406 protein-coding genes, 5 tRNA genes, 1 other RNA gene, 4 pseudogenes and 1 riboswitch (1 of these 417 only partly in view) are annotated in these 461,373 nt (G+C 60.8%); of the genes and pseudogenes, 192 read left to right on the top strand and 224 right to left on the bottom strand.

What is annotated here, in order from left to right; all coding sequences use genetic code 11:
* Nucleotides 1-737: the 3' portion of an L-idonate 5-dehydrogenase gene (locus tag GMO_RS02050; RefSeq protein WP_008850589.1), read on the top strand. It extends 310 nt beyond the left edge of the window; the window shows 737 of its 1,047 coding nt (coding positions 311-1,047); the start codon falls outside the window, past its left edge; its stop codon occupies nucleotides 735-737.
* A gap of 4 nt (nucleotides 738-741) precedes the next feature.
* On the opposite strand, the gene rodA is transcribed toward GMO_RS02050, so the two are convergent.
* The 5 genes from rodA to GMO_RS02025 form a co-directional block, all read right to left on the bottom strand.
* Nucleotides 742-1,917, bottom strand: coding sequence for a rod shape-determining protein RodA (rodA, locus tag GMO_RS02045; protein WP_008850588.1), 1,176 nt, complete (start codon nucleotides 1,915-1,917; stop codon nucleotides 742-744).
* Nucleotides 1,914-3,854 (bottom strand): penicillin-binding protein 2, encoded by a 1,941-nt coding sequence (gene mrdA, locus GMO_RS02040; RefSeq protein WP_040507356.1) that lies wholly within the window; start codon nucleotides 3,852-3,854, stop codon nucleotides 1,914-1,916. The genes rodA and mrdA overlap by 4 nt, the downstream gene beginning before the upstream one ends.
* Before the next feature lie 63 nt (nucleotides 3,855-3,917).
* Nucleotides 3,918-4,484: a hypothetical protein gene (locus tag GMO_RS02035; protein WP_008850585.1), complete on the bottom strand. Its 567-nt coding sequence runs from the start codon at nucleotides 4,482-4,484 to the stop codon at nucleotides 3,918-3,920.
* Nucleotides 4,485-4,489: 5 nt separating this feature from the next.
* Nucleotides 4,490-5,422 carry a rod shape-determining protein MreC gene (gene mreC, locus GMO_RS02030; RefSeq protein ID WP_008850584.1) on the bottom strand — a complete coding sequence of 311 codons (933 nt, stop codon included), beginning with the start codon at nucleotides 5,420-5,422 and terminating at the stop codon, nucleotides 4,490-4,492.
* 18 nt (nucleotides 5,423-5,440) lie between these two features.
* A complete protein-coding gene (locus GMO_RS02025; protein WP_008850583.1) occupies nucleotides 5,441-6,490 on the bottom strand; it encodes a rod shape-determining protein in 1,050 nt (349 codons plus the stop codon).
* A gap of 306 nt (nucleotides 6,491-6,796) precedes the next feature.
* Between GMO_RS02025 and GMO_RS02020 the strand changes: the two genes are divergently transcribed.
* Nucleotides 6,797-7,054 (top strand): hypothetical protein, encoded by a 258-nt coding sequence (locus GMO_RS02020; RefSeq protein WP_008850582.1) that lies wholly within the window; start codon nucleotides 6,797-6,799, stop codon nucleotides 7,052-7,054.
* A gap of 44 nt (nucleotides 7,055-7,098) precedes the next feature.
* Nucleotides 7,099-7,557, top strand: a complete 459-nt coding sequence (locus GMO_RS02015) for a hypothetical protein (RefSeq protein ID WP_008850581.1) — start codon at nucleotides 7,099-7,101, stop codon at nucleotides 7,555-7,557.
* A gap of 3 nt (nucleotides 7,558-7,560) precedes the next feature.
* Here GMO_RS02015 and GMO_RS02010 read toward each other — a convergent pair whose 3' ends face one another.
* The 4 genes from GMO_RS02010 to GMO_RS02000 form a co-directional block, all read right to left on the bottom strand.
* The gene (locus GMO_RS02010) at nucleotides 7,561-8,328 is read right to left on the bottom strand and encodes a sulfite exporter TauE/SafE family protein (RefSeq protein WP_008850580.1); all 768 of its coding nucleotides are present in this window, start codon (nucleotides 8,326-8,328) and stop codon (nucleotides 7,561-7,563) included.
* A 160-nt stretch (nucleotides 8,329-8,488) separates the two neighbouring features.
* A complete protein-coding gene (locus GMO_RS02005) occupies nucleotides 8,489-10,060 on the bottom strand; it encodes a 2-isopropylmalate synthase (RefSeq protein ID WP_008850579.1) in 1,572 nt (523 codons plus the stop codon).
* Complete coding sequence (locus GMO_RS14335; RefSeq protein WP_008850578.1) at nucleotides 10,057-10,221, bottom strand: hypothetical protein; 165 nt, start codon at nucleotides 10,219-10,221, stop codon at nucleotides 10,057-10,059. The genes GMO_RS02005 and GMO_RS14335 overlap by 4 nt, the downstream gene beginning before the upstream one ends.
* Nucleotides 10,222-10,266: 45 nt before the next feature.
* Nucleotides 10,267-11,106: an N-acetylmuramoyl-L-alanine amidase family protein gene (locus GMO_RS02000; RefSeq protein WP_008850577.1), complete on the bottom strand. Its 840-nt coding sequence runs from the start codon at nucleotides 11,104-11,106 to the stop codon at nucleotides 10,267-10,269.
* Between the two features lie 560 nt (nucleotides 11,107-11,666).
* Between GMO_RS02000 and GMO_RS01995 the strand changes: the two genes are divergently transcribed.
* Nucleotides 11,667-14,474 carry an Rne/Rng family ribonuclease gene (locus GMO_RS01995; protein ID WP_175282562.1) on the top strand — a complete coding sequence of 936 codons (2,808 nt, stop codon included), beginning with the start codon at nucleotides 11,667-11,669 and terminating at the stop codon, nucleotides 14,472-14,474.
* A 97-nt stretch (nucleotides 14,475-14,571) separates the two neighbouring features.
* Here the strand turns inward: GMO_RS01995 and GMO_RS01990 are convergent, their stop codons facing one another.
* Nucleotides 14,572-14,943: a hypothetical protein gene (locus GMO_RS01990; protein ID WP_040507355.1), complete on the bottom strand. Its 372-nt coding sequence runs from the start codon at nucleotides 14,941-14,943 to the stop codon at nucleotides 14,572-14,574.
* Between the two features lie 38 nt (nucleotides 14,944-14,981).
* Nucleotides 14,982-16,535 carry an exodeoxyribonuclease VII large subunit gene (gene xseA / locus GMO_RS01985; RefSeq protein WP_008850574.1) on the bottom strand — a complete coding sequence of 518 codons (1,554 nt, stop codon included), beginning with the start codon at nucleotides 16,533-16,535 and terminating at the stop codon, nucleotides 14,982-14,984.
* Between the two features lie 64 nt (nucleotides 16,536-16,599).
* On the opposite strand from xseA, the gene purD reads away from it, so the two are divergent.
* Nucleotides 16,600-17,829 (top strand): phosphoribosylamine--glycine ligase, encoded by a 1,230-nt coding sequence (gene purD / locus GMO_RS01980; protein WP_008850573.1) that lies wholly within the window; start codon nucleotides 16,600-16,602, stop codon nucleotides 17,827-17,829.
* 127 nt (nucleotides 17,830-17,956) lie between these two features.
* Here the strand turns inward: purD and GMO_RS01975 are convergent, their stop codons facing one another.
* The 5 genes from GMO_RS01975 to polA form a co-directional block, all read right to left on the bottom strand.
* Nucleotides 17,957-18,187 carry a hypothetical protein gene (locus GMO_RS01975; RefSeq protein ID WP_008850572.1) on the bottom strand — a complete coding sequence of 77 codons (231 nt, stop codon included), beginning with the start codon at nucleotides 18,185-18,187 and terminating at the stop codon, nucleotides 17,957-17,959.
* A gap of 43 nt (nucleotides 18,188-18,230) precedes the next feature.
* On the bottom strand, nucleotides 18,231-18,491 hold the full coding sequence (locus GMO_RS01970) for a hypothetical protein (RefSeq protein WP_008850571.1): 261 nt from the start codon (nucleotides 18,489-18,491) through the stop codon (nucleotides 18,231-18,233).
* 294 nt (nucleotides 18,492-18,785) lie between these two features.
* Complete coding sequence (locus GMO_RS01965) at nucleotides 18,786-20,450, bottom strand: ABC transporter substrate-binding protein (RefSeq protein ID WP_008850570.1); 1,665 nt, start codon at nucleotides 20,448-20,450, stop codon at nucleotides 18,786-18,788.
* The gene (locus tag GMO_RS01960; RefSeq protein WP_008850569.1) at nucleotides 20,451-21,059 is read right to left on the bottom strand and encodes an SCO family protein; all 609 of its coding nucleotides are present in this window, start codon (nucleotides 21,057-21,059) and stop codon (nucleotides 20,451-20,453) included.
* Nucleotides 21,060-21,076: 17 nt separating this feature from the next.
* The gene (gene polA / locus GMO_RS01955) at nucleotides 21,077-23,851 is read right to left on the bottom strand and encodes a DNA polymerase I (protein WP_008850568.1); all 2,775 of its coding nucleotides are present in this window, start codon (nucleotides 23,849-23,851) and stop codon (nucleotides 21,077-21,079) included.
* A 50-nt stretch (nucleotides 23,852-23,901) separates the two neighbouring features.
* Here polA and GMO_RS01950 point away from each other — a divergent pair, with 50 nt between their 5' ends.
* Together GMO_RS01950 and GMO_RS01945 are read left to right on the top strand one after the other, a co-directional pair.
* Nucleotides 23,902-24,915: an alpha/beta fold hydrolase gene (locus tag GMO_RS01950; RefSeq protein WP_139064340.1), complete on the top strand. Its 1,014-nt coding sequence runs from the start codon at nucleotides 23,902-23,904 to the stop codon at nucleotides 24,913-24,915.
* Between the two features lie 73 nt (nucleotides 24,916-24,988).
* Nucleotides 24,989-25,065: transfer RNA gene (locus GMO_RS01945), tRNA-Arg, on the top strand.
* A gap of 474 nt (nucleotides 25,066-25,539) precedes the next feature.
* On the opposite strand, the gene GMO_RS14095 is transcribed toward GMO_RS01945, so the two are convergent.
* Together GMO_RS14095 and GMO_RS01940 are read right to left on the bottom strand one after the other, a co-directional pair.
* A complete protein-coding gene (locus GMO_RS14095; RefSeq protein ID WP_139064339.1) occupies nucleotides 25,540-26,073 on the bottom strand; it encodes a hypothetical protein in 534 nt (177 codons plus the stop codon).
* Nucleotides 26,074-26,156: 83 nt separating this feature from the next.
* Complete coding sequence (locus GMO_RS01940; protein ID WP_245528408.1) at nucleotides 26,157-26,573, bottom strand: recombinase family protein; 417 nt, start codon at nucleotides 26,571-26,573, stop codon at nucleotides 26,157-26,159.
* 60 nt (nucleotides 26,574-26,633) lie between these two features.
* On the opposite strand from GMO_RS01940, the gene GMO_RS01935 reads away from it, so the two are divergent.
* Complete coding sequence (locus tag GMO_RS01935; RefSeq protein WP_008850566.1) at nucleotides 26,634-26,834, top strand: hypothetical protein; 201 nt, start codon at nucleotides 26,634-26,636, stop codon at nucleotides 26,832-26,834.
* 66 nt (nucleotides 26,835-26,900) lie between these two features.
* Here GMO_RS01935 and ade read toward each other — a convergent pair whose 3' ends face one another.
* Entirely contained in the window at nucleotides 26,901-28,598 is a 1,698-nt protein-coding gene (ade, locus tag GMO_RS01930; protein WP_008850565.1) for an adenine deaminase, read from the bottom strand.
* Between the two features lie 302 nt (nucleotides 28,599-28,900).
* Nucleotides 28,901-29,752: a pantoate--beta-alanine ligase gene (panC, locus tag GMO_RS01925; protein WP_008850563.1), complete on the bottom strand. Its 852-nt coding sequence runs from the start codon at nucleotides 29,750-29,752 to the stop codon at nucleotides 28,901-28,903.
* Nucleotides 29,753-29,827: 75 nt separating this feature from the next.
* On the opposite strand from panC, the gene GMO_RS01920 reads away from it, so the two are divergent.
* The 5 genes from GMO_RS01920 to GMO_RS01900 all read left to right on the top strand — a co-directional run bounded on the left by GMO_RS01920 (nucleotide 29,828) and on the right by GMO_RS01900 (nucleotide 37,258).
* Nucleotides 29,828-31,042 (top strand): TIGR03862 family flavoprotein, encoded by a 1,215-nt coding sequence (locus GMO_RS01920; protein ID WP_040507652.1) that lies wholly within the window; start codon nucleotides 29,828-29,830, stop codon nucleotides 31,040-31,042.
* A gap of 4 nt (nucleotides 31,043-31,046) precedes the next feature.
* Complete coding sequence (locus GMO_RS01915) at nucleotides 31,047-32,486, top strand: ATP-binding protein (protein WP_008850561.1); 1,440 nt, start codon at nucleotides 31,047-31,049, stop codon at nucleotides 32,484-32,486.
* Nucleotides 32,487-32,605: 119 nt separating this feature from the next.
* A complete protein-coding gene (locus tag GMO_RS01910) occupies nucleotides 32,606-34,999 on the top strand; it encodes a TonB-dependent receptor (RefSeq protein WP_008850560.1) in 2,394 nt (797 codons plus the stop codon).
* 28 nt (nucleotides 35,000-35,027) lie between these two features.
* The gene (locus GMO_RS01905; RefSeq protein ID WP_008850559.1) at nucleotides 35,028-36,137 is read left to right on the top strand and encodes a glycerophosphodiester phosphodiesterase family protein; all 1,110 of its coding nucleotides are present in this window, start codon (nucleotides 35,028-35,030) and stop codon (nucleotides 36,135-36,137) included.
* A gap of 761 nt (nucleotides 36,138-36,898) precedes the next feature.
* Nucleotides 36,899-37,258 (top strand): hypothetical protein, encoded by a 360-nt coding sequence (locus tag GMO_RS01900; protein WP_245528407.1) that lies wholly within the window; start codon nucleotides 36,899-36,901, stop codon nucleotides 37,256-37,258.
* 40 nt (nucleotides 37,259-37,298) lie between these two features.
* Here GMO_RS01900 and GMO_RS01895 read toward each other — a convergent pair whose 3' ends face one another.
* From GMO_RS01895 to tkt, 11 genes are all read right to left on the bottom strand, one after another.
* Nucleotides 37,299-37,826, bottom strand: a complete 528-nt coding sequence (locus GMO_RS01895; RefSeq protein WP_008850556.1) for a type 1 glutamine amidotransferase domain-containing protein — start codon at nucleotides 37,824-37,826, stop codon at nucleotides 37,299-37,301.
* A gap of 75 nt (nucleotides 37,827-37,901) precedes the next feature.
* A complete protein-coding gene (gene aldA / locus GMO_RS01890; protein ID WP_040507649.1) occupies nucleotides 37,902-39,344 on the bottom strand; it encodes an aldehyde dehydrogenase in 1,443 nt (480 codons plus the stop codon).
* Nucleotides 39,345-39,483: 139 nt separating this feature from the next.
* On the bottom strand, nucleotides 39,484-40,359 hold the full coding sequence (locus GMO_RS01885; RefSeq protein WP_008850554.1) for a LysR family transcriptional regulator: 876 nt from the start codon (nucleotides 40,357-40,359) through the stop codon (nucleotides 39,484-39,486).
* 91 nt (nucleotides 40,360-40,450) lie between these two features.
* A complete protein-coding gene (locus tag GMO_RS01880; protein WP_008850553.1) occupies nucleotides 40,451-40,936 on the bottom strand; it encodes a YaiI/YqxD family protein in 486 nt (161 codons plus the stop codon).
* Nucleotides 40,933-41,478, bottom strand: coding sequence for a gluconokinase (locus GMO_RS01875; protein WP_040507354.1), 546 nt, complete (start codon nucleotides 41,476-41,478; stop codon nucleotides 40,933-40,935). The genes GMO_RS01880 and GMO_RS01875 overlap by 4 nt, the downstream gene beginning before the upstream one ends.
* Entirely contained in the window at nucleotides 41,466-42,161 is a 696-nt protein-coding gene (rpiA, locus tag GMO_RS01870; RefSeq protein WP_008850551.1) for a ribose 5-phosphate isomerase A, read from the bottom strand. Before rpiA ends, GMO_RS01875 begins: the two co-directional genes overlap by 13 nt.
* Entirely contained in the window at nucleotides 42,158-42,898 is a 741-nt protein-coding gene (gene pgl, locus GMO_RS01865) for a 6-phosphogluconolactonase (protein WP_008850550.1), read from the bottom strand. The genes rpiA and pgl overlap by 4 nt, the downstream gene beginning before the upstream one ends.
* Nucleotides 42,895-43,755: a Cof-type HAD-IIB family hydrolase gene (locus GMO_RS01860; RefSeq protein WP_040507353.1), complete on the bottom strand. Its 861-nt coding sequence runs from the start codon at nucleotides 43,753-43,755 to the stop codon at nucleotides 42,895-42,897. The genes pgl and GMO_RS01860 overlap by 4 nt, the downstream gene beginning before the upstream one ends.
* A gap of 84 nt (nucleotides 43,756-43,839) precedes the next feature.
* Entirely contained in the window at nucleotides 43,840-44,838 is a 999-nt protein-coding gene (gnd, locus tag GMO_RS01855; protein WP_008850548.1) for a phosphogluconate dehydrogenase (NAD(+)-dependent, decarboxylating), read from the bottom strand.
* Nucleotides 44,839-44,841: 3 nt separating this feature from the next.
* A complete protein-coding gene (locus tag GMO_RS01850; protein WP_008850547.1) occupies nucleotides 44,842-47,712 on the bottom strand; it encodes a bifunctional transaldolase/phosoglucose isomerase in 2,871 nt (956 codons plus the stop codon).
* Nucleotides 47,713-47,725: 13 nt separating this feature from the next.
* Nucleotides 47,726-49,783 (bottom strand): transketolase, encoded by a 2,058-nt coding sequence (gene tkt, locus GMO_RS01845; protein WP_040507352.1) that lies wholly within the window; start codon nucleotides 49,781-49,783, stop codon nucleotides 47,726-47,728.
* A 138-nt stretch (nucleotides 49,784-49,921) separates the two neighbouring features.
* Here tkt and GMO_RS01840 point away from each other — a divergent pair, with 138 nt between their 5' ends.
* The 4 genes from GMO_RS01840 (at nucleotide 49,922) to GMO_RS01825 (ending at nucleotide 52,950) form a co-directional block, all read left to right on the top strand.
* On the top strand, nucleotides 49,922-50,920 hold the full coding sequence (locus GMO_RS01840) for an MBL fold metallo-hydrolase (RefSeq protein WP_008850545.1): 999 nt from the start codon (nucleotides 49,922-49,924) through the stop codon (nucleotides 50,918-50,920).
* A 45-nt stretch (nucleotides 50,921-50,965) separates the two neighbouring features.
* A complete protein-coding gene (locus GMO_RS01835; RefSeq protein WP_008850544.1) occupies nucleotides 50,966-51,457 on the top strand; it encodes an ankyrin repeat domain-containing protein in 492 nt (163 codons plus the stop codon).
* On the top strand, nucleotides 51,454-52,521 hold the full coding sequence (locus GMO_RS01830) for a pyridoxal phosphate-dependent aminotransferase (RefSeq protein WP_008850543.1): 1,068 nt from the start codon (nucleotides 51,454-51,456) through the stop codon (nucleotides 52,519-52,521). Before GMO_RS01835 ends, GMO_RS01830 begins: the two co-directional genes overlap by 4 nt.
* Nucleotides 52,522-52,671: 150 nt before the next feature.
* Nucleotides 52,672-52,950: a hypothetical protein gene (locus GMO_RS01825; RefSeq protein WP_008850542.1), complete on the top strand. Its 279-nt coding sequence runs from the start codon at nucleotides 52,672-52,674 to the stop codon at nucleotides 52,948-52,950.
* A 60-nt stretch (nucleotides 52,951-53,010) separates the two neighbouring features.
* On the opposite strand, the gene GMO_RS01820 is transcribed toward GMO_RS01825, so the two are convergent.
* Both GMO_RS01820 and GMO_RS14600 read right to left on the bottom strand, forming a co-directional pair.
* The gene (locus GMO_RS01820; RefSeq protein ID WP_008850541.1) at nucleotides 53,011-53,823 is read right to left on the bottom strand and encodes a glycosyltransferase family protein; all 813 of its coding nucleotides are present in this window, start codon (nucleotides 53,821-53,823) and stop codon (nucleotides 53,011-53,013) included.
* A gap of 27 nt (nucleotides 53,824-53,850) precedes the next feature.
* Nucleotides 53,851-54,309, bottom strand: coding sequence for a hypothetical protein (locus tag GMO_RS14600; RefSeq protein ID WP_008850539.1), 459 nt, complete (start codon nucleotides 54,307-54,309; stop codon nucleotides 53,851-53,853).
* Here GMO_RS14600 and GMO_RS01810 point away from each other — a divergent pair.
* The 3 genes from GMO_RS01810 to GMO_RS01800 all read left to right on the top strand — a co-directional run bounded on the left by GMO_RS01810 (nucleotide 54,297) and on the right by GMO_RS01800 (nucleotide 56,599).
* The gene (locus GMO_RS01810; RefSeq protein ID WP_008850540.1) at nucleotides 54,297-55,544 is read left to right on the top strand and encodes an aminopeptidase; all 1,248 of its coding nucleotides are present in this window, start codon (nucleotides 54,297-54,299) and stop codon (nucleotides 55,542-55,544) included. The two genes, GMO_RS14600 and GMO_RS01810, sit on opposite strands and share 13 nt — an antisense overlap.
* Nucleotides 55,529-56,095 carry a hypothetical protein gene (locus GMO_RS01805; RefSeq protein WP_008850538.1) on the top strand — a complete coding sequence of 189 codons (567 nt, stop codon included), beginning with the start codon at nucleotides 55,529-55,531 and terminating at the stop codon, nucleotides 56,093-56,095. Before GMO_RS01810 ends, GMO_RS01805 begins: the two co-directional genes overlap by 16 nt.
* Before the next feature lie 72 nt (nucleotides 56,096-56,167).
* A complete protein-coding gene (locus GMO_RS01800) occupies nucleotides 56,168-56,599 on the top strand; it encodes a hypothetical protein (protein WP_008850537.1) in 432 nt (143 codons plus the stop codon).
* Here GMO_RS01800 and GMO_RS01795 read toward each other — a convergent pair.
* Nucleotides 56,576-57,004, bottom strand: a complete 429-nt coding sequence (locus GMO_RS01795; RefSeq protein WP_008850536.1) for a flagellar export protein FliJ — start codon at nucleotides 57,002-57,004, stop codon at nucleotides 56,576-56,578. The two genes, GMO_RS01800 and GMO_RS01795, sit on opposite strands and share 24 nt — an antisense overlap.
* Before the next feature lie 19 nt (nucleotides 57,005-57,023).
* Complete coding sequence (gene fliI / locus GMO_RS01790; protein ID WP_008850535.1) at nucleotides 57,024-58,397, bottom strand: flagellar protein export ATPase FliI; 1,374 nt, start codon at nucleotides 58,395-58,397, stop codon at nucleotides 57,024-57,026.
* 151 nt (nucleotides 58,398-58,548) lie between these two features.
* Between fliI and GMO_RS01785 the strand changes: the two genes are divergently transcribed.
* On the top strand, nucleotides 58,549-59,292 hold the full coding sequence (locus GMO_RS01785; RefSeq protein WP_008850534.1) for a response regulator transcription factor: 744 nt from the start codon (nucleotides 58,549-58,551) through the stop codon (nucleotides 59,290-59,292).
* Nucleotides 59,293-59,313: 21 nt separating this feature from the next.
* On the opposite strand, the gene glmM is transcribed toward GMO_RS01785, so the two are convergent.
* The 15 genes from glmM to secA form a co-directional block, all read right to left on the bottom strand.
* Nucleotides 59,314-60,672 (bottom strand): phosphoglucosamine mutase, encoded by a 1,359-nt coding sequence (glmM, locus tag GMO_RS01780; RefSeq protein ID WP_008850533.1) that lies wholly within the window; start codon nucleotides 60,670-60,672, stop codon nucleotides 59,314-59,316.
* Nucleotides 60,673-60,774: 102 nt separating this feature from the next.
* Nucleotides 60,775-62,679, bottom strand: coding sequence for an ATP-dependent zinc metalloprotease FtsH (gene ftsH, locus GMO_RS01775; protein WP_040507350.1), 1,905 nt, complete (start codon nucleotides 62,677-62,679; stop codon nucleotides 60,775-60,777).
* Between the two features lie 159 nt (nucleotides 62,680-62,838).
* Nucleotides 62,839-64,059 carry a tRNA lysidine(34) synthetase TilS gene (gene tilS / locus GMO_RS01770; protein ID WP_040507349.1) on the bottom strand — a complete coding sequence of 407 codons (1,221 nt, stop codon included), beginning with the start codon at nucleotides 64,057-64,059 and terminating at the stop codon, nucleotides 62,839-62,841.
* A 14-nt stretch (nucleotides 64,060-64,073) separates the two neighbouring features.
* Nucleotides 64,074-64,952, bottom strand: a complete 879-nt coding sequence (locus GMO_RS01765) for a tetratricopeptide repeat protein (RefSeq protein WP_008850530.1) — start codon at nucleotides 64,950-64,952, stop codon at nucleotides 64,074-64,076.
* A gap of 136 nt (nucleotides 64,953-65,088) precedes the next feature.
* Nucleotides 65,089-65,568, bottom strand: coding sequence for a peptidoglycan-associated lipoprotein Pal (gene pal, locus GMO_RS01760; protein WP_040507348.1), 480 nt, complete (start codon nucleotides 65,566-65,568; stop codon nucleotides 65,089-65,091).
* A 454-nt stretch (nucleotides 65,569-66,022) separates the two neighbouring features.
* Entirely contained in the window at nucleotides 66,023-67,384 is a 1,362-nt protein-coding gene (gene tolB / locus GMO_RS01755) for a Tol-Pal system beta propeller repeat protein TolB (RefSeq protein WP_008850528.1), read from the bottom strand.
* 16 nt (nucleotides 67,385-67,400) lie between these two features.
* On the bottom strand, nucleotides 67,401-68,396 hold the full coding sequence (locus GMO_RS01750; RefSeq protein ID WP_008850527.1) for a hypothetical protein: 996 nt from the start codon (nucleotides 68,394-68,396) through the stop codon (nucleotides 67,401-67,403).
* A gap of 15 nt (nucleotides 68,397-68,411) precedes the next feature.
* Nucleotides 68,412-68,843 (bottom strand): protein TolR, encoded by a 432-nt coding sequence (gene tolR, locus GMO_RS01745; protein ID WP_008850526.1) that lies wholly within the window; start codon nucleotides 68,841-68,843, stop codon nucleotides 68,412-68,414.
* A gap of 3 nt (nucleotides 68,844-68,846) precedes the next feature.
* Nucleotides 68,847-69,638, bottom strand: coding sequence for a protein TolQ (tolQ, locus tag GMO_RS01740; protein WP_008850525.1), 792 nt, complete (start codon nucleotides 69,636-69,638; stop codon nucleotides 68,847-68,849).
* 29 nt (nucleotides 69,639-69,667) lie between these two features.
* Nucleotides 69,668-70,093 (bottom strand): tol-pal system-associated acyl-CoA thioesterase, encoded by a 426-nt coding sequence (gene ybgC / locus GMO_RS01735; RefSeq protein WP_008850524.1) that lies wholly within the window; start codon nucleotides 70,091-70,093, stop codon nucleotides 69,668-69,670.
* Between the two features lie 31 nt (nucleotides 70,094-70,124).
* Complete coding sequence (gene ruvB / locus GMO_RS01730) at nucleotides 70,125-71,171, bottom strand: Holliday junction branch migration DNA helicase RuvB (RefSeq protein WP_008850523.1); 1,047 nt, start codon at nucleotides 71,169-71,171, stop codon at nucleotides 70,125-70,127.
* Entirely contained in the window at nucleotides 71,168-71,767 is a 600-nt protein-coding gene (ruvA, locus tag GMO_RS01725; RefSeq protein ID WP_008850522.1) for a Holliday junction branch migration protein RuvA, read from the bottom strand. The genes ruvB and ruvA overlap by 4 nt, the downstream gene beginning before the upstream one ends.
* Nucleotides 71,764-72,270, bottom strand: coding sequence for a crossover junction endodeoxyribonuclease RuvC (gene ruvC / locus GMO_RS01720; RefSeq protein ID WP_008850521.1), 507 nt, complete (start codon nucleotides 72,268-72,270; stop codon nucleotides 71,764-71,766). Before ruvC ends, ruvA begins: the two co-directional genes overlap by 4 nt.
* Nucleotides 72,267-73,016 carry a YebC/PmpR family DNA-binding transcriptional regulator gene (locus GMO_RS01715; RefSeq protein ID WP_008850520.1) on the bottom strand — a complete coding sequence of 250 codons (750 nt, stop codon included), beginning with the start codon at nucleotides 73,014-73,016 and terminating at the stop codon, nucleotides 72,267-72,269. Before GMO_RS01715 ends, ruvC begins: the two co-directional genes overlap by 4 nt.
* 32 nt (nucleotides 73,017-73,048) lie before the next feature.
* Entirely contained in the window at nucleotides 73,049-75,799 is a 2,751-nt protein-coding gene (gene secA, locus GMO_RS01710) for a preprotein translocase subunit SecA (RefSeq protein WP_040507638.1), read from the bottom strand.
* A gap of 273 nt (nucleotides 75,800-76,072) precedes the next feature.
* Here secA and GMO_RS01705 point away from each other — a divergent pair, with 273 nt between their 5' ends.
* From GMO_RS01705 to GMO_RS01685, 5 genes are all read left to right on the top strand, one after another.
* Nucleotides 76,073-76,996, top strand: a complete 924-nt coding sequence (locus GMO_RS01705) for a peptidylprolyl isomerase (RefSeq protein WP_008850518.1) — start codon at nucleotides 76,073-76,075, stop codon at nucleotides 76,994-76,996.
* A gap of 4 nt (nucleotides 76,997-77,000) precedes the next feature.
* Nucleotides 77,001-78,236 (top strand): bifunctional glutamate N-acetyltransferase/amino-acid acetyltransferase ArgJ, encoded by a 1,236-nt coding sequence (gene argJ / locus GMO_RS01700; protein ID WP_008850517.1) that lies wholly within the window; start codon nucleotides 77,001-77,003, stop codon nucleotides 78,234-78,236.
* A 107-nt stretch (nucleotides 78,237-78,343) separates the two neighbouring features.
* Nucleotides 78,344-79,573, top strand: a complete 1,230-nt coding sequence (locus GMO_RS01695) for an NAD(P)/FAD-dependent oxidoreductase (protein ID WP_040507347.1) — start codon at nucleotides 78,344-78,346, stop codon at nucleotides 79,571-79,573.
* Nucleotides 79,574-79,626: 53 nt separating this feature from the next.
* A complete protein-coding gene (locus GMO_RS01690; RefSeq protein ID WP_008850515.1) occupies nucleotides 79,627-80,379 on the top strand; it encodes a 2OG-Fe dioxygenase family protein in 753 nt (250 codons plus the stop codon).
* A 53-nt stretch (nucleotides 80,380-80,432) separates the two neighbouring features.
* Complete coding sequence (locus GMO_RS01685) at nucleotides 80,433-80,993, top strand: hypothetical protein (RefSeq protein WP_008850514.1); 561 nt, start codon at nucleotides 80,433-80,435, stop codon at nucleotides 80,991-80,993.
* Between the two features lie 25 nt (nucleotides 80,994-81,018).
* On the opposite strand, the gene GMO_RS01680 is transcribed toward GMO_RS01685, so the two are convergent.
* Nucleotides 81,019-81,092: transfer RNA gene (locus GMO_RS01680), tRNA-Gly, on the bottom strand.
* Between the two features lie 110 nt (nucleotides 81,093-81,202).
* A riboswitch (SAM riboswitch) is annotated at nucleotides 81,203-81,282 on the top strand.
* A 79-nt stretch (nucleotides 81,283-81,361) separates the two neighbouring features.
* Here GMO_RS01680 and metZ point away from each other — a divergent pair.
* From metZ to GMO_RS01665, 3 genes are all read left to right on the top strand, one after another.
* A complete protein-coding gene (gene metZ / locus GMO_RS01675) occupies nucleotides 81,362-82,558 on the top strand; it encodes an O-succinylhomoserine sulfhydrylase (RefSeq protein WP_175282561.1) in 1,197 nt (398 codons plus the stop codon).
* Between the two features lie 41 nt (nucleotides 82,559-82,599).
* Entirely contained in the window at nucleotides 82,600-83,073 is a 474-nt protein-coding gene (gene apaG, locus GMO_RS01670; protein WP_008850512.1) for a Co2+/Mg2+ efflux protein ApaG, read from the top strand.
* Between the two features lie 75 nt (nucleotides 83,074-83,148).
* A complete protein-coding gene (locus GMO_RS01665) occupies nucleotides 83,149-84,312 on the top strand; it encodes a bifunctional 2-C-methyl-D-erythritol 4-phosphate cytidylyltransferase/2-C-methyl-D-erythritol 2,4-cyclodiphosphate synthase (protein WP_040507345.1) in 1,164 nt (387 codons plus the stop codon).
* Nucleotides 84,313-84,394: 82 nt separating this feature from the next.
* On the opposite strand, the gene GMO_RS14820 is transcribed toward GMO_RS01665, so the two are convergent.
* From GMO_RS14820 to GMO_RS01610, 12 genes are all read right to left on the bottom strand, one after another.
* Nucleotides 84,395-84,523, bottom strand: coding sequence for a hypothetical protein (locus GMO_RS14820; RefSeq protein WP_008850510.1), 129 nt, complete (start codon nucleotides 84,521-84,523; stop codon nucleotides 84,395-84,397).
* A 146-nt stretch (nucleotides 84,524-84,669) separates the two neighbouring features.
* Nucleotides 84,670-85,350, bottom strand: coding sequence for an ATP12 family protein (locus GMO_RS01660; protein ID WP_008850509.1), 681 nt, complete (start codon nucleotides 85,348-85,350; stop codon nucleotides 84,670-84,672).
* A 2-nt stretch (nucleotides 85,351-85,352) separates the two neighbouring features.
* Entirely contained in the window at nucleotides 85,353-87,908 is a 2,556-nt protein-coding gene (locus GMO_RS01655) for an AsmA family protein (RefSeq protein WP_008850508.1), read from the bottom strand.
* The gene (locus GMO_RS01650; protein ID WP_008850507.1) at nucleotides 87,905-88,894 is read right to left on the bottom strand and encodes an RluA family pseudouridine synthase; all 990 of its coding nucleotides are present in this window, start codon (nucleotides 88,892-88,894) and stop codon (nucleotides 87,905-87,907) included. Before GMO_RS01650 ends, GMO_RS01655 begins: the two co-directional genes overlap by 4 nt.
* Nucleotides 88,891-90,315 (bottom strand): replication-associated recombination protein A, encoded by a 1,425-nt coding sequence (locus tag GMO_RS01645; protein WP_040507343.1) that lies wholly within the window; start codon nucleotides 90,313-90,315, stop codon nucleotides 88,891-88,893. The genes GMO_RS01650 and GMO_RS01645 overlap by 4 nt, the downstream gene beginning before the upstream one ends.
* A 77-nt stretch (nucleotides 90,316-90,392) precedes the next feature.
* Nucleotides 90,393-93,629 (bottom strand): YhdP family protein, encoded by a 3,237-nt coding sequence (locus GMO_RS01640; RefSeq protein ID WP_008850505.1) that lies wholly within the window; start codon nucleotides 93,627-93,629, stop codon nucleotides 90,393-90,395.
* Nucleotides 93,630-93,689: 60 nt separating this feature from the next.
* A complete protein-coding gene (gene bcp, locus GMO_RS01635) occupies nucleotides 93,690-94,175 on the bottom strand; it encodes a thioredoxin-dependent thiol peroxidase (protein ID WP_040507342.1) in 486 nt (161 codons plus the stop codon).
* A 57-nt stretch (nucleotides 94,176-94,232) separates the two neighbouring features.
* A complete protein-coding gene (locus GMO_RS01630) occupies nucleotides 94,233-94,676 on the bottom strand; it encodes a hypothetical protein (RefSeq protein ID WP_008850503.1) in 444 nt (147 codons plus the stop codon).
* A gap of 57 nt (nucleotides 94,677-94,733) precedes the next feature.
* The gene (locus GMO_RS01625; protein ID WP_008850502.1) at nucleotides 94,734-95,321 is read right to left on the bottom strand and encodes a hypothetical protein; all 588 of its coding nucleotides are present in this window, start codon (nucleotides 95,319-95,321) and stop codon (nucleotides 94,734-94,736) included.
* Nucleotides 95,318-96,154, bottom strand: coding sequence for a hypothetical protein (locus tag GMO_RS01620; protein WP_008850501.1), 837 nt, complete (start codon nucleotides 96,152-96,154; stop codon nucleotides 95,318-95,320). The genes GMO_RS01625 and GMO_RS01620 overlap by 4 nt, the downstream gene beginning before the upstream one ends.
* Nucleotides 96,151-96,813 carry a leucyl/phenylalanyl-tRNA--protein transferase gene (gene aat, locus GMO_RS01615; protein WP_008850500.1) on the bottom strand — a complete coding sequence of 221 codons (663 nt, stop codon included), beginning with the start codon at nucleotides 96,811-96,813 and terminating at the stop codon, nucleotides 96,151-96,153. The genes GMO_RS01620 and aat overlap by 4 nt, the downstream gene beginning before the upstream one ends.
* Before the next feature lie 179 nt (nucleotides 96,814-96,992).
* A complete protein-coding gene (locus tag GMO_RS01610) occupies nucleotides 96,993-97,832 on the bottom strand; it encodes an EcsC family protein (protein WP_040507341.1) in 840 nt (279 codons plus the stop codon).
* A 117-nt stretch (nucleotides 97,833-97,949) separates the two neighbouring features.
* Here GMO_RS01610 and GMO_RS01605 point away from each other — a divergent pair, with 117 nt between their 5' ends.
* Complete coding sequence (locus tag GMO_RS01605; RefSeq protein WP_040507340.1) at nucleotides 97,950-98,465, top strand: hypothetical protein; 516 nt, start codon at nucleotides 97,950-97,952, stop codon at nucleotides 98,463-98,465.
* A gap of 23 nt (nucleotides 98,466-98,488) precedes the next feature.
* On the opposite strand, the gene GMO_RS01600 is transcribed toward GMO_RS01605, so the two are convergent.
* Complete coding sequence (locus GMO_RS01600) at nucleotides 98,489-98,905, bottom strand: EVE domain-containing protein (protein ID WP_008850497.1); 417 nt, start codon at nucleotides 98,903-98,905, stop codon at nucleotides 98,489-98,491.
* 147 nt (nucleotides 98,906-99,052) lie between these two features.
* On the opposite strand from GMO_RS01600, the gene GMO_RS01595 reads away from it, so the two are divergent.
* From GMO_RS01595 to GMO_RS01550, 11 genes are all read left to right on the top strand, one after another.
* The gene (locus tag GMO_RS01595) at nucleotides 99,053-99,817 is read left to right on the top strand and encodes a heme ABC transporter permease (RefSeq protein WP_008850496.1); all 765 of its coding nucleotides are present in this window, start codon (nucleotides 99,053-99,055) and stop codon (nucleotides 99,815-99,817) included.
* Nucleotides 99,814-99,981: a hypothetical protein gene (locus GMO_RS14330; RefSeq protein ID WP_008850495.1), complete on the top strand. Its 168-nt coding sequence runs from the start codon at nucleotides 99,814-99,816 to the stop codon at nucleotides 99,979-99,981. The genes GMO_RS01595 and GMO_RS14330 overlap by 4 nt, the downstream gene beginning before the upstream one ends.
* Nucleotides 99,978-100,481: a cytochrome c maturation protein CcmE gene (gene ccmE, locus GMO_RS01590; RefSeq protein WP_008850494.1), complete on the top strand. Its 504-nt coding sequence runs from the start codon at nucleotides 99,978-99,980 to the stop codon at nucleotides 100,479-100,481. Before GMO_RS14330 ends, ccmE begins: the two co-directional genes overlap by 4 nt.
* Before the next feature lie 7 nt (nucleotides 100,482-100,488).
* The gene (locus GMO_RS01585; RefSeq protein ID WP_008850493.1) at nucleotides 100,489-102,468 is read left to right on the top strand and encodes a heme lyase CcmF/NrfE family subunit; all 1,980 of its coding nucleotides are present in this window, start codon (nucleotides 100,489-100,491) and stop codon (nucleotides 102,466-102,468) included.
* Between the two features lie 12 nt (nucleotides 102,469-102,480).
* Nucleotides 102,481-103,038, top strand: coding sequence for a DsbE family thiol:disulfide interchange protein (locus tag GMO_RS01580; protein WP_008850492.1), 558 nt, complete (start codon nucleotides 102,481-102,483; stop codon nucleotides 103,036-103,038).
* Nucleotides 103,035-103,496, top strand: a complete 462-nt coding sequence (locus GMO_RS01575) for a cytochrome c-type biogenesis protein (RefSeq protein WP_008850491.1) — start codon at nucleotides 103,035-103,037, stop codon at nucleotides 103,494-103,496. The genes GMO_RS01580 and GMO_RS01575 overlap by 4 nt, the downstream gene beginning before the upstream one ends.
* Nucleotides 103,497-103,499: 3 nt before the next feature.
* The gene (gene ccmI / locus GMO_RS01570) at nucleotides 103,500-104,240 is read left to right on the top strand and encodes a c-type cytochrome biogenesis protein CcmI (RefSeq protein ID WP_008850490.1); all 741 of its coding nucleotides are present in this window, start codon (nucleotides 103,500-103,502) and stop codon (nucleotides 104,238-104,240) included.
* Complete coding sequence (locus GMO_RS01565) at nucleotides 104,237-104,518, top strand: zinc ribbon domain-containing protein (protein WP_008850489.1); 282 nt, start codon at nucleotides 104,237-104,239, stop codon at nucleotides 104,516-104,518. The genes ccmI and GMO_RS01565 overlap by 4 nt, the downstream gene beginning before the upstream one ends.
* A 172-nt stretch (nucleotides 104,519-104,690) precedes the next feature.
* Nucleotides 104,691-106,094: a class II fumarate hydratase gene (locus GMO_RS01560; RefSeq protein ID WP_040507634.1), complete on the top strand. Its 1,404-nt coding sequence runs from the start codon at nucleotides 104,691-104,693 to the stop codon at nucleotides 106,092-106,094.
* A 112-nt stretch (nucleotides 106,095-106,206) separates the two neighbouring features.
* Entirely contained in the window at nucleotides 106,207-107,697 is a 1,491-nt protein-coding gene (locus tag GMO_RS01555; protein WP_008850487.1) for a S10 family peptidase, read from the top strand.
* Nucleotides 107,698-107,895: 198 nt separating this feature from the next.
* Nucleotides 107,896-110,076, top strand: coding sequence for a histidine kinase dimerization/phosphoacceptor domain -containing protein (locus tag GMO_RS01550; RefSeq protein WP_050801371.1), 2,181 nt, complete (start codon nucleotides 107,896-107,898; stop codon nucleotides 110,074-110,076).
* An 80-nt stretch (nucleotides 110,077-110,156) separates the two neighbouring features.
* Here GMO_RS01550 and purF read toward each other — a convergent pair whose 3' ends face one another.
* From purF to GMO_RS01535, 3 genes are read right to left on the bottom strand one after another with little or no spacing between them, the layout of a single operon-like run.
* Nucleotides 110,157-111,596 (bottom strand): amidophosphoribosyltransferase, encoded by a 1,440-nt coding sequence (gene purF, locus GMO_RS01545; protein WP_040507339.1) that lies wholly within the window; start codon nucleotides 111,594-111,596, stop codon nucleotides 110,157-110,159.
* A gap of 25 nt (nucleotides 111,597-111,621) precedes the next feature.
* Complete coding sequence (locus GMO_RS01540; RefSeq protein WP_008850484.1) at nucleotides 111,622-112,185, bottom strand: CvpA family protein; 564 nt, start codon at nucleotides 112,183-112,185, stop codon at nucleotides 111,622-111,624.
* Nucleotides 112,186-112,187: 2 nt separating this feature from the next.
* On the bottom strand, nucleotides 112,188-112,490 hold the full coding sequence (locus GMO_RS01535; RefSeq protein WP_008850483.1) for a hypothetical protein: 303 nt from the start codon (nucleotides 112,488-112,490) through the stop codon (nucleotides 112,188-112,190).
* 341 nt (nucleotides 112,491-112,831) lie between these two features.
* Here GMO_RS01535 and GMO_RS01525 point away from each other — a divergent pair, with 341 nt between their 5' ends.
* Complete coding sequence (locus GMO_RS01525; RefSeq protein ID WP_008850482.1) at nucleotides 112,832-114,733, top strand: Hint domain-containing protein; 1,902 nt, start codon at nucleotides 112,832-112,834, stop codon at nucleotides 114,731-114,733.
* A gap of 119 nt (nucleotides 114,734-114,852) precedes the next feature.
* Here the strand turns inward: GMO_RS01525 and hemA are convergent, their stop codons facing one another.
* Nucleotides 114,853-116,064 (bottom strand): 5-aminolevulinate synthase, encoded by a 1,212-nt coding sequence (gene hemA / locus GMO_RS01520; protein WP_008850481.1) that lies wholly within the window; start codon nucleotides 116,062-116,064, stop codon nucleotides 114,853-114,855.
* Between the two features lie 249 nt (nucleotides 116,065-116,313).
* On the opposite strand from hemA, the gene GMO_RS01515 reads away from it, so the two are divergent.
* The gene (locus GMO_RS01515; RefSeq protein ID WP_040507628.1) at nucleotides 116,314-116,703 is read left to right on the top strand and encodes a YidB family protein; all 390 of its coding nucleotides are present in this window, start codon (nucleotides 116,314-116,316) and stop codon (nucleotides 116,701-116,703) included.
* A gap of 56 nt (nucleotides 116,704-116,759) precedes the next feature.
* Here the strand turns inward: GMO_RS01515 and GMO_RS01510 are convergent, their stop codons facing one another.
* A complete protein-coding gene (locus GMO_RS01510; protein ID WP_139064338.1) occupies nucleotides 116,760-117,830 on the bottom strand; it encodes an EAL domain-containing protein in 1,071 nt (356 codons plus the stop codon).
* A gap of 166 nt (nucleotides 117,831-117,996) precedes the next feature.
* On the opposite strand from GMO_RS01510, the gene GMO_RS01505 reads away from it, so the two are divergent.
* Nucleotides 117,997-119,274 (top strand): MFS transporter, encoded by a 1,278-nt coding sequence (locus GMO_RS01505; RefSeq protein ID WP_040507337.1) that lies wholly within the window; start codon nucleotides 117,997-117,999, stop codon nucleotides 119,272-119,274.
* On the opposite strand, the gene GMO_RS01500 is transcribed toward GMO_RS01505, so the two are convergent.
* The 3 genes from GMO_RS01500 to GMO_RS01490 all read right to left on the bottom strand — a co-directional run bounded on the left by GMO_RS01500 (nucleotide 119,271) and on the right by GMO_RS01490 (nucleotide 122,301).
* Nucleotides 119,271-120,878 carry an NAD(P)/FAD-dependent oxidoreductase gene (locus GMO_RS01500; RefSeq protein ID WP_008850477.1) on the bottom strand — a complete coding sequence of 536 codons (1,608 nt, stop codon included), beginning with the start codon at nucleotides 120,876-120,878 and terminating at the stop codon, nucleotides 119,271-119,273. The two genes, GMO_RS01505 and GMO_RS01500, sit on opposite strands and share 4 nt — an antisense overlap.
* On the bottom strand, nucleotides 120,875-121,477 hold the full coding sequence (locus GMO_RS01495) for a TIGR00645 family protein (protein WP_008850476.1): 603 nt from the start codon (nucleotides 121,475-121,477) through the stop codon (nucleotides 120,875-120,877). The genes GMO_RS01500 and GMO_RS01495 overlap by 4 nt, the downstream gene beginning before the upstream one ends.
* A gap of 242 nt (nucleotides 121,478-121,719) precedes the next feature.
* Nucleotides 121,720-122,301, bottom strand: coding sequence for a DJ-1/PfpI family protein (locus tag GMO_RS01490; RefSeq protein ID WP_008850475.1), 582 nt, complete (start codon nucleotides 122,299-122,301; stop codon nucleotides 121,720-121,722).
* A 183-nt stretch (nucleotides 122,302-122,484) separates the two neighbouring features.
* Between GMO_RS01490 and GMO_RS01485 the strand changes: the two genes are divergently transcribed.
* The 3 genes from GMO_RS01485 to GMO_RS01475 all read left to right on the top strand — a co-directional run bounded on the left by GMO_RS01485 (nucleotide 122,485) and on the right by GMO_RS01475 (nucleotide 126,117).
* Entirely contained in the window at nucleotides 122,485-123,564 is a 1,080-nt protein-coding gene (locus GMO_RS01485; protein WP_040507626.1) for a cation diffusion facilitator family transporter, read from the top strand.
* Nucleotides 123,565-123,573: 9 nt separating this feature from the next.
* Nucleotides 123,574-124,467 (top strand): cation diffusion facilitator family transporter, encoded by an 894-nt coding sequence (locus tag GMO_RS01480; RefSeq protein ID WP_040507336.1) that lies wholly within the window; start codon nucleotides 123,574-123,576, stop codon nucleotides 124,465-124,467.
* 285 nt (nucleotides 124,468-124,752) lie between these two features.
* Complete coding sequence (locus GMO_RS01475) at nucleotides 124,753-126,117, top strand: chloride channel protein (protein ID WP_408734790.1); 1,365 nt, start codon at nucleotides 124,753-124,755, stop codon at nucleotides 126,115-126,117.
* Nucleotides 126,118-126,158: 41 nt separating this feature from the next.
* On the opposite strand, the gene GMO_RS01470 is transcribed toward GMO_RS01475, so the two are convergent.
* Nucleotides 126,159-126,968, bottom strand: coding sequence for an acid phosphatase (locus tag GMO_RS01470; RefSeq protein WP_008850469.1), 810 nt, complete (start codon nucleotides 126,966-126,968; stop codon nucleotides 126,159-126,161).
* Between the two features lie 193 nt (nucleotides 126,969-127,161).
* Between GMO_RS01470 and GMO_RS01465 the strand changes: the two genes are divergently transcribed.
* Nucleotides 127,162-127,443, top strand: coding sequence for a SelT/SelW/SelH family protein (locus tag GMO_RS01465; protein WP_040507624.1), 282 nt, complete (start codon nucleotides 127,162-127,164; stop codon nucleotides 127,441-127,443).
* 9 nt (nucleotides 127,444-127,452) lie between these two features.
* A pseudogene (locus GMO_RS14930) lies at nucleotides 127,453-127,828 on the top strand (DUF488 domain-containing protein).
* Nucleotides 127,829-128,371: 543 nt separating this feature from the next.
* On the opposite strand, the gene GMO_RS01450 reads toward GMO_RS14930, so the two are convergent.
* From GMO_RS01450 to GMO_RS01440, 3 genes are read right to left on the bottom strand one after another with little or no spacing between them, the layout of a single operon-like run.
* Complete coding sequence (locus GMO_RS01450) at nucleotides 128,372-129,412, bottom strand: WD40 repeat domain-containing protein (RefSeq protein WP_008850464.1); 1,041 nt, start codon at nucleotides 129,410-129,412, stop codon at nucleotides 128,372-128,374.
* Entirely contained in the window at nucleotides 129,409-130,395 is a 987-nt protein-coding gene (locus GMO_RS01445; RefSeq protein ID WP_008850463.1) for a CobW family GTP-binding protein, read from the bottom strand. Before GMO_RS01445 ends, GMO_RS01450 begins: the two co-directional genes overlap by 4 nt.
* A gap of 21 nt (nucleotides 130,396-130,416) precedes the next feature.
* Nucleotides 130,417-131,706 carry an O-antigen ligase family protein gene (locus GMO_RS01440; RefSeq protein WP_008850462.1) on the bottom strand — a complete coding sequence of 430 codons (1,290 nt, stop codon included), beginning with the start codon at nucleotides 131,704-131,706 and terminating at the stop codon, nucleotides 130,417-130,419.
* 92 nt (nucleotides 131,707-131,798) lie between these two features.
* Here GMO_RS01440 and GMO_RS01435 point away from each other — a divergent pair, with 92 nt between their 5' ends.
* Entirely contained in the window at nucleotides 131,799-132,803 is a 1,005-nt protein-coding gene (locus GMO_RS01435; RefSeq protein WP_008850461.1) for an aldo/keto reductase, read from the top strand.
* Between the two features lie 2 nt (nucleotides 132,804-132,805).
* On the opposite strand, the gene GMO_RS01430 is transcribed toward GMO_RS01435, so the two are convergent.
* Nucleotides 132,806-133,888, bottom strand: coding sequence for a glycosyltransferase family 4 protein (locus GMO_RS01430; protein ID WP_008850460.1), 1,083 nt, complete (start codon nucleotides 133,886-133,888; stop codon nucleotides 132,806-132,808).
* Between the two features lie 216 nt (nucleotides 133,889-134,104).
* Between GMO_RS01430 and GMO_RS01425 the strand changes: the two genes are divergently transcribed.
* Nucleotides 134,105-135,730, top strand: a complete 1,626-nt coding sequence (locus GMO_RS01425; protein ID WP_008850458.1) for a putative bifunctional diguanylate cyclase/phosphodiesterase — start codon at nucleotides 134,105-134,107, stop codon at nucleotides 135,728-135,730.
* Here GMO_RS01425 and GMO_RS01420 read toward each other — a convergent pair.
* Complete coding sequence (locus GMO_RS01420; RefSeq protein WP_008850457.1) at nucleotides 135,727-135,921, bottom strand: hypothetical protein; 195 nt, start codon at nucleotides 135,919-135,921, stop codon at nucleotides 135,727-135,729. The two genes, GMO_RS01425 and GMO_RS01420, sit on opposite strands and share 4 nt — an antisense overlap.
* Nucleotides 135,922-136,107: 186 nt before the next feature.
* On the opposite strand from GMO_RS01420, the gene mtnA reads away from it, so the two are divergent.
* From mtnA to GMO_RS01405, 3 genes are all read left to right on the top strand, one after another.
* Nucleotides 136,108-137,205 carry an S-methyl-5-thioribose-1-phosphate isomerase gene (gene mtnA, locus GMO_RS01415; RefSeq protein WP_008850456.1) on the top strand — a complete coding sequence of 366 codons (1,098 nt, stop codon included), beginning with the start codon at nucleotides 136,108-136,110 and terminating at the stop codon, nucleotides 137,203-137,205.
* Between the two features lie 63 nt (nucleotides 137,206-137,268).
* Nucleotides 137,269-137,682, top strand: a complete 414-nt coding sequence (locus GMO_RS01410) for a hypothetical protein (RefSeq protein ID WP_008850455.1) — start codon at nucleotides 137,269-137,271, stop codon at nucleotides 137,680-137,682.
* A 54-nt stretch (nucleotides 137,683-137,736) separates the two neighbouring features.
* On the top strand, nucleotides 137,737-138,657 hold the full coding sequence (locus GMO_RS01405; protein ID WP_008850454.1) for a DUF2272 domain-containing protein: 921 nt from the start codon (nucleotides 137,737-137,739) through the stop codon (nucleotides 138,655-138,657).
* Here GMO_RS01405 and GMO_RS01400 read toward each other — a convergent pair.
* Entirely contained in the window at nucleotides 138,633-139,025 is a 393-nt protein-coding gene (locus GMO_RS01400; protein WP_139064337.1) for a rhodanese-like domain-containing protein, read from the bottom strand. The genes GMO_RS01405 and GMO_RS01400 overlap by 25 nt on opposite strands.
* 61 nt (nucleotides 139,026-139,086) lie before the next feature.
* Here GMO_RS01400 and GMO_RS01395 point away from each other — a divergent pair, with 61 nt between their 5' ends.
* Genes GMO_RS01395 through GMO_RS01385 form a run of 3 tightly spaced genes read left to right on the top strand, consistent with a single transcriptional unit; the run spans nucleotide 139,087 to nucleotide 142,493 of the window.
* Complete coding sequence (locus GMO_RS01395) at nucleotides 139,087-140,157, top strand: cysteine synthase A (RefSeq protein WP_008850452.1); 1,071 nt, start codon at nucleotides 139,087-139,089, stop codon at nucleotides 140,155-140,157.
* Between the two features lie 48 nt (nucleotides 140,158-140,205).
* Nucleotides 140,206-140,931, top strand: a complete 726-nt coding sequence (locus GMO_RS01390; RefSeq protein WP_008850451.1) for a response regulator — start codon at nucleotides 140,206-140,208, stop codon at nucleotides 140,929-140,931.
* Between the two features lie 56 nt (nucleotides 140,932-140,987).
* Nucleotides 140,988-142,493, top strand: coding sequence for an ATP-binding protein (locus tag GMO_RS01385; protein WP_008850450.1), 1,506 nt, complete (start codon nucleotides 140,988-140,990; stop codon nucleotides 142,491-142,493).
* Between the two features lie 49 nt (nucleotides 142,494-142,542).
* On the opposite strand, the gene GMO_RS01380 is transcribed toward GMO_RS01385, so the two are convergent.
* Nucleotides 142,543-143,895, bottom strand: coding sequence for an RsmB/NOP family class I SAM-dependent RNA methyltransferase (locus tag GMO_RS01380; RefSeq protein WP_008850449.1), 1,353 nt, complete (start codon nucleotides 143,893-143,895; stop codon nucleotides 142,543-142,545).
* Nucleotides 143,896-143,950: 55 nt separating this feature from the next.
* On the opposite strand from GMO_RS01380, the gene GMO_RS01375 reads away from it, so the two are divergent.
* The 7 genes from GMO_RS01375 to GMO_RS14325 all read left to right on the top strand — a co-directional run bounded on the left by GMO_RS01375 (nucleotide 143,951) and on the right by GMO_RS14325 (nucleotide 151,013).
* Nucleotides 143,951-144,649, top strand: coding sequence for a YggS family pyridoxal phosphate-dependent enzyme (locus GMO_RS01375; RefSeq protein WP_008850448.1), 699 nt, complete (start codon nucleotides 143,951-143,953; stop codon nucleotides 144,647-144,649).
* A 117-nt stretch (nucleotides 144,650-144,766) separates the two neighbouring features.
* Nucleotides 144,767-146,791: a potassium transporter Kup gene (locus GMO_RS01370; RefSeq protein WP_008850447.1), complete on the top strand. Its 2,025-nt coding sequence runs from the start codon at nucleotides 144,767-144,769 to the stop codon at nucleotides 146,789-146,791.
* The gene (gene hemW / locus GMO_RS01365; protein WP_008850446.1) at nucleotides 146,788-147,951 is read left to right on the top strand and encodes a radical SAM family heme chaperone HemW; all 1,164 of its coding nucleotides are present in this window, start codon (nucleotides 146,788-146,790) and stop codon (nucleotides 147,949-147,951) included. Before GMO_RS01370 ends, hemW begins: the two co-directional genes overlap by 4 nt.
* Nucleotides 147,952-147,989: 38 nt before the next feature.
* Entirely contained in the window at nucleotides 147,990-149,072 is a 1,083-nt protein-coding gene (locus GMO_RS01360) for a nucleoside hydrolase (RefSeq protein ID WP_008850445.1), read from the top strand.
* A gap of 24 nt (nucleotides 149,073-149,096) precedes the next feature.
* Nucleotides 149,097-149,516, top strand: coding sequence for a DUF1489 family protein (locus GMO_RS01355; RefSeq protein ID WP_008850444.1), 420 nt, complete (start codon nucleotides 149,097-149,099; stop codon nucleotides 149,514-149,516).
* A gap of 139 nt (nucleotides 149,517-149,655) precedes the next feature.
* Nucleotides 149,656-150,609, top strand: a complete 954-nt coding sequence (locus GMO_RS01350; RefSeq protein ID WP_245528405.1) for a VOC family protein — start codon at nucleotides 149,656-149,658, stop codon at nucleotides 150,607-150,609.
* Entirely contained in the window at nucleotides 150,606-151,013 is a 408-nt protein-coding gene (locus tag GMO_RS14325; RefSeq protein ID WP_008850442.1) for a hypothetical protein, read from the top strand. Before GMO_RS01350 ends, GMO_RS14325 begins: the two co-directional genes overlap by 4 nt.
* Before the next feature lie 46 nt (nucleotides 151,014-151,059).
* On the opposite strand, the gene GMO_RS01340 is transcribed toward GMO_RS14325, so the two are convergent.
* From GMO_RS01340 to rimP, 10 genes are all read right to left on the bottom strand, one after another.
* The gene (locus tag GMO_RS01340; RefSeq protein ID WP_008850441.1) at nucleotides 151,060-153,033 is read right to left on the bottom strand and encodes an FUSC family protein; all 1,974 of its coding nucleotides are present in this window, start codon (nucleotides 153,031-153,033) and stop codon (nucleotides 151,060-151,062) included.
* 4 nt (nucleotides 153,034-153,037) lie between these two features.
* Nucleotides 153,038-154,456 carry an NAD(P)H-dependent flavin oxidoreductase gene (locus tag GMO_RS01335; protein ID WP_008850440.1) on the bottom strand — a complete coding sequence of 473 codons (1,419 nt, stop codon included), beginning with the start codon at nucleotides 154,454-154,456 and terminating at the stop codon, nucleotides 153,038-153,040.
* 65 nt (nucleotides 154,457-154,521) lie between these two features.
* Nucleotides 154,522-156,672 carry a polyribonucleotide nucleotidyltransferase gene (gene pnp / locus GMO_RS01330; RefSeq protein WP_008850439.1) on the bottom strand — a complete coding sequence of 717 codons (2,151 nt, stop codon included), beginning with the start codon at nucleotides 156,670-156,672 and terminating at the stop codon, nucleotides 154,522-154,524.
* A gap of 201 nt (nucleotides 156,673-156,873) precedes the next feature.
* Nucleotides 156,874-157,143, bottom strand: a complete 270-nt coding sequence (gene rpsO, locus GMO_RS01325; RefSeq protein ID WP_008850438.1) for a 30S ribosomal protein S15 — start codon at nucleotides 157,141-157,143, stop codon at nucleotides 156,874-156,876.
* Nucleotides 157,103-158,104, bottom strand: a complete 1,002-nt coding sequence (gene truB, locus GMO_RS01320; RefSeq protein ID WP_040507333.1) for a tRNA pseudouridine(55) synthase TruB — start codon at nucleotides 158,102-158,104, stop codon at nucleotides 157,103-157,105. Before truB ends, rpsO begins: the two co-directional genes overlap by 41 nt.
* A 97-nt stretch (nucleotides 158,105-158,201) precedes the next feature.
* Nucleotides 158,202-158,621 (bottom strand): 30S ribosome-binding factor RbfA, encoded by a 420-nt coding sequence (gene rbfA / locus GMO_RS01315; protein WP_175282560.1) that lies wholly within the window; start codon nucleotides 158,619-158,621, stop codon nucleotides 158,202-158,204.
* Nucleotides 158,618-161,377 (bottom strand): translation initiation factor IF-2, encoded by a 2,760-nt coding sequence (gene infB / locus GMO_RS01310; protein WP_008850435.1) that lies wholly within the window; start codon nucleotides 161,375-161,377, stop codon nucleotides 158,618-158,620. Before infB ends, rbfA begins: the two co-directional genes overlap by 4 nt.
* Nucleotides 161,374-162,078 (bottom strand): RNA-binding protein, encoded by a 705-nt coding sequence (locus GMO_RS01305; RefSeq protein ID WP_280985114.1) that lies wholly within the window; start codon nucleotides 162,076-162,078, stop codon nucleotides 161,374-161,376. Before GMO_RS01305 ends, infB begins: the two co-directional genes overlap by 4 nt.
* Nucleotides 162,026-163,573 carry a transcription termination factor NusA gene (nusA, locus tag GMO_RS01300; RefSeq protein WP_008850433.1) on the bottom strand — a complete coding sequence of 516 codons (1,548 nt, stop codon included), beginning with the start codon at nucleotides 163,571-163,573 and terminating at the stop codon, nucleotides 162,026-162,028. Before nusA ends, GMO_RS01305 begins: the two co-directional genes overlap by 53 nt.
* Nucleotides 163,574-163,607: 34 nt before the next feature.
* Nucleotides 163,608-164,219 carry a ribosome maturation factor RimP gene (gene rimP, locus GMO_RS01295; RefSeq protein ID WP_008850432.1) on the bottom strand — a complete coding sequence of 204 codons (612 nt, stop codon included), beginning with the start codon at nucleotides 164,217-164,219 and terminating at the stop codon, nucleotides 163,608-163,610.
* 245 nt (nucleotides 164,220-164,464) lie between these two features.
* Between rimP and GMO_RS01290 the strand changes: the two genes are divergently transcribed.
* The 3 genes from GMO_RS01290 to GMO_RS01280 are packed head-to-tail and all read left to right on the top strand — an operon-like array spanning nucleotide 164,465 to nucleotide 167,296.
* Entirely contained in the window at nucleotides 164,465-165,064 is a 600-nt protein-coding gene (locus GMO_RS01290) for a hypothetical protein (protein WP_008850431.1), read from the top strand.
* 33 nt (nucleotides 165,065-165,097) lie between these two features.
* A complete protein-coding gene (locus tag GMO_RS01285) occupies nucleotides 165,098-166,348 on the top strand; it encodes an AAA family ATPase (protein ID WP_040507614.1) in 1,251 nt (416 codons plus the stop codon).
* Between the two features lie 3 nt (nucleotides 166,349-166,351).
* Nucleotides 166,352-167,296 carry a hypothetical protein gene (locus GMO_RS01280; RefSeq protein WP_008850429.1) on the top strand — a complete coding sequence of 315 codons (945 nt, stop codon included), beginning with the start codon at nucleotides 166,352-166,354 and terminating at the stop codon, nucleotides 167,294-167,296.
* Nucleotides 167,297-167,375: 79 nt separating this feature from the next.
* Here the strand turns inward: GMO_RS01280 and GMO_RS01275 are convergent, their stop codons facing one another.
* Both GMO_RS01275 and GMO_RS01270 read right to left on the bottom strand, forming a co-directional pair.
* Entirely contained in the window at nucleotides 167,376-168,941 is a 1,566-nt protein-coding gene (locus GMO_RS01275; RefSeq protein WP_040507332.1) for an ABC transporter substrate-binding protein/permease, read from the bottom strand.
* Nucleotides 168,941-169,732, bottom strand: coding sequence for an amino acid ABC transporter ATP-binding protein (locus GMO_RS01270; protein ID WP_280985113.1), 792 nt, complete (start codon nucleotides 169,730-169,732; stop codon nucleotides 168,941-168,943). Before GMO_RS01270 ends, GMO_RS01275 begins: the two co-directional genes overlap by 1 nt.
* 293 nt (nucleotides 169,733-170,025) lie before the next feature.
* Here GMO_RS01270 and ccmA point away from each other — a divergent pair, with 293 nt between their 5' ends.
* From ccmA to GMO_RS01245, 5 genes are all read left to right on the top strand, one after another.
* Nucleotides 170,026-170,655: a heme ABC exporter ATP-binding protein CcmA gene (ccmA, locus tag GMO_RS01265; protein WP_008850426.1), complete on the top strand. Its 630-nt coding sequence runs from the start codon at nucleotides 170,026-170,028 to the stop codon at nucleotides 170,653-170,655.
* On the top strand, nucleotides 170,652-171,317 hold the full coding sequence (gene ccmB / locus GMO_RS01260; protein ID WP_008850425.1) for a heme exporter protein CcmB: 666 nt from the start codon (nucleotides 170,652-170,654) through the stop codon (nucleotides 171,315-171,317). The genes ccmA and ccmB overlap by 4 nt, the downstream gene beginning before the upstream one ends.
* A 295-nt stretch (nucleotides 171,318-171,612) precedes the next feature.
* The gene (locus tag GMO_RS01255) at nucleotides 171,613-171,810 is read left to right on the top strand and encodes a hypothetical protein (RefSeq protein ID WP_139064336.1); all 198 of its coding nucleotides are present in this window, start codon (nucleotides 171,613-171,615) and stop codon (nucleotides 171,808-171,810) included.
* 102 nt (nucleotides 171,811-171,912) lie between these two features.
* Nucleotides 171,913-173,067 carry a CrcB family protein gene (locus tag GMO_RS13685; protein ID WP_008850423.1) on the top strand — a complete coding sequence of 385 codons (1,155 nt, stop codon included), beginning with the start codon at nucleotides 171,913-171,915 and terminating at the stop codon, nucleotides 173,065-173,067.
* A gap of 173 nt (nucleotides 173,068-173,240) precedes the next feature.
* The gene (locus GMO_RS01245; protein ID WP_008850422.1) at nucleotides 173,241-173,819 is read left to right on the top strand and encodes a YqaA family protein; all 579 of its coding nucleotides are present in this window, start codon (nucleotides 173,241-173,243) and stop codon (nucleotides 173,817-173,819) included.
* A 63-nt stretch (nucleotides 173,820-173,882) separates the two neighbouring features.
* On the opposite strand, the gene GMO_RS01240 is transcribed toward GMO_RS01245, so the two are convergent.
* Nucleotides 173,883-175,808 carry a transglycosylase SLT domain-containing protein gene (locus GMO_RS01240; protein ID WP_040507331.1) on the bottom strand — a complete coding sequence of 642 codons (1,926 nt, stop codon included), beginning with the start codon at nucleotides 175,806-175,808 and terminating at the stop codon, nucleotides 173,883-173,885.
* A gap of 207 nt (nucleotides 175,809-176,015) precedes the next feature.
* A complete protein-coding gene (locus GMO_RS01235) occupies nucleotides 176,016-176,831 on the bottom strand; it encodes a uracil-DNA glycosylase (protein ID WP_008850420.1) in 816 nt (271 codons plus the stop codon).
* Nucleotides 176,832-176,884: 53 nt separating this feature from the next.
* On the opposite strand from GMO_RS01235, the gene GMO_RS01230 reads away from it, so the two are divergent.
* Nucleotides 176,885-178,660, top strand: coding sequence for a tetratricopeptide repeat protein (locus GMO_RS01230; RefSeq protein WP_008850419.1), 1,776 nt, complete (start codon nucleotides 176,885-176,887; stop codon nucleotides 178,658-178,660).
* Nucleotides 178,657-179,556, top strand: coding sequence for a 4-(cytidine 5'-diphospho)-2-C-methyl-D-erythritol kinase (locus GMO_RS01225; protein WP_008850418.1), 900 nt, complete (start codon nucleotides 178,657-178,659; stop codon nucleotides 179,554-179,556). The genes GMO_RS01230 and GMO_RS01225 overlap by 4 nt, the downstream gene beginning before the upstream one ends.
* A 290-nt stretch (nucleotides 179,557-179,846) precedes the next feature.
* Here the strand turns inward: GMO_RS01225 and GMO_RS14925 are convergent, their stop codons facing one another.
* Nucleotides 179,847-179,945 (bottom strand): hypothetical protein, encoded by a 99-nt coding sequence (locus GMO_RS14925; RefSeq protein WP_175282559.1) that lies wholly within the window; start codon nucleotides 179,943-179,945, stop codon nucleotides 179,847-179,849.
* Nucleotides 179,924-180,940, bottom strand: coding sequence for a retroviral-like aspartic protease family protein (locus GMO_RS01215; protein WP_008850416.1), 1,017 nt, complete (start codon nucleotides 180,938-180,940; stop codon nucleotides 179,924-179,926). The genes GMO_RS14925 and GMO_RS01215 overlap by 22 nt, the downstream gene beginning before the upstream one ends.
* Before the next feature lie 219 nt (nucleotides 180,941-181,159).
* Here GMO_RS01215 and GMO_RS01210 point away from each other — a divergent pair.
* Nucleotides 181,160-181,236 (top strand) — tRNA-Asp (locus GMO_RS01210).
* Nucleotides 181,237-181,329: 93 nt separating this feature from the next.
* Nucleotides 181,330-181,677, top strand: coding sequence for a DUF3147 family protein (locus tag GMO_RS01205; protein ID WP_008850415.1), 348 nt, complete (start codon nucleotides 181,330-181,332; stop codon nucleotides 181,675-181,677).
* A gap of 4 nt (nucleotides 181,678-181,681) precedes the next feature.
* Here the strand turns inward: GMO_RS01205 and GMO_RS01200 are convergent, their stop codons facing one another.
* Both GMO_RS01200 and GMO_RS01195 read right to left on the bottom strand, forming a co-directional pair.
* Entirely contained in the window at nucleotides 181,682-182,449 is a 768-nt protein-coding gene (locus tag GMO_RS01200) for an ABC transporter ATP-binding protein (protein ID WP_008850414.1), read from the bottom strand.
* Between the two features lie 3 nt (nucleotides 182,450-182,452).
* A complete protein-coding gene (locus tag GMO_RS01195) occupies nucleotides 182,453-183,292 on the bottom strand; it encodes an ABC transporter permease (RefSeq protein WP_008850413.1) in 840 nt (279 codons plus the stop codon).
* A 122-nt stretch (nucleotides 183,293-183,414) separates the two neighbouring features.
* Between GMO_RS01195 and queE the strand changes: the two genes are divergently transcribed.
* Genes queE through GMO_RS01180 form a run of 3 tightly spaced genes read left to right on the top strand, consistent with a single transcriptional unit; the run spans nucleotide 183,415 to nucleotide 185,302 of the window.
* Complete coding sequence (gene queE, locus GMO_RS01190; RefSeq protein ID WP_040507607.1) at nucleotides 183,415-184,056, top strand: 7-carboxy-7-deazaguanine synthase; 642 nt, start codon at nucleotides 183,415-183,417, stop codon at nucleotides 184,054-184,056.
* On the top strand, nucleotides 184,053-184,769 hold the full coding sequence (gene queC, locus GMO_RS01185; protein WP_008850411.1) for a 7-cyano-7-deazaguanine synthase QueC: 717 nt from the start codon (nucleotides 184,053-184,055) through the stop codon (nucleotides 184,767-184,769). Before queE ends, queC begins: the two co-directional genes overlap by 4 nt.
* Nucleotides 184,766-185,302: a 6-pyruvoyl trahydropterin synthase family protein gene (locus tag GMO_RS01180; RefSeq protein WP_008850410.1), complete on the top strand. Its 537-nt coding sequence runs from the start codon at nucleotides 184,766-184,768 to the stop codon at nucleotides 185,300-185,302. Before queC ends, GMO_RS01180 begins: the two co-directional genes overlap by 4 nt.
* Nucleotides 185,303-185,345: 43 nt before the next feature.
* Here the strand turns inward: GMO_RS01180 and folE are convergent, their stop codons facing one another.
* The 4 genes from folE to GMO_RS01160 form a co-directional block, all read right to left on the bottom strand.
* On the bottom strand, nucleotides 185,346-185,993 hold the full coding sequence (gene folE / locus GMO_RS01175; protein WP_008850409.1) for a GTP cyclohydrolase I FolE: 648 nt from the start codon (nucleotides 185,991-185,993) through the stop codon (nucleotides 185,346-185,348).
* Nucleotides 185,990-186,886, bottom strand: coding sequence for a 2-amino-4-hydroxy-6-hydroxymethyldihydropteridine diphosphokinase (gene folK / locus GMO_RS01170; protein ID WP_008850408.1), 897 nt, complete (start codon nucleotides 186,884-186,886; stop codon nucleotides 185,990-185,992). The genes folE and folK overlap by 4 nt, the downstream gene beginning before the upstream one ends.
* Complete coding sequence (gene folP, locus GMO_RS01165) at nucleotides 186,883-187,722, bottom strand: dihydropteroate synthase (RefSeq protein WP_008850406.1); 840 nt, start codon at nucleotides 187,720-187,722, stop codon at nucleotides 186,883-186,885. The genes folK and folP overlap by 4 nt, the downstream gene beginning before the upstream one ends.
* Nucleotides 187,723-187,804: 82 nt before the next feature.
* Complete coding sequence (locus GMO_RS01160) at nucleotides 187,805-190,423, bottom strand: putative bifunctional diguanylate cyclase/phosphodiesterase (protein WP_008850405.1); 2,619 nt, start codon at nucleotides 190,421-190,423, stop codon at nucleotides 187,805-187,807.
* Nucleotides 190,424-190,637: 214 nt separating this feature from the next.
* Here GMO_RS01160 and GMO_RS01155 point away from each other — a divergent pair, with 214 nt between their 5' ends.
* A complete protein-coding gene (locus GMO_RS01155; protein ID WP_008850404.1) occupies nucleotides 190,638-190,964 on the top strand; it encodes a hypothetical protein in 327 nt (108 codons plus the stop codon).
* Nucleotides 190,965-190,977: 13 nt separating this feature from the next.
* On the opposite strand, the gene GMO_RS01150 is transcribed toward GMO_RS01155, so the two are convergent.
* Nucleotides 190,978-191,736 (bottom strand): DsbA family protein, encoded by a 759-nt coding sequence (locus GMO_RS01150; protein ID WP_008850402.1) that lies wholly within the window; start codon nucleotides 191,734-191,736, stop codon nucleotides 190,978-190,980.
* Between the two features lie 220 nt (nucleotides 191,737-191,956).
* On the opposite strand from GMO_RS01150, the gene GMO_RS01145 reads away from it, so the two are divergent.
* A complete protein-coding gene (locus GMO_RS01145) occupies nucleotides 191,957-193,375 on the top strand; it encodes a gamma-glutamyltransferase (protein ID WP_050801392.1) in 1,419 nt (472 codons plus the stop codon).
* On the opposite strand, the gene fliP is transcribed toward GMO_RS01145, so the two are convergent.
* Together fliP and GMO_RS01135 are read right to left on the bottom strand one after the other, a co-directional pair.
* Nucleotides 193,365-194,102 (bottom strand): flagellar type III secretion system pore protein FliP, encoded by a 738-nt coding sequence (gene fliP / locus GMO_RS01140; protein ID WP_008850400.1) that lies wholly within the window; start codon nucleotides 194,100-194,102, stop codon nucleotides 193,365-193,367. The two genes, GMO_RS01145 and fliP, sit on opposite strands and share 11 nt — an antisense overlap.
* The gene (locus tag GMO_RS01135) at nucleotides 194,099-194,389 is read right to left on the bottom strand and encodes a flagellar biosynthetic protein FliO (protein WP_008850399.1); all 291 of its coding nucleotides are present in this window, start codon (nucleotides 194,387-194,389) and stop codon (nucleotides 194,099-194,101) included. Before GMO_RS01135 ends, fliP begins: the two co-directional genes overlap by 4 nt.
* 209 nt (nucleotides 194,390-194,598) lie before the next feature.
* Here GMO_RS01135 and GMO_RS01130 point away from each other — a divergent pair, with 209 nt between their 5' ends.
* The 8 genes from GMO_RS01130 (at nucleotide 194,599) to GMO_RS01095 (ending at nucleotide 199,849) form a co-directional block, all read left to right on the top strand.
* Nucleotides 194,599-194,991, top strand: a complete 393-nt coding sequence (locus GMO_RS01130; RefSeq protein WP_008850398.1) for a flagellar basal body rod protein FlgB — start codon at nucleotides 194,599-194,601, stop codon at nucleotides 194,989-194,991.
* A gap of 12 nt (nucleotides 194,992-195,003) precedes the next feature.
* The gene (gene flgC / locus GMO_RS01125) at nucleotides 195,004-195,411 is read left to right on the top strand and encodes a flagellar basal body rod protein FlgC (RefSeq protein ID WP_008850397.1); all 408 of its coding nucleotides are present in this window, start codon (nucleotides 195,004-195,006) and stop codon (nucleotides 195,409-195,411) included.
* A 6-nt stretch (nucleotides 195,412-195,417) separates the two neighbouring features.
* The gene (locus tag GMO_RS01120) at nucleotides 195,418-195,750 is read left to right on the top strand and encodes a flagellar hook-basal body complex protein FliE (RefSeq protein WP_008850396.1); all 333 of its coding nucleotides are present in this window, start codon (nucleotides 195,418-195,420) and stop codon (nucleotides 195,748-195,750) included.
* Nucleotides 195,751-195,752: 2 nt separating this feature from the next.
* Complete coding sequence (locus GMO_RS01115) at nucleotides 195,753-196,025, top strand: flagellar biosynthetic protein FliQ (protein WP_008850395.1); 273 nt, start codon at nucleotides 195,753-195,755, stop codon at nucleotides 196,023-196,025.
* Nucleotides 196,022-196,837, top strand: coding sequence for a flagellar biosynthetic protein FliR (locus tag GMO_RS01110; RefSeq protein WP_008850394.1), 816 nt, complete (start codon nucleotides 196,022-196,024; stop codon nucleotides 196,835-196,837). Before GMO_RS01115 ends, GMO_RS01110 begins: the two co-directional genes overlap by 4 nt.
* Before the next feature lie 2 nt (nucleotides 196,838-196,839).
* Complete coding sequence (locus tag GMO_RS01105) at nucleotides 196,840-197,925, top strand: EscU/YscU/HrcU family type III secretion system export apparatus switch protein (RefSeq protein ID WP_008850393.1); 1,086 nt, start codon at nucleotides 196,840-196,842, stop codon at nucleotides 197,923-197,925.
* Between the two features lie 200 nt (nucleotides 197,926-198,125).
* The gene (gene recA, locus GMO_RS01100; RefSeq protein WP_008850392.1) at nucleotides 198,126-199,163 is read left to right on the top strand and encodes a recombinase RecA; all 1,038 of its coding nucleotides are present in this window, start codon (nucleotides 198,126-198,128) and stop codon (nucleotides 199,161-199,163) included.
* A gap of 209 nt (nucleotides 199,164-199,372) precedes the next feature.
* Nucleotides 199,373-199,849, top strand: coding sequence for a GlcG/HbpS family heme-binding protein (locus GMO_RS01095; RefSeq protein WP_245528432.1), 477 nt, complete (start codon nucleotides 199,373-199,375; stop codon nucleotides 199,847-199,849).
* Between the two features lie 84 nt (nucleotides 199,850-199,933).
* On the opposite strand, the gene GMO_RS01090 is transcribed toward GMO_RS01095, so the two are convergent.
* A complete protein-coding gene (locus tag GMO_RS01090) occupies nucleotides 199,934-200,917 on the bottom strand; it encodes a ferritin family protein (RefSeq protein WP_040507597.1) in 984 nt (327 codons plus the stop codon).
* A 60-nt stretch (nucleotides 200,918-200,977) separates the two neighbouring features.
* Nucleotides 200,978-201,619 (bottom strand): ATP-dependent Clp protease proteolytic subunit, encoded by a 642-nt coding sequence (locus GMO_RS01085; RefSeq protein ID WP_008850389.1) that lies wholly within the window; start codon nucleotides 201,617-201,619, stop codon nucleotides 200,978-200,980.
* Nucleotides 201,620-201,773: 154 nt separating this feature from the next.
* On the opposite strand from GMO_RS01085, the gene GMO_RS01080 reads away from it, so the two are divergent.
* The 6 genes from GMO_RS01080 (at nucleotide 201,774) to GMO_RS01055 (ending at nucleotide 208,470) form a co-directional block, all read left to right on the top strand.
* Nucleotides 201,774-202,898, top strand: coding sequence for a hypothetical protein (locus GMO_RS01080; RefSeq protein WP_245528403.1), 1,125 nt, complete (start codon nucleotides 201,774-201,776; stop codon nucleotides 202,896-202,898).
* A 104-nt stretch (nucleotides 202,899-203,002) separates the two neighbouring features.
* Nucleotides 203,003-204,229: an LL-diaminopimelate aminotransferase gene (locus GMO_RS01075; RefSeq protein ID WP_008850386.1), complete on the top strand. Its 1,227-nt coding sequence runs from the start codon at nucleotides 203,003-203,005 to the stop codon at nucleotides 204,227-204,229.
* Complete coding sequence (locus GMO_RS01070; protein WP_008850385.1) at nucleotides 204,226-205,527, top strand: homoserine dehydrogenase; 1,302 nt, start codon at nucleotides 204,226-204,228, stop codon at nucleotides 205,525-205,527. The genes GMO_RS01075 and GMO_RS01070 overlap by 4 nt, the downstream gene beginning before the upstream one ends.
* The gene (gene glpX / locus GMO_RS01065) at nucleotides 205,524-206,525 is read left to right on the top strand and encodes a class II fructose-bisphosphatase (RefSeq protein WP_008850384.1); all 1,002 of its coding nucleotides are present in this window, start codon (nucleotides 205,524-205,526) and stop codon (nucleotides 206,523-206,525) included. The genes GMO_RS01070 and glpX overlap by 4 nt, the downstream gene beginning before the upstream one ends.
* A gap of 25 nt (nucleotides 206,526-206,550) precedes the next feature.
* The gene (recJ, locus tag GMO_RS01060; RefSeq protein WP_008850383.1) at nucleotides 206,551-208,353 is read left to right on the top strand and encodes a single-stranded-DNA-specific exonuclease RecJ; all 1,803 of its coding nucleotides are present in this window, start codon (nucleotides 206,551-206,553) and stop codon (nucleotides 208,351-208,353) included.
* A 41-nt stretch (nucleotides 208,354-208,394) separates the two neighbouring features.
* Nucleotides 208,395-208,470, top strand: a tRNA-Glu gene (locus tag GMO_RS01055).
* 437 nt (nucleotides 208,471-208,907) lie between these two features.
* Here the strand turns inward: GMO_RS01055 and GMO_RS01050 are convergent.
* A complete protein-coding gene (locus GMO_RS01050) occupies nucleotides 208,908-209,384 on the bottom strand; it encodes a hypothetical protein (RefSeq protein ID WP_040507328.1) in 477 nt (158 codons plus the stop codon).
* A 366-nt stretch (nucleotides 209,385-209,750) separates the two neighbouring features.
* Between GMO_RS01050 and GMO_RS01045 the strand changes: the two genes are divergently transcribed.
* The 3 genes from GMO_RS01045 to GMO_RS01035 are packed head-to-tail and all read left to right on the top strand — an operon-like array spanning nucleotide 209,751 to nucleotide 210,933.
* A complete protein-coding gene (locus GMO_RS01045) occupies nucleotides 209,751-210,203 on the top strand; it encodes a hypothetical protein (protein WP_008850382.1) in 453 nt (150 codons plus the stop codon).
* Nucleotides 210,200-210,685: a hypothetical protein gene (locus GMO_RS01040; protein WP_040507327.1), complete on the top strand. Its 486-nt coding sequence runs from the start codon at nucleotides 210,200-210,202 to the stop codon at nucleotides 210,683-210,685. Before GMO_RS01045 ends, GMO_RS01040 begins: the two co-directional genes overlap by 4 nt.
* 44 nt (nucleotides 210,686-210,729) lie before the next feature.
* Nucleotides 210,730-210,933, top strand: a complete 204-nt coding sequence (locus tag GMO_RS01035) for a hypervirulence associated TUDOR domain-containing protein (RefSeq protein WP_008850380.1) — start codon at nucleotides 210,730-210,732, stop codon at nucleotides 210,931-210,933.
* 521 nt (nucleotides 210,934-211,454) lie between these two features.
* Here the strand turns inward: GMO_RS01035 and GMO_RS01030 are convergent.
* Nucleotides 211,455-212,861, bottom strand: coding sequence for a coniferyl aldehyde dehydrogenase (locus GMO_RS01030; RefSeq protein ID WP_040507594.1), 1,407 nt, complete (start codon nucleotides 212,859-212,861; stop codon nucleotides 211,455-211,457).
* Between the two features lie 100 nt (nucleotides 212,862-212,961).
* Here GMO_RS01030 and GMO_RS01025 point away from each other — a divergent pair, with 100 nt between their 5' ends.
* Nucleotides 212,962-213,570, top strand: coding sequence for a TetR/AcrR family transcriptional regulator (locus GMO_RS01025; protein ID WP_008850378.1), 609 nt, complete (start codon nucleotides 212,962-212,964; stop codon nucleotides 213,568-213,570).
* Nucleotides 213,571-213,796: 226 nt separating this feature from the next.
* Here GMO_RS01025 and GMO_RS01020 read toward each other — a convergent pair whose 3' ends face one another.
* The gene (locus tag GMO_RS01020; protein WP_040507326.1) at nucleotides 213,797-216,274 is read right to left on the bottom strand and encodes a TonB-dependent receptor plug domain-containing protein; all 2,478 of its coding nucleotides are present in this window, start codon (nucleotides 216,272-216,274) and stop codon (nucleotides 213,797-213,799) included.
* A gap of 287 nt (nucleotides 216,275-216,561) precedes the next feature.
* Here GMO_RS01020 and GMO_RS01015 point away from each other — a divergent pair, with 287 nt between their 5' ends.
* Nucleotides 216,562-217,503 (top strand): LysR substrate-binding domain-containing protein, encoded by a 942-nt coding sequence (locus GMO_RS01015; RefSeq protein WP_040507325.1) that lies wholly within the window; start codon nucleotides 216,562-216,564, stop codon nucleotides 217,501-217,503.
* On the opposite strand, the gene GMO_RS01010 is transcribed toward GMO_RS01015, so the two are convergent.
* Nucleotides 217,493-218,935 carry an aspartate ammonia-lyase gene (locus tag GMO_RS01010; RefSeq protein WP_245528402.1) on the bottom strand — a complete coding sequence of 481 codons (1,443 nt, stop codon included), beginning with the start codon at nucleotides 218,933-218,935 and terminating at the stop codon, nucleotides 217,493-217,495. The genes GMO_RS01015 and GMO_RS01010 overlap by 11 nt on opposite strands.
* A 234-nt stretch (nucleotides 218,936-219,169) precedes the next feature.
* Here GMO_RS01010 and GMO_RS01005 point away from each other — a divergent pair, with 234 nt between their 5' ends.
* Nucleotides 219,170-220,372, top strand: a complete 1,203-nt coding sequence (locus GMO_RS01005) for a pyridoxal phosphate-dependent aminotransferase (RefSeq protein WP_040507590.1) — start codon at nucleotides 219,170-219,172, stop codon at nucleotides 220,370-220,372.
* Between the two features lie 98 nt (nucleotides 220,373-220,470).
* Here GMO_RS01005 and GMO_RS01000 read toward each other — a convergent pair whose 3' ends face one another.
* Genes GMO_RS01000 through GMO_RS00985 form a run of 4 tightly spaced genes read right to left on the bottom strand, consistent with a single transcriptional unit; the run spans nucleotide 220,471 to nucleotide 223,470 of the window.
* Nucleotides 220,471-220,905: a biotin/lipoyl-containing protein gene (locus tag GMO_RS01000; RefSeq protein ID WP_008850372.1), complete on the bottom strand. Its 435-nt coding sequence runs from the start codon at nucleotides 220,903-220,905 to the stop codon at nucleotides 220,471-220,473.
* Nucleotides 220,902-222,269 carry an acetyl-CoA carboxylase biotin carboxylase subunit gene (gene accC, locus GMO_RS00995; protein WP_040507324.1) on the bottom strand — a complete coding sequence of 456 codons (1,368 nt, stop codon included), beginning with the start codon at nucleotides 222,267-222,269 and terminating at the stop codon, nucleotides 220,902-220,904. The genes GMO_RS01000 and accC overlap by 4 nt, the downstream gene beginning before the upstream one ends.
* On the bottom strand, nucleotides 222,266-222,718 hold the full coding sequence (locus GMO_RS00990) for an acetyl-CoA carboxylase biotin carboxyl carrier protein (protein WP_008850370.1): 453 nt from the start codon (nucleotides 222,716-222,718) through the stop codon (nucleotides 222,266-222,268). The genes accC and GMO_RS00990 overlap by 4 nt, the downstream gene beginning before the upstream one ends.
* Nucleotides 222,715-223,470, bottom strand: a complete 756-nt coding sequence (locus GMO_RS00985; protein WP_040507587.1) for an SDR family oxidoreductase — start codon at nucleotides 223,468-223,470, stop codon at nucleotides 222,715-222,717. Before GMO_RS00985 ends, GMO_RS00990 begins: the two co-directional genes overlap by 4 nt.
* A gap of 377 nt (nucleotides 223,471-223,847) precedes the next feature.
* Between GMO_RS00985 and pxpB the strand changes: the two genes are divergently transcribed.
* From pxpB to GMO_RS00960, 5 genes are all read left to right on the top strand, one after another.
* Nucleotides 223,848-224,480 (top strand): 5-oxoprolinase subunit PxpB, encoded by a 633-nt coding sequence (pxpB, locus tag GMO_RS00980; RefSeq protein ID WP_083813602.1) that lies wholly within the window; start codon nucleotides 223,848-223,850, stop codon nucleotides 224,478-224,480.
* Nucleotides 224,477-225,481 (top strand): 5-oxoprolinase subunit C family protein, encoded by a 1,005-nt coding sequence (locus GMO_RS00975; RefSeq protein WP_008850367.1) that lies wholly within the window; start codon nucleotides 224,477-224,479, stop codon nucleotides 225,479-225,481. Before pxpB ends, GMO_RS00975 begins: the two co-directional genes overlap by 4 nt.
* Nucleotides 225,478-226,245, top strand: a complete 768-nt coding sequence (locus GMO_RS00970) for a LamB/YcsF family protein (protein WP_008850366.1) — start codon at nucleotides 225,478-225,480, stop codon at nucleotides 226,243-226,245. Before GMO_RS00975 ends, GMO_RS00970 begins: the two co-directional genes overlap by 4 nt.
* Before the next feature lie 164 nt (nucleotides 226,246-226,409).
* Nucleotides 226,410-227,330, top strand: coding sequence for a DMT family transporter (locus GMO_RS00965; protein ID WP_040507582.1), 921 nt, complete (start codon nucleotides 226,410-226,412; stop codon nucleotides 227,328-227,330).
* A 98-nt stretch (nucleotides 227,331-227,428) separates the two neighbouring features.
* Nucleotides 227,429-228,682 carry an MFS transporter gene (locus tag GMO_RS00960; protein ID WP_008850364.1) on the top strand — a complete coding sequence of 418 codons (1,254 nt, stop codon included), beginning with the start codon at nucleotides 227,429-227,431 and terminating at the stop codon, nucleotides 228,680-228,682.
* A 168-nt stretch (nucleotides 228,683-228,850) separates the two neighbouring features.
* On the opposite strand, the gene GMO_RS14320 is transcribed toward GMO_RS00960, so the two are convergent.
* Complete coding sequence (locus tag GMO_RS14320; protein WP_175282557.1) at nucleotides 228,851-229,027, bottom strand: hypothetical protein; 177 nt, start codon at nucleotides 229,025-229,027, stop codon at nucleotides 228,851-228,853.
* A gap of 472 nt (nucleotides 229,028-229,499) precedes the next feature.
* Between GMO_RS14320 and GMO_RS00950 the strand changes: the two genes are divergently transcribed.
* Together GMO_RS00950 and GMO_RS00945 are read left to right on the top strand one after the other, a co-directional pair.
* On the top strand, nucleotides 229,500-230,543 hold the full coding sequence (locus GMO_RS00950) for an NAD(P)-dependent alcohol dehydrogenase (protein WP_040507323.1): 1,044 nt from the start codon (nucleotides 229,500-229,502) through the stop codon (nucleotides 230,541-230,543).
* A 45-nt stretch (nucleotides 230,544-230,588) separates the two neighbouring features.
* Nucleotides 230,589-231,947, top strand: coding sequence for an MFS transporter (locus tag GMO_RS00945; RefSeq protein ID WP_245528401.1), 1,359 nt, complete (start codon nucleotides 230,589-230,591; stop codon nucleotides 231,945-231,947).
* Between the two features lie 61 nt (nucleotides 231,948-232,008).
* Here the strand turns inward: GMO_RS00945 and GMO_RS00940 are convergent, their stop codons facing one another.
* Nucleotides 232,009-232,800, bottom strand: coding sequence for an SDR family NAD(P)-dependent oxidoreductase (locus GMO_RS00940; protein ID WP_008850357.1), 792 nt, complete (start codon nucleotides 232,798-232,800; stop codon nucleotides 232,009-232,011).
* Between the two features lie 124 nt (nucleotides 232,801-232,924).
* Entirely contained in the window at nucleotides 232,925-233,941 is a 1,017-nt protein-coding gene (locus tag GMO_RS00935; protein ID WP_008850355.1) for an AraC family transcriptional regulator, read from the bottom strand.
* Between the two features lie 818 nt (nucleotides 233,942-234,759).
* Here GMO_RS00935 and gmd point away from each other — a divergent pair.
* Both gmd and GMO_RS00925 read left to right on the top strand, forming a co-directional pair.
* Complete coding sequence (gene gmd, locus GMO_RS00930; RefSeq protein ID WP_008850354.1) at nucleotides 234,760-235,743, top strand: GDP-mannose 4,6-dehydratase; 984 nt, start codon at nucleotides 234,760-234,762, stop codon at nucleotides 235,741-235,743.
* Between the two features lie 13 nt (nucleotides 235,744-235,756).
* Nucleotides 235,757-236,674, top strand: a complete 918-nt coding sequence (locus GMO_RS00925; protein WP_008850353.1) for a GDP-mannose 4,6-dehydratase — start codon at nucleotides 235,757-235,759, stop codon at nucleotides 236,672-236,674.
* Between the two features lie 98 nt (nucleotides 236,675-236,772).
* Here the strand turns inward: GMO_RS00925 and GMO_RS13490 are convergent, their stop codons facing one another.
* From GMO_RS13490 to GMO_RS00905, 4 genes are all read right to left on the bottom strand, one after another.
* The gene (locus GMO_RS13490) at nucleotides 236,773-240,294 is read right to left on the bottom strand and encodes a glycosyltransferase (RefSeq protein ID WP_008850352.1); all 3,522 of its coding nucleotides are present in this window, start codon (nucleotides 240,292-240,294) and stop codon (nucleotides 236,773-236,775) included.
* A complete protein-coding gene (locus GMO_RS00915) occupies nucleotides 240,282-241,370 on the bottom strand; it encodes a GHMP family kinase ATP-binding protein (RefSeq protein ID WP_008850351.1) in 1,089 nt (362 codons plus the stop codon). The genes GMO_RS13490 and GMO_RS00915 overlap by 13 nt, the downstream gene beginning before the upstream one ends.
* Nucleotides 241,367-242,584 (bottom strand): HAD-IIIA family hydrolase, encoded by a 1,218-nt coding sequence (locus GMO_RS14580; RefSeq protein WP_008850350.1) that lies wholly within the window; start codon nucleotides 242,582-242,584, stop codon nucleotides 241,367-241,369. The genes GMO_RS00915 and GMO_RS14580 overlap by 4 nt, the downstream gene beginning before the upstream one ends.
* A gap of 116 nt (nucleotides 242,585-242,700) precedes the next feature.
* On the bottom strand, nucleotides 242,701-244,857 hold the full coding sequence (locus tag GMO_RS00905) for a glycosyltransferase (RefSeq protein WP_008850349.1): 2,157 nt from the start codon (nucleotides 244,855-244,857) through the stop codon (nucleotides 242,701-242,703).
* 350 nt (nucleotides 244,858-245,207) lie between these two features.
* Between GMO_RS00905 and GMO_RS00900 the strand changes: the two genes are divergently transcribed.
* Nucleotides 245,208-246,668, top strand: a complete 1,461-nt coding sequence (locus tag GMO_RS00900; protein ID WP_008850348.1) for a glycosyltransferase family 4 protein — start codon at nucleotides 245,208-245,210, stop codon at nucleotides 246,666-246,668.
* On the opposite strand, the gene GMO_RS13480 is transcribed toward GMO_RS00900, so the two are convergent.
* Together GMO_RS13480 and GMO_RS13475 are read right to left on the bottom strand one after the other, a co-directional pair.
* The gene (locus tag GMO_RS13480; RefSeq protein ID WP_139064334.1) at nucleotides 246,644-246,829 is read right to left on the bottom strand and encodes a hypothetical protein; all 186 of its coding nucleotides are present in this window, start codon (nucleotides 246,827-246,829) and stop codon (nucleotides 246,644-246,646) included. The genes GMO_RS00900 and GMO_RS13480 overlap by 25 nt on opposite strands.
* Before the next feature lie 81 nt (nucleotides 246,830-246,910).
* Nucleotides 246,911-247,252, bottom strand: coding sequence for a hypothetical protein (locus GMO_RS13475; protein ID WP_050801369.1), 342 nt, complete (start codon nucleotides 247,250-247,252; stop codon nucleotides 246,911-246,913).
* Here GMO_RS13475 and GMO_RS13470 point away from each other — a divergent pair.
* The 3 genes and pseudogenes from GMO_RS13470 to GMO_RS00885 all read left to right on the top strand — a co-directional run bounded on the left by GMO_RS13470 (nucleotide 247,251) and on the right by GMO_RS00885 (nucleotide 252,224).
* Complete coding sequence (locus GMO_RS13470) at nucleotides 247,251-248,036, top strand: glycosyltransferase family 4 protein (RefSeq protein ID WP_008850346.1); 786 nt, start codon at nucleotides 247,251-247,253, stop codon at nucleotides 248,034-248,036. The two genes, GMO_RS13475 and GMO_RS13470, sit on opposite strands and share 2 nt — an antisense overlap.
* 329 nt (nucleotides 248,037-248,365) lie before the next feature.
* Nucleotides 248,366-250,000 (top strand): annotated as a pseudogene (locus tag GMO_RS00890) (lactate permease LctP family transporter).
* Nucleotides 250,001-250,205: 205 nt separating this feature from the next.
* Nucleotides 250,206-252,224 (top strand): hypothetical protein, encoded by a 2,019-nt coding sequence (locus GMO_RS00885; protein ID WP_008850342.1) that lies wholly within the window; start codon nucleotides 250,206-250,208, stop codon nucleotides 252,222-252,224.
* Nucleotides 252,225-252,237: 13 nt separating this feature from the next.
* Here GMO_RS00885 and GMO_RS00880 read toward each other — a convergent pair whose 3' ends face one another.
* From GMO_RS00880 to GMO_RS00865, 4 genes are read right to left on the bottom strand one after another with little or no spacing between them, the layout of a single operon-like run.
* Nucleotides 252,238-255,291 carry an efflux RND transporter permease subunit gene (locus GMO_RS00880; RefSeq protein ID WP_008850341.1) on the bottom strand — a complete coding sequence of 1,018 codons (3,054 nt, stop codon included), beginning with the start codon at nucleotides 255,289-255,291 and terminating at the stop codon, nucleotides 252,238-252,240.
* A gap of 9 nt (nucleotides 255,292-255,300) precedes the next feature.
* A complete protein-coding gene (locus tag GMO_RS00875) occupies nucleotides 255,301-256,458 on the bottom strand; it encodes an efflux RND transporter periplasmic adaptor subunit (RefSeq protein ID WP_008850340.1) in 1,158 nt (385 codons plus the stop codon).
* Nucleotides 256,455-257,744, bottom strand: coding sequence for a TolC family protein (locus tag GMO_RS00870; RefSeq protein WP_008850339.1), 1,290 nt, complete (start codon nucleotides 257,742-257,744; stop codon nucleotides 256,455-256,457). The genes GMO_RS00875 and GMO_RS00870 overlap by 4 nt, the downstream gene beginning before the upstream one ends.
* A gap of 10 nt (nucleotides 257,745-257,754) precedes the next feature.
* A complete protein-coding gene (locus GMO_RS00865) occupies nucleotides 257,755-258,018 on the bottom strand; it encodes a metal-sensing transcriptional repressor (RefSeq protein WP_008850338.1) in 264 nt (87 codons plus the stop codon).
* A 220-nt stretch (nucleotides 258,019-258,238) separates the two neighbouring features.
* On the opposite strand from GMO_RS00865, the gene GMO_RS00860 reads away from it, so the two are divergent.
* Entirely contained in the window at nucleotides 258,239-258,922 is a 684-nt protein-coding gene (locus GMO_RS00860) for a Fe2+-dependent dioxygenase (protein WP_040507322.1), read from the top strand.
* A 29-nt stretch (nucleotides 258,923-258,951) separates the two neighbouring features.
* On the opposite strand, the gene GMO_RS00855 is transcribed toward GMO_RS00860, so the two are convergent.
* The 3 genes from GMO_RS00855 to GMO_RS00845 are packed head-to-tail and all read right to left on the bottom strand — an operon-like array spanning nucleotide 258,952 to nucleotide 263,248.
* Entirely contained in the window at nucleotides 258,952-260,154 is a 1,203-nt protein-coding gene (locus GMO_RS00855) for a glycosyltransferase family 4 protein (RefSeq protein ID WP_008850336.1), read from the bottom strand.
* Entirely contained in the window at nucleotides 260,151-261,530 is a 1,380-nt protein-coding gene (locus tag GMO_RS00850) for a capsule biosynthesis protein (protein WP_008850335.1), read from the bottom strand. Before GMO_RS00850 ends, GMO_RS00855 begins: the two co-directional genes overlap by 4 nt.
* On the bottom strand, nucleotides 261,527-263,248 hold the full coding sequence (locus tag GMO_RS00845; protein ID WP_008850334.1) for a capsular polysaccharide export protein, LipB/KpsS family: 1,722 nt from the start codon (nucleotides 263,246-263,248) through the stop codon (nucleotides 261,527-261,529). Before GMO_RS00845 ends, GMO_RS00850 begins: the two co-directional genes overlap by 4 nt.
* A gap of 134 nt (nucleotides 263,249-263,382) precedes the next feature.
* Here GMO_RS00845 and GMO_RS00840 point away from each other — a divergent pair, with 134 nt between their 5' ends.
* The 6 genes from GMO_RS00840 (at nucleotide 263,383) to GMO_RS00815 (ending at nucleotide 272,607) form a co-directional block, all read left to right on the top strand.
* Nucleotides 263,383-264,843 (top strand): LTA synthase family protein, encoded by a 1,461-nt coding sequence (locus GMO_RS00840; RefSeq protein ID WP_050801368.1) that lies wholly within the window; start codon nucleotides 263,383-263,385, stop codon nucleotides 264,841-264,843.
* Between the two features lie 261 nt (nucleotides 264,844-265,104).
* Nucleotides 265,105-265,632 (top strand): sterol desaturase family protein, encoded by a 528-nt coding sequence (locus tag GMO_RS00835; RefSeq protein WP_175282556.1) that lies wholly within the window; start codon nucleotides 265,105-265,107, stop codon nucleotides 265,630-265,632.
* A gap of 6 nt (nucleotides 265,633-265,638) precedes the next feature.
* Nucleotides 265,639-266,790: a glycosyltransferase family 4 protein gene (locus GMO_RS00830; protein ID WP_008850331.1), complete on the top strand. Its 1,152-nt coding sequence runs from the start codon at nucleotides 265,639-265,641 to the stop codon at nucleotides 266,788-266,790.
* A 167-nt stretch (nucleotides 266,791-266,957) separates the two neighbouring features.
* Nucleotides 266,958-268,163, top strand: a complete 1,206-nt coding sequence (locus GMO_RS00825) for a polysaccharide biosynthesis/export family protein (protein ID WP_139064333.1) — start codon at nucleotides 266,958-266,960, stop codon at nucleotides 268,161-268,163.
* Nucleotides 268,164-268,393: 230 nt separating this feature from the next.
* Entirely contained in the window at nucleotides 268,394-270,163 is a 1,770-nt protein-coding gene (locus GMO_RS00820; RefSeq protein WP_008850329.1) for a sensor domain-containing protein, read from the top strand.
* 176 nt (nucleotides 270,164-270,339) lie between these two features.
* On the top strand, nucleotides 270,340-272,607 hold the full coding sequence (locus GMO_RS00815; RefSeq protein WP_008850328.1) for a TonB-dependent receptor: 2,268 nt from the start codon (nucleotides 270,340-270,342) through the stop codon (nucleotides 272,605-272,607).
* Between the two features lie 33 nt (nucleotides 272,608-272,640).
* On the opposite strand, the gene GMO_RS00810 is transcribed toward GMO_RS00815, so the two are convergent.
* From GMO_RS00810 to GMO_RS00790, 4 genes are all read right to left on the bottom strand, one after another.
* Nucleotides 272,641-272,895, bottom strand: a complete 255-nt coding sequence (locus GMO_RS00810; protein ID WP_008850327.1) for a hypothetical protein — start codon at nucleotides 272,893-272,895, stop codon at nucleotides 272,641-272,643.
* An 88-nt stretch (nucleotides 272,896-272,983) separates the two neighbouring features.
* Nucleotides 272,984-274,170 (bottom strand): IS3 family transposase gene (locus tag GMO_RS00805; RefSeq protein WP_139064332.1). Its coding sequence is split into 2 segments (ribosomal slippage): nucleotides 272,984-273,900 and nucleotides 273,900-274,170, totalling 1,188 coding nucleotides; the frame shifts between segments, so codons are not numbered across the junction.
* 32 nt (nucleotides 274,171-274,202) lie between these two features.
* On the bottom strand, nucleotides 274,203-274,508 hold the full coding sequence (locus GMO_RS00795; protein WP_008850325.1) for a TetR/AcrR family transcriptional regulator: 306 nt from the start codon (nucleotides 274,506-274,508) through the stop codon (nucleotides 274,203-274,205).
* Nucleotides 274,509-274,725: 217 nt separating this feature from the next.
* Nucleotides 274,726-275,184 carry a c-type cytochrome gene (locus GMO_RS00790; protein ID WP_008850324.1) on the bottom strand — a complete coding sequence of 153 codons (459 nt, stop codon included), beginning with the start codon at nucleotides 275,182-275,184 and terminating at the stop codon, nucleotides 274,726-274,728.
* Nucleotides 275,185-275,434: 250 nt separating this feature from the next.
* On the opposite strand from GMO_RS00790, the gene petA reads away from it, so the two are divergent.
* From petA to GMO_RS00760, 6 genes are all read left to right on the top strand, one after another.
* Nucleotides 275,435-276,085, top strand: a complete 651-nt coding sequence (petA, locus tag GMO_RS00785; protein WP_040507320.1) for a ubiquinol-cytochrome c reductase iron-sulfur subunit — start codon at nucleotides 275,435-275,437, stop codon at nucleotides 276,083-276,085.
* A 9-nt stretch (nucleotides 276,086-276,094) separates the two neighbouring features.
* Entirely contained in the window at nucleotides 276,095-277,321 is a 1,227-nt protein-coding gene (locus GMO_RS00780) for a cytochrome b (RefSeq protein ID WP_008850321.1), read from the top strand.
* Nucleotides 277,318-278,022 (top strand): cytochrome c1, encoded by a 705-nt coding sequence (locus GMO_RS00775; protein ID WP_008850320.1) that lies wholly within the window; start codon nucleotides 277,318-277,320, stop codon nucleotides 278,020-278,022. Before GMO_RS00780 ends, GMO_RS00775 begins: the two co-directional genes overlap by 4 nt.
* A 423-nt stretch (nucleotides 278,023-278,445) precedes the next feature.
* Nucleotides 278,446-278,856, top strand: coding sequence for a hypothetical protein (locus GMO_RS00770; protein WP_040507319.1), 411 nt, complete (start codon nucleotides 278,446-278,448; stop codon nucleotides 278,854-278,856).
* Nucleotides 278,856-280,307, top strand: coding sequence for a PepSY-associated TM helix domain-containing protein (locus GMO_RS00765; protein WP_008850317.1), 1,452 nt, complete (start codon nucleotides 278,856-278,858; stop codon nucleotides 280,305-280,307). The genes GMO_RS00770 and GMO_RS00765 overlap by 1 nt, the downstream gene beginning before the upstream one ends.
* Nucleotides 280,304-280,585, top strand: a complete 282-nt coding sequence (locus GMO_RS00760; RefSeq protein ID WP_008850316.1) for a hypothetical protein — start codon at nucleotides 280,304-280,306, stop codon at nucleotides 280,583-280,585. The genes GMO_RS00765 and GMO_RS00760 overlap by 4 nt, the downstream gene beginning before the upstream one ends.
* Nucleotides 280,586-280,593: 8 nt before the next feature.
* Here GMO_RS00760 and GMO_RS13465 read toward each other — a convergent pair whose 3' ends face one another.
* The 5 genes from GMO_RS13465 to GMO_RS00730 form a co-directional block, all read right to left on the bottom strand.
* Nucleotides 280,594-280,989, bottom strand: coding sequence for a hypothetical protein (locus GMO_RS13465; protein ID WP_008850315.1), 396 nt, complete (start codon nucleotides 280,987-280,989; stop codon nucleotides 280,594-280,596).
* 302 nt (nucleotides 280,990-281,291) lie between these two features.
* On the bottom strand, nucleotides 281,292-281,840 hold the full coding sequence (locus GMO_RS00745) for a cupin domain-containing protein (RefSeq protein ID WP_008850313.1): 549 nt from the start codon (nucleotides 281,838-281,840) through the stop codon (nucleotides 281,292-281,294).
* Between the two features lie 142 nt (nucleotides 281,841-281,982).
* Nucleotides 281,983-282,753: a sulfite exporter TauE/SafE family protein gene (locus GMO_RS00740; protein WP_008850312.1), complete on the bottom strand. Its 771-nt coding sequence runs from the start codon at nucleotides 282,751-282,753 to the stop codon at nucleotides 281,983-281,985.
* A 7-nt stretch (nucleotides 282,754-282,760) separates the two neighbouring features.
* Nucleotides 282,761-284,449, bottom strand: coding sequence for a bifunctional protein tyrosine phosphatase family protein/NAD(P)/FAD-dependent oxidoreductase (locus GMO_RS00735; RefSeq protein WP_008850311.1), 1,689 nt, complete (start codon nucleotides 284,447-284,449; stop codon nucleotides 282,761-282,763).
* 51 nt (nucleotides 284,450-284,500) lie between these two features.
* Nucleotides 284,501-285,427 carry an MBL fold metallo-hydrolase gene (locus GMO_RS00730; RefSeq protein ID WP_008850310.1) on the bottom strand — a complete coding sequence of 309 codons (927 nt, stop codon included), beginning with the start codon at nucleotides 285,425-285,427 and terminating at the stop codon, nucleotides 284,501-284,503.
* Between the two features lie 107 nt (nucleotides 285,428-285,534).
* Between GMO_RS00730 and GMO_RS00725 the strand changes: the two genes are divergently transcribed.
* The 4 genes from GMO_RS00725 to GMO_RS00710 all read left to right on the top strand — a co-directional run bounded on the left by GMO_RS00725 (nucleotide 285,535) and on the right by GMO_RS00710 (nucleotide 288,291).
* Entirely contained in the window at nucleotides 285,535-286,182 is a 648-nt protein-coding gene (locus tag GMO_RS00725) for a peroxiredoxin (RefSeq protein WP_040507318.1), read from the top strand.
* Nucleotides 286,179-286,577, top strand: coding sequence for an ArsR/SmtB family transcription factor (locus GMO_RS00720; protein WP_040507317.1), 399 nt, complete (start codon nucleotides 286,179-286,181; stop codon nucleotides 286,575-286,577). Before GMO_RS00725 ends, GMO_RS00720 begins: the two co-directional genes overlap by 4 nt.
* Nucleotides 286,578-286,697: 120 nt before the next feature.
* Nucleotides 286,698-286,946, top strand: coding sequence for a hypothetical protein (locus GMO_RS00715; RefSeq protein WP_008850307.1), 249 nt, complete (start codon nucleotides 286,698-286,700; stop codon nucleotides 286,944-286,946).
* A 226-nt stretch (nucleotides 286,947-287,172) separates the two neighbouring features.
* The gene (locus GMO_RS00710; protein WP_008850306.1) at nucleotides 287,173-288,291 is read left to right on the top strand and encodes a LacI family DNA-binding transcriptional regulator; all 1,119 of its coding nucleotides are present in this window, start codon (nucleotides 287,173-287,175) and stop codon (nucleotides 288,289-288,291) included.
* Here GMO_RS00710 and GMO_RS00705 read toward each other — a convergent pair.
* The 5 genes from GMO_RS00705 to GMO_RS00685 form a co-directional block, all read right to left on the bottom strand.
* On the bottom strand, nucleotides 288,288-288,953 hold the full coding sequence (locus GMO_RS00705) for an HAD family hydrolase (protein WP_008850305.1): 666 nt from the start codon (nucleotides 288,951-288,953) through the stop codon (nucleotides 288,288-288,290). The genes GMO_RS00710 and GMO_RS00705 overlap by 4 nt on opposite strands.
* Nucleotides 288,954-288,999: 46 nt before the next feature.
* Nucleotides 289,000-291,147, bottom strand: a complete 2,148-nt coding sequence (locus GMO_RS00700; RefSeq protein WP_139064331.1) for a beta-N-acetylhexosaminidase — start codon at nucleotides 291,145-291,147, stop codon at nucleotides 289,000-289,002.
* Between the two features lie 95 nt (nucleotides 291,148-291,242).
* Entirely contained in the window at nucleotides 291,243-292,211 is a 969-nt protein-coding gene (locus tag GMO_RS00695; RefSeq protein WP_040507316.1) for an ABC transporter substrate-binding protein, read from the bottom strand.
* Nucleotides 292,208-292,993: an ABC transporter ATP-binding protein gene (locus tag GMO_RS00690; protein WP_008850302.1), complete on the bottom strand. Its 786-nt coding sequence runs from the start codon at nucleotides 292,991-292,993 to the stop codon at nucleotides 292,208-292,210. Before GMO_RS00690 ends, GMO_RS00695 begins: the two co-directional genes overlap by 4 nt.
* Nucleotides 292,990-293,979: a FecCD family ABC transporter permease gene (locus tag GMO_RS00685; RefSeq protein WP_008850301.1), complete on the bottom strand. Its 990-nt coding sequence runs from the start codon at nucleotides 293,977-293,979 to the stop codon at nucleotides 292,990-292,992. The genes GMO_RS00690 and GMO_RS00685 overlap by 4 nt, the downstream gene beginning before the upstream one ends.
* A 466-nt stretch (nucleotides 293,980-294,445) precedes the next feature.
* Between GMO_RS00685 and GMO_RS00680 the strand changes: the two genes are divergently transcribed.
* Genes GMO_RS00680 through GMO_RS00670 form a run of 3 tightly spaced genes read left to right on the top strand, consistent with a single transcriptional unit; the run spans nucleotide 294,446 to nucleotide 298,593 of the window.
* The gene (locus GMO_RS00680; RefSeq protein WP_008850300.1) at nucleotides 294,446-295,780 is read left to right on the top strand and encodes a c-type cytochrome; all 1,335 of its coding nucleotides are present in this window, start codon (nucleotides 294,446-294,448) and stop codon (nucleotides 295,778-295,780) included.
* 25 nt (nucleotides 295,781-295,805) lie between these two features.
* On the top strand, nucleotides 295,806-296,285 hold the full coding sequence (locus GMO_RS00675) for a (2Fe-2S)-binding protein (RefSeq protein WP_008850299.1): 480 nt from the start codon (nucleotides 295,806-295,808) through the stop codon (nucleotides 296,283-296,285).
* Complete coding sequence (locus GMO_RS00670) at nucleotides 296,278-298,593, top strand: xanthine dehydrogenase family protein molybdopterin-binding subunit (protein WP_008850298.1); 2,316 nt, start codon at nucleotides 296,278-296,280, stop codon at nucleotides 298,591-298,593. The genes GMO_RS00675 and GMO_RS00670 overlap by 8 nt, the downstream gene beginning before the upstream one ends.
* 208 nt (nucleotides 298,594-298,801) lie before the next feature.
* On the opposite strand, the gene add is transcribed toward GMO_RS00670, so the two are convergent.
* Together add and GMO_RS00655 are read right to left on the bottom strand one after the other, a co-directional pair.
* Nucleotides 298,802-299,839 (bottom strand): adenosine deaminase, encoded by a 1,038-nt coding sequence (add, locus tag GMO_RS00660; protein ID WP_008850296.1) that lies wholly within the window; start codon nucleotides 299,837-299,839, stop codon nucleotides 298,802-298,804.
* A gap of 74 nt (nucleotides 299,840-299,913) precedes the next feature.
* Complete coding sequence (locus GMO_RS00655; protein ID WP_050801362.1) at nucleotides 299,914-300,333, bottom strand: MliC family protein; 420 nt, start codon at nucleotides 300,331-300,333, stop codon at nucleotides 299,914-299,916.
* A 129-nt stretch (nucleotides 300,334-300,462) separates the two neighbouring features.
* On the opposite strand from GMO_RS00655, the gene GMO_RS00650 reads away from it, so the two are divergent.
* Nucleotides 300,463-301,059: a DUF4339 domain-containing protein gene (locus GMO_RS00650; protein ID WP_008850294.1), complete on the top strand. Its 597-nt coding sequence runs from the start codon at nucleotides 300,463-300,465 to the stop codon at nucleotides 301,057-301,059.
* Between the two features lie 702 nt (nucleotides 301,060-301,761).
* Here the strand turns inward: GMO_RS00650 and GMO_RS13675 are convergent.
* The 3 genes from GMO_RS13675 to GMO_RS00640 all read right to left on the bottom strand — a co-directional run bounded on the left by GMO_RS13675 (nucleotide 301,762) and on the right by GMO_RS00640 (nucleotide 305,426).
* On the bottom strand, nucleotides 301,762-303,387 hold the full coding sequence (locus GMO_RS13675; RefSeq protein ID WP_008850293.1) for a glycosyltransferase 61 family protein: 1,626 nt from the start codon (nucleotides 303,385-303,387) through the stop codon (nucleotides 301,762-301,764).
* Between the two features lie 465 nt (nucleotides 303,388-303,852).
* The gene (locus GMO_RS00645) at nucleotides 303,853-304,905 is read right to left on the bottom strand and encodes a glycosyltransferase (protein ID WP_008850291.1); all 1,053 of its coding nucleotides are present in this window, start codon (nucleotides 304,903-304,905) and stop codon (nucleotides 303,853-303,855) included.
* Complete coding sequence (locus GMO_RS00640) at nucleotides 304,905-305,426, bottom strand: hypothetical protein (protein ID WP_008850290.1); 522 nt, start codon at nucleotides 305,424-305,426, stop codon at nucleotides 304,905-304,907. The genes GMO_RS00645 and GMO_RS00640 overlap by 1 nt, the downstream gene beginning before the upstream one ends.
* Nucleotides 305,427-305,569: 143 nt before the next feature.
* On the opposite strand from GMO_RS00640, the gene GMO_RS00635 reads away from it, so the two are divergent.
* Nucleotides 305,570-308,269, top strand: a complete 2,700-nt coding sequence (locus GMO_RS00635) for a M16 family metallopeptidase (protein WP_040507545.1) — start codon at nucleotides 305,570-305,572, stop codon at nucleotides 308,267-308,269.
* A gap of 118 nt (nucleotides 308,270-308,387) precedes the next feature.
* Nucleotides 308,388-309,548 (top strand): acyltransferase family protein, encoded by a 1,161-nt coding sequence (locus tag GMO_RS00630; RefSeq protein WP_040507315.1) that lies wholly within the window; start codon nucleotides 308,388-308,390, stop codon nucleotides 309,546-309,548.
* On the opposite strand, the gene GMO_RS00625 is transcribed toward GMO_RS00630, so the two are convergent.
* The 7 genes from GMO_RS00625 to aroA all read right to left on the bottom strand — a co-directional run bounded on the left by GMO_RS00625 (nucleotide 309,514) and on the right by aroA (nucleotide 321,554).
* Nucleotides 309,514-309,843 carry a hypothetical protein gene (locus GMO_RS00625; RefSeq protein ID WP_040507314.1) on the bottom strand — a complete coding sequence of 110 codons (330 nt, stop codon included), beginning with the start codon at nucleotides 309,841-309,843 and terminating at the stop codon, nucleotides 309,514-309,516. The genes GMO_RS00630 and GMO_RS00625 overlap by 35 nt on opposite strands.
* Before the next feature lie 82 nt (nucleotides 309,844-309,925).
* Nucleotides 309,926-310,948: a CgeB family protein gene (locus GMO_RS00620; RefSeq protein WP_040507543.1), complete on the bottom strand. Its 1,023-nt coding sequence runs from the start codon at nucleotides 310,946-310,948 to the stop codon at nucleotides 309,926-309,928.
* Between the two features lie 44 nt (nucleotides 310,949-310,992).
* On the bottom strand, nucleotides 310,993-313,974 hold the full coding sequence (locus GMO_RS00615; protein ID WP_008850284.1) for a glycosyltransferase: 2,982 nt from the start codon (nucleotides 313,972-313,974) through the stop codon (nucleotides 310,993-310,995).
* A gap of 18 nt (nucleotides 313,975-313,992) precedes the next feature.
* On the bottom strand, nucleotides 313,993-317,340 hold the full coding sequence (locus tag GMO_RS00610; protein WP_008850283.1) for a glycosyltransferase family protein: 3,348 nt from the start codon (nucleotides 317,338-317,340) through the stop codon (nucleotides 313,993-313,995).
* A 257-nt stretch (nucleotides 317,341-317,597) separates the two neighbouring features.
* Nucleotides 317,598-319,310 carry a 30S ribosomal protein S1 gene (gene rpsA / locus GMO_RS00605; RefSeq protein ID WP_008850282.1) on the bottom strand — a complete coding sequence of 571 codons (1,713 nt, stop codon included), beginning with the start codon at nucleotides 319,308-319,310 and terminating at the stop codon, nucleotides 317,598-317,600.
* A gap of 253 nt (nucleotides 319,311-319,563) precedes the next feature.
* Nucleotides 319,564-320,205: a (d)CMP kinase gene (gene cmk / locus GMO_RS00600; protein ID WP_008850280.1), complete on the bottom strand. Its 642-nt coding sequence runs from the start codon at nucleotides 320,203-320,205 to the stop codon at nucleotides 319,564-319,566.
* Entirely contained in the window at nucleotides 320,202-321,554 is a 1,353-nt protein-coding gene (aroA, locus tag GMO_RS00595) for a 3-phosphoshikimate 1-carboxyvinyltransferase (RefSeq protein WP_008850279.1), read from the bottom strand. Before aroA ends, cmk begins: the two co-directional genes overlap by 4 nt.
* A 138-nt stretch (nucleotides 321,555-321,692) precedes the next feature.
* Between aroA and GMO_RS00590 the strand changes: the two genes are divergently transcribed.
* Together GMO_RS00590 and GMO_RS00585 are read left to right on the top strand one after the other, a co-directional pair.
* Nucleotides 321,693-322,025, top strand: a complete 333-nt coding sequence (locus tag GMO_RS00590; RefSeq protein WP_040507541.1) for a TIGR02300 family protein — start codon at nucleotides 321,693-321,695, stop codon at nucleotides 322,023-322,025.
* A gap of 22 nt (nucleotides 322,026-322,047) precedes the next feature.
* Complete coding sequence (locus GMO_RS00585) at nucleotides 322,048-322,590, top strand: chorismate--pyruvate lyase family protein (protein ID WP_008850277.1); 543 nt, start codon at nucleotides 322,048-322,050, stop codon at nucleotides 322,588-322,590.
* Here the strand turns inward: GMO_RS00585 and GMO_RS00580 are convergent.
* From GMO_RS00580 to GMO_RS00550, 8 genes are all read right to left on the bottom strand, one after another.
* Entirely contained in the window at nucleotides 322,560-323,327 is a 768-nt protein-coding gene (locus GMO_RS00580; protein ID WP_008850276.1) for an SDR family oxidoreductase, read from the bottom strand. The genes GMO_RS00585 and GMO_RS00580 overlap by 31 nt on opposite strands.
* Entirely contained in the window at nucleotides 323,327-323,923 is a 597-nt protein-coding gene (gene recR, locus GMO_RS00575; protein ID WP_008850275.1) for a recombination mediator RecR, read from the bottom strand. Before recR ends, GMO_RS00580 begins: the two co-directional genes overlap by 1 nt.
* Nucleotides 323,924-323,948: 25 nt before the next feature.
* Entirely contained in the window at nucleotides 323,949-324,272 is a 324-nt protein-coding gene (locus tag GMO_RS00570) for a YbaB/EbfC family nucleoid-associated protein (RefSeq protein ID WP_008850274.1), read from the bottom strand.
* Nucleotides 324,273-324,280: 8 nt separating this feature from the next.
* Nucleotides 324,281-326,224 (bottom strand): DNA polymerase III subunit gamma/tau, encoded by a 1,944-nt coding sequence (locus GMO_RS00565; protein WP_008850273.1) that lies wholly within the window; start codon nucleotides 326,222-326,224, stop codon nucleotides 324,281-324,283.
* A gap of 102 nt (nucleotides 326,225-326,326) precedes the next feature.
* An RNA gene (gene ffs, locus GMO_RS13670) (signal recognition particle sRNA small type) lies at nucleotides 326,327-326,423 on the bottom strand.
* 45 nt (nucleotides 326,424-326,468) lie between these two features.
* Complete coding sequence (ggt, locus tag GMO_RS00560; RefSeq protein ID WP_008850272.1) at nucleotides 326,469-328,259, bottom strand: gamma-glutamyltransferase; 1,791 nt, start codon at nucleotides 328,257-328,259, stop codon at nucleotides 326,469-326,471.
* A complete protein-coding gene (gene map / locus GMO_RS00555; protein ID WP_008850271.1) occupies nucleotides 328,256-329,059 on the bottom strand; it encodes a type I methionyl aminopeptidase in 804 nt (267 codons plus the stop codon). Before map ends, ggt begins: the two co-directional genes overlap by 4 nt.
* 82 nt (nucleotides 329,060-329,141) lie before the next feature.
* The gene (locus GMO_RS00550; protein ID WP_008850270.1) at nucleotides 329,142-330,194 is read right to left on the bottom strand and encodes a D-alanyl-D-alanine carboxypeptidase family protein; all 1,053 of its coding nucleotides are present in this window, start codon (nucleotides 330,192-330,194) and stop codon (nucleotides 329,142-329,144) included.
* 245 nt (nucleotides 330,195-330,439) lie between these two features.
* Between GMO_RS00550 and clpS the strand changes: the two genes are divergently transcribed.
* Together clpS and clpA are read left to right on the top strand one after the other, a co-directional pair.
* Nucleotides 330,440-330,862 (top strand): ATP-dependent Clp protease adapter ClpS, encoded by a 423-nt coding sequence (gene clpS / locus GMO_RS00545; protein ID WP_008850269.1) that lies wholly within the window; start codon nucleotides 330,440-330,442, stop codon nucleotides 330,860-330,862.
* A gap of 128 nt (nucleotides 330,863-330,990) precedes the next feature.
* Nucleotides 330,991-333,306: an ATP-dependent Clp protease ATP-binding subunit ClpA gene (clpA, locus tag GMO_RS00540; protein WP_008850268.1), complete on the top strand. Its 2,316-nt coding sequence runs from the start codon at nucleotides 330,991-330,993 to the stop codon at nucleotides 333,304-333,306.
* A 67-nt stretch (nucleotides 333,307-333,373) separates the two neighbouring features.
* Here clpA and GMO_RS00535 read toward each other — a convergent pair whose 3' ends face one another.
* Both GMO_RS00535 and GMO_RS00530 read right to left on the bottom strand, forming a co-directional pair.
* Nucleotides 333,374-333,835, bottom strand: coding sequence for a DUF3465 domain-containing protein (locus tag GMO_RS00535; protein WP_008850267.1), 462 nt, complete (start codon nucleotides 333,833-333,835; stop codon nucleotides 333,374-333,376).
* A gap of 107 nt (nucleotides 333,836-333,942) precedes the next feature.
* On the bottom strand, nucleotides 333,943-334,596 hold the full coding sequence (locus GMO_RS00530) for an XRE family transcriptional regulator (RefSeq protein WP_008850266.1): 654 nt from the start codon (nucleotides 334,594-334,596) through the stop codon (nucleotides 333,943-333,945).
* Between the two features lie 420 nt (nucleotides 334,597-335,016).
* On the opposite strand from GMO_RS00530, the gene GMO_RS00525 reads away from it, so the two are divergent.
* Complete coding sequence (locus GMO_RS00525) at nucleotides 335,017-335,643, top strand: hypothetical protein (RefSeq protein ID WP_008850264.1); 627 nt, start codon at nucleotides 335,017-335,019, stop codon at nucleotides 335,641-335,643.
* 140 nt (nucleotides 335,644-335,783) lie between these two features.
* On the opposite strand, the gene GMO_RS00520 is transcribed toward GMO_RS00525, so the two are convergent.
* Nucleotides 335,784-335,858, bottom strand: a tRNA-Thr gene (locus GMO_RS00520).
* A gap of 52 nt (nucleotides 335,859-335,910) precedes the next feature.
* Entirely contained in the window at nucleotides 335,911-336,324 is a 414-nt protein-coding gene (dksA, locus tag GMO_RS00515; protein ID WP_040507535.1) for an RNA polymerase-binding protein DksA, read from the bottom strand.
* Between the two features lie 236 nt (nucleotides 336,325-336,560).
* Here dksA and GMO_RS00510 point away from each other — a divergent pair, with 236 nt between their 5' ends.
* The 3 genes from GMO_RS00510 to GMO_RS00500 are packed head-to-tail and all read left to right on the top strand — an operon-like array spanning nucleotide 336,561 to nucleotide 338,436.
* Nucleotides 336,561-337,691, top strand: coding sequence for a flagellar basal body P-ring protein FlgI (locus tag GMO_RS00510; protein WP_040507312.1), 1,131 nt, complete (start codon nucleotides 336,561-336,563; stop codon nucleotides 337,689-337,691).
* Nucleotides 337,691-338,008, top strand: a complete 318-nt coding sequence (locus GMO_RS00505) for a rod-binding protein (protein ID WP_008850261.1) — start codon at nucleotides 337,691-337,693, stop codon at nucleotides 338,006-338,008. Before GMO_RS00510 ends, GMO_RS00505 begins: the two co-directional genes overlap by 1 nt.
* The gene (locus GMO_RS00500; RefSeq protein ID WP_008850260.1) at nucleotides 338,005-338,436 is read left to right on the top strand and encodes a flagellar protein FlgN; all 432 of its coding nucleotides are present in this window, start codon (nucleotides 338,005-338,007) and stop codon (nucleotides 338,434-338,436) included. Before GMO_RS00505 ends, GMO_RS00500 begins: the two co-directional genes overlap by 4 nt.
* Nucleotides 338,437-338,448: 12 nt before the next feature.
* Here the strand turns inward: GMO_RS00500 and GMO_RS00495 are convergent, their stop codons facing one another.
* Complete coding sequence (locus GMO_RS00495; RefSeq protein ID WP_040507534.1) at nucleotides 338,449-339,741, bottom strand: hemolysin family protein; 1,293 nt, start codon at nucleotides 339,739-339,741, stop codon at nucleotides 338,449-338,451.
* 160 nt (nucleotides 339,742-339,901) lie between these two features.
* Nucleotides 339,902-341,095 carry an adenosyl-hopene transferase HpnH gene (gene hpnH, locus GMO_RS00490; RefSeq protein WP_040507311.1) on the bottom strand — a complete coding sequence of 398 codons (1,194 nt, stop codon included), beginning with the start codon at nucleotides 341,093-341,095 and terminating at the stop codon, nucleotides 339,902-339,904.
* Between the two features lie 304 nt (nucleotides 341,096-341,399).
* Between hpnH and GMO_RS00485 the strand changes: the two genes are divergently transcribed.
* From GMO_RS00485 to hpnK, 4 genes are all read left to right on the top strand, one after another.
* Nucleotides 341,400-342,053, top strand: coding sequence for an ABC transporter substrate-binding protein (locus tag GMO_RS00485; protein ID WP_040507310.1), 654 nt, complete (start codon nucleotides 341,400-341,402; stop codon nucleotides 342,051-342,053).
* 59 nt (nucleotides 342,054-342,112) lie between these two features.
* Nucleotides 342,113-343,309, top strand: a complete 1,197-nt coding sequence (gene hpnI / locus GMO_RS00480; RefSeq protein WP_008850255.1) for a bacteriohopanetetrol glucosamine biosynthesis glycosyltransferase HpnI — start codon at nucleotides 342,113-342,115, stop codon at nucleotides 343,307-343,309.
* Between the two features lie 11 nt (nucleotides 343,310-343,320).
* Nucleotides 343,321-344,745, top strand: a complete 1,425-nt coding sequence (hpnJ, locus tag GMO_RS00475; RefSeq protein ID WP_040507309.1) for a hopanoid biosynthesis associated radical SAM protein HpnJ — start codon at nucleotides 343,321-343,323, stop codon at nucleotides 344,743-344,745.
* Nucleotides 344,746-344,840: 95 nt separating this feature from the next.
* A complete protein-coding gene (hpnK, locus tag GMO_RS00470) occupies nucleotides 344,841-345,665 on the top strand; it encodes a hopanoid biosynthesis-associated protein HpnK (RefSeq protein WP_008850253.1) in 825 nt (274 codons plus the stop codon).
* Nucleotides 345,666-345,728: 63 nt separating this feature from the next.
* Here the strand turns inward: hpnK and GMO_RS00465 are convergent, their stop codons facing one another.
* Nucleotides 345,729-346,709, bottom strand: a complete 981-nt coding sequence (locus tag GMO_RS00465; protein WP_008850252.1) for an adenosine kinase — start codon at nucleotides 346,707-346,709, stop codon at nucleotides 345,729-345,731.
* Between the two features lie 300 nt (nucleotides 346,710-347,009).
* On the opposite strand from GMO_RS00465, the gene GMO_RS00455 reads away from it, so the two are divergent.
* A complete protein-coding gene (locus GMO_RS00455; protein WP_245528397.1) occupies nucleotides 347,010-347,672 on the top strand; it encodes a bactofilin family protein in 663 nt (220 codons plus the stop codon).
* Nucleotides 347,673-347,844: 172 nt separating this feature from the next.
* On the opposite strand, the gene GMO_RS00450 is transcribed toward GMO_RS00455, so the two are convergent.
* From GMO_RS00450 to GMO_RS00420, 7 genes are all read right to left on the bottom strand, one after another.
* Nucleotides 347,845-348,561, bottom strand: coding sequence for a GcrA family cell cycle regulator (locus tag GMO_RS00450; RefSeq protein WP_040507307.1), 717 nt, complete (start codon nucleotides 348,559-348,561; stop codon nucleotides 347,845-347,847).
* Nucleotides 348,562-348,696: 135 nt separating this feature from the next.
* Nucleotides 348,697-349,887 carry a ribonuclease D gene (rnd, locus tag GMO_RS00445; protein WP_040507306.1) on the bottom strand — a complete coding sequence of 397 codons (1,191 nt, stop codon included), beginning with the start codon at nucleotides 349,885-349,887 and terminating at the stop codon, nucleotides 348,697-348,699.
* Between the two features lie 87 nt (nucleotides 349,888-349,974).
* Entirely contained in the window at nucleotides 349,975-350,301 is a 327-nt protein-coding gene (gene trxA, locus GMO_RS00440) for a thioredoxin TrxA (protein WP_008850247.1), read from the bottom strand.
* Between the two features lie 81 nt (nucleotides 350,302-350,382).
* Nucleotides 350,383-353,958 (bottom strand): double-strand break repair helicase AddA, encoded by a 3,576-nt coding sequence (gene addA / locus GMO_RS00435; protein ID WP_008850246.1) that lies wholly within the window; start codon nucleotides 353,956-353,958, stop codon nucleotides 350,383-350,385.
* Nucleotides 353,955-356,993 carry a double-strand break repair protein AddB gene (gene addB, locus GMO_RS00430; RefSeq protein ID WP_008850245.1) on the bottom strand — a complete coding sequence of 1,013 codons (3,039 nt, stop codon included), beginning with the start codon at nucleotides 356,991-356,993 and terminating at the stop codon, nucleotides 353,955-353,957. The genes addA and addB overlap by 4 nt, the downstream gene beginning before the upstream one ends.
* On the bottom strand, nucleotides 356,990-357,439 hold the full coding sequence (gene tsaE, locus GMO_RS00425; RefSeq protein WP_008850244.1) for a tRNA (adenosine(37)-N6)-threonylcarbamoyltransferase complex ATPase subunit type 1 TsaE: 450 nt from the start codon (nucleotides 357,437-357,439) through the stop codon (nucleotides 356,990-356,992). The genes addB and tsaE overlap by 4 nt, the downstream gene beginning before the upstream one ends.
* A gap of 51 nt (nucleotides 357,440-357,490) precedes the next feature.
* The gene (locus tag GMO_RS00420) at nucleotides 357,491-358,555 is read right to left on the bottom strand and encodes a glycosyltransferase family 4 protein (RefSeq protein WP_008850243.1); all 1,065 of its coding nucleotides are present in this window, start codon (nucleotides 358,553-358,555) and stop codon (nucleotides 357,491-357,493) included.
* Nucleotides 358,556-358,601: 46 nt separating this feature from the next.
* Here GMO_RS00420 and GMO_RS00415 point away from each other — a divergent pair, with 46 nt between their 5' ends.
* On the top strand, nucleotides 358,602-359,624 hold the full coding sequence (locus tag GMO_RS00415) for an NAD(P)/FAD-dependent oxidoreductase (RefSeq protein WP_008850242.1): 1,023 nt from the start codon (nucleotides 358,602-358,604) through the stop codon (nucleotides 359,622-359,624).
* Nucleotides 359,625-359,714: 90 nt separating this feature from the next.
* Nucleotides 359,715-360,986 (top strand): D-amino acid dehydrogenase, encoded by a 1,272-nt coding sequence (locus GMO_RS00410; protein ID WP_008850241.1) that lies wholly within the window; start codon nucleotides 359,715-359,717, stop codon nucleotides 360,984-360,986.
* Nucleotides 360,987-361,073: 87 nt separating this feature from the next.
* Here the strand turns inward: GMO_RS00410 and GMO_RS00405 are convergent, their stop codons facing one another.
* The 3 genes from GMO_RS00405 to typA form a co-directional block, all read right to left on the bottom strand.
* A complete protein-coding gene (locus tag GMO_RS00405) occupies nucleotides 361,074-361,973 on the bottom strand; it encodes a DMT family transporter (protein ID WP_040507532.1) in 900 nt (299 codons plus the stop codon).
* Nucleotides 361,974-362,109: 136 nt separating this feature from the next.
* Complete coding sequence (locus tag GMO_RS00400; RefSeq protein WP_008850239.1) at nucleotides 362,110-362,415, bottom strand: hypothetical protein; 306 nt, start codon at nucleotides 362,413-362,415, stop codon at nucleotides 362,110-362,112.
* A 273-nt stretch (nucleotides 362,416-362,688) separates the two neighbouring features.
* Nucleotides 362,689-364,509, bottom strand: a complete 1,821-nt coding sequence (typA, locus tag GMO_RS00395) for a translational GTPase TypA (RefSeq protein WP_040507530.1) — start codon at nucleotides 364,507-364,509, stop codon at nucleotides 362,689-362,691.
* A 170-nt stretch (nucleotides 364,510-364,679) separates the two neighbouring features.
* Between typA and queF the strand changes: the two genes are divergently transcribed.
* Both queF and GMO_RS00385 read left to right on the top strand, forming a co-directional pair.
* Nucleotides 364,680-365,168: a preQ(1) synthase gene (gene queF, locus GMO_RS00390; protein ID WP_040507529.1), complete on the top strand. Its 489-nt coding sequence runs from the start codon at nucleotides 364,680-364,682 to the stop codon at nucleotides 365,166-365,168.
* Between the two features lie 3 nt (nucleotides 365,169-365,171).
* A complete protein-coding gene (locus tag GMO_RS00385) occupies nucleotides 365,172-365,999 on the top strand; it encodes an aminoglycoside N(3)-acetyltransferase (protein WP_008850236.1) in 828 nt (275 codons plus the stop codon).
* On the opposite strand, the gene GMO_RS00380 is transcribed toward GMO_RS00385, so the two are convergent.
* From GMO_RS00380 to GMO_RS00365, 4 genes are all read right to left on the bottom strand, one after another.
* Nucleotides 365,978-366,454 carry a flavin reductase family protein gene (locus GMO_RS00380; protein ID WP_040507304.1) on the bottom strand — a complete coding sequence of 159 codons (477 nt, stop codon included), beginning with the start codon at nucleotides 366,452-366,454 and terminating at the stop codon, nucleotides 365,978-365,980. The two genes, GMO_RS00385 and GMO_RS00380, sit on opposite strands and share 22 nt — an antisense overlap.
* A gap of 58 nt (nucleotides 366,455-366,512) precedes the next feature.
* Entirely contained in the window at nucleotides 366,513-367,730 is a 1,218-nt protein-coding gene (locus tag GMO_RS00375) for an outer membrane beta-barrel protein (protein ID WP_008850234.1), read from the bottom strand.
* A 54-nt stretch (nucleotides 367,731-367,784) separates the two neighbouring features.
* Nucleotides 367,785-368,624, bottom strand: a complete 840-nt coding sequence (locus GMO_RS00370) for an aldo/keto reductase (protein ID WP_040507526.1) — start codon at nucleotides 368,622-368,624, stop codon at nucleotides 367,785-367,787.
* 80 nt (nucleotides 368,625-368,704) lie between these two features.
* Nucleotides 368,705-372,343: a PAS domain-containing protein gene (locus GMO_RS00365; protein WP_008850232.1), complete on the bottom strand. Its 3,639-nt coding sequence runs from the start codon at nucleotides 372,341-372,343 to the stop codon at nucleotides 368,705-368,707.
* A gap of 161 nt (nucleotides 372,344-372,504) precedes the next feature.
* On the opposite strand from GMO_RS00365, the gene GMO_RS00360 reads away from it, so the two are divergent.
* The 3 genes from GMO_RS00360 to GMO_RS00350 all read left to right on the top strand — a co-directional run bounded on the left by GMO_RS00360 (nucleotide 372,505) and on the right by GMO_RS00350 (nucleotide 376,255).
* Nucleotides 372,505-373,302, top strand: a complete 798-nt coding sequence (locus GMO_RS00360) for an SDR family NAD(P)-dependent oxidoreductase (RefSeq protein WP_008850231.1) — start codon at nucleotides 372,505-372,507, stop codon at nucleotides 373,300-373,302.
* Between the two features lie 340 nt (nucleotides 373,303-373,642).
* Entirely contained in the window at nucleotides 373,643-374,539 is an 897-nt protein-coding gene (locus GMO_RS00355; protein ID WP_008850230.1) for a glycosyltransferase family 32 protein, read from the top strand.
* 300 nt (nucleotides 374,540-374,839) lie between these two features.
* Nucleotides 374,840-376,255: a sugar porter family MFS transporter gene (locus GMO_RS00350; RefSeq protein ID WP_008850229.1), complete on the top strand. Its 1,416-nt coding sequence runs from the start codon at nucleotides 374,840-374,842 to the stop codon at nucleotides 376,253-376,255.
* Between the two features lie 84 nt (nucleotides 376,256-376,339).
* Here the strand turns inward: GMO_RS00350 and GMO_RS00345 are convergent, their stop codons facing one another.
* Together GMO_RS00345 and glgX are read right to left on the bottom strand one after the other, a co-directional pair.
* Nucleotides 376,340-376,525 carry a YqaE/Pmp3 family membrane protein gene (locus GMO_RS00345; protein WP_008850228.1) on the bottom strand — a complete coding sequence of 62 codons (186 nt, stop codon included), beginning with the start codon at nucleotides 376,523-376,525 and terminating at the stop codon, nucleotides 376,340-376,342.
* 68 nt (nucleotides 376,526-376,593) lie between these two features.
* Nucleotides 376,594-378,735: a glycogen debranching protein GlgX gene (gene glgX / locus GMO_RS00340; RefSeq protein WP_040507303.1), complete on the bottom strand. Its 2,142-nt coding sequence runs from the start codon at nucleotides 378,733-378,735 to the stop codon at nucleotides 376,594-376,596.
* A gap of 199 nt (nucleotides 378,736-378,934) precedes the next feature.
* Here glgX and glgA point away from each other — a divergent pair, with 199 nt between their 5' ends.
* From glgA to treZ, 3 genes are read left to right on the top strand one after another with little or no spacing between them, the layout of a single operon-like run.
* Nucleotides 378,935-380,581: a glycogen synthase GlgA gene (gene glgA, locus GMO_RS00335; protein ID WP_008850226.1), complete on the top strand. Its 1,647-nt coding sequence runs from the start codon at nucleotides 378,935-378,937 to the stop codon at nucleotides 380,579-380,581.
* A gap of 12 nt (nucleotides 380,582-380,593) precedes the next feature.
* A complete protein-coding gene (gene glgB, locus GMO_RS00330) occupies nucleotides 380,594-382,798 on the top strand; it encodes a 1,4-alpha-glucan branching protein GlgB (protein ID WP_008850225.1) in 2,205 nt (734 codons plus the stop codon).
* 12 nt (nucleotides 382,799-382,810) lie between these two features.
* Entirely contained in the window at nucleotides 382,811-384,568 is a 1,758-nt protein-coding gene (gene treZ, locus GMO_RS00325) for a malto-oligosyltrehalose trehalohydrolase (protein WP_008850224.1), read from the top strand.
* Between the two features lie 4 nt (nucleotides 384,569-384,572).
* Here the strand turns inward: treZ and GMO_RS00320 are convergent, their stop codons facing one another.
* The 11 genes from GMO_RS00320 to GMO_RS00270 form a co-directional block, all read right to left on the bottom strand.
* Nucleotides 384,573-386,099 carry a glucoamylase family protein gene (locus tag GMO_RS00320; RefSeq protein WP_245528395.1) on the bottom strand — a complete coding sequence of 509 codons (1,527 nt, stop codon included), beginning with the start codon at nucleotides 386,097-386,099 and terminating at the stop codon, nucleotides 384,573-384,575.
* Between the two features lie 174 nt (nucleotides 386,100-386,273).
* Nucleotides 386,274-387,071: a xanthine dehydrogenase accessory protein XdhC gene (gene xdhC, locus GMO_RS00315; protein WP_008850222.1), complete on the bottom strand. Its 798-nt coding sequence runs from the start codon at nucleotides 387,069-387,071 to the stop codon at nucleotides 386,274-386,276.
* Between the two features lies 1 nt (nucleotide 387,072).
* On the bottom strand, nucleotides 387,073-389,451 hold the full coding sequence (xdhB, locus tag GMO_RS00310) for a xanthine dehydrogenase molybdopterin binding subunit (protein ID WP_008850221.1): 2,379 nt from the start codon (nucleotides 389,449-389,451) through the stop codon (nucleotides 387,073-387,075).
* A complete protein-coding gene (xdhA, locus tag GMO_RS00305) occupies nucleotides 389,444-390,904 on the bottom strand; it encodes a xanthine dehydrogenase small subunit (RefSeq protein WP_008850220.1) in 1,461 nt (486 codons plus the stop codon). Before xdhA ends, xdhB begins: the two co-directional genes overlap by 8 nt.
* 280 nt (nucleotides 390,905-391,184) lie before the next feature.
* Nucleotides 391,185-391,514, bottom strand: a complete 330-nt coding sequence (locus GMO_RS00300; RefSeq protein ID WP_040507302.1) for a hypothetical protein — start codon at nucleotides 391,512-391,514, stop codon at nucleotides 391,185-391,187.
* A gap of 255 nt (nucleotides 391,515-391,769) precedes the next feature.
* A complete protein-coding gene (locus tag GMO_RS00295; RefSeq protein WP_008850218.1) occupies nucleotides 391,770-392,726 on the bottom strand; it encodes an ABC transporter ATP-binding protein in 957 nt (318 codons plus the stop codon).
* The gene (locus tag GMO_RS00290) at nucleotides 392,723-392,944 is read right to left on the bottom strand and encodes a hypothetical protein (protein ID WP_040507301.1); all 222 of its coding nucleotides are present in this window, start codon (nucleotides 392,942-392,944) and stop codon (nucleotides 392,723-392,725) included. Before GMO_RS00290 ends, GMO_RS00295 begins: the two co-directional genes overlap by 4 nt.
* Complete coding sequence (locus tag GMO_RS00285) at nucleotides 392,926-393,876, bottom strand: ABC transporter ATP-binding protein (protein WP_008850217.1); 951 nt, start codon at nucleotides 393,874-393,876, stop codon at nucleotides 392,926-392,928. Before GMO_RS00285 ends, GMO_RS00290 begins: the two co-directional genes overlap by 19 nt.
* The gene (locus GMO_RS00280; RefSeq protein WP_008850216.1) at nucleotides 393,866-394,849 is read right to left on the bottom strand and encodes an ABC transporter permease; all 984 of its coding nucleotides are present in this window, start codon (nucleotides 394,847-394,849) and stop codon (nucleotides 393,866-393,868) included. Before GMO_RS00280 ends, GMO_RS00285 begins: the two co-directional genes overlap by 11 nt.
* Nucleotides 394,846-395,784 carry an ABC transporter permease gene (locus GMO_RS00275; RefSeq protein WP_139064330.1) on the bottom strand — a complete coding sequence of 313 codons (939 nt, stop codon included), beginning with the start codon at nucleotides 395,782-395,784 and terminating at the stop codon, nucleotides 394,846-394,848. Before GMO_RS00275 ends, GMO_RS00280 begins: the two co-directional genes overlap by 4 nt.
* A 135-nt stretch (nucleotides 395,785-395,919) precedes the next feature.
* The gene (locus tag GMO_RS00270; protein WP_008850213.1) at nucleotides 395,920-396,105 is read right to left on the bottom strand and encodes a hypothetical protein; all 186 of its coding nucleotides are present in this window, start codon (nucleotides 396,103-396,105) and stop codon (nucleotides 395,920-395,922) included.
* Nucleotides 396,106-396,412: 307 nt separating this feature from the next.
* On the opposite strand from GMO_RS00270, the gene cysK reads away from it, so the two are divergent.
* Nucleotides 396,413-397,408, top strand: coding sequence for a cysteine synthase A (gene cysK / locus GMO_RS00265; RefSeq protein ID WP_008850212.1), 996 nt, complete (start codon nucleotides 396,413-396,415; stop codon nucleotides 397,406-397,408).
* A gap of 128 nt (nucleotides 397,409-397,536) precedes the next feature.
* Complete coding sequence (locus GMO_RS00260; protein WP_008850211.1) at nucleotides 397,537-398,241, top strand: RBBP9/YdeN family alpha/beta hydrolase; 705 nt, start codon at nucleotides 397,537-397,539, stop codon at nucleotides 398,239-398,241.
* Here the strand turns inward: GMO_RS00260 and GMO_RS00255 are convergent.
* Nucleotides 398,220-400,607 carry a heavy metal translocating P-type ATPase gene (locus GMO_RS00255; RefSeq protein ID WP_008850210.1) on the bottom strand — a complete coding sequence of 796 codons (2,388 nt, stop codon included), beginning with the start codon at nucleotides 400,605-400,607 and terminating at the stop codon, nucleotides 398,220-398,222. The genes GMO_RS00260 and GMO_RS00255 overlap by 22 nt on opposite strands.
* A 703-nt stretch (nucleotides 400,608-401,310) precedes the next feature.
* Here GMO_RS00255 and GMO_RS00250 point away from each other — a divergent pair.
* From GMO_RS00250 to GMO_RS00235, 4 genes are all read left to right on the top strand, one after another.
* A complete protein-coding gene (locus tag GMO_RS00250; protein WP_008850207.1) occupies nucleotides 401,311-401,739 on the top strand; it encodes a hypothetical protein in 429 nt (142 codons plus the stop codon).
* Between the two features lie 88 nt (nucleotides 401,740-401,827).
* On the top strand, nucleotides 401,828-403,645 hold the full coding sequence (locus tag GMO_RS00245; RefSeq protein ID WP_008850206.1) for a copper resistance system multicopper oxidase: 1,818 nt from the start codon (nucleotides 401,828-401,830) through the stop codon (nucleotides 403,643-403,645).
* Complete coding sequence (locus tag GMO_RS00240) at nucleotides 403,642-404,433, top strand: copper resistance protein B (protein ID WP_008850205.1); 792 nt, start codon at nucleotides 403,642-403,644, stop codon at nucleotides 404,431-404,433. The genes GMO_RS00245 and GMO_RS00240 overlap by 4 nt, the downstream gene beginning before the upstream one ends.
* Before the next feature lie 62 nt (nucleotides 404,434-404,495).
* Nucleotides 404,496-404,771 (top strand): hypothetical protein, encoded by a 276-nt coding sequence (locus tag GMO_RS00235; protein WP_040507512.1) that lies wholly within the window; start codon nucleotides 404,496-404,498, stop codon nucleotides 404,769-404,771.
* A 16-nt stretch (nucleotides 404,772-404,787) separates the two neighbouring features.
* On the opposite strand, the gene GMO_RS00230 is transcribed toward GMO_RS00235, so the two are convergent.
* Nucleotides 404,788-405,150 (bottom strand): metal-sensitive transcriptional regulator, encoded by a 363-nt coding sequence (locus tag GMO_RS00230; RefSeq protein WP_083813572.1) that lies wholly within the window; start codon nucleotides 405,148-405,150, stop codon nucleotides 404,788-404,790.
* A 270-nt stretch (nucleotides 405,151-405,420) separates the two neighbouring features.
* Between GMO_RS00230 and GMO_RS00225 the strand changes: the two genes are divergently transcribed.
* Genes GMO_RS00225 through GMO_RS00215 form a run of 3 tightly spaced genes read left to right on the top strand, consistent with a single transcriptional unit; the run spans nucleotide 405,421 to nucleotide 407,729 of the window.
* Nucleotides 405,421-405,663 carry a FeoA family protein gene (locus tag GMO_RS00225; RefSeq protein ID WP_008850202.1) on the top strand — a complete coding sequence of 81 codons (243 nt, stop codon included), beginning with the start codon at nucleotides 405,421-405,423 and terminating at the stop codon, nucleotides 405,661-405,663.
* Between the two features lie 3 nt (nucleotides 405,664-405,666).
* The gene (gene feoB / locus GMO_RS00220) at nucleotides 405,667-407,538 is read left to right on the top strand and encodes a ferrous iron transporter B (RefSeq protein ID WP_008850201.1); all 1,872 of its coding nucleotides are present in this window, start codon (nucleotides 405,667-405,669) and stop codon (nucleotides 407,536-407,538) included.
* The gene (locus tag GMO_RS00215) at nucleotides 407,535-407,729 is read left to right on the top strand and encodes a hypothetical protein (protein ID WP_008850200.1); all 195 of its coding nucleotides are present in this window, start codon (nucleotides 407,535-407,537) and stop codon (nucleotides 407,727-407,729) included. Before feoB ends, GMO_RS00215 begins: the two co-directional genes overlap by 4 nt.
* A gap of 18 nt (nucleotides 407,730-407,747) precedes the next feature.
* Here the strand turns inward: GMO_RS00215 and GMO_RS00210 are convergent, their stop codons facing one another.
* The gene (locus GMO_RS00210) at nucleotides 407,748-408,002 is read right to left on the bottom strand and encodes a hypothetical protein (protein WP_008850199.1); all 255 of its coding nucleotides are present in this window, start codon (nucleotides 408,000-408,002) and stop codon (nucleotides 407,748-407,750) included.
* Nucleotides 408,003-408,213: 211 nt separating this feature from the next.
* Here GMO_RS00210 and hpnR point away from each other — a divergent pair, with 211 nt between their 5' ends.
* Both hpnR and GMO_RS00200 read left to right on the top strand, forming a co-directional pair.
* Nucleotides 408,214-409,761, top strand: a complete 1,548-nt coding sequence (hpnR, locus tag GMO_RS00205; protein WP_008850198.1) for a hopanoid C-3 methylase HpnR — start codon at nucleotides 408,214-408,216, stop codon at nucleotides 409,759-409,761.
* 172 nt (nucleotides 409,762-409,933) lie between these two features.
* Nucleotides 409,934-411,130 (top strand): MFS transporter, encoded by a 1,197-nt coding sequence (locus tag GMO_RS00200; protein WP_008850197.1) that lies wholly within the window; start codon nucleotides 409,934-409,936, stop codon nucleotides 411,128-411,130.
* 63 nt (nucleotides 411,131-411,193) lie between these two features.
* Here the strand turns inward: GMO_RS00200 and GMO_RS00195 are convergent, their stop codons facing one another.
* Nucleotides 411,194-411,964 (bottom strand): DeoR/GlpR family DNA-binding transcription regulator, encoded by a 771-nt coding sequence (locus tag GMO_RS00195; protein ID WP_008850196.1) that lies wholly within the window; start codon nucleotides 411,962-411,964, stop codon nucleotides 411,194-411,196.
* Nucleotides 411,965-412,145: 181 nt separating this feature from the next.
* On the opposite strand from GMO_RS00195, the gene GMO_RS00190 reads away from it, so the two are divergent.
* From GMO_RS00190 to nagB, 5 genes are read left to right on the top strand one after another with little or no spacing between them, the layout of a single operon-like run.
* Complete coding sequence (locus tag GMO_RS00190) at nucleotides 412,146-413,123, top strand: N-acetylglucosamine kinase (RefSeq protein ID WP_040507298.1); 978 nt, start codon at nucleotides 412,146-412,148, stop codon at nucleotides 413,121-413,123.
* Nucleotides 413,120-414,073 (top strand): SIS domain-containing protein, encoded by a 954-nt coding sequence (locus tag GMO_RS00185; protein ID WP_008850194.1) that lies wholly within the window; start codon nucleotides 413,120-413,122, stop codon nucleotides 414,071-414,073. The genes GMO_RS00190 and GMO_RS00185 overlap by 4 nt, the downstream gene beginning before the upstream one ends.
* A 29-nt stretch (nucleotides 414,074-414,102) precedes the next feature.
* Nucleotides 414,103-415,386 (top strand): glucose/galactose MFS transporter, encoded by a 1,284-nt coding sequence (gene gluP / locus GMO_RS00180; RefSeq protein ID WP_008850193.1) that lies wholly within the window; start codon nucleotides 414,103-414,105, stop codon nucleotides 415,384-415,386.
* Nucleotides 415,386-416,492, top strand: a complete 1,107-nt coding sequence (nagA, locus tag GMO_RS00175) for an N-acetylglucosamine-6-phosphate deacetylase (RefSeq protein WP_175282573.1) — start codon at nucleotides 415,386-415,388, stop codon at nucleotides 416,490-416,492. Before gluP ends, nagA begins: the two co-directional genes overlap by 1 nt.
* Nucleotides 416,493-416,537: 45 nt before the next feature.
* Nucleotides 416,538-417,281 carry a glucosamine-6-phosphate deaminase gene (gene nagB / locus GMO_RS00170; RefSeq protein WP_040507297.1) on the top strand — a complete coding sequence of 248 codons (744 nt, stop codon included), beginning with the start codon at nucleotides 416,538-416,540 and terminating at the stop codon, nucleotides 417,279-417,281.
* A 54-nt stretch (nucleotides 417,282-417,335) separates the two neighbouring features.
* On the opposite strand, the gene GMO_RS00165 is transcribed toward nagB, so the two are convergent.
* The 6 genes from GMO_RS00165 to GMO_RS00140 all read right to left on the bottom strand — a co-directional run bounded on the left by GMO_RS00165 (nucleotide 417,336) and on the right by GMO_RS00140 (nucleotide 426,596).
* A complete protein-coding gene (locus tag GMO_RS00165) occupies nucleotides 417,336-419,516 on the bottom strand; it encodes a beta-N-acetylhexosaminidase (protein WP_008850190.1) in 2,181 nt (726 codons plus the stop codon).
* A 103-nt stretch (nucleotides 419,517-419,619) separates the two neighbouring features.
* Nucleotides 419,620-422,049, bottom strand: coding sequence for a TonB-dependent receptor (locus tag GMO_RS00160; RefSeq protein WP_008850189.1), 2,430 nt, complete (start codon nucleotides 422,047-422,049; stop codon nucleotides 419,620-419,622).
* Nucleotides 422,050-422,382: 333 nt separating this feature from the next.
* Nucleotides 422,383-423,285: an ROK family protein gene (locus GMO_RS00155; RefSeq protein ID WP_008850188.1), complete on the bottom strand. Its 903-nt coding sequence runs from the start codon at nucleotides 423,283-423,285 to the stop codon at nucleotides 422,383-422,385.
* Between the two features lie 13 nt (nucleotides 423,286-423,298).
* Nucleotides 423,299-424,138: an ABC transporter permease gene (locus tag GMO_RS00150; RefSeq protein WP_008850187.1), complete on the bottom strand. Its 840-nt coding sequence runs from the start codon at nucleotides 424,136-424,138 to the stop codon at nucleotides 423,299-423,301.
* Nucleotides 424,135-425,052 (bottom strand): ABC transporter permease, encoded by a 918-nt coding sequence (locus GMO_RS00145; RefSeq protein ID WP_008850186.1) that lies wholly within the window; start codon nucleotides 425,050-425,052, stop codon nucleotides 424,135-424,137. Before GMO_RS00145 ends, GMO_RS00150 begins: the two co-directional genes overlap by 4 nt.
* Entirely contained in the window at nucleotides 425,049-426,596 is a 1,548-nt protein-coding gene (locus GMO_RS00140) for an ABC transporter substrate-binding protein (RefSeq protein ID WP_008850185.1), read from the bottom strand. The genes GMO_RS00145 and GMO_RS00140 overlap by 4 nt, the downstream gene beginning before the upstream one ends.
* Before the next feature lie 145 nt (nucleotides 426,597-426,741).
* On the opposite strand from GMO_RS00140, the gene GMO_RS00135 reads away from it, so the two are divergent.
* From GMO_RS00135 to GMO_RS14575, 6 genes and pseudogenes are all read left to right on the top strand, one after another.
* A complete protein-coding gene (locus tag GMO_RS00135) occupies nucleotides 426,742-427,881 on the top strand; it encodes an ROK family transcriptional regulator (protein ID WP_008850184.1) in 1,140 nt (379 codons plus the stop codon).
* Entirely contained in the window at nucleotides 427,878-429,368 is a 1,491-nt protein-coding gene (locus tag GMO_RS00130; protein WP_008850183.1) for a M81 family metallopeptidase, read from the top strand. The genes GMO_RS00135 and GMO_RS00130 overlap by 4 nt, the downstream gene beginning before the upstream one ends.
* The gene (locus GMO_RS00125) at nucleotides 429,365-430,369 is read left to right on the top strand and encodes an ABC transporter ATP-binding protein (protein WP_008850182.1); all 1,005 of its coding nucleotides are present in this window, start codon (nucleotides 429,365-429,367) and stop codon (nucleotides 430,367-430,369) included. Before GMO_RS00130 ends, GMO_RS00125 begins: the two co-directional genes overlap by 4 nt.
* A complete protein-coding gene (locus GMO_RS00120) occupies nucleotides 430,339-431,157 on the top strand; it encodes an ABC transporter ATP-binding protein (RefSeq protein ID WP_008850181.1) in 819 nt (272 codons plus the stop codon). Before GMO_RS00125 ends, GMO_RS00120 begins: the two co-directional genes overlap by 31 nt.
* Complete coding sequence (locus tag GMO_RS00115) at nucleotides 431,144-431,887, top strand: copper homeostasis protein CutC (protein WP_008850180.1); 744 nt, start codon at nucleotides 431,144-431,146, stop codon at nucleotides 431,885-431,887. The genes GMO_RS00120 and GMO_RS00115 overlap by 14 nt, the downstream gene beginning before the upstream one ends.
* Before the next feature lie 63 nt (nucleotides 431,888-431,950).
* A pseudogene (locus tag GMO_RS14575) lies at nucleotides 431,951-432,147 on the top strand (IS5/IS1182 family transposase); the annotation flags it as partial.
* Nucleotides 432,148-432,217: 70 nt separating this feature from the next.
* On the opposite strand, the gene GMO_RS00110 reads toward GMO_RS14575, so the two are convergent.
* Nucleotides 432,218-433,234: an alpha-E domain-containing protein gene (locus tag GMO_RS00110; protein WP_040507505.1), complete on the bottom strand. Its 1,017-nt coding sequence runs from the start codon at nucleotides 433,232-433,234 to the stop codon at nucleotides 432,218-432,220.
* Between the two features lie 26 nt (nucleotides 433,235-433,260).
* The gene (locus GMO_RS00105; RefSeq protein ID WP_008850177.1) at nucleotides 433,261-434,733 is read right to left on the bottom strand and encodes a circularly permuted type 2 ATP-grasp protein; all 1,473 of its coding nucleotides are present in this window, start codon (nucleotides 434,731-434,733) and stop codon (nucleotides 433,261-433,263) included.
* A gap of 307 nt (nucleotides 434,734-435,040) precedes the next feature.
* On the opposite strand from GMO_RS00105, the gene GMO_RS14310 reads away from it, so the two are divergent.
* Both GMO_RS14310 and GMO_RS00100 read left to right on the top strand, forming a co-directional pair.
* Nucleotides 435,041-435,184 (top strand): hypothetical protein, encoded by a 144-nt coding sequence (locus tag GMO_RS14310; protein ID WP_008850175.1) that lies wholly within the window; start codon nucleotides 435,041-435,043, stop codon nucleotides 435,182-435,184.
* 67 nt (nucleotides 435,185-435,251) lie between these two features.
* Nucleotides 435,252-436,334, top strand: a complete 1,083-nt coding sequence (locus GMO_RS00100; protein WP_008850174.1) for a zinc-binding metallopeptidase family protein — start codon at nucleotides 435,252-435,254, stop codon at nucleotides 436,332-436,334.
* A gap of 262 nt (nucleotides 436,335-436,596) precedes the next feature.
* Here the strand turns inward: GMO_RS00100 and GMO_RS00095 are convergent, their stop codons facing one another.
* From GMO_RS00095 to GMO_RS00065, 7 genes are read right to left on the bottom strand one after another with little or no spacing between them, the layout of a single operon-like run.
* Nucleotides 436,597-437,532, bottom strand: coding sequence for an ABC transporter permease (locus GMO_RS00095; protein ID WP_008850173.1), 936 nt, complete (start codon nucleotides 437,530-437,532; stop codon nucleotides 436,597-436,599).
* Nucleotides 437,533-437,534: 2 nt separating this feature from the next.
* Entirely contained in the window at nucleotides 437,535-438,581 is a 1,047-nt protein-coding gene (locus GMO_RS00090; RefSeq protein WP_008850172.1) for an ABC transporter permease, read from the bottom strand.
* A complete protein-coding gene (locus tag GMO_RS00085; protein WP_008850171.1) occupies nucleotides 438,578-440,161 on the bottom strand; it encodes an ABC transporter ATP-binding protein in 1,584 nt (527 codons plus the stop codon). The genes GMO_RS00090 and GMO_RS00085 overlap by 4 nt, the downstream gene beginning before the upstream one ends.
* Nucleotides 440,154-441,257 carry a BMP family ABC transporter substrate-binding protein gene (locus GMO_RS00080; protein WP_008850170.1) on the bottom strand — a complete coding sequence of 368 codons (1,104 nt, stop codon included), beginning with the start codon at nucleotides 441,255-441,257 and terminating at the stop codon, nucleotides 440,154-440,156. The genes GMO_RS00085 and GMO_RS00080 overlap by 8 nt, the downstream gene beginning before the upstream one ends.
* Nucleotides 441,248-441,808 (bottom strand): glutathione binding-like protein, encoded by a 561-nt coding sequence (locus GMO_RS00075; protein WP_040507295.1) that lies wholly within the window; start codon nucleotides 441,806-441,808, stop codon nucleotides 441,248-441,250. Before GMO_RS00075 ends, GMO_RS00080 begins: the two co-directional genes overlap by 10 nt.
* Nucleotides 441,805-442,416 carry a Rieske 2Fe-2S domain-containing protein gene (locus GMO_RS00070; protein ID WP_008850168.1) on the bottom strand — a complete coding sequence of 204 codons (612 nt, stop codon included), beginning with the start codon at nucleotides 442,414-442,416 and terminating at the stop codon, nucleotides 441,805-441,807. Before GMO_RS00070 ends, GMO_RS00075 begins: the two co-directional genes overlap by 4 nt.
* Complete coding sequence (locus GMO_RS00065) at nucleotides 442,413-442,640, bottom strand: hypothetical protein (protein WP_008850167.1); 228 nt, start codon at nucleotides 442,638-442,640, stop codon at nucleotides 442,413-442,415. Before GMO_RS00065 ends, GMO_RS00070 begins: the two co-directional genes overlap by 4 nt.
* A gap of 118 nt (nucleotides 442,641-442,758) precedes the next feature.
* Here GMO_RS00065 and GMO_RS00060 point away from each other — a divergent pair, with 118 nt between their 5' ends.
* The 4 genes from GMO_RS00060 to GMO_RS00045 all read left to right on the top strand — a co-directional run bounded on the left by GMO_RS00060 (nucleotide 442,759) and on the right by GMO_RS00045 (nucleotide 446,945).
* Nucleotides 442,759-443,598 carry an aromatic ring-hydroxylating oxygenase subunit alpha gene (locus tag GMO_RS00060; protein ID WP_008850166.1) on the top strand — a complete coding sequence of 280 codons (840 nt, stop codon included), beginning with the start codon at nucleotides 442,759-442,761 and terminating at the stop codon, nucleotides 443,596-443,598.
* Nucleotides 443,595-444,941: an amidohydrolase family protein gene (locus GMO_RS00055; RefSeq protein WP_008850165.1), complete on the top strand. Its 1,347-nt coding sequence runs from the start codon at nucleotides 443,595-443,597 to the stop codon at nucleotides 444,939-444,941. Before GMO_RS00060 ends, GMO_RS00055 begins: the two co-directional genes overlap by 4 nt.
* On the top strand, nucleotides 444,938-445,432 hold the full coding sequence (locus GMO_RS00050) for a nucleoside deaminase (RefSeq protein WP_008850164.1): 495 nt from the start codon (nucleotides 444,938-444,940) through the stop codon (nucleotides 445,430-445,432). The genes GMO_RS00055 and GMO_RS00050 overlap by 4 nt, the downstream gene beginning before the upstream one ends.
* Nucleotides 445,433-445,583: 151 nt before the next feature.
* Nucleotides 445,584-446,945, top strand: coding sequence for an 8-oxoguanine deaminase (locus tag GMO_RS00045; protein WP_040507501.1), 1,362 nt, complete (start codon nucleotides 445,584-445,586; stop codon nucleotides 446,943-446,945).
* Nucleotides 446,946-447,345: 400 nt separating this feature from the next.
* On the opposite strand, the gene GMO_RS00040 is transcribed toward GMO_RS00045, so the two are convergent.
* A complete protein-coding gene (locus tag GMO_RS00040) occupies nucleotides 447,346-449,088 on the bottom strand; it encodes a tannase/feruloyl esterase family alpha/beta hydrolase (RefSeq protein ID WP_008850162.1) in 1,743 nt (580 codons plus the stop codon).
* Nucleotides 449,089-449,157: 69 nt separating this feature from the next.
* Here GMO_RS00040 and GMO_RS00035 point away from each other — a divergent pair, with 69 nt between their 5' ends.
* From GMO_RS00035 to GMO_RS00025, 3 genes are read left to right on the top strand one after another with little or no spacing between them, the layout of a single operon-like run.
* Entirely contained in the window at nucleotides 449,158-450,351 is a 1,194-nt protein-coding gene (locus GMO_RS00035; protein ID WP_040507294.1) for a DUF3500 domain-containing protein, read from the top strand.
* A 2-nt stretch (nucleotides 450,352-450,353) separates the two neighbouring features.
* Entirely contained in the window at nucleotides 450,354-450,908 is a 555-nt protein-coding gene (locus GMO_RS00030; protein WP_008850159.1) for a hypothetical protein, read from the top strand.
* A 46-nt stretch (nucleotides 450,909-450,954) separates the two neighbouring features.
* Nucleotides 450,955-452,379 (top strand): MFS transporter, encoded by a 1,425-nt coding sequence (locus GMO_RS00025; RefSeq protein WP_040507292.1) that lies wholly within the window; start codon nucleotides 450,955-450,957, stop codon nucleotides 452,377-452,379.
* Between the two features lie 338 nt (nucleotides 452,380-452,717).
* On the opposite strand, the gene GMO_RS00020 is transcribed toward GMO_RS00025, so the two are convergent.
* Nucleotides 452,718-453,746, bottom strand: coding sequence for a YeiH family protein (locus tag GMO_RS00020; protein ID WP_040507496.1), 1,029 nt, complete (start codon nucleotides 453,744-453,746; stop codon nucleotides 452,718-452,720).
* Between the two features lie 75 nt (nucleotides 453,747-453,821).
* Here GMO_RS00020 and GMO_RS00015 point away from each other — a divergent pair, with 75 nt between their 5' ends.
* Nucleotides 453,822-454,694, top strand: coding sequence for a LysR family transcriptional regulator (locus tag GMO_RS00015; RefSeq protein WP_008850156.1), 873 nt, complete (start codon nucleotides 453,822-453,824; stop codon nucleotides 454,692-454,694).
* 451 nt (nucleotides 454,695-455,145) lie between these two features.
* Here GMO_RS00015 and GMO_RS14920 read toward each other — a convergent pair whose 3' ends face one another.
* The 4 genes and pseudogenes from GMO_RS14920 to GMO_RS14570 all read right to left on the bottom strand — a co-directional run.
* Nucleotides 455,146-455,340, bottom strand: coding sequence for a cupin domain-containing protein (locus GMO_RS14920; protein ID WP_408734789.1), 195 nt, complete (start codon nucleotides 455,338-455,340; stop codon nucleotides 455,146-455,148).
* Between the two features lie 223 nt (nucleotides 455,341-455,563).
* The gene (locus tag GMO_RS00010; protein ID WP_217491380.1) at nucleotides 455,564-459,172 is read right to left on the bottom strand and encodes a DEAD/DEAH box helicase; all 3,609 of its coding nucleotides are present in this window, start codon (nucleotides 459,170-459,172) and stop codon (nucleotides 455,564-455,566) included.
* Nucleotides 459,173-459,201: 29 nt separating this feature from the next.
* Nucleotides 459,202-460,164, bottom strand: coding sequence for a hypothetical protein (locus tag GMO_RS00005; RefSeq protein ID WP_040507290.1), 963 nt, complete (start codon nucleotides 460,162-460,164; stop codon nucleotides 459,202-459,204).
* 649 nt (nucleotides 460,165-460,813) lie between these two features.
* A pseudogene (locus GMO_RS14570) lies at nucleotides 460,814-461,019 on the bottom strand (transposase); the annotation flags it as partial.
* Nucleotides 461,020-461,373: the final 354 nt, after the last annotated feature.

Below are 461,373 nucleotides of genomic sequence, written 5' to 3'. Positions count from 1 at the left end.
GCCAGTGTCCGGAATGTCAGCGCGGTGTCCGGCATCTGTGCCGGAACATGCGCTTCTTTGGAAGCGCAGCCTTCCTGCCGCACACACAGGGCGGCTTCCGGCGGCAGATGGTCGTCGGGGAAGACCAGCTTTACCCCCTGCCCCCCGGTCTCGATGTCCGGCGCGCCAGTCTTGCGGAACCGTTTTCCGTGGCCCTTCATGCCATTGCGCGTGCGGGTGACGTCAGTGGACGCAGGGTCATGGTGCAGGGTGCGGGGCCAATCGGCTCCCTGATCGTGGCCGGGCTGAAAATCGCCGGAGCGCGCGAAATCATAGCGACGGATCTACACGATTTCCCGCTGGAAATTGCAACACGGCTTGGCGCCACCGGCGCGCGTAACACCAGCCGGGAGACAAACGAGGAGGAATATCCGATCGTCTTTGAAGCGACCGGCGTTTCCGCGGCTCTTCCGACTGCCATCCGCCGTACGGAAAAAGGTGGCATTCTGGTGCAGGTCGGAATTTTCCCACCCGGCGATATTCCTGCGCCCCTAGGCCAGATCATCGCCCGTGAACTGGACTATCGCGGCACGTTCCGGTTCGATACGGAGTTCGGAGACGCCCTGAAAATGCTGGCGGACAATCCTTGGATCGCCGATGGACTCATCACGCACAGCTTCCAGCTTGAAGACTATGCGGATGCCTTCGCCGCCTCGCTGGACCGGAAGACCTCTTCCAAGGTTCTGCTGGCCCTGTGAAAGCTCAGGCTTCGGCGTCTTCTTCCATACCCGGATCGCGCTCGTTCCGATGAACCCATGCTGACATGAGCAGGCCAAAACCGAACATCATCGTCAGCATGGCTGATCCACCATAGGAAATCAGGGGAAGCGGCACACCACCGACAGGAATTGCGCCCATGACCATGGACAGGTTCACCGCGCAGTAAAGAAAGAAATCCATGGCGATCCCCAGACCGAGCAGGCGCCCGAACTGGTTGCGACTGCGCATGGCGATCAGCATCCCTCCCAGCGTCAGGGTCGCCAGCAGGCCGATGACGGCAATCCCGCCAACAAATCCCCATTCCTCCCCGATCATGGTAAAAATGAAATCCGTCTGTTTTTCAGGCAGGAAGTTGAGCTGTCCCTGACTGCCGCGCAGGTATCCTTCACCCCACATACCGCCTGAACCAAGCGCGATCTTGGACTGGATGATGTTGTATCCGGCTCCGAGCGGATCATGCTCCGGATGCAGGAACGTATCGATCCGGGCTTTCTGGTAATCGTGCAGGTGACTGTACGCAAATTTCCCGAGAAACGGGATGGGGGCCACAAGGATGATGATCTGCCATAACCGCATCCCGGCGGCGAAGAACATGGTCGCGCCGATCACACCGATGATCGTCGCCGTCCCAAGGTTCGGCTCCTTGAGCACCAGCAGAACAGGCAGAAGCGTCAACAGGGCGGGTGGCACCAGACGCAACGGATTGCCCATCCGGTCCGGACCGATACGATAGAACCATGTCGCGAGCATCAGAACGAGCGCGATCTTTGCAAATTCGGAAGGCTGGAACTGCATCCCCGCGAGGTTGATCCAGCGCTCCGCTCCCTTGCCCACATGCCCCATGCGCAGCACGAGCGTTAGCAGGGCAATGGAAAAAAGGTAGAGCGGCACGGACAGCAACCGCAGGATGCGCGGGCTGACCAGCGAGACAGCAACCATCATGACAAGCCCGAAACCGAACCGCATCATCTGCGGCCCCGCGAACGGTCTGGCCGATCCTCCGCCTGCGGAGTAAAGCGCGACGTAACCCACACCAGCCAGCAGACAGACCAGCAGGACATAAAGCCAGTTGACCTGCAGCAGCTGGGCCAGCGGCCGGAAATCCGGCTCCGCCCGCAGGAGACGCTTTTCCGGCTTCAGGAAACCAAAGGCGTTCATTCCGTACTGCCTCTCAATGGCGGAGCGCTGGCTTGGGCGACGTTCTGTCCCGGAGGACGGGACTGGTTCGCCGGATCACGAAGCAGCGTATCGGTCATGATAAGCTTAGCCAACGGTGCGGCCTCGTCAGCTCCTGCATTTCCGTGCTCCACGACAACCGAGACGGCATAGCGCGGCTCGTCATAAGGCGCGAAGCAGATGAACAGGGCATGCGGCCGGTACTCCCACGGCAGGTTCATGGAATTGAAGTGCCCGGATTCACGCAGGGCCCGCGAGACACGACGCACCTGTGCGGAGCCGGTCTTCCCCGCCATCTGGATGCCTGGAAGATCAAGCCGCGCCTTTGGCGCCGTACCATGCGCCTCGTTCACGACGGCGAACATGCCACCACGCACGACGTCAAGATACGCAGGTGGAAGGTCAAGCGGCGCAGCAGTATCCAGCGCGGCAAGCGGTGAGAGCGTATCATCAGTGGCACGCAGGAGATGCGGCTGCACGTTTCGCCCAGACGCCAGCCGGGACACATAGGTGGCCAGCGCCAGTGGTGTCACCTGAACGAAACCTTGTCCGATCCCGGCATTGATGGTGTCACCGCCATTCCAGTGGAAACCGTGCTGCTGCCTCCATTCCGGTGTCGGTATGACACCGGGGTGTGAATGAGGCAGTTCGATCCCGAGCTTCACGCCCAGTCCCATGTCATTCCCCACCAGCTTGATGGGGTCCATGCCACAGCGCCGGGCAACCTCATAGAAATAGACGTCGCAGGAATATTTGAGGCCTTCGCGCATGTTGATCATGCCATGACCCCAGCGGTTCCAGCAATGGAAGCGCACCCCACCCACGTCCAGATAGCCCGGGCAGTTGAAACGATCTGTCGCCGAGACGGCACCACATTTCAGGGCGGCAAGTGCCACAGCTGGCTTGAAGGTGGAACCCGGCGGGTAGAGGCCAGAAACCGCCTTGTCCACCAGCGGGGTCCGGGGGTCGCTGTTCCAGGCGTTCCACTGCGCATGACTGACACCGGAATCGAACAGGGAAGGATCGAAAGATGGTGTGCTGACCATCGCCATGACTTCACCGTTGCGACAGTCCATGATGACAGAACTGGACACCCGATCCCCAAGCCGGTCGCGCAGTTGCTGCTGCAGCACCGTATCAATCGTCAGGTGGATATCCTGCCCCTGCTGGCCCTCCACACGGTCGATCTCCCCAATCACGCGGCCAACAGCATTGACTTCCATCTCCACGGAACCTGGATCGCCACGCAGGAGCTGTTCCTGCGTCTGTTCGATCCCAGCCCTGCCAACTCTCATACCCGGCAGGGACAGGGTCGTATCCTTCGAAACATCCTCTTCATTGGGTGGCGCGACATAACCGACGATATGAGCTGTCAGGTCATGGAACGGGTAGAGCCGTGTCGATCCCACATCCACCAGCACGCCGGGCAGCGATGGCGCATTCAGTTCGATCCGCGCCATGTCATCCCAAGACAGGAACTCATGCAGCGTGACCGGAACATATTTGCGGACATGACGGAGATCACGCTCGATCCGGGCCCGGTCATGCTCATCGAGCGGGACGATCTGGGAGAAACGCTCGATAACGGCCGGGATGTCGGTCGTTTCCTCTGGCATGAGCAAGGCGCGCCAGCTCACCTTGTTATCTGCCAGCGCCACACCGAAACGGTCATGGATCGGGCCACGCGCCGGGGCGAGCAGCCGCTTGCTTGTGCGGTTGCGCTCGGCAAGCTGGCGCAGATGATCACCGTCCACCGTCTGGATGTTGTAAAGCCGCCGTCCCAGTGTTCCCAGAACGCCAGCCTGCACGGCCATGACCAGAAGCGCGCGCCGCGTGAAGATCCCACGCCCGGAGCGCACAGGTTCACCCTGCCGTCTGTCGCGCATCATGAACCGGAAAGAGCGTTTTCTGAAAACCATCAACGGGAAGCGTTCAACATCCGAAAAAGGAAACCACGGCGCTACGGAACGCCGGGAGCACTGTCAGGCCTGATCGGGATTTGCGAACGTGCGACGTCCCCAGACGAACAATGCGGTCAGGGTGGGATAGATACCGATTGTCAGCGCAGCCTGAAAGAGGCCTGGCGCAGGAGAGAGTAGCGCAAAGGCATGGATACAAACGAGTGCCCACTGGAAAAACGAGGCCAGCGCCGCAAAAAGACTGAAAATCAGCCATCCCACTACGAAATTCAGACGGGAGAGACCGTAACGCCAGTGATGGGCCACACCATAAATCACAAGAAGCGACAGCAGAACGGTTCCCGGCGGCCCGAAGCTGAAGACCTCGATGACGAGTCCGCACAGGAAGACGGCAATGGCCGGCATGGATTTCGGACGGCTGTAGGCCCAGAACCAGACCGTACACATCGCAATCCCGAACTGGAGTTCGGCCTGTCCAGGAACGCCAAACGGTGCGGACAGGAGGATGGCGGACAGCACGATGAAAACGGACGGCATGGCCGCACGGGCCAGGGCGTCCAGTGTCCGCCCAACTGAGGGTTTCGGCTCGACGGCGGAATGCAGATGGGGGGTCGAGTTCTCGGCAACCATATCCGTCAGCCTTTCTGACGGCCCGGACCGTCCGGCAGGGTGGGGAACCACGAAAACGGCAGGGCATCCTGAAGCGGTGATGCTCCGGATGGCTTCTGGACTTTCACGCGCCCCGGGGCCTGTGGCGCATCCACACCATGTTCCCCGTAATCGAACACCCGGACAATATCGAGCCGATCCAGATCCGCATCCGGCACCACAACGGGACGGTTCGGCGCGGTGTAATGTACGGACCCAATAGGCAGACCCGGCGGCATGGCGCTCTGACCGCGCGTCTCGACACGCTCGCCCTCGATCGGATGGCGGTCTTGGGGATAATAGATCAATCTTGGAAATCCCGTGTCGTCCCCGGCCATGATGGCGTCGGCATGGGACGCCGCCAGCGTGACGGGGATCCGGCTGGCGTCATCATTGATCAGCAGGACACGTACCGTATGCGATCCCACCTCCGTCACCCGCCCAAGAAGGCCGGAAGCATCCAGCGCCACATCCCCCACCTCGACCTGATGGCCCGCGCCCACGTTCAGCAGAACGGCGCGTGAATAGGGCCCACCGTCATCGCGGGTGACGCGCCCCGTGACGAACTGGGGCACGGCTTCGGGAATCCAGTGCAGGCTGGCCTTGAGGCGTGCATTTTCCGAAGCGAGCGCCACAGCCACGTCATACCAGTGCCGCAGGCCACGGTTCTCATCCCGCAGACGGGCATTTTCCCGGGCGAGATCAGTGGCGCCCCGCAGATCCACCAGCCACGCCGAAACCCGTTCCTGCGGCCAGACCAGCGCATGATAAGCCGGAGCCAGCAGATCCGCCGCCACAAGACGCACCCCGTCCACAACGGGCCGCCGGACCAGCCCCAGCAGGACAAGCCCGACCGCCAGCAAAATCAGGACAGGCAGAATGGTCTTTGCAAGAACCTGCCGTGCGTGGATGGAGAGCATCCCGGCTCCACCCCGCCGTCAGTACATGCTGCTGAGGACGCTGCGCAGCCGGCGTGTTTCCTCAAGCGCGCGCCCGGTCCCCAGCGCAACACAGGACAGGGCGTTCTCCGCCACCGTCACGGGCAGTCCGGTATAAAGACGCAGGACTTCATCGAGACGGTACAGCAGCGCTCCGCCCCCGGAGAGCACGATCCCCTTGTCCACGATGTCAGCGGCCAGTTCCGGCGGCGTGTTTTCCAGCGCGGTCGTCACGGCGTCAACGATCTGCATGACCGGCTCGGCCAGACTTTCGGCGATCTGCGCCTGACTGACCATCACTTCGCGCGGGACGCCGTTGATGAGGTCACGGCCCTTGATTTCCGTCACCGGCCCGTCGGGATTGTCCGGATCGTCTGGCAGCATGGCTGAACCGAGTTCGATCTTGATCCGCTCGGCGGAGCTCTCCCCCACCAGAAGATTATAGGTCTTGCGGATATAGGAAATGATGGCTTCGTCCATCTTGTCCCCACCCACCCGGGCGGAGCGGGCATAGACGATACCCCCGAGCGAAATGACGGCCACTTCCGTCGTACCGCCGCCGATATCGACGATCATGCTGCCTGAAGGCTCCGTCACCGGAAGACCGGCTCCGATCGCAGCAGCCATCGGCTCCTCGATCAGCAGAACCTTGCGCGCGCCTGCACTTTCAGCGCTCTCCTGGATGGCACGGCGCTCGACGGCTGTTGCTCCGGAAGGGACGCAGATGATGATCTGCGGGCTCGCAAAAGCCCGGCGATTATGCACCTTGCGGATGAAATGCTTGATCATTTCCTCCGCAACTTCGAAATCCGCGATCACGCCGTCCCGCAGGGGGCGGATGGCTGTGATGTTGCCGGGTGTCCGGCCGACCATCTGTTTGGCCTCGTTCCCGACTGCCAGAACCTGTTTCTTGCCCCGCACCTCTGCAATGGCCACAACAGATGGCTCATCAAGCACGACGCCCCGACCCTTGACATAAACAAGCGTGTTGGCAGTGCCGAGGTCGATCGCCATGTCAGCCGACATGAGACCCAGCAGACGAGAAAACATCCAAAACTCCCGGAGTGTCGCCCTGCGGCAGACAGTTGGCGAAAGTGCGTGCTGAAAATGGCACGTTCCTGAGCGTGGACTTAAAGGGGCGGAACGGGTTCAGCAAGGGTTCCCGCTGCAAATCACGACGTTGGGACGTGATCGTCTCCTGCAACGTGCTGACGGGCCGATACAAAAAATATTTCCGGAGCCGCAATCCCGCCACCCTTCAGTCACGTTCTTCCTGTTCAAGGCATCTTTCTTTCCCGGCTGCGCCGTGGAAGGAAGCACAGGAACACGAAACGGTTTCAGACAGGACCAAAGATCATGATTCGCATCGCTTCTCCTCGCATTTTCGCGGCTCTGACCCTTTGTGGTGTTGCGCTGGCCGGTTGTGGCAGCCCTTATGACAGTGGTGCGCGGGCTGGATCAGGTGCCCTGATTGGCGCCGGTGGCGGAGCGGCCATTGGCGCGCTGGCTGGCGGTGGCCGGGGCGCGGCCATTGGTGCCCTGGCCGGTGGTGGCACCGGCGCAGCAGTTGGCGCGGCTACGACACCCAACAGACCAACCCGTAACGGATATTGAGGTATAAGGGCCCGGACTTTTTCAGAACTTCAAGGATTCGGCTCATGAACGCCTCTCTTTCCAACCGTTTCAGACGGACTTTTGCGTTGTCCGGTGCTTTTGCCATCGCCCTGACACTCTGTGCATGTGAAGGCAATTACGATCCCGGTTCACGCGCCCTGGGCGGCGGCCTGCTGGGAGGAGGAACCGGCGCAGCCATTGGTGCGCTGGCTGGCGGCGGTCGAGGCGCAGCTATCGGGGCCCTCGCAGGCGGAGCGCTCGGAGCGGCGACAGGTGCCGCGACCACGCCCAACCGTCCTTCCGGATACCAGAATGGCGGATACCCGCAGGGTTATTACAATCAGGGTTCCTATAACAACGGCGGCTACGCCCAGCAGGGCGGCCAGTACCAGTATCCCCAGTATCCGCAGCAGTCCAACCCGTATCCCACCACCGCCTATCCAACGTCCCAGGGAGGCTATCAGGGCGGTTATTATCCCCCGCAGGGCGGGTACGGGTACTGATCGTCAGATCATCCGCAATCCGATGATGGCCAGAAGAATGCTCAGAAACCATCTCTGGACATCGTCGGGCAGCTTCCCGGCATAGAATATCCCCAGAAGAATGCCGGGGATGGAACCTGCCAGCAGTTCCATCAGCATGACAGGGTCTACCGCCCCCTCCAGCCAGTGCCCCGTTCCGGCCAACAGCGCCAAGGGTACAGCATGGGCAATATCCGTTGCCACCAGTGTTCTGGTATTAAGGCGGGGATAAAGAATAGTCAGTGCGGCCATACCAACAGCTCCCGCGCCAACGGAAGACAGGGTTACCAGCGCTCCGAGCAGCACACCCAGCCCGACCGTCAGGAACCTGACTGTATCAGGCGTCAGGAACGCAGCATTCTCCGACCATGTCCTGAGTTTCGGCTTGAACAGGATGGCGGGTACCGTCAGCAGAAGCGCCACACCCAGCACTTCGCGAATCAGGGTAGAAACAGCGGGAGAAGCTCCTGCCTGATGCAGAAAGATCAGGCAGAGCAGCCCTGCAGGCAGACTTCCCGCAACCTGCCAAAGCACGATATTCCACTGTACAACACCGTGATGGCGGTTCAGGGCAGTACCCACGATCTTGGTGATGGCGGCGTAAAGCAGGTCAGTGCCTACGGCAGACTGCGGTTTGACGCCAAAAAGCAGGATCAGGAGCGGCGTCATCAGAGACCCGCCTCCAACACCCGTCATGCCGACGAGAAAGCCGACAACCAGCCCTGACACCGTATAAAGCCAAGAATGTGGCATACCCGTTCCCTAACCGTCTCCGGAACCACACCATAACGGTCGTTATATATTTGTCTATAGCATATTTAACTATTATAATTGGTTGTTTATGCTTATAATCCTATGAAAAAAGCGGCGCTCCAAGGCACCGCTTTCCATCTTTATCCTGAAACCGGGAAGATCAGACCAGTTCTTCCGGCTCTGTCCGTTCACGCTTGGTCAGCAGCTTGTTGAGGGCATGCAGATAGGCGCGGACAGCCGAAACGACCGTATCGGCATCCGCCCCCTGCCCGTCCACGAGCTTTCCATTTTCCTGAAGACGCACCGTGGTGCGCGCCTGTGCGTCCGTGCCTTCCGTCACATTGGCAACAGAGAACAGCGCCAGTTCCGCGGTATGAGGAAAAGCTTCCCCAATGGCCCGGAATGCCGCATCTACGGGGCCATTCCCGCTGATGGCTGCATACTGGGTTGCACCATCCACACTGATTTCCAGCTTGGCGTGCGCTTTCTGCTTCGTGCCGGACGCCAGTTCCAGCGAGACCAGCTGAATCCGCTCGTGATCCCGGCTCTCGTCATCGACCAGCGCACGGATGTCGTCGTCGAACACAACCTTCTTGCTATCCGCCAGATCCTTGAAACGGGCGAAAGCCGCATTGAGGGCTTCGTCCGGCAGGGCCGCATAACCAAGCTGCGCCAGCTTGTCGCGGAAAGCCGCCCGCCCGGAATGCTTGCCCATGACGAGCGAGCTTTTGTTCCAGCCCACGCTTTCGGGCGTCATGATCTCATAGGTTGCCGCGTTCTTCAGGACACCATCCTGATGAATACCGCTTTCATGGGCAAACGCATTGCGCCCCACGATGGCCTTGTTCGGCTGGACGTCGAAACCTGTAATGGTGGCCAGCATCCGTGACACACCCAGCAGCCTGGGGGTATCGATACCTGTTACCTTGCCATACTGGTCATGACGCGTCCGCAGCGCCATCACGATTTCCTCAAGCGCGGCATTACCGGCACGCTCGCCGATACCGTTGATCGTGCATTCGATCTGGCGCGCACCACCCTCGACGGCCGCCAGCGTGTTCGCCACGCCCAGACCCAGATCATTGTGGTTGTGCGTCGAGAAGATCACCTGATCCGCACCCGGCACACGCTCGCGCAGCATGGCGAAGATCCGGCGCATTTCCTCCGGCGTGGCAAAACCGACCGTATCGGGAATATTGATGGTGGTCGCACCGTTCCTGATGGCGACCTCGACACAGCGGCACAGGAAATCCGGCTCGGTGCGGGAGCCGTCCTCGGCGGACCATTCCACGTCATCCGTGAACTGCCGGGCTTTCTGGTTCCCCGATGCAATGATGTCCAGAACGGTTTCCGGCTCCATCCGCAGCTTGTATTTCATGTGCAGCGGAGACGTGGAAATGAAGTTGTGAATACGCGGACGCTCTGCCCCTTTCAGGGCATCTCCGCAAGCCTCGATGTCACGCTTGCCACCGCTGCGGGCCAGCCCGCAGACGACTGAACCCCGGACCTCGTCAGCAATGCGGCGCACACTTTCAAAGTCATCCTTCGACGCCACGGGAAAACCCGCCTCCATGACATCCACCCCCAAAGCGCTGAGGGCATGGGCCATACGCACCTTTTCCTCGAGGTTCATGGAGAACCCGGGGGACTGTTCACCATCACGCAGTGTGGTGTCGAAAATGATGATGCGGTCATCGGCGATCTGGCCGAAGGACGGATGCTGGAATGTCATGAAAGGATCGTCTCGCTGTTCAGGGTGGTCGGTCTGTCTGTCATCCCCTGAACGCAACGGAAGCGCTGCCCGCCTGGAAGGGCGTTCAGGGGCCGGTAAGTCGAAGCGAGAGGATCGAAAGAAACGTCATGGGGCGGGAAAATGACCGATTCTTTCGTCATGCGCAACCCGCATGCAGCGATTGATATGATTGCACACGACGCAGATCAGCCCGTCATGAGCATAGGACGGGACGCGAAATAACGGTCCACGGCGGTTTTCATGGCACTGGCAATCTGCGTCCGGTGCACGGCCTGCCGCAGCGCGGCCTCATCCAGATGATTCGACATGAACCCCATTTCCACCAGAACAGAAGGAATCTCTGCCGATTTCAGCACCACGAAAGCAGCATGACGGGAGGGATGACCCAGCAGTCCGATCCTGTTTCGGAACGAACTGACCACGCTTGCCGCCATATGGGCGGAACCGCGCCGCGTCTCTTCCGAGACCAGACTGGCCAGGATCTGCTGAACCTCGGGGGACATGCCGTGAAATGCCGGCCCTGCAAAGCGGTCCGCACTGTTTTCCGTCCGCGCCAGGGCCGCCGTCTGTGCATCCGAGGCACCATTGGACATCGTATAGACGCTCGCTCCGCGCACGCTTCGGTCATGCAGGGCGTCGGCATGCATGGAAATGAAGAGATGGGCAGCGTGTTTCCGGGCCAGATCCACCCGCCCTTCCAGCGGGATGAAGCGGTCCTCTGACCGGGTCAAAGCCACGCGATACTGTCCGGATGCCAGAAGCTGCCGGTGCAGTTCGGACGCGGCGGCCTCTGCAATATGCTTTTCGTATGTCCCTGAAATACCGATGGCTCCGGGATCCTTGCCACCATGTCCCGGGTCGAGCATGACCAGCGGCTTCGGTGGCGGGACATTGCGATGCACGGCCGGAGCGTGGAGGGTGTGGCTGCTCTGGTGACGGGCCACGAGGTGACGGGCCAGCCCTTCAGCAGGCGCAAGCAGGGAAAGACTGCCCAGACTCCCGACCAGCGTGCGTCGCGTCACCATGTTCCGAACCCTTCTGCCGCCATCCTGCCACTGAGGTCGATATTACAGCGAAAACTGCGGCTGGAACATGGCTTTCCCGTCATGCGAGTCAGAGAAAACGCATGGTGAATACCAGTGCTTGCCAGAGTGGCGCGTTTACGCCATCCTGTGCAGAGGACCTGAAGAGTGCGGTCCGATCGTCTGCGGGCTTCTCTGTTTTCCCCGTACCGCTCCCGCCTCCATTGTCCGAGCCGTGACGCCCCGTCGTTCGACATGAGCCTGATTTGCCATCTGTGCCATGTCCTGACCGGGCTGCTCCGGCGGGATAGTTCACATCCGGTACGGTTTTCCAAAATCCGCCCGGAATACGTCTTCATCCTGTTTCCCACGAAAGAGACAGGACGTCTGATCAGGGACCGAATGACACGTTACGTGCGCGCAGTCTGGAACATTGTCTTACCGGGACCTACAGTGTCCCGCGGTAAGACAATCCTGATGCGCTGGTCCCTCCACCCCGTAAAATTCTGGTGTTCCGTCCGGCCAAGGCTGCCCCGCGCGAACACCGTGGAGTTCAGTTTTTCATGACCAAGCGTATGCTCATCGACACCACGCACGCAGAAGAAACGCGTGTCGTGGTCATGGATGGTGACCGCGTCGAAGATTATGACGTTGAGACATCGACCAAGAAGCAGCTCAAGGGCAATATCTATCTTGCCAAGGTCGTCCGCGTGGAGCCGAGCCTACAGGCCGCTTTCGTGGAATATGGCGGCAACCGTCATGGTTTCCTTGCCTTCAGCGAAATTCATCCGGATTATTTCCAGATCCCTGTCGCAGACCGCGAAAAACTGATCGCGCTCCAGGAAGAGGAAATGGCCGCCGAACAGCAGGCCGACGCCTCCGAAAACGAGGATGTGGACGCCGAACCCGTTTCCGAAGACCCGGATAATGGTGACGTGCAGGACCGCAGCACGCCGGAGACAGTCGGTGGCGAGCATGATACGGGCGAAGAGACTGCATCTTCACGTCGCACGGCCCGCTTCCTGCGCAGCTACAAGATCCAGGAAGTCATCCGCCGCCGTCAGGTTCTGCTGGTGCAGGTTGTCAAGGAAGAGCGTGGCAACAAGGGCGCGGCCCTGACCACCTATATCTCGCTGGCCGGCCGCTACTGCGTGCTGATGCCCAACGCCCTGAGGGGCGGCGGTGTCTCGCGCAAGATCACGTCTGAAACCGACCGCCGCCGCCTGCGGGACATCATCGCGGAACTCAACCTGCCGAAATCCATGGCCATGATCGTCCGCACCGCAGGTGCCGGCCGGCCGGGCCCGGAAATCGTCCGAGACTGCGAATACCTGCTCCAGCTGTGGGACGATATCCGCTCCCACGCGCTCTCCTCCGTCGCGCCCACGCTGGTGTACGAGGAAGCAAGCCTCATCAAGCGTGCCATCCGGGATCTTTATTCCAAGGACATCGACGATATCATCGTGGATGGCGAAACCGCCTGGAAGAGTGCGCGCGAATTCATGCGCCTGCTGATGCCGCACAACGCTAACAAGGTGAAGCTGTGGCAGAATCACGGTCAGAGCCTCTTCGCGCATTACAATGTCGAAGGCCATCTGGATGCGATGTTTTCCCCGACGGCACGTCTGCGCTCCGGTGGCTATCTGGTCATCAACCAGACGGAAGCCCTCGTCGCCATCGACGTGAACTCCGGCAAGTCCACCTCCCAGCGCAACATCGAGGAAACGGCTGTCCGCACCAACCTCGAAGCCGCCGAGGAAGTCGCCCGGCAGCTGCGTCTGCGTGACCTTGCCGGTCTTGTCGTGATCGACTTCATCGACATGGAAAGTCGCCGTCACAACGCACAGGTGGAAAAGCGCCTCAAGGAAGCTCTCCGCTCCGACCGTGCGCGCATCCAGGTAGGCCATATCTCGCATTTCGGCCTTCTGGAAATGTCCCGCCAGCGCCTCCGCCCGTCCATTGCGGAATCGCTCCTGTCACCCTGCCCGCACTGTCAGGGCACGGGCTTCATCCGCGGCACCGAAAGTTCGGCCCTGCATGTCATGCGCGCCATTGACGAGGAAGGCGCCAGGCAGCGCGCCGCCGAGGTGGAAGTGCACGTCGGCTCCGAGATCGCGCTCTACATCCTCAACAACAAGCGTTCCTGGCTGAGCGAAATCGAACAGCGTCACCGCATGCGGGTCATCTTCCGCACGGAAGAGAACCTCCCGGCCGCCGACATGCATATCGAGCGGCTGCGTCCGCAGACATCTGCCCCGGCAATGGTGCGGGCTCCTGAAAAGGTCCGGACCATCGAGATCGTCGAAGAAGCGGCACCGGCAGCACCGCAGCGTGCGGTTGCCGTGGCGTCGCCCGTCACGGCGGAAGTCATCAGCGATGTCCAGTCTGGCGATAATGGTGAAGAAAACGGCAACGGCCGCCGCCGCCGCCGCCGCCGCCGCGGCAATCGCCGCGACCAGACGGCCGAGCAGACTTCGCAGGACGCACGGACGGAGGTGATCGAGGAAGCTGTTATCGTGGACGGAGAGCCGGATCCTGTGGAAGCGCAGGAACACGCCTCCCCCCCCGTAACGGAGGAAGGGCTGATCCCGGGACGCCGCAGGACACGGTTCAAGCGGGTTCAGAAGGACGAGGAAGAGCAGCCTTCCGTCAATACGTCCAGCGCACTTGCCGAACCGGAACAGCCGCGTTCGCAGCCCCGTCAGAACCGGTATGAGCGCACCCCGCGCAACAACAGCAACCGCGGCAACGGGACCGAGAACCGTCAGCGTGAGGAACGGCCGGTCCAGGCCCCTTATGCCGGCCCCACACCTGCCGATCCGTTTGGTGGCAGCTTCGACATCTTCGATGTGATCGAACAGGCCGAACTGGAACAGAGCAGCCAGACGCATCGCTCTGTGGCGCCGGAGCCGGAAACGACCGTGATCGAGATCGGAACCACGCCGATTGAAAGCCCGACACCTGTCGAGGAACCAGCCATTTCCGAACCGGAAGCCGCGCCAAAGCCGAAACGGACGCGCGCGCGTCGCACCTCCAGAAAGGAAACTCCGGCCGAGCCAGCGGCAAACACGTCCGAGGCCTCGGTCCCCGTAACGGAGGAACCGTCTCCGACGGCTGCGGAAGACGCGCCGAAGCCCAAGCGCGGACGCCGGTCCACGAAGGCCAAGGCTGCTGAACCTGTCATAACCGAGGAAAGCACCACACCGGTCGAGGAAGCTCCGGCCAAGCCGAAGCGGACCCGCACACGCCGCACTACCAAAAAGGCTGAAGCTTCAGCTTCAGAAACGTCAGAAGACGGGAACGTCCTCCAGCCTGTCAACGTGGATGACATTGCGCCGTCAAAGCGTCGCGTGGGCTGGTGGAAACGCTGATCCGTCAGCGTTTCCCTTCCCGGGTCTGACAGTAAAAAAGGCCGACCGGAATGTTCCGGTCGGCCTTTTTTCGTACCATCTGCTTTCAGAGCAGTTTTTAGCGACAGACGCTCCGGTTGCCAGTCGCCGCAATATAGGTACCCGTCAGTGGTTCAAAACAGGCATTGCGCGGACAGTTGCTCGGCGTAGCAAGCCCCTGAGGATAGATTGCCGCTCCGGCCTGGGCTGCCTCCTGAAGAGCCGAACCACAAAGCGGCGTGTTCAACGGCGCGGAAGGATCGTTGAAAAGCTGTTTTTTGCCATTGCCTTCCACGGGCGTCTCATCCGCAAGGCCGGGGGCAAAGTCCTGCGGTGGAATTTTGGGGCGTGCCTGCTGCTGGACAGCAGCAGGCCGCACAGACGCGGCAGGTTGCTGCGCACAGGCGGCAAGAAGTGGCACGATGACAAGACTTGGCCAATACGAACGCATGCAGACTCCGAAAAAAACAGCACGGGCACCCGGGAATTTCAGAGTCCGAGATCGCCCTGTGACGAAAGGGTATCCAGTTTTGCCCCACGTTCGCCATCTGCGAAAGACAGAACGACACGACCGTTTGCCGGTTGGGCCTGCGCGCTGGTTACGGGACGACCTCTGCTGTCCTGAACCAGGGCATATCCCCGGCTGAGAATGGCCAGTGGAGAAACGGCTTCAAGATGGCTGCCCAGACCATCAAGCCGCGCTCTCTGAAGGCGGATGGTGCTTTTCAGGACCTCCGGAGACAGCCGCTGGCGTTCGATGCGGAGCTGAAAGTTCTGGATTCCCCGCTGCCACGCCATATCCAGTGCGGCCGATGCCGCGTTCATGTCCCGCCGTGCCCGCTCCAGCATCAGGTCCGGAGGCGGAAGATGGGCAGCAGGAGAGGTCAGCCGCGCCCTGGCGCGCGCCATGAGCACATCTGGAGCCGGAAGCGGCAGCGCTTGCAGACGTGCACGGCTCCGGCCGATCAGCAGCTCCGGTGAGGGCAGCTGCCGCCCCGGCGCATCCAGACGGCTCCGCGCACGCATGACAAAAGACGGCAGGGCCAGATCGAGCCTCTGGCTACGGTCTTCCAGCCGCATCCGCGCAGAATCCAGCAGGGCGGGCAGATCCGGCAGACGCGCCGCTGCCTGCTCCAGGCGGGCACGGTCTGTCTGCATGATGCGTATCAGCGCTCCGGTCAGACGCGCATTGCGATGCGCCAGATCCGCTACGAGTTCGGAACGCAGCGGCACGGCCATTTCCGCGGCGGCCGTTGGCGTCGGAGCGCGACGGTCAGATACCAGATCGATCAGGGTCGTGTCCGTTTCGTGCCCGACAGCGGAAATGACGGGAATCGGACAGGTCGCCACCGCATGCAGGACCCGTTCGTCATTGAAGGCCATCAGGTCTTCGAGCGAACCGCCTCCCCGCGCCACGATCAGGACATCCGGTCTGCGCGGCTGCCGGACGGACATCCCTTCAATTGCGGCGGCAATCCGAGCGGCAGCGCCTTCGCCCTGCACCGGGACTGGCCAAAGCAGCACATCGCGTGGAAAACGTCGGGCAATAGTGGTCCGGATATCGTGCAGAACCGCGCCGGACCGCGACGTGATGACGCCAACAAGCATGGGCAGAAACGGGATAGGCTTCTTGCGCTCCGGCGCGAATAATCCTTCGTCCAGCAACCTGCGGCGCAGACGCTCGATATTCGCCAGCAAGGCCCCCTCGCCCGCGAACTCCATGCGATCAATGATGAGCTGATAGCTGGAGCGCTCACCATAGGCCGAGACGCGGCCGGTCGCGATGACTTCGTTGCCATTCTCCGGCGCCATGCCAAGGCGCGAGACACTGCCGCGCCAGATGACCCCGGCGATCTTGCCTCCTTCATCCTTCAGCGACAGATAGACATGCCCCGAGGCATAGCGCTTGAGTTCCGTCACCTCCCCGCGCACGCGCACGCGGCCAAACCCGCTTTCGAGCGTGCGTTTGATCGCCCCCGAAATCTCGGAAACGGAATATTGCGGTACATTCCCGTGCGCGGACGGTTCATCGCTCTCCATCATATGGGCAGTCTATGCTACGCACGGCGACAAACGAAGCCCACAGATGAACAAAGGATAAAGCGGAATGCGCGTTTTGCTGGTCGGTTCCGGAGGGCGGGAACATGCGCTCGCCACATGCCTGGCGCGTTCGCCCGGCCTTTCCGCGCTTTTCGCCGCGCCGGGCAATCCGGGCATGGCGGAAATCGCCACGCTCGTCCCCCTGAAGGCGAATGATGTTCCCGGTCTGATCCGCTTCGCACAGGAACAGTCCATCGATCTTTTGGTCCCCGGCCCCGAGGCCCCGCTGGTTGCGGGACTGGCCGATGCCTGCGCCGAGGCCGGTATTCGCTGCGCCGGCCCGACCCGGGCCGCTGCCCTGCTGGAAGGCAGCAAGGCTTTCACCAAGGAGGTAGCTGACGCTGCCGGTATTCCCACCGCGAAATGGGAGCGCTTCGATAACGAAGCAGACGCGCTGGACTTCGTGCGGCGTCGTGGCGCGCCAATCGTTGTGAAGGCGGACGGACTGGCGGCAGGCAAAGGCGTCGTGGTCGCACAGAGTGTGGCGGAGGCGGAGGACGCTGTTCGCAGGCTTGGCATGCCGCTGGTCATCGAGGAATGTCTGGTCGGGCGCGAAGTCTCCCTCTTTGCATTCTGCGCGGACGACAAAGCCGTGCTGATCGGTGCGGCGCGGGATCACAAACGCCTTGGCGAAGGCGATACCGGACCGAACACCGGTGGCATGGGGGCCATCTCTCCCCCTCCCGGCTTTGACCGTGCTGCACAGGAACAGGCGCTCGACCTGACAGTCCGCCCCATGCTGGCGGAGATGGTCCGCAGGGGAACACCGTTCCGGGGCGTGATCTTCGCAGGACTGATGCTGACGGAAGACGGTCCCAGACTGATCGAATACAACGTCCGCTTCGGAGACCCGGAAGCGCAGGCGCTGCTCATCCGTCTGGAATCCGACCTCCTGCCGGTTCTCGCGGCTCTCGCGGACGGGAACCTCGACAATGCCGCCGTCACTTTTTCCGACAAAGCCTCCATTTCCGTTGTCTTGGCGGCAAAAGGCTATCCGGACGCTCCGAAAAAAGGCGGACGCATCACGGGCATTGAACGGGCGGAAGCCGTGCCGGGTGTCTCCGTGTTCCATGCGGGCACAAAACTGGCTGATGGCGTTCTGGTCGCAGATGGTGGTCGCGTCCTGACCGTCTGCGCCACGGCACCGACCATGGAGGACGCACGGCACCGCGCCTATGAAGGCGTGCAGGCCATTCAGTGGGATAACGGTATTTTCCGCCGGGACATCGGGGTCTGAAGCCGGACGTTACGGTTTCTCCGGCCCCAAGGCTGGCCTGGGGTCAGGACGACAAAACCCTGTCGGCCTGACCTTCCCCGGAACAGACGATCACCCCTCGCCCCGGACAGGGGTGATGCAGCGTCTGTCAGGACCTGCCGCGATGCAGCAGCTTTCCGAACGCAGTATCCATCGCCGGCCCGATGAAATATCCGATCGCGATGACGATCGGAATGGAGGGCCATGCCATGAAGGCATAGGGCTGGAAGAAGTCCTGATGCTGCAGGATGGTCATGGCCGCAATGTCGATCAGGACAAGCGCCCACAGGGAGCTGGAAATAAGGGGCGAAAGCCACTTTTCCGATTTCAGATCTACCATGCCACGGCTCCTTGGTGATCAGGCCACGCGATATCGATACTCATCAGGATATTCCAATATGGAACAGGAATATCATGGACGACACGAAAGCACCGAACAGAGCCAGCCAGCTCGTATGGAAGTGGTTGGCGGAGTCGATATAGGTATAATAAAGCGCCAGAGCGACATAGACATGGGCCAGAAACAGTCCCAGCACCATGCCGATAAAGCGCTTCTTCAGAACCCGCTCGGACTGGACCCGTTCCTGCTCCTTCGCAATCTTTGCCTGGTCTGGCGCTCCCGGGCCCGATACGACAACCGACATTTCATACTCCCTACAGGATGCCTCACCTCTTCCCACGGACCGCCACCCGAGACGGAATATTGCAGGAATGATCAGGACTTTTCATTCGTCCCTCTCTTCCTGTGCCATATCTGGAACAAGGTCCAGTGTGCGACACAACGTCCCGCCAGCCCCACGGATACGAATGACGGCGCGAAATCCACCCTCAGCCGTCTCAAGTCACTGTTTTCCGTAAGAAATATCCTCTCTTTTCATGCGCGGAACGTCGCTCTTCCCAACACATCATTCTGGCCGGGGTTTTTTCCGGGGGGCCCTTTATTGCACCCAGACATGGGAAAACAGCATATGGCTCAGCATGGTCGAGAAGTAATTGCCGAGCCGCCCGGACACGAAATCGATCGTCCGCATCTGGATCATCGGCGCGCCCGGCATCTGCCGCATTACCTGACGTCCGGCTTCCTGCCAGAGGGGGGCAGCCTTGGCCGGATCGGTCTGCGCCTTGGCCTGTTCGAAGAGCGACTGGACATGCGCATCGCAGAATCCCGTGAAATTGGGAGAGACCGCCGCATCGGGATGGTAATTGTCACAACCGAACAGGTCATCAAGGAAGGTCGAGGCTGACGGATAATCCGCAAACCAGTAGGAAAGCGCAATCTGGACGTGGTTGGCAGTATTCTGTTCGTAGGAATCCGCCAGCCCCGCCGTGATAGGTCGAAGCTGCGCGTTCAGGCCGATCGTCTGCAACGCATTGCGCAGATAGGTGCCCATCCCCAGTTCCACGGCCCGGTTGGGCACCACCAGCGTCACGGAGGTACCCTCCGCACCGGCCTCGTGGATCAGCCTGCGCGCCGCCGCCACATCCTGCGGACAGGACAGCCCCAGATCCGCCCCCGGAATGCCATGAGGTACCATCTGGCAGAGCGGTTCGGAAATCGCGCTGCCGCCGAAAAGGATCGTCATGGCATGACGGTTCACCGCGAGACTGACAGCCTGACGCACGCGCTGGTCCGTAAACGGCTTCTCGTGCGTGTTCATCCCCAGATAATAGAGGCCGAGCAGCGGTTCGATATGCACCTGGGCTGTGTACTTCCCGCCGATTTCCCCGAGACGGTCTGCCGGTTTGGCATCCAGCATCCAGTCGTACTGTCCCTGCTCGACCGCCGTGACCTGCGCTTCATCGGAAAGACCGAAACTGTATTCGATACGGTCCACGAAGCCATCGGTCTGGGCCTGCGGATTCCAGACATGGAAATGGGGATTGCGCTCCAGCACCATGTCCTGTCCCGGATCATAATGCGTGATCCGGTAAGGGCCGGTTCCAGGGACCGTACGGTTGCCAGTATCGTGCGGCGATGTCTCCGCGGGCAGGATGACAGCATGGGGAAAGGCCAGCTTGTAAAGAAACTCCCCATCCGGGTGGGTCAGACGAAAGGTGATCTCACCCGTCTCCGGGTCTCCTGTGACACCCGGCAGCGTGCAGCGTGCCGGATGATCGAGGCAGTCTTTCGCACCCACGATGCCGCCATAGAACGACCCCGCCGTCGGGCTGCCTGCCTCATAGATACGCCGGAAAGACGCGACCACATCCTGCACACGCACAGGCGCGCCGCTGGAAAACCGGAGTCCCGTTCTCAGATGCAGGCGCCATGTCAGCCCGTCCGGGCTAACCTGCGGCAGGGCGTCGGCCAGATCGGGGACAACCTCAAGCCCGGCCGTACCCCGTGCCAGGCGGAAAGTCAGCAGGGGATCGTACATATTGACGAACACCTGCATGTACTGCGTGCCGTAATTGATCTGCGGATCGAGAGTGCCCCCCGGGCCATCCGCCGTCAGGTGCAGCGTTCCTCCCCGGTGCGGACTGCCAAGGGTCTCCCCGTTCCAGTCCGGCGGCGTAGTCTCCGCGCATCGGGCTGAACCGGCCAGAGCCAGCGCCACCGCCAGAACAGACCATCCTCTCCCCGGCGCGAAACGCGTCTGCACTCAGTGCTTCGAAAGCTGACGCAGACGCGCGATCAGGGCTTCCGAATCGCCATTCGCCGGCACGGTCCCGGCATACCGGGCATTCGGGTCCATGATGACGATCTGCGGAGCGGGAACATACGCGTCGCCATCCTTGCGGTAAGGCGCATGGTATTCAGCCGTCATAGCTTTGAGCATGTTCGGTGTTGCCGTAAACGGCATGACATGGGGTGCGACGGGAATGACGTAGTTCTTGATCGCGTCGTTATCCTCGAAAGGATTGAGCGTCACGGCCAGCGGCGCCACTGTGACACCTTGGGCATGAAGCGCCTGATAGGCCGCTTCCATGCTTTTCAGAACAGGCTGGCAGCGGTCCTCGGGGCACTGGATGTCGAAAAACCAGACCAGCATCCAGTCACCGTGGAAATCACCTTCCGTAACGGTGCTTTCCCCCAGCGAGTCCAGACGGAAACTGCCTCCGACTTCGTTGCCGTTGGACTGAACCAGCAGCCCCGGGCCGCCATGGGAGGCAAGCTGGAAGCCAACCCCCGCCAGCACGACCGCCACGGCGAGTACGGCCCAGATGATACGGTTGCCGACCCGTTTGCGGCGCTCGTGATGGGTCTCCATGATGTTCCTGTCTCTGTTCAGTGGGCGTCGGCCCAGTTGGACCCGACCCCGGTTTCGACCTCAAGAGCCACATCCAGCGTCGCGGCTCCTTCCATTTCCCTGCGGACAAACGCCGCCAGCCCTGCCGCATCCTGCTCCGTGACTTCAAAAAGTAGTTCGTCATGTACCTGAAGCAGCATCCGCGCATTGAGCCCCGTCTCCGGCAGGCGACGCGCCAGATGCACCATGGCCCGCTTGATGATGTCCGCAGCCCCACCCTGTAGCGGGGCGTTGATCGCCTGCCGCTCGGCATAGGCCCGGCGCACACCGCTTTTCTCACGGATGCCCGGCACATAGCAGCGCCGTCCGAACGGCGTCATGACGTAGCCATGCTTCTTCGCCTCTTCCTTCGTCCGCTCCATGTAATCGCGGATACCGGGATAGCGGGCGAAATAGGCGTCGATGTAAGACCGTGCCTCTCCGGCCGAAATCTGCAGCTGCCGCGCCAGACCGAAAGCCGAAATACCGTAGATGATACCGAAATTGATGGCCTTGGCGCGCCGCCGTGTCAGCGGATCCATGCCTTCCAGCGGGATACCGAACACTTCGGACGCCGTGCGGGCATGAATGTCCTGCCCCAGCCGGAACGCTTCCAGCAACGGCTCGATCTTCGCCACATGGGCCAGAAGCCGCAGTTCGATCTGGCTGTAATCGGCGGAGAGCAGAACGTAACCCGGTGCAGCCACGAAAGCCTTGCGGATGCGGCCGCCCTCTTCCGTGCGGATGGGAATGTTCTGAAGGTTCGGTTCGTTGGAAGACAGACGTCCCGTCGTCGTGACGGCCATCTGATAGGAGGTATGCACGCGCTGCGTCCCGGCATCCATCTGCTGGACCAGCGCATCAGCATAGGTGGATTTAAGCTTTGCAAGCTGCCGCCAGGACAGGATTTTCTGTGGCAGTTCATGCCCCTGCTCGGCCAGGGATTCCAGAACGGAGGAATCCGTCCCCCATGTACCGCTCTTTGTCCGCTTGCCGCCCGGAAGCCCCATTTCATCGAACAGGATTTCTCCAAGCTGCTTCGGCGAACCTACATTGAAACTGCGCCCGATCTGCTGGTGAATGTCCTGTTCGATAGCGGCCATGCGCTCGGCAAAATCGGCGGACATGCGGCGCAGTTCATCCGCATCGACCTTGATGCCAAGCTCTTCCATGTCCGTCAGAACCTGAATGAGCGGTCGCTCCAGTTCTTCATAGACCGTCGTGGATTCCCTCACCCGGAGCTGCGGCCGGAGCACCTGCCACAGACGCAGCGTCACATCCGCATCCTCAGCGGCGTAGGCGGTGGCGCTGTCCAGCGCCACCTGCGCGAAAGGAATGCGCTTGCGCCCGGTTCCGGTCACGGAATCATAGGTGATAGGCGTATGGCCCAGATGAAGCTGCGCCAGTTCATCCATGCCCTGACCATGCTCACCTGCGGACTGGGCGTAGGAGATCAGCATCGTATCGTCGATGGGCGTGATCTCCCGCAGGCCCGCTCCCCGGAAAACCGTCAGATCATATTTCGCGTTCTGGAAAACCTTCAGAACACTCTGGTCACGCATCAGGGGCGCAAGACGCTCTAGCACCGTCGTCCGGTCAAGCTGATGTCCTGTCGGCTGGTCCAGCGTGCCCTGATGCAGGAACGGCACATAACAGGCTTTCCCAGACGTTGCAGACAGGGACAGCCCCACCATGTTCGCCTGACGCGCGTTCAGGCTGTCCGTCTCGGTATCCACCGCCACGACGCCGGCTGCCTTCGCCTCTGCAATCCAGCGGTCCAGTGCCTCCATATCCGTAACGGTCTCGTACGGCCCATAAGGCGCATCGGGGATCGTAACGGTTTTTTCTTCCGCCGAGGCGGTGGAGGCGGCGCCCGTCACCGGCGCATGGATCGGACGCGGTTTCGCAGCAAGGCCAAGCCCCATGCGCTGGATGATGGAATGGAACCCCATCTCTTCCAGCCAGTCCCGCAGCGTTTCCGTAACCGGCTCGCGGCATCCCAGTTCCGCGATCGGCTGAGGCAGCGGCACGTCATCAGCCAGCAGAACCAGACGGCGGGACATCCGTGCGGCATAAGCATGTTCGATCAGGTTCTGCCGTCGTTTGGAGGGCTTCATACCCTCCGCCGCATCGAGAACCCTGTCGAGCGTGCCATATTCGTTGATGAGCTGGCTGGCCCCTTTCGGCCCAATCCCGGGCACGCCCGGCACGTTGTCAGTGGAGTCACCCATCAGGGCCTGCACATCCACGACCTGCTCGGGCTTCACACCGAACTTGGCCTCGACCTCAGCCTCCCGAATCGGCTTCTGCTTCATCGGGTCCATCAGTTCCACGCCGGGACGGACAAGCTGCATCAGATCCTTGTCCGAGGAAATGACGGTACAGCATCCCCCCTCTTCCACGACCGCTCTGGCGTAAGAGGCGATCAGGTCATCCGCTTCCCATCCCGCCAGTTCGATGGCCGGAACATTGAACGCCGCCGTCGCATCGCGGATCAGCCCGAACTGCGGGCGCAGATCTTCCGGCGGTTCGGGACGATGGGCCTTGTACTGGGGATAGATCTCATTACGGAATGTCTGCCGCCCGGCATCGAAAATAACAGCCAGATGCGTGCCCACATGGTCGCGAAGGAGGCGCGTGAGCATGTTGGTGAAACCGTAAACGGCATTGACCGGTACGCCTTCCGGACTGGTCATCGGGGGCAGTGCGTGGAACGCACGGAAAATGAAGCCGGACCCGTCGATCAGTACCAGATGAGGCGTTTCAGACGGCACGTATGTCTCCCTTCTCGCCCGGAAGGGGCGGACGTTCTAAAATCATGGTGATGATAGGCCCATTCCTCTGCATTTCAAACCGCCTTGGTCGTCTTCGCGGCGTTCTTTTGTGCCTGCTGGCGCTTTCAGCCTGCACCGCACGCCACCCGCCTGATTTGCATCCGACAGCGCAGGAAACGGCCCTGATCCCTCCTGACACTATCCTGACCCTGTCGGATGGCTTTCGCATTCCCGTCCGCCTGTATCGCAGCAGCGATACACCTCTGAAAGCCGTCATTCTCGCCCTGCACGGTTATGGGGACAGCCGGGACGCATGGGAATTCGACGCCCAACGGTTCACTGTGAAGAGGCTGGAACTCGTTGCCCCGGATCTGCGCGGCTTCGGTCAGACCGCCGACCGGGGCGGATGGAGCAGCACAGCGCGCATGGTGCAGGACGCCCGGGAAGAGGTCGCCTGGATTCACCGGCATTATCCGGGTGTTCCGGTCTATGTCATGGGCGAAAGCATGGGCGGAGCGGTCGCTCTGCTGCTAGATGCCTCCCCTGCACCGGACATCGCCGGGACGATCCTGTTGGCCCCCGCGGCCCTGAAAATCGGCGAACCCTGGGAAACCCTGATGGGTGGAATCGATCTGGTCGCCCCTGACTGGCGACTGGACGGGTCTGCCGTGCCGGGCCATCGCGTCGCCAGTGACAATATCCGCGCCCTGCGCCGGATGTATTTCGACCCCCTCACCCAGCACAGCTCGACCATCCATCCGCTCTACGGCCTGACCCGGCTGATGCATGCCGCCTATGACGCCGCTCCGAAAGCCCGGCTTCCCCTTCTCATCGTCTTCGGTAGCCGTGATCAGTTCGTCCTGCCGCCTTTCACGGCCCGGCTTCTGAAGCGCCTTCCACCGGGCACGCGGGAGGACGATCTCCCCGCCGCACACCATCTCCTCAGCCGCGACAGACGCGGCGCAGCCGAAGACGCCGTGTCATGGATTCTGGCCCCCGGCAGCTTCCTGCCGTCCGGCGGAGACATCGCCGCAGCCGCATGGAAAGCCACGGCGCAGCCCTGATTGACGGGCCTTGCGGAAAAAGCGGAGAAAGGGGCTGGCAATCCATCCGTGAAGCGGTTATTGGGAAGCCCATGGACCTGTAGCTCAGCTGGATAGAGCGTTGCCCTCCGAAGGCAAAGGTCACGCGTTCGAATCGCGTCAGGTCCACCAAATCTCCCTGTATAATATGTTCAAATAGACTGGCTCTTCTCGCTGGTCAGTTCGGTTTTTTATTTCCGGACAGGGATAAATCCGAAAATCACCAGGAATGAGAGATCGCTACGAAGCTGAAAAGCTTGCACAGCGATTCTATTATAAAGCTTTCCTGAAGGCTGAAAGCGGATTGAACATCCGTACAAAGCCTACCTCAAAAATCATTTTGGAATCGAGTTATTTTACGCGCGCTTAACAGACTTAGACTCTTCTATATAAATAGATTAAGAATATTGTTGATATGTATACCTTAACGAGGAAAACATAAACGAGTATGAAAATACTATAAGCGCACTACGTTCACAATAAAAATTAGAAATACAAGAATTAATATGACCAGAACTAAAGTGAAAGAATATAATCTATCACGCCAATGTCTCTAGCACCCTTCTCAAAAGAAGTGTATAAACCAAGATATATAATTTCAGATAATTATTCTTTATATAGTTTATAATAAATATTTTTTGCTTTAAAATTTATAGGGCTTTGAGCCATAAAATTTTGTGTAAAAGACATAAACATGATTTCTGTTATTATTTTTCCATCCAATAATTCAAAAAATCTTTTCCGCAGTCTCAATTTTGATGATTCCGATAATTTAGAATGATTTATTGTATTTCTTGTTTCAGTAAATATAGAACGCATTTTTGCGGATTTTTCTAAAATAGAACTCCATGTAGTCAGAAAAAACCCATCTTTCTCTCTAGGATCTATAGCCCCTGCTGTAATTGCTGATAATTTACCTTGAAAACTAATAATATCTTGCTCAATTCCCTCATAGTATGAAACAAATTCTTTTGAACGACCTTCGACTAAGACAGTTAAAGAAATAAATGTATTATTTTCATTTGCTTCTTGAGAAGTTCTTTTACTTATATAAGCAGCATAAATCGCTATGATTAAAGCCAATAGCGCATCACAGGAACCTACCCAAGTAGCCTTATCCCAGAAGGAAGAGACGACCATCCCAAATCTTTTAACAAGTAAATAATAAATAATAATAAAAATATAAATGCTGCGAGACATATAGTATAAACTGCTCTCGATTCTTAATCATCTAAGTCTCTATAAAATAAAATGCGGGGAATATTCCGATTCTTAGCTACATTAGCAACAGAAACACCATCAGATTTCATCTTTTGAATGTCCTGTGCTTGAGGCATATCTATTAGCTTTCTTCCACGATATTCCCCTTCTTCCTTTGCTTTTGCAATTCCTTCTCGCTGTCTTTCTTTAATTAATCCCCGTTCAAACTCACCTATTGCGCCAAGCATGGTCAGCATGAGTTTTGCTGTTACGTTGCGCGTGTCCGAATGGATGCCTCCCATTGAGAGAATCACCAGCGCACATTTCTTCTGTTCAAGCTGTTCTATCAGTTCGAGTAGGTACTCTGCATCCCGGGATGCCCTGTGGTTCCGAGGCAATCCGGAAACCGGATCGGCATGTCCTGTCAGAAAAAAACGCAACCAATCTGTTTTCCAGACAGTTAGGAGCGCACACAATCGACAGCGAAAACAGGATTTTCCATGACAAAGACATCCGCTTCCACCATACGCCGCCTGTTACTGGTTACAGGCCTCCTGACGGCCGCGGCCACCTCCCTGTCCGCCTGCAACGCAACGCGCGGCGCCGGCGAGGACGTCAGCGCCATCGGCCACACAACCTCAGACGCTGCCTCAGCGACCCAGCAGGGCGTTGCCAACGCAACAGGCGCCCCGACCCGCTAAGAGCAGGCCGACAACAAGCACGTTTCGGAAGGCGGCCAGTGAATTCACCGGCCGCCTTTTTCATGATCAGACGAATTCCATCGTCCGGACATCAATCATCCCCAGATCCGTGATTTTGAGATGAGGGATTACGGGCAGCGGCAAAAATGCCAGTTGCAGGAACGGCTCCTCTAGGCTGACCCCCATGTCCTTCGCGGCCCTGCGCAGAACGATCAGATCATCCCTTACCTTCTCGTAAGGTGCGTCGCTCATCAGCCCCGCAACCGGCAGACGCAGTTCCGCAAGAACCGTTCCGTCCCGCACCACCACAAACCCGCCACCAATCTCTTCAAGATGGTTCACGGCCAGCGCCATGTCGGCGTCACTGGTACCGACGACGCAGATATTATGGCTGTCATGCCCGACGGAAGACGCCAGCGCTGCGTTCCTCAGACCAAAACCCTTCACGAAGCCACGTCCGATATTGTCGTTATGGCCATGCCGCGCCACGACGCAGACCTTCGCCACGTCCTGCGCTTCATCCGGCAGCACCAGACCATCCTTCTCCGGCAGGTCCAGTTGCAGGTACTCCGTGATGATCTGGCCGGGAATGAGCCCCATGACCGGGCGCCCGATCCCGCTTCCGGCAATCCGCAGGTCATCCGCCGTCACCGGACGCGGGAGCTTCACACTCTCCAGCCCGACGGGCGCGATGATCTCCCGTCCGGCGAACAAAGCGTCATCCACCAGACGCCCGGCGGAAATCACGTCCGAGACCTGGCATTTTTCCAGATCATCCAGCAGGACGATATCCGCCCGCTTTCCCGGAACGATCTGCCCGCGATCCCGTAATCCGAATGCATTCGCCGCGGTAAGGGACGCGGCCCGATAGGCAGCAAGAGGTTCCACGCCCAGTTCGATGGCCCTGCGGATCAGGAAGTCCAGATGCCCCTCATGCGCGATTTCCAGCGGATTACGGTCATCCGTGCAAAACGCGAAGAACGGAGACGTCGCAACCGTCAGCAATGGCACCAGTGCGGCAAGATCCTTGCAGACCGATCCTTCACGGATCAGCACCGTCATGCCCTTGCGGATTTTTTCCAGCGCCTCTTCCGCGGTCGTGGCCTCGTGATCCGTGGAAATGCCAGCCGCCAGATAGCCATTCAGCTTCCGCCCCCGCATCAGCGGTGCATGACCATCGATATGACCGTCCGCAAAAGCTGCCAGCTTGTCCAGACAGCCGTCATTCCCGTTCAGCACACCTGGAATGTTCATGAATTCCGCCAGCCCGATTACCTTGGGATGATCCCGATAGGCCACCAGATCCGCCGCATCGAGCGTGGCGCCGGACGTCTCCATCGGCGTTGCGGGAACACAGCTCGACAGGTTCACACGCAGGTCCATGACCGTACGCTCCGCCGCCGCGAGAAAATAATCGAAGGCCGGACGACCAAGGACATTGGCCATTTCGTGCGGATCACAGATCGCTGTGGTCACACCATGCGGCAGCACGCAGCGGTCAAATTCGAACGGCGTGACAAGCGAGGATTCCACATGCAGATGCGTGTCGATAAAACCGGGAACGGCGATACGCCCGCGCCCGTCAATGACCGTTTTTCCCTCATAACTGTCATAGGTGCCAACAATCCGGTCCCCGCAGATGGCGATATCCGTCGGGACAAGTTCTCCCGTCACCAGATCGAACAGGCGGACATTCCGGATCACCAGATCCGCCGGATCATCTCCCTGCCCCTGAGCGACACGTCGCCGGATCGTGTTCTGCATTTTTATATCTCCGAACGTCAGCAGTTCGCATTTATAGCGCAGCTCCGCTCCGCGACCCAGAATTTGATACCCAATTCCGGCCGGACGGAAACCATTCCCTTGCCATCTGTTTCAGGAGACGGGGGCAATTGCGGCCGCCCGACAAGGGCTGTTCTTCCCCCGCTGAGAGGCACCGGAGAAGTTCCCACGACCGAGACATATTCTCCGCAGCGGCCCGACAACGCCTGACTGGAGAAAAAAGTCTCGGCCTTAACGACCACTGCCCGGCAGCAGCCCCCGCGTTCAATGCAGATTACGCCACGTCAGGCAACAGGAGCCACCCGACCGTCCAGAGGCTGGTTGTCGATCAGCCTGACCGCTCCGACCTGTACGGCCAGAAGCGCCAGCGCTTCTTCCCCCAGTCTTTCCGGGCGCCGGAATGTCGCCGGATCGACAACGGTCGCGTAATCGATTTCCGTCAATCCAGCGTCTGTCAGTACGGCCTGCATCGCCTCTTCCAGACGGTCGGCCCGACGTTCGCCCGTAGCGAACAGACGCTCCGCCGCCTGCAACGCACGGAACAGACCGGGCGCGCGCTGACGGCCTTCCGGCGTCAGACGGACATTCCGGCTCGACCGCGCCAGCCCGTCATCCTCCCGTGCGATTTCACAGACGACAATGTCCACCGGAATGTTCAGATCCGCCACGAAACGCTTCACGACAGCGCATTGCTGGGCGTCCTTCTGGCCGAAATAGGCCCGCTGCGGCTGGACGATATTGAACAGCTTCGTCACCACTGTCGCCACGCCGGAAAAGTGGCCCGGACGGGAACGGCCCTCCATCTCGTCCGCCACGCCTCCGACCTCGATCCGCGTCACGAAGCCGGGGGGATAAAGAACGTCCGGCGTAGGCAGAAAGACCAGATCGGCACCCGCTTCCTTCAGTAGTGCAAGATCATGCTCCGGGTTACGGGGATAGGACGCATAATCCTCATTCGGGCCAAACTGCGTCGGATTGACAAAAATACTGACGGCGACGGCCCCGTTTTCCGCCTTTGCCCGCCGCACGAGACCCAGATGCCCTTCATGCAGAAACCCCATGGTCGGCACAAAGCCCAGTGCACCTAGACCGGCCCGCGCCGCCCGGAAATCCCCGACTGTTGAAAAAACCTGCATGTCCTGCCTCTATCCCGCTCTCAGATGGTGTTCCGGAACCTGACAAAAGCCGCGCCTCATGGCAATCAGGGCCGCATGAACACTTCTCGCTCCATCGCCATCATCGGCGCCGGCCCGGCAGGCCTTTTTGCGGCTGACATCCTGTCCCGGCACGGCTGCGCTGTGCAGGTCTTCGACCGGATGCCCAGCGTTAGCCGCAAGCTGCTGATGGCAGGACGGAGCGGCCTGAACCTCACCCATGCCGAACCTCTTGACCGCTTCCTCTCCAGATATGGAACGGCGCAGGACTGGCTCGAACCCGCCATCCGCGCGTTCCCGCCCGAAGCCCTACGCCACTGGGCCGAAGAGCTTGGCCAGCCGTGCTTTACGGGCAGTTCCGGGCGCATCTTTCCGAAAAGCATGAAAGCATCTCCCCTTCTCCGTGCCTGGCTCGCCCGGCTGACGGCACGTGGCGTCCAGTTCCACACCCGTCATAACTTCGCAGGATGGGAAGGAAACACCCTGCGCTTCGAAACACCGGATGGACCACGATCCGTTCAGGCCGATGCCACGCTTCTGGCCATGGGCGGGGCAAGCTGGTCCCGCCTGGGCTCCAATGGTGCATGGGCCACGCTGTTCCCGGACGAAACCGCATCCTTCGCTCCCGCCAACTGCGGTTTCCGACCGGACTGGACACCCGACTTCCTCGATCAGCATGACGGCAGCGTCCTGCACTCCGTCATGCTCTCTTTCGAAGGCCGGAAAACGCGGGGCGATCTAACCGTCACCACGCGCGGTCTTGAAGGCTCGGCACTCTATGCCCTGTCCGCTCCGCTCCGGGAGGCCATCGCGCGGACGGGACAGGCCACCCTTACCCTCGACCTGCGCCCTGCGCTGGATCAGAACGCGATCCTGCAACGTCTTCTGGCCCAGCGCCCGCGGGAGAGCCAGTCCAACCGCCTGCGCAAGGCGCTGGCGCTGGACGGTCTGTCCCGCGCCCTCCTGCGCAACGGCACACCCAAACATGCCACACCACAGCAGCTTGCCGCCGCGCTCAAGGCCCTGCCCCTCACCCTGACCGGCACGGACACGCTCGACCGCGCGATTTCCACTTCCGGCGGTCTGCGACAAGACGCACTGGACGCGCGATTCATGCTCCGCAATTACCCCGGTGTCTTTGCGGCAGGAGAGATTCTGGACTGGGAGGCACCGACAGGAGGCTATCTGCTTCAGGGATGTTTTTCCACCGCTCATGCTGCTGCAAACGGGATCCTTGGGTGGCTAGAATCGTCATATTCCGCTATCCGCTGACGCCATGACATCCATCGTTCTCGGAAAGGGCCGCAACGGCTCGGACACCTGCATCGACCTGCCGGAACTGCTGGCCACGCGCCTGCTCGTCCAGGGGAATTCCGGCTCCGGAAAATCGCATCTCCTGCGTCGCCTGCTAGAACAGACGGCAACCCTCGTCCAGCAGGTGATGATCGACCCCGAAGGCGATTTTGTCACCCTGGCGGAAAAATACGGCCATCTGGTCATCAATGTGGAAGACCAGTCCGAAGCCAGCCTCCGCGCCGCTGGAGAACGTGTCCGCGCCCACCGCGCCTCCGTGGTGCTGAACCTCGAGCAGGTCGAAGCAGAGATGCAGCTCCGCGCCGCCGGAGCGTTCCTCAACGGTCTGTTCGAAGCGCCCCGCGCGCATTGGTATCCGGTCCTTGTCGTGGTGGATGAAGCCCAGCTTTTCGCGCCGGTCGCAGGCGGCGACACATCCGACGAGGCACGCCGCCTCTCGCTGGGGGCCATGACGAACCTCATGTGCCGCGGGCGCAAACGTGGTCTGGCTGGGGTCATCGCCACCCAGCGCCTGGCCAAGCTGGCCAAGAACGTCGCCGCCGAGGCATCCAACTTCCTCATGGGTCGCACCTTCCTCGATATCGACATGGCCCGCGCCGCCGATCTTCTGGGCATGGAACGCAGGGCCGCGGAATCCTTCCGCGATCTTGCACGCGGACAGTTCATGGCGCTCGGACCGGCCCTGTCCCGCCGTCCGAAACTCGTCTCCATCGGCCCGGTCGAAACGGCCAGCCACAATACCGGTCCGGTTCTCGTGCCACTGGAGCCTGTCGCGGCCGAAGACCTGCGGGACATCATCCTTGAACCCGTCACGGAATTCACTCCCCGCCCCCGCCGTGAACCACGCCCGCCACCGCCAGACCTTCTGGCGCAACTTGACGCCTACGGCGCAGAACGTGCGACGGAAGAACCGGCGGCTGCCACCGCTTCCACCGAACTGGACCCCGAACAGGTCTGGAGCATGATCGCCGAAGTCGCGGAAGGGGACGGCGCGGACTACAAACCACTGGCCACGCTGTATCAGGACTTCCAGCTCCGGGCGCGTATCCAGGGTCTGTCCCGCAATGCGCTCGATCTGGGCCGCTTCCAGCGTATTCTTGCCACCATTCGCGCTGGTCTGGACCGGATGCGGGCGGAAAGCGAGGACTGGAAGAAGGCCGAGGCGATTGCCATCACTCTCCCCGAAGACGTGCAGGGCGTGTTTCTCCTGCTGGCCCGCACGGCACTGGACAGTGAAACATGTCCAGGTGACGAAGCGCTCGCCCGCGCCTACGGAACGCATTCCCTCGGACGGGCGCGACGGCAGCTCGCCTATCTGGAAGAACGGGAGGTGATTGTCCTTCAGGAAACAACGGCCGGCCGCCGCGTGGCCATTGTCGGGCTGGGCTGGCAGACAGCCTGACCCGGGGCGACGCTGTCATCATTCTGTCACCCCAGCTTCACAGGACCTTCACACTCATTCTCCAGCCTTAAGGTTAGGTTCCGCCCGTTTCGACAGCGCCTCGTTTCGGGAAAACCTTCATGCCACATCTTTCGCAGCGTTCTCGTCTGCTGCTAACCGCTTTCTGTTCCCCTCTTGCAGTTGCGACCCTGCTTCAGTCCGCATCCGCGGCCTCCACACCCGCCCCGAAAAAGCATGGTACCCACCAGCACCAGCATGACCCCCGCAAGGCCGCAGCCATTCAGGGCGGCAGCGAACAGCTTGTCATCACGGCAAAACGGACCCGCTCCGAACAGGCCCTGAGCCACGTCCAGATCCAGCGCATCCTGCCTGGTGTGAACCCCATCAAGGCGCTGGAGATCCTGCCGGGCGTCGTGTTCAATAACGCCGATCCATGGGGCAACAACGAACAGAATTCCTCCCTGTACGTTCACGGCTTCAGCAAGAACCAGCTCGGTTACACACTGGACGGCATTCCGCTGGGCGATCAGGACTACGGCAATTACAACGGCCTTTCGCCCCAGCGTGCTGCCATCAGCGAAAACATCGGTATGGCCTCCATCTCGACGGGCGCCGGTGGTCTCGGTACGGCCTCGACATCCAATCTGGGTGGCACGCTCCAGTTCACAACACAGGATCCGCTGCACAAGCGGGGCGCACAGATCGAACAGGTTTTCGGGAGCTGGTCCACATTCCGGACCTTCGCCCGTGTCGATACGGGTGATTTCGGAAACGGCAACTCGGCCTATGCATCCTTTTCCCGGCAGGACGCCCGCGCCTGGGACTTCGCAGGCCATCAGGGCGGCTATCAGGTCAATGCCAAGTTCGTCCATAATGACGAGCATGACCATTTCTCCGCCTTCTTCGACTGGAGTCAGAAGGCCGAACCCAATGAAGACAGCATCACCCTGCCGCAGGGCTATGGTCTTTATGTCCGCCCGTTCACCTATCCGAATTTCAATTACGCAAAATCATACATCAATTCTGCAGCCTACACGAACGCAGGCCTCAACTATCGTAACTATTACTCCGCAGCCCAACGCGAGGACTTTCTCGCCTATGCAAAGTGGACGCATGACTTCAACAGCAACCTCCACTGGGACAATTCGATCTATTATCACCATGACCTCGGCGAAGGTGTGGTGGCCGGACCCATCACTGCCGCTGGTCTGCCGACCCTGTTTGCCGCGTATTATCCGGGTCAGGATCTGAACAGCGTCTTCGGCGGTTCGGGCTATGCCACCCGCACGACGGAATACTGGGACAACCGCGGCGGCATCATGTCCACGCTGCGCTACCATCTCGGCAATCATCATATCGAGGTTGGTGGCTGGTATGAGCGCAACAACAATACGCAGGCCCGCCGCTGGTACCCGCTGGACGCCAGCAACCCCACCACACCCTATGATCGGCAGCAGAACGCGCTGATCGATCAGTACACCAACAATTTCTATACCAACACCTTCGTGACCCATCTTCAGGACACGTGGCAGGTCTCCAAACACTTCTCCCTGATGGGCGGCTTCAAATCCGAACTGGTCTATACAAACGGCACCCTGCCTGTGGCTGCGAAAGCCGGTTCCCTCTCCCCGTCCTATGCCGTAACGGCCCCGGGTGGCGAAATCGACGCAACCAACCCGTTCCTACCGGCTTTCGGCGCGGTCTGGGACATCTCGAAACACGAGCAGTGGTTCGCCAACATCCAAGAAAACATGCGGTCCTATGAAGACGCTGGCTACGGCAATGCCACCCCCTGGGGCGCCACCAGCCAGCAGGCTTTCGAGGACTTCAAGAAGAACGGCCGCCCCGAAACATCATGGACCTACGAGACGGGTCTGCGCGAACACCGGCAGGTCAATCTCGGCCCGCTGACCGCCATCGAGGGACAGGTAGAGTACTACCACGTCCACTTCTCCAACCGCCTGCTGGCTGTCGCCACGACGCAGACACTGTCTTCCATCATCGGGTCCGCCACGACACTGGCCAATGTGGGATCGGTCACGACGGATGGCATGGACTTTTCCTTCACCACCCATTTCGGCCCGCATTTTTCGCTCTACAACGCCCTGTCCTATAACAAGTCCGTCTATAACGATAATTACAGCACCGGATCATCCGTCATCCATACGGCTGGAAAAGACGTCGTGGGCATGCCGGACTGGTCGGAGAAATTCGTCTTCACCACCAACTGGGGCCATGCCTACGGGCAGTTCACCGGCGACGTGATCGGCAAGCGTTACGCCACCTATACCAACGACATGTGGGCTGCTCCTTACGCACAGTTCAACCTAAATGCGGGTTATACGTTTCACGAAATTCCCCACCTGGCCTCCCTCAAGGTTCAGGGCAACATCACCAACCTCACCAACACCAAAGGCTGGTCCACCATCAACGCCACGCAGACCTCGGGGCAGTTCTCGGCTTATCCCATCGCCCCGCGCATGTTCTTCCTGAGCATCAGCGCTGCCCTGTAAGCAAAATCCGGCAACCGAAAGGAGAACCATGCTGTCCCGTCGCCATCTTCTGGGCCTTTTTCCGCTCGCCCTGCCTGCACTGCGCCTTTCGGCAGTGCAGGCAGCCCCGTCCCTCGCCCCGAAGCCAATGGTCTTCGCCCATCGCGGGGCTTCGGCCCTGCGCCCGGAGCACACGCTGGCGTCCTATGCGAAAGCCATGCAGGATGGCGCGGACTTCATCGAACCCGACTTGTGCATGACAAAGGACGGTCATCTGATCGTCCGTCATGAAAGCAACATCGTGGAAACAACGGATGTGGCGGACCATCCGGAATTCGCGTCCCGCCGCCGCACCATCACCATCGACGGCAGGCAGCAGACCGGCTGGTTCACTACCGACTTCACGCTGGACGAAATCAAAACTCTCCGCGCCCGTGAACGCCTGTCGCAGATCCGTGCTCACAACACCCGCTACAACGATCATTTCACGATTCCGACCTTTGAAGAGGTCATCGAACAGGTCGCCGCCCAGTCCGCCGCGACGGGAAAAGTCTTTGGTCTCGTCCCCGAGATCAAGCATTCCACCCATTTCCACAGTCTCGGCCTAGATCCGGAAGCGGCGTTCCTCCGGACCATCGCCGCTCATGACTACACCTGTCAGGCCCCGCTGGAAGTCCAGTCTTTCGAAACGAACAATCTCGGACGCATCCGTCAGCAGATCCTGTCCATCAATCCGCAGACCCGCCTGATGCTGCTCATGGGCGAACGGACAGACATCCCGGCCGATATTCTGGCGGCCGGAAAGAAAACCACGTTCGGCGACCTGATGACGCCTGACGGGCTGCGGGATATCCGGCGCTATGCGGATGTGATCGGCCCATCCAACACTGACCTGATCCCCCGGGACAGCAGGGGCGCCTGGCTGAAGCCGACCACCCTGATTGAAGACGCACATCGCGCCGGCCTTCTGGTCCACTCCTATACCGCCCGTCCGGAAAACCATTTCCTTCCCGCCCAGCTCCGGAATACGGCGGGAGATGACGCCCGCAACCCGGATGGCATGATCGCGGAAATCCGCCGCTATCTGGATATGGGACTGGATGGCTTCTTCACCGATGATCCGGCCCTCGGCCGCATCGCAGTGGACGGCATCAACTAAAACAGGCCGGCTACGGTTCTCTCTTTCCAGGCGATTAAAGAGAGAACCACCCAGCTCAGGACAATGCTCCATACCGGGGATGACATCATGTCGTCCTACGTGAAAATGCCGCTCTGTGTTTCAGCCCCCGTTCCGGCGGCTTCTGGTCTCACCCAGCTAAAAGCACATCAAACCATGAGAGTGATCTGACACCGGCATGATCCATGATCGCTGACAATTGGGCGTACATTCTCACGATCCAGCCCGAGCTGAAATCGACACTCAGCCCGAACCTACTATCCTAGGTTCATGCCAGGCCCTCGCGCCCCGTTCATCGCCCCAATGCGCAAAAACCATAATAGCCGCTGGGAACATTCGGAGCGCCATTTCTTTTCGTTGATCCCATCATAAAGCCGGTCCAATGCCCCGAAGAGCACGACATCCGATCTCCGTGCTCGGCTCAACGGGACATGTTCCCCATCCTCAAGACAGGTGGACCAAAACAGACCGTGACGTTTGACAGCAGCGTTTCATCTTCAATACCGGCGGCGGCCAGGATTCATGATTATCTGCATAATGTGCAAAACCACCCCATCCGGAATATCGTGGCAATGACCACTACAAGTGACGGGCCGCATAGCCCGTCCGGAACGGCCACGACAGACGCTTTCCGTTATGGCAGGCTGAACTTCGATCTACCGGAGTACAATCCGGGCAGATCATCTGAAACCGGACACGCATCACCAGCAGTTCCGGCGATACAGAAGACAGAAAGGAAGCCCATGTCCGTCCGCTATGCTTTTCTTGCCGGGTTTGCCCTGCTGGCCTGTGGGCAGGCCTCCGCCGCCTGCATGCCAGGTCCTTTCCCCATGACCATTCCACCGCAGCGGCTGGATGAACGCCTTCAGGACCTGTCACATAAAACAGGCTGCTTCATGGAAATGAGCCCTGAGGCGGCACAGCTCCAGAATCGCCAGACTCCCGGCATTTCCGGCTCGTTCACCACAGAACAGGCCCTCCGCTGGTCCCTGTCGGGCAGCAGACTGCACGCAGTCCACATGACGTCCCCGGAAGATCACTGGAAAATCCAGCCTCTCGCCCCGTCAGACACACCGCAGGCAAAAGAAAAGGCCGGGAAGTAACTCCCGGCCTTTTTGCTCCATCGGCCCTGACAGATGGCGTTCAGCCAATCTTGAAGTGCTTGATGATCGCCTTGTTGAAGGCCGGGAGATCATCCGGGCAGCGGGAGAACACATACGGCCCATCCGTGACCACGGTCTGATCAACCCAGGATGCCCCGGCGTTTTCCAGATCGGTCCGGATCGCCGGCCAGGACGTCACGGTCCGGCCCTTCAGCTCATTTACCTCAATCAGGGTCTGCGCGCCGTGACAGATTGCAGCGATCGGCTTGTTGGCCTTCACGAATGCCTTGGCGAACGCCACGACATCCTTGTTGGAACGCAGCGCATCCGGAGAAGCCAGTCCGCCCGGCAGCAGCAGCGCATCATAATCTTCAGCGTTCGCATCCGCGATAGCCAGATCGGCTCTGATCTTGCTGGACGGGTAAATGTCCTTGTTCACGGCCTGAAATTCACCGGCTTTCAGGGAGATGACCGTCACGGTCGCCCCCGCTTTTTCCAGCGCTTCCTTGGGTGAGGTCAGTTCGATTTCTTCAAGGCCATCGGTGGCCAGTGCAGCGACTTTTACCATGATGCTTGTCCTTTTGTGAAAACGGTAGGAACAGCAGACCCGGCTACTGCCCCCGACGAATAACTGTTCAGAAAATCAGGCGTTGAGATAGACCGTCTTGGTTTCGACGTAGGCTTCCAGACCGTGCTGTCCGTCCTCGCCGCCAAGGCCACTTTCCTTGTAGCCATGATGGAAGCCCTGCGGCGCTTCACCACCCGGACGGTTCACGTAGACCTCGCCGAATTCCAGCTCACGGGTCATCCGCAGGATACGACCCAGTTCCTTCGTGAAGAGATAGGCGGACAGACCGTACCGGCAGTCATTGGCCCAAGAGAGCGCCTGATCGAAGTCCTTGACCTTGATCAGCGACATGACGGGACCGAACACCTCATTATGAACGATGTCCATGTCCTGTGTGACACCCGTCAGCAGGGTCGGGGCATAGAAATAGCCCTTGTCATAGACACCGCCCGTCAGGCGCTTGCCACCCAGTTCCACCTTCGCACCCTGTTTGACAGCGCGCTCGACCATCTCATGAACCTTCTCAAGCTCGGCTTCGCTGACCTTCGGCCCCATGTCGGTCTGCGGGTCTGTTGGCAGGCCGACCTTCAGGGCCTCGATCTTCTGGCGAACCTTCTGCACGAACTGGTCATAAACCGCTTCGTGGATATAGGTGCGCTCGTTACAGGTGCAGACCTGGCCGGCATTGTTGAACCGGGCCATCACGGCAGCGTCCGCCGCCTTTTCCAGATCGGCATCTTCCATCACGAGGAACGGTGCCTTTCCGCCCAGCTCCAGCCGGACTTCCTTCAGCGTTTCCGCCGCAGCCGCCATGATCTTTTTGCCGGCCGGTGTGGAACCCGTCATGGTAATCAGCCGGATGTCCGGGTCCGCCACGAGCGGTACGCCTACTTCCTTGCCATCACCGGTGACGATGTTGATGACCCCATTGGGGAATTTCGCTTCCTCGACCAGCTTTGCAAGCTGAAGCGCCACAAGCGGCGTCATTTCATGGGGCTTCACGACGATGGTATTCCCCGCCGCCACTGCCGGCCCAATTTTGCGGGTACAGAGCGCGAGCGGGAAATTCCAGGCCGTGATCGCACCAATCACACCCATCGGCACGCGATCGATCAGGATCTTCTCATCCGGCGTACTCCCCGGGATGATTTCGCCCTGGATACGCAGAGTATTTTCTGCAGCGAACCGCAGAAGCCCGATTGCGAAATCGACTTCGATTGCTGCTTCCTTCAACGGCTTGCCCATTTCAGCCGTGATCGTCGCAGCCAGCTTGTCCTTGTCCCGCTGGAGGAGGTCCCGCAGCGCATACAGGTAATCTGAACGCTCTGTCGCCGTCTTGCGGCTCCAGGACTGGAAAGCAGCCTTCGCGGCGCTTACGGCATTATCGACATCAGCCTTCGTTCCACGAGCCACCTGACCGATGACCTGTTTCGTAGCCGGGTTTTCAACATCAATCCATTCCCCGCTCTTTGGGGCGACCCAGCGTCCATTGATGAAGAGATCATGTTTTGCAGTCATGCTGCCTCCGTTCGTCTTCAAAGCCCGGCGCTCGTCCCTTCTCCTGCATCCAAGAGCGTGGGGTCGCCGGCGGTTCATTCAACGAACGCAGTCTCACTCCATTTGGTTCACTTTGGAAAAGTGATGATAAATCATCATATCATTCATTTTTTGTGAATGAATGCAGCTTTTCGGCAAAATCGACGAATTGCCGCGCCAGATCTGTCACTCCCGGCTCGCGCCATACGAAATAGACTTCACTACCCTGAAGGTCGGCCGGATAAAGAATCTCCATCCCCTGACGCCGTTCTCCGGCCACTCCGGCAAGAATGCTTTGCGGAAAACACGATATTCCCAGCCCCGCCCGTACACAGGCCAGAATGACATCATAGGACTCGACGGTGTGAATAATGCTGGACGTCACACCCTGCTTCCGCAGCCAGATCTCGAAATAACGCCGGTAGAAACAGTCCGTATTGAACAGGAAGACATGCTGGCCTTCCTGTGGCACCTCCTGCCCCTGCGGCAGAACAAGTGCCAGATCCTCCCGGAAGGCAAACCGGCTGTCCATCATCGGATGAACGATCGGACCGTCCGTCAGAGCGAGGTCAATTTCCCCGTCCATCAGCATCCGCTCGATCGTATAGGTAGGACGCATAAGCATCCGCAGTTCCACGCCCGGGCAGTTCTCCAGAAACTGCGGCACGACAGAGGGCAGATAACCCTGCAAGGCCACATCCAGTGCTCCAACCGTCAGAATGCCACGCGGCGTTTTATCCGCGAAGAGACCGGCCAGATCCTGCGCGCCCCGGATAAGAGGAACAGCCTGCCGGTAGAACAGCCGCCCTTCCGGCGTAAGGTTCAGACGCCCCTTCGTCCGAACGAACAGATCCCGTTCCAGCAGCAGCTCCAGTTCCCGCAGTCGGGCGGTGACGTTGGACGCCACGCAGTTGAGCCGGCGTGACGCCCCGACAACCGTTCCCTCCTCCACCACCGCACAGAACATTTCGAGCTGGGCAAGACGGAGCGGGTTCATGACGTGGCCCTCAGGCGGAAGAGGTTATCCCCAGATCCATGGAACATCTTCGGGGAAGGCCCTGTGGATGATTTCTGAAGAACGGGGGAGGTTATCGCTCTGACATGGCAGATAACGCAGCTTTCCTGCGGATTCGCACGATAAGCGTATCCAGCGTGGACAGAAAGCGGCTGCGGTCGGCTTTTCCGAAAGACGGATTATGGGTCGTGATGCCGCCCGTTTCGCGCAGGTCATGCATCAGATCCCGCATGGCCGAGACCATTCCCACGGACCGCTCGTCGATTTCCTCCCCGTTCGGGCGCAGGACCGATGTCCCATGCTCCAGACAGCGGACAGCCAGCGGCACATCATTCGTGACAACGATGTCAGACGCCGTACTGTTATCGGCGATCCAGTGATCCGCCTCGTCCATGCCATCCGGCACGACAACCCGATCGATCAGCGGGGACTGAGGCACATTCAGCCAGCGGTTCGCCACCACCAGGGTGCGCAGGCCATACCGGCCTGCGACACGATAGACTTCATCCTTGACCGGACAGGCATCCGCATCGACCAGAACCCGGACCTCAGCGGTCACGCCTTGCCCCGGAAGCACTTCACCAGTTCGTCCAGCACGATATCCGGGTGTTTTTCTCCACTGACACGGATCACCGGCTCATCGTCTGTCGGCTCCTCCAGCGTCGCAAGCTGGCTGGGCAGCAGGCTGGCCGGCATGAAATGCCCCGCCCGGTGTTCCAGCCGCTCGGTCAGCGCCGTGGGAGACGTCCGGATATGAACGAATTCGACCGGCAGGTTGTCCGACAGGAGCTGACGGTAGGACTTCTTGAGTGCCGAACAGGTTAGAATGGCGCCCTGTCCGGCTTTCACCTGTGCCTCAAGCCAGTCATGACACAGCTTGAGCCATGGCGCGCGATCCTCATCGGTCAGAGGATGACCTGCGCTCATCTTGGCGACATTGGCTGGCGGATGCAGCGCGTCCCCTTCCTGAAAATGCCATCCCAGACGCGTTGCCAGACCGGTTGCGATCGTGGTCTTTCCAGTGCCCGAAACACCCATGACCACCAGATAACGCGGCTGAAGGCCAATCTGACCCTCGGGTACGCAGCTTACGGTTCCCATCGCTCAATTCCCTGTTCCGTCGCCACAAGCACTTCGGAGGCCATGTTCAGGAACATGCCGTGCTCGACCACTCCGACGATCGCATCGATTTTCCGGGCCAGTGCTTCCGGGTCCTCGATGGGACCAAAATGACAGTCCAGAACCATATTCCCGTTGTCACTGACAAACAGGCCTCCATTCCGGTCCTGACGGGGCTTCACGCCGCGTGCCCCGCAGGATGCGAGATACTCTGCCGTGCATTCCCAACCGAACGGAATCACTTCCACGGGAACTGGTGCCCGCTCACCGAGCAGGTCAACCGGCTTGCGTCCGTCCACAATCACCACGAATTTCCGCGCTGCCGTCGCCACGATCTTCTCGCGCAGCAGGGCACCGCCCAGCCCCTTCACAAGATGAAGTGAACCACGCTGCACTTCATCCGCACCATCAATCGCCAGATCGATCCGGCGATGCGCCGCGAAATCCGTCAGCGGAATCCCGGCATGAACGGCCTTGTCCTCACTGTCATCGGAAGTCGGAATTCCGACGATCTCCAGCCCTTCTTCACGGATACGCTCCCCGAGACGTTCGATCATGAAGGCGGCAGTGCTGCCCGTACCAATTCCCACGACCATCCCGCTCTTCACCATATCCGCCGCGCGGCGGGCAGCGGTCTTCTTGTGAACGTCCATCGGGTCGGTCATGCGTTTTCTCCCATAGCGGCACGATCCGCGAGAATGATGATCCGGCCGTCACTTTCCACATGCGCTGACGGCAGGGCCGGATCACCCTTCCGCAGTCGGTGCAGCATTTCCACCTTGGACGCCCCGGTCACGAGAAACACCACCAGCGCGCTTGACCGGATGGCCGGATAGGTCAGGGTGACGCGCTCATGCGGCGCGGTCTGCGGCGCGGCCGTCCCCACCCAGGCTTTCGTTTCCTTCAGGACTGGCTGGCCAGGAAACAGGGAGGCCGTATGGCCATCCGTGCCGAGGCCTAGCATGACCAGATCGAACAGAGGACGCTTCGGGTCCAGTGTCGTGGCGCCATACGCCACCTGAAGTATCTTTTCGTAGGCCTGCGCGTCTTCGGCGACTGTTCCCCCAGTCGGAATGGGATGCACATTGGCCGCCGGAACCGGCACACGGGAGATCAGCGTGGCGTGACCGACCGTATGGTTGCTGTCTGCATGGCCTTCCGGCACATGGCGTTCATCACCATAAAAGATCTCGATCCGGTCCCAGGGCAGCTTCGCGGCCAGTGCCGGCGCAGCCAGCAGCTCGAACAGGCGTTTGGGCGTCGATCCACCCGACAGCGCCACACGGAATTTTCCTTCCGTCTTGGCCAGAACCCCGTCAACCAGAAGATCGGCCATCCGCAGGGCGACGGCTTCAGAATCAGGAAGCGTTTCCAGCGTGGCGTGTCGGATATCTGTGGTCATGGCTTTTCAACCCTCGGAAGAATGTAACGTTCGACAGCTCTGGCCCAGCCATCGCGCTCATTGGTGTCAGTGGTCACCTGTGCGGCGGCCTTCACATCGTCCTCGGCCTGCCCCATGGCGATGGTTAACCCTGCCACGCGGAACATTGGCAGATCGTTATGGGCATCGCCAAGACAAGCAACCTCATGCGGCTGGACGCCATGCGCTGCCGCCAGTTCACGCACGGCCTCGCCCTTGTTGGCCAGCGCCGGCGTGATGTCGAGCAGCATTTCCGAAGACCGGCGCACGCTGGCTTCTCCGCCGAGCATAGAGGACAGTTCGGTCTCGACATCCTGTAGCAGGTCATAGTTGTTGCTCACGCCCATGACCTTGCCAATGCCATCGAAATGCTGCCTGAGATCCGCGACCTGATGGGGTTGCAGCCCCGTGATGCGGCGCTCGTTTTCGACGAAGGGTGACGCGGCATCCAGCACCAGCCACTCGGACTGCCGCAGGAACCAGGTCTCGATCCCATGAACATGCAGCATGTCGCACACGACCGAAAGCACGTCGGGAGAAAGGATGCGACTGACGGTCGCAGTGCCGTCTGGCGAGAAAATGATGCCTCCGTTGAATCCGGCATTCTGTCCGGTCAGACCAAGCTGGTCGATATAGCGGATCATGGCGGCGGGAGGACGGGCGCTGGCGAGGCAGAGCGGAATTCCCCGCTCCTGCAAGGCTTTCGCCATGGCCAGCGTGGCGGGCGTCATTGTCTTGTCAGGCGTCAGGAGAGTGCCGTCCATATCGGACACAACCATCCGGATCTGATCCGGTAAAGATGGAAGAGCCGCGTGGATTGTATCGAGATCAACGGACATGAAAGCCCCTGTCATTCGGCTGCGGGTGAGAAGGGGAGCGGAGCATAACGCGTCCCTCTCCCCTTGCCCATTGGCAGCCGCGGCTTATTTCTTCTCGACGTGTCCGCCGAAACCGAAACGCTGGGCCGAAAGGACTTTCTCGGCAAAATTGTTACCCGAACGGGAACGGAAGCGCGTGAACAGGGCAGCCGTCATGACAGGCGCCGGCACGTCTTCCTCGATGGCGGCTTCAATGGTCCAGCGTCCTTCGCCGGAATCCGCCACTTCACCCGAAAACTCGTTCAGTTCGCCAGACCGGGCCAGAGCTTCCGCCGTCAGGTCAAGCAGCCAGGATGACACCACGCTGCCACGACGCCAGACTTCGGCGATGTCGGCCATGTTCAGGTTGAAACGGTCTCCCTCGGCCAGAACCGGGGAGTTCTTGCTTTTCATGATGTCGAAGCCTTCCGCGAAGGCCTGCATCATGCCGTATTCGATACCGTTATGGATCATCTTTACGAAATGGCCTGATCCCGCCGGCCCACAATGCAGATAGCCCTGCTCGGCGCGCAGATCGAGGCCCGGCTTGTCACGGTTCGGCGTGACCGGCACATCTCCCTTGCCCGGCGCCAGCGCCCCAAGGATCGGATCAATGTAATCCGCGGCGGCCTTCGTGCCGCCATACATCATGCAATAGCCGCGATCGAGGCCCCACACGCCACCGGAGGTTCCGACATCCACATAGTCGATGCCCTTCTCCGCCAGTGTCTTGGCGCGACGCATATCGTCCTTGTAATAGCTGTTGCCACCATCGATGATGATGTCACCCTTGCCCAGAAGGCCGCCCAGTTCCTTGACGCAGGCTTCGGTAATGGCGCCCGCCGGAAGCATGACCCACACCACGCGGTGCTCGTCCCCTTCAAGCTTCTGCACCAGTTCGCTCACGCTGGCAGCGCCGGTGGCACGTCCACCTTCCGCGCGTTTTACGATGGAAGCCGTCACTTCCGCCGTGCGGTCGTGTACGACGACATCATGGCCGTGGCGTGTCAGACGGACGGCAATATTGCCGCCCATCCGTCCCAGTCCGATAATACCGATGCGCATGGATTATTCTCCTGCAACCGCTTTATGGATTGCCGTTGCGAGAGATTTCAGCCCCTCGGCCAGCGGCCCATCAATATGAACCCGCAGCGCACGACGCCCGCGGGCAGCCAGAACCTCGAAATCGCCCCGTGCCTGTGCCGCTTTCACGACACTGAAGCTGTAGCCATGCCCCGGAACCGGAACATCAGCCGCATCCGTCGCGGTGACCTGGAGGAAAACACCGCTGTCAGGTCCACCCTTGTAAGCCTGCCCAGTGGAGTGCAGGAACCGCGGGCCGAATTCTGCCGCCGTGGCGACCTTCAGCGCATCCCGAAGTTCCATGCGAACGGCCTGCGCCCAGTCGCGGGTCTTGCTGTCACGCTCGATATACGCCAGCAGACCGACATAATCGCCCGGCTTCACCTGACCGAACAGCTTCTTCAGGATGGCAACAGCATCACCACCTTCCAGAGCCTTCGCGTTCTTCTCATCCGCGTAGAACGACAGGCTGCCATCCTTCGCGAAAGGCGTTTCCGCCGGCAGTGATCCCTTCTCCGCGTAAGCCGAGGTCAGCTTGCGGGTCTCGACCTTGCTGAACTCCACATCCGGCTGGTCGAACGGATCGATCCCCAGAACCGCTCCGGCAACCGCCGTGGCGAATTCGAAGAGGAAGAACGCCTGTCCAAGCTGTGCCGGCTCCGCAAGACGCACGGTGATGACAGGTGCTCCGGCTTCACGCAGCGCACCCAACCGGCTGTCCGGCATGTCGTCACCCAGCAGAAGATCCACGAAGACGCGGTCCTTGCCGTAAACGGAGGGAGCGCCCAGTTCCTCTTCATCGATCGGCACAAGGCCGATGCCCTTCTTGCCGGTACTTTCGGCAATGAGCTGCTCAAGCCAGGCTCCGAAAGAGGCGATCCCCTCGGATGCCACGATCGTCACCTTGTCACGCCCGAAGCACTTCGCCGCATGTCCCAAGATCAGCCCGATCGTCGCACCCGGATTGGCGGCTGGCGGTACGCTGCCGTCACAGGATTCCACAAGCAGCTGCGTTACTTTCAGGAACTTGCGGACATCCAGTCCAGCCGCAGCTGCCGGAACAAGCCCGAAATTGGACAGGACCGAGAAACGGCCACCAATCTTCGGATCACCGAAGAATGTCCGCCAGAACTTGTTCTCCTCGGCAACCTTCTGCATGTGCGAGCCGGGATCAGTAATGGCGATGAAGTTTTCGCCCGGATGCTTGCCAAGAGCCTGGCCTGCCACGTCCCAGAAATGGGCGAAGAGGATGTTCGGCTCCAGCGTCCCGCCGGATTTGCTGGCGACAATGAACAGCGTTTTCTTGAGGTCAACGGCATTCTTGAACGTCGTCACCTGCTGCGGATCGGTGCTGTCCAGCACATGCAGCTTCGGCCAGCCCTTCTGCTGCCCGAACGTCTCGGCCAGAACCTCCGGACCAAGGCTCGATCCACCCATACCGAGCAGCAGGATGTCCGTGAAACCGCGGGTACGGACATCACGGGCCAGAACCTCCAGCTCGTCGATATGCCACAGGCGGTCCTGAACAATGTTCAGCCAGTTCAGCCATCCGGCTTCCGGGCCATTTGTCCAGACGGACGGATCTTTCTTCCAGATCCGGCGCAGAATACCACTGACACTCCATTCCTTCTCGGCCGCCGCCACGTCATCGCGGATTTCAGCGGGAAGATCTGCACTGAAACGCAGCAGACGGTCTCCAAGAACGGCTTCACGCTTCGTGGCAACAGCTGTCAGCAGTTCATCGAAGGCCACGCAGAACGACGCGCAGCCCTCCTTGACCAGCTTCGCCGTCACGCCATCCAGATCCAGCGAAAGACGCTCGACCTCAGCCATGACATGCCGGGCTTCGTCCACGTTCTCCGTCAGACTCTCGCGGAGCTTGCCGTGATCGCGGAAGGCATCAAACGTTGCCGGCGGGATTGTGTTGACCGTTTCAGGGCCAATCAGTTCCTCGACATACAGGACGTCGGAATAGGCCTTGTCCTTCGTTCCCGTACTGGCCCACAGCAGACGCTGCGGGTTGGCGCCCTTGGCGGCCAGCGCTTTCCAGCGCGGCGTGTTTTTAACTTCCAGATAGTACTGGTAGGCCATCTTGGCGTTGGCGATGGCCACCTTGCCGCGCAGTGCCTTCAGCGCCGCGGATTCCGGGTCTCCCGCCTTCACGCGGCGGTCGATCTCGGCATCGACCTTGCCGTCGATCCGGCTGACGAAGAAGGATGCAACACTGGCCAGGCGGGAAATGTCCTCACCACGGCCCACGCGGGCTTCCAGACCGGAAATATAGGCTTCCAGAACCGCCTTGTACGCATCCAGCGAGAACAGGAGCGTGACGTTGATGTTGATTCCATCCGCAATGGCTTCACGGATGGCGCTGCATCCTTCCGTCGTCCCCGGGATCTTCACCATCAGGTTCTCGCGGCTGACCGTCTTCCACAGACGGCGCGCCTCGGTGATGGTGCCATGCGGGTCGAACGCCAGGTAAGGCGAGACCTCAAGGCTCACATATCCGTCCAGACCTTTCGTCTTCTGAAAGACCGGATGCAGGACGCCGCAGGCAGCGCGGATGTCATCAACTGCGAGATGTTCGTACAGATCTCCGGGGGAAAGTCCTTCCCCCTCTAGGAGCTTGCGGATCTGCGGATCGTATTCCGTTCCGTGACCGATGGCCTTCTCGAAGATGGCCGGGTTGGAGGTGACGCCCCGCAGGCCATCCTCCTCCACCAGCTTCTTCAGACTGCCATCTTCCGTGAAGCTGCGCTGGATAAAATCCAGCCAGGGAGACTGGCCGAATTTCTCAAGATCCCTGAGAACGCTGCCAACCTCATCAAGGCTGGTGTTGGAAATGGTATCCGCCATTATCGTTCTCCCATTATTTTCCGCGGGCGGACTGGCGCTTGGCCGCGTCGTAAACCGCCTCAGGTGTGAAGCCGAATTTCGTCAGCAGGGCAGAAGCCGGAGCCGACGCACCGAAAGAGTTCATGGCGATGATCGAGCCGCCAAGGCCGACATACCGGTCCCAGCCAAAGGCCGCGGCCTGCTCAACCGCTACACGGCCGATCACATCCGGCGGCAGAACGGAATCCCGGTATTCCTGGCTCTGCTCTTCAAAGAGGTCGAAGCTCGGCATTGAGACCACGCGGGCCTTGATGCCTTCCTCCGTCAGCTTCTCGTATGCCGCCACGATGAGAGACACTTCCGAACCCGTCGCCATCAGGATCACGTCCGGCTTGCCCTCACAGCTCGCCAGCACGTAGGCACCCTTTGCCAGACCGGAGGCCGCCGCATATTTCGTACGGTCGATCGTCGGGAGATTCTGGCGGCTGAGCACGAGCACGGCCGGCTTGTGCGTCATGGGAATGAGCGTACGCCACGCCTCGGCCACCTCATTGGCGTCGGACGGGCGGATCGTCATGAGGCCTGGGGTCGCGCGGAGCTGTGCCAGCTGCTCGATCGGCTGATGTGTCGGTCCGTCTTCGCCCACGCCGATGGAATCATGCGTGAAGATATACAGGACAGGCAGTTCCATGATGGCCGACAGACGGATCGGCGCCTTCATGTAATCCGAGAAGATCAGGAAGCCCGAACCGTAGGCCCGGATACCGGACAGCGCGATACCGTTGCAGATCGAACCCATGGCATGTTCACGAACGCCGAAATGCAGGTTGCGACCACCATAGGTGCCGCTCCATTTCTCGGGCTGGAACGAACCGCCACCCTTGATATCCGTCTTCGTGGACGGCGTCAGGTCAGCGGAGCCACCGATCATCCACGGCAGGTTCTTGGCAACGGCATTCAGCACCTGACCCGAACTGGCGCGGGACGCGATGCCCTTGGCATCAGCTTCGAAGATCGGAATGTCCTTGTCCCAGCCCTCCGGCAGACGGTGCTCCAGAATGGCGTCGATTTCGGCTGCAAGATCAGGATGCGCCGCCCGATAGGCAGAGAACAGCTCACGCCATTCCGCATGCGCTTCCGCGCCGCGCTTGCCCAGACCTTCGGCAAAGTGCTCTTTCACGCCATCCGGAACGTAGAAATCCGGTGCGTCTTCAGGCCAGCCATAAGCCTTCTTCGCACCCTTGATCTCCTCAGCACCCAAAGGCTCACCATGAGCGGAAGCCGTTCCGGCCTTCTTGGGCGCGCCATAACCGATGACCGTTTTGAGGACGATCATGCTCGGACGGTCCGTAACGGAATGGGCGACTTCCAGTGCCTTTATGATGGCCTGGACGTCATTGGCATCATCCAGAACCTGGACATGCCAGTTATAGGCCTCGAAGCGCCCGGCCACGTTCTCGGTGAAGGCGAGGTCGGTGGAGCCTTCGATCGAAATCTGGTTGGAATCATAGATCCAGGTCAGGTTCCCCAGCCCCAGATGGCCAGCCGTGGACGCCGCTTCGGACGACACGCCTTCCATCATGTCGCCATCCCCACAGAACACCGTCACATGGTAATCAAACAGCTTGAAGCCCGGGCGGTCGTAATGTGTGGACAGCCATTTCTGTGCGATGGCCATACCCACGGAGTTGCCGCAACCCTGCCCCAGCGGCCCCGTCGTCGTTTCGATACCCGAGGTAAAACGGTATTCCGGATGACCCGGCGTGCGGGAGTCCAGCTGACGGAATTTCTGAAGATCCTCGACCGTCAGGGCGGGCCGGTCCACGGCGCTGCCGTTTTCCACATCCTTCACACCCGTTAGGAACAGGGTGGAATAGAGCAGCATGGACGCATGACCGACGGAGAGGACGAAACGGTCCCGGGCTGGCCAGAGAGGATCGGCCGGATCATACTTCAGATCATGCTGCCAGACGGCATACATTGCGGGCGCAAGGGCCATGGCCGTTCCCGGATGACCGGAATTGGCACGTTCAACGCCTTCCATCGAAAGGGTACGGATCGTATTGATGGCAAGTTCGGGAAGCGTACTCATCGGAATGGGGTCTCCGGCTTGTGACGAACGGGGGAGCAGACTTGTGATTTCCCCCGTACCTTCTGCAGCCCCGGCATGACGCGAAGTCACGCCGGAAGCAATGGCTTATCGGTAAACCATATTGTGAAACACGCGCTTGTGCTTGATGACAACCCGCCGCACCACGACGGCCGTCGCTACTTCAACCCGCCCGCCTGGCGACCGGATGCCAGTCTTCCCGGCCGCACACCGGCCCAGCGCCGCGCGAACCTCCTGCGCTGGATGCTCGGCCTGCGCTGGCCGGACGCGCTGCCGCCCCAGCCGGTCTTCAGCCTCCCGGAACCGAAGCCGGAAGAATGCATTGCAACGTTCATCGGTCATGCGACCGTCCTGCTCCAGTTTGGTCGTGCGGGGCGTGCACCGCTCCGTATCATAACGGACCCGGTGTTTTCGGAACGCTGCTCCCCCTTCCGCAGTTTCGGCCCCCGTCGTGTGCGGCCGCCTGGCATCCTGCTCCAGACCCTCCCCCGCATCGACATCGTACTCGTCTCGCACTGCCATTACGGCCACATGGATTTCCCGTCCCTGCGCGCCCTCGCCAGACGGGACGATCCCCTTTGCATCACCCTCTCCGGCAACCGGCGCCATCTTGAAAAAACCAGCCTGGCCCGCATCATTGAACTGGACTGGTGGGACAGAACGGAAACGGACAGTGCCCGCATCACGGCGACACCCGCCCTGCACGGAAGCGCACGCACCCCCTTCGACACCAACCGCGCCCTGTGGGGTGGCTTCGTAGTCGAGACAGAAGGCCAGACAGTCTTCTTCGCGGGCGACACCGCCTGGGGCAGACATTTTGATGCCATTCACCGCCGCTGGCCCGTCATGGACCTCGCCATTCTCCCGATCGGCGCCTATGCCCCCCGCGAGATCATGCGCCGCGTTCACATGTGCCCTGAAGAAGCCCTGATGGCATTCGACACCCTTCAGGCATCCACGGGCCTGCCCATCCATTTCGGGACGTTCCAGCTAACCGACGAAGCCATCCTCGAGCCTCCGTCCCGGCTGAAGATCGCCATGCACGGCCATGCCCGGACTTTCGCTCCCCTGCGGAACGGCGAAAGCATCACCCTTCCGCCCGCACCAGCAAGAAGCTAGTCTTCCGTCATTGCTATTTTTCTCTCCCCTTTCGCGGAAAGCATCATGAGCGCCCAAACCGTCAATTTTACATCCGATCAGATTACTGCCCTTTTCATCGATGCCGCCCGCGAAGGTGACACGGACCTCCTGACCCAGTTCCTCGACGCCGGCATGGCGATCGACACCCCAGACAGCCGGGGCTACACCGCTCTGATCGTCGCGACCTATAACGGACACATCGAGGCCACGCGTCTTCTCCTCGAACGGGGCGCGAATACGGAAGCCACGGATCTCAAGGGCGCGACCGCCCTCTCCGGCGTGGCGTTCAAGGGCCTGACTGACATCGCGACCCTCCTGATCGCCCATGGCGCACAGGTCGATCATGCCAACCATGCCGGGCGCACACCGCTGATGTTTGCCATCATGTTCAACCGCGAAGATATGGCGAAGCAGCTTCTCGCCGCCGGTGCCAATCCTGACATGAAGGACGCGGACAGCGTCTCGGCGCGCGATCTCGCCACCCGTCAGCACATGCCAGGGCTCTTTTCTGCATGAGCCGCTTCTGGAACCGTCGTGTTCAGGATCTTCACCCCTACATCCCGGGCGAACAGCCTCGGATTGCGAATCTCCTGAAGCTCAATACGAACGAATCTCCCTACGCTCCCAGCCCTAACGTTCTTCAGGCCATCCGCGACAGCGCGAATGATGATCTGCGGCTCTATCCGGACCCGACAGCCATGGACCTGCGCACCGCCATCGCGGAGCGCTTCGGGACGTCTGCTGCGCATGTTTTCGTCGGAAACGGCTCGGATGAAGTGCTGGCCCATGCTTTCCGTGCCCTGTTCCATGATGACGAACCGGTCCTGTATTCAGACGTCACTTATGGGTTCTATCCCGTTTACTGTAGCCTCTTCGATCAGCCTTTCCGCTTCATTCCGCTGAATGACCGCTTTGAGATCGAAATCGACGATTATGACGGTCCCTGCGGCGGCATTGTCATCGCCAATCCGAACGCCAATACCGGCATCGCTCTTCCTCTCGCGAAGATCGAAACGCTGCTTAAGCGTCACCCGGACCGCACTGTCATCATCGACGAGGCCTATGTGGATTTTGGTGCCGAGTCGGCCATCGCTCTCACACACCGTCATGACAATCTCCTGGTCGTCCAGACGCTCTCGAAATCCTATGCGCTGGCAGGGCTGCGCGTGGGTTTCGCCATCGGTTCTCTGGAACTGATAGAAGGGCTTGTCCGGGTGAAGGACAGTTTCAATTCTTATCCCCTGTCCCGCCCCGCACAGGCTGGCGCCATCGCCGCCATTCAGGATACGGGCTGGCTGTCAGAAATAACGTCCCGCGTGATCACCAGTCGCGAACGGCTTGTACCTGCTCTGGAAAATCTCGGCTTCCAAGTCCTGCCATCCTGTGCCAATTTCATTCTCATGCGTCATTCGACGCAACCGGCCGGACCTCTTGCCGCCGCCCTGCGCGACCGCTCGATCCTGGTCCGGCATCTTTCCACCCCGCGCATCCAGAACTGGCTGCGCGTGACGATCGGAACCGACGAGGCCTGCACACGCCTGACAGACGCCCTGCAAGATATCCTCGTACCCCGATCCTGAAATCAACCGGGCGGCCCTGAGACCGCCCCATAGTCATGAACCCTTCGGAGGCCAGACGGGTGCAGTCATGCGCCCCATCCCCCCATGCCCGGACCGCCGGTCAGCCTGTGCGGGAGGTTTCCGAAGTGCCATGAAGGATAACCGTAGACCATGCGCGCATTCCACGGACAGATGTCCGACAATCAGCCTATCCGCCGCAACCATTCGGAAAAGGAGAAGCAGCTCCGTGATCTGAAGGAAACCATCGCGACGATGAAGGCACACACCTCTCCGGCCCTGAAGGAGAGCATCCAGAAGCGTATCCGCGAGCTTGAGACCGAACTGCGGGAAGCCGCGCGAGAGAAGGCTGCACGCGCCACCAGCCGCACACCTCGGCAGGAAACCGAGCGTCAGCGGCGCCCGCGCCGCAACACCATCCGGTCCATGTAACCGGAGAACGGGAACCAACGGACGTGACAGGGCACCCGGGAAAATGGTCCGTCAGTAACGTCAGTCGCCCTGACCGGCCTTTTCCCATGCCTCCCCCATGGCGCGCAGGCGGAACGGATGCATTCCATCCGTCTCGCGCACCACATACCAGGCTGAATACTGACCGGTCGGACGCCCTGGTCGTCCCTTCAGCAGATTGAAGACGGACCGGTCAGCGCTCATCTGGCTTTCATCCCCCGGCAGGGGACGGTTCCACAGATCCAGCACCTCCGGAATACGCACGCGGTCGATCATAAGGCAGTTCGGGTCCACGAAACCTCCGAACCGCTCCCGGAAGACACCGCCTCCGATCCCGACGGACTCCCACAGATCCTCACAGATCGGCTTCATCGTCTGCGGATGTATGAACCATCGCCCCGACCAAGCCCAGTCCTCCCCGTCGATGGCCTGCAACAGCGATGAAAGGTGATCGGAAGACCACCAGTTGTCATCATCCAGATAGGCCACGCGCGGCGCATTCGAAAGCTGGCTCAGCACACTGCGCAGTACTCCGCCATCCATGGCACGGCCAAAGCCGCCATGCCGCTGGGAGGTCGAGTATCCCGGCCAGAGAACCTCTACCACCCATCCCGGCGGCCGACTGGCACAGGCCTCCACGATCAGCGCATCCACATCCTCTGGCGCCCCATCTCCGGATGGCAGGCAGTCCACACCGATCATGACCTGCACTCGCAGGTCACCCGTCTGGGCAAAAACGGATCGCAGAGCCCGAACAAGAGTGGGACGGAGAAGGCTGGGCATGACCACGGCGACATCGAACGGGCGCTGGTCAGGCTGCCCTTCATCGGCGAAAACATGAAGTCCGGGTTGCATGGGGCGCAGCGTACCCCCCCTGAACGTTCAAGTCACGCCATGCGTCCGGACATGGAAATCATCCGGCTTGTCGCGAACCCATTCAATGAATGCCGCCAGAACCGGCTCGCGCCGCAATGCTTCGGGTTCGGTCAGCCTGCGTGCCAGCTCAGTCTCGCTGAAATGGGCGTGAATGGTGGCATGGCAGACCTGGTGCAACAGCACCGTCTCACCCTGGCCGCCGCCTTTCAGCTTCGGCTTCAGATGGTGACGGGAAGAACGCGCATGAGACGGGATCGACCGACCGCACAGAACACAGCGCGGCGCCGCTTCCGGCTGCGTTTCTGTCTCCTGCCATTTCCCGGAAGCCCGTCCTCGTCCCATCCCACAGACATGAGAACCGGCGTGCAGCTGCACAAAAGCGGGCTGTACTTGCACTTCCGGACGGCAGCGACCACCATATCCCTCATATTTCCACTGCGAGAGAGACAGACGTGTCCGCTTCATCCTCTTTTACGCATGAACAGCTTCTGGACCGACTGGGTGAAGTCGCCGTCCGCACCGGCCTGAACCTGGCTCACGGGCAGCAGCTCCTAATTACCGCTCCGCTCGAAGCCGCTCCGCTCGTCCGGCGCGTGACCGAACATGCCTACCGCGCCGGCGCCTCCCTCGTGACAACTCTGTACGCCGACGGGGAGGCAACCCTCGCCCGCTATATCCATGCTCCGGATGACGCCTTCGATACGGCGCCCACCTGGCTTGCCGACGGCATGGCCCGGGCCTTCCGCGAAGGCGCGGCCCGCATGGCCATTACGGGCTCCGACCCGACTCTTCTCAAGGGACAGGACCCCGCCCGTATCGCCCGCGCCAACCGCGCCAGCTCGGCGGCAAACCGCCCGGCCATGGAACTCATCACGCAGTTTGCCGTGAACTGGAACATCATCGCCTGCGCCACACCGGCCTGGGCCAGACAGGTCTTTCCAGACCTGTCCGAAGCAGAGGCCCTCGAAGCCCTGTGGAACGGCATTTTCAAATCCTCACGCGTTGATGTGGCTGATCCCGTTGGCGAGTGGAAAGCGCATAACGCACGCCTGCATGCCCGTGCGAAATACATGAATGAAAGCCGCTTTGACGCCCTGCATTTCACTGGCCCCGGCACGGATCTGACGGTCGGGCTCGCGGATGGCCATGCCTGGGCGGGCGGTTCGGAAGAGGCCGGCAACGGAATCGTCTGCAATCCAAACATTCCGACGGAAGAGATCTTCACCACCCCGCATCGCGCCCGCGTTGATGGCCATGTATGCAGCACCAAGCCACTGTTCCATCAGGGCACCCTGATCGACGAGATTTCCGTCCGTTTTGAAGCCGGTCGCATCGTGGAAGCCCATGCCTCGCAAGGCGAGGACGTCCTCAATCGCATCCTCGATACTGACGAAGGTGCGCGCCGCATCGGCGAGGTTGCTCTTGTACCGCACTCTTCTCCGATCTCAGCCAGCGGCATCCTTTATCGCAACACCCTCTTCGATGAGAACGCGTCCAGCCACATCGCCCTCGGACAGGCCTATACGAAATGCCTGTTTGACATCGAGGGCCTGACGCCGGAGCAGCTTCTGGAGCGTGGCGCCAATACATCGCTTATCCACATCGACTGGATGATCGGTTCAGACAGGATCGACCTTGATGGCATCAAGGATGGTCAGAAAACACCGCTGATGCGGGCTGGTGAATGGGTGAAAGCATGATGCAACGTTATGGAAAATCCGGGCTGTACGCCCTCCTGCTCGCCGCAGCTCTCGCGCCGCTCGCAGCGCAGGCCCAAGGATATCAGGGCTATCCCAGCCAGACGCAGGTTGACGGTCAGCCCGGCACGCAGTCATACCCGGCACAGCAGCCCCAGCAACAGCAGCAGCTTTCGCCGCAGGCCCGCGCAGATATCGAACGGGCCATGCATTACACGCTGCCACCGGATTTCATGCCCCGCGCCGCTGCCACGCTGTCCGCGCTTCAGGCCAGCAATATCCAGCCCCCCAATTCGCAGGGCGCAACACTGGAACAGACGATCGCCCGCGTCGGGCAGGTTCCAGGCCTCACCCCGATCCTTCAGCAGCATGGCTTCACACCTGCGACTTTCGTCATGGGTGTGACGGCCTTCGGCATGACACTGGCCGCCAGCAATGGCCAGCAGCTCCCGCAGGGCATGCCCAGCCCCAATCCTGCCAATGTGGCGCTTTTCAAAGCCCATCCCGATCAGGTCAGCGCCCTGATGCAGGCCATGGGCAGCCCGCCACACTGATTCTTTCCCTTTCTGGCACACACGTGCCGGAAAGGGTTTTCCTCCCATCCGTCCCAATCCGCGAAAGCCCGAATGTCAGTCACACTCGAACCGGCCTCCCTTCCTTCCGTCGATATCGTTGGTCTCGCCCAGTCCGGACAGATCCTCCGCGCCGAACGTGACACGCCGCCTGACGGCGTCCCGGTTTTCATCACGCGCGAAGGCTGGAATGACCTCCTCGCCACCCATGCGACTGACAGCGCATCTTCACCTGCGGCGGTTCTGCCCGCCCTTGAGAAAGCCGTGACCCGCATCATGGCTCATGCAGCCGAAGCTGCGGGAAAAGAGGGCATGACCACGCCGGTCATCAGCATGAAAAGCGACCTGTTCTCCAGCGATGGGACCCTGATCCTCGCTTTCGTGCGGGACAGCACCCACCCCGTGGCCTGCGCTCTCATCGGAACTGCCACGCAGATTGCCGACACCCTGCGGGCAGGCCCTTCAGGGCAGGTCCGCCCGACGTAACGCCAGATCGTCCAGAGCCGCCTGTTCTTTCCGGAGACCGGACTGGCGGGCTTCCTCCCTGCGCTCATCCCGAAGGGTCTGAACCGTCTCAAGCGCCGCCCGCGCCTCCAGAAGCGCACCACGAACCGTTTCCCGGTCCAGCGCCGCCTGATGGCATCGTTCCTGCGCCTCGGCAACAGCCTTCCGACCCAGCGGCAGCCAGCGGCTGAAAGCTTCCACAGCCTCATCATCTGCCTGGGCATCCGACGCACAGGCCTGCTCCGAGAGAATCTTCCACTGCGCCTGCGCCAGTGCTTTTTCAGCCTCGGCCTCACGCGCCACCGCTTTTCCGAAGGTTGCCTCCACAGAGTCCAGTTCATGCTGGCGCAGGGTCATCAACGTCTCCAGTGGGGACTGTTCCATCATTTGGTCTCTCCCTGAGGGTTCACTGCGCCGTCTTCATGATATCGGTCAGGCGGGCGAAGGCTTCCGCACAGGTTGTGCGCTCGTTTCGGCCCTGGGTCAGAAAGGCATCCAGCAACGGCATGAGACGAATCGCCTCATCCACCTCATGATCTGTCCCCGCCTTGTATGCCCCGAGCCGGATCATGTCCGCCATACGCTGATAGATGGCCATCACGGCGCGGGCCCGGCGCGTAACGTCATTTTCCTCGGGTGAATTGCATCCCGGCACCGCCCGCGAGAGGGAGCGCAACACATCAATCGCCGGATAACGTCCCTGCTCGCCGATCCTGCGGTCCAGAACGACATGACCGTCCAGAATCCCACGGACCGCATCCGCAACCGGTTCGTTCTGATCATCACCTTCCACCAGCACCGTGAACAGGGCGGTGATCATGCCCTGCCCGACCTCGCCTGGGCCTGCCCGTTCCAGAAGTCTGGGCAGTTCGGCAAAAACGGACGGCGGATATCCGCGCGTTGCCGGCGGCTCGCCGGCTGACAGTCCGATCTCGCGCTGCGCCATGCAGAAACGGGTCACGCTATCCATCAGCAGAAGAACGGACTTTCCCTGATCCCGAAAATATTCGGCAATCGTCATGGCCGCCAATGCCGCTTCCCGCCGCATCAGCGGTGGCGAATCGGATGTCGCGATGACCAGGACACTCCGGGCCAGACCATCAGCGCCTAGATCATCCTCGATAAACTCCCGGACTTCGCGCCCACGTTCACCTACCAGCCCGATCACGGCAACATCGCATCCCGCTCCCCGGGCGAGCATGGACAGGAGCGTTGACTTGCCCACACCTGACCCAGCGAACAGGCCAAGCCGCTGTCCCCGGCGGCAGGTCGTGAACGCATCCAGCGCCCTGACGCCAAGATCAATCCGTTCGCCCAGACGGGCACGCTCCCCAGCATTGGGAGGGGCGTTGCGTACCGATTGCCTGCGATATCCGGGCACCAAATGCCCTTTTCCATCAATCGGCTTGCCCAAAGGGTCCACCACACGTCCCAGCCAGTTGTCGGTTACGCTCAGCCCCCCTCCCGGATCACGCAGGGAAATCCGTCCCCTGCACCCCGGGCCAATGCCTTCCAGCGAACCGAATGCCATGACACGCGCCTGGGACTGATAAAATCCCACAACCTCGGATTGTATGGAACGGCCGTCCCGCGCTTCAAGTCTGATTCGATCTCCCATAGAAACAAGCCCGTTCAGCCCCGCCACAGTCACACACAGACCGGTCACATCCTTGACCGTGCCGCAGGCACCAATGAGCTCTACCGTCTCAAGCCATTCATAAATAGCCGAAAACTCGGGAAAAATAGGCTTTCCAGAAGGAATTTCCGCAGAATCGTTCATACCTCCAAGGCTATCCCCAAAGGAATAAGGAATCCTTAAGATGCTACTCAAGGTAGAAAAATAATGAGAAATTTACGTTTTTTGATTTACATCCGTCGACAATAACAACCTTGGGTAGTAACCATCTCTTCACCAATCCGGGAGTTGAAGAATGCGTATCCTTCTTGTCGACAGTGATCTGAATGCCTCTGCCGCCCTCGCCCAGACGCTGCGCAATGTGGCATTCACGGTGGATCACACACCTTCCGGTGAGGAAGCCATCGAAATGCTCCGTCATTACGACTACGACGTCGTGGTTCTGGAACTGATGCTGAACGATGTTGAAGGGTATGACGTCATCCGCCGCATTCGGGGCGCCCGGATCATGACACCGGTTCTGGTGCTCTCGGCCCTGCTGCGCCCGCAGGCCAAGATTCGCGCTTTTGCAACCGGCGCCGATGACTATCTGACCAAACCCTATGACACAGGGGAGCTGATCGCACGGCTTCAGGCCGTCATGCGCCGCTCCCGCGGCTTCGCTGAACCGCGCCTGCGCGTCGGCGGTCTGGAACTGGACCTGAATGGAAAGAACGTCACCGTCGATGGCAAACCCCTGCATCTGACAGGGAAGGAATATGCCATTCTTGAACTGCTGGTGATCCGGAAAGGCTCTGTCCTGACAAAGGACGCTTTCCTCAACCACCTTTACGGCGGCATCGATGAGCCGGAAATGAAGATCATCGATGTTTTCATCTGCAAACTGCGCCGCAAACTTCAGCAGGTCGGTGCAGGTAATCTGATCGCAACCGTCTGGGGCCGTGGTTATATCCTGCGCGACGAGACCCTTCCGGATCTGGCCGCCATCGTTGCCACGAAACAGGACCACACAGCCCAACAGGTCGTGAGCGCCATGTAAAAGGCAGAAGCTCTTCTGCCCTTACTGCGCCGCGATCTTGCGGATCTCTTCACAGACATGGTCCACGATTTCATGGACCACTGCTTCATCCTCTGCCTCAACCATGACGCGAATCAGGGGTTCGGTGCCGCTGGCCCGGAGCAGCAGACGACCACGTCCGGCCAGACGTTCCTCGGCCCAGGAGCGCACAGCAGGAAGCGCGGGGCTGTTCATCGGGTTGATCCCGGAATACCGGACATTCTTGAGGAGTTGCGGATAGGATTTGAAAACCTTGCAGATCTCGCTGGCCGGCCTCTTTGTTTCCACTGAAACAGCCAGTACCTGCAACGCAGCCAGAAGCCCATCCCCAGTCGTGGCATAGTCGGAAAGCACCATGTGCCCCGACTGTTCACCCCCAAGGTTGGCACCAATCTCGCGCATACGTTCCACTACGTAGCGATCCCCGACCCCTGTCCGCTGGAGCTCAAGCCCCTCTTCCGCCAGAGCCTTTTCCAGCCCCATGTTGGACATGACCGTCGCTACGACAGTCTTTCCGCGCAGACGGCCATGCTGTTTCCAGAATTTGGCGATCAGTCCAATCAGCTGATCTCCATCGACCAGTTCACCGTTCTCATCCGAAATCAGAACGCGATCCGCATCCCCGTCCAGTGCAATCCCGAAATCGGCTCCATGTTCCCGTACTGCCGCGCATAGCGTTTCAGGATGCATCGATCCGACACCGTCGTTGATGTTCAATCCATCTGGCGAACAGCCAATTTTGATGACTTCGGCACCCAGTTCCCACAAGGCGGTCGGCGCAACGCGATAGGCTGAACCATTCGCGCAGTCGATCACGATCTTCAGTCCGTCCAGACGCAGTCCGCGCGGAAAGGACGCCTTGGCATTTTCAATATACCGCCCTGCGGCATCCGTCAGACGTGAGGCACGGCCAATTTCGGCAGGTGAGGCCAGACGGGCTGACAGATCCTGTCCCATCAGCGCCTCGATTTCCCCTTCCACACTATCAGAAAGCTTGAACCCATCAGGCCCGAACAGTTTGATCCCGTTATCGGTAAAAGGATTATGCGACGCAGACACCATAACGCCCAGATCGGCCCGCAGGGAATGGGTCAGCATGGCAATAGCCGGTGTCGGTAGTGGTCCGACAAGAATGACATCCATCCCGGCCGACAGGAACCCAGCCACCAGCGCACATTCGATCATGTAACCGGACAGACGGGTGTCCTTGCCCAGCACAACACTGTGCCGCCGGTTCGGGCTCCGCATGAAATACAGTCCGGCAGCCTGTCCCAGCCGCTGGGCAACCTCCACTGTCATGGGGGCGGTATTGGCCTGGCCCCTGATCCCATCGGTTCCGAACAGAGCCCTTTTGCTGGCCATCGTCGTGAAATCCTGCCTGTCTCAATAGCGAATAAAAAAGGCGCGGCACAGAGGAGAAAATACCCCTCAATGACGCGCCCCACGGTGCGATTGGATGCCTGATTAACCCGCCTGCGGAGCCGGATCAAATGCTCCGGGACGCGTGGTAGGAACGGAAGCCCGACGGTTGTCTGGCATCTGTTCATCATCCGAAGCGCGCTCGATGGCCTCGCCCCGAATGACCTTGCCGACTTCTTCACCCGTCAGAGTCTCATATTCGAGCATGGCGGCGGTCAGACGGTGCAGATCGTCAAGATGCTCGGTCAGGAGATCATGAGCCTGCTTGTAGGCCGTATCGATCAGTTCCTTCACTTCCTTGTCGATCTCGCGGGCCGTATCTTCGGAAATGTTCTTGTTCTGGGTCACGGAATGACCAAGGAACACTTCCTGACCGTTATCCCCGTAAGCAATCATGCCAAGCTTGTTGCTCATGCCCCATTCGGTAATCATCCGGCGCGCCAGATCGGTCGCGCTCTTGATGTCACCGGAAGCACCGGCGCTGACTTCATCCGGCCCGAAAACGATTTCTTCCGCCACACGGCCACCCATAGCGATGACCAGACGGGCCAGACACCATTTCCGGCTGTAGGAGATATTATCCTTCTCCGGCAGCGTCATCACTAGACCCAGTGCCCGGCCACGCGGCACGATCGTTGCCTTGTGGATCGGATCACTGCCCGGCGTGAACAGGGCGCAGATGGCATGACCGGATTCATGATAAGCGGTCGAGCGCTTTTCGTCTTCGGTCATGACCATGGAGCGACGCTCCGCCCCCATCATGACCTTGTCCTTTGCCTCCTCGAACTGTGCCATGCCCACTGTCCGCCGCCCCTGACGCGCGGCCATCAGAGCGGCCTCGTTCACGAGGTTGGAAAGATCGGCACCCGAGAACCCGGGCGTACCACGGGCAATTACCTTCGGATCCACGTCGGAAGACAACGGAACCTTGCGCATATGCACACGCAGGATCTTTTCACGACCGGACACATCCGGATTCGGCACCACGACCTGACGATCGAAACGACCGGGACGCAAAAGGGCCGGATCCAGAACATCGGGACGGTTGGTCGCCGCAATCAGGATCACGCCCTCATTGCTTTCAAAGCCATCCATCTCGACCAGCATCTGGTTCAGGGTCTGCTCGCGCTCATCGTTTCCGCCTCCCAGACCGGCACCACGATGGCGGCCCACGGCGTCGATTTCGTCGATGAAAATGATGCAGGGCGCGGATTTCTTGCCCTGCTCAAACATGTCACGCACGCGGGACGCGCCGACACCGACGAACATTTCCACAAAGTCCGAACCGGAGATCGTGAAGAACGGAACATTGGCCTCACCCGCAATGGCGCGGGCCAGCAGCGTCTTACCCGTACCCGGAGGACCAACCAGAAGCGCACCCTTGGGAATCTTTCCGCCGAGACGGGTGAATTTCTGCGGATCACGCAGGAACTCCACAATCTCCTGAAGTTCGGATTTCGCCTCATCGATACCCGCCACATCTTCGAACGTGACGCGCCCGGTCTTTTCCGTCAGCAGACGCGCGCGCGACTTGCCGAAGCCCATGGCCCGGCCACCACCTGCCTGCATCTGGCGGAAGACCATGAAGCACAGTCCGACCAGCAACAGAACCGGAAGATAGGCACCCACATACCGCAGGATCGGGCTTTCACCACTGTCCTGCGGCTTGGCCGTCACTTCCACTCCAGCCGAAGTCAGGCGCGACGGCAGCGTCGGATCGAGCGGAGAATAGGTCTCGAAGGACGTGCCATTGGTCAGTGTCCCGGAAACGTTCTGCTCCTGAATCGTCACAGAGCGGACCTGATGCTGATCCACATCATGGATGAAATCGGAGTAGGCGATCTGCTGGGCTGCATGTTGACCGCCACCGGGCTGGAAGGCGGTCAACACTGCCATTCCGACCATGATGATGACCACCCAGATCGCAACATTACGGCCTAAATTGTTCATCTCGTTCTCTGTCGTCCTTCAGACTGTCCGTCAGATGCAGCGCGGGCTTTCCCCTCACGACAGGCCGACCGGTCACATTCTGTGTTGACTTCTAACATAGGCGGTCCCGCCCACGTTCCTACCCCATTCATGCCATGAAAACGCATTTCCATGCGTTTTTTACAATCCATCGCCCGTTTCACCAGTCACAGGTACGCCACCTGCCCAGCAGAAAAGGGTTTCTTCACCCTGCCCCGCCAGAGCGGGCCAACCCACGACCTCAGTTCCAAGCCACAGCGCCGGCAGAACCCGCAACGCCGCCATCGGCAGTCCAAGCCCGCGCGCATCCAAACCAGAAGCTCCGTCTCCCAGTGCAGAAACCCTGCTTCCGGTCGGGACAGATTTGCCAATAAACCGCCACCGCCTGTCCCACAGGACATCAACTGCCGCCGGAATGCTGCCCTGCACGGCCTGCTCTTCACGTACCAGACAGACCCCTCGGCCAAACCGCCCTCCGGCCCGCACCGTCACGCCCCCCAGTGTCCCGACGCCACGGCGGCAGAGCGCCTCCACCTGCTGTCGCCCCGGGCGATAAACCGCGCCTCCGACAAGCCGGATCAGCGGTGCCAGAGCCTTTGGCACCATCCCTTCCTCGCTCAGAAAAATCCACCCCGCCGGATGCCAGCGCGCATGATTCGCCAGCAGTTTCGCCAGCACAACATCATGCTCCCGCCGAAACCGTACCGCTTCTTCCCGAAGGGAGCGCCCATCGATGCGCTGCCGCTCCGTCAGGTCCTGACGCCAGCGGACGCGCTCGAAACGCCGGTTCAGATTGGACGGGTCCTCGATCCAGGAAACATCATGGGCCCGCAGCGTTGCACGCAGACGCTCAGGCGCAAGAGAAAGAAGCGGCCGCACCAGCCGAAGGCGCCCCCGGATTGCCGCTGATGCCATGCCGATCAGGCCCAGAGGCGTACTTCCCCCTTCGCAACGCATCCACACCGTTTCATCCTGATCATGTGCATGATGGGCAACCAGCAGATCCAGACATCCCTCCTGGACACAGGCCTGTTCCAGAGCCGCGAACCGAGCCTCCCGGGCCCGCTCCTGCATCCGCCCGGCAGGAAAGGCATCCAGCGTCAGAAGCCGCGCCCTGATCCCCAGCGCCTCCAGACGCGCGACCGTCAGACGCGCTTCCTCCGCCGAACTGGCCCGCAGCGCATGATCCACGACAAACGCCACCACATGCCGCCGCCAGCGCCGCGCCAGCCAGGCCAGCGCCATGGAGTCCCCGCCTCCCGAAACGGCGAGCCCCACTGGCGCTTCAGCCACATCCGGCAACCACGGTCCCAGCGGCGCCATCAGACTCGCAAACTCTGCCTCTCCAACCGGTTCAGCCATGCCGGACGGTGCGATCAGTGACAGGCAGCGCGTGTCCGGAACGTTGCGGATGCCGTTTTCACGCGGGCAGCCGGCGTCGGAAACTCACTCTTGAGCTTGTCCAGCGCCTGACAGGCGGCATCCTTGTCTCCGAGCGCCAGCATGGAGGCCGCCACACCCAGCAGGGAGTCCTGCGCTTTCAGAGATTTCGGAGATTTCGAATAGGCATCATAATATGCAACGGCTGACTGGCGATACTGCTTCTGCCCTGCCAGGGACTGCGCCAGAAGAAACTGGGCGTCCATCCGGCCAGGAACGCTTTTGGCTGTCTTGACCGCAATCCGTGCGTCTCCCTCGGCATCTTCATAATGCCCGCTCCGAAGCGCCGCGTTCCCGAGTTTAATAGCCTCAAGAGCGGACTTCGGCTGAGAAGATGCCGCATTCTCCGCAGGCTTCTCTGCTGCTGCGGCAGGCCGGGCGGTAGAAGCCGCCGCTGCACCGGCAGACGCCCCGGCGCCACCTGCTCCAACCGCGAACTGCATGTCCGAAATCTGTTTGGAGACGTTTTCCTGATTGGCCTTGACCTGATTGTTCAACTGGTCAAGCTCCCCCCGCATCTGACGATTCTGCTCTTCCAGTGCGGAGACGCGTTCCAGAAGCTGCGCCGTCAGATTCCCATCAGAACCCTGAGATGATGATCCGCCACCTTTCGCACTGGGAGCCGCCAGTGGCGCATTGTTCTGCACGGTGTTCAGTTGCTGGCGAAGTGCCGCAATCTGATCCTGAAGCTCAATGGCTTCACGCGAAGAAATCTGCCCATCTCCCGCGTCCTGCGCCAGAACCGGCATGACAGGAAGAAACGCAGACAGCGCAGTTCCAAGCAGAACGACGCGGACAGAGCGGAACGGCACCATAGGGACATCTCCTGATACAGCGTCGCAGTCACCGGCGAGCACGGCCTCGTACGCAGTCATAAAACAGAAAACGGCCGGAGGATAAACTCCCCCGACCGTTCACACTGTCAGTCCGTCGGACGACAAAGACCCGGGTTCAGCGAACCGAGGTGATCGCGTTACGGTTCTGCGCCCAGGAGGACTCATCGTCGCCATCAGCGGTCGGACGGTCCTTGCCGTAGGAAATGGTGGTGATGCGCGAAGCACTCACGCCCTTGGCGACCAGATAGTCGCGGGCCGCATTCGCACGACGCTGGCCAAGAGCAATATTGTACTCTTCCGTGCCACGGTCATCGCAGTTGCCAGCCAGCTGGATGCTGACCTGCGGATACTTGGCAAGCCATGCGGCCTGCTTGTCCAGCGTTGCGCGTGCTTCTTCAGAAAGCTGAGACTGGTTCAGCTCGTAAAATACACGATCGCCAACATTTGCGACCAGATCTGCTTCGCTTCCCGGCGTCGGACCGGCTTCCTGCGTTGCAGCACCCGTACCCGAGCTGTCGCCCTTGTTGGTGTTGCCATTGGAGCAGGCTGCAAGAACGAGTGCCAGACCGAGCGCACCAAATACCTTGAACTTCATCTGTCTCAATCCTGAGAACGGTCCCGTGTCGGAACCGGAATGCGGAAAATGCCGCGTTATCCCGGACCATGTCCTTTCATTCCGGCCGCAGCAGAGAATCGTTGCCGATCCGTTGCGCCCTGTCTGAAAAAACGTGGCCACAAGCGCCCATACTCATGACTCAAATCCGGGGTCAAGCATCCTGTTAACGTCTGAGAGGGCCTGTCGGTTCGATTCTGATTCGAAACCAGAATACGCAACATAAATGTCACACTTTTGGACGACACTATGGCAGAATTCAGCCATTCCTGTTTCAGAACACTCACCAGTCGCATGAGGCCCATGCAATCCCTGCGTAGCAGCCAAGCGTGACACGCTCGCCCCTGTTTCCCGGCCAGCAACTCGCCCTGACAGCAGACAGGCCAGCCGGATCAACTCCGACTGGCCTGTCCGGAACGATAGAAAGAAAAAACGATCAACCGTTACGCGGGGACCATGCAGGGTCCGATGCCCCGGTGGATGTCCGGATCGGGCGCTCGTTGAAGCCCGTGATGTCGATTGTCCCGATCCCGGAAGCAAATCCCGCTCCCCCTGCACCCGAAGCGCTCTGGCGGCAGAACGCCAGCACACGTCCGTTCGGACAGAAGCTGGCGCCCTCCACCGTGAAGCCCTGCGTCAGGATCCGCTCACCCGTACCATCCGGGTTCATCACACCCAGCGAGAACCCACCGCTTCCGATCCGGGTGAAAGCGATCAGATCACCGCGCGGCGACCAGACCGGCGAACCATACTGACCGGAACCATAGGAAATCCGCTTTGCCCCGCCACCGGACGCACTCATGATATAAAGCTGGGGGCTGCCGCCACGGTCCGAGTTGAACACGATCTGGCTGCCATCCGGGCTGAAACACGGGCTGGTATCAATTGCGCCCCCGGAACTGGTAATCTGCCGCTTGGAACCCGAGGCCAGATCCACGACGTAGATATCTGAACCACTCCCCCGTGTCGCGGACAGAACAACACGGCTGCCATCCGGAGAGAAACGCGGCGCAAACGAAATGCCGTTGAATTCCCCCAGAACCTGCTGCCGACCGGATGCCAGATCGAACAGATAGACCCGCGGTCGGTTGTTGGCATAGGACAGGAATGCCACCTGATCGCGTACCGGATTGAAACGCGGCGTCAGCGTCAGCCACTGCCCACCCGTCAGCATCCGCTCATTCGCGCCATCCTGGTCCATCAGCGCCAGACGGGTAATCTGGTGATGGCGAGGACCCGTCCGGGCGATATAGGCAATGCGGGTATCGAAATATCCCTTCTCGCCCAGCATCCGCTCATAGATGACATCCGCAATGATATGCGCGATCCGCCGCCAGTTGCTGCTGGAGGCTGTATAGGCCGTCCCCTGAAGCTGCTGACCGGCCACCACATCCCAAAGCCGCATCTCGACACGGACACTGCCTGAACCCAGCGCCCGGCCCGCAACGGCCGCGCGCGCTCCACGGGCCTTCAGACCGGCAAAATCGGGCGTGCCATCGGGAGCCACATCCCCGCTCATGACCTTGAACAGACCCGTCCCATCCAGATCGGAGGTGATCACACCCGAAATTTGGTCACCGAGCCCGGCACCAAAATTCGGGATAACGATGGGGATCGGCGCCTGACGGGCCTGATCGACCGTGATTTCCGCCTCACCGGGACCAGAAGCTGCGGTGCCCTGTGCAAAAGCGGCAAGCGGCGTGGCCAGAAGCCCACTGGCAGCCGTAGCCCCCAGAACGGCGCGGCGCGACAGAAATGCGCCCAAGGCCTCGGCTTCGGTATCGGAAATAAAGGACATGAGGTTCCTCACAGGGTTACGGCCTGAAGACAAAACGCAGCTCATGCGTTTTACCCAGCAGGTTTGAAGGAATGGGGAGATGGGCGCAGGTCGGACTCAGCACAGCATCCCGCGCGCGTTCCGCTAGAACGCGATAGGACGGATCAGACGCCATTTTCGCGGCTGTCTCCGGTGCAAACTTCACGATCCTCGCCTCTCCGGTCGCATCGACGGTCACGACCAGATGCGCCACGAAGCTCGCATAGTTCCGCGCTTCCGTATCCTCGGTATAGCAGCGGCGCACGGAACCCCCGATGGCTTTCTGATCTCCCACCGTCAACGCACGGGTGATGTCCCCGTTCGGTACGCCACCACCATTGGGCGCGCCACCCTGCTGCGGGTTGGCGCGGGCCTTGGGCGCATGCGTCTGCTTCTGGTCCGCACGGAAACTGTCAAGCGTTGCCAGCAGCGAATGACTGTCCGCCGTGGTCTTCTTGGCCGCATTGGGCTGCGTGATATGCGAGAACTTCGGCGTATCGGGCAGCTTGTCAGCCTTCTGCGTCTGTGGACTCGGCGGCGCAACCATCGTGGATTTCGACGGCGGCGACGGCTTCGGCGGCGAGGCTGGCACAGGCTCGGGTGTCGGCTCCGTCATTTTGGGCGGCAGCTTCATCGGGGGCAGTTTCTGCGGCGGCGTCTCAGGCGCGGGGGGAATGGGCTGCGGCGGTGGAGGCGGTGGCGGAGGTTCCTCCGTCGGGGCCTTCACGGGAGGCGTCGGCGCGGGCGGCGCATCGGTCTTGACCCGGGCCGGAGCTGGCGCAGGCGTCGGGGCAGGCTTGTCCGCCTTGACCGGATGGGTCGGCGGACCGGCCTGTTCGAACTCCATCTGAACCGTGGGCGGCTCAGGGGGTTCGGGCGGCTTCTCAGCCGGAATCTGCACGATCAGATAAGCGATCAGGGCAAGATGAACGGCAACCGACCCATAGAGCGCATGGCGAAAGCGCCGGTTTTCCGAACGACGGGGACGCAACACTCCAGCGTCCCTTTCTTACTGGCCGCTCTGCGGCTGCTGCGCCAGAAGCGCAACATGCGTAAAGCCACCAGACGTAATCTGGCCCATGACCTGCATGACCTGACCATAATCGATATGCGCGTCAGCGCGCACGAAGATCCGATGCGTCGGATCGTTCTGGGACTGCTCCTTGAGGCGGTTCACCAGTTCATCGGACGAGACCTGCTCATCCCCCAGATAAAGTGACCCGTCACTCCGCACGGAAACGGTGATCGGCTTGGTATCGGCATTGACCGGGCTGGCATCCGTCTTCGGCAGATCGACATTGACGCCACTTGTCATCATCGGCGCCGTCACCATGAAGATGATGAGCAGCACCAGCATGACGTCCACCAGCGGCGTAACGTTGATTTCCGACGCAGGCCGACGCCGCCGTCCCCTTCCACGTCCTCCCGCAGACATCGCCATGGCTCAGGCCTTCCCGCTGGAGATCTCGTCCGCCCGTTCCTCGGACTGCCGCGACAGGATCGCAGCGAACTCGGTGCCAAATCCTTCCATGCGGTCAGAGAATTTCTCGAGCGAATTACCGATGACGTTATAGGCGACATAGGCCGGAATCGCAGTCACGAGACCAATGGCCGTCGCAAACAGCGCTTCGGAAATGCCAGGCGCCACAACGGACAGGTTCGTATTGTGCATCGCCGCAATCGATGCGAACGAATGCATGATGCCCCAGACCGTACCGAAAAGCCCCACGAACGGCGCCACAGGCCCGATCGTCGCCAAGAAGATCAGGCGGCGACTCAGCCGGTCATTTTCGCGCTGCACCGTGATGTCGATAGCCCGTTCGATCCGCTCGCGTGCACCGCCGCGCGCCAGGTCAATGCCCGGAATGCGGGCCGATCGCCGCCACTCTCCCATGGCAGCGCCGAAAACGGCCGCCATCGGATGCGTCGGACGCGCACCATCCGAATCATACAGGTCATCTAGCGACCCGCCGGACCAGAACCGGTCCTCGAATTCCGTCGCCTCGCGGTTGACGCGACGGATCAGAATGATCTTTTCCGCAATAATTGCCCACACACCGGCACTGCTCAGCAGCAGGCCGAGCATCACCAGCTTTACGACGATGGACGCGTGCAGGAACAGGTCCAGAGGCGAAAGACCGGCCGCACCGACCGCCCCAAGCGCACTCGAACTTACCTCATGATCCACTGTTTTCTCCTGTCCAGAACCTGTCCCATCGGGGTCAGGACTCTCCATCGCACTTCATGAGGAAACAGGAAAGTGGGTCAGACCTCTCCAGCCTCGAGTTTTCGCACTGCATCACGCCAGCGCGGCGGAATTTTGGCAGGACGCATCTCCGGAACGCTCAGACAGGCCAGTTCCACGTCAATAACCGTATTGATCTCATTATTTTTTGCCGGATTACGAACCGTCTGGCAGAGTTTGAGTCGTGTCGGCGTCATATCGACCAGCGCCGTCTCGATTTCCATCTCGTCATCGAGTCGCAGCGGCGACCGATACCGCAGGGCCGCCTGACGGACGACAAAAGCCAGACCGAAATCCTCCATCAGCTCCGTCACGGACGCCTCGACAGCTCGCATCGCCTCACTTCGGGCCCGCTCCGCAAAACCGAGATAACGGGCGTGATAGACGATCCCCCCGGCATCAGTGTCTTCATAATAAACACGGAACCTGATCTTGTGCGTCGCCATGCAACTCCTCCGGCCTGTAAAGCGCCCGAAATCAGGGCGCAGTATCGTCCTGATCCAGCGCGGACAGCAGATCCACCTGGCTGGCAGGCGGATTCAGGCCAAGATGACGCCACCCGGCCTCTCCCAGCATACGTCCGCGCGCTGTCCGCAGGACGAGCCCCTCCTGGATCAGATAAGGCTCGATGACGTCCTCCAGCGTGTCGCGCGCCTCGGCCAGACCGGCCGCCAGCGTCTCCACACCAACTGGACCACCATGATGATGTTCCGCAATCCGTTTCAGATAGCGCCGGTCCATCGCGTCCAGCCCCATCTCGTCCACTTCCAGCCGTGACAGTGCCGCATCCGCCAGCGCCCGGTCCACGACAGGCTTTTTCGAAACAAGCGCGAAATCCCGAACCCGCCGCAGCAGACGCCCGGCAATGCGCGGTGTCCCGCGGGAGCGGGTCGCTATTTCCTGCGCCCCTTCATCCGTCAGGGACATCCCGAGCTTCATCGCCCCGCGCGAGACAATCGACCGCAATTCCTCCGGCGTATAGAACACCAGCCGCAGCGGGATACCGAAACGGTCCCGCAGCGGCGTCGCCAGAAGCCCCGCCCGCGTGGTCGCGGCCACCAGCGTAAAGGGGACAAGGTCGATCCGCACGGAGCGCGCCGCCGGCCCCTCGCCGATGATCAGGTCAAGCTGGAAGTCCTCCATCGCCGGATAGAGCACTTCCTCGATGGCTGGCTGCAGGCGGTGAATTTCATCAATGAACAGCACGTCACGCGGCTGAAGATTCGTCAGGATCGCCGCCAGATCGCCGGCACGCTGGATCACCGGCCCGGACGTCGCCCGGAAACCCACACCCAGTTCCCGCGCCACGATCTGCGCGAGCGTCGTCTTGCCCAGCCCCGGCGGACCATGCAGCAGCACATGGTCCAGCGCCTCGCCGCGGACCTTCGCCGCTTCAATGAAAATGGCCAGATTTTCCCGGCTGGCCTTCTGCCCCGTAAAATCCGCAAGGGTCTCCGGCCGCAGACTGCCCTCACCCAGATCCTCGGGCTGACGGGCAGGGTCCGTTTCGCGATACTTGCTCATCGGGCCAGTTCCTTCAGACTCAGCCGGATCGCCAGATCAAGACTTGCATTCCCGTTCTCGGCCAGTATCCGGCTCAGAACAGGCCAGGCCTCAGCCCGACGGAACCCCAATCCCGCCAGAGCCAGAAGCGCATCATTCTCGACACTCGGCCCCGTTACGATACCCGGAGCGGGCGCAGCGCCCCCACCCGGCATTTTGGCCACCTTGTTGCGCAGTTCGCTCAGGATACGGTCCGCCAGACGCGGGCCCACACCGGCCGCCCGCGTCAGGGACGCCCGGTCGCCGGCATTGATCGCAAGAATGAGTTCACTGGCCGTATTGACGGACAGGATAGCCAGCGCCACCTTCGCACCCACACCCTGCACCGTGGTCAGCAGCCGGAACCACTCCCGCTCCTCCGCCGTCGCGAAACCGAAAAGCTGGATCGCATCCTCGCGCACGATCGTCTCGATCAGTACCTTCGCAACCGCAGGCGGCATAGGCAGCGTGCCCAGCGTCCGCGTGGACGCAGAGACCACATATCCCACGCCATTGACATCCACGATGCAGCGGTCACCATCAACCTGCCCGACAAGCCCCGTCAGCTGCCCGATCACGCCATGCGTCTCCCGCTCGCAACATGCAGCGCACTGGCGCGATGATGTGCATGACAGATCGCGACAGCCAGCGCATCGGAGGCATCCGCCTTCTTGATGACGGCGCCCGGCAGCAGCCGCTTGACCATCATCGTGACCTGTTCCTTCGTGGCCGAACCGGTCCCCACGACGGATTTCTTCACCTGCATCGCCCCGTATTCCGCGACAGGCAGTCCCTCATAAGCCGGGGTCAGCAGCGCTACGCCGCGCGCATAACCCAGCTTGAGCGTCGAAGAGCCATTCCGGTTGACGTAGGTCTCCTCCACGGCTGCTTCCGCAGGCGCATACTCCCGGATCAGCTTCTGCAACGCACCATGGAGTTCACACAGTCGCAGCGGTACGGATTCAGCACCATCCGTGCCAATCACGCCGGACGCCACATGCTTCAGGTGGTTGCCCTCCACATCGATCATCCCCCAGCCCATGAACCGCAGGCCGGGATCTATGCCCATCAGGCGGATCAAGCAGCCAGCGCCTCTGCCACGTCTTCGGGAATATCGAAGTTGGCATACACGGCCTGAACGTCGTCATTATCGTCCAGAACATCGATCAGCTTCAGTACCGACCGCGCCTTGTCCTCGTCCAGCGTCACGCTGTTTTCCGGACGCCAGTCCAGCTTGGCCGACTGCGGCTCTCCGAAACGGCTTTCCAGCGCATCACGCACCGCGAAGAAATTCTCCATCGCGCAGGTGATCTCATGCCCGTCATCCGTGACCTCGGCATTATCCGCTCCGGCTTCGATCGCCGCTTCCAGCATGTCATCCTCGGATGCGACATCCTTCGGATAGGTGATGACACCCAGACGCTGGAACATGAAGGACACGGAATTCGTCTCCCCCAGCGATCCGCCATGCTTGGAAAACGCCGCCCGGACTTCACCCGCCGTCCGGTTGCGGTTGTCCGTCAGACCTTCGACGATAATCGCCACGCCCGCCGGGCCATACCCCTCGTAGCGGACTTCGACGTAATCATCGCCACCCGCGGCGCCGGAGGCCTTCTTGATGGCCCGCTCGACGTTATCCTTGGGCATGTTGACTTCACGCGCCATGGAAATTGCAGCCCGCAGACGCGGGTTGGACGCCGGGTCCGGCAGACCGGAGCGCGTTGCCACCGTGATTTCACGCAGGACCTTGGCGAACTGCTTGGCCCGCTTGGCATCCTGCGCACCCTTGCGGTGCATGATATTCTTGAACTGCGAATGACCGGCCATCGGTCGCCCCCTCTATCTTTTTCGCCAGAGGCTCAGTCGAGCCTGCCATGACAGTGTTTGAACTTCCTGCCCGAACCGCACGGGCATGGCGCATTCCGCGGCGTCGTCTCGAACCAGCGGGCCAGTGTTTCCGTATCCGGCTCGCCACCCGCCGGCGCCATCTCCCCAGCCGCCGGGACGGGTGACGGCGCGAACCCGAAAGCCGGCTGCGGCGGAGCCTGCAACTCATGCGGCACCGGCTCTTCAGCCGGACCGGATGTCTGCGTCTGGGACGTATCCACGACCGGGAACGGCGGCGGCTCGGACACGGCCTGAATCCGGCACATCGTCTCCGTCACGCGCAGACGCATGTCATCCAGCATCGCCGTGAACATCTGGAAGGCTTCCTGCTTGTATTCGTTCAGCGGATCACGCTGCCCATAAGCCCGCAGGCCAATCCCCTGACGCAGCTGGTCCAGCGCATGGAGATGCTCTTTCCACACGGCATCGAAAGACGTCAGAACAACCTGCTTTTCGATTAGACGCATCAGTTCGGGGCCCATATTGGCCGTCCGTGCCGCCTGCGCCTTCTGTGCCTCGGCCTCAATGCGGTCAATGATGCCTTCCGCATCCATCCCGTCTTCCTTCGCCCAGTCTGCAAACGGCAGATCAAGGTTCAGGATACGATGAACCTCCTTTGTCAGGCCTTCCGTGTCCCAGGCCTCGGCAAAGGATTTCTCCGGGATATGCGCATGCACCAGATCCTCGATCGTATGCACCCGCAGTTCCGCCACAACGCCGGAAAGATCATCGGACGCCATGTATTCCCGGCGCTGGGCATAGACCTCCTTGCGCTGGTCATTCATGACGTCGTCATATTTGAGCGTGTTCTTGCGCATGTCGAAGTTGCGCGCCTCGACCCGCTTCTGCGCCTTTTCCAGAGCCTTGTTCAGCCAGGGATGAACAATGGCCTCCCCTTCCTTCAGGCCCATCTTCTGCATCATCGCGCCCATGCGGTCATTCGCAAAAATGCGGATCAGGTCATCCTCAAGGGACAGGAAAAAGCGCGAATTGCCCGGATCGCCCTGACGGCCCGATCGCCCGCGCAGCTGGTTGTCCACGCGCCGGCTCTCATGCCGCTCCGTCCCGATCACATACAGGCCACCGGCCTTCTGGACTTCTTCGTGATGCGTTCCGACGATCTGGCGGATCTCTTCCTCAACGGCATTGCGCTGCGTTTCGTCCTCAACGCCTTCCGTATTGGCTTTCACCAGCATCTCGACATTGCCGCCAAGCTTGATGTCCGTCCCGCGGCCCGCCATGTTGGTGGCGATCGTGATGGCCCCCGGCGCACCGGCCTGCGCAACGATGATGGCCTCGCGTTCATGGTGGCGCGCATTCAGGACATTGTGCGGAATGCCACGCTGCGTCAGCAGATGCGAAAGATATTCGCTCTTCTCGATGGACGTCGTCCCGACAAGGATCGGCTGCTTCGTCTTGTGGATGTCCTGGATCAGGTCTGCCACGGCGTTGTATTTCTCCGCCGCCGTCAGATAAACCTCGTCATCCGTATCGATCCGCCGGACCGGCAGGTTCGTCGGAATTTCCACAACCTCGAGGTTATAGATCTCCGCGAACTCGTCCGCCTCCGTCATGGCCGTGCCGGTCATGCCGGCCAGCTTGGGATAGAGACGGAAATAATTCTGGAAGGTGATGGATGCGAGCGTCTGGTTTTCCTGTTGGATCTCCACATGCTCCTTGGCTTCCAGCGCCTGATGCAGACCATCAGAATAGCGCCGGCCATCCATCATGCGTCCGGTGAACTCGTCGATGATGACGACCTTCCCGTCCCGCACGATGTAATCCACGTCCCGTGTGAACAGTGTATGCGCCCGCAGGGACTGCTGGACGTGATGCACCACCGCCACATTGTGGATGTCGTACAGGCCACCTTCCTGAAGGACGCCCGCCTCGTGCAGAAGCTGCTCCACCCGATCGGAACCATGCTCCGTCAGCGTGACGGTCCGCAGCTTCTCGTCCTTGTCGAAGACATCCGGCTCCTGCACCAGCTTCGCCACGACTGCGTCAACGGAACGATAGAGATCCGAACTGTCATCAGCGGGACCGGAAATGATGAGCGGCGTCCGCGCCTCGTCGATCAGGATGCTGTCCACCTCATCGACGATCGCGAAGCTGAACGGCCGCTGGACCATTTCGGCCAGCGAATACTTCATATTGTCGCGCAGGTAATCGAAGCCGAATTCGTTGTTCGTGCCGTAGGTGATGTCGGAGGCATAGGCCTCACGGCGCTCGTCATCCGACAGATTCGGCACGATCACACCCGTGGTCAGTCCCAGGAAACTGTAAAGCTGGGCCATTTCCTCGGCGTCACGACGGGCCAGGTAGTCGTTCACCGTCACGACATGAACACCCTTGCCGGCCAGGGCATTCAGATAGACCGGCAGTGTTCCGACCAGCGTCTTGCCCTCACCGGTCCGCATTTCGGCAATGCGTCCCGCATGCAAGACCATGCCGCCGATCAGCTGGACATCAAAATGCCGTTTCCCCAGCACACGCCGGGAGGCCTCCCGGCAGACGGCAAAGGCTTCCGGCAACAGCGCATCCAGGGTTTCCCCTTTCGCGACCCGCTCCCTGAATTCATCAGTCTTGTGCCGGAGCTGATCGTCACTGAGGGCCTGAACCGCGGGCTCCAGGGCGTTGATCTCGGGCACACGGCGCTGATACGCCTTGAGCGTACGATCGTTGGCGGAACCGAAAAGGGCGCGGGCGAGGCGTGCGAACATGCTGAACCTTGAGATGCCGAACACCCGGCGCAGGGATATCCTTCCACCACCGGAAAGACCTCCACGGACCGGGCAATCACTTTTTTCACGTCAGGTGGAGATAGGCCCCGTGTCGCCAAGGGTCAATGGAAAGCCCTCACAGAAGCACACACTCCGTTCTCTTTCGACTGCGTGACGGAATGGTAACGGGCCGCACTCTTGCAGGGGGCGGTCGCCTTTGTCATGGTGCAGTCCAACCGAATTTCCAGGTTTGTATCCAGAGGTAGCTTCCCTATGCGGCTTTCCCGCTCCACATTCGCCTTTGCCATCCTGCTGGCCGGCACGTCCTTCGCTGCGTCCCACGCCGTCGCCGCCCCTGCCACCACGGCAACCCCGGCCGCGACGCCTGCCCAGGCCGCGCCGAAGCCGGACATGGTGATCGCCACCGTCAATGGTGAGAAAATCACCCTGGCCGACGTCCAGCGCGCCGCAGGCAACCTCCCGCCGCAGGCCCGCCAGATCCAGCCGTCCGTCCTGGTCCCCCTCCTCGTCAACCAGCTCGTTGACCAGAAGGCCATCCAGATCGTCGCGACAAAGGAAGGCTATCCGGCCAAGCCGGACGTGAAGGCCCAGATGCAGGCCGCAGCCAACAGCGCCCTGCAGAACGCCTACCTCGAAGAAAAAGTGGCACCCCTCGTCAGCGACGCCGCGCTGCACGACTATTACCAGTCGCATTACGCCAACAAGAAGCCTGAAGAAGAAATCCACGCCCGCCACATCCTGGTGGACAGCGAGGCCCAGGCCAAGGACATCATCAACCAGCTGAACCACGGCGCCGACTTCGCGAAACTGGCCTCCCAGCTCTCCAAGGACAAGGGTTCTGCCGGCGCGAATGGCGGCGATCTGGGCTGGTTCAAGAAAGGCGACATGCTTCCGGCCTTCTCCGATGCAGCCTTCGCCATGAAGCCGAACACCATCTCCCAGACCCCGGTTCACACCCAGTACGGCTATCACGTGATCCAGGTCCTCGGCACGCGCACTGCTCCGATCCCGAGCTTCGACCAGATCCACGATCAGGTCCGTCAGGAACTGATCCGCGAGAAGGTTCGCGCTATCGTCCAGCAGGCTGAATCCCAGGTGAAGGTCGTCCACTACGACGCACAGGGCAAGCCGCTGCCGGCAACGCCGGCTCCGGCCGCCGCTCCCGCGAAGAAGTAAGACCATGGGAAAGCCGCTCCCCGTCTCTCCGCTGTCCCGTCCGCTACCGGACCTTGCAACGGTTGCCGGTGTGCGGCTTTCCGCCGTCGCGGCCGGCATCCGCTATCAGGGCCGTACGGACCTGATGCTGGCGGAATTTACCCCGGGCACCATAGCCACCGGCGTCTATACGAAAAACGCCTGCCCCGGCGCGCCGGTCCAGTGGTGCCGTCGCGCCCTGACCACGCCCTATGCCCGCGCATTGCTGGTCAATGCCGGCAACGCCAACGTCTTTACCGGCCGCGCCGGCGATGAAGCCTGCGAGGACTGCGCAAGCGCCGTCAGCGAACTGTTCGACTGCCCGCCGCAGGACGTCTTTCTGGCCTCCACAGGTGTCATCGGCGAAAAACTCCCACAGGATCGCATCATCGCGGCCCTTCCCGCTGCCCGCGCCGCCCTGGCGGAAGACAACTGGGAACAGGCCGCCCGCGCCATCATGACGACGGACACCTTCCCCAAGGCCGCCCGACGGGACGTGAAGATCGGTGATACACCTGTCCGCCTTCAGGGAATCGCCAAGGGATCAGGAATGATCGCTCCGGACATGGCGACGATGCTGGCCTATGTCGCAACGGACGCGAAACTGCCGCAGGACGTTCTCCAGTCCCTTCTCGCCTCGGGCTGTGCCCAGAGCTTCAATGCCATCACCGTCGATTCGGACACCTCGACCTCGGACATGCTGATGCTGTTCGCCACGGGACAGGCCGATAATGTCACGATCGACGACGTCAATGATCCAGCTCTCGCCGAGTTTACCCTCGCGCTCAATGACCTGCTGCTGGAACTGGCCCTGCTCGTCGTCCGCGACGGTGAAGGCGCTACCAAACTCATCCGCGTCGCCGTGACTGGAGCGGAGTCCAATTTCTCCGCCCATCGCATCGCCCTTGCCGTCGCCAATTCTCCCTTGGTGAAAACCGCCGTCGCAGGCGAAGACGCGAACTGGGGACGCGTCGTCATGGCCGTGGGCAAAAGCGGGGAGCCCGCTGACCGCGACCGCCTGTCCGTCGCAATCGGCGGCACCTGGATCGCCCGGAACGGCACAGTGGTGGAAGGGTACGACGAAACCCCCGTCGTCGCGCACATGAAGGGGCAGGACATCGAAATCGCCGTGGACCTCGGGCTCGATGACGGGCATGCCCGCGTCTGGACCTGCGATCTGACCCACGGTTACATCGACATCAACGGCTCCTATCGCAGTTGACGTCCACTAACACGTCACCGAGAGCGGGGCTTGTGCAGTATTCCCGCTCCCGTTAGCAAAAATCAGCGCTCCGATAACCGGACGCCTGATATTGAGGAAAACAGTTCATGTCTGCTGCAACTCGTGTGCTTGTTCTCGGCGGCGGTGTTGGCGGCCTGGAAGCCGCCATGGCACTGGGCCGGAAGAGCAACATTTCCCTCACACTCATTGATCGCAGCCCCGTCCATTACTGGAAACCGGCACTCCATGAGTTCGCATCGGGCACCATGGAGCATACCGGTAACTGCATTCCTTTTGCTGAAACCGCTTCCCGTTTCGGATTCCGTTTCGTCCAGAGTGCGCCCGTTGCCGTCAACCGCGACAACAAAACCGTCTCTCTGGAAAACGGGGAAACCCTTCCCTACGATTATCTGGTCGTGGCCCTCGGTGCCCGCGCCAATGATTTTGGCATCCCCGGCATCATCGATCACTGCCTGTTCATCGACAGCCTGAATGACGCCAGCATCATTTTCGAGCGTTTTCGGACTGCTCTCATTGCCGCCCGCACCGCCGGTACGAAACTTTCGGTCGGCATTGTCGGCGGCGGCGCAACTGGCGTTCAGCTCGTGGCCGAAATGTGCAAGGCCATCGACGGCGCACGCGGCCTTGGCCCCGCCATCCGCAAGAGCCTGCTTCAGGCCGTCCTGATCGAAACGGGCCCGCGCATTCTCCCCGCTTTCCCGGAAGCCGTCTCCACGGCTGCCACACAGGAACTCGAAAAACTCGGCATCACCGTCATGACCGGCGCGATGGTCGTTGGCGCCGACGATACCGGCTTCAACCTCAAATCGGGTGAACATATCCCGGCCACACTCCGGATCTGGGCCGCAGGTGTCCGCGCCTCCGACGCCACTGGCCTGTTCGAAGGGCTGGAACGCGGCCGCGCCGGTCAGCTCGCCGTCACCCAGACACTCCAGACCACAGCCGATCCGCATATCTTCGCCATCGGCGACTGCTCACGCATCGACACGGCCCCCGTCGCGCCGACTGCACAGGCAGCGCGGCAGGAAGGCCAGTATGTCGGGGCCGTCCTGCCCGAAATCATCGCGGGCCGCGTACCAGCCAACTTCAACTACAATGATCGCGGCGCCGTCGTAGCACTGGGTGATTACAACGGCTGGGGCATGCTGGACGCCAACCGCAGCTTCGGCGGGGGCGCGCTGTCCGGACTGTTCGCACGCCTGATCCATGAAGGCCTCTACCGGCAGCATCAGGCTGGCGTGGTCGGCCTCGGCAAGACGGCCTACACGACAGCACGGGAGCATATTTCCCCGGCCCGTCCTGATCTCGGAGCCTGACAGACCGGGGCGGATGTGTCAGTCTGGCCATCTCATCATTCTGTGAGCCAGCCATGAGCGACACACATCCGCCCCTCCCGTTCGACCAGCCCCTTGTTCAGGTAGAAGACAGCCTCCGTGACGGAGGGTTCGCCTTCCTTCAGGCGGCAACCAGCCGCCTCATTCTGGAACATGAAGGCCTGAGCGACTGGGACAGCTTCGCAGCAAGCTGGAATGATCTCGGTCTTGACCGCTACATGGCCGATGGAGGGCGGTATCGCCGCCGACGCTATGCCACTTTTGCCGTCACGTCAGACACCATCACGCGCAAACAGCATCAGCCCCATTACCAGAGCCGCGATCACAACCTGCTCAATGGGGGCGTAGAGCGCTGGTTCCACCCCATCCGTGAGGATATTGGCAGTCATCCGGTCATGATCGCCGCCATCCGCACGCTCCGCACCATCGCCGACGCCCTGACACCCCAGACAGAGAAACCGCCCGTCTGGCATGCCGAGGTCCATCAGTTCCGCATTGAAGCCAGTCAGGCCAATGGCGAGGGCCGACCGACCCCCGAAGGCATGCACCGTGACGGCGTGGACTGGGTACTGGTCCTGATGATCACCCGCCATAACGTCGCCCAGGGCGTCACCACCATTCACGACATGCAGCGCCGGCTTCTGGGATCTTTCACCCTGGAACGGCCTTTTGACGCAGCCATTGTGGATGATCACCGTGTCTATCACGGCGTCACGGTCGTTCAGCCCCTCGATCCGGCTAGGCCGGCCTATCGGGACGTTCTGGTCATTACGCTCCGTCATGAATGATGCGATCGCACGCCATGGATCGCTCCGCGCAATTTCGTGTTAAGACAGGCATTATGTCGATCCAGCAGATTCTTTCCCGCCCGATGGCGGTTCTGGCCCTGGCCCTCCTCGTTCCGGCCGTGATGTCCGGCACGTTGACTGCAGCCACGACGGGACACACCCGTCATTCCACCCGCCATGGTCGTGCCACTGCGGCAGCCCCCGGACCTGCTCCCGTCATCCTGACGGCGAATCCGGGTACAAAACTGGATGCAGACGCCCGCAAACTGAATGCCGATGACCTTCAGGACGCCGCGAAGCATCACGATCAGCCCGTGGTCCTGACCGGATCGGCTCCCCTGTCGTCGGGCAAGAATGACGAGGCCCTGTTCGTTCAGCTTCAGTCTGCCCGCCTGTGCGGTTCAGCCGGATGCACGACCTCCGTTTATCTCAAGCATAACAACAGCTGGACGACGGTTCTGGATTCGATCAACGGCGATATTTCCGTGCTGCCAACGCGCCACAAGGGCATGCACGATCTTCTTGTCGGGAAGAATGACCGCTGGATCTGGGATGGAAACCAGTACCAGGACACGATGAGCGCACCGCCCATGCCGAAGCTGAACAGCAACTGATCGTTTCACGTTTTCAGGATAATTCTGGAGCGGGCGAGGGGAATCGAACCCCCGTATGCAGCTTGGGAAGCTGCCGTTCTACCATTGAACTACGCCCGCAGCTCTAATCCCTATATCCCCCTCTTCCCCGTTCCGCAATCCACCTGTCGCGGGGAGTTGACGCAAAAGACATCTTCAGCCCATAGTCTTGCCCGTCAGCCATCTCCCGGTGTCCTGACCCTCGTGATTTGAGCGGCCGGCTTGCGGCGAGGCTAAAGAACTGCGCTAAAGAGGCCCTGTGGCATTTTTTCAACAATTCCCAGGACTTCCACGGCCCGCCACATGCTTTCCGCTCCAAAACGGGCGGAAACCTTATGGAGGGACTGCCAATGTCTTCAGAAAACTGGCGCACAGCCACCCATCTCCTGCACGACGCACCGAACCGCACCGAATTCGGAGAAACGTCCGAAGCCCTCTTCCTGACCTCGGGCTTCGTTTACGACAGTGCGGAACAGGCCGCTGCCACCTTCACGGGCGATGTCGAACATTTCCAGTATTCCCGTTTCGGCAATCCCACCGTCGACACCCTCCAGGAACGTCTTGCCCTGCTTGAAGGCGCCGAAGCCTGCGTCGCCACGGCCACCGGCATGGGAGCGGTCTCTTCGGCCCTGCTCGCCCACGTCAGCGCCGGCGAGCGCGTCGTCGCGTCGCGTGCCCTCTTCGGCTCCTGTTACTGGATCGTCACCGCCCTACTGCCGCGCTACGGCATCGAGACGGAACTGGTGGACGGTGATGATTACGAAGGCTGGAAAAAGGCACTCTCCCGCCCCGCCGCGGCCGTTCTGATCGAGAGCCCGTCCAATCCCATGCTGGACGTGCTCGACATCGCACGCATCGCGGACCTGGCCCACAAGGCAGGCGCCCTTCTGATGGTGGACAACGTGTTCGCTTCTCCCATCGGACAGTCCCCCCTCAAGCTGGGTGCGGATGTCGTCCTGTATTCCTGCACGAAGCACATCGACGGACAGGGCCGCGTGCTGGGTGGCGCGGTTCTGGGCCGCAAAAAGTGGATCACGGAAACGCTCCAGCCCTTTACCCGTAACACGGGGAACGCACTCTCTCCTTTCAATGCCTGGGTTCTGCTGAAAGGGCTCGAAACCCTTCAACTCCGTGTGGAAGCCATGGCCCGCAACGCGGCAGCCGTCGCCGACGCACTGGCCGAACTGCCGGGCGTCCTGAAGGTCCGTTATCCGGGTCGGGCGGATCACCCCCAGCATGAACTGGCCAAAAAGCAGATGAGCAACGGCGGCTCCCTGATCGCTTTTGAAGTGGTCAACGGCCGGGCAGGCGCTTTCGCCTGTCTGAACGCTTTCAGCCTCATCGCCATTTCCAATAATCTCGGCGATGCCCGCAGCCTTGCCACCCATCCCGCTACGACCACCCATATGCGCGTCAGTGAAGAGGAGCGGGCGCGCCTGGGCATCACGGACGGCGTCATCCGCTTCTCCGTCGGTCTGGAAGACCCCGCCGACCTGATCGAAGACGTCACACGCGGGGCCAAAGCCGCACAGGCTGCAGCAGCATAAGTTTTTCTGACAAACGGACCGGATGGCTCTAGAATGGCGTCATGCCTGACAAGTCATCCACCCCCCATCTCCTCAGCGATCCCGAGACGGCACTGGCCGAAGCCATGGAAAATGCTCCCCGCTTCAGCCAGTGTACGGACGGCGTGACAGTCACGGTACGAACCTTCTGGCTGGACGACCAGTCGCAACCCGAAGACCACCGCTTCGCCTGGGCGTACCACATCAGCATCGAGAACGAACGCAGGGACACCTGCCAGCTCCTCTCCCGCAGCTGGGAAATCATTGACGGTTTCGGTCGCACGGAACACGTCCATGGCGATGGTGTCGTGGGCGAACAGCCCATTATCGCCTCGCAGGAACAGTTCGACTACACGTCCGGCGCCATGCTTTCCACGCCCAGTGGCTTCATGCGTGGCACCTATCATATGGTGGAGCCGGCATCCGGACACCGTTTCGATGTTCTTATTCCGGCATTCAGCCTAGATAGCCCCCATGCAGGCCTTCTCCTGCACTGAGCGCCGTCCACCACCGCCCCGCTCCAGACACACATCCTCTTGACGTCAGGGACGCCCCGGACCATTCCTGCGTCCATGCGTATCGCAGCCCTTCTTCTCGCCGCCGGTCGTGGCCGGCGTTTCGCCGCCTCGCCCACGGGTGATGGTTCCAGCAAGCAGTTCCGGATGCTGCGGGGCAAACCCGTCATTCGCCGTGCCGCGGAGGCGCTGCTGCCGCATGTGGATGTCCTTCTCCCGGTCGGGGATGACCCGCTCCTGATGGACAGTCTGGAAGGGCTGGACGTCCTGCCCCCCGTTCCCGGAGGCGCGGAACGCCATGACAGCGTCCGGAACGGCTTGGAAGCCCTCGCGGCCCTGCCCGAACCGCCCGATCTCGTTCTGGTCCATGATGGTGCACGGCCCTGCGTCCCGGCAGAGGTGGTACAGAACGTCATCGGCGCACTGGACACCCATGAAGGCGTCATTCCCGCCATTGCCGTGATCGACACGATCAAGAAAGCGAAAGATGGCATCATCACCGGCACCGTCCCGCGTGATGGCCTGTGGCGCGCCCAGACCCCGCAGGGCTTCCGTTTCGGAACCCTGCTCGAACTTCACCGCACCCATCGCGATGCCCGCACCGACGACGCCGCCCTGCTGGAACAGGGCGGACATCCGGTCGCCATCGTCGAAGGATCGGAAGACAATATCAAGCTGACTGTTGCGGAGGACCTGATGCGTCTCGAAGGTGTACTTGACCGGAACCTGCTGCCCCGCGTCGGGCTGGGCTATGACGTCCATGCCTTCGAGGAAGGCCGCAAGCTGATCCTCTGCGGTATCGAGGTTCCCCATACGAAAGGCCTCGCCGGCCATTCGGACGCCGATGTCGGCATCCATACGCTCTGTGATGCCATTTACGGCGCGCTGGCGGAAGGCGACATCGGCCGTCACTTCCCGCCTTCTGACAATGAGTGGAAGGACATGGATTCGGCCCGTTTCCTCATACATGCCGGTGAACGCATCCGTGAACGCGGCGGCTTTCTGGTCAATGCGGATGTCACGCTGATCTGTGAACGCCCGAAAATCGGCCCCCATTCTAAGGCCATGCGCAACCGTCTGGCCGAACTGCTGAAGGTCAGTGTCAGCCGGATCTCGGTCAAGGCCACGACGTCCGAGCGGCTTGGCTTCACGGGGCGGGAGGAAGGCATTGCCGCGACCGCCACCGTCAGCATCATGGTGCCTGACACCGGCGAAGCCTGATCGGCCACCCTCCCGTCAAAAAGCCCGGCTTTCCCTCAGGGAGCCGGGCTTTTTTCATGTCAGAAAGAGAAAACCGTTTTCATCAGCCGTGAATGGCACAGAACACCACGATCAGTGGCGTTGCAGCGAGCAGGAACCAAGCTCCCATGGAGCAGGTTTCGACAAGACGCGTCCCCATGTGACGCAGAGGCCGGTAAGCGGATACGGACATATGGATCCTCGAATCTGACGTTTCAGACAGGACGAGAGATGTACCGGTTCCGTGGCTCTGGGCGAGTCACCAATCGTCTCGTTCTGTCACATCCGAGCCGATCTGATGAGCCTCGAATATGGCAACATCATGCCTCTTTCGGGACTTTATTTCTGCTGTCCGAACGCCAGAAACTGCAATCCTTCCCGGACATCGGTCACACGGTTCGTCATCGTCCGGATCAGTTCATCATCCCGTCCCCAGACAGTCAGCTGTTTTTCCTCGTCCGCATTGGCCAGACTCACGGCATCCCCCTCGCTGACCACACCCGCCACAAGGGCGAGAGCCAGAAGAAGGCTTCCCAATGCAGGCGCCAGAACACCCAGCGCGGCCAGCCCCACATCGTCCTGCCGGGCCAGCAGTTGCCTCAATCCCGCCATATAGAACCCGGATTGCGCAACAGGCATGAGACCATCCGTTACATTCGGAAAAATTTCTTTTCCCTTCAGCCAGTCAAACACCCTGTCCGTCACCGGCGATGACGCCGTGCGGTAACACAGGCCATCATCCACACCCAGCTCCAGCAGGGCCTGACGCGCGGCGGCGGGATCGGGACTGATCCGCTCCACCATTGTCCCGGCAATGCGGGTCAGAGGCAGGGAATCCGGCGTGAAGGACGCGCCTTCGGCAATGCGCCCCCATTCGGCGGCGATGCCCTGCGCCAGCGCGCGCGTCGGCACCGACAGGACATGTCCCTGAGGCAGACGGATTGGCCGACCATCCAGAACAGGCTGGAACCGGCCATCCGCCTCTTCGACGGAGACCGTTTTCCAGAAGCGCTTGTGCACGCTCAATGCAGGACCCCCAGCGCCCGGAGAATATCGCCCGCCCGTGAGCGATGCTCGGTCAGGGCAGCCGGCGCCGGGCCGTCCTGGCCTTCACGCGCGGCCGCCAGAGCCATCGGGCATGGATCAGCGGCGTTCTGACCGCCGATCGTCAGCTGGAAATGCCCGTCGGCTGTACGGTCCTGCTGGGCCTCCGGAGCGGAAATCGTTCCGCGGAGCAGCATGGGCGTCGAAGCATCGGCCCCGGCGAAATCGATCGCCGGAAGCATGTGCAGGTTCAGCTGCTGTGTGCCCAGATTGACGGAGCCGCGCCCGGTCGTGCTGAAGCGGCCGGACTGAAGCCCCAGCGTATCGATCAGCGCCGTGTCATCAGCAAACGTCATGTGAACACCGATGCAGCGCAGCTTGCGCACGCCATCCCCGAACAGAGATCCTGCCTTCGGTCCGGCAATCCGTCCCAGAAGGCGGCTGTCCACATCGCCATCAACCATCGACAGTCCCAGATGACCCGACAGGGACCTGCGCAGGTCTTCGGGCGTCTCCCCCGAGCCGGAAAGCTGACCCACGACTTCCACCGGACCACGCAGGGCAACGGGGAAGCCAAGCTGGCTGGCCAGAAGCCCTGCCGGCACCACGACCGGCTGGAACGTCAGCGATGCCGTCACGGGAAGCTGGCTGGCATTCAGATCCACCTGTCCGGACAGCGGCGAGACCAGTCCCTGCCCCGCAATCGGGTCAATACGCAGATGACCGCCCGAGAGCGTCAGATGCGCATTCAGATTGCTGTAGTTCCGTCCGGCAAGAATGACCTGATCCGCCTCGAGACGGACGTTCATATCCTGCCGCCGCAGACGCCGCACCCAGCCCGGAAGGGCCGGAGCGGCAGCGGCCTGCGTGTCCGGAGCAGAGGCGACAGGCGCATCATTCGTGACAGGAGCAGGCGTGGAAACCGCTTTCTGCACCTCACCCGCCGCACCCGGCAACGCAACAGGCGAAGACGGGGCGGATGCCGCAGACGTATCCGGCCGGGTCCAGAGGTTTTGCAACGCGTCCAGATCCAGCTTACCGAAATGGAAATGCCCGGTCGCCAATGGCGGGACATTCTCACCCATGACGAGAGTCATGCCGCCATCCAGGCTGGCTTCTTGACTGCTGAACGCCAGACCGTCCAGCGACAGGTTTTCAAGCCGCGTGCTGTCCAGCGTGCCACCCAGCCCGACATCATGCAGCACGACCTTCGGCAGATGAAGCAGCGGAGCGCTGCCCTTCACGTCAAGATGACTGTTCTGCGCGCCCACACTGCCCGTCAGGGTCAGATGGGCATCATCCTCGCCATTGATCGGCGGATGCGCACCGGCCGGGCTGAAAGCGGAGGAGAAGGAGAGCGACTGGTTCCGCAGTTCGACCTGCACGGGAACCGCTGTCTGAAGATGATCCTGCCAGGCCGAGACCGCCTGCACCAGCGTTCCGAAACGGCCCTGCATCTGCCATGCGGTGTTCTTCCATTCCACATCCGCGCTGGCCGTCAGAGGCGCCGTTGGCGCATCCGCATCCACATGGACATTTTCAAGCACTGTATGACGCAGCGGTACGCCACCGGCATGGACATGAATGCGCGTCGGGGAAAGGCCGGCCTGCGCCTGCTTCAGAAGCTGCGGCAGGGCCCGGACGGAGAACGGAACCGCCCCGACATCCCCTTCGACATCCACCTGACCGCCGAGACCCGGCATGTCGGGCAGGCCGGCGTGCGGAAAGAGACGATGCATGTCCTGAAGGTTCGACCATTCACCTTGAACCGTCACATACACGCCCTGAAGGTCTTTCGGATTGCGGATATGACCTTCGATATTCATCCAGTCACGCTTGGGCGCGTCGCCAAAGGTCGTACCAAGGCTGAAGGCCCAGGGCTGATCCGCGCTGTGAAGTTGTGCCAGTCCGCCGAAATGTCCCTGCACGGAGAAAGGTGTGCCCGCATGGTTGCCCAGCAGGTTGATCCACGGGCTGGGGCTGCGCAGACCAGCCAGATCCAGCGAGGAAATGCGGAAGGCCCCATGGGCGTCCCCGGGAACGTCATCCCAGTGCAGGGTCGTGTTGGTCACATGCAGCGCATCGAGCGAAAGGTCCCAGTGCGCATGAACGCGGTCCCCGTGCGCAGGGGCCGCATAACCGCTCTCGTCAGCCCTGTCAGGCGTGATGGACCAGCTCGCGCGTCCCTGCGCGTCCCGGTCAAGCGAGACCGCGGCATCATCGATCGTGAAATCCTGGAAGCGGACCTCGCGATGCAGGAGTGGCAGGAGGGAAACTCCGGCATGGATCGCGCCCGCCTTGAGAAGCGCCGGCTCTCCGGACCGTCCCAGCACCACGCCCGTCGCCTCGAAAGACGGCCAGGGCAGGAGCTGGATGGAGGATTGCCGCGCCTGCATCGACAGGCCGGTCTGATGTCTCAGGGCCTCGCTGATACGCGCGCGCATGGCGTCCTGATCAATAAGGACATGCGTTGCCACAGTCGCGCCCACAACAGCCACGATAACGACAATCAGTGCACCGGCCAGCTTCTTCATTTTACGCTACCTTTGCCTTTTACCCGTTTGGGCGCCGCCGTGTCCCCCGCCACGAAGCCGAGCGTCCGGAACGTCTCGCGCATGTGGGGCGGGGGCGGCGCCGTGACGATCAGACGTCCACCGGCGGGATGGGGTATATCAAGCTGGCGGGCATGGAGGTGCAGCCGGTCGATGAAACCGTCCGGATGCGCCGCCTTCCCGCCATAGCGCGGATCGCCAAGGATGGGTGTGCCGATGGACTCGCAATGAACCCTGAGCTGATGCGTGCGCCCTGTCAGGGGGGACAGCTTCAGCCATGAAAACTTCTTTCCGGCCGCATCGAGCGTCTCGTATTCGCTCTTGGCCGAGGCGGCGTCCTCTTCATCGCGGGACGCCGCGATCACGAGGGATGCACCGCCCGCGCCGATCTTGGCCAGCGGCTGGTCGATGATGCCGGAGGCCGGTGAAGGCCGCCCGACCACGACCGCCCAGTACGTCTTCTGGACATCACGCCCGCGAAAAGCGGCCGCCAGCTTCGCCGCCACACCGGGAGTGCGTGCGATCAGCAGGATGCCGGACGTATCACGGTCGATGCGATGCACCAACCGCGGACGGTCACCGCCTTCGACGCGCAGCCCGTCAAGCATCATGTCCACATGCTTGGTGATGCCGGGGCCGCCCTGCGTCGCAAGACCGGAGGGCTTGTCCAGAACCAGCAGATGCTCGTCCTGATAAATCACCATCTTCTCGATCTCACGCACCAGCGCGGGATCGGGCGGCGGAGGCGGCGCAGGGCGGCTGACATCGGGCAGCGGCGGCACGCGCACGGTCTGGCCCGGCGCGAGACGGGCACTGGTCTGCACCCGCCCCCCGTCCACGCGGACCTGCCCCGTGCGGCAGAGTTTCTGCAGCGCGCCCTGGGTGAGATTGGGATAATGACGTCTGAACCAGCGGTCGAGGCGCAGATCGGCCTCATCCTCGGTCACGATGCGGTTGGTGACTTTCATGGCTCGCGGGATGCCCTCTTGGCGGCCCGCATGTCCAGCAGTTTTCTGATCCGCCCCTCATGCCCGCGGTCCGTGGGCTGATAGAGTGTGGCGCGCGGCATCCCGTCGGGGAAATAGTTCTGACCCGAAAATCCCTCTTCCGTGTCGTGGTCGTATTCGTACCCCTTGCCGTAACCGATGTCCTTCATCAGGTTCGTCGGCGCGTTCAGGATATGGGATGGTGGCATGAGGCTGCCGGTATCACGCGCCAGCCGCCGCGCCGCCTTGTACGCGACATAGACAGCATTCGATTTCGGGGCCGTCGCCAGATGGACGACAAGCTGGGCCAAGGCCAGTTCCCCTTCCGGAGAACCCAGACGCTCATAGGTCTCCCACGCCGCAACCGCCAGCGGCAGAGCCGTCGGATCAGCCTGACCGACATCCTCCGCCGCAAAACGCGTCAGACGCCGGGCGATATAGCGCGGGTCTTCTCCACCCTCCAGCATCCGCGCAAACCAGTACAACCCTGCATCCGGGTCACTGCCGCGCAAGGATTTGTGCAGGGCGGAAATGAGATTGTAATGCTCCTCCCGGTCCCGGTCATACAGGATCGCCCGGCGCGAGAGGATCGCCGCCAGATCCTTTGACGTCAGAATCCTGCCCGGCTCCAGCACCACGAGCTGCTCGACCATGTTCAGCAGATACCGCCCGTCGCCATCCGCCATGGCGCGCAGACTCGCCCGTGCCTCCGGATCAAGCGGCAGCCTGTGTCCGATCAGCTGCTCCGCCCGCTCCAGCAGTTTTTCCAGACTGGCATCGTCCAGCCGGTTCAGCACCAGGACCTGACAGCGTGACAGAAGGGCCGCATTCAGCGCAAAGGATGGATTTTCCGTCGTCGCACCGACCAGAACGACCGTCCCCCGCTCCACATAAGGCAGGAAACTGTCCTGCTGGGCGCGGTTGAAACGGTGGATCTCATCCACGAAAAGCAGCGTGCCCTTCCCCGTCGCATCCTGACGGCGATCCGCTTCGTCAAACGCTTTCCGCAGATCGGACACACCGGAAAAAACAGCCGAGATCTGGGCAAAGTACAGATTGGCCCGCCCTGCGAGCAATCGCGCGATCGTCGTCTTGCCGCAGCCCGGCCCACCCCAGAGAATCAGACTCGACAGCGTCCCGCGTGCCAGCATCCGTGTGAGGGTGCCTTCCGGCCCCAGCAGATGATCCTGCCCCACAACCTCTTCCAGCGCCCGGGGACGCAGGCGGTCCGCCAGAGGCTGCGTGCGCGGCGGAGACCGGCGCGGCACATGCGGCGTCTCAATCTGACGGGACGAAGACGACGCGCGGCCATGACCGTTTCCGTCCCCCTGTCCATGCCGGGAGGCGGAGGACCGGTTTCCCGGCTCCGGCGTACTCCCGAACAGATCCGTCATGTCCGTCATTGCGGTCTCCTGATCCCGGCAGCAATCATATGACGCATCAGGCCGGTTTCCAAACCCGGGCCGTGACATCCGCTCCGTTACTGGAAAATTCGGCGCAGGACTCCCGGCAGCAGCATGGACAGCGGATTGATCTGGAGCTTCGGATTTTCCACCGTTCCATGCAGCCCGAACGTCACGGCCAGCAACCCGCCGCCCTTCTCGGGAGTGAGAAGTTTTCCCAGTCCGGGAAGTTGCCCCGGCAGGACATTAAGCCCGAAAAGCGGGATGATGGTTCCCCGCAGACGCAGGGCGGACGTATCGAGGTTGATCGGCCCCTCGACCGTGGCTCCAAGTGCCTGATTGCCGATCACCCCATCATGAAGAGTTAACAGGCGCCCCACCAGCGTCAGGCGCGTCGAAAGCCGGTCGATCTGAAAACGGTCCATATGGCTGTTGAGCCAGTGCAACGGCGAGAGATCGGATACCGCTGTCAGCCCCAGGGGCGGGCGGAGGAACTCGGACGGCCCCATCTCCACATGCCCTTCGAAGGGAGGCAGCCCTCCCCCAAGCCCCGAGAGCTTCGCATCCCGTCCCTGGGCTGTATGCGTTGCGTGAAGATCCGGCGTGAAGCGTCCATCCAGATGGGTCTGTCCCCCGCGGATGCGGTCATACAGTCCAAGCCCCAGAAGAAGTTGGCCCAGATTGTCGATATCCAGCACGAAAGGATGATCCCGCCCGGCATCCGCCAGAACGGCCCGGACCCGCGCCGGCCTGTCCAGCGAGAACCGCCCCGAACGCAGGATTCCCTTGCGGAGCTCCAGATGCGACACGACGTCCCCGACCTGTCCCTTCGGTCCGTAAAACACATGCGGGGCACGAAGATCGATGGTCCAGGAGTCTCCCATGGAAGACCGCTGGGAGGAGGAACGTTCCGGTGCGGGTGGCGGCTTCCGGATCGCGGGATGCGGCATGAACAGGGGTGCCAGATCGAGCGGGTTGGCATTGACGGACACCCCGATCGGGTCCGCCTCCCCTTTCGGCAATGTGATCTCCGCATCGCCCTGCGTCCGCCCGACACGGAAACCCTCCAGCACGATTCCCGCCAGCCCCCCGTGAAGGGTGACGCCGCGTCCCATGATCGAAAGATCCCGTCCCTGTGCCCGCAGACCGTCAATGGCCGTCATGACACCGTGGCGGAAGGCAATATGCGCCATGGCCTGCGCCGATTCGCCTGGAGCTTTTGTCCAGATAGGGACCGTGATCCCGGCCTTCGCCAGATCCAGCCCAAGACCGAGATCTGCCTGCGCATTGGCCTTCTGGAGGTAATGCGCATCCAGCACGGCATGTCCGGCAAACAGACCCGCCGGGCCGATCCGGGCCTGTGCCGCGGATTGCGGGTCCAGAAACGCCCGGACGTCGATCTTCTGGAGAACCCGGTCCTGCGCCCCACCGCTGAAATTCTCGTTCAGCCCGACATGTACCGGAATCCCGGCAAGCCTTCCGTCACCGGTCAGGTCAAGACCGTTCTCCGTCGCCGCCAGCGTCCCCTTCGCACCGTCCACCGGCCGTCCCATCAGAACATGCCCCAGATGGACACGGGCAAATCCGGCCTGTGCATGCACATGGATCTGTCCATCCGGAATATGCGCCGTCAGCGGCAGCGTCAGACGGACATGCGAGTCCACGTCACCGGCCGGATCGGTAAATGGCAGCGGATGCTTCGAGAGGAGATGCAGCCGTGGATGCGCCAGAACCGACATGAACGACGGCAGCGAGCCCTGAAGATGGGTGCGGATGTCCCCCGTCTGGTCCTTGGCGTAGAGCTGCCCGATACGGACTTCCCCATCGGGAATCCGGATCATCCCGCCCTTGCCGTCCGGCTGGCGGCCATGACCGAGGGCGATGACCAGCGTTTCAGGGCCATCAAAACGCAGATCCGCCTCCAGACCGGTCGCAGGCGCAATCGGCCGCAGCCAGTGAACGGTCATGTCATGACCGCTGACATGCCCCACCACCGAGACGGGTTTCAGATCATCGAGGCCGCTCCCGGTATGAAGATGGGCTTTCACCTCCATATCCCGCGCCGTTCCGGACGTGATATTCTTGGAAATCCAGCGCCGCCCGCCACGGATCAGGCTTTCCGGCCAGACACTCCCCAGCGTGGCGAAATCGAGACCATCCAGCCCTGCCTCGGCTTCCCCATCCAGCATCACGGGATGACGCAAATCATCCACCTTCGCCCAGGCCGAGGCATGCACCTGCGTCGCTGCGCCCCGGCTGTCCATAACCGTGAGCCGGGCAGATGGAACCTGCACGAGCGCCGGCCCCGACAGTCCCGCCCGCGCCATATTGACCTGCAACCGCACGGACCCGGCCTGAACATGCACCGGATCAGCCTTCTTCTGGGAGACCATCCCGTCGCCCAGCGCCATCTGGAGCGTGAGCATCTGCGGCAGTTCGTTCAGGCGGTGCGGCACCACGGTTGCCGTGGCAGACAGCGAAACGGGAACATTCCAGTCCCCCGCAAGCGGGTTAAACAGCCCCAGGTCGGACGGCCGGAACGGCGTACCCGTCACCTGCCACTGACCAACCTTTCCTACCTGCTCCCCCTTCAGGGAGAGAACAGTCTGAAAAGCATCGAGCGCGAGCGGAATCCGGCCTTCCCCGGTCCACATGTAGTCCCGCGAGAGAAGACCCTGACGCCTTCGCCGGGCATGAATTTCAACGGGGCCGATCCGTGCTGTTCGGTCGTGAGGCAGGCCCGACAGCGTGACCGTGACGTTATGGATGTCCAGTTCCGTCAGCCGGTCCAGCCAGACGGGCGTACCATTCTGGCCGCCGGTTTTCTGTTCGGGAAGATCGAACTCCACGTCGCCGTTCGGCATCCGCCGCAGAGAGAAATTCGCGTTCCGCAAACGCAGGCGGCGGGGCGCAATCGCCCCGCGCAGGAGCGCACCCAGCCAGAGAACCGTGTCCGCTTCTTCCGCGTAGGAAGCGACCGTATCATCATAACGCAGGGTGCGCAGGCCGTGCGCTTCCAGCATCAGCCCGGCCGATACGCCGTGGCTGCCTGGCCGCCACTGGATCTGCAACTGCTTCCACGTCACACGCCCTGCCGGATGACCGCGCCGCTGTCCTGCCGCGATGACCACGGGCTCAAAGAAACTCGACACACGGGTGACGTCCACGGGCCCCTGTGTCAGTTTCCACAGAAAAATGCTCCCCGCGCCCAGCATCAGGGCAACGGGCGCAGCCAGGGCGATCGCAACCCACCGGGCGATATGGAGATGTCGGGGGAAATGTGGTCCGGGTCTGTAGGTCTCAGGCACGCCCATAAACGTCAGCCGGCACGCAGCCGGCTTTTCTCCCTCTGGATGGGATCGGAAGGAAACCGATCAGGTACCCGTCGTCATGTCCTGAAAGGTGTTTGCGACCAGCTCGGCATGATCGGCCGGTTTCACCTTCCGCCAGACATGGCGGATGATACCATCTGCATCCACAAGGAACGAACTGCGCTCCATACCCATGGACGTGCGTCCGTACATGGTCTTCTCCACCCACGTTCCGTAAGCCTGCGCAACCGCATGGTCCTCATCGGAAGCCAGTGGGAATGTGAGATCATATTTGGAGGCAAAGCGCTCGATCTTCGCAACCGGATCAGGGCTGACACCGATGATGGTCAACCCCTCCGTGCTGAACGTCGGCAGCCTTTCCTGAAGGCCACAGGCCTGCGTGGTACAACCGGGCGTATCCGCGCGCGGATAGAAATACAGGAGGTAGGGCCTGCCGCTCAGCCCGGCACTGCTGACCGTTCCTCCCCCGGCAATGGGGAGGATGAACGCAGGGGCGCGGTCGCCCGGCTGAAGAGAAGAGGCTGTCATGAGATCCTGTCTGCCCGACCCGTCCTGCCCGATCAAGACAAACAGGACGGAAACCGTTCAGTATCCCGGATAGACGGCAACAGGCGGGGGCGGCGGAGGCCCATACGCCACACGCGGCTGTACATATGTGACAGGCGGCGGCGGTGCATAGACGACCTGCGGAGGCGGCGGCGGACCGTAAGGCTGCGCCAGCATGGCCCCACCGACTGCACCAACAGCAAGCCCGCCAAGGATGCCGCCAACAATGGCGCCGGTATGGTCATGATGGCCACCATGCCACCGATCACCATAGCCATAGGGACCCGGACGCGGACCACCCCGCCAATGGGCCTGCGCCTGCGGAACAACTGCCGTGCCAATCAGCAGAGGTACAGCCATCAGAACTGCACGGGTAATGTGATGCATGGCATTCTCCTGACTTTCACGGGCGGAAAAGAACCGGGTCTTCCCCGCCCTGTCTTCAGGATACTGCTCCGCGAAAATGGCTGAAAAAGGCAGCAATCATGGCACCTCCCGGACGAATTGTAACAGGAACGCCCCTGCCGGTTTCAGGCCTTTTCAGTGCGCCGCGTCGTTGCGCCGGTACCCCGGCGGCGGATCGAAAAGCGCGGCAGGCTGCTGGGCATGACTGACAGACAGAGCCTGAACGATCAGCCGCCCGCCATGGCTCGCCCGCAGCATCAACCCGTCATCCGTGTAACAGAAATCCGTCGGCTGCTTTTCCGTATCCGCACTTTCCCAGACCGTGCAGGGCAATCCGGCGACGGTGGACCCGCCCAGCTTCTTCCAGCTTCCAAGCGCCGGCGTCCCGGGCGCTGCAAAAGACGCCCCCGGCGCGGACATCACCGTTGCGGTATGCGCTGTACTGTCCAGAACCATCAGCTTGTGATTGCGATAATCGGTCAGCATGAACGTGGCCGAACCCTGCGGATCGATCCTCTGACGCCACAGGGCGGACGACCACCGCATCCGCTGGTGCATCTGCTGCCCGTTGGGGTCCGTCATGGCGTAATCGATGTCGGTATCATGCAGCGGTGTCACCAGCGGCGCCTGACCGGCCATGCTGGCCGGAGCATCCGCATGGGCGCTTCCTGAGGCAGCAGCCCCAAGGACTGCCAGAACAGCAAAAAGAACCGGCTTCATCATGGGCGTCTGTTTCCATTGCTCGGACCGCTGGGCGGCTGATCAGGCGTCGTCACGCTTCCATCCCCGGCAGAATCGTTGGGAACGGACGGCTCGGTCGTGTCCGGCTGAACCGGCATGGCGGCCTGCGCGCCGCTCCCCGTGTCCTCGCCTCCAGCGGGCGTGCTGGCTTCCGGGACAGGGCTGGGAGTCGCGCTTTCGGTTGGCTTCTTTTCATTGCCCGTCACATGCGAGGACGCATTCCGGGGTTTCAGTTCCTCGAAATCCGACGGCGGCTGAAACGTGTCGCTCGCCAGATCGTCATAATTGACAGAGACCGCCCGCAGAGACCCTTCGACCCCGTCGGCATCCACCCCGTTTTCCGCCAGGATAACACCATCATCCGTAACGCAGGCGGCGGCCTTGCCGTGGGATGTCTGAATATCCCAGCGCTGGCACGCCACACCGGCAACACGCTCCTGCCCCACTTTTTTATACTGCATCTCCAGATCCAGCATGAACGGCGAGTGCAGCCCGTGCTCGGGGCGCAGACGGGTGTAGATCTTCCGCGGCACCATCACGAGGGTCACGAGCTGGCCCGGACGGTCGAGAATGGTGATGCCATTGCCATCAGCCGAATCGATCCGCAACTGATCTCCCGATCCTGAAAAATAGACCTTCACATCGTTATGTCCAGGAGCCAGATGGCTGGACGGTGCAGTAAGCTGATAGACGACCGTGACATCCCGCTCCGGTGTCAGCCGGGGATGATCCGCCGCCACGGCCTGCGCGGCCACGCCGGCGGACAGCGCCGCCACCAGTAAGCTCAGCCGTTTCCGGCGGGAAGAGAAGGTCATGAGGGATCTCCCGGATGTGACCGCAAGGCCGAGATGACGTCGCGCAGACTGCCAAGACTGAAATCATCCGGCCATGTGGCCCGGACAGTCAGCGCCTGACTGAGCAGGGCACGATAGGTTTCAGCCGGAATGCCGATACCGCCCAGCCGGGTCAGATGTGGAGTCGTGTACTGCGTATCGAGAAGGCGATAACCGCCCCTGCGCAGACCCGCGACAAGATGAACCAGCGCCACCTTAGACACATCACGTTCCCGCGAAAACATGCTTTCCCCGAAAAATGCCGCCCCCAGCGACACACCATACAACCCGCCGACCAGCCGCTCCCCGTCCCAGACTTCCACAGAATGAGCATGGCCCTGGCGGTACAGTTCGCCATAGAGACGCCGGATCTCCTGACTGATCCACGTGCTTTCCCGCCCGGGAGCAGGTTCGGCGCAGGCCACCATCACCGCATCGAACGCCGTATCCGTCGTCACACTTACGCGCCCCGACAGCACGAACCGCATCAGCTTGCGCGGAACATGCATGCCGTCGAGCGGCAGGATTCCCCGTTCCTCAGGGTGATACCAGCGCAGTTCCGAGCTTTCCGCATCCGGCGCCATGGGGAAGATTCCCGCCGCATAGGCTTGGAGAAGAAGCTCGGGCGTTACTTCGGACATAAAACAGGACGTCTCACTTGCAGGAACTGGGGAGAAGGCGACGGAACGTCCCGACCGGCAGACATCTCCGGACATTTCCCGGCGGTACGGGTTCCGCGCCCCGGAAAATCATCATGCGCCCTCATGGGCAGTGTCGGAGGCGGTTCCAGCGAGCCGATTCCGACAGATTCGCGAAAAAATCAGGAAAACGATTCAGATGATGCCGAAGCCCCGCTGCGCAGATCCTCCGCCGCTTCCTTGACCGCCCTGCCATGGGTCCGTTCCAGACGCCGGATAGTGAAATGGGCCCGCGCCACGGCCCGGTAATGCGCCAGGAAGGCCGCATTCAGCGACGCACCGCACAGCGCACCCGCCACAGGGACCATCTGGAGCGCGAACTTGCGCGACAGGCCGATCCCGTAATGCGAGGCCACTTCCGCCACCAGCATCACGATCGGCCGCCCCCGGAGCAATGCGCGGGCCGAGAAAAACCCGAGCTCGCCTTCCTCCTCGTTCTGCCGGGCGGGAAAACCACGCAGCGCAAAGACTTCCAGACAGGCGCGGCGCGTATCCTCGTCCCGCAGATCCTCGCCCTCTTCACGGGCAATCTGCGCAATTTCGCGCATGATGGTCAGGGTCGTAAACCCGACATCCGGCGCAAGACCGAACACCCCGCCGAAACCGCCCAGCGCGCCCGAAATCGCCACGGCCGCCTGTCCAGCATTCTCACGCCAGACTTCACGGACGGCAGGTGTGTCGTTGTCGATTCCGAGAATGGCGACATTGAAGGCCCGCTCGATCGCCACTTCTGCCGCTCTCTGTAGCTTTTCCTGAACGACGGGAGCCATTCCCAGCCCCTGCATGCCGAGTCGTGCGGCCTGCCCGACAGCCCCGCCCATCAGATCCGCAAGACGGACAATCACGCCCCGCCCCTGCTCCACCCGTTCCAGAACGGACTGAAGCTGCGCAAGGGAATCGCTGTCCAGCGCCTTGAACGCGAATTCGCTGGTCGGAAGCTGCGGATCATTCGCTGCGGTCATGACGATCAAAACTCCTGTTCGTGAGACCCGAAACCGTTTACCGGATAGCAGGTTTCATAGATTAACATGAGGACGACGGCTTTCTGAGGCCACCGGTCTGGTGAGGAGAAAACGACCATGCCTTTATTATCCCGCTGGATCTTGATCGTCCCGATGGCCGTCAGCGTCCTCCTGCCTGCCCTGACACCCGCCAGCGCCGCCTCCCGGCATGCGCGCCATACCCATGGCACCGCGGGTCTGCCTGCGGTTCCGCCGTCTGCGGCCCAGACTTTTGGCAAACCGGACGAAAAACCCCTCACGCCGGCCCAGCAGGTCGCCCTGCCCGATGGCGGCGCGCCTGCTCCTCCGCATGGCTATACCGTGACGGAAGACAGTGACGCCACCCTTGCGAGCTTCAGTGACACGGTCCACACCCACCTGCCACTGGGCATGCCCGGCACCAACGCCCAGCAGAAAACCAACGGCACCAACAACCTGCCATCCCATTTCAGCATTCTGGGGATGCCCGTGAAATTCAATGCTCCGGTCCGGCCACCTTATGAGAGCGAGGACACACCGGCAAATTATGCCGGGCATCCGTCCAACGGCCAGACCGACATTCTCGTCAACGGCGATTCCTCACCCATTCACTGAAAAACCCGGGGAAGCCAGTCCCTTCAGGGCTTCTCCCATTTTCCTTCTCGGGTCAGGTGGCGGAATTCCCCTTCCGTCACCGGCGCCACGGACAGACGTGACTGTTTCAGCAGCGCCATCTCCGCCAATGCCGGATCGGCCTTGATGTCCGCCAGCGTGACCGGCCGCGCAAAAGCCCCCCGCGCCCGCACATCCACACAGACCCAGCGTGGGTCCTCCGCCGTCGGATCCGGATAGGCTTCCCTCACGACTTCCACGACGCCAACAATCCGCTTTTCACTGACAGAATGGTAGAAAAACGCCAGATCTCCCACCTTCATGGCGGAGAGATTGTTCCGCGCCTGATAGTTGCGCACCCCCGTCCAGGGCTCCACGTCATGCCGGACCTGTTCTTCCCAGGAGAAGGCCTCAGGTTCCGATTTTACCAGCCAGTACGCCAAGGTTTTCTCCTCTTCCGGAAGCCGGTTGTGCGCTCATTTCCGTGAAACGTGATAACAGTGATCGAAAGAATGGGACAATGCGCCCCTTTCGAATGTGATTGCTTCGGACTATTTCAAAGGGAACTTTCCGCTGAGTTGAGTGTATCCGTGCGCCCTACGCCAAACCTGCTCCATCGTTACGCCAATCCGGGGCAGTTCCTGCGTCTGGCCCATGCGCTCCTGCCGTGGCTGTCCAGCGGAGCCATCCTCTTCCTGACGGTGGGCGTGGTCTGGGGACTGTTCTTCGCACCCGCCGACTGGCAGCAGGGCGATACCGTCCGTATCATGTATGTCCATGTCCCGATGGCCTGGCTGGCGTCGTCCTGCTACCTCGGACTGGCCATCTGCGGCGTGCTGTCACTTGTCTGGCGCCATCCGCTGGCGGATCTCGCAGCCATTGAAATCGGACCGGTCGGCGCCTGCGCGGCCGCCCTGTGCCTGATCACCGGATCGCTGTGGGGCGAGCCGATGTGGGGAACATGGTGGGTCTGGGATGCGCGCCTGACATCCATGCTGGTGCTGTTCTTCCTCTATCTGGGCCACATCGCCCTGATCCGCGCCTTCGACGAGCCCGCCCGCGGCCAGCGCGCCGCCGCCATCCTCGCCATCGCCGGAGTGATCGATCTGCCGATCATCAAGTTCAGCGTGCAGTGGTGGAACACCCTCCATCAGCCTGACAGCATCACCCTGACCGGCGCGCCCACCATGTCCATGACCATGCTGTGGCCGCTGCTCCTCACCACGCTCGGCTTCACGCTCGGTGTTGCCGCCGTCATATTTACGCGCGTCAGCGCCGCCATCCATGAGAGCCGTGCCCGCCAGATCATGGCCCGCTCACGTCTCAACCGTTCGGACAGGGACGCCACCGCATGATGCATCTTCCCAATCACTGGCAGTATATCGCAGCCTCCTATGTCCTGACGCTGGGCTGCTCCCTTGTTCTCGGTGTGGGCGCAGCCCTTCGCCTGCGGCGCTCCAAAGCGCGGCTTGCGGCCATTGAAAGCCAGATCAGCCGCCGCGAAAGGACTGCCTCATGACCCGCAAGACACGCCGCCTCTGGATCGTCGTCGCCTGCCTGGCCTGCATCAGTTCGGCCGCAGCCCTGACGCTCCGGGCCTTTTCATCCAATATCGTGTTCTTCATGGCGCCTTCGCAGGTCAAGGCACATCCTCCTTCCCCGGATCGCACCATCCGGCTGGGTGGCATGGTGATGGCCGGCAGCCTGCACCGCATCAACGAGAACGGCACCCCCGTGAACTCCTTCGAAGTTACGGACGGACAAGCCGCCGTCGAGGTCCATTACACCGGAATCCTGCCCGACCTGTTCCGCGAAGGGCAGAGCGTCGTGGCTCTCGGCACCGTCCAGAAGGGCGGCGGCTTCACGGCCAGCGAAGTCCTCGCCAAGCATGACGAAACCTACATGCCCAAGGAAGTGGCAGACGAACTCAAGCGCACCGGCAAATGGGACCCCCGTTTCGGCAAGGCGCCCGACGCCAGCACCTGGGACACCATGACCGCGAAGAAAGCAGGAGGCTGAGCCGCCCATGTTCGGACCTGAACAGGGCCATTTCGCCCTTGCCCTCGCTTGTATCCTGGCCATCGTGCAGTTCATCGTCCCGCTCTGGGGCGCTCATAAACGCGATGCCCGGCTTGTGGGGCTTGCGCCCTATCTGGCCCTGTCGCAGTTCGTGGCGCTGGCGATCTCATTCCTCAGCCTGATCATGTGCGCCGTCCATGATGACTTTTCGGTCCAGAACGTCGCCGCGAACTCCGCCGTCACGAAACCGCTGCTTTACAAGATCACCGGCGTCTGGGGGAATCACGAAGGGTCCGTCCTGCTCTGGACCCTGATCCTGGGCGTTTGTGGCGGAGCGGTCTCCATCTTCGGGCGCAACCTCCCGGATGTGCTGCGCGGCCGCGTTCTGGCGATTCTGGGCGGCGTTTCAGCCGGGTTTCAGGCCTTCTGTCTCCTGACCTCCGATCCGTTCGACCGGGTTTTCCCGGCTCCCATGGACGGTCAGGGCATGAATCCTCTCCTCCAGGACCCTGGCCTCGCCTTCCACCCGCCCATTCTCTACACCGGCTATGTCGGTTTCGCCGTTCCCTTCGCCTTTGCCGTCGCTGCCCTGATCGAGGGGCGTGTTGACGCCGCATGGGGCCGCTGGGTGCGCCCCTGGGCCGTCGCGGCCTGGTGCTTCCTGACCTGCGGCATCGCACTTGGATCATGGTGGTCCTATTACGTGCTGGGCTGGGGCGGATACTGGTTCTGGGACCCGGTGGAAAACGCTTCCCTGATCCCCTGGCTGACGGGCACGGCCCTCGTTCATTCCGCCATCGTCGTGGAAAAGCGGGAAGGACTGAAAATCTGGACGGTGCTGCTGGCCATCGCCACGTTCTCGTTTTCCCTGTCAGGCACATTCCTTGTCCGCTCCGGAATCCTGAACTCCGTCCATGCCTTCGCCAATGATCCGGCCCGCGGCGTCTTCATTCTCGCCTTGCTGGCCATCGTGATCGGCGGATCGCTGGTGCTGTTCGCATGGCGCGCGCCCTCCCTCACCTCCACAGGCCTGTTCGCCCCCATCTCCCGCGAGGGATCGCTGGTGCTGAACAACATCCTGCTGTGCTCGATCTGCGCCGTGGTCGTGACGGGTACGATGTATCCGCCTTTCATGCAGCTTCTCGCCGGCCGCACCATCTCCGTCGGCAAGCCGTTCTTCGATGCCGCGACGATTCCCCTGATGCTGCCCCTGATGCTGGCGATGGGTATCGGAACGGCCCTGCCGTGGAAGCGCGCGCAGCTTGCCCGCACATTCTCGCATCTTTACGCCGCGGCGGGTGTGGCCTTCGTCGGGCTTGTACTCTGTTTCTGGAAACTGTCGGGCATCCTGCCCATCGCCTGCGGAACACTGGCCATCTGGGTCATTGCCGCATCCGTCTCCGACATCGTGCGCCGGATCGGGCTGGGGCAAGTGTCTCTGGCGGAAGTAAAATCCCGCATCCTGTTCCTGCCGCGTTCGAGCTGGGGGGCCGCGCTGGCCCATATCGGCGTGGGCATCACGGTCCTTGGACTGTGCGGTATGTCACAGGCGCAGCATGCCATCGTGGAAGTGCATGTCGGCGAAACGCGCAGCCTTGCAGGCGATGACTGGACGCTGATGGACGTGCATGACCATGTCGGCCCGAACTACAAGGCGATGCAGGCGGATATCGCCATTCGCCGTCATGGCCATCTGGTGACGGTCCTGCATCCCGAAAAGCGCGATTTCGTCACCCAGAACCAGACCACGACCGAAGTCGCCATCCACACCAATTTCATTACGGATCTTTACGGCGTGATCGGAGACCGGCATGGAACAGGCAGGAATACCACCTATGTCCTGCGCCTGCATGAAAATCCGCTGGCGCCATGGATGTGGCTTGGCGGACTGGTCATGGCCATCGGCGGCGCGTTCTCGCTGTCTGACCGGCGCATGCGTGTAGGCGCTCCGAAGCGGGCCGTGCCGCGCAACATGGCCCGAGCCTGAGGAGACGCAGACATGAACGCCACCAAACGCGGTCTCATCACCGCCCTTCCCATTCTGGGCGCCGGCGTGCTCGGCGTCGGATTCTGGAAGATCCTGAGTGAAATGCGGACCGGCCAGTTCGATCCACGCGCCGTCAACAACCCCCATGTCGGCCGTCCGATCCCCAACTTCGCCATGCCGGGCCTGCCAGATCTCGGCGATGGCTTCACCGATGCGGAACTCCGGTCCCAGCACCGCCCCATTCTCGTGAATTTCTTCGCGTCGTGGTGCATTCCCTGCGTGCAGGAAATGCCCGGACTGCGCGCCATTGCACGCAACATGCCCATCTGGGGCGTGGCCTATGAGGACAAGCCCGAAAACGCGAGCGCCTTCGTGCAGCGCGATGGCAATCCCTATGCCCGCGTCGCATCCGACCGTCATGGCCGCGTCGCGATCGACTGGGGCGTGACCGGCGTGCCGGAGAGCTTTCTCGTCGCGCCGGGCGGACGCATCATCTGGCATGGCAGCGCAGCCCTGGACCCGCAGATCTACGAAGCGGAAATCACGCCGCGACTGGCGACCCTGCGATGAAGCGGTTTCCTGCCCTTCTGCTGGTCATCGGTCTTCTCGGCAGCAGCGTCGCCCTCGCCGTGGACGATCCGTCCGAAATGCTGCCAAACCCCGCGCAGGAAAAACGGGCCGAAGCCCTCGGCGCGCATCTGCGCTGCCTCGTCTGCCAGAACGAAAGCATTGAGGACAGCAGCGCTCCGCTGGCGCGGGATCTGCGCAAAATGGTGCGTGAACAGGTCGCAGCCGGCAAATCGGACCAGCAGATCATGGACTGGATGACGGACCGCTACGGCGAGTTCATCCGTCTGGCCCCGCAGTTTTCCATTTCCACCGCCCTGCTCTGGCTGATGCCGCTTCTGGCACTTGTGGCAGGCCTTGTCATTGCGTGGCGTATGGCGACAAAACGTCGCGTCGCCACGCCTGTCCCGCTCTCGGATGAAGAGCGGGCACGTCTGGATGCCCTGTCGGGTCGGGAGTAGCTTTTGTTCTGGTTGGGAACCCTGATTGTTACGGCGGTGGTGCTGCTTCCCGCCCTTCTTGGCCTGCGCCACCTGCGCCGCCGCGTGGATGCGCGGGATTCCGCGCTGGCGCTCTATCGCGGTCAGCTTGGCGAACTGGAACGGGACCACGCGCTGGCCCTGATCTCGGATGAAGAATACGGCGCAGCGAAACTGGAAATCCAGCGCCGTCTTCTGGCAACGGACAGCGAAGCCTCCATCCCGGACCTTCAGGAACGGCCCCGGCGCACGAAAGGCGTTCTGGCGGCTCTCGGCATCGGACTCGGCGTCCCGGTGCTGGCCTTCGCGCTCTATATCGTCAACGGGCATCCTTCCCTGCCGCCCCAGCCCCTGAGCGAACGTCATGTCGCCCCGGACGCCAAATCCCTGGACATGATCCACAAGCTTCAGGCGCAGGTAGCCACCATTCCGGCAGGCTCCACAACCTACGCGACGGGACATTTCCTCCTCGGGCAGGTTGAGGCGCGCGAGGGCATGACGGCTGACGCCATCCGGGACTGGCGCGCCGCGCTCGAGACCCGTTTCGAACCTGAACTGGCAATCCGCCTTGCGGAACTTGAAAGTCAGCAGGGCGGACGTATCTCTCCCGAAGCCCTTGACCTTTACAGACGTGCCCTTGCCGCAGCCCCCAAGGACGCCCCCTGGCGCATGGCTGTCGAAGCCCGCATTGCCGTCGGCGAACATCAGGAGAATAACGGCCAATGATGGAACCCCAGACGAATTCCGTCGCCATCTGCCCGGTCTGCCGCAAGAAAATCCGCCCGACGGCGGAGAAATGCCCCCATTGCGGCGCGGAACGTCATTTCGGTCCGCGGCTTATCGAATCCAGTATCTGTGCTTTCGCGGGGATGGTGCTGCTTTCGGCCATTTCCACACTCCTTCTGCCCATCTCGCTCTGGACAGTCGTTTTCGCAGCAGCGGGACTGGGTGCCGGTTTCCTCTTTTCCCATAACCGCTTTGGCGGAGACCGCTGGCTCCCCTGACATCACTCATCCAGCCAGCGTCTCCCCGGTCTTCCCCCGGGTCGGAAGGCCGGTTGCAGCCCCTGCCCGCTGCCTCTCCTGTGCGCAAAGGCGGTTTTCCATGCAGTTGTTCCGGAATATCCTTCCGGACCAGAATCGTTCTTCTATTCTCCGCATGAAAGCCGCCACATCAATGAGCCGTACTGAAACCGATGGCATGGGCCAGATCGAAGTCGCCGATGACGTCCTGTGGGGCGCGCAGACACAGCGCTCCCTGAAATATTTCAGCATCGGCCGTGAACTGATGCCGCGCGAAATGATCGAGGCCTACGCCATCGTCAAGCGTGCCTGCGCCACGGCCAATGCCGCCAGCAGGCGGCTGTCCCAGGAGCGTGCGGACCTGATCCATACGGTCTGCGATGAAATCGTGTCTGGCCAGCATGACCGGATGTTCCCGCTCCACGTCTGGATGACGGGCTCGGGCACGCAGTTCAACATGAACGTCAATGAGGTCATCGCAAACCGCGCTTCGCAGCTGACTGGCCATCCGCTCGGCAGCAAGACACCCCTGCATCCGAACGACCATGTGAACATGTCGCAGTCCACGAACTGCAATTTCCCGACTGCCATGCATGTCGCGGCGGCTCTGGGTACACATCGACGCCTGATCCCGGCCCTCACCCGCCTGCGGGACGCCATCGCACGAAAGGCCGAAGAGTGGAAAGATCTGGTCAAGGTCGGACGGACCCATCTCCAGGACGCCGTGCCCATCACGCTCGGTCAGGAATGGCACGGCTATGCCGGAATGCTCACGGAGAACATTGCCCGCCTGGAGGCCGCGCGGGACGGTCTTTTCCCGTTGGCCCTCGGCGGAACGGCTCTGGGCACCGGCGTCAACACGGATGACGGTTTCGACGCCCGGGCCTGCGCGGAGATCGCCCGTCTGACCGGTCTGGATTTCACGCATGGCCTGAACAAGTTTGCCCTTCAGGGCGCCCATGACGCGCTGGTCCATCTGTCGGGCTGCCTGCGCACCACGGCGGGAAGCCTGTTCAAGATCGCCAATGACGTCCGCCTTCTGGCCTGCGGTCCCCGTGCCGGTCTGAGAGAACTGCACCTGCCCGAGAACGAACCCGGCTCCTCCATCATGCCGGGCAAGATCAACCCCACCCAGGCCGAGGCGCTGGCCATGCTGGCCCTCCAGGTCATGAGTAATGATGTAGCGGTTGGTCTGGGAGGCGCCTCCGGCCTGATCGACATGAATGTCTACAAGCCGCTGATGATCCACAACATCATGCAGGGCATTACCCTGCTGCACGATGGCTCGGAAAACTTCCGGATGTTCCTTGTGGAGGGTGTGCGCGCCAACGAAGACCGGCTGAAGCAGTCGCTGGATCATTCACTAGTGCTGGTCACGGCTCTCTCGCCCGCCATCGGCTACGACCGGGCCTCGCAGGTAGCCCATTACGCCATGGAAAAGAACATCGGCCCGCGGGACGCCGCTCTCCAGCTCGGTTTCATGACGGCGGAAGACTATGACCGCGTGGCCGATCCACGCCTGATGCTAGTCCCGAACATCAGGCCGCACGCCTCCTGAAAAGCCTGCTGTCGCCCTGCATGACGAAAACTTCATGCGGGGCCTGTAGCCGTTTCGCTACAGGACTGATAGGGCGACTCATCCGAAGTCCTGCCATGGAGATGACCGTTCAATGATGTCCCGCCGCGCGCTTCTGCTCACCCTCTCTCTTCTCTCACCTGTCACCACCCTTCCCGCCATGGCGGCCGACACCCCCAAAACGGATACGGCCAAGGATTCGGACAGCTTCAAGGGAGAGGCCGCCCTTCTGCCGACGGATGCCGTCACGAAGCATCATCTGGGCGGCATCGCCTACACCGCGCATGCCGGAACGCTGATCCTGCGTGGCCCCGACGGCAAGCCAACGGCACGGATGTTCTACGTCTCCTACACCAAGGATGGTGCCGCGGATGAAAAGCGGCCCGTGTCCTACTTCTTCAACGGTGGCCCCGGGGCGGCGACGGCCTATCTGAACCTCGGCGCGGCGGGACCAAAAGTCCTGAACATGCCGGCGAAAGATCCCACCGATGGCACCCATGCCTCCCTGGCCGACAACCCGGACAGCTGGCTGCCTTTCACGGACATGGTATTCATTGATGCAGTGGGAACGGGTTATTCCCGCCCGGCCGACACCGCCAAGGCGGCCGACCAGTTCTATGGCGTCAAGAAGGACGCCAGCGCCTTCGCCAAGGCCATCCAGCTCTGGACCGCCAGCAACAACCGCCAGTCCGCCCCCCATTACCTCGTGGGCGAAAGCTATGGCGGCATCCGCTCCATTCAGGTGGCCAACGCGCTCCAGATGGAACAGGGAATCCTGCTGAACGGCATTGTCATGATTTCTCCGGCGCTGGAAATGCCGCTGCTCGATACGGATGACAATCCGCTTTCCGCAGCGCTTGCCATGCCCAGCCTGATTTCGGCGCATGAAAGTCCGAACGTCACGGAAAAAACCGCAGACGATGCCTATGAATGGGCCATGGGGTCCTATCTGGGTACGGTCGCCCGGAAACTGCCTTCCGGCCCGGACGGCAAGGCGTTCTATGCCGAGATCGCACGCCGGACAGGCCTGCCCGAAGACGTGGTCGCCAAACAGCATGGTGTCCTGGCCATCGGCTCGCATGATGTCATGTCACGGAATGGTCGCCTGTACGGTCTTTACGATTTCACGCAGTCCATCGCCGATCCGTCATCAGATGGCCTCGATGAAAGCCCCGATCCGACCCTGTTCGGTTTCGGCCGCGCCTACGGCAATGCGTTCTCGGGCTATGCGTCTAACGAACTGGATTTCCGCACACCCCTGACCTACGACCTCCTGTCCATGAAAGTGAACAGCAGCTGGAAGTGGAGCGATGGCGGTCCGGCTCCCGTGCACCAGATCCCGGTCCTGAACCGGCTTCTGGCTCTTGATCCGGGGCTGCGCGTCTTCGTCGCCAATGGCTATTACGACCTGGCCTGCCCGTTCGGAACCACGCGCTGGATGAAGGATCATCTGACGGTCGGAGCGGACCGCGTCTCCCTGCATCTCTATCAGGGCGGGCATATGCTCTATACGCGCCCGGCCAGCCGTCATGCCCTCTCACTGGACGTGGCATCCTGGGTTCAGGAAGAAAGCCATCATCCCTGACATAAATTGACAAGAGCAAAAGGGGAACGGTAGAGTTGAAGTTACCACATTTGCCGGCACTGGCCGGCAAAACAACAGGGCGCCTTCATGACTGCCGCTTCCTTTCCTGTCTTTCCCCCTGAGAGCGCGGCCTGGGTGCCACGGGTCCCACCCGGAACTGTAACGGGGTCTCGCTGGGTTTGACAGCATCCGGAAACAATCTCCCTCAAAGGTGGGAAACCGCTGGCTGATGCATTCCTGACAGCCTGCGACCGTGAACCCATTCATCGCCCCGACGCCATCCAGCCATACGGCCTGTTTCTCGTCGCGGAGGCTACGACCCTGAAGGTCGTGGCCGGTGCGGGCGATCTAGAAACGCGGCTAGCCCCTGACTGGCTAGGCCAGAACCTGGCTGACCTCCTGAATCTTCCCGCAGAACGCCTGTCCCGTTCCCAGCCGAAATCCCTTTCGGATCTGCGCATTCATGGTCTTCAGGGAGAAGTCTTTTCTCTTCTCCGCCATGACCAGAAAGGCCTGCTGCTGCTCGAACTGGAGCCCATGCGGGAAGACAAGCTCCTGACATGGGACATTTTCGGTCAGATCGACGCCACCGCCGACCGTTTCGAGCGCTGTCCTGACACACGGTCAGTCTGCCACCATGGCGCACAGGTCTTCCGGGACCTGACGGGATTTGACCGTGTCCTGGTCTATCGTTTCCTGGACGATGGCAGTGGCTGCGTGGTTGGGGAGAGCCGCAATGACGCGTTTCCCACGCTCATGCATCATCACTTTCCCGCCAGTGATATCCCTCGGCAGGCCCGCGCACTCTATCTGCGAAACCGTATCCGCGTCATTCCGGACATCAGCTACGAAGCCGCCCCTCTGCGCCCGGTGGAGGCCGGACTGAGCGGGCTGGACATGAGCGACGTCCAGATCCGCAGCGTTTCGCCCATCCATCTGCAGTACATGGCCAATATGGGCGTTGCGGCCTCTGCCTCCATCTCGATCGTGGTGGACGGCGTGCTGTGGGGCCTGATTGCCTGCCATAACGCGACCCCGCGCATGATGGCGGAAGACATCCGCGCCGCCTGCCGGACTCTCGCAGGCATCATGTCCCGCCAGCTCCGGAACAAGGAAGAGCTGGTCACATACCAGGAGCGCCTGAAGCTGCGGAACGCGATGGAATTCGTCACGTCGCATTTCGGCACGCATCACTCACTGGAGGAGAACCTTCGCCTCGGCCGCGGAGAGCTGCAGAACCTTTTCCCCTGTGACGGCTTTGCCATCGTGGGAGATGGCAACGTCATCACCAGCGGCCATGTTCCGGACCGCGATGACCTGCTGCGCCTTCAGGAATGGCTCCGGCTGGGCAGCAATGGGGGCGTTTTCTGCAGTGCGCATCTCGCCAAGGATTATCCGGAGGCCGCCGCCTGGCCGAACCGCGCGGCCGGCATCCTGAGCATCACGCTGCCGCTGCGCCGCCCGCTCTCCCTGATCTGGAGCCGTGTCGAGGTGATCCAGACTATCGAATGGGCCGGCAATCCACACAAGCCGGAAGAAAGCGAGAATGGGCTGCTGCACCCTCGCACATCCTTCCAGACCTGGCGTGAGACCGTTCACGGACAGAGCCGCCGCTGGACGGGAGAGCAGAAGCAGTCCGCCCATCGCCTGAGACGGATCCTGATCACCGACTACCAGACACAGCAGCTCCGGGATCTGAACGTTACGCTGGCTTCCACGCTGGAGGAGCGGGAAAACCTTCTGCAGCAGAAGGATTTCCTGCTGCGGGAAGTCAATCACCGCGTCCAGAATTCGCTCCAGATGGTCGCATCCTTTCTCAAACTTCAGGCACGGACCTCCACCAACGAGGAAACCACCATCGCGCTGACGGAAGCCCAGCACCGTGTGGCGGCCATTGGTCTGGTGCATCGCCGCCTTTACCGGGATGAGCATTTCGGCATCGTGGATCTCAGCCGCTATCTGGAAGAACTGGTGGAGGAACTCTGCACATCGCTGGGTGGCGAATGGCAGAGCCAGCTCTATCTCGCCCTGGTCCCGGTCATGATTTCTGCTGATCGCGCCATCAATATCGGCCTGATCCTGACGGAACTTGTCATCAACGCCAGCAAATACGCCTATGACGGCGAAGCCGGACCTCTGCATATTTCCCTAGCCCAGAGTGGCGAACGTCTGGTCCTGACCGTGTCCGACCAGGGCGTCAATGCGCTTCAGGATATGCAGGGCAATGGCTTTGGAACACGGATGATGAAAGCTGTAGTCAGCAGCCTGACCGGAACCCTGACCTACACGCCCCTCTCCCCCGGACTGGAAGCCGTCATGACCGTCCCGCTCGACAGCGCCGGCGGAGAAGAAAAGGATTCATACCTCCCCGCCAACTGACATCCCCGTTCGGCGGGCATGAAAAAAGGCGCCTGCTCCATGCGGAACAGGCGCCTTTTTTCTGTCTGAACGGTCTCCCGTCAGGACACGAGATTGCCTTCCTTGTCCACAAGGGAAATCGGGTAGTCGCCGGTAAAGCATGCATCGCAGTAACGGCCGGCCCCTTCGGCGCGGTTGAGATGTCCCAGCGCGCGGTAAAGACCGTCGAACGTCACGAATGCCAGACTGTCCACGTTGATGGCCTTCGTCATTTCCTCAAGGGTATGCGTGGCGGCCAGGAGCTTGCTCTCTTCAGGCGTATCGATCCCGTAAAAGCAGGAATGTCTGGTCGGCGGAGACGTGATGCGCATATGCACCTCTTTCGCGCCTGCCGCACGAACCATGTCCACGATCTTGCGCGACGTTGTGCCACGCACGATGGAATCATCCACCAGAATAACCCGCTTACCCGCCAGAACAGGCCGGTTGGCGGAATGCTTCATCTTCACCCCGAGATGACGGATCTGGTCCGTCGGCTCGATGAAAGTCCGCCCGACATAATGGTTGCGGATGATGCCCAGCTCGAACGGAATGCCACTCTCGGCCGCATATCCCAGCGCGGAAGGAACCCCGGAATCCGGAACCGGCACCACGACATCCGCTTCCACGGCGCTCTCACGGGCCAGCTCCGCACCAATGCGCTTGCGGGCTTCATAAACCGGCTGACCTTCCAGAACGGAGTCCGGACGGGCGAAATAAATATATTCGAAAACGCAGAACCGGCTGCCCTGATCCCCGAAAGGACGCAGCGAGCGAATGCCGTCGGCGTTGATGACAACGATCTCGCCCGGTTCGATGTCCCGGACGTAGTCCGCACTGATAATGTCCAGGGCACAGGTCTCGCTGGCCAGGACCCAGCCGCCATTGTCCTTCTCGTGGCCTGACATGCGCCCCAGAACCAGCGGACGCACACCGAGCGGATCCCGCATTCCAATCAGCCCATCATCCGGCGTCAGTGTCACGAGGGAATATGCCCCCTTGACCTGCTTAACCGCATCAATGAAACGATCGAGCACGGTTGAATAAAGGGATATGGCGATCAGATGAATGAAGACTTCCGTATCCGTAGAGGAATGGAAGATGCACCCGCGTTTGACCAGCGCCTGTTTCAGCGTCGCTGAATTGGTCAGGTTGCCGTTATGGGCAACAGCCAGACCGCCGAATTCATAATCGGCATAAAGCGGCTGGACGTTACGGACATGCGTTCCGCCCGTCGTGGCGTAACGGTTATGGCCGATGGCGACGCTACCCGGAAGCGTCGCCATGACCTGACTGTCTCCAAAAACATCACCGACCAGTCCCAGCCCCTTGTGCTGATGGAACCTGTCGCCATCGAAGCTGACGATGCCGGCCGCTTCCTGTCCCCGGTGCTGTAGCGCATGCAGGCCAAGGGCAGTCAGTGCTGCGGCATCGGGGACGCCCCATACACCAAAGACGCCACATTCCTCGTAAGGACGATTGAGAGTGTCGGACCGGGTCATGCAGCGTGGCCTTTCCAGACGGGATTCACAAAGTCGCCTCATGACCGCCTGAAGGCGGCGGCGCAAGATGCGGTTGCAGAAAATGAGGCAGATAACCTGTCAGCCGGGCAGCTCCCAGGGCGATATAGGGGCCGATGAGGCTTCCATGCATCACATAGGACATCCCCGACCCGAAAAAAGATCCACAGATTAAATAAAGCGCAATCAGTCCCACATACCCCCGCGCAAGTCCGAAAGCGGCCCCCAGAAGACGGTCCACCCCACCAAACAGCACACCTCTGGCCGCAGTCCCGATCCGGCTGGCCACCATGGTGAAAAACAGCAGGACAACGATGAACAGAATGGCCGTACTGGCACTGCCCAGAAGCCAGTCCTCGTGAATATACGGCGCAAGATACGGCACGAGCAGGGCATGAAACCGGTAGGTCACGACAATCGCACCCACCCAGGCCAGCAGACCGGACAGTTCCGTCGCAAAGCCGCGGGTCAGCCCCCACAGGGCCGAAAGACCCATGATAGCAAGAGCCGCGACATCCAGACGGGTCAGCGCATCAAAGGAAAAATGGGAGAGATCAAAGGGGGCTGGCATGATCAGGGCAGTTTGGTGGAACGGTAACGCCCTCCCTTCATGGGGCGGATGCGGTTTGCGCGCAATTCTTCGGCCAGTTCGATCCGCGCTTCAAGTTCTTTCCACACCTGAACGGATTCCAGATTCCGTTCTTTCCAGATCTTTTCCAAGAGCGTGATGAAAACCGCACTGTCCCGGATAAGGGTCGACCGGTCATTGATCATGACATCAAGAATACAGACAGACGCCGCATGACCCAGCCGCGTCGCCAGACTGGTGGCCTTTCGGCTTTTTGGGAACGATGCGGACTTTCTGGTGGCTGCCATTATCTCATGATGAAGAGGATAAGTTTCATAAGCAAGCGACGGCGTTTCTCCAGCATACGGGAAAACGCTCCGTCGTCCCGGCAGCGCCGCCTCCAGTTCGTTAAAAAATCGTTTCCCGGAGTCGTTATCGATTCGAAAATATTACAGAAAATTTCCAGCTTCCGATCTGTATTCCACCGCAGTTTCACGGCGTTTTTTGGCTGCATGTCACGCCAATATCTTTTACAAGAAATTAATTTCTTTTTGCATCATTTTTCGTTAACTTAAAGTTAAGCATCCACACTCCGCCATCGCAGTCCGGGTCACCCCCTGCGGCAGGCGACAGGGACACTTCAGAAATAATGACGAACTCCTGGCTCAATCCCTCATCAGGCAACTGGTTCTCCGCAGCGAACTGGAGTGACGGCCTCACACCGCAGGACAGGGCATGGGACAGCGTTTTTGTCGGGAATTCCGCGGGAATGACGCTAACCGTTTCCTATGAGAGCGCCAGCAGCACGCAGCTGAACGTTCTGACGGTCGGTACCGGTGCCACACTGGCTGTCAGCGTCACAGACGGCAGCAACACGGTTTTCTGCGTCAACAGTCTGACCATCAACAGCGGTGGCGCGCTTTCCATCGACACGTCCAGCCCCGTTACACTGGGAAGCAATCCGACGGTCGATGGCACACTGACCATCAGCGGCAATCCGGCCATCTCCATCAACAGTCGTAGCGTCCAGGGCAGCGGAACGCTGATCCTGGATGGCACAACGCTCGGTGACACGAACACACCGTTCCAGATGGGATCCTCCCTGACGACGGTCCTGGAAAATGGCGCCGCGGTTTACATAAACAACGCCACCAACGGCGCAGCAGGCAAGCAGATCGTCTTCGGAGACGATTCCGCCGAAGGCACGCCGAGCCAGATTGTCTTCTCGGACTATAACCAGACCGTCAGCACACCCATCACGGGATTTGACGCTTCGTCCGTCATCACAATCGCCAAGGGAAGTGCGGCTCCGATCAGCGCAACGTTTGTGTCAAACGGGAACGGAACCTACAGCCTCAAGATCGCCTTCGACCAGTGGGGGAATGGCATCACCCTGACGGATGTGGCGTTCGGTCCCAATTCCGCAGTGGGAACACCGACAATCGTCACCAATGCCGATGGCAGCTGGAGCGTCGTGAACGGTGCGACAGGCTATAACCGGCAACTCTGCTTCCTGGCTGGTACGAAGATCCTTACGCCCAAAGGCGAAAAGATCATCGAAGACCTGCGAATCGGCGATGAGATCACGACTTACGTTCATGGTCGTCCGGTAACGCAGCCTGTTGTCTGGATCGGCACCCAGCACATGACGGCCAACCCGTCCCTTCCGCTGGATCAGGCCGGCTATCCGGTCCGCGTTGTCCGCAATGCGCTCGGTGACGGCATCCCGGCCCAGGATCTGCTGATCACGCCGGAACACTGCCTGTTCCTGAACGACAGCTTCGTGCCGGTCCGGATGCTGGTGAACGGTCGCAGCATTTTCTATGACCGCGGCTTTCCAGACTACGACTATTATCACGTGGAAACCCGGGACCATTCCATCATTTCCGCCAATGGTGCCCTGACGGAATCCTATCTGGCGACAGGCAACCGTCACACCTTTCATCAGCATGGCACTGTTGCGCAGTTGGGCGGTCCCGTCAGAAGCTGGTCGGAAGACGCGGCGGCTTCACTTGTCGTTTCCCGTGATTTCGTGGAGCCGATTTTCAATCAGCTTGAAAAGCGTGCAGACGCGCTGGGACTTTCCCAGACCGTGCAATCCGTTCAGCTGACAGATGACCCGGACCTGCACCTGCTCACGCCAAATGGATATGTCATTCGCAAAATCCGTGAGGCCGGAGGGGCTGCAATCTTCATGATCCCGCCCGGCGTCACGGAAGTCAGTATCGTCTCCCGTACCAGCCGCCCCAGCGACACGATCGGGCCATTTGTGGATGATCGCCGCCACCTGGGCGTTCTGGTAGGCGCTATCCGCTTTTTCGATGCGGACGTGACCCATACCCTCAAACGTTATTTGACGGACGAAACCCTGCGCGGCTGGAACAACGTGGAAGACGGCACCTGCCGCTGGACGGATGGATATGGTCGCCTTCCGCTGCCACCTCGCCGTCCGGACGCTATCGGTATGCTCAGCATACAGATCCGCGCAGGTGGCCCTTATCGGATGGACGACGAAACGGCATCCGCGCTGATCGTGCAGCAGCACGGCTAAGTCGCCCGCTCCCTGTGTCAGGGTCCGATCCATTCCAGGATCGCTGCCCTGACAAAAAAAGCCTGCCAGATCCCTCGATCTGGCAGGCTTTTTCATGTTCGGGCCTCAGAGAGGTCCGTTCAGGCAGCCTCGGAACGCTTGAGCTGACGTTCACGCCACAGGGTCGACAGGGCTTCGACCAGCTCATCAATCATTTCATTGGTGTGCAGGGGCGTCGGGGTGATCCGCAGACGCTCCGTCCCTCGTGGGACCGTCGGATAGTTGATCGGCTGGATGTAGTTGCCGAAACGATTCAGCAGTTCATCGGAAAGATCACGGCACAGTTCCGCCTCTCCGACCATGACCGGTACGATATGGCTGGGATTACGGATATGCGGCACGCCTGCCCGATCCAGCGCTTCGCGCAGATGAGCCACGGCACGACGCTGTCCCGCCCGCTCCTCACCGCTCCGCTTGAGATACCGGACGCTGGCCAGCGCGCCGGCCGCGATCATGGGCGGCAGAGCCGTGGAGAAAATGAAGCCCGAACCAAAAGAGCGCACAAAATCACACAGCGGCACGGAAGCCGCGATGTACCCTCCAACCACGCCGAAGCCCTTGCCGAGCGTTCCCTCGATCACCGTCAGACGGTGGGACAGGCCCATCTCTTCCGCAACGCCCGCGCCATGATCCCCGTACATGCCAACGGCATGAACCTCGTCGAGGTAGGTCATCGCGCCATATTTGTCAGCCAGGTCACAGAACGCTTCGATCGGCGCAATGTCGCCATCCATCGAATAGACCGACTCGAAAGCGATGATCTTGGGAACATCGGCCGGCAGAGCCTTCAGGCGGCGTTCCAGATCTTCCACGTCATTGTGGCGGAAGATCTGCTTCTCAGCGCGGGAATGACGGATGCCTTCAATCATAGACGCATGGTTGAGCTCGTCGGACAGGACCACGCAGTTGCGCAGACGACCGGCAATGGTGCCCAGCGTCACCCAGTTGGACAGGTAACCGGAGTTGAAGAGAAGAGCGCCTTCCTTGCCATGCAGGGCGGCAAGTTCTTTCTCCAGTTCCACGTGATAGTGGTTCGTGCCGGAAATATTGCGGGTTCCACCAGCACCTGCGCCCGTTTCATCCAGTGCGGCATGCATGGCGCCAAGGACTTCCGGATGCTGGCCCATGCCCAGATAGTCGTTGGAGCACCAGACGGTGACTTCACGACCAAGCCCATGGTGAAAAGCTTTCGGAAAACTACCGGCCCGCCGCTCAAGTTCCGCAAAATAACGGTAGCTGCCATCAGCATGGAGCCCGTCCAGAGCAGACTGGAACATCGCATCATAATTCATCGCGTTTTCTCCTGACGGCAATGTAAGCCCGCAACTTTCTGGAACCAAGCACTCTATCACGGGAAACGTGAAGTTCCGCCGGACCACAGAAAACACCCAGGAACCAAAACACGCAATACTAAGACAGAAACCTAACACAAAGGTGTGGGGCTTTCCTTGCGTCTTGCGCCCTCATCCAGCGTTGAGGTGGCAGGAGCACAGCTCTGGATCGCAGCGTGCTCTGCTCTCCTGCTTTGAGGAGTCATGAAGATGACCATCCAGACCGGTACCCCATCCGAGACCCAGGCCCAGAAAGCCACCTCCGCATTTGTCCGCTTTGGCGACTGGCTGAGCGGTGCCAGCACCGATCGTTCGGGCCTGACCGAAGTCACCATCCGCATGATGAAGGATGACTGCCGCTTCGCAGAGACCGTCGGTGAGCTAGGCACATCGGGCAAGAAGAAGCTGTCCCCGCAGGAAGTGCAGGACATCATGGGTGAAGGAAGGCTTGATCACCTTTCTCACCAGACCGGACAGTCCCCCGAAGCGCTGGAAACAGCCCTTCAGGATGTTCTGCCGATGCTGGGAACCCTGCTCCATGAAGATCCGGACAGGCTTTTCAAATACATGTGCCAGATCAATCCGGCCGAGCCTCACTGAACAGCCGTTCCTCTCTCTCCAGCCTCGCCATTCCCGGTCTCTTCCGGGAATGGCGTTCAGAGACCCTCTGCCGTCCGTGCAAACCGCCTGCGACGGGGGCGTCCTGCTGATGTTTCAAATCGTTCGGTAACCTGCGCCGTTGTTTCAGCCGGCGCGAGGACAGTACCGGAGGCTTCCGTGCAGCCAGCACGCTGTATGAAACCAAGCAGTTCGTCATTATCCACGCTGATAGCCCGGATCCGAAGACCAAGCGCCTTCACGGCATCCAGCGCGGCACGATAAAACGTGCCGCTTTCGTCATTCAGGGGGCTTTCATCCTCTGTCCGCCACGGCAGGAGCGGTGCGGAGAGGATGGAAGCATCAAACTGCACGGCATCCAGCAGTCCCCCCATGGCACGATCCCGAAGAAGGCTCAGGCTCGATGGTGCCGTGCCGAAACCGCCCAGAAAGATCTGGCATCCTTGGTCCCGCAGGGCCGAGAGTGTGTAACAGGTCTCCCTGCTATCCTGCCCCAGGCCATTTTCCTGAAAAACGAGATCCAGCCGGCTGACCGGAAAACCGCTGTCTTCCAGAACGGTATTGAGACGGCTGTTGAAATCTCCGTCCGGCGCCTGGTCGTCTTCCAGAGAAACCATCAGCCGCATGTCCTCCGGCCATGTCGCGGCCTGTGTGCAGGCTGCGGCCAGAAGAGCCGTATCGAACTCACGCTGCTGCTGACCCAGCGACTTGCGTCGGCTGCGGCGGAGCGTACGCCTGGGGACGGTCAGCCATAACTGGCTCATATCCACCTGCGCTCCGATCGTCCGGTCCGTGCTGCTGCGACCGATCGCAAGACGTGGCAACCATCGCAGTGGCGGCAAGGCACTTTTCTGGCGTGCACGACGGCTGCGAAGCGTGGTGGCGAACATGCCCGCGCTGGATGCCGAAACGCCTGCGGCATAGTCCGCATGCCCTTCCGGAACAGGGAAAAATCCTCCCGGAACGGGTGACTGGGCAGCAGGCAGGGCCTGAGGAGCCGCCAGCCTCGAACCGGCTTCCTCTCCTAGATCATCCAACTCCGCGACCTCCTGTTCTGTCTGACGGAAGAATGCCTCCCAAAACTCTAATTTTTCCTTAATGCGCTGCATTTTCCTGCCGCTCCGGGAACAGGCGGCAGGACCCGTAACCAAACCTTCCGTTCGCCCAATCAGGACAAAGCTGTTACGGTTTATCTCCATGGCCTTCCGGCCATATTCTGAACACACCCTTTTCGTGTGGTTCTTCCCGGGAATCACCGCACAGGACCCTTCCCCGATGACGGATGCCGCAAGCAGCACCGCCCAGTCCCCTTCCCAAAGCTCCTTTCGTACGCTTCTGCCCTACTGGCAGGTCACATTTGCCTCGTTCCTGGGCTGGTTTCTGGATGCTTTCGACCAGACCTCCCTGATGTTCACACTGCCAGACATCGCCCATGACCTGGGCTGCACGCTGGCAGATCTGGGCGCCGTTCTGCTGGGCCAGTCCTTCGGGCGCGCGGTGGGTAACACAGGCTGGGGCTGGCTGTCGGACCAGTATGGCCGCAAACCGGCTTTCATGCTGGGCGTCGTATGGTTTGGCGTCTTTTCTGCCCTGACCGGGCTATCCCATCACTTTTATGTGTTGATGATCGTCCAGTTCCTCTTCGGTATCGGATTTGGCGGGGAGTGGACGGCCTCGGCCGCGCTCCTGATGGAAAGCGTACCGGCCTCGACGCGCCCCATGGCTTCGGCGCTTATGATGTCGGGCTATGAAGTCGGGTATTTCGCCGCAGCCGGCGCGCAGGCCCTGATCCTGCCGCATTACGGCTGGCGGGTTCTGTTCTTTATCGGGCTGGCCCCGGCCCTGCTGGCCCTTTTCGTGCGGGTCGGCGTGCACGAAAGTCCGGTATGGCTCCGGATGCGGGAAGAACAGCGCGCGCAGGCGAGCAGACCGAAGGCCAGTCCGGCGCGCCCGCGTTTCCAGCTTTCCGCCGCAGCGCTCCAGGCCATCGTGTTCATGAGTTTCCTGGAGTTCCAGAAAGCGGCGATCTACACGTTCTATCCCACCATCCTGCGGGGCGCGCATCATCTCACGCCGCAGGCCGTCTTCTGGCCGATCACGCTCTACTGCGTCGGATCTTTCAGCGGCAAGATCTTCTGTGGCTGGCTGGCTGAGCGATACGGGGAACTGCGGGTAATGCTTGGCGCGCTGGTCATCGTCATGCTGAGCATCTGGCCTTTCCTGAGCGCCCCGACATGGTCTCTCCTGCTGACGGCAGCTTTCGTAATGGGGGCTGCGGCCTCGGGTATTTTCGCCCTCGTGCCCCATTATCTGGCGCAGCGCTTTCCATCCGACACACGCAGCTTCGGCATGGGACTGGGTTATGCCCTCGGCTCAATCGGTCAGGGCCTCGCCGCCAAACTGGTGCCGGTTTTCGGCCCCACGGCCATGACGCTTCCCCTATCAGCCGAAGCCTTCGTGCTGGGCTCCAGCCTCCTGACAGGGGCCGTCGCCCTCATCAGGCCAAAAACACTACCGGGCGAACACATGGAAGGCGATGAGACGACGTCCTAAAGGGACGCCGCCAGCCATTCCGCAGCGCGGATGCCGTCAATGCCGGCCGAAAGAATACCGCCCGCATATCCCGCACCTTCCCCGGCAGGAAAAAGCCCTTTCAGCGTCGGGCTCTGTCCATCCCGATCACGGCGCAGGCGGATGGGAGAGGACGTCCGGGTTTCCACGCCTGTCATGACGGCATCCTCCATGGAGAACCCCCGCAGTTTGCGCTCGAAACGCGGCAGGGCCTCGCGGATGGCGTTCGTCACGAAATCAGGCAGGCAGACGGTCAGATCCGTCGGGGTGACGCCGGGCGTGTAGGACGGGACAACAGAACCAAGCGACGTCGACGGACGACCGGCCAGAAAATCCCCGACCCTCTGCGCGGGTGCGCGGTAATTGCCGCCACCGGCCTCGAAAGCGGCCTTTTCCCATCTGCGCTGATAGGACACGCCGGCGAGAACATCGCCCGGAAAATCCTCTTCCGGCTTCACTTCCACCACGATGCCGCTATTGGCGTTACGCTCGGCCCGGGAATACTGGCTCATGCCATTGGTCACGACCTGCCCCGGCTCGGACGTTGCCGCCACGACCTGGCCACCCGGACACATGCAGAAGGAATAGACCGACCGGCCGTTCGAAGCATGATGCACCAGCTTGTAATCCGCCGCTCCCAGCAGGTCGTTACCGGCGTTCGTTCCGAAACGGGCGACATCGATGACGGACTGGGGATGCTCGATCCGCACCCCTATGGAAAACGGCTTGGCATCCATGGCGACGCCACTGTCGCGAAGCATGACGAACGTATCACGCGCGGAATGCCCCACGGCGAGAATGACCCGCTCGGCCGCCAGCGTCTCCCCTGTGGACAGGCGCAGCCCACGCAGGCGCCGGTCTTCGCCCTCGCCTTCCGTCTCCAGCCCGTCCACCCGCGTTTCGAAGCGGTACTCACCGCCCAGACGCTCGATCTCGGCCCGGATGAACATGACCATCGAAACGAGGCGGAACGTGCCGATATGGGGCTTGGACAGATACAGGATCTCTTCGGGCGCACCGGCCCGCACGAACTCCTCCAGCACACGCCGCCCCAGATGGCGTGGATCGGACACACCGGAATAGAGCTTGCCGTCCGAGAACGTCCCTGCCCCGCCTTCCCCGAACTGCACATTGCTCTCAGGCGTAAGAACGGCTTTCCGCCACAGGGCAAAGGTGTCCACCGTGCGGGCACGCACGTCCTTGCCGCGCTCGATGATGATGGGCTTCAGTCCGGCCTGCGCAAGCGTCAGGGCCGCCATGAAACCGCACGGCCCCGCGCCGACCACGACCGGTCGTGGTGCGCCTTCCCGCAGATGCGCAACCGGCAGCCGGTACCGGGTATCCGGTGTCGGGCGGATATGCTGATCCCCCTCGTGGGCGGCAAGAACGGCGGCTTCGTCCCGAACGGTACAGTCGATGCTGTAAACCAGAACGATATGCCCCCTTTTGCGGGCGTCATATCCCCGGCGGGCCACCGTAAAGGTCTCAAGATCACTCCCGGGAATACCCAGCCGCGTCAGAATCGCCGCGTGCAGGGCCTCTGGTGTGTGATCCAGCGGCAGGCGCAGTTCTGTCAGGCGGATCATACGTCGTGACTGTCAGAAGAAGCCGGGTCAGCATGGTGCGTATCCGGAGATCCCTCCATGATCCGGTCCATGATGGCCATGAGCACACCCGAGACGACAAAGGCGAGATGAATCCCCACACTCCATTCCAGCGAACGGGTGGAGGTTTCATCCACGCGGATGAAATCGGCCAGGACATGGATCGCGGACATGGCGACGATGGACGCCATGAGCTTGATCTTGATGTCTCCGAACGTCACATGCCCGATCCAGCTCGGATAGTCTTCATGCTGACGGATATCGAGGCGGGACACGAAGTTCTCGTAACCGGAGAACATGACGATCAGCAGCAGATTCGCCAGCAGGACCAGGTCAATCAGGTCCAGCACGCCCACGAACACATCGTCGAAATCCAGCCCTGTGGCTTTCAGGAGGAGATGGAACAGCTGCTGGAAGAACTTGAAGGCTACCAGCAGCAATCCGGCCGTCAGACCGAAATAGAGCGGAGCCGCAATCCAGCGTGTGGCAAAGAATGCCCGTTCCATGAGCTTTTCAGCCCGGCCGAAACTGCCGGAATGGCCAGCCGGTCGCGGGCCCTGCGGAGAATGAGAGGTCGTCATGTCCTTTTTCTACGATCTTGAGAGCTTTTCCGCCAATGCCCTTTGCACCGGATTACAACGGACGCCCCTAAAAACATGGCATGTCTCTCAATCCCAGCCGGGAAAAACCGGGAACGCTGACAGGCCCGGACCGTCATCAAGGCTTCACACCGCCCTTTATTCCGCAGGAGCAGCCCCATAAACGGCCGGGGCCTGAGACTGCCTGTGCCCCCCACGACAGACATGGCCGGGCCAACCATGCATTACACCGTGATCTGCGTTCCCAGAACCTTCAGGAACTGACCGATCCAGGCCGGATGCGCGGGCCAGGCAGGCGCCGTCACGAACTGGCCGTCTGTCACGGCACCATCCATCGGCAGGGCCTGATAATCCGCCCCCGCAAGCGTCACTTCCGCACGGCAGGCAGGATAGGCGGAGATCTTCCGGCCCCGGATAACATCCGCCGCCGCCAGGATCTGCGCCCCGTGACAGACCGCCGCAACAGGCTTGCCGCTTTCGACGAAGGCCCGCACAAGCGTCAGGACGGTTTCATCCGTGCTCAGCTGTTCCGGCATCCGCCCACCGGGAATGACAAGCGCATCATAGCCATCCGCCGTCACGCCTTCATATGTGGCGTTCAGAGTGAAGTTATGTCCGCGCTTTTCCGTGTAGGTCTGATGGCCCTCAAAGTCATGGATCGCGGTGACCACCTGCTGTCCCGCCTTTTTGCCCGGCGAAACCACATCCACCCGATGCCCCACCATGACAAGCATCTGGAACGGCACCATGATCTCGTAATCCTCCACGAAATCACCTGCCAGCATGAGGATACGTTTTTCAGCCATTCTCGGCCTCCCTGTTTCCGTTCGTGAGGACCGCCCCGCTCCCGCCACGCGGACGGGGCCGGGCCGCAGAAAGACAGCAGACCACAATTTCAGCCATGACGGGAGGGGACATCAAGGAACAGGTGGGAGAGCAGATGCATTTGCAGTATGCTCCAGCCCTGCCTTCCACAGCCTCACCCGGACATGACGACAGATTCTCATTCAGCCTGCGCGCACGACCATGCAGCGCATGACCATTCCCATGATCACGGACATGATCATTCCCACGACCATCACGCCGGTGGCGGGAACGATCACGCGCACGATCATATTGACCACGGGCATGGCGACCATGGGCATGACCACGATCACGGGCATTTCGGATTCGGCCATCACCACACCCATGCTCCGGCGAATTTCGGCATGGCGTTCGCCATCGGCATAGCCCTGAATACCGTTTACGTGGTCGGTGAAACGCTCTGGGGCCTGTGGGCGCATTCGCTGTCCCTGCTCGCCGATGCCGGACACAACCTGTCGGACGTGATGGGCCTCGGCGCGGCCTGGCTGGCGGAAGTGCTCGCACGGCGCGCGCCCACACCGCGCTTCACTTATGGTCTGCGCCGTACAACCATCCTGTCCGCACTGTTCAACGCCGTGGTCCTTCTGCTCGTAACGGGTGGGATCATCTGGGAATCCATCCTGCGCCTTTTCACCGACCAGCCGGTGCAGGGCGCCGTCGTCAGCTGGGTCGCGCTCGCCGGGATCGCCGTCAATGGCGTGACGGCGCTGCTTTTCATGAAAGGCGCATCGAAAGATCTGAACATCCGTGGCGCCTTCCTGCACATGGCTTCGGACGCCATGATGGCATTCGCCGTCGTGATCGCAGGACTGCTGATCCTGTGGACGGGCTACACCATCATCGACCCGATCATGAGCCTGTTTGTCTCGATATCGGTCGTGATCGGAACATGGTCCCTGCTGCGCGGGTCCGTGGAACTGTCCCTGGACGCCGTGCCGACAGGCCTGAGCGCCCCCGAGGTGGAAACGGCCCTGCTCGCTCTCCCGGGTGTCAGCGGATTGCACCACCTCCATATCTGGCCCATGAGCACAACTGAAACGGCGCTGACCGTCCATCTGGTACAGGACGAAACGGTTCGCATGACATCCGACGATCTCATCGGCGAAGCGGCCCGCATGGTCAGCGAGCGGTTCGGAATCCTGCATCCGACGTTCCAGATCGAACGGATCGCAGCATCCTGCGACAGCCATCAGACCTGCTGCTGAGGACATGTCATGACTGCGACACGAATCAGGGTGGCTTTTGCTTCCCTTGGGGTCAGCCTGGTCGTGCTGGCCATCAAATACGCCGCCTATGCCGCTTCCGGCTCCGATGCGCTCCTCTCGGACGCCATCGAGACGATCCTGAACGTCATCGCGGCAGCGGGCACGCTCTGGGCCGTCTCCGTCGCGGCCCTCCCCGCGGATGAAAACCACCCTTACGGTCACGGCAAGGCGGAATATCTTTCCGCCGTGATCGAGGGTGTCCTGGTTGTCCTGACCGCCATCGGCATTCTTTTCATCGCCATTTACGACTGGTGGCACCCGGTTCCCGTCTATGCGCCTTTCCGGGGCATCGCGCTCAATGCACTGGGCGGACTGGTCAACCTCATCTGGGCTCGGGTGCTGATCGGCGTTGGCAAACGCCAGTCCTCACAGGCCCTCCAGGCTGCAGGTGATCATGTCCAGTCGGATGTCTGGGCGACGGTCGCCCTCGTCTTCGGCGTGTCCCTTATCCCCCTGCTGGGCTGGAACTGGCTGGATTCCGTCCTGTCCGGACTGGTGGCGCTCAATGTCCTGCGAACAGGCTTCTCCATGATGCGCCGCTCCCTATCCGGCCTGATGGATGAAGCCCCCGCGCCGGAGTGCATGGATGAGGTCCGGTCCGTCATTTCCAGCAGCGCCGGCGGTGCGCTCGAAGCGCATGACCTGCGCATCCGCCGCGTCGGGGCGCTCTTCTTCGTGGAGTTCCATCTGGTCGTTCCCAGCGAGATGAGCGTCCATGACGCCCATGAAATCTGCGACAACGTGGAGTCCGCGATCCGAAAGGTCCTGGGCCGCGCTTCAATTCATATTCACGTCGAACCGGCAGACAAGGCCAAGCATTCCGGCGCGCTCGTCCTGTCCTGACCCGGGAAAACGGGCCGTCTGCCTTTCAGATCCTGTGTGTTTTTTGTCACAATCCGTCATTCCTTGGCCACGCCCGGGGAATACCATGAAGAACCCTTGACCCTCTTCATGTGTTACTGGCAGGAGCGGAACATCAACGCGCGGATCTGACCCGGGCGTATCTTCCGTTGCCCGACCATCCTTCCCGGACGTCTCCCATTGGCCGATACACCGCCTTCTGCTGATTCTTCCCGTCCTCTTGGACATGTTTCCTCGGCCCATGCCCTGCGCCGGAAGGACAGGGTGCTGTACCTGCGACGCTCGGCCCGCATAACGACGTCGCAGTGGAAGCGGGCCGCTGTCTACTGGTTCGGCGCCATTCTGGTGGGAGTCGTCGCCGTCCTGTTCGCAAGACTGGGCGACTGGGCAGCAGGCATCCGCGAACGCATCGTGCTCTGGCATCCGTGGGCCATGCTGATCGTGGCCCCAGCCGGTCTCGCCTTCATCACGTTCCTGACCCGGACCCTGTTCAAGGGCGCACAGGGATCGGGAATTCCGCAGACCATCGCCACGATGCACATCGAGAATTTCGCGGTTGTGGACAGGGTCCTTTCCCTGCGGATCTCGATCGGCAAGATCCTCCTGACCTGCTGCGGCCTGATCTGTGGCGCGTCCATTGGCCGTGAAGGCCCCAGCGTGCAGGTTGGCGCCTCCATCATGCATGCCTTCTCGCGGCTGCTCGGACAGTCGAACGTCGCGGCCCGGCGCAGCATGATCCTCGCCGGGGGCGCAGCCGGCATGGCTGCCGCCTTCAACACGCCGCTGGCCGGAATCCTGTTCGCCATCGAGGAACTGTCCCACTCTTTCGAGCAGAAAGCCTCGGGCCGCACCCTGACCGTGGTTGTCCTCTCCGGCGTGACAGCCATCGCCCTGATCGGCAATTACACCTATTTCGGTCACGCGGATGTGGACGTTCCGGTTGGAACCGCCTGGATCGCCGTGCTGACCTGCGGGATCCTGGGCGGACTTGCGGGAGGCAGCTTCTCGGCCATCGTCATCAAGGCATCCCGCGGTCTGCCGGGGCCGGTCGGACGCTTCGCCGGCACATGGCCGATCCTGTTCGCGGCGATCTGCGGCTTCCTGATCGCCCTGATCGGACTCGCCTCCAAGGGTGCGACCTATGGCACCGGCTATGCACAGGCCCGCGCCATCTTCAGCGGAACGGAACACTATCCGGCGTCATTTTTCCTGCTGAAATATTTGGCGATGATCGTCTCCTACTGCTCCGGCATTCCGGGAGGAATGTTCGCGCCGTCCCTCGCCATCGGCGCCGGTATCGGCGGCTGGGTGGAACAGTTCCTGCCGCACACCACCCCAGGCGCGGTCGTCCTGCTCGGCACGGTGGCCTATTTCTGCGGCATGGCCCAGTCTCCGCTGACGGCAACAGTCATCGTCATGGAAATGTGCGACAACCAGCAGGTGACGCTGGCCCTTCTGGCGACATCCTTCCTTGCCTTCGGCGTCTCGCGCATGATCTGCCCGCACTCACTCTACACAGCGCTCGCGGACCGCTTCATGGAAGCTACGGACCGGGCACGACATCACTCCAAACCCGCGGCGCAACAGCCACCGACACTCCCCGCCTCCACCACGTCTGTCACCTCGAACTGAAGAGACAGACCGCTGGCGGGACAGAAAGCGCGTCGGCTGTATCATTCGGACAGGATGGAATGAGCGGCAGCATCCTCTTCGACCGCGCATGTCGCCGCATCGGGTGCGGAGGGCGAGGACGCCTGTGCCAGCAGTTCCCGACGGGCCGCTGTCAGATCATCCTGAAGGGCCGGATCTGACAGCAGGGTATCCATCAGCGATGATGCATTCAGGAAACCGGCCTGTACGTCAGATTTCCAGTGCGCCCCGCAGACGATCCGGCTTTCCCCAAAAACACGCCCCCGCTGCAGGAAAGCAGTCGCATGCTCGGGCAGGAGACGCGCCAGCAGAAGCGCCATGCCATAACCCGCCGTCGTATGACCGGACGGATAGGAGGCATGCGGGCCAAGTCCATCCGGGGACGTACAGATCGGCAAATTGATTGCAACAAAAGGCCGGGTCCGGTGCCAGTAGTGCTTGGCTTCGGAAGTACGGCGCCCTATCGCGGGCCGCAGACGATCCAGAACTGTCTTCAGATGAGGCGCCCGGGCAAGTTCTATCGTAAAGCCGGCCGCACAGGAAAAATCTCCCACCAGCCGGGCCTGATCAAGCTCGGCATCGCGCTGTGCAAGCTGCCAGCGCGGTGTATCACGCAGGGCCCGGGTCTGCCGGAAGATCCGTTCGTCATCCGCCTGCGCAGCGCTGCCCATGGCAGGAGGCGGCGGCAGAACCTGACGTTCATCAGGAGCTGCGATGGTGAGAGGTGCAACCGAACGGGCCGGCTGCATATCGTGACGCGGCTGGACGGAGCAGCCTGCGAGAACCGTTACACAGAAGAGCAGAGCCGTTGACAGGGTTATGGAAGATTTCATGTGCGCGCAGACCTCACGGAACAGGATGACAGGTCGCCGTCATAACAATTCCGATCCCAAACCAGAACGGTTTTTGCCATGGCCATTTTATGACATCTGCTCCGGCTGCCTTTCCGCCCGGAAAGGGTTTATGACTGTGCCGACAGGCCTGTTCCCCATTATTGGCAGGACAGGAATTCAAGGAGGCTCTTCCATGACTGGCACGGCTCCGCGGGTTTCAATCCGCTACTGCACACAGTGCAACTGGCTCCTGCGGTCCGGCTGGATGGCCCAGGAACTCCTCTCCACCTTCGGACAGTCTCTCGGAGAAGTCGCCCTGCTCCCGGATACGGGAGGAGTATTCGAAATCCGCGTCAATGACGAACTCGTCTGGGAGCGCAAACGCGATGGCGGCTTTCCCGGCCCGAAAGAACTGAAACAGCGGGTGCGTGACGTCATCGCGCCCGAGCGTGACCTCGGTCATACGGACCGTTGAAACAGTCCCGTGTTCCACACCATTCATCTGCGCCGCGTCTATGATCCCCAAACCCCACAGGACGGCTATCGCCTGCTGGTTGACCGTCTCTGGCCGCGTGGTGTCCGAAAAGACGCCCTGGAAATGGATGAATGGGACAGGGAGATCGCCCCGACCACTGACCTGCGGAAATGGTTCCATGCCAATCCCGGCTCATTCCCGGAATTTTCCATCCGTTACCGGGGAACTACGGCACAATCCGGACGGCGTACAGAAAATCCTTGCCCGGCTCCGGCAGGAGGATGTCACGCTGCTCTATGCCTCACATGATCTTCAGCATAATCGTGCACGGGTCCTGAAGGATTTTCTTGAAGCCGTGATTACGGAGCAGAACAGGGAACCGTGAAGCATTCATGGTAAAAGATATTACCCGGGAACTGAACGATATCTGGAATTTGAAAATTCCGGAACGCGATACCATCGTCAAGGCACTGTCCCACCCACTCATACAGGACGATACACGCTCGCAACTGCTTTCGGATATCGCCTCCCGAATATGCAGCATCTTCATGGAATCGCGCCTTCTGTATCTGGATTCCCTGCATATGTACCGGAGAAGGCACAGATTTGCCCTCAAATCCCGCCTTTTCAGCAAATGGGGAGAAGGAGTGCGCTTCTGGTTCGGGCGGGGCCATGAACACGACTCTTACATCATATGCCTCGTATGGAATGACAGGAACGACCCCCTCTCGATCCATGCGGCGTTCCTGACGTCTCCGTCCGAAGTGCTAGCCCTCTGCCCGGAGAAAAACCGCAAATATTCTTTCAGAATCACTCTGAAGGCCTTGCGGGACGCATCAGCCAGAAGCCGTCCCCGTGTTTCAGGGATGGTTTTGCCAGAATGACAGGGGAGAAATCTTTCCGGAGAACCATCCCTCAGGGTGTGGCGTCAGGCAGACTCTGAAAGATCCACCACGCCAAGGACGCCATCTTCCGTCCCGAAAATGATACCACCGCCCTGCGGTGTGAAGGCCAGGGCGGTTACGGGGCCGCGCCTTCTGTCCTGACCGGAGCAGAGCGGCAGGACACGCTCGCCATTTCCTCCCGTCTCCGCGAGAACCACGGTTCCATCCTCGAAACCGCCCGCCACGATATCCTCCGCAGGATTGGCACAGACAGCCGTCACGAACATGTTGGGCAGGCGCGCCAGTTCCCTCGGGGCCTTGCCCATTGGACCGCCACCGAAGAAAGGCCACATCACGATGGAATCCGCCCCCGATGTCGCCAGCCACTTACCATTGCGCGTAAAACTCATGGAGCGGACCTGTTTCGGATATCCGCTCATGCGCATGTTGTGCCCATCGGACAAACGCCAGCCATGCAGATCGTTTTCCTGCATGGACGTCACCAGCGCCTCGCCGCCCGGATGAATGGTGATTCCGATATGGCTGCCTTTCCATTCGAAAGGCCGCACGGAATCCACCTTTGCCTGCACGAACCACATGGAAGCCCCGTTGTAATGCGAGGCGGCTACGCGCTTGCCCTTGGCGTCAAAGGCGATCCCCGTCACCGTAGAGGGATGTTCGAGCGTCTTGAGTGTTTCGCGTCCGGAAGCCGGACGAATCTCCAGGGTCTTCCCTGTCGAAAACGCCAGATGCTGCGGGGTTGTCGCCACACAGTCGATCCACTTTTTCCCTTCATGAAGGGTTTCGATCCGTCCGTCAGCGAATGTCCGGATAAGCTTTCCGTCCTCACCACCGCTCAGAAATGAATCCGGGCCGCAGTCCTGCGTAAAGGACAATGCGCCCTCATGAGCCAGAACCACGGTCCAGGCATGCTGGTTTCGCAGTTCGTCACGGGGAATCAGGATGATTTCGCCATCCGCAGTGGCTGCGGCCAGCGTCCGGCCGTCACGGGAAGACGCAGCCCCGATGATGGGGCTGTCAAATACCTTTTCCGAGCCCCGGTCCTCGATCAGTTCCCGTGTCATTCCGCAATGCAACTTTCAAAGCCACGACGCAGGCGCGGCCGGTTGAGGTTGTGACCGATGAAGACCAGACGTGATTCTTGGCTCTCCCCTTCACGGAACGGGCCGATGAAATCACCGTCCGCCATCATGTGAACGGCCTGAAATGCGAAGCGCTGGTTTTCCCCCTTGAAATGCAGGATGCCCTTGGAGCGCAGGATATCCCCGCCCTGCTCCTGAAGAAGCGCGCTGATCCATGCCTGAAAGCGCCGCTGGTCAATCGGCTCTTTCACCGACAGGGAAATACTGGTGATCCCTTCCTCATGGGAATGATGATCGCTTTCAAGGAAATCCGGCATCGTCGCCAGGGCACGCTGGAGATCGAAACCACCACGGTCGAGGATATCCGTCAGCTTCACACCGCCATGCTGCGCTTCATGGATCGGGGCAACGGCGTTGATCTGCCGCAGACGGGCAATGATCTCCTGCCGCCGCGGTTCATCAGCAAGATCCACCTTGTTGAGGATAATGACATCCGCAAAAGCCACCTGATTGACCGCCTCGGGGCTTTCATCAAGCGTCTGCATGACGTTGAACGCATCCACAACCGTCACGACCGCATCCAGGCGGGCCTTTTCGCGGATGCTCTCGTCCACGAAGAACGTCTGGGCCACCGGAGCCGGATCCGCCAGACCGGTGGTTTCGACGATGATGCCGTCAAAACGGCCGCGACGGCGCAGCAGCTTGCCGAGAATGCGGATCAGGTCCCCGCGCACGGTGCAGCAGATGCAGCCATTGTTCATTTCGAAGACTTCCTCGTCGGCATCCACCACGAGGTCATTATCCACGCCGAGTTCCCCGAACTCATTGACGACAACGGCATATTTCTGGCCGTGTTCCGCCGTCAGGATATGGTTCAGAAGCGTGGTCTTGCCGGCGCCAAGAAAGCCGGTCAGGACGGTAACGGGAATGGTTCCGGCATGTGCCGGGTCACTGTTGCTGGACATGGAAACCTCCGTAATCTGGCCTTACGATATAGGCCGCCGGTCCCGTGCTTGGAACCCGCCCTCTCCTTTTCCTTCCCGATAGGCCAGCCCCAGGCCCAGCAGAAGAAAACCCCATCCGCTCAAGGGCAGGTTCAGGAAGTCGGACGAAGACGCGATGGGCCATTCCTGAATAAAGACGGCGGCAAACAGCCCGATCAGGATGGCAGGACCATTTCGTCCGGGCCAGAGCGCCTTCAGCCAGCAGGCCACCATCAGGACGAACAGGATCAGGCCCGGAATGCCCGCATTCACCAGGGCCTGAAGATAATGGTTGTGCGGATGCTGCACACAGAGCGACAGCCAGCCCTGCTCCGGCACCATCGTGGACAGCCCCCGTACGCCATGGAACGTGGACGGCTCCGCACAGTGATGGCGGTAACCGTCATAGCCCCAGCCAAGCAAGGGATGACGTTCGGCCAGAACCACGGAATGCGTGTAGATCTCGCCATAGGCGGACTGGCTGAAATGGGTGAGCTGCTGCCGGGCCAGCAGAACAAGATGGGCGAAGCTCCGGGGGGAGAAAATACTGGCGGCCAGCATCATGACTGGCACCAGCCCTGCCGCGAGCATGGCCGCCGGGCGCATGGGCCGATAGAGAAACGCACAGACCCCGATCCCCAAAAGGGAAAGCGCAAACGGCATTCTCTGCCCTGCCAGAACCATGGTCCCGACTGCCAGCACGGTCGCCGCGCAGAGACCTGCCGTCCGGGCCATGCGACTTTTCCATCCCTCGATCAGCGTGCATCCCAGCATGAGCATCGGCAGGACAAGCCGGGAAAGGGGAGCAGCCGCCCGGGGATGGGTATAAGGCCCCGTCAGCGTTCCATCCCCGAACCGGGGCACGCCGAACAGGTTTCGCCCAAAGACGGCCTGTACCAGCATCTGGAAGGCGATATAGGCCCCGCACGCACAGGTCACCCACAACACGCGCCGCCGCCAGACGGCATCACGCAGCACCCAGCAGCCGAGGGACGCCGCCGCCAGCGGAAAACGGATCGCCGCCAGCGCCTGCCCCAGCGCCCCATGCCCCGGCGAGACCCAGAGCGTGCACAGCACCTGCCACCCCCACCAGCAGAATGTCGCCGCCACCCATGGCTCACGCGCCCAGGCCCAGCCACCTTCCCGACGCCCCGTCAGGAGGGAATTCAGCAGAAGAAGGACCGCGAGCATATCGAGGTCCGCCTCCCCCAGACCGCGCAGATGCGTCAGGGTCAGAGGCAGAATCACCGCGGCCCATTGGGCGATGCGCAGAAGGCGTGAAGGGTTGCTCATGATGTTTGTGGATGAAAGGTTTCACCTTCGTATGCAACCACCCGGAGAGGCATGCGCTTTTTTGACACCGACCATTTCTGTTGGAGAGATCCATGAGCAGCAGCGATACCAACACCATCCGTATTCCCGGCATCGACACGCCCGTCTCCCGCGTGGCGCTTGGCACCTGGGCCATCGGCGGATGGATGTGGGGTGGACCGGATGACGACAATGGCGTTCGCACCATTCACCGCGCCATCGACGAGGGCATCAACCTGATCGACACGGCTCCGGTCTATGGTTTCGGACACTCCGAGGAAGTGGTCGGGCGCGCACTGGCCGAAAAACCCGGCAAGGCGATGATCGCCACGAAACTGGGACTGAACTGGAGCGGCGACGGCGACAACAAGAAAGTTTTCCGGGATTCCCGTCCGGAGCGCATCCGTCAGGAAGTCGAGGATTCCCTTCGTCGCCTCCGCGTCGAGACGATCGATCTGGAACAGATCCACTGGCCGGACGAAAAGACCCCCATCGAGGACTCCGCCCGGGAGCTCCAGAAGCTCCACAAGGAAGGCAAGATCCGCGCGCTCGGCGTCAGCAACTTCTCGCCGGAGCAGATGGATATTTTCCGTGAGGTTGCCCCGCTGGCCACGATCCAGCCGCCGCTGAACCTGTTCGAGCGCACGATCGAGAAGAGCATCCTGCCTTATGCCGAGAAGCATCATGCGGTCATCCTGGCCTATGGCGCGCTCTGTCGCGGGCTGCTGACCGGCAAGATGAACAAGGACACCACCTTCCCGAAAACCGACCTGCGTTCCGGCGATCCGAAATTCCAGAAGCCGAATTTCGAGCATTATCTCGCCGCGGTCGCCGATTTCGAAAAACTGGCCGAAAAGCGCGGCAAGTCCGTCATGACCTTCGCGGTCCGCTGGGTACTGGATCAGGGACCGGTCATCGCACTGTGGGGTGCCCGCAAGCCGGAGCAGGTCTCGGGCGTGGGTGACGTCTTCGGATGGCATCTGACTGCGGAAGAGAAAAAGGCCGTGGATGAAATCCTCGCACGCCATGTTCCGAAAGCCATTGATCCGACCTTCATGGCGCCTCCCCTCCGCGACTGATCCTATCGGCCGCGGGCATCCACGGCAGCCCGGCGCAGGTCCAGCAACCGCGCCCGGGCTGCCTCCATGCCGAACTGCGCCGCTCGCCGGCGGGCTTTCTGTCCCAGCCCAACCCGCAGTTCGGCATCCGCCATCAGGCATGACAGGGCATCTTCGAGTGCCCCCGGTTCATCCGGCACCGCCAGAACGGCGGCATCTCCCACAACATCGGGAAGCGCACCAACCGGCGAGGCAATAACGGCCGCGCCACATCCCATGGCTTCCAGCGCCGTCATGCCAAAAGGCTCCGGCCAGCGGCTCGGCACCACCACGATGGAAGACGACGTCATGGCGTCCAGTACGGCTTCATGAGGTTGGTATCCCGTCATGCGCACGCCCTGAGCCGCTGCCTGAGGCCGCAGTTCCGACAGGAAAGGGGTCTCCGGTGAATCCGCCCCAAAACGGTCCGCTCCCATGATAACGGCGTCCCAGCCCGGAAAATGCCCCCGGACCGCCCCCCACGCCCGCACAAAAGCATCCGCACCCTTGTCCGATACGACCCTCCCGGCAAACAGAACAGATGGTCGACGTTCCCGGGGCGCAGGAAGCTGCATCAGGTCCAGACAGTTCGGCTGGATTTCAACGCGGATATCCTGGCTCCCCTCCGTGAAACGCTCCGCCAACCAACGCGATACGGCACAGACCAGCACGCGGCGGGCGAGATCCGCTCGCCGGGCGGGCGTCCGGGCACCTTTCATTCCGCGGGGATCATTGTGAAAGATCAGACGGACAGGCGCGAAACGTGACAGGAACTGCGCCAGATCGGGACGGTTGTGAACCTCCACCAGTGATGGCTGGTACTGTCGGATGGCCTCAAGGCAGGCAAGGCCGTACCGGAACATGCGCGGAAAAGGCCACCGGGTCAGCCGCAGCCGATGGAACACCCCGCCCGGCAGTGACGCTCCCTGTGTCCCGGCGTCCCGGGTTCCGGTGCCACAGATGATGTCTCCCGGCTGCGCAAGGCGGCTGACCAGCAGGGAAATCGCCCCGGCATGTGTGTCTGTGTACTGTTCGCGCGGTGGCAGAACTGTCAGGACCGTCGACAAGGATTTTTCCCAATCAAAACGATTTGAAACATTTTGTTTCCAAGATCATTCCTCGCAGCTGCATATATTTCCACTTTTTTAATAATGCCTCCGTCATTCTCGCGCATACCAGCGGGACCAGACATGCGATTTTCACGTATCCAAGACATGCCAGCATCAAAGAGTACAGATCCTGTGGCCAGTTCCAGACCATCTGATCAGGAGAGAGCCCCCGCCGTGGCCCGTCTCTCCATTACCAGCCTTCATGACATTGCCTGCGAAGGACTGGCCATCCTGCGTCAGGGACGGGTCGTTGAAGCCAACCTGCCTTTTCTTTCCCTTTTTGACTGCCCCCTGAAAGATCTTCCGCCCCTCACGGACTTTCTTCCCGCCGCCCTGACCGCTCCACCTGACGGACAGAACCGCGCTGCCCTGCTCTACCGTGTTCACAACGGAATCATGGCAATCCATTTCCGGCTTTACGCCATCTGCTGGCAGCAGGATCTCTGCATGGCCCTGGCGATTACCCTTTCCTCCCCGGATAAAAAACCATCCCTGACCGACCCTGCCCGGCATGATCCGGTCACGCATCTTCTGGTCCGGGAAGATTTCAACGAGCAGGTCAGGACCTTCTTCCGCAACAGGCTTGACCGCAATCCCGCTGGTGCGCTGTTTTTTCTTGATATCCAGCGCTTCCACACCATCAACGATTTTTATGGCCAGTCCGCTGGAAATCGTGTCCTTCAGACTCTGGCCAACCGCCTGCAGGATGCCCTGCCCGATACATGCCGGATGGGACGCATCGGGGATGACGAATTCGGCGTTTTCTGCCCGCTCCCCTATGACAACCCCGCACAAGCCCGGCATATCGCCCAGACCATCCGGGATGTCTGTCACAGCCCTCTCGATCAGGGAAACGAACGCCTCCATCTGACGGTCAGGATCGGATACTGTCTCCTGCCCCACGATACCGCCAGTTTCGACATGGCCTGCCATTATGCGGATCTGGCCCTTCAGGCAGCCAAGAAAAACCCCACCCGGGACTGGATACATTTTGAACCCGGCATGGCCAGACGGGCGAGCGCACGCTCGGAGATGGAGCATGATCTGCGCACGGCCCTGACGAAACAGCAGTTCTTTCTCGATTTCCAGCCCATCCTTGACCTGCGGACCAGCAGGCTCAAAGGGGTGGAAGCCCTGCTCCGCTGGCATCACCCCGTCCACGGCATCATTTCGCCGCTGGATTTCATTCCCGTCGCAGAAGACAGCGGTCTGATCGTGGCCATCGGCCGATGGGTGCTGCTGGACGCCTGCCGTCAGGGGCTGCTGCTTCCCCCCGATACGGGCATGGCCATCAACATTTCTCCCATCCAGTTCCAGAACGACGATTTGTACGCAGTCGTCCTGCAAAGCCTTCAGCAGACCGGCTTTCCAGCCAGCAGGCTGGAACTGGAACTGACGGAGAGAATTTTTCTGGAGGCGGACCAGAAGAATCTGCGGACGCTGGAAAAAATCCGCGCCCTTGGCGTCCATATTGTCATGGATGATTTCGGCATCGGCTATTCGAGCCTGAACTATCTGCGGCGCTTCCCGTTCGACTGCCTCAAGATTGACCGGTCCTTCATTCAGGACATGATTCAGGATGACCGGATCCGCTCCATCGTCGACGCCATCCTGCATCTCGCGCAGGCACTCGGCATTGATGTGGTAGCCGAAGGCATCGAGGCGCCTGAACAGCTCCACGCCCTGCAAACGACGAAATGTCAGACCGGACAGGGCTTTCTTCTGGGATGCCCCGGCCCTCTCACGAACCTGATCTGCCTCTTCCCGAACAACCCCACGAAAAGCGGTCCCAGCTCTTAGTAAGAAGGCGACTTGCGCTCTGCTTCAAGGCGCCGACGACGGGCCTGCTTCCGGTTTTCCCGAAGACGGCGGTACTTTTCGACCGCACTCATCGCAGGACGTTTCCCAAAAGACGCTTCACGGGACCCTTCTTTCGGCTTTTCGTCCTGAAGGTCGGCAGGGTCATTACCTTCTTCCCTGTAAACTGCCACCGTGCTTTTACCTCCAGAACAAACAGGAATGGGTTCTTGCAACATATCCCCGAGAGAACCGGGGCGCATACAGGAAACATGAAAAGAAGTCCTTGAGTTGGATCAAGGGATCACTCACATGCAGGCCCTGCAGCAGGATCATTCTCCGCTTCCGTCCGCCCGCATCCCTTCAGGAGTTTGCACGCTTTGAAAATCAACGGTGTTTCCTATCGCAGCATCTGGCGTCCCGCGGATGACGCCCAGAGCATCCGCATCTTCGACCAGACACGTTTTCCCTGGAACGTGGAGATCCTTGCCCTGAGGGACGCCGGGGCAGTCGCACATGCCATCCGGACAATGCAGGTGCGTGGCGCGCCCCTCATCGGGGCGGTCGCGGCCTACGGGCTGGTGTTTGCTCTTCAGGAAGACGCATCCGACGCCACGCTCGCAAAAGCGGCGGAGGATCTTGTCGCCACACGTCCGACAGCCATCAACCTGCGCTGGGCCATCGAACGCATGGTCCGCCATCTTTCTCCCTTCTCCCCCGCCGAACGCGTGGCCGCCGGATATGCCGAAGCCGACGCTCTGTGCGACGAGGACCTTCAGGTCAACGAAGCGATCGGCCGTCACGGGCTGGAACTGATCCGCGAGATCTGGGACCGCAAGGGCCGACAGGGACGCGTCAACCTCCTGACACACTGCAATGCAGGCTGGATCGCCACGGTGGACTGGGGAACGGCACTGGCCCCCATTTACATGGCGCATGATGAAGGCATCCCCGTCCATGTCTGGGTGGACGAGACGCGGCCGCGCAATCAGGGCAGCCTCCTGACGGCCTGGGAACTCGGCAGCCATGGCGTTCCCCATACCGTCATCGTGGATAATGCCGGCGGTCATTACATGCAGGCTGGCGAAGTGGACATGGTGATTGTCGGCACGGATCGCGTGACCGCGCAGGGCGATGTGGCCAACAAGATCGGCACCTATCTCAAGGCCCTGGCCGCGCATGACAACGACGTGCCGTTCTGGGTGGCCCTGCCGTCCTCCACCATCGACTGGCGGGTCCGTGACGGCGTGAAGGACATCCCGATCGAGGAGCGAAACCAGAACGAGGTCCTGTTCATGACAGGGCGAACGGACGATGGACGCCCTGGTCACGTCCGCATTACGCCAGAGAACAGTCCAGCCGCCAATCCGGCCTTCGATGTCACCCCGGCCCGCCTCGTAACCGGCCTCATCACAGAGCGCGGACGCTGCGATGCTTCGGAAGCGGGCCTGAAGGCGCTGTTCCCCGACGGCCAGTAAGTCTTCCGCAACGTTACATTTTGCAATAAAAGGCATTCTTTCTTTTGCCGGAGTGCCTTTTTATTGCAACCGCCTTCCACTCCTGCGTTCCGTTCTGACCAGCTGCCCCGCCGATTTCGGATCCTGCGTGTTCTTCTGGCGGCCTATGCCATCGCGGGACTGTATGTGTGCCGCTTCATTCCGGCTGCCAGCCTCGGGATCGGCATGGCGATGTCTGACAGACCGGACAGGTCGCTCTTCTGCAGGATTAGCCTGGGCTATCTATGGGCGCTTCCCGTCATCTGCGTGGCCGCGCTCGTCCTGTCAGGTCTGACGTTCAGGATTTCAGTGCGGCGCGCACGGATCTTCATCCTGATCCAGACTCTCCTGCTCGGGATATGGAGCCCGCCGATCCTGCTTGTCCTGCTTCTGAAAGTCTGGAGCCAGGTTCTGCTCGCTCACCTGACCCAGCACCCCCTTCCCCACTCCCATCCTTGACGCCCCGCTCTTCTTGCCGTTCAAGATGCGGGTACTACAGACACCCCCAAGAGGATGATCGTGTCAGACTCGCATCTTTTCTGGCGAACAGCTGCAACGGCTGCCCTGTTCGCACTGACCGGCTGTGCCAGTCAGAACAGTGTACGCCAAACGCCAGCCCGTACGCCCAACGCCCAGTATGCGAACGGCACGACCGGCCCCGTAGGCTATGACAGCCATGTTCCGGATTTCGCGACGCGGAATTTCACGCCTTTCAACCGGCAGGATGTCACCGCGATCGCATTGCGGGAATGGCGGATGTTCGGTTCACCCGTTTCAGACGACGACCCCGAGAACCGGCCCGAGCCAAGCGATCCGGCCCTGAAACCGGAACGTCTGCCCGGTCTGTGGCAGCGGGTCGGAGAATACTGGTGGATCGGCCAAGACCCGTATGAAACGGAAGTCGGCTGGACGGGCAAGACCAACGCGGACGGAACGCGCTTCGACATGAACAATGACGGGCATTACGCCTGGTCGGCAGCGTTCATTTCCTATGTCATGCGGGTGGCAGGCGCGAATGAGCGCTTCCCGTATTCTCCCAATCATTCGACCTACATCAACGCAGCCGCCAGCGGTCAGAGCCCCGGCCTGACGGCGCATGATCCGGGCAGTTACGCTCCGAAGACCGGCGATCTGATCTGTGTCGGCCGGGGACGCAGCAAAAGCATCACCTTCGCCATGCTGCCAACCTCCTACGGCTTCCCGTCTCATTGCGGCATTGTCACGGCCACCGGTCAGAACGCGCCGCCTTTCGGGCGCGAACTGAGCATCGTGGGCGGCAACGTCGATGACGCCGTTGCCCTGACGCATGTCCCGACCGATGCCAACGGAATGATCGCCGACGGCTCAGGCCACAGCTACGACAGCCGTTACCCGTGGCTCACCATTCTGGAAACCCATTACGACGCGGATCAGGAGCCCGACAGCGGCATGTAAGTGGAGGGCAGACCACCGGCACGCCAGCCCGTGCCGGGACCATGCCTGTTTTCAAAACCGTCCACGATATTCGTCACATCGCCATACCCGGCATCCTGCGCCAGCAGTGCCGCGTGATGGGAACGCATGCCGGAGCGGCAGAGAAACAGAAGCCTCGTGTTCTCATCCGGCACCTGCTCACGTAGCGCCGCCACGAACTCCGCCTGCCGGTCCGGCAGCCAGGTCAGACAGATCAGCGGACTGGACATTTTCTCAGCGTCCGGAAGCCCCACATCCCGCCATTCCTCCGGGGTGCGGACATCAACCAGAACACATTCCGGCGCGTTCTCAAGCACATCCCACGCCTGTTTTGCCGTCAGAACCTTCATGACACCCTTCCTCATCCACGCAAAACGCGTTCTATAATTCTCTCAGCACAGGAGTGAACGTATGACCGACATCCCCCATTCACGCCAGCCTGTCCTCAACGGATGGCAGACCCTTTCTTCCGACATGACAGCAGCCATCGGCGGCACGCCGCTGATCCGCCTGCGCCGCGCTTCGGAAGAAACGGGATGTGACATCTATGGCAAGGCCGAGTTCATGAACCCCGGAGGATCGGTCAAGGACCGGGCGGCTCTGGCCATCATCCAGGACGCCTTTGCACGCGGCGCCCTCAAAAAGGGCGGCACCGTCGTGGAAGGTACGGCAGGCAATACCGGAATCGGCCTGACCCTCGTGGCGCAGGCCATGGGCTGCAAGGCGGTTATTGTCGTCCCGGAGACACAGAGCCGCGAAAAGCTCGATTTCCTGCGCATGATTGGTGCGGACCTGCGCCTTGTTCCAGCGAAACCGTATCGTGATCCGGGCAATTACGTACATGTCTCGCGCCGACTGGCGGAAGAAACCGGGGCGTTCTGGGCCAACCAGTTCGACAACACCGCCAATCGCGAAGGGCACCGCACCACGACCGCACCGGAAATCTGGCACCAGACACAGGGCAAGGTGGATGCCTTTACCTGCGCCTGCGGAACGGGCGGCACGCTGGCGGGGATCGCAATGGGCCTGCGCGAACAGGCAAAGGCCGCCGGAAAGACCGCGCCCCGCATTGTCCTCGCTGACCCGGAAGGCTCCGGCCTGTATGGCTGGGTGAAGTCCGATGACCTGAGCATCACCGGCAGTTCGATCACGGAAGGCATTGGCCAGTCCCGGGTGACGGCCAACCTTGACGGCTCCCACCCCGACGATGCCGAGCGTATTCCAGACCCCGAAGCGCTGAAGCAGATTTTCGAATTGACGGCGGAGGAAGGTCTCTCCGTTGGCGGGTCATCCGGCATCAATGTTGCAGCAGCCATCCGGACCGCAAAAAAACTTGGCCCGGGACATACAATTGTTACAATCCTGTGCGATGGGGGGGCACGCTACCAGTCCAAGCTGTTCAACCCGGATTTCCTGCGGAGCAGGAACCTCCCGGTCCCACCTTGGCTGGATCAGGAACATACCACCAGTGCAACGGCATGACATGTAATGCCATTGCACGACACAAATGGTTTTGAAGGTGTCTAGATCATGGCCACGGACTCGCTGCCACATCTTCTGATCGTGGACGACGACCGCGAAATACGGGAACTGCTGAGCCAGTTCCTCGAACGCAACCATTTCCGCATCACGGCGGCCAGGGACGGGCGAGAAGCCCGCAAGGCCTGGGCCAACGGTCATTACCAGCTTGTCGTTCTGGACCTAATGCTGCCGGGCGAGAGCGGGCTTGAACTCGCCCGCTGGCTCCGCACGCAGGACAACGTTCCCATCATCATGCTGACCGCCATGAGTGACGAGACGGACCGCATCATCGGGCTCGAGTTCGGGGCCGATGACTACGTGGCCAAGCCCTTCAACCCGCGTGAGCTTCTGGCCCGCATCCGCGCCGTTCTGCGGCGCACGGTGGATGCCACGGAAAAGCACCAGAGCGCCGACACACGGAAAATCCATTTCGCCGGTTGGTGCCTCGACCCGGTGCGCCGCCGCCTGCTCAACCCCGAGGAAGCCGAGGTATCCCTGACGGGCGGGGAATATGACCTGCTCATGGCCCTGCTGGAGAGAGCGAACCGCGTCCTGACGCGGGACATGCTTCTGGAACTGCTGCGTGGCCGTCAGGCCGGACCGTTTGACCGCGCCATCGACGTTGCGGTCAGCCGCCTGCGCCGCAAGCTGGAGGATGACGGCCGCAACGCGCAGGTCATCAAAACCGTCCGGGGCGGAGGTTATGTTCTGGCTGCTGAAGTGGAACGTATCTGATCCCCCTTCACCTCCTGCCCCGCTCCCTTGTCGCGCGGACCAGCCTCGTTCTGATCGTGGGGCTGGCCGTGGTCGAACTGGCAGGTCTTCTCATTCATACCGCGGACCGGTTCGATCTGGCCGAACGCAGCCAGATCCATGAGGATCAGGTCCAGGTCTTCTCGATCTACCGCACCGTGGCGGAAGCCCATGCGGAAGACCGTCAGGCCGCCATCGAGGATCTGCATCTTCCACCCAACTTCACCGCCCTGCTGCTGAAGCAGCCCGACCCCCTGTTTCCCACCCATCCGGTCCCCTTGCCGGCTTTTCCGCCGGGAACGTTCGCTCATGGCCGGAACCCGGCCCCAGCCACATCTCCCCCTTTTTCCGGCCCACCGCCCATGAACGGTGGGCCTTTTGCGCCCCGGATGGGGGAACCACCAGGCGACTTCATGATGCCACCTTCCCCCGACATGCAGGGACCGGGTCATCTGTTTTCGTTTTTCGGCGGCCATGCGGGGCCCCCTCACGGCATGCCGCCCTTCATGCGATGGGCGATGCTGCCCTCTTCCCTCTACCCGCGTGCAATGCGCATGGGGCAGAAGGCCCGTACCCATTCCACATCGCTTCTTTTGCCGGACTGTGACTGCTGGGTCGTCGTGCGGTCCGTCGCGCCGCTGCCCAATCCCCTGGGATCGCCGACCTTCCTGTCCGCCTTCATGCTCATGTCTCTTGCAGGGAGCGCCCTGATCGTCTGGGCCACGCGCCGGATGATCGCCCCGGTCACGACCCTGGCCAATGCGGCCGAAGCGCTGGGCCGGGACGTCAACACCGCAGCCCTGCCTGAAACCGGACCGTCCGAAATCCGCCGCGCAGCCATCGCCTTCAACACCATGGCCACTCATATCCGCCGTTTCGTCACGGACCGGACCCTGATGCTGACCGCCATCGGTCATGACCTGCGCACGCCCATCACGCGCCTGAAACTGCGCGCGGAATTCATTGACGATGACAATCTGCGCGACAAGATCCTGGCCGATCTGGATGAAATGGAAGCCATGGTCGCTGCAACCCTGGCTTTCGGACGGGACAGCGCCTCGAACGAACCGGTCGTCTCGCTGGACCTGCGCGCCCTGCTCCAGACCATCGTCGATGAAGCCGCCGAAAGCCGCCCGGACATGGCCGAGAACCTGTTTTACGAATCTCCCGCCGTGCCCGTCCGCATCCGTGCCCGCTCCGTCGCCCTGAAGCGGGCCCTCAACAACCTGATTCTCAATGCCCTGAAATATGGCGGCAGCGCACAGGTGACCCTGCTGCCCGCGCCAGCAGCGTCAGCCCGGAACAAAAACACCCCTTACGTCCGGATCATCATTGAAGATAACGGCCCCGGCCTGCCTCCGGATGAACTGGAGCGTGTGTTCGAGCCTTTTGTGCGCGTCGAGACCAGCCGTAACCGGGAAACGGGGGGAACGGGCCTCGGCCTCTCGATCGCCCGGACCATCCTGCGGGGACAGGGGGGCGACGTCCGGCTTGAAAACAGACCGGAGGGCGGCTTGCGGGTCCTTGTGACACTCGCCGCCTGACGCGTCCTCCGGTCAGGAAAAAGACCTGACAGAAAGCAGGCCTACACCTTCAGACGCGCTGCAGCCGTGCCGCGAAAAAGCCGTCCATGCCTCCACGATCCACCCACAGTCCCGGATGGGTCCGGAAAAATCCTTCCGGTGTCCGGGCCGCTGCCATGTCCGCCAGCTCTTCTTCCGAAAAAGGCACCAGTTTCCACCCGCCCCGCTCCAGCGCGGCGCGGACACGGTCCGGTCCTTCCTCATCCTGGAGGGAGCAGACAGCGTACATCAGCATCCCACCCGGTTTCAGCATCCTGTGGGCGGCGTCGATAAAGGCGTCCTGCCCTTCCACCAAAGCCGTCACATCCCGGGGCCGCTTGATCCACAGCACATCGGGATGCCGGCGAAGGGTACCCGTTGCCGAACAGGGCGCATCCAGCAGAACGGCATCGACCGGCGTTTCCGGCTGCCACTCCAGCGCATCCGCGACGACTGTTTCCGCCGTGAGTTTCAGACGGGCGATATTATCCTTCAGCCGTGCGGCGCGCGCTTCCTCGCGTTCGACAGCCATGACATGCGCGCCACCTGTTGCGAGCTGCGCCGTCTTGCCACCGGGTGCGGCACAGAGGTCGATCACGGTTTTCCCCGCGACATCCCCCATGAGCTTCACGGGCATGGCCGCCGCCACGTCCTGCGCCCAGAAATGCCCCTCCTCGAAACCCGGGAGCGCTGTGATGCGTGTGCCTGCCGGGTAACGCACCGTGCCAGTCGGAAGGGTCTCGCCGCCTTCGGGAGCCTCCACACCGGGACGAAGCGTCAGGTCCAGCGGAGCTTCGCGGTGCAGACCACGCGAAATGGCACGGGCGCGGGCACCCCATGCACTCCACAGCCAGGGCGGAACATCCAGCCGGGCTTCATCCAGCCCCTCAAGCAGGGACCGCCCTTCCCGCGCCACACGCCGCAGGACGGCATTGGCCAGCCCGGCGAACGGCGCCAGCCGGCGACGGCGCAACAGATCAACGATCGTGCCCACCGCCGCATGAGGCGGCGTTTCAAGATGCAGAAGCTGCGCCACTCCCATCAGAAGCGCACAGCGCACCGGCTCCGGCGGTTCCCGGCGGAGCATGGGCTGGAGAACTTCCGTCATGCTGCCCAGATGCCGCAGGGTCGTGGCGGCCAGACGATGCGCGGAAGCCCGGTCCCGCGGGTCCATGGGGCCGGAGCGGTCCAGCGTGGTTTCCAGCATCCGGCGATGTTCCACCACGCCGCAGACGATATCGAACGCCAGATCCCGCGTCGGATCGGGAGACGGACGGCGGTTCTGCTCCGGGCGGGACGAACGTGCGCCTTTGCGTCTGGCGAAGGATGGGCCGGACGGACGGTTCAGGCGGGCGGAGCCGCGGGGGGATCTGTTCTGGGTCATGGGGTGTCGATCTCGCGCATAATGCGGGAAATCGCATCTTGCGACCGTTGACGCAATGGAGTCTTCTTCCGGAATGCCTAATCAGATCGCCGAAAACCTCTGCGCCATCCGCGCCCGCATCGCCCGGGCCTGCGAAAAAGCCGACCGTCCGGTGGACGCCGTGTCCCTCGTCGCCGTCAGCAAATTCCATCCCGCCGAAGCCGTTGAAAGTGCCCTCCGTGCCGGACAGCGGATTTTCGGAGAGAACCGCGTTCAGGAAGCCGCGTCCAAATTCCCGGCCCTGCGCGCGGATTATCCCGACCTGCGACTGCACATCATCGGCAACCTCCAGACCAACAAGGCCGCAGAGGCCTGCGCCATCGCCGACATGATCGAAAGTCTGGACCGGGAAGCCCTGTCCGACGCCATCGAGAAAGGCGCCGCCAAAACAGGCCGCCTTCCCGACCTCCTCGTTCAGGTCAATACCGGAAACGAACCCCAGAAAGCCGGCGTTTCCCCCGATAAGGCCGATACGTTCATCGAGAACAGCCTCCAGCGCTTCGGGGAGAAGGTCCGGGGCCTGATGTGCATCCCCCCTGAAGACGAAGACCCTGCCCCGCATTTCCGCTTTCTCGCTACGCTTGCGAAACGCCATGGATTGCCGGTTCTGTCGATGGGGATGTCAGCGGATTTCGAAACGGCCATTGCCGAAAATGCGACTCTGGTCCGGGTCGGAAGCGCCATTTTCGGCCCGCGCCCCATGACGCATTTCTGACAGACGGGTTGCATCCGCGTAAGAAATCTTGTCATGAGGGAACCATGCCGGGATGCGGCACCGCTCCTGTAACAGGCGCTGTGACAGTAAACAACGGCACTCTGTCGATGCCCGTAAATGGAAGATCCCATGCCCGAAACAGACGGTCCCCATACTTCTGAACCTCCCCACGGCGTTTCCACGGAGAAGGGCGAAGTCCTCCAGACCGTGGAAGAGGCCCGCAAGGACGGACATGCTTCCGAATTTGGCGGTGACGAAGACGGATCTTCTGGACACGCCAGACCCGCCGGCATCGGTGCCATCCTCGCCGTCCTCGGCGTGGTGTACGGCGATATCGGCACCAGCCCGCTTTACGCCCTCCAGTCTTCCGTCAGCATCGTCAGCGGTCCGGGCCATCCGGCACAGCCCTGGGAAGTCATGGGGCTGGCCAGCCTGACTTTCTGGGCGCTGATGCTGATCGTCACCATCAAATACGTCATCCTCATCATGCGGGCGGACCATGATGGCGAAGGCGGAATCATCGCCCTGATGTCCCTGGCCCAGCGCGTATGCCAGTCCCAGCATTTCCGATGGCTCTTCGGACTGGTGGGTATTGCGGGAACCTGCCTCTTCTTTGGCGACAGCATCATCACACCCGCCATTTCCGTTCTTTCAGCGGTGGAAGGGATCGAGACGTCGGTTCCAGCCGCAGGTCACTTCGTTATCCCCATCGCCATGGTCGTTCTGGTGGGGCTTTTCTCTGCGCAGGTCATGGGAACGGGCACGATCGGCAAGGCGTTCGGCCCGGTCATGGTGCTCTGGTTCACCACCCTGGCCATCCTCGGCGTCAAGGGTATCCTCCTCTACCCGCACATTTTCCTCGCCCTGTCCCCGACCTTCGCGCTCGAATTCATCATCATGCACGGCTACCTGTCGTTCATCGCGCTCGGATCGGTCGTCCTCTCCGTCACCGGCGCGGAGGCACTTTACGCCGACATGGGACATTTCGGCCGCGCGCCCATCCGCAAGGCATGGATTTTCTTCGTGCTGCCGGCCCTGACGCTCAACTATTTCGGACAGGCAGCCCTGCTGATCCGTGATCCGCATGCCCTCGTCAATCCGTTCTACCTGCTTGGCCCGCACTGGGCGCAGATCCCACTGCTGATCCTTGCCACCTTCGCAACGGTCATCGCCTCGCAGGCCGGCATCTCGGGCAGCTTCTCCCTGTGCCGCCAGCTGATCCAGCTGGGCTATCTGCCCCGTACCCGCATCGTCCACACGAACGCTTCCGAAGAAGCCCAGATCTACCTTCCGTCCCTGAACTGGATCCTGGCCTTCGGCGCGCTCGTCCTAGTCGTGGCGTTCCGGTCCTCCTCCGCCCTGGCGGCAGCCTATGGCATCGCCGTAACCGGCACCTTCATCTGCACCTGCGTGCTGGCGATGGTGGTGTTCCGGCGCGTCTTCAAATGGAAGGCCGTGACCGTCGGGCTCGTCTTCGGCTTCTTCTTCATCGTAGACAGCATCTTCTTCTCGGCCAACGTTCTGAAGATCCCCGATGGTGGATGGGTTCCGCTGGCGATCGGCATCATCAGCACCATCATCATGACGACCTGGAAGCGCGGACGCAGCCTGATCGCCGCACGCCAGCAGGCGGATTCCATGCCCATGGGCTCCTTCCTCGCGCGGCTGCCACAGTCCCGGACCATCCGCGTACCGGGACTGGCGGTCTTCCTGACGGCAAACCCGGACATCGTGCCCAATTCGCTGCTGCATAACCTCAAGCACAACAAGGTCCTGCACGATCACATCCTGTTCGCGACCGTCCAGAACCTCGATCAGCCGGAAGCGGACCGCGGCCATCGCGCCATCGTGCAGGAACTGGCCCCCAACATCCATCGCGTCATCGTCCGTTACGGCTTCATGGAGATGCCGAACCTGCCCCGCGCCCTCCAGGAACTGAACTCCATGGGCGTGCCGTTCGATCCCATCCAGGCCTCCTATTTCACATCCCATGAGATCGTCGTCCGCTCCCGCGTGCCGAAGATGCAGCTCTGGCGTATGGTGCTCTTCCTTCTCCTCCTGCGTAACGCTGCCTCCACCACGGAATTCCTGCGCATTCCGCCGGATCGCGTGGTGGAATTCGGCGTCCGGATCGCCATTTGACCGAACCGCTTTCGCTCTACATCCACTGGCCATTCTGTCTGGCGAAGTGCCCTTACTGCGATTTCAATTCCCACGTCCGGGACGAAATCCCCCAGAGGCGCTTCGCCGAGGCCCTGCGCCGCGAACTGGCACATGACGCGTCCCGCCTGACCGCCGATGGCGGACGCCGCCCCCTGCGTTCCATCTTTTTCGGCGGCGGCACACCGTCCTTGATGGCGCCCGAAACCGTGGCAGCCCTGATCGAAGACGCCCGACGGCTCTTTGACGCAGAAGACGATCTCGAGATCACGCTTGAAGCCAACCCGACCAGTGTGGAAGCCGACAAATTCGCCGCGTTCCGTCAGGCAGGTGTCAACCGCGTGTCACTCGGCGTCCAGAGCCTGCGGGACGATGCCCTTGAGAAACTCGGCCGCCAGCATTCCGCCGGGCAGGCCATCCGCGCGCTCGAAACCGCACGCCGTCTCTTCCCGCGCATCTCCTTCGACTTGATCTATGCCCGCCCCGGCCAGAGCACCACGGACTGGCAGAACGAACTGTCCACGGCGCTCGATCTCGTGGCCGATCACCTTTCGCTCTACCAGCTCACCATAGAACCCGGCACGAAATACGAATCCCTTCACCGGCGGGGCGAACTCGTCCTTCCGGATGAAGACACGGCCGCCGCCCTCTATGACCTGACCGGCGAAACAGCCGCCCGCCATGACCTCCACCCCTACGAAGTCTCGAACTACGCAAAACCCGCCGCAGAAAGCCGCCACAATCTGACCTACTGGCGCTACGGAGACTATCTCGGCATCGGACCGGGAGCACATGGACGACTGACGCTCAACGGACATCTTCATGCCACCCGCCGCCACCGCGCGCCCGAACCCTGGGCCGAAAAAGTGGAGAAAACCGGCTCCGGCAGTACGGATGAAAGCCCCCTGAGCGTGGAAGAACGAGGACGCGAAGCCCTGCTCATGGGACTGCGTCTGATGGAAGGCATCTCCGAAGCACGCTTTACCGAGCGGACAGGACGGGCACTGGCCGACTGCGTGGATCCCATGATGCTCAGGGCCTGTCTGGAAGAAGGCTACCTTGAGCAGGAAAACGGCCTCCTTCGCGCGACGCCGGAAGGCAGACTTCGCCTTGAAGCAATACTGGCGCGCCTCCTCACTTGAAGGCATGATCGGCGTTTGTTTCTCCTCTGGAAGAGTCCATGCGCCATTTCATTCTCTCTGCCCTGTCTGCCGTCTGCGCCCTGACCGGCCTTGCAGCCGCCGCCTCTGCCGCACCGGCCTATTTCATTCAGGACAATGACTATCTCGGACCGGGAGGATCAGACATCCAGTCCATCATCCCCCTGCTCAACCGTCCCGGTGTTGAACTGCTCGGCGCAACCGTAACGATGGGGGATGACTGGGAGAACGCCGAATCAGCCCATATCCGCCGTTTTCTCGAAATCGCACACCAGACACAGGTTCCGGTCGCTGATGGCGCGACGCTCCCCCTCGTGAACTCCGTAGCCGCCACGCGCCTGCGGGAACAGCAGTTCGGCATCGTCCCGTGGAAAGGCGCCTGGGGCGGCACCGGCTCCATCGCACATGTCCCAGCGACCCAGCCCCCTCTGGGCGACATGCCGGATGGCCGTCCGCATCTGGCCGCCGACCCGCTTCCTGCCGCCCTTTTCCTCATCCGCGCCGTCCATGCGCATCCGCATCAGGTCACCATCGTCGCCACCGGGCCACTGACCAACCTGGCGCTTGCCATCCGTCTGGACCCCACCTTCGCGGAGACGGCCAGACAGCTTGTCTTCATGGGCGGCCTGCTGGATTCCAGCATGATGTCCGTCACCGGAAATGCGAATTACGCATCCGACTTCAACATGATCACGGACCCGGAAGCCGCACATATCACCCTGACAGCACCCTGGCCCTCCATCACCTGCGTCGGCAATGTCTCCAACGACATCATGATGACGCATGACCTGATGGACCGGATTGACAGCCACCACACACCTGTCACGGATTATCTGAAGCGGTTCTATGCCGCGCTGCCACTATGGGATGAACTGACATCCGCCATTGCCGTTGATCCGACACTGGTGACGAAGTCCGTGACGGCATACATGGACATCGACACGCGCGACGGCATGGATTACGGGCACGCGCATGTCTGGCCGGACTCCACGGCGCCGAAGGGCATGGGCCTGCGGAAAGTGAAGATCGTCCAGTCCGTGGACACGACCCGCTTTCTGAATGCGTTCGTCACCCAGGCGCAGAACGTCATGGGCACACACTGAAACACAGGAGGACATCCGACAGACATGCTGCACATCATCAAGCTGGCCGTCGGCTGTCCATCCCTTGAGGCCCTGCGGGAGCGGATGAGACATCAGCGCCTCAACGGACATGCCGCCGTCCCGACACGCACCATGCCGCGTCGGGCGGACGAGGTTCTGGACGGCGGGTCGCTCTATCGCGTCATGGACGGCATGGTCCTGTGCCGTCAGCCCATCATCGGGCTTGAAGCCTGCACGCGGGCTGACGGGACGACCGGCACACTGATCGTGGTGTCGGACGAGATCATCCCCGTCCAGCCGCGCCCGATGAAGGCCTTTCAGGGCTGGCGCTATCTCGAAGCCAAAGATGCTCCGCCCGATCTGGGAAGCGGCCTGACAGCGGATGGCATCGCCGATCTCCCTGCGCATCTGCGGCGCGAGCTTGCGGAGCTGGCCCTGATCTGACCGCCCATGCGCAGAGCCGGATATCCGGGCGCAGGGAACAAAACCTTTCCTGAAGCGTCATGAGTGTGCTCCGGCCATGGCCGCCCCTCTCCGGGGAAACTATGCTGGGCTTCTGGATTGTCAAACAGGAGAGTCGCGTGTGTCGTCCTTTCCAGCCCTGAACCGGCCCCCTATTTTCAAGCCTGGACTGCGCTGCGCTCTCGCAGCCCTCTCCTTCGGTTTATGTCTGGCCGCCGGGCCAGCACCCGTGCAGGCTGCCACGCTGCCGCCGCTGGTGACCCCGCCGACACATCAGACCCTGCCCGGCAAGATGGTCTATGCCCAGCTGACCACCCCGGACCTCAACGCCACAAAGGCGTTCTATGGCCAGCTTCTGGGCTGGACCTTCGAGGATGTCCCGGTTTCCCACGGCCACTTCGTGCAGGCCATGGTCAACGGCCACGCCGTGGCTGGTCTGGTCGAGCATCCGCTCCCCGCGGGAAAGAGCGGCGCCCATCCTTTCTGGCTTCCCGTCATTTCCACGCCTGACGCCGCGGCCCTTGCCCGTTCGGCCCGCAGCTGGGGCGGCCAGATCCTGCTGAAACCGAAATCCCTGTCAGGGCGCGGCGAGGAAACCATCGTCTCCGATCCGCAGGGAGCCATTTTTGCCGCCCTGCATTCCGAAAGCGGGGACCCGGTCGACAGCGACGCCCAGACCGTGCAGGGCCAGTGGATCTGGAACGCCTTGCTGACCTCATCTCCCTCTCCCGCCGCCGGTTTCTATCAGAAACTGTTCGGCTATCAGGTCCAGACGGCGCAGGAACAGCCGGAAGCCCTCCGCTATATCCTGTCCTCCCAGTCCTGGGCACGGGCCACGGTCAATCCCCTCCCCGCCCGCCTCCCTCCCACGGCCAGGGCCCGCTGGATGAGCTTCGTTCAGGTCGATAGCGTGGGCGCCACGGCGGAAAAAGCCGCACAACTGGGCGGCAAGGTTCTGGTCGAACCTCATCTGGATCATCAGAACAGCATGATCGCCATTATCGCCGATCCCTCCGGCGCGGCTTTCGGCATCATGGAATGGCACGATCCCGATACGGCAGGAGAGGCGAAATGACCGTGAAACGCTCGAAAAAAGCCGCGCTGTTCGGAGCGATCGGACTTCTGTCCCTGCTCTCCGGCTGTGTGGGATATGACGGTTACGACGGTTATGGCGGCGGCTATTACGGTGCTGATGGTGGCTGGGGTGGCGGCTGGGGTGGCGGCTGGGGCCCGGGCTACGGTGTTGGTCCCTATTATGGCGGTGGCGGCCCGCGCTGGCACGGAGGCCGGGGCCCCGGCGGTCCAGGGCCGGGCGGGTTCCATGGAGGTGGCCCGGGAGGCGGCGGTTTCCATGGTGGTGGCCCCGGTGGGTTCCACGGAGGCGGTCCGGGCCATGGTGGGCCGGGTGGCGGTGGCGGTTTCCACGGAGGTGGAGGAGGACCGGGCGGCGGCGGCCGGGGCGGTGGCGGTCATCACTGACCGTCACCCCTCCAGTCACGGCTTCAACCGCATGAAAGGACCGGGTTCAGGAGCGGGGTGACGCTTCCATCCGGTCAAGCGCCATGATTTCCGCCATGATGCTGCCCTCTTCCAGCTGTCTGGCGATCTCATCAAGCGGAGCGCCCTTTTCCAGAGCCTCCGCTTCCTCCGCCCACCGGCGCGCGCTGTCGTCATCGCCTTTGCAGAGGCCCGCGGCAATATCAAAACGCAGCAGCGTGGCCTCACCGCTCAGCCGCCGCAGGGACCGCAGGAGAACATGCGCTTTCCGGGCATTCTCTCCAACAGAAGACACACCGCCAAGCACGGGCAGTGACCCGCGGGAGAATTCAGCCCGCGTCGTATCAATTCCCGCCTGACGCTGGATACGATCCGTGGCCAGCATGTCCCGGCGTCCCAGCACGGCGGCCAGATACCGCAGATTCCCGACAATGGCGGCGCGCAAAAGCCCATCCATGTCCTGCCCCCGCCGTTCAGGGCACACACTGAACGCACACAAAAGTCCGATCACGGCCCCGAGCGTATTATCCGCAACACGCAGCCAGGCCGTTCCGGCCGCCGGCATGGTCATGTCCGCCACAATGATGAACTGCGCACTCACGAACAGCATCAGCAGCGTATAGTTCACGGCCCGCATGGAAATGGCGGCAATCACAAACACCGCCACGGCAGCAAGTTTTTCCGCAGGCCCTGGCAGAAAGGGTGACGCCAGCATGGCCAGAAGACTGCCAGCCAGCGTGCCCAGAACACGCTCCAGCGCGCGCACCAGCGTCGTTTCGCCAGATGGCTGGATAACAAGCAGGACCGAAACCAGAGCCCAGAACCCGAATTCCAGATGAAGCCAGCGCGTCGCCGCATAGGTTCCCACCAGCCCGACCACCAGCCGCAGCGTATGGCGCCAGATGGCAGGTGTCAGCCGGGCGGCATGACGGGGAGCTTCCGCATCGAACGGAAGTTCCCCCTCACGCGCCAGACCATCCGCCAGCGATGCCAGCATCCGCGCACTGGATGCCACCACTTCCCCGATCGATCCGGGACGCACCGGAATATCACGCGCCAGACCCGAGGCTTCCTCCGACAGACGCTCAAGATCGGGCAACGGGGAAAAAGAAATCTCACTGGCGTTCTGACAAAGTGCGGACAGCGCAGCCAGCGTTCCCCGCGCTTCGAAATCCAGCCCTCGTGTTTCGACCAGATGCTCAACCGCAAGCATCGCCGTGAACAGACGTTCCGCTCCCGCCAGCGCTGCGACCAGCCGGACACGCATGGCAAAACTGGCATGACCGGCATCAATCTGAAGAGTAATGCCGCGCGCGCGTTCGATTGCACTGCGCACCGCCTGACGATGGACTGTCTCCCGCAGGCGCCCGGCAGCCAGTTCACCAGCCATGCGCGCCAGAAGACGGTAACAGGCGGCCACGGCCCGACGGGCTGCGGCATAGGGGTGCTGGGGCCAGACCACCAGACACAGGAACATCGCCCAGACACCGCCGCCACACACAGAAAGGCCGATCAGCAGAGCATTCCAGGGATCGGTCACCGGAAAGGCGATCCCGGCCAGCATGACACAGGCCAGCAACGTCATCAGAAGTGACATGGAAGGGCGGAGTGCGCGTGCCAGCCCCGTGCCAAGCCCGGCCAGGACAAGCCAGAGTATCACACCAGCTACTGGCAGAGCCGCGACCAGAGACGTCACCGCCCCGAGAACCGACCCACCCAATGTGAAGAGACCAAGGATTTTCAGCTGTTCGCGCGGTGTGCCGCCCGGCTCGATCAGGCAGCTCCAGAACGCAGCAAACGCTGCCCAGGCAAAAATGACCTGATGGAAATAAAGCGCGGGAAGAAGGGCGGTAACCGTCGCCAGCGCCGCCCGGCTTCCCTCCGCCGGAGCAAGCTGCTCCGGACTGAGGGGGACCGAATGACGGGCAAGAAACCGGGACAGGAAGGTGAAATATGGAGAATGACCCAGACCTCCCCGCGGGAAAAGCGGATCACGCGCCATGGTTTCAGCGACCGGTCAGGATACGCTCCACCAGCTGGCGGACCGTAGGGACAAAACCATTTGCGTAGAAAGGATCGGTTCCGAAACGCCAGGCGTTCGTTCCACCGAACATGAGATTATGATCCACGATCTCGTCTGCCCGGGCATCATCCGGCGCATGGGCGATGGTCTGAAGCGTTTTCTGGATACAGAAAGACCGTGGATCAGCTTTCTGACCCGTCGTGTAAGGCTCTTTCTGCATCCAGTTGGAGAAGAGACACTGCGACAGACAGCCCATGCAGTTCGTCTGATCCGCAAGGATCTCGCGCGCACTCTCCGGCGTCACAAAAACGAGCGTATCGTCAGGCGTACGCAGAGCTTCCGTAAAACCGGCCGCTTCCCATTCCGCGATACGGGAACGGTCTTCCTGCGCCACGAAAACTTCCCGCTTGCGGGCTCCGACGCCGTAGGACGCCTCATAACCGCTCCCCGCCTCGGCACTGTAAGCCACCTGCCGCTCGGAACGCCCCCGCAGATCCCGCAGGAAGCTGTTATTGACGGCTGAGGAATAGAAACCCGTTGGGGAGAAGCGGTTAAGATACACGTCCCCCTTCTTCAGGGTCCGCAGACGCCGCTTCCAGGCTTCGGGGATCGGACTTTCCTGCGTTAGAAGCGGACGCGTACCGAACTGGAAGGCGATCGGTCCCAGATCAGGATTACCGATCCAGTCTTCCCACTCGTCCAGGCACCACACACCGCCCGCCATGATGATCGGCGTCTCATCCAGCCCATACTTGCGCATGACCTGACGCAGTTCCAGCACGCGCGGAAACGGATCCTCCGGCTTCAGCGGGTTCTCGGTATTAGACAACCCGTTATGGCCGCCTGCCCGCCAGGGATCCTCATACACGACGCCCCCCAGAAGGTCAGGCAGCTTGCTATATGACCGCCGCCACAAGGCATTGAACGCACGGCCGGAGGAAACAATCGGGTAATAGGGAAGATTGAAACGGGCCGCGAGTTCGGACAGCCGGTACGGCATGCCCGCACCACAGGTCAGCCCGTTGATCAGGCCCGGAGCCCCTTCGAGAATTCCGGTAATAACCTCTTCGGCCGCGCCCATTTCCCACAGGATATTGGCATGGATACGGCCCTTGCCACCTGAGATGTCACGGGCGATTTTTGCCTGCGCGATACCGCCATCAATGGCATACCGCACCAGTTCACGCTGACGTTCACGGCGCGTCCGGCCATGATAAACCTGCGGAACGGAATACCCGTTAGCATCGTAGCTTTCGGCATTGACTGCGGAAATGGTTCCAATCCCGCCAGCGGCAGCCCAGTGACCTGCTGAAATACCGGTGGAGACGGACACACCTTTGCCTCCCTCGATCAGAGGCAGAACGTCCTGACCACCAAAACGGAGGGTGTCGATAGGCTTCATGGGGACTGGCTGTCTCCGTTACTCAGATAAAAAAGGCGGGGCCACGACAGGCCCCGCCAGACACATTATTCGGCGTCGCGACGGGGCGCACGGCCAGGCTTGGCTCCAACGCTCTCCGTTATGTCGGCGCCCGTTGCCTGATCGACAACCCGCATCGACAATTTCACCTTGCCGCGGTCATCGAAACCGATGACCTTGACCTTCACGGCATCGCCCTGCTTCACGACATCCGTGGTCTTGGCGACGCGGCCCTGCCCCAGTTCGGAGATGTGAACCAGACCGTCCTTCGGGCCCAGGAAGTTCACGAATGCGCCGAAATCCGCTGTCTTGACGACCTTGCCGTCATAAATACGACCGACTTCCGGCTCCGCGACAATCCCCTCGATGCGGGCAATGGCCTTCTGGGCCTGCTCGTCATTGGCCGCCGCGATGGTCACAGTTCCGTCATCGCCAATATCGACCTTGGCACCGGAGTACTCGACGATCTCACGAATAACCTTGCCGCCGGACCCGATCACGTCGCGGATCTTTTCCTTCGGCACGGAAATCGTGGTGATCTTCGGCGCATTGCCGGACACCACGCCACGACCCTCGGTCAGGGCATTCGCCATTTCGCCGAGGATATAGATACGGCCGCCACGGGCCTGTTCCAGGGCGATCTGCATGATTTCCGGCGTGATGGACGTGATCTTGATGTCCATCTGAAGGGCGGTGATGCCCTTGTCCGTACCGGCCACCTTGAAGTCCATGTCACCCAGGTGATCCTCGTCACCCAGAATGTCGGACAGCACGGCGAAGCCACGGTCTTCCTTGATCAGGCCCATGGCAATGCCCGCCACCGGACGCGGCAGCGGAACACCGGCATCCATCAGCGCCAGGGACGAACCACAGACGGTCGCCATGGAGGAGGAACCGTTGCTCTCGGTGATCTCGGACACGACGCGCATCGTGTACGGGAACTGCTCCTTGGTGGGCAGCAGCGGATGGATGGCGCGCCATGCCAGCTTGCCATGACCGATCTCACGACGTCCCGGGGACCCCATGCGCCCGCACTCACCAACCGAGTACGGCGGGAAGTTGTAGTGCAGCATGAAGTTGGAGCGGTACTCGCCCTCAAGCGCGTCGATAATCTGCTCGTCCTGACCGGTTCCCAGCGTCGCGACCACAAGAGCCTGCGTCTCACCACGGGTGAAGAGCGCGGAGCCATGCGTGCGCGGCAGAACGCCGACCTCGGCGAGGATCGGACGAACCGTCGTCAGGTCGCGACCGTCAATACGGATGCCCGTCTTGAGGATGGAACCGCGAACAACCTGCGCCTCAAGCTCCTTGAGCATCGGCTTGGCCAGTTCGACGTCAAAGCCTTCTTCCGCCAGGATCTCGTTGATGCGTTCCTTGGCTTCCGCAACCTTCTTGTAGCGGGCCTGCTTGACGCGCTCCTTGTAGGCATCGGCCATCAGCTTGTTGCCGACCTTCTCGACGCGCTTGCGAAGGGCGATTTCCTCCTTCGTCCGGGACGGCAGATCCCACGGCGCCTTCGCGGCATGTTCGGCCAGGGCGATGATCGCGTCGATCACGGGCTGGAATGTGGTGTGACCCAGCGTCACGGCTTCCAGCATGGTTTCTTCCGAAAGCTCGCTGGCTTCGGATTCCACCATCAGGACGCCTTCGGACGTTCCGGCAACCACGAGATCCAGTGTGCTGTCCTTGATTTCGGACAGGGTCGGGTTCACGACCAGCTTGCCGTCAATCCGGCCAATACGGGCGGCAGCCACCGGTCCGAAGAACGGAATACCGGACAGCGTCAGCGCGGCGGAACAGCCAATCAGGGCCACGATCGCCGGATCGTTTTCCATGTCCACGCTCAGGACAGTCGCCGTGATCTGGACTTCGTTCAGGAAGTTTTCCGGGAACAGCGGACGGATCGGACGATCGATCAGACGGGCGTTCAGGACTTCAGCTTCGGACGGACGGCCCTCACGCTTGAAGAAGCCACCCGGAATCTTGCCGGCCGCGTAAGCCTTTTCCTGATAGTTGACCGTCAGCGGAAAGAAATCCTGCCCGGCCTTGACGGTCTTGGCACCAACAGCCGTACACAGCACGACCGTCTCGCCATAGGTAATGACAACAGCGCCGTCAGCCTGACGGGCAACCTTGCCTGTTTCCAGAATAAGCGGGCGTCCGGCCCACTCGATTTCCTTGCGGAAATAATCGAACATGAATGTTCTCCTCAAAGAGATAAAACCCTCCCGGGAGCCCGACAGGTGGCGGAGCAGCGTTTCGGACGGCATGGCGGGGGTGACGAGACCCTTGCCCCGACACGACACCATGTGGCCTGAAACGCCGGTCGCATACCCGCACCATCGGACAGTCAGGATGGTGGAATGTCCGGGAGCGTGATCACTCCCGGACAGAGCACATCAGCGACGCAGGCCGAGGCGCTCGATCAGGCTCTTGTAGCGGGCCTGGTCCTTGCGCTTGACATAGTCAAGCATGCTGCGGCGCTGGCCGACCAGCATCAGAAGACCACGACGGGAGTGGAAGTCCTTCTTGTGGGTCTTCAGGTGTTCCGTCAGGTTCGTGATCCGCTCGGTCAGAAGCGCAACCTGCACTTCCGGCGAACCCGTGTCGGTTTCGCTCTGACGGTACTCAGCGATCAGCGCCGTGCGGCGTTCCGGTGTAATCGACATCTTGTTCTCCAAAAAACTCGTGGTTTTCAAGCATTCGCGCTGCCCTGAGCCGTCCATTACGGACATGGCAAAGGCCAATCACGTGCTCTCCGATCATCGCGCGCCACAGGAGACCTTCCTCCTGAAGCAGGACCGGCATGGGATATGTCAGGGCCGCGGGGTCCAAAGACTGCCCCCAGACCAGTATCCTTCCCTCCGCCTCGGTGACGGCCAGCGCCGGGATGTCGACCAGCGCGGTCGCCGCATCCAGCAGAGGAGCCGGAAGAGCATCGGCGTTGTCCACAGTTTGGGCCGGTTTGTCCAGCAATATCTGATCGATAGTCATAGCATGTCGCAGATCGAAAGGACCGCATTTCGTCCGGCGCAGAACTGAAATATGCCCCACGGTCCCGCAGGCCAGAGCAATGTCCCGTGCCAGGGACCGCATATAGACCCCCTTGCCGGACTGAACCTCGAACACAGCCGTATCCGCGTCCGGCCGCTCCACAAGTTCTATCGAATCGATCCGCGCCGGACGGGGCGGCAGATCCGGTGGCCGCCCGGCCCTCGCAAGCTCATAGGCCCGCTGCCCCCCCACCCGCAGCGCTGAAAACACGGGAGGCACCTGAAGAACATCGCCCGTCAGCGCGGGCAGGCAGGCCCGGAGATCGTCATCGGTCGGGCGATGGTCGGACAGCGCCAGCACCTCCCCTTCCCGGTCGTCTGTCGTCCGGCTTTCTCCCAGCGTGAGCGTGAAGCGGTACCGCTTGGTCGCATCCATGATGTAAGGGATCGTGCGCGTGGCCTTCCCGAATGCAATGGGCAGCACCCCGGACGCCAGCGGATCAAGCGTTCCCCCGTGACCGGCTTTTCTGGCGTCAAACCCCCAGCGCAGTTTGTTCACCATATCCGTGGAGGTCGGCCCCAGAGGCTTGTCCAGGATCAGCCACCCGTCAATGTCGCGACCGCGCTTTCTGCCCATTCTGCATTTTTCTCCCATTGGTCGGGCGCTGATAGACCATGGAACAGACCAAATGCAAAAACGCCCTTCTGCCAGAGGCGAGAAGGGCGTTTTCCGTTCAGTCTTCGAGATCCCGCTGAACCGCTGGAGACCGAAGGATTTCATCCAGCTCCATGGCGTTATCAAGGGCGGTATCAGGCTGGAAATGGATTTCCGGCACCGTCCGTAGCCTGAGCTTCTTGGACAGGCTGGTCCGCAGAAAAGGCGCCACCCGCTTGAGAGCCGGAAGCAGCGCATCCACATCGCTTCGCCCCAGCCGCGTGACGAAAGCCGTAGCGTGACGGAAATCCGGAGAAATCCTGACTTCCGTCACGGTAATATGCGCATCCAGAAGCTCGGGGTCACGGAATTCTGTGCGGGCAAAGAGATCCGCCAGCGCACGACGGACTTCTTCCGCCACCCGAAGCTGGCGGGTGCTCGGCCCGTGGGCGGAAACACCCGCCGGGCCTTTCAGGTCATGTTTCGAACGCGAACTCAAGCCGGAATCTCTTCCATCTCGTAGCACTCGACGACATCCCCTTCACGCAGGTCGTTATACCCCGCGAAGGACAGACCGCACTCATAACCGCGCGCCACTTCCTTCACGTCATCCTTGAAGCGCTTGAGCTGGCTCAGTTCACCTTCATGGATCACTACGTTGTCACGCAGCAGACGCACGCCACAGCCACGCTTGACCACGCCTTCCGTCACATAGCAACCAGCGACCTTGCCGACCTTGGTGATGTTGAAGACCTGACGGATCTCCGCATAACCCAGGAACTTCTCGCGGTGCTTCGGCGCGACCTTGCCCTTGACCAGTTGCTCCACATCATCCGCCACCTGATAGATGATGGAGTAGTAGCGGATGTCCACACCCTCGCGCTGCGCCAGTTCCCGGGCCTGCGTGGTGGCACGGACGTTGAACGCCACGATGATGGCACTGGACGCCTTGGCGAGCTGGATGTCGCTTTCCGTGATCTGACCAACGCTGGCGTTCAGGACCCGGATAGCCACTTCCTCATGGGCCAGCTTCTGGACCGTGGTAGCGATGGCTTCCGCGGAACCCTGCACGTCCGCCTTGATCAGAAGGGCAACTTCCTTCTGGTCACCGGCCTGGATACGGGCCAGCATCTGATCCAGCGTGCCACGGGCGGCAACCTGGGATGCAGCTTCCTTCTCCTTGATCTTCCGCTGACGGAACTCGCTGATTTCACGGGCGCGGTTGTCATTCTCGACCACCACGAACGGCTCACCGGCACCCGGCACACCCGTCAGACCGAGAATTTCGACCGGCATGGACGGACCGGCGTCCTTGATCTGACGACCGCGATCGTCAACCAGGGCGCGGACACGACCCCATTCCGCTCCGGCGACCACGATGTCACCGCGATGCAGCGTTCCCTTCTGGACGAGAACGGCAGCCACCGGACCACGTCCGCGGTCAAGACGGCTTTCGATGACCGAGCCTTCGGCGACACGGTTCGGATTGGCCTGGAGATCGAGGATCTCGGCCTGCAGGAGAATGGCTTCCTCCAGCTTGTCCAGCCCGATGCGCTTGAGAGCGGAAACCTCGATATCCTGCGTGTCACCACCCATGGATTCGACGACGATCTCGTGGTTCAGCAGCTCCTGACGCACACGGTCCGGATTGGCGCCGGGTTTGTCGATCTTGTTGATCGCCACGATGATCGGCGCATCGGCCGCCTTGGCGTGCTTGATGGCCTCGATCGTCTGCGGCATCACACCGTCATCAGCCGCCACGACCAGCACCACGACATCGGTCACGGACGCGCCACGGGCCCGCATGGACGTGAAGGCCTCATGACCCGGCGTATCGATGAACGTGATCTTCTTACCGGACGGAACCGTGACCTGATAGGCGCCGATATGCTGGGTGATGCCACCGGCTTCCCCACCCGCCACATCCGTGGTGCGCAGGGCATCGAGCAGGGAGGTCTTGCCGTGATCGACATGGCCCATCACGGTCACGACCGGAGCACGGGGCTGCAGGTCTTCCGGACGGTCCTCGACACCTTCGATGCCGATTTCCACATCACTTTCGGAAACACGTTTCACGCGGTGACCAAATTCCTGAACAACGAGTTCCGCCGTATCGGCATCAATCGTCTGGGTTGCGGTCGCCATGACGCCCATCTTCATGAGAGCCTTGATGACTTCGCCCTGACGGGCCGCCATACGGTTAGCCAGTTCAGCCACCGTAATGGTCTCAGGAACCGTCACATCACGCACCACGCGGACCTGATCGGACCGCAGGCGTTCCAGCTCGGCCTGACGGCGTTCACGGTCACGCTGGCGACGGACGGACGCGAGCGAACGCGTCTTGTCGTCATCACCCTCGATCGCGGCACGGACGTCGATCCGACCCGCACGGCGATCGCTGCTGCTTCCCTTGCGGGAAGACGGCGCGCCACGGCGCGGCGGTGGTGCGCTGCCCCCCCCGCCACGACGGACGGGCGGACGACGCTCTTCCTCACCCGCCGCACTTCCGCCGGAACGGAGATGCAGGGTTTCGGTGCGCGGCGCGCTGGCAGGAGCCGAACGGGTCGTCTGAACGGGACGGGCCGGCATGATGGCACGCTCGGCCAGCGGACGCAGCCGCTGAACCGGCGCCGCAAGCTGTACGCCGCCCGTGGAATGTGTCTGCGGATTCAGGGGAGCCGCACGCCGGGCTTCCTCATCTGCCGCTTCCGCCCGACGGGCCTCTTCGGCTGCTTCCGCTGCGGCCCGGGCCTTGGCTTCAGCTTCGTTCGCAGCATCCTGCTGCGCGCGTTCCTGATTGGCCGCCGCTTCCGCTGCCTGCTGCTCGGCAGCAAGACGTGCCTCTTCTTCGGCACGGCGGGCCGCTTCAGCCGCCGACATGATCTGGATCTTTTCCGCTTCGCGGCGGGCTTCTTCCTCAGCCGCTGCCTTGCGCTGCCCTTCAAGGGCACGCTGCCGGGCTGCCAGCTCGGCAGCCGTCAGCGCGCGGCCCCCGGCACCCGCACCGCGTCCACCACGGGCTCCGCCACCGGAACCACCGGGGCCGGATGCATTGCGCTTCGGTTTGCGAACCTCGACCTGCACGACCTTTGACCGGCCGTGGCTGAAGCTCTGCCGCACGGAGCCGGCATCAACAGTGCGGCCAACTTCCTTGCGACCGGCAGGGCGAAGGGACAGGCGACCGCTCTTGGTCTGTTCGCCGCCCTGTGATGGGGTGTTCTTTCCGTCCTGGTTGCGCTCGTTGCCGTCGCTCATAGTTCCGCCTGTTCCTTGTTGCCCCCCTCAGGGGCTGGGAGCGGACGTCCTGCCACTCCCGAAAATCTCTCATATTCGGCGATCAAACGCTGTGTCAGCGCGCCTGGCGCCATCACAGCATAGACCGCTCGGTCCCGACCGAACGCCGAAGCCAGGACCCGATCGGGAACTGTCACCACCGGCAGAGACCGCCGGCCCGACACCAGTCTGGAGAACTCGTCCGGACTAGCACTTTCCGAACGGATCACCACCCCTGCCCTGCCGGAAGTCAACCACTCCCGGCATTTCTGAAACCCACAGACAGTCTGCCCCGCTCGCCGGGCCAGACTGACGGCGTCCAACATCCGCTGCACCAGACCGGCCCTGACGAGATCCGCCAGTCCGTCCGGTACGATCACCTGGGCTTTGGCCGCGCGGGCAAAAGCCTGTCGTGTGCGGGCGCTATCTAACACATCCCGGCTGGCACTCAACCACATTCCCCGTCCCGGCAGCTTTGCGGCCAGATCGGGGACGACCCTGTTATCCGGGCCGACCACGAAACGGATCATGCATTCAGGCGGCTTCTGCTCTCGTGTAACGATGCAGCGCCGCTCTGAAACACGACGCCCGAGAGCGCCGCGAACGGGACCATTATCGGTATCAGAAATTTCAGACGTCGGTCGACTCCCCGTCTTTCTTGTCTTCGACCGCCGAGTCGTCATCTTCGAACCAGTGGGCACGGGCCGCCATGATGATCTCATTGGCCGTGTCCTCATCCATGACGTCCTCGCCAAAGATGTCCACCAGTTCGTCACCTGCCAGATCAGCAAGGTCATCAAGGGTCTTGACGCCCTTTTCGCCCAGCGTCACCAGCATCTGGTTCGTGAATGTCCCCAGCGCAGCCACATCATCCGTCACGCCAAGCGCCTTGCGCTTGTCGTCCAGCTCATGCTCCTTGCCCGCCAGATAGTCATTGGCACGCAGCATCAGCTCCTCAGCCACACTCTCATCGAAACCTTCGATGTCGTGCAGCTCGTTGGCATCCGCATAGGCCAGTTCCTCGATGGTGTGGAAGCCTTCCGTCACCAGCAGACTGGCAATCACGTCATCCACGTCCAGCGCGTCCACGAACAGTGAACTACGCTTGCGGAACTCTTCCTGACGACGCTCCGATTCCTCGGCTTCGGTCAGGATATCAATGTCCCACCGCGTCAGCTGGCTGGCCAGACGCACGTTTTGTCCACGACGGCCGATGGCCAGCGAAAGCTGCTCGTCCGGCACCACGACTTCGACGCGCCCGGCCTCCTCGTCCATCACGACCTTGCTGACTTCCGCCGGAGCAAGGGCGTTCACTACGAAGGTCGCAGCCTGTGCACTCCAAGGGATGATGTCGATCTTTTCGCCCTGGAGTTCCGCCACGACAGCCTGCACACGCGAACCACGCATACCGACACACGCCCCGACAGGGTCAATGGACGCATCACGCGACACGACCGCCATCTTGGCACGGGATCCCGGATCACGGGCCACAGCCTTGATCTCGATGATGCCGTCATAGATTTCCGGCACTTCCTGCGCAAACAGCTTCGCCAGGAAAGCCGGATGTGTCCGGGACAGGAAAATCTGCGGACCACGCGGCTCGTCACGCACGTCATAGATATAGGCGCGGACACGGTCGGAATTCCGGAAGGATTCACGCGGGATCAGTTCATCCCGGCGCAGAAGCCCCTCGGCATTGCCGATCTCGACCATGAGGTTGCCGTACTCGGTCCGCTTGACGGTCCCGTTGACGATCTCACCCACCCGGTCCTTGAACTCGTTATACTGGCGCTTGCGCTCATATTCCCGGACACGCTGCACGATGACCTGCTTGGCCGTCTGCGCGGCAATCCGTCCGAAATCGATCGGCGGCAGAGGGTCGACCAGATGGCCGCCAAGCTCGATATCCGGCTGGAACTTGCGGGCGATGGCGAGCGGGATCTGGGTGTCCTCGTTCTCGACATGCTCGACAGCTTCGGTCCAGCGACTCAGACGCACTTCACCGGTCTTGCGGTCGATGGTGGCACGGATGTCCTTCTCGTGCCCGTATTTTGCGCGCCCGGCCTTCTGGATGGCCTGCTCCATCGCTTCCAGGACTTCCTCGCGGTCGATGTTTTTCTCGCGCGAAACCGCATCTGCCACAAGCAGCAGTTCAGGACGGGTAACAGACGTGTCCATCAGATCGGACCTCCAGCCAGCATGAGACGGGTCATCACTTCTTCCCCGGCTTCTTGGGATTCAGTTTGGGAACACGGCGCTCTTCCTCGCCGTCTTCATCCTGCGTGGTGACACCCGCAAGGGTGGCACTTGCCTCGATCAGCGCATCGGTCAGGACCAGACGGGCCTTGCGGATATCCACCAGAGGCAGTTCCGCTTCGCTTCCGTCGTCCAGACGAATCAGCGCCTTGCCATCGCGCGCGCCCAGCACGGTACCGGAAAAGCGGCGGCGGCCGTTCAGGGGAACATCCAGCTCCGCCTTGGCAAGGTGCCCGGCGAATCGCTCCCAGTCCTTGGCGCGTGTCAGCGGACGGTCGATTCCAGCGGAAGAGACCTCCAGCATCCATGCCCCCGGAATGGGATCATCCACATCGAGAATGGCGCCAGCGGCATGACTGATCTGCTCGCAGTCTTCTACCGAAATCAGGGAGCCATCGGCCTTGTCCGCCATGATCTGGATGGTCGGCGTATCGCGCCCCAGAACCGACAGGCGCACGAGTTCGTACCCCAGATCCAGCAGAGTCGGCGCAATGCGCTCCGCGATACGGGCTTCCAGTCCCGTCAGGTGGGGAAGGTCGATGTCGGAAGTGGGATGCTGTTGAGCCAAGACAAAAAAGGCGGCCCGTCAGGGCCACCCCCCGATAAGAGCGGAAGATGAATGGAATGCGTCTTATGTAGGTCACCTGCGATACCGACGCAAGAGGAGCCTGACGTCTTTGGAAATGTTCCCCTTCTCAGAGCCGGTGTGAAAAATACCTGTGCCCAAAACCACCGAGTCGAAAGATTTGTTTACACTTCTGTAAGGGTAAGCCTCTTGCCTTGATGCAGCCCAGAGAGTGAGATGAGAGCATAATGACTTCTCAGCCCGAGCCCCGCCCCCAACCGCTTCCTGACGAGTCTGCCAGCCACAGCAAGGCAGCATGGGCAGGCGGTGGCCTGCTGGCCGCCCTGACGGTCGGTGCCGGCGCCTTTTTTTATTCGCATGGCGCACCTTCTCCCGCGCCCGCCCCGGCGCCACCGGGACATAATGCCCCCGCCAGCAACACACCGACCCTGACTGCGGCGGCCCAGCTCTCCATGCTTCCTCCCGCCAAAGCCCGTACCGCGCTGGCCCGCACGGGCTTCAGCGCGGATGAACAGGCCCGTATCCTGGCGGCCGTAAAGCGGGGGGAGATGCGGCTGGTGGAAATGCCGGTCCTCGATGCGGCGGGACAGGTTGGACAGACCATCGACGTCACGGTCTCGGGCCTGACACAGCGGGTGGTGCTGACCGGCAAGTTCCAGCATCTGGTCCTGCCTATTGCAGAGGCTGGCCAGATCACCATCGCACCTGTAACAATGCCCCACGCCCCGGCCCTGACCATTGGCGCCCTGACCGCGCTTGGACCGGAAGTGCTGCCCAGTCTGACGGCGCTTGACCAGCGCATCCTGCTCAATGTGATCGTGCAGTAAGGAACCCGCCCGGTGTTCAAGTCCATCGTTCCCATGCTCAACCGGGCCATGCCCCTGATGATGGCGGCGTTCCTGATCCTTGCAGTCATTCAGGTCGCGGTCATGCTGCACCTGTCTCTCGACGGGTTCTGGGCTGCCCTTGAATGGGGCCGGCGGTTCTATCTTCCGCTTGCGGGCATTGGAGCGTTGCTGACCGTTTCCGGTCTGGCATATGAAGTTTCAGCGGAAAAACTGGCGCGTCGCGGACTGCGCCGCAGGAAAGGTCTCATCATGGACGTTCTCAGCCGCCTGACAAACCGCGGAGCCCTTGAGGAACTCATGGCCCGCGAACAGCGTGACGCCGTCATCGACGCCGAGGAACTGGCGGCTTCACTGCGCGCCCGTGTCATCGGGCAGGACAGCGTCTGCGAGGACATTGCCCAGCAGTTGCGCCGCCGCCTCGCGCTTCAGGTCCGCGGCAAACCGGTCGGCATCTTTCTGCTCGCCGGCCCTCCGGGAACCGGCAAGACCTATCTGGCCAAACAGATCTCCAAACAGATGGACCGGCCCCTGCTGCATTTCGACATGACGCAGATGTCGAGCCCCCATGCCGCGACACAGCTTTTCGGCTCTCCGAAAGGGTATGTCGGCTCGGATACCTTCGGCAAACTGACCGGAGGCCTCAAGGAACATCCGGACGCCGTGGTCCTCCTCGACGAAATCGAGAAAGCCCATCCGGACGTTTTCAAGAAATTCCTGACCGCCTGGAACGACGGCCACGTCACAGAAGCCTCCACCGGCGAGCAGGTTTCCACGACGCGCGCCATTTTCATGCTGACCTCCAACGTCGCGACCGAAGCCCTGACCGAGATTGCGGACCGGCTGGAGAACGAGCCCGAGAAAATGCGCGCCGAGTCGGTCGAAGCCCTGCGCAAGTCCGGCTTCGCACCGGAAGTGCTGAACCGTCTGGACCGGATCTTCGTGTTCCGGGCCCTGCGTGGACTGGATCTGGCGCGGGTGGCCGCACTGGAAATCGAGGCCATGATCGAAGGATATGGCCTGCATGTGGAAACCGGCGGCATCGATCCTGTCGTGCTGTTCCAGGTCATGCAGAGACAGAAGAACCTCGGCACCGGCGCCAGCGCGCGCGACCTTGTGCGCTCCATCGAGGATATGGTCAGCGAAAGCCTTATCATTGCCCGGCAGCAGGGCGCCAAGCGCGTGCGTCTCGTTGTGGGGGACGACGGCGTGGTGGCGGAGATCGCCAGCGATACCGAGGCGCAGCTCGGACGGATGAGCCACTAGTTCATGACGGCATTTGGACGACTCTGGCGGCGCGCGCCCCTCTGGCGCACCAGCCTCTGCATGACGGTGGGTGCGCTGGGACTGGCGGCGTTCTACCCCACGCCTGCCCTGAAAAAGGCCATGCCGTGGCTCCCCGGTCATCTTCCGGGCCAGCATCCGTCCGCTTCCGGACCGCAGGGCCCAGGCGGTCCCGGACCGAACGGTCCGGGTGGCAATGCCCCCGACAGCCCCGCAGATCAGGTCGGCATCCCCGATCCGGGCATTACGGAGCGTGGCAGCCTGACCATTGCGGGTCGCATCCTACCGCTTCCGGCCGGTGACTGGCACCCGATCCTGACAGCCCGGAGCGGGCCGAAGGGCGAACTGTCACAACAGGTCCTGGCCCGGACGGACCGGGGCGTCGTCTCTGGCGTGATCGTCGCGCGTGCGACGCAGCAGCCTCTGTCCGCCGACTTTGCGGAGCAACTCGAAACGCCGTGCCATGATGACCGGGACTATGCTTCCCATATCGTCGAAAAGCCCGGCGTATCGCAGGAATGCAGCTATACCAGCAATGCCGTGCTGGCGAACAAGACGGTCAGCACCGATCCGTTCATTACCGCCGCCTTCAACCGGATGCGGACCCTCGGCTTCCCCATCCCGACGCTGATGATCAATGTCGGCTGGTATCATGCTGCGTTCCAAAGCAAGGACAGCGTGAATATCGAGACCGTGGAAACACTGGTCGCCCCCATCGAGGAAGGCTCGCGCCAGCTTCTGGCTCCGCCCCAGTACTGGAACAAGACCGCCATCCACAGCAATCCCGATGCTGCCCGCTTCATCGGGGATCTGGATCGCTGGATGGTGCGCTGGAGTACGGTCCTGCGTCGGGGTTTTGACGGGACGCTCGATCCGCAAACCCTGTCCCCCTCCCTCACCATGGACCCTTCGGCCCCGCGCCCAAGCTGACCAAACCGGGCCGGAGCAGAGCGGCGCACCAGACCTGGACAGCAACCTAGGAAGTACTCCCTCCCGGGAGGCGCCCAGGTCAGTGATGACCGATATGGCCACCCATTCCGCGCCCGAGGCGCCGTTCCGCCATGCGGGCAAGGCGCACGAAAGGCAGGCCCAGCAGCAGATAGGCCGCACCAACCATCAGGCCCGTCCCGAAATAGTCGTAATAGGTGGATGACAGGCGCACATAAGTCTGGCTGAGTTCCGTCAGGGTAATGACGGACACGAGCGAACTGTCCTTCAAAAGCGAAATGAAGTCGTTCGTCATGACGGGAACGACCGTCCGGAAGGCCTGCGGCACGATGACCAGCCGCAGCGCCTGAAAATGCGTCATGTTCAGGGCGATGGCTGCTTCCATCTGTCCGCGCGGCACGGAAAGAAGCCCGGCGCGGTAGTTCTCGGCTTCATAGGCGGCATAGTTCAGGCCGAGCGAAAGAACACCCGCCATGAAAGGCGACAGCCGGATGCCGAACGCCGGCAGACCATAGAAAATGAACAGCACCTGAATCAGCAGCGGTGTTCCGCGCACCACTTCGACATAAATCCCCGCCAGAATCCGCAGCGGAGCCGCACCGTAATGGCGGGATAGCGCCAGCAGCAGACCCAGCGCCACGGCCAGAACCATGGCCAGAGCCGAGACGGCCAGCGTCATCAGCGCGGCCCGGCCAATCAGTGGCAGGAAACTGACATAACGATGCAGGAGCGGCCGCCAGCCATTGCCGGTCGTATCCGCCATGGCGTCCCGATACCGGTTCCATTCCGTCGGCACGATATCCGGCTGACTGGTATCGCCAGTATAGTTCGCCATCAGGGGCGTCCACAGATTCCATCGCGCCAGAATGCGATGAAGCGTCCCGTCATGGATCAGATCACCCAGCACGCCATCCACCTGATCGCGCAGGGCACGGCTGTCCGGCGAAAACGCAATGCCGTATTCCATGCTCCCGATCGGCGCGCCGACCAGTTTCATGTCACTGGAGATGCTGCCGTAATAAAGGGCGATCGGCGCATCAAGCAGGATGGCGTCAAGGCGGCCGTTCCGCAGATCCGAGAACGCATTCGTCTCTTCCTCATAGGACCGGATGGTGGAATCACCCTGCCGGCGCAGCATCCGCTCGGCCATCGTATCCTTGATCGTTCCGACAATATGCCCGCGCAGGGCCTCCAGCGTGTCGAGGCCGTTTTCATCCTTGCGCAGGATGATCCGTTCGCTCGTCACGTAATACGGACGGGAGAACAGGACGGCAGCCTTGTGCTCCGGCGTCATCTCGATGCCATCCAGAACCATGCTGTACATGCCGCGGGAAAGGCCGGGGATCAGTCCGTCCCAGTCATTCTGGATGAAGCGCGCCTTGCGGTGCAGGCGTTCGGCAATGGCATTGACCAGCTCATACTCGAAACCGGTCAGACGCGATTCATGCGCCGGATCATGGAAAACATAAGGAACATTGGCCTCACCGTCCGAGGCCCAGGGCAGATCCGTTGCATTCTGCGCGCCGGGAACAACGACTGTGGAGGCGGAAACAGCCGGAGACTGCGCGTGCAGGGGTGTTACCAGCACAGCAGCCAGCAGGACGAAAAGCACGGGAAGATATTTCATCACAGCAGCGTCCGCAGGAAGCGCCGCGTGCGCCCCTCCTTCGGGTTGGCGAACATGAGGTCAGGATCCCCACTCTCCACGACTTCCCCGCCCTCCACATACAGCACCCGGTCGGAAGCCGCCCGGGCGAAGCGCATGTCATGCGTCACAACGATCTGGGTCATGCCTTCGATGTCGAGTGCACGCATCACGGACAGCACCTCCTCCGAAAGTTCCGGGTCAAGCGCCGAGGTCGGTTCGTCATACAGCATGACGGATGGCTTCATGGCGAGCGCCCGGGCAATGGCCGCGCGCTGCTTCTGCCCCCCCGACAGACTGTCGGGATACCGCTCCTTGGTGCCGCCAAGCCCGACTTTCGTCAGCAGCTCACAGGCGACGGCCTGTGCCTCCTCCCGCGAGACGCCCTTGACGTGCATGGGCGCCATCGTGACGTTGTCGAGAACCGTGCGATGGGGAAAGAGGTTAAAGGCCTGGAACACCATCCCCACATGCGCGCGCAGATGATGGGCCTGTGTCTCGTTCGCCCGGGTCCAGTGCCCGCCGGTACAGGAAACGGTCACATCCTCGATCCGCACGGTCCCGGCATCAGGATGCTCCAGAAAATTGAGACAGCGCAGAAAGGTGGACTTGCCGCAGCCGGACGGACCGATAATCGAAATCAGTTCCCCGCGCTCCACATCGAGCGACAGACCGCGCAGGACTTCGTTCCCTCCAAAGGATTTGACGATTCCACTTGCCTGAAGCACCAGATCAGCCAGTTCCGGACACCCCTTCATAAAGTATGGAGACATTTGGCGAACACACCGCCGGGCCCTCATAACGAACGTCGCGTCCGGTATCGAGACCCTAAATGCGGTCAGGACACATGATTATGCGCTGCTGCGTCTCTTCTGCATCTCGGACAGGACAGCGGCAGGATGCAAGTGAAGATTATCCTTCCGGCCACGCATGACAGGAAACAGGCGGACACACCATCACCACCCATGCTACCCTTCGCGCGGCTTCCAGCTCCTTCGCACTTGCAGAGGCGGCGCGCAGGGTCTCTATACAGGGGTGACCTGAACGGGACAGAGCCGGAACCCAGATGAACAGCCCGCCTGACACACCTCCCACGCCCACGCCGCTTCTCGACGTCCGGGACGTAACCGTTTTCCGTGGAGACAGGCTGGTTCTCGATGATGTGTCCCTCTCCCTTTACGCCGGGGACGCCATGATCCTGACGGGACCGAACGGCGCAGGCAAATCCACCCTGCTGCGCACAATCGCCGGATTGCGCCAGCCAGACGGAGGACAGGTCATCCGCGACGTGGACCTGGCCTGGCTGGGCCATCAGGACGCCCTCAAACCGGGGCTGACCCTGGCGCAGAATCTCGCCATGGCCGAACGGCTGGGCACAGGCAGGATGACGGACACGCTGGAAGCGCTGGACCTCGATACCCTGGCCGATCTCCCGGCCCGCCTCCTGTCGTCCGGGCAGAAGCGCCGCGCCGCTTTCGCCCGGGTCGTGCTGTCCGGTGCCCCTCTGTGGCTGCTAGATGAGCCGACCGTCGGGCTGGACACCGCAAGCATCGAACGGCTCGGCACGATCATGGCCGCGCACCGCGCAAAAGGTGGCGCGATGATCGTGACGACCCACGTGCCCCTGCCGCTGGACAATGTCCGCTCCCACGAACTCCAAACGCTCGCAGATGCCGAGCCGCTCTGGCTGTCATGACCGCCTTTCTGACCCTGATCGACCGTGATCTCCGGCTGGCCCTGCGCTTTGGCGCGGATACGCTGGCGTCCCTGCTGTTCTTCATCCTGTGTGGCAGCCTCTTTCCGCTGGCGCTCGGCCCCTCGCCTGATCTCCTGCGCCATATGGGACCAGGCATCGTCTGGGTCTGTGCGCTGCTGGCCTGCCTCCTGCCACTGGACAGGCTTTTCGGCTCGGAACTGGAGGACGGATCGCTCGACCTGCTGATGCTGACGGGCCTGCCGCCCGCCGCCGTGGCGCTGGCCAAGATGGTGGCGCACTGGCTGACGACGGGCCTACCGCTGCTGATCGCTAGCATTCCGCTCGGGATCATGCTGGGGGTCAAGGGAACGGAACTTCCCCTGCTTCTGCTGGGCCTGACGCTCGGGACGATGTGCCTGTCGCTGCTGGGCGGCATGGCGGCGTCCATCGTGCTGGGCGCCCGCCGGGGCGGCGTCCTGCTGCCGCTGCTGGTCCTGCCGCTGGCAACACCGGTGCTGATCTTCGGCGCGGCATCCGCCTATGCCGGTCAACTGGGCACCTCTCCCGCCGCCAGTCTTGACCTGCTTGGGGCGTGCCTGATGGCGTGTCTGCCCCTCTGCCCTCTGGCAGCCGGACAGGGACTGAAAGCCGCTGTCGGATAAACCATCCGAAGCACTCTGACGGAACGGACGTAACGCGACAGAGGACCACGGTCATTTCACACTCAGGCCCCTTCCTGCCGCACCGTCCGTTCTTCCCGTCGCTTAAATCCTGCCTGAGCACCGCAGCCGCCAGACAGGACGGAAACTGACAGTCCATGCACCCCCGTTCAGCACCCGCCAGTCGGTATAAAGCCTGCCACTGGCTGATGGCGGAGACCGAAGCCCTGCCCGCCACGCCAATCCCGGAAGCCCACGCGACCAAGATAGGCTCCCGAAAGAATCCCACAGGATGAACATGGACCGCATCAGAACAGCGGAAAACCGGCGGGTCGGGAACCGGAACATTTCCCCGGAAACCACAGCGGAAAACATGCCGGTCGCGCCCCTCAACGGCCCGAAGCTGGAAACCGCCATCTCTCGCTTCCGCAGACAGAGAACCGAACATCCGCGGCATGAACTGACGCCCGGCGTCCCGTCCTCCAGCCCCGGCTGACAGACCAGACCGGTCTCTCCGTCCGTAGCGGGCGGCGAGGTTGCACCCTGTCCCAAAAGCCGTCATTTTTATTCCCCTGCTAAAACGCCGGGAAAAAAGAACATGCTACAGACCTATCTGCTGATTGCGCTTGGGGGCGCCATCGGAAGCGTCGGGCGCGCATGGGTCGGCGCCGTTCTGGCCCCGGTGACGGGATCAGCCCTTCCCTGGCCAACAGTCTTCATCAACATCGTCGGTTCGTTCATCATTGCCTATGTCGGAATGCTGACGGCGGCGGACAGCCGCTTCGCAGGTTCACCGGAACTGCGGGCCTTCCTGATGGTCGGAATCTGCGGTGGTTTCACGACCTTCTCCTCCTTCACACAGCAGACCCTCGATCTCCTGCGGGATGGACGCCCGGCCGCCGCGTTCGGGAATATCGTCCTCTCCGTCATGGCCTGCCTTCTCGCCGCCATGGCAGGATACGCCCTCGCGACCCAGACCCGTGTTTCCGGCCTGGCATCGCCCACCCGCACCGCTTCCCTCACGTCTCCGGTCCCCACGGTACTGGCGCTTCGCGATCCCCGGACGGCAGAAGGTACCCTGCGCTCCGTGCGGACCCTTGTAGGACCACAAAGCCCGATCGGTCTGTTGGCTTTCGACACGCCACTGGAAGACAACCCTCTTCTGGACAACACGGAATCCTTCAGTTCCATTCTCTCCCCGGCCCGGCTGCGAACCATGAAGCAGCAGAACAGTCTGTGGAGCGAAAGCCTGAAAGAGCGGCTGCGCCCGGCAGGACAGCCCGTTTCATGGACGGAGGTCCGGGGCGACGGATCCACCGTCGTGCAGGAACAGGCCCGTACGGCCGGCCTGGTCGTGCTGGAACATGACCCCGTTCACACCCACTATGCCCGGCGTCGTCTGGCCGCTTCCCTTCTGCGGGCCAGCCGCCCGACTCTCCTGCTCCCCGCGGGGCGTCAGAGCGATATTGGCCGCTCCATCGCCCTGATAACGCACCCCGAAGACCGGGCATCCATGGAAACCGTGTTGGCCCCCTGGCTGAAGCGGGCCACCTGTACCGGCTGGCATGACCTGCCATCAGACCCGCAGGCCATGACCCGCCTGGTTCAGGATTTTGTCAGCCGCGGCACCGATCTGCTGGCCATCAGCCCGGCCGCAGACTTCCCCCTCCGCTCCGAACTCGTGGATCAGACGCTCGATGGCAGCGGCATGGCACTTCTCTTCATTGCGCGGGATATGCTTCCGCGCGTCTGACAGGCCTGCGGGGGATGCTGTTCCATGAGGGACAGAAAAGGACCGTCCCTTTCGCCCCCCGATACCCACATTGCCGGAAAGCTGCCTCCACCGTCGGACAAAAACACCGATGGATTTGCATCCCGTCGCGGAAACGGTAGGCAGGGGTGCCTACTCCCCGCAGGAAACCCATCGTGTCCGATACCCTTTACCGCCGCTTATCCGAACTTTCCGCCTCTCCCCGCGCGGTCTGGTGGCTGATCGGGATTGCGGTCGCCGAAGCCTCCGTGTTTCCCCTGCCGGTCGATCTCCTGCTGGTTCCCGTCATTCTCAACCAGCGCGAACGGGCCTTTTTCCTCGCCCTGATCTGCACCGTCGCAAGCGTCACGGGCGGTGTTCTGGGATGGGTCCTGGGCGCATTCCTGATGCAGCATATCGGCATGCCGATCGCCCGGTTCTATCACGCTGACCACCGCATTCTGGCGCTTGAAGGCCTGTTCCGGCAATACGGCGTGTGGATCATCCTGGGCAAGGGACTCACACCGCTGCCCTACAAGTTCGTCACACTGGCAGCCGGCGCAGCGCATTATCCGCTTCTGCCTTTCATCGGCGCCAGCATCCTCACGCGCGGAGCGCGTTTCTTTCTGGAAGCCACGCTGCTGAAAGCTTTTGGCGAACCCGTGAAAGTCTTTATCGAAAAACGCCTGACGGTTGTCCTGCTGGTGTCCCTGCTGGCCATTCTGGCAGGCGTGGCACTGGCTGAACTGCTCTGATCCCGCCGGACACCAGTTCCGCGTATTAAAAAACCCGGCTCAGGGCCGGGTTTTTTCAGTTCGTCAGTTCAAAGCCAGAGAGCTAGTCGCGAGCGCCTGCTCCTCCCCGAAGGACGGCCATTCAAACCGGCTCAGGGCTTTCAGGGACGGTGAGGCCAGCCCCATCCGGTGCGCATACAGCCAGGTATAGGCCAGCGCATGATGGACATAGTCGCGCGTTTCCCCATTGGGGAGCGTCTCCATGAAGAAGAGAGGATCATGCATGTCCTGGCCCTGCACACTTTCCCACCGCGCCAGAGCACCGGGCCCCGCATTATAGGAAGCCAGAACACGCACCAGATCTCCGCCTTCGGGATGCGCCGGATCAGTGGCGGAAACGCGGGCGGACTGGTTCGCCAGATACAGGACGTAAAGCTGCCCGATCTCCAGATTGGAAGAGGGATTGTGCAGGCGGCTCACCATGTCTGTCGGGATGTTGATGATCGTCATGCCATGGGCGTCATAGCTTATATGACTGGCCGTCACGAAGCTGGCCGTCACGGGACGAATCTGCATGAGGCCATGCGCCCCCGCTCCGGATGTCGCCGCCGGGTCGAAATTCGATTCCACCCGTGTCAGCGCGTAAACCAGCGCAGGATCCATGCGGAAACCATGACTGGGCCGCAGACGCGGCATGGGCAGGGACATCGCGGACGGAGGCTGCATTGCCCCACCCATGATCAGAGACGCAAGCTGCTCGGACAGATCCTCGAACCCCGCGGCCTGAGCCACGAGCTGGAGAGAACGTGCCCGCGCACTGTCCGCCGCGACATCCACCCACATGCGCCGGATCAGGGCCTCGCCACGGGCGCGCTCACCAATCTGGAGCAGCGCGAAAAGCTGCCGTCCCTGTGGCAGAGCATTGATGGCCTCGACATCGATTTCCGCCAGAACCGGGGTCGGCTCGTGAAGCGTGACCTCAATCTTGGTGCCCGGCAGACGCGCATGACCGTGCCGTCCCTGTTCGAGGGTCTGGGCAGCCAGCAGGCCATAGAACGTTTCATGATGGATGGCCGCGCGATGCAGCCAGGCGACATATCCTGCCATGGCGTGGCGCCGCCCCTCTGCCCGCGCCGCCCAGAACGCGGCGGCGGCTTTCAGATCAGGCGGGGTGAGAGGCGCATTCGCCGCGGACTGGAACAGATCATAGGCCGCATCGACATGTCCGGCACGCCAGGCCGCCAGCGCAGCGACATAGGCCGGAAGCCCGACCTGATGCGCTCCACGTTCAAACCCGGCGCATCCCTGCCGCAGCGCAGTCTCCGCCTCGCCCTGGGACAACATCCCGAGCGCGACTTCGCCATAAAGCTGGGCAGTATAATCCGGGGTCATCCCCGGCGTGACATCCACAAGATGCAGGGCGCTGGCCGCCCCCTTGAGCCCCCACGAAATCCGTTCCTGAACTGTGCGGTCCAGCAGCGGGTTGCGGGTGAACGCATGGGCCAGCGGGTCCGGAGCAGGAGACGTGACATGCACGTTTTCCGGCCGGGCATCAGGTGCCAGAGGCTGAATGTAGGACTGGAGCGTCACGGAACCGGCAGGAGCCGTTTTCACGAGCAGCGCCTGAACGGCGTTGGCGTCCGGATTGCTGGAATAGTTTTTCAGCCAGTCGCGGAGCTGGTCCGCGGCAGGGTGGGCGCCGGGCGCCAGATAGCGCTCGGCCAGAACATCCCCGAACAGGACGTGATCACTCACCAGGCGCATCTGCTCCTGCGCGGTTCGAAGATCACCGTCACGCTGGGACCGGAAGATCAGGCGGTACCGGCTGGCCACGGCGGCGCTCAGGGGATGCGGCAGGGACACGGCCCCGTCGCCACCCAGCGCCGGACGGACCTCGGCAAAAGCCGTCTCGTCGCTCGTCCCACCCGGCTGGGGCGGAAAATTCCGAGCGCCTTCGGCTCTTGCCGGGGAAAATGTTCCGCCGGCCAGAATCAGCACGCTCACTAGCATGGCACGAGCGGTACTTCCTGAAATGAAAGGGGTTATCCTTCGCATAGCAGGCGGGTGCTACCTGCTTTCGAGTGGCTTGGCAAGATTTTGTTAATCAGCCCACAACCTCGGACTGGGCCATGATAACGAGCCGAACCGAAACAATCCAGTGGCAAACAGCGGTTTCAAGAGACTTTTTTGCGTTTTCGGACAGTTTTTTTATGGAGTTTATCCGGACACAGGAAGTCCCGTTTCTGAAGGGCGGACTCTGTCCATCAGAAGCAGCAGATCCTGCCATGCATTCCGCCGCGCAGCGGGGCTGGCGGAAAGCTGAAGCGGGTGCCGCATGGGCAACAGGGGCAGCAGCTCCGGACATCCGGGAATCGACACCTCCGCCCACCGCCCCCGCATGCGGTTGAGCATGGCCTGCTCCCCCAGAAGCATCTTCAGGGGCGTTGCCCCCATCGTCACGAGAACAGGCGGCCGACACAATGCAATCGTCCGCAGCAGCAGAGGGCGACAGGCCCGCATTTCCTGTTCCGTGGCGCTGCGCCCTCCGGGAGGGCGCCAGGGGATGGCGGGCGCCATGGACAGCATGTCCCGCGTCAGCCCGACCGAGGACAGCATGGCATCCAGCAGCACACCCGCCCGCCCGGCGAACAGCGTTCCCGAACGGTCCTCAGCCGCATCCGGCGTTTCACCGACCAGCATGAACGGCGCATCCGCAACAGAAAGCGGTTCCAGCCGATGGGTCGCCGTCCGCGCCAGGAACAGGTCATCAAGCGCCTCGCTGAGCCGAATCAGGGTGGGCAGGTCAGGAGCCTGCTCCAGCGCAACATCCTTTTCCGCAGGACGGGCTGTCCGGACCGGACCTGCCCCGGCTGATGGCCCGCCCGCGGGAACCGGACGCGGCGGCAGGCTACGGGGGGCTTCGGCAAGGCGGTCGATCGGCGTTTCCGAAAGAACTTCATCCACACCCCACTCGTATTGCAGTTGCAGCGCGGCAAGGAGTTCGGCCCGGCTCGGAACAGGCTGGGGCGTCATGAAGAATCCGTTCTGTTGGCGTATGACCCCAAGAGGTCTAGAGTCCCTTCATTATGCAGATCACGCGCCGCTGGCCCAGATCATTTCAGGTTTTTTCACCCTCTCTGCGCGGAGGGCTGGCTGCACTCGCCCTCTCCGGCATGGCAGTCCCGGCTTTCGGCGGGAGCGCTCTGGCCGCGCTCCCGCCCGCGACGCTGCCGCTCATTGATCCGGCGCACTCCCTGACGGGCTGGACGCTCGCGGCGACGGTCATGATGCAGCGCGGGGAGATCGACGCAGCCGATCAGGCGCTCTCTCACGCCCTTGAACTGTCCCCCCGCAGCCTCCCCCTGCGGGAAGACGCCATGCGCTACGCCGCCATGGCGGGCAAGCAGAAGGAAGCCGTCTCGTTGGCGGAAAGCCTGCCCGGCGGGGATCTCGCCACGCTGATTCTGGCGCAGAACGCCTTCGCCAGCCAGGACTGGACAAAACTGCGCTCCATCCTCAGCCATGACAGCCATCACGGCCCCCTCATGGCTGTCGCCGCACCGGCTCTCCTGGCCTGGATGACAGTAGCGGAAGGTGACCCCGCAAAGGCCATCGCGCAGATGGTGGAAGCCTCCGCCCTGCCCTCCACGCGCCGGCTGTATCTCCTGCACGCCGCCATGATGGCCGAGCATCTTCATAACGGCCCACAGGCCGGAATACTCTACCGCAAGACCGGCAGCATACCGGATGATCCCCTGACGCTTCAGGTCCTGTACGCCCAGCTTTACGGCGGCTGGCTGGAACGCAACGGACATCATGACGAAGCCATGGACACGGTCACGGCGCTGGGCGTGACCTCGCCGCTTGCCTCTTTGATGATCACGCCGCTCCAGCACAGTCTGAAGGGACGCCCACCCCCCTCGCCCCGGCAGGGCGCGGCGGTGCTGAACCTCCAGCTGGCCCTGATGCTGACGGATGTCATCCAGGAAAACGGCATGCCGCGCGATCCTGCCATCATCACGCTGCAGCAGGCGCTCTTTCTGGACCCTTCCCTGACGGTCGCACGCATTTTCCTCGCCGACACATTCCGTGACGGCAACCAGATCTCCAAGGGGCTGGCGGAACTTGACCAGATTCCCACCGACAACCCGCTGGCAGGTCTCGCCGCGCAGGAACGCATCAATCTCGCCATCCGCTCCAACGACCCCAACCTCCAGCAGGAAGCGCTTCACCGCGCGCTCGCCCTGTTGCCGGGCAATCCGGATTTCCTGGTCCAGCTTGCGGAAGTCGAAGATCAGATGGGCCATCATGCGGAAGCGATCACACTCTATACGCAGGCCCTCAAGGCCTCCCCGCCCCGGAAGGATATCCTGTGGCCACTGCTGATCGGACGGGCCATGGCGGCAGAGGAAAGCGGCAACTGGGCCATGACGCAGGATGACATGAAGCATGCCCTTGAAATGGCGCCGGATCAGCCGGAAGTCCTGAATTTCGTGGGATATGCCAATATCGAGCACAACGTGGACGGCGACCATGCCCTCTCGCTCCTCAAGCGCGCCGTCGAACTGCAGCCCAATGACGCCTCCATACAGGACAGCTACGCCTGGGCCCTCCTGAAATACAGGGCGGACCTGAAAACCGCCCTGCCCCTCATCATCCAGGCCGCCGAACACGCCCCTAACGATCCGGAAATCGGCTATCATCTTGGCGTGGCATACTGGTATCTGGGCCGGCAGATGGAAGCCGAAGACCAGTGGAACCAGTCCCTCAACGATAATCCCCAGCCGCAGGACCGCACCCTCATCCTGAATGCCCTGCAGCATGGCGGCCCTCACCTTGCAGCCTTCGAGCGGAGCAGATGACCCTTACCCACGACACCGCCCACGCCAAGATCAACCTTTTCCTTCATGTGACGGGCCGCCGGGCGGATGGCTACCACCTTCTGGACAGTCTGGCAGTCTTCGCCGGCGCGGCGGATGAGGTCCGCATCGGGAATACGGCGGAGCGCATGTCCCTCTCGCTCGGCGGTCCGTTCGGGGCCGGTCTTGAAGCGGATGACAATAACCTCGTCCTGCGTGCGGCCCGCGCCCTTCAGGAGAAGACAGGCCAAACGGAATCCTTTCACCTGTCGCTGGAAAAGGCCCTGCCCGTTTCATCGGGAATCGGCGGAGGATCGGCGGATGCAGCCGCCACGCTCCGCCTTCTGGCGGCGCGCTGGGGTGTGCGTCGCAATGCGCTCTTCCCCCTTGCTGAAACACTGGGAGCGGATGTGCCCGTCTGCGTGTCCCAGACCGCAACACGGATGCAGGGTATCGGGGAAATCCTGAAACCCGCCCCCGTTCTTCCGTCCGCAGGCCTTCTGCTGGTCAATCCGGGCGTGGGAATCTCCACGCCGGATGTCTTCCGCGCCTTCGCGGCGGGTGGCGGCATCGTGACACGCCCCTATCCCGTTCTCCCGGACCGGTGGGACACGGCCACCGCCATGGTCGCGGATCTGAAGCGGACAACCAACGACCTTCAGGCCCTGGCCGTCAGCCACTGCCCGGTCATCGGGACGGTTCTGGACGCGATCGCACACCAGGACACCTGCCTCTTGGCCCGGATGAGTGGCTCGGGCGCAACATGCTTCGGGGTTTTCGCCACACCGGACGATGCGAAAGCAGCTGAAAAATCCATCAAATTATCGGATACGGCATCAGCGTGGTGGACATGGGCCGGCGCTTTCCACCAGAATGACTCCACCGCCGAAAAAGCGTGAAGGACAAAGAGCATGTCAGGACCGCGTATGCAGGTCACCCGCTCGGAAGACGGACAGAAAATCCTTCTTTCCTTTCTGGAAAACAGCGGATTGACCGGCAGCATTGAACTTGATGAAAACCAGCTGGGCCAGTTGATCACCAGCCTCGGCGCAGCCCATGCCAGCCTGATGGAAGGCAAAACACTCCCCCCCATTACAGGCGCACGCTTCAATCCCGTCTACAAAACGAACTGGGCCCTTCAGATCGACACACTGACGGAAGGCTCGCTGCTGGCATTCCAGCATCCGGCCTATGGTCCCGTCGGCGTGGTCTTCGGTCCGAAGGACACCGACCAGCTCATCAGCGGGCTCCAGAAGCACAAGACCATCATCCGCAGCACGCCGGCCACACCCAGCTGACCTTCAGGCCGACTTTCAGGGCCGGGGGCGTAACGCCCCCGGCCTGATCCGTCCCGTCAGCCGGGATGTCCTTGTCATGCTGGAAATAAACCCTGTTCCCGAACCGGGGAATCCAGAGGCGGTAATGCCGCATCAGATCCGCGCCCAGAAGGGCCTCCGCGCCAGGAATGTCCCCTCCCACACTCAGAACGACATCATGAAAGGTCATGTCCCCGATCTGAAGGGTCTGGAAACGGTGGCGATAGATCTTCATCGGATCCCGCGTCATGCCATATCCCGTTGAATACGGGTCCTGTTCCAGCATGGCGTTCGTCACTCCCGCACGATGGGCCGCGGCTCTGGTGACGAGGGTCCGGCTGGCCCCCGTATCCAGCGTGGTCTCGACGCTGCGTCCATTCAGCTTCATGTCCAGCTGAACGGACTGGGGCGGATTTTCCCCCGCAGCCTCATATACCGGCACGGCATGGACAGGCCCGCTCCAGGCCGGCGTGGCGGAGTGACAGCCCCGGGCCGTGACCAGCTCGACCCGGTGACTGGGCATGTCCACGATCGTGTCGTAATTTCTGAGGAAATCGCGTCCGAAGAGCCCCACAATGGGCAGGTCCCCGATATGACCGGGAAATTTCCCGCCGGCGATCATCATGATATTGCTGGCGGAAGACGTGCCCATGTCGAGTTTGTCGACAACCACGACCTGAGCGAATGTATCCCCTCCGACACCATGCACCAGCACGCTGTTTGCGGTGCCCTCGGTGCCCAGTGGTATGGCGTACTGCTCACCGATGATGCTGTTGAACGCCCCCGTATCCACTCCAAGCGCCACGGGATGACCATTGATCGCCGCGCGCACGATCGGCGATCCAACCGTATTCAGCACCGGCATGGTGCCGCTGACGTAAAGCGTGCATTTCTTCGGCTCTTCCGCACAGGCCGCCAGCCCGGCCAGCATAAGCAGAAAAACAGCCGGGTTTCTGAAATGGCGCATGAAGAGTCTGGCTCCTGAACGGGACAATGCTTCGTATCTTTATGTTACAGATATGTTCCATTCCGGGAACTGGCCCGGCAGGAATTTTAGCCAGAAGAGACTTTTTTTGAAAAAGCCTATTGCCACTCCGGCAGTGCCTTGATACATCACCGCCACCGACCGAGAGGACGCCAGACATGGCCCCGAACGGACGGTTACCAGAGATCGCTTCAAGCGATTGCGGGTGTAGCTCAGTTGGTTAGAGCGCCGGCCTGTCACGCCGGAGGTCGCGGGTTCGAGCCCCGTCACTCGCGCCACTCTTCATATTTCCCTGATAGAGTGCGCGTTTTTCTCCCCGAAAAAATCAGTGGTTTCCAGCCCGATGCGCTTTCCCTTACACAAGGGATGCCATGTTTTTCGTCTTCAAATGTATCCTGTCCGGGCTGCTGATCGGCTGTGCGTCCACGCTGGCGCGGCGTTATCCCGGTTTCGGAGCGCTTGTGGCGTCCCTGCCGCTTGTCTCGGTCATGGGAATGGCATGGCTCTGGCTGGAAAAACCCGATTCTGCCCTGATGGCGGATCATTCCGCCGCCACCTTCTGGTACGTTCTGCCATCCCTGCCGATGTTCCTGCTGATTCCAGCCCTCCTGCGGGCTGGTGTTCCATTCTGGCTCTGCCTCGGGCTAGGCTGCGCACTGACAGCGGGGCTCTACACCCTCATGACGGTTCTGGCGCCGCGCTTCGGACTGCGGCTGTGACTGATCAGGCTTCCGCCAGATAGGTGGCCAGAACTTCGTCCGGTGTCCCGTCCATCCGGATGCTGCCGTTTTCAAGCCACAGAACCCGCGTGCACCACTTGCGCATCACGTCCGGCTGATGGGTGGACAGCACCAGGATTTCAGCCTGCTGGACCAGTGTCTCCAGCCGAACCTGCGCCTTGTTCATGAACGTCCCGTCCCCGGCAAGGAACCATTCGTCCATCAGGAGGATCTGCGGCGCCGTCGCCGTCGCAAGCCCGAAAGCCAGACGAACTGTCATGCCGGAACTGTAGGCCTTCACGGGAAGATCCATATACGGCCCCAGTTCCGCAAAGGCCTGGACATCCTCATCCACGGCGGCGATCTGCTCGCGGGTTAGCCCTGCATGAAGGCCATGCAGGCGAATGTTCTCACGGCCTGTCAGGTCCATGTTCATGCCCATACTGCCATCCAGCAGCGTGCCGATCGTCCCTTCCAGCCGCACATGGCCGTCCACCGGCTCGTAAATTCCGGCCAGCGCCCGCAGAAGGGTCGTCTTGCCTGCACCGTTGCTGCCGATCAGGCCCAGACGCTCCCCCGGAGAAAGCATAAAGCTGATGTCACGCAGCACGCTCACCACGGTCCTGTCCCGCATGTCCTGCATGAGATGCGCAGCCGGAGAACCGGGACGCAGCTTCGCGATCTTCTGCCCCAGATGTTTTTTCAGGGAGCGGCTCTGCCCATGATAGAGCGGAAAATCGATCCGCAGACGATCGACACTGATCTTGGGCATGATTCAGATCCAGTATGGAATGCGGGCCCGCAGGCGACAGAACAGAACCGTCATCAGCCCCCACAGGCAGATGCTCTGCCCGATGGCCGCCAGCCAGATCGAGGTACGGACATCATGCCCCAGCAGCGGCCCGCGCAGGATTTCCAGAATGGGATAGAACGGGTCCAGCAGAAGGTACTGCCGGCCGGCATAGATCAGGTCCGGCTGCCAGATGACGGGCGTCACGAAAAAGAAGATCTGCATGATGGACGCCATGATCGGCGAAATGTCGCGAAAGCGCGCCCCCAGCATCCCGATCATCATAATGAGGGCAAAGCTGTCCAGCAGCCAGAGGGGCAGACTGACCAGCAGGCTCCAACTTTCCCGCGGCCAGACATGGAAAATGGCGAAGACAACGGCAATCACGACGACATTGTGCAGCAGCGTCAGGATATTGCGCACGATGACCCGGATCACGGGAAGCGTGGCGGGAATCCGCATGGAATGGAACAGGGACGTGCTCTGCGTGAAAACCGTCGTCCCGTCATTCACCACAGCCCCGATATACCCCCACAGCACCAGCGAAAGGGACAGAAACGGCAGATAGTGCTTCAGGTCCATGTGGAACAGGTAGCCGTAGATCAGCCCCATCGCCCCGATCATCACCGCCGTGGAGATCGTCAGCCAGAACGGACCAAGCACCGACCCCCGGTAACGCAGCTTGATGTCCAGCCAGCCCAGCGTCAGGGCGAGCGGCAGCAGCCGGTATCCGGCTTTCAGATCGTCCAGCGCGGCACGGACAAGATCCCAGCCCTTCCGGGGCGCCAGATCAAGCACGGGAGCATGGGATTTGCGGTCTTCCATGCGCTCTCCCTACCATGAAAGACGCCGCTGCCCACCCCCGTCCCCGAATGAAACCTGTGGACTGGAAAAAACACGACGATTTCCCTTGCATCGAACGCCATCCTCGCCGACATCCTGCCCTCATGTCATATGCTGTGAAGGAAATGTTCGCGACCCTCCAGGGCGAGGGCGCGCAGACAGGACGCGCGTCCGTCTTCTGCCGGTTCGCGGGCTGCAACCTGTGGTCCGGGCGCGAGCAGGACCGCGCCACCGCCGCCTGCCGCTTCTGCGATACGGATTTCATCGGAACGGATGGCGAAGGCGGCGCCCGCTTCGGAACGGCCGAAGCCCTCGCCGACGCCATCGAAACCTGCTGGACGGATGCCGCCGATGAATCGGGCCGCCGCTATGTGGTCTTCACCGGCGGCGAGCCCCTGCTCCAGCTTGATGCCCCACTGATCGCCGCCGTCAGGGCACGGAGGTTCGAAATCGCGGTGGAGACGAATGGCACCATTGCCGCGCCGGATGGAATCGACTGGATCTGCGTCAGCCCGAAACCGGGCGGCCCCCTGGTCCAGACAAGCGGCTCGGAACTCAAGCTCGTCCATCCCCAGACAGAGCTTCCGCCCGAGATGTTCACAGCGCTGGACTTCCGTCATTTCTGGCTTCAGCCAATGGATGGACCGGCCAGGGCGGACAATACACAGGCCGCCGTGGCCTATTGCCTGAAACATCCGCAATGGCGCCTCTCGCTCCAAACGCACAAGATGATTGGTATTCCATGAGCAACACCGCACTCGTCCTGTTTTCCGGCGGTCAGGATTCTGCGACCTGCCTGGCCTGGGCCCTCTCCCGTTTCGACCGGGTGGAGACCGTGGGTTATGCATACGGGCAGCGCCATGCGGTGGAACTGGACTGCCGGGAAACCCTGCGCCACGAGATGGCGGCGTTCTCTCCCGAGTGGAAAGCACGTCTGGGCGAGGACCATACAATCGACCTCGCCTCCCTGGGTGCCCTGTCCGACACGGCCCTGACACGGGAAGCGGAGATCGGCTTCAGCGAAAGCGGTCTGCCCAATACCTTTGTCCCCGGACGGAACCTGATCTTTCTGACCTTCGCCGCGGCCCTCGCCTATCGCCGAGGAGCGAAGCACATCGTCACCGGCGTCTGCGAGACGGATTATTCCGGCTATCCCGACTGCCGGGACGATACGATCAAGGCGCTTCAGGTTGCCCTGAACCTCGGCATGGACAGCCGTTTCGTCCTGCATACGCCCCTGATGTGGATTGACAAGGCTCAGACCTGGGATCTGACGGAAGCACTGGGCGGCGCGCCACTGGTCGATCTGATCAACCGGGACAGCCATTCCTGTTACATGGGAGACCGGACGCACCGCCATGACTGGGGCTATGGCTGCGGCGCGTGCCCGGCCTGCAACCTCAGGGCGGAGGGCTGGCGCCGGTATCGTGAAGGCTCCGCACGGAAGGACCCGGCATGACCGCGGAACTCATTTTCACCCGCCGCTTCTGCATGGGGCACCGGCTGATTACCGGCAGCAGCGAGCGCTGCGCCATTCCGCACGGACATAACGAATATGTCCGTGTCACGCTGCGCCCGGCGAAACAGGCGCGGCTGGACGGACATGTGAACATGATCCTGCCCTTCGCCGAGGCCAAGGCCCGCTGGCACGGCTTTGTGGACGAGGCACTGGATCATTCACTCCAGCTTTCGGAGACGGACCCGCTGCTGGCGTGGTTCCGGCAGAACGAGCCACAGCGGGCAGAACGCATCGTCGTAACCCCCGGTGATCCAACAACGGAACTGATGGCCGCGCTCATGCTCGCCAAGCTGACAGCTTTTCTGGCGGATCAGGGCGACATCCTCCGCGTTCATGAGATCGAACTGGAAGAAACGCCCACCAACACCGTCCGGCTGGGCGGCAACCCGCAGCATTACCTGCCGGTGGTGAACCGCCCGGCAAAGGACTGCTGGTGGAACCGGCCGGACCAGAGCATTTCCGACCTTCCCTGACAACGGCCAGCCGGACGCCGCAACAGTTCGCGGCGCCTGGCTCTCAGCCCCGCAGGAGCGACATGATCTCCATGCGCGCGGCATGATCGCGCAGCCACGCGCCCCGCGCGATGGTCGTGACCGTCGTGGAACCGGGGGAGCGGACACCGCGCATGCTCATGCACATATGTTCGGCTTCCACCACCACCAGTACGGCCTCCGGCGCCAGAATATCTTCCATGCCCTGCGCGATCTGGTCCGTCAGACGTTCCTGAAGCTGCGGACGGCGGGCAAAGCCTTCCACCAGCCGGGCAATCTTGCTCAGCCCCGTCAGACGTCCGCCAGCAGGCAGATAGGCGACATGTGCCTTGCCCCGCACCGGCAGGAGATGATGCTCGCACATCGAATGGAACTGGATATCCTTGACGATGATGGCGCCATGGTGCCGGTCCGCCGAGAACTGCGTCCTGAGATGATCCCGTGGGTCCTGATGCAGGCCGCCGAACACCTCAAGATACATCCGGGCAACACGCTGGGGCGTGTCGAGCAGCCCTTCCCGGTCCGGATTTTCTCCGACAGCCGCGAGAATTTCACGGACCGCCTTCGCGATCCGTTCCTCCGCGTCCGCCGGTAGCGGCAGAGCGCCGAGCGGACGCAGGTCTTCCGTGCCCTGTGGCATGGTCGTCACGGTCGCGGCGTTCAGCTTGGTCATTCAGATCTAGGCTCCTCTGGTGCATCCGGCCGCCCGTCGGCAGCACGCCGGATCACATCTCCCCTGCTTCGAGGCAGGACTGCTAGCGCTTCCGAGACGCGACGTCCACCAATGACATGCCCGGGTGCGATTTCCGCCAGCGGTTCAAGCACGAAAGCCCGTTCGAAAAGATGCGCATGCGGCAGCGTCAGCACCCGGTCCGAAATGGTCTTCGTCCCGTAGGACAGGAGATCGATATCCACAGCCCGCGCGCCCCAGCGCAGACCAGGCTGCCGCCCGAGGTCGCTCTCGATCGTCTTGCAGGCCCGCAGCAGCGCATGGGGGGAAAGCGTTGCCCGGCCTGTGGCACAGATATTGACGAAAGGCGGCTGTTCAACCCCGCCCCATGGTGCACTGTCATAAAAAGAGGACACGGCGTCGATTTCCACGCCATCCAGCAGGGAAAGACGATCCACCGCCGCGGACAGAACAGCTTCCCGCTCGCCCAGATTGGCGCCCAGCGAAAAGGCAACCTCATGGGCACGCACCTGCTCGACCGTCACCGCCGTCTCCGACACCGGATAAGGCACGGGCGCGGATGGCTTGCGCACATGCACCCGGACCGTTTCCACACGATCAAGACGGGACAGGACAGTCTCTGCGATACGTCCAGCCACCGTCTCGATCAGGGCCAGCGGCGATCCCGTCACGATTTTGGACGCAATATCGCACAGCGTTCCATAACAGACGGCCTGCTGGTAATCGTCTCCGGCGATCGCGCCCGACAGATCGGCCCGGATCTCCAGATCCACGATAAACCGCTGCCCGATGCGGTTTTCCTCCGGCAGAACGCCATGATACCCGAACAGGCACAGATCCCTTACGAACACACGGGTCAGCGACGGTACGATCATGCGTTTGCCTCCAGAATGGCACTGATTTTCAGGGCATCGACATGCTCCCGGACATCATGAACACGAATGATGTCGGCTCCCGCCCGGATGCCCCACAGATTGGCCGCCAGCGTCCCGGCCAGCCGCTCATCCGTCCCCCGCCCCAGAAGAGTGCCGAACAGGGACTTGCGGGAGAGACCAAGCAGGACCGGCAGCCCGTAAGCGCGTTTCAGCTCCCCCAGCCGGGCCACGGCCTGGACATTCTGCGCCGGTGTCTTGCCGAAACCCACGCCCGGATCAAGGATCAGACGGTCCTCACTGATCCCGGCCCGGCGGGCGATGGCAAGGGAGCGGTCAAAAAAGCGCATCCAGTCCGCCACGAGGTCAAGGCCCTCATCCCGCTCATGGCGATTATGCATCAGCACGGCCAGCGCATCGGACTCCCCGACAACGGATGCCATCTCCGCATCAGCCTGAAAACCCCAGACGTCATTGATGACCATCGTACCCTGAGCCAGTGCTTCCCGCGCGACAAAAGCCTTCGTCGTGTCGATGGAGAGCGTCGCCCCGTCCGCCACAAGCGACCGGACCGCCGGGGCCAGCCGCTTCCATTCCTCATCCGCCGGGACGGGCGTAAAGCCCGGACGCGTGGATTCCGCCCCCAGATCGACGAGCGCCGCGCCTTCCTCCAGCATCCGCCGGGCCTGGCCATGGGCGGCTTCCGGATCCTGAAACAGCCCCCCATCCGAGAAGGAATCCGGCGTCAGGTTCACGATCCCCATGACAAGCGGCCCGGATGCGAGACGCTGACGCAGCCAGTCCACAGGACGTAAAGGCGGAACAGATGAAATGTGCATGACGGTTCAGACCCGCATCAGGAAGAAAATCCCGCCAGCATGGCCAGCAGGACGTGACGTGACGAAAGGGCAGATCCCTGTCCTAGCAGGACAGGGTGGCCGCTGCATGGACCGTGCGTGAACCGGTTGCAAGCACTTCGCTTCGGGAGACGGGATGCCCGAGGAAATAGCCCTGCAGTTCCGTACAGCCCTGCTGACGGAGCGCGCGGTAATGCTCGGGAGAACAGACGCCTTCCGCCGTAATGCCAATCCCCAGATCGACGGCAATTTCCACCGCGCCCCGGACCGCAGCCGCGCTCCGGGCGTCCTGAAACATGTCCTGCACGAAAACGGCGTCGAGTTTCACCTTGGAGAACGGAAACAGGCGCAGATAGCTGAGCGCGGAATAGCCTTTCCCGAAATCGTCCAGCGCAATGCAGACACCCCGGCTTCCAAGCGCCTCGAAGACATCATAGACATGCGGCGCGATATCCAGTGCCTGCGTTTCCGTCACTTCGATCTGAAGACGCCGTGGAGACAGACCCGTCCTTTCCAGAATGTCCAGAACGGTCGGGATTATCCCGGGCGCGGAAAAGCGCTTGGCGGGAATATTGACAGACACCCAGAGGGAATCGTCCCACTGCGCCGCGTCCCGACAGGCCGTTTCCAGAACCCAGGCATCGAACTCCGCCGCCTGATCCGTCCTGTCGATGATCGCAATGACCCGTTCGGGGGAAAGATGCCCATACACGGACCCGTTCCATCGGCAGAGCGCCTCATACCCGCTGATGCGCCCTGTCCGTGCATTGATGATCGGCTGATACATGAGCCGGAACGCCCGTTCCTCACAGGCCCGACGCACATGACGGAACAGTTTGGCCTGCCGTCGGGTCTGTTCTTCCGTCAACTGATCGAACACCGAATACCGCACGGACCTTTCCTGCCGCGCATCATGAAGGGCCAGATCCGCCGCTTCGAGAAGATGATCCGCACGAAAAGCTGTCTCCTGCGCGATCGCAACGCCAATGGCGGCATGCCCGATCAGCAGCGTCCCGTCCGGACGCACCACTTCTTCCTTCAGAACATGCAGAAGCTGCTCGACCAGCCGGATCACCCCCTCCTGCCCCGGTATCCGGTCAGTGTCCTCCGTGAGCATGACGGTAAACTCATACCGCTTCTGACAGCCGGCAAATCCGGTCTCTTTTACAAAGGCCCTGATGCGACACGCCGTCTCCTGAAGGAAGATATCCTCCTCCGCCGCCATGACCGGCTCGCCTCCGATACGCCGGATGGGAGAGACACTGATGCGGAAAAGTGTCAGAGCCTTCCCCGAGCGGGTCTTTTCCAGAAGATGCCGCTGCAGATATTCGGCACAGGCCAGCCGGTTGGGAAGCCCCGTCAGCGCGTCCCGCCGGACACGTTCGAAATGGACCTGACGCTGTTCCTGCCGCTCCGTCACATCCGCGCCGACCCCGCGATACCCCAGAAAAACCCCTGCCCTGAAAACAGGATGCCCCGTCATCAGCCACCATCTTTCCTGCGTTCCCGCCTGGACGGGAACCGCCAGTTCCCGGAAAGGAAGCTGATTGGCCAGACAATACGCCAGCTGCGTCGGCGCGGACATGGCCCGTCCCCTCACCGCCGGCAGGGACCAGCCCGGCGCAATGACGGGAAGAGACAGGACAGATGCCAGCGTGAAGGTTGCCACGTCCCCGGCCGGGCGGCCGAGCATCTGGCAGAACCGCGCGGACGGATCGCACAGAACACCCTTCGCATCCGTCTCCCAGAGCCAGTCCCCCACATGGCTGTCGGAACGCCGGGTCAGCAGGCTCACGATTTCCGCATGTTCCCGCTGTTCGATGCGGTCCAGCAGCACTCTCGTAAGAAGAACGTTCAGAACCCGGGTGATGGCCAGAAGAAAGAATCCCCAGGCCGTCGCCGCCAGAAAAAAGGACAGGCTGACCGCCAGGGATCGCAGGGGAAACCCCTGGATCAGGATGCCATAAACGGCCAGAATGATCGGCACCCCCATGGCACTGACAGCCCCCGGGACGAGCGCACACAGCAGGAGCGGCGCCAGAAGCCCGATGACGACAGCCATGACCAGCAGGTGAATGCTCTCGCACGGCATGCGGAATGCAATGATCAGACCACCGAACCAGATCAGACCCATCCCCGCATTCAGAAAACGGATCCAGTTCCAGACAGAGCGGAAATCCGGGGCTTTTTCCCGGGTGCAGCCGACCTGATCAGGACAGTCGGGGCACTGCGTCCCCGCACGCGGAAGAGACGGGAATCCCGGCTTCCGTTTCGTCCCGTCCAGAAGACGCCGTATCCGGGACCGCGCCACCAGCACCCACAGCAGCAGCCCGGCTTCGCTTCCTCCGAAAGATACCGCGGCCAGACAGTGGCTGAACGGCCACAGGGCCAGCCCCAGAACCAGGACACCTACCGCCTGCGCCAGAAGATGCATGGGCAGCAGGATCTGAAGGACCTCCAGACGCGACAGATCAAAAGCACAGCGAAGATGATGAGGAATGGCTGCATCACGCAGCCGGGGCGTTGCGGTTAAGAAACGATCCAGCCGTCCCTGCCGCAGGATGCGACGCATTTTCGCAATAAACCCCGTTTTCCCGGGTTCAGGAACTGACCGCCGCCCGGCATGACCCGCCGGGCTGTTTTCCCCGAAGCTGCCCCCTGCTTCAGGATCTTTTCTGTCCATTATAGATCCGCACCACTGTAGAGCATGTCCACCAGATTGGGAGCCCCTGCGGCCAGGTCAGACGCCCCATGTTCCGGCCGGAAATTCATTAAGAGAAAATACCAGCTTTTTCAAAAACCTTCCTGCGCGAAAATCCGCTTCCACATGGGAACCGGTCCGGTCGTCCCACTGTTGAAAGGGTCACGACATCCCGATTTTTCAAAGGAGAACTTTCATGTCCCGGATCGACGACGACCCGTTTGAAGGGGAAGATCGCAAACACGCCACAGCCACACAACTGGCGGAAGCCGCCCTTCGGGCCCGGAAGAGTGGCGACATGACCAAAGCCGAACAGCTCATGGACGAAGCGGAAAGAACGGACCCGGAAGCCGCCGCCAACGTCCTCGCCCAGTCGGACGCCGTCCTTGATTCCGCTACGCCCGCCAGCGACGAAGAAGTCGCCGCCATGACACGGACCGTCGAGCCACACTCGGATGCCCCGTCCCGCGCAGGCATTTTCGAAAACGAGGACGGTTCCGGAGCGGATTCCGAAAAACGCTGACATCCTTGCGGTTTCAGCCCTTGCGTGCGCGCTCCAGAAGAGTGTCCATCTGATCTTCATTCAGCGCACCGGGGGCGACGGCAGCCGTGCCGAAAATGAAGGTCGGCGTCCCATCCAGACCAATCGTCCGCCCCTGATCCAGATTCGTTGTAATGAGCGCCACGGTCTGGGGCGAACTCATATCCGCCGTAAACTTGGCTACATCCAGCCCGTTCGCCTTGGCGATCTGGGTCACGCGTTCCGTCGTGGGCTTGGTGCTGTCCTGCATGAGAGCCTGACGCATAACGCCATATTTCCCCTGCGCACTGGCCGCAAAAATGGCCCGTGTGTCCAGAACGCTTCCACTTCCGAGCACCGGAACCAGCTTTTCCACGAGACGCACCTCAGGATGACGGCTCAGGAAACGATCCACCAGCGGTATCATGGCCCGGCAGTACGAACACCGCGGGTCAAGAAATTCCACAATCGTCACAGAGCCATGGGCATTCCCCCGGATGGCGAAATCCGGCGCTGTCTGGAGTTCGGCCTTGTGCTGCCGCACCATCGCCAGAACCGAATCCTGTTTCTGCGTCTCCGCCTTCTCCCGCAGTGAATGGATGGCATCGGTCAGGATCGTAGGATCATCCAGCAGCGCCTGCCGCACGATATTCACGATTTCCGTCCGCTGGGCCGGCGTGAAGGAAGAGGATGGGGCCGCTCCGGCACTCCCTCCCCAGAGCAGACAGGAACTGGCAACCGCGGCGCAGACCGTGGAAAGCAGGGAATATTTCACAAACAACTCCGGAATATCTGGGCAGGAAGCCTCGGTCGGCGCTCCAACGCATCGCATAAAGATAACTTCTGTTAAAGAGAAGCCACCTCTAACCTCTCCCACAAGTCACGGATTACCGTTATGAGTGAAACGGACTGAGTGCAGAAGACGGAAAAAGGTTGAACCCTGCGGCCTGTCTGCTGCCTGCCGGACCCGAGACCAGAGAGTGGAGAAACGCCAGGTGGCGCACCTTCGAGACCAGATTACCACCAGCGCCCGTCCCCGTAGAGGGCGTATGCCTTTCGGCCTTCTGGCCTCCGCCGCTTCCGGCCTTCTGCTGACCGCGTGCTCCAGCGTGCCCGGAGTCAGCTCTCTCAGCCACAGCCTGTTCGGAGCGGGCGCGCCTGCCCCCATGACCGGCAGCATCGGCACGGTCGTCGCGGACGAGCCACAGGCCGCCCTGGTTGGCCATGACGTCCTGGCCCGTGGCGGCAACGCTGTCGATGCCGCAACCGCCACGGCCATCGCCCTCGGCGTGACACTGCCCTCACGCGCCTCGATGGGCGGCGGCGGAGCCTGCCTGATCAGTCAGCCGGGCAAACCGGCAGAATCCATCGCCTTCCTGCCGGCAGCCGGAACCAGTGCCGGAGGCGATCGCCCGGCCTCCACGCCATCCATGTTCCGTGGCCTGTATCTGATGCAGCTGCATTACGGGACGGTGGATTTCAACGATCTCATCACGCCATCCCTTGATCTGGCGAGCGATGGCGTCACCGTCAGCCGGGCGCTGGCTGCGGACCTGAAGGCCGTCCGCATGGCGCTTCTGGCGGATGAAACGGCACGCGCGACATTCGGCCGGGGCGAAACCGGGACGCTCGCAGCCGGTGACACGCTGGTCCAGCCCCAGCTCGCAGGTTTCCTAGAGCGTATCCGCACGGCCGGCGTCGGCGATCTCTACAATGGCGCGCTGGCGGACGTATACACCACGGCGGCCCAGAAGGCCGGCGGTGGCCTGAACGACGAGGACCTCCGCAAGACCCTCCCTGTCCAGAGCCTGGCCCTGACCACCCGGGAGGGCGGACTTGAAGCCGACTTCCTGGCTCCCCCCGCCGATGGCGGTCTGGGCGCGGCAATCCGCTACACAACCGGCGCTGCGGCGCAGGGCGCCGTCGCGGCATGGCGCTCTTCCGGTCAGACCAGCATTGGCGCCGCACAGGAGGCTCTCTCCCACGGGCGCGCCAGTGGCGGCAGCCTGCCGGCACTTCCGGCTTCCACGTCCTTTGTCGTGACCGATCGCGCCAGTCTCTCCGTGGCCTGCGCACTGAGTGAAAACAATCTCTTCGGCACGGGCCGCGTCGCGGGCAGCACCGGCGTGGTTCTGGGCGCGTCTCCGAAGAACGCTCCCCGTCCCCTGCTCTCGGCCGCCATCCTGCGCGACCGTCAGGCCCTGCGCGCCGTGATCGCAGCATCCGGCCAGAATGAAGCCGCCGATGCCGTTGGAGATGCCGCCCGCGCCGCCGCCCATGGCAGCGAAGCCTCCCACAGCGGAGCCGGTCGCGTGAACGAGATCCTCTGCCACGCCGGCGATGCCTGCCGCGGCATCACCGATCCCCGCGGCGGTGGCCTCTCCGCCGGAACCACGAACGAGACTAACCGGTAAAACTCCGGACCAGACTCCCCGACACCAGCGCCCATCCGTCCACGATCACGAAAAAGATCAGCTTGAACGGAAGGGAAACGGTGTTGGGGGGCAGCATCATCATGCCAAGGCTCATCAGGACGCTGGACACCACCAGGTCGATGACCAGAAACGGCAGATAAAGCAGAAATCCCATTTCAAAACCGCGCCGCAACTCCCCGATCATGAAGGCCGGCACCAGCACGCGCCAGGACGTTTCCTTCACACTCGCCGGCGGTTTTTCATGCGCGATATTCAGAAACGTCGCCACATCCACCGGCCGTGCCGTCGCTGCCATGAAGTCATGGAACGGCCGGGCCGCTGCGTTCAGCCCCTCCATTTCCCCGATGCGCCCGGCCACCATCGGCTCGATCCCCGCATCCCAGGATTTCTGAAGCGTCGGCTGCATGACAAATAATGTCAGGAACAGCGAGAGGCCGATAATCACCGTATTGGGTGGCGTCCCCTGAGCACCCAGCGCACTCCGGAGCAGGGACAGAACAATCACGATCCGCGTAAAGGCCGTCACCATCACCAGCAGGCTGGGCGCCAGGGAAAGAACCGTAATGAGAGCCGTCAGCTGCACCAGACGGCTCGTGGTCCCCACGCCTCCGCCCGTCCCCAGATCGACACTGACGGACTGGGCAAGCGCTAGATGCGGCAACATCAGGACCATGATTGCAACAAGGACCGGAAACCAGCGCGTCATGACGCATCCTCCAGCGAGGACGCAAAGCTCTCCCGGGGTGTCCAGTCCATCAGGACATCCTGCGTTCCACCCGTCAGAACAAGCACTTCACGCGCGCCATACCGCACGACGGACAGCCGCCGCGACCGATCCAGCGCCATCTGTCCCACCAGCGCCAGCGGCTCTTCACCGTTCAGCCTCCCGGCCCGGATCCGCTCCAGACGGTTCAGCAGTGGACGCAGGCAGACCACAAGCACCACGATAAAAAAAAGCGCCGCAATGGCGGTCAGGCTGTCGTGCAGGGTCATCCATCCATATCCTTGGCTTTCGGATGGATCGTGACCCGGAACAGGTTAATACGTGCTTAATTCAAGGGAATATTTTCTCCAGCAGACGATAATTCCCGATGCGCCCGCACCGAATCCCCGGCCTCTAAACCATTTCTTAAATATTACGCTTCCATCATGGCCCCGCCGGTCATGTTCCGGCCCCTGTATGACGGAGGCTCACCGTATCAATGCGCAGTATCGACCAGAACGGCACCAGCGGAACGGACCTGTTCGCCCTTAGCCGTGACCGCATGAACTGGCTTCAGGGCCGCCAGCAGGTTCTAGCCGGCAACATCGCCAATGCCGATACGCCGGGCTACGCCCCGCAGGACGTGACCCCCTTCGAAACCGCCCTCAATGACTTCGACATCACACCCGCCACGACCGATCCGGGCCATATCGGTCAGAGCACATCCGGTGTTCCAACGGTGGAAACCGAAAGCGAACAGTCCATCGATGGCAACCAGATCTCGCTGGACCAGCAGATGGAACAGGTTGCGGACGTCAATGATCAGCAGCATCTGGCCGTCAATGTCTACTCAAAATATCTCAGCATGTTCCAGACGGTCCTGGGCAAATAAGAAGACGGCGCCATGAACCTCTCCACAACGATCGGCGTGTCCGCCAGCGGCATGGACGCACAGGCCCAGCGCCTGCGCATCGTCGCGGAAAACCTTGCCAACCAGGATACGACCGGCTCGACCCCGGGCGCAGACCCTTACCGTCGGAAGATCATCACATTCGCAGAACACATGGACGGAGACACAGGCGCCTCCGGTGTCAGCGTAGATGAAATCGGGCAGGACCAGTCCGCCTTCAGGACGCGCTATGACCCGTCGCACCCGGCTGCGGACCCGCAGGGTTACGTGAAGGTCTCGAATGTCGATTCAATGGTCGAGATCATGGATATGCGCGAAGCCGAACGCTCCTATGAAGCCAACCTCAACACCATGCAGAGTACCCGCACCATGCTGTCGCGCACGCTCGACCTGCTGAAATAACCGTCCATGCTGACATCCCTCTCACAGGCCCACAGCGCCTATGCCCAGAGTCTCCAGAGCCGCCTTCAGAGCAGCCCTGAAAGCGAAACGTCCGATGCCATTCCATCATCATCCACGGCCGGATCCGACTTCAGGTCCGTCCTGTCGCATTCCCTTCAGAATGTCGTCGATACGGGCCACAATGCGGAAAATCTTTCCGCCGAAGGGCTGAAAGGCAGCGGCGACATGACCCAGATCGTCACGGCCGTCTCGAACGCCCAGCTTGCCCTCCAGACCACAACCGTGATCCGCGACCGCATGGTTCAGGCGTATCAGGACGTCATGAAAATGTCGATCTGACCATGAACGCCATTGATCTGGGTGCCATCCTCGAGCAGACCTTTCTCGTCACCCTCAAACTCAGCGCACCCGCCCTGCTGACGGCACTGGGTGTTGGCCTCCTGATCTCACTGGTGCAGGCCGTCACCCAGATCAATGAAAGCACCCTCTCTTTCGTTCCCAAGGTGCTGGCCATCGGCGCCGTCATGGTCATGGCGGGTTCCTTCATGACGGCAACGCTGCTGACCTTCTCACGCCACCTTTTCGACCAGCTGATTCTCGTCGGCACGACATGACATCCCTGCCCTTCGCCCTGACAGACCCGATGCTGACGACGTGGACACTGGCCTTCGTGCTGGTCATGTCCCGGACCAGCGCGCTGGTGATGGTCATGCCAGGACTGGGCGAACAATCCCTTCCCATGATGGTCCGCGCTGGCATTACCCTGACCTTGACGGCGCTGCTCCTGCCACTGGTGGCGCCGCTGTCTGACGCCGGAGCGCTGGGGCGGCTGTCTCCTGCGGGGCTTCTCGTCATGATCGCCGTTGAACTGTTCGCAGGTGTGCTGATCGGCTGGATGGCAAAGCTCATTACCCTAGCGCTTCCCATTGCCGGACAGATGATCGCGATGTTTATCGGCATTTCGAGCGTCCTTCAGCCCGATCCCGATCTGGGTTCCGGCAGCTCCGCGCCTGCCCGCTTCATGAATCTGCTTGCACCGCTCGTCCTGCTGATGACGGGAGCCTATGTCTTTCCCATTCATGCCGTTCTGGGCAGTTACAGCCTGATCCCGCCGGGGGGCGGCCTGATGATGCATCCTGTGGCATGGCCCATGCTGGGTGATGCGACCCACGGCGTGATCCAGCTGACGGAGCGGAGCTTCACGCTGGGACTGGAACTGAGCGCGCCATTCCTGATCCTCTCGCTGGTCTGGCAGCTCATGCTCGGAATCATGACCCGCCTTCTGCCAACGCTTCAGATCTACAATGCCGCCACGCCCCTGCAGATGCTGGGTGGCATTGCCCTTCTCGGCTTCACGATCCGGGTTCTGATCGCGGTCTGGCAGGAACAGGCTTCTGACGTTTTCCAAACGCTGCCGGGGCTGTAAGCGTGGCGGAATCGGAAGACCGGACAGAAGCCCCATCGGCGCATCGCCTCCAGAAGGCGCGGGATGACGGTAAGGTGGCCCTCTCGCGGGAAGCCATGAATTTCGCGGTCCTTCTGGGTGGTCTGGTCGGAATTTTCGGCGTTCTGCCTTCCCTTGTCACAACCTTTGTCCAGACCATGCGCAGCCTGATGGCCAATGCCGGAACGGTGTCAATGGTGCAGGAAGGTCTGCTTCATGCCACCGATCACGCCATCAACGCCGGGATCGGCATGGCCATGCCTGTCTGCGGGACGGTCATGGTTCTGGCTTTTGCCACCGGTTTCCTGCAAAGCGGCTTTCTGATCCATCCGGGCTCTCTCCTCCCCAAACCGGAGCGGATTTCACCCCTGAGCGGCCTGAAACGCCTTCTGGGCGGAGGCACCCTGCCTGACACGTTCAAGGTCGTGGTGAAATGCGGAATCTTCACCGCCGTTCTCTGGCATCTGTCCAGCACGGTCATTCCGACACTCCGCGGAATGATAGGACTGGAACCCGGCGCCCTGCTGGCAGCCATAACCCGCCTGGGATTCAGCGCCGCCGTGGCCATGGTGCTGGCACAGCTTGTCATCGCGGGATTCGATGTCTTCTGGACCCGCTTCCGTCATCTCTCGAAACTGAAAATGAGCCGGGAAGACCTTAAGGACGAATACCGCAGCACGGAGGGTGATCCGCATGTCAAAGGGCGGCAAAAAGCCATGCGCGCCAAGATCGCCCGTCAGCGCATGATGGAAGCCGTCAAGACGGCAACGGTCGTCGTCACCAACCCCACCCATTATTCCGTGGCGCTCGTCTATGAAAAAGGCAGCGGCGGCGCACCACGGATCGTCGCCAAGGGCATGGATGACGTTGCCGCGCGCATCCGGGAAGTCGCAACGGACAACCGCATCCCGGTGGTCCCCAACCCACCCCTGGCCCGCGCGCTCTTCACCCTGCCTCTTGATACCGAAGTCCCTGCCGAACATTTCAGGATGGTGGCCGCAATCATCGCGTATGTCTGGAAGCTGAAACAACCAGCCGTTCCGCCATCCGGGCCGGGCACTCCGCCCTGACCCGGCCCTGACGAAAAAATCGTCTTCCCCTCTATTTTACCCCTTGGCGAATCTCAGCCGCGCCATAATATCAGCCTCACAGGAACATTTTGCGAACATACGCCGCGCTCCCAAGGCAGAACGCCTCCTCTTTGCGGGAATGAAGACGCGGTCTATCGTATGTTCCCAACCCGTCAGCCATGAGCGATTACGAGGATTGAATGGACAAGACCAAGGCGCTTGAGGGCGCACTCAGCCAGATTGAGCGTGCGTTCGGCAAAGGGTCGATCATGCGCATGGGACAACGCCCGAAAGAACAGGCCGATGTCATTTCGACCGGCTCCCTGGGGCTGGACATTGCCTTGGGCATTGGCGGCATGCCTCGCGGTCGAATCGTTGAGATCTATGGCCCGGAGAGCTCAGGCAAAACAACGCTAGCGCTGCATGTGCTGGCCGAAGCCCAGAAGAAGGGCGGAACGGTCGCCTTCATCGACGCCGAGCACGCCCTGGATCCGGGCTATGCCCGCAAGCTGGGCGTCAACATCGACGATCTGCTGCTCAGCCAGCCGGATGCGGGCGAGCAGGCGCTGGAAATCGCCGATACACTGGTGCGCTCCGGCGCCGTAGACGTGCTGGTGGTGGATTCCGTGGCGGCTCTCGTTCCCCGCGCGGAACTCGAAGGCGACATGGGCGACAGTCACGTCGGCCTGCATGCCCGTCTGATGAGCCAGGCGCTGCGCAAGCTGACGGGCACGGTCGCCCGCTCCAACACGCTGGTCATCTTCCTGAACCAGATCCGCATGAAGATCGGCGTGATGTTCGGCAACCCGGAGACCACGACGGGCGGCAATGCACTGAAGTTCTATTCCTCCATCCGGCTGGATATCCGCCGGATCGGGTCCATCAAGGACAAGGATGAGGTCGTCGGCAACCAGACGCGCGTGAAAGTCGTCAAGAACAAGATGGCGCCGCCGTTCCGTCAGGTGGAATTCGACATCATGTATGGCGAAGGCATCAGCAAGATGGGCGAGCTGCTGGATCTGGGTGTCAAAGGCAACATCGTTGAGAAATCCGGCGCATGGTTCTCTTTCGACAGCCAGCGCATCGGACAGGGCCGCGAAAACGCCAAGCAGTTCCTGCGTGAACATCCGGAAATGGCGAACGAGATCGAACGCCGCATCCGTTCAGACGCCGGCGTTCTGGCCGACGCCCTGATGACCGGGCCGGAAGCGGAAGACGACACGTCCGACGCTGACTGATCCCCGCACACTGTTCAGTCCTGCATGAAAAGAGGCTCCCCGGAGCCTCTTTTCATGCCCAGCCCCCGTGAACGCACAGTTCCGTGTTCCCCTTCCTCAGGCATTGTGCAGACGGAAGCACTCCCGTCAGAGTAGCGCAGGGAGGAATACTGAACATGCGGTTTCATCTATGCCGGAAAACCGGCACGGGTCTGCTCCTGCTTCTCGGCATGACGGATGTTCATGCCAGAGCGCAAAACCACATCATCATGACGCCCAAGCTGGACTGGCAGACGGCGGCCCATCTGGCGGAAGACGCCGTGCAGAGCTGTGCCGCACAGGGATATTCCGTCACAGCCACCGTAGTGGATACGACCGGACACCAGCAGGCCGTGATAAAGGGCGACACGGTGCCTCTCCAGTCGCTTTCGGTGTCCTACCGCAAAGCCTATACGGCTTATTCCTATGGTCTGGCGTTCAATCTCGACACGACCAGCGCCCTTATTGCGGCCAAAGTATCCGGTCCGCCCAACGGAGCCCTGAATACCATCCCGGAAGTGCTTTTCGTTCCCGGCGGCGTCACCCTGCGCAGGGCATCGGACCGGATGGTGCTGGGAGGATTAGGCGTTTCCGGCGCGCCGGGCGGTGACAAGGACGAAGCCTGTGCCCTGGCCGCCGTCCGGAAATATCAGGCCGATTTTCATTAGAACACGGGCAGACGACAAAAAGGCCGGGCCTTCTCCCCGGAAGGAAGAAAACCCGGCCTCTGAGCCAAACCGTCCGGAGCTGTCTCAGGCCGCCGCAGGCTGCGCCTTGCCGCGGATACGGTCCCAGAGCTTCGCCCCCTTGATGATGGCGCGCGCAATCATCGGCGTAGTCGTCGGACGGAGCAGACGTGGATCGTAACCGGAGAAACGGCGGGCGTCTTCATCAAGGCAGAGCTGCATCAGCTCCGGAACCTTGATCTCGACATTGGTCATTTCCTTGGCGCCGTTGACCGTGAAGTTATTATCCTGCGTATGCTCTTCACCGTTCTCGTCAATCGAACGTGCCAGCCCCATGCGCTCATAGGCCAGGAACAGCCACACACCGATCACCCGCAGCTCGAACCACGGCCGCTTCCAGAACGGCATGGTCGCGCGGTGCCAGGCCAACCAGTTCGCGAACAGCAGGATATGACGGCACTCCTCCTGCATGACGGGCTCGAAAGTCTCGATCAGTTCAGGCGGGAATAGCCCGGCCCGCTGGGCCAGGGCAAACAGCCCGAACGCAAAGAAACTGTCCACACATTCAGAGAAGCCCGTGACGAGATAGGCCCATTCCGTGTCTTTCGGCTCGATATAGGGCGGCTCGGGCGCCATCGGGATCTTGTAGAACTCGACCATCTTGGACAGGACTTCCTTGTGCCTGTTCTCTTCCCACGCATTGCGGGAGAGGGCGTCCTTCATGTCCGGATCGGTAATCATGTCCGCATAGGCCGCCATGCGCAGGCGGGCCTTGCCTTCGGTCTGCACCGCGATATCCCAGATGGGCAAGGAAGTAATGCGGTGAAGTGTCTCCGGGTCCAGTTTGGGCCAGTCGATGACGGAGGGCTTGTAGGGATTGAAGGTGTCACGGAACATCTGGGCGACGGCACGCTTGTGCTCTTCCGTGCCGGGCTTGAGCGGCCCCTGAATCGGGCTGCTCCAGTGACGCGCCTCGTAATCAACGCGTTCAAGCGTCTTTTCCGACGGAGCGTCGGGAAGATGGGAATAAATATCTGCCAGGCTTTTCATGACCTCTTCGCGGCGTGCCATGCTGGCACGCCGCTCCCTCGCTGCTTATTCTTTGTTTTTTTATTCTGATTTCAGCTCGGTTGCCGAGTTGATGATCCGCTTCACGAGCCCGTATTCAATGGCTTCGCGCGCGGACATCCAGTAGTTGCGATCCGTGTCCTTGGCGACCTTTTCGTAAGACTGTCCGGTTTCCTTGGCGAAGATCCGGTTCAGACGCTCGCGCATCTTGATGATCTCACGGGCCTCGATGTCGATATCCGTTGCCGGACCGCGCACACCGCCCATCGGCTGATGGAGAAGAAAGCGCGTGTTAGGCAGGCAGACGCGGCGTTCGGGGCGTCCCGCGGCATAGATCAGCGCACCGGCAGAGGCGACCCACCCGGTTCCGATCATGTTGATCGGGGCAACCGAATCCACGAACCGGATCATGTCATGGATGGTGTCGCCACTCTCCACATGCCCGCCCGGCGAATTCACATAAACATCGATCGGCTTGTCGGACGCGCCGGCCAGCGCCAGCAGACGCCCCGTGACATCACGGGCAATCTTGTCATTGATGCCGCCAAAGATCAGCACCTTGCGCTGATCGAACAGGCGACCTTCCAGCTCGCTGATCGGGCTGTTCAGGGTCTTGTTGTCATCGTCGTCCCGGGTTTCCGGCTCTTCGTCCAGATAGGTACGGGTCATTCCGGTGATATCCATATCGTTTCCAGATCCAGCGTGCATCTTCATGCCCCTATCCTGCTCCTCGTTTGCTCCGGTGCCAAGTGCGGAACGAGGAACTCTCGCCATCGCCGTCACGAACCGCTAGGCTCCGGACCGTTTCGACACTTCAGTATCATGCAGGACCAGCACAGTGGCGCTACGGCACGGACACGGGAACAGGAAGCAGCGCATCGCGCCACCAACGCACAGGATCGCCGGAAAGATCCCGCTTGCCCTGCTGATGGCGTTTCCGTTCCTGAGCGGCTGCCAGCATCAGGACCCCGTCGACACCGTCTCCGGCTGGTGGCACGATTATGAAGGCGGCGAGATCGCCCGCCTGAGACCGCCCCCGCCGGGTCAGAACGATCCCTACCCCCATCTCGGCCGCACGCCGACGCAGGCCCCCGACCTCCCGTCACCGGAAGCACGCCTCTCCCTGACGATGCAGCTCGAGAACCAGCGCAATCTGGCGCAGCGGCAAAGCGCGTCCAATGGCGCCCTGCCGACCATTCCCCCGCCACCGCCGAAATCCACGCCCGCCCCTCCGGGAGGCAGCGTGAGCAGCGATCAGGCCAGCATGACCATGACGAGCGCCGGACAGACCGATGCCTCATCCACTTCGGCGCAGGATGCGATCTTCCCGACGGGCGCGCCGCAGTCCGGCCCATCCGCACCATCGGCCTCCGCACCGCCCGCTTCCGCACATCCTGCCCACCCTGCATCCACCCCCGCCGCCAGCAAGTCCCCCGGTGCCCGGAAGCAGAACCAGACCAAAGAAACATCTGACACGACCACCTCCGGGCAGGACGCGGCACTCCCTCCCGTGGTCCGACAGTCCATTCCCGAGACCCCGCCGGGCCAGTTCCCCCAGATCGGGAACATGCCCCCGCCGGCACCGTCTTTCCCCGGTTTCGACATCCCGCAGGACGCCAATCTGGCTGGCCCGATCCAGCCGGACATTGACACCGCAACCCCGGATGGAACGCTGATCCGCTTCCAGCCCTCAACGGATCAGATCGCCGGGAACCCGCAGGCCTCCTACCAGCATATCATCGCCATGCGCGGCAAACAGAAGCTGGTGGTCCGCGCCTTCGGTGCGGCCATGAGCGCGGAAGCGGGCCTCACACCCCAGGACCAGACGCGCGAAATCGCCCTCGCCCTTCTGCGGGCCCGGGCCGTGGCGCATGGCCTGATGCTGCGGGGCGTCCCCGCTTCTGACATCATCCTCAGGGCCGAGGCCATCGGTGACGGCGTGCGTGTGACGCTCGGCGGCTGACACACGCGTCCGGAGCACCGGAAGAACGTCACAAGACATTTCCTCTCCGGACAAAACCTGTCTATCGTCTCGCCTCCCTTTCATCTTCCGTATCCGAGCTGGACATGACCGAAGAGTTCCACCGTATCCGTCGCCTGCCGCCCTATGTGTTCGCCGAAGTGAACAAGGCCAAGGCCGCCGCGCGCGCGGTCGGTGAGGACATCATCGATCTCGGCATGGGCAATCCGGACAGCGCGCCCCCTGCCCACGTGGTGCAGAAACTGATCGAGACGATCAACAATCCCCGCGCGCACGGCTATTCCGTCAGCCGGGGCATCCCCGGCCTGCGCAAGGCGATGGCGGGCTATTACGAACGCCGCTTCGGGGTCTCCCTCGATCCGGAGACGGAAGTCATCGCCACACTGGGGTCAAAGGAAGGACTGGCCAATCTGGCCTCCGCCATCACCAGCCCCGGCGATACGATTCTCGTGCCGAACCCGTCCTATCCCATCCACCAGTTCGGCTTCATCATCGCCGGCGCCTCGGTACGCTCCATTCCGGCCACGCCGGACGAAGACATGCTGCGCGCACTGGACCGGGCCGTCCGTCACTCCGTGCCCAAGCCGACGGCACTGATCGTCAATTTCCCGTCCAATCCGACAGCCTTCGTGGCCAACCTCGATTTCTATCGTGAATTGGTCGCCTTCGCCCGGCGCGAGAGCATCTGGATCCTGTCCGATCTCGCCTATGCGGAAATCTATTTCAACGAGAACGAACCGCCGCCATCCATCCTCGCCGTTCCGGGCGCAAAGGATGTCGCGGTGGAGTTCACGTCCATGTCCAAGACGTATTCGATGGCCGGATGGCGCATGGGATTTGCCGTAGGCAACCCGCAGCTGATCCAGGCCCTGACACGCATCAAGTCCTACCTGGATTACGGCGCCTTCACGCCCATCCAGGTCGCGTCCGTCGCGGCCCTGAACGGCCCGCAGGATTACGTGTCCGACATCCGGGCCATGTACAAGGAGCGCCGGGACGTCCTCCTGCGCGGCCTGCAGGGCGCCGGATGGGACGTACCGGCCCCGGCGGGCTCGATGTTCGCCTGGGCGCCCATTCCCCCGGCCTTCGCCAGGATGGGAAGTGTCGCCTTCTCCAAGCTCCTGCTGAAGGAAGCAGGCGTGGCCGTCGCGCCCGGTCTGGGCTTCGGCGAATATGGCGAAGGCTTCGTCCGGATCGGACTTGTCGAAAATACCCAGCGGCTGCGTCAGGCGACGCGGGCCATCAAGGGCTTCATGAACCGGCACGGGGCCGGAGCGGGAACCGCTGAACTTCTGGGAGCTGCCTCATCGTGAAACCACTGCGGATCGGACTGGCCGGACTTGGGACTGTCGGAATCGGTGTCATTCGTCTCCTGCGGGAGAATGCCGAAACGATTACCGCCCGTGCCGGCCGGCCGATCGAAGTCGTGGCCGTCACGGCGCGCAACCGCACGAAAGACCGTGGCGTCGACCTGTCCGGCCTGCGCTGGCATGACGATGCCGTGTCCGTCGCGCAGGATACCGGAATCGATGTCGCAGTCGAACTCATCGGCGGCGCGGAAGGCCCGGCACAGGACATGGTGGTGACCGCGCTTGAACGCGGCCTGCCGGTCGTGACCGCCAACAAGGCGCTCGTGGCGCTCCATGGCGGCAGACTGAGCCGACTTTCCGCCGACAGGAATGCGCCGCTCCTGTTCGAAGCCGCCGTTGCGGGAGGAATTCCCGCCATCAAACTCGTCCGGGAAGGTCTGGCCGCGGACAGGCTGGAAAGTGTCGGCGGAATCCTGAACGGCACCTGCAACTATATCCTGACGGAAATGCGTACTTCCGGCCGCGACTTCGAAGAGGTGCTGGCCGAAGCGCAGGCCAGGGGATACGCGGAAGCCGAACCCTCCACGGATGTGGACGGATGGGATACGGCCCACAAGCTGGCGATCCTCGCCGGACTGGCCTTCCGCCCCCTCCACTTCGACAGCCTGCCGGTCCACGGCATCCGCGACATCACGGCCCAGGACCTGAAATTCGCGAAGGAACTGGGATACAGCATCAAGCTGCTGGGCCTGAGCCGCCAGAACCCGGACGGCGCACCCGATGGCACCATCGAGGCCTGGGTGCGTCCCTGCATGGTCCCGGCCAAAGCGCCCATCGCCGCGGTGGAGGGCGTGTTCAATGCCGTTTCCACACTGGGGCGCTTCAGCGGGCCGATGACCATTTCCGGCCGTGGCGCGGGAGAAGGCCCGACGGCCTCCGCCGTTGTCGCGGACCTCATTGATCTGGCGCGGGGAAACGCCATTCCGGTCTGGGGCCGGCAGGACGTTCCCGCCCCTGTCGCCTGTGCCGATCTCGCGGAATTGAAAAGTGCTTTCTATCTGCGACTGGACGTCCAGGACCGTCCGGGTGTTATGGCTGACTTGACGTCTGTTCTCCGGGACAACGACGTCTCTGTCCATTTTGTTTCACAGCATGACGCTGCAACGGGGGGAGCCCATCTGGCCATCGTGACCCATCAGGTGCCCGAAAAGGCCATCCATGCAGCAGCTACAGCCCTGGCCGCTCTTCCCGTCGTGACGGGAAAGCCGCTCGTGCTCAAGATCGAGGATCTCGTCCCGTGATCGACCCCCAGCATACCCTTCCCTACCGCGTCACTGACCGCAACCTGGCCCTGGAGCTTGTCCGCGTCACCGAAGCCGCCGCCATCGCCTCGTCCCGCTGGACGGGACGTGGCCTCAAGAACGAGGCGGACGGCGCAGCCGTACAGGCCATGCGCGCCGCTTTCGATACGGTCGCCATTGATGGAACCGTCGTTATCGGCGAAGGCGAAATGGACGAAGCGCCGATGCTCTATATCGGCGAGAAAGTCGGCTCCGGCGGTCCGGCAATGGACATCGCCGTCGACCCGCTTGAAGGGACGAACCTCTGCGCCAAGAGCCTGCCCAACGCCCTGACCGTCGTGGCGCTGGCCGAGCGCGGCAAGTTCCTGCACGCACCGGACATCTACATGGAAAAGATCGTGGTCGGTCCGGACCTGCCGGAAGGCGTGGTGGATCTGGACAACACGATCGCCACCAATCTGCGCCAGCTCGCAAAGGCGAAGAACAAGGACATTTCCGAACTGGTGCTCTGCGCGCTGGACCGTGAACGCCATGAGGAAATGATCGCCCAGGCCCGCGAAGCCGGTGCGCGCGTCCAGCTCCTGAGCGACGGTGACGTGGCCGCTGCCATCGCCGCCTGTATTGATGACAGTGACGTGGACATCTACGCCGGCAGCGGCGGCGCGCCCGAAGGCGTGCTGGCCGCCGCCGCCGTGCGCTGCGTCAAGGGCCAGATGCAGGGCCGCCTGCTCTTCGAGGACGACGGACAGCGCGAGCGCGCCCGCTCCATGGCGGAGGGTCTCGATCCGTCCCGCAAGCTCGGCCTGTATGACCTGGCATCCGGGCATGTGCTGTTCTCGGCCACAGGCGTTACGGCCGGCAGCCTGCTCGATGGCGTCCGGCGCCTCGGCCCCAACCGCGCCATCACAAACTCCATCGTCATGCGTTCCAAATCGGGTACGGTACGCTATATCGAAAGCCACCACGACTTCACGACACGCACACAGGAGCCGACCTGACAGGCTCCTCCCTGAACGGAGACGCATGTTAGACGACGATACGGCCCCTGTTCTCGGCGTCAGCCGGAGCGCAGGAAACAGACGCTGGGAATGGCGCGATCCCCGACTGGCTGAAGCCGATAACCGCCTCGTGCTGAAACTGGCGCAACAGGCGGCAATTCCGGAACTTCTGGCCCGTATCCTCGCCGCACGGGGCGTCGTCCTCCCTCAGGAGGCCGCCTCCTTTCTTGACCCCCGCCTCCGTGACGCCATGCCCGATCCGTCCTGCCTGCAGGACATGGACCGCGCCGCGGAACGTCTGGCACAGGCCGTTCGCAACCAGGAGCATGTCGGCCTGTTCGGGGATTATGACGTGGACGGCGCCTGCGGGACCGCCCTCGTCTGCCATACGCTCCGGGAATTCGGCTGCACGGTCAAAACACATATCCCCGACCGCATTACCGAAGGATATGGCCCCAACACCGCAGCTCTCGAAAAACTGGTCTCCGAAGGCGCAACGCTACTGGTCTGCATCGACTGCGGCACGGCAGCCATCGACATCCTGAACGGCGCGGCCGACCAAACGGACATCATTGTCCTTGACCATCACAAACCGGATGGCGCAGCCCTCCCCAACACCATCACCGTCAACCCGAACCGTCTGGACTGCACCTCCGGTCTGGGCGACCTCTGCGCAACCGCAGTGGCGTTCCTGACTATGGTGGCCACCCTGCGAGTCCTGCGTCGGGAAGGCTGGTTCACGGACGGCCGCACCCCGCCAGACCTCCTCAAGCGCCTGGACCTGACAGCCCTCGCCACGATCTGCGATGTCATGCCCCTCACCGGCCTGAACCGCGCGCTGGTCATGCAGGGCCTCCGCGTCATGAGCCGGGGCGAGCGTCTCGGTCTGGCCACGCTGTCATCCGTTGCCGGCGTCAAAGACGACGCCAGCGCCATGTCCTGCGGGTTCGCACTAGGCCCACGCATCAATGCGGGAGGCCGGATCGCAAAAGCGGATCTGGGACTGCGCCTTCTGCTGTCGGATGATGTCGTGGAAGCCCGCGCACTGGCCGAGGAGCTGGACCGCGTCAACCGTCAACGTCAGACGGTCGAAAGCACAATCCTCGACGTCGCCATGCAGCAGGCGGAACAGCAGCTCGAAGCCAGCCATGGAGTCATTTTCCTCCATGGAGAATCCTGGCATCCCGGCGTCGTCGGCATCGTGGCAGGACGGCTGAAGGAACGCTTCAACCGCCCCGCCCTTGTCGGCGCCCTGACAGACGGCATCATCAAGGGCTCCGGGCGTTCCGTCCCGGGGATCGATCTCGGAACAGCCATCATCGCGGCCCGACAGGCCGGCCTCCTCCTCACGGGCGGTGGTCACGCCATGGCGGCCGGTTTCTCCCTGGCCGCCGAAAGGGCAGACGATTTCCATGCCTGGCTGGACGAACGCCTCGCGGATGCCCGGGCCCTGCCGCCACAGGAAGCCCTCCGTCTGGATGGCATCATGACGCTCCGGGGCGCATCGGTCGAAGTGGCCGAACAGCTCTCCCGTCTGGAGCCATTCGGCCCCGGAAATCCGGAACCCGTTCTGGCCGTCAGCAATGTCCGCTGCGTAAAAAGCGACAGGATCGGCAAGGATGGCAACACGCTCCGCGTGCTGCTGCAGGGCGAGGATGGCGGAACCCGCCTGAAAGGTCTGATCTTCCGCGCAGCGGACAAACCCTTCGCCGCCCTGCTGGAAGACCGGACCATGCCGTTGCTGCATGTTGCCGGAACCCTGCGCGCGGAAACATGGCAGGAAAGAAAAAGTCTGACTTTTTTCATTTCTGACGCCGCAAGCGCTTGACGCTAACAGCACGGCCACCTATACACCCGCTCACGCCTCCAGTCCCGTTCGTCTAGAGGCCTAGGACACCGCCCTTTCACGGCGGCAACACGGGTTCGAATCCCGTACGGGACGCCACTGGCTTTAAGAAATCGCAGAAAACCGTCGTTTATTTAGACGGTTTGACAGTCCCCCGGTTTCATTTGACATTTTCCGCATCACCTCACGCGCAAGCCGCTTTTGCCCGACGGCGCGGGTATATCTCTCCACCTCCGCAAGCACGGTATGGCTCGTTATCGACGCGATTTCGTGAGTCGAGCAGCCAGCTTCCGCCAGTCGCTGCGCTGCGGTCTTTTGCAAGTCGTACGGGCTCAAAGGATAGCATCCTATGGAGCGCATCCTTCCTGCATCCTTGGTGGTGTCTGGAACGTGGCGAAGTACGCCCTCAGGCGTTCGCGATCTTCCCGGCTTATCCGAGAACCGCTGAGATGAACGGTTCCTATCGCCATACATCCCCAAAGGGCCCCTTTACGCGCAAGCACCCGGCCTTTTTCTCCATAGAGAGATGGTTCGCCCTATGTCAGCCAGTCGAATGTTCTCAGACCGATGACAATTAGACATTCCGGCCGAAGGGCACGCACAATGCGCTCCGCATTATGGCGACTGAAAATCTCAAGGTTTTCTCTGAGTGGCTTTGCAATCCGACGCCATGCAGCAATACTTGGTGCCCGGAAGAAGATGGCATTGAGCCCCGTACAGCGGGCCACGACATCCGCTCCCCATATTGTCCTCACCTGCTTGGCAAGCGGCCAGTTCTGGGTCGCATAATCACAAGTCTCCGGCCATGTTTCGTGATGCTCGGCGCAGTCAATGGCTCGACCTCCCGGCTGATACCCAAGAAACAGAAACGGCGCATTGACTAAAGGAGGGCCATACAGGATGCGAAAACCAAGGGCATCTTTGCCAAGGCTTTCTTCGCACTGACGATAGTAATTTCTAGTGTCGATATAGACACCCCGGCATATATCCTCAGCTTCTTGGTCATGCATCATTTTGCCTTTCTATCGGCAAAGGCGAGCATCTTCCGGTGTCGGGGTCAAGGCAGTCGCTGCAAACCCCACAGCAGACCGCTGGATCTGTTGTGGGCAGGGAAAAACCTCTCTGGGACGCAATGGCTCCTCGGAAAAAAGAGTACAGACGATCCATCTCGTCGCCCGTCAGCCCGTCAGCCCGTACAGGTCGCTTATCTTCAGCGTCCTCAAAGAGCCTGAATCAGATTTCCTTAAAACAATGAATCCGGAACCGGGCGCGAGCCATTAAGGGAAACCTGAGAAGAACCGCGCGTTTTAATTATCAACAGCCTCTCTGCAAAAAACGCGGGCGGCCTGAACAAACGCATTTCCGGGCAAGTATCCATTATGCTGTCACGTCTTCTGAAGATTACGCTTTACGGCACCATCACCTCCACCGGAGCAGCATATCTGCTGAGCCGGCGCCGTAGTCAGCAGGGCGCGCCGGGGATCAACTGCACAGCGCACTGGCTCTACGGAGACGATGCAGCCAAAGTTCAGGCCCTTGATCTGAAACATTCTGCCGTTGGTGCAGCAACCAACGCAGGCGCAGTCTATTTCTGGGCCTGGTTTTACAACAGAGCACTGGGCGGCAAGTTCTGGTCAGTCCGAGGCCTTCTGGCGACGCTCGCTCTTGGGCCCGTATCGGCTCTGGTCGATTACAAGGCAACACCCAAACGCTTTACCCCTGGCTGGGAACTGGTGTTTTCAAAGCCGGAAATGTGCCTGATTTATCTCGCAATGGTTTTGGGTATGTCCGCAGGAGCCCTGTCCGGCTCCCCGGAAAGCACCGAGCAATGACCGTACGGTTATATGACGGACCAGAAGCCGAAGCCCCCCGAACGCCCCTTGAAGGTGGCTTACTCGGCTGGGCCGCAGTGGCAATGCTGGCAGTCTGCTGGATCGTTCTTAAAATTGCCCCCGTTTCGACGCGTCCCTTGATCCGGCGCTTCATACGCGTCTGGACAGGTGCCCTGTTCTGCTTCTTCGGCGGCGTGCATCGTGGCGCCTCCTTCTACAATCCCCGAAGCCCCCAGCTTTCTGATCCAGTCATCTTTCTCTGTCTGCACTTCTTCGGATTAAGCATGATCATGGCCCCAGATCATGTTTTCAAACGTTATGCGCCGGCAGGAATGCTGGCGACTTTGGCAGGAGAACTCTATCTTGCAAAGCAAAGACGCCTCCCACCCTTTTTCCTGCGACTGCGTCCACTTCAGTTACTGGCAGCATATGGTCTTTTGATCCTCGCAACAAAAGACAGCCTCAAGGACCAGACACGTTAAGGATTGAATTACTGAATGCCGTAACAACCCGATGGGAGGAAAAGATGGCCAACTTCAAAAAAGGCGACGATGTAAGCTGGAAGAGCCATGGCGGCGAAGCACACGGACATGTTGTCGAGAAGATTACACGTCCAACAGTCATTAAAGGCCATCGCGTCGCCGCCTCCAAAACCAATCCGGAATATCTCGTAGAAACGGAAAGCGGGAAAAAAGCCGCGCACAAACCAGCCGCTTTGAAGAAAAACTGAAATTAAGAACTTCCCGCTTTACAGACAGTCCGCCTTTCCCAGCGCTTCAGCTAAGGGCGTCACTACCGACGCGGGCAAGGCACTAGCGGGGGACAGCCGCTGAACATGCAGCAGCTGCGATCACACAGACATGAGCGCAGGACGTCCATACGGCTGAAACCAAGCGCCCCGATGCCGCACTCGATTGCGCCTCTAATCCCGAAGTAAAAACCTGCTCCCCGCCCCCACGGGAGCAAACAAAAACAAACTGCCGCGCGCCAACCCCGAGCACTCCCCCAAAAAAGCAAGAACACAATCATGATCTACGCAAAACATAGCCATCCGTGACCCTGCGGCATAAAATATCTTATCCAAGCAGAACATCGCCATACGACGCCTAAAAAAAGCCGCCGCGCGCAACGCCATTTCAGGCGCAGCGCATCACCATTCGAAATATTTCCCCGGCGTATCAGGCTGCCGACAACACCATCACCCCCCAGCAAACTCCACATCGACGCAATACCCGAGCCAAACGCACGTCGTCAGCGCAGGATCAGATCAGTAATGACGTCTGTGAGCTTGCCAAATGGCGGCTGAAGCAGCGTCGCCGCATTGAAACGACCCTGCCGGTACACACCACGGGCATGCGTGAGCGCCATAAAGCCCTCTTTCCCATGATACGCCCCGATTCCGCTGTCTCCCACACCACCAAACGGCAGATCATCCTGCGCAATGTGCAGCAGGGTGCCATTGATGGTGACGTTTCCTGAAACCGTGCGCGTCAGAACCCGGGCGCGTTCAGAACAGTGATCGCCAAAATAATACAGAGCCAGAGGACGCGGACGTCCGTTGATGAAGGCAATCGCTTCATCCAGTGTCCGATAGGTCAGCACAGGCAGGACAGGCCCGAAAATTTCCTCCTGCATCACCGTCATCTGCGACGTCACATCCAGCAGCAGCACGGGAGCCAGAACATGCTCCTCGCGTGAATCATTCCCCAGCCGGATAACCTGCGCCCCCTGTGCTTCGGCATTGTCGATCAGACCGCTCAGCCGCTCGTAATGATGCGTATTAAGAATGGCCGTATAATCAGAAGATCCCACATAACCACCAGGATGCTGCGCTTTGACAGCCTCCTGATAGGCAGCGGCAAAAGCCTCCCTGTCGTCTTCATGAACCAGCACATAATCGGGCGCGATGCAGGTCTGCCCGGCATTGGTCAGCTTGCCGAACACCACGCGATCCGCCACCCGCTGCATGGAAAAGCCGGGCTCGATCACCACAGGCGATTTCCCGCCCAGTTCAAGCGTAACCGGCGTCAGATTACGCGCCGCCGCCTCAGCAACCTTCTTTCCAACCGCCGTGCTGCCAGTGAACAGGATATGATCGAAAGGCAGAGCCGAGAACGCGGAGCCCACTTCGCCATCTCCCGTGACGACGGAAACCTGCTCCGCCGGAAAGACGGCCTGAACGATCTCGCCGATCACCGCCGATGTGGCCGGTGTGAATTCTGACGGTTTGAGCATGGCCCGGTTGCCGGCGGCAATCGCCGTCGCCAGCGGGACAAGAGCAAGAGAAACCGGATAATTCCAAGGCGCAATAATCCCCACAACGCCCACCGGCTGCCGGAGCACCCAGGCGCGCCCGAACTGGAAATAAGCCGAGACGTGCCGACGTTCCGGCTTCATCCAGTGTCCCACATGCCGAATCATGTAATTGATCGACTGCACCAGCGGGATCAGTTCCACAATGGCACTTTCCCGTTCCGACCGCTGGCCGAAATCCGTTTTCAGCGCGCGCACGATGTCAGTCCGCCGCCTCAGGATTTCAGCTTTCAGACGCCGCAGATCGCCGCGCCGCTGCTTCAGATCGGGTGGACCAACATGCAGGAACGCATCGCGCTGGCGATCGAGAATACGGTGCAGATCAGCAGAAGTAACATCGGACATCGCGTCCTCCATGTTTACAGGAGAAACTTGTACAGGCAGGATATGGAGCATGACGATCCGGTGTCAATGAAAGTTTCTTCTGTAAACATAGGCCTCACGAATGAGTGAAACCAAGGACCGCCCCTATCATCACGGAGATCTCCGCCGCGCCCTGATCGACACGGCGCTTGCCATGCTGGCCGCAGACCAGAACTGGACCTTCACGCTACGGGAAGTGGCACGGCGAACAGGTGTCAGTCACGCAGCCCCCTACAAGCACTTCCGTGATCGCGAGATGCTGCTGCGGGAACTGGCCCGGACCGGTTTCGTCAGGCTCGGAGACACCATGACAGAGGCCATGTCCCTGAAGCTGTCTTCCACGCGAGAGCAATTCATGGTCACAGCGCAGGCCTGTATTGAGTTTGCACTCCGCAATCCCGGTCTTTACCGTCTGATGTTCAGTTCCGACGCAGACAAGACGATAGATCCGCAGTTGCATGACGCAGCCATGAACACATTCGGAATTCTTCTGCACCTTCTGGAAACCGGGCAGCAGGACGGCAGCTTTCGGAAAGTCGCTATCAACGCGCAGGCAGCAGCAAGCTGGGCGCAGGTGCATGGTCTGGCCATGCTGGCAATCAGCGGCCAGCTTCTCGAGGAAAAGGTCGGACCGGAGCCTGTCCGGGCCGCGCTGGATGTGCTGCTGGACGGGCTGTGCCGCAGCGATTGATCGCGCTACGGCAAAATACCCGCTTTTCGAAGCGGATGGTCTGACGGAAAATAATACCCGTCAGATGACAGGCAGTTCGAACGCCCACCGACCACACAGGAACTGTTAGCCGGCCCGTTCGTCGGCAGACCGCAATTCCGGCAGATGCCCGACATCATCATGAACGTCGCCCGGGCCATAGAAGCGACGTTCAGAACAGCCTCCCTGAGGAGGCGCCGTCTGTCGATCAGAAATCAATCGAGGTTTTTACGTAATACATCCCGCCATTGAAACCATAGGGCGAATAGGACGCATACTTGGACAGACCCTGCTGGGTATGCGCAATCGCCGGCGAGATCCGCGTCGGATACTTGTTCCCGAGATTATTCGCACCAACCCCGACGGTCCAGCGCGGAAGGATCTTGTAATCCACCTCAAGATTGGTAATGAGCGCCGGATTCTGCATGAACGGAACACTGCCCGCTCCCGTCGGAGCCGCCATGTACACGATCGATCCGTAACGCATCTCCTGCACGAACACAGACCATTTGCCGTAATTCCAGTTCACGCTGATCTGTTCACGGTTCTTGGGCGCAGAATGCAGCACCATTTCCTTGGTGTACTCGTTGACGAAACCGTCCCTGGCCGAACGGATTTCCGTATCCGAGAAGTTGATCCCCATCGCAAATCTGAACTGACCCAGTTTCCGGGTCTTCAGAGTGTAATCCGCACTGAAATCCCCGCCAAATGTCTGCGTGTTATAGAGATTGGCGTAATAGGACAGTGACGTCGCGCTTTCGAGATTGTTTTGCGCAAGCAGATTCATAAGAAAAGCGTCGCTGGTGTTAACGCTGTAAGTCTTCGTGCTGCCAAGACGGGAATTGATGGCGATGTAATACAGGTTTCCCGTCATGTGGAAGTTGTTAACCGGCGTCGCATCAAGGCCAATGCTGTAGCTGCGCGAATATTCACCCTTCATGCTGCCAGAGCCCAGATATTTGGCAATGGTGCTGTTGGCCGGAACCTGGTCAACCGTATAGCCGGGATAAGGCGCCGAATAGAAATAGGACATTTCACCCAGCGTCGGCGGACGATAACCACTGTTGATATTGGCCCGGATAGCCCAGCGCTTGGTGAAGTTATACCGCGTTCCAACCGAACCGGTCTCGACAGTCGCCAGATTGTTGTAACTCGCGACACGCCCGCCAAGCGTCCATTCCCATTTCTTCGTGACATAGAAGTCGAGATTGGCAAAACCTTCATAGACATCACGGTTCTGGTTGGTCACAGCCATGGGCACGTTACCCGGATGGTCCGTGGCCCCCATCCCTTCCCAGGAAGCCGTCTCACCTTCCGTCATCTGGAACGTGTCATGCCGGTATTCGGCGCCGAATTTCAGATCGATCGGGCGCGGCAGGAGCCCGGTGTGAAAGGAACGGGAACCACGGATACCGCTTGTCAGTTCCGATGCAATGGAAGAACCGTCATAAAACGATGTCTGCGTGCTTCCCGGCAGAGAAACGTTCTCGGAATCCTTCGTGCCATATTTCTGGGCATCCCGCCCGTATGTGACGTAAGCATCCCAGGCGAACCCGAATTTGTGAGTCCGGATACCGTTATCCGTCTCGAAGTCATACTGGTCCATGGTGATGTAAGGCTGGTTGCCGTTCGGATACAGATCGGTGTTGATCCAGGTATCGCTGTCAGCCGCGCTACGATACGTTTCCGCCACATTGGCCCGACGATGGGAGAACGTGGACGTACTGTAAACGCTGAAACCATTTCCCAGCGGAACGGAAAGGTTCTCGCTCAGGGTTTCAAGGGTCGATTTGGGCAGACCAAGTCCCCGCTGGACGTCGCGATTGGCCGTCTCGTTACGCGAATCACTGAAAAGCGTTCCGTAGAAATCGCCGCCGCGCGTCGTGGGAAGCTGATGTGTCACCTGCGCCGCAAGATCAAGGTAACCGCCCCGGTTTCCGATCGCCATGCCATAGTTCGCAGACCCGTCAAGTCCCTGCCCGTCGCCTGCGTAATAGCCACTGTTCTTGAAGTTGATGCTGCCACCATGCGTATCGCGCTTGAGAACGATATTGACCGCACCCGCAATGGCATCCTGCCCGTACAGGGCGGACGCCCCTTCCGTAATGACCTCGATATGGTCGATGGCTGAAACAGGAATCAGGGAAATATCACTGGGTTCACTGCCCCAGTTCGTGCCGGCATTCGAGTTGAAATTCGCACCGATATGACGGCGGTGCCCATTGACCAGGATCAGCGTATCATCCGGGGACTGGCCACGCAGCTGCATGGTCTGGACGAAGGAAATTGCACCGCCGCCGGGAAGAGCGGCCGTCGTAATAGCCGGGTTTGCCTGGGCCAGCGCAGACAGGACGTTGGTCTGACCGGTTTTCAGAAGCTCCGCTCCCGTAACCACCGTAACCTGCGTCGTACTGTGCCGGGCCGTAACGGGAGAAAAGACAGAATTCGTCTGTCGCCCACCGACATGGATGCTTTCCATCTCATGAGCATTCAGGGACGTCGGCGCATGATGTGCTGGCGCAGCACGCGCCGGAACCGCATTGCCCTTCTTGGCGGTCACCTTGTGATGTCTGACAGACGTAGATGTCGCCGTAGCAGTTGACGCCGCCAGGGCCAGATCGGGCACGAGCGCACTCAGTGCAGCACCTGCGACCAGACAGAGTTTCCAATTTGACCCATTCAACATTGCATCCCCCTCAAGCCGCCGGAATCCCGTTACAGGAACATGAAGGTATGGTACGTATTCGTTATGTTTTGGCGTCATATAGATTATTTATATTCCCAGACCGAAACAACGATTTTCCCCTGCTGCCCGCTCTTCTTCTGAGGAAATGCGCCCCCGGAAATATCCGGATATCCTGCCCGCCCGTCACCCTTAAAAAATCATCCATCCCTTTGCGATTTTATTGACGTTCTGTTGCGGGAGGCAGATCATGGCGAATTAGGCTCTGGAAAAATAAGGGAACCGGCCAGTTGGACATCAGACGCTTGCAGGCATTCGTGAAGATAATCGACCTCGGCAGCATTTCCCGTGCCGCCGATCTGTTGAATATCGCCCAGCCCGCACTGAGCCAGCAGCTGGCCGCGCTTGAAACTGCCTTCCGCCAGAAACTGGTCATCCGCAGCAAAAGCGGCGTCACCCCGACAATCGCAGGATCCGTTCTCTACCGTCACGTACAGATCCTCAGCAAACAGTTCGACCGCGCCATGGTCGAGATCATCCAGGGCACCGGTCCCCTTGTCGGAAAGGTCTCCGTCGGACTTTCGCCCTACAGCGCCGGCTCCACCCTGTCGGTGGAACTTCTGCGCCGCGTCCGGGAAGAACTTCCCGGTATCGTCCTGCATCTCACCGAAAGCTTTGACGACATCTACAGCGAACTGGTCATGACAGGGCGTCTGGACATGGCAGTCATCCATGGCTCCGGCCCCATGAAAGGGGTCAGCTTCACGCCCCTGATGAAGGAAGAATTCTTTCTTCTCGCCCCCTCCTCCCTCGAAATACCGCATGACGGGCAGAACACCGTACAGCTGGCGGATATCACGGATATTCCCCTTCTGGTTCCGCCCACGCACAACTTTGTCCGCAAGGCCATAGACATGGCCTTCCTCCGCAAAAGTCTGGAACCCACGATCGTCGCGGAAATCGAGGCCCTGACGACCCTCCAGGGCGCGATCCTGGAAGGCATTGGCAGCACGATCCTGCCCTGGTCCGTTGCCAGCCGGATCGCGGTCGAAGGCAAATCCCGCATCTATTCGCTCCGCAATCCTGTCATCAGCGAGAATGTCTCGCTATGCGTTCCGGACCTGGTTCCGGAAACCGAGGCCTCCGTCGCTGTCCGCGAACGCCTGATCGATCTGGCACAGACCATGGCCGCCTCCCAAAACTGGCCCGGAACACATCCCTCTACGGAATAACAGCGCCGGCCCTTCCGACATTCGGCCGCGTCAGCAGCTCCGGCTGCAGGAGCACGGCCAGCTCCTCCCTGGACAACAGCTTTTCCTGAAGAACCAGTTCCGTCACCGTCCGGTTCTCAGCCAAGGCCCGGCGGGCAATTCCGGCACAGAAATCATATCCCAGAACCGGCACAAGAGCCGTGACAATCGCAATATTGCGGCTGAACAGATACGCACAGCGCTCCGCATCCGCCACAATGCCCGAGATGCATTTCGTCGTCAGAAGTTCGACGGCGGACGTCAACGTCTTCAGAGACGAAAAGAGACAGTAACCGATCATGGGTTCGAACGGGTTCAGCTGAAACTGCCCGCCCTCCGCGCACATGGTCAGCGTCACGTCATATCCCGCCACCAGATAGGCAACCTGGTTGACCGCTTCCGGGATCACCGGATTGACCTTCCCCGGCATGATCGACGACCCGGCCTGAACGGCCGGCAGAATGATCTCTCCCAGACCGGCCCGCGGCCCGCTCGAAAGCAGACGCAGATCACTGGAAATCTTGGATAGCTTGAGAGCCAGCCTCTTGAGCACACCCGAGAAGAGTACGAAAACGCCCACGTCTGACGTCGCTTCGATCCTGTCGGCGGCAGCTCTGATCGGCAGACCAGTCAGGTCCCGGAGTTCCTCAAGAACCATATCGGCATAACGCGGGTCTGTGTTCAGACCCGTCCCGATGGCCGTTCCCCCGAGATTGACGTCCAGAAAAGCTGCGGACTGCTCCCGGATCTGCCGGATTTCCGTCTCGATCGCGCTCTGGAACGCCCTGAATTCCTGACCCAGCGTCATCGGAACCGCGTCCCGGAGCTGGGTCCGCCCGACTTTCAGGATCGGGGAAAATGTCAGGGCCTTTTCTCCAAGACTCTGTGCAAGCCCATCCAGCGCGGCAAGCAGCGGCTGCGTTGCGTCCAGCACGCCAAGCCTCAACGCGGTGGGATAAACATCATTGGTGGACTGCGCCATGTTGACATGGTCGTTCGGGTGCAGAACCCCATAGTCACCGGGCTCCCGCCCCGCCAGTTTGAGAGCGACATTGGCGATGACTTCATTGACATTCATGTTGGTGGACGTGCCTGCCCCCCCCTGCATGGCATCGACAATGAAATCCCGGCTGTAATCGGTCCGTTCCAGCAGCAGGCTGCAGGCCGTTTCAATCAGATCGGCCCGTTCCGGATCCAGATATCCCAGCGCCCTGTTCGCCCGTGCCGCAGCGCGCTTGATGGTGATGAAGCTGCGGATGAAGTCCGGAAATGCGCCCACCGGCTCGCCACTGATCGGGAAATTCTCAACGGCACGGCGCGTATGCACGCCCCAGAGCGCATTGGCCGGTATCGGCATTTCACCAAGCAGATCCCGCTCGATACGAACGTCTGGCTGGACGGCAGATGTCATCATTTTGGATATCCAGATCTGTGATTGAACCCGAGCACGCCCTTTCATGACAAGGGCCATCAGGAGACTGTCACCCCTGACCCTTCCAGACCTTATTATTACGTATTCGATTCAACCCCATAGGATTGTCATATGGGGCCAGACAATTTTCGGCGCTATCTTGGCAGATGCGAAACGATTTACGATAGCCGCGACACGCATATGCGCAATGATCCACGCGGCAACGGAGAGACATCAATGCCTGGCTTTGCTGATCGACTGAACGGAATCGGGGTTTCGGCATCTGCCGCCATGACCGACAAGGCACGCGAACTCAAGGCGGAAGGCCTCAAGATCGTCAGCCTGTCATCCGGCGAGCCGGATTTCCCCACCCCGCCGCACGTCATCGAAGCCGCAGTGAACGCCGCGCGCGGAGGCGACACCAAATATCCCCCGCAGGACGGCAAACCGGCCCTGAAAAAAGCCATACAGGCCAAATTCCTCCGCGAAAATCATCTGGATTATGCCCTGGATGAAATCCTCGTCGGCAATGGCGCCAAGCAGATCATCTTCGATGCGATGATGGCCACCTGCAACACCGGCGACGAAGTCGTTCTGCCAACACCATACTGGATCAGCTATTCGGACATCGCCCGCCTCTGCGGAGCGAAAATCGTACAGGTTCCCTGCCCCGCCTCCGACAATTTCAGACTGTCCGCGAAAGCCCTGGATGCCGCCATCACCCCGAAGACCAAATGGCTCGTCCTGAACTTCCCCAACAATCCGACCGGCGCCTGCTGCCCCCGTGAAGCGATGGAAGACATCGCCGCCGTCCTGCTGAAGCATCCCCATGTGTGGATCATGACGGACGATATTTACGAACACCTCGTCTATGACGACTTCGAGTTCTGCACGCTCGCAGAAGTCGAACCCCGCCTGAAAGACCGCGTGCTGACCGTAAACGGCGTCTCCAAAAGCTACGCCATGACGGGCTGGCGCGTCGGTTACTGCGGCGGCCCGCGCAACCTGATCGCTGCCATGAACAACATGCAGGGCCAGTCCACCAGCGGCATCAACACCATGGCACAGGCCGCAGCCATCGCGGCGCTCGAAGGGCCACAGGATTTCCTGAAAGACCGCGCCGCGGAATATCAGGCACGACGCGACCTTGTGGTCGGACTGCTCAACGCCATCCCCGGCGTGACCTGCCATACCCCGCAGGGCGCGTTCTATGTCTATCCGGAAATCGCACCCTGTCTCGGCAAGACAACCCCCAAAGGACGCCACCTCAAGACGGATGCAGATTTCGTCATGGCCCTTCTGGAGGAAAAACAGGTCGCCTCCGTTCAGGGCGGTGCCTACGGCATGAGCCCGTTCTTCCGCATTTCCTACGCCACCGACCCGGAAACGCTGAAAGAAGGCTGCCGCCGCATTGCCGAGTTCGTAACCTCCCTCAGCTGAGCGTGCCATGAGGAAGCCCCGAAAGGCTTCCTCACCCCAAAAGAACAGATCAAAAAAAACCCTCCCTGTCCGGGAGGGGCCGGCAAGCCTGCGTCAGGCTATGCCGGTTCCAGATGCAGGATGACGGCCCCATAACCGGCCAGTTCACCATCCTGTCCGAGAACATCCACAACAGTTCCATCCATGGGCGCCTGTACGGGAATCTGAAGATTTCCCAGCGTCAGAAACGCCAGAACATCATCCCGTTTTACAATTTTCCCCGGCTTTGCCAGCCCGGTCAGGCCGAGATGCCCGAAATAGGGCGCCTTGACCGCAATGCCACGTGCTGAAGGCTCGGCTGGCGCCGTTTCTTCATGCGGGATCGGCCTGCTGACCGACCCACCTGCCACCCGAAGAAACAGCCGCGCCCCTTTACCGTCAGACAGCTCCAGCGTCTCAAGCCCTGCCTGCTGCATCCAGACCGCGATCTGGCTGATGTCCTCTGGCGAAGGCAGCACGTCGAAAGCAGGACCACGCTTTTCCGAAGTTTTCATGAATCCGCCCTTTCTGCCAGCCAGCGCTCCAGATAGTGGATATTCACGCCACCCTTCCGGAACTGCGGATCATCCAGCAGCGCCTGGTGCAGGCCAATATTCGTCGAAATTCCCTCGACGCACATTTCCGCCAATGCAATCCGCATCCGGGCAATGGCTTCATCCCGGCTCGCGCCATAGCTGATGATCTTCCCGATCAGGGAATCATAATAAGGCTGAACCGTATAACCGTTGACCACATGCGTATCGATCCGGACGCCCGGCCCACCCGGAAGGTCCCACCGCGTCACGGTTCCGGGGGACGGCAGGAAGGTTTTCGCATCCTCGGCATTAAGACGGCACTCGATCGCATGGCCATGCATCCGGACATCCTCCTGCCGGAAGGCCAGCGCCTCACCCTGTGCAATGCGCAGCTGCTGCGCAACAATATCGATGCCGGTGATTTCCTCGGTCACGGGATGCTCGACCTGCACACGGGTATTCATCTCGATGAATGCAAAAATCCCGTCTTCATACAGGAACTCGAACGTCCCCGCCCCGCGATAGCCGATCTGACGACAGGCCCGGGCACAGCGCTCCCCGATCTCCGCAATGGTCTCCGGCGGAATACCGGGCGCAGGCGCTTCTTCCAGAACCTTCTGATGCCGCCGCTGCAAAGAGCAGTCCCGCGCTCCGAGCCACAAGGCCGTACCATGCGTATCGCACAGAACCTGGATTTCAACATGACGGGGCTTCTGCATGTACCGTTCGAGATACAGCGTCGGATTTCCGAATGCCTGCTGCGCCTCTTTCGCGGTGAGGGAAACAGCCTCTTCCAGTTCATCCAGACCATGCACCACCCGCATCCCGCGACCGCCGCCACCGCCTGACGCCTTGACGATCACAGGAAAACCAACCGCCTGCGCAATGGCCCGCACCTCTGCCGCCGCCGCAGGCAACGGTCCGTCAGAACCAGGAACACAGGGCACGCCGGCCTCCTGCATGGCACGCTTTGCGGTGATCTTGTCACCCATCATGCGAATGGACGCGCCCGTCGGGCCAATGAACGTCAGACCCGCCGCTTCCACGGCATCAGCAAAGTCCGCATTTTCCGACAGGAACCCATACCCCGGATGTATCGCATCCGCCCGGGTCACTTTCGCGGCAAGAAGCAACCCGTCCGCATCGAGATAGCTCTTCGAAGCCGCAGCCGGACCAATACAGAGGGCAATATCCGCCTCGCGCACATGACGGCTGTCGGCATCAGCTTCCGAATGGACAGCCACCGTCTCCAGACCAAGCTGACGGCAGGCGCGCTGGATGCGCAAAGCTATTTCGCCGCGATTGGCAATCAGGACTCTTCTGAAACGCTGCATATCACTCATGCCAACCGGAACAGGGGCGTCCCCTCCTCCACTTCCGTACCCGCATCCACCAGAACCTCGGCGATTCTTCCCGGCGCTGTCGCACGCACGGGGTTGAAAACCTTCATGGCCTCCAGCAGCCCGACCTGCTGCCCGGCCTCGATCTCCTGACCGACGGTCACATAGGGCGAAGCATCCGGAGCAGGTGCCAGATGAAAGACACCATAGGACGGCGCAGTAATGATCACGTCCGCCCCGGAAGACGCCACCGGCGCAGCCTTGGCGGGAACCACCTGTTCCAGCACGGATGCAGGCACAGAAGCCACGGAAGGCGTTACCGCCCCCGCATCCCCCGCTCCACGTGCCAGACGGATTTTCCATCCGTTTTCCTCAATCTCAAGCTCCGCAACCGGAGCCCGGGACATAAGGTCGATCAGGCGTTTGATCTGCGCAATATCCACGGCCGTCATGCCGGGGTAGAGGTTTTCTTCGCAAAATTCAGGCCGCCGACCACCTGCATCGTGGGCAGCACTTCCATGAAACTGACATTCATGCGCTGGGGCGCCAGAACGGCAAAGGCAACGGAATTTGCAATGTCTTCCGGCAGCAGGGACTCGTACTCGTCAAAGAAACGCTTCTTCGCCTCGGCCATGTCACCGATCAGACGGCCAAAAACCTCGGTCTCCACACGGGCCGGAGAAACTTCCGTCACGCGGATGTGGCGCCCGAACAGATCACAGCGCAGCTGCTGGGACAGCGAATGCACCCCTGCCTTGGTCGCATGATAAACGGTGTTGCCACCCGCAAAGGCATAATGCCCGGCAATCGAGCTGATATTGACGATATGCCCACGATCACGCTCGATCATGCCCGCCACGACCAGACGCGTAAGCTGCAGAACCGCACGCAGGTTCACATCAACCAGGGCATCGATGTCTTCCGGCGTGGTCTTGGTGATGTTGCCCGTGCGGGACTGACCGGCATTGTTGACCAGCACATCGATTTCCAGACCGCTGAGCAGAGCCTCCAGACCGGCCTGATCCGACACGCTGACGGCGTGAGGAACGCAGCCCGTCTCCTTGGCCAGATCTTCAAGACGCTTTGCATCCCGCGCCAGAGCATGAACCTTGATGCCGCTTTCGCTCAGCCGGCGCACGATGGCAGCGCCAATCCCGGAAGAAGCGCCAGTAACGAGAGCGGTGCGATAAGGAGTATTGCTCATGCGAATGGGACCCATTTCTGGAATAAAGGGAAATCACCGACCGGACCGCATGGAATACGGCCCCTCCGGTATAATATTCTGTCGAGGCTAATGGAGTTGTTTTACAAACACCAAGAGCAGTTCGTTCTTGCCCCATAACATAATCCGATGGAAGCCGAACCACCTCGACATGACCCATAAGATAATCCGATGACATTAAACCTCAAATGCCTCTGGTCACCACGGTGCCCGTCAGACATATCGTTACGATACCGCCTCGATGATGGAATCATTGACGGCGACAGAACCTGTCATAGCCCCGGGAACTGAATGCCTTGAGCTCCGATACGCGACACCTGCTGGACCAGCATCAGGACTCCAGCGCCCCCGTCATCAGCATGATGGGCACGCGCGCCATGCTGTTCGAGGCGCCCGGCGCATTCACCATGACCCAGCAGCAGCGTATCTGGGCCCTCATCGCCCATGCTGAAAAACGCCCCGACATTCAGGAACTCGTCCCGGGCGTGACCAATCTCCTGCTGATTTTCTCCCAGCCCCCCGAACAGCCGGAACGGATCGTACACTGGCTGCGCGAAGCCTGGGAGACATTACCCCCCCTGCAGATCGAAGGCCGCGTCTTCGACATCGGCGTCCAGTACGGGGGCGAGCGCGGAGACGATCTGGCAGCCGTCGCAGCCCATACCGGCCTGTCCCCCGAGGAGGTCATCGCCCTCCATCACGCCGGGGAATATACGGTCTGCGCCGTCGGCAGCGCACCCGGCTTCGGCTATCTGCACGGGCTGGACCCACGCATCGCCACCCCGCGCAAATCCGTCCCCTCCCTGAACATGCCAGCCGGCACCGTGACAATCGGCGGCATGCAGGCCGGGATCTCCGCCCTGACCGGACCGAATGGCTGGAATTCGATCGGTTACACCGAAATCTGCCTTTTCGATCCTCACCGGAAGCCTCCCTCCCTCTTCGCCATCGGGGACCGCATCCGCTTTTATCCGGAAAGCATCGACCTGTGATCACGATCCTCGAGACCGCACCGCTCAACACCGTGCAGGATCCGGGACGTCCGGGATACCGCAATCTCGGCGTCGGCAGCTCCGGTGTCATGGACCCGCTGGCCCTCCAGATCGGCAATACGCTTCTCGGCAACGAACCGGACGCCGCCTGCATCGAACTGCAGACCTACCCCTTCGTCATCAGGTTCGAAACGCCAACCAACTTCGCCGTCACCGGGATCACTGCTCCGCTCGAACTGGACGGTGAGCCGGTCCTGTCTTGGTCCGTGGCCACCGCTCAGGCCGGACAGGTCCTGCGCATCGGTATCCCGTCAGCAGGCGCCCGTGGATATGTCTGCCTCGGCGGCGGCATCCAGGTACCGGTCGTTCTCGGCTCGCGCAGCACACAGCTCCGTGGCGGCTTCGGCGGCCTTGACGGACGCTTTCTCGAAACCGGCGACACACTGGAAACACATCCCGCAACGACCATTCTGTCAGGATACGGCGCCGTTTCACCTTCCGCCGTTCTGGGAAGCGCATCAGCAGGCGAAAAAACCATCACCCTGCGCGCCATCCCGGGCACGGATTATCTGCGCTTCGATGAAGAGTCCCGGAAGCGTTTCTGGGAGGAAGCCTGGCGCATCACCCCGCAGAGCAACCGCGTGGGCTACCGTCTCAGCGGTGCGCCCCTGAGCCTGCAGAAACGGGTGGAACTGCGGTCCTACGGCATCATCCCCGGCATCGTGCAGGTTCCACCCGCCGGTGAACCCATCGTGCAGCTTGCCGACGCTAATACGGCCGGCGGTTATCCCCGTATCGCCACCGTGATCGAAGCCGATCTCTGGCGCCTCGCCCAGGCACGCATCGGAACCCGGATCCGCTTTCAGGACGTCGACCACCAGACAGGCATCGCCGCCATGCAGCCCATCAGGGCCTATCTTGATGATCTGCGCATGATGGCGACCCTCTACCGTCAGTCCGCCCAGTCCCGCAACGGCAGCAGAATCGGAAGCAAAGCATGAAAATCGACCTCAATTCCGACATGGGTGAAGGTTTCGGCCGCTGGAAAATTGCCGATGATGACGGACTGATGGACGTTGTCTCTTCCGCGAACATCGCCTGCGGCTTTCATGCCGGTGATTACGCGATCATGAACGAGACAGTCCGCAAGGCGAAAGAAAAGGGCGTCGGAATCGGCGCTCATCCGGGCCTGCCGGATCTGATGGGCTTCGGACGGCGCGCCATGACGGTCTCCGACGCCGATATGGAATCCATGATGGTTTACCAGATCGGCGCTCTCCAGAGCCTAGCCGCCCTTCACGGCCACCGAGTGACGCATGTCAGCTACCATGCCGCCTTCGGCAACATGGCCAACGCCGATGAAGCCCTGGCCCTGCGCCTGACACGCGCCATCGCCGCCCTGGACCGTGAACTGACCGTCTTCTGCATGTCAGGCCAGCTGACTGAACGTGCAGCGGAAAAAGCGGGACTGCGGACCCGGACCCTCTTCCTCGCCGACCGCGCCTATACCGATCAGGGCACACTCGTCCCCCGCGGTCAGCCCGGCGCCGTCATCCACGACCTGTCCGCCATCCGCGCCCGCGTCTGGCAGTTCCTTGAAGACGGCTCGGTCACAACGGCCACCGGCTCCCGCCTGCCCGTGAAGGCGAAGTCCATTCTCGTCCACAGCGACACACCCGGTTCCCTGGAACTCGCCAGAGCCATCCGGGCGGAAATCGAGGCCACCGGCGCCATTCTCACCCCCGCCTGCCGCCTGGATGACTGACATCCATAAGAATTTCATATCACGTCGCAGCGAACTGCTATGCCTCAGGCTGCGGAATCTGCATTACGTTTTCAAAACATAGTCATTCCGGCAGGTCACCAGATTGTCCCAGTTCGCTGCAAAGCACCGCTGCATCAGTATCGTGCATCGAGGTTGATTTCATGATGAAGCATGATCTGAAACGCGGCGCACTGCTGCTCGCATCGGCAACCTTCTTCACGGCAGCCCTCAACGCCCTGCAGAAACTGACGGGATCACGGCTTCCGGCCCTGGAAATCATTTTCTTCCGTAACCTGTTTTCTCTCCCGTTCGTCCTCATCATCGCCTCACGCACGAAGATCGTTCTCAGAACGCATCATTTCCAAGGCCATCTTCTCCGCTCGGTCATCGGTCTGATCAGCATGATCATGGTCGTCGTGACCGTCACGCGCCTCCCCCTGGCGGAACAGCAGGTCCTCTCCTACACGCAGCCGCTCTTCCTCGTCCTGCTGTCCATTCCCCTTCTGCATGAACGCCCCGGCCTGCAGCGCTGGATCGCAGTCCTCATCGGGTTTTCCGGCGTGGTTGTTGTCGCGCTCGGCAAGGGCCTCCTCAACACAGGCGCAGCCGGGTCCGTCTCGACCATCATCTACCTCATCGCACTCGCGCAGGGCGCCGTCGGCGCTCTGACCACGATGCAGATCCGCCAGCTTTCCGCCACCGAGGCCAGCACGACGATCGCCCTGTGGCAGGCCATCCTCATGACGGTCATGACAGCCGCCCCCCTCCCTTTCATCGGGATCATGCCCGGCCTGAAAGACGCGCTCTGCCTTGTCGTGGTCGGCGCCTTCGCCGGTATCGCACAGGTCCTCCAGACAGAAGCCTTCGCCTCCGCACAGGTCTCCGCCATTGGCCCGTTCGCCTATACGGGCCTGCTCTGGGCGGCGCTGATCGGCTGGCTCGGCTTCGGCGAAATCCCCGGTATCGCAATGCTGGCCGGCGCCCTGCTGATCATCGGATCGGGCATCTGGATGCTGCGTCATGATCGTCCGGCAGCGGTCCGCACGGCCGTCCTCGGCACCGTGGACGCGGCAGAGGGCTCCTGACCTTGCCCCGTCCCGGCTTCATCCCACCCCTTTTCCCATACTGACTGTTCCTTTCAGGGACAGTCCCGCAACACCCGAAACAGCAGGAGGTCGGCAGCATGATGACAGGCAAGACCATGACCGTGACATCCCGGTTCCGGAACGTTCCTTCCCGCTACATATTCTTCTTCCTGGTCTTCCTGATGTACGTCATCAGCTACGGTGACAGGGCCGCACTTTCCATCGCCCTTCCCTCGCTCGGCAAGGAATTCAGCCTCTCTCCGGTCCAGATGGGCTGGGTCTCGTCAAGCTTCCTGTGGTCATATTTCCTGCTCAACCTTCCTTCGACCATCCTGCTGGACCGCGTGGGCGCACGCCGGATCGGCAGCCTGGCCGTCACGGTCTGGTCCTTCGCCATGATGCTGGGCGGCATGACGCACAATATCGTCCAGTTCCTGATGATGCGCGTCCTGCTGGGCGTGGGTGAAGCCCCGACCTTCGGCGTCGGCGCAACAGTGGTCCGCAACTGGGCTCTCCCCCGGGAGCGCGGCTCGGTCATGACAATCCTGCTGACCGGAATGCAGCTCGGCCTCGCAGGCGGCACGATCGCAGGCGCCTACCTGATCGACCTGTTCGGCTGGCGCTTCGAATTCGTGGCCCTTGGCATCATCGGACTGGTCTGGGCAGCGGTCTGGTGGCAGGTCTATCGCGCACCGCCGGAAAAAGAAGCCACGTCCTCACGCACGGCCTTCTCTTTCGCCTCTGTCAAAAACCTGTTCCGCTCCGCCTCCTTCATCGGCGTCCTTGTCGTCCAGTGTACCCAGAACTACCTGACGTTCCTCGTGATGTCCTGGATGCCGCTCTACCTGATCCACGAACTTCACATCGACATCACCGGAACAGGCAACCGGACGGCCCTGTGTTACCTTGCCGCGTCCGCCGGCGCAGTCGTCATCGGACGCGCGCTCGAATATCTTGTCTTCCGCAAAGGCATTCACCCGCCCCGCCGGCGCTTCATCGTAGCCATCTGCCTGATGGGCGCCTCAACGATCGGGCTTCTGCCGTCATGCCACACCATGACCCCCATCCTGCTGGTCCTGGCGGGCTCACTCGCCTGCCTGATCGCCGCAAATGGCGCTAACACGGCCCTCCTGACCGACCTTGTCGAAGAAGGCGACAGGATCGGCACCGTCACAGGCGTCACCCTGACCTGCAGCAACTCTCTGGGTCTGCTTGCCCCGATCGTGACAGGCTATATCGTCTCTTACACCGGCCGTTTCGACATGGCGTGGTACACATGCTCCGCCGCCCTTGTCGTCGCAGGCATACTGTCGCTTCTCCTGGTGCGAAATTCCATCAGCATGCGCTCATAACCGCCATCACACACCGATCATCAGTCCAGACACCCGTAGCCGCACGTCCTTGTGGAACTCCGGCCCCTCACCGACCCGGAAGCTCTCGTCCGTACCGCAGGGCTTCGAAGCCCGCCAACCGCGCCGCCCGGCTGCCGGAAACACCAGCACACCGCACGGCTGGCGCTCTCAAGCCGCCAGAACCAGCGTCCTGACATCCCCGCCCCAGAGCATCGCCTGCGGTGCAACATTTTTGGTGTGGTTCTCGGCGGGCGTCACCGGAGCCGGACTTCTCATCCACAGCATAAGCCCCACCAGCAGCGCGGCCAGAATAACGATACCCATTACAGCCCAACGGTTTCTCATGGCGTTTCCTCTCGCGACATGAAGGCTTATAGGCGCGAGACAGCACGGAGTTTCATCAGGACACGGCAATATGGATCAGGAAGGATTATGTAAAAAACCTGATCTCGCCACGGTCCCTCAACAGACCTCCGCAAACGGCATCCAGAGACCGTCACGTCCCGCATTCACAACCCCGGCACCTGCCGGAAGCCCCGGCACCGATGATCCTCCCGGTACTCTCGCCATCCGTCCCGGAAAACTGGGACATTGCACCATGCTTCCGGCCCTTTCGCATGACAGGCGCCCAAAATAACAGCCCTAGTCATAAAATATCATATAGATGTGAGATTCTTCACAGACTGCAGAAAACAGGCCCTCTGCAAGGAAGTATTATTCTGCGGAAAATCCGAGGCTAGATCTTTTTCATCTGTAGCGCTCAAGATAGCCATTCCAACGATCAGACAGGCCGCTTCCAAGCGCGCAAAGGTCCAATATGGCTCAAGCTCTCGTCCTGGAACGCAAAGGCGTTCTCTCCCTTCGCGATATCACTGTTCCTGATACTCTGGGCCCGAATGATGTGAGAATCTCCATCCATACGGTCGGAATATGCGGCAGTGACGTTCACTATTACACCCACGGCCGCATCGGGCATTTCGTGGTGAATGAACCCATGGTGCTGGGCCATGAGGCCGCTGGCGTCATCGTGGAGACCGGCGCCAGTGTCACCAGCCTGAAGGTCGGGGACCGCGTCTGCATGGAGCCCGGCATCCCCGACCCCATCTCCCGCGCGTCCAAGATGGGGATCTACAACGTGGACCCCGCCGTGACATTCTGGGCCACACCTCCGGTCCATGGCTGCCTGACCCCGACTGTCGTTCACCCGGCAGCGTTCACATACCGCCTGCCGGATCATGTGTCCTTCGCAGAAGGCGCAATGGTCGAGCCTTTCGCCATCGGCGTGCAGGCCGCCGTCAAGGCGGCGATCAAACCGGGTGACACCTGCCTCGTAACCGGCTGCGGCCCCATCGGGCTCATGACCGCCCTGGCCGCCCTCGCCTCCGGCGCAGGCACCGTCTTCATTTCCGACATCGCCGCCCCGAAACTCGAAATCGCCGCGCAGTACAAAGGCCTCGTGCCCCTCAATGTCCGGGAGGGTCGCCCCCGTGACGCCATCTCCCGGCAGTGCGGCGCAGACTGGGGCGCAGACGTCGTTTTCGAGGCCAGCGGTTTCCCCGGCGCCTATGACGATGTCTTTTCCTGCGTCCGCCCTGGCGGAACCGTCGTATTCGTCGGCATGCCCGTGGAGAAGATCCCGTTCGACCTCGTCGCGGCCCAGGCCAAGGAAATCCGCATGGAAACGGTTTTCCGCTACGCGAATGTCTATGAGCGCGCCATCGCCCTCATCGCGTCCGGCAAGGTCGATCTCAAACCCCTGATCTCGGACACGTTCGCATTCGATGACAGCATCGCAGCCTTCGAACGCGCGGCCTCTGCCCGCCCGACCGATGTGAAACTCCAGATCACGCTCCCCCAGTAACGCAACCGCCCTTTCCGCGCGGATAGTATCGGAGGCATGACGAACATGAGTGCCACTCCTCTCACGCACCACGAAGACAGCACCAAATCCCATATCGTCTGGGGAATGCCTGTCATCCTGCTCTGGGGCTACATCGCCGTAGCCCTTTACATGACAGGTGACGGAATCGAGGTCGCCTTCCTCGCAAAATACGTGACCAGCATCGGCTTTTCCCCCTCCCAGGCCGGTCTGCTCTTCACCGTCTATGGCGCCACCGCCGCCATCGCGAGCTGGCTCTCCGGTGTCCTCGCCGAAGTGTACGGCCCAAGACGCATCATGGCGATCGGCACCGTCTGGTGGGTGGTCTGTCACATCGCCTTCCTCACATTCGGAATCCAGCATCACAGCTTCCCGCTGATGCTGTTCTTCTACGGCCTGCGGGGCTTTGCGTATCCCCTGTTTTTCTATGCCTTCTTCTTCTGGATCGTACAGCGCACCCCTGAACACAGGCTGGCCTCCGCCATCGGCTGGGTCTGGTCCATGTTCACGATCGGCTACGGCATCATCGCCGCGTTCCTCCCCAGCTTCACGATCCCGGCCATCGGCTTCGTCCCGACCCTGTGGCTTTCCCTCGTCTGGGTCCTGGCAGGCGGCCTCCTCGCTCTTGTCGCCATCCGCGACATCCCGGGCAACGCAGCCGCGAAGATCGAAACCTCGGCCCACAGCCTGAGCGCCCAGCTCAAGGAAATCAGCCGCGGCCTGACCCTGATCGTCGAAAACCGGGACATCGCCCTGGCGCTCGTCACCCGCGTCATCTGCAACCTGTCGCTATTCGGCTTCCCGGCCATCATGCCCCTGTTCTACACCTCGGCCGAAGGCGGCTTCACCATGTCGCAATGGCTGCGCATCTACGGCGTGGTCTTCCTCGTGCAGCCTTTCACCAACGTGATGTGGGGCATCATCGGTGACCGCATCGGCTGGATGCGGCAGATGCGGTGGGCCGGGTTCGTCGGATGCGGCTGCGCAACGCTGCTCTTCTACTACCTGCCACACTCCGCACCCGGCAACATGACCATCGCCATCATCGGTGCGCTGTTCTTCGCCCTGACCATCACATCCTTCGTCCCGATGGGCGCCATCTTCCCGATCCTCGCCCCGCAGAACCAGGGTGCGGCTGTCTCGGTCCAGAACCTCGGCGGCGGTCTGAGCAATTTCATCGGCCCCGCTCTGGCCACGGTCTTCGTGGAAGAATACGGCACGCAGGGCGTCGTCATCGTCTATGCAGCGCTGTATTTCTTCGCCGCCATCCTGACCTGCTTCATCCGCCTGGAACAGCCCAGAGGCTTCCACGCCGCGGATGTCATTTCACACGCCAAGATCGCCGAAGCGAACAATCCTGAAGGCACGGAAAGCAGCCTTGCCTGAAAAACAGCCCCCGGGTCTGGTCAGCAATCCGGCCAGACCCGAGGGAAACCGTCCCACTTTTCTAAAGCGTCTTCAGCATTCCACCATCAACGAAATAGGCCGAACCCACACTGTAGGACGCCTTGTCCGAACACAGGAACACGAAGAAATTCGCCAGTTCCTCCGGAGAAGCAAACCGCTTGATGGGCGCATGTTCATCCGCAACCGACTGAAGATACCCTTCCCAGTCTCCACCCTTGTCACGCGTCAGCTCCTTCGCCGTCTTGATCCAGTCCGGTGTCAGGATGAGTCCGGGATTGACGCAGTTCACACGGATATTGTCCTTGATGACCTCCGTCGCCAGCGTCTTGGAAAACATCATCAGCGCCGCCTTGGTGACATTGTAGATCGGCTCGTACCACAGGGGCTGCACGGCACAGATCGACGCATTGTGGATGATCGCGCCCCCACCCCGCTTCCGCATTCCCGGAACCAGCCCGCGCGCCAGCCGCACCGCCGCCATCACATGCAGATCCCAGTAGAACTGCCACTTCTCGTCCGGCGCCTCCATGATGGTCTCATTGGACCCCGTTCCGGCATTGTTAATGAGAATATCCGCACCACCGAACGTGTCCTCAACAGCGCTGACGACCTTCTGGATACCCTCCGGCGTCGCCACATCCGCCGCTACCGTCAGAATCCGCACATCATGCTTGCCCTGTATGGCCCGCTCGGCCTCGTCCAGCTTCTCCTGCTGACGGGCCACGAGAACGACACTGGCGCCCTCCTGCGCGAACCCTTCCGCAATGGCCAGCCCGATACCTGCGCTCGATCCCGTAATAACGGCAACTTTTCCCTTGAGCCCCATATCCATGAGACATCTCCTTTCGGTTAAACAGAAACCATATTGCAGTAATAAGTGCTGAAATACCTTAATAACCACACCATATATAACAGACAAAAAGAAATAACATTGTTTTTACGGATGCATTTATTTCTTATTTAATGAATAATGACATCAGCACTCCCGCTGATTCTTCTTTTCCCTTATTTGAAAACTGGGATTTTCCCGCCATAGCCTGAAGGGCATCGCGTCGATACTGCTTCGGCGTCACCCGCTTTTCCTTCAGGAAATAGCGATTGAAGTTCGACAGGTTACTGAACCCCGCTTCCGCCCCCACAACCGCAATGGAATGCCGGGTCGTCACCAGCAGTTCGCAGGCCCGGCTGATCCGGAGCCTCCGGACGAAAGCTGTGAACGTATTGCCCGTCGCCTGCTGGAAAAGCCGGGAAAATCCGGAAGGACTCATCCGCGCCCGCCGGGCCACATCCGCCTGGCTCACCTCCCGCAGATCGCTGGAGAGCAGATGGCGGATGGTCATGTCCATCGTCCCCATTTCATCAAGACCGGACACCCCCATGCTCCGCCCAAGGCACAGAACCCGCCTCGGCGTGGCGGCCAGTTCCACCAGCAGGGCAATCACCATCGCAACCCGCCGGCCCTCATCAGCCTGCTCCAGCGCAACCATCCGACGCCTCAGCGCCTCAAGCCGCGGCCCGAAAAACTCCACACCGTTCGCAGCGTCCTGCAACAGCCGGGATACCCCCCCGAATTCAGGGCAGAGCGCGACAAGCCCCTGCAACCACTCCGACTGGATCTGCAACACCAGGTCGCGCCCGGACACCACCTCATGCGGCGGAATGTCGCTCAGCCAGTTATGCGGAAGATCCGGCCCCACCAGTACCAGATTCCCCGGCCCGAAAGACCCGACGAAATCCCCCACCACATACCGCCCGTGACTGGCGGTAATCAGATGAAGCTCGTATTCAGGATGATAATTCCACCGCGCGCAGTCAGCCGGATAATCATGCCGGTGCAGCACGAAACTCTTTGCAGGCGCCGGCCTGATCATCTCATAGACCGGACAGGACGGAAGCCGCGTCGGATTCCTCATCTCGGACATGACATTCTCCGCAAAAGCCGGATGGCTTTCCACCTTATCTTTAGCGCTCATGTTGCAGGAAGATTCAAGATCATTTCTTCCCCTATTCTGATACTCTCTTGCCCATCACCCACCGGGACACAGCTCCACGCGGCGCTTCCCGCCCTCCCCGCCAAAACACGGCAAAGGCACGCCTGCACACCCCGTGCCCATGCCCCTCGCGACATTCATTTCAGGAAACAACCACACCCTGCTCCGACCCAGCGCGCCACCAATTAACACACGACCCGGACAACCCACGGTTTTCCCTGCACCGCGGAAACGACACCAGCACCACCGCTCCTGAACCCCGCAAAGGGGATGCAAAAGCACACCCTGCACAGCCCCCCGAAAGCCAGACATTCCGACACGGACCATCCCGCCTCCCAGATCATGCGGCAGAAGGAAACAGCGCGCCTCCTGCCCCCGGAACACACAACCCCATTCTCCAACACCGACAGTTTTTCAGAGAACGCCGCATCATCCACGACGGACACCGGACATCGGCTATCAGGTCCAGTCTCTGAGCACTCGCACACCGATAAACGTTCTTCCGGCCCTACCCACCCTACTCACGGCACCCCAAAAACACCCCACCCGCGACGCTGCAACACATCTCCACCCCTTTTGAACGAATGTACGGCCCCGCCCACCAGGCCTCCGTCGCTCCTAAACTGACAGCGCCTTCCCGCACACCCCGACCGCGCCAGCGCCACTCCGGAAATCCGGCCCCTACAGGATACTGAAGCCATGACGCATTGACCGCTCTCGCCGGGACCGGCTAACCGATGCAGACCAGCGCGACCGGATGAGCGTCGCGGATCATCACTGAAGCCGGGATCAGAAAAAACATGCCCACAGCCCTCATTACGGGAATCACCGGACAGGACGGTGCCTATCTCAGCCAGCTCCTGCTTGGAAAAGGCTATCGCGTGGTCGGGCTCCTGCGGCGTTCGGCTTCAGCGGATGTCGTGGGGGAACGCCTGCGCTGGCTCGGCATCATCGATGACGTGGAACTGATGGACGGCAACCTGACGGACCTGTCCTCCCTCATCCGCATCATGGAAACGGTCAAGCCGGACGAGATTTACAACCTCGCCGCCCAGAGCTTCGTCGCCGCCTCCTGGCAGCAGCCGCTCCTGACCGGCAACGTCACCGGCATCGGCGCGGTCAACGTTCTGGAAGCCGCGCGCATCGTCCGCAGCAATGCCCGCTTCTATCAGGCATCCTCGTCCGAGATGTATGGCCTGATCCAGGAACCCGTCCAGAACGAGAAAACCCCGTTCTACCCACGCTCGCCCTACGCCGTGGCCAAGCTCTACGCGCACTGGATGACCGTGAACTACCGTGAGAGCTTCGGGATGCATGCCTCTTCCGGCATTCTGTTCAACCATGAAAGCCCGCTGCGCGGGATCGAGTTCGTAACCCGCAAGGTCACGGACGGCGTCGCCCGCATCAAGCTCGGCCTGGCGAACGAACTGGCTCTGGGCAACCTTGACGCCACCCGTGACTGGGGCCATGCCCGCGATTACGTCCGCGCCATGTATCTCATGCTCCAGCAGGACAAGCCGGACGATTACGTCGTGGCCACAGGCCGCACGACCAGCATCCGTGACCTGTGCCGCATCGCCTTCTCCCATGTCGGTCTCAACTATGAAGACCATGTCGTGACGAACCCGGCCTTCCTCCGCCCCGCGGAAGTGGAAGTCCTGCTCGGAGACGCCGGCAAGGCAAAAGCGGCCCTCGGCTGGACCCCTGAAATCACGCTGGAGGAAATGGTCGCGGAAATGGTCGAGGCTGACCTTGCCCGTCACCGTGCCCGGATCATCCGCTAAAACGGATCACGTCATGCGCATTCTCATCACAGGTCTTCGCGGCTTCGTCGGCCAGCATCTTGCGCGCCGCCTGAAGGCGCGCTGCCCCGGGATCGAGATCCTGCCTGTCATCCCGGACATCACCGACGTCACGGCGGTGGAAAGCATCGTTTCGGCCGGCCGGCCGGATCACTGCATCCACCTCGCCGCCATTTCCACCATCGGCGCAGCGCGCCACAATCCGGATCATGCCTGGACCGTGAACCTGCACGGCACGCTGAACGTCGCGCGCGCCATGCTGCGCCACGCCCCGGACGGCATTTTCCTGTTCGCCTCCACGGCCGAGACCTATGGCCTGACATTCCAGCAGGGACACCCGCTGGACGAACGGGCTGCCCTGGCGCCCGCCAACCCCTACGCCGCAACCAAGGCCGCCGCCGACCTCGCGCTGGGCGCCATGGCGCAGGAAGGACTGCGGGCCGTGCGGATGCGCCCCTTCAATCATACCGGCCCCGGCCAGTCGCCGAATTTCGTGGCCCCCGCCTTCGCCTCCCAGATCGCCCGCATCGCCAAAGGATTTCAGCCACCGGAAATCCGCGTCGGCAATCTGGACGCCAAAAGGGACTTCCTGGACGTCCGGGACGTCTGTGACGCCTATGTGGACGCGCTGATAGCTGACAGGATGGTACCACCCGGCAGCATTCTCAATCTCTGCTCCGGCCAGTCCCGCTCGATCCGCTCCATCCTCGATGATCTTCTGGCCCTCAGCGGCATCAGCGCTTCCATCACAACGGACCCTGAACGCCTGCGCCCCTCAGACATTCCCGTCGCGGCCGGCAATGCCGCCCATGCCCGCGAAATGCTGGGCTGGGTGCCAAAAATCCCATGGGAACAGACCCTGAAAGACATCTACGAAGACTGCCTGAACCGCGTCACACCCGTCTCGCCCTGACACGCCCCTGAGCAAGTCCTCATGAAAAAAGCCGCTCTCTCCGGTGTCGAAAACCGAAGAGAGCGGCTTTTTTTACAGCCTGCGGAGGAGAAAAAATCTCAGCTCCGTATGGCTTCAATGATCCGCAGGGACGGCCCCTCCCGGTCGGGCATGTCAATGTCATGCACCGTGGCCTGAAAGCCCGCATCCCGCAGGGACTGCGCCGTTTCGTCCACCTGATCCATGACCGCGCAGATATATCGCCCGCCCGGCTTCAGGACACGATGCAGCGTCGGCAAATCCTGCACCTGCCCATCAGGACTGAGGAACAGATCAATCACGCCGTCTTCGTAAAACAGTCCGCTGATGACCTTTTCGGAACAGGTATATCCCGCCAGCCCCGACAGGGTGGCGCGGAACGCATCGTCTTTGCCAAATTCATGGATCCGCAGATCCCGCAGATACGGCAGCGCCTCACGCACGGTGTTGACCCGCTGCCGGTGCCACGGCACCACCAGAACCTGCGCCACACCGGCGCCACGGTTATCCACTCCGCAATTCGTGCAGTGCAGCCCCAGGCGCCAGTCCCCATCCGCGTGACGCTCCTGCCGCGGACGGCTGCCACAGACCGGGCAGAGCGCATCCCCCAGAACATTCCGCAGGATCTCCCGCGCCCGGCTGGCGGAAAAGCGCATCCGCACCACCTCCGCCCCGGACCGGATCAGCGTCCGGCACAGCGCCTCGTCATCCAGAAGCCGGATGACCGCCTGCGCAATATCCTCGGACGTATCGGCAATCAGCGCCTCTTCCCCGTCCGCAAGCTGGATGCCCTCATTGCCGCAGGTGGTGGTGACAACCGGAATACCCGCCTGCAATGACGTGACGATCTTGCCCTTGACGCCCGCCCCGTAACGCAGCGGATTGACCGAAACGCGCGCCTTTTCAAAATAGGGCTCCAGTTCCGGCACAAATCCCGTCACCTTCACCCGCTCCGACGCCAGCGCCTGCACATTCGGCGGCGGCACGTTCCCCACGATCCACAGCGTGCTGTCCGGATGCTTCTCCCAGACCAGCGGCATGATCTCCTGACCCAGCCAGACCGCAGCGTCCACATTGGGCGTGTGGTCGAAGCCCCCCACGAAGATCAGATCCCTGCGGCTCGCGAAATCGGCCGGCGCGTCCGTCAGGTCCGTGTCACCGAACAGATAGGGCGGCACAACCGTGACATTCGCATGCGGCACTTCGGCGAAAATATCGCGCTTTTCCTCCCGGCTCGGCGTCAGGACATGATCGACGACATCGAAGATCTTCAGTTCCATCGGCTTGAGCCGCTGGGATTCCTGAAGCGCCCAGATGCTGCCTTCCAGTTCGTAACGGCGCATCTCCCGCAGGTAATGCAGGTCATGGGTGTAATACAGGATCGGCGCGCCGGTATGGCGGCGAAGCTGCGACAGGATCGGGAACGTCACATCCGGCCGGGCCGTCCAGATGAAATCCACATAAAGCCCATAGGCCCGCAGCCACCGGTCCAGCCGGTCCGGCGCGTGAAGGACTTCAATGCCAAGCTGCTGGAGAGCAGTCGTGTAAGGCTCCAGCGGCTTGCCATCCTGCGGGGCATAGATCACCCGCAGACCCAGCTCCCGCATGAGACGCAGGTACTGGAACAGCGTGACCGCACCGGCATGCTTGTCATATTCCGGCACCTTGTCATCAATGACAAGGATGATGCCCCGCGGAGACGGCCGCTCCCGGCTCAGGAAGCCGGACGTATCCGGCGCAGGCTGCGTCGCCAAGAGCGTCTGCCACTTGCGGCAGAAGGTCGCATGGTTCTTCAGCGTCTGCCTGTCGCGCATCTCCGTGCCATAGGACGCGCTGCCATGATGGCGGACACGGCTCGCAGGCTGGTACACCACCCGGTATCCCGCATCCCGGATGCTGGTGGCGAGGTCGAACTCCTCATAGAAAGCCGGAGCATAACGGCCATCAAACCCGCCCATTTCCTCGAACAGATGACGGCGGACAAGGAAACACGCCCCCGTCACCACATCCACGTCACGGACATAATTATAACAGCCCCGGTCCGCCCGGTCATTCTTGCCGAACGGATCGCCCCAGCCGGTTCCGTAAATGATGCCACCCGCCTCCTGCACGGTGCCATCACCGTTCAGCAGCTTGCAGCCCACAACGCCCACCCGCGGGTCCGCCTTCATGACCGACAGCATCGGAGCCAGCCAGTTTTCCCCGACGGTCGTGTCATTGTTCAGGAACATCAGCTCCCGGCCCCGCGCCCGCCGCGCAGCCGCGTTGCTGTTACCCAGAAAGCCGAGATTTTCGGTGTTGATGACCAGCACCACACCCTGCGCACCCAGAAGGGACGCAATCGGTCGCGACGGACGGTCATCGGCAACGATGACCTCATACGTCACCTTGCGCGTCAGCAGCATCACGGACGCAAGGCAACGCCAGGTATCGTAATAATGGCCATAGACCGGAATGATGATCGAGACTTCCGGATCACTTTCCTCCGGGAATGACAGCGAGAACGGCAGGGACAGCGTCTTGTCCCCCAGCTGCTCCATATGCTCGGAACAGGCCACACCCTTCGCGCATTTCTCTTCCCGCAGGTAATGCGCCAGCGCCCCGAACTCCACGGCCGCCGGATGGCGCGCCGTATACCACGCCGGATCAAACAGCGGATGCGGCCAGAACCCGCCGGCTTCCCCTTCCGCGGCATAATGCAGCAGCGGATTGATCCCGCCTTTCAGCTTGGACGCATATTCCTCAGCATACGCCACCGGATCGAAAACAGGGTTCGGCCTGACCGCATCCCCGGCCGGCCGGGCAAGGAAATCCTCCAGCGGCGTACGGTCAGCCGGAATTTTCCCCGCTTGCTTCAGGTAGAACCCCGTATCAAACAGCGGATGCGGGTCCGGCGTGCTGCGTCCCTGATGGGTGATGTAATGGACAAGCGGATTGATCGCCGCCTCAACCGGCAGGGCAGAAGTGTACCAGCTGCTGCTGAACAGCGGATGCGGGTCCAGCCCCTGCGCCGCCCCTATCCAGTAATAATGAACCACCGGATCAGTCCCGGGCGGCAGGAGTGCCGCATACCGTCTGCAATACCACTCCGCATCGAACAGCAGCGACTGCGCCAGAAGCGCGATCCCCTTCTTCGCGCCCTGCCGCACCCGGATCCGGGACCACAGACGCAGCGTCAGCGTCCAGTACGCCAGCTTGACAGCCCGGCGCGCATGACGGGCAAAGGCCGGATACCGCTGGGCCAGATCCCGCACCCGCCGCCCCACGCGCCATGCCGTGGACTGAAGCAGAAGCCGATGCTCGGACTGGAGCTGCTGAAGCTGGTTGCGCAGCTCTGCATTGCTGTGCGTCAGGGACTGGATGTCATGCTCCGAAACCGGCTCCCGCGCGACCAGACGCTCCAGATGACGGCTCCGTTCCTCCACCTGAAAAACACGCCCCATGGCCTGCGCCAGCTGATCCTCGATCAGCGCACGGACATGCTTCTCGACAGCCGGCTCCCCGATGGGCAGACGCTCATCCCCAACGCGCCGTTCCCCGTCGTTCCACATGATCCTGTCCGTGGACGGCCTGTCATCCGTCGCCGGCTTCAGCTCAGCCATGTCTCGGCTCCTTCCGTCACGAGATGCACGCCACCCGCCTGCGCGCCGGCACCATTCAGACCACGGATCACCTGCACCCGGCGATCCGGCGGCACGATGAACATCATGAAACCACCGCCACCGGCACCCGAGACCTTCCCGCCAATCGCACCATCCGCCATCGCCTGCCCATAGAGCGTCTCGATCAGCGGATTGGAGATACCGCGCGCCGTGTTCTTCTTCGCTTCCCACGACCGGTTCAGGATCTCGGCCATATGGGCCACCTCCCCGCGCAGGAGGGCGTTCTTCATGTCATGCGCATCCTGCTTGAGGCGGTGCATGTTGCGCATGGTCTCTTCCGTCACCTTCAGCAGGCCACTGCGTTGCTCGGCAATGATGTCAGCCGACGCCCGCGATACGCCCGTAAAGGCAATGACCAGAGACGTCTCGACCTCATTGCGGATCCGGCTGGACAGCCGCAGCGGGTTAACAACCACCCGGTCCTGCGCCAGGAACTCGATGAAGTTCATCCCGCCAAACGTCCCCGCATACTGGTCCTGCTTGCCGCCCTGAAGCCCCAGATCGATCCGCTCGATCTCATAGGCCAGATGCGCCACATCATACGGACCAAGCGGAAGCTGGAGCAGACTGACAAACGCCTCCACCAGCGCCACGACCAGCGCAGAGGACGATCCCAGCCCCGATCCCGGCGGCGCATCCACGAAAGACGTGATGCGCCACGGCTCCACCGACACCGAAAAACGACGGCTGATCCCCACCAGAACCCCGGCATGAAGCCTGAGCTTTGCCTGGTCCAGAACGGTTTCATTGATGTCCTGCGGGTCAAACGCTTCATCCATCCCCACATCCGGAGCCACGAAATGGACGTTTCCATCCGTCGACCGCTCAATGAAGGCATAGGCATAGCGGTCGATGGTCGTGTTCAGGACCGCCCCGCCGAAATCGTCACAATAAGGACTGAGATCCGTCCCGCCACCGGCCAGCCCCAGACGGAGCGGCACGCGCGCGCGAACAGCATTCCGCGTCCCGGCAATCGGACGTGTATGGGACGAGCGTGTATGAGGATCGCTGTTCACAGGAACGCCTCTCTTTCGGAAATCAGATCAGCCAGACTGGACGGACCAACGCGGACACCTTCAATACCGGCGGCACTGGCGGCCTGCATGTCGGAGGGCTGGTCCCCGAACATCACGCAGCGCGCCGGGTCCAGCTCCCACCGCCGCAACAGGTCAAGGATCATGCCCGGTTCAGGCTTGCGGTCAGGACTGTTCCCCCGGTACCGCTCCACCACAGCCTCGGAATGGATCGGGCAGTACCGCCAGTCGTCGATCGTACCGCCATGCGCACGCACCACCCCGATCACCCACCCCATCAGGGCCTGAAGATCCTCTTCGGAATACAGCCCGCGCGCCACACCGGACTGGTTGGTGACGATGAAGACATGATGCCCGCTCTCCGTCATCCGCGCGATGGCATCCAGAACACCCGGCTCCCAATCGAAACGCTCCCGCGTGCCGACCCAGCCATGGTCCCGGTTGATGACGCCGTCCCGATCGAGGAACACGGCCGGACGCCGCAGAACCTCGGGCAGTTCCCGTCCCGCCGCCTTAAGATCGCCCGGCAGACCAATATCCCGGAAATATCCGGTCAGCTCCATGCCGCGCAGGGACCCTTCCGCCGCCAGTGCCGGCAGCACGTCCTGCTCCAGCGAACAGTCCGGCGTCAGATGACTGAAGACGGTATGATCGAACAGATAGATCCCGCTATTGATCAGCCCCGCCCGCCCCGGCTGCTCGGCCTTGGGATGAAAAGACGCCACATGTTCCCCGTCCTGCGCCAGACGGACTTCCCCGTACCGGTCCAGATCCTCGACCGCACGCAGCAGCATCCAGTTTCCCTGGCGCGCACGCGACAGGAACCGCGACAGGTTGCAGGAAAACAGGGAATCCCCGTTACAGAGCAGGAAACGCTCCTGAAGATGCGCGCGGGCATGATACAGCGCCCCCCCCGTCCCGGCCCGGAACGGCTCCACGCTGATCGTGATCTTCGCCGGCTTCGGCAGGAAAGCCCGGATCTGGTCCACCGCCCGCTCGATCTCCGTCGAGAGATGCCCCGCCAGCAGGACGAAGTCCTCCACGCCAAAACGCTGCATTTCCCGCATCAGCCACGCCAGAAAGGGCCGGTCGCCACAGGACATGAGCGGCTTGGGCAGCGTCCGGGTCAGCGCCCCCAGACGTGTGCCAAGACCCCCCACCAGAATGGCGCACTGACGCACGGTCACATCACTCACGAGACAGAATACTCCGCGACGGAACGGAAAAGCGGAACAGCAGGACAGGACATCTTTATTTCTTCAGGTCTCTTCAGGTCAGAACGAAAAGCCGGAGGGAAGACGGAAAAACCCCGTCAGGAGGTCAGCGCGACACGGGCCGGCACCTCGCGGCGGAGGCCCCGCCGGCGCCAGGGCTTCGGCGCGCGGGGAGGCGTCGCCAGCCGCAGCGCATAATCCGTGGCCTCGAGATTGGCATTGAGGAAAGGATCGTTGAGCATGACCTTCTCCCACCGCTCCAGCAGTCGCCCGACATCCACGCAGGCATTGAACAGGTTCCGCGCCGTCCCGTCCCGCCCGCGCGTTCCCCCATCCACGTGCATCAGCGTGGCATGGGGCGTCCAGACAACACGCAGCCCTTCCTTCCTCACGCGCAGACAGAAATCCACGTCGTTGCAGGTCAGGGGGAATGTCTCGTCAAAGCCGCCCGCCTGGTCGAAAACCGGACGCGGCACAAGCATGCAGGCCCCCGTCACAGCCATCAGATCCCGCGTCAGGACAAGCTGCCCCAGATAACCGGGATCATCCTCCGCCGCGCTGCGCAGGATATGCTTGGGTCCGCGCTCCGTCAGAACCATGCCGCCATGCTGCAACGTCCCGTCCGGATAGGACAGCCGCGCTCCCACCACGCCGACACCGGACTGCTGCGCCAGTGACACCATCTCCGTCAGCCACCCCTCCTCAAGGATCTCGGTATCGTCATTGAGGAAGAGCAGCATGTCTCCCTTCGCCTGACGGACCATCCTGTTGTTGAGGGCCGACCAGTTGAAAGGCGTGGCAAGACGCTGCACCGTCAGCCGCGGATCACGCCCCAGACGCCGCAGAAGATCAAGCATCTCCGGGTTAGTGCTGCCATTATCGGCAATCAGCACCTCGAAATTCTGATACCCGGTCAGCGTCAGAAGACTGGAAACGCAACGCTCGAGCAGCCTGAACTTGTCCCGGGTCGGAATGATGATCGAGACCAGCGGCGTTTTGTCCATCGGATAGACGATCCGCGGCCAGACATTCCCGCCGATATAGACATCCTCGAAGACAAAATCCGGATGGCTTTCCCGCAGATGCCGCAGAACCACACGCCGCATTTCAGGATGCTGCCGCGTCGCCCGCACAAGCGGGAACATCAGTGGCAGACCCGGCGTCCGTCCCCGATGGAACAGAAGACGCGGCAGATGATGGATACAGGCCGCCGGCACATCTTCCGTCACCCGCAGCAGCAGGTCATACCGCGCAAAGCTACCCGCATCCTCACGGATACCACCAACAGCCACGATCCGCTCGCGCCTGAACATCGCAAGCTGCCCGATCACATCGCCCGCATAGGCAAGATCCCGGTTCCATCCCGTCTTGAAAGACGGATGACAGCGCTGCCCGTCACTGCCCAGACGGTCCTCGTCACAATAAAGAAGGACAAGATCGGGCTGCCTGACGATGGCCACCGCAAATTCATAAAGCGCCGTCCGTGAAAGCTGGTCGCCCGGCTCCAGGAACGCGCAGAAATCACCCGTCGCCGCGTCCAGCGCGCGCCGCCAGCGGTCTTCAACACCCTGATGGGACGGAACTTCCACGCCCACCAGTCCGGGCACGCGCTTCACGATCTCCCGCAGATGCGTGCGCACACCCGGTCGCAGGTTCTCGGGATAAACCACGATCAGCGTCCAGTTGGGATAGATCTGCGCCTCCAGGGACGCGACCGTTTCCTCCAGAAGGTCCAGCCGGTGATCGCGGACCTGCACCATCAGGGAAAATGTCGGCCGCGTGGACATCTCCCGGTCGATATGCCGTCCGATGGCCAGCTGATCGGTCGGGGACAGCCGGTCATAACGCAGCAGCCACGCCTTGTAGGCCATGTCATCCTGCGGTGGCGCACCTTCGGGATAAAGCAGCGCATACAGATCGGTCCGCGCACGCGCCTCGTCCGATCCGGCAACAATCACCAGCGCATCGCCCCGGTTCGGGGCCGCCATGAGGTTGGCCTCTCCCTGCGGATCAGGCGTCCGGTCCAGACCGTTCTGGTAAAGGAACGACACGTATCGCGCATCGCAGACATCCTCGCCACCATGAAGCTGACGGAATTCCGGCGACCCCGCGATGATATGCGCCATGTCGTGAAACGTTGCCCCGTCTTCCATCAGGGCCGCAAAATGAGCGAGAGCCGCGGGCTCCGGCCTTCTTCCAAGGCCTGTACGGAACAGCCGGACGATGTCAGCAGCACTCTCGGTCGAAAACGGCATGGCAGAACGGTTTCTCAGAAATTGGGCACAGGAGCGAAGATAAAGATCAGGGTTTGTGCGGGATTAACACTTTCAGGCCATCGCGTGCAGTCACGTTTGCAGGTTTTTTGTCACATAAGATTTTAAATGCCGGATGATCTGTCCGAAACAGCAAATAATCGCCACAAATTCAGATTCAACAAACGGAAATTTCCAGAAACAAACATAACATCCACCGATCCGAACGCCCCAGTGTTCCAGTCAATGCCCGGGATTGCTTGCTCCGGAAGCGGCCTTTATTCTACAGAACGCCCTACCACCGTTTGACAGACCGGCGCTCCCGCCGGCCAGCCCGAGGCTACTCCGGACGCATGAGCGAAGATTATACAATCTGGATCGACGTCGAAGACATCTTCCAGTACTTCGAGAAAAACGCCCGCCCCAGCGGAATCCAGCGCCTCGTTTTTGAAATCCTTCGCGTCATCCGCCAGCAGGCCGCCTCCATGCCGGGGATCGGCCGCATCGTCCTAGCCCGTCGCGGACAGGTGGACGGCGACCTGCTCACACCCGTCTCCTTCGAGGATCTGGACGCCCTGTTCGCCGTCCGGACGGATGAAAAAGTCATCCCCGACACCACAGCCGCGTCTTCCCCCATGCGGTCGCCCGGCGCCCTCATCCGGCGCCTGCGCCATGGTGTGATCCGGCGGCTGGAGAGCCTCCCCCCCGAGCTGGCCCGCCCCCTGCTGAACATTGCCGTCAACCAGCTCCGCGCGCTTCAGCTCCTGCGCCGCTATGTCCGCTCGCGCCTGCGCCGTTCCCCGGCCGCCGCCTCTCCCGCACCGGCACCACAGCCCGCTTCCGTCACCCCCGATCCGGCCCCGGTCTCCGCCAGCGCACCGCAGCGCGGGGACATTTTCCTGATTCTGGGAGCCGCCTGGTCCGAGCCGGATTTCGGGGAACGTCTGGCCCGGATGCGACAGGTCTATGGCATCCAGCCCGTCCTGCTGCTTTACGATCTCATCCCGGCGGTGCGTCCCGAATGGTGCGCCCTGTCCCTGATCCGGGATTTCCGCCACTGGCTCGACACCACGCTGCCCCAGTGCGGCCGCCTGCTGGCCATCAGCAACGCCACCGCCCGCAGCGTGGAAGACTACGCCCGCCAGCATCGCCTGAAGCTGCTCGCCCCGGTTCAGACCATTCCCATCGGCAGCGGTTTCGGCCCGCCGCGCCGCGTTCAGGACGATCGTCCCAGGGGCCTGCCCGCTCCGGGAAGCTACGTCCTGTTCGTCTCCACCATCGAGGCGCGGAAAAACCATCTGCTGGCTTTCCGCATCTGGCGCCGTCTGGTGACCGACCTGCCGCGCGAGGAAGTCCCGACGCTGGTTTTTGCCGGCCGTGTCGGCTGGCTGGTCTCCGACCTCATGCAGCAGCTTGAAAACACCGAGTGGCTGCGCGGCAAGATCCGTCTCCTGAACAATCCGACCGATGAGGAACTGTCCCACCTCTACGAGGGCTGCCTCTTCACGCTGTTCCCCTCCCTGTATGAAGGCTGGGGCCTGCCCGTTACGGAAAGCCTCGTGAACGGCAAACCCTGCATCGCCTCGAACTCCACCTCCATCCCCGAAGCAGGTGGCCCCCTGACGCGCTACTTCGACCCGGAAGACATCGACGACGCCTATCGCGTTGTCCGCGACACCATCACGGACCGCGAGGGGCTGGCCCGTTGGCAGGAAGAGGTCCGCACACAGTTCCAGCCTGTCCCGTGGGAACGCACGACCGATGCCGTCCTGGACGCCTGCCACACGGCTTACCTGAGTGAAAGAACATCATGATCCTGTGGATCGACATTGACGATCTGCTGTTCCATCTCCTGCACCACGGGAGGCCGAGCGGCATCCAGCGCGTCGTGTTCGAGATCAGCGCAGCCCTGCGCACCCTCCGCAGTGAAAATGTCCAGTTCGTCCGGCGCGGCCCGGACGCCACTCACCCCCACGACTTCCGGACCGTGAACTGGGCCGTTGTGGAAACCCTGTTCCGCCAGATCATGGCAGGCGATGGAAAGGGAAAAGGCGGTTCAGCCGCAGCCCTCCCTCCCGTCACACCATCCATCGACAGGGTGCCGTCCGAAAAGGTCCTGTCCACCTTCCTTCAGGCGGAAGGCCGGGCGTTCGCCGGCCTGCGCACCCTCCCCGCCACGCTGGGGCGGCTGGCCCTGCGCGCCGGACAGCGGAAGCTGAGCCAGCGTCGTAACGCTGGCCGGTCCGGACAGTACATGGAGGGCACGAAACTGGCGGACGCCGCCCGCCCCGGTGACGTGTTCCTGACCCTCGGCGCCCCGTGGCACCACCGGAACTACATCCACACCATCCGCTGGATGCGCGATGACCTGCGCATGTCCTATGGCCTGCTGATGCATGATCTCGTGCCGGTCCGCTGCCCCGAATGGTGCGACCGCGGCATCATCACAACATCTCCGCGCCTGGCACCGCGCCGTCCTGCCCCTGGCCGACGTCATTTTCGCCAACAGCAAGGCCACGGCCGCGGACGTACAGTCCTATCTGACAGAACAGGACATCGGCACTTCCATCACCGTCCAGTCCATTCCGCTGGGCACAGGCTTCGGCCTCGCCGACATGCCCGTCGCCACCGAACCCCTCGTGACCGGACCCTACGTCCTGTTCGTCTCCACCATCGAGGCCCGCAAGAACCACGCCCTGCTCTTCCGTGTCTGGCGCAGGCTTCTCGAAGACCTGCCCGAAGACCAGGTCCCCACCCTCGTCTTCGCCGGCCGGGAGGGATGGCTCGTTTCCGATCTCATGCAGCAGCTCGAAAACGCCCGCTGGCTCAACGGCAAGATCCGCTTCATCCAGAACCCGACCGACGCCGAACTGCGCCGTCTCTACGCCGATTGCAGCTTCACCGTCTTTCCCTCCTTCTTCGAAGGCTGGGGCCTGCCCGTGACGGAAAGCCTGAGCATGGGACGCCCCTGCGTGGCCTCCGGCACGACCTCCATCCCCGAAGCCGGCGGCAGCCTCACGCACTATTTCAATCCCCGCGACACCAACGACGCCTACCGCCTCATCCACGACACCATCACAAACCAGACCGCTCTCGGCGAATGGACAGAACAGGTCCGTTCCCGCTTCAAACCCGTCCCATGGACAGACAGCGCCAGGATCATTTTGGAGAGCATTTCCTGACGCCAGGAAATACTCTCCAAGCCCCGTTTCCGCATACTGTCATCCCGCCGAAATGCCGGCCTTTTCTTAAAGAAGAATATCAAATTCCGAGACAGTCAAACAAAAAGCACTTAAATGAAAAGTAAATAAATTCTATAAAATTTAAACGAAATAAAAATGTTAAAAATATCCTATTCTTGAGTATTGTAACAAATATCACAAATGTTATCATAAATCCTTCAGGAATCCTTTGCCGATATCCGAAGTGATGCCTTTAATCCCGCTGTAAAAATAAGTTTATACCTCTCTTTTTATTGAACGCTTATTTTTTAAGTCCGGGAGATTTTTCAATGTCGTTATGGACACAGGTTTACGATCCCATCGGAAACATATGGATTTCCGGTCTTGTCGCCCTGATTCCAATCCTGTTTTTCTTTTTTGCATTGCTGTATCTGCGCCTGAAAGGTCATATCGCCTGTACGATTACTGTCAGTCTGACGCTGGCACTGGCCATTGCGTGCTATGGCATGCCCGTTCTGATGGCGCTTTCTGCCTGTCTCTACGGTTTCGCTTATGGATTATGGCCCATTTCATGGATCATCATCGGCGCCGTTTTTCTCTACAAGGTTTCCGTACGCACGGGTCAGTTTGACATCATCCGTCACTCCATCGCGTCCGTTTCGGAAGACCAACGGATCCAGATCCTGCTCGTGGCCTATGCTTTTGGCGCATTCCTGGAAGGCGCCGCCGGTTTCGGCGCGCCCGTGGCCATCACGACGGCCCTGCTGGTAGGCTTGGGTGTGCCAGCTCTCTACGCGGCAGGTCTGTGTTTGATCGCCAATGCTGCGCCGGGCGCTTTCGGAGCCATGGGCATTCCGGTCATCGTGGGGGCACAGGTCATCGGGGCTGATCCCGCCGAAGTCGGCCGGACTGTAGTGGAACAGCTCTTCCTCATCGCATTTCTCATTCCCTTCTGGCTCGTCGCCGTAGCGGACGGCGTCCGGGGCATCCGGGAAACATGGCCCGCCATTGTGGTGGCCGGCGACAGTTTCGCCCTGATCCAGACAGGTACGGCAGTTTTCCTTGGCCCGGAGCTTCCAGACATCATCGCGCCACTCATGACGCTCGTCATTCTTCCGGTTTTTCTGAAATTCTGGCAGCCCAAAAACATCTTCAAGTTTCAGTCCCCGGAAAAACCCCTTACGGCTTCCCCGAAAGATACTTTCACCCCACGCCAGATCTTTCGTGCCTGATCACCCTTCATCATCCTGACATTCTTCGTCGCCCTGTGGAGCATTCGCCCCTTCAAGGCCCTGTTCACGGCAGATGGCCCACTCAGCTGGACAACCCTGATCTTTGCCTTTCCCGGTCTGCATGACCGCGTCGTAAAGATGCCGCCGGTCATAGAGATGGCAACGCCCTACCATGCCGTCTTCAAGTTGGATCTGTTGGCCTCCGTAGGAACAGCCATCCTGCTTGCCGGGATTGTTTCGGTTCTTGCTTTGAAGATGAAACCGACAGCAGCTTTCCAGACCTTTGGTGACACGCTCCGGGAGCTCGCCATTCCCATCTACGCCATCGGAATGGTGCTGGCCTTCGCCTTTCTGGCAAATTATTCCGGCCTATCCACCACGCTGGCCCTCGTTCTTGCCCGGACAGGCAGCGCCTTTACGTTCTTCGCCTCCCTTCTGGGCTGGCTCGGCGTCTTCCTGACCGGATCGGACACATCCTCGGATGCCCTATTCGGAGGTCTACAGGCCGCCACGGGCCGGCAGATCGGCGTCAGCAGCGAAGTTCTGGTGGGTGCGAACACAGTTGGGGGCGCCATCGGCAAGATGATCTCCCCGCAATCAATTGCCGTGGCCTCCGCAGCCGTCGGGCCTGTGGGCAAGGAAGGCGAACTGCTGCATTTTACCCTGAAATGCAGCATTATTCTTGCCATTCTGATCGGTGTCATCACGACAATAGAAGTCTATCTTCTCTGACTTCTCTGAGCATCTCTCTGGTCTCGTACCCTGAAACGCAGTGAAAACGATCGGCCGCGTTCTCCTGAAAGAAGGCGCGCCCGATTCTGGAGTGACGCAATCGTGCGTCTCTCCGACAGGGAAAGCGCACTGAAAATCTTTTTTAGCAGAACGATTCACAAATTCGTGCAACTACTCCTGTCATCTTTTGACATGGAGTGCGTAGTTGTCCCTCTCCCCTTCTCCTGCTCTGCGGTGCTCCCATCGGACCGCCCGTGGATTACTGCTTCTGGGCACGGCCCTCGGGGTCTTTGTATGGCTCCCGGAAGCCCATGCCGACGATGATATCGTCAGCCGCATGGAACAGGAAATGAACCGCCTCCAGGCGGCTCAGGCCCATGTCCAGGAGGAACAGCGCCAGATCAATCATGACATGATGCTTCTGCGCACGGAAATGGCCAGGCACCGGAGCCTGCAAGGTCCGACCCGTGCCAGCGTGACGAATCATGCCACGAATACCGTTACGGCCAGTCACTCCCTGAAAACGCCCACACGCCTTGCGACAGAGTCACATACGCCTGTCCGCCAGTCTACCCGCACCGCAGCCAACAACGGACCGGCCGCCACGGAAACAACCGGCGCCACTGCTTTCACGGCTGCTCCTTCCAGCCCGAATGCCTCCCCTGCCCCGGACGCTGGAACGGTAGCTACCAATACCAATGCCCCTACCGCGCAGCGGGACCGGGTCACCCTCGACCCGACAGGCAGAGGGCTCATCGACCACGGAACCTCTACGCAGGTGGCCGTCCGAGGACGACGCTCCGAAGATGTCATGGTCCATTTCGCGGAAAACGGCGTCGGCCCGCATCCACGCGAAACCATTGGCGCCCAGTCCGCAGGCGCCGTGGGTGACCATGGCGTTTTCCATCTGGGTCCGGTTTCGCTCATGCTCGGCGGCTTTGTCGATACGGCGTCCGTGCTGGAAAACAGGCATGTCGCCTCCGACACGTTCAATTACTGGCAGGATATGCCGTATCCGAACGATCCGCGTTATCATACCAACAACTTCACGGGGGGCGCGCGCTACAGCCGTCTTTCCCTTCTGGCGCGCGGCAACATCAACTCTGAGTCCACGATCTCCGGTTTCTTCGAATCCGACTTCGGCGCGGGCGCGGATACGACCGATCCGTATGAAAGTAACAGCTACTCCTTCCGCCTCAGGCAGGCCTACATCGCCTTTGATGACAACAAGGCAGGATGGCATCTGCTGGGCGGTCAGGCCTGGAGCCTGCTGACACCGGGACGAGCCGGCATCGTCGCCCGTCAGGAAAGCCTTCCGGAAACGATCGAATCTTCCATGCTGGCAGGCCAGACCTGGGCGCGGCAATGGCAGGTCCGTGTCGTGAAGGATTTCTTTGACCATCGACTCTGGGCTGGTTTCTCCATCGAAAATCCGGCCACGCTGTATGACACGACAGGCTTCAGCGCCAGCAATGGCACCGTCTCCATGCCCAATGGCGCCATCGTGACACTGGGAGAAAACGGCGTCGGTCTGACGAATGACACCGCCAATTTCTCCAACGAAATCGCGCCCGACGTCATCGGCAAGGTCGCCTACGACCCGACATGGGGGCATTACGAAGTGGAAGGCATTCTCCATTTCCCTCATGACCGCGTCAGCATGGGCCACAGTGGTCATAACGAGACTGCCATCGGTGGTGGTGCGGGAGGCTCCATGATTCTCCCGGTCATTCCCGGCAAGCTGGAAATTCGCATGGCCGGTCTCGCCGGGTGGGGAATCAACCGCTACGGCTCGGTCCTGCTGCCGGATGCCACCCTGAAGGCCAATGGCGCACCGGACCCGCTCTTCGGCGTCCAGGCACAGGCGGGCGTCATCGCCCACCCCAACCAGCGGATCGACGTATATGGCTATGCAGGGACACAGCGCGTCGGCCATTCCTGGTTCGATTCAAACGGAAGCCCCTACGGCTACGGAAACCCGGGATATTCGAACGCCGGGTGCCTTCAGGAACTGTCAGCCCTGAGTTGCACGGCCAATACGCGCGCAGTCTCGGAAATCACCATCGGCGCCTGGTGGCGCTTCTTCAAGGGACGTTTCGGGACAGTCGAAGGCGGTACGCAGCTGGCCTATTCCCGGCGGGAAATTTGGAAAGGAATTGGTGGCGACCCGCATACCAGCATGAGCCAGATCTTCTTCGACTTCCGTTACCTACCCTTCCAGTAAGCACTCCGGCGCGTCAGTCCTGCCTGCCGAAGAACCGGGCATAGAGGGTGGGCAGGACGAACAGCGTCAGGAGCGTCGAGGACACAAGCCCGCCGATCACCACCGTCGCCAGCGGACGCTCGACTTCGGCGCCCGATCCATTCGAAAAGGCCATCGGAAAGAAACCCAGACTGGCGACGGAGGCCGTGGCTATGACGGGACGGAAACGCGCTCGCGCCCCCTGGAACGCTGCCTCTGCCGCGCGCATTCCCTCACGACGGAAAATCCTGATCTGACTCGCCAGCACGACCCCGTTGAGGATCGCTACGCCGAACAGAGCGATGAACCCGATCCCCGCCGCGATACTAAAGGGCAGCCCGCGCAGGGTCAGAGCGATGATCCCCCCCGTCGCAGCAACGGGCAGGTTGACGAAAACCAGCGCAGCGGCCTGCATCGAGCCCAAAGCTGCCAGCAGCAGCAGAAAAATCAGCCCCAGGGAGAGCGGCACCACGATGGCAAGCCGCCGCAGGGCAGATTGCATGTTCCGGAACTGCCCGCTCCAGACCACCCGGTAACCGGGGGGCATTTTTACCTGCTGCTCCACAGCCTTCTGCGCCGCAGCCACGAACGAACTGACATCCCGCCCGCGGACATTGGCCTGCACGACGAGACGGCGGCGGATATTGTCCCGCGTGATGCTGGGGGGACCATCCACAAGCGCGACATGCGCCACTTCAGACAACAGGACCCAGCCCAGCCCGTCCGACCGCCGGATCTGAAGCCGCCCGATCTTTTCCGGGGAAGACACCGCATCGGGGCGCATCGTGATTTCCGTGGGGATGATTGCATTGCTGACGGTCACCGGATGACCGATATGCCCCCCAATCACTTCCACAGCGGTCAGGATGTCCTGCACCGTTACGCCCAGCCGCGCCGCCGCATCGCGATTGATATCCACGTTCAGGAACGGCACCTGTCCCGAGACCTGTGACGCCACATCCGCCGCCCCCGGCACACCACGGATTGCTGCAGCCACCTGATCCGCCAGCCGGCTCAGGACCGACAGATCCTCCCCGTAAATCGAAACGGCGAGCTGCGTTCGCACTCCTGACAGCAGATCGTCCATCCGCATCTGAATCGGTTGGGACCAGGAATAGGCCGCCGAAGGCAGACGATGATGCAGGGCGTCATCCATCGCTTCCACCAGCGCGGTCTGCGAGGAGGCCGTCTTCCATTCCGATCTCGGCTTCAGGAACACGAATGTATCCGTCTCGTTCGTGCCCATCGGGTCGGTCGGAATAGCGGCCGTTCCCGTATTGCTGACGACGGTGCTGACTTCCGGAAAGGAGCGCAGGATCTTTTCCTGCTCCGTTACGCCCTGCAGAACAGTGGCAAGCGAGGCGCTGGGCAGCCGGGTGGACGTCAGGACAAGCGATCCCTCTTCAAGCTGGGGAACGAATTCGCCCCCCAGCCGGGACGCCAGAAACACGCCGAGCAGGAATGCACATGCGGTGAAGAGGATCAGCTTGCCGCCATGTTCTTCCGTCCAGCGCAGCCCTGGTTCGTAATACCGCCGCAGGAGCCGGACGAAACCCGTTTCCCGGTGGGGACGACTGTGACCCATGATCAGTGCCGCCAGCACGGGGACACAGACAAAGCAATATGCCAGCGAGGCTAGGAGCGCCATGATGACAGTCTCGGCCATGGGGCGAAACATTTTCCCTTCCACGCCCTGGAGGGTCAGGATCGGCAGATAGACCATGATGATGACAAAGATGGCGAAACTGACCGGACGGGCCACGGCCCGTGCGGCATCCGCTACTAGCAGCGACAGGGAACGGTCCTGCTGCCGTTCACGCTCCACCATCAGATACTCGATCACGACCAGCGAGCTGTCCACGATCATGCCAAAATCGATCGCACCAAGGCTTAGCAGGTTTGCCGAAACACCGAAAAACCTCATGCCGGCCATCGCCATCAGCAGCGCCGCCGGGATGACGGAGGCAATCACCGCCGCCGCACGCCAGTCCCCCAGCACCACGAACAGGACGCCCAAAACTAGAACCGCTCCGAGCAGAAGATTTTCCTTCACGGTCCGGATCGTCTGTCCGGTCAGGGTTGCCCGGCTGTAGAATGGCTCAAGCGTGACCCCGGGCGGCAGAGACTGGCGGATGGCAGGAAGCGCCTGCCGGATAGCGGCCAGAACGGCGTTCGAGCTCGCTCCCTGCTGCATCATGACGACGCCGACCACGGCCTCGCCCTTTCCATCCCGCGTGACCGCCCCAAGCCGTGTTCTGGCACCCAGCCTTACAGTACCAACATCTCGCAGGCGGATGGCCTGCCCGTCCTGTCCCAGCTTGACCGGGATGGCAGCAAAATCATCCAGACTGCCGACCAGCGCACGCCCGACAACGACTTCCTGCTCGGCATGATGAACGATCCATCCGCCGCCTGCAGTGGCATTGTTGTCATCCACGGCGCGGCAGACATCCCCCACTGTCACCCCGAGCGCCAGCAGACGCGCCGGGTCCAGCGCCACCTGGAACGTCTCCGCCGCGCCACCATTGACGTTGACATCCACCACCCCCGGCACCAGCCGGAGCTGCGGCGCCACTGTCCAGGTCATCATGCGGTTCAGATCCGTGAGGGAAGAACCCGCTCCGCCAATCTGAAGCTGCATGATCTCGCCCATACCGGTCGCGAGTGGTCCCATCGCGACGCTGACACCCGGTATGGTCATGTTTTCCCGGACGCTTTGAAGTCGTTCGGATACGCGGGCACGGTCCAGATCGATATCCGTTCCATCATCGAACTCGAGATAGACGACCGACACGCCCGACCGCGACACTGAGCGCAGATCCCTCGTCCCGGGAATTCCGGTCAGGCCCGCCTCCATGGGAAAGGTGATCAGCCGCTCAACCTGTTCAGTCGCCAGCCCCGGAGCTGTAACAGACACCAGAACCTGCCGCGGAGAAATATCCGGCACGGGCTCGACCGGAAGACCCGGCACCGTCATCAGGCATCCGGCCAGCACCGCGGCCAGCAACCCCAGAACGACAAGACGGTTGGTCTGGAACAGTTCAAACATCCGGTTGCGTCAGTCCGTATCCAGCCCGCTGACGAGCGCCATGGATTTCAGGGCAAAGCTGCCATCCGTCACCACGAGGTCACCGGCTTTCAGATCTCCCTCCACCACAACCGAACCAGCCGCCTCCAGACGGACGCGGACCTCATTGGGCTGGAATTCCCCGGTTCGGGTCTGGACATAAACCAGATCATGTCCCTGTACCGTCTGGATGGCGGCCGCCGGAACGATCACCCCGCTGGCAGTGTGAGTAGTTTCCAGCGTGGCATCCATCATGGTCCCGGGCCTGAGAGAAGGATCGGGATTGTGTACCACACAGACAACCCGCAGAAGGCCCGTCATGGGGTCTGCCACACCGTCGACCGTGCTGACTGTTGCATGCAAGGCCGGAGCGTTTTCATCCCCGGCGGGCCGGAGCAGAACTCCGCTTCCGACACCCAGCCGCGAGACGTCACCCACCTGAAGGCGGACAATGATCCAGACAGTCGAGAGATCCACCACAGTCGCCACAGGCTGGCCCGGCATCACATCCGCCGCAACGGCCGTCTGAAGAGACTGCACGACCCCATTGACGGGAGAAATCAGGCTCGAATCTTCATCCTTCACGACTCTTTCCGTCACGGAATTGAACTCTTCATGCAGACGATGCTCAATGAGGCCGATATCGGCCTCACGGGCCGCTACGATACTCCGCGCTTCCTGCACCGCGGCCTGCCGCCGCTTGACTTCCCCTCGTGACACCGTACTGCCCGACAGGCTTTCCCCACGCTGATAAGCGACCTGCGCCTCGGACAGCGCTGCCTGTGCGGAGAGCAGTGCTGCGTGCATCTGCCGGGACTGCAGCGCCAGAACATGTAGGGAATGATCGGTGTAGTTGATGAGAGGCTGCCCGACATGCACGCTCTGCCCCGGCGTCACCAGAACATCCGTCACCTTTCCATCTCCCGTCGGGCGGATCAGGACCGTCCGGGACAGGTCGGCGCTGACAGTCGCCATGGCGGACACCGTTTCATGCAGCGTGCCCGTCCGGGCGGGCTGCGTCACCAGATGCTCGCTTTGCCTGGCTTCGAAAGACAGGGTCTGCGGCTGAAGCCAGGGCGGAGAGGCCGCCCGTGATGACGGGGGCAGCAGCAAGACGGAGATTCCAGCCAGAAAAAGAAAAACCTTCACGGAATGGTTCCCGTCGCAATACCCATCCGGATGATGGCTCCGTGCCATGCAATTTCCGCCCGGTTAAGGTCAAGCAACGCCCGGTAGGCATCCATTCTCGCCCTCAATGCCTCGATGAGGGGCGTTTCGCCCACATGCCAGGAACGCTCCATCTCATCCGCCCGGCGCAACATGCTGCTGGCTTCGATGCGGCTGTTCGTCAGCGCACCCGTCGCCGCAACCAGCCGCGCCCGAACCTGCGCCATTTCGTTCCTGACGGCGCGCCGGGCCTCGATTTCCTGTCGAGTTGCAGCTGCCATACGATCTTTCGCCGCTGAAACGATGGGGGTGTTCGTCACTTCACTGGGCAGCGGAATCCGGACATTCACCCCGACCTGTGTATCCCATGGGCTCTGGTACTGCCCCTGATCGATCGCCTCGATCCCAACTTCCGGATTGGGCATGTAGCTTTTGCGCGCCAGCTTCATCTGGTCTTGCGCGGCCAGAGAGGCCTGATGCGTGGCCCGCACGCGAGGATCGATGTCTTCCACCCAGCGCGCATCACTGGCGCGCGTCCGGATCAGCCAGCGATTATCTGCCTGCGTGATGTCAGGAATACCGGGCAGGCCCGTCAGGATGCGCAGGGCACTTTTCGTAGTCTCGATTTCCTCCCTCGCCATATCGCGCTCCGTCTGCGCCTGTGCGAGCTGCGCTTCCACGGCCTGGCGGTCTGCCGCGGCCACTTCTCCAGCACGTTCAGCCCGCCCTACATCCGAGCGAATACGCGTCAGGGCCGCGACGGTCGCTGCGGCCGCCGTTTCCCGCCGGAGAGCCATGATGGCGGCACCCGACGCATCCACGACGCGCACGGCAACTGCCATGCGCTCCACATCCAGCTTCATCACCGCTGTCTGCGCTTCAGCCCGGGCGACGTTTTCAGTCGCCGTACCCTGCCCCGGCAGCCAGAGCGGCACAGATACCCCTCCCTGCCATGTCACGTAACCATGCGGTTCGCCGCTGATCCGGTCATCATAATACTGGGCTTCGAGGGTCGGGCCGCCAGCGAACCAGGATTGCGCGGCTTTCGAACGGGCCTCGGCGGAATCGCGGTTGGTTTTCAGTTCGGTGCGAACCGGATCATTTTCCCAGGCGGCGGCGATGGCATCATGAACCGTCAGCGGCGCCGTCAGCTCGCCGCCCGCCGCAGCATGTGCGTCCACAGCCTGGCAGAACATGGCCAAACCGGTCAGCACCCGCAAAACCGTCCATCTGGATGTTTTCTTCTGAAAGAAAAACCGGCTCTCCATCCCGCGCCCGCTAGAGATATTTGACCAGCGAGGCGATTTTCTCCCGCGCTTCTTCGCTATCCATGTCTCCATGCGACAGGCTCTCGAGGATGCAATGCCCGACATGCTCCTCGATCAGGAGGCGCTTGGCCTTGTGGATGGATCCTTCGACGGCCTGAAGCTGCTGGACAAGCTGCTGGCAATCCTGCCGGTCCTCCATCATGGCCAGGATGCCAGCCAGATGACCACATGCCTGCCGCAGACGTTTCTCGATTTCGGGATAATGATGCGCCACATTCCCCTATCCCCCCGGGGGGAGGGTCATGTCAAGATCCAATCACTCCGGCTTTTCCCGTCAGCGGAGGGATTCACAGGCCATTCCCGACTTTCCGTTTTCTTCGTTATCCGGTTTGCACCTGATCCTGAACACTTCTAGATATTTCTTTATGAGAGTTATTCTCAATATCAGTATCGTTTGCCAGAAACAGCTTTCTACCGCCCGGAGGATCATACCAATGCTGCTTCATATTCCAGACGTTCTGTCCGCCGAGGAGGTCCGGTACTGCCGCCAGCGTCTGGAAGCCGCGACATGGACGGACGGACGCGTCACGGCAGGAGAGCAATCTGCCAAAGCGAAGCTCAATCTCCAGATCCCGCAGGACTCTGCCGAATGCCGGGAACTGGGAGAAATCATCCTCCGTGCGCTGGGACGGAACTCGACGTTCAATAGTGCGGCCTTCCCCCTGAGGGTTTTTCCGCCCCTGTTCAACCGCTACGATACGGGAATGCATTTCAACGCGCATGTGGATAACGCCATCCGGCCCATTCCTGGCGCGGGATTCCGCATCCGGACGGATGTTTCCTCCACCCTGTTCCTGACGGAGCCGGACGAATATGACGGCGGCGAACTGGTCATCCAGGATACGTATGGCCATCAGAGCGTGAAGCTACCGGCGGGACATATGGTTCTCTATCCGTCCACGAGCCTGCACAGCGTCAGCAGGGTCACACGCGGCAGCCGCTGGGCGTCTTTCTTCTGGTCCCAGTCCATGGTCCGGGACGACACGAAGCGGGCCCTGCTTTACGAATTCGACTGTTCGATCATTGAAACGCGCAAAGCCCTGCCTGACGACCATCCCGCCGTTCTGGGCCTGACCTCCACCTACCACAACCTGTTGCGCCAGTGGGCCGAACTCTGACGCCCACGTGACACTCCCTCTGGATGCGGTCAGAACGCGCCTTCGATCACTGCCAATGCCTGTGCGATGCTGTCATCCCAGCTCACGGGCTTCCACCCATCAAGGCGGCGGATCTGTTCCTGCCGACGCGGACCATTTTCCGCAAACTCCAGAATAACCTTCTGCCAGGCGGGACCATCCAGTGGATCAAGATATTCGGCCACATTCCCGCTGATCTCCCGCAGGACGGAAATATCGGACGCGATAGCCGGCACCCCGAGCGACAGGGCTTCCACCAACGGCAGCCCGAACCCCTCCGTAAAGGATGGAAACAACAGTCCCTGGCTGTATCTGAGCAGTTTGATCACATCCTGATCAGACAGGACATTGTACTCAATGACATTTCCCTTGAGCGCCGGACAGCGCTCCAGCATGTCCACGACGTTCTCGTTCTCCCAGCCCCGCTTACCGATCACGATCAGCATGGGCGCCCTGTTGCCCATCTGCTCTACCATCCGACGCCAGACATTCAGCAGCAGCAGATGGTTCTTGCGCGGCTCGATGGTGCTGAGACACACGAAATAGGGCCGGACAGGAACAGGCACGGTTGCAGACGTGATATCCGTCCCCGACACATCTGCGACGCCCAGCGGCACGTGCCAGACCGGAAGCGTCCGGTCTTCCTTTTCCTTCAGCCAGCGCTCAAGCGACTGACGAACCGCCGTGGACGTCACGATTACCGCATCCGCGAACCGCGCCACCGTCTTCATGCGCTCGGCATGACGCGCGGGCTCCTTCGGCCGGGCGTATTCCGGAAACTCCAGCGGAATAAGGTCCTGGATCATCGGCACGAAACGCGCACCGGTCCGCTTCAGAAGCGACTGGATGGCACGGGGGCGGGTCAGATGGTGATGGGACACCAGCAGATGAACCAGACCCGGTCTTTTCGGCAGGCGCTGCAACAGAAGCGTCCGGCGGATCTTCTGCTTCAGCTTCGAGACAGAAATGTCCTGCGCCTGCTCGTCCCATTTCGCCGCAAGCGCTGAAACCAACTCTGCCGCCAGTTCCGTCGTAATTCCCCCCATTACGCCGATCGGGTGCAGGGCACAGAACAGGACACGGTCCGGACGATGTGCCAGAAGGTAACGCGCATAAGTCAGTTCCACGCGGTCGATCCCCGTCGGAACCGCCTCTTCGGCGCGGGCCAGGATACGGGAGATATCGAGCAGATAGACCGTGGACGGCGTCGTCATTCCGAAGAGGCCCCCACGATATCGGCCAGCCGACTGGAAAAACCGAGGATCGGATCGCGCAGGCAGTCCCAGGCGGCGACGTTCTCGCCCTTCTCTTCCATCGCCATGGCGAAGCGGATGGGACAATGGCGTTCAAGCCGCTTTATGACCGCCTCGATCAGCGTGTTCAGACCCGTTTCCGAAAAGAAGCCGCCGGGAACAAGACAGTATTCGATCAAGACACGCCGGAAAGCCGCGAAAACCTCGGGATCAGGAGCCTGGGGGCTAGTCCAGAACCCGTCAAGGCTGCCCTGATGGGTAATACCCGGAATATTGTAGATCGCCTGCCCCATGGTGATGACGGGCACACCTGACGCAATAGCCAGGGTTCCCGTCGTGCTGTTGATAGTCACAACGCCTTTCGCCTCGCGGACCATCAAAGCGATATCGCCTTTCTCTACATAGCCGATACGCCCAAGAACCCCATGACGCCGCGCGATTTTCGCGATGATCCGCCGCCAGTCATGCATCCCGTTATCAAGGGGATGTTCTTTAATGATCAGTCGCATTTCCTGCGGGGCAGCGGCGGCGAAGGAGGTAATGACACGCTCGATCGCTTCCTGCACTCCGCTGAAACCGGAATGCAGCCTGATCTGGGCATCGGCATTCAACTGAAGGGGAAAAAGCATGTAGGGTGCGCCGCTTGCCTTCAGCCGACGCATCGTTTCCTCACTGCGCTGCGCGGCTTCCCGACGGCCCGACAGACGACGAAGCCAGCCGAACCCTTCGACAATGGGGTGCCACGGGCGGTGGTTGGTCCAGTACGGATAATACCAGCGCGTCAGGATATCGGCCGTATTATAGGCAATACCTTCAGCCGCCCGGCGACGGAAGGAAGAAGGAACCGGCTTATGCACGGGCGCGGGCGGAAGATGGGATGCTTCCTCCAGATAATATTCCGGATCGCGGGGGAGCTTGGAATGACCGTTCACTCCACCAAGTTCCAGTGTCACCCAGTCCGGGCGGAGATATCCTTCCTCGAAGACATGCACCGGCACATGCAGATCCCGACAGACCTCCAGCGCAGCAGCGTGATGAACCCGGCAGTCTCCGAACAGCAGAACATCGGTGATGCCCTCCTGCTGAATGAACCGCTTCAGATAATCCGGCCAGGCCTGCAGCGTTCCGCGATAGTCCACCCCGTCCGGCAGACGCCAGAACAGCCGGTCTCCACCATTGAAGTTGATCTTGGTAACGCCATACCCTTCATCCAGCAGACGTCGTCCCACCCGCTCGAAAAACGGTCCCATCAGCCCCTGAAGCAACAGGAACCGGCGTGTTGCCAGCTCCGGCTCGGGACGCGGAGGCAGACTGGTTTCCGGAGGAACCGTCATCATGGCATGTCTCTTTTCAGTAACATCAGCAGTCGCGACAGGCGACGGCGCAGGCGCCCCTGCAACCGACGCAGGCGGATTACCAGACCCGGTTGCCACAGTTCAGACTGCGACAGGCGCTGGATCAGGATTTCGGGTCCACAGGGCAACCGGGTCACGGGGTCCAGATAACAAGGGTAAAGAATGAGCGTCGCCGCCACGAGGTCTTCCAGAAGCAGCATACGTCCACGCCGTGACACAGGAGGCGCCATGTCCCGCGTCAGGCTCCACCCGGCATAGAACGGCTGTCCGTAGGTCACGGTTTTCTTTCCGCGCAGCAGAGCCTCGAAGCCCGCCAGCGAGGTCATGGTGTGAACTTCATCCACCTGCCGGATCAGGGCCGTCATGGCGCCGCCGCGCAGTACCTTGTCTGCATGAAGCAACGCCTGTCGGTCGGGAATGGCTCCGGCGCGGTGCCCCGCATCCACATCCGGATGCGGGCGGAAAATTACGTAAGCCTGCGGATTCCGCGCCCGAACCGTCTGAAGCAGAGAAAGATTGTCCCTGACGTCACAGCATCCCAGACGGATAGACAGATCATCTCCAACCTGCCCGGGCACGAGAATAACCGTCTGTCCTGGCGCTGCCTGAAATGCCGGACCAGCCGCTGCATCTGCGCCGTATTTGGAGATGTTGCGCTCAACCAGCGTTTTTGTCAGCCGTCGCGCCCTGTCCCGAAGGGAAGGCGTGAATTCCGTGGTCGCCAAGAGGTGCTCAAGATCACTGGGGCGGGACGGATCGAAATAGATCCCCCTCCCGTCAATCACGATCGAGGAGGGTGGCAGAAGATCGCTCCCCAAGCCGACCGAGCGCAGAAAGCCATCCTCGACCTGCCGCACACCATTCCCGGCGCGATGCGCCTGTCTGCGCAGACCGGGCGGCACGCGACTGGTCCAGACCGCGATCTCCCCGTTTCGAGCGCAGGCTGCGCGCACCGCCGCTTTCGCTGTCCTGCGGAAGACAGGCGGTGGAAAAGGACCGTCCAGAAACTGCGCCATCCGCGCCCGTTTCCACCAGGCCATACCGACACAGACCCCAATCCCCCGTGTCTGCTCCCAGAACCGCCGGGCATCGGACAACACCTCGATGGCGTCCTCGAGGTCCAGCCTATCCTGTGTGAAAGGACTGCGCCAGACGATCCCGTTCCTTAGCCAGTGCTCCAGATCAGACGGGTGAAGACGTGTTTCCACGGCACCGTTCAGGACAGTGACGGTACAGCCATGAACCAGCCCGAGCATGGCCCAGTCGTCGACATCCAGAGCCCAGACATGACCCGTCCGGCACAGAAGGCTATGCGGCTCCACATTGCGCAGGATATGGACGCCTGCCTCCACCGGCAGAACGGACGTGACAGCCTCTCCAGCAATCACCAGGACAGACTGCGCGCCAAAGCGCTCCGTCAGACGACGAATTAGTTCCAGACCTGACGGATTATCGGACAACAGGGACACGAGATGGGGCACTGGGCCGTGTCCGGCCGCCTGCGGCCTCCAGAACGTCCCCCCAAGCCGCTCTGTCCGCAGGCGCTCAAGGGTGTTCGTTCCCTTACCGACAGCAGAAGGCACTTCGGGCCATGGCGCCACAATCCGCCCCAGCGAAGGGACGTCATGAAACCGGGCGGGAGGAAGTCTTAACGGGTTCAGCATGGCATGGGGTCTGGCATTCCGTTTGATGCCCTGCATTCTGAAGACCCGATAATCAAAATTGCCCCGCCAACTTCAAAGTGCCATAGAGAGCCGGTTCTATCCAAAACCTTCTCTTATAAAAAGATGGCTTCCGGGCAATTCTGGGGCAGATTGAATGAAAATATTAGGAAATGTCTGATTTTGTTTCTGCCGCTATAGTGGCACTTCTGGGCGTTATCCTAGTTGACAGCCGGGCTTCCGGACGTTTCCCGTCTTTTATCGACGGTTTTCCACGTGATTTTCTTGCTGCGGGGCTGTACGGCCTGCTGGTTGCCGCAACCGGAAATCCCTGGCTGGCAGCCGGGGGAACAATCCTGCTGGTTGCCCTGCTGACGGTTTCTTCCATTCTGAAGAAGCGGGTTCTGGGAGAGTCACTGATCTTCAGTGATGTCGCCGTCGCATCCTCCTTCCTCCGGTATCCGCGTTTTTATCTGGATGCGGTTCCCCGACCACTGGCGATCACTCTTCTGATGCTTCCACTGGCTCTGGGCGTCCTTCTTTTTGAAACCGTCCATTTCAGTCCATTCCAGAGAATGGCAGGGCTCTGTTTTGTCTTGATCTCGGGAGGTACCTTTTACATCCTGTGGAACACACGGTGGCGGCGCACCTTCATGCTCCGCCCCGACCTCCCCGCAGACCTGCCCCGCTTCGGCCTTCTGGCAACACTTGTAATCTATGGTCTACGCTGGCACGGGGAGCACAATCCTCTTCCCTGTTCTCCATTCCCCGCGGACGATGCGCCCAATGTGGATCTCGTCATCATCGTGCAGTGTGAATCCTTTGCGGATCCGCAGACGCTCGTTCTTGGAACAGCGTTGCCGCCTCTTTCCACACTATCGCGCCTGACAGCGGAAACACAGGATACGGTTTCCGGCAATCTGGAGGTGAGCGGGTTCGGCGCCTATACCATGCGGACGGAATATGCCGTCCTTTTCGGACGGACCGAACAGGAACTGGGTTTCCGGTCCTATGATCCATTCCTGAGTGCCCGTGGCGAACTATCCCTCGCCCTTCCCAACCGCCTGTCCCGCCTGTTTGGAAAACGTGTCTTTCTTCACCCTCATGACATGCGCTTCTACGACCGGCAGACCCTCATGCCACAGATGGGTTTCAACCGGGTAATCTCGACAGAGACCTTCACCGCTTCTGACTACCACGGCCCGTATGTCAGCGATGCAGCCATCGGACGTGAACTGACCACAATGATTCACGACCCTTCTCCCGAACGCAGACTGATCTACACAGTCACGATGGAGAACCATGGACCTTGGCACAAAGGCCGGGCGAATAGCGACAGTCCGCTGGACGCCTATCTTGCCCATCTGCGCCATGGTGACGCCCTTCTGGACAAGCTGGACCAGGAACTGACCGCATGTGGGAAAAAAGCCGTACTGGTCTTTTTCGGAGACCATCGTCCGTCCATCCCGGGCGTCAATATGCCCGTCGCCGCGCGCCAGACCCCGTATTTGCTCCGGCGTTATGGACAGCCCCGGTCACGTTCCTCCATCCATAGGGATCTTTCCCCGGCCGCCCTTCATCATCTTTTGCTTGAAGAGCTGGGACTGGAAACAGGCAATTGTCGTGGCAGATAGGTTACATTGTGACACATAATTTTCTTTGCTTTTCAGTGCTTCGATAGACACACCCACAAAAATGTCTAGATTTCGTGCCAGATGGCATTGGGTCATGCTCAGAGCAGGGCCGGGTGGTGCCTGAAATTTCGGAAAAGAACCCCTTTTTCCCCCATTCGTTGCGGACACTGGGAACGATTGACAGAGTTGAAACGAGAGACCCGAAACATGTCCGTCAGGTTATTCAGGAACAATTGGCTTGAATGCCTGACCTTCATGCCCATGAAGGTATTTTTGCCTGTCTGGGCCCTGGTTTTCCTACTGGCATGCCACCTGTCATTTCCCATGCCAGTCCTGCGCTTTACCGGTCTTTTCCTGGCAGGGCTGACGATCTGGAGTATCACGGAGTATCTGGCGCACCGGTTCCTGTTTCACCTCAACCTCCAGTCTTCTGCGGGCCGGAAGCTGATCTTCATCATCCATGGCAATCACCATGATGACCCGGCGGATGCCCAACGGAACATGATGCCGCTCAGCGTGACCATTCCCATTGCCGCCCTTCTTTGGCTGATCGCCTCGTTTCTGGATGGTCATGACGGACGGGCTGTTTTCACCGGTTTTCTGGCAGGCTACATCCTGTACGACCTGATCCATTATGCCTGTCATCAGTATCCCATGCGCCAGTGGCCGCTGAATCTTCTGCGGCGGCACCATCTCGTGCATCACTTCGCGGCTCCTGAAACCAATTTCGGCGTCAGTTCTTCCGTCTGGGACCATATCGTCGGAACGAAACTGCGCAAACGGCGCTGAAACCCGGTGCGGATCGGTCTTGATACACGTACCGTCAGTCGTACCGACGGAACTGGCGTAGCGACGTACGCTTCCGTGCTGGCGGAAAGCTGCCAGATGGCAGGTGACACGCCTGTCTGGCTGCAAGACGACGCCCTTCCCGGTACGCATGCTCATCGCCCGCTGGAAAAAGCCGCACGCTTCCTTCGTTCCATCGCTCCGGCGCGGACAGTGCGCCTAAGAGACGGTCACTATCTTGTGAAAGACGTGTACCGGACAGCCACGGTCCGCAGCCGTACCTTCCATAGATTCACACGCCTCCGGAGTGCCTCCTCACCTGATCTGATGCACTGGACCTATCCTTTACCCCTGACTTGGGAAGGCATACCGAATGTCGTCACCATCCATGACCTGATTCCCCTTCTCCATCCGGAATTCGGGGCCTTCTCCACAACCGAGATGCGGCGCCTCCTGCAGGAATGCTGTTCCCGGGCCACAGCCATCGTGACGGTTTCCAATGCTGTCCGGAAAGATCTGGTCGCCACTCTGCAGATCCCGCCCGAGCGCATCACTGTGCTGTCACAGGCGGTCTCCTTTCCTCCGACACTCCTGCAGAGGGCCCGCTCTGCTCCGGCTCCCTGCCCCGCTGATGGTTATCTGTATTTCGGCTCCCTTGAGCGCCGCAAGAACATCGGACGGATCATCGAAGCACATGGCCGTTCGCGTTCCCTGCGCCCCCTGACGCTGATCGGAACACCCGGTTTCGGAGCAGCCGAGGAAATGTCAGCCCTGCACACTCACCCGGCTCCCGAGCGTGTCAGGATCGTCTCTTGGTGCCCTCGTCCGGCCCTGATCCGCACCATCATGGAAGCGCATGCTATCGTCTTTCCCTCCCTGGCAGAAGGTTTTGGACTGCCGATCATCGAAGCCATGACACTCGGCACGCCGGTCATCACAAGCCAGGGACATGCCACAGAGGAAATTGCCGGAGATGCGGCACTTCTCGTCCCCCCCATGGACACAGATGCATTGACGAACGCATTTTCACGCCTTGACGGGGATAAGGCTCTCAGGATGAAGCTGATCAAGGCCGGACTCAGGCGCGCCGACAAATTCACGCAATCCGATTACGCCAGACGCCTGAAGAGTTTTTACAGAACGGTTCTGGAAACATGTTAATGACGACACCTGCCCTAAGGGACTTACCTCTTCCCCCTCTTTTCCGCTAATCCCTCTCCTGCTTTGCAGCCATGTCCGGCGCATGAGCGCTGACTTATCTACTCTGGAAGGCCAAACGCCGCATGCCCGCTTCGTCCACTTTGCGCCTCACTTCCATGCAACGCTTCATGAGCGGTCTTTCACTGCTGGCCCTTCTGACGGCGGGAGGATGCAACACCATTCCCGAAAGCGCGCCAACGGAAAGCGGCGTCCTGAATGCGGCCAGAAACCAGAATTCGAATACACTGGGTTTCGAAATCCTGCCTGTCACCCCGCAGCTGACTACCATTCTTGCGTCAGAGGTGCCGCCACTGATTTCGAGCATGGACAGCGCCAACAACCCCGTGGCGCACAATGACAGGATTGGCCCCGGTGATGTCCTAACGATTACCATTTTCGAACTAGGCAGCGGGCTGTTTTCTTCAGGCGGAGATAGTGCGGCTTCTCTTCCCAGCAGCGGTGGAGGGGCCATGGAAGGCGGAGGAATATCTGGGGGGGGATCGGGGGGAGCAGGCGTAACCCATCAGAATCTTCCTCCGACCGAGGTGGAAGCCGATGGAACGATTGCCATTCCTTATGTAGGTCAGATGCATGTCGCAGGCCTGACACCGCAGATCGTTGCAGAACAGATCCGCCGTAATCTGGCTGGAAAATCCCAGAACCCGCAGGTCATGGTCAGGATCGCCAGCGATATTGCCAACACGGTTATCGTATCTGGCGAAGTGCATCGGCCTGGTCGCGTCGTCCTGAGTACAGCACAGGAGCGGCTGTCGGATGTCGTCGCTATCGCCGGCGGGTCGGAATACCCGCCGGAAGATACGCATGTCGAACTGGTCCGGGGCAACCAGATTGGCGCTACGGATCTCGGAACACTTGAATCCCATCCGTATGAAGACATCCGCGCCCGCCCCGGAGACAGGATTCATGTCGTCTACCAGCCCCGTACGTACACCGTCTTCGGAGCGGCAGGCAAAGGCGTCACGGAAACGCCATTCAGGTCCCCGCAACTGTCACTGGCCGAAGCCATGGCACGGATTGGCGGTCCCAAAGACTCCAGCGCTGATCCCAACGCCGTCTTCCTGTTCCGGTTTGAAGACTCCGTTGCCGCGAAACAGCTGGGGCTGACGACACCTGCGACACCGCTGGGCGTTCCGGTAGTCTACAAGCTCGACATGATGAATCCGGCCAATTATTTCTTGGCCCAGCGTATCCCCATGAAAAGCAAGGACGTCCTGCTGATCGCCAATGCCAAGACAAACCGATTCTACAAGTTCAACCAGCTGATCAGCACCCTAATCAGCCCGGCCATCACTGCTGCATGGATCGCTCGCTAAGACAGAATTTTCTCCGGATATTCATTGATACAAAAACATAAAAAACATGTTTTTGAAGTATCCGGATTTTTTGTTGGGGAATACAACAACAGGCCACGAGTATATTCCCGTGTCCTGTTCAGAGTTATTTCTCCAGCCTGAAAATTATCTCTTTTGAGTAAATATAGTTTTAAACATTCCTTAACCTTTCCCTTCTAAGGTATGGTAGCGCAACCGGAAAGCCTGACAGTGTGAAGGAAGACCCCGACCAGTTCTACGAAAACTCCCTGATCCCACTCCGATCTTGGGCAGGAGGTGCGCATGATTCCTTTGTTCTGCATGCCCTGAACTGCTCCGCAATCGTCGCGGTTACGGACACCAAGGGTATCATTCAGTCCGTAAACGAGAAATTCGTCCAGATAAGCGGGTATGTCCGTGAGGAACTGATCGGAAATGATCACCGGATGCTTCGTTCCGGACGGCATGATCGTAATTTCTTTCGCACGATCTATCGGACGATTGCACAAGGAAAAGTCTGGCACGGCGAAATCTGTAACCGCCGCAAGGATGGTTCTTTCTACTGGGTGGACACAACTATTGTTCCTCGTCGTTCAGGTTCAGGAAAAATCACGAATTACGTCGCCATCCGCTTTGACATCACGTCTCGTAAGACAGCCGAAGAGAAGCTTCGGAAAAGCCGGAAAGACCTTCTCAAAGCGGCCAATACCGACTCCCTGACACAGATTCCCAACCGGCATCATTTCACTCACAAGCTACGGAAATTTATCCGGGCTGATGGGCACCGCTTTGTCTGTCTGGCATTGCTGGATATCGATTTCTTCAAGACCGTGAACGATACATCCGGCCATGCTTCCGGTGATCGTCTTCTTCAGAAATTTTCCCGCCAGTTGCAGAAATTCCAGAATGATGACTGCTTCATCGGCCGCATTGGGGGGGACGAATTTGCTCTTCTCATGAAGAGCAATGACGTAACCGAATTCCAGCCGTTTCTGGAGAAAGTACTGTCCGCCGTGCGGTTTCGCTTCCGGACACGGGACATGACCCATTACTGTAGCGCAAGCATCGGATACGCCTATGCCGAGCATACAGCTGCCAAAGAGAAAGAGCTTCTGAAATGTGCTGACCTAGCCCTGTATGTGGCCAAGAGAGCGGGGAAAAACCGGGTACAGCATTACAAGCCGGACATGAAGTCCGAAGTGGAAAGAGAAACGACAGTCAAGAAAGCCGTCGCGGATACCCTACGCCCGGGCGGTATTCATTTCCTCTACTATCCTGTATTTTCTCCGGCAACACGAAGCATCTCTTTTGAGATCAGAGCATACTGGCCTCATATTCCGCTTCTGCCAGGACAGGGAGATATTTCTTCCCTCGTTTCGGAAGATCTTCACCTGTCACCCCTGTTTCATATTCTGGCATTTCAGAGGATCGTGCAGGATATCCAGTACCTAGCCGAGCAGAACGTTGATTTTTCGATGCTCATCCTGGAGGTTGATGTTTCAGTTTTCCAGAACCAGGATTTCATAAGGAATGTTTGCACCCTTCTGGAAAATAATACGGCCTGCGCGGCAAAAGTCCTCCTGTCCATCAAAGGAAAATCCCTTCCCGAGCGGATCAACAGAAGCATGGAAGACTGTTTCAGACGGCTCCGGGCAAGCGGTGTTCACCTGATGCTCGACGCAGATGATTTCAGCATGAAAAGCCTGTTCCGCCTGAGAGCCCTGTCTTTTGAATGGCTCAAACTACCATCCTTCATCTTCCAGGAAAACTCCGAGGACCTCTCAGTTCTTGGGAATATTATCGATATCATCCATAAGGTTGGTATGAAATCGGCCATCGGAGGGATCGAAACGCAATCCGATTACCGTAAAATAGTTGCTCTGGGATGCGATTATATTCAGGGAAGCTTTTTATATCCCCCGCTCTCACGGGAGGACATCAAATTCCATACCGGGAATATCTTATCCAAAGACGACATGAAGTCCGTCCTCCTGTGCTCCTGATTCTCCCGTTACATGCCTCCTGCTCTCTTACGTTGCCTTGGGCAGAAAAATTCCGGGATACCTGCCCGTCAATCCAGAACAATCGCTGCTCTGAAATTTTTTGTTAAATACAATTCCGCATTCTACAGTATTTAACACATAAATTCTTTATATCCTGTCGGAGACTTTTTACCCTCATGCCGTTCCGCAAGGCGCTTCTTCTGGGCGCAGGTCTCCTCAGCACATCAACGGCACTGGCAGCTTCCCGCGTCGCAAAACCCCATCACGGCCTGTCACACCCGGCCCCTCCGAAAAATGTTCGAGCCCGGCAGGCAGAAACCATTTCCGTCACGGCGCGCCGAACCGATTTTGCCTTTCAGGCCGCACAGCACAAGGCTGATGCCGATACAAGACTGACAGCCGAAAGACTGATCGAGCGTGGGGTTGTTACCCTTCGGGACATGGAACGTGTCGCTCCCAACCTCACCATCCAGTCCATCAATGGAACGGCCTCGACCAATTTCTACCTCCGCGGGGCAGGTTTCAATGACTTCACCCAGAACAACCTGCCGACCGTCCTGACGTATTTCGACGACGTTCCTTTTGCCTTTTCGACCATGTCCAGTGGACTGATGTTCGATCTTGCCGATGCCACTGTCACCCCCGGTCCTGTCGGCACAACGCATGGTCAGTCCGATACGGGTGGCGAGGTCCGTTTCCACACCGCCGATCCGACAGATACATGGCATTATGGCGCCAGTCAGGACATTGCATCCTATGCCCGCAGCCGGAGCGAAGCTTACGTTTCCGGCCCTCTCGCAAAAGGACTGGATTTCCGGCTGGCCGGACAGACAAGACAGGGAGGAGGATGGCAGCAGGATCCGGTGACGGGAGCGCATCTAGGCGATGCGGATTCCTGGGCCCTCCGTGGCAAGCTGCGCTGGCGACCGGACAGCCGAACGACCATTCTTCTGTCGGGGCATTTCGTGCAGGATAACAGTCAGGTCGTTACCGGCGTTCCTATCCACCGGCTGATCGGGGCCACCACTCTTCCGACACTTTCGGGCGGCCAGGCCGAATGGTCGATCCGCCCTCAGTTCGCAGACCTGGTCGGCCGTCCCCGGACACTCAAGCCCAGCGAACACAACCAGTTCTGGGGCTGGGACCTGCATGTGGATCATGATTTCGGCTTTGCGAAACTCACCTCTGTCAGCGCTTTCGAGACTGAACGCGAAGGTGAATATACCGATCAGGACGCCACGGCTCTTTCAGAAGCCGACACCTATCGGACGATCAGCGCCAATACCTTCACGCAGGAACTTCGTCTGGGGTCGAGCAATTCCGAAAATCCGTTTCAATGGGTCGTCGGCGCCTTTTACCAGCGCAGCCGTATGAAGCAGAGGTTCTTCTTTGATTATACGGATTATGCCGCACGCGGTTACATGATGGCCACGTCTTTTGGCATGAATCAGGAAAGCACGTCCGAGTTCGGGCATGTCAGCTATCGCCTGCCCCACCGGATCACTCTGTTCGCCGGGCTTCTTCATGAAATCGATGACCGCGCCCTGACGTCTTTCCAATCCCAGATTTTCGGTGGCACCACCCAGACTTTTCTGCCTGAAAGCACGGCATCCGCCCAGTTTGCCGGGCAGGTCGGAATTTCCTGGCAGGCAACCCAGAACACGCTCGTTTATTACAAGATGAGCAAGGGCTTCAAACCCGGTGGCTTTTCCGCCAACAACACGCAGATCCAGGCCCAGCTCAATTCTTTTCGCCCTGAAAGTGTCCTGACCTATGAAGTGGGCTTCAAGAGTGATCCCCTGCCCGGCCGGCTCCGGTTAAACGGCGCGGCTTTCTATAATGATTTTCACAACCAGCAGGTCGTCGGCACGGTTCTGATCCCGAATTATGGTCCTTTAAGTGAAATCACGAGCGTCCCCAAATCCGAGAGCTGGGGTTTCGAAGGCACGATCGAATTCCATCCGGTCCGCCATATTTTCGTGACGCAGAATATCGGCTGGCAGCGTGGCAATTATCAGGACTTCCTGAACGTCAACCGCGCTGAAACAAATGCCTATTACGCCAAGACAGGCGTCTGGAAAAACATCAGCACCAACTTTGCCGGGGTGGATAACGGCCAGCCCAAGCTGACCCTCAACGGTCAGGCGGAATGGCGCCAGTCCCTGACACGGACGCTCGGAATCGATTTCGGTCCGGACTGGTCCTACCGTGACAGTCAGGCCATTGCCGTGGGTGGCACGGGGTTCTACCGGCTGCCCCCCTATTTCCTGCTGGGAGCCCATGCCAGCATCCATCCCGCTTCCGGCAAGTGGGAAGCCACGATCTACGCCACTAACATACTGAACCGCAGCTATTTCGAAAGCGGCGGTATGGCGACCACAAACTACTTCTATATTCCTGGGACACCCCGCTTTATCGGCGGGCGCATTTCCTGCAGTTTCTGACGCGGAGCAGCATCTTTCCGATTGCCGATCCGTTCAATGCGTCATCAGGCTCCGAGCAAGCGCCCTGACATCACGGATATTCTGCTCGGTCTCCACCGTTTCCGAACAAAGTAGGGCCATAGCTCGGAAGTGGATCGTACTCAGCAGGATGTCCAGCGCCGTATCCGGATGGCAGGCGAAGACAGGCTCCCCACGCAGCCTTGCCCGCTCAAGGAAACATTGCATCTGCTGCCATGCCGGCTCGATACTGACTTCCCGCAGGACGCGCCCGAACTCCGGATCATGCACGGCTTCTCCCAGAAGCGTCCCGTAAGTCTGAGGTGGTCCCGTCCGTTCGGACAGTTTTGCGGGCTTGATAAGCTATACCCGGTTGTTGTTATGCCGCCCTTCTGACGGCGTTGCTGTTGGCCATCTGGTCCGGGGTTAACCCCGGACCAGATGGCGTCGGCACGTCATGATACGCCTCATCGGGCGTTCGTCCAGCCAGCGCCGTATGCGGACGCCTTTCGTTATAATGGGCGATCCATCTGCCAAGCCCGGCCCTCAGCTCTGATCCGGTCTCGAACGCGTACAGGTAGACGCATTCGTATTTCAGCGACCGCCACAGGCGCTCGATGAACACGTTGTCCAGCCAGCGACCGCGCCCATCCATGCTGATGCGGATCTGACGCTCTTCCAGTATCCCGCTGAAACGGGGTGTCGTAAATTGCGACCCCTGGTCAGTATTGAAAATGTCCGGGGCGCCATAGCGCATGAGGGCATCCTGTAGCGCCTCGATACAGAACTCCACGTCCATCGTGTTCGACAGACGCCAGGACAGGACCTTGCGCGTGAACCAGTCCATGATCGCCACGAGATAAAGAAATCCCCGTTTCATGGGAATATATGTGATATCGGAACACCAGACCTGGTCAGGCCGATTGATGACCAGATCCCGTAGCAGATATGGATATTTCCGATGCTCCGGATGGGGCACGGTCGTGCGCGGCTTCTGGTAGATCGCCCGCAGGCCCATGATCGCCATGAGCCGCCGGACCCGCTTGCGGCCCACTTCATGTCCCAGGCGGCGCAGATGCCATGTCATCTGCCGTGAGCCATAATAGGGCGTTTCCAAGAACTGGGCGTCGATCAGCCGCATCAGCTCCAGATTGGCCTCGCTCTGTGGCACAGGCCGATAGTAGACGCCCGACCGGTTGAGTTGCAGCAGCGTGCATTGCCGGATTATCGGCAGACGCGCTCGCTTCGGGTCAATCATCTGCCGCCTCTGATCACGCCCAACCGAGCAGAGGCATCCCGCAAAAAATCCCGTTCCACGAGAAGTTCGCCTATCTTCGCGTGCAGTTTCTCCACGTCAGCTGGGCTGACCGGGGGCTCAGCCACCGTCTTCCCGGAAAAGGTCGCCGCCATCCCCTCGATCGCCTGCCGTTTCCACTGGGCGATCATCGTCTGATGTACCCCATGTTTCGAAGCCAGTTCCGCCAGCGTCAGTTCCCCACGGATCGCCTCCAGCGCAACCCGTGACTTGAACTCTGCCGCATACCGTTTCCGCGTAACCTTGCCCATAAAACCCGTCCTCGTTCAGGCCAGATGATAGCTTATCGCCCTGTCCGAAAAATGGGGACCACCTCTGTCCGTCCCAGAGGGGTGGCCAGAAAGCGGATCCGCGCTTCAATCAGAGTATCCACATCTCCGAGGAAACTTCCTGTGTCGGCCTGTGGCGTCAGTTCATCACGCCACTGACGGATGGCATCGAAGAACATGGCCTGCTTCGTTGGCCAGCGCCGGTAAACGGTTGCCGTGGAGACGCCTCCCGCCTTCGCAACCCGACTGATTGTCAGACCCTGATACCCATTTTCCGTCAGGACTTTGGCGATAGCGGAGAGGATAGTCTCCTTCAGCATCTGATTAACCGGCCGCCCGGGGGCACGCGTGGCCAGGGGCGAGGACAGCGGAACAGACAGACGCGAGCTGTTTAGCGGTAAAGTTTCCAGATAAGCCACGATTTCCCCCTCCAGACAGTGATTTCACATTGCGATTTTCATTTACCCTACGCACGCTCCGGGCTGCCCTACAAGACGAAATCCCGTTTGAAACCTTTCAAAAAGTGTCATTTTCCGCTCAGGGAAGAGGATGTTCAGCTTCCAGCGCCTGCCGCTGCGACAGGATCTCCTTGGCCTTTTTCGGGGTTGCTCGCGCTGCCTTGACGTCATCCACCGAAATGGCAGGCGCATCTTTCCTTGAGCCCAGAGACGCTACATAGGTCAGCACAGCGGCAATGTCTTCATCCGAGACTGATCCGAAGGACGGCATGAAGCCTGCATAATGGCTGCCGGCTGCCGTAAGCGGCCCATGAAGGCCATTGACCAGAACAGTCGCGAGATAGGCCCGCCCTTCAGGAGAGGCCGCAATTTTCCCGACGCGTTCCCGGAGTGGCGGAAACTGGCCCGGAGACCCCATGCCTCCAGCCTGATGGCAGACGGCACATTTGCCCGTATAAAGAGCTTTCCCGTCCGACGCCGCCAGAGCAGATGTGGCAGACAGACAGAAAATCGTCAGAAACAGCGCGGACTTCATCATCAGGACTTTCAGGACATCGCGTCAATTGACGGCAGAATACGGTTTTCTTTCTCCATATTCCATGAAAACAATTTTCTTTTCCGTCACGGGACTTACTCCACCCACTCATGACCGCCCCCGCACAGGGATCATTATTCCATGACGACCGGGAACATCTTTGTGCCTCCCTTTCCCCTTTTCCTGAAAACGGCCTATCCTGCCCGCCACCTCGCCTCACCATATACGCCGATCCTTCTCAAGGGTGTCTGACATGACAGACCGCGAACCCGCCAGTTCCACGACCTCTTCCCCATCAGCCTGCCCGGCCAGACGGCGGGATCTGCTCGCGGCGGGAACGGTTGCACTCGGCTGCGCTGGCGCGTGCGCACTGGCCGTCCCGTTCCTCAACAGCCTGAACGGCACCGAGAACGCCGCGTTCAGCGACGATACGATCGAGGTTGACCTCACGCCTCTTGCTCCCGGACAGGGCATGATGGTGCAGTGGCGGAACTGGCCCGTCCTGATCCAGCACCGCACACCGGATATGCTGAACGCGTTGCGCAGGCCGGAGCATCTTGCCGCCCTGCGGGACGCGGACTCGAAAATCCTTCAGCAGCCGCGCGATGCAACCAACTGGCACCGGTCCGTCCGGCCGGAATATGGCGTCCTCATCGGAATCTGCACCCATCTGGGCTGCGTTCCTTCCTTTGAAAAACCGGGTGCAACGCCCCAGGCGGAAGGCGGATATTTCTGTCCGTGCCACGGATCCCATTTCGATGCAGCCGGGCGGGTCCTGCGGCATGCACCCGCGCCCTATAACCTTCCCGTTCCTCCGGTCACGGTCCTTACTCCTACGAAACTCGGCATCGGTCACAGTGCGGGCGATCCGCGCTTCAGCATGTCGGACATCCAGCAGATCTGAAGGCCTCCCATGACCAACGGTCCCTCCAGAGACCCCGCATCCGGCGGAACACAGGACACGGCTACCGGGTGGCTGAACCGCAGACTGCCGGTCATTCCGCTTTTCCGCCGGGAATACATCACGTTTCCCATGCCCCGGAATCTGAATGCGCTCTGGAGCTTCGGGGCATTCCTGATCGTCACCATGGCGCTGATGCTCTGCAGCGGGCTGTTCCTTGCCATCAATTATACCCCGGACATCACACAGGCCTTTGCCAGCGTCGAAACCATTGACCGTCAGGTTGCTTCGGGCTGGTTCATCCGCGCCCTGCACATGGGAGGCGTGACCATGCTGTTTGCAGCGCTCTACATCCATATCGGCCGCGGGCTCTGGTACGGGTCTTACAAGGCCCCGCGCGAACTGCTGTGGCTGACGGGCCTCGGTCTGATGCTGATGATCATGGTCACGGCTTTTGCGGGCTACGTTCTGCCTTGGGGCCAGATGTCCTACTGGGGAGCGACGGTGATCGTGAACGCCATCAACGCCGTTCCCCTTGTCGGCCACACCCTATCGGTCTGGCTTTTCGGCGGGGACAGTCTGGGAAATGTCGCCCTGCATCGCCTTTTCGTCCTGCATTTCACCATGGCCTTTGCCATCCTGGGCGTGATCGGCCTCCATGTGGCGGCGCTTCACGTCGCGAAATCCAACAATCCGAGCGGAACCGACCCTGTCCACCCGGAACAGACTCTCCCCTTCCATCCTTATTATACAAGCAAGGATGGCTTCGCGCTGTGCCTGTTCCTAATGGTCTATGCTGGGTTGATCTTCTTCTGTCCCGACCTGCTCACACTCGCAGACAATTACATCCAGGCCAATCCACTGATCACGCCGAAAGACATCACGCCCGAATGGTATTTCGCGCCCTTTTACGCCATTCTTCGCGCTGTACCTTCCAAGCTGGGCGGACTGGGACTGGCAGCCGGCAGCCTCGCGGTCCTGTTGGCGCTTCCCTGGCTGGACCGCTCCCCCATCCGCCCTGCCACACGTCGTCCGATGGCGCGTCTGTCCCTGCCACTGGCTTTCCTGTCCTTCGCGATTCTGGGTTTTGCCGGCATGCATCGTCCGACCGAAACCTGGCTCTGGCTCAGCCGAATCGCCGCCGCTTACTGGTTCTTTCATTTTCTGGTGGTCATGCCGCTCTGCGCCCAGCGGGAAATTCCGGACTCCGCTTTCGAAGCACCGGAGGACCACCCATGACGCGGTTCCCGTTCTCTCTGCTTCTGCTGCTGCTCCTGTCCGGCTTCTCCTCCGCCACAGCCGCCCCCCGAAACACGCCGGAACAGCGCGGCCTCATGGTGTACCAGCAGGTCTGCAGCGCCTGTCATGGCATGGCTTCGGTTACATACGAAGACATGACAGCGTTCGACCTACCACCGACCGACATCAAAGGCTGGGCCGGACAGCATCAGATGCCGGATGGTCTGGATGATGACGGGGATCCGAAAACACGTCCCGCCAGACCGGCAGACCATATCCTCTCACCCTATCCGTCCGAAGCCATGGCCCGGATGGCCAATCACGGGATCATCCCCCCGGATTTTTCCCGGCTGGCCCTGACGTTGCCCGGTGGCGCGGCGCAGATCCGCCGAATTCTGACTTCGTATTCTGAGCCACCGTCAGGCGTTCATCTCCAGCCAGGCCGATATTACAATACCGCCCTCCGCTGGAAGCATATCGACATGCCTCCGCCCCTCCATGATGGAATGCTGACCTATCCTGATGGCACGTCCGCCACCGCGAAACAGATGGCCGCGGATGTTGCCACGTTTCTGGACAGCGTGGCTCATCCCCATTGGAAAGAACGCCGGAAAACCGGCTGGCTCGTTCTGGCCTATCTGGCTCTCATGGCGGTGCTGACGTTCCTGCTCAAACGCCGGATATGGCGCTCACTTCCATAAGTATGATTCATGGAACTGTTTCGGCATTGGTTCAGGAGAAGAGCCATCTGCCCAGCATCCCGGTCTGAGCCCCCTTCATCACCAGTGGCCCCACCTTTCCACGCGCACCCGACCAGCGTCCGTCTGAACACGAAAATTCTCCTTTCTGTCCTGTTCGGATGTGCCATAGGAACTCGGCCTGCAAGCAAAAGGGCGGTCATCAACCAGCGACGGAACAGACATTCAAAGACCTGATCCATTCCGGCTTTCCTCGCCCCATGTGAAAAATCCGGCCTCACCACCGAACCTCAGCCCATACACATACAGCCAGGATGTCGGCAGGTGCGCCCATCTATTCCCACAACAGCACGTTCAGACGCAATCATCCCGCGAGACGGAACATCTGACGCTTTCTGATCCTGCTGTCAGGAAAACCATTCCCGCATGCTGCACATGACTCTCAACATCATCAGCAGTATGCGCTATCATCAACGTCCCTCTACAATGCTTACGGAGCCCCCGGACCATCATGCCAACCCTGCGTGCAGACTGCTGACCTTGCCGACGTCTTCCAACCGTCGCTCCAAGGCCGCAATCCCTGCCCTGCGTTGGACAGGACAGGCGCTGCTGGCGTTTGTACTGGCGTGGATGACAGCTCATTTCATCACGCTGGGGTTTTCATCATGGGGACCGGGAAGCCAGGGTGAGGCGACCGCGCTGGGCCAGGTGATCGCCCTGCTAGCACTGCCGGTCCTCATGCTGCTGATCTTCGGACTGCGGAACCGTCTGCAGGGGCTTGCGCTGGGCATCAGTGTCTGTGTCCTCGCCGGCCTGGCCACACTGATCCATCACTGATGCATGAGACCCTTCGTACACGCATGGGATGGCTCCATGCCTGGATCGGCTTCGCATTCGGGCTGCTGCTTGTCTGCGTGTTCATCTCCGGCACCGTCTCCGTCTTTGATACCGAACTGACCCGCTGGCTTCAGCCCGAAGCGCCACCGGAAGCAGTTTCTCCCACCGCTGACGCGCTGGATCGGTCATTACCCACCGTTCACAGCCTCATGGTGGAAGGAAAATGGCCGTTCATCACCTTCCCTTCCCCGCGTGATCCCTATCTGCGTATCCAGCATTATGACGGCGCGGAATTCCTGAGCGTTCCGCTTGATCCGGGAACGGGAACACCCCTGCCCGTCCGGCAGACGGCAGGCGGCACATTCTTCTACAATCTCCACGCTTCCCTGCGCAGCGGCGAGACCGGCATGATGTTCGTCACCTTCTCCGGGGCGGCCCTGCTGGTCATGCTCGGCTCCGGGCTCATCATCCACCTTCGGGGCCTCGTATCCGACCTGACCCTGCTGCGCCCCCATGCTCAGCGCCTGCGCGCCTGGCTGGACGTGCATGTCCTGTCCAGCGTGCCCTTCATCCCCTTCGCCATCGTGATGGCCTATACCGGCGCCTTCATCCACGTCCGGACCATTCTGCCGCCGGTTTCCTATGTCACGTTTCTCAGGACAGCCCTTACCTCCGCACCCGCCAACACCGCACAGCCGCCACCTCCCGTCACGACGAAGGATATTCCCCCCATTTCCGGTATGGTGACGCATGCAGAGGCTGCTCTGGGGCCTGCCGGTTTCGCCCTGTTCTCGGGTGATACGCTCCTGGTCAGCCGCACGGATGCCTCCGGTCCTGAACTCACGCGCGACCATATCGATTTTTCCCTGAAAACCGGAAAGCAGACCGGCTCTGCATTCCTGACCACGCCCATCGCGCGCACGCAGGCCGTTCTTACCGGTCTTCACTATGGCCGCTGGGCGGGGCCAAGCATGCGCTGGCTGTATTTCCTGTCGGGACTGGCAGGGACGGTCATGATCTCCAGCGGCCTGATCTTCTTCCTCATGAAACGGCGCCGACAATCCGGTCATCTGCCCGTCTTCCGGCTGGCCGAAGGATTGGCCATCTCCGTTATCCTGGGTTTTCCCTTTGCAATACTCGGCGTTCTCTGGGCCAACCGCCTTATTCCCGTAGGAATTCCCGACCGCCCCATAGCGGAAGTGCGCAGTTTCTTCATCCTATGGGCCTTCAGCGCTCTTGTGGGGCTGATCACGAGCTGTTCCGGTTATCCGCTCGCAGGCTGGAAGACCCTTCTATGGGGGCTGGTTCTTGCCGGCACACTCCTGACGCCGCTGGATTTCCTGACACGCCCGGGCGCCACGCCGTTTCATGCGCCAACCGTCTTCGCCGCTACGGATCTGGTCGCCCTGCTGGCCGCGCTCTGCTCGTTTCAGGTGGCGCGACGACTGTGATCCCCGCGCTCTCCACGCTGCTCTGGACCATCACCCTGTTTCTTCAGGCTCTCTCAGAACCCAAGATGCAGCGCTACGCCCATATCGTGTTCACTCCGTCATCAATGCGATCAAAAGCCATCAGATGGATCTGTCCTCTGCTGGCACTGGGTCTGTGCGTCTACAGCCGTCCATCCACGGCCCTCCCCGTCTGGTGTGGTACATTTTCTGCCGCGGCCCTGATTGTAGCGGTTGGCTGGGCCCTCCATGCCCGTCGCAATGACGGCACGCGCTCCTGAACCGACCCTCAGGCAGGAGAAACCTGCGGGTGACTGGCCCTGTAGGTCAGGGGAGAGACCACCAGGCCATCCACCGTTTCAATCACTTCGAAATCCGGGTTGTTCATCAGCTGCTCAAGGGCATCCCGTGGCAGGTATTTCCCGTTTACATTCGCGCTGACGGCTTTCAGGAAAAGACTGCGGTCAATCATGACCGGGCATCGGGTCTGGCGGCTCAGGCTGTCTACAGCCTTCAGCAGAGGCTGACTGTCAATCCGCAGCAGACTGATGACATGTGGGCAGATATCCGCGACGCGGGTAATGGTTTCCGCATGGCCATACCGCACTGGATCACCGGCCAGCAACATGAAGCCCATCATCAGAAGAGGCCAGATCCTGACCCGGTCCCGTCTGTTTTCTGACATATGCAGCCTCCCATCCCTTCACGCCGGATACGGCCAACGCGCCGGACAGGAAGACGACCAGCCTTCAGTTTTTTTTGATCACCATGGGCGCTGGCTGCGCCGACATGATCCATGTCATATCTGAAAATGCAGCCTCCGCACCACAATTCCGCGAGAAGCCTGCCATGGGGGAAATATCCGACTTCCGCGACGCTGGAAGCGACTTTGCCACCAAGGACAGCTCCGCGCTGCCATTCTTTCCACCCAATTCGTCCCATGCCGAAACCGCAGCCACCCGGAATTCCACGGATACCCGCAGCCCATCAGAAAGTCGGGGGTGTACAGGCGCTGATCAGTTCGCATGCCTCTTCACTGACACACCGGAAGCGGTGTGGCTTACGGCTGTCAAAATAATAGGCGTCTCCAGGTTTAAGCACCTGTTTCTGTTCACCGACCGTGATTTCCATGGCTCCCCGCAGGATGATCCCGCTTTCCTCCCCCTCATGAGCGTAAAGCGTGCGGCCGGTCGCCGCTCCAGGATCATAACGCTCATGCAGGACCTGAAGAGTCCGCCCGATCTGCGTTTGCCCGATCTGGCGGAGAGAAACGCCGTTCTGACCCAACTCCATCAGTTCGGACGCCTTGTAGAAATACTTTTCTTCCTGTTCGAGCTCGATGCTGAAAAATTCACCCATTGAAATGGCGATTCCGTCCAGCACGCGCTTGAGCGTGCCAACCGAAGGATTCATGTCTCCGGATTCAATCAGCGAAATCGTGGAATTGGTGACACCCGTGCGCTTGGCCAGTTCACGCTGGGAGAGGTTGCGGGCCGTCCGGACAAACCGCAGTCTCGCACCAAGATCCATCACCATATCACACCCGCCTTCCTGCTCCCGTCACACCGCGTCATATCGATACAGAAAGAAATTACGAATGAAAGCCCTTCTGTAATCATATTCCATTCTGAAGCGGCTGTTTGCCGATAATATCTTTCCTGCACCGGATTCGGCGTACTCAAACAACCGCCAGACAGCGCCAGAGCATGTAAGCCGCCACCACGAAGATCACAGTGGCAAACAGAACCGTCAGCGTCTCTCCCGCACCGGACAACCTGCGCGCAGCCCGCATTCCAAGAAAGCTCCCCACGACACCCCCCGCGATGAACAGCCCGCCCATCGTCCAGTCCACGAATCCTGACAGCATGTAACTCAGTGCCGTACTGGCTCCGAACGCTGCCACGGCAACAAGGGACGTTCCGATCGCATACAGGATCGGCATATCGGTACAGGCCACCAGCGTCGGGACAATCAGAAAACCACCCCCGATCCCGAAGAAACCGGACAGGAAGCCGGTCCCCAGCGCTCCTCCCATGACTTTGGGGGCGTTCTGCCGGTTACAGGCGGCGCCCTCGATCCCCCTGTTGCGCCGTCCGCGCAGCATCAGCACGCCAACGACCACCATCAGCAGCGCAAAACAGACCAGAAGATGCTGGCCGTCCACCCGTTTGCCCAGAGCCGCCCCTCCAAGCGCCCCAATCACGCCGCATGGCTCGAAAATGGCCGCGCATCGCCACTTCACGGTGCCGGCCCGTGCATGACTGATCACACCCGCCAGCGCATTCACCGCAACCGCCATTGCGCTTGTACCGATGGCCACATGCGGGTTCTTCACCCCCACGACATAGACCATCAGCGGTACGGCGAGGATGGAGCCTCCCCCACCGATCAGCCCCAGCGTAAACCCGATGATGAGTCCGCAGAGAAGCTCAAGCACAATGTGCAGCATGGCCGGGTTAATTCTTGCCTTCCGGCTTCAGCGGCCTGGGCGCCACCATCAGTTCGTGTCCCTTCAGCATCCCGTCCCAGTACAGCACAGGCATGACGTATTTCTTGAGCCACCAGGCAAGACGGGTTGGCCTGCGCCCGTTCAGAAGCCAGGTCGGAAGCGTCGGAGCCAGTTTGCCATCATAGGAGAACTCCGCCAGCACGATGCGTCCGTTTTCCACTGTCAGCGGACAGGCGCCATATCCGTCATACGACGAGACCAGCCCCTGATGCCGCAGAACCGCCAGAACATTCGTCGCCACGACAGGAGCCTGCACACGGACCGCCGCAGCCGTCTTGGCGCTGGATGTCGCAATCACATCGCCCAGCGCAAAAACTTCAGGGAAACGGACATGCTGTAGCGTGGACGGATTAACCTCCACGAAGCCACTGGCACCAGCCAGCGCACTTTCGCGAACGGCCTTGGGCGCAACCTGCGGCGGCACAACATGCAGCATGTCAAACTGCCGTTCTACCTGGATGGGTCCGTTATCGCCCTTGCGCTCGAAAACGGCTGTGCGGTTCGGGCCATCCACGGAAACCAGTTTTGAATTTAGCTGGAGATCCACAGCATAGCGGTGAACATACTCCATCAGTGCCGGGACAAATTCCTTCACGCCGAACAGCCCCGGTGTCGCCGTATCGAACTCGACGGAAATATTCTTCAGCATTCCGCGCCGCCGCCATTCGTCACAGGACAGATAGACGGCTTTCTGTGGCGCGCCCGCACATTTGATCGGCATGGGTGGCTGCGTGAAGATCGCGGTTCCACCCTGAAGCTGCTGGACAAGCTGCCAGGTATAGGGCGCGAGATCGAAACGGTAATTGGACGTGACGCCATTCTTGCCCAGCGTTTCCTTCAGACCGGGGATGGCATCCCAGTCCAGTGCGATACCCGTCGCCACAATCAGGACGTCGTAGGAAACGACCGTCCCATCCGCCAGGAGGACCTCGCGCGCTTCCGGCCTGAAAGTCCGGACCGCACTTCTCAGCCAGACGGCCTGCTTCGGCATCAGGTCAACCTCCTGACGCCGCATCCGGGCCGCCTGAAAAACGCCCGCCCCCACCAGCGTCCATCCAGGCTGATAGAAATGTTCCGTTGAGGGCTCAATGATCCCGAGCGACAGGTTGCCGTTGCGTTTCAGAAGGCTGGACGCCACGGAAATCCCCCCGGCTCCGCCGCCGACGACCAGAACCTGGAAATGAGATGCATCGCTCCGGGGAGACACAGCAGGCGCGGACGTCGCATCCAGACGGCGCCTGAGGCCACCCAGGTCAATCCCGGCCCGGGAACCAGCTTCAATGATGTCTCCCGTCCCTCGTGTGCCCGCCTGCGCCAGCGCCCAGAGCTGGGCCGCCCGCGTACCGGACCGGCAGTATCCGAGGACAGGCCCGGTCAGTGTTCCCAGCGCCTTCCTCATTGCCTGCACCGTTTCCGCATCCGGCAACGTGCCGGCCACGACCGGAATGGAGGCAAAACCCAGTCCTTCCGCACGCGCGGCATCCGCGATGTCCTGTGCTGTCGGCTGACCGGGAGATTCACCATCAGGTCGGACGCAGAGAATGCTGTGGAAACCGTCTTTCTTCAGCTGCGGTATCTCTTCAGGCGTAATCTGAGGAGAAACGGCATAGGTTTCGGACAGGCGACGAACAGGCATTAAACAACTCCGTTTGACGGGCACTCTTAAACCGGGAAAAAGGACAACCGGTTACAGACGTTTGACAGGAATCTTGATATAGCTGACGCCGTTTTCCTCCGCTTCCGGCAGGTTACCGCCGCGCATGTTGATCTGCACGGAAGGCATCAGCAGCTTCGGCATGGAGAGCGTGGCGTCACGGGCAGTCCTCATCTTCACGAAGTCTTCTTCGCTCACGCCATCATGAACATGGACGTTATGCGCACGCTCGTGCCCCACGGTGGTCAGCCAGACATAATCATCGCGCTCCGGCGCTTTGTAGTCATGGCAGAGGAACAGGCGCGTCCCGGACGGCAGTGACAGCAGCCGGCGGATCGAACGGTAGAGCTGCCGGGCATCGCCCCCGGGGAAGTCAGCCCGGGCCGTCCCGAAATCTGGCATAAAGATCGTGTCCCCGACAAACGCGGCATCTCCGATGACAAACGCCATGTCAGCGGGTGTATGACCCGGCACATGCAATACGGTCACGGGCAGTTCCCCGATGGAAAAATGCTCGCCGTCCCTGAACAGGTGATCGAACTGCGATCCATCACGGGCAAAACGGGTTCCGGCGTTGAAAATCTTTCCGAAGACCTCCTGCACCCGTTTGATGTCTGCGCCGATCCCCAGCCGCCCGCCGAGTTGCTCCTGCAACCACGGCGCGGCAGAGAGATGATCCGCATGAGCATGGGTCTCCAGCTGCCATTCGACCGTAAGCCCCTCGCGACGGACATAATCCACGATGGCCCGTGCGGAACCGTAAGAAATATGTCCGGAGGCCGCTTCATAATCCAGCACACTGTCAATGATGGCGGCACGGCGGGTAACGGGACAATGCACGACATGCGTGGCAGTGTTCGTTGCCTCGTCGAAAAACGTGCACACTGAAGGAGACGGCGCCTTACCGGCCTCGACACTCAGGATCTGGGCGGTGGCGGCCTGAACTGCTGCATCACACACGGGACTGACCTCGGGCTCTGTAAAGTTTCGTGAAGAACTTATTATTGATTTAATAAATACATAAACTATAAGTTGTCAAGGTTTCTCGTATTGTGGAAAACAGGATCATGAACGGCCCTCTCCCTGAAGACGTTGCCTTCCCGCCCCTGCGCCTCGGTGACGAAGCGCCGGACTTCACCGCCCGCACCACGCACGGCGAGTTTGTCATGAGTGCCCTGCGGGGACACTGGGTCCTGCTGTTCGCGCATCCTGCGGATTTCACGCCTGTCTGCACCAGCGAATTCATCGCCTTTGCCCGGAAAGAGAACGAGTTCCGCAGAAATGACTGTATCCTGCTGGGCCTCTCTGTCGACAGTCTTCCGTCCCATCTGGCATGGGTGGAAGCCATAGAAACCCGCTTCGGCACACATATTCCTTTCCCGATCATCGAAGACCCGACCATGGCCGTTGCGAAAGCTTACGGAATGCTGGACCCTGCAGCGCAGGACAGCGCGACCGTCCGGTCCGTCCATATCATTGACCCGGGCGGCATCATCCGGGCGACCCTGACCTATCCCGCCGCGGTCGGACGCTCCGTTTCAGAACTCCTGCGCCTTCTGATCGCCCTTCAGGAAGTGGATCGCGGACATGGCCTGACGCCGGAAAACTGGCAGCCGGGCCACCCTACCCTCGCCCTCCCCCTCCAGACACAGGATGCCGTTCTGCAGGCCGGGTCCCAGTGGTTCCTGCGTTCCGGGACGAAGGATCGCTCATGACACTTCTCTCACTCGACGAAAGCCGCATTCTCACGGACTGGCTGCGTCTTCTGGCCCAACCCCAGCGCCTCATGATCCTGTCTGCCCTGATGGATGGCACCCATGCGGTCAGTGAACTGGAAACCCTGACCGGTATCGGACAACCCACCCTGAGCCAGCATCTTGGGGCCCTGCGCCGGGCAGGTTTCATCGAATCACGACGGGAATCACGCACCATTTTCTACTGCATGGCCTCAACCCTGGACGCCGCGCGCGCCAGAACGCTGCTCCTGACGCTACGCCCCGGCGCGCCTGTTCCTGACACCATCGGGGTCCAGCCGTCACAGCCGCTCCTGCCCACACCACCCACCTCGGATGCACGTTTTGCACGTATTCTTCGAAATAATGGACGGTAAGAATAAAATGGATTGCAGAAGTCTTAATTAAGAAAGACTGATAAGTTGTTTTTTATTAAAGTGTGTATTGCCTGAAACCGGCAAAAGGGTCAGACGATTACAAACGCAAGGAGACAGTTTATGAAACATTCACTTATCGCCCTGACCTGCCTGTCCTTCGTTCTGGCGTCCGGCGCTTCGGCGGCAACCCGCGAAGAACAGAAAGACGCCTGTCAGGGAGATGCACTCCGGCTCTGCACGCTGGCCATCCCCAATGAAGCCAAGATCACAGCCTGCATGAAAAAGAAGATCGACAAGCTTTCTCCGCGCTGCCGGGCCATGTTCAAGCCCCTGCCGCAGCCCAAGAAGACCGAAGACAAGAAAAGCTGATCCCTTTGCCCCCGATCCGTCCGTTCCTGCGGAGATCAGGTCCCTGTCGCGCTCCTGCCGTCAGGGATTTTTTTTGCCCGCGGCACTGAAAAACAGCTGATACCCGCCTTTGACGACATTACGAACTTTTGCAATACCGGAATCGTGACTTCCCGGTGAGCAACGACAAGATACTCTTCCTCATGGACAGACTTCCCCGACCGCACAGCAGGAACCGCTGCGGAGTTTGCGCGACAGGACGACCGTCATTATTGGACAGACGATGAAAACCAGCCGACAGCACGGACGCCGCAAGGTAACCCTCAAGGACGTGGCAGCGCAGGTCGGCGTTTCCCACACGACCGTCTCCAACGCCTATATTCGCCCGGGCCAGCTTTCCGCATCTCTCCGGGAGAAGATTTTCGCCGCCGCCCGCGAACTCGGATATACCGGTCCTGATCCTGCTGCCAAACAGCTCGCCACCGGCCGCGCCGGCGCGCTGGGCTTCCTGTTCAGCGAGGATCTGCCATACGCATTCTCTGATCCGGCAGTTCTGGGCGTGCTGAACGGCGTGGCGGAAAGCTGCAATGAACTGGAGACGGATCTGGCCCTTATTTCCGCGGGAAGCAGTCTGCGCGACAAGAATGTCCCCGTCTCGCTCGGCAATGCTGCGGTGGACGGTTACATCCTTTATTCCGTAGCGCCCGACAGCCGGTGCGTCCTGATGGCGCAGCAGCGGAACGTTCCGCTCGTCGTGGTGGATCAGCCCCGGCTGGATGATGTGCCCTATGTCGGCATTGATGACCGTCAGTCGGCCTACCGGGCGGCGAAGACTCTTCTGGAACTTGGACACCGAGAGTTCGGCATCCTGTCCCTCAAGACCGCCCATGACGACTATTTCGGCATCCTGACCGCAAGACGACGCGCCAATATCGCCCACAGCACCATTGCCATGCGGCTGGAAGGATACCTGACGGCTCTGCGGGAAGCCGGCATCGCCCCCGAGACGGTCCCGACATGGGAAATTCCCGTCAATTCTGAAGCCTCAGGTGCGGAAGGTGCACGATACCTGCTGAACCGTCCCCATCGTCCCACGGCCATCCTCGCCATGAGCGACCGCGTGGCCATCGGCGCGATGCAGACCATCCGCGTCGCCGGGCTGAGCGTCCCGGATGACATTTCCATCTTCGGTTTCGATGATATTCCTGCGGCGGCAGGGGCGGATCTCAGCACCATCCGCCAGCCCCATGAGCGCAAGGGAGCCGAAGCGGTCCGGCTGCTGGGCGGAGACGGGCGGCAGAATGTCATCCTGCCCACGGAAATCGTCATCCGTGGAAGCATCGCCCCACCACCCAACAAGACCTAGCCGAACACGACGCCCGGCAGTTCCTCCAGCGTCCCGATCTGGTAATCCGGCCGGAGCGCCAGGCACTGATCCGGAGCGCCGTGACCATAGCTGACCCAGCAGGACGCAATCCCGGCATTACGTGCAAACTGGAGATCGGCAGACGTATCGCCGACCATCAGGAACTCCGACAGGGCGGCCTCAGGAAAAAGTGGCTGCACGCGTCCGGTCATGACATGCGGGTCCGGCTTGTGCGGCCTGTCCGGTTCGGATGCGATGATGCCGCTCAGCAGATTCCCCAATCCGAACCGCTTGATGCTGGCCTCCACGGTCGGACCATGCTTGTTGCTGAGAATGACCAGTCTGGCCCCGCCGCTGCGCAGGCGTTCCAGAACGGCGTGGACATCTGCAAACAGGACTGTCTCTTCCGCATCTGCCAGCGGATAACGCGCACGATAATACCGCACGAAACGGCTGGCATCATCCTCATCCCCCTCCGGGACGAGCGCCTGGAACAGTGTCTGAAGCGTGCCGCCCCGCGCAAGCTGACGCTTCAGGATATCCGGCGATGGCGGCGTGATGCCGCTCGCCTCGAAGGCTTCCTTCAGGCTGCGCAGGATGGCCGGCCGCGTTTCCGCCAGCGTGCCATCGTAATCCAGAAGGATGATCGGAAAACGTGTCATGGCCCCGTTCTCGCCTTCCCCGCGCCGGAAATCCAGTCCCTTCTTTTCAGCGGGAAGCCTCCACCAGCGTCTTCACACCGGGAAGAATCGCCACCAGCAGACCACCTGGCGGCTGGGGACGGTGACGGCTCAGGAGGAAGTCTGACGAATTGTGAAACGCTTCATCCTGTACGGCGATCAAACGCGTGGCATCCACACGCCAGCCCGGCTGTCCGTGCCCTGTCAGGGCGGCCAGCCCTGCCCAGGACAGCCGCGCGAGCGTATGGGAAACGGGAATGATTTCTTCCATCGCGGGAATGCCTCTGGCGCTGGCCACGAACGCCGCGTCATTCGCGACCCACTGCTCCAGCATGGCCCGCAACGGCGCGGCAAGCGCCGTTTCTCCGCCAACATAACGCTGCGCCATATCATTGAAGCGCGCGGCCGCAAAAGCGTCAGGATCGGCGATGGCCACGGGCGCGGAAAGGAAAGCACCTTCCCGGCCAGCTGCGATATGATTCAGGGCATAATTGCGGACCGGGACAGTTACATCCGTCAGAACCTTCAGCGGCTCTGCACGTCCAGGGGCGAGCGCTTCACGTAACGCCACCTGATGCTGACAAGCCTGAAGGCCGGTGGCCTCCAGCTCATCCATGATGACCGGCAGCCGCTGCTCCATATCTCGCGTGTCCCGGATGCTTTCAGGGGACCAGAACCGTTCCGCCAGTGCAGCGGCGCGCGGCCACAGACGCGCATCGAGCATCTCCTCCGAAACCATCTCCGTCCAGAGTGTCACCTCTGCGCCAAGCACATGTGCACGTTGTTCCGCGTTCAGCGGCGCAGCGTCCGGATCCTGCATGAAAGCCTGAAGCAGTGGAGTGATCTTCGGATGAGCTTCCTGAACCTGATCCGGCGTCAGGCCTTCCGCCTTCGTATCCAGAGGGTCCATGGCATAATGCTGTGCGGAAGGGCGCAGCAGATCTAGATAATAGCCGGAGGAAACAATCACCGGATGGCCGGCCTGCGTCGCTGATGCGGTCCATTTCGATCCCCGCCACCCTTCGACGACCACGCTCTTCGGGACAGGCGCTTCCGTCACCTCGTCCCAGCCAATCATAATCCGGCCCTGAGCAGAAAGAATTTTCTCCACCTCTGCCGTGAACGCCGACTGAAGCGCGGCCGTATCAGCATAACCATGCGCCTGCATGTAAGCAGTAATTCGGGGATTACCTGTCCACTGCGAAGGCGCGACCTCATCCCCTCCCGTATGGATATAGCGGTCCGGAAACAGGCTCTCCATTTCCCCCAGCAGGGCACGAACGAATTTCAGGGTCCGGGGATTGGACGGATCAAGCGCCGGATTGTTGAGATTTTCGCCCGTCTCCTTCGGATCAGGCAAAGGCTGGGCCGCCAGTTCCGGATAGGCCTGAAGCATGGCCAACGCATGACCCGGCACATCAAATTCCGGAACAACTCTGATGCCGCGATCCGCCGCGTAAGCTACGATCTGCCGCACCTGATCCTGCGTATAATACTGTCCGTAAGATCCCACATCCTGAAGTCTGGGGAACAGGCGGCTCTCCACCCGGAAGCCGGTTCCATCGCTCAAATGCCAGTGCAGGACGTTGAACTTGAGCAGTTCCATGGCATCCAGTTGCCGCTCGACCGTTTCAACAGATGCAAAATGACGCGAAACATCCATCAGAAGTCCGCGCCATGCGAAACGCGGCGCATCGTCAATATGGACCCGCTCGATCACCGCTCCGTCCGGCGTCCGGCGCACAAGCTGAAGAAAGGTGGCGAAACCATGAATCACGCCAGCCGGGCCGTCCGCTTCCAGCCTGCCTTCCGTCGCACCGGTGGTCAGGGCATAATGTTCCTGTTCCCGCACAGTCAGATATGCCCGGTCTCCTCCCACCCGAACCCGCAGCACATAGGGCGCCGCCGAACCGGCCGTACCCGCAACAGCCCCCAGCCGGGCTGAAAACCGGGATGCCGCGCGTTCCAGCAGCGACGAGGGCCGCCCCTCCCACACGATCCGCACTCCACCGCCGATGGTGGCCACGCCATTGGAAACCGAGACTTCCCGCGGAACAGGCATAAGAGCTGGCGCACCCTGCGCCAGAGCGCCCCAGCCCATGCCGGCCAGCAGCACGAACGTCACGCCGGTGCGACACCAGCACCGAAGACTACGAAAACGGGGGGCGTGCATCATCCGGAAATCCCTGATCTGTCCTGATGCATGATCTCTACCGGCTCTTGTCCGTTCGACAAGAGCGGGAATGGGATATCCTGTGTCGTTTCCCGTCGTTACTGCGGCGGCTGACCATGCAGCATCAGCAGCGCATCACTGGCTGAAAGGGAAATATCGTAAAAATCATGGTAGAATTTCCGGATCTGCACCGTCATGGCGGCTTCATCCACACTGCCCTGCTGAAGGATCTGCCGCGCCCAGCTGACTTCCAACAGCAGTTCCGGTCCATAGCGGTCCCAGGGAAACAGGCCCGTCGGATTGCGATAGACCCGCCCGTTCTTGACCGCTGCAACCTGGGCCAGAACCTTGTCCTGCTTCAGGGCTTCCGGATCACCGCCATTCGCGGCGAGAATGATGATGTCCGGGTTCCAGGAAAGGATCTGTTCCGCCGTGACGGTCTGTTTGTTCCCGTGCACACCATCCGCGGCATTCCGTCCTCCTGCTGAACGGATCCACTGATCAATGATGGTCTGGTCCCCATCGACCTGAAGCGGCTTCAGAGACAGCACATGCAGGACCCGGGGGCCCTGCGGGCTGGTCTGCGCCTGCGCGATGAACTGGAGGAAGGCCAGACGATAGGCCTGCGCCCGCTTCGCCGCCAGAGGCGTTTGAAGCTGTGTGGCTGTGCTGTCCACGCAGTCCAGCATGCTGTCGAAGCGGGTGAACCCTTCCTCCACCACATGCAGCCCGGCCTGCGTCAGAGACTGCGTGTCATGACTGCCGGCAGGGACGAACACCACGTCCGGGTCCAGCTTCAGGAGTTCTTCCGAGTTCAGACCGTTCGCATTCAGGGACTGCGCCCTGGAAAGCTGTGGTACGAGGCGGAACATCCAAGGCAATATGGACGGCTTGGCGACAGTCGCAACGATATGATCCTGCGCGCCCAGCATGATGAGCATGGCGTTATGGGCGTACCACCCTTCCACGATGCGCGTCGGTGCGGCATCCGCACGGGCCTGAGGCACAGTTGACGAAGCAGCAAGCGAGAGAGCGACAATACTCCCAAGAAGTCGCAGCAGTTTCATGTCCTGTCTTCCCCGTGACGAAAAAATCGGTGCCTGCCACAATCAACCTGGGACAGGGATACATCATATAATGCCGACATCCCTGCCGCCGTGACAACATCTGCCGGTGCGCCATCAGCAGAGATACGGCCATCATCCAGAATCAGGATCCTGCTGGCCTGCGCATAGAGTTCTTCAGGCCGGTGGGATGTCAGCAGGATCAGCCGTCCTTCTACCGCCAGTTCGCCAAGAAGTTCCATGAGACGCAGCTGATGTCCGTAATCGAGGCCCGTCATCGGCTCATCAAGCAGCAATGCCCGTGTCTCCTGTGCCAGCGCACGCGCAAGGACAACGCGCTGCCGCTCCCCTCCCGAAAGCTCCATGACGGACCGGTCCGCGAGATCGTGCAGGCCAAGCCGGTCCAGTGCCCGATCAACGGCCATGTGATCCGCCTCCGCCAGACGGCTGTACAACCCGGAGTAAGGCAGCCGCCCGAGTTCGACCATCCGGCGAACACTGAACGGAAACATCGCTGCGTGGCTCTGAGGAACATAAGCCAGCCGCCGGGCCACGGCCGTCCGGGAAATCCGGCGCATGTCCTTCCCTTCAAGCCACACTTCGCCGGTTGTTGGACGCATCAGCCCCGCCAGCAGACGCATCAGCGTGCTTTTCCCGGCTCCGTTCAGTCCGAGAAGCCCCACCAGTTCACCGCAGTCCAGCGTCAGACCGATGCCGGACAGGACGGCAGGCCGCCCAGGCCGGACCAGCCCCAGAGACTGGCAGCCCAGAAAAGGCGCCGTCACGTCATGTCTCCCCGCAGCCGCCGCAGGACGAGGATGAAGGCCAGCGCCCCGAACAGTTCCGTCACGATCCCGAGCGGCACTTCTCCCGGTGTCAGGCTCCGGGCGCAGGTATCGGCCAGGACCAGACCAGCAGCACCGGTCAGCGCGCAAATAGGCATCATGACCCGATGCTCCGCGCCGACCAGCCGTCGCGCCACATGCGGGACCAGAAGTCCCACCCAGCCGATAATCCCGGCCATGGAAATCGTCATGGCGCTAACCAGCGTCGCCAGCACGATCATGCCCGGCCTCAGCACATGCACCGGCACACCCAGGCTCCGCGCCTCGTCGTCATCAAGCGACAGCACATCCAGCAAAGGCGCACACAGGATCAGGACAAGCGTCAGCACCACAAGAGGACCAGACAGCCAGCCCAGCTCCTGCCAGTTGCTCTGAGCCAGACTGCCCAGAAGCCAGTTCACGATGGCAGGGAGCTGATCCATCGGATCGGCAAGATATTTCACGAGGGAAAGCAGAGCTGTGAAGATCGCATTGCCAATCAGTCCTCCCAGAACCAGAACCAGCAACCCACCCTGCGGCAGCATCCGTGCCACGGCCATACCGCATCCGACAGCCATCAGCCCCCCGGCAAAGGCTCCGAGCTGCACCAGCAGCGGGGGAGCCCCCATCACGATGCTCAACGCCGCACCGAACGCTGCACCACTGAGAACACCCAGCAATCCGGGCGACACCAGCGGATTACGCAGGACAGCCTGATAGGTCGCCCCACCACACGAAAGCGCCCCTCCCACCAGAAGACCCGCGAGGATCCGGGGCAGACGGGCTTGAAACACCACCGCCTGCGCCACACCATCCCGGGCCGGGCCGGGATGCGCCATATCCACGAGAGCCGTCAGGACACGTAGGGGCGAGAGAGGATAACGCCCCACACAAAGCGCAAGACCGACCACAAGCATCACCCCGCAGCAGGCAAGGAGACGGATCATGATATCACGTGAGGGAATGGCCGTTTCCTTCCTGTGGGCGCATTGTGTCCTGCCGTCAGAAACAGACATACCGCCCTAGCAGGCAGGCGGAAACATCGGCTTTTCTTCACGACCTTCTCTAAACTAAAAAAGATTCTGACATCGAGTGCCAAAATATTCAAGAGGCACCTGCGAGCCTCTCGCAAGAAACCGGGAAGGGAAATTTTGATACCGGACCAGTATAATCCCCGTTTCGAAGCGTGAATATTGCCCACGTTTCCGTGATCCCGCCGAGTCTCATTTGCGCTCTTTTACGTCAGCCTGTTGCAGTAAAGTCGCCAACCAGCCCAAAACTGTCCCCGATCTCCACGGAATTGCCCTTTTGAGTTAACTCAATCTTTTATTTTGAGGCCGACTGCCATAGTTTGTAGTGATCGTCCCGTCCTCTGTGGACGGCAGCTTCAAACAATGCCGGGACAGTCTCATAATGCTCAAACGGATAGCCGCCATCGTCGTTGGCCTCGGCGCAGTGGGCGGCCTCGGTTTCCTTGCCTATGCGTGGTACCCAGCCATCGCACCTGTGGCACGGCCCGATCCTTCTTCTTTCTCACCGGCCGCCGTCAACCGTGGCGCTATCGTCGCGTCTGGTGGATACTGCGCAGAATGTCACACCCGTACGGATGGTACGCCAGGCCCTGAACTGGCTGGCGATTTCAAGATGGCCACCCCGTTCGGTGACATTTTCTCCTCCAACATCACGCCTGATCCGGAAACCGGTATCGGCACCTGGTCGCTGGAAGCCTTCCGTCGCGCCATGTGGAAAGGCGTGGACCGTAACGGAACGCAGCTTTATCCTGCCTTCCCGTTCGATCATTTCACGAAGATGACCGATCAGGACGTCACGGATCTGTACGCCTACCTCATGACGCGTCCGGCCATTCATCTCAAGCCGCGCGACAACACGGTTCCCTTCCCGATCAACATCCGTCTGACCGGTCAGGGCGTCTGGAAACTGCTGTTCTTCACACCGGGCCGCTACAAGAATGACCCGAAGCATGATGCGCAGTGGAACCGCGGCGCCTATCTCGCGCAGGGTGATGAACACTGCGGTGCCTGCCACACCCCACGTAACCTGATGGGGGCGGAAAAGCTCAGCCAGGAATATGACGGTGCCGTCATTGACGGCTGGATCGCACCACCGCTGAATGAACACAACCCGACCCCGGTTGCCTGGACGGAAAACGAACTGTTCCAGTACCTGCGTTACGGTGTCGCTCCGCTGCATGGCTCTGCCGCCGGCCCGATGTCTCCCGTTCCGCATCGCTTCCTGTCCAAGATTCCGGAATCCGATGTCCGCGCCATCGCGCATTACTATGCTGAGGTGGACAAATCCGAACACCGCAGCGGACAGGATGACGCAGCAATCAGTCGGGCCATGGAAATGTCAGGCCGCGACCTGACCGGTCCCCAGACGCTGGATGCCGATGCCCGCCTGTATCAGGGCGCCTGTGGCGCTTGCCATTACAACTCCGGGCCGCAACCCGTTCTCGGCCGCCCGGAACTGGCGCTGAACAACGCATTGTGGCTGGATGAGCCGAACAACCTCTATCAGGTCATGCTGCATGGCATCACCGCAGGGGAAGGTCAGGACAACATCTCCATGCCGAGTTTCTACTCGGGTCTCTCGGACCACGACATGGCCCGCATCGCCGCGTATCTGCGCCGCACCCGCACCACTCTGCCCCCCTGGACGGATCTGGAGAAGAAGGCCGCGAAAGCCCGCGCCACGCTGTCCGCACCGCCCGTCAACGCATCTCACTGATCCGGGCAGGACAGGGAAACAGGACATGACCACGAAATTTGAACTCAATGGACAGCCCGTCTCGGTCGAAGCACCGGATGACACTCCTCTGCTCTGGGCGCTCCGTGACGAACTGAACCTGACCGGTACCAAGTTCGGCTGCGGCATCGGCGAGTGCGGTGCCTGCACCGTGCATGTCGGCGGCCGGGCCACGCGCTCCTGCATCACGCCGCTTTCCGCTGTCGAAGGTGCTTCGGTCACGACGATCGAAGGCCTCGATCCGGCCGGAAATCACGTCGTGCAGGTTGCCTGGCGCGACCAGCAGGTCCCGCAGTGCGGGTACTGCCAGTCCGGACAGATCATGCAGGCGGCCAGCCTGCTCAAGGACTATCCGAACCCCACCGATGAGCAGATCGACGGTGTCATGGGTGGCAGCCTCTGCCGCTGCATGACCTATATCCGCATCCGCAAGGCCATCAAGGACGCTGCGGCCGCCGCGCAGCAGGGAGGCTCCAGCAATGGCTAAAATTGAACAGATCGCCCGAAAGTCGGACACTGCACGCCTGTCGCGACGCAGCTTCCTGATGACGGCAGTCGGCTCCGGGCTGATGTTCGGCTTTGCACGCAACAGCCGCGCCGAGCAGACGCTGCCCTCCGCCATGCCGACGGAAGCCGCCTTTGAGCCCAACATCTGGTGCGCCATCGCGCCGGACGGGTCCATCGGCGTCAATATCGTCCGCGCCGAAATGGGACAGCATGTCGGCACCGCGCTCGCCCGCATCATCGCGGACGAAATGGAAGCCGACTGGAACCACATCAAGATCGTCCAGGTGGACACCGCCCCGAAATGGGCTGGCAAATACGTCACCGGCGGATCCTGGTCCGTCTGGGACACATGGGACACCTTCCGGCAGGCCGGCGCCGCTGCCAAGACGGTCATGCTCGAGGAAGGCGCGAAGCTCCTCGGCACCACGCCGGACCGCTGTACGGTCGCCAACAGCGTAGTTTCGGCTGGCGGGAAGAGCATTTCCTTCGGCGATATCGTCACGAAGGCAAAGCCCACCCGGACGTTTACGCCTGACGAAATGGCCAAGCTGCCGCTCAAGCCGGCCAGCGAGCGCCGTCTGGTAGCCAAGCCTGTCGCCGCCCTGGATATCCCGGACAAGACGAACGGCAAGGCCATCTACGGCATCGACGTCAAGCTCGACGGCATGGTCTATGGTCGTCCGAAGATGCCTCCGACCCGCTATGCGGCGAAGGTGCAGACGGTCGATGATAGCGAGGCCAAGAAGATCCCGGGTTATATCCGGTATGTCGTGCTGGACGATCCGTCCGGGATCGTCCCGGGTTGGGTCGTGGCGCTGGCCAAGACCTATCCGGCTGCCATCCGTGCGGCAGATGCACTGAAAGTCACCTGGAATCCGGGCCCGACGATCAATGTTTCCGAACAGGAGATCATCGAACACGGTCGCAAGCTGGCTGCCGATCCGAAGAACGGGACCCGCGTCTTCAATGACAAGGGTGTGGATGAAGCCCTCGTGGCGCATCCGTCCCAAGTCTTCGAGCGCAGTTACACCTGCGCGTCGGTTGCGCATTACCAGCTTGAGCCGGTCAATGCCGTGGCACGTCATATTGACGGCATGTGGGAAATCCATACTGGCAACCAGTGGCAGTCCCTCGTTCTGCCGCAGCTTTCCAAGGCCCTTCAGGTTCCTGAAGAGCAGATCGTCATGCGCACCTATCTGCTGGGTGGTGGCTTCGGACGCCGTCTGAACGGTGACTATTCCATTCCGGCTGTTCTGACCTCCAAGGCCATCGGTGGCGCGCCGGTCAAGCTGATCCTGACGCGCTCGGATGACATGGCGTTCGATTCCATCCGTTCGCCTTCCATCCAGACGATCAAGGTCTCCCTCGACGAAGGGCGCAAGAAGATCACCTCCATGGACTATGCGGCGGCAGCCGGCTGGCCGACGCAGGTGATGGCACCAGCCTTCCTTGCGAAAGGTGAGGACGGCAGGAAATACGATCCGTTCGCCATCGCCGGAGCCGATCACTGGTATGAAACGGGGCCGACGCGTGTCCGCGCCATCAGCAATGACCTCGCCAACGCCACGTTCCGTCCGGGCTGGCTGCGGTCGGTCAGTGCGGGCTGGACACCCTGGGCGCTGGAATCCTTCATGGATGAACTGGCTCACGCCACCAAGCAGGACCCGCTGGAATTCCGCCTGTCCATGTTCACGGCCACGGGCCGCAACGCAGGCTCGGCACCGAACTCCAACGGAGGCGCCAAGCGTCAGGCTGCCGTTCTCCAGCGGCTGGCTGACAAGATTGGTTATGGCAAGACGCAGCTTCCCGAAGACACCGCCATCGGCATTGCCACCGGTGCGGGTCAGGAACGCGGCATGCCGACCTGGACGGCCGGTGCGGCACAGGTTCATGTCGATCGCAAGACCGGCGTCATTACCTGCCAGAAGCTCTGGCTCGTTCTGGATGCCGGCACGATCGTTGATCCGGGTGGCGCCCTGGCCCAGACCGAAGGCGCTGCGCTGTGGGGCCTGAGCATGGCGCTGTTCGAGGGCACCGAGATCGTCAACGGGACGATCAAGGACCGCAACCTCAACACCTACACCCCGTTGCGCATCCCCGATGTGCCGGACATGGACATTGAGTTCGTGCAGAACACCGAGAAGCCGACGGGTCTGGGTGAACCGGGGGTTACGGTCATCGCTCCTGCGATTGCCAACGCCGTCTTTAATGCTACGGGTGTGCGCCTGCGTCACATACCGATGCGCCCGGCGGATGTTCTGCGGGAACTGGGTCAGCACAGGGCCTGATCCGTACCGCTCGCTCCGGCTTTCTGAGAACTGCCGCTTTCCTGTCGGGAAGGCGGCGGTTTTTTTTGGTGCTTCGTGAAAAAGGCATCCGGATAACCGACGAAAAGCCTGACTTGCAGACTCCGATCAGACAGGCTTTTTCTGTCCGCTGTCAGTTTGAGATCTCCGTTATACCCCCGGCCTCTGGCCGCGTTTTTTTGTTCCCTCATCAGGCCGGAACCGCAAGACCATACTGATGGGCAAAGCGGTCCAGGGCTGCGAGATATCCTGCCCGTTCCCTGTCCCCGATCCAGGCGGCACTGAAGGCATTGCGGCTAATGGTCACGAGTTCATCCGCCGTCAGATCCGCCCCAATACGGGCCATTTCCAGCGCCTGTGTCATGTAAACCCCTTTCATGTAGCCCGGATCGTCCGAATTGATGGTCACGGTCAGACCCGCATCCAGAAGGGCGCGAATATCCTTCGCATTACTGCCCGGACGGATCACATCGTTCGGGAACGGACAGACCGTGAAGGGGATATTCCGCGCCCGGGCCTGCCGGACCAAGTCCGGCGCCTCCAGAATGTTCAGTCCATGATCCAGCCGTTCACTGCCCAGATCTTCCAGTGCCTGCCGGATATGTTCATGGGTGTTTTCCTGATCGAGATCGCAGTGCATCGTCAGATGCAGCCCGGCGTCCCGTGCCCGTTGGAAAACATGGGCAAACTTGGCGGGCGGATTGCCCTTCTCGTCGGAATCCAGCCCAACGCCAATGATGTCAGAGAGATATGGCACAGCCTGCGTGAAGGTTTCATCAGCCGATTCCGTGCTCATTTCACGGATGAAGCACATGATAAGCTGTGAATGGATGCCGAAGGCCTGCTCCGCCTCTTTTCGCGCCCTGGTGATCCCACTGATGACTGTCTTGAAAGCAATGCCCCGGCGCGTATGGAGCTGCGGATCAAAGAACATCTCCGTGTACAGGACATTCTGGGAAGCCGCTTTTTTCAGATAGGCGAAACAGAGATCATAGAAGTCCTGTTCCGTCTGAAGCAGTTCCACCCCTTCATAGTAAAGCGCCAGAAAAGAAGGCAGGTCGTGGAAAAGATACCCGGCGCTGATGTCTTCCGACGTCATGGACTGGAGAGGATGACCGTTCCGTCGGGCCAGTTCGATCTTGAGGGAAGGCTCCAGCGTGCCTTCAAGATGGACATGCAGTTCGGCCTTGGGCAGGGCTTCGAGAAAATCGGCTGGCAGAGACGACATGATGAAAGGCCCCTTCAGGTGGCAGTGAGAAGTCCATCATGCATACCGCTACTCCAAATGAAACGGCGCAGTAATTATTTCGACACCTGATGACAGATGATACGCACGTCACCGCTCATGGCGTCGAAAAACGTGGCTTCCATGCCCTTGTTCCACCAGACATAGGGACCAGCCACATACTTGGCGCCATCGGCGGCAATGACATTGGCAAAGACCTGCGTCGTCCCCTTCACCGGCAGAGTGGCAAGACTGACATCTCCAGCGTTGATGTATCGTGCGTTCAGCTTTTCTTTCGGCAGTTCACGCCGCAGAGCCTCTCCCGCAGCGGCTTTCGGCTGGCCGTCGTCGCAGCGATAGGTCACTGTCTGGTTACTGACGGTCTGCGCGGGGGAAAGGGGAATGGTCAGCGCAGCTGAAGGAGTGGATGGTGCGGCCAGAGCTGCGGAAGCCACGACGGCCCATGCAAAGAGAAGGACACCCAGAAGTTTCGCCATCACATCCTCCAAGAAGTTCGGGCAAAGCCTCTTGCGAAGTCTTGCCCCATTGCCTGATACTCCCGCTTCCGCCAGAAGTTGCACGACATGATGTCAGCACGATGACGCCCCTCCCGATAAGGACAGACTGTGAGCTGGTTTTACGAACAGCATGGCGCCCGTAAGGGACCGGTCTCGGAAGAAGACATGCGCACCCTGGTGACGGACGGGGCCATCGTACATTCCACCCTCTGCTGGACGGAGGCTTTCGGGGCCGAATGGCAACCTGCGGGAAGCTGCGCTTTCTGGCCGCCGCAACCGGAAGGCGTCCCTCCCGCCCTGCCCGCCAGCAGCGTAACGAGTCGCTGGGCCTGGCTCAGTATCCTTGGGCCTTTCGTGGGCAATATGGTGGTGGATGTCCTGGCATGGTTTGGTGGCATCCCGAGTCATCAGAGCAGCATGATTGCGATCCTGCTGAACTTCGTCATCATCTTCAGCGCCATGCTGATGGACAGGCGCGCCCTGATCGTCGCCGGTTTCCGGCCCGGTTCGGTTCTGTGGATCCTAATTCCGCCCTTCTATTTCTGGCGGCGGCTCCAGATGGTGGGAAATGGTCTGCTGATCTTCTTCCTGTCCGTTCTGGTGTTCCTGTTCCAGTTCGTCCCGTCCTTTTCCGACAGCTGGACCGCAATGCAGAACGGGGAAGGTTTTTCCAGCTATATGTCCCGCCGGTATTACGAACTCTAGGGTCTGTTCAGTCTTGAATGACAGACTGGACTGCATGGGTGTTTGTAATGAGCATGGTGCAGTCTGAAGGGCAAAACCCCGCTGCAGAACCCTCGACGGACGATACCCTCGACGGACGATACCCTCGATTTTCTGGCACCATCAAAGCGACGCGAAAATGAAATGGTGTGCCCTGCCATCTGAGTTTGTTCCTCGGTAGATTACAACCCGGTTGTTCATTCAATGATCGAAGCCTGGTGTGGACAGAAGCTCTTTGAAAGAACCAGAGGCCTACCCTTAACAGCAGAGGCTGTGTTAGCCGTAGATGGGCATGACAGGGCGCCGTCCTTCACGTTGGCACCCAGACAGGCACATGAACTGCCTTCCGCTTATATTTTGCGCGACGATCGGCTGGGTTCATCGACCCATGTCGTCTGTGATTATAGGTATGCTCGCATAAATTCTATGAGTACTTCTGGAAGCTAGACCTCATCCCGTCATCTCCCCACCGAGACAAAATGATTCTGAGATCGCCTGTCCCAAATGGGCTTACAGCCACGGCATCTTGTCGAAAACCTGCAGGTAAGGCGCAGGGAATGGCAACCTGTCGCAAAACGATACGAAAAGACAACCACACCCTTTCTCTCGATTATCCTCACCGCAGCTACAGCAGACTATATAGAAAAAATGCTTAATAAATTTACAAAAGATCGCCTCTTATATTTATAAGTGGAATCCATAAATTTCAATTTGATCCAAGTGAATACAACCATATCCAACAGAAACCAATTTAATATGTTTTGATATTATATCTTCAGAAAAACATACTCTGATAGGATTATTGATTGCAGATCCACTATATTCATAATTATTGTTCCCTGAATATATCTCTCTATAATTATAACCATCATCAGATGATAATATCAGAAACCTACCAAATCTAAAAAATAGATCGTAGCTATCATTCCTATTAAAAATTCTAATTTCATTTACCATAGATAAATTACTTAAGTTTATCTCAATCCACGGATTGTCTTCAAAATTTGTATGGCATTGATAACTTCCTGTTAAATGTCCACTTAAAATTCCCTGTGCTTCTCGCGGCTTTCCTTCGTCTACGTCATAAGTAGAACTTTGAGTAGCAACAGCAGAATGTGAGATTTTTTCACCAATACTATCATTACAAATCAAAAAAGGGCTTGCAGATTTATATTTCCTATCAATCCTAGTTGGCAGCAATGATCCATCTATTGATGATTTTATGGCATCAATGAAATTTTCTGCTAATTCTTCTACATCAGTTATTCTACAATATAGATTAAAATCTTTATTTTCTTTGCTCTCAATCAAATCAGAAAACAGATGAAAACACCTGTTATTACTGAATATATCAAGAATGTAATGATTACTAGACAAACTTTTATCTCGATTGATGATGATAAAATTCTTATCGTTTAACAAACTCCCCAAATGAAATGCCGAACTAGAAAATCCTATAAAGTTTTTATATTTACCCCATGTTTCCAATTGCTCAACTATACTTAAATTTTCAAAACATATTACTTTTAACCCCTTTTTAACTAGAGCATTCTCAAGATCTTTTTCATTTTCTATTCCAAATACACCACTACTTTGATTACTTTTCGATACGTATACAAATTCCTCCGAAATAAATTCGGAGTTATATTTTGAAAACTTTTCAAAGAAATTATTAATAGCTTTATTTGAACTATAATTCTCTATAATTGCCTGATTCGGAATATATACTGAAGACAATATATCACCATCATTCACCCTTAATAACCTATCAATACTTACCCCAATTAATTCAAACAAATCAACAACATAACTTAATTTGGAGATGTATTCTATAGACTCTCCACAATAAGCTATTGTCATATTATTCGGAAATGAATCTACACACCAAAGTCTAGATACAAGACTGAGAACAAAATGTCCAAAATGGTTGGGTATATGCCCTATCCAGATACAATCATTTTCTATAATTTTTCCTTTTTCGAAATCTAAATTTGTTGTGATATTTGAATGAATAATATCGTATTTATCTGCCCCCCTGAATGAGGCAGATTCTATTATTATTTGCCCATTTTCCTTATATAAAGAACCCCCATCAGATATTACATATCTATATGATGAAATTCCTAAAATTTCATTGTTCTTAATACAATACCCATAAATAGATTTAACTTTTTTAAGTAACTCATAAAATATATTTTCCTGTCTTGTAGTAATTATGTTAAAAATAATTGATAGGTAACCTAAAGTCCATACTCTTATGGATAATTTAATGGCATACCCCTGATTAAGAAGCTTATGATTGACAGACATTCGCCTTTGCTATCACTTCGAACAGTTCTGAGCTTTGTCCAGTTCAGAACGAAACAATGAAAAATGTTTCCGTTTTTAAGATTTTTTTGTAACCTCCGGTACGTAAGCCCTTTCTGTCCGTTGCGCTCTAGAGGATTTTTACTTTAACCTACTTTACATTTGACTATTGTGAAGAAACTGACTCATTCGCTGGCCGTAGACACTTACATGAAGGCTTTGGCACCAAGACCTGCGAGCCATAGATGGTCATGGCAGGGTGTTGTCCTCTACATTTTCGCCCGCCAATAGGCGCACGCACTGCTATGTGCTTATGCTCTACCTGATGATTTGTCCTTTTCGCCGATCTATGTCGTCTGCGATCACGGATATGTCTCGCACACATTCCATGAACATCTCAGGAACCGAAGACCGCGTCCTGTCATCCTCATTGCTGCCACAGCAGACTATATCAAGATCTAACAGACGCTAGGACCGGCTCCGGAGACACTGGCGGTAAAAGGCCTCGACCTTGGGCAGCATCGCTGACAGCGAGAACGCCGTCAGATCCCAGACGCATCGGGACTGTTCATGGAGATGACGCAGTCCTTCCGTCAGCGAAGGGAGGCAGTCCGGCCGGACCATGGAGGACGGACTGTTTTTCAGGATATCCGGCACGCCCCCGGCATCCGTCGCACAGACGGGCAGCCCTGCATCCATGGCTTCCAGCAGGACAAGCCCGAATGGTTCGTGACGGGAAGGCAACACAAAGCCATCCAGCGCGCTCAGAACGGCAGGCATGTCTGTCCGGAAGCCCGGGAAAAAGATTCTGCTGTCTCCGGCCGCCAACCGTTCGAGCCCGGCCCGCTCCGTTCCATCACCAACCATCGCGAGAGCCACATCAGAGCCGAAACCGGCCTTTTGCCACGCATCCAGCAGCAGATCGAAACGCTTTTCCGGCACCATCCGCCCGGCGCTTCCGAACAGGAACGTTCCGGGGGCAACCCCCCATTCTTCCCGCACCTTCCGGCGCTGGACAGCACGTTCATCCGGGGAGAGGCCAGACGGCACCGTCCAGTTTGCAATCAGTGCGGACCGGTCCCGCCTGTCAGACGGGAGAGTCTTCTGCTGCCAGCCAGCAATGCAGATCAGCCCGTCATGACCGCCATAACACTGGTTGCGATAGGATGTGTGCAGTGTGGCGACCAGCGCGACGTTCCCGGCCAGTCCCGCCTTGCGCAGCCATGTCGCCCGCGCGGAAGCACGCCCCAGATGGGTGTGGATGACGTCGAACGCCCCCGAGTGCGCCAGCTGTGCCAGGCGGAACAGAAACCCTTTCCGTCCGGCCCGGACAACTTTCACCTTTGGTGACAGGAGCGTAATGATATCGCTGCCCGTACAGGGATCGGTCGTATTGTTGTCCAGAAGCAGCGTGACATCGTGCCGGTCGGTCTGGGCCGCAGAAAGCTCCGCGACGTGCCGTTCGGTTCCGGCGAGTTCATGGGTGGAAAGACAGTGCAGTATCCGCAGACTGTCTGTCATTAACCGATCCGCCCGCCTTCCCAGGCGCCTTCGATGATCTGGCCGCACCGCTCCGACATCCGCTGGAACGGAGGGCGGGGCTGGCATGCCACTAGATACATTCCAACCACGAACAGAAGGTCTGAGAGGGTTGTCAGCTGCATTGGCATCCAGAAGACACTGGGAACGCCGATTCCGCGCCACGCCTGATAGACCAGGAACGCCAGCGAGATCAGGCGCATGGCCCGCAGCATCGGGCGCAGCGGATTGGCCTGTCCCGGCCGGACGAGCGGTGCGCTCCTTTTCATGCCCAGGAAGAACGCGAAGTTGATGCCCCAGATCAGCACGCTGTCGATCATGTCTCCAAAGCTTGCACCGAAAGCCAGCATGGGCAGGAGCATGGACAGACCAAACAGCATCAGCGATCCGAGCTGGCAGCTTAGCCCGAGATGAACAGCCGTCAGGGAAGGCGGCAGCCGGTTGGCCAGTGGCTGGAAAATCTGGTCCAGCAACCAGCTGTCAATACGTTCAGGTAAAGTCATTTGTCGTGAGTTTAGCCTTCCGTTTCCGCACATGCATATAATTTTTTCTTCATGCCGGGGACAGGTCCGGCCTGTGGACAGAGTGGGGCGCAACCGGTTTACTGATGGAACAGAGCCTCCGTTCCCAAGGAATTCTCGAACTGATGTCAGCCCTTTCCCGCCTGTCCCGTGTCACGCTTCTTGCGGCCTCGATGCTGGTCTCCCCGACCCTGATGACAGCCCATGCGGCCCCGGCCGTTCCGCAGTCGACCACAGCCTCCGCCGCGACCGTGACCCGCGCGACACTGCCGAACGGGCTGCGGGTCGTCATCGTGCGTGACACGCTGGCGCCCGTGGTTCAGACGATGCTGAATTACGAGACGGGCTCCGTCAACGCACCGCCCGGTTTTCCGGGAACGGCACATGCCCTTGAACACATGATGTTCAATGGCTCGCATACTTTGACCCGTGACCAGCTCTCCACGATCAGTGCCCAGCTCGGCAATAACGACAATGCTGACACGACGTCCGACGTCACGCAGTATTACTTCAAGGCGCCAGCGGCGGATCTGGATGTCCTGCTGCATATCGAAGCCGGCCGCATGCGCGGACTGAACATCACAGAACAGGAATGGGCGCACGAAAAGGGCGCCATCGAACAGGAAGTCTCCCGCGATCTTTCCAGCCCGATCTACCGCTATCTCTCACAGGTCCGCTCCGTACTCTATGCCGGGACGCCCTATGAGCATGACGCGCTGGGTACGCGACCGTCCTTCGATGCGACGACCGCCCCGCTCCTGAAAAAATTCTATGACACGTGGTACGCGCCCAACAATGCGGTCCTCGTCATCACAGGTGACGTCGACCCGCAGGTCACGCTCTCAAAGGTTCAGGCTGCCTTCGGGGATATTCCGGCCGGAAAGGTTCCCGCTTCCGCCACGGTCTCCCCCCGCCCCGCGAAAGCGCAGAGTCTGGCCCTCGACACGGATCTGCCTATCGGGCTGGTGACGATGGCCTGGCGGATGCCGGGGCAGCGCGATCCCGACTACGCCGCCGCCACCCTGCTGGCGGATGCTATCGGCAGCCAGCGCGCGGCCCTGTTCGACCTCGTGCCCGCAGGTAAGGCGCTTGATACGGGTTTCATGTATGACCCCGATGCACAGGCCGGTCTGGCTGTGGCCTATGCCGGTTTCCCCAAGGGCGCCAACCCTGACGGGCTGCGCCATGAACTGGCGACCATTCTGGAAGATTTTCGCACGAAAGGTATTCCCGAAGACCTGATCGAAGCCGCGCGCCGCAAGGAGATCGCCTCCCTGGAGTTTGATGCCAACAGCATCTCCGGCCTTGCGGAGAACTGGTCGCAGGCCGTGGCCATCCAGCATCTGGACAGCCCGCAGGACATGATCGCCGCCTTCCGCCACGTCACGAAGGCGCAGATAGACGCGCTGGCGAAAGCGCTGCTCGATCCCTCTCATGCCGTCAGCGCCACGCTAACCCCGAGCGCATCCGGCAAGCCCGTTGGCGAAAAGGGATTCGGCGGCGCGGAATCGTTCAATACCCCGCCTTCGGGCAAGGTAGCGCTGCCGGACTGGGCCCAGCAGGCCCTCGCCCGCCTGACCATCCCCGCCGCCGCACCGCTGCCAGCTGCCTATACGCTGCCCAACGGACTGCACCTGCTCGTCCAGCCGGAGCATGTCAGCCATACCATCGAACTGGTCGGCTCCATTCGCCAGAACCCCAATCTGGAACAGCCCGCAGGCAAGGAAGGCGTTGCCAGCATCACTGAGCAGATGTTCCTCTACGGCAGCAAAACACATGACCGTCTGGCGCTGGCCAGTGCACTGGACGATCTGGCGGCGGATGAATCCGCAGGGCCGTCTTTTTCCCTGAGCGCCCTGACCCCGGCCTTCGAAAAGGGGCTGGCCCTTCTTGCAGATCATGAACTGCATCCGGCCTTTCCGGAAAAGGCATTCCGCATCACGCAGCTTCAGAGCGCGCAGGCACAGGCAGGCGAGTTGCAGTCTCCCGCTTACCGCTTTGGCCGCGCCACGCGCCGCGCCCTCGTGCCAGCCACCGACCCGACCCTGCGGGAAGCCACGCCAGCAACCATCAGCCGCCTGACCCTTGCGGACGTACAGTCTTATTATGCCGCAACTTACCGCCCGGATCTGACCACCATCGTCATCGTCGGCGATATCACGCCCGAAGCAGCGAAGGCGGATGTGGAAAAAGCTTTTGGAAACTGGAAGGCCACTGGTCCCACCCCGGATGTTGACCTGTCGGACGTTCCGCTCAGCCGCGCCTCACAGGCCGTCGTGACCGATCCTGGGCGATCGCAGGATGATGTCAAACTGGCGGAAACCATCGGCCTGAAAGTCGCGGATGAAGACCGGCACGCCCTGGCGGTCGGCAATGAGATCCTTGGTGATGGTTTCTCTTCACGCCTGATGCAGGATCTCCGCGTCCGGACCGGCTATGTATACGGCGTCGGCAGCGGCTTCAGCTACTCCCGAACCCGGAGCGGCTTTGGCATTTCCTTCGGAGCAGACCCGGACAAGATCAGCAAGGCACGCGCATTCGCCATCAAGGATGTGGAAGACATGCGCTCCCGCCCCGTCCCGCAAGACGCACTGGATCTGGCGAAGGCGTCTCTCCTGCGCAGCCAGCCCATGTCCCGTGCAAGCTTCGGGGCACTGGCCGGGAGCTATCTGTCCCTTATCAATCTTGGCCTGCCACTGGATACGCCCGCCCGTGCCGCGCAGGCCATCTATGACATGAAAGCGGAGCAGGTGCAGGCCGCCTTCCGCAAATGGATCCGCCCGCAGGATCTCTCACAGATCGTCCTTGGCCCGGAACCGCGCTGATCCCGTCTGGCAGACCGCCCTTTTCCGAAGGACGGTCTGCCAGACACAGTCATGACTTTGCCGTAATCCCCTGCTGTTCTGTTCGATTCCGGAAAGACATGAACAGCAACGGGGCAGGATGAAACGACCAGCAGAGCGGAACGCCGGAATCGACTGCCTGCGCGGCCTGTCCATCCTCCTTGTCCTGACTCATCACATCAGCATTCGCATCCCCTTGCGTCACACATTGGCGGCCGCCATCCTTCCCGCCCCCATCCTCGGTGTTTTCGCCTATGACGGCGGCGATGCGGTGGTCCTGTTTTTCGTGATCTCAGGCTTCCTGATTACCAGACGCTGCATGGACCGTTTCGGCAGCATGGAAGCCATCAGTTCCCCTGCTTTCTATGCGCATCGCGCCGCGCGGATACTGCCGTGCCTGTTTCTGCTCATGTCTGTTCTGGCGTGCCTCGACCAGATGGGTCTGAAGGATTTCAGTTTTAACCGCCCGACCCAGACGCTCGGCGGCGCGGTGCTGGCTGTCCTGACCTGCACGTTCAACTGGTATGAGGGGTGGACCAATCACTGGGCGCCTGCCAGTTGGGACGTTCTGTGGTCCCTGTCGATCGAGGAAGCCTTCTATATCGGCTTTCCCTTGCTTTGCCTGCTGCCCCTCCGACCCAGGATCGCGCTCCTTCTGGTCCTCATCGTTCTCGGGCCGATTGATCACGGCCATATTCCGTCAGCTTATGAAATCTGGCGTGAAAAAGCCTATCTTCCGGGTTTCGGGGCGCTGGCAACCGGCATTCTGGCCGCCATGCTGTCACAACGCATCCATATCGGACGCAGCCTGGCCTACAGTTTGATCGTGCTGGGCTTCGCTGGCTGCTGCATGGAACTGATTGGTGACATGACGGTCTGGCGTGTCCTGGGGGAATGGACGATCTGGTTCCTGAGCTTCGGAGGCGCGGCCATGCTGCTCGCTTTCGATGCACTGGAGAAAATGGCCCTTTCCACTGCTCCGTCCCGCGGTCTCGGCTGGCTACAGCGAATGGGCAGGCTGAGCTATGAAATCTATCTCTCGCACATGTTTCTGGTCCTTCCTGCGGTCGTCCTGTTCGCAGAGAGGGGCGGCAGGAGGGAAAGGTCCGGTCTGATGGTTTATGTCCTGACGGTACCGGCCTGTGTTCTGCTCGGGCGTCTTATCGCCGCTCTGTGGTCACGCCCCGCAGCACGGTTTCTGGACAGGCTGACCGAAGAACGTCTGCCTATCGCCAGACCGTCATCAGCAGTCCCCCGCTGACAATCAGCACACCACCCAAGCAGACTGGCAGGGAAGGCACCTCTCCAAATCCGAAATACGCCACGATCTGGGCAGCCACGAAAAACAGCGCGACATAAACGCCAAGAAGCCGTCCGAAATCCCAGTCCGGCAGGTTCACCGTCACGCCATAGATCCACAACACAAGACCGCCTGCGACGAGATAGAGAACCCGCGCGCCACCTGTTGCATGCAGCCCGGAGCGGACAAGCGCATCACCGCCCACCTCCAGGAACGCTGCAAGCAGGAGAAGTGCGGCCAGTCCCGCAACTGTCATCGGAGAGTTCTTTTCCGGATGCGGGAAACCGGTTCCTGTAACCCCGCATCCTGCCGGCAACAGGTCAACAGGCGCAGTTCCGTCAACCGAGCAGCCCTTCCGCCTTCAGTACACGCAGCGCCTGCTGGATGCGATGCCTGTAAAGATGCTCGGTTTCCGTCCGGGCCTGCGCCTTGCGGGCCATGGCCAGACGGGCCTCATGATCGTCCAGGTACTTCGTAACCAGACGTTCGAAATCAACGCGATTGGTGAAGACCGGGATTTCGTCCGCACTGTAATACCGGCGGATCTCGTGTGTATCTTCCTGAAATACCTGAAACGCCCCGGCCAGAGCCGCTTCGAACGTCCGTGGTCCCGGCGTGGACGGCGAAATCATGAAGCGGTTATTCTCGAAATGGAGCGACCGCCCGAGATTCAGCACCAGTTTGGAGCGGCGATAAAGCTCCACAAGCTGCGTTTTCTCGATACGTGCATCCGAGAACCCGATGCCGAACTCGCCCCAGCCCGGCCCGATGATCTTGACATTGAGCGTCCGCAGGACTGGCAGAAGATTGCGGACAATGTCCTTGCGGCTGGTGAACGCCACACCGCAGAACAGGACGTCGATCATCTTGTCCGCATGCTCGTCGATCGGAGCGTAGTGCAGCTTCGGGCTGGCGGCCAGCGGTAGGTGGAAAACGCGATCCCGCTGATAGAAATTATGCCCCCAGCGATCACAGGAAAAGATCACGTCGAAATCATCGGCAATGCGATAGTTCGCATCCTGCTCGTAGGGGTCTTCCGTCGCCCAGAAGACCGTCACGGCGCCGATTTTCTTCGCTTCGCGGCAGACTTCCCCGAAATACGTGCTTTCCGGCAGATAGGATCCGATGGCGAAGACGATCGTCGGCTGAAGGACCCGGATGGAGGCCGCGGCTGCGGAAATGTGAACGGCTGTCACATTGTCCGCTCCGAAACAGTCCGCCCAGCCATCCATGATGGATTCACGGATCTGGGCGTTGGCCTGACTTTCGTAACGGCCACCACTGCACACGAGAACCCGTCCGGTCAGGCCGGCGATTCCGCCATCAGACCTGATAGCCTGTTCTGTCACTTCTGCTTCCATAACCTCACCTGCTGTCCTGGAGTCCTGACCGGAAATGGTTTCCGTCATGCGACGCAGTTTTCAAGAATGTCTTTTAACGCCTTCTGGAACAGTTCCGGAGAACAGTCTTTTTTCACGGCGCTCAGTGCCCCAGCGCGCAGACGTATCCACAGATCCTGATAGAGCTGTCCGATCGCGGTGGCGAACCCTGTCGGGTCCTGTGCGGACGCGGACAGCAGTTCCTGTCCTGACGTCCACCCCACTTCTTCCTGAAGCAGTGTCGTCACGACCATCGGCAGCCCGTAAGCCGCGGCTTCCTGCACCTTGAACGGCAGACCGCCTGCAAAGCGGGTTGGCGCCACGAAGACCCGGTGCCGGTCGAACAGCGGCCGTGGATCCCCGACCGCCCCGACAATATCCACACGCGGATGCCGGGCGAAAACACTCATATCCACGGACGGCGACACGAAACCCGCAATGGTGAACCGTACCTCCGGGGCCAACTCTCCGTCGAGAAGGGGAAGCACTTCGTTCACGAACCAGACCAGACTGTCGTGATTGGGAGCGCCCTCGTCGTGTAGTGCGCCAAAAAACAGGATGTTATGCCGGTCGGCGAAGAGAGCCGGCGTTGGCTCGGGCCGCATTTCGTGTCCGAGAACCGAAACATTCTCATAGCCGGCCTGCCGGACCAGATCAGCGTCGTGCCGGGTCACGGCAACGATCCGCTGGCAGAAATGCGCGCAGGACAGTTCGTCACGCAGCATATCATCAAAGCTCATGTCCGGTTCCGGAAGCCCCAGAACCTTCACGCGCTCCAGCGTCCGGGGCGTCGCGATCACTTCCGTGTCCAGAACCGCGCCGGCCGCCGGCAGATATCGGCTGCCCTCGTTCAGCATCGGAAGCAGCCGCATCATGTTATGCGTCCGGCCGACCCAGAGAAGATTATAGTAGCCCGCGCGTTCCTGGATGAAGTCGGCAAAATCCGGGAAGGTTCTGTCGGCGATCAATTCCACCGTCTCCGGAAAGTCGCCGAAGATATCGAGAGCTGTCTGGTCCCGGGGCAGCATCGGGAAGACCGTCACCTCATAACCCAGTTCCGCCATCACCCGGAGAATGTCATTGGACCGCACATAGCCCGATCCAAGCCGACGGAGCGGCAGGCGATCCTCGATGAACAGGATGCGCTTGCGCTCGCTGCGGCGTTCGCGGGCCATAACGGCATTTCGGATATGCGCGGGCTGCTGATGCCGGAGGAAATCCTGCTGCGTCCGGGCGAAGATCCGCAGATTACCCTGAATAAGGGCATGGGAGCCGGAGTCCCCGGAACTGCCGAACTCCAGATGCTCGATGACGACGGAAGGGTCATAGATAATCCGCATGCCCGCCTTGATGATCCGGACGCACAGATCCGTGTCTTCGAAATAGGCCGGACGGTAGCGCAGGTCATAGCCTCCCAGACGGCGCAGGAGACTGGTCCGGACCATGAGGAACGCAGCGGAACAGTAATCGACGTCCCGAACGAAATTGGCTTCCGTCGTATTGGGATTATCCTCACGGCGATAGCCATAGGTCGCGCCATCGCGCCAGATGATCGATCCGGCTTCCTGAAGCCGCATGTTGGTCCGGACCAGCTTGCCACCCACCGCACCGATGTCGGGCGCGCTCCGCAACCGCTGCATGGCCAGGAACAGCGCACCGGGATAGAGGCGCAGGTCATTGTTAAGGTACAGGGTGATGGGAGCCTCGACCTTCGAAAGCGCGATGTTACACCCTTCGAGATAGCCGATGTTGTACCGGTACCGCAGGATGACAGCGCCATGCACCAGTTCATCCATCCGATATGTCATGTCGGATGATCCGGAATCTACCACGATGAGCTGAATCGCTCCCGGGTAATTGGCCCGCAGAGAGGCGAGTGCCTGCATGGTCAGGGCCAGATGGTCATAGACGACCATGATGACGCTCAGTTCAGGCACGCCCTGGACGACGAAATCCAGCGGATGACGGGCGAGCGCCGGCAGGAGGGCCTCGGCCTCGCTTTCAAACAGGGCCCGGGAATTTTCTTCCCCGATCTCGGGCACTTCGGCCAGCGCCGCTTCCTGTGGGTCACTGTCGCGGTTGCGGGCCGCGACAAGATGCGCGAACGGACCATCATACAAATGGTTGCGAACGTCATTGCGCACCTGCGACTTCGCAAGATACGCCGCGAGATCGATGTTCTCCTGTGGCGCACGCCCTTCCTGCGACCCGAAACGCAGGAAATGCTCATAGCCGTTGCGGAAATACCCCTCATCCAGTGATGGCAGGATATCCGGATGGGTCTGTGCGTAATAGGCTTCGGAAAACAGGGGCTGCGGATCAAACAGCCGTGGCGTGTCGTTAGTCAGATAGTGATGCAAAGCGCTGCTGTAGTGTCCGGCCTCAATTTCCCGGGACACCTGCGGGTACCGTTTCAGATACCAGATGGGATCAAAATACCACGATACCCGTCCCGCATCGGCAATTCCGGTCGGTAGTGCGAGCCAGGATGCAAACAGACCGATCCGGCTGTCGAAATAGGCCGGAAAACGCAACGCCAGAGTCCGACAGATCTCATCATCGAAAAACAGGTGACCGCGATAATATCGCAGCTCACCGCCGGACAGATAATGATCGTAGCCGTTCAGCAGACCATGTTCGTCCAGATAACGCTGCGTCAGCTCCGGATAGCGGCGGCGATAGCCGGGTTCATCGAACAGCCAGTGCGGGGAATGCGTCCTGTAGCCTTTTTCACAGTAATGCTCGAAACCCGAGCGATACTTTTCCTGGATCAGTTCACGACGCACATCGGCATGCGTCTCACGATACCAGACCTCGTCAAAATACCGGTTCGGTGAGTGCCCGTACTGTTGCCCGGTCTCCTGATAGAAACGGAAAGGGTCATCTTCCCCCTGTTCACGCATCCAGTTCCGGACTTCCGGATATCGCAGCAGATACCACTGCCCGTCGAAGCGGCGCCAGCGTGGCTCGTGATGCTCCGCTCCCGGAGCCGGTGCGTGTTCAGACATTCAGCCCTCCGGTCGCCGTCAGGATACAATCTTTTCAGACAGTATCCGTCCTGCCCGGTCCGCCTGTTCTGCCGTCGGGGGAATACGATCCGTCGAAATGGTCTGTCCGTTGCTGAAAACCGCCACAAGGTCCGTCAGCTGCCATCCGTACAGATCCCCCGCCACATTCACCAGCATCACCCGGTACGTACCATCCAGCGGACGGGCATAGCCCAGTTGGGGCGTCAGTTCACCGCTGAACCCGACACAGAGCGGTGCATCGCGGTGGACCTCCCCGACATCGGACCGGGGAAGGCGATCTGTTGCGCAGAACACGATTTCATCACGCTCGTCAGACAGCAACCCCATATAGACCTGTCCGGCCCGGGACAGGTTACGGAAGAACATCCAGCCACGGATGTGCAGCGCACCATCCGCTTCCACCGGAGGTGGCGGATTGCCGATCACCCCCGAGAACTCATCGATGTAATAATCCAGAGAGCCGGCAGTATAGGGATGCAGCGCCTCGCCTCCGAGAACAGCCAGCTTGATCCCGCGGAGAACCCCGTCATTATGGGCCACACGATGGAAGTCGGAAAGAATGAGGTCGTTGGACGGGACCGAGCGATGAATCTTCCGGATCTGACCGCCCTCAACTTCGATCTGAAGGCTGGTCAGCTGGAACGCTCCCTGTCCATTGATGACGTTGACCAGTCCGATCCGGAAGCGTCCCTCACACCACTTGCCGCGCAACGCCGTCTTGCCGGAGAAACCCGAACGACGGGGCGCGCCCGGGAACAGGTCAGCAATATCTCCCCGGATTTCACGCTCGCATTCAATGAAGATCATCGGGCTGTCAGCATCTTCGCCGATCAGCGTGACAAACATCCGCCCTGCTGTGCTGACACCGGGGATCAGGTACCAGCCCCGGATATGAAACTCGGGCGCGCCCTTGAAATTGCTGAGCTTTCCCTCACCCAGAACATAACGACAGACATCATCGACATAGCATTCTCCACCCTGAATGGAGAACCAGTCCGCAACCGGAACCGGAAGCTCGATGGAGACGTCGCGCGTGGTTGGAGGGTCAAAGATGTGACGCGGGGGTGCCTGATGCCGCCAGGTGGGATGAGGCAGAAGATGCACCTGCCCTGCGTCCAGCCGAAGATCCGCAATTCCCAGTTCACGCCGTGGCATGACGTCCCTGTATAGTTTCAGCAGACTGTCCGCATAGCTCCGGGCATGGGTCCACAGGGCAGGACTGATGTTCTCCATGATTCGCCGACGCAGGGGTTCGGACGAACGCAGGAATTCGAGACGTTCTAGGACCATGCTGGGACGACTGATCGGAACCTTGAACCCATTGACACCGTCTTCAACGCGATCGCCCAAGGCGCCCACGTCCGTCACAATGGGAATCAGTCCGTTCTGCCAGGCTTCTGACAGGGAAATGCAGTAGGTTTCTGGCCAGATGGACAGGTTGAGAGCAGTATCCGCGACCTTCAGGGCTTCCGTATTGCCCGCCTCGTAGCGTCCGTAAACCTTGACATTGGGGCGGCTGTTCGCATTCAAGACGGCTTCGTATTCCGGATGCACATATCCGAAGATATGAAATACAAAATGGTCGGGATGGGCGATATCGATCAGATTGAGGATCGTATCCGCCCCCTTGGTCCGCAGGAAGTTCCCCACGATGGCCACACCCAGAGGCCGGTCACCGAGCGGCTCATAACGCTTGGCCGTAACGGGGACCGTGCTTTCCGGACTCGGGATCCCCAGCACCAGGCTGATCTTCTGGTCCAGGATCGGATAGATTTCATGCGTCAGGTTTCTGGAATGCTCCGTTCCGAAGAGAATGGCATCTACAGAATGGAGCATCTTGGCCACGAAGGCGCGGCGGGTCTGTTCGCCACCATGTGCCACGTTCTCTGACGCCTTGAGCGAGATATCGGCAGCGAGAACGGAGCTGACCTCACCCTCAACATAGCGAAGCTCATGATTAAGGAGATTGTAACGGGCCGAAATCAGCCAGAAATCATGGGCAGAGAAAATGACGCCCACCCCATTGGCCTTGGCGATGATGGGCAGGGAGAGTGCGTGATGACCAAGATGCTGAAAATGGACGATGTCCATGTTGTACTGGCTGATAACACTGGAAAACGCCGTTTCCTCAGGCGCATCGCACATCGCGTCCTGCCAGCCGGTTTCAGGAATATCGAAACGCTCCAGCTCCTGTCCGTTCGCTGTGACCAGCCGTCCGAAATTTCCCCTGCGCAGCCAGTAGAAAAATTCGACATCCCGTCCGAGCAGTGAGCACAGGATCTGCTGATAGACCTCGACCCCGCCCCAAGCCTGCTCATGAATAGTGGAATGGGTACACATCAGCACACGCAAGCGGCGACGGCGCGCAAATGGTGCCACAGGTTCCTGACGCCGCCCAAAATCGGCGCCCGTAATCGCCTTCATTTTCTCAAGACGATGCTGATACAGATGATGGGCCTGAACGGATTTCTGGGCACTCTGAGCAGCCTTGCGGCGACCATTCCGGTTATTGAGCAGAAGCGCCACAGCCTCAACAACCGCATCGGGATCGCGGGCGAGACTGATCCCTTCCACGGTTTCGAAATACTTGGCCGCCATGGTTTCTGGCGCTTCGACCACCTGTGCCGCACCGCCTAATGCCAGCTCGAAAAAGCGCGGTCCCGGCGCCGTCGCCTGACTGACGTCACCGTGGCTGGCATAATCCCGGAACATTGTCAGCGTGACGGCACTGACGTTCTCGAAGTCGATGAACGCTTCGTGGCTGATCGGCCGCTGATGCGCCAGGGCAGCAAGGTCCGCCGGAAGAGGCGGAAGGAATTCGTTTGTCGGACAGACGAGTTTAAAGCGGGCGTCCGGGAAAGCTGCAATAACCCGCCGCAGGGTATGAACCCGGTTGGGCCACATCGTCCCCGCAAAGAAGATGTCATATTCCAGATCATCCGATTTGCAGAGCGGGCGCTCGTGAATGGATGTACTGGCTGCAAGCGGCAGGTAATGCCCCTTGCCATGATAGTATTCAGCGCAGGAGGGATCGTTCGTGAAGACGAAATCGAAAAGATCCGCATTCTCGACATTGAAATCCCGCATGAAGGGATCTTCAAATGTCCACAGGATCATCGTTCTGAACGCAGGGCGGATACGCCGCATCAGGGGCAGGTTGATCCGCTGGGCATCCAAACAGATGAGCACATCATGCGCGCCGCTGGCCGCGATCCACGCCAGCGTCATGTTATCCGCCACGACAATCTGGTCTTTCCCGAAAAGATCCTTGGCGGCCCTTTCCACAGCCAGTGTCAGATAGGAATTGGGATTGTGCGTATAATTCGTGTTGTAAATAACCGCCATCAATCTCCCGAGCGTTACCGCTCCCCTCCCCTGAACTATGTCTGTATCAGCAATTCATCTCATGAAATATCCCAAAGCCTAATTTCGCAGCCTGGTTCCAGATGAACTTAAACAGAGTCATTTCATTTTTCTTAACGGAATCTTTCCTCATGTGAAAGAGGCTTAAAAATAACAATAAGTCCAATAAAAAAGGGCCGCCGAAGCGACCCTTTTCTGAAACCAGCTGATTATTACCAACACTGGTGTCCCAGTTACATTCAGGCGTCTGTATTACGGCGACGGATCGCCGCACCCAGAATGTCGCCCAGGGAAGCACCCGAGTCAGAAGAACCGTATTCGCTGATGGCAGCCTTGTCTTCCTCGACCTCACGGCCGCGGATGGTCAGGGCCAGCTTGCGAGATGCACGATCCACGGAAACCACCTTGGCATCGACCTTCTCGCCAACGGCGAAACGCTCCGGACGCTGCTCAGCCTTGTCACGGGCCAGTTCGGCACGACGGATGAAGCCGGTCAGGACGTCGTCCACCTTCACTTCAATGCCGTTGCTCTGGACTGCCGTCACCACGCAGGTCACGACCGCACCCTTCTGGACGCGGGACAGGATATCCGCTGCCGGATCTTCCTGGAGCTGCTTGATACCGAGGGAGATGCGCTCCTTCTCCGGATCGACGTCGAGCACCTTGGCCTTGACGACCTGACCCTTCTCGTAGTGCGACATCGCGACTTCACCCGGCTCGTCCCAGGACAGGTCGGACATGTGAACCATGCCGTCGATGTCCGCGGAAAGTCCGATGAACAGACCGAACTCGGTGATGTTGCGGATTTCGCCTTCGATGACGGAGCCAACCTTGTGCTCTTCCTCGAACTGCTCCCACGGGTTGCGCTGAACCTGCTTGAGGCCGAGGGAGATACGGCGCTTGGCGCTGTCCACATCCAGAACCATGACGTCGACTTCCTGGGAAGTGGCGACGATCTTGCCCGGATGGACGTTCTTCTTCGTCCAGGACATCTCGGAAACGTGCACCAGACCTTCGACGCCCGGCTCCAGTTCCACGAATGCACCGTAATCGGTGATGTTCGTGACGCGACCCGTGAAGCGTGCACCCGGCGGGTACTTGATCGCCACGTTCTCCCAAGGATCAGCTTCAAGCTGCTTCATGCCCAGCGAGATGCGCTGGGTATCCGGGTTGAAGCGGATGACCTGCACGCGGACCGGCTGACCGATCTGCAGGGCTTCGGACGGATGGTTGATGCGCTTCCAGGCAATGTCCGTGACATGCAGGAGGCCGTCAACGCCGCCGAGATCAACGAATGCACCGTAATCGGTGATGTTCTTGACCACGCCGTCGAGGATCATGCCTTCCTTCAGGCCTTGGATCAGCTCGGAGCGCTGTTCCGCACGGGTCTCTTCAAGAACGGCACGACGGGATACGACGATGTTGCCACGCGCACGGTCCATCTTCAGGATCTGGAACGGCTGCGGCTGGCCCATCAGCGGACCGACGTCACGGACCGGACGGATGTCAACCTGGCTGCCCGGCAGGAAGGCCATGGCGCCACCGAGATCAACGGTGAAACCGCCCTTGACGCGACCGTAGATCGTGCCGTTGACGCGCTGGTTGTTGGCGAATGCACGCTCCAGGGCGGACCATGCCTCTTCGCGGCGAGCCTTCTCGCGGGACAGGACGATGGAGCCGTCACGATCTTCGTAGCGCTCGACATACAGCTCGATCACGTCACCCGGCTTCACGTCCGGAGCAACGCCGGCGGGACCGAATTCCTTGAGGGCAACGCGGCCTTCGCTCTTGAGTCCGACATCAACGATCGCGAACTCGTCCGTCAGGCGGACAACGCGGCCGGTGACGACGGAACCGTCAAAACCCGTGTCGCGGCCGAGGGTCTCTTCGAGAAGGGCAGCAAAATCCTCGTTACCGTGCGTGGCCGAGGACGTCTGAGTGGCTGAAGCCATGTAGATACTATATTCCCGAACTTCCGGTCTGAACCGGACGTCCACGTCTGCGCCGGGCTCCAGTGGAATACCCGACGGCTCCCCGCTGCCCCATCAGGGCCGGAGCGGGTTCGTTTGCAAAACCGATCCGCACGCCCACGCGTGTCAGACCACATCCCTTTTCCTTACGAAAAGAGCTGTCAGGGTGCAGCAACACCTTCGAAGGGTCTGCTGTCAATAAAAAAACCGTATTTTACCCTGCCTGCCAGGCAGGTCAGCTTTCCCGGGAGAGCCGCCCAACGATTTCGCAGGCTTTTTCAAGCACCTGCGCGGCCGTCAGGTCATCGGTCTCGATCCTCACGGCATCAGGAGCCTGCACGAGAGGAGCCGTTTCACGCGAAGAGTCGCGGGCATCGCGGGCTTCGATCTCGGTAATGGCCGCTCTGAGAGCCTCACCTTCCAGCGCGGCATCACCCCGCACCTGACGGTGACGCCGCAATGCCCGGGCCTGCGGCGAGGCCGTGATAAAGAATTTTACGTCCGCGTCCGGGAACACCACCGTTCCGATGTCACGCCCGTCAACCACGGCCCCTGTACGGGCAGCAAAAACGCGCTGCCGCTCCAGCAGCGCGGCACGGACAGCCGGCTGGACCGCCACGAGCGAGGCACCGCGATCAATTTCAGGAACACGCAGGTCAGACCGCGCCAGATCTTCCGGCTCAAGAACCCGCGCCTGGTGGGCAGCATCGTCAGCCGGATCGAAACCTGCATCAATCATGCGGCGCGCCACGGCCCGGTAAAGCAGGCCCGTGTCCAGATATGGCAGCCCCAGCCTCGCGGCCAGGGCCTTGGCCAGCGTTCCCTTCCCGGCAGCGGCCGGCCCATCCACGGCAATAATCAGCGGCTGGTCAGTCATGTGCTGGTTCCGGTGCCAAGACCAGCGCCAAGCGCATTCATCAGATCCACGAAACCGGGAAAGCTGGTTTCGATGAAGGCGGTATCGTCCACCTGAACCGGCCTGTCCGCCGCAAGTCCGAAGATGATCGCACTCATGGCCAGCCGGTGATCCATGTGGGTCTGGACCCTGCCGCCGCCCAGTGCCCCCTGCCGTCCGTGCACGATCATGTCGTCACCTTTCACCTCGACCTTCACGCCATTGGCTTCCAGAAGGGCGACCGTGGCGGCCAGACGATCACTTTCCTTGACCCGGAGTTCATGCAGCCCACGCAGGCGGGACGTCCCTTCCGCAAAGGCACAGGCCACGGCAAGGACCGGATATTCGTCAATCATGGAAGGCGCACGGCTGGCAGGAACATCGACGCCCCGCAGCCGGCTCGACCGGACCCGCAGATCACCAACAGGCTCTCCGCCTTCGGTACGTTCGTTCTCGATGGTCAGATCAGCACCCATTTCACGCAGGGACGTGAACAGGCCGGTCCGCAGAGGGTTGAGGCCCACATTCTCGATCAGCAGGTCGGAGTCCGGCACCAGCAGCGCCGCCACAAGCGGGAAAGCGGACGAGGACGGGTCCCCCGGTACGGTCACATCCCGTGCCGTCAGACTGACAGGTCCCGTCAGCTCGATTCGGCATCCCCCTTCATCCATGGCGAAGACATCCACCGTTATCCCGAAATGACGGAGCATGTTTTCCGTATGGTCGCGGGTGGCGACGGGTTCTTCTACGACTGTCCGTCCATGGGCGTTCAGCCCGGCCAGCAGGATGGCGGATTTCACCTGTGCAGACGCTACGGGAAGACGGTACGTGATGGGCCTGGCCTTCTCCGTTCCGTGAACAGCCATAGGCAGACGGCCACCTGCGCGGGTCAGAAACGAAGCGCCGTTTTCCGAAAGGGGATCGGTAACCCGGCGCATCGGGCGGGAGCGCAAGGAGGCATCACCCGTCATGAAGGTGTTCATGCCATGGGAAGAAAGAATTCCCGACAGCAGGCGTGCCGCCGTGCCGGAATTGCCCATGTCCACCACGTCCGACGGTTCGGTCAGTTCACCCACGCCGCGACCGTCAATCGTCCAGACCGTCCCCTCGCGGGTGATGGTCGCACCGAGGGCCCGCATGGCCTCAGCAGTGCGCAGGACGTCTTCCCCTTCAAGCAGCCCGTAAACCCGGGTGCGTCCCTGTGCGAGCGCAGCCAGCATCAGCGAGCGATGACTGATGGACTTGTCACCGGGAACACGGATGCAGCCGGAAAATCCCTTGCGGGACGCGGAAACGGTCAGGGGGCGCGAAGCTTGCATGAGCCCTTTCATGCGAGGGCCATTCCCGCCTGTCAATCACCCTGCGCAACGGACAGATCGACCCTTCCAGAAGCACTCGGTGTTTGACAGATCGGAAACAAGATGGCATGGCCCCCTTCCTTATTCGTGGCATTGGCAGGCTTCCGCAACATGGCAAAACCCGAACTCGGTCTGAAACGGACGTGCGTTGAATGCAGCGCACACTTCTATGATCTGAACCGCGTCCCCGCGGTGTGTCCGAAATGCGGCACAACGCAGCCCTCCGACATCAGTCGTCTCAAGCGCAGCGAAGGTCCGCTGCCGGAACAGAAAGATCCGAACGCCCAGAAGGATGAGCGTGAGGAAGACGAAGTCGATCTGGTGGATACCGACGATGATACCGATGATGTCATCGCTCCGGATGACGATCTCGACGATGATGATGACGATCTCAGCAATGATATCGAAGTCAACACCGACAAGGACGATCGCGACGACAACTGATGTCGTTCGTGCTGTCTTCCTGATGGCGTGTCTGGGCGGCTGTGCCGGTCCGGGAGAGGATGTCTCCCTGGATGGCGCAGCTGTTCGCGCATTAAAGGCCCGACTCGATAGCCAACCCAGCGCAACGGCCGCGCTTCAGGAAGGATGCCCGATTCCGATCCGGGTCATGCACCTGCCCGCGCTGATCCAGCCCTCCCTGGAAATCCTGACCCTGCTGGACGTTCAGGATACCGCGCGGATACGCACGCGGCATGTCCGGCTCCTCTGCGGGACAACACCGCTTTCGGATGCCTGGAACTGGTATGTTCCCGAGCGCCTGACAGCGGAGATGAACCGGCTCCTCGATACAACAGACACACCGTTCGGCCGGGCGGTGCGGGAAACACGTTTCCGTCGTCAGCGACTCGATACTCGCTTGCCGGGAAACGGTCCTGGAATCATTCTGGAAAATCGCGCCCTGCTCCGTCGCGCCTCTGACGACGCGCCGATCGCCCTTGTCCGGGAAGATTATCTGCCTGCGGCCCTGAAGCCGTGTCAGGACGCCGGTGACCAGTTCAGATGCTGACCGGCATCAAGGGCTAACATTTGCCCTGTCACGGACGGGAGGCTGAAGAGCGCCAGAGCCGCACAGGCAATTTCGTCCGGAGACGACCCATGACCCAGCGGTGTGCGCGCGCACATGAGATCGAAATGAGCCTGCGCCTGTCGGGGCGCCGGAAGAACAGGCCCGGGCCCGATGGCATTCACACGGATACGTGGCGCCAGTGCGAGGGCCAATGTCTGTGTCAGGGTCCAGAGTGCACTCTTGGAAATGGTATAGCTGACGAAATGGGGCGTCAGGTTCCAGACACGCTGGTCCAGCATATTAAGGATCAGCCCCTGCGCATTTTCCGGAAGCTCCCGGGCCAGTGTCTGCGATAGCACAAAAGGAGCACGCAGGTTTGGTTCCAGATGCCGGTCCCAGCTTTCCCGGGTCGCATCCCCGATTTCATCCCGCTCGAAAGCCGAAGCGTTATTGATGAGGACTCCGACCGGTCCCAGCGCCGCCATGGCTCTGGACAGCAGCGTCTCCACAGCAGCTTCGCACGCCAGGTCCGCCTGCAGGATACACCCCCGGCCTCCGATCTCCGTCAGAAGCGCTTCGGCCTCGGCTTCACTGCCATGGTAATGGATCGCAACAGCGAATCCCTGCTGCGCCAGCATCCTGACCAGAGCAGCCCCCAGACGCCGGCCGCCGCCCGTGACAAGGGCGACACGGGGTACGGCCGACGAAATGCCGAAAGAGAGGTCGGGCGCAGGCATTACAGAACACGCCGTGCCGTCAGAGCCGCCGCCAGCGTTCCATCATCCAGAACATCGAGCGCGCCGCCCATTGGCACCCCATGCCCCACACGCGATACCGGGACGCCGGTCGATGCAAGACGTTCCTGAAGCCAGTGCGCCGTTGTGGCGCCTTCGACGGTGGCGCCTAGGGCAAGAATGACTTCCCGCACGCCACCATTTTCGATCCGCCCCATCAGGGGCGCAATATTGAGATCGTCTGGCCCTAGACCCGCCAGCGCAGAGAGCGTCCCACCCAGAACCTGATAGACCCCGCGATGCACCCCGGCACGCTCCAGCGCCCAGAGATCACCCACATTTTCCACCACGCAGACCAGCCCCTGATCACGCATCGGGTCGGTACAGATATGGCATGGATCGGCCGTGTCGAGGTTTCCGCAGAGCGAACAGGTCCGCACGGTAGAAGCTGCCCGCTCCATCAGATGCGCCAGCGGCAGCATCCGGCTCTCCGGCTGACGGAGGAGGCTGAGCGCTGCCCGGCGCGCCGAACGTGGCCCCAGCCCCGGCAGTCGCGCCAGAAGCCCGATCAGTTGTTCGATCTCGTTACTGCTTTTCATAGCCGCGGTTCCGCGACGGAAATCGTCAGAACGGCAGTTTCAGACCGGTCGGCAGATCCAGCCCACCCGTCACGTCGCGCATCGCTTCGGAACTGGCGGCTTCCGCCTTGGCCTTGGCATCTGTATAGGCCGCTACGATCAGGTCCTGAAGCATTTCCATTTCGTTGGGATTCGCCAGTTTCGGATCGATCTTCAGATCCCGCATCTCGCCCTTTCCGCTCAGCTTGAGCGTCACGAGACCTGCACCAGCGGTGCCATCCACAACGAGACTGGCCAGGTTTCTCTGGGCCTCTTCCATCTTGGACTGCATCTGACTGGCCTGCTTCATCAGTCCGGCAAGATTCTTCATGTCTATTCCTATCCGTTCAGGTAATGATCGTCTTCATCGGGGAAATCGGCATCCAGCGGTGCAAATTCCAGATCTGGAGGTGCATTCTCTACCAATGGCGTGGTGATTTCCGGCGGCAGGCCATATTCGTCAAGCGAATGATCCTGCACTTCTCCGATCCTGGCGCCCGGAAAAGCCTCCAGAATAGCCTGCACGAGAGGATGCGCCTCCACGCTCGCCCGGTTCAGGGCCACGACCTCCGCGCCCTGTTCATCGAGCGTCGGCTCTCCCTCCGCCGTGGACAGGCTGATGCGCCATACGCCCGGAAAGAGTTCATCCAGAAAAGCCTGGAGACGCCGGTCCGCCTTCGTCTGGGAATCTTCCAGCCTGATCTGCACATCCGGCGGCGAAAAGCGAACCAGATGGACCGCGTTGCGCAGCGTCCCGTGCAGAAGCGGCTGCTTTTCGCGTGTCAGGGCTACCATCTCCCGCCATGTGCGCGGCGCAGGCGGAAGTTCCGGCTCCGGAGGCAGATCCGGCTGAGCCGGGGACGCATCATGTACGATAATCCGGCCGCCATTCGCTACCAGTCGCACACGCGCCTGAGGGCCATGATTGCCGGATGTCTCCGTCATGCGCCGGGAGGAAGCAGACAAAGAGGAAGCCTGCGACGTGGATGGTCCGGATGATCCCGCAGAAACCGGCAGCGTCAGATCCGCGCCGCCTTCCGTCAACTGGCGGATCAGGCGGTCCGGCGTAGGGAGCTGGCTGGCGTGGCACAGGCGGATCAGCACCATTTCGGCCGCCTGACGGCGATCCGGTGCGGACTCCACTTCCTGCACACCTTTCAGCAGGATCTGCCAAGCGCGCCCCAGAGCGGTGTTGGACAAACGGTCCGCCAGTGCGCCGCCGCGGAGGCGCTCGGCCTCCGGCAGGTCACGTCCGTCCCGCAGGGTCGGAACAGCCTTCAGACGCGAAACAAGATGCAGGAGATCGAGCAGATCGGTCAGCAGAACGCCCAGATCGGCACCATGCGCATAAGCCTGGTCGCTGATTTCCAGCGCCTCGGCAATCCGCCCGGCCATCAGGGCTTCGAGCAGGTCAAAGACCAGACCACGATCCGCCAGTCCCAGCATGTCCGAGACGGCCGCTGCGTCGCTGGCGCCCTGGGCGATAGCCTGATCCAGAAGGGACAGGCCGTCACGGACAGACCCGTCCGCTGCGCGGGCAATCAGGGAGAACGCATCATCCGAGAGTGTCGCCCCTTCCTGCTGGGCTATCGTCCTGAAATGCCCTGCCAGAAGGGACTGCGGAACACGTCGCAGATCGAATCGCTGACAACGGGACAGGACTGTTACCGGTACTTTTCGCAGTTCGGTCGTCGCGAAAATGAACGTCACCTGCGGCGGCGGCTCTTCCAACGTCTTGAGCAGGGCGTTGAAGGCATTCCGTGACAGCATATGGACTTCATCAATGATGAAGACCTTCATGCGCGCCTGCATGGGCCGGAACCGTGTCGCCTCGATGATTTCGCGCACGTCATCCACGCCCGTCCGCGAGGCAGCGTCCATTTCCAGCACATCAGGATGGCGATCCGCCAGAATGGCCTTGCAGTTCACACAGACGCCACAGGGATCAGCCGTCGGGCCACCCTTGCCGTCAGGACCGATGCAGTTGAGAGCGCGGGCGATGATCCGGGCCGTCGTAGTCTTGCCCACGCCGCGTACGCCGGTCAGCATGAAAGCATGAGCCACGCGGTTCAGTTCGAACGCCCGCCGCAGGATACGGACCAGCGAATCCTGTCCGATCAGATTGTCGAATGTCTGCGGGCGATACTTGCGCGCCAGAACGCGATACGGCGCAGCCTCGGCAGGTTCAGGGTGTGCCTCGACGGGCGCAGACGCTGGAACATTCCCGAAAAACCCACCCCCGTTTTCGGGGGGCAGCGGGAGAGCGTCGTTTTCATCTGTCATGACAGGAAAAAACCATCAGAGAGCGGGAAGAAAAACCAGAGCGGGCTGGCTCTGACCGGGGCGGCGAAGGAATGAACCATCGTGCCCGCGGGGCTGTCTGAGGTGGAAGGCCGGACATTTGACCCGGATAGAACTCACTGCGGCTGCTTCCTTCCGGACCTGACCGGGTTGGCAAGGTATCCGTCCAAAGCCGACCTCCCGGCGCTCTCCTAACACGAAGACAGGGGTGTCTGACAACCCCCTATCATTCACCGACCGCTGAACCTCCCGCATGGCGCGGATCAGCCGCACCATAGAGCAGTCCGGTTTCCCGGACGGAAAGGTTCGGGCGACCGGCGAGAATGCCTTCCGCCACACCCCAGGGCTTGTGCAGGGAAAAAGCATATCCCTCAGACTGAAGAATTCTCAGGGTATCATCCGTCAGGGCGCCCGGCTCGATCTCGACAGCCGAAGGTTCCCACTGCTCATGGATTCGCGGCAGGTCGATGGCCTGACGGATATCAAGTCCGTAATCGATCACCCCCAGAATGGCAGACAGGGTAATGGTCGGAATGCGGGACCCGCCGGGGCTGCCGATCACCATGACGGTCCTGCCATTCCTTGAAACAATGGTCGGTGACATGGAGGACAGGGGAGTCTTGCCGGGCGCAATGGCGTTGGCTTTCGACCCTACGATACCGAACATGTTGGGCTCACCCGGCTTTGACGAGAAATCATCCATCTCGTCATTCAGCCAGACCCCGGTATGCCCCCCCATCACGCCCGATCCGAACCAGCCATTGAGTGTATAGGTCGCGGAAACAGCCATGCCACTTCGGTCCATGACGGAGAACTGGGTGGTCTCGTGCTTTTCCTGCGTGTCAGGCGTTGCCTGCGCGGTCTGAGCCGGAAGTGGCTCGCCGGAACGAAGCGTACCGGACGAAAGAGCGTGATCCAGCGGAATGCCCCGCCGGATCTGATACGCATAGACCGGGTCCGTCAGATGCTGGATCGGATTCTGGACGAAAGCCGGATCGCCAAGGTCACGCCGGTCCGAATAGGCATGGCGCATGGCCTCGATTTCACGCTGAGTCGCAGACGCGCTGTGGAGACCGAGCGCCTTCATGTCATAACCCGAAAGGATGTTCAGGATTTCACAGACAGCGACACCACCGCCACTCGGTGGAGGCGCCGTATCCACAGTATAACCCCGATAGACACAGCGGATCGGATCCAGATACCGGATATGGTAGTTCGTGAAGTCAGGAGTCTTCAGAAGACCACCGCCCTCCTGACTGGCCCGTATGATTTCAGCCGCGACCGGCCCTTCATAGAACGCTTTCGCTCCCTTCCGGGCGATCAGGTCGAGGGTCCGCGCCAGATCCTTCTGCACCAAGCGGTCACCGGCCTGAAGCGGCGTTCCATCCGCGTGCAGATAGAATGACCGGGCGTAAGGATCTTTCTGGAAATAACGGGTGGACGTATGCAGAAGCTGGGCATCGCCATCGTTCAGCACGAAACCGTCCCGCGCCAGCGTGATGGCCGGCCCCATGACCTTTGTGCGCGGCAGGCTGCCCCATTTCGTCAAAATGGTGTCCAGTCCAGCTACGGTTCCGGGAACGGCGACCGCTTTCCATCCCTCGGTCGAAAGACCAGGAACGACGTGCCCGGATGCATCCTGATACATGGTTTCGGTTGCCGCGCCCGGGGCATGCTCGCGAAAATCAACGAAGACGGTCTGGCCGGTTTTCAGGCGGATCGTCATGAAACCGCCACCACCGATATTTCCAGCCGCCGGGTAAACCACTGCCAGCGCGTATCCAACCGCCACAGCGGCATCAATCGCATTTCCACCCTGCGCCAGGATTTTTGCGCCGGTATCCGAAGCCAGATGCTGCGCGGACACCACCATACCATGACGCGCAGGCACCAGAACGCCGGGAGACACCCTGTCCGGCCCAAAGGCCAGAGGGTCATGCGCCGTACTCAGTGCGGGAGCCGCCAGCGCAGGCCCTGCCGCCAGTGCGACCGCAAGAAAAGTCAGGGCTGCTTTCATGCGGCTGTTCCATAAGGTGGCTGCGTGTACCCTTTTGGCGAGAGCGTGAAAATTTCACACCCCTCCTGCGTCACACCGACCATGTGTTCGAACTGGGCGGAAAGTGTCCGGTCCCGCGTCACAGCCGTCCAGCCATCGTCCAGAATCTTCACATCCGGACGTCCGATATTCAGCATCGGCTCGATGGTGAACACCATGCCCGGCACCAGCTTCACACCCTGACCGGGCTTGCCATAGTGAAGGACATTGGGAGCAGAGTGAAATTCCCGACCGATGCCATGACCACAGAAATCACGCACAACGGAAAAACGCTGGCTTTCAGCATATGTCTGGATGGCATGACCGACATCTCCCAGCGTATGCCCCGGACGGACCTGCTCGATCCCCAGCATCATGGAGCGATAGGTCACCTCGATCAGCTTCTCGGCCTTGCGCGGAACCTTGCCCACGACATACATCCGCGAGCTATCACCGTACCAGCCATTCAGGATGGAAGTGACGTCAATATTGACGATATCGCCTTCGGAGAGCTTTTTCGAGCTGGGAATACCGTGACAGACAACGTGGTTGATCGAAATGCAGCAGGATTTCGGATAGCCACGATAATTCAGGGGCGCAGGCGTAGCTCCACGGGCCAGCGTGAATTCATGAATGAGATGGTTCAGTTCATCCGTAGTCACGCCGGGCTGGACATGGTCCGTGATCATGTCCAGCGTTTCTGCGGCAAGCTGCCCTGCTGCATGCAGCTGTCTGAAATCGTTCTCATCATAAAGAACAATGCCGCGTGCATTTTCACCCATATCGGCGCCCGATCCTCAATCTTTCAAGACGCTGGTAAAATGCGTCCCTCCTGACCGGATCGCAAGCGGCGGAGCGGATTTTTTACCCGCGGCTGTGATGGCCCGCGCGGCGGCGTGTAGCGACATGACGGACACTAACCATCCGGACGGACGCCGTGTGATGGACGAGATGACCATAACGCCGCGGCGCCGTGGGGGCATCCGCCACTTCCATGGGACGAGCCGCCGCTAGAAGCATCTGATGCTGTCCACGCCTGCTCCGTCGTGCCGACGCCATCAGGACGGTACGCGGCGCCACTGGATGCAGCAGGGGCTGCGGAGCCACACCTTCTGAAGCAAATCCCTTGTCCAGAATGCTCGCCATCTGGAGGGAACGCTGCCCGTTGCTGCTGGACCCCAGGACGACACCAACCAGCCGGACATTCCCGCGCTGGGCCGAAGTAACGAGGTTGCGTCCCGCAACGACCGTATAGCCTGTCTTGAGACCATCCGCGCCAGCATAAAGCTTCAGCATCGGGTCATGGTTGGGAACCAAACGACGGTGGAAATAGAAGGAGGGCACATTGAAATAATGGTAATACTGCGGAAAATCCGTGATCAGATGCTGCGCCAGAACTCCAAGGTCACGCGCGGTCGTGACCTGATCGGGGTCCGGCAGCCCGGAAGCATTCCGGAAGGTCGTATTGCTCATGCCAAGCGCGCGGGCCTGCTGGGTCATGAGCTGGGCAAAACGGACTTCATCCCCGCCGCCAAGAAATTCCCCGAGGGCACAGGCTGCGTCATTGGCCGATTTCGTGACCAGACCGAGAATGCCCTGCTCGACCGTCAGGCGCGTTCCCGGAACCAGACCGAGCTTGGAGGGCTCCTGCAGGGATGCGTGAATGGAAACCGGAACCTGCTGGTCGAGGCTGATCTGCTGGGCCGACAGGGCACGGAAGGTAAGATAGAGCGTCATGAGCTTGGTCAGGGACGCCGGATAGCGCTGAAGATCCGCATCTGTCTGAGACAGGACCTGCCCTGTCTTTGCATCCATCACGAAGCTGGACACATGCCCGACATACTGGGCTTTTGCAGTCCCTGTCCCCACGGCCGCGATGGTGCACAGGAGAAGAGCCTTGCGGAACGGGAAACGCATTATCTGGCAGCCTTCGATCAGGACGTTGTCACCGGAAACAGTTCAGGTTGAAAGATCACCTGTAGGTCCCGGTACTGTAGGCGCATGGAAAAGCCTGCGTCCACAAGGTTTGCCAGTCTTCCCTTAATTTTTCGTAACCGTGGCGAAATCCTGTCCATTTCATGTCAGCGTACAGGCAAAATCATCCTATTTCCCGTTGTCTTGCCTCTTCTCAATAGACCTTCCCACACCATATCATACTGGTCATGTCTTCTTATGATCGTCTTTCCCGCCATGGCGGGTGTTTCATCCCGGCCCCATCAGGCTCCCGAATCCTGATGGGGCCAGATTCGCCCGATTCGAACACCCCGCAGCATCCCGATGACGAAGAGGAACTCGAGATCAGCGTGGTGGCCAGGCCCCGACCGCGGACCCGCAAGCCGTCCATGTACAAGGTCCTGATGCTGAATGACGACTACACCCCGATGGAGTTCGTGGTGCATGTCCTGGAACGGTTCTTTTCCAAAAGCCGGGACGAGGCCACGGCCATCATGCTCCAGGTACATCAGAAAGGTGTAGGGGTCTGTGGCGTGTTCACCTACGAAGTTGCAGAAAGCAAGGTAACGCAGGTCATGGATCTGGCCCGGCAGAACCAGCATCCGCTTCAATGCACGATCGAGAAAGACTGACCCCTCCATCCGCACAGAAAGTTGTCGCAGGATAAATTCTTGTCTGCCACCTGCGTTTCTGACTGGCGTTACACGTTCTACCGCGACAAGATACCTTTCCAACGAGAGGTCGAGAGGAGCGCCATCCCATGCTGTCCCGTACGCTCGAACAGACGCTCCACCGCGCCCTGACATTCGCGGGGGATCGGCGTCATGAATACGCAACCCTCGAACATCTTCTGCTGGCCCTGACCGAGGACGTCGATGCACTGACGGTCTTCCGGGCCTGTGGTATCGATCTGGACAAGCTCCGCTCCGACCTGACGGACTTCCTTGACAAGGATCTTGCCGGGCTGGCTTCGGAAGGTCCGACCGAACCCAAACCGACTGCCGCCTTTCAGCGCGTGATCCAGCGGGCGGCTATTCACGTCCAGAGCACTGGACGCGATGAAGTGACGGGCGCGAACGTCCTCGTGGCCCTGTTTGCCGAACGTGAAAGCCATGCCGTCTATTTCCTACAACTGCAGGACATGACGCGTCTGGATGCCGTCAACTTCATTTCCCATGGAATCGCCAAGGCTCCGGACCGGAGCAGCAGCCGGCGCACGGCCGCTTCCTCCAAGGATGGTTCGGAGCGGGAGGAACGCAAGGAAACCGCCAAGGAAGGCGCCCTTGCATCCTATTGCGTCGATCTGAATGAACGCGCGCGGCAGGGCCGGATCGATCCCCTGATCGGTCGCGACCAGGAAATCGAGCGCACCATCCAGATCCTGTGCCGTCGCACGAAAAACAACCCGCTCTATGTCGGTGATCCGGGCGTCGGCAAGACCGCCATTGCGGAAGGTCTGGCCAAGCGCATCGTCGAGAATGACGTGCCTGACGTTCTGCTGGACGCCACAATCTACTCTCTGGACATGGGCTCGCTTCTGGCTGGCACACGCTACCGGGGTGACTTTGAGGAACGCCTCAAGGCCGTCGTGACGGAACTCGATCAGACGCCCGGTGCGATCCTGTTCATTGACGAAATCCACACCGTCATCGGCGCAGGCGCAACATCGGGAGGCGCCATGGATGCCTCCAACCTGCTCAAGCCCGCCCTTGCGGCCGGAACGCTCCGCTGCATCGGATCCACGACATACAAGGAATTCCGTCAGCATTTCGAGAAGGACCGTGCGCTCGTACGCCGGTTCCAGAAAATCGACGTGCCGGAACCTTCGATCGAGGATGCGATCAAGATCCTGCGCGGCCTGAAAGGAAGCTACGAAAAGCACCACAAGGTCCGCTACACGGATGAAGCCCTGCGTGGCGCCGTCGAACTGGCAGCCAAGTACGTCCATGACCGCAAGCTGCCGGACAAGGCGATCGACGTAATCGACGAAGTCGGCGCGGCACGGATGCTCGTTCCCGAAAACAAGCGCCGCAAGACGGTGACGTTAAAGGACGTGGAAGACGCCATCGCCAAGATCGCCCGGATTCCGCCCAAGAGCGTTTCCGCCGATGACCGTGAAACCCTGCGCCATCTGGAGCGGGACCTGCGGAACATGGTGTTCGGTCAGGACAAGGCGATCGACGCTCTTGCGGCGGCGATAAAGCTGTCCCGGGCGGGCCTGCGCGATGCGGAAAAACCGATCGGTAACTATCTGTTCTCCGGTCCGACCGGCGTGGGCAAGACAGAGGTGGCCCGCCAGCTCGCCTCGTCGCTTGGCATCGAGCTGATCCGGTTCGACATGTCCGAATACATGGAGCGTCATTCGATCTCCCGCCTGATCGGGGCACCCCCGGGTTATGTCGGATTCGATCAGGGCGGCCTGCTGACGGACGCCATTGACCAGCATCCGCATGCAGTCCTGCTACTGGATGAAATCGAAAAGGCCCATCCGGACCTCTTCAATGTCCTGCTTCAGGTCATGGATCATGGTCGTCTGACGGACCATAACGGCAAGACGGTCGATTTCCGCAACGTCATCCTGATCATGACCACGAATGCGGGAGCGGCTGACTTGTCCAAGGAGGCGATCGGATTTGCCCGGACCGTTCGCAGCGGCGAGGACGAGGAAGCCGTCAAACGCCTCTTCACACCGGAGTTCCGTAACCGTCTGGACGCCATCATTCCGTTCGCCAACCTGACGCCGGAAACCGTGGGACGGGTGGTCGAGAAGTTCGTTCTTCAGCTGGAGGCCCAGCTGGCAGATCGTCACGTCACGATCGAGATCTCCTCCGCGGCCAAGGAATGGCTGGCGGAACGGGGTTACGATCGCCTCTATGGTGCCCGTCCCCTGGGGCGCGTCATTCAGGAGAACATCAAGAAGCCACTGGCGGAGGAACTTCTGTTCGGCCGTCTGGCCAATGGGGGCGCTGTCAGAATCGGTCTCAGGAACGATGCCCTGGACTTCGACATCATCGAGGGCAATTCTTCTTCAAAAGGCGAAGACGGAGCAGAGAAAAAGGACGAAGCCACAAGCTGAAAAAGACTCAGGTTTCGTCTGACAGTAAAGGCCCGGAGAGTCTCTCTCCGGGCCTTTTTTCATTTTGTCACTCGTACCGGGCGCCATTGACGATAACATAACCCGGCCAGGCCCATTTGCGGCCCGTACCATGATGGGTCCAGTCAACACCCTGACGGCGCAGGCTGTCGTAATAATAACGTCCCTGAACTTCCGCCTGATCGCCCTTACGCACCCACGGCCACTGCGGCGCATTCATTTCATCCAGATCGGAAACGATGCGAATGGAGACACCCCGGCCGACCGACAGATAGAAATAGCCATGCCAGCCGCTGCGTGTCCTGCGCGCCCGGGACGCCACGGCAATCACCTGACCACAGATATGCTCCGGCAGATCCAGATGCGACGGGCCACCCTGTTCCAGCCCCTGCTGATCCGCGAAAAATTTTGCATTGTCACAGGCTTCCGGCATCCCGTCCCGCGCCATGGCGGACAGGGGCGACAATAGAAAAGCAGCCATGGCTGGCAGGAAAATGCGACGGAACCTCATGAAAAATCCTTTCCAGTCCGGGAAGGATGGTTATGGGCTCTCTACAGAACCAGGACAATCCTTCGGGCACGAGCCCGCAGGCTCCCGGAAGAGAAAATCCTTCCGGTCTATCCGATCAGATGGAATTCAATTGGGGCAACCCATTCGATCCGTGGATCAAAAATGGGCGGTACCAGCGGATTGACAGAAGCCAGCACGAAGGAATGACTGTCTTTGCCGGGCATGACGGTCTTCAGAACCATCTGTCCGTCCGCCAGCTTCGCCACCACGTCCTTGCCGATCATCTTGAGCGAAAAATGGTTTTTTCCCGGCAGATGAATCCCCACCACTTCTCCTGGCTTGTAACGCGGGACCATGGATTCTCCATTCACCCGCAGAACCAGACCGTCATATCCTCCAAACGGAAGTTCGACGTCGCCGTCCTGGAGAATGTCACCATCGGCATAAATCACGACACGGTCTGCACCCGAGACAAAGCCAGAAACCGGGATGCGACGGTGGCGTCGCTCTGGCGTTTTCGCCGCCTGCAATGCCTCCACGGGAGAGCCCAGATCAGGACCACACAACTCTTCCAGACTGACATCATAAAGCGTTGCAATGGCAGGCAGTCGATCCAGAGAGGGCTTTGAACGCCCGATCTCCCACTGCGCTACGGAGGCAGGAGCAATCCCGAGTGCCCGCGCCACTTTGGCCTGAGAAAGGCGCGTCGCCGTTCGAAAGCGCTTCAGTCTTGTCGCCCAATCATCCATGACGGTCATCATAAAATAGGCATCGCCTACTGTCCACTAGGTTTTGCCTATTGATTTTTCCAGTAGGCATAGCCTATCATCCAGCCTGTCACCTCGAAGAGAACAAGGGGACAACTCCAGACATAAGGATATGAAAAATGACAATGGCAGAAGAAAAGTCCGTTACATCCCACCAGAATAAGCACCCTGGTACCAATGAAAGGCATTTCCTAGCAGAGTGTCATCTCCCGCAATCGTATATCACCATGGGAGCCTTCCCTCAGTACCGAAGCAGGGACCTGTTTTCCTGGAAATGCACAGCAGGAAAGCGACTGCCCGATATCACGTTTGTCAGATCCGAGCGGTCCGGGCCGTCTTTCAGAGACCCCATGTTCATTCCACCAACAGTTTATCCAACAGCCAGACACTGACCTGCGGCAGGAGTATAGACACATGTCCAGCGCCGAGATGAACGGAATGGGGAAAAGCAGGCCGCTTGCCTCTTTAGCCACCCTGAAAACACATCTTTCCATTCCTCTTTCAGACACATCGCATGACCGGGATCTGGAAGACTGTCTGTTTCAGGTGTCAGCGGCCGTTGAAAATTACATGGAGCGTCCAGTTCTGCTGAATGAGTGGGAAGAACAGATCCGCGTTCGTCATGATGACTCTCCCCTCGCCCTGAAACTGGGAGTCTGGCCCATCCTGTCTGTGGGGGCCGTCATATGGGAAGGACAACTGCTGCCAGAGCCAATGAATGGATGGAGCTTCAATGCCCTCTGCGCCATCCTGTATCCACCAGGACAGTGCGGATGGCAGCCGGGGCTGTATGTCGTGCAGTACCGGGCGGGCTGGATCGTTGCCGGCATGAAAAATACCGAAGGTGATCCGCTGGAAGCCACGCTCCCTACGGATATTCAACTGGCGGTTCTGATCGCGGCACAGTCATTTTCTCATGCACGCCGCATCCCGCCTTCATCACGGACGCAAGACAGATCACACCCTTCGACGGATTTCTTCAGCCTGCCTCCGGAAGCAACAAGCCTGCTCAACCGCTACCTTCCGGCAACCATGGCGTGAAATGACAGATTCCCCCGATTTGCTTCGGAATGAGAGCGGTACGCCTGTCCGAACCGCACGAAAAGGCAAGCAGCATCTGCTTCCTGTGCCATCCGGTCCGGAAAGCTGAACGGGTTATTTTTCAGTTTTGAGAGAGCGGCTGGTGCTGCTGGACAGGATTGAACTGTCGACCTCTCCCTTACCAAGGGAGTGCTCTACCACTGAGCTACAGCAGCATCTGTTGCCTTGGCGCGCTTCCTATCCGTTCAGCACGCCAAGCGCAACCCCTTAATCGTCCCGATGGACCTTTTCCATGCGTTCGTGCCGTTCCTGAGCATCGATGGAAAGCGTTGCGATCGGGCGCGCTTCCAGACGTTTCAGGCCGATCGGCTCCCCCGTTTCCTCGCAGAAGCCGTAGCTGCCATCCTCGATCCGGTCGAGCGCCATGTTGATCTTGGCGATCAGCTTACGGGCGCGGTCCCGCGTCCGGAGTTCAAAGGCCCGATCCGTCTCGACACTGGCCCTGTCGGTAATATCCGCTTCATGGATTCCCCCCTCGGAGAGACTCGCCAGTGTTCCATCTGCTTCTTTCAGCAGATCCGCACGCCAGCGCAAAAGCTTCTGCCGAAAATACTCGACCTGAAGAGGATTCATGAATTCCTCTTTGTCGGAGGGCTTATAATCCGGCGGCAGCGTAATCATCATGCGCATCCAATCCCTGACACTTCCGCCGACGTCCGACCCTGCCAGCCGTGGGCGCTTGACGGGCGGCTTATACCCACCACGAACCCATACGCCAAGTCCGAACATCATATTCAGAGCATCAGAAAGGGCAGAAATCTGCCTCTCCGTTAGGGGTTTTTTTACTCTGTTTCCTCATTCTGCCGGATCAGGAGCCCAGAACCTCCGGCCAGATGTCAGGACAGTGTCAGACACCCATGCGATTTTCTTCCTTCCATCCTGTCATATATTGCCGATTTCTAGCGTTTTTCTGCGGTTTTTTATTACTGTTCCCAATATTTTCCAGCGCCGCCACCGTCCGTATCAAGGACATCACGGACATGGAAGGCGTACGTAGCAACCAGTTGATCGGATATGGGCTTGTCGTGGGGCTGAACGGAACGGGAGACCGTCTGACCAATACGATTTTCACCCGGGAAACCCTGATTTCCATGCTCAACCGTCTGGGTGTGAACATTCGCGATCAGGAAACACAGCTCCAGACGCATGACGTTGCCGCCGTCATGGTAACAGCGGACCTCCCGCCTTTCGCCCATGGGGGCAACCGTATTGACGTAACGGTTTCCGCTGCCGGCGATGCCTCTTCCCTGACAGGGGGGACGCTTCTGGTAACACCTCTGATGGCGGCCGATGGCGAAGTCTATGCTGTCGCACAAGGCTCACTGGCAACCAACGCCTTCACGGCCCGCGGCGCAGCGGCCTCGATCACGCGCAATACTCCGACAAGCGGTCATATCGCCAATGGCGGCATTGTCGAACGGGAAGTCCCCTTCGACCTGACACACAGAGCCAATCTGCATCTGAGCCTGCGTAACCCCGACTTCACGACGGCAAGTCGCATGACTGCCATTATCAACCGCACTTTTGGCCCCATTGCGACCGTTCAGGACCCGAGAACCGTTCTTCTAAACCTTACCAGCCACGACCCGGTACCCACGCTCTCCCGCATTGGTGACCTGATGGTCACGCCGGACACGCCTGCGAAAGTGATTGTGGATGAAGCCAGCGGCACCATCATCATGGGAGCGGATGTCCGCATCAGCACGGTAGCCGTCGCGCAGGGCAATCTGACCGTTCAGGTCACGGAAACACCCGAAGTATCACAGCCTGGCCCATTTTCGGGCGGGCAGACGGCGGTCGTTCCCCGCACGAATGTCAAGGTAGATACAGGCAAGGATCATCATCTCGCCATGCTGCCTGGCGGCACGACCCTGCGGGGTCTGGTGTCCGGTCTCAACGCACTGGGGGTTGGCCCCCGGGACATGATCAGCATCCTGCAGGCCATCAAGGCGGATGGCGCCCTGCAGGCAGAACTGGAAATGCGCTAATGAAAATTTCGTCTTCTCCTGCTTCCGTACCCTCACCTGCATCCCAGGGCTTCTCGCTTGGAACTCAGACCATTGATCCGGCCAAGACCCTGAAATCCGCCCAGGATTTCGAGGCCATGGCCATCAATCAGATGCTCCAGCCCATGTTTGAAACCGATGATGGCAGCCAGAACATGTTCAGCGGCGGCGCTGGCGAAAAACAGTTCCGCCCCATGATGGTGGAACAGATCGCTAGGGAAATGGAAAAGAACGGTGGCCTAGGTCTTACAGATGCCATCGACCGGCAGATGCTGGCCATGCAGGAGCAGAAAAAATGAGCCTCTCCCTTGTCTCGGCCATCAAACGGCTGATCGCGGTTCTAAAGGCGGAGAACGATGCTCTGACTGCCGCGCAGGTTCCTCAGGCTCTTGCGCTTCTGCCAGAAAAACAGGCCGCAGCTACGGCTCTGGAGAAGGAAGTGGCAGATGCAACGGCCCGTCAGAGCGTCTGCGGCACACGCAGTGCTGACGTCCAGCTTCCTGACAAGCCCGCAGCACCTTTCCTGCCGTATCATCACCTGCTCGAACAGGTGACCGAACTGGGAAACCGCAACGGAGAACTTCTGCAACGCGCCATCACAGCCCAGAAAAGGGTCATTGATCTCCTGACCGAGACCCCGCCAACGTCCCTGACGCAGGGATACGGACAGCAGGGCAGCTATGCATCACCGGCCGACCGGCAGGTGCTGTTCATCAGCAAAGCCTGAATCTGTCAGGGCTCAATCATCCGCAAGAACCTGCCGGCTGACTTTCACTTTCGCCACGCGCCGGCGATCCATCTCGAGAACTTCAAACAGCCATCCTTCGAACGCGACCTTGTCGCCCTTCGCAGGAACTCTCCGTAAAAGAGCCAGCAACACGCCACCCAGCGTATGGTAACTGCCACTGCCTGGCAGGGTATCCAGATCGAGGCGGGAGCGCAGTTCATCCGCCGGCATGAAGCCATCGAACACATACTCATCGCCATTTTCATCAGCCCTCAGCTCATCGGGAGAGGTTTCCGTCTTTTCCTCACCGACGATCGCCTCGAAGACATCAGATGGAGTGACGATGCCTTCAAAAGAGCCGTATTCATCCAGCACGAATGTAATGCCCAGATTTACTCCGCGCAGGCGTTCGATCATGTCCTGAGCACTCAGACTGTCCGGTATGACGGGTGGCTCCCGCAGCACTGCGTCAATCGAAACCGGCAATCCCAGCAGCAGACGATCCATGATGTCTTTCGCCAGGATAACACCGACTGGATGATCGACATCACCTTCACAGACCACGATGCGCGCAAAGGACGACTGACGCAGCTTGCGCCGGAGCGTCTCCTGATCGGCATGGCGATCTATCCAGAACAGTTCGTTACGCGGCGTCATGATTGCCCGGACGGGACGGTCCGCCAGACGCAGCAGACGTTCGATCATGGCCTGTTCGTCGGTCTCCAGAACGCCTGCCCGTGCACCTTCCGCTAGAACAGCTCGCAGTTCCTCTTCCGTCACCGCAGATCTAGTCAGCGGGCCGACACGAAGCAGCCTCAGAACCAGAGAAGACATTCCACTCAGCAGCCAGACCACGGGCTGGGAAATACGGGCGACCGCCACCAGCAGCCAGGACAGACGCGCTGCAATTTTCTCAGGCTGTTGCAGGGCAATCTGCTTGGGAACAAGCTCGCCGAAAACCAGCATGGCAAAGGTGATGAGCGCGACGACCAGAACAATCGACAGTTCCCCCGCGAACGGTTGCAGAAGAGGGATAGTGGCGATCCCGTCCTTGACCGTGCTCTCGATCTGGCTCCCGCCAAATGTTCCTTCCAGAATGGAGACCAGGGTCATACCGATCTGAACTGTTGGCAGAAAACTGTGCGGGTCTTCAGCCAGTCGAAGCGCAGCCTGCGCGCCGCGGACATTCTGTTTGGCCAGAACTTCCAGACGGGGCCGCTTGGCCGAAATCAGCGCCAGCTCCCCCATGGCAAAAATGGCATTGAGAAGAATAAGCAGGCAGATAACGAAAATCGGGGTCAACATGGTCCGGCCAGAGTAATGAAGCAGCAATGATAGCAGGCCCAGCGCTCGTTACCATGACATTCCTGAAATCCTGCGCCATTACCCTTTCCTCAATAAAAAAGCCGCCCCTTTAGTAGGAGCGGCTTTTTTCACATAGACTGTTCCCTTGTAGGGAAGTGGTTCAATCCGCAGCATCCGCGGCTTCCGTCACCGTATTGGCCGGACGACCATTAACACGGACACGCGGGCCACGACTCGGCTTGCCGCCGGTGGTCAGTTTTTCCATCTGCTGCGCAACCTGCGCCTCGTAATCATATTCGGCCGGCCGCTGGTTCGCCAGAGAGATCTCCGGAACCATGGGCTTTTCGGTTTCAGGGCCAAACAGGGCAACCTTGGCGATATGCCAGGGACGCTGAACCGCATCCATGACCGCCGTCGATTCGTAACCAGAATGCACCATGCAGTCAGCGCATTTCTCATATGCACCCGTGCCGTACTGCTCCCAGGCCGTATCGTCCATCAGTTCACGGAAGGTCTTCGCATACCCTTCGCCGAGCAGATAGCACGGACGCTGCCACCCAAAGACGGTACGCAGTGGCTTGCCCCATGGGGTGCAATGATAGTTTTCATTGCCCGCCAGGAAGTTCAGGAACAACGGAGACTGCGTGAAGCGCCACTTGCGGCCCTTGCCCAGCCGGAAGATGTCACGGAAAAGCTGCTTCGTCTTCTGGCGGTTCAGGAAGTGCTCCTGGTCCGGTGCACGCTCATAGGCGTAACCCGGCGCCGTCATGACACCATCGACCCCCATGGCCATCACTTCGTCAAAGAATGCCGCCACGCGCTCTGGCACCGCACCATCGAAAAGGGTGCAGTTGATGGAAACACGGAAACCGCGGGACTTCGCCAGACGAATCGCGGCAGTAGCCTTCTCGAACACACCTTCCTGACACACGGAAGAATCGTGCATCACCTTGTCTCCGTCGAGATGAATATCCCAAGAGAAGAAAGGCGAAGGCTCGTAATCGTCGAGCTTCTTTTCAAGAAGCAGCGCGTTCGTGCACAGGTAAACGTATTTTTTCCGATCGATCAAACCTTTGACGATCTGCGGCATTTCCTTGTGAAGGAGGGGTTCGCCACCCGCGATGGCAATAACTGGAGCGCCTGCTTCCGTATCGGCATCCAGACACTCCTGCAGGCTGAGGCGCTGGTTCAGGATCTGTGCTGGATAATCGATCTTGCCGCAGCCTGCACAGGCCAGATTGCAGCGGAACAGCGGTTCGAGCATCAGGACCAGCGGATATCGCTTGCGGCCCGTGAGGTGCTGCTTGACAACGTACCGTCCGACTCGGACAGCCTGCATCAAAGGAACGGCCATTATAATCCTCTGGTTCTGGCGTCCGGTTGGGATGCGCGTCATGGCGCCCGGAGCCGTTCACAATCGTGGAATGTCCCGCGGCTGGCTCCCTCTTTCCGTTGGCCGTAGCCGGAAATGACGAAGAACCGTCGGGCAGTCGATTGACTGGCTATAAACCCATTGCAGGGTTCGCCTCAATGTCGTCACCTGCAATTCCTTTGATAGATGTGGCTATTAGAACACAGATGGTTTTATGCGTAACCACGCTTGATAGTTTCCATCAGACACATGACCTCTTGCACAAAACGTCTCAGAGGACGAAAGCATGACAATGATTTGCCGATTTGCACAGAAAGCGACTCTGTCCATTCTTTCAGCCTGCCTTCTCGCGGGCCCGGTCACAGGGATAGCCGTCGCACAGTCCGCCGATGCCGCGCAACAGAACGCGTCATCCGTCTCCGCTCCCATCCGTGGTCTGTACGATGCGCTCAAAACGGCGCAGGACAGTGGCAAGACCGCCCAGCAGCGCGCAGCCATCATTGCCCCGGCCGTGGACCGGGCCTTCGATCTGGAAGCCATCCTGCGTCGCTCTGTAGGTATCCGCTATAACAGCCTGAGCGCCGCGGACCGCACGCATCTTCTCGGCTCGTTCCGCCAGTTCACGGTGGCGCGTTATGCATCCTCCTTCAAGCCGGGCACGAATGCGGTTTTCACCATTCTGCCCCAGGTCCGCAGCAACCCCACGGGCGGTGAAATCGTCGATACGACGATCGGCGGTCAGGGTGGGGATGCAACCCCACTCAACTATATCATGGTCAACGGCCCCTCCGGCTGGCGCATCACCGACGTGCTCCTGAACGCCCATATCAGTCAGGTTGCTGCACAGCGGGCCGATTTCGGCGGTGCCCTGAGCCAGGGCGGAGCCAACGGACTGGCCGAACTCCTCGACCGCAAGACCGCGCATTTCCTTCATGACTGAAACAGGGCATTTCAGGCAGGTCTCTTCACTTCCGCCTGAAGGAGGGTTAAAAGACCAACGTGCCTTTACCTCTCACGATCGCAGCCGGTTTCTGTACACTCGTTTCTTTGGCCGGTAACCTTCAGACCCTTGCCGGCGCAACGCTGCTGGCCCGCTTCCGCAGGACGGAGCGGAAGGCGGACGCGGCTGTCCGGCTGGACGACCGGCAGTGGCCTGCCGTTACAGTTCTCAAGCCCCTGCACGGAAACGAGCCCCTGCTGGAAGAAGCCCTTGAAAGCATCTTTCAGCAGACTTATCCTGAATTCCAGATCATCTTCGGCGTTCAGGACGAAAGCGATACGGCTCTTGCTGTCGTCGAGCGTCTGAGGCAGCGGTATCCCGCCGTTCCCGTGGATGTGGTCATCAATCCGGCGGAACATGGCCCCAACCGGAAAATCGGTAACCTGATCAACATGTATGATCAGGTCCGTCATGACATGATCGTGATTTCGGATTCCGACATCCATGTCAGTCCCAGCTATCTGCGTCATGTGATTTCCACCCTGCGGGAGCCGGGGGTCGGACTGGTTACGACCTTGTATGCAGGTCGGGCGGCGGCCGGCACGCTTGTGCAGCAGCTTGGTGCCTGCCAGATCAATCACAACTTCCTCCCTGGCGTCATGATGTCGCGTTTTCTGGGCCGTCAGGACTGCCTTGGCGCAACCATGGCCCTGCGTAGGGAGGAACTGGAGGCTATTGGCGGTCTGGAAGCTTTGGTGGATCATGTAGCTGACGATGCCGAACTGGGCCAGCTTATCCGTGCACGGGGCGGAAAGATCGCGATTGCGCCCTCCCTGACCCACACGACGGTTGGCGAACATACGCTGAGCGAACTTCTGGCTCACGAACTGCGTTGGGGGCGGACAGTCAAGAACGTGGCGCCCGTTGGCTATGGCCTGTCCGCAATCCAGCTTCCGCTTTTCTGGTCCATCGTCGCTGTGCTGTTCCGGCCCACGGCCTGGTGGAGCTGGCTCTTTTTCGCGCTGACATGGTTCATACGCGCGGCTGGAAGCACAATTATAGATCGTGCTACGGAGTGCCCATTACCTGTGGCCCTGCCGCTGCTGATCGTTCGGGACTGGCTTTCGGCAGCCATCATGGTCGGCAGTGTCCGTGGATCACGCGTTGCATGGCGCGGCAGAACGGTCCATATCGCCCGAAGAAAACGAAAATCCACGGTTCGCGCTACCCCGCTTGAACCGGGCGCCACCCAATAGGAGTGTTCACCATGATGAGAACCCTTTTTCTCCAGCCTCCTTCCTTCGACGGCTTCGACGGTGGTGCTGGTTCCCGTTATCAGGCCAAGCGTGAAATCAAGTCCTTCTGGTACCCGACATGGCTCGCCCAGCCGGCCGCTCTGGTTCCCGGGTCGCGCCTGATTGATGCGCCGCCGGCCAAGATGGGCATGGATCCCATCCTGGAAGACGTGAAGAACCGTGATCTCGTGGTCATGCACACCTCCACGCCGTCCTTCGCCTCGGATGTGCGCGTGGCCCAGATGCTCAAGGACGCTAACCCCAAGCTCCTGATCGGCATGGTCGGCGCTAAGGTTGCCGTGCAGCCTGACGAAAGCATGAAACAGGGCAGCCCGATCGATTTCGTGGCCCGCAACGAATTCGACTTCACGATCAAGGAAATCGCTGAGGGGAAGCCCCTCGCCGAAGTAGACGGTATCACCTGGCGGAACGAAAAGGGCGAGATCATCGCGAACAAGGACCGCGCGATGATCGAGGACATGGACAGCCTTCCGTTTGTAACCGAGGTTTACAAGCGCGATCTCAACATCAACGACTACTTCATCGGCTATCTGAAGCACCCGTATATTTCCATTTATACGGGTCGCGGCTGCAAGTCGCGCTGCACGTTCTGCCTGTGGCCGCAGACGGTCGGTGGACACCGCTACCGCACCCGTAGCCCGGAGCATGTTGCGGCGGAAGTCCGGCTGGCCAAGCAGTACTTCCCCGAAGTGCAGGAATTCATGTTCGATGATGACACCTTCACGGACGACCTCCCACGTGCCGAGGCCATTGCCCGTGAAATGGGCAAGCTGGGTGTCACGTGGTCCTGCAATGCCAAGGCGAACGTTCCTTACGAGACCCTGAAGGTCATGAAGGAAAACGGCCTGCGCCTGCTGCTCGTCGGCTATGAAAGCGGCAATCAGCAGATCCTTCACAACATCAAGAAGGGCATGCGCGTTGAAGTCGCCAAGGAATTTACGCGCAACTGTCACAAGCTGGGCATCAAGATCCACGGTACCTTCATAGTCGGTCTGCCGGGCGAGACGAAGGAGACGATCCAAGAAACGATCGAGTTCGCCAAGGAAATCAATCCTCACACGCTTCAGGTCTCCCTCGCCGCGCCCTATCCCGGAACGGCGCTGCACAAGCAGGCCACGGAAAATGGCTGGCTGAACGAGGCTGAAGCCGAACTGATTGACGAAAACGGTGTGCAGATCGCTCCGCTGCACTACCCGCATCTCTCACATACGGAAATCTTCGAAAGCGTCGAGGAATTCTACCGGAAGTTCTATTTCCGCAGCTCCAAGATCACCTCCATCCTGAACGAGATGATCCGCAGCCCGCAGATGATGAAGCGCCGTCTGCGTGAAGGCGTGGAATTCTTCCAGTTCCTGAAGGACCGTCACGCGGCGTAACGTCCGCCATGATGCGATGATTATCTTGAACAGGGCATGGCTGTCATACGGCCATGCCCTGTTCTGTTTCCCAGACCTCCCAGCGGAGAAACGGTATGACGCGCCGCGCCATTGTCTCGGCCGATGATTTCGGCATGAGCCTTGAAGTCAATGATGCGATCGAAGAGGCTCATCGCAGGGGCATCCTCTCCACCACCAGCCTGATGGTGACCGGAAATGCGGCGGCGGATGCCGTGCGCCGGGCCAGAACCATGCCGGACCTGAAGGTCGGGCTGCATGTCGTAGCCATTGAAGGCAAATCGGTCCTTGATCTGCCAGCCATCACGGATTCAGAAGGCTGGTTCGGACGGGATCAGTTCAGGCTTGGGGTGGATTATTTCTTCAATCCGGCGGCCCGTAGCGCCATCTGCCGCGAAATCGAGGCCCAGTTCCGGGCTTTCGCCCTGACCGGGCTGCCGCTCGATCATGCCAATGCCCACAAGCATATGCACCTCCATCCGACGGTGGGACGGTTTCTGATCGAATCCGGTGTCAGACATGGCCTCAAAGCCGTACGCTCGCCGCTGGAGCCTCCTGCCCCACTCGAAGAAAGCGATACCATCGGCGACTGGGCCCTCCGTCACTGGATCGGCGTTCTGCGTCACCAGATCCGCCGTGCCGGACTTAAAACCAATGACTGGTGCTTCGGATTGCGGTGGTCAGGGCATATGACGCCCGACCATATAAGGGGCCTGATCCCGCGCCTGCCATCAGGCATCAGCGAGATCTATTTTCACCCGGCTACGGCCCAGAACGCCATGATGCACCGCTTCATGCCGGACTATGACCAGACTGGCGAACTGGCAGCACTGCTGAACCCGACCGTCCGGGAAGCGTTCGAGCGGGCACATGTGGCCCGGATCGGCTGGGCCGATCTCTGAGCGGACGCCAGAAGGAGCACGACGTGAACAGTCGGCGCTCCTTCCTGCTTTTCAGAACGCCTCTCAGGCACGAAGGGAAAAATCGTCTTCCGGGCGGGCACCGAAACGGGTGATGATTTCTCCTGCTGCCTGATTTCCCAGCTTTGCGCAGGTCACAAGATCATGCCTGCGGCTCAGCCCGGCCAGGAATCCCGCAGCAAAAGCATCTCCAGCGCCAGTCGTATCCACGACACTGACGGGAGAAGTCGGAACATCATGGCGTTCCCCGCTACTGATGACAACAGCCCCCTTCTCACCGCGCGTGATGGCCGCAAGCTGCGTCTCCGTCCCGACCTGACGCAGGGCATCTTCGAAGTCGGACACTTCATAAAGTGCCAGCAGTTCAGCTTCGTTCGCGAAAAGAATATCCACATGTCCCGCCACCAGCGCCCGGAACGCGGCACGATGCCGCTCGACACAGAACGTGTCGGACAGCGTCAGGGCCACCTGACGACCCGCCTTGCGCGCCAGCTTCGCCGCATGCTCGAAAGCGGCCTGGGCGTGCGGCTTGTCGTACAGGTACCCCTCCAGATAGGTGATGGCGGCATCAGCCACGACGCTTTCATGCACATCTTCAGGTGTGAATTCCGTGCAGGCCCCGAGATAGGTGAACATGGTGCGCTGCCCGTCCGGAGTGACCAGAACGATACAGCGGGCCGTCGGGATATCGTCCGCGAGCGGCAGGGGCTGGGAGGGAAAGGTCAGGCCCTGCTCCTGCATGTCACGCGCAAAATGGGTCCCGGCCTCATCCGCCGCCACCTTGCCCAGATACGCAACCTTCGCACCCATGCGAGCCGCCACAACCGCGGTATTGGCGCCTGAGCCACCACCGGCAATCCGTTCCACGGTCACATGCTGTTCGATGGCATGGGCGGTCGGCGCGTCGATCAGGGTCATGCTTCCGGCAGCGGCCCCCAGTTTCTCGGCCACGGACTGGTCAACGGATGCAAGAACGTCAACGATCGCGTTGCCGATACACAGAAGGTCGTGCTGGGGTGTGGACATGAAAGCTCCAGTAAGGCTGTAGTCTGTTGGAAAAAAGGCTTTAACGGGTAAAACACGTGACATGCGCCATTAAATCAACACGATCATATGGCTCCTGTGGGGATACGCCAACTCCCGCCGCCCGACGACCGGATGAAAGAGATGTCCTGATTGTGACATTTAGGAAAATGTACGTCTTGTCCGGGCGGGCAGTCAGCGTGTAGCCTTGTCGAAGACCGCTCTCCAGCATCGGGTCATCCGGTGTCCGGGGTCAATGTCCAAGACTGATTATCGTTTTTTCAGATCCGCAGCGGGGTTTCCTTGTTCAGAAGACGCAAACCGGAAGAAGACGCCAAACCTGACGAGAACAAGCTCGCAGGCCAGCCCATCTTTCCCAACCGGCCGGACGCTTCCAGCCAGACCGCTTCCGCGTCAGGATCCGGAACACCCTCCAACCAGCAGAAGGATCCCGCTTCCATGGGTCGCTCCCCCTTCCCGACGCCGCCGTCCCCCCCTACTCCGCCGGGCGCCACGCCAGCCGGCGTTCCACGTCCTGGCACCGCGACGGTGCCGGGTGCGCCGCGCCAGGCCGGTCCGGAACGCCGCACGCTCGTTGTCGGACGCGGCATCAGCGTTCAGGGAACGGTGCAGGACGCCGAGCGTCTGGTGGTTGAAGGGACCGTCGAGTCCAGCATGATCCAGGCGACGGAACTGTCCGTCACGCAGGGTGGTGTATTCCGGGGCGGCATCGAAGTGGAAGACGCCGAAGTCGGCGGTACGATCGACGGTACCCTGACCGTCAACGGCAGCCTGACGATCCGTGCAACGGGTCGCCTGATCGGCAAGGCCAAATGCCGTCGCCTGAAGGTTGAAGATGGCGGCCAGATCACTGGCCAGCTGGAAATGATTACGGATGGTGCGGCCCGCCCGGGACTTTCCGAGGGTGCAAAAGCTTCTGAAAAGAAAGAAGCCGCCGCCTCCTGATATCCGGCATCACAAAAAAGGCCGCCCTCCGCAAGGAGTGGCGGCTTTTTTGTGTCATCTCCATACAGATGAGAGGCTACCGTGCAGGCCTGTATCCTGTCCGAAAAACCGCTATCCCCCGGATCGGAAAACAGCGGATTCAGAAAAACCCTGATGACGGGAAAAGCCTTGCTCAGTCGCGCCGGTCGCGGATCTTGACGTAGGCAATGGCGGCATGTTCGGCACAGTAAGGCTTGCCCGGTAGGGGAGTGGCACCACAGAAATGAAAGCCCGGCGTCCCCGGGTCACCAATCGGCCAGCAGCAGGACGGTCCACGCCGCGCAGGACGGTCGATCCCGGCCGTAAACCGCTGAGCCGTTGTAGAGGGCGAACGGGGCGCAGGCGTTGCGCGCGGCGCAGATCTTGATACCGTATCAGGAATGTCTCGAAGCGGGGGCGCAACAACAGGATCGGCCCGCTTTTCCGCCACAACTTTCACTGCCGGGGCGGGCGCAGGCCGCACGGGAGGCGCACTGGCCTTGGCAGGAGCAGCCTTCACAGCCACAGCAGCCTTCCTAGGGGCGGCAGGCGCAGCATCCGCCGCAACAGCGCTGACCCCAGATGTCGCAGCCGGTTTATCCGCCAGCAGATCCGGCGTTGTGTGTTCAGAAGCCGGAGCGGTCTTGGCGCGGGAAGGGCTTTTGCGGCGCGGCGCGGCCTCGGTCGCCGCCTCTCCATCCTTGACCTTGCGGTTGCGGATCGGCGAAGGACGCGGCGGCAGACCCAGACGATGCGCCTTGCCCACAACAGCGTTCTTGGTAATGGAGAGCTGGCGGCCGATCTCGGCGGTCGAAAGTCCCTGACTCCACAACTCGCGAAGCCTGGCGATCGTCTCGTCCGTCCAGTCCATATATCGGTTCCTCTGTCCCGCATCCGGATCGGCAACGATCCGTTCTCGTGTTGGTATTCCGTCCCGGTTCACTGGAACCGGATCTTGCTTGGAGAATGGTCTTACCAGAAACTCCCGGCAACGTCGAAGGCGCTTCTATTCGGCGGGCGCCCTCACGCGCTGGAGCTCCACACTGCCATCGACGACGGCCAGTGCAATTTCTCCCCGGACCAGAGCCTGCGCATCCAGCCCGAAAAGCTCCCGGCGCCATCCCTTGAGGGCACCGACATCCGTTTCCCCGAGGGCAATCCGGTCCAGATCGTCGGAAGACGCTACCAGACGGGGCGCCACCTTATGCTGTTCGCATTTGGCAGCCTGAAGAACCCGCAGCAGCGCCACAAGCGCAGTAGAAGGTCGCGTCCGGTCCCCTTTGGAAGGCGGCCTAGGCAGATCGGCTTCTGGCAGATCTTCCCCGATGCGCACCGCATCGAGCAATCCTGTGCCCATCCGGCCCTCCGCAAATCCCCGCGTCACGCCACGGACACGTGCCAGAGCATCCACGTCCTGCGGGCGGATCGCCGCGACTTCCAGAAGGCTCTCGTCACGGATCAGGCGCTGGCGGGGCAGATTGGCGTTCTGGGCCTCCTGCTCGCGCCATGCAACGATTTCGCGCAGCACACCCAGCATCCGGCGGTTACTCGTCCGGGCCTTGAGCTTTTCCCACAGACGGCGCGGATCGGGACGGAACGTGCTCTCTTCGGTCAGAACACCCTGTTCCGCATCCGCCCAGTGCAGGCGTCCCTGCTCCTCAAGCTGCTTGCGAAGCGCCAGGTAAACCGTCCGCAGATGCGTGACATCCGCCGCCGCGTAGGCAATCTGCGCCTTGGTCAGCGGGCGGGCCGCCCAGTCACTAAAGCGGTGCGCCTTGTCGATGGAGCGCCCCGTAATGGCTCCGACGAGACTGTCGTAACCGACCTGATCCCCGAAACCGGCAACCATGGCCGCAACCTGTGTATCAAAGACCGAAACGGGAAGACGGTCGAAAATATGCAGGAAGATTTCAAGATCCTGCCGCGCGGCATGGAATACCTTGATGCAGTCGGGTTCCGCCAGAAGCTGCCCCAGAGCCGTCAGGTCAATTCCGGGCGCCAGCGTATCAATAAGGACGACATCTTCCCTGCCGGCCAGCTGGACAAGACAGAGCTCCGGCCAGTACGTCCGTTCCCTTACGAATTCCGTATCAATGGTGACGAATGGCTCCTGCTGGAGCTTTTCACAGACGCGCACCACATCTTCAGTGGTTGTCAGCAGGACGGGGGACGGAAAATCCGGTGTTTTAGAACGCATGGCCACGATCCTACACAAAGGAAAGGATCGTGGCCACGCCTCTTAAGGAAGCGTAACGGACCAGAACCGTCACGTTTCGCACCAGTCTCAGATGGACTGTTCAACCCAGGCCTTGAGCTGGCTCTTGGGCATGGCGCCAAGTTGCTGGGCCACCGGCTTGCCGTCCTTGAAGACAATCAGCGTCGGAATGCTGCGGACACCATATTTCGTTGGGGCCTCCGGATTGGAGTCGATGTTGACTTTCGCAACCTTCAGACGACCCTGATACTCGGCGCCGATTTCCTCCAGAGCGGGTGCGATCATCTTGCACGGACCGCACCATTCGGCCCAGAAATCAACCAGCACAGGCCCTTCGGCCTTGAGAACGTCCGTCTCGAAGCTGCTGTCGGATACGGCAACGGTGTTTGCGCTCATGGGTATGTTCCTTAGTCGCATGGAGTTCTGAAAACCGATATCGGCCTCTGCCTACCGGACTGCAAGAGACGGGACGCGAAATCAAGACCCGGGCAGTACGTCATCCAGAAGGCGGTCTGGCAGGGTCTGTACGGCCGGCCCTTCCGTCCAGACCAGTGAACAGTGAATGCGGTATCCGGGATGAAGTTGCTCCAGCACCGACCGATAGGCCGCCATCTGCCGCAGATAGGCCACCGGGACCCGTTCTGTGCGACTCGGCGGTTTCCGGTTGGTTTTGTAGTCGCAGACCCAGATATCGCCTCCCCCGTCCGCCCGGGGCCGGATCCGCAGACGATCCACTTGCCCCAGAACGACGCGCCCCTGACTGACTCCGGACACCGGCTGCTCCGCCCTGCTGCCCGGCTCGAACAGAGGCGCGAGATCCGGATGATGCAGAACCCCCATGACCTGCTCCGCCAGGCGGTCCTGTTCCTCCACCGTCAAGCCCAACGCGGGACGGGCCAGCCAGCGCAGCGCCAGTGCCGCACGTTCTGGTGCTGGCGTTTCGGGTAGAAGCTGAAGCAGGCGGTGGATCATGACGCCACGCCGCATCGCCTGTTCACGCACGGGCAACGGACGATTTTCCAGCAACTCAAGGGGAGAACGGGCCGCGGGAGCCTCTCCGAACTCCGCGCCTTCAGGCCGGCTCGGCGCGAGAGGCCGGGTCAGGATATCTTCACGCGGGGCAATAACCGGCTTCCAGTCCGGGGCGCGTCCAGCCCATCCGGGCAGTTTTGCGGGGCGCGTCTCCGGCTGGCAGATTTCCCCGGTCTCCTGCCGGACCGTCCGTTTCTCTTCCAGAATCTGCCGGTCTCCGTCCCATCCAAGACCAAGCGGCTCCGATCGCACACCGGACAGTTTTGAAAACCCGGCTTCACACTGGCGGTACCAGCTTTTTTCATCCAGTTCCCGCCGGCCATCCGCTCCGCAGACAACCAGCCAGTCACTGGCACGCGTGAGCGCGACATAAAGCAGACGGTTATTTTCCCCCCGGGCCTTTTCGGCTTCCCGGTCGGACAGGACGGACGTGACCGCCGTGCCCATGTCCTTCTTCGGCACCCAGAGTGGCAGATCGAGACCATCCTCGGCTTCCCACAGGAAATCCCCGCTCGATGGCGCCCTGGATGTCGTATCTGGCAGAACAACCAGACGGGCCTGCAATCCCTTGGACCCGTGTACCGTCATGACGCGCACGGCCCCGGATTCACTCTCCGCCTCGCGTTTGCTGGTGATCTCACTCGCCTCCAACCAGTGCAGGAACCCCTGAAGCGATGGCGGGTGCAGCCCCTCATACCGCAGCGCCGCCGTCAACAGTTCATCCACCGGCTCGGCGGCTTCGGGCCCCAGACGCCGCAGCAGCCTCGTTCGGCCGCCATGCTGCCCCAAAGCCTCTGCAAGCAGACGATAGGGCGTGGCATAATCCACGCGGGCATAGAGCGTGGACAGCATCTCCCAGGCGTCCCGCCAGTCCGGACGCTCCCTGTACCGACTCCGCAGCACCGTCCAGAGCGGCTGCCCCTGTGGCCCAAGCGCATGGGTCGTGCCGTCCTGCGTGGCGAGCGCCATCAGGGACTCATCCGTCAATCCTCCGAGGGGAGACGTCAGGACGGATGCCAGCGTCAGGTCATCCTGAGGCAGGAGCAGCGTGGCGCAGAGCGTCATTAGGTCCCGGACGGCCACCTGCTGTGTCAGCCCGACCCGAACCAGCGTCGCCACCGGCACATCGCGCGTCTTCAGCGCCCGGATTAGGGAGCGCAGAAACGGAGACCGCCGGGGCACGAGGATCAGGATTTCTCCGGCCCGAAGCGGAGCCTGTCCGGGTTGTGGAGCCCGTCCGATCTGCTCTCCGATCCACTGTGCAAGCGCCTCGGCCAGTCTCTGGGGCGCACTGCGCTGGCCGGTATTGGCCCGGGGCGCATCCCAGGGGGAAAGGCCTTCGTCATCGTACTCGCCTTCCACCGCGGGCACGAGCGGCCAGAGCTCCACACGCCCGCCCTGCCCCGGCCGGGCCGAGACATGCGGCAGGAGCCGACGCCCCTCTCCGTCTTCCGAAAGACCATGCGCTGCCAGCGGCTGTGAAAAGACGGCATCCACGAAAGACAGGACAGGCGCCACTGACCGAAACGACACGTTCAGGTCAGGGTCGCGCCACAGCAGCCCGGCAGATCGCACGCGCGAAGCGAAAATCTGCCGCCAGCGGTGAAACTGTTCCGGGTCCGCGCCCTGAAAGCCGTAAATGGACTGCTTGAAATCGCCGACCGCAAAGATCGTGCGTGGCCGGGCGCCCGTTTCCCACGCGCCTTCGCCGGCAAAGAACTCCGAGGTCAGAGCGCTGGCGATTTCCCATTGCAGGGCTGAATTGTCCTGCACCTCATCCAGCAGAAGATGATCAATGCCGCCATCGAGTTTGTAGAGCACCCATGCCGCACCCGGATCTTCCAGCAGATTGCGCGTTTCCTGAATGAGATCATTGTAATCCACCAGACCACGCGCTGCCTTGCCACTCTGGAACGCAGACAGCATCGGCGCGACAAGGCCGACAAATGCCCGGTTCAGGGCCACGAGCACTGCCCGCCGGATACTTTCGTTGAGTTCGAGGAGCCGCTCCCCTTCCGCCATCAGAACCTTTTCCAGATCGGGCAGCGCCTTCCGGGCGGCAGTATTGGCAAAGCCGCCGATCTTCCGGACCGTTCCGCCTTTCACGATGAAACTGGACAGCCAGAGCGCCGGATCACGCTCCCCGGCAGGGAGCGACAGCCAGACCAGCATCGGATCAACCAGTTTACGTGCAGCATCGGTCGCCAGAGGCTGAAGAGCCTGAAGCTCTTCACGCAGACGCTCTTCCACCGGAGGCTGGCAGATCAGTTCCCGCAGATCTCCCGCGTCTTCCTGTCCGGCCTTCAGCGCCCGGCGATAGGCGTTCACGACCGCATCCGGCATCATGGCCCAGCGCTCCAGCAATGGGCGCGCCCGGCCTTCCTCCATGCTCAGGCCCCGAATGCGCTGGAAAAAGCGATCAATCCCCACAGTGCCCGCCAGTTCTGCCGCGAGAGCCGGGGACCGGGCAAGTTCGCTTTCCATCGCCTCGCGCAGGGCCAGCGTGGTGTCCGTGTCTTCCATCAGGGTGAAATGCGGATCTACGGCGGCTTCAAGCGGGAAGCGCCTCAGGAGAGACTGACAGAAAGCATGGATCGTCTCGATCCGCAGGCCTCCGGGCAGATCCAGAACACAAAGGAACAGGGACCGCGCCCGGCGACGTGTTTCCTCCGTATTCGGAACATCGAGCTTTTCCAGCTCCTGCCCCAGAGCCTCATCGGGCAGGGACACCCAGCTTCCCAGCCGGGCCTGGAGCCGGTTGGCCATTTCCGCAGCAGCCGCCTTGGTATAGGTCAGGCACAGGATCCGGGCGGGATGCGCTCCTTCGGCCAGAACGGTCCCGCCATCATCCGTCTGGACATATAACGGCAGCATCAGCCGCAACAGACGGTCAATGAGCAGTTTCGTCTTGCCCGAGCCCGCGGAGGCGGACACGAACACCGAGGCCCTCGGATCAGAGGCCTGACGCTGCGTGGCGTCAGCATTGCGGATGACACTGGCGCGGTCGGGCGCTGTGTTCATTCTCCCTCTCCTTCCGCATGGGCCGCGCGCCATTCCTCCACGCGCGCAAGCTGGGCATAATCGGTATAACGCGGGACATGTCCCGCCCAGGGCTGGGACCGGTAGGGCTGTGCCGGATCGTCATAGGCATTGACCAGCCCACGCAGCTTCTCCATCGCCTCCCCGATCAGCGTTGCCGCGTCTGTCTTCGCCCGGCTGCCCGGAACGTCGCTTTCCCGGCCCGGCTCGTCGCCGCCTGTCAGATGCCAGTACAGAAGGCGTTTCGTCTCCACGGCCGGAACGTTCTGGAATGCTCCCTGCGCCAGCAAAGCCCCTTCCAACACAAGCTGGACGGACCAGCCCGTCGCCACGCTTGTCCCGCTCGGAGGCTGACCCGTCTTGTAATCGAAGATCGTGGCCTTTCCGTCTTCATCAATGTCGATCCGGTCTGCACGGCCCCGCAGTTCGAACGGTGCCCGGTCAGCCTGAAGGGTGAAGGAGGCGCGGATTTCCATATGACGGGCCTGCGCGTCCTCCGTGGCCCGGTATCCGGTCTCCCGCTCCGACACCCAGTCCGCGATGCGGGCCAGACGTGGGCCCCACCAGTTCACGAGGGCAGGACGCATATTCGCGCGGGCCAGTTCCTCGCCAAAAGCCCGGCGCAGGATGGACGGCGCATTGGCGGGCCAGCGGTCCGGATACTGCCGGTACACCCGCTCCATCGCATCATGCACGATCGTGCCGAAATCCGCGTATTCCGCCCCTTCTTCAAGCGGCCTGAGTGCGTTCAGCTTCAGGACATGTTTCGCATAGATCGCATACGGGTCCTGCATCCATGTCTCGATTTCCGTAATGCTCAGGCGGCGCGGACGCAGGGCGACGGGCGGTCTTGGCTCGGGCGGGTCCACAGTTTCCGCGCCGTCCAACGGCTGATCAAGCGCTTTCTGCCAGTCCAGCGCGGGATGAACCGGCAGGGACTGTCCGCGCCCTCCCAGAAAGGCCTCCATCCGCACCAGCCATCGGGCCGGAACCCCGGGCGCACCTTCCCGCCGGGCCGAATTGGCAAATACGACCTGTCCCGCTGCCAGGGCAGTGGACATGAAATCATGCGCGCTGATGCCGGTCTGCCGCTCCGGGGACGGCAGTCCAACGCGCTCCCGCATCGGGCGGCTCAGCCATGGACCGGGATCGGTCGCAGGCGGCCAGACCGTCTCGTTCAGTCCCCCCAGCACGACAACATCGAACGCCAGAAGCCGCGCTTCCAGCACACCAAGGATAGATACCCGGGGATGCGCCAGTTCAACGCCACCACGATGCGCCCGCAATCCCGTCAGCATCTGTCCGGCCATGGCGGTGTTCAGGAACGAATCCAGATGACCCAGCGTCTGGGGAGGAAGGATACCGGTATGCTGCATCAGGGATGCAAGGATACGGGACAGGGCCTCGCCATCCTCCCCCAGCCACAACCGGCCACCGGGACGCATGTCCTCTTCCGGCGGGGCAGCATGTTCCTCTTCCGTCGCCGCCAGCGCCTCGGCAGTATGGATCAGCCGCTCCAGAAGGTCCGGCAGGGGAATGGCGCCTTCAATGGACAACAGGGGGTCAAACGCCTGTCCAATGCGCGCGATGAACGGCGTCAGGCTTTCAGGTTCGTCTGGCGCATCGGCGCTGGCGCCGTGATCCGGTTCGCGCCGGTCTGCGACATAGGCTTCCAGCGCGGCCTGAAGTCCTGCAGGCCCCGGCGCGGGTGCAGGTCCCCGCAACAGGAGACGCTCCAGCCGTCGGGCCGAGGCGTGACAGTCTCCCGGCGTACGCCCCAGCGCCGCAAGAGGATGTTTCAGCACGGACAGGAGCGCCACGGGCGACAGTCTGGCTTCCGCCGCCACCGCAACCAGCCGCAGGAATACCGCCGCCGGCGTCTGGGACAGGGATTCGCCCGCGCTGTCATCCGCATGGATCCCAAACCGCAGGAGTTCTGTTCCCACGCGCTGTGCCAGTCCCCGGTCCGGCGAAACCAGCGCACAGGTCCGGCCTTCCCGCGAGACGACATCGCGCAGGATCATGGCGATGGCCTGTGCTTCCTGCTGCTGGTCCAGTGCCGGCAGGAGGGAGAGTTCGTCCGTGTCCCACTGTCCGGAATGCTGCCCCCAGCGCGCGATGCCGTGCTCCGGAAGCATGATTTCCCGCAGGAGCTTTTCCCGTGCCCGATCCCGCGCGCAGTCCCAGTCCGTCACTTCCGCGCGGTCCACGCCCAGATCCCCCAGGATTTCCTTAAGACCGAACTGCGGATGCGAAGGGGGAATATCCACCCAGATCTCCTCCGGCAGGGCGAGATCCACGCCTGGAAGGACCACCAGCCCGGATTCAAGCTGCGCCACGGCAGCCAGCACATCCAAGACGGCGGCCGATCCATCGGCGAATCCAACGGCCCAGACCGGCGTTTCCGGCGGCTTTTCCAGCCAGACCAGCGCCTGTGCCTTCAACCGGGCGATCTGGCGTGCAACGGGGTTGGACAGTCCTTCTTCCTCAAGCCATTTCGGCCAGATAGCCGTGACAATTTCGAGGAATTTCAGGGTCTGCTGCCAGTGTTCGGAGAAACGCTCCTCCACGGCGTCCGGCAGACGCTCCGCAAGATCGACACCACTGCGCTCAGCCTCGTCCATCAGGTCCGCCAGCGCCTTGGCCAGAGGCCAGGCACGGTCGATCCCTTTTGTGCTGTCCATGCCCAGCGTAACAATAGGCGTCCGGAGAATCAGCATGGCCAGCACCGCAAGACGGCGCTGCGGCTCGACGGCGGGCGGAAGCATGACATCGATCCCGATGGACGCCAGCGCGTCTTCGTCCACGTCATTGATCGCCACGATCCGGGGCAGGAGCGCGGCCTGCGCATCCAGAACGCGCAGGAAGGCCTCCATCAGCGCACGCCCCGCGCGTCGGCTCGGCACCAGGATCAGTCCGGGGCCGTCCGTCCCCGCCGTTGGGTCGCGCTCCAGCCACTCATGAGCCACCCGGTCCAGAAATGCTTCCGTGCCCGGAATCGTAACGATACGGCTCATGCGGGCAGTCCTTCCAGCCTTTCCTGCGGCCAGCCGGACAGATCAACGATCCGCGCGTCCTCATTTTCCCCAGGCAGGAGATGGATGTGCAGGGCATCGGCTGGCAGCAGATCCTCCGCCCGCTCAGGCCATTCCACGAGCATCAGCCCCTCGCAGGCCTCGTCCCAAGCTAGTTCATACAGGGCGTCCGGTCCATCCAGTCGCCATAGATCATAGTGATACGCCATGCCGCCAGGAATTTCGTAGGGCTGGACCAGCGCGAAACTCGGGCTGGGAACCTCCATGGTCGGATTATATGCCAGATGCCGCAGGAAAGCCCGGCCGAACGTGCTTTTCCCCGCACCCAGGCCACCAGACAGCGCAATGCAGTCTCCCGCATGGCACCGATCGGCGATCAACTGGGCGAGGCGTTCCGTGGCGGACTGGTCTTCAAGGCGTATTTGCATCTCCGCAATCTGGCCTTCTCCATCTCATCCAGCAAGCACGAATGCAGAACGTCAACCGTCCAGAAGATGCATCCAGCGCGCCATGACCGGGTCGGCCTGGAACGCCTGCGCCCGTATGCGCGCCTCGGCAGACATGGCTTTGCGCCCTGCCGGATCGGCCATCAGGCGCAGCAGCCCTTCCGCCAGAGCCGGAACATCCAGCGACGGCACCAGCAGACCGGAGGCGCCGTCCCGCACGATTTCCGCAGGGCCTGTCTCACAATCGAAGGATACGACCGGCAGACCTGCCGCAGCCGCCTCCAGCAGAACCATCGGCAGGCCTTCATAACGCGATGAGCAGACATACAGCCCGGCCCGGGCGTAATCCGCCGCAATGCCATCCGTTGCCGGTGCGATCACGACACGGGCAAGATCTTCGGCCTGCTCCGACAGTGTTTCCCGGTCCGGTCCATCTCCACGGATCACGAGCGACCATTCCCGACCTCGCGGATCCCGCTCCACGATCGCCCAGGCCCTGAGCAGCAGGTCATATCCCTTTTGCCCGATCAGACGGCCCGCCGTCAGAACGGTTCTGGCTTCGCTGATATACGGCATGGCGGTGACAGGTGGCGCGATGTTGGGAATGGCGGTCAGGCGCGTCCGGATTGACGTCCCCGCCTGCCACAGGGCCACATCCCGCTGCGTGAGGACGACCACATCATCCGCCCAGCGGGCCGCAATCTGCCGTCCCCAGACCCGCTTGCGCCGGTTCAGGGTCACGTTGAAGTTGAAATGTTCCCAGACGATGCAGCGCACGCCGGCCAGACGGGCGGCGGCCACGCCATAAAGCGCATGTGTCGCCTCCACGACCACCAGCGCCTCGATCCGCTGCCGCTTCAGGAGTCGCGCCAGCCGCCAGACAATCCGGAACCACGAATTGAAGATCCTGACATGCCGGTCGAACAGAGTCGTCACGTCGATGCGCTGGTCGAGGGGAAACAGGCAGGGCCCGATGGAATGAAGCTCGATCAGGTGAACCGACGCTCCCCGTTCCACCAGTCCGTTCATGACGGCGCAGGCTGAACGTTCCGTCCCGCCCAGTGCTCCGATATGCTGGATAACAAACGCGCATCTCATCAGGATGCTCTACCCCATCACGTACAAAACACCTATGACACGAGCCATGACGACTGCAGCTCAGACCCTCACCACCGATGTCGCCATTGTCGGCGCCGGACCTACCGCTCTCTTCGCCGCTTTCGAATGCGGGATGCTCAAGCTGAACAGCATCCTGATCGATGCGCTCGACAGCGTGGGCGGCCAGTGCGCGGCCCTGTACCCGGAAAAGCCGATCTACGACATTCCGGCTCATCCCTCCATCGAGGGAGGTGCGCTGATTGAGGCGCTGGAGCAGCAGATTGCGCCGTTTGACGTCCCGCGTCTCCTTGGCTCACGGGTGGAAAGCCTGACCGGCCACCGCGGGGATTTCACCCTGACGACAGGGCGTGGCGACACCGTGAAAGCCAAAGCCGTCATCATTGCGGCCGGTGCCGGGGCTTTCGGGCCGAATCGGCCGCCACTGGACGGATTGGACGCCTATGAGCGTACGGGATCGGTGCAGTATTACGTCAGGAAACGTGCTGATTTTGCTGGCAAACGCATTGTGATCGCCGGTGGGGGCGATTCTGCCCTGGACTGGGCGCTGTCGCTGTCCGAGGTCGCTGCGCAGGTTTATCTCCTGCACCGGCGGGATCGTTTCCGTGGTGCACCGGAAACCCTTTCCCGCATCGAGGACCAGGTTGCCGCGGGGCGGATCGAGAAAGTGGTTCCCTATCAGCTGCACACCCTGCACGGCACGGACGGTGTCCTGTCCACGGTCGAGGTCACGACGCTGGATGGAGAATCCCGCCATCTGGAGGCGGACGCGCTTCTGCCGTTCTATGGCCTGTCGACCGATCTGGGGCCGATTGCGCTCTGGGGTCTGGATACGCACCGCAATACCATTCCCGTTACGCCTGCCACGCTGGAAAGCAGCACGCCCGGCATTTTCGCGATCGGGGACATTGCGACCTATCCCGGCAAGCTGAAGCTGATTCTCCAGGGCTTTTCCGAAGGTGCCATGGCGGCTCATGCCATTCATGCCATCGTCTATCCCGATACGGCGTTACATTTCGAATATTCGACAAGTAAAGGGGTCCCGGGCTGATGCGGCTGGACATCTTTTCACGCCGGTGCTGATCTGGGGCAGGCATCGCTGCATCAAACGATCTGTATTCGCACTATAAGCAGGACAATCATGAAAGTCATTATTCTCGGCGCTGGCGTCATTGGCGTCACCACGGCTTGGTATCTCGCGCAGGAAGGGCATGAGGTCGAAGTCATCGACCGCCAGCCGGGGGTAGGGCTGGAAACGTCCTTTGCGAATGCGGGGCAGGTCTCGCCGGGTTATTCTACGCCGTGGGCCATGCCCGGGCTACCGCTGAAGGTGGCCAAGTGGATGATGGAAAAGCACAGTCCGCTGGTTGTGCGGCCCCGGCTGGATGCCGCCATGTTCCGCTTCATGGGCGAGCTGCTGCTGAACTGCACGGAAAAGTCCTATGACATCAACAAGAGCCGGATGCTGCGGATTGCTGAATATGCCCGTGAGTGTCTGGACAAGCTGCGCGCGGATACGGGCATCGTCTATGATGGCAACCAGAAAGGCCTGATCCAGCTGTTCCGCACCGACGCACAGGTGGAACATGCCTCCGAGGACATGCGGCTGCTGGCTGAAAGCGGGATCGACCACAAACTGCTGACGGTGGACGAGATCATCGGTTACGAACCGGGTCTGGCCCATGCGCGGCACCTGCTGCGGGCCGGACTGCGCCTGCCGGGCGACCAGACGGGGGACGCACACCTTTTCACCCGTCATCTCGCCACGATGGCGGAGAAGGCCGGCGTCACGTTCCATCTCGGCACGAAGATCGAGGCCCTTGAAGCGGCAAGCGATTCCATCCTCAGCATCCGCACCAGCGCCGGGCGCATGAAGGCCGATGCATATGTGCTGGCGATGGGCAGCTACTCACCGCGCATCCTCAAGCCGCTGGAACTCCGTCTGCCGATCTATCCGGTCAAGGGTTACTCCCTGACCATGCCGGTCACGGATGAAAGCCGCGCGCCGGTCTCCACGGTCAATGACGAGACCTACAAGGTCGCGATAACGCGCCTCGGGGACCGCATCCGCATCGGTGGCACGGCTGAACTGACGGGCTACAACCTGCGTCTCAGCCCGGACCGGCGCGAGACGCTGGAACTGTCCTTCAACGAAATGTATGGCGGGGGCGATCTGGCTGTCGCCAGCTACTGGACAGGCCTGCGCCCCTGCACGCCGGACGGAACGCCGATCGTCGGTCCGTCCCCGCGCTATGGCAATCTGTGGCTCAACACCGGGCACGGTACGCTGGGGTGGACGATGGCCGCCGGTTCAGGCCAGCTTCTGGCGGACCAGATCTCCGGCCGTCCAACGGCCATCCCTGCCCTCGATCTTTCCCTCGACCGCTATCCTCACTGGATCAGCAACGCCTGAGACACGGCCCTTTCCAGGGCACAGGCCCTGCCCGTTCGGGCGGGGCCGCAGTTTCTCGAAGGCGTTTTCTCCGCCCCTGACGGCGGATCAGGACTCCACGGACTGAACCACGGGTACACGGCGGCCATACAGGTTGGCGAGCATGACCCCCGCCATGACGACAGCGCCGCCCAGCAGGGTGCGCAGGGACGGCACCTCCCCAGTCAGAACGTAGGCCAGCGCCATCGCGGCCGGAGGCAGGAGGTACAACAGGGCAGCGCCCCGGGCGGCTCCCATATGACCGATCACGAAAGCCCATGCCGCATAGCCGAAAGCCGCTGGGAAAATTCCCAGTTCCAGCACGCAGGCCCGCCCCTGCCATGAGCCACCGGCAAATTCCTTCATTCCCTGCAGGAGCCAGGGACTCAGGAACAGGGCGCCGGTCATCAGCACATAGGCAATTGTAGCCAAAGCGCCATACCGATGAATCAGGCCTTTCTGGAGAATGGTATAGACGGCCCCGCAGACTGCCGCGCAGAACACAAAAGTTGCCCCTGAGCCAAAGGACAGGCCGCCGTGCTGGCCCTGTGCAATGAGCAGGACGCCGGCAAAACTGAGGATTGAACCTCCCCAGCCCCAGACGGACATGCGTTCTCCGAGACACAGGGTGGCCAGAATGGCAGCCATCAGGGGCGCGGCACTGATGAGAAGGCTGGCGGCTCCGGAGGAGACCGTGACCTCTCCGAGGTTGAAGAAAATGTTGTAGAAGGAAATGCCGATCAGACCGCATGCCAGAAGCTGGAGGATGTCTTTCCCCCGCGGCACGGGCGGCTTCTTCCACAGCAACCATCCGGCCGCCAGCACTGCGGCAATGGCGTAGCGCAGGGCTGCCAGTGGTACGGGCGTGAAGTCATGAAGGGCTATCCGCACCACGGGATAGGCGCTCGCCCATGAACAGATGGCAATCACGATAAAAAACGGCAGGGCCCGGGCTGTGGACTGTGTCATGAGACGACCGTAGCAGTTTTTTCCCATACGGAACCTCATGACGTTCCCCCAGGGACGTGTGGGCTCCATAAAAAAACGGGACCAGCCTGAGCCGGTCCCGTTTTTCAGCGTCACCCGAAGATGAAGCGCGCTGTCCTCAGTTGGACGGCGAAGCGTCAGAAGAGGAGCTGTCCGTCGGAGCGGAGGCGTCCGAAGACGTGCTCTTCTTGTGATGATGCTTTTTGTGATTCTTCTTCTTGTGGTGATGCTTCTTCGTGGTGCCCGTTTCGGCCGACTGCGTGGAGTCAGTCGGAGCGGAAGCAGAATCCGTCGGAGCGTTGGGAGCCTGCGCATCCGGAGAAGTGGTCGTCTGCGGGGCGGCGGCGGGGTCAGCGAAAGCCGGGGCAGCAGCAAGAGCCAGAGCAGCCGTGGCGGCAAGCAGGGTACGATTGAAAAGACGCATCTGGAAACAGAGCTCCAAAACAGAAAAACCGGGACCAGATCGTGCCCTGAGGCCAGTCTGGTTCACTGCGGATACTAGCAGTCCTTCCTGTCCCGGTCGCGCATTAACTTTAAGAAATTTGTAGCAATAACGTCATCTTCACAAAATCACGCCCTAATTCCGCCAGATTCGAACACGGTTTCGGTTTGTTTCTTGTCAAAGACATAAAAAAACGCGTCCTAACTGAAATCAGGACGCGTTTTCATCAGAAGAATTCTTTCCCGGAAGGCCGGATCAGTTTTCCTTGGTCTTCGCCGCACGCTTGCGCTCATGCGGGTCCAGATAGCGCTTGCGGATCCGGATGGCCGACGGCGTGACTTCCACCAGTTCATCGTCCTCGATGTAGGCAATGGCCTGCTCGAGGCTCATGCGGCGCGGCGGCGTCAGAAGCAGGGCTTCGTCCTTGCCGGATGCGCGCATGTTGGTCAGCTTCTTTTCACGGACGGCGTTCACGTCGAGATCGTTCTCGCGGGAATGCTCACCGAGGATCATGCCCTGATAGATCTTCTCGCCGGCGTCCACGAACATCGTGCCGCGGTCCTGAAGGGAGAACAGCGCGTACTGCGTGGTCGTTCCGTCTTCCGCCGAGATCAGGGAGCCGTTCCGGCGGCCTTCGATCGGGCCGACATAGGGCTGGTAACCGGCAAACAGACGGTTCATCAGGCCCGTGCCGCGCGTGTCGGTCAGGAATTCGCCGTGATAGCCGATCAGGCCACGGGCGGGGATCAGGAACGTCAGACGGACCTTCCCGCCACCGGACGGACGCATGTCCTGCATCACGCCTTTACGCAGGGACATCTTCTCGACGACGACGCCGGAATACGGCTCGTCCACGTCCACCAGGACTTCCTCGAACGGCTCTTCACGTTCGCCCGTCTCCGGGTTTTCACGGAACAGCACGCGCGGACGGCCGATGGTCAGTTCGAACCCTTCGCGACGCATCGTCTCGATCAGGACGCCGAGCTGAAGCTCACCACGACCGGCGACTTCGAAGGCTTCGCTTTCCGGGCTGTCCGTAACCTTGATAGCCACGTTGCCTTCCGTTTCCTTGAACAGACGGTCGCGGATCTGGCGGGACGTCACCTTTTTACCTTCACGACCACCCAGAGGGCCGTCATTGATGCGGAAGGTCATGGACAGGGTCGGCGGATCGACCGGACGGGACGGCAGCGGCTCGTTGATGGACGGATCGGCGATCGTGTCGGGAATCGTCGCTTCGGACAGACCGGCGACGGCCACGATGTCACCGGCTTCGGCCTCTTCCACCGGCACGCGATCCAGACCGCGGAAGGACAGCAGCTTCGTCAGGCGGCCGCTTTCCACAACCGTGCCGTCCGGACGCAGGACGCGCACCGGCATGTTCACCGTGGCGCGGCCCTGATCGATACGGCCCGTCAGGATGCGGCCCAGGAAGTTGTCGCTCTCCAGAATGGTCGTGACCATTGCGAAGGGCTTGTCCTTGGGCAGGTTCGGGGCCGGGACATGCTTCAGGATCAGGTCGAACAGCGGAGAGAGATCCTTGCGGGGACCGTCAATCTCCGTATCGGCCCAGCCCTGACGGCCGGAGGCGTAGAGCATCGGGAAATCGAGCTGGTTCTCGTCGGCGCCGAGGGCAGCGAAGAGATCGAAGATTTCCTCATGCACTTCGTCGGGGCGGGCGTCGCCACGGTCGATCTTGTTCACGACCACGATTGGGCGCAGGCCACGGGCCAGGGCCTTGCCAAGCACGAACTTCGTCTGCGGCAGGGCGCCTTCGGCGGCGTCCACGAGGATGACGGCGCCATCCACCATGCTCAGGATACGCTCGACCTCACCACCGAAATCGGCGTGACCCGGCGTGTCGATGATGTTGATGCGCGTGTCTTTCCAGACAACGGACGTGCACTTGGCGAGAATGGTGATCCCACGCTCGCGCTCGAGATCATTGCTGTCCATTGCGCGTTCAGCGACGTGCTGATTTTCGCGGAAAGAACCGGATTGCTTGAGGAGCTGGTCGACCAGCGTGGTCTTACCATGATCGACGTGCGCGATGATGGCGATATTACGGAGTTCCATGAGGTCTTCCAGACGGATGCATCGAAGGATGAGATTTGCGCCGTCTTCTGCACCGAATCCCGCCAATTTGCAAACGCTGTCATGATATGCCCGCGTGAACCCTCCCTTGAGTGACGGACAAAGCTGCGCCACATCTCACCAAAACGCCCTCTTTTTTCAGGAACCTTTCCATGTCCGACCATCATCCGACCGGCCCTTCTGCGCCCGGTACAGACGCCCTGAGCCAGCTCGGCCGCCAGACCGCCCAGCCCCAAAGTCCCGATGAAGCCATTCTGGAGCGCGTGCCTGCCCCCCATCAGGGACGGCAGTATGTCGTGCGGTTCACGGCGCCGGAATTCACGTCTCTGTGCCCCGTCACCGGGCAGCCGGATTTCGCGCATATCGTCATCGACTACATTCCCAGCGAATGGATCGTGGAGAGCAAGTCCCTCAAGCTGTTCCTGACCAGCTTCCGCAATCACGGTGCGTTTCACGAGGACTGCTCCGTGACCATCGCCGAACGGCTGGTGGAGCGGCTCGACCCGCAATGGCTCCGGATCGGTGCGTACTGGTATCCGCGTGGGGGTATCCCGATCGATGTGTTCTGGCAGACGGGCGAACCGCCGAAGGGCGTATGGATTCCCGCGCAGGACGTTCCGGGTTATCGCGGGCGGGGCTGATTCATGACGGAGGCCGCAGCCATCGCGCGTTCGGGAGGACCGGTCACGCTGGGCCGCCTGACGGTCGACCTGCGCCGTCTGGGCGTGGAAGAGGGCATGACACTTCTGGTTCATGTCTCGCTCAGCAGTATCGGCTGGATCAGTGGCGGGGCACGGACTTTCATCGAGGCCCTGCTCCAGGTCGTGGGTCCGCAGGGTACGATCGTCATGCCCGCCCAGTCTTCCGAACTCAGCGACCCGGCGGGGTGGTGCGAGCCGCCCGTGCCGGAAAGCTGGTGGGAGACCATCCGCGTCACGATGCCCGCCTATGACGTGCATCTGACGCCGACGCGCAATGTGGGGATCGTTGCCGAAACCTTCCGTCACTGGCCGGGCGTGCGCCGCAGCCTGCACCCGCAGGTCTCCTTCACGGCGCTTGGTCCGGACAGCTTCGACATTCTCAGCACCCAGCCGCTGGAAGATCCGTTCGGCGCGTCTTCACCGCTGGCCGTCATGAACCGGCTGGGCGCACATGTGCTGATGGTGGGAACGGGGTGGGACACCTGCACGGCGCTGCATCTGGCGGAGCGGCTGGCCGATCCAGGCGGGCCGACCTTCGAGGATGGCGCGCCGCTCCAGATCGAGGGGGAACGACGCTGGGTCCGGTTCCGGCTTCCGGTGGTGGACTGCAGCCGCTTTCCCGCTGTGGGTGCCGGGATGGATGGCTCTCCGGACCTGCATCACGGGCATGTGGGGGCCGCGACGGCACGGCTGTTCTCCATGCCGGTCGCCATCGACCGGGCGCGGGCTGCGTGGAGCAGCCCGGACGTTCAGGCCTCCATGCCGAGCTGACCCTGGAAATACAGGAGGGGGGCCTGTTCGCTGTCAACGGTGATAGAGGTCGGACGTGCCATGAAGAGCGCGTGCGTTCCACCCTGGAACGTTTCGACCAGTTCACAGTGCATCTTCACCAGCGCGTCGCGGACGAAAACCGTTCCGTCTTCGGCCCGTTCGATCACCTCGGACGCGAACTTGTCTCCCGTGCGGCTGGCGAAGAGCATCGCCACGTCCTTGTGGCTGTTGTTCAGGATGCTCAGTCCGAACGTCCCTGCTTCCGCGATGGCCCGGTAGGTCGAGCTTCCCCGGTGCAGGCAGATCAGCAGCAGCAGCGGGTCAAGTGAAACGGAGGTCAGCGCGCTGATCGTGGCGCCCTGTTCTCCCTCGCTTCCCTTTGCGGTCACCACGGCAACGCCCGTGGCAAAATGGGACATGGCCCGGCGGAAATCCTGTTCGTGCGGAGTCGTCATTTCACACTCCTTGCCATACTCCACATCGGAATGCACCTCTCCCGCCGGGCGGGGTAAATCAGAAGCCCAGCGTCATGTCGGCGCCGAAGAGGATGCGTCCCATGTGATGCTGGTCATCGAAGGGGCGCGTTCCGCTCAGGGCGCGGTCAAAGCGCAGTTCCGGCCTGAACTGGAGCAGCTCGATATGATGACCGACATCCGGCCGCCAGATGGTGTTGAGCGTCAGGGCGCCGTATGTCGTGGGCGGGGCTGTTTCCTCACGCACCGAATGCCCGAGCATGCCCTGCACGTATCCTTCGTTATCCATGAAGCTGGCGACGAACTGACCGGTGTTGTCCCGGTACACCTCTCCCCGCGCATTGACCGAGAGCGTGGGCAGGACCTGCCATTTACCCCAGACAACGCCGCTGATCGTATCGGCGCGCAGCCCGTCGTCATGAAGCTGGTTGAATTCGGCGCTGAGGCTCCATTTCTTTGAAAAGGTCCAAGTGCCGTTGATGTCATTCCAGTACCGCATGGCGCCATCCGCCCGGGAACCAAGGGAGCAGACGGCGTTTTCCGGCCCGAGCCGCAGCAGATAGGTGAAGGACAGGTGGCCGTCGGCGAGGTTATTGGCCGTCAGGCCGATATAGCCGGCGGGTTTATGGTTGTTGTCCCCCCGTCCGAAAGAGGTCTGGTTACCGGTGTCTGCCCCGAACTGGATGTCGTAGTGATCGTCCAGGTGCCACTGGAACATCGCACCGACATGTTCGAACGGCGTGGAATATTCGGTCGTATAGGCCAGCGTATAGAAAGCACGGGTCGAGGGGTCGAGCGTCTCCACGCCCATCGGGGAGGTCAGGATACCAACCTGCCCGTCCAGTCCGTTCTTTGTCAGCCAAGGCATGTGCAGGGCCAGATTGGCGAAGACCGGCATGGCCTGGTAACGCCCGTTGATCCAGCGGTCCGATACTCCGGCGATATTGTAGGAGCGCGCGTCCGAGCCGTAGAGCATCCGCAGGTTGAACCCCAGACCGTAGCCTCCCCCGATGGCGTCCACGGGTTTGGTGAAGGTCAGGGCGATCTGGTTCAGCGTTGCCTGATCGGCGTAGGGGGACAGGAGCTGCCCGAAATTGAGATTGCTGGCCGGGTGGCTGGAGCTGCCCATCACACCGCCTTCGATCTGCGCGCCGAATGCCGTGTCCGAAAACCAGTTTTCAGTCCAGTCTTTCGCCTGGGCCGAAGAGGCGAGTCCCATGGCCAGTATGGCCACCCCCGCCAGGAAACTCTTCCTCATGCCATCCCGCTTTCCGGTTGCACCGGAGCGGGCTTAGCATAGACGGGATATTTTTCAGAATTTTGCTGTCCGCGGATCGGCGCCCATCCGTCCGTCCGCACGGTCCATGCCATCAATGACCTGAAGATCATCCGCATCCAGTGCGAAATCGAAAACGTCCAGATTTTCCGCCAGGCGTTTCGGGTTGGCGGATTTCGGAATGACGATCAGTCCTTCCTGCAGATGCCAGCGGATCACGACCTGCGCCGGGGTCTTGTCGTGTTTCTGCGCAATCCTGACGATCCGTTCATCCGTGAGAACACGTCCTTTCCCCAACGGCCGCCAGGCTTCCGTGCGGATATTGTGTTTCTCGTGAAAGTCCTGAAGCTTCCGTTGCTGGAAGTCGGGGTGAAGTTCGATCTGGTTTACGACCGGTATCTCGCCCGTCGCGTCCATGATGCGTTCCAGATGTTCCGGTTCGAAGTTCGAAACGCCGATTGATTTTACACGCCCGCTCTTCTTCAGTTCGACCAGTGCCTTCCATGTCTCCACGTACTGTCCCTGTTCCGGCATGGGCCAGTGGATGAGGAAGAGGTCCAGGACCGGGCGTTTCAGAAGCCGGGTGCTTTTTTCATACGCCCGCAATGCGCGGTCATAGCCCTGTTCGTCATTCCACAGCTTTGTGGTCACGAAAATGTCAGGATGTTTTTCAATCGCTTCTCCGACGCCCTCTTCATTGCGGTAGAGCCGGGCCGTGTCCACGGAACGATAGCCGAGGCGGATGGCTTCGCGCACGACGTCCGCTGTCTGGTCCGGTGGTGTCTGCCAGACACCCAGCCCGAGCTGGGGGATGGCGCGGCCATCATGGAAAGGAATGACTGTCTGGATATCCAGAATGGATTTCGGTGCAGACATGGATGGATCTCCGACCAGGAAACGGATGTGGGACCCCTGCAACGCAGGAAAGGAAGCGGCGGTTCAGGCGTGCCGGAAAGTCAGTTCTGTCCCACAAGCTGCACCAGCTTGGCGATCAGGGTCTCCACGCTGAATGGCTTGACCAGAAGCGCACATCCCGGCTGCAACAGGCGTTCTCCCAGAACACTCTGCTCGGCGTAGCCAGTGATGAACAGGACCTTCATGGACGGGAAGCGCAGCAGCAGCCGTTCGGCAACCTGACGGCCATTCATGCCGCCCGGCATTCCGATGTCGCTGATCAGGACCGAGGGTGACAGGTCAGGCTGCTGTTCGATGATCTGAAAGACGGAAGGGCCATCCGCCGCGCACAGGACGTGGCCGCCCAGATCTTCCACCACGTCCCGGACGACCAGACGCACTGTATCCTCATCATCCACGACCAGAACCGTCCGCCCTTCCAGAATGGCGCGCAGCGTTCCTGTCCGGTCGGGCCGGGGGAAGTCTTTCTGTTCCGGCAGGGAGGCGCTGTCCCCGTGATAGCGCGGCAGCCAGATGGACACGGACGTTCCTTCACCCGGCACGGAGTAGATGCGGGCCTGCCCGCCGGACTGCCGGGCGAAGCCGTAGATCATGCTCAGGCCAAGCCCCGTGCCCTGCCCCTGCGGCTTGGTCGTGAAGAACGGATCGAACGCGCGTTTGACCGTCTCTGCCGCCATGCCGCAGCCATTGTCCTGAACCGTCAGGACCACGTATTCCCCACCCGGAACACCCAGATCCCGGGCGTCATCCTCTTCCAGAATGCGGTTGCGCGTCATGATCGCGAGGGTCTGGCCGTTCTGCTCCATGGCGTCACGCGCATTGATGCAGAGGTTGAGAACGGCGTTCTCGAACTGGTTCACGTCCACGCGCACCAGCCACAGGCTGTCCTGAAGATCCAGCGAGAGACTTACGCCCGGCCCGACCGTTCCGCGAATCAGCGCCACGAGACTGTTGATGAGGCCGTTCATGTCTGTTGGGGTCGGATCCAGTGTCTGGCGGCGGGAGAAGGCCAGCAGGCGGTGCGTCAGGGAAGATGCGCGCTTCACGGCCTCCTGCGATGCCTCGATATAGCGCGTCAGCCCCTCCGTCCGGCCCTGCGTCAGGCGCAGGCCCAGCAGTTCGAGACTGCCGCCGATGCCTGCCAGCAGATTATTAAAATCATGGGCCAGACCACCGGTCAGCTGACCGACGGCCTCCATTTTCTGGGACTGCCGGAGCTGCTCTTCCAGTTCGTTGCGTTCCGTCAGGTCGCGGCCCACGCCATAGACCGCATCCCCTTCGTCATTGAAGCTCCAGTTGTAACTGCGCCATGTTCCGTTACGCCGGAGCATCCGCACATCCAGCCCGGCCGAAGGCCAAGGCATTCCTGCCTGCAGTTCCTGAAAAGCTTTCAGGACGGCGGCCTGATCGTCCGGGTGGCAGAGCGCCTCGATGCGGACGCCCGTCAGGGATTCGGAAGAATAGCCCATGACGTTCTGCCAGCTCGGACTGACCGACTGGTACTGTCCCGTCCGGCTGACGATGAGGAAAAGATCCTTGCCGATGCTCCACAGCCGGTCGCGTTCCCGGGTGCGCTGGCGGACGCGTTCCTCCAGCATTCCGTTCACGTCCCGGAGCTGCTGCTGTATCCCGGCCTGCCGCATGGCGGCATGGGTACGGTCCGCGACCGCCCGCGTGAAAACGATTTCCTCTTCCGTCCATTCATGCGGTGCTGGCCTGTAAACGAACATCACGCCCACCAGGCGTCCGGACTTAAACAGCGGCACATTCAGCATCGACACGATGCCCAGACTGGCGAAGCGTTCGGTATATTCCATCGTCCGCGGGTCCGAGCGCACATCCGTCAGGGCGATGGTCTTGCCTTGGGCCAGCAGGCCGCCGTAACTCCCATAATCCCGGAATGCGTGAAAACCGCGCACGGAACGGGGCCGCGGCATGCCCGGCGGAGGAGAAGCCATATGGGGCGCGCCCACCACCAGGCCCGTACCGGTTTCGTCCATCACGCCATAGCCTGCCCCGCTCGCCTCCAGCTCCCGGCAGACGATCCGGGCCGCGGTTTCCTCCATTTCCGCAGCATTTTCGAGCGCGCGCAGAGCGTCCCCCAGTTCCACGAGGGCGCTCTGCCGCATGGACTGACGCTTGCTACGGTCGATATCGAATACGATGCCCGGGAAACGGGAGATCAGGCCGTCCTCGTTCAGGTCACAACGCCCGTTGCCCTCGAACCAGCGCAGGCCGTCCGGCGTCATGATCCGGAACTGGAACCTGCATTTTCCACCCGAGCGGCGGGCGGCCGTGATGGCGTCCCTCACCGCCGCACGGTCGCGCTCATCAATCGCATCGTAGATGACGGAAGCGGGAATACCCTGCTGCAATGAGAGCGGGTCCAGACGGAGCGTCGCGGCGAGGCGTGTATCGCCGGTCACGTATGCCCCGCCCTCATCCCACATCCATGTTCCCGCGATCGCCCCCGCATCCAGCGCAAGCTGGAGACGCTCCATGGACTGGTTGACCTCCGTCAGGTCACGTCCGATCGCCAGAAGTCTCTGGACGTCCCCTTCTTCCCCGAAGACCGGCGGGACGGCCACGTCCCAGAAGCGTCGTGTTCCCTTCAGCGTCAGGGCATATCCCTGAAAACGCCCGATTTCCCCCGCCAGCGCGTTCTGGACGGCCTGCACGGCGAGGCGGCGCGTCTGCCCGCGCCAGAGATCCACCCAGGACATGCCATGCAGCATGATCGGGCTGTCCATTTCCATGGAACGGATGCCGCCTTCGTTCACAAAGCGGACGACCCCATCCACATCGAGGATATGGATACAGTCAGGAGAGCTAGAGAGCAGAAGCCGCGTGAAAGCCTCGCTGGACCGGAGGGCTTCCGCCGTCATGGACGCCGCGGAGACGTTCATCACCAGTCCGACGCTGCGCAGTTCCCCTTCCGGGGCCTCTTCGTCGCACCAGCCCCGAACCAGAAGATGCCGGATAAACGGTTTGCCGTAGGCACTTTTCAGGACGACCCGGAACTGGACTTCGTAATAGCCCGAACGGCTCAGGTCCTCTTCCGTCCCGCCTTCATAGACCACCCGGTCTTCGGGATGAACGCAGTCATAGATTTCCTGAATGGGGATTCCGAGAGCGAGACGGGCGGGAGAAAGGCCCCAGATCTGCGCGAAACGTTCATCCGCCGTCAGGACGTCATGTGTGAAATCGCACTGGAAGAAGCCAACATCCGCGGCTTCCGACATCCGCCGGACCCGTTGCTTCAGCCGTTGCAGGAGAGCTGGCCCTTCCGTTGATGGCAGAGTGCCTGCGGCATGGACCAGATTTTCGATTTCGGTCATCCAGAGCGCCCGGACGTGTTCCAGCGCCGGCGCATCATGGCGCACGCAGAGCCAGGCCTCGGTTACCGTCCCGGGCAGGGGAAAGAGGACCGTTTCCGCGCCATTATCCCGGCCTTCCAGCCGGGCAATGCCGTCCTGGCCGATCCCGTTACCTTCCTCCATCAGGATCCGGAAACCACGTACCTCCCGGACGATCAGGGCGGCCTCACTGCCTCCCAGCGATGCGGAGAGTGCCAGCAGGTGTGTCAGGGAGGCATTGTGGAAAGATGCACGGCCCCCAGACATGACAGCAGGCGGGAAGGTGATCCCGCCCTTCTGCTCCAGTCCATCTGTCCGCGTCATATCATTTCCCCGGGTCAAGATTGTTCATAGAAGATGGCGTGTATCGTCATCTCTTTACAAGCCATCCGCCCCATTCTCTCCCTCTCCGCAATCAGTTCTGGCAATTTTGCGGAGAACGGGCGTTAATCACCTGACGAATTGCATTATAAGGAGTTTCCCTGATGGTGGGCATTGATCTGAGTGGGCGCACGGCCCTGGTAACGGGTTCCACGGGTGGCATCGGTCTGGCGATCGCCAAGGGACTGGCCAGTGCCGGCGCGACCGTCATCATCAATGGCCGCAGCCAAGATACCGTGGAAAAGGCGCTTGCCACGCTGGGCAAGACGGTCCCGGGCGGGAGTTTCCGCAGCATCGTGGCGGATGTCGGTACGGCCGAAGGGTGCAAGACCGTCATCGAAACCGAAAATTCCGTCGATATCCTCATCAACAACGCCGGCATTTTCAAGCCGAACAACTTTTTCCAGACTTCCGACGCGGACTGGCAGTCCCTCTTCGACGTTAATCTGTTCTCGGGCGTACGTCTCTCACGCGCCTATCTCCCCGGCATGAAAGACCGCAACTGGGGACGGGTCGTGTTCATCTCTTCTGAATCTGCTCTCAACATTCCGGTGGAGATGGTGGATTACGGTGTCAGCAAGACGGCAATGCTCGGTCTTTCGCGCGGTCTGGCCAAGCTGATGGCGCATACCAACGTCACCGTTAACGCCATCCTGCCCGGTTTCACGCTTTCCGAAGGCGTGGAGGATATGCTGAAGGCGCAGAATCCGGGTGACAGCCGCTCTGTCGAAGACCTGGCGACAGAGTTCGTCCGCAAGCATCGGCCCAGCGATATTCTGGGTCGTGCAGCAACAGTCGATGAAGTGGCCAATCTGGTTGTTTACACCGCTTCTCCCCTTGCTTCCGCCACCACGGGCGCGGCGCTGCGGGTCGATGGCGGCACGGTGGACACCATCGCCTGATCCAGCCCCTCCTTTCGCGCATATCGGCCAGTTTTGCGGCCCGCACACCCCGTGTGCGGGCCGTTTTTCGTATGGGGACACGACGTTCCGGGGTGATCAGAAAAGGATGTCCTGTTGCGTCACGGATTCACCAAACACGACGAGAATGTAACAACATATTACGAAAGAAGTTCAAATCAGTGTAAATAGGGATCTGTATTGAGATTCTAATAAATTAACTCTTTAATTAATGAGCGACACGAAATAAAAAGATCATTTCTCATTCGGATTCATTGACGAACTCTCGTTCTGTCATGATCACCAGGCACTGGCTTATTTCGAGAAACATGGTGCGTCCACGGTGGAACATGCTTTCGCAATCGCCAATATTCTTCACCTGCACAGCAAGGTTCTTGAGGCTTCTTTCTTTTACCGGATCGCCTTTGACCTTCATGGCAAGCAGCAGACTGAGTTCCCGCTGCCGCAGTCGTTGTTGCAGGTACGTCTGCTCTGCCTACTGAAAGCCTCCCAGCCCCTGCCTGAAGAGGAAATGGCGGAACTGCAACAGTATTCCCCGGCTTTCGCGCGCTACATCGAAGGCATAAGGCAGGCCTGGAGAAACGGGAGGCCACAGGCTGGTCTTCAGTTAATCGGCAATGCTTTCGAGGATTTTCACTCCGGGGAAGAAATTGACCGCCTTTATCTTGAGATTGCCCTGAACCATGAACCCTGTGGGCTGAAGGCGCCTGATGCCGCGTCAGGCCATGCCATCCCACATCACCTCTATATGTACTGGGATGCCAATCCGCCGGATGAGATACGGGAGAATTTCCAGTATCACGCGGACCTTCTGGGGTGCAGTTTTACGGCTTTCGACCGCGAATCCGGTGCGCAATGGCTGTATGACCATCACGGGCGCGAGGTTTCGGAGCAATTCCTGAAAGCCCGCCATCCCGCGGAGGGGGCGGACCTCCTGCGCCTGTATGTCATTCTTTCAAATGGCGGATGGTGGCTCGATGCCGATCTGCGCCTGCGTTCGAAAGAAGCCTGGGAGCAACTGGACCAGTCCTCCCGCACGGGCTGCCGCCTGTTCAGCACGCATAATTTCGTCCTTCACAACGACTTCTTCGGGGCGGCGCTCCAGCAGGGTTCTCCCGTCACGGATGTGCAGATCGAAACGCAGCAGGATTTCGATACATTCGTGGAAGAATATGACGTCCAGTACAAAGCCAGTGGCCCCACCTGGCATCATCACTGACCGGCTTTCCGGCAGGTCCGTTATGCTTTGGGATGCATAGTACCGCGTGTTTTTCCGCTCCGGCGCGCCGCCTGCATTTTCAGGGTGTCAGAGCAGTTTGACGCATGGTCTAAAAAAAATTCCTGAAAATCACATAAATGTATGATGGAATAACGAAATCCATGTGATACTTTAGCGCTCAGGAGACGTTCTTCTCTGGTCCGTTGCGCTGAACCCTGCATTCAGAACCACTCCGCCGACGGCTTTCTGTCTGACCCACCCGCTTGTTTCCCCTGCATACAGGGATGGCCGGAGTTTCTCATGATGAGCGATACAGTGCTCGATACCCCGACCAAGGTCGTCCGCCCGCCTCTGGTGGGCCGGATGATGCTGGCCGTTGCGCTTGCCGCCATTGCCGGACTGATGTTCGGTCTGGATATCGGTGTGATTTCCGGGGCGCTCGGTTTCATCAAGGATGAATTTCACGCTACCGAATTCGAACAGTCATGGATCGTGTCTTCCATGATGGTCGGTGCGACGATCGGGGCGCTGGCCGCAGGGCGCATGTCCTATGCGTTCGGCCGTCGCCGCTCCCTGACCTACAGCGCCGTGATGTTCGTCATCGGGGCCCTGCTGTGCACGATCGCCCATTCGGTCAGCATTCTCATCATCGGACGCGCCATTCTAGGGCTGGCCATCGGCATCGCCAGTTTCGTGGCGCCGCTCTACATCTCCGAGATCGCAGACGAGACACGCCGGGGCAGCATGATCTCCATGTATCAGCTGATGATCACCTCAGGGATCTTGCTGGCTTTCGTGTCGGATGCCATCCTGTCCTATAGTGGGTCATGGCGGTGGATGCTCGGGATCGTGGCCATTCCGGGCGCGCTGTTCTTGGTCGGGTCGCTCTTCCTGCCGGACAGCCCGCGCTGGCTGATGCTGCGTGGCCGTGAAGACGAGGCGCTGAGCACGCTGCGGAACCTGCGGCATACCCCTCAGGCCGCCGAGACGGAAATCCAGGACATCCGCACCCAGCTTCAGAGCCAGGTCAGGCAGCGCGGGCTCGCCATGTTCCTGGAAGACCCGAACTTCCGCCGTTCCGTCATGCTGGGCATCGGTCTTCAGATCGTCCAGCAGTTCACCGGCATCAACGTCGTGATGTACTACGCCCCGCGCATTTTCGCGGAGGTGGGCTTCGGACAGGACGGGCAGATGTGGGGGACAGCGACGGTCGGGCTCGTGAACTGTCTTGCGACCTTCATCGCCATTGCGTTCGCGGATCGCTGGGGACGTCGTCCCATGCTGATTACCGGATTTGCCATCATGGCGGCCGGGCTAGGCATTCTCGCCACGCTGATGGGTATGGGCGATCATGGCAGCTCCCTGACGCATTACCTCGCCATTTCGGTCTTGCTGTGCTTCATCGCCGGTTTTGCCTTCTCGGCAGGGCCGCTGATCTGGATCCTGTGTGCGGAAATCCAGCCGCTTCAGGGGCGTGACTTCGGCATCACCTGCTCCACCGTAACGAACTGGGCGACGAACATCGTCGTCGGTGCCACGTTCCTGGGGATGCTCAGCACGCTGGGAGGGGCCAACACGTTCTGGCTGTATGCGGGTCTGAATGCCCTCTTCATCTTCGTGACGCTCCTGTTCGTGCCGGAAACGAAGGGCGTTTCGCTCGAATCCATCGAGTCGAAACTGAGCCATGGTGTGCGCCTGCGCGATATCGGGCGCTGAGCCGTTTTTCCGTCCTGTCACGAAAAAAGCCCCGTTCCGGCTGGAACGGGGCTTTTTCTATTCGCAGTCACTGCAGAACAGGGATCAGCCCCGTGCGGCAGCGATCTTGCGGTCGGTTTTGTACTGGCTGAGGGCATAGACGGACCAGATCGCCGCCGGAATCCAGCCGATGATCGTGATCTGGAGGATGAGGCAGATGATCCCGGCGAAGGGGCGCCGGATGGTGAAGAACTGGAGCCAAGGCAGCAGCAAGGCAAGAATGAGACGCATGAGGTGCTCCTTTCATCAGCAAATGATCATTCTTCTTCCGCCATGCGCTCTTTCGACGCAATGTCTTCTTACGAAGATCTGGGTGCGGGATCGCGGCCAACCAGTTCGAGCGCCAGAACGGAACGTCCCGTGACCAGATAGACATGTTTCTGGCTGAAGACCTGTTTCTCGATGTCAGCCCCCGCTTCCGGCTGGTTGGTATCAAGGAGCATTTTCCATTGTCCTTCTCCCGTTTCGGGAAGGGTGAACTTGACCACATCCTCCCAGGCATTGAACACCAGCAGGACCGTGGCGTCCGCGCCACGGCGGCGGATACCGCTGGGCTGGCTGCGTCCGTCGATCATGAGGCCGAAACACTGCGCCGTTTTCCATTCATCCGGCAGCATCGTGCCGCCATTGGCGTTCACCCAGGTCAGTTCCTGGATATCCAGATCCCGGTTGTAGGCTTCCATCAGGAAGCGGCTCCGGTGCAGAATCGGATAACGGCTGCGCAGATGCGTCAGGCGCTGGACGAACGCACGGAGATCTTCCCCTTCCGGCGGGACTGCCCAGTCAATCCATGAGATCGGATTGTCCTGACAGTATGCATTGTTGTTGCCCTGCTGGGTCCGGCCGATCTCGTCTCCCGCCAGCAGCATGGGCGTTCCCTGTGACAGGAACAGTGTGGCGAGCATGTTACGGCATTGCCGCCAGCGTATCGCCTGAATTTTGGGATCGTCCGTCGGTCCTTCGGCGCCATAGTTGCAGGAACGGTTATCGGACGAGCCGTCCTTGTTGTCCTCGCCGTTCGCTTCGTTGTGCCGGTCATTGTAGGACACGCAGTCCATGAGAGTGAAACCGTCATGGGCGGTAACGAAATTGATGGGGGCCCATGTCCGGCGGCCGCTGTGATTGAAGCAGTCCGGGCTTGCGAGCAGCCGCGGCGCCAGAACGTCTGCATGGGCATCTCCGCGCCAGAAATCCCGTACGGTATCGCGGAACTTGTCGTTCCACTCTGCCCACCCCGGGGGGAAATTGCCGACCTGATAGCCGCCCGGTCCGACATCCCATGGCTCGGCGATCAGCTTCACCTGTGACAGGACCGGGTCCTGCCGGCAGACGCGGAGGAAGGTGGCGTCATTGTGGAATCCGTCCGCCTCCCGGGCCAGAATTGTCCCGAGATCGAAGCGGAAACCGTCCACGCCCATCTCGTTGACCCAGTATCGCAGGCTGTCGGCGACAAAGCGGATGCAGTTCAGCCGTGTCAGGTTGAAGGTGTTTCCGGTACCGGTCTCGTTGATGTAATAGCGCGGTTCGTCCGGCATGAGACGGTAATAGGAAGCGTTGTCGATGCCCTTGAACGACAGCGTCGGACCGAGTTCGTTTCCTTCGGCCGTGTGATTGTAAACCACGTCCATGATGACTTCGAGCCCGGCGTCATGACAGGCACGGACAAGCTGCCGGAATTCCTGGATGGCCTGATCCGGTTCATGGGCGTAACGGTCGTCGGGGGAGAAGAAGCCGATGGTGTTGTAGCCCCAGTAATTCGTCAGTCCCTTGTCCGACAGGTATTTGTCCGTCACGAAGCTCTGCACGGGCAGGAGCTCGACGGCCGTCACACCCAGGTCGCGTATCCGCTTGAGGAGGACGGGATCCGCCAGTCCGGCATAGGTCCCGCGCAGGCGTTCCGGGACGTCGGGATGTTCCTTCGTGTATCCCTTGACGTGCATTTCATACAGCACGCTGTCGCGCCATGGCCTGTGGGGGCGGCTGAAATCCTGTCTGGTTGGGTCGGTGATGATGGCTTTGGGGACGAATGGCGCACTGTCCCCCGTGCTGAAGCTCAGGTCCTTGTCCGGATGATCGAGAATATATCCGAACAGTGAGGGGTCCCACTGGAGGTTCCCGTGATAGGCGCGGGCATAGGGGTCGAGCAGCAGCTTGTTGGCGTTGAAACGGTGGCCCGCGTCAGGCGCATACGGCCCCTGCACGCGCAGGCCATAAAGCTGGCCCGCCTGAATGTCCGGAATCCAGCCGTGGAAGACCTGATCCGTATATTCCGGCAGGGGAATACGGTCCGTCTCCGTTTTTCCGTCCGGACCGAAAAGACAGATTTCGACAGCTGAGGCATGAGCGGAAAAAATGGCAAAATTGACGCCGCCCTTTTCCAGCGTCGCGCCCAGGGTGCTGGGGCGGCCCTCGCGCAGTCCTTTCTGTCTTGAATTACTCATATGTTTCATTCCGGAACGGGAGCGATACCGGTTCTCCGCCCCCGTGGCGGCCCGGCACTCCGTATGAAACGCTAACGTCCGGGGCCGGTCAGACAGGAAGATAACTTGTTCGTGAAGCCGCTTCGGAGGTGCTTTCTGCGGCGTTGTAACTTCGAAACACGCTGACAAGCGCCCCGCCTCCGGTCATCGAAAAACAGAGATGCATGCCATGAACCAGCCTGCCGAGATGCCGTCCCCAATGTTTCAGCTTCTTTCGGTTGCTGGCGAAATGTATCCGTTTGTAAAGACCGGCGGGCTGGGAGATGTGGTAGGGTCGCTGCCTCCTGCTCTTGTATCACAGGGTGTGGAGACGCGGACGGTTCTGCCGGGATATCCGGCCGTCCTGCGCGCACTCTCCAGCAGGATCGGCGCGGTCAAGATCGGGAACATCATGGGGCATGAGGTCACGGTTCTCGAAGGCCATGCGCATGGGGCGCATCTGTATGTCGTTGACGTTCCTGCGCTCTATCAGCGTCCGGGCAATCCCTATCTGGGCCCTGACGGGCAACCGTGGGGGGATAACGGCATCCGTTATGCGCTGTTCTGCCGGGTGGCGGCGCTGATTGCGGCGGGTCTGTTCCCGGACTGGAAGCCGGAAGCCGTCATGACCCATGACTGGCATGCGGGGCTTGTCGCCACCTATCTGCGCTACATGGAAGAACAGACGCCTCAGGTGGCGCACGTCATCCATAACCTTGCGTTCCAAGGACTTTTCCCCCGCGACATGATGGGTGTGTTCGAGCTGCCGGAACACGCTTTCCAGTGCGGGGACATCGAATATTACGGCCAGATCGGCTTCATGAAAGCCGCTCTTCAGACGGCTGACCGGCTTATCAGCGTCTCTCCCACTTATGCCGAAGAAATCCAGACACCCGAGGAGGGCATGGGGCTGGATGGCGTCTTGCGTTCACGGTCCAATGTCCTGACCGGCATCCTCAACGGTGTTGATCTTCAGGACTGGAATCCCCTGACGGACCCGTCGGTCTTTTTTCCCTATGCCGTGGGAGACATCGTGGGGCGGCGCGCCAACAAGCGCGTTTTTCAGGCGGAATTCGGCCTGCCCCAGGATCCGGATGCCTTTCTTCTCGGTATGGTCAGCCGCCTGACGACGCAGAAAGGCGCGGACCTGCTTGCCACCCTTGCGCCACGCCTATTCGACCAGAACATCCAGCTTGCCGTGGTGGGAACGGGGGATGAAGGCATCATGCAGGCTTTCGCCGCCCTTCAGAGCCGTTATCCCAAGAACGTCATCTGCCATCTGCGCTACAGCGAGACGCTGGGCCACAGGCTGCATTCCGCCGTGGATGCGTCTCTCATTCCGTCCCGGTTCGAGCCCTGTGGCCTGACGCAGTTCCATGCCCTGCGTTACGGCTCCATCCCGATTGCGGCCCGTGTGGGCGGTCTGAGCGACACCATCGTGGACGCCAATTCCGCCGCTGTTTCCGAAGGGGTGGCCAACGGCATCCTATTCTCACCCACCACGGAGGACATGCTGATGCTGGCGATCCGCCGCGGCCTGAACCTGTTCCGGCAGAAAGCTGTCTGGGCCCGGATGCAGCGTAATGGCGCGCTGCATGACGTCTCCTGGGATGGCAAGGCAGCGCAATATGCCCGGCTGCTGCTGGAGATGACCGGTCGGCCGCCCATGGCTCTCGAACTGGAAAATTCCATCGCACCCCGCCGTGGCGATCCGGTTTCAGCCCAGCCACGGTCGGGGCGGCAGGTTGCCCGGATGCCGCGCGGCCGCAATGGCGAGCAGGCTTCCACAATGATTCATGCTTTTCCCCGTACTGGCACCCATGCCTGAAGGCTTTTCTCCATGACGCTGGTTTCCACGTCCCTTCCATCGCTCCAGACCATGATCGACGCTCTCATGACCGGGCACTGTCATGATCCTTTCAGCCTGCTGGGACGGCATCGGGAAGGGCGGCTGGACATCGTGCGCGTTTTCTATCCCGATGCGCTGGAAGTCCGGCTGATCGGGACCAACGCCCGGGGCGGCGCCGTTGACCGTCCCATGAAGCAGATCGATCCGCGCGGGCTTTATGCCGCTCCGATCGCCCGCTCCAGCCGCTACAGGCTGCGGGTCCGCTGGGCGGATGGATGGCAGGAGACCTATGACCCATACAGCTTCGGTCTGCTTCTGGAGGGGATGGACCTCTACCTGTTTTCGGAAGGACGACACCAGCAGCTTGATCGCATGATGGGTGCCATCCCGATGGAAATAAATGGCATTGCTGGCGTGCGTTTTGCTGTCTGGGCGCCCAATGCCCTGCGTGTCTCGGTCATCGGTGATTTCAATATCTGGGACGGCCGCCGTCATCCGATGCGCCTGCGTCACGATGCCGGTGTCTGGGAGCTGTTCGTTCCCGGCCTGAAGGCGGGTGAACGCTACAAATATGAAATCATGGCGCAGGACGGTTCCGTTTTGCCCGCCAAGGCCGATCCCTATGCCCGCGCCACGGAGCTGCCTCCCGCCACGGCGTCCGTCGTGGCACCGCTGGAGGATTTCGCATGGCATGACGACGAATGGATGACGACGCGACGGGCCCGGCAGGCCAGCGATGCGCCGATTTCAATTTATGAAGCCCATGCTCCGTCATGGCGCCATCCGGTCACTGGCCGGGGCGTCATGGACTGGGATGAGCTCGGCGATACGATGATCCCGTATATGACGGATCTGGGCTTCACCCATCTCGAACTTCTGCCGATTACGGAATATCCGTTTTTCGGCTCATGGGGATACCAGCCCCTGAGCCTTTATGCCCCGACCGCCCGTCATGGCGGGCCGGAGCAGTTCGCCCGCTTCGTGGACCGCTGCCATCAGTCTGGCATCGGCGTCATCATGGACTGGGTTCCGGCCCATTTCCCGGCCGATCTGCATGGTCTGGCCTTGTTTGACGGCACCCATCTTTACGAACATGCCGACCCGCGCGAGGGATACCATCAGGACTGGCACACCCTGATCTACAATTACGGCCGCAACGAAGTCCGTGGTTTCCTGACGGGAAGCGCGCTGCACTGGATCAAGCGGTTTCACATCGACGGGCTTCGCGTTGATGCCGTGGCGTCCATGCTCTACCGCGATTACAGCCGCCGCGATGGGGAATGGTATCCCAACATCCATGGTGGCCGCGAAAACCTCGAAGCCATCAGTTTTCTGCGCCATCTCTGCACGGTCATTCAGAACCTTCATCCCGACACCATGCTGATCGCCGAGGAATCCACCGCCTGGCCGGGCGTCACGGCTCCTGCGCGGGACGGGGGTCTGGGGTTCCAGTACAAATGGAACATGGGCTGGATGCATGACACGCTGCGCTACATGCAGCGCGATCCGCTCTGGCGCGGATACCATGGCGAGGACATCACCTTTGGCATGGTGTATGCCTATTCGGAGCATTTCATCCTGCCGCTGTCCCATGATGAAGTGGTGCATGGCAAAGGCTCGCTTCTGGACCGGATGCCGGGCGATGACTGGCAGAAACATGCCGGGCTGCGCACCTGCTATGCCCTGATGTGGGCCTATCCGGGGCGCAAGCTCCTGTTCATGGGGTGTGAACTGGCCCAGCCGACGGAGTGGGATTTCGAAGGCGAACTCAGCTGGTATCGCCTGCTGGATGAGTACGGCCGGGGTGTTCAGGCTACGGTCCGCGCCCTCAATGGCCTTTACCGGTCCCATCCGGCCCTGCACCGTCAGGATGACCAGCCCGCAGGCTTTCGCTGGATCATCGCCGATGATACGCAGAACGCCGTTTTCGTCTGGCTGCGCCAGGCAACGGACAGCGCGCCCGTGCTGGTTGTCTGTAACATGACGCCGGTGGTGCGGACGGATTACCGCATCGGCGTTCCCGACAACGGCGCCTGGCATGAACTCCTCAATACGGATGCTGCATGTTTCGGTGGCTCGAACGTGGGGAATGGCGGCGTCCTCCAGACCCATGACATTCCGGCCCACGGCATGGACCAGTCCCTGCTTCTGACGCTCCCTCCCCTTGGTGTTCTCTATCTTTCACCGAAACCCTGACAGGACGTTCTCATGGCTTCATTCAGATTCGAAAACCGCTCCGGTGCGGAACTGCTCGCACCGGACAGGACGCGCTTCAGTTTCTGGGCGCCGGCCTGCGAGACTGTCCTGCTGGAAGTGGAGGGTTTGCCGCCCGTTACCATGGAGCAGCAGGATGACGGGTTCTTCACTGCCGAAGCCACCTGTGGTGCCGGCACGCGGTACCGGTACCGGATCCGCGAGGGGTTTTCCGTTCCCGACCCGGCCAGCCGCTACCAGCCGGAAGGCGTCCATGGCCCCAGCGAGATCATTGATCCGGAATTCTACCAGTGGAAGCAGCCGGACTGGAAAGGCCGCCCATGGGAGGACACCGTCGTCTACGAAGTCCATCTGGGACTGGAAGGCGGGTTCGAAGGGATGGTGGAGCGTCTCGGGGAACTGGTGGACCTCGGGATCACGGCGATCGAGATCATGCCGGTCAACACCTTCGGGGGGAACTGGAACTGGGGATATGATGGCGTTCTGATCTATGCTCCCACCACACCCTACGGGCGCCCGTCCCTGCTCAAGGCCTTCATCGACCATGCCCATTCCCTGGGGCTGATGGTTTTTCTCGATGTGGTCTATAATCACTTCGGACCGGACGGGAATTATCTTCCCGAATATGCCGAGGCGATGTTCGATCCGGACAGCAGGACGGTCTGGGGAGAAGGGATTGATTTTAAGAATCCCATCGTTGCGGATTTCTTCCTCGATAACGCCCTGTACTGGCTCATGGAATACCGTTTTGACGGTCTGCGCATCGATGCCGCATGGGCCATCACGGACCGCAACTGGTTTGCCAAGCTGCTTCAGCGCATCGACCATCACAAGGAGCCGGGGCGGCATATCCACCTGATCCTCGAGAACGAGAATAATGATTCCGGCCTGCTTGCGGACGGATATGACGGCCAGTGGGACGAGGACTGGCACCATGCCGTCACCGTTCTGCTCAGTGGCGAAACGAACGGTTATTTCGCGGCGTTCCAGCACAATACCATCGGCCTGTTGCGCCGCGTCCTGGCGGAGGGATTCGCCTGGCAGGGCGAATACTTCGCGCCGGCGGAAAAGATGCGCGGCAGCCCGAGCGGCGCCCTGCCGCCCACGAAATTCGTCACGTTCCTCCAGAATCATGACCAGATCGGCAACCGCCCGGACGGCGCGCGCATGATCACCTTCACGGACCCGGACTGTTTTCACGCCGCCTTCGCCCTGCTTCTGCTCTCCCCCATGACGCCGATGCTTTTCATGGGAGAGGAATGGGGCAGTACGACCCCGTTCTATTTCTTCTGCAATTTCCACGGCGAACTGGCCCAGACCGTCCGCGAGGGCCGGGAAGAGCAGTTCCGCAAGTACTCCAATATCACGGACCCGGCAGCCCTCGCAGCGCTGCCCGATCCGAACGATCCGAAAACCTATGCGGCGTCCCGCCCCGACCGGGCCGAACGCGACACACCCCGCGGGCGGAAGTGGCTGGGCCGCACGAAGGAATTGCTTTCGATCCGACATGACCGGATCACACCGCATCTGAAAGGCGCAAAAAGCGCAGGGGCGGAAGTTCTGTCCGAACGGGCAGTGCTGGCCCAATGGACGCTGGCGAACGGGACGCTTCTCAGCGTTGCGATCAATTTCGGTGACGAGACACTCCCCATCGCCGAACCGACATCCATCCTTTACGAGACGGTTCCGGACCGCGTGACCGGCACACTCCCGCCCCGCAGCTTCATGGCGGGACTGGACAGACCGATCTGATGGTTCAGAGCGCCTTGTTGGCCTGCGCCGAGGCGGTCGTGGTCTTGAGCCATCCGCCTTGGAAGCCGGCTTTCTCCAGACCGGCGCGCAGATAGGGGTTCTTTTTCATGACGTTCCAGACGAAGCCGCTCCGCCAGTTTTCCGTCATCAGCAGGATTGGTCCCTGATCGATGGAGAGCTGCTGGCCATCAACCCAGTAGCTGTCCCTGTCCTTGAAGGACGGATTAAAGGAATCCACGAAGCCATACTGGTTGTAGATGCGCTCACCGTAGCGCGCGCGCATTTCCTTCAGGGCCGGCAGGGCGATTTCCGGAGCAAAGGCGATGGACCCGCCAGCGGCCGTGGGGGCGATGGTGCCGTCATCCAGAACGTAATCGCGCCCGGCGCCGCGTGCGCTATAGGCAAGGTAATGGCGCTTGCGTCCGTCATAGACCTGCTGCGCGTCTCCGGGTCCGTCACAGGCTGTCAGGCCCCAGATCGTAGCGCTGTAATCCTTCCAGTCGCCAGGATTGGCTCGGGCATAGGCCTGCTGTGCGTAGGCGGCTTCGCGGCCGTTCATAAAGTAATCGACGTTATGCTGACGGCTCCAGCCATCCTGGATTCCACGGAAATCCACCCAGGATTCACTATACTGGTGCCCAAAGAGCGGCGCGAAGTTCAGGAGCTTGTGTCCTTGGAAATCACCCCACTGCCCGTCATAGGTCGCTGTCCATGTCTTCCACGTTTCGGCGGGAAGGGAATGCGTGGGGGATGCAAGGGCCTGGAGATAGATAATGAGCCCTTCGTTATATCCCTTCCAGTCACTCTGAAGGAACTGGTTGGGCGGCATCCATCCCATGCTGAGCCAGGGACCATGTGCCTTCATCCATGTCCAGTTGACGCGGCGGTAAAGCCTGTCCGCCGTATCGCGGATTTCCTGCTCCTGCGGGGTGTCCTGATCGTAATAGGACTGTGCGAACAGCACGCCCGCCATCAGCAGCGCCGTATCGACGCTGGACAGTTCGGACCAGTCCGCCACGCGCAGGCCGGTATTGGAATCGAGGAAGTGATAGAAGAAGCCGTGATAGCCGGCGGCGCCCATCTTCTGGTCGTTCTGCGGCAGACCGGCCAGAAAACGCAGCGTGGTCAGCGTCCGGTCCACGGCCTGCTGGCGGGTGATATAGTTGCGCTCCACGCCGATACCGTAAGCGGTCAGGCCGAAACCGACACCGGCGATGCTGGCCGCACCATTCGGCAGCGGCGCGCGGTCCGGGACGAGGCCGTTCTTCGGGTTTGCGGTGTCCCAGAACCAGTTGAAGGTCCGGTGTTCCAGATCATCCACAAACGCCATGTCTGTGGCCTTGAGGGTCGAAGGCGTCAGGGGAGAAGTCAGGCTTGCCCGCTCACTGGTGGCTGCTGCGGCCTGCGCGACGGGTGCCAGTCCCACATGAACCGCCATCGCCGCAAACCCTGCTTTCAGGAGGCGGCGCCTCGACCGCAAGACTGCTGAAAAAATACGCCCCCGGAAGGACACCTGCTGAGGTTCGACCATGCTCATGCGCTCAGCATAAGCAGAGGTAACGCGCGGCGCGCATCACCTGTTACATCACAAAATCGTTACATCTATTTTATGAAATAAAATCAGGGAGTTCCTGAAAAACACGTTCGCCTGATCGCTCTTGAATTGGTTACGAAAGCGCTCATGAATCGCTTTATCATAGCGAAATCAGCTGTTTTCGCAAAGCATTTCCGACGCCACTTCCGCCGTGACCAGTGCGGCGATGATGTCCGGCCGCTTGTCGCGCACGCCGAAATCCCCGATCGGACAGACCAGGGCGTCAATCCTGTCCTGCGGGATGCCGATCTCGCGAAAGGCGCTCTCGAAGCGCTTCCGCTTTGTTCGCGACCCGATCATGCCGACATACCGCAGGTCGCCCCGCGCCAGTGCGGCGCCCGTAATCAGGGCATCGAGCGTATGGCTCTGCGTCAGGACCAGCACACCCGATCCAGCGGGCGCGGCGTCCAGCGCCTGCTCCCAGTCCGTGGTCACATGTGCTTCCACATAGGGCGGGACCGGACCGAATTCGTCCTGTCGCGGGTCAAGCCAGAGCAGCCGCAACGGCAGGAGCGCCAGCGATTTCGCCAGCGCACGGCCCACATGCCCGGCCCCGAACAGCAGAAGCTGCGGCAGTTTCTCACGCTCCAGAAGAGCATTGCGCTCCAGCGCCTCCAGATCCTGCACCTGCTCGATCCGGATGGTCACCGCCCCGCCGCAGCACTGGTTAATGGCTGGCCCGAGCGGAACATGCCGGTCCACGGATGGGCCGCCCGTGGCCAGAAGGGCGCGTCCTTCCGCCATGCAATCCCATTCCAGACGGCCGCCACCGATCGTCCCGACCTGCTCCGTCGCAGTCAGGAGCATGTACGCTCCCGCCTCGCGCGGGGTGGAACCCCTAGCTTCAATGACGGTCAGACAGACAACCGGCTCATCCGTCGCCCGCCAGCGCCGGATGCTGTCCAGCATGTCAGGGCCCTTCTGGCGGCAGCTCGCCCCGGAGCCGCATGGCGGTTTTCAGCACCGTCTCCGGCGTAGCGGGCGCATCCAGACGCGGGCAGGTCCGGTAGTCGTCCAGACTTGCAAGAGCGTCTGAAATGGCCTGCAGGACCGCAACACCATGCACGAACGGTGGCTCTCCCACGGCTTTGGACCGGAAGATCGTAGCCTCCTGATTGGGTGCGTTTTCCAGAAGCTGCACGTTGAAAATCCGTGGCCGGTCGGAACAGGCCGGGATCTTGTAGGTGCTGGGTGCATGGGTCCGCAGGCGCCCAGCCTGATCCCAGACCAGTTCCTCCGTCGTCAGCCAGCCGGCTCCCTGCACGAAACCGCCTTCGATCTGGCCAATATCAATGGCCGGATTGAGAGATTGCCCGGCGTCATGGAGGATGTCGACGCGATCAATCGTATTTTCCCCGGTCAGAAGATCGACCGAAACTTCCGCGCAGGCGGCGCCATAGGCGAAGTAATAGAACGGCCGGCCCCGGCCCGTTTTCGCATCCCACGAGATCTTCGGCGTCTTGTAAAACCCGTTCGCGGAGAGGGAAACGCGGGCGAAATAGGCCTGCCAGGCGAGCTGCTGGAAGGTCATGAGGTCCGCGCCCACCCGAACGCCATCGGGCAGGAAGTGTATCTCGTTTTCAGGTACGTTCCATTTCTCCGCCGCGAACGCGGTCATGCGCGTCTTGATGCGCCGGATGGCGTCCAGCACGGCCATGCCGTTCAGATCCGCTCCGGAAGACGCCGCCGTGGCGGACGTGTTGGGGACTTTCCCGGTTGTCGTAGCCGTGATGCGGACACGATCTTCCGTCAGGCTGAACTCCCGCATGGCGATCTGCACCATCTTGGTATGGAGCCCCTGCCCCATTTCCGTGCCGCCGTGGTTCACCTGCACGGAACCGTCCGTATAGACATGCACGAGCGCGCCGGCCTGATTGTAATGCGTAGCGGTGAACGAAATTCCGAACTTCACCGGCGTCATGGCGATGCCACGCCGGATATGCCGGCTTGTTGAGTTGAACACCCGGATCTCCGCCTTACGGGCCCTGTAGTCACAGCGGTCCGTCAGTTTTGTCAGGATGTCCGCCGTGATCGAGTCCTCGACCGTCATGTGATATGGCGTGATGTTGCGCGTTCCCGTGCCATACACGTTGCGCAGGCGCACCTGTACCGGGTCCAGCCCGGTCGCGAACGCGATCTCCTCGATCACGCGCTCCGCCGCCACGATCCCCTGCGGGCCGCCAAAGCCGCGATACGCCGTGTTCGACTGTGTGTTGGTCCGCAGTGCTTCGGAGCGGAAGCGGACATCGGGGTAGAAATAGGCGTTGTCGGCATGGAAGAGCGCACGATCCACGACCGGACCGGAGAGGTCAGCCGCCCAGCCACAGCGCGCGGCCAGCACCATGTCCACGGCACGGATGTCGCCGTCATCCGTGAAGCCGACATCATAGTCAATGACGAAGTCATGCCGCTTGCCGGTCGCCATCATGTCGTCATCGCGGTCGAGGCGGACCTTCGCCGCCTGCCCCGTCAGCTCCGCCGCTACGGCCGCCAGACAGGCCCAGGCATTGGCCTGTGTCTCCTTGCCCCCGAAAGCCCCGCCCATACGGCGCACTTCAGTCGTCACCAGATGATGCGGCCGGCCCAGGACATTCGCCACGAGATGCTGCGTCTCGGAGGGATGCTGCGTGGAGGACCAGATCCGCATTTCCCCGGCTTCCCCCGGCTGGGCCAGGGCCGACTGGCTCTCCAGATAGAAATGCTCCTGACCACCGATCGTGATGCGGCCGGACAGGCGGCGCGGTGAGGTCTCCAGTCCCTTCTCCGCTTCGCCACGCTGCATGACCAGCGGACGCCAGACCAGGTCACTGCCGTTCGCCCGTGCTTCGGCCACGTTCAGAACGGCCGGTTTTTCCTCGTATTCGACCTTCGCCAAACGTACGGCCCGGCGCGCGGCCTGACGCGACGTTGCCACGACTGCAAACAGGATCTGCCCCCAGAACCACACATGATCCGTCGCCAGAAGGGGCTCGTCATCCGCATGAACCGGGCTGATCTGGTTGTCTCCGGGAATATCCGCAGCCGTCAGCACTCGCACGACGCCCGGTGCGGCCCGGACGGCTTCCAGATCCATCGAGACGATCCGTGCATGGGCCTTCGTGCTCAGACCGGGCACGACATGCAGCATGCCCTTCGGCTCGGGCAGGTCGTCAATATAGTTCGCACGTCCCGTTACATGCAGCATGGCGCTCTCATGCTTCATGCTGGTCGAGGCCGCCCCACGCACGAGCGTCTCTTTCACCGGAGGCACGGGTTTCGCGATCGGCGGGGCCGTCATTTCATCAGACATGCGCCAGCCCTCCCGTCCGGGCGAGACGCGCCTGCGCCTGGCCGGTCGTTTCCTCGAAGAAACGTGTCAGCAGGTTCGCTGCCACTGTGGACCGGTACCAGGCACTGGCCCGCATGTCGGTCAGGGGAGAAAAATCAGTGGCGATGGCGGCCCGTGCCGCGTCCAGCGCCGCTTCATCCCACCTCCGTCCGAGGAGCGCCGCTTCCGCCGCGCCGGCCCGCTTCGGGGTCACCGCCATTCCGCCAAAAGCCAGCCGGGCCGTGGTGATGATCCCGTTCCCGTCCGTCTCCAGCAGGAATGCCCCTAGGACGGCGGAAATATCCTGATCGAACCGCTTGGACACCTTGTAGGCCCGGAACTGCGCCCGGGGCGACGGCGCGGGGATCGTCACGGCTTCCACGAATTCGCCTGGCCGGCGATCCTGCCTGCCATAGGCGATGAAATAGTCTTCCAGCGGCAGGGACCGTCGCTCCGCACCCAGCCGCAGATGCAGCGTCACGCCGGCGGCAATGAACATCGGTGGCCCATCCCCGATCGGCGAGCCATTGGCGATGTTTCCGCAGACCGTGGCACTGTTGCGCACCTGCGTGGAGCCGAGGCGCCGGATCATTTCGCCCGCATCCGGCAGCAGGTCCGCAATGGCAGGCTGTGCTTCCTGATAGGTAACAGCCGCGCCGATCCGCAGCCCTTCCACCGTGCGGTCCATCACGCGCAGTTCCGGCACCCGTCCGATCGCCACGACATGCTTCAGCTGCCGCATGCCTTTCGTCACCCAGAGCCCCACATCCGTGGCGCCTGCGACGATCGTTGCGTCCGGGTCCACCACCAGCGTCTCGGCCAGTGCTTCCACCGAACCGGGGACCGTCAATGTCGCATCCGCGCTTTCGAGCCGGACTGTCGCGCCATCCTGAAGGGCTTCGAGCCGTCGGGTGATGGCGTCCGCCTCCTCGTCAAAGCGGTCCGGTCCGGCTTCCATGGCCTGACGCATCGCTCGAACGATGGGGGCATATCCTGTGCAGCGGCAGAGATTGCCTGCCAGCGCGTCATTGATGGCGTCGTCTTCCGTCGTGGCGCCCGGCGCCTTGCGGTAAGCGGCCATGGACATGACGAATCCCGGCGTACAGAAGCCGCACTGGGAGCCATGCTGCTCGACCATGGCGGTCTGAACCGGGTGTGGCTGCTGCGGCGTGCCGAGATCCTCGATGGTGAAGACCTGCGCGCCATCCAGCATCGAGACGAACTGGATGCAGGCATTCACCGCGCGCCAGACCAGCCGCCCCTTGTCCAGACGCATGACCAGTACGGTACAGGCTCCGCAATCGCCTTCGTTACATCCTTCTTTCGTGCCGGTCCGGCCACGGTCACGCAGCCAGTCCAGCAGGGTCAGGGTCGGAGAGACATCCGCAAGCGTGCAGAGCGCATCCCCCAGATAAAAACGGATCGACTGACGCATTAGAAACGCCCTCCGGGCCAGAAAGAGGAAGCGGTATGACAGTGGACAGACTGTAGGAAATTCAACGGCTGACCTTGCAGGGATGAAGCAGCCCCATCTGATAACCGGAGCAGGGGCGTGATATTGCCCCGGCATGGGCGTTGCCGTCTATATCCAAGTTCAGCACAAACCGTTGCCTTTTTGAGGTCGGGGTAGAGCGCGTTTTCGAGGACACAACAAAAAAAGCGCCCCCCGAAGGGAGCGCCTTTTTCCTGCACCGAAAAAACCGGAGAATGGTCCGTCAGTTGCCGCCGTTCGAATCACCGTCACGGTTTTCGTGATGACCGTAGCCTCCGCGTCCACCGCGATCATCGCGGCGGTTGCTGTCGTCGTTACTATTGTTCTCATCGCCATGACGGCCATGATGATGACCTCGGCCGCCACGGCTGTTGTCGTTGCTGTTCCCGTTGTCGTCACGATCACCGCGTTCATGATCGCGGTGACCGCCGTGGCCTCGGTCGTCGTTGCTGTAGCTGCCGTTCTGGTCATCGGAAGGGCCATGACGCTCTGCATGGGCCAGAACCGGAGAAACGGCGCTCAGGGCGGCAAGAAGAAGAAATGCTTTTTTCATGTGTTCACACCTTGCATGTCATTACCAACTGGTTCTGCAAGAATGCGCCCGTGCTGCTTGAATGTCCAAGAGCGGGAAGCCTCTTTCCGTTCCGGAACCATTATAAACGAGGGTTTTTCCGTCTGTTCCATTTCACAGTGTTTCACTTCGCGGACAGAAAAACAGGGCTAAACTGCAACTGTCTGTTTTCCATACCTTCGTATTGTAAGGAAATGTATCTTATCTTTGATAATGATTGCATTCGCTTCTGACAGGTCATTCTCCGTCCGGCGCGGAAGGCGTCCACACGGGATAATGACAGGCTACCCTGCGCCGTTCTGTCAGGAGACGCAGCTCCGGTTTTTCCCGTGTGCATCGTGGCTGCGCAAGGGGACAGCGTGTGTGAAAGTGGCAGCCGGACGGAGGATTGACCGGGCTGGGAACATCTCCCGCCAGAGGGAGGGGAAGTGGACGGTCCGGGCGGGGAACGGCCTCAAGCAGGGCACGGGTATAGGGATGGGCGGGTGCGGCCAGCACCGCCATGGTGTCTCCCTCCTCCACGATCCCGCCCAGATACATGACGGCGATCCGGTCCGCCATCTGCCGCACCACGGCCAGGTCATGGGAGATGAACACGCAGGACACCCCGAGCGATGCCCTGAGTTCAGCGAACAGATTGACGATCTGCGCCTGAACGGAGACGTCCAGCGCGGATGTCGGTTCATCCGCGACAATCAGTTCCGGGCCCAGCGCCAGCGCACGGGCAATGTTCAGACGCTGCCGCTGGCCGCCGGAAAATTCCCGCGGATAGCGGCTTGTCACAGTGCGGGAGAGGCCGACCTGACCCAGCAGTTCCCCCACCCGCGTAGCAATGTTGCTCCGGCCGTGAATCCGCAGCGGTTCAGCCAGTGCATCCCCTACGGTCCGGCGCGGGTTGAAAGAGGATGATGAATCCTGAAACACCATCTGCATCCGGGGACGCAGGGGCCGCAGCGCCCGGTCGGACAGGCCGGCTATCTGTTGCCCGTCGAACAGGATGTCTCCACCCGTCGGCCGGGTCAGACCGACCAGCATGCGGCCCAGTGTGGATTTTCCGCAGCCTGACTCGCCCACCAGCGCCAGCGCCTCGCCCCGTTTCACGGTCAGCGACACATTGGACACGGCTTTCAGTGTGCGCTTTCCAGCCAGCCGGTAATGCTTTTCCAGGCCGCGCGCTTCCAGCAGAACGCTCATCCGCCCTCCGCATTCCTGTGAACGGTCACGCCCGTCGCGTTCCGGAGACCGGTCATGTCTGCGGGACGGGTGGCGCGCATGGCCGGTTTCTTTCCTATTGGCATACCCTGTCCACCGCATTGACCTGAAGGCCGTACCGGCCATTGCCAGACGCCAGGCGAGGGTGCGGAATGTGTTCCCGCTGTCTTGGGCTGTCCCATCATGGCCACAGCACGCATGCCACTTTCCGGCCTCCTGCCCGCTCCCGCAGGGCGGGGCGCACCCTGCAGTCTTCCCGCACAAAGGAACAGCGCGGCGCGAAGACGCAGCCATCAGGGCGGTTCTCCGGCGTGGGGGGCTGGCCGGGAATGGTTGGCAGGACCGACGGCCGGGGGCCGTCCAGCGGCGGAATGGCGGCCAGCAGAACCTGTGTATAGGGGTGGAGGGGATCACGCAGCACATCAGCCACGGCACCGGCCTCCACCACAACACCGGAATAAAGGACGGCCACATGCGTGCAGGCCTGCGCCACGACGCCCATGTCATGTGTAATCAGCACGACGCCGGCGCCCTCCCCACGAATGCTCCGGAGCAGCGTCAGGATCTGGGCCTGTACCGTCACGTCCAGCGCCGTTGTCGGCTCATCGGCGATCAGAAGCACGGGGGAGCAGGACAGCGCCATGGCGATCATCGCCCGCTGCCGCAGGCCACCGGATAACTGATGCGGATAGCGCCGCGCCGCCAGATGCGGATCCGGCACTCCCATGCGCCCGAGCAGTTCCACGCTCCGCGCGCGCGCCTGCCGGCGGCTGACGCGGCGATGCAGGCGGATCTGTTCGTCGATCTGTGCCCCTATGGTCCGGACAGGGAGAAACGCGGTCATTGGATCCTGAAAGATCATGGCCATCTCCGCCCCCCGCAGGCGACGCCATACTTTCTCCGGCAGGCCCAGAAGCTCCTGCCCCCTGAAGCGGATGGCGCCGGACGGCTTCAGTCCCGGCAGAAGCCCCATGATGCTCAGCGCCGTCAGACTTTTGCCCGATCCGGACTCTCCGACGACACCGAGCGCCTGCCCCGCCTCCACCGACAGGGTGATCTCCTCCAGAAGCCGCCGCCCATCCGGCAGATCCAGCTTCAGCGCATGGAGATGAAGCAGCGGTTCAGCGCCCATGCGATCCCTCCGCGATCCGCGGGTCCAGCAGGGCATAAAGGCCGTCCACCAGCGCGTTGGCAATCACGACGAAAATGGCCGCATACATGACCGTTGCCATAATGAGCGGCAGATCGAGCGTCGCCAGAGCCTGATAGGTCAGCCGCCCGACACCCGGCAGGGCGAACACGACCTCCGTCAGCAGCGCGCCACCTCCCAGAAGCTGCGCGAAATCCAGTCCGAACAGCGAAACGTAACTCAGCCATGACAGGCGCAGACCGTGCCACAGCCAGACGCGCACAGGGCCGGCTCCCTTGGCCCGCGCCGTGCGGATGGCGTCTTCCCCCATCGCCGTCAGGAGTTCGGAGCGCAGGACGCGCGCATACAGGCCGATGAATGAGACTGCGAGGGTCAGGGACGGCAGGAACAGCGCCTTCGCCCAGCCTGCCGGATCGCGGGAAAAGGGTATGTAGCCTAGAGGAGGAACCCAGCGGAACAGCCATGTGTCGTGCCAGCGGCTCTGGCTGAACAGGTTGACGACTTCGCCCAGCCAGAACACGGGCATGGACAGCCCGATCAGACCCAGCACCATCAGGATCCGGTCTACCCATGTTCCTCGCGTAACGGCCGCGACGATGCCGAACAGCAGCGATCCGCTCACCCAGAAGGCAGCCGACCACACCACCAGCGATAGCGTGACGGGCGCGGCCGCAAGGACTTCCGGCACGACAGGCTGACCATGATTGACGAAGGACGTGAGGTCCCGGCTGACAAACAGCTTTTCCATCATCCTGACGTACTGGACAGGCAGCGGACGATCGAAACCGTAATCCGCCCGTATGCGCGCCACCACCTGCGGGCTTGCACCCCGCCCCGCGATCCGGGCGGTCGGGTCTGCGCCCGGGGTGGCGAAAAAGATGCTGAACACCAGAACCGAAATCCCGAAAATGACCAGCAGCATCTGTCCGATACGGGAGAGGAACGCGCCCATCATCCCGCCTGTCCCCGTCCGTCAAGGTGGTCTCGCAGGGCGTTGCCAAGCACGTTCAGGCACAGCACCGTCACGACAATGGCGAGGCCGGGCGCAATCGCCACGGCCGGACGCGTATAAAGCAGGCCTTCTCCATCCTGGATGATCGTGCCCCAGGAGGCGGCTGGGGCCTGCACACCAAGCGACAGGAAAGACAGGGACGATTCCGCCAGCAGGCAGAGCGCCATGACAAGCGGAGCCAGCACCACCATGGACGGCAGCAGGTTTGGCAGGATCTCCCGCATCACGATCCGCAGGTCGGATGCGCCCATCCCCCGCGCTGCCGTCACGAATTCCGCCCGCGACAGGCTAAGGACCCGCGCCCGCAGCGGACGCGCGGCATAGGGAACGTAAACGAGGGCGATGATGCCGATGGGAATGAGGAAATTGTCCGCTCCGATCGTCACCGGGCCCAGATGCAGGCCATGCCCCACCGTGACGACCGACAGGGAGATGGCGAAAAGATAGACCGGGATGGCCCACAGCATGTCGAGCAGCCGGGAGAGGAGCAGATCCACCCATCCGCCGAAATATCCGGCGCAGATTCCCAGCGTCCCAGCCAGACACAGGCACAGCAGCGCGGCGCAGGAGGAGATCAGCAGTGAACTGCGCCCGCCGTACAGGACACGGGCCGCCACGTCCCGCCCCTGTGAATCCGCACCCAGCATGTAGGGACCAAAGCGCCAGTCAGGCCCGATCGGCGTCAGGCCAAGATGGAGCGGATTGTCATCCGGCTGCATGAGGTCAACGCTCTGCTCGTTGCGCTGCGTCATTCCGGCGATATTGGAAGAAAACGGGTCCACCCCGACGGCTGAAGCATAAAGCGGAGCCCCCAGACAGGCCAGCAGGACAACCGCCAGAACCAGGGCCGCCAGCAACGCGCCTCCGCGCGCGTTCATGCCATGGATGATCCGCAGAACCCTGTCTTGCCGCACACACGCTCCCATTCCGCCACACCGGCTTCATGCCATTCTACAGCAGGAAGACGCCCGGACAGAAGGGGGAGGATATGTTTGCGGAATGATCGCGGGGGATCAGACCCGTCTCAGGGCCTGGCGGGCCACCTGATGACGCAGGACGGCCAGATCAGGCAGAATTTCGTTATGAAGCGCCCTGACACTCTCATGTGCCGCATAGAAACGCCGCACGCCGGAGGCACTTACGAGAATGGCCACTCCGAGGAAGACGCCATTGATTTCGATGACTGTTGAACCAAGCATGATATCGAGCCTTTCTGAAAACCCGACATCCAGTCGGGGATTAACGCGACGGGAAGAAAACTTCCCCGGAAATCCGGACGGGGCAGCGCTGGGGCTGCCTGCTACACATTCGACACATCACTTCAGGACAATCCTGTTTCGGTGGGTTTGAACATCTTCCTGATAGGCACGGGAAAAGGCCTCGTCAACATACAACTCCATGACATAGTTTTTATCATCATCATATTATTAATTACTATATATTATAGTTGTAATATTCCATACAGAATCCCCTCCCCTTTGTTTCCTCCTGTGATACAGGATCGCCATGAAAAAAACGGTTTCGCCCCCCCCTGCCCCGTTTGAAGGTTACGCTCCGCCGCGTGGCCGCATTTACAGTTCAATTCTGGAAACCGTGGGAGGGACTCCTCTCGTGGCTCTCCCGCGCCTGAGCGAACTTGAAAAGCTGCACGGGCGTCTTCTGCTGAAACTCGAATTTTTCAACCCGCTGGGCTCCGTCAAGGACAGGATCGGTGTTGCCATGCTGCGCCAGGCGGAAGCGGATGGTGTCATCCGCGCGGGCCAGACCACCCTGATCGAGCCGACATCGGGCAATACCGGGATTTCTCTCGCTTTTGCCGCCGTCGCGCTGGGATATCGTCTTGTGGTAACGATGCCAGAAAATGCGTCCAGTGAGCGGCGCAAGATGATGCGCATCATGGGGGCGGAAACGGAACTCACACCGGCGGGCGAAGGCATGGCCGGAGCCATTCGCCGCGCGGAGGAACTGCTGGAGACCCTGCCTCACGCATGGATGCCCAGCCAGTTCGAGAATGATGCCAATCCGCTCGTTCATGAAGAGACGACGGCTCGCGAAATCTGGGAGGACACCAAGGGCGAGGTCAATATGGTTGTCGCCGGTCTCGGAACCGGAGGAACGGCCTCGGGAATTGCGCATGGCCTAAAGAAACTTCGCAAGAACATCCAGGTCTATGGGGTAGAGCCGCGGGAAAGCGCGGTCCTGCATGGCGATGAACCCGGGCCGCACGGCATTCAGGGAATCGGCCCCGGTTTCGAGCCCGATACGCTCGATCTGAGGGCGCTGGAAGGCGTGATGGAAGTTTCGGAACAGGAAGCCATCGCCACGGCCCGTCTCTGCGCGGCGGAAGAAGGCATCCCCATCGGCATTTCTTCCGGTGCGGCTCTGCACGCTGGCATGACCCTGGCGCGGAAACCCTCCAGCAAGGGCAAGACCATCGTGGTCATCGCGCCCTCCTTCGCCGAGCGTTACCTGTCCACGCCTCTTTTCGACGGGCTGACATGATTTCTGGTAAACACTAAAAAACATAGTTATTTTAATAAATAGTGATCTGTGTTCGTTATTAATCCGACACGCCTTGCGTTCAGGGGCATCCGCCCCGCTACAGAGGCATTTCTGTGTGGGATAGCGACATGCTCCTGTTTCCAGACCGTGCCATTTTTCCGGCCATGAAAGATCTGTCCTTCTCTACTGCCCGTAACAGCAGGCAGCAGGACTGTCTCCGGACGCGCCTCGACACACTGCATGCACAGGTGGAGCCGCTTCTTGTCCCGGGGCTGTTCGGCTCGGGGCCCGGGCACTGGCAGTCCCGCTGGGAAGCGACGTACGGTTTCAGGCGCGTTACCCAGAAAAGCTGGGAGCATCCTGTCCCGGAAGACTGGGAGGCGGCCCTGACAGAGGCCATCACCCGCGCAGCTACGGAATCAGGGCGTCGTGTGCTTCTGGTCGCCCATAGTCTGGGCGCTGTCCTTACGGTCCGCTGGCTGAACCGGCACAATGCTGACAGGATTGCCGGGGCGTTTCTCGTCGCTCCCGCCGATATCGAACACGCCGCCAACCCCGCTGCTGCCCGGCTTGCAGCCTTTGCGCCCCTGCCAGAAAATCCGCTGCCGGTTCCCTCCGCTCTCGTGTTCAGCCGGAATGACGAATGGTTGTCCGTTCCCCGTGCGCGCCATCTTGCCCGGAAGTGGCGGAGCGATCTGCGGGATGCCGGTCAGGTCGGTCATATCGGCAGCAGCGACCCGCTGGAAGACTGGACACCCGGCCTGAAGGCCCTGCTCTCCTTCCACAGTCGGCATATCGGCCGCCCGTCCGCTCATCTGCCCCCTTCAGCGTGAACGGGCAGCGGCTTCCAGCGGTTGAGCAGCAGCGAATTGCTGACGACGGACACGGAACTCATTGCCATGGCCGCACCGGCGACAACGGGATTCAGCAGCCCGAACGCCGCCAGCGGCAGCCCCAGAACATTGTAGATGAAGGCGAAAAACAGATTCTGGCGGATCTTGGATAGGGTCGCATGCGACAGGGAAATCGCATCCAGGACGCTCTGAAGTTCGCTTTTCATCAGCACAATGTCGGCCGTATCCAGCGCAACCGCTGAACCAGCGCCAATCGCAAAGCCGACATCCGCCGCCGCCAGGGCGGGGGCATCATTGATTCCGTCGCCCACCATGCCGACAGTCCGGTTTTCGGCGCGATAGCGTGTGACGGCGTCTGCCTTGTCAGCGGGAAGCACCCCGGCCAGATAATCCTGTATTCCAAGACGCCGCGCGATCAGAGCCGCCACGCGCTCGTTGTCTCCTGTCAGCATGATCATACGCACACCCCGCTTCCGGAGCGCCGAAACGGTCGTCAGGGCATCGGGGCGCAGTTCATCGGACAGGGCGATCATCCCCAGAAGGGTCTTGCCCTGCGTTACGGCAATTACCGTATTGCCTTCATGCTCCAGAGCCAGAACCGGCAGTTCGTCCAGTCCGAACCCGGCGTCCTGAATGAATTTCGGAGAACCGAGCCGCACTTCCTCCCCGTCCAGACGGGCCGTCACCCCCTGGCCGGGAAGGGCGGTGAACGCCTGGACCGCCCGGGCGGGGATGCCATGTTCCTGTGCATAGCTCACTACGGCCCGCGCCAGCGGATGTTCGGAGTCCTGCTCGAGCGCGGACGCCACTTCCAGCAGACGGGCCGACGGGACGTTCCGTGCGGGATAGACGGCCGAGACGGAAGGCCGCCCTTCCGTCAGCGTGCCCGTCTTGTCCACGATCAGGGTCGTGATCTTTTCCGCCCGCTCCAATGCGTCGGCGTTGCGAAAGAGAATGCCCGCCTGCGCGCCGCGACCGGTCCCGACCATGATGGCCGTTGGCGTGGCAAGACCAAGTGAGCAGGGACAGGCGATGACCAGAACGGACACGGCGGAGACAAGGCTCCACGTCGCCGATCCCGTGATCGCCCATCCCAGCACGAAGGTCAGCGCCGCAATCCCCACCACCACAGGCACGAACACGCCGGACACCTTGTCCGCCAGACGCTGGACATTCGCCTTGGAGCCTTGCGCCTGCTCCACCATGCGTACGATATGCGCCAGTGCCGTATCCGCGCCGACCCCGGTGACCTGTATCCGCAGGACGCCATTGGCATTGACCGTGCCGCCGAAGACATCTGCCCCCACGCCTTTGAGAACCGGAACGCTTTCGCCCGTCAGCATGGCTTCGCTGATTTCGGATTCACCGTCCACGATCCGGCCATCCACCGGCACGCTTTCACCCGGGCGGACGACAAGGATGTCCCCGACCAGAACATCCGCCACGGGCAGATCCCTAGCCGTTCCGTTGCGCTCCACATGCGCCATCTGCGGCTGAAGCGCCAGCAGTCGTTCCAGTCCTGCGCCGGTGCGGTTTTTTGCCCGGGCCTCCATCAGCCTGCCCAGACCGATCAGGGTGATAATTGCGGCGCTGGCTTCAAAATAGAGAGGCTGATTCAGGTCGAAGAGCAGCACAACCGTACTGAACAGCCACGCAATAGAGGTCCCCAGTACGACCAGGACGTCCATGTTCGCGCCCCCGCCACGGAGGGCGTTCCAGGCGCCCCGGTACAGATGTGCCCCACCCACCACCTGCACCAGCGTCGCGGAGACGAACTGCAGCCAGCGGGGGATGATGTCCATCTGCCCGAAAGCCATTCCGAACATTTCCACGAAGAGAGGGGCGGCGAGCACGGCAGTCAGGATGAAACGGTTGCGCTCATGCTGCCAGAGCGCGTCTCGGCGCGCCTGTGGGTTGTCCTGCGCGTCCTCGTCCAGCCGGGTCGCGCCGTACCCTGCTTTTCCGATCTTCGCGATCAGGTCACTGACACTGACGACACCGGACGTGTAGCGCACCTGCGCCTGTTCCGTCGCGAGATTGACGCTTGCTTCCACCGAGGGCAGACGGTTCAACACCTTCTCGATCCGTGCCGCACAGGCCGCGCAGCTCATGCCAGTCAGGGACAGCCGGACCGTCTGTTCCTCCACGGAAAAGCCCGCTTTCCGGATCGCGCCGATGACATCGCTGAGAGAGGTTTTCTTCCCGTCCAGCGAGACCTGCGCACGTTCGGTAGCGAAATTGACATTTGCCTGTACGCCCGGCTTCCGGTTCAGAACCTTTTCGATCCGCGCCGCACAGGCCGCGCAGCTCATGCCTTCGATGGGAAGGCTGACTGTTTCTGTCATTCCAGACATCCTTTGCGACGGGGATTGGGGGGAAAAGATAACGGGAACACCATACCCCTGTTTTCAGAGCCGTCTGTGACCCCCAGCTTCCTCTCCACCGGTTCCATCTGATGGCGCTGTCCGGCGTCATGATAACGGATTTAGTAAATCTGCATCCGGACAGGTGGCTTGTCCGTTTTTGGCCCGATACCCGGCGCATTTTCCTGCAAACCGGATGTCATATGTCTATCCTGCCTGCAAACGGAGCGGACGGCGACGCCTGGAGGGGATCGAATTCCGTTTCCTCCACAATCTTCCTCAGTGTGCTCCGGGTCGCAGAGGGCTGTGATCTGCCCGCTTTGCAGAACACCCGTTACGTCAGAAAGCTGCTGGACTCTTCCAGTGTCTCCCGCAAGTGATCTGTTGCCTTCGCGGGGTATTTCCCCGACAGTCAGGTGGGGCAGCGCCCGGTCCATGGTCTCCTGTGCCTTCATGAATATCCTGAGCGGGCATTTCTCAGGTCATGATATGATCTGACATCTCATCATTTTCATAAGCGTCCTGATTCCGTATATTCCCGGCTTTTCCGAAGCATTAAAAATGATGACATATCACGGGATAATGACCTTGCGTCCCGCTCCGGAACAGAACCCTGACATAAGATTTCACCTTCCTTTATACACCCCCCCCGGGTATAAAATCGTCTTGTAAAACAGAAAGAGGCATGAACAACATGCCCGACCGCAACAACCGGGAAGCCAAGATGCGCAGGATGCATGTCCGGATATGGATCGGCCTCGTGGCCTGCCTGCTGATGCAGGTGGGGCTGCTTGCAACCGCTCTTCCGGTTCAGGCAGCCTCGATGCAATCTTCCGCCATGCGGCACATGACGCACTGCTCGTCCCGGCCTGTCGCCATGCCATCCTGTTCTTCCCATGCGATGGTCATGACACCGCGGCATGCCTCTTCCCATGGTGGGAGCTGCTGCCACGTCCGTGTCTCCTGCGGAGAGCCGCTCCTGACACTGACCGAGACAGAAGCCGTTCCGGACCCGCTCTGGAGAGCGCATATTCTCGTGCAGGTCATACCGCCGCCTTTGCACGGAACCGACCGGATTCCGGCCTCCCCGCCGCCAAAACCGCTGACCGTCTGAGATCCTTTCAGGGTCGCAGTCTGACCGCGCCTGCATTCCCTCTGCCGGGAATGCGGATTTCACGGCCTGCTTTACGGTTTTTCAGCATATGTCGATCTTTCCTTCCCTGAAGGGTGGCCTGACACGCCGTCGCTTCGTCACGGGGCTTGGGGCTGGCGTCGGCGCAGGGTTCCTGCCCCGGTCCGGTCATGCCATCACGCACGCCTCCACCGGCGTTCCACCCGCCGGGCCATCCGCGCGGTGGGACCTGCGCGTTGGAGCGCGCCACATCACGCTGGATGGCAAATCCATGCATGCGCCCTGTATTGGCGGCACGGTGCCGGGTCCCATCCTGAGATGGCGGCAGGGAGACACCGTCACACTCAATGTCACCAATGCGCTGGATGAGGACACATCCATCCATTGGCATGGCATCCGCGTCCCGGCCGATATGGATGGCGTGCCGGGCCTCAGTTTCCGGGGCATCAGGCCCGGCGAAACCTTTCCCTACCGATTCCGGATCCATCAGAGCGGCACCTACTGGTATCACAGCCATTCCGGAATGCAGGAAGCGACGGGCCTTTATGGCGCTATCATTATCGACCCGCGCCGCCCAGACCCGAATGCCTGTGACCGGGATTACGTCATCTTCCTGGGGGAATGGACCGATGTCATGCCTCATGACATCGCCAGCAACCTCAAGATGCAGGATGACTATTATACATTCCGCCAGCGCACGGCGGCCTCCTTCCCGAAAGAGGCGCATGCGGCCGGGAGCGCCATAGCGGCCCTGAAAGACCGTCTGGCCTGGTCGCGCATGAACATGGCCGCCACGGACATTTCGGACGTCTCGGGCGTGATCTACACCTATACCCTGAACGGCCATGCCCCGGACATGGACTGGAGCGGCCTTTTCCATCCCGGCGAGCGGGTACGCCTGCGCTTCATCAACGGCGCCACCATGACGTTCTTCGATATCCGCATTCCCGGCCTTGAAATGCTGGTGGTGCAGGCCGACGGCAATGACGTGGAGCCCGTTCCGGTTGATGAATTCCGCATTGGCGTAGCGGAAACCTATGACGTCATCGTGCAGCCGAAGGAAGACCGCGCCTATGCGATCTTCGCCCAGAGCGAGGATCGGACCGGTTATGCACGTGGCACCCTTACCGCCCGCCCCGGCCTGAGCGCGCCTGTCCCGCCGATGGACCCGCGCCCCATGCGCAGCATGGTCGACATGGGAATGGGCAATATGAAGCCCGGCGAAAGCATGAAGGGCATGGATATGTCCGACATGCACGCAACAGACCACGGAATGGACGACATGCCGGGCATGGACATGTCACGGATGGACCACATGAAAGGCATGGACATGCACCACATGGGTTCCATGCCCATGCCGGCACTGGAAGTGGATGATCCGGGCCCTCCTCCTCTGAATGTGGAAAACCAGAACATTGCCACGATGCCGGTCGACCGCACGGGCAGCCCCGGTGATGGCCTTGAGCGCAACGGACGGTGCGTTCTGAACTACCGGCAGTTGCGTGCCACACGACCCGGCGCAGACCGCCGACCGCCGACGCGCGAGATCATCCTGCATCTGACAGGGAACATGGAGCGCTATATCTGGGGCTTCAATGGACGGAAATTCTCGGAATCCGGACCGATCCGCCTGAAACTGGGAGAGCGTGTCCGCTTCACCCTCATCAATGACACCATGATGGAACATCCGATCCATCTCCATGGCCTGTGGAGCGAACTGGAAAACGGACAGGACGATTACCGCCCTTACAAACACACCATCATTTCCCAGCCCGGCTCGAAGCTGCATTACCTCGTGACGGCCGATACGCCCGGAATGTGGGCGTTTCACTGCCACCTTCTCTATCACATGGACACGGGCATGTTCCGGACTGTGGTAGTGGCATGAGACAGCGCCTGTCCCTGTCCATCGCAGCCGCCGGGACGCTGCTGGCTCTGCTTTCCGGACCGGCTTTTGCCACCGATGGTACGGTCTATCATGCTGCGGATGCCGCCGTGCCGGGGGCGGTGACGCATCTCAACGGCATGTCTCCCATCATGATGGATCAGGCCACGTGGTTTCATGGCATTCTTGACGAGTTCGAAGGCCGCTATGCCCCCGGCAATTCGGATTTCCGCTGGGACGGGGAAGCCTGGTTTGGCGGAGATTACAACAGGGTTTGGCTCAAGACCGAAGGCACTCTGGAAAAAAGCCGTCTGCATGATGGCGACCATGAACTGCTCTATGACCGGGCCATTTCACGCTACTGGAACCTTCAGGGCGGTGTCAGGCTGGATCTCGATGATGGGCCGACACGCACCTGGGGGGCTTTTGGCGTGCAGGGGCTGGCGCTGTACCAGTTCGAGTTCCAGGCGACCGGCTATGTCAGTGACCGCGGGCGTTTCGCCGCACGTGTTGAAGGGTCCTACGATTTCCTTCTGACGAACCGCCTGATCCTTCAGCCGCAGGCCGAGTTCAATCTTTACACCAAATCCGATGCCGGACGGCAGGTCGGCGCCGGGCTGTCGGATGTCGATGCCGGATTAAGGCTGCGTTACGAGCTTTGGCGCAAGTTCGCGCCTTACGTGGCCGTCACCTATTCCGGCTATCTCACACAGGCGCGCCGCATCATCCATGACCAGCACGATGACACCGGCTCTGTCCGCTTCAGCTTCGGCATCAGGAGCTGGTTCTGATGTCACTGCCCCGCGGCTTTAATACCCTCATTCCCATTATTTCCAGAAGAACGGGATCACCTATGAGCGGACTCCTTTTGGCCCTTGTTGCGGCCGCGACATTCAGCGCTGCACAGGCGGCCCCGTCAAAAACCGCGCCGCCCCCTGCTCAGGGCAACAGTCCGCTGGCAGGGCTGAGCATGGATCAGCAGATGGAGCTCTGTGACAGGCTTCAGACGATGCAAAAACAGATGCATTCCCTGACACCGCAGATGAAGCAGCAGCTTCAGGCCTGCCGGGTCATGACAATGGGCGACACCCGCTCCGACATGGCGCCGGACGCCACGCTCGACCGTTAAAGCCAGCGGGAAGCGGTCAGCGCATCATCCGGCGCACGACCTGCATCAGTTCATCGATCGCTTCCCCGCCACCATCATCCTGCACGGCCTTGCGGACGCATCCGTTGGCATGAGTGGTCAGGATCTGGATCGCTACCCCGTCCAGTGCGGATTTTATGGCGGAAATCTGGGTCAGGATATCCACGCAGTATCGGTCATCCTCAATCATGTTGAGGACACCCCCCATCTGTCCCTCAATGCGTCGCATACGGTTCATGAGCGCTTTTTTCCGGGGTTGCTCGACGCGTCTTGTGTCCAGAACCAATCCGGTTTCGGTCTCATCCTTACAGGATTCACAGGATTCCCTGCGGTCACCGGATGGTCGGGATGCCAAAGTCATGCGCGTGATCCCTTCATTGCTGGAGTGCTCTTACTATCATTCTCATCTTCGTTTAACCATTCACGTCACGCCCCGGCATCGGTTCCAGACTAAGGGAACCGTTTCTTCCACAGTTCCGGAAAAGGCCCCGAATGGCATGGAACGGGGGTTCGGCCCAACATGTCCTGCAATTAATTCTCAGTTCCCCTTTCCCGTGGAAACGGATGGGCCTATCTAGGAAAAAGCCGGAAGACAGGACTCTTCCCCGCAGAAATCTGAGGTACGGAACTGATGTTGTATCTGGATACCCTTCCCAAGGGAGGGCACGCCGTCATCGAGCGGATCGAACAGCGCGCCACGCTTGATCCGATCGCTACCCGACTGGGGGAGCTGGGATTTGTGCCCGGGGAGGAAGTACAGGTCGTCGCCACGGGTCCGATGGGCGGAGATCCCATCGCGGTCCGGCTCGGGACATCACGCTTCGCACTGCGCAAGGGGGAAGCGGCCCGCATCGGTCTGCGCACCAGCTTCTGACGCATGGCTTCACTATCGTCCGGGGGAGAAACAGCGGCCCTCGCCCTGCGCATCGCGCTTGTCGGCAATCCGAACTGTGGCAAGACCTCCCTCTTCAACCAGCTCACCGGCAGCCGCCAGAAGGTCGCCAACTACGCGGGCGTGACGGTTGAGCGCAAGGAAGGCTTCTTCAACACTCCCTCCGGCCGCGCGGTCCGTGTCCTCGATCTGCCGGGCGCCTACAGTCTGGCCGCGACCAGCCCGGATGAAGACGTTACACGCGACGTCTGCCTTGGACGGCACCCGACGGAGCCCCGGCCCGAACTGCTGATCGCGGTCATCGCCGCCACGAATCTGCGTTTGCATCTGCGTTTCCTGCTGGAACTGAAACAGCTTGGCGTTCCGGTCATCGTGGCCCTGAACATGATGGACGAAGCCCGACGGGAAGGCCTGCAGATCGACATTCCCGGTCTTCAGGCTGCTGTCGGCATGCCCATCGTCCCGATCGTCAGCCTGCACCGGCAGGGTGTTACGGGGCTGCTGGATGCTCTCGACCGCCCTATCCCGTCCGTTCCCCATCCTCTGCCTGAGGGTACGGACCTGCATGCCGAAGTCCGGCGCACCCTTGCCGCCAACGTCACGGAACGCGCCCAGGGCGGCGACCGGCTGACGGACCGGCTGGACCGCGTCTTCCTGCATCCCGTCTGGGGACCAGCCATCCTGCTGGTCGTTCTGTTCGTCATGTTCCAGACGGTCTTCGCCTGGGCGCAGCCGATCATGGACGCGCTGGACAGCGGCATCTCCACCTTCGGGCAGGTCGTTCTCAAGCCGCTCCCTGACGGGGTGCTGCACAGCCTGCTGGCGGATGGCGTTATCGCCGGCGCGGGAACGGTCATCGTCTTCCTGCCCCAGATCCTGATCCTGTTCCTCTGGATTCTTGCGCTGGAGGAATCCGGTTACCTGCCCCGCGCAGCCTTCCTGCTGGACAGGCTGATGGCGCTGGCGGGACTGAGCGGGCGTTCCTTCATTCCGCTTCTCTCCAGCTTCGCCTGCGCCATCCCGGGCATTATGGCCGCCCGCACCATCCAGAACCCCCGCGACCGGCTGGTGACGATCCTGATCGCCCCGCTCATGACCTGCTCGGCCCGGCTGCCGGTCTATACGCTGCTGATCGGAGCCTTTGTTCCGCATCGCAGGGTTTTCGGCTTTCTGGGGCTTCAGGGGCTGGTGCTGTTCGGGCTTTACGCCGTGGCCATCATCAGTGGCGTCATCGCGGCACGGATCATGACGCGGGGCGTCAAGTCCGAGGAACACCCGCTCCTGCTGGAACTGCCGCCCTATCGGCGGCCCAACCTGCGCAGTCTTGCGCTTGGCCTGTGGCAGCGGGCGACGATGTTCCTCTCCCGCGTGGGGACAATCATCGTTTCACTGAACGTCCTGCTCTGGGCGTTGTCCAGCTTTCCCCTGCCCCCTGCGGGCGCGAAAGGGGCGGCCATCGATTACAGTCTGGCGGGACGTATCGGCCATCTGATGGAGCCGGTCTTCGCACCGATCGGCTTCAACTGGCAGATCTGCGTCTCCCTCATCCCCGGTCTGGCCGCGCGCGAGGTGGCCGTCAGCGCGCTGGCGACCGTCTATGCCATCGGCGCCACGGACGATGGCGCAGCAGAAAAGCTCCTGCCCCTGCTGTCCACGCAGTGGAGCATGGCGACGGCCTTTTCCCTGCTGGCCTGGTATGTCTACGCGCCCCAGTGCATTTCCACGCTGGCTGTCATGCGGCGCGAGACCCGGTCGATGAAAGTCGTTCTGGGCGCGGCGGCCTATCTGTTCGGGCTGGCCTATATCGCAGCCTTCATCACCTATCATGTCACACGTGCCCTGACGGGAGGTTCATGATGATCGAATTTGCAGTTGTTGCCCTGATTGTATGTCTTGCCGGTCTTTACTGGTACGCACGCCTGTTCCCTTCCGGCTGGAGAAAGCTGCGCGCGAGCGTCGGGCTTCCAGCCGTCTCCACCGTGCCTGCGAAAGGAAAAGGATGCGGCGGGTGCAGCGGCTGTGGCAGCAGCAATAAAAGCTGCCACTGAGAGCCATGCGGCCTCATATTACACCATCAGGACAGAATTATTCGGGAAATAAAGGGCTTCTTTCTTCTGAAAGACGGAAGGATGTTTTCCTGAAAGCCCTTTGTCCTGCGGGACAGGGAACAGAAGGTCTGCTTTCCGCAACACCCGATATGGCTCCTGCAAGCGAGTCGGAATACCGGCAGGGTTCATCCCGGAACTTGGGAAAATACGAATAATCACGATATTGTGACTGAAGATGTCAAATTTCCTGATATTCCTGTCCGTCGCCTTCATGCGCGGTCTGCCCGGGTCTGTAGCGGTCAGCCTTCCGCCTAGGTCACGTCATGTTTCCTCCCGGACGCGACCCGGCTATTGACCTCGCAAAGCCCCGGCATGACATCTCCGTGCAACATTACGAGACTATTGTCCCGGCCGGTCGCTGTCGTCGTTCATGGTAACGATGGTCACAGGCCGGTCGTGACCCAGAGATACAGGGAATGACTTCATGAAAGTTCTGGCCGTCCACCCCAGCGCCCTGATGTACACGAAAGTCTTCCTGCGGCTCGAGCCGCTCGGGCTTGAACTGGTTGCCGGGGCTGCGCGCAATGACGGGCATGAGGTCCAGATCATCGACCTCCAGGTCGAGACCCACAAGGATTACTGGGAACGGCTGGCAGCGTTCAAACCGCAAGCCGTCTGCTTTTCGGGCAGCTATCTTGCGAACATCCCGGAGATCATCGATCTCTGCAAGGAAACCAAGCAGCGTCTGCCCGGGACCTATATCTTTGTTGGTGGTCACTCCGTCTCGTTCATTGCTCGGGACGTACTGCAACTGGCGGATGGCGCCATCGACTGCATTCTGAAAGGTGAGGGAGATGCTACGGTTGGTCTCCTTCTCGATGCGGTCGAGAACGGCAAGGACATTCTGAAAGTCCCGGGCGTCGTGACGCTGGACGGCGAAGGTGCTCCGCCGATCTTCGTCAAGAGCCTCAACACGATCCGCCCTGCCCGCGACCTCCTGCGCCATCGCAACAAGTACTTCATTGGCACGCTCGATCCCGCCGCCTCGATCGAATTTGCACGCGGCTGCCCTTGGGACTGTACCTTCTGCAGCGCCTGGACGTTCTATGGCCGGTCCTATCGCACGGCTGATCCCAAGGTGATCGCCGACGAGCTGGAGGAGATCAAGGAGCCCGGTATCTTCATCGTCGATGACGTCGCTTTCGTGCATCAGGAGCACGGAATGGCCATCGCCGATGAAATCAAGAAGCGCGGCATCAAGAAGGAATACTATCTTGAGACGCGGGCGGACGTTCTGCTGCGCAACAAGGAAGTCTTCAAGGTCTGGAGCGAAATCGGGCTGAGCTATATCTTCATCGGACTGGAAGCGGTCGATGAAGAAGGCCTCAAGCAGTTCCGCAAACGCGTCTCGCTCGATGCCAATTTCGAGGCGCTGGAATACGCGCGCTCCCTTGGACTGATCGTGGCCATCAACATCATCGCTGATCCTGACTGGACTCGTGAGCGTTTCGAGGCTGTTCGCCAGTGGTGCCTCGAGATCCCGGAAATCGTGAACATCTCGGTCACGACGCCCTATCCCGGAACGGAAATCTGGCATCGTGAGGCGCGGCGCCTGACCACGCGGGACTATCGCCTGTTCGACATCCAGCACGCTGTTCTTCCCACACGCCTGCCCCTGCCGGAATTCTACAAGGAGCTGGTCAAGACGCAGCAGGTCCTGAACACCAAGCACATGGGCTGGGAAGCGCTGAAAGACACGGCTGGCATCGCCGCCAACCTGCTCTCCAAGGGGCAGACGAATTTCGTGAAAATGCTCTGGAAGTTCAATTCTGTCTTCAATCCAGCACTGCAGCTTGCGGATCACATGCGCAAGCCGCGTTATGAAATGCCCATCCAGCCGGAGGTCGTGGACAAGATCGACCGCAAGGCCCTGTATGTCCACGGTCCGGGCGGACGCAAGACCCGCGCCCTTGATGACGCCACGGAAGGCTTCGTGGACAAGACCCGCATGGGTGCCGAAACCGCCGTCTGACCGGCAGGCGTATCGTCCGTCCGGACGCCCGTACCGGAAGCATGGCTTTCTGGTGCGGGCGTCCTGTCTGCTCCGGAAAGTGTTCCATACGGGAAAATACGCAATGGTACTTCCCGGAAAAAGACGTCAGAAGTAAGGGAACCATCCAGCTCCTTTACCGCTCAGGCCCAGTATGTTCTTCCGAACCCTTCCTTCTTCTACCGTTATTGGGCTCTGCGCCCTTTTCGCCTGTACATTCACTGCCCTGACCAGTGAAGTTGCACCGGTTGGACTTCTGATCGACATGGCACAGACCTTCCATATTCCGGAAGGAGAAGCCGGGCTGTCAGTCAGCGCCTTTGCGTTGATGGTTGCTCTGGGGGCCGTCCCCCTCACGATCTTGACCAGTCCGATCGACCGCAAACGCCTGATGCTGGTTTCCTTGGGCGGTTATGTCCTGTCCAATCTTGTTGTCGGGCTGGCTCCCAGCTTTTTTATCCTGTGCTGCGGACGGGCCATCGGTGGGATCGCGCATGCCCTGCTGATGTCCATTGTCTCCGCTTACAGTGCACGTCTCGTCCCGCCCCGCATGACGGGCCGCGCCATTTCCTTCGTCTATGGTGGTACGTCCCTAGGGGCCGTTCTGGGCGTGCCCGGCGCGGCAGCGGTGGGACATTTCGCGAGCTGGAGGGTCGCGATGCTCGTCATCACGGGCCTCAGCGTCATTCTGACATTATGTATCGCCTTCTTTCTGCCCCCGGTCTCCACGGCCAATGACGCGGCTGTCAGACTCCCATCCGTCGGGTCTGGCAGGGCGATGCGGGCTTTCCTTGCTGTCGTTCTAGTCAATGTGCTGTTTTTCATCGCGCATAACCTGGCCTACACCTTTGTTGCGCCACTCCTGCTGAAACACGGGATCCACGAAAACCAGCTGAGCCTTGCACTTCTCGTGACCGGCGCGGTCAGCATTATGGGTCTGTGGGGGGCTGCCCAGTTCGTGGACCGCTCCCCGGCAGCAGGCATATTCGCGGGCGGCATGCTCATGCTGATCGGGCTGAGCATGATGCTCGGCCATCTGGTGTCCGGCTGGATCACGGTCGCCTTCGTATCGCTCTGGAGCATCGGCTATTCCGCCATTATTCCGTTCCTCATGTCCGGTGCCATCCGTGCCCGCGCCACACGGTCCGATGTCGCGGGCGCGGCCATCAACGGCGCCAGCAATGTCGGCATTCTGCTGGGTTCCGCAGTTGGTGGAGTGCTGCTGACGCATTTCGGCTTCAACGTGCTTATCCCCGTTGCCGTCATCGTCGCCATCATTGCCATTGTGGTCAGCGTGACGAACCCGGATGCTTTCCCGCGCCACCTTTCAGAGTCAGACGAGGCATCCTGACTCTCCTGCGCTCTGCAGGCTGAATGAAAAACGGATGTGACGGGTCCGTGCGTTTCCGTTTTTTCAGGGTTTCCGGGTCAGGAAAAGCTGGTGCCCACGTTCGCGAAGAGACCGGCCGACGTCCTCTTCCAGTTCGTGATCGGTGAAAATCCGTGAGATCTGATCAAGCCGACCGACACGGAACGTCGAATGCCGTCCGAATTTCGAACTGTCGGCCAGCAGCAGACAGTCGTCCGTGCGGCGCATCATCACGGCATTGAGGCTGGCTTCTCCGCTGTCCGGGGTGGAAATCGTGTCATCTGGCTGTACGGCGCTCGCCCCCAGGAATACCTGATCGAACCACAGCCCCTCGATGGCCTGTTCCGCCAGCAATCCGACAAGACAGCGGTTGAAGTGGCGGACCCGGCCACCCAGCAGGTTGACGTCCACACCGTCAGTACCACTCAGCGTATCTGCCACGGTCATGTTATTGGTGAAAACGGTTAGCGGCATCGGATCCAGTCTCAACCGACGGGCGAGTTGCAGAACGGTCGTCCCGGCATCGAGAAAAACCGCTGAACCACGGCGGATATGCGGGAAAACCAGATCCGCGATGGCGCGCTTGTTGTCCAGTTGCTGGTGTTCCCGCGCTTCGAAGGCGACTTCCCGTTCCACGGCGTCCGCGAGGGCCGCTCCGCCATGGGTCCGGACGATCACCCCTTGCTCTTCCAGCCGCTGAAGGTCACGACGGACCGTCGCAAGGGACGCCTCCATCTGCTCCGCCAGTTCATGCACGCCCGTCATGCCGTTGAAATAAAGATAGCGACGGATCCGCGTCAGACGATCCCCTGCCACGACATTTCCCCTATGGCTGCATTCCAGGACAGAAAAATCTGTACCGCTTTCGCAGTTCGCGCGTAAAGCGCTCATTGCACGCGGTCATGGGACGCATATCCAATCACTATAATGACTTGACATGAGTGCATTCCAACAGATCATATCGTTTCAGGATCAATTTTCAGGGCAGCCCGGACCCGTGACGGAATCCAGCATTGCAGCCATCGACGGCGGAGGCACCAAAACGCTTCTTGTCGTGCTTCATCGGGACGGGACGGTTGGCAGGATCGTCCGTGCGCCGGGCTGCAACCCGTTTGACAGGCCAGACTGGAAAGCCATCCTGCAATCCCTGCTGACGCAGATTCCCCGGACAACCGAAGCCCTGGCCCTCGGTCTGGCTGGTTATGGGGAAACCCGTCTTTTCGGACAGCGCCAGAGAGACGCCGTCCATGACATCATGTCCTGCCCTGTTCACATAACCGGCGACGTGGAAATGGCCTGTACGGGCGCTTTTGGCGGACAAGCCGGGGTGCTGCTGCTTTCGGGGACAGGTTCGATGGCATGGGCGACGGATGGTCGCGGTCATCATGACCGGGTCGGTGGCTGGGGCAGTCTGTTTGGTGATGAGGGCAGCGCGTTCTGGATCGGACGGCAGGCCCTGTCACTTCTGACCATGCTTCTGGATGGTCGCAATCAGGACGATCAGGCTTTTTTCGAACCGTTCGCAACCGCCATGGGACTTCCGCCTGATCCCCTGACCTGTGGAGCGGCACTAATGGAATGGTATGGCTCGCTTGAGCATGAACGGTCTTCCGTTGCTGCTCTGGCTCGGGTGATCTCCGACCTGGCCGGGCAGGGCGTTGTCCCCGCCCGGCGCCTCATGACACAGGCGGCCGATCATCTCGGTCTGCATATTGACGCTGCGAGGCGTAAATTTCCGGATGCCCATCTGCCCTGGAGTTACGCGGGGGGCACCCTTCAGAGTCCGATCCTGCGTCATGCCATTGCCGAACGCTGTGGCGCGCCTGTTCCCCCGCGTCTTACGCCCATCGGTGGCGGACTGCTCAGCGCCGCGCGTCTGGCCGGATGGGCGCCGGATGACCGATGGATAGCCCGAACCGCCCAGACCCTGCACTCCGCTGAAACGGCCCTCACGATGGAGACGTCCGCGTCATGAACGCAACAGAACGCAGCATCCGGCAACAGTTCCCGCTCTGGGACAGGGTGACGATCCATGACCTGCATCCCGATCCGGACACGGTCAGTGTCGTCGTCGGGTGTGGAACATCCGTGCATATCGCTGACTCCATCGCTGCCAGCCTGAACATGCAGGGCATTTTCGCCCGGGCTGTTCCAGGCAACGAATGGACGCGCCGCCCGCAGGATTATGTTCCCAGCCGGATCCGTCCGGCTATCCTCGCCCTGTCGCGGAGTGGAGAGTCGACCGAAACCGTTGCCGCTGCCCGGGAAAGCCGCAGACGGAATCTGCATGTCACCGCCTTTACCTGTGCACCGGGGACGTCTCTTGAACATTGCGCTGACGAGACGGTCGTGGCCGGGACGCATCCCGAAGAAGGCATCGTCATGACGGCATCCGCCAGTCTCATGCTTCTCATGGGACTGCGTTACGCCGGAATTTCCGTAACACCCGCAACAACGGATGCGGCACTGGCGCTCCTTGATGCCGCGGATCCTTTGTTGCCTCCCCTGATCGCGGACCGGTCGCATTTCGTATTTCTGGGAGGTGGCGCGCTGTATGGCATCGCACGGGAAGGCGCGCTCAAACTTCAGGAAATGAGCCTGAGCCAGACGGAGGCCCATCATCCGCTCGAATACAGGCACGGCCCCATCAGCCTGATCGATGATCGCTCGCTGGTTGTCATGCTGTATCATCCGGAGACCCTGAAGGAAGAAAGCCTTCTGGCTCATGACCTGATGGCAAAAGGCGCGCGGGTACTGGGGCTGGGCGGCCCCGGCACGGTATCGCTTCCTGTGGCACAGGACGCTTCGGTCCGGCCGCTTGTCGTGCTGCCCGTTCTTCAGCTTCTCGGCGAATACGTAGCCCGCGCGCATGGTCTCGACACGCTTGCTCCCCGCCATCTGACCAAAGTCGTCACCGTCGCATGATCTGACGGGTCCATGGAGTTCAGCCTGACATGACACAGACATCCGGCACCAGCCTGACCGGACGCTATGGCCTAGCCCCTCTCGGCGTCGCAGCGGCCATCTTCTTCATCATGGGCTTCGTCACCTGGATGAACGGCCCGCTGATTTCCTTCGTCCGCGTTGCCTTTGATCTCAGCGACACCAGTGCGTTCCTCGTGCCGATGGTGTTCTATCTGTCGTATTTCCTGTTTTCACTGCCGGCGTCGGTCCTCGCCCGGAAAACAGGTCTGCGCCGTGGGCTGTCAGGCGCACTGGTGCTCTGTGCCATTGGGGTGGCTCTGTTCGGGCAGTTCATTTCCATGCGCATCTACGGTGGTGCCCTGACAGGGCTTCTCGTCATGGGAGCAGGCCTGTCTCTGATGCAGGTGGTGATCAATCCGCTCGTCAGCCTGCTTGGACCGTCAGAACGCGCGGCCCAGCGCATTGCCATCATGGGCGTCAGCAACAAGGTCGCAGGCATTCTCGCTCCGATCGTTCTGGCCACGATTGTGATGGGCGATATCGGCAGCGTCGCCCAGAAGACGCAGAACACCACGGACCCCGTGGCGCGCGATGCCATCCTGTCCGGATTTGTGCATGCCATTTATGCCCCTTACATGACGATGGCCATCGTTCTGCTTGTCGCGGCTATCGGGGTGGCGATGTTTCCCCTGCCTGAACTCCAGGCCGAGCCTCTTCCCGGCCCGGCCGGGAATGGCGCGCGCATTTTCCGCCCCCATCTGGTCTTCGGCATCGTGGCGATGTTCCTGTATGTCGGGATCGAAGTCATGGCAGGGGATGCCATCGGCACTTATGGTCAGGGTTTTGGCCTGCCGCTGAGCCAGACGAAATTCTTTACGTCCCTGACGCTTGCCGCAATGCTCAGCGGTTATGTCGCGGGGTTTCTGGTCATACCGCGCCTCATCACACAGGAACGGTTCATGGAACTCTCCTGCATCGCCGGCTGCATTCTGACCATTGCCGCTTTCCTGACCCACGGCTATGCCTCCGTGCTGTGTGTGGCCCTGCTGGGTGCGACCAATGCCATGCTGATGCCCACGATCTTCCCCATCGCCATTCGTGGCGCAGGTCCGTGGACGCCCCTGGCCTCCGCCTTGATCGTCATGGCGTATAGCGGCGGAGCCATCACGCCGCAGATCTATGCCGCCCTGAAACCTTATGTCGGTTTCCAGGCCATGTTCGCGATTCTCGTGCTGCCGTCCTATCTTGCCGTTCTCTTTTATACCCGGCGCTATGGGCAGACCGGCATTCTTCCACTGGATCAGGAGTCATGATGTCCTATCTCGACGGCCAGATCGTCCTGCGTGACCGCATTGTCGCCGGACGGGTTCACTTTGACAGCCATATCCGCCAGATCGACCCTGCCTCCACGGCCTCCGACCGCTATATCCTGCCCGGTTTCATTGACGGTCATGTTCATGGCGGCGGCGGAGCCGACACGATGGACGGTGTGGACGCCATTGAGACCCTGTCCCGCTTTCACCTCGATCATGGCACCACGACCATTCTGCCGACCACCATCACCGCGCCCTGGTCGGACGTCATGGACACCCTGCGCGCCGTGAAGGAAGTCTGTGACAGGGGGATCAGGAACGGACCACGCGTTCATGGCGCCCATCTGGAAGGGCCATTCGTCAGTCCGCACAAGCTCGGTGCACAGCCGCCTTTCAATATCGAACCGACCCCGGACCGTGTAGTGGACGCCGTCGGGACAGGTTGCGTCCGCATCGTGACGATTGCTCCAGAACTGGAACATTCCGAAAACGCAATGAAATCTTTTGCCCGTGCGGGCGTACGCGTCAGCCTTGGGCACACCACCACGGATTATGACGGCGCCGAACGTGCCATCTGCATGGTCTGCGCCGCGGGCGGTACTGTAGGTGGTACGCATCTGTTCAATGCGATGTCTCCCATTGAAGGCCGTCGCCCCGGGCCGGTCGCAGCCCTGATGTGCAGCGACGTGGCCTATGGTGAAATGATCTTCGACACGCACCACGTTCATCCGGCGAGTTTCCGGCTGGTGGAGCGAATGATGGGAGATCGTCTGCTGTTTGTCACGGACGCCATGCGCGGCACCGGCGAACCGGACGGACCGAGCGACCTCGGGGGTCAGGCCGTCGTGATCCGGGACGGCGTGGTGCGCCTGCCTAGCGGCAGCCTTGCCGGGAGTGTGCTGACGCTGGATCAGGGACTGCGCAACGCCATCCAGTCCGGCATGTCCCTACCCCGGGCCGCACGCCTCGTCAGTACGAACGCTGCCGCCTATCTCGGGCTGCATGACCGGGGCGCCATTGCACCCGATCTGCTGGCCGATTTCACGGTTCTCGACAGCAATCTTCAGGTCAGCGAAGTCTGGGTCAATGGCCAGCGCGTCTCCTGACTGCCTCCTCTTTACCCCATGCCATCAGACAGGATTCCTGCCCTCATGAACGTCATCGTCACTGACAGCTCGGAGCAGGCTTTCAGCCGTGCAGCCTGGATGATCGCCCATGAAGTCCGCAGTCATGCCAGTCCTGTCCTCGGACTGGCCACAGGGCGCACGATGGAAAGCATCTATGAGCTTCTCGTTCAGCAGCATGAAACCGCCGCGCTCGATTTTTCAGGCGTCACGTCCTTCAATCTGGACGAATATGTCGGTCTCCCGGCGACGGACCCAAACTCATACCGCTATTACATGCAGAAACATCTGTTTGCGCATGTGAACGTACCGCCCGCGCAGATCCACGTTCCGAACGGCGTTGCTCCTGACCTGGATGCGGAATGTGCGCAGTATGAAGCGGCCATCCGCGCTTCGGGCGGGATTGGCCTGCAACTTCTGGGCATTGGTGAAACCGGACATATCGGCTTCAATGAACCGCCTTCAGCCTTCGACAGCCGCACCCGCGTTGTTCATCTTGATGACGTCACGCGGCGGCAGAACTCAGGCATGTTCGGCAATGATCCGTCCCGCGTGCCGGAACGTGCCCTGACCATGGGCGTAGGAACCATTCTCGAAGCGCGGAAACTCCTGCTTGTGGCTGTTGGTGAAGGCAAGGCGTCCATCATCAATACAGCCCTGAACGGACCGATCAGCGAAGATGTCAGTGCTACCGCCATCCGCCTGCACGGTGACTGCACGGTTATTCTGGATGAAGCCGCCGCCGCCCTCTGGAAACGGACGGCGCAGTGACCGTCCGGTGATCTTTCTGTCTTAAGGCAGAAAGATCACCGGTCATCCAGAGAGTTACTCGCCGCAGAGCGCATGAATGCCCGGAACGATCGCGATCATCAGTCCGGCCGGGCTTTCAAGCTTGCCGGATGCCGCCTTGACGAGATTATCGGAGTCCGAAAGGACCGTCGTCCAGTTCTTCAGGACAGCCAGGGAGGCCTCCGGCATTTTCCTGTGCGGGTGCGCCAGGGCATCCAGTCCCATCTGGGCCAGAACCGCCACGTCATGAGCAACTGGAACAGCGGGTGCCAGCCCTGCCGCTACCGCGACCTGGCTAAACGCCGCATCATTGTTCACCCAGCCCTGAAGCATGGCCCGAAGCTGCCCGGCAAGGGCGTGGTCACCCTGCGCATAACGTGCGGCCAGTTCATTGAACCGGATCGCGGCCGCAGGGTCGGGAGACACGATTTCCCCGATCGCGTCCAGCGTCTTGTCATGATGTTCGACATACCGGTTCATGGCGTAATTCCGCAGAGGCACGGTCGCTTCCGCGAGCGTTTCCACCGGGGATGGATCGGCCGGTGACAGACGCTCGGCCATGCGCGCCGCGTTGCTGCGGGCCTTCAGGCCGGTCTGCTCCAGTTCGGACCCCACGACATTGAGACGACGGTACATGTCCGGTACATCCCGCACGTCCGCCGCTGACCAGAAACGCTCGGCGATTGCAGCCGCCCGGGGCCAGAACCGGCCATCGAGCATTTCATCCGTCACGACCTCGCTCCACAACGGTGCTTCACCACCCAGCACAAGCTGCTTCTGAGCATCATTGAGAGGCGGCGGTGGCGGATCGATCAGGAACGCATTGACCAGAACAGGGTCCATACCCTTGGAAATCATGCGCTTCGCATCAGCTCGGTTCACGCCGACCGCAGCAGGATCGTAAGGATCGACCAGATAATGCTGCGCGGCAGGTTGCAACAGATCCAGATAATATCCGACGGACACGATGACCGGATGCCCGGCGGCTGTGGCGGACGCTGTGAATTTCGAGCTGCGCCAGGGCTCGACGACGACAGTTTTGGGGATGGGCGCTTCACTCACCTCGTCCCAGCCGACCATCACCTTGCCCTGGGTAGAAAGGATTTTCTCGACCTGTGCCGTAAAAGCGGCCTGCAGAGCCTGTGGCGTGTCGAAATGATGGGCCTTCATGTAGGCAACGATTTTCAGATTGGTCACCCACTCCTTGGGGTTCACCTCATCCCCACCGGAATGAAAATAATGATCCGGGAACAGCTTCCCCATCTCACCGTAAAGCTCACGGATGACATGCAGCGTTTCGGGGAGCGTCGGATCGAATGCAGCGGTATTCAGGTTTTTCGCCACAGGGTTGACCGGGCTCTGGGCTGCCAGTTCCGGCCGCGCCAGCAGAAGCGCCAGCGCATGTCCGGGAACATCAAACTCAGGAACGATGCGGATGCCACGGTCCCGGGCGTAAGCCACCAGATCGCGCATCTGTGCCTGCGTGTAGTATTGGCCGTGCGATCCCTTGGCCGTCAGTTCCGGCAGAACATGGCTCTCGACGCGGAAACCGGTGCCATCGCTCAGATGCAGATGCAGCACGTTGAGCTTCAGCAGTTCCATCGCATCGAGCTGGCGACGGAGCGTCTCGATCGTCATGAAATGGCGTGACGTATCGATCATGATGCCCCGCCAGGGAAAGCGCGGGCTGTCCGTGATCTGCGCGAAATCGAGCTGGGCCCCGTTCCTGCCGTTCTGGACGAGCTGGAGGATCGTACTCATTCCGCGAAGAACGCCTTCCGGGCCATCCGCCACAAGCGAAACCTGACCGGCATCCACACTCAGTGTATAGCCTTCTTTCGCTTTCACGCTCAGGAAATCCGCATCCGGGCTGAACCGCACATGCAGCGTCGCAGGCGTTCCGCCCGGCCATGTGCTGGAGACCGGAACAGGTTGAATACGGCCAGCCAGCCTGTCGAGACGGTCCACGAAGCGGGATGCGGCGCGCTTGAGAAGCGCTGAGGGTTCAGTGTCCCATACAACGGTCAGGCCATCCTGCAGGGGAATGGCGCCATCGGACAGATGAACCGATTTTGGAACCGGCATCAAAGCAGGCGCGGAAAGATCCCCGGCATGAACAGGCGCTGCAAAACCTGACAGGGCCGTCAGGGCTGTAACGCTCAGGGCCAGGACCCGGGGAAGGACATTCCGCAGGCAGACGCCTTTGTCACTCTTCATGAAAGGACTTCCTTTTATCTGAATCAGGCTGAATTTCTAAAAAGACGTCAGGGCCTGATCCTGCTTTCCGGAAAGCAGGATCAGGCCACATCAGGGGGACGGATCAGAAGCCGGTCGACAGGGAGACCATGGCAGCGAAGTTGCCGCCAACCATGTAGGTCGGAGCACTGCCGGCGTTTGTGGCGCCATTCTTCATTGTCGTCGCCTTGGCGTTGGACGTGTAGCTGGCGGCGGCCGAACGGTAATGGTTGTCACCAATGTTCATGATGTTCAGCTGGATCTGCGGATGCTTGATCCGGCCGTACGACTTCATCCGGTAACCCAGCGCAACATCGGACGTGATGTAGGACGGGATTTTTTCATCATTCATGAACGTCGTGTACTGACTGTCGACATACCGGAGCTGGAAATTGCCGAAGAAACGGCCATCATCATAGTTCAGGCCTATGGCACCCGTGAATTTCGGAGCGCCCACGGCAATTTTGCCCGCTGTCGGCAACAGGCCCGATCCCGTGTTGAAATCATTGTCAAAAGTCGAATGCAGGTATTGCCCGGACAGATAGGGCGAGAAATGGTGCCAGCGTTTCAGGCCGATTTCCGCCTGGATACCGCGTGAGGTCTGACCACCGATATTGACCGGCGAGGACACCAGCGTATTCGTGCCGGGAATATAACCCGTTGACGTGATCTGATGGTTCGTCATGTTCAGGTTGAACAGAGACATCGAAAAATTATAGAAGCTGCCTTCCCGGCGGTAACCCAGTTCCTCACCGATCGAGTATTCCGGCTTCAGGCTCTGGGGCTGCATGACGGCATGCGCGGTATTGGGGTCGAAGATCTGGGAATAGGCCTCGACGGATTCAGGCGCGCGGAAAGAGGTTGTGCCGTTTATGTAAATCTGGTCGTGCGGCGTAATCTGGTAGCTGGCAGAGAACTGCGGAAGCGGCTCGAAGTAATTTCCCTGCATCTTGTACGGATCCGCACCCGGGACAAGGTTGGTGCCCTGACGGGACACCATGGCCACACGGAAACCCGCACTGACCGTCAGCTTGTCATTCAGGAGTTTCTGCGTATCGGCGATGAAGAGTGTATTGACCTGCTGCATGAAGTTCAGGTTGTAGCCGGACAGGATCTGACCATTGACCTTGATGTTCGTACCCGACCATCCCTGACCATTCGCATAGACCGGAGAGAAATCCGACAGTTCCTCATGCGTCGTGTAGGCGTACCACCAGCCGAAGGAAAACGTGTTGGAACTGGTGATGTTCCAGTCCGCGGAGATGTTCAGGCCGCCGGTCTTCTGGTTCCACGGATCGCGGCTGGATGTCAGGATGCTGCCATTCACATCCGTGCCGCGGTTAAGGTCACCATATTGCTGGGTCCCGAAATATCCGCCTGATGCCGGAATGTTCTCGCCACTCAGCGATGGTCCGAACTGATGGACGTAATAGGGCGTGACGTGCAGCTTGAGATTGTCGGCCAGCGTGAAGTGCATGGGCAGAACAATGAGCTGACTGTTCAGATTGGAACGCGCGAGCTTGTAATAGGTGGAATTGCCCGGCGACCAGACCCCGTTATAGGAAAAACCCCAGCCATACTGTTTCCACTGGGAGGCAGTCGGATTACGCCAGGGTGTGGATTCCTGCCGGTTATAGGAGAAAATGGCCGAGATGCTGTTGCCATCTCCCCATTCCTTCACGAATTTTGAATCGAGATGATACCGGAACAAACCACCGGGGCCACGGAAGTTGTTGTAGCCCGAATGAGAGAAGGACACGAAACCACGGATACCGGAATGACCGATATCACCGGTGTCCAGACGCAGGAACTCCTTGTTGGCGCTATGCGTGCCACCCGAGAGGTCCACATACCCGCCCTTCCTGTGGGCAGGATTGAGTTCCGTCGCCGTGATCTGTCCGCCGACCGCGTTGTAAAACGGCGCATTGAGATCCGGAGAGCCTTGGGAAACCGTCACTGACCCAAGGTTTTCGGAATCGACAAGCATGGTCGTGTAAGGCTGGTAATTGATCGGATCGGCCAGCGGAGCGCCTTCGAACAGATACCCGATCTGCGACTGATCGAGGCCACGCATCGTGATGTGATCGCCCGTCATGCCAAGCGGGTCCTGACTGGAAACGGTCACACCGGGAAGATCGCCAAGCATGGAGGTGATGTTGGAGGTTGGCGCCTGCTTGGCGATGAAGTCACGTGTGATGCCACTCTGGGACCGCGGAGCCGTCTGCTTCGGCATCAGGCCGCCACCTGGAGTCCTGTTCGTCACGCCATTCGAAGACACCGAATGACTTGTCACGGTAATTTCTTCCGGCTGGGGCGTAAACTGCCCCAGCACTGAAGACGACAGGCCGTTGGCGTGCCGGGACGTTCTTTTTTTACCAGACGCGCTGGCCGTTCCGTGTCCCTTGCCATGCGTTGTTTTCGTTACTCCATCTGCTGCCCGGACTTCACCCGCAGCGGCTGACAATCCGACAAACACCGTACAGGACAGACAAATCTGACGAAGTGGCAGCCGCATGTTTCATTCCTCCGTAGCAACAACCGCCGGACATCTGAGCGGTCACTTTTAATTATTGCCATCTAGAAACAACAATGAACGGGCCGCATCTTAATGCGCAATAGTTATCAAATAGGAATGATTTAATTTAATTGATGAACAAAGTATTTCGTTCACGATCGGGATCCGTGTTGCACAAAAAACACGATTATTGAAATAATATTACAAGAATACCGGCCTGGCGCATGGATTGAAGCGACCAATCAGGGAATCCCGACATCACGGAAAGAAAAATGCCCTCCCTGTGAGACCGGCCCACCAACTCCGCCCGGCACACAGCAGGGATTTTTCCTTTCAGAGAAAAGCGGCGCCCAGCAGACCGGCATTCGGGCCAAGACTGGAAGACACAAGCAGCGGCGTCTCCATGGGACGGAGAATCTTTTGCCGCGTCGCCAGATCAAGCGCCTCCAGCAAATCCGCCGCGTTCGACAAGCCGCCACCGGCTGGCACAATGGTTGCACCCGTGACATTGACCGCTACGGCAAGCGATGCCGACAGATACTGGATATAAAGCCCGACGGTCCGCACAGCCGTCGGCTCTCCCGCGCGCCAGGCCTGCAGAATGGCGCGGCTGTCCGTCTCTGCGCTGCCGCCGCTCCAGGCATACAGACGCTCAAGGCCACGCGCGCCACCAATCGTATCGATGCATCCTTTCTGTCCACATCCACACGGGAAACAGGGGACAAGATCAGCCGCTTCGGGGACGTCCGGAATGACAGGCCCATGCCCCCATTCCCCCGTCAGCCCCCCGGCACCAACAATGAGGCGGCCATCCAGGACAATCCCGCCACCAACTCCTGTTCCAAGGATAATTCCCAGGACATTGGCATGTCCCCGGGCCTGTCCCAGGCGGGCTTCGGCAAGGGTGAAGCAGTCAGCGTCATTCCCGATCCGGACAGTCCGCCCCAGACGTTCAGCCAGCCTCGGGGCCAGAGGTGTTCCGTTGATGCATGGAATATTGGCTGTGTTGCAAATATCCGTTTCCGGGTCCTGCAATCCGGCAATGGCAATATGAAGTGGAACCTGTGCGTCATAGACGCCGGCAAGCTGCTCGAGCGTATTCAGGAAAGCGGTGAGATCCTGTGCGGGGGTTGGCACTTTCCTGCGATCGGAAAAAGTCCCGTCCGGGAAGACAAGGGCGCAGTCGATGAACGAGCCGCCAATATCGGCACACAGGATGGACGTGTTCTGCTTCATGCCAGCGGTCTTATTATTTCCTGTTCTGCCCGTCGAGCCTGTTCCGGATGCCGTCACCCAGATAATTGAGCCCGATGACGGTCATGGCGATGGCCAGTCCGGGAAAGAGACAGGGCCAGAACGCCACCCCCAGCGTATTGCGTCCATCGCTCATCATGGTGCCCCATTCCGGCAGGGGCGGCTGCGCCCCAAGTCCCAGAAATGACAGGCTGGCTGCCGCAAGGACCACCTCACCACTGCTCAGTGTCAGTTGCACAAGCAGCGACGCCACAACATTTGGAAAGACATGGCGGGTCATGATCCGCACTTTTCCAACCCCGAGAACGGCCAGCGCCTCCATCCAGGTGACATGGCGCAACCGCACGATCATCGTCCGCGCCAGCCGGATGTAGACAGGCACAGAAAAAGCCGCGATGGCCAGCAGGGCGTGGAACAGCCCGGGCCCCAGAAAGCTGACGATCAGAAGCGCGAGGATCAGACCGGGAAAGGCGAACAGCACATCCGATACCGTCATGATGACGTTATCTACCCAGCGCGGCGCCATTCCCGAAATCAGCCCCAGCGGAATCCCGATCCCGGCCGCGACCACAAGACTAACCGTGATTTCCTCCAGCGTTAGCCGCAGCCCGTAGACAAGCCGGACGAAAATATCACGCCCGAAGGCATCCGTCCCGCAGGGATGCGCGAAGGAGGGCGGAAGAAGGACATGATACAGATCCTGCCGCGCCGGATCCCCTCCCAGCAACAGTGGTCCCAGCAGAGCGGCCAGAAACAGCGTGCCGCAGATCCCGCCGCCCAGCCAGAGTGAGAATTCGGGGCGACAGGACACCATCGCCGGAACACGTATTTTCATGATGTCCTCTGCCGCGGATCGAGCAGCAGATTCACGGCATCCGCAATAAGGGTCGCCACCAGAACGCCCAGCACGGCGAACAGTGTAATGCCCTGGACAACCGGATAATCCCGGTACCGAACAGAATCCACCAGAAGTCTGGCCACACCCGGCCAGTCGAACACCGTTTCGGTCACGACCGCACTGCTCACCAGCCCACCGAGATTGAGCGCCACAACCGTCACGACCGGCGCCAGCGCATTCGGCAGGGCATGGACGCCCAGAATACGCCATGGTGACAACCCCTTGGCAGCGGCCGTGCGGATATAGTCCTGTCGGAGGATGTCGCACATGCCTGTCCGCGTCATCCTCAGGATCAGCGCGGATGGCGTCAGGGCCAGAACAAAGACCGGCAAGACATAATGCTTCCAGTCCCCCGCCCCCATGAGCGGAAGCCAGTGCAACCTCACGGCAAATAACTCCATGCCGATCAGCGCTACCCAGAACCCCGCAAGAGACGCCCCGATCAGTGTGGCCGCCATGAGCACCGTATCCGGCCATTGCCCGGCCCGTACCGCCGCGACGATGCCGCCGGGAATGCCGACGGCCAGCGCCAGAAGATAGGCTATTCCACCCAGCGCCAGTGAATAGGGGAGCCTCTGGGCAATCAGGGTTGTGACATGGGAGCCATCCCGGAGCGAAAGACCGAAATCTCCCTGAAGGGCCTGATGCAGGAAATGAAGATACTGGGCCGAAAAGGGAATATCGAGCCCCAGCCTGTGCCGGAGCCCCTGCACCACAGCTTCCGGAGCCTGTGGTCCTGCCAGAAGCCGCGCGGGATCACCCGGCAGGGCATGAATGGCGAAAAAAACCGCAAAGGAAATGCCCAGCATGATGAAGGGAATGGCCAGAGCCCGCCGCAGAAGTGCCATCATGGCCCCTCTCCTCCGCTGACTAAGCCGCTCCGGGCATGGGCCACAAGAATTTCCCCATCCCGGCCGGCGCCTACCCCCTCGATCCCGTGCCGGACGCCATAAAGCGTATCCGTGACGTAAAGCGGAATAACGGGTGACTGCGCGCTCAGAAGTTGCTGGATCTGCTTCAGTTGCTCCTGACGTTCGGGACCACCGGGCGTTCTGGCTGCGGTATTGATCAGGCCATCCACCGTTGCATCTGAGAAAAACCCGAGATTGGCCGATTTCGGCGCCGCACTTGCCGAAGCATAGATCGGCCTCAGTTGCATATCCGCAATGAATGGTGCGGACCACGATGTCACGACAACGCCCGTCTGTTCCCGCGTTTTCACTTCCGGTGGTGCAAAGGCGGACTGAACCCAGACGCCGGCTTCCTGCCGGTGAATCTCCAGCGTCACACCAATCCGCTTCCACATCGCCTGCAGCGCTTCGGCGATGGGCTCCTCGGGTTCCTGAACCGTCGCAATAATACTGAATCCCCGTCCCTGCCCGGCGGAAACGAGAAGCTGGCGCGCTTCTGACAGTTTTGCACTGTCCTCGTCAGGGCCGCAGGGCAAGGCTCCGACAATATCGGGCGTCAGGGCATAGCAGGCCGGACGACCATAACCATGCAGCAATCCGGCCACGAGCCCTTTGCGGTCAACGGCCAGAGACAGGGCACGGCGCACCCGCGCATCATCAAGCGGTTTGAGACGGGTATTGAGTGCGGCCCAGAACAGACCGGCACCTGGAGCATCATACACCGCCGCAATACGCGCCGCCCTTTCGTGCCCCTGATAAAGACTGGCAAAAACCGGAGCGAGAGGAATGACAACATCTGCATTCCCCGTCTGAAGCGCCATGTTCAGAACCGAAGGTTCGGACGACCATGTCCATTTCAAATGCTCGAAAGCCGCTTTCTGCCCCCAGTAGGCTGGATTGCGCCGCGCCATGACATCATCGCCGGAATGCCAGCCCTCAAACACGTAAGGCCCTGTCCCGACCGCATGCTGTCCGAGATGTCCGCCGGCCACCGCGGCGGAGGAGACAACCGCAGCCTGCGTCTCAGCAAGGAGAGGCAGGAAATCCGCGTATGGATGGGCCAGCCGAAAGACAACCTCCTGCCCCTCGGCATGAACAGCCCCGATGACCGTCCGGATGACGCCCGCCCCTGCCAGCGGCACGGCGGGATCAAGCAGCCGATGGAAGGACGCTACTACGGCGGCTGCATCGCAGGTCGTTCCGTCATGAAACAGGACAGCCGGCCGGATATGAAAACGCCATTCCAGACGATCGTCAGAAATACTCCAGCTGGACGCCAGGACAGGAACAATTCCGCCATTCTGATCCAGACTGACGAGCGTTTCGTAAAAAGGATCCAGGACAGAGCGTGTCGCGGTCGCGTTCTGATCGGCCGGGTCCATGCTGCGTGGTGCTTCCGTCAGCATGACCGTCAGGGACGACGTATCCGCCGCGCGGACCATGGGAGCGGACATCATGACGCCCATCAGAAGATAAATCCGCAAACGCAGGCCACTCCCCTTTCCTATCCACGCAATATCGTTTCGGAATTAGTATCAGCCGTTCATTTAGTTATGGGAATAATTTTATTGACACAACGTAATTTTATCAACTGAAATAAGTCCTGTTCCGATCGCAGGCAGGACATTCATGTTTTCCTCAGGCCATCATCGTATCCTCAGCACGATCACGCGCCTCGGCCCCAAAAGCCGCACTGACCTGGCAAGACATCTCGAGCTCAGCAAAGCCAGCATTTCGATTTTCGTCCGTGATCTGCTCGAAGGTGGCATTTTGGAAGAGCAGGAACTGGTGTTCAGTCAGGGACGCCCTTCCGTCACGCTCGGTCTGCGCAGCGATGCCGCCAGTTTTATTGGCATTTCTCTTCATACTGATCCCGCAACAATCGTACTGACCGATCCGCATGGGGAAATCCTCGCCCGTCATCAGATCCCCCGCGAAATCGATCCCGAGACGTGTTTTTTCCGTCTTGGGGAGGCCGTTCACAAAGTCCGGCAGGAGGCCGGAGACGGGATTGGACAGACAACCGGAATTGGCGTCGCACAGCCCGGCTTCATCTCTCGGGACCGCCGGTTCTGCCTGGCCTCGGCAGCACTGGGATGGCGCAATGTTGATGTCGCCGGGGAACTGTCCGTGCTGACAGGTCTGCCGGTCTTCGTGGAAAATGACACGAATGCCCTGATCCTCGGGGAACAGCTTTTCGGCACCTCGGGGGACTACCCGAATTTCAGCCTGGTGTTCGTCGGCGATGGAATCGGCAGCACGCACATCATAGATAGCCGCCTGTATCGCGGCCACCATGGCGGGGCTGGAGAAATGGCCCATTCTCCCATTGCCTTTGATCTCCAGAACGCGCTGCCCTGCCGGTGCGGCAATCGCGGCTGTCTTGAAACGCTCGCTTCCCTTCAGGCCATCCGCGGCGCTGCACGAAGCGCCGGCCTTCCGGTTGACATCCCCGAACTGATCGGTCTTGCCAACCAGGGGGATCCGGATGCCCTGATCATCCTGCATCGCGCGGGTTCCGCACTTGGTTTTGGGCTGGCGCAACTCATCCAGATGTTTGACCCGAGCCAGATTGTCGTTCTGATGGACCCGGTCCTGAAAGACAGCGTGTTCGCGAACGTCATGAGCCAGGAAATGGAAGCCCACGTTCTCAAACGCGCAGGCGCGCAAAGCACGCTCGTCCTGCGTTCGGTCCATAACGACAGTTTCGCGCTTGGCGCCGCGAGCGTTGCCGCACAACAGCTTCTTTTTGGAAATGACTGGATATGAGCAAGACGCCTTCCTCTCCGTTCCGTATTGCATTCGGCGGCATTCATACGGAGTGCAGCACCTATAATCCCATCCTGATGCAGGAAAAGGATTTCCGCGTCCTGCGGGGACAGGGCATGACAGAGGCACCGTATTTCAGCTTTCTGAAGCGTTTCGACGCAACATTCCTGCCGCTGCTGCATGCCCGTGCTGTTCCCGGCGGTCCGGTTTCGCGCACGGCCTATGAGAGCTTCAAAGCGGAATTTCTCGAAAAACTTCAGGCTGCCCTTCCTATCGACGGACTGTATCTCGCCATGCATGGGGCCATGACCGTCGAAGGTCTGGACGATGCCGAAGCCGACTGGATCGGCGCTGCTCGTACCGTAGTCGGTCCGGACTGTATCGTGGCCGCCAGCTATGACCTGCACGGCAATGTCAGTCAGCCCATCATCAATGCCCTCGACCTTTTCTCGGCGTATCGTACCGCACCCCACATTGACGTCGAGCGCACGATGGATCGCGCCGTCGAAATGCTGCTTCAGGCCCTGAGTGACAGGCGTATTCGCCCGCAGATCATCTGGGCGCCCATCCCTGTGCTTCTGCCTGGTGAGCGGACAAGCACGGAAGATGAACCGGCGAAGTCCCTTTATGCCCGTCTTCCCGCATATGATCGTTCTCCTGGCATCTGGAATGCAGCCCTGATGGTCGGGTACGTCTGGGCAGATCAGCCACGCGCCACAGCCTCTGCTGTCATCACGGGCACTGATCCAGCCGCCATGGAACAGATCGCCACGGAAATCGCCCGGTCATGGTGGGATGCCCGGCACGCATTCCGGTTCGGCGTCCGGACAGGATCCGTGGAGGACTGTATTTCGTGGGCGCTTGAGGCGCAGAGCCAGCCTGCCATCATCGCGGATTCCGGTGACAATCCAACAGGCGGCGGCGTGGGTGACCGCGCGGATGTCCTGTCCGGCTTTCTCGACAGACAGGCACGGGGAGACATCATCAAGGACGTTATCATCGCCGCCATTACCGACCTGCCGGCCTGCGAAAAAGCCTTTGCCGCCGGCGTAGGGACGGAGACACGGTTCACCATCGGAACCTCCCTCGATCCCGCTGGTGTTCAGGTCACACTGACAGCCACGGTTCTCCGTCTGGTCGGACATGATGATCCTGCCGAACGGGAAGCCGTGCTCAAAGCCGGTGGCATCACGATCGTCATCGCAGCCCGGCGCCGTCCGTATCACAATATCGCGGATTTCCATCGTCTGGGCCTTGATCCGGCCCAGGCCCGCATCCTTGTCGTGAAATCGGGCTATCTCTCGCCGGAACTTGCTCCTCTTGCAAATCCGGCACTGATGGCGCTGTCCGATGGTGTGGTCAATCAGGACGTTGCGGCCCTGCCACGGCACAGGACCCATCGCCCCACGTATCCATTTGACACTGACTTTGACTGGTCTCCGTCTCTCCGCCGACAGACTCATGCCCGGTTCGCCACCGAAAAATGACGACCCCGCCTCCCGTCCTGGATATCCGGAACCTGTCCGTCCGCTTCGGGGCGGCCACGGCACTTGAGAGCCTGTCTCTCGACATTGCGCCAGCGGAAACATTGGCCCTGATCGGAGAATCAGGATCGGGAAAAAGTGTTCTGGCCCTGATCATCATGGGTCTTCTGCGCGGTGGGACCATTAGCAGCGGGGAGATCCTGCTCCGGACCCAGGGCACCACGACGGACCTGACCCGCCTGACACCGCGCGCCTTCCGGCGGCTGCGTGGCAACCGGCTGGCCATAATCTTTCAGGAACCGATGAGTGCCCTCAATCCGATCCTGAAGATCAGCACCCAGCTTGGCGAATGTCTGGCCCTGCATCGCCCTGACCTGTCGACCCGCAGGGCAAGACACGAAGAAGCCGAACATCTGCTGGCCCGGACCGGTATCCCTGACCCGGCTGGCGCACTCCGGTCATTTCCGCATCAGCTTTCCGGTGGCATGCGCCAGCGTGTCATGATTGCCATGGCGCTTTCGACAAATCCCGCCCTGCTGATCGCCGACGAGCCCACCACCGCGCTCGACGCAGCAACACGCATGCGCATTCTGGACCTCATCCGCACGATGGCTGCGGAACGGGGCACGGCCACCCTGTTCATCACCCATGATTTCAGTTCGGCCAGTGCCATCGCCGACCGCATCGCCGTCCTGTATGCCGGCCATCTGCTGGAAACAGGTCCCACGTCTTCCGTATTCACACAGCCTGCACATCCTTACACGCGCGGTCTGATCGCTTCCCTTCCCGATCCTGCAGCCCTGCATCCCGATACCGCAGGGCGTCTGCGCCTGCGGGACATGCCCGGCGCGATCCCCGGCCTGACCGAACGAGAGGCAGGATGCGTCTTCAGTCCGCGCTGCCCACTGGCCATTCCCGCCTGTCATGTTCCGCCCGTCCCTGTACTACATCTTGCCAGGAACCGGGATGTGGCGTGCCTCCGTCCTTCTTCAGAGGGCATCTGACCGACATGTGCGCCCTGCTCGATGTCCGCAATCTCGACGTTTCCTACCCGAGTGGTCCCTTCTGGAACCGAAAACGCATGTTCGTCGTCCGGGACGTCACCTTTCGGGTCGGAGCGGGAGAAACCGTCGGACTGATCGGGGAATCCGGTTCCGGCAAAAGCACGATCGCCCGGGCCATCATGGGACTGGCACCCGTGACGTCGGGCACTATCCAACTGGCAGGCCAGGGGCCAAGGCCCCGGCATGTCCAGATGATCTTTCAGGACCCGTTCGCAAGCCTCGACCCACGCATGAGCATCGGCCGGCAGATTACTGAGGTCCTGACGGTTCATGACATCGGGAATCCCGCAGACAGAGCCGGAAAAACGCGCGCCCTGCTGAATCGTGTCCGTCTGCCGGCTGATGCCTATGACAGGCTACCCTCTGCCTTCTCCGGCGGCCAGCGTGCCAGGATCGGCATCGCCCGCGCCCTCGCCGCCAATCCTGGCCTGCTGATCGCGGATGAGGCCACTGCTGCGCTGGATGTCTCCGTTCAGGCACAGATCCTGAACCTCCTGATGGACCTGCGCGATGACATGAACCTCTCGCTGCTGTTCATCACCCATGATCTTTCCGTCGTCCGGATCCTGTGTGACCGGGCCATCGTCCTGCGACAGGGCACTGTTGTGGAACAGGGCATAACGCGGGATCTGTTCTCTCAACCCAAGCATCCTTATACCCGCGCACTTCTTGAGGCGCATCGCCCCCTTGGCACCCTAGCGGATCATCCGGACCATGACCGAACTTGAAATCTGTGTTGATACATCCGCCGGACTGGCTGTCGCACAGTCACAGAACGTCTCCCGCATCGAACTGTGCAGCGCGCTGGCGCTAGGCGGCCTGACCCCGTCTCCCGGCCTGATGCACCTTGCTTCCAATAGCCCGGTCCCGGTTTACGCCATGATACGCCCCCGGAGCGGCAATTTCGTTTTTACACCCCTGGAGGAAGCCGCCATGCTCGCGGATATCGCCGCCGCCCGGTCTGCGGGACTGGCCGGCGTGGTTCTGGGCGCTTCCATGCCGGATCAGAGCCTGAACGAGGCCATGCTGAAACGCCTGATTACGTCCTGTGGTTCCATGGGCCGCACGCTTCATCGCGCCTTCGATCTTGTTCCCGACCCGTCCAAAGCCCTCGAAACCGTCATTCGGCTGGGGTTTGATCGCATCCTGACGTCTGGCTGCGCGCCGACCGCTCCTGAAGGCATGTCTGTGCTGAAAGCTCTCGTTCAGCAGGCGCGCGGCCGCATCGACATCATGGGCGGCAGCGGCGTAACCCCTGACAATGTTGCCATGCTGGTTCGGGAAACCGGCATCAACGCCGTCCACGGGTCATGCCGTCCACAGGTCTCCGCCAATTCGGAAAAAGACCTCCGAACGGACCGGAGCATACAGCTCGGTTTCGGAACCACACCTCCGCTTCCCAGCCCGGCCGTGATCCAGGCTGTCAGAACCGCGATGCAGAACCATGAAGACATCTGAACGGGCTTTCTGTCGCGTTACTGAATGACCTTCCTGCTGCTCAATAGCGTCTTGCAGATCGACGGTTATAACGGCGACTGGTTCAAGGATACCCTGTCGGAAGGGCATAAAGCCCTGCATTCCGGGTCGGAAGTCCCATAAAAACCCATCAGATACGATAGAAGAAAATACGGAAGACGTAACCGATCGGGATCATGTTCGGCCGCCTTAGGGGCTGGCATCGTATCGCAACGCGCTATGGCAGATGTCCGACCGTCTTCTTTCCAGACAGGAAGCCGTGGCATGCCAGAAATGGCCCTTCACGCGCTGTTCAGCGTATCCCGTTTGACCTCAGCTTTCCGTTCCCTGCTGCTGCTCACCGCCTTCCGCGCCCTGCAGTTGCTCGGTCGGCGGCCAGTAAGACGCTGCCATGTCGTTCTGGATCGCCTCGATCTGCTTCTGGATCCACTGCATGTATTCATGGAGCCCGCGAATAATGATGTCCTCGGCGGTCTGGTCTTCCAGTGTTGCTCGCAGTTCGGACAGCCTTTCCTGAATAGGATAATTCTGACGGCGCAGATTGTAATTGGCCGAAAGTGCAGCCAGCACCGCATCCGTCTGGCGCAGGTTCAGCGCCAAGGATCGCGGGAACCCTTCATTTTTCAACAGGAACCCCACGACATTGGCTGGCGTGGTCATGACAGGCTGAAGCCTGCGGAAAGCATGATAGGCCGCGGCAGACCGCAGGACCGACGCCCATTGCGTCGTATCGATTTCAGATCCCACCCCATCCTCGTCGGGCAGAAGCATGTGGTAGCGGGTATCAATCAGGCGTGTGATCTGGTCACTCCGCTCCAGATGGCGGCCCAGCAGATAGAACAGCCACGCCTGGTCGCGATAAAGCGTCCCTTCCGTAACGCCCGTATGCGTCTGACAGTCCTGCTTGATCCGGTTGCACAGGGCGGACAGGCCAGTCCGGCGAATGTCAGACGGATGCAGATCCAGGATCCAGCGCGTAAAGACATTCAGCTGCATCCACATTTCCGTGGAAATCAGCGGGCGAACAGACCGTGCATTTTCCCGCACGGCGCCTGCCATGGCCTTGATGGAGCTCGGGTTGTCCGCATCCGTGATGTAGAACTGGAGGTAATCCTCTTCCGTCGCCGCCGGATGGAGCGCGTTGAACCGGGCGTCATCCGATTTGATCTGAACGATCGTATTCCACACGGTCTTGCCGTCGGGACCGCGCACGAAAGCCTCCGTCACCTCGATGAGACGGGCAAGATTTTCAATGCGCTCCATATAACGTGCAAGCCATGTCATGCTCTCGGCATAACGGGACAGGAGCGTATTGAGGTTGGAGAGCATCCTGGTCGCAGGAGAAGAAAGCTGCGTCATACAGACATGACCCACGTATCCTTGGACCCGCCGCCCTGGGACGAATTCACAACCAGCGACCCCTTGCGCAACGCCACGCGCGAAAGACCGCCCGGGAGAACCCAGGTCGATTTTCCGGTCAGGGCAAAAGGCCGCAGGTCGACGTGACGCGCTTCCACCCCGGCATCACACAGCGTTGGCGCAACCGACAGATCGATCACGGGCTGACTGATGTAATTTGATGGATTAGCCAGCAGGCGTTCCCGGAACTCCTCAAGCTCGTGCGCACTGGCATGCGGCCCGATCAGCAGGCCATACCCTCCGGACTCACCCACAGGCTTGACCACCAGCTTTTCAAGATTGGCCAAGGTAAAGGCCAGCCCTTCCGGTTCCGCGCAGATATGGGTTTCCACACTGTCCAGTATGGCATCTTCATTCAGGTAATAGCGAATGATCCGGGGCATGTAGGCGTAGACGGCCTTGTCATCCGCCACCCCCGTTCCCAGGGCATTGGCAATCGTTACATTCCCCCGGCGATAGGCCTCCACCAGTCCGGGAACACCAAGCAGACTTTCCGGATTGAACGCCAGCGGGTCCAGGTAGGCATCATCAATGCGGCGGTAGATCGCATGAACCGGCCGGAGCCCGGCGACAGTCCGCATATAGACACGATGGTCCTCCACCAGAAGATCGCGCCCCTCCACAAGAGGCACCCCCATCTCGCGCGCCAGAAAGACGTGCTCGAAATAGGCGGAGTTATAAATCCCGGGCGACAGCAGAACCACCTGCGGGTCCACGATCCCTTCCGGTGCGACATCACACAGCGTCCGGTGCAGACGCAGACCATAATCCTCCACGGAACGCAGCGGAATTCCGGACGCCAGATCCGGCATAAGCCGTAGCATCATGTGGCGGTTCTCGATCACGTAGGAGACACCTGAAGGCGTGCGTGCATTATCCTCCAGCACCAGAAACCTTCCGTTCTTGTCCCGTATCAGGTCCGTCCCGTCGATATGGACATACACGCCCCCCGGAACGTCGATCCCGACCATGGCTTGGCAGTAACAGGGGTTTTTCAGCACCAGATCAGCCGGAATAATCCCATCCCGGAGGATATTCCGGTCATGATAGATGTCCCACAGGAACAGGTTGATCGCCCTGACGCGTTGCTGCACGCCTTTTTCGATGAACCCCCATTCCTGTGCCGTCAGGACACGCGGAATGACATCGAACGGCAGGACGCGGTCAATCGCCCTCTGGTCGGAATAGACGGTAAACGTGATCCCGAGACGATAAAGCTGGGTTTCCGCTTTTGATGTCCGGTGCCGCAGTTCCCTGATGTCCAGATGGGCAAGACGCTGCTGGATCACCCGGAGCGCTTCAGGAAGTTCTTTTCCCCTGTTCATGAGTTCACAGAAGAATTCAGGCTGGCGATAGGCAGAAAAAATACCGGCTTCCTGGATCTGGGATGGCAAGACACTGGTCTTCATCTGTTTGCCCCACTTCCTTCTCCGGCAACCCTGTGTGGACTACACCTTACCGGATCATTACGCTCGTTTATTAACCTATCAATTCCCCCCCGTTTGCCAAGCATTAAAAGCGCGCGGTTGTTCTGTTTCCTCCAGCCCCGTCAGGAGAACTGGTATGAGCGTTCCTCCCAGTACGGTGAAGCGTGGATCATATGTGGCGCCCCGGCTGGGGCAGGAAACGCACGGGCGAACAGGCCTTAAAATGCATTTCCCGAAACAGCCGGTATGAAGATGCACACAGGGCCCCGCCCTCACATGTTCTGTGACTATGACCGGTCTGTTTTCCGTTCACGCGCTGCACCGTTCCATCAGAGCAGACGCTGCTGTCCTGACCTGCTTTTCCATGCCGGTTCCCGCCCCCACGCGGCCCGATCAACGTGAAGTCCGGTTCGATATCCTGATGGAAGCGTAACATTTGCATCGGGACGTAAAAATCTGACATCATGCTCTGGCATGAGCCGCGATAAGGTACCGAAACTGTGAAACTTTTCTCCTGTCAGTGCTGTCAGCAGGCTCTGTATTTCGAGAACACGTCCTGTGAGAACTGCCATCATGCCGTTGGCTATCTCCCGGGCCTGTCGGAACTGACCGCGCTGGAGCCTGCAGGACAGGGCTGCTGGCATCCCCTAGAGCCGCAGGTGCGGAACGCGGAACTCATATATTGCTCAAATCATAACTATGACGCCTGCAACTGGCTGACGACCCCAAGCCAGACGGGCAATCCTGCATTCTGTTTCGCCTGCCGTTTCAACCGTACCATTCCGAATCTCGGAACTCCGAAAAACCTCGAACGCTGGCAGAAAATCGAAGTCGCGAAACATCGTCTGTTCTACACGCTGATCCGCCTCAAGCTCCCGATCCGGAGTTGGCAGGAAGATCCCGAAAACGGACTGGCCTTCGATTTTCTCGATGATGCTCCCGATGGCTCGGCTCCTGTCATGACAGGCCATGACAATGGCCTGATCACGCTTGCCATCCGGGAGGCCGATGATGCCGAACGTGAACGGATGCGCCTGGAAATGGGGGAACGTTACCGCACGCTCCTCGGGCATTTCCGCCATGAGATCGGCCATTATTACTGGAATGTCCTGATCCGGGACGGTGGCCGGCTGGACAGTTGCCGCGCCGTGTTTGGAGATGACAGTCAGGATTATCAGGACGCCCTGAAACACCACTACAACAGTCCTCCGCCCGAAGGCTGGCGCGAACATTACGTCAGCAGCTACGCGACCTCCCACCCCTGGGAAGATTTTGCGGAAACCTGGGCCCATTACCTTCACATCGTCTCCACGCTGGAAACAGCCTGGGCCTTTGGCCTCACGATTCATCCCGGCATCCCTGGCGCTACGCCCCTGTCCTCGGACGGTCCGGGAAAGGACCCGTATCTGACATCCACCTTCGACGAGCTCATGGCAGCCTGGGTTCCGCTCACTTCAGCCGTCAACAGCCTCAATCGCTCCATGGGCCTGGCGGATTTCTACCCCTTCGTGCTGACCGCGGGCGTCCGGGCGAAACTTGCTTTCATCCATGCCCTGATCCGGGAAACGCAGGCCCTTCGTTAAACAGCACCCAATTTTCATTTTCACGGAGCCTGCTTACGCACTTCCGGAAACAGGCTCCACCAAACGTTCCGGGTTCAGACAGTTGTGGTCTGGTCGGAGGAAACACTGATCAGAAGGACCGGCTGCTCTTTTCCCGCCCTTCGTAACAATATCCTTGCAACGGACCCGTCAGGAATGACGGCTGGTACGTGAACGCTGTACCGTTAAGGGTTTGCGATCAGACAAACCGCACGCTTATCTCGGTTACTGTTTTCAGACAGGCCTATCGCCCGCTGCGATAATATGGTGTGCCGAGGGCTGCGGGAGCGGCCATGGCTGAGCGGAGTTTCGCAAAGGCCAGCATGGGAACGATGATGCAGCCCACTGTTCCCAAATAGGGCAGTGTATTGAGAATGGCGGGCGAGACCGGCCATCCCCGGGCCTGCCCCATGAACCCGACAGCCGTGACCAGACCGAAGAGCAGGCCGGAAAGCACTGCGACAATCGGCCGGTAGCCTGCGAAAATGACGAGCGCCACCGCAATCCAACCCCGCCCGGCGACCATGCCGTCAGACCAGACCGGCACCACCGCCAGTGTCAGATCCGCTCCGGCAAATCCTGCCAGAACGCCCCCGACAATAACGGCCAGCGCTCTCAGCTTCATGACAGGCACGCCAACCGCGTCCGCCGCCGCCGGGTTTTCCCCCACCGCCCGCAGATCCAGCCCTGCCCGTGTCCGGAACAGCCAGAAATGCGCCAGAACGGGAAGAACGAAATAGATGAGGTAAACAAGGACATTCTGATTGAAGAAGGCAGGGCCGATCACCGGAATGGCGGACAGGACGGGAATGGAGACGGGTTCGAACACGGCGGAAACGGGGATACCGGCGACAGACCGCCCGATGACGGCACTGACGCCAAGCCCCAGAAAGGTCAAGGCCACGCCCGACAGAACCTGACTGGCGCGGAGCACCACGCTGGACAGCACGAGCACGCCGGCCCCCAGCCCTCCGACGAGACCGGCGGCCAGAAGCCCGAGCCAGGGATGCGGCGTGGCCTTCATGGTCATGACTGCAACGACCGCGCCCAAGGACATCAGTCCTTCAACGCCGAGATCGAGAACACCGGCGCGTTCGGCAATCACCTCCCCCAGAGCACCAAGCGCCAGAACGCCGCCGGACAGCACCGCATGTCCAAGAAGATCACTGAGAAGCGCCATGGTCAGGTCCTGTTCACACGGACATAAGCCGCCAGTTCGTCACCCGCCGCGATGGCCAGCACGAGAAGGCCGGTAATCGCGAGGACGGCCGAAGAACTGATCTGGGTGGTTTGCAGAACGATGCCCGTATCGAGAATAAGGGCCATCAGGAGCGCCGCGGGGATCAGGGCCAGACATGATTCACGCGCCAGAAGCGCCACCACGATGCCCAGATAGCCGTAATTGTTGGCCAGACTGCCCTGAAGCCGATGGACCGTTCCCGCGACTTCGAAAACCCCGGCCAGACCGGCCAGCGCCCCGGATAGCAGCAGAACAGCCAGAATACGGGGCGCCACACCGATCCCGGCGTAATGCGCGGCCTGCGGATTGGAACCACAGACTGCGGTTTCATACCCGAAGCGGCTTCTGGCCAGCCCGATCCCCAGACCAGCGACAACGACCAGCGCCAGAGGGAAGCCAAGATGAACCACGCCCCAGAGTTCCGGCAGGCCCACACGGAGCCGTTCGGTGGAAACCAGCGCGCCGGTGACATGATCCGCCCATGGGCCCGTTGCGAGATAGGACACCACCAGGGCAGCCACGAAATTGAGCAGGAGGGACGTGACGATTTCACTCACGTCCAGCCATGCCCGCGCCGCCGCCGGGACAAAAATCCAGCCCGCCCCCGCCAACGCGCCCGCGCCCACCATGACCGGCAGGGCGATGAAAGCTGGCCAGTGCGTGAACAGGCCGATGGCCGTTGCGGCTGTGGCTCCGGCATAAAACTGCCCTTCCGCACCGATATTCCACAGGTTGACGCGGATTCCGACCCAGACCGCGGCTCCGGTCAGCATCAGGGGCGTCATGAACAGGGCCAGATCCTCAAGCCCGAACCGCGAACCGATCGTGGAGCGCAGCACCAGACCGGCCAGTTCGACCGGAGATCGCCCCATGAGCGCCAGCGTCAGCGCGACGATCCCGAGAGCGACAAGAATGGACAGGCACCGTCCCACGGCAATCCGGTGGGGCGGCACAACCGTCAGGCGCGTGCGGGGAGAAAGCGCGCTCATGCGACTTCCGGCAGGCTGCGGCCGCTCATGAGCGCGCCAATATGGTCCCGGTCTGCGGCATCACGCGCCATGACTCCCATGAGACGCCCGTCATACAGAACCGCGATCCTGTCGCTTAGGGCGAAGATTTCATCCAGATCCTCGGACATCAGGACAACGGCTACGCCTGCGTCCCGGGCACGGGCCAGCATGTCACGCATGGCGGAAATGGCGCCGATATCGAGACCACGGCTCGGATATCCCGCGACCAGCACACGACTGGCAATCCGGATTTCCCGCTCCAGAACCAGACGCTGCTGGTTCCCCCCGGACAGCCCCCGGATCTGAACCTGCGTTCCCGGCAACCTGACTCCGGCCCGGTCGGCCAGGGCCTGCGCGAATTTCCGGGCCTGCGCCATGGAGAACGTAAACCGCCCTCCGATCGGGGGCCGGTCATATTCCCGCAGCGCCATGTTCTCCGCGACGCTCATTGCCGGCATCAGCGCTCTCCTGAGACGATCCTCCGGGACGTGCCCGATACCCGCATGGGCAAACAGTGCCGGATCGGCGCGCCTGACTGCCCGGCCGTTCAGGAAGACGGTGCCGCTTTCCGGTCCTATCAGTCCCGTCAGCACCTCGGCCAGTTCGGGCTGTCCATTTCCCGTCACCCCCGCGATCCCAAGAACCTCGCCCGGGTGAAGGGACAGTGTGATGTCTTCCAGCCGCACGACGCCCGCCTCATCGCGGACCGTCACCCGTTCAAGCGACAGGGGTGCAACCCCGCCCCCTGCCGGCAGGTCTGTCTGGCGGGGATAGGACGTCGCCAGCGCGACGGAACGCCCGATCATTTCCGTCACGAGGCTGTCCGGCGTCACATCGGACACCAGATGCGTCCCCGTCAGCCGCCCCTGACGCAGCACGGACACGCGGTCCGCCAGCGCCATGATCTCGTCGAGCTTGTGACTGATGATGATGACGGCACCGCCTTCGGAACGGAACCGCCGCAGGGCTGCGAACAGTTCCCCGACTTCCACGGGGCTCAACACGGCGGTCGGTTCGTCCAGGATCAGCAGGCGCGCGCCCCGTGACAGGACGCGCAGGATTTCCACGCGCTGTTGCTCACCCGCCGAAAGCGTGGAGACGATGGCGGACGCACGCACCGGCAGGCCGAACCTCTTGGCCAAGGCCGCGGCGCGGGCGTCAATGTCCTTCGCGGAAAGCCGTTTCGGCGTTTCGGACCAGCCCAGATGCAGGTTTTCCGCCACCGTGAAGCGCGGCACCAGCCGGAAATGCTGGTGCACCATGCCGATCCCGGCGGCGATGGCTGCATCCGGCGCGGGAAAGGTCACGCCATATCCGTCCATGATGATCTCACCGGCATCGGGCTGGTACAGCCCCGTGACCACATTCATCAAAGTGGATTTCCCGGCGCCGTTTTCCCCGAGCAGCGCATGGATTTCCCCCGGAAACACGGTCAGGGACACATGCTCGTTGGCGATGACGCCGGGAAAGTACTTCCCGATGTTCAGCAGCTCCAGAAGGGGCGGCGTACCGGGTGGCAGGTGACGGGGCGGCGGGCAGGCAGGTACTCTGTCAACCAAGTCCGGATACTCCCTGCACCTGCCATGTCCAGCCGTACATCTCCATGTCGGTCATGACATGACCGGCCGGAACACGCAGCCTGCCACTGGAATCATGGATTGGCCCCTGGAACGGTGACCATCCGCCCAGCATCCGGTTCCGGACGGCATCTGCTTCCTTCTGCACGGCCTCCGGCACATTTTCGCCCCAGCGGTCACGGTCCACGCCATGCCCCAGCGTCAGGAAACGGCCCTCCGGCATCCATTCACCCCTGATCCGCGCTCCGATCTGTTCGGTGTAGTAACCGGCGAAATCGAGCATGACGGAGCTGACATAAGCCCTGGGTCCGAAGGCCCGCATGTCCGTGTTCCACATCGCGGCCCAGACGCCCCGTTTTTCCGCCACGCGCAGATATCCCGGATCGTCCATGATCCCGCACAGGAAGTCACATCCACTGTCCACGAGCGCGGACCCTGCTTCGGTCGCGGCCTGCGGGTCAAACCAAGAATTGATGGCGATGACGCGCATGGTGGCTTCGGGATTGACCGATCTCGCCCCCATGAGCACGGCGTTGGCGCTCGCATAAACAGACGGCATGGGAAACGACGCCACATAGCCGAGTTTTCCGGTTTTACTCAGGCGGGCGGCAGCCACGCCGATCACGTAACTCGCATACCAGTGCGTGATGTAATACCATCCCAGATTGCCGCTGACCGCGTGTCCGTCACATTCCATGAACGCGACATCGGGCGCCCGTTCTGCGACATCGCGGATGAAATCTCCATAATTGGATGTGGAAATCACCATCTGCGCGCCCTCCGCCACGAACTGGCGGAAAATGCGTGTGGCATCGGCGGAATACGAGACATTCTCGACAAAAAGCGTTCTGACCTTCGGGTATGCGCGCTTCATGGCTTCCACGCCCTGATTATGCGCGTAACTCCAGCCCCCATCCGTGATGGGGCTGGTATGTCCGAAGCCGATCAGGAGATCTTCTTCCCGGATGGGGGCAAACCGGCGTGCCGAAGCCTTGAGCGCGGACGGAAGCAGCAGGGCGCTTCCCAGTGTCGTCAGTGCCGCACGCCGAGAGAGAGACAGCGGGCGCCTCAATGACATTCCGGCACTCCCGGCATCGTCAGAAAGCCCGGCAGGGCCCTGAACCGCCGGAGGAAATGACGAATGGCCGGGTAGAGGTCCAGCGGGACTTCAAGATCCTGACTGAGCGCGGCAACGGGGAACAGCAGGACGTCGGCGACGCCGGGATGCTCACCGGACAGCCAGGGACGGTCCCGCAGGTGATCGTCGAACAGGCGATCCTCGATTTCGCACATCAGATCCAGCACCGGGGCAGAGGCCTTTTCCATCGGGAGCGCCGCCAGCAACGATGCCCGGCGGAGGGACGAAAAACGCTCCAGCACGTTCCCCATCCAGACGTCCCGCTGCTCTTCCCCCAGCCGGAGATGCCAGTCACGCGCGACGTCAGGGAGACTGGTCAGCCTTTGCAAGATGTTCACCGGGCCATGAAGCAGGCTGCCATCCGTTTCGAGAACCGGCCCTGTTTCCAGAGCCGCGGCATCGGTCACCGTCGGGAGCGGTACGCCCATGAGGGACGCCCCCAGACGAACGGCATAACACCTGTCATCAAGAGCCCAGTCCCGCAGTCTCATGCACAAACCCTTTCATAACGCGCTTCAAGACTGTCCCTGAGTGTTTTGGCCCGGCGTGCAATCTCATTCCGGTCCGCCAGATTTCCGGCTGCCAGATGAAGCATGGTCAGTCCGGCTTCCGACTCATGCACCGCGACAAGAGCCCCATCCCGCCAGATCCAGCCCTTTTCCGGCAGTTCCAGCCTTGCACGGACCACGTCCACGGGAACCTGCACCAGAAGGCTTCTGGCCCCGAACCCTGATTGGTCCGGCAGTTCCGCCGCATCCGCATCCCCGTCCAGGGACACCCAGACCATCCCGGCGCGCTCTTCCACCTTATAGGCCGTTGCCCGGATCGTTCCGGGGACGCGCAGTTCGGGATGTGCCGGAATATGACGGCAGGCCGCGTCTGCGCCGAACTGCCAGCCATGATAAAGACAGGCCAGATTGCCATCCCTCACGAAACCGAAACTCAGCCTCATGCCGCGATGCGGGCAACGATCCTCCCAGGCGTGGATCTGTCCATCCGGGCCCCGCCAGAGCGCAATCTCCGCTCCACGCAGACGGGCGGGAGCGGCCGTTCCGGAAGGGACATCCACGCACAGCGCCAGCGGAAACCAGTCCGTCACGCACAGGTCTCCACATGCGTCACGAGACAACCGGATGGACCAAGAAGACAGGCCATTTCAAACATACCGAGCAATACGTCCTCTCCCTCTATCCGGGCTGTGAAACGGGTTTGTGAAACGGACATCTCTGTAATCTCTATGGCCAGAAGCCGGGCCCGCGCCATTGCAAAGGCCCGCAACCGTTCGGGATCAAAATGCCCTTCGAGGCGAATCTCCCGGACCATTCAATCATGCCCTTCCTATCTCATTACACAATAAGAATTTTTTATATTTCATGTTTCCTCCGAGCGGGACGGCATGATTAACTCGGGACCAGCCGTCAGCAGCAGCAGGGTCCACACCATGACGTCCATCGACCGGGAAACGTTATCACAATGGTATCCTCTGGCCATGCTGGAAGATCTGACAGCACCTGTCTTTCAGACCATGCTGCTGGACAGGCTGATCAACGTCTCGCGCGATGACATGGGAAGTTTCCAGATCCTGTGCGGGAACCGGTCCCTGCCGGTCCGGGAGCAATACGGTTATCTCTGGACGTCGCTGGGCGAGCCGGTGCGGGACATCGCAGCCATTCCGGAGGCGGATGAAGAGGACCGGCGGCTGGTCTGCTGTGGTTCCATCGCGGTACATGCCTCCGGGCTGCGCGTCGTGGAGAATTTCCTCGACATGGCGCATTTCCCCTTCGTTCATACCAATATTCTCGGAGCCGAACCTGAAACAGAAGTCCGCCGCTATCAGATCGAAACACGCGACAACGGAGAGGAAATCTGGGCGACAGACTGCACCTTCTTTCAGCCCCAGGCCGCCCTGTCCGCAGCCGGCGGCATCCTGACCGACTATATTTACCGGGTCGCGGCTCCTTTCTCGACCCTGCTCTACAAGACGTGCCCCGCTGCTCCCGGACGGCAGGACGTCATCGCGCTCTTCGTCCAGCCCATGACACCGACACGGTCACGCGCCCATCCGGTCATGTTCCTTGTTGACGAAACGTCCCCGCAGGCAGGACTGGTGGAGTTCCAGCAGTTCATTTTCCTCCAGGACAGGATCATTCTGGAGAACCAGCGCCCTCGTCTCATGCCACTGGACGGCAAATATGAAATCCCCACGATGGCGGACCGCTCCTCCGTGGCCTATCGTCGCTGGCTCAAGGGAAAAGGCGTGACCTACGGCGCGCTGGCATGAATGGCACCGTCGTCACGGGACATGTCCTGAGCCCGGAAACATCCCGACAGACCAGTCTGGAAAACGTGGCGTTCCTGATCGGGCCGGATGGCCTCATCCAGGAACGTGCAGCGGCGGGGACACCGCTGCACCGCGCGTTGTGCGCCCGTGACAGGGTGGTGTCCCTGCGCCCGGGAACCCTCCTGATCCCCGGCGTCACGGATCTGCATATCCATGCCCCCCAGTGGCCGCAGGCCGGGACGGCTCTCGACCGGCCTCTGGAAGAATGGCTCGGCGCCTGTACCTTCCCGCTGGAGGCCCGCTATGCCGATCTGGCCTTTGCCGAAGCGGTATATGACGATCTTATCCGGACACTTCTGGAGAACGGCACGGCAACCGCCCTTTACTTTGCCACGATCCACGAAGAGGCCAGCCTCGCCCTTGCCCGGACCTGCCTCCGCCACGGTCAGCGCGGCCTTGTCGGGCTGGTGGCCATGGATCACCCGGATCTCTGTCCTCCCGGGTATAGGCAGGCCAGCGCCGATGACGCATTGAATGCGACACGCCGCTTCATTCACGCCGTCCGCGCCCTTCCGGGCAATGAAAACGGTCTGGTTCAGCCGGTGATTACGCCCCGCTTCATTCCGGCCTGTTCCGATACGCTTCTGCGCGGGCTGGGACAGCTTGCCGCCGAACTGGATGTCAGGGTTCAGACACATGCCTCCGAAAGTGACTGGGAGCATCAGCATGTTCTGGACCGGACCGGGCAGACAGACACATGCGCATTGGATGCCTTCGGTCTCCTGCGCTCCCATACCGTTCTGGCCCATGCGGGCTTTCTGAACCGGGATGACCGGACACTGGTGAGGGAGCGAAACGCCGCGCTGGCGCACTGCCCGATTTCCAATGCTTTTTTCGCAGGAGCTGCCCTTCCCGTGCGGGCTGTTCTGGACGAGCATGTCCATTGCGGCCTAGGAACGGATATTTCCGGCGGATATTCTCCTTCCATATTCGAAAATGCCCGACAGGCCGTCTTGACCTCCCGCCTTCTGGAAAGCGGAACAGACCCTGCCCTGCCCACTGAACGGCGCGGCCTGCCAGATCACCGGATCGATTTTCAGGAAGCGTTCTGGCTGGCCACCCGTGGCGGCGCGGAAGCTCTGGGCCTGCCCGCCGGGCAGTTAAAGGTTGGACAGATGTTCGATGCCATTGAAATTCTTGGAACCGCTGGCGCCCTGCGCCTGCACCCGCAGGACAGCGCAACAATATGCGCCGAGAAAATCGTCTGTCACGCTTCTCCGCAGACCATTGGCCGCGTCTGGGTCAATGGCGTTCCCGTCAAAGCTCAGGCCTCCATTACATGACGACCGAAAACGACGACAATCGTTTCCTTCGCATGGCCTTTGACGTGGCCCGTAGGGCCCGCGATGGGGGCGATCACCCTTTTGGCGCCCTGCTGGTCGATGCGGATGGAACGGTGCTGATGGAACAGGGCAACGGCTACAGCGCTGAAGGTCATGACATGACCGCGCATGCGGAGCGTCTTCTTGCAGGCCGGGCCAGCCGGACATACGGCGCCGGATATCTGCGGCACTGTAGGCTCTACAGTTCAGCCGAACCCTGTGCGATGTGCGCGGGAGCCATCTACTGGTCCGGAATTGGACGGGTGGTGTATGGCCAGTCCGAAAAAAGCCTCAAGGTCATGACAGGTCAGCACGCCGAAAACCCGACGCTGGATCTGCCCTGTCGAACGGTTTTCGCAGCCGGACAGCAGGCGGTTGTCGTCACAGGCCCCCTTCTGGAAGAGGAAGCTGCCGCCCTGCAGGCAAAATTCTGGGCGGACCGGCCCCCGTGACATGTCTCCTGCCCTGATGATAGGCTGAAACTTCCTCGCCCGTTCAAAGCCGCTTTGATGACGATCCGGAGTTCGCGCCTCCGGAACAGGGCCTTCCGCGAAAGTCGTGATCCGTCATGGCTGGCTGATGGTATCGGGAAAGGGCACCGCAATGACGGTCAGCCTCCTTATTACGAACGCGTATCTCTACATCGACAGGAATCATGAAATTGCAAACGGCTGGATCGCCATCAGGGATGGGCGCGTTCATGCTGTCGGCCATTCCGGAGAAGACATGCCCCGGGCGGAGAAAACCATATCCGCCGAAGGCCGGCTGGTGACGCCGGGCCTGATCAACGCCCATCATCACATGTATCAGAACCTCACCCGCGCCTATGCCCCCATCACGAACGGGACGCTGTTTGAATGGCTACAGGGGCTTTATCCCCTCTGGGCCGGACTGGATGAGGAATCTGTCTATCTTTCCACGGCCGTCGCCATGATCGAACTGCTGATGGGCGGCTGCACCACCTCGATGGATCATATGTACGTCCATCCCAGACCCTTCCTGATCGACGCGCAATTCAGGGCGGCAAGGGAGATCGGCTTCCGGTTTTATGCCACCCGCGGCTCCATGACCCGGTCCGTGAAGGATGGCGGCCTGCCTCCGGCCTCCGTGGTTCAGGACGAAGACACCATCCTGGCGGACAGCGAACGTCTGGTGCAGGCCTATCATGACCCGTCACCCGGTGCGATGGGACGGGTTGCGCTGGCGCCCTGTTCTCTGTTCAGCGTCTCGGAACGGATCATGACGGAATCCGCCATCATGGCTGACAGATATGATCTTCGCCTTCACACCCATCTGGCGGAAGACCACGATGAGGACCGCTACTGCGCGGAAGTCTATGGATGCAGGCCAACGGAATATTTCGAGCGTGTGGGCTGGGCCAGTCCGCGCTCATGGGTCGCACACTACATCTACCCTTCCTCCGATGAAATCGATCGTCTGGCCCATGCAGGTGTCTGCACGGCGCAATGCCCGTGCTCGAACATGATGATCGGCGGCGGTTCGGCTGACGCCATGGACATGCGCCGCAGGGGAATGCCTGTCGGGCTTGGCTGCGACGGATCAGCCTCCACCGATCACGCCTCTCTCTGGCTGGAAACGCGCATGGCGCTTCTACTGGGGCGCTACCGGAACGGCCCACATTCAATGACGGCCCGGGACGCGCTGGACATGGCAACCCGGGGCGGAGCCGCCTGTCTGGGATGGGACGACGAGATTGGCCATCTGAGACCGGGCGCCTGCGCGGATCTTGTCATCTGGCAGATGTCGGACATTTCCCTTGCGGGTGCTCTGACGGACCCTGTGGAAGCATGGCTCCGCTGCGCGCCCGCTACCGCGGGGACAACCATCGTGGATGGCAGGATCCTCGTGGAAAACGGTCAGCCAGTCCTGACAAACCTCAAGGAAATTCTTGGGGCTCACAGGACGGAAGCCATGCGGATCCAGCGTCTCAGCGAGTCATCCTGAAACCCGCCATGAACATCGCTCCAGAACCCTCATTCAGATAATCCATCCCCGCTTTTGCGGGGACACCACGAGCCAGGGCGCCAGCAAGAGCACAACAGGGTCTGACGCTGTTCTATTTTGAACAGATTACGCCAGAACCGCATAACCCTGATGTCAGCTCTCTCCAGTTCCTGCGTTGCCTTTCGGAATATGGCACCTCCGCCAGGCCATTGCTCTGGCGGGAATTTCTGATGGAGACTGCGGGTACAGAACTGGTTCTCAGGTTGCAGAACGCGGAAGCTGTAAACAATGCAGGTTGAGAGAGCTGTTCCTACAGGCTTTTCTCAGCCTCGTCTGATCTCACTATCTGATCGATTACAGAGCAGAATCAGAACACAGCGCTTAACACACCCTTCGGGTCTTACTCCGGCATAACACAGGCAAAGCTGGCCGCTCTGTTTTGATCGCCCTGACCATCGTACCGGGCAACCTTCGGCCATGCACAGAGCGGCCGTGTCCGGACGATGTTCCCGTCTGAAACCCGGGACGCCACGATCTTTTCCGGGGCCTGCTGGCGCACGACCCAGTCATCGATCGCTCCCAGCTTGTTGAACGTGTCACAGCCTGCCCCGCCATAGCAGTGCCCCATGCCCGGGATCTCGATGAGACGTGCAGAGTTCCGCTCTCCGGGGCCGGCATGCTCCATGAGTGCCTGATAATAACCAGCCAGTTCCTGCGGGTTATGGCCGTCATTCCAGCCGATATACATCAGAAGCCGCCCGCCATGCCGGAAGAATGGCTCCAGATTGTCATCCACATGCAGAAGCGGCCCCAGCCTACTGGTCGCACTGGCGATATCCGTCTGCCAGTCTAGCGTGGTCCAGTCCCACTCGGGGTTCTGGAAAGCCGCATATTTGAAGAGATCAAGCGCAACGGGAAATGCCTTCCCATCCGCTGAAAACCCGTCCTCGCTGCCTTTCGCCGGTCCCGGGAAGATAACCCTGCCCGTTCCGGGATTGACCGGTCCGCGATAGATCAGCTCAGCCGCCCTGACTTCATTGGCCGTCAGACAGTCCGCTGTCTCCTCCCCCTTGCACAGAAGCTGCCGGGGCTCGAACCCGCACCGGTCCGGCTCATCAAGAAACCCCTGGCTTTTCCCGACAGGAGAGGCACAGGCCTTCATGACCGCACGGTTCAGAAGCTGAAACTTCTCCCGGCCCACACGCAGCGCCGGATCATGATAGCTCATCCAGCCAGCCCAGAGCTGCTCTCCGTTGAAATTGACAATCGGATTGGGCGGCGCACCGGCGACAATCCCGTCATAATCATCAGGATAGCGTTTGGCCTCGATCAGCCCTTCCAGCCCCCCCAGAGAACATCCGATCCAGTAGGCATGGGATGCATCCTTCCCATAAAACCGGTGCGCAAGCTGCTTCGCCGTGACCGTCATCAGATGATCGGCCCTGTAGGCATAATCGACCAGCTTTTCCGGATGACCCAGCGTAAAGCGTCCACCCTGCCCCTCCGACGTGGAACTGTCATGGCCCGTATCCGTACTCGCGACGGCATAGCCCTCACCCACGCCTGTCACCATGCCGTCATACATGATCGAGCCCGCCCACCCGAAATTGCCAACCCCGAGCAATTTGCCATTCCAGCCACGCAGCGGCAGCCAGATCTCCGTCCGGATCACTGAATCCGAAGACGGATGCAGTGTCACGGCAACACGACAGAACGCAAGATTGGCCCCCTGAGCCGGATGCCCCGCAAGATTCATGCCCGGTGCCGTCATGATCCGGCTCAGATGTGTCTGCGGACTGTGCCACGCCCCGGCTTCCACTGTTTCAACCTTGGTAAAGGTCGCATCCGGAAGCGCCAGGCGCGCCAGATCCGCACAACCGGTCGCATGAGCCTGTGTGGACAGGAACAGCGGTGCTGAGGTCAGCAGAAATGCCCCGGCAGCAAATGTCGCCATAAGCTGGCGAGACGGCTGTACGGAGCGAAGGCGACGAGGCTTCAGAAACGGCATGTGGATCCTCGGTTTTTCTTCCAGTGGCATGATCATGCCGGCAAATGCCATATCTTTGCCACCCATGACGGCGTCCCGCAGTCTGAACGCATAACACTTGGAAAGGTAAAGCCTTGATCGCTCCACCGAGGCCATGCAGTGTTTCAGTCCCGCGTCATGGAAAGGAATGCGGTTCGGCGAAAAACACCACGGGGACAGGGCGGAATGAAGAACAGATTCTGGATGGTGGGAGGCCTTTTTTTGGCTGTTTCTCCCGCCATTGCAGCGAATACTCCGCCATCCCGGGCAGTATCGACGTCAGGAGAAACCATGCCCGCAAACCAGACCCGTGTTGCCGTCACCGCCGCCCGCTCTTTTCTGGCAACCTTCGATTCACAGAGCCTTGCGAAGGTACAGTTTCCTTTTGTTGCACAAAAATCCGCTACGCTCGCCCGCTTCCGCAGAAGCGCACCGGGCCAGCCGGCGGTCCCGGCCACGGACTCCGAGCCTGCCGCTCCGACAAAACGCGGCCCTGGCATGGGACCGCCGGGCGGCTTCATCGGCGAACGGTACGGCACCTCCATCTGGTCCAACTTCCCCGTCAGCGACGTACCGCGTCCTGGCCTTCAGATGGGTCAGCTGACCGCGCCCCAGCGTTCTGCGGCCTTTCACCTCCTGCAAACCCTCCTGAGCTACAGGGGTTACCAGAAAGTGCAGGACATCATGGGGGCCGACCAGGTTCTTGCGGATGGTGAGACCAACTTCGCGTCCGGAAAAGCCGTCTATACCATCGCCATCTTCGGCGAGCCGTCTGAAACAGACCCGTGGATGGTACAGTTCGGCGGCCATCATCTGGGTCTGAACCTCGTCATCGACGGCCCGCACGGCGTCATGACACCCACCCTGACCGGAGCCCAGCCCGCCATCTTCCAGAGGGATGGCAAGACCATCCGCGTTCTGGCCGGCGAAAACGACAAGGCCTTTGTGCTTCTGAAGGCCTTGGATCCGCAGCAGCGCCAGCAGGCTATCCTGCCCTACACCGTGGACGATCTCGTTCAGGGGCCTGGACATGATGGGGAAACCATTGTCCCCGAAGGCATAAAGGGATCAGCCCTGACCGCTACCCAGAAGGACATGCTCATGGACGTGATCGGCGAATGGGCCGGCATCATAAACGACGCCTACGCTGCTCCGCGCCTCAGGGAAATCCGCGAAGGGCTGAACGACACATGGTTCGCCTGGAGCGGCCCGACCACCCATGAACCCAACCGCAACGGCTCGTCCTACTACCGCATCCAGGGGCCGCGCCTGCTGATCGAATTCTCCCCCCAGGGGGTCGGCGGTGATCCTACCCTGCATGTCCACACGGTCTATCGTGACCCGACCAACAGCTATGGCAGCCGGTTTACGGCCCAGTGAGCATGGCCCATTACGCATGTCTCGCTGCGTCGGCTCTGCTGCTCCTGCCCGCAGCCGCTTCAGCCCATCGGCTGGACGAATACCTTCAGGCCACGACGATTGGCCTCTCACGGGATCATATCGCCCTGCACCTGCGTCTTACCCCGGGCGTGGATGTCGCCGAGGGCATCATCCGGCAGATTGATATCAACAGTGACGGAATTCTGTCGTCCGCCGAACAGCACGCCTACATCACCCGCATGACCCGAAACCTTTCAGCGTCCCTGAACGGAAAACCGCTCTTCCTGACGCTGGAATCCGCCACCTTTCCCCCGCCAACTGCAATCCGAGGCGGTACAGGCGTTCTGGACCTCCGGTTCACGATCCAGGCTCCCCTGCAGAACGGCCCCAACCGCCTGACCTATACCAATCGCGGCGCAGGCCCTGAAACCGTGTGGCTCGTGAACTGCCTGCTTCCGCAGGATCCTGATCTTCACGTCCTCCAGCAGAGACGGTCCCGGGACCAGTCCGACTATCAGCTGGACTTCACGCTCACGCCCCGGAAAACTGCCAACTGAACACCCGATTTGGAGACCTTTCTTGCCGGAGAACACCCAGGAAACCATGCCCGCCCCTCTTCCGTCATCCTCCGGCGAAGCGCCCCGCTATTCTCCGCTCATTGCGTTCCTCATGGCCATCGCCACATTCATGCAGAACCTCGATGGGGCCATCATCAACACCTCCCTGCCCGCCATGGCGCGCTCTTTCGGGGTCAAGACCCTCGATCTTTCGGCAGGTGTCACAGCCTATCTGCTAGCCTCAGCCGCCATCTCGCCCATTTCCGCATGGCTCGCCATGAAATACGGTGAAAAGCGCGTCATATGTCTGGCCGTCACGCTCTTTACCGTTTCGTCCTTCCTGTGCGGCATGGCCCAGACACTGCCCATCTTTGTCTGCGCCCGCATCGGACAGGGACTGGCCGGCGCCGTCATGATGCCCGTGGGCATGTCCATCATCCTGCGTCACACACCTAAAGGTGATCTGATGAAGGCACAATCCGTCACCGTCTGGCCGGCCCTGTCCGCCCCCATCATCGGTCCCGTTCTGGGCGGATATCTGACCCAGACCGTCGGATGGCGCTGGAATTTCTGGCTCAACCTGCCAATCGGCCTCCTCGCGGTCCTAGCCATACTCCGCGTGATTCCTTTTGAACCCCCCGAAGGCGCCAGCAGGCTGGACGTCAAAGGCTTTGTTCTCTGCGCCAGCGGTCTGACTTGCCTGCTCTCCGGCCTTCAGCGCATCTCCGAGACCGGAACGGAACAGATCGTCGCCCTGGGTCTCATGGTCGTTGGCGCCGCCGTCAGCGTTCTGGCCATCCGTCATCTGAAAGCCCATCCCACGCCCATTCTGTCGCTTGAGCCCCTTAAACGCGCCAGCCTCCGATATGCCACGTTCTATCCCGGTCTGATTTTCCGGGCCATTTTTGCATCCGCCCCGTTCCTGCTGCCGCTCTTCCTGCAACTCGGCCTCGGCTTTTCTCCAGTACGTGCCGGCACGTGGCTGCTCGCCTATTTCTGCGCCAATCTAGGCATCAAGCCCTGGACTTCGGCCATCATCCGCTGGGGCGGTTTCCGGAACATCCTGTTCTTCAACGGCTTTCTTGTGGCGCTCTCCATGCTGCCCTTTACCCTGCTGAACACGCAGACATCCCTGATCCTTCTGGGCCTGTCCCTTGCCGTCGCAGGAATGTGCCGCTCCCTTCAGCTCACCAGCCTTTCCACCATGGCCTTCGCAGATGTGGAGCATAATGAGCGCAACAGGGCTGCCGCGGTCATGTCCATTCTCAGCCAGACCGGATCAACCATTGGCGTCGCCATGACAGCCTTCGCGCTGGCTGTTCTGACCAATCTGTATGGACATGCCTCCATCAGTCTGCGCGAACTCCATATCGTCTTCCTGCTGACGGCTATCACCGTCCTGATCGGCACATCAGGCTTCTGGAAAATGCCCCGAAACCTTGGAGCAGAAGTCTCCGGCAGAACCACCTGATCCAGCCGAAATGAAGAATTACCTCATTCCTCCGGACGCTCTCTGGCAAACCCGTTTCAGCTTTGCGAGCGTCGGACTAGAAACACGTAGGCGCTTCGGAAAAGCGTAAAAAACCAAAACAGTCCTGATAGTCCGACCCGCAATAATCGCCATCGACAGCCAATCAGGCCACACCTCAACCCGTCCAGCTCCCGCTTGTCGGACCTTAAACCCAATAGTTCTCCCGCAAGCGTTTACCCAGGATTTGCGCGCTCATTCAGGACATTTTCAGAATAAGCCTGCGCCCTGCACCGCCGACAGGAACGAGCGCTCCGGCATGGTCCGGGCAGCTTTTCCTGTCACGCAGGACAACAGAACCGGATGACAGACAAGGCGAAGAGGCCCAGCACGAGATGCGACAGTGTGACGCAGGTTATGGTTCTTGGACCCGCAGCAAGCACACTGCGCAGATCAACGGTAAGACCAAGCCCTGCCATAGCGACAATTGTCAGCAGATTACTGATGACATGAATTGGCATAACTATGACGTCCGGCACCAGACCGAGTGAACGCGCCGCCATCAGCCCCATGAAGGCCAGAATAAACGGAGGCAGAAAGCGGATGATACCGAGCCGCCCCACAGAGCCATGATGACTCTGTGTGTCATGCGACGAAATCAGGGAGAAACAGGCGATAACCGGCCCAAGCATCAGCACGCGTATCAGCTTGACCAACGTGCCCATTTGAACCGCCACCGGCCCCATCGGTCCCGCCGCAGCCAGCACCTGTGGCACGGCATAGACCGTCAAACCTGCCAGTATGCCGCCCGCCATTGCCGACAGATCCATCACATGACTGATAATCGGCAAAACGACAACAACTGCGATCCCAAGCACCGCCGTAAAGGCGACGGCCGTGGCAGTATCATCGCTCTCAGCGTCAATGACAGGTGCAATAGCGGCAATCGCGGAATTGCCGCAAATGGCATTACCGCACGCAATCAGAACAGCCATTTTTATCGGTAGTCTTAGGAGACGTCCGATCATGATTCCGGTGAGGATCGTAAGACCGACTGTCATTGCGATACAGAGAAGAAGAACCGGGCCAGCCGCCAGAACCACGCCAACGCTGATTGTTGCCCCCATTAGCGCGACTGCGACTTCCAGTACCCGGTGGGCAGAAAACTGAATCCCAGGCCGATAGCCATCCGATGGCTTCCATATGGTCCGAAACACTGCTCCGATGAGAATGGCAAGTACGAGCCCTTCAATCCAGGGCGTACCCAGAAACATTCGTTCGACATGCTCCATAAGCATGGATGCAACAGCGATACCGAGGCTTAGCAGCGTTCCGGGCAGATACCGACGGATGGAAATATGGCGTTTCATGAGCACAGGATCGCGCTCCAAAAAGAACAAATCCAATGGATTGTTATCGTCGATTCAATAGAATAAATTTATCAAATGACACTGGAACAACTTCGTATTTTCGTAACAGTTGCCAAGACATTGAACATGCGTGTGGCAGCCGAAAGGCTATGCCTGACACAGCCTGCTGTCAGTGCGGCTGTCGCGGCACTGGAGGCAAAATACGGGATCAAACTCTTTGATCGGATTGGCCGCAGTCTTGAACTCAATGAGATGGGCCGGGCTTTTCTCCCAGACGCGCACCGTGTCCTGGCGACAATGTCGAACGCCATTCAGACAATCGAGGATATCTCGGGGCTTGTGCGTGGAAAGCTGCGTGTCGTCGCCAGCCAGACGGTTGCAAGCTACTGGTTGCCGCAGCGCCTCGCCCGGTTTGCTTCCCATTATCCAGACATCGAACTCGAACTCAGACTTGGAAACACTGCACAAGCTACAACGGTCGTTCTCACGGGCGAGGCCGATCTGGGATTCGTCGAGGGGTATGTCGACGAAGCATCCCTGGTGCGTGAAAAGGTGGGAAGCGACGGTTTTGGTTTTTATTCGGCTCCCGGTCATTCATTAACGATACATTCCCTGTCCCGTGTTGCTCTCATGGAAGCGCAATGGGTCTTACGCGAGGAAGGATCGGGTACACGCAATCATCTTGAAACCTGTCTGCGCACCGGCTTCGACCTTGATCTGTCGGACCTGACAGTCAGACTGGTCCTGCCTTCCAACGATGCCGTGATGGAAGCTGTATCGGAGAGCGAACTCATTACCGCTGTCTCTCATCTTGCTGCCGCGCCGCGCGTTCGTGCGGGAATAATTCAGGCACTCGACAGTACTTCTTTCAAACGTGATTTCTACATGCTTCGGCATCGCTCCCGCCGGATGGGACGTGCCGCAGAGGCCTTTTTGCACTTCATTTGAACGGTTTTGGAGAACTATCTGTGGGGGTCATGGCGTGATGGAGATACGCGTGATTACACAGTGCCTTGGAAGACAGAACGGACGTAAATTTCTGATTCCACTCGTTGCCATTACAAATGCAAAAACCCCGCCATCTCAATGAGATAGCGGGGTTTTCGTAAACTATTCAATGGTTGCGGGGGAAGACAACCAACGATACTTGCGATTGGTAGACCGCGAGATACCTCGCCTCGTCGCTTGATACGCCGATCCTGTCAGGGCGCGCGAATGCATCCAATCGGAATCGTTACCCACTAGGCCAGATCAAATCAAAACAAAGCGAGAGAATGCTCAGGTGCCATACTGACTCCAACCAGTCGACCAGAGAACCGCTCGGCTTTTCCTGGATGACGATGTGGCTCATCGCCGTGGTCGCTGTCGCGCCATGCCAGTGCTTTTCGCCGGGTATGAATCAGACAGTATCGCCAGGATGGATTTCCTCAATCGGGCCGCCTTCGCACTGTACCCAGCCGCATCCAGCCGTGACGATCAAGGTCTGCCAAGCGGATGGCTGTGTCAGGCAGTTCGGGTTCCTAGCCGCGCAGCCGGCGCCACCGCCACGCGCCGATCCGTCACCAGCCCCATACGGCCTCGATCTTGAACTCACGGCTGAACTTCCGCTTCGTCATACCCAATTTTCAGTTCCTTGGTCACGATCTTATCTTCGTGTCCACGAAACCGGCAGCAGGCCAAGGATTTTCCGAAGCTATTTCGAAAGACAAGCGCCGTTCGACCGGAAAAAATCAAAGGAATTTCCGGATGCTTTTGCCGTAGCGGCACCCTCAAAGTGGGCAGCGGCTGTACCGGGGGCACCCCCTAGGAGAGACGCGCTAAGGGCGTCTACCCGGACGGAACACGCGGTTGACCGATGCCCGTCCCTCAGACACATGCAGTTCGTAGTCGCTACGCCAGCGATTTACGCGGCCCCAGTTGGGGTCGACGGATACCGCAAGTTGAAACCCTGCGGGGTCCAGCCACTCCGTAGCCTGGCCGCGCGCGATCGGAATGACTGGATAACGCTCGCGACCGCCGTCGGTACCAGTCAATCGCACCTGGGTTTCGTCCGCCATGGCCGCTGATCGCTCCTGCCGCGGCAGGCTCTTCTGCCACCTGCCGAAATACTGCGGGTCGATCCGGTCCTCCGCCTCAGGATTACCGATCTCACCATCCAGCCACGCATCGAACTCGGCGCGGCGCGCCATCGCCGCCTTTCGGGTGTGCGCGAGTCCCTGTGCCAAACAGAATGCCACAAACGGATCATGCGTTCCCCAGCGTAGGAGCTCCCGAGCCCAAAACCCGAACCAGGGTAAACGAGTAGTCGCTTTCCATTCGGCGAGACTGGGCAAAGTCGTGGCATCTGGCACGCCCTCCGACCAGGCTCCCGCCACCACCGCGCCAATTGCTACGCCCAGGCGAAACTCGAGATTGTCAGCCACGAAGCGCTGCCATGCGCGCAGATCCTTTGGATCGGGGCCCGGCGCACCAGGCTCGTGCATCCACCAGCCGAGCAGACGAGGCCAGTTAGCGAGGATAGCGTGATCGCCATCCGTTGCTCGGACACGAAATCCGAAGCCCCGATCGCCCTGAAGGAGTGTCCCAATATTCTCAAAAACACCAATCCGGGCCACTGCCCCAAGGTCGCCATAGTTCCCGGCCGCTACGATCAAGCTCCGGATCTTCGATGCCACGGCATCGAACCGCCGACCAATCAACGGTGTGAAACCGTACTGATAGAGCCGTCGACGCTCGGCTGGATCGGGGTAGATCGTCTCAATCATGCCAACACCGCGCCGGATGAAGGCGGCTTCAAGCAACGCTGCTCGCGCGGCTGATACCGCCGTGAAGGTCGTCGCCCACAGCGCCCGTAACGCTGCTTCGGCTCGGGCGGGCGTCATGTCAGCTTGTTCGATGAGGACTACCTCTTCGAGCGCCGTCAGAACTACGCCGTCGAGTTCATCCATGACGTCAGCCAGCCTCGCGTGGCTGTCGGTCGAACCGGTGCCCGCATCGTCACTCACGTCGCCTGGCGCTGTCTTTTCCAGCCAGTCCAGAAAGTCGTCCGGCCGGATTCCCAGCAGACGGTTAGCCTGTGTCCAGATGCAGTCAAGCAGCAGAGCCAGCGGACTATCTACCACGTCAGCATCCTGTTGCTCGATCAACAATTGCCTTCGCAAAGTGTCGTAATCTTCCGCGCGCTCGCGCATCTGACGACGCTGTGTCTGCAACTGCCCATTTCCCGTAGCGGAGATTGCTTTCGGCAACGCGACCAGCGTCATACCCTCGATCCCACGGGCCGCGCCCGGTCGGCCAGCGCGGCCCGCCAAATTGCGAAACTCGGATGTCGACAAGCGCTTCACGATCGACTCTTCCTTCGCCGCATCCCAGGACCGGCGCTTGAGGGAGGTCAGAAAGATCAGATCGAATGGAAGATTGACACCCTCCGTCAGCGTGGCGGTTGCGACAGTGATTGGACAGATCTTCTTGTCGATCATCTCGACCATGAGCCGGCGCAGGCGCTGCGGCATCTGCCCATGGCTCGTCGCGATACCGCGTTCAAGCAGAAACAACTCGAACGAGTCCGGTCCGCAATAATCATGGCACGCGGCGCAGGCTTCCTCGTACCGTGCCCGCAGATCACCCTCAGGCTGCAGAAATCTGACTAGAGCCTGCCACGTGTCGAGTTCGAGCGCTTCTTTAAACCAGCGCATCGTCTTCTCAGGCTCTTGCGCGACCGAGATCAGGATCCGTTGATTCTCCTCTGCGAGGTGAAGCGCGTTCCATAACACATTGAGGCAGTTGAACCGGTTCAGGCTGTTACGCCACGTTGCCTTGAGTTGCGGCATCGGCTGGTAACGCAGCGGCAGATAGACCGGGTCTTCTTTGCCGCGCAGATAGAGCCGCCGCCCATTCATGAGGTCGAGCAGAATGCGGCCTGGGGCACCGGGAGTCGCCTCCAGAACACCGATAACCTGCCGGGTGCTGCGATAGCGGACCCCGATCGCCTGCGCTTCGGCACGGCCCTCGATCCATCTGGCGACCGGGCCTGATGCGCCGCCAGCGACTGCCGTTAGCGCAATCCGCACGACGTCGGGGCGCTGCGATAGGATACGCGACACGAGCATCTCGAGACGGATCGACCTATTGTTATGATCGGAAAAGCTGACTCTGACTTCCTCGCTCGCTCCAGGCACAACCTGATGTGCTTCGTCGATGATGAGCAAAGCGAGCCGCGCGGTCAGTAACGCACCGAGGTAGCGTAAAAGCGCCTCTGCCTTCTCGACGGTGACGATCAGCACAACTGGGCGCTCACTGGTCAGCCAATAGTCCGTGATGCCCCAGTCTGCGCCGCCATAGAGGCCGGTGACGATGACTTCGCCGCCGAGTTCCGCGTTTAATTTTGCCTCAACCTCGCCGGCAAGAGCACGCGAGGGAACAATGTAGAGGGCAAGCGGGCTGAGCGGAGTATCATGCTCGCGCAGCAGTAGTTCCTTGATCACCGCCATATTGGCGACCAACGTCTTGCCTGAGCCCGTTGGCGTGCAGAGGGCAAAGGATGCCTCGCGCAGCAATCGGTCGAGCCCGTAAATCTGGGATGTCCACAGTATCCCGCGGCCGCGGCTGAACTGGTCGCGCGCATATGACAAGAGTAGGCTCGTACGTTCGGGCCGAATCTCTGCGAGCGCGCGTAGCGGTTTGTAGATGCTCGCGGCAACGAACCCCTCCGCCACCTGACGCAGTAAGCCAACGACCAGCGCGGCATCATCGCTGAATGTGCGCGCCGCCATCCCGTCGAGCGCCTGGAGCTTCGCCATCGCTATTTTCAGTCGCCCATCGTCGCCGCGCCGCAGACAATCTGCCACTAGCCCCAAGCACCGAATCAGTTCGACTGTGAACCCCCAGGAGACGCCACGGTCGGGATCTTCGCTTGCCATCGCATCAAGCAGCAGTTGGCTAGCATTGCGCGTCGTGAGATCTCCGTTGGCACGCCAGAACAGCATCGCGCGCCGCAAAACGAGGTCGAAATTAGCCTGCAGAAACGCGGCATAGAGTAGCACACCCTCGTGTTCGGACTCTACTTGATCGAGCAGACCAGTCGCCATCGCTGGTAGCCCGCCAAGTTGATAGGCCGCAGCCGCCAGCAACTCTATAGGGACAATGCTGCGAATATTGTCGCCGGCTCGCGACAGCCATTCGAGAATCTCGCCAGTTCGGCGGAAGCAATCGACCGCGCGGGTTGACCCCGGTCCCTCTATCGATCGGAAAATATGAGCGGAATGCAGGAGGCGACGCGCGTCGCTCAGTTGCTGGGCAGACTCGCGCTCGCCCCACACGATGGTCGGAACCTGCCAAGTAGTCTGCAGGCAGCGCACGTAAGCACGCGCCTGTGGTCGAGTGAGCTCGTTCTCTATGCCGAGCGACTGGCGCACCCCTTCCGCCAATGCCAACCGATCCGCATCGCGCGCGGGCATTATGTGCCTCTCCAAAGTGACGAATACAGCTTCGCGATCAGCTCTTCGCCACCTTTCAAAATCACCTCGACTACCTGCAAGGCATAACCAGCCGTGTAGTCTACCGGCAATTCCTCCCACCCTATCAGGCAATCGCCCTCGTCTCGACGTTTCGCACCATTGCCGACGATCAGCACCATGTCGGTTCGCTCAGGTTTTGCGCCGTCGCCGAGCACCGCGCGATCAATCGAGTATATCGCGGAGGCATAGCCCTCGGGGTCCTTCAACTCTAGCAATCTCTGAAGCTGTCGTAGGCCCCAGGGAATCGGCGAGTCGCGATTGATCTCGTACCAAATACCCTTGCCATCCCGCTCCAGCTCTCCGGTCTCCTCATTCTCGACTTTAGGCCCATACAGAAGCGAAGCGACGGCCGATTCCGTCAAGTTTCGACGCCATTTACACTCGCCTACGATCATCCGCGCCACTTCTCCTGCGGCATCGAGCGAAATGCCGACGAAGTCGGTGCCATGCCGCCCGTAAATCTCGCGTGCCCGGCCCGGATCGGCTTTCAGTGCCCAGAGATAATTCTCCACGTCGTCATGATTACGGAAAAGGAAAATTGGTACGATCCATTGGTGACTACCGACAAATTCACTTTGATATGCCTCGGTTACAAGCCCGGCCATAACCTCTCCGAAAAGCCCGCGCTTAGCAGTCTCCGGCAGGCAGTTGGGGTAACAGACTTCCGCAGCGCGGCCTCCATCCGGGTGAAGATCGATACCCAGCTGTCGATGGAAATATTCACGTGCATCAAGATGCGCTGATTCGAAATACGGCCGCAGCGCCGCCGCTAGCGCGTCGTCACACACCCCAACCTGCTCCAGCAGCAGGTGCCCGTAGTTACCCTCGTTTTCAATCGACCCCAAAGCCTTCAACCACGCTTGGAGCGCGGCCATCGGGGGCGGAGCGGTATGTAGAGACATTGCCTTTTGCCTACCACTCTCCAAAGAAGGAGGCAGCTGGACCGTCGAAAGCGCCAGTTGGATTAGATGAGAAGAATACGCCACCCCGGAGGACAGTCGATGGAATGGGCACATACGTCGTACCGAGGTGATCAAGTAAGATCTCCTCGCGGTTACACAACCGGCCTGTCCCGAAGGAGATCGGGCCTTGTCTGCGCTCGCCACCGGATCTCAACATCCCCATCCATCACTCCTGTGGCAGCCTGACTGCCCCCCCGTCAGGCTTCAGCCATTATCTTTTGCGCACCTTGCGCTGCCGTGCAACCGGGCTGCTTCAGAGACGAATCGACGACGCATTTTCGCTGTATTGCGATATCCCGCGGCTGTAACGATGATATTTTTTGGGAAATGCCCCGCTGAATGAATATTATACGTCGTCGACTGATCGGCGACTCAGGAAACGGTAGTAGAATTCGCAACAACAGCCGTTTCCACTCGGAACCCATCGAACCGGGATCGATTAGAGTCGGCCAAGAACGAGGCCATCAGTCTATGGCCAGCCTTGGAAACCCATGAATCTCGACTGAAAAACCGACAGGAGGAGACGGTCGCAGATATACCGTAAGCGCAGAGGAGACTGCCAATAAAGAGATAGGCACCGACGGTCGGCAGACAAAGAACGGCTGAGCCGCTCGTTTTGCCCTCCAAACGCCTTCAGTCGCTTGGCCTCAGATACCTTCAGCCCGCCATATTTGGCCCTCCTTTTGTGAAATGTCTCTTCGCTGAGGCCATGACGCCGACACACATCCGGCGTCCGGCGTCCTGTTCGTTCAGGATGCCAATGATCTGCTCTGTGCTGAAACGGCTACGCTTCATCAGTCTGTCCTATCAATAATAGACAGACTCTATCCTCCATGGCAGGTCAAGGCCAACAAAGACCTGTATAAATCATTGTTTTATAATAATTTATGGCACTGAACTGGTTGCCGGTCCGTGCAACCCGGAGCCCTGCTCCACCCGAGCTTATTTCGCAACAGACGTAGCTCGCGCCGAGTCTTACCTCTTCCTAGCGAACTCGGTGCATATCGCAGTTGGTTGCGGCTCGGCCGCTCCGATTTGAACCTGCGAAATTAGGTCATTGATTTGGTTGATATTTATTTTCACCCCGCCATGCAGCCAAAGAAAAACCCCGCCAACCGATTGGTTTAGCGGGGTTTTCTATATGTCGAC

It is taken from the genome of Gluconobacter morbifer G707, assembly GCF_000234355.1.
Classification (GTDB): Bacteria; Pseudomonadota; Alphaproteobacteria; order Acetobacterales; family Acetobacteraceae; genus Gluconobacter; species Gluconobacter morbifer.
The sequence above is the reverse complement of the archived record's forward strand: the minus strand, read 5'-3'. Positions and strand labels throughout refer to the sequence as shown.

Excerpts from the sequence above, each read along its gene's own strand:
- rodA (WP_008850588.1), bottom strand. The coding sequence starts at position 1,917 with ATGAACGCCTTTGGTTTCCTGAAGCCGGAAAAGCGTCTCCTGCGGGCG.
- mrdA (WP_040507356.1), bottom strand. The coding sequence starts at position 3,854 with ATGGTTTTCAGAAAACGCTCTTTCCGGTTCATGATGCGCGACAGACGG.
- GMO_RS02035 (WP_008850585.1), bottom strand. The coding sequence starts at position 4,484 with ATGGTTGCCGAGAACTCGACCCCCCATCTGCATTCCGCCGTCGAGCCG.
- mreC (WP_008850584.1), bottom strand. The coding sequence starts at position 5,422 with ATGCTCTCCATCCACGCACGGCAGGTTCTTGCAAAGACCATTCTGCCT.
- GMO_RS02025 (WP_008850583.1), bottom strand. The coding sequence starts at position 6,490 with ATGTTTTCTCGTCTGCTGGGTCTCATGTCGGCTGACATGGCGATCGAC.
- GMO_RS02020 (WP_008850582.1), top strand. The coding sequence starts at position 6,797 with ATGATTCGCATCGCTTCTCCTCGCATTTTCGCGGCTCTGACCCTTTGT.
- GMO_RS02015 (WP_008850581.1), top strand. The coding sequence starts at position 7,099 with ATGAACGCCTCTCTTTCCAACCGTTTCAGACGGACTTTTGCGTTGTCC.
- GMO_RS02010 (WP_008850580.1), bottom strand. The coding sequence starts at position 8,328 with ATGCCACATTCTTGGCTTTATACGGTGTCAGGGCTGGTTGTCGGCTTT.
- GMO_RS02005 (WP_008850579.1), bottom strand. The coding sequence starts at position 10,060 with ATGACATTCCAGCATCCGTCCTTCGGCCAGATCGCCGATGACCGCATC.
- GMO_RS14335 (WP_008850578.1), bottom strand. The coding sequence starts at position 10,221 with ATGACGAAAGAATCGGTCATTTTCCCGCCCCATGACGTTTCTTTCGAT.
- GMO_RS02000 (WP_008850577.1), bottom strand. The coding sequence starts at position 11,106 with ATGGTGACGCGACGCACGCTGGTCGGGAGTCTGGGCAGTCTTTCCCTG.
- GMO_RS01995 (WP_175282562.1), top strand. The coding sequence starts at position 11,667 with ATGACCAAGCGTATGCTCATCGACACCACGCACGCAGAAGAAACGCGT.
- GMO_RS01990 (WP_040507355.1), bottom strand. The coding sequence starts at position 14,943 with ATGCGTTCGTATTGGCCAAGTCTTGTCATCGTGCCACTTCTTGCCGCC.
- xseA (WP_008850574.1), bottom strand. The coding sequence starts at position 16,535 with ATGATGGAGAGCGATGAACCGTCCGCGCACGGGAATGTACCGCAATAT.
- purD (WP_008850573.1), top strand. The coding sequence starts at position 16,600 with ATGCGCGTTTTGCTGGTCGGTTCCGGAGGGCGGGAACATGCGCTCGCC.
- GMO_RS01975 (WP_008850572.1), bottom strand. The coding sequence starts at position 18,187 with ATGGTAGATCTGAAATCGGAAAAGTGGCTTTCGCCCCTTATTTCCAGC.
- GMO_RS01970 (WP_008850571.1), bottom strand. The coding sequence starts at position 18,491 with ATGTCGGTTGTCGTATCGGGCCCGGGAGCGCCAGACCAGGCAAAGATT.
- GMO_RS01960 (WP_008850569.1), bottom strand. The coding sequence starts at position 21,059 with ATGGAGACCCATCACGAGCGCCGCAAACGGGTCGGCAACCGTATCATC.
- GMO_RS01950 (WP_139064340.1), top strand. The coding sequence starts at position 23,902 with ATGATAGGCCCATTCCTCTGCATTTCAAACCGCCTTGGTCGTCTTCGC.
- GMO_RS14095 (WP_139064339.1), bottom strand. The coding sequence starts at position 26,073 with ATGGTCGTCTCTTCCTTCTGGGATAAGGCTACTTGGGTAGGTTCCTGT.
- GMO_RS01935 (WP_008850566.1), top strand. The coding sequence starts at position 26,634 with ATGACAAAGACATCCGCTTCCACCATACGCCGCCTGTTACTGGTTACA.
- ade (WP_008850565.1), bottom strand. The coding sequence starts at position 28,598 with ATGCAGAACACGATCCGGCGACGTGTCGCTCAGGGGCAGGGAGATGAT.
- panC (WP_008850563.1), bottom strand. The coding sequence starts at position 29,752 with ATGCAGGTTTTTTCAACAGTCGGGGATTTCCGGGCGGCGCGGGCCGGT.
- GMO_RS01920 (WP_040507652.1), top strand. The coding sequence starts at position 29,828 with ATGAACACTTCTCGCTCCATCGCCATCATCGGCGCCGGCCCGGCAGGC.
- GMO_RS01915 (WP_008850561.1), top strand. The coding sequence starts at position 31,047 with ATGACATCCATCGTTCTCGGAAAGGGCCGCAACGGCTCGGACACCTGC.
- GMO_RS01910 (WP_008850560.1), top strand. The coding sequence starts at position 32,606 with ATGCCACATCTTTCGCAGCGTTCTCGTCTGCTGCTAACCGCTTTCTGT.
- GMO_RS01905 (WP_008850559.1), top strand. The coding sequence starts at position 35,028 with ATGCTGTCCCGTCGCCATCTTCTGGGCCTTTTTCCGCTCGCCCTGCCT.
- GMO_RS01900 (WP_245528407.1), top strand. The coding sequence starts at position 36,899 with ATGTCCGTCCGCTATGCTTTTCTTGCCGGGTTTGCCCTGCTGGCCTGT.
- GMO_RS01895 (WP_008850556.1), bottom strand. The coding sequence starts at position 37,826 with ATGGTAAAAGTCGCTGCACTGGCCACCGATGGCCTTGAAGAAATCGAA.
- aldA (WP_040507649.1), bottom strand. The coding sequence starts at position 39,344 with ATGACTGCAAAACATGATCTCTTCATCAATGGACGCTGGGTCGCCCCA.
- GMO_RS01885 (WP_008850554.1), bottom strand. The coding sequence starts at position 40,359 with ATGAACCCGCTCCGTCTTGCCCAGCTCGAAATGTTCTGTGCGGTGGTG.
- GMO_RS01875 (WP_040507354.1), bottom strand. The coding sequence starts at position 41,478 with ATGGGAACCGTAAGCTGCGTACCCGAGGGTCAGATTGGCCTTCAGCCG.
- rpiA (WP_008850551.1), bottom strand. The coding sequence starts at position 42,161 with ATGACCGACCCGATGGACGTTCACAAGAAGACCGCTGCCCGCCGCGCG.
- pgl (WP_008850550.1), bottom strand. The coding sequence starts at position 42,898 with ATGACCACAGATATCCGACACGCCACGCTGGAAACGCTTCCTGATTCT.
- GMO_RS01860 (WP_040507353.1), bottom strand. The coding sequence starts at position 43,755 with ATGTCCGTTGATCTCGATACAATCCACGCGGCTCTTCCATCTTTACCG.
- gnd (WP_008850548.1), bottom strand. The coding sequence starts at position 44,838 with ATGCGCATCGGTATTATCGGACTGGGACGGATGGGCGGCAATATTGCC.
- GMO_RS01850 (WP_008850547.1), bottom strand. The coding sequence starts at position 47,712 with ATGGCGGATACCATTTCCAACACCAGCCTTGATGAGGTTGGCAGCGTT.
- tkt (WP_040507352.1), bottom strand. The coding sequence starts at position 49,783 with ATGAGTACGCTTCCCGAACTTGCCATCAATACGATCCGTACCCTTTCG.
- GMO_RS01835 (WP_008850544.1), top strand. The coding sequence starts at position 50,966 with ATGAGCGCCCAAACCGTCAATTTTACATCCGATCAGATTACTGCCCTT.
- GMO_RS01830 (WP_008850543.1), top strand. The coding sequence starts at position 51,454 with ATGAGCCGCTTCTGGAACCGTCGTGTTCAGGATCTTCACCCCTACATC.
- GMO_RS01825 (WP_008850542.1), top strand. The coding sequence starts at position 52,672 with ATGCGCGCATTCCACGGACAGATGTCCGACAATCAGCCTATCCGCCGC.
- GMO_RS01820 (WP_008850541.1), bottom strand. The coding sequence starts at position 53,823 with ATGCAACCCGGACTTCATGTTTTCGCCGATGAAGGGCAGCCTGACCAG.
- GMO_RS14600 (WP_008850539.1), bottom strand. The coding sequence starts at position 54,309 with ATGAAGCGGACACGTCTGTCTCTCTCGCAGTGGAAATATGAGGGATAT.
- GMO_RS01805 (WP_008850538.1), top strand. The coding sequence starts at position 55,529 with ATGGGTGAAAGCATGATGCAACGTTATGGAAAATCCGGGCTGTACGCC.
- GMO_RS01800 (WP_008850537.1), top strand. The coding sequence starts at position 56,168 with ATGTCAGTCACACTCGAACCGGCCTCCCTTCCTTCCGTCGATATCGTT.
- GMO_RS01795 (WP_008850536.1), bottom strand. The coding sequence starts at position 57,004 with ATGATGGAACAGTCCCCACTGGAGACGTTGATGACCCTGCGCCAGCAT.
- fliI (WP_008850535.1), bottom strand. The coding sequence starts at position 58,397 with ATGAACGATTCTGCGGAAATTCCTTCTGGAAAGCCTATTTTTCCCGAG.
- GMO_RS01785 (WP_008850534.1), top strand. The coding sequence starts at position 58,549 with ATGCGTATCCTTCTTGTCGACAGTGATCTGAATGCCTCTGCCGCCCTC.
- glmM (WP_008850533.1), bottom strand. The coding sequence starts at position 60,672 with ATGGCCAGCAAAAGGGCTCTGTTCGGAACCGATGGGATCAGGGGCCAG.
- ftsH (WP_040507350.1), bottom strand. The coding sequence starts at position 62,679 with ATGAACAATTTAGGCCGTAATGTTGCGATCTGGGTGGTCATCATCATG.
- tilS (WP_040507349.1), bottom strand. The coding sequence starts at position 64,059 with ATGGCTGAACCGGTTGGAGAGGCAGAGTTTGCGAGTCTGATGGCGCCG.
- GMO_RS01765 (WP_008850530.1), bottom strand. The coding sequence starts at position 64,952 with ATGGTGCCGTTCCGCTCTGTCCGCGTCGTTCTGCTTGGAACTGCGCTG.
- pal (WP_040507348.1), bottom strand. The coding sequence starts at position 65,568 with ATGAAGTTCAAGGTATTTGGTGCGCTCGGTCTGGCACTCGTTCTTGCA.
- tolB (WP_008850528.1), bottom strand. The coding sequence starts at position 67,384 with ATGTCCTTTATTTCCGATACCGAAGCCGAGGCCTTGGGCGCATTTCTG.
- tolR (WP_008850526.1), bottom strand. The coding sequence starts at position 68,843 with ATGGCGATGTCTGCGGGAGGACGTGGAAGGGGACGGCGGCGTCGGCCT.
- tolQ (WP_008850525.1), bottom strand. The coding sequence starts at position 69,638 with ATGGAGAGTCCTGACCCCGATGGGACAGGTTCTGGACAGGAGAAAACA.
- ybgC (WP_008850524.1), bottom strand. The coding sequence starts at position 70,093 with ATGGCGACGCACAAGATCAGGTTCCGTGTTTATTATGAAGACACTGAT.
- ruvB (WP_008850523.1), bottom strand. The coding sequence starts at position 71,171 with ATGAGCAAGTATCGCGAAACGGACCCTGCCCGTCAGCCCGAGGATCTG.
- GMO_RS01715 (WP_008850520.1), bottom strand. The coding sequence starts at position 73,016 with ATGGCCGGTCATTCGCAGTTCAAGAATATCATGCACCGCAAGGGTGCG.
- secA (WP_040507638.1), bottom strand. The coding sequence starts at position 75,799 with ATGTTCGCACGCCTCGCCCGCGCCCTTTTCGGTTCCGCCAACGATCGT.
- GMO_RS01705 (WP_008850518.1), top strand. The coding sequence starts at position 76,073 with ATGCGGCTTTCCCGCTCCACATTCGCCTTTGCCATCCTGCTGGCCGGC.
- argJ (WP_008850517.1), top strand. The coding sequence starts at position 77,001 with ATGGGAAAGCCGCTCCCCGTCTCTCCGCTGTCCCGTCCGCTACCGGAC.
- GMO_RS01695 (WP_040507347.1), top strand. The coding sequence starts at position 78,344 with ATGTCTGCTGCAACTCGTGTGCTTGTTCTCGGCGGCGGTGTTGGCGGC.
- GMO_RS01690 (WP_008850515.1), top strand. The coding sequence starts at position 79,627 with ATGAGCGACACACATCCGCCCCTCCCGTTCGACCAGCCCCTTGTTCAG.
- GMO_RS01685 (WP_008850514.1), top strand. The coding sequence starts at position 80,433 with ATGTCGATCCAGCAGATTCTTTCCCGCCCGATGGCGGTTCTGGCCCTG.
- metZ (WP_175282561.1), top strand. The coding sequence starts at position 81,362 with ATGTCTTCAGAAAACTGGCGCACAGCCACCCATCTCCTGCACGACGCA.
- apaG (WP_008850512.1), top strand. The coding sequence starts at position 82,600 with ATGCCTGACAAGTCATCCACCCCCCATCTCCTCAGCGATCCCGAGACG.
- GMO_RS01665 (WP_040507345.1), top strand. The coding sequence starts at position 83,149 with ATGCGTATCGCAGCCCTTCTTCTCGCCGCCGGTCGTGGCCGGCGTTTC.
- GMO_RS14820 (WP_008850510.1), bottom strand. The coding sequence starts at position 84,523 with ATGTCCGTATCCGCTTACCGGCCTCTGCGTCACATGGGGACGCGTCTT.
- GMO_RS01655 (WP_008850508.1), bottom strand. The coding sequence starts at position 87,908 with ATGAAGAAGCTGGCCGGTGCACTGATTGTCGTTATCGTGGCTGTTGTG.
- GMO_RS01650 (WP_008850507.1), bottom strand. The coding sequence starts at position 88,894 with ATGAAAGTCACCAACCGCATCGTGACCGAGGATGAGGCCGATCTGCGC.
- GMO_RS01645 (WP_040507343.1), bottom strand. The coding sequence starts at position 90,315 with ATGACGGACATGACGGATCTGTTCGGGAGTACGCCGGAGCCGGGAAAC.
- GMO_RS01640 (WP_008850505.1), bottom strand. The coding sequence starts at position 93,629 with ATGGGCGTGCCTGAGACCTACAGACCCGGACCACATTTCCCCCGACAT.
- bcp (WP_040507342.1), bottom strand. The coding sequence starts at position 94,175 with ATGACAGCCTCTTCTCTTCAGCCGGGCGACCGCGCCCCTGCGTTCATC.
- GMO_RS01625 (WP_008850502.1), bottom strand. The coding sequence starts at position 95,321 with ATGATGAAGCCGGTTCTTTTTGCTGTTCTGGCAGTCCTTGGGGCTGCT.
- GMO_RS01620 (WP_008850501.1), bottom strand. The coding sequence starts at position 96,154 with ATGACCTTCTCTTCCCGCCGGAAACGGCTGAGCTTACTGGTGGCGGCG.
- aat (WP_008850500.1), bottom strand. The coding sequence starts at position 96,813 with ATGTCCGAAGTAACGCCCGAGCTTCTTCTCCAAGCCTATGCGGCGGGA.
- GMO_RS01610 (WP_040507341.1), bottom strand. The coding sequence starts at position 97,832 with ATGACCGCAGCGAATGATCCGCAGCTTCCGACCAGCGAATTCGCGTTC.
- GMO_RS01605 (WP_040507340.1), top strand. The coding sequence starts at position 97,950 with ATGCCTTTATTATCCCGCTGGATCTTGATCGTCCCGATGGCCGTCAGC.
- GMO_RS14330 (WP_008850495.1), top strand. The coding sequence starts at position 99,814 with ATGATGCATCTTCCCAATCACTGGCAGTATATCGCAGCCTCCTATGTC.
- ccmE (WP_008850494.1), top strand. The coding sequence starts at position 99,978 with ATGACCCGCAAGACACGCCGCCTCTGGATCGTCGTCGCCTGCCTGGCC.
- GMO_RS01585 (WP_008850493.1), top strand. The coding sequence starts at position 100,489 with ATGTTCGGACCTGAACAGGGCCATTTCGCCCTTGCCCTCGCTTGTATC.
- GMO_RS01580 (WP_008850492.1), top strand. The coding sequence starts at position 102,481 with ATGAACGCCACCAAACGCGGTCTCATCACCGCCCTTCCCATTCTGGGC.
- GMO_RS01575 (WP_008850491.1), top strand. The coding sequence starts at position 103,035 with ATGAAGCGGTTTCCTGCCCTTCTGCTGGTCATCGGTCTTCTCGGCAGC.
- GMO_RS01565 (WP_008850489.1), top strand. The coding sequence starts at position 104,237 with ATGATGGAACCCCAGACGAATTCCGTCGCCATCTGCCCGGTCTGCCGC.
- GMO_RS01560 (WP_040507634.1), top strand. The coding sequence starts at position 104,691 with ATGAGCCGTACTGAAACCGATGGCATGGGCCAGATCGAAGTCGCCGAT.
- GMO_RS01555 (WP_008850487.1), top strand. The coding sequence starts at position 106,207 with ATGATGTCCCGCCGCGCGCTTCTGCTCACCCTCTCTCTTCTCTCACCT.
- purF (WP_040507339.1), bottom strand. The coding sequence starts at position 111,596 with ATGACCCGGTCCGACACTCTCAATCGTCCTTACGAGGAATGTGGCGTC.
- GMO_RS01540 (WP_008850484.1), bottom strand. The coding sequence starts at position 112,185 with ATGCCAGCCCCCTTTGATCTCTCCCATTTTTCCTTTGATGCGCTGACC.
- GMO_RS01535 (WP_008850483.1), bottom strand. The coding sequence starts at position 112,490 with ATGGCAGCCACCAGAAAGTCCGCATCGTTCCCAAAAAGCCGAAAGGCC.
- GMO_RS01525 (WP_008850482.1), top strand. The coding sequence starts at position 112,832 with ATGACGAACTCCTGGCTCAATCCCTCATCAGGCAACTGGTTCTCCGCA.
- hemA (WP_008850481.1), bottom strand. The coding sequence starts at position 116,064 with ATGAATTATGATGCGATGTTCCAGTCTGCTCTGGACGGGCTCCATGCT.
- GMO_RS01515 (WP_040507628.1), top strand. The coding sequence starts at position 116,314 with ATGACCATCCAGACCGGTACCCCATCCGAGACCCAGGCCCAGAAAGCC.
- GMO_RS01510 (WP_139064338.1), bottom strand. The coding sequence starts at position 117,830 with ATGCAGCGCATTAAGGAAAAATTAGAGTTTTGGGAGGCATTCTTCCGT.
- GMO_RS01505 (WP_040507337.1), top strand. The coding sequence starts at position 117,997 with ATGACGGATGCCGCAAGCAGCACCGCCCAGTCCCCTTCCCAAAGCTCC.
- GMO_RS01500 (WP_008850477.1), bottom strand. The coding sequence starts at position 120,878 with ATGATCCGCCTGACAGAACTGCGCCTGCCGCTGGATCACACACCAGAG.
- GMO_RS01495 (WP_008850476.1), bottom strand. The coding sequence starts at position 121,477 with ATGACGACCTCTCATTCTCCGCAGGGCCCGCGACCGGCTGGCCATTCC.
- GMO_RS01490 (WP_008850475.1), bottom strand. The coding sequence starts at position 122,301 with ATGGCTGAAAAACGTATCCTCATGCTGGCAGGTGATTTCGTGGAGGAT.
- GMO_RS01485 (WP_040507626.1), top strand. The coding sequence starts at position 122,485 with ATGACGACAGATTCTCATTCAGCCTGCGCGCACGACCATGCAGCGCAT.
- GMO_RS01480 (WP_040507336.1), top strand. The coding sequence starts at position 123,574 with ATGACTGCGACACGAATCAGGGTGGCTTTTGCTTCCCTTGGGGTCAGC.
- GMO_RS01470 (WP_008850469.1), bottom strand. The coding sequence starts at position 126,968 with ATGAAATCTTCCATAACCCTGTCAACGGCTCTGCTCTTCTGTGTAACG.
- GMO_RS01465 (WP_040507624.1), top strand. The coding sequence starts at position 127,162 with ATGACTGGCACGGCTCCGCGGGTTTCAATCCGCTACTGCACACAGTGC.
- GMO_RS01450 (WP_008850464.1), bottom strand. The coding sequence starts at position 129,412 with ATGACACGGGAACTGATCGAGGACCGGGGCTCGGAAAAGGTATTTGAC.
- GMO_RS01445 (WP_008850463.1), bottom strand. The coding sequence starts at position 130,395 with ATGTCCAGCAACAGTGACCCGGCACATGCCGGAACCATTCCCGTTACC.
- GMO_RS01440 (WP_008850462.1), bottom strand. The coding sequence starts at position 131,706 with ATGAGCAACCCTTCACGCCTTCTGCGCATCGCCCAATGGGCCGCGGTG.
- GMO_RS01435 (WP_008850461.1), top strand. The coding sequence starts at position 131,799 with ATGAGCAGCAGCGATACCAACACCATCCGTATTCCCGGCATCGACACG.
- GMO_RS01405 (WP_008850454.1), top strand. The coding sequence starts at position 137,737 with ATGATCGTGTCAGACTCGCATCTTTTCTGGCGAACAGCTGCAACGGCT.
- GMO_RS01400 (WP_139064337.1), bottom strand. The coding sequence starts at position 139,025 with ATGAAGGTTCTGACGGCAAAACAGGCGTGGGATGTGCTTGAGAACGCG.
- GMO_RS01395 (WP_008850452.1), top strand. The coding sequence starts at position 139,087 with ATGACCGACATCCCCCATTCACGCCAGCCTGTCCTCAACGGATGGCAG.
- GMO_RS01390 (WP_008850451.1), top strand. The coding sequence starts at position 140,206 with ATGGCCACGGACTCGCTGCCACATCTTCTGATCGTGGACGACGACCGC.
- GMO_RS01380 (WP_008850449.1), bottom strand. The coding sequence starts at position 143,895 with ATGACCCAGAACAGATCCCCCCGCGGCTCCGCCCGCCTGAACCGTCCG.
- GMO_RS01375 (WP_008850448.1), top strand. The coding sequence starts at position 143,951 with ATGGAGTCTTCTTCCGGAATGCCTAATCAGATCGCCGAAAACCTCTGC.
- GMO_RS01370 (WP_008850447.1), top strand. The coding sequence starts at position 144,767 with ATGGAAGATCCCATGCCCGAAACAGACGGTCCCCATACTTCTGAACCT.
- GMO_RS01360 (WP_008850445.1), top strand. The coding sequence starts at position 147,990 with ATGCGCCATTTCATTCTCTCTGCCCTGTCTGCCGTCTGCGCCCTGACC.
- GMO_RS01355 (WP_008850444.1), top strand. The coding sequence starts at position 149,097 with ATGCTGCACATCATCAAGCTGGCCGTCGGCTGTCCATCCCTTGAGGCC.
- GMO_RS14325 (WP_008850442.1), top strand. The coding sequence starts at position 150,606 with ATGACCGTGAAACGCTCGAAAAAAGCCGCGCTGTTCGGAGCGATCGGA.
- GMO_RS01340 (WP_008850441.1), bottom strand. The coding sequence starts at position 153,033 with ATGGCGCGTGATCCGCTTTTCCCGCGGGGAGGTCTGGGTCATTCTCCA.
- GMO_RS01335 (WP_008850440.1), bottom strand. The coding sequence starts at position 154,456 with ATGAAGCCTATCGACACCCTCCGTTTTGGTGGTCAGGACGTTCTGCCT.
- pnp (WP_008850439.1), bottom strand. The coding sequence starts at position 156,672 with ATGTTCGATTATTTCCGCAAGGAAATCGAGTGGGCCGGACGCCCGCTT.
- rpsO (WP_008850438.1), bottom strand. The coding sequence starts at position 157,143 with ATGTCGATTACACCGGAACGCCGCACGGCGCTGATCGCTGAGTACCGT.
- truB (WP_040507333.1), bottom strand. The coding sequence starts at position 158,104 with ATGGGCAGAAAGCGCGGTCGCGACATTGACGGGTGGCTGATCCTGGAC.
- infB (WP_008850435.1), bottom strand. The coding sequence starts at position 161,377 with ATGAGCGACGGCAACGAGCGCAACCAGGACGGAAAGAACACCCCATCA.
- GMO_RS01305 (WP_280985114.1), bottom strand. The coding sequence starts at position 162,078 with ATGACGACTCGGCGGTCGAAGACAAGAAAGACGGGGAGTCGACCGACG.
- nusA (WP_008850433.1), bottom strand. The coding sequence starts at position 163,573 with ATGGACACGTCTGTTACCCGTCCTGAACTGCTGCTTGTGGCAGATGCG.
- GMO_RS01290 (WP_008850431.1), top strand. The coding sequence starts at position 164,465 with ATGACTTCTCAGCCCGAGCCCCGCCCCCAACCGCTTCCTGACGAGTCT.
- GMO_RS01285 (WP_040507614.1), top strand. The coding sequence starts at position 165,098 with ATGCTCAACCGGGCCATGCCCCTGATGATGGCGGCGTTCCTGATCCTT.
- GMO_RS01280 (WP_008850429.1), top strand. The coding sequence starts at position 166,352 with ATGACGGCATTTGGACGACTCTGGCGGCGCGCGCCCCTCTGGCGCACC.
- GMO_RS01275 (WP_040507332.1), bottom strand. The coding sequence starts at position 168,941 with ATGAAATATCTTCCCGTGCTTTTCGTCCTGCTGGCTGCTGTGCTGGTA.
- GMO_RS01270 (WP_280985113.1), bottom strand. The coding sequence starts at position 169,732 with ATGTCTCCATACTTTATGAAGGGGTGTCCGGAACTGGCTGATCTGGTG.
- ccmA (WP_008850426.1), top strand. The coding sequence starts at position 170,026 with ATGAACAGCCCGCCTGACACACCTCCCACGCCCACGCCGCTTCTCGAC.
- ccmB (WP_008850425.1), top strand. The coding sequence starts at position 170,652 with ATGACCGCCTTTCTGACCCTGATCGACCGTGATCTCCGGCTGGCCCTG.
- GMO_RS01255 (WP_139064336.1), top strand. The coding sequence starts at position 171,613 with ATGGACCGCATCAGAACAGCGGAAAACCGGCGGGTCGGGAACCGGAAC.
- GMO_RS13685 (WP_008850423.1), top strand. The coding sequence starts at position 171,913 with ATGCTACAGACCTATCTGCTGATTGCGCTTGGGGGCGCCATCGGAAGC.
- GMO_RS01240 (WP_040507331.1), bottom strand. The coding sequence starts at position 175,808 with ATGCTAGTGAGCGTGCTGATTCTGGCCGGCGGAACATTTTCCCCGGCA.
- GMO_RS01235 (WP_008850420.1), bottom strand. The coding sequence starts at position 176,831 with ATGACGCCCCAGCCTGTTCCGAGCCGGGCCGAACTCCTTGCCGCGCTG.
- GMO_RS01230 (WP_008850419.1), top strand. The coding sequence starts at position 176,885 with ATGCAGATCACGCGCCGCTGGCCCAGATCATTTCAGGTTTTTTCACCC.
- GMO_RS01225 (WP_008850418.1), top strand. The coding sequence starts at position 178,657 with ATGACCCTTACCCACGACACCGCCCACGCCAAGATCAACCTTTTCCTT.
- GMO_RS01215 (WP_008850416.1), bottom strand. The coding sequence starts at position 180,940 with ATGCGCCATTTCAGAAACCCGGCTGTTTTTCTGCTTATGCTGGCCGGG.
- GMO_RS01205 (WP_008850415.1), top strand. The coding sequence starts at position 181,330 with ATGTTTTTCGTCTTCAAATGTATCCTGTCCGGGCTGCTGATCGGCTGT.
- GMO_RS01200 (WP_008850414.1), bottom strand. The coding sequence starts at position 182,449 with ATGCCCAAGATCAGTGTCGATCGTCTGCGGATCGATTTTCCGCTCTAT.
- GMO_RS01195 (WP_008850413.1), bottom strand. The coding sequence starts at position 183,292 with ATGGAAGACCGCAAATCCCATGCTCCCGTGCTTGATCTGGCGCCCCGG.
- queE (WP_040507607.1), top strand. The coding sequence starts at position 183,415 with ATGTCATATGCTGTGAAGGAAATGTTCGCGACCCTCCAGGGCGAGGGC.
- queC (WP_008850411.1), top strand. The coding sequence starts at position 184,053 with ATGAGCAACACCGCACTCGTCCTGTTTTCCGGCGGTCAGGATTCTGCG.
- GMO_RS01180 (WP_008850410.1), top strand. The coding sequence starts at position 184,766 with ATGACCGCGGAACTCATTTTCACCCGCCGCTTCTGCATGGGGCACCGG.
- folE (WP_008850409.1), bottom strand. The coding sequence starts at position 185,993 with ATGACCAAGCTGAACGCCGCGACCGTGACGACCATGCCACAGGGCACG.
- folK (WP_008850408.1), bottom strand. The coding sequence starts at position 186,886 with ATGATCGTACCGTCGCTGACCCGTGTGTTCGTAAGGGATCTGTGCCTG.
- folP (WP_008850406.1), bottom strand. The coding sequence starts at position 187,722 with ATGCACATTTCATCTGTTCCGCCTTTACGTCCTGTGGACTGGCTGCGT.
- GMO_RS01160 (WP_008850405.1), bottom strand. The coding sequence starts at position 190,423 with ATGGACAGAAAAGATCCTGAAGCAGGGGGCAGCTTCGGGGAAAACAGC.
- GMO_RS01155 (WP_008850404.1), top strand. The coding sequence starts at position 190,638 with ATGTCCCGGATCGACGACGACCCGTTTGAAGGGGAAGATCGCAAACAC.
- fliP (WP_008850400.1), bottom strand. The coding sequence starts at position 194,102 with ATGACGCGCTGGTTTCCGGTCCTTGTTGCAATCATGGTCCTGATGTTG.
- GMO_RS01135 (WP_008850399.1), bottom strand. The coding sequence starts at position 194,389 with ATGACCCTGCACGACAGCCTGACCGCCATTGCGGCGCTTTTTTTTATC.
- GMO_RS01130 (WP_008850398.1), top strand. The coding sequence starts at position 194,599 with ATGCGCAGTATCGACCAGAACGGCACCAGCGGAACGGACCTGTTCGCC.
- flgC (WP_008850397.1), top strand. The coding sequence starts at position 195,004 with ATGAACCTCTCCACAACGATCGGCGTGTCCGCCAGCGGCATGGACGCA.
- GMO_RS01120 (WP_008850396.1), top strand. The coding sequence starts at position 195,418 with ATGCTGACATCCCTCTCACAGGCCCACAGCGCCTATGCCCAGAGTCTC.
- GMO_RS01115 (WP_008850395.1), top strand. The coding sequence starts at position 195,753 with ATGAACGCCATTGATCTGGGTGCCATCCTCGAGCAGACCTTTCTCGTC.
- GMO_RS01110 (WP_008850394.1), top strand. The coding sequence starts at position 196,022 with ATGACATCCCTGCCCTTCGCCCTGACAGACCCGATGCTGACGACGTGG.
- recA (WP_008850392.1), top strand. The coding sequence starts at position 198,126 with ATGGACAAGACCAAGGCGCTTGAGGGCGCACTCAGCCAGATTGAGCGT.
- GMO_RS01095 (WP_245528432.1), top strand. The coding sequence starts at position 199,373 with ATGACGGATGTTCATGCCAGAGCGCAAAACCACATCATCATGACGCCC.
- GMO_RS01090 (WP_040507597.1), bottom strand. The coding sequence starts at position 200,917 with ATGAAAAGCCTGGCAGATATTTATTCCCATCTTCCCGACGCTCCGTCG.
- GMO_RS01085 (WP_008850389.1), bottom strand. The coding sequence starts at position 201,619 with ATGGATATCACCGGAATGACCCGTACCTATCTGGACGAAGAGCCGGAA.
- GMO_RS01075 (WP_008850386.1), top strand. The coding sequence starts at position 203,003 with ATGACCGAAGAGTTCCACCGTATCCGTCGCCTGCCGCCCTATGTGTTC.
- recJ (WP_008850383.1), top strand. The coding sequence starts at position 206,551 with ATGTTAGACGACGATACGGCCCCTGTTCTCGGCGTCAGCCGGAGCGCA.
- GMO_RS01050 (WP_040507328.1), bottom strand. The coding sequence starts at position 209,384 with ATGATGCATGACCAAGAAGCTGAGGATATATGCCGGGGTGTCTATATC.
- GMO_RS01045 (WP_008850382.1), top strand. The coding sequence starts at position 209,751 with ATGCTGTCACGTCTTCTGAAGATTACGCTTTACGGCACCATCACCTCC.
- GMO_RS01040 (WP_040507327.1), top strand. The coding sequence starts at position 210,200 with ATGACCGTACGGTTATATGACGGACCAGAAGCCGAAGCCCCCCGAACG.
- GMO_RS01035 (WP_008850380.1), top strand. The coding sequence starts at position 210,730 with ATGGCCAACTTCAAAAAAGGCGACGATGTAAGCTGGAAGAGCCATGGC.
- GMO_RS01030 (WP_040507594.1), bottom strand. The coding sequence starts at position 212,861 with ATGTCCGATGTTACTTCTGCTGATCTGCACCGTATTCTCGATCGCCAG.
- GMO_RS01025 (WP_008850378.1), top strand. The coding sequence starts at position 212,962 with ATGAGTGAAACCAAGGACCGCCCCTATCATCACGGAGATCTCCGCCGC.
- GMO_RS01020 (WP_040507326.1), bottom strand. The coding sequence starts at position 216,274 with ATGTTGAATGGGTCAAATTGGAAACTCTGTCTGGTCGCAGGTGCTGCA.
- GMO_RS01010 (WP_245528402.1), bottom strand. The coding sequence starts at position 218,935 with ATGATGACATCTGCCGTCCAGCCAGACGTTCGTATCGAGCGGGATCTG.
- GMO_RS01005 (WP_040507590.1), top strand. The coding sequence starts at position 219,170 with ATGCCTGGCTTTGCTGATCGACTGAACGGAATCGGGGTTTCGGCATCT.
- GMO_RS01000 (WP_008850372.1), bottom strand. The coding sequence starts at position 220,905 with ATGAAAACTTCGGAAAAGCGTGGTCCTGCTTTCGACGTGCTGCCTTCG.
- accC (WP_040507324.1), bottom strand. The coding sequence starts at position 222,269 with ATGAGTGATATGCAGCGTTTCAGAAGAGTCCTGATTGCCAATCGCGGC.
- GMO_RS00990 (WP_008850370.1), bottom strand. The coding sequence starts at position 222,718 with ATGACGGCCGTGGATATTGCGCAGATCAAACGCCTGATCGACCTTATG.
- GMO_RS00985 (WP_040507587.1), bottom strand. The coding sequence starts at position 223,470 with ATGAGCAATACTCCTTATCGCACCGCTCTCGTTACTGGCGCTTCTTCC.
- pxpB (WP_083813602.1), top strand. The coding sequence starts at position 223,848 with ATGATGGGCACGCGCGCCATGCTGTTCGAGGCGCCCGGCGCATTCACC.
- GMO_RS00970 (WP_008850366.1), top strand. The coding sequence starts at position 225,478 with ATGAAAATCGACCTCAATTCCGACATGGGTGAAGGTTTCGGCCGCTGG.
- GMO_RS00965 (WP_040507582.1), top strand. The coding sequence starts at position 226,410 with ATGAAGCATGATCTGAAACGCGGCGCACTGCTGCTCGCATCGGCAACC.
- GMO_RS00960 (WP_008850364.1), top strand. The coding sequence starts at position 227,429 with ATGATGACAGGCAAGACCATGACCGTGACATCCCGGTTCCGGAACGTT.
- GMO_RS14320 (WP_175282557.1), bottom strand. The coding sequence starts at position 229,027 with ATGAGAAACCGTTGGGCTGTAATGGGTATCGTTATTCTGGCCGCGCTG.
- GMO_RS00950 (WP_040507323.1), top strand. The coding sequence starts at position 229,500 with ATGGCTCAAGCTCTCGTCCTGGAACGCAAAGGCGTTCTCTCCCTTCGC.
- GMO_RS00945 (WP_245528401.1), top strand. The coding sequence starts at position 230,589 with ATGAGTGCCACTCCTCTCACGCACCACGAAGACAGCACCAAATCCCAT.
- GMO_RS00940 (WP_008850357.1), bottom strand. The coding sequence starts at position 232,800 with ATGGATATGGGGCTCAAGGGAAAAGTTGCCGTTATTACGGGATCGAGC.
- GMO_RS00935 (WP_008850355.1), bottom strand. The coding sequence starts at position 233,941 with ATGAGCGCTAAAGATAAGGTGGAAAGCCATCCGGCTTTTGCGGAGAAT.
- gmd (WP_008850354.1), top strand. The coding sequence starts at position 234,760 with ATGCCCACAGCCCTCATTACGGGAATCACCGGACAGGACGGTGCCTAT.
- GMO_RS00925 (WP_008850353.1), top strand. The coding sequence starts at position 235,757 with ATGCGCATTCTCATCACAGGTCTTCGCGGCTTCGTCGGCCAGCATCTT.
- GMO_RS13490 (WP_008850352.1), bottom strand. The coding sequence starts at position 240,294 with ATGGCTGAGCTGAAGCCGGCGACGGATGACAGGCCGTCCACGGACAGG.
- GMO_RS00905 (WP_008850349.1), bottom strand. The coding sequence starts at position 244,857 with ATGCCGTTTTCGACCGAGAGTGCTGCTGACATCGTCCGGCTGTTCCGT.
- GMO_RS00900 (WP_008850348.1), top strand. The coding sequence starts at position 245,208 with ATGAGCGAAGATTATACAATCTGGATCGACGTCGAAGACATCTTCCAG.
- GMO_RS13470 (WP_008850346.1), top strand. The coding sequence starts at position 247,251 with ATGATCTCGTGCCGGTCCGCTGCCCCGAATGGTGCGACCGCGGCATCA.
- GMO_RS13475 (WP_050801369.1), bottom strand. The coding sequence starts at position 247,252 with ATGCATCAGCAGGCCATAGGACATGCGCAGGTCATCGCGCATCCAGCG.
- GMO_RS00880 (WP_008850341.1), bottom strand. The coding sequence starts at position 255,291 with ATGTTTGAACTGTTCCAGACCAACCGTCTTGTCGTTCTGGGGTTGCTG.
- GMO_RS00870 (WP_008850339.1), bottom strand. The coding sequence starts at position 257,744 with ATGGAGAGCCGGTTTTTCTTTCAGAAGAAAACATCCAGATGGACGGTT.
- GMO_RS00860 (WP_040507322.1), top strand. The coding sequence starts at position 258,239 with ATGCTGCTTCATATTCCAGACGTTCTGTCCGCCGAGGAGGTCCGGTAC.
- GMO_RS00855 (WP_008850336.1), bottom strand. The coding sequence starts at position 260,154 with ATGACGACGCCGTCCACGGTCTATCTGCTCGATATCTCCCGTATCCTG.
- GMO_RS00850 (WP_008850335.1), bottom strand. The coding sequence starts at position 261,530 with ATGATGACGGTTCCTCCGGAAACCAGTCTGCCTCCGCGTCCCGAGCCG.
- GMO_RS00845 (WP_008850334.1), bottom strand. The coding sequence starts at position 263,248 with ATGCAGGGCATCAAACGGAATGCCAGACCCCATGCCATGCTGAACCCG.
- GMO_RS00840 (WP_050801368.1), top strand. The coding sequence starts at position 263,383 with ATGTCTGATTTTGTTTCTGCCGCTATAGTGGCACTTCTGGGCGTTATC.
- GMO_RS00835 (WP_175282556.1), top strand. The coding sequence starts at position 265,105 with ATGAAGGTATTTTTGCCTGTCTGGGCCCTGGTTTTCCTACTGGCATGC.
- GMO_RS00825 (WP_139064333.1), top strand. The coding sequence starts at position 266,958 with ATGAGCGGTCTTTCACTGCTGGCCCTTCTGACGGCGGGAGGATGCAAC.
- GMO_RS00815 (WP_008850328.1), top strand. The coding sequence starts at position 270,340 with ATGCCGTTCCGCAAGGCGCTTCTTCTGGGCGCAGGTCTCCTCAGCACA.
- GMO_RS00795 (WP_008850325.1), bottom strand. The coding sequence starts at position 274,508 with ATGCTGAAGGAGACTATCCTCTCCGCTATCGCCAAAGTCCTGACGGAA.
- GMO_RS00790 (WP_008850324.1), bottom strand. The coding sequence starts at position 275,184 with ATGATGAAGTCCGCGCTGTTTCTGACGATTTTCTGTCTGTCTGCCACA.
- petA (WP_040507320.1), top strand. The coding sequence starts at position 275,435 with ATGACAGACCGCGAACCCGCCAGTTCCACGACCTCTTCCCCATCAGCC.
- GMO_RS00780 (WP_008850321.1), top strand. The coding sequence starts at position 276,095 with ATGACCAACGGTCCCTCCAGAGACCCCGCATCCGGCGGAACACAGGAC.
- GMO_RS00775 (WP_008850320.1), top strand. The coding sequence starts at position 277,318 with ATGACGCGGTTCCCGTTCTCTCTGCTTCTGCTGCTGCTCCTGTCCGGC.
- GMO_RS00770 (WP_040507319.1), top strand. The coding sequence starts at position 278,446 with ATGCTGCACATGACTCTCAACATCATCAGCAGTATGCGCTATCATCAA.
- GMO_RS00765 (WP_008850317.1), top strand. The coding sequence starts at position 278,856 with ATGCATGAGACCCTTCGTACACGCATGGGATGGCTCCATGCCTGGATC.
- GMO_RS13465 (WP_008850315.1), bottom strand. The coding sequence starts at position 280,989 with ATGTCAGAAAACAGACGGGACCGGGTCAGGATCTGGCCTCTTCTGATG.
- GMO_RS00745 (WP_008850313.1), bottom strand. The coding sequence starts at position 281,840 with ATGGTGATGGATCTTGGTGCGAGACTGCGGTTTGTCCGGACGGCCCGC.
- GMO_RS00740 (WP_008850312.1), bottom strand. The coding sequence starts at position 282,753 with ATGCTGCACATTGTGCTTGAGCTTCTCTGCGGACTCATCATCGGGTTT.
- GMO_RS00735 (WP_008850311.1), bottom strand. The coding sequence starts at position 284,449 with ATGCCTGTTCGTCGCCTGTCCGAAACCTATGCCGTTTCTCCTCAGATT.
- GMO_RS00725 (WP_040507318.1), top strand. The coding sequence starts at position 285,535 with ATGAACGGCCCTCTCCCTGAAGACGTTGCCTTCCCGCCCCTGCGCCTC.
- GMO_RS00720 (WP_040507317.1), top strand. The coding sequence starts at position 286,179 with ATGACACTTCTCTCACTCGACGAAAGCCGCATTCTCACGGACTGGCTG.
- GMO_RS00715 (WP_008850307.1), top strand. The coding sequence starts at position 286,698 with ATGAAACATTCACTTATCGCCCTGACCTGCCTGTCCTTCGTTCTGGCG.
- GMO_RS00705 (WP_008850305.1), bottom strand. The coding sequence starts at position 288,953 with ATGACACGTTTTCCGATCATCCTTCTGGATTACGATGGCACGCTGGCG.
- GMO_RS00700 (WP_139064331.1), bottom strand. The coding sequence starts at position 291,147 with ATGATGCACGCCCCCCGTTTTCGTAGTCTTCGGTGCTGGTGTCGCACC.
- GMO_RS00695 (WP_040507316.1), bottom strand. The coding sequence starts at position 292,211 with ATGAAACTGCTGCGACTTCTTGGGAGTATTGTCGCTCTCTCGCTTGCT.
- GMO_RS00685 (WP_008850301.1), bottom strand. The coding sequence starts at position 293,979 with ATGATCCGTCTCCTTGCCTGCTGCGGGGTGATGCTTGTGGTCGGTCTT.
- GMO_RS00680 (WP_008850300.1), top strand. The coding sequence starts at position 294,446 with ATGCTCAAACGGATAGCCGCCATCGTCGTTGGCCTCGGCGCAGTGGGC.
- GMO_RS00675 (WP_008850299.1), top strand. The coding sequence starts at position 295,806 with ATGACCACGAAATTTGAACTCAATGGACAGCCCGTCTCGGTCGAAGCA.
- GMO_RS00670 (WP_008850298.1), top strand. The coding sequence starts at position 296,278 with ATGGCTAAAATTGAACAGATCGCCCGAAAGTCGGACACTGCACGCCTG.
- add (WP_008850296.1), bottom strand. The coding sequence starts at position 299,839 with ATGTCGTCTCTGCCAGCCGATTTTCTCGAAGCCCTGCCCAAGGCCGAA.
- GMO_RS00655 (WP_050801362.1), bottom strand. The coding sequence starts at position 300,333 with ATGGCGAAACTTCTGGGTGTCCTTCTCTTTGCATGGGCCGTCGTGGCT.
- GMO_RS13675 (WP_008850293.1), bottom strand. The coding sequence starts at position 303,387 with ATGTCTGTCAATCATAAGCTTCTTAATCAGGGGTATGCCATTAAATTA.
- GMO_RS00645 (WP_008850291.1), bottom strand. The coding sequence starts at position 304,905 with ATGACAGACAGTCTGCGGATACTGCACTGTCTTTCCACCCATGAACTC.
- GMO_RS00640 (WP_008850290.1), bottom strand. The coding sequence starts at position 305,426 with ATGACTTTACCTGAACGTATTGACAGCTGGTTGCTGGACCAGATTTTC.
- GMO_RS00635 (WP_040507545.1), top strand. The coding sequence starts at position 305,570 with ATGTCAGCCCTTTCCCGCCTGTCCCGTGTCACGCTTCTTGCGGCCTCG.
- GMO_RS00630 (WP_040507315.1), top strand. The coding sequence starts at position 308,388 with ATGAAACGACCAGCAGAGCGGAACGCCGGAATCGACTGCCTGCGCGGC.
- GMO_RS00625 (WP_040507314.1), bottom strand. The coding sequence starts at position 309,843 with ATGACAGTTGCGGGACTGGCCGCACTTCTCCTGCTTGCAGCGTTCCTG.
- GMO_RS00620 (WP_040507543.1), bottom strand. The coding sequence starts at position 310,948 with ATGGAAGCAGAAGTGACAGAACAGGCTATCAGGTCTGATGGCGGAATC.
- GMO_RS00615 (WP_008850284.1), bottom strand. The coding sequence starts at position 313,974 with ATGTCTGAACACGCACCGGCTCCGGGAGCGGAGCATCACGAGCCACGC.
- GMO_RS00610 (WP_008850283.1), bottom strand. The coding sequence starts at position 317,340 with ATGGCGGTTATTTACAACACGAATTATACGCACAATCCCAATTCCTAT.
- rpsA (WP_008850282.1), bottom strand. The coding sequence starts at position 319,310 with ATGGCTTCAGCCACTCAGACGTCCTCGGCCACGCACGGTAACGAGGAT.
- cmk (WP_008850280.1), bottom strand. The coding sequence starts at position 320,205 with ATGACTGACCAGCCGCTGATTATTGCCGTGGATGGGCCGGCCGCTGCC.
- aroA (WP_008850279.1), bottom strand. The coding sequence starts at position 321,554 with ATGAAAGGGCTCATGCAAGCTTCGCGCCCCCTGACCGTTTCCGCGTCC.
- GMO_RS00590 (WP_040507541.1), top strand. The coding sequence starts at position 321,693 with ATGGCAAAACCCGAACTCGGTCTGAAACGGACGTGCGTTGAATGCAGC.
- GMO_RS00585 (WP_008850277.1), top strand. The coding sequence starts at position 322,048 with ATGGCGTGTCTGGGCGGCTGTGCCGGTCCGGGAGAGGATGTCTCCCTG.
- GMO_RS00580 (WP_008850276.1), bottom strand. The coding sequence starts at position 323,327 with ATGCCTGCGCCCGACCTCTCTTTCGGCATTTCGTCGGCCGTACCCCGT.
- recR (WP_008850275.1), bottom strand. The coding sequence starts at position 323,923 with ATGAAAAGCAGTAACGAGATCGAACAACTGATCGGGCTTCTGGCGCGA.
- GMO_RS00570 (WP_008850274.1), bottom strand. The coding sequence starts at position 324,272 with ATGAAGAATCTTGCCGGACTGATGAAGCAGGCCAGTCAGATGCAGTCC.
- GMO_RS00565 (WP_008850273.1), bottom strand. The coding sequence starts at position 326,224 with ATGACAGATGAAAACGACGCTCTCCCGCTGCCCCCCGAAAACGGGGGT.
- ggt (WP_008850272.1), bottom strand. The coding sequence starts at position 328,259 with ATGAAAGCAGCCCTGACTTTTCTTGCGGTCGCACTGGCGGCAGGGCCT.
- map (WP_008850271.1), bottom strand. The coding sequence starts at position 329,059 with ATGGGTGAAAATGCACGCGGCATTGTTCTTTATGATGAGAACGATTTC.
- GMO_RS00550 (WP_008850270.1), bottom strand. The coding sequence starts at position 330,194 with ATGCGTTTCCCGTTCCGCAAGGCTCTTCTCCTGTGCACCATCGCGGCC.
- clpS (WP_008850269.1), top strand. The coding sequence starts at position 330,440 with ATGTCTTCTTATGATCGTCTTTCCCGCCATGGCGGGTGTTTCATCCCG.
- clpA (WP_008850268.1), top strand. The coding sequence starts at position 330,991 with ATGCTGTCCCGTACGCTCGAACAGACGCTCCACCGCGCCCTGACATTC.
- GMO_RS00535 (WP_008850267.1), bottom strand. The coding sequence starts at position 333,835 with ATGAGGTTCCGTCGCATTTTCCTGCCAGCCATGGCTGCTTTTCTATTG.
- GMO_RS00530 (WP_008850266.1), bottom strand. The coding sequence starts at position 334,596 with ATGATGACCGTCATGGATGATTGGGCGACAAGACTGAAGCGCTTTCGA.
- GMO_RS00525 (WP_008850264.1), top strand. The coding sequence starts at position 335,017 with ATGTCCAGCGCCGAGATGAACGGAATGGGGAAAAGCAGGCCGCTTGCC.
- dksA (WP_040507535.1), bottom strand. The coding sequence starts at position 336,324 with ATGATTACGCTGCCGCCGGATTATAAGCCCTCCGACAAAGAGGAATTC.
- GMO_RS00510 (WP_040507312.1), top strand. The coding sequence starts at position 336,561 with ATGCGATTTTCTTCCTTCCATCCTGTCATATATTGCCGATTTCTAGCG.
- GMO_RS00505 (WP_008850261.1), top strand. The coding sequence starts at position 337,691 with ATGAAAATTTCGTCTTCTCCTGCTTCCGTACCCTCACCTGCATCCCAG.
- GMO_RS00500 (WP_008850260.1), top strand. The coding sequence starts at position 338,005 with ATGAGCCTCTCCCTTGTCTCGGCCATCAAACGGCTGATCGCGGTTCTA.
- GMO_RS00495 (WP_040507534.1), bottom strand. The coding sequence starts at position 339,741 with ATGTTGACCCCGATTTTCGTTATCTGCCTGCTTATTCTTCTCAATGCC.
- hpnH (WP_040507311.1), bottom strand. The coding sequence starts at position 341,095 with ATGGCCGTTCCTTTGATGCAGGCTGTCCGAGTCGGACGGTACGTTGTC.
- GMO_RS00485 (WP_040507310.1), top strand. The coding sequence starts at position 341,400 with ATGACAATGATTTGCCGATTTGCACAGAAAGCGACTCTGTCCATTCTT.
- hpnJ (WP_040507309.1), top strand. The coding sequence starts at position 343,321 with ATGATGAGAACCCTTTTTCTCCAGCCTCCTTCCTTCGACGGCTTCGAC.
- hpnK (WP_008850253.1), top strand. The coding sequence starts at position 344,841 with ATGACGCGCCGCGCCATTGTCTCGGCCGATGATTTCGGCATGAGCCTT.
- GMO_RS00465 (WP_008850252.1), bottom strand. The coding sequence starts at position 346,709 with ATGTCCACACCCCAGCACGACCTTCTGTGTATCGGCAACGCGATCGTT.
- GMO_RS00450 (WP_040507307.1), bottom strand. The coding sequence starts at position 348,561 with ATGGACTGGACGGACGAGACGATCGCCAGGCTTCGCGAGTTGTGGAGT.
- rnd (WP_040507306.1), bottom strand. The coding sequence starts at position 349,887 with ATGCGTTCTAAAACACCGGATTTTCCGTCCCCCGTCCTGCTGACAACC.
- trxA (WP_008850247.1), bottom strand. The coding sequence starts at position 350,301 with ATGAGCGCAAACACCGTTGCCGTATCCGACAGCAGCTTCGAGACGGAC.
- addA (WP_008850246.1), bottom strand. The coding sequence starts at position 353,958 with ATGAACACAGCGCCCGACCGCGCCAGTGTCATCCGCAATGCTGACGCC.
- addB (WP_008850245.1), bottom strand. The coding sequence starts at position 356,993 with ATGAGCCGTATCGTTACGATTCCGGGCACGGAAGCATTTCTGGACCGG.
- tsaE (WP_008850244.1), bottom strand. The coding sequence starts at position 357,439 with ATGCAAATACGCCTTGAAGACCAGTCCGCCACGGAACGCCTCGCCCAG.
- GMO_RS00420 (WP_008850243.1), bottom strand. The coding sequence starts at position 358,555 with ATGAGATGCGCGTTTGTTATCCAGCATATCGGAGCACTGGGCGGGACG.
- GMO_RS00415 (WP_008850242.1), top strand. The coding sequence starts at position 358,602 with ATGACGACTGCAGCTCAGACCCTCACCACCGATGTCGCCATTGTCGGC.
- GMO_RS00410 (WP_008850241.1), top strand. The coding sequence starts at position 359,715 with ATGAAAGTCATTATTCTCGGCGCTGGCGTCATTGGCGTCACCACGGCT.
- GMO_RS00405 (WP_040507532.1), bottom strand. The coding sequence starts at position 361,973 with ATGACACAGTCCACAGCCCGGGCCCTGCCGTTTTTTATCGTGATTGCC.
- GMO_RS00400 (WP_008850239.1), bottom strand. The coding sequence starts at position 362,415 with ATGCGTCTTTTCAATCGTACCCTGCTTGCCGCCACGGCTGCTCTGGCT.
- typA (WP_040507530.1), bottom strand. The coding sequence starts at position 364,509 with ATGGAACTCCGTAATATCGCCATCATCGCGCACGTCGATCATGGTAAG.
- queF (WP_040507529.1), top strand. The coding sequence starts at position 364,680 with ATGTCCGACCATCATCCGACCGGCCCTTCTGCGCCCGGTACAGACGCC.
- GMO_RS00385 (WP_008850236.1), top strand. The coding sequence starts at position 365,172 with ATGACGGAGGCCGCAGCCATCGCGCGTTCGGGAGGACCGGTCACGCTG.
- GMO_RS00380 (WP_040507304.1), bottom strand. The coding sequence starts at position 366,454 with ATGACGACTCCGCACGAACAGGATTTCCGCCGGGCCATGTCCCATTTT.
- GMO_RS00375 (WP_008850234.1), bottom strand. The coding sequence starts at position 367,730 with ATGAGGAAGAGTTTCCTGGCGGGGGTGGCCATACTGGCCATGGGACTC.
- GMO_RS00370 (WP_040507526.1), bottom strand. The coding sequence starts at position 368,624 with ATGTCTGCACCGAAATCCATTCTGGATATCCAGACAGTCATTCCTTTC.
- GMO_RS00365 (WP_008850232.1), bottom strand. The coding sequence starts at position 372,343 with ATGACGCGGACAGATGGACTGGAGCAGAAGGGCGGGATCACCTTCCCG.
- GMO_RS00360 (WP_008850231.1), top strand. The coding sequence starts at position 372,505 with ATGGTGGGCATTGATCTGAGTGGGCGCACGGCCCTGGTAACGGGTTCC.
- GMO_RS00350 (WP_008850229.1), top strand. The coding sequence starts at position 374,840 with ATGATGAGCGATACAGTGCTCGATACCCCGACCAAGGTCGTCCGCCCG.
- GMO_RS00345 (WP_008850228.1), bottom strand. The coding sequence starts at position 376,525 with ATGCGTCTCATTCTTGCCTTGCTGCTGCCTTGGCTCCAGTTCTTCACC.
- glgX (WP_040507303.1), bottom strand. The coding sequence starts at position 378,735 with ATGAGTAATTCAAGACAGAAAGGACTGCGCGAGGGCCGCCCCAGCACC.
- glgA (WP_008850226.1), top strand. The coding sequence starts at position 378,935 with ATGCATGCCATGAACCAGCCTGCCGAGATGCCGTCCCCAATGTTTCAG.
- glgB (WP_008850225.1), top strand. The coding sequence starts at position 380,594 with ATGACGCTGGTTTCCACGTCCCTTCCATCGCTCCAGACCATGATCGAC.
- treZ (WP_008850224.1), top strand. The coding sequence starts at position 382,811 with ATGGCTTCATTCAGATTCGAAAACCGCTCCGGTGCGGAACTGCTCGCA.
- GMO_RS00320 (WP_245528395.1), bottom strand. The coding sequence starts at position 386,099 with ATGGTCGAACCTCAGCAGGTGTCCTTCCGGGGGCGTATTTTTTCAGCA.
- xdhC (WP_008850222.1), bottom strand. The coding sequence starts at position 387,071 with ATGCTGGACAGCATCCGGCGCTGGCGGGCGACGGATGAGCCGGTTGTC.
- xdhB (WP_008850221.1), bottom strand. The coding sequence starts at position 389,451 with ATGTCTGATGAAATGACGGCCCCGCCGATCGCGAAACCCGTGCCTCCG.
- xdhA (WP_008850220.1), bottom strand. The coding sequence starts at position 390,904 with ATGCGTCAGTCGATCCGTTTTTATCTGGGGGATGCGCTCTGCACGCTT.
- GMO_RS00300 (WP_040507302.1), bottom strand. The coding sequence starts at position 391,514 with ATGAAAAAAGCATTTCTTCTTCTTGCCGCCCTGAGCGCCGTTTCTCCG.
- GMO_RS00295 (WP_008850218.1), bottom strand. The coding sequence starts at position 392,726 with ATGAGCGTTCTGCTGGAAGCGCGCGGCCTGGAAAAGCATTACCGGCTG.
- GMO_RS00290 (WP_040507301.1), bottom strand. The coding sequence starts at position 392,944 with ATGCGTGCTGTGGCCATGATGGGACAGCCCAAGACAGCGGGAACACAT.
- GMO_RS00285 (WP_008850217.1), bottom strand. The coding sequence starts at position 393,876 with ATGGGCGCTGAACCGCTGCTTCATCTCCATGCGCTGAAGCTGGATCTG.
- GMO_RS00280 (WP_008850216.1), bottom strand. The coding sequence starts at position 394,849 with ATGATGGGCGCGTTCCTCTCCCGTATCGGACAGATGCTGCTGGTCATT.
- GMO_RS00275 (WP_139064330.1), bottom strand. The coding sequence starts at position 395,784 with ATGAACGCGCGCGGAGGCGCGTTGCTGGCGGCCCTGGTTCTGGCGGTT.
- GMO_RS00270 (WP_008850213.1), bottom strand. The coding sequence starts at position 396,105 with ATGCTTGGTTCAACAGTCATCGAAATCAATGGCGTCTTCCTCGGAGTG.
- cysK (WP_008850212.1), top strand. The coding sequence starts at position 396,413 with ATGAAAAAAACGGTTTCGCCCCCCCCTGCCCCGTTTGAAGGTTACGCT.
- GMO_RS00260 (WP_008850211.1), top strand. The coding sequence starts at position 397,537 with ATGCTCCTGTTTCCAGACCGTGCCATTTTTCCGGCCATGAAAGATCTG.
- GMO_RS00255 (WP_008850210.1), bottom strand. The coding sequence starts at position 400,607 with ATGACAGAAACAGTCAGCCTTCCCATCGAAGGCATGAGCTGCGCGGCC.
- GMO_RS00250 (WP_008850207.1), top strand. The coding sequence starts at position 401,311 with ATGAACAACATGCCCGACCGCAACAACCGGGAAGCCAAGATGCGCAGG.
- GMO_RS00245 (WP_008850206.1), top strand. The coding sequence starts at position 401,828 with ATGTCGATCTTTCCTTCCCTGAAGGGTGGCCTGACACGCCGTCGCTTC.
- GMO_RS00240 (WP_008850205.1), top strand. The coding sequence starts at position 403,642 with ATGAGACAGCGCCTGTCCCTGTCCATCGCAGCCGCCGGGACGCTGCTG.
- GMO_RS00235 (WP_040507512.1), top strand. The coding sequence starts at position 404,496 with ATGAGCGGACTCCTTTTGGCCCTTGTTGCGGCCGCGACATTCAGCGCT.
- GMO_RS00230 (WP_083813572.1), bottom strand. The coding sequence starts at position 405,150 with ATGACTTTGGCATCCCGACCATCCGGTGACCGCAGGGAATCCTGTGAA.
- GMO_RS00225 (WP_008850202.1), top strand. The coding sequence starts at position 405,421 with ATGTTGTATCTGGATACCCTTCCCAAGGGAGGGCACGCCGTCATCGAG.
- feoB (WP_008850201.1), top strand. The coding sequence starts at position 405,667 with ATGGCTTCACTATCGTCCGGGGGAGAAACAGCGGCCCTCGCCCTGCGC.
- GMO_RS00215 (WP_008850200.1), top strand. The coding sequence starts at position 407,535 with ATGATGATCGAATTTGCAGTTGTTGCCCTGATTGTATGTCTTGCCGGT.
- GMO_RS00210 (WP_008850199.1), bottom strand. The coding sequence starts at position 408,002 with ATGAAGGCGACGGACAGGAATATCAGGAAATTTGACATCTTCAGTCAC.
- hpnR (WP_008850198.1), top strand. The coding sequence starts at position 408,214 with ATGAAAGTTCTGGCCGTCCACCCCAGCGCCCTGATGTACACGAAAGTC.
- GMO_RS00200 (WP_008850197.1), top strand. The coding sequence starts at position 409,934 with ATGTTCTTCCGAACCCTTCCTTCTTCTACCGTTATTGGGCTCTGCGCC.
- GMO_RS00185 (WP_008850194.1), top strand. The coding sequence starts at position 413,120 with ATGAACGCAACAGAACGCAGCATCCGGCAACAGTTCCCGCTCTGGGAC.
- gluP (WP_008850193.1), top strand. The coding sequence starts at position 414,103 with ATGACACAGACATCCGGCACCAGCCTGACCGGACGCTATGGCCTAGCC.
- nagA (WP_175282573.1), top strand. The coding sequence starts at position 415,386 with ATGTCCTATCTCGACGGCCAGATCGTCCTGCGTGACCGCATTGTCGCC.
- nagB (WP_040507297.1), top strand. The coding sequence starts at position 416,538 with ATGAACGTCATCGTCACTGACAGCTCGGAGCAGGCTTTCAGCCGTGCA.
- GMO_RS00165 (WP_008850190.1), bottom strand. The coding sequence starts at position 419,516 with ATGAAGAGTGACAAAGGCGTCTGCCTGCGGAATGTCCTTCCCCGGGTC.
- GMO_RS00160 (WP_008850189.1), bottom strand. The coding sequence starts at position 422,049 with ATGCGGCTGCCACTTCGTCAGATTTGTCTGTCCTGTACGGTGTTTGTC.
- GMO_RS00155 (WP_008850188.1), bottom strand. The coding sequence starts at position 423,285 with ATGAAGCAGAACACGTCCATCCTGTGTGCCGATATTGGCGGCTCGTTC.
- GMO_RS00150 (WP_008850187.1), bottom strand. The coding sequence starts at position 424,138 with ATGAAAATACGTGTTCCGGCGATGGTGTCCTGTCGCCCCGAATTCTCA.
- GMO_RS00145 (WP_008850186.1), bottom strand. The coding sequence starts at position 425,052 with ATGATGGCACTTCTGCGGCGGGCTCTGGCCATTCCCTTCATCATGCTG.
- GMO_RS00135 (WP_008850184.1), top strand. The coding sequence starts at position 426,742 with ATGTTTTCCTCAGGCCATCATCGTATCCTCAGCACGATCACGCGCCTC.
- GMO_RS00130 (WP_008850183.1), top strand. The coding sequence starts at position 427,878 with ATGAGCAAGACGCCTTCCTCTCCGTTCCGTATTGCATTCGGCGGCATT.
- GMO_RS00125 (WP_008850182.1), top strand. The coding sequence starts at position 429,365 with ATGACGACCCCGCCTCCCGTCCTGGATATCCGGAACCTGTCCGTCCGC.
- GMO_RS00115 (WP_008850180.1), top strand. The coding sequence starts at position 431,144 with ATGACCGAACTTGAAATCTGTGTTGATACATCCGCCGGACTGGCTGTC.
- GMO_RS00110 (WP_040507505.1), bottom strand. The coding sequence starts at position 433,234 with ATGCTCTCCAACCTCAATACGCTCCTGTCCCGTTATGCCGAGAGCATG.
- GMO_RS00105 (WP_008850177.1), bottom strand. The coding sequence starts at position 434,733 with ATGAAGACCAGTGTCTTGCCATCCCAGATCCAGGAAGCCGGTATTTTT.
- GMO_RS14310 (WP_008850175.1), top strand. The coding sequence starts at position 435,041 with ATGACCGGTCTGTTTTCCGTTCACGCGCTGCACCGTTCCATCAGAGCA.
- GMO_RS00095 (WP_008850173.1), bottom strand. The coding sequence starts at position 437,532 with ATGGCGCTTCTCAGTGATCTTCTTGGACATGCGGTGCTGTCCGGCGGC.
- GMO_RS00090 (WP_008850172.1), bottom strand. The coding sequence starts at position 438,581 with ATGAGCGCGCTTTCTCCCCGCACGCGCCTGACGGTTGTGCCGCCCCAC.
- GMO_RS00080 (WP_008850170.1), bottom strand. The coding sequence starts at position 441,257 with ATGTCATTGAGGCGCCCGCTGTCTCTCTCTCGGCGTGCGGCACTGACG.
- GMO_RS00075 (WP_040507295.1), bottom strand. The coding sequence starts at position 441,808 with ATGAGACTGCGGGACTGGGCTCTTGATGACAGGTGTTATGCCGTTCGT.
- GMO_RS00065 (WP_008850167.1), bottom strand. The coding sequence starts at position 442,640 with ATGGTCCGGGAGATTCGCCTCGAAGGGCATTTTGATCCCGAACGGTTG.
- GMO_RS00060 (WP_008850166.1), top strand. The coding sequence starts at position 442,759 with ATGACGTCCATCGACCGGGAAACGTTATCACAATGGTATCCTCTGGCC.
- GMO_RS00055 (WP_008850165.1), top strand. The coding sequence starts at position 443,595 with ATGAATGGCACCGTCGTCACGGGACATGTCCTGAGCCCGGAAACATCC.
- GMO_RS00050 (WP_008850164.1), top strand. The coding sequence starts at position 444,938 with ATGACGACCGAAAACGACGACAATCGTTTCCTTCGCATGGCCTTTGAC.
- GMO_RS00045 (WP_040507501.1), top strand. The coding sequence starts at position 445,584 with ATGACGGTCAGCCTCCTTATTACGAACGCGTATCTCTACATCGACAGG.
- GMO_RS00040 (WP_008850162.1), bottom strand. The coding sequence starts at position 449,088 with ATGGCCTCGGTGGAGCGATCAAGGCTTTACCTTTCCAAGTGTTATGCG.
- GMO_RS00035 (WP_040507294.1), top strand. The coding sequence starts at position 449,158 with ATGAAGAACAGATTCTGGATGGTGGGAGGCCTTTTTTTGGCTGTTTCT.
- GMO_RS00030 (WP_008850159.1), top strand. The coding sequence starts at position 450,354 with ATGGCCCATTACGCATGTCTCGCTGCGTCGGCTCTGCTGCTCCTGCCC.
- GMO_RS00025 (WP_040507292.1), top strand. The coding sequence starts at position 450,955 with ATGCCCGCCCCTCTTCCGTCATCCTCCGGCGAAGCGCCCCGCTATTCT.
- GMO_RS00020 (WP_040507496.1), bottom strand. The coding sequence starts at position 453,746 with ATGAAACGCCATATTTCCATCCGTCGGTATCTGCCCGGAACGCTGCTA.
- GMO_RS00015 (WP_008850156.1), top strand. The coding sequence starts at position 453,822 with ATGACACTGGAACAACTTCGTATTTTCGTAACAGTTGCCAAGACATTG.
- GMO_RS00005 (WP_040507290.1), bottom strand. The coding sequence starts at position 460,164 with ATGTCTCTACATACCGCTCCGCCCCCGATGGCCGCGCTCCAAGCGTGG.